Raw genomic sequence first — 335255 nt, 5'->3', positions numbered from 1 at the left:
TCGGCTAATGCCATACTTGGCCTGTAGTTTACGGTAACCACAACCGGTGTTTAAATACTCTTGAATGATCTGGTCTTTGAGTTCCATTTTGGTTGATTTTGTAGTCAACCTATTTCAGGACGAGACAATATTTTGCTGAAGATAATAACTACTGCCGAGGAGTTATTCGTCAGCCCGAACTAAAGTACAGCGATGCAAACTGCTGAAGTATGATAGTCTGCCCCGCTTGCTGCAATACTTTTGTTGTGTGTTAGTGCCTTACTTGCACTCTGCGTTCAGTCTGTCTTGTGCATAAGGCGAACCCAATGATTTTGCTTTTGTCCAGTCTTCACAAGCACCTTTCTTGTCACCTAAACTAAATTTTGTGTTACCTCTGTTGAAGTATGCCAAATCATTTTTTGGTTCAAGTTGAATTACTTTGTCATAGTCTTTTAATGCTTCCTTATGTTCTCCTACATCGTCTTTGTTTGTCGCCCTAATTAATAAAGCGTCAACATAATCTGGGTCAATCTCCAAAGCTTTATCATAATCTTTTCTGGCTGCTTTCCAGGTATGAATTTCATCTTTGCAATATCCTCTGGCTTGTAAAGTTGTTTTGTTTTTGGGGTCCAATTTTAATGCTGTTGTAAAATAAATTATTGCTGCACCGAAATCTCTTTTGTTTAGCGCATCAATTCCTTTTTTATGAAAACTGTCTGCGGTTTGATTTTCTAAATTTAGATAGGTTAAATTTTTAGGGTCTGTCAAAGCTCCATAACCATTTAGTCTGCAATCAAACTCGTAGCCTTTACAGTAAAGGTCAAGAGCCCAAAACATTAAATTGTCCTCGCTATATGGAAGTTCTATAGCATCACCTTGTACAATCCAATGGTCTTTTTCTTTTTTAGGGCTTTTAAGTTTGAAGTCGTAATTGTCCGACAAAAATTTTGCTAATGAGTCAAGCTTCTCTTTTGTGTCAGAAGTGAAATCAAAGTCAAAAGTTGCCAACGCATTTTCTTTAAAACCGCTTTTGGTCATATTTTCATAGACGGTAATTGCTGATACCATTTCTTTCCCATACTTATCATTAAAGTCTTCTTCTGTAAAATACCGATTATTCATTGTCGCAACTTTTTGCTTGTCCGTTGTTTGGCTTGAACAAGATGAAAATAAAAAGGTGAGTAAAAAAATGTTTAAAAGTCTTGTCATAATTGTAGGGTGTCCGATGGCATTACACACAACGGCTACGTATTGGCGATGGTGGGGTATTTGAAAAACGTCAGCCCAACATTTGCACAAATGCCCATTAGAATTACAAATGTTGAGTTTACAACTGTCAGCCCCACTATTGCCAATACGATGTTGTGCGATGTTTTTCTTTTGTCCACTGCTTTAAAATAAAAATGAGGGGAAGTTCAGTCGCTAGTTTCAGGATTAGAAGGAAGCAACTAAATAGCCCTCAAGATTTTTATAAAAATTCCGACACAATAATATCTATGTCTGTCGGTGTAATACCATTGTCAGTTGCAAAGATAGTATTTGCTTCTTTAATGTTAAACGTTTTTTCTCCTCTTGCTTTAATGTGCAACTCCAATAAATCATACAAGTTAGGCTTTACGAGTGTTGTCATAGATTTATTAATTATTGTCGTTGAAGATAAATTATTGTGAACATTATTTACTGTTGATGGATTTCCTTTTAATGATAAGTCCACCCAAATTACTTTTCTTTCATAAAGGTCAATTATTAAAGGAATAGCCACTCTTGAATTTGCTGTCAAGTCAAATTTATTTTCAACTGTTAACGGCTCGTAAATTTCTCCACTATTGGAGAATTGTCTAACCATAAAGCCTGCAAAACAATAAGGCAAGTCGCAATAAGGTTGATTTGTAAAAGAGTTCACACTCATTAATACATAACGAATACCTTGTTGCAAACAGGCTGAAATTTCAATTTCAATAAATTCAGATGCTCCGTCTGGTGCAGATGTAATGTCTCCACTATGGTAACCTCCTAAATCTTTCAAGTTGTAGTAAGCAATTGTTGTTTTAAAACCACTATCTGTGTCAAGTGCTAAGGCAGATAAGTCTAAATCTGTTCTACTGTTTCCGTCTTTCCAATATATGAAGAAACGAATTGTATTTCCTTCAGGTAAATCAATTTTACTTCCTCTTGATAAGGTCTTTAATGCTTTAGATGCTGAACGCATTGCAAAAGGAACTGTATAATTTTTGAGCTTTTCGTCTATAAACACTTTGCCCAAAGGTTTGTATTTTGAAAATTTAGAAACTAGTGCTTTTTCTGTAATCAAAACTATCTCATCACAAACAGATTGGTCAATTTTGGGTAGATTAAAATCAATCGCTTTTGCCTTTCCTACATTGCCTTTCGGAAAAAATGTTCTAAATTCTTTCGGCTTATTACGATTTTTAAAATGTGTCAAAACTTGTAACAATACAGGCGATGATACACTTTCTGCTACATTTGAAAATGTATTTATCACTTCTTTTGGATTATCAGTAAGGCGAAGTAGTTTGTCTAATTTTCGTGCAAATTCTCCTGGTCTTGATTTTAAAATATGCGTCAAGTTCGGAATGTTTTTTTCAATAAGTCCTTTTTCAACTTTGCTATTAAAAGTTTCAAAAGGCTTATCATTTCTAATGATGTCAAATGCTTCAAAACACTTTGGAAATCTTTCTTTATATTCAAAAGGGTGCAGTTTTTCTCCTAATCGCTTCCATCTGTTTTGATAACGAAGCATATCTTCCGTTATAAATCCAATATTTTCAATGGCCGATAAAAGTAGTTTCCTATTTCGTTTTGAAATAGATTTAAACTTTGTGTTTTCTGCTAAACTAATATCTCCATCAGATAATGCAGAAGCAATTCTTAAAATATCTGTCGCTGTCTTTGAATGTTTCAACAATTCCTGTTCTGCACCGTCAGTGTTATTTTTCAATAGGCAACCAATATAATAAGCTACATTTTCTTTTAAAGGAATATCAGTCGGTGTTAATGAATAGACTTTTGAATTGTATGTTTTTATAAAGCATTCAATATCTTGTTTGTCTGTGTCTGAAACAGAAGTTTTTGAATTTAAAAGTCTTGAAAATATTGTATTGAAATCTTCTTTATTACCAAGTCCTATTACTTTTAGTTTTATTTGGTCTTTTAATTTTTCTCGTTCCTTCTTCTCGTAGTTTGGCATTATTCTTTTACCAATCCAATCTCCAAGGTAATGCCAAAATGCATTTGAATAAAGCTCTTGTTCACTAGCTTTCTTTACTTGCTCTGGAAAATTTGGATACATTGGTTTGAACTCTACGTAAACTCCAACATTTTCTTTCAAGTCTGAAATTAACTGCTTGTAAAATTGTTTTAGCCTGTCAACTGAAAGAGTTTTAACAGTCTCAATTAGTTCAGGTGAAAATGTGTAGCCAAGACTTTCTATGTTTTTCAGCAAGTTAAAAATATAGTCGTCTGACAAAGAATTTTCGCCTTTGTCAAGGTAAAGTTTGTTTTTCCTTCTTATGTATATTGAATTATTCATTGTCTGTTAGGGTGTCTCTCTAAAATATCGCACAACGGGCAGGGCTTTATGCAGGTTGGGAATTAGTATTCCGTCCGCCGACAACTGCTGCTGATTGAAAACATAAAGTTGAAATTAAGAACTAAAGCTCAAAGTTGTTTGTCCAGCCCGAACCACAGCCGGGATTTGCAATTGGTTGATGTTTGCTGGTCAAGCCCAACTTGCATAAAACCCAATGTAAGCAGCCGTTTTGTTAGAAATCTATGTCGTGTTCTTTGCAATAAAATTGTGGGTCACACTCAGTTACAACACAGCCAGCATATTTTATTTTCATTTCCTTTTTGTCTTTAATGAATGTGTCGCCTCTTGTTGCAATTAAACCATAAACAATTGGAATAATATTGTCAGTATGATTTTTTGGGCAGGTCGGAATGTAGCCGGAAGGATGGTCATATAGACAAGGACCGTTTATTTTAAAATTCAAAACTAATTTTTGTCCCTGCTCAACCCATATGCTGTCTTTGACTATTGAAGTTTGTCCTTGTCCGCTTATTAAAATTTTATAGTGTCCAGGTTGAATATAACCATAAGTTTTTCTTCCAATGTTGTTAATATTAGTAGCTGGAAATGAATTTGTGTCTGTCAACAATTGTATAGTTGCAGGTTTGTAGGCAATTGTCAAATCATAAACAGCGTCACAATTTTGCTGTGTCTGTGCAAAACACAAACCTGTAAAAAACAAAAATGTTATTAGTAATAGGGACTTCATGAAAATGGCTGCTTACGAGCAGGGCTTTATGCAGGTTGGGAATTAGCATTCCGTCTGCCGATGACCGCTGCTGATTGAAAATATATTGTTGAAGTTAAGAATTAATGATCAGCGATGTATATCCAGCCAGAACCAGAGCTTGGATTTGCTAATAGCTGATGATTGCTGGTCAAGCCCAACTTGCATAAAACCCAATGTTACCGGCCGTTTTTTGTCACGCAAACTCATTTAAACTTTCTGTCAACCACTCGTCGTACCATTCAATGAATGTCATTCGTCCGCCGGTTGCTTTTGATGTAGCTGGATATATTCCATAATCGCTTGCTCGGTCGTCCACCCAAATGTGTCCAGCCTCTTTGCCTGTCACCACAAGTAAATAATAAATTGCACAACCATAGTGGCAAATCCTCATACTACCTGTAATGTGTCTATTTGAAAAATATTCTTCTTCCCATTTTTGAAACTCTTCCGTTTCTGTATAATCTTCATCATCAGCATCGAAGTCCTGCGTAACATTCCATTTGTCAATGTGAGGAAAATCTGTTGACAGAAAACTATTATCGCTTATTTCAAGTTCTAAGTTCCAGTCCAACAATGGAAGAAGCCCGTAAGCCGGGCCACTGCCACCATTGCCAATTTGAGTTAGGAAATTTTTATAATCGACAGGAAGTGTCAAGCCAAAAGATTTTTCAAAACTCTGTAAAGTGTCTTCTGTCAAACAAGAGTTGAATTTATATCTGTGAGTGTCAGAACCAAACGTTTTGTAAGTCGCACTTTTAAAAAGTCCGCCGCCGTCAAGTTTCTTTAATTTGTCGTGCTTTTCTTTAAGGTCGTGAAGTGTCATAATAAAATGGCCGGTAACGAGCAGGTATTGCCGATGGTGGGGAATTTTATATTCGTCCGCCGGAACTGCTGCCTGGCTTTTTGATAAAGTTAAATATAAAAACTAAAGCTGGGCTTTGCAGGTCAAGCCCCGAACCGCAGCACAGCAGAATTACCAATGCTGATTGCTCCAATGTCAAGCCCCACTATTGGCAATACCATTGTTGTGCGTAGTTTTCAATTCAAAATTATGATATGTGTCCAAAATAAATTCTCCATTTGTCAAGTCGAGCCAATCATTCACAGTTGTAATAAAGTGTCTGATTATTGAAACAAATGTGTCCTTAGTCTTTGCGTTAAACTTATACTTCCTTAATAAATTTTGGGCTCTCAGTTTATATGGAAAATCGCCAAAGTCCGTCACTATTCCATTTCCTTCTTTAATTTGCTTGAGCAAAACATAACGGTCAGGGAGGCTGTCATTCTTTTGAAAAGCAGAAGGCGGTAAAACAGTATATCCCTTTATTTCTGTATCACATTCTTTAAACCAGCTTGTTAAATTTCTTATTGAATTCATGGCGTCAAATCTACCAGTCCAATTTATAAACTCAATCATAATAGCTGCCATCTCTCTATTGTGATATACTGATGATATTGCATTGTCAGCTAACTGTCGAAATTTTTGTTCGTGGACGGAAAAATTCTTAAATATTTGAAAGCCAATTAATTCATTTTCCGTAACCTGTTTTTGAATGTCATTGTCTGATAAATTCATTAAAAGTTGTGTCAATTCAGGAACAGATTTTCCGGTGTAGCCAAAAAGTAGTTTACCTAAATGTCCTGCGATTGTTAAGATTTCTGTGTCAACTTTTTGTTTTATATAGTCATCTACTTTATCAAAGAGACCCCCGTTCTTATTTAAAGCAATGATTGAGTTTGTAAGGATTTTTGAAATTTCGGCTTTAGCTTTTTCTTTCCCTGTTTGTTGAATGCTGTACTGAATTGGTCGTCGATGCCTTAAGTCGAAAGGTAAATCATTTATGTTGCCATAGTCTAGGTTGTAAATGCAAAAAATTCTCTCCCATCCAAGAACCCTTGCCGCATAACCTAATTCAATCATAACATTTGGATTAGGACATTTTCGGTCTTTCGAGTCAGAATTAATAATTGAAATATCCGCTACAAATATTTTGGATCTAGCAATTTTAGAAAAAATGGAGTCCGAGATATCTGGTGTACCGCTTATTCCCTTAGTATCTCTATCAATATTTAACTCCAAAGAAAACGGAACAACTTTTGTCAAATCTTTTACTGCCTTTTTAAGGCACGATTCAATGAATCCTCTATTGGAATTATTTGGTAGGTCAGACTGCCAAGAATAAAAAATAGTTCGTTTCAAAATAAGGGTGTCTTAATTACGCACAACGTGCAAAGCTTTGCGTTCGGTGGGGAAATGTTGAACTGTCCGCCCGGAACTGAAGCCTGCTAACGTTGTTTATGATGAAGTTAAGAACAAAAGCCCAAAGTTGAAATGTCTGCCCGGAACCAAAGTTGAATTGCGCACAACTGTTGAAGAAACGATTGTCCAGCCCCACCGACGCAAAACTTTTTGTTGTGGGCCGTACTTTTCAAGGAGTGCTAAAAAACGGGTTTATTTAGGACTTTTTTATGTCATTGATAATTTCTAAATCTGTTTTATTTGTCCAATTCAATACCTCGGCTTCGATTTTCTCAATTTTAATAATAGAGTTTTTTTTCTGCAGCTCTTTTTCATGAAGCTCATGAAGTTGTGCTTTAAAGAAGGAAAGTTGAGCAAGCCTATACTTTTTGACGAGCTTAGCTATTTTTAGTTCAGATTCATTTTTTTTAATAGCAATTTGCAGTTCTTTTGCCCTTGACAAAAGTTGTTCTCTTTTTTTTATTGGTTCTGTTCTTGGAGGGTAAAGCGGCATACACTTTTTTTATTCGCAATTTTTCAATTTTTATACTGTCGCAAGTATGGCCCACAACGGACAGGGCTTTATGCAGGTTGGGAATTTGTATTCCGTCTGCCGATAACCACTGCTGATTGAAAATATAAAGTTGAATTTAAGAACAAAAGTTGATAGTTATTCGTCTGACCGGACCGAAGCTGGAATTTGCAATTAGCCGATGTTATAATGTCAAGCCCAACTTGCATAAAACCCAATGTTGTACGCATACTGAGTTAAGTCCAATCAATATTCAAATGATTCTCTATAAACTTTATTGGTTCAACCCAGTCAATTTTAAGTTTTCCAAGCAAGTCTTTCCCAAGAATGTTTGGCTTTGCCCAAATTACTTTGTCTTTCATTTTGTTTCTCCATTCACCTTTATATAAGCTCATCAAAAATTCTTGCAGCATTTTAAAATCATTTAAAATGTCCTTGGTAATTTGAAAGTGATCTTTTAAGCTAAGTAAATAGTCTGATTCAAATAGTACTTCAACACGTCCTTCTATGTCTTCAGCGAACCCTTCTAGTTCTCCTTCAGTGTAGTCGGACAAGTCTGTAGAACAGATAAATAGAATAAGCATTATTTCTTCTGAATGATAGCGTTTTATTTTTTGTTCGGTCGTCAAGTATTGTTCTTGCTTTTAAAATTTGTGGTATGTCATCAAGTTGCGTACAACGGGCAGGGCTTTATGCAGGTTGGGAATTATCCCGAATGCTTTCGGGACGTCTGCCCATAACCGCTGCTGATTGAAAATATAAAGTTGAATTTAAGAACAAAAGTTGAAAGTTGTTCGTCCTGGACGAACCACAGCTTGGATTTGCAATTTGTTGATGTTTGCTGCTCAGGCCCAACTTGCATAAAACCCAATGTTGGTTGAAGTTTTTTAATTCACATTAACTCATTCTTTTGAAATAATACAAAATTGTCAATATCACAATAGTCGGTAGGATTAGAGAAGCGTAATTCCACATTACATTATACTTGAATAAAACTATTTGTGTCACAATGATAATAAGTGTATATGCAAAAGCAGCCCACTTTTTCATTTTCCAAACACCGGCAACTGTTACCCAAATTAATAATGTAGAAATTAATAAGAAGTTGAGATACCATTGTCCAACCATATAAGCGACTTCTGTTGTCCAAAGCAAAAGTGTCGGAATTGTCTCCAGAACAGCTAAAACACATGCAACATAGACAATAGGATACACCGAATTACGACCTTCTTTATCTTCAATTTTGTCAGTCATGATATTATACTTTGTTGCTCAATCCTCGTCGCTAAATAATTTCTCTGGAATATAGTATGTGGCTGCATATTGCAAGTCTTCGTGGTCTTCTTTGAATGACTCAAATGCTTTCATATACCATTTTGGGTCAGTAGAATCATTTGTAAATTCTTCGTAAGTCAATACTTGATAGAATTCTCCGTTTTTCCAGGGTTCAATTCCTTTTATTCCGAGACCATGTTGTTTAACCCTATTAAGAACTATTTCAAAATCCTTCTCAGAAAAATATTTAATCCCTACAGCGTCAAAACCAGTGTTGAGGTTTGTTAGTCCGAAAAAGATATTCCTGTCGAGATATTCCTTCTTTTTATCAAAAATATTGTCCACCTTAAAGATTTAGAATGCTGCCGAAAAATTTCAGCCAACGAACAGGGCTTTATGCAGGTTGGGAATTAGAATTCTGTCCGCCCGAACCGCTGCTGATTGAAAATATTTGATGAAGTTAAGAACAAAAGTTCAGCGATGTTTGTCTAACTTGCACAAAACCCCATGTTACCTGCAGTTTTTTTGCCAAATTGATATTTGTTTTTCTGTCTCCAAACGTTCATTTCGATTAAAAAATAGTTTTGTGTACGGTAGCAAATACTCAACAATTTGAAGAGAATATTTGCAGGAGGTTATGCTTTTTAACTGAAGTTGTGTGCTTAACGCAATGTCTGTCCTATTGTAAATTGATTCCGCTTTTTTAATAAGTCCTGAAATCATTGCTTTTGTTTCATAAAATGTCAGAGAGTCTCTTGTTGTTTTACTCTCATTGTTAAGTTCTAAAGATTTATCGATATATATTTTAGAGCTGTCAAATTCACATAGCGATATATAAACGCTTGCAATTAAATAATAGAAGTCTGACCTTTCGCTTGATTTAGGATTATGCATTAATTGATTATTTGACCACCTAATGACTTCATGAAAGTTTCCCAGGCTTTTATAACATTGAAGAAGATAATATCCCACGTAAGAGTTAGTGGTATCAGTTAAGTAAACTTGTTCAAGCTTTTGAATAAATTCTTTTTCTAAAAGCACGGCTGAGTCTTTATTTGTAACACGTGCGTTTAGTAATCTATCGAAAAGAGGTAAAGTTTCTTTAAACATTTGATCCGCTTTTGGTTTATCTATATTTCTTTGAGCAACTGTAGGTGTCGTACTAAAAGCAGTTTGAAACAAAAGTATAAGAAATAGTCTGTGCATAAGGTCTGTAAAATTGCAGGTAACGTTTAAGGGCTTGGCGTTGTAGGGGAAATCAGGGAACGTCAGCCCAACCCACACTAAAGATAAATTGAAATACAATACTTGAGCCTTTATTCGTCAGCCCCTATAACGCCAAACCCCTGTAAGCTGCAGTATTTTATGTTGGCACGTGTGTCAAGTCCAAATTGTAATTTGTCATACTCAACAAATTTTTGTCCTATAATAAGTTGTGATTTTGCTTGTTCTTTTTTGGTATAAAAATATGTATACGCTCTTTGGATGAATTTCGATGCTGCGACAGGTTTAATAATGTCCGCATTTTTTAGGGGGCCACTCAAAGCAAACTCCTCAACATATGAGTCGGTCAAACTATCAATATTTTCTAAGCCGCCAAGATTTGATAACATGATATGCTTCAATTTCTTCAAATTTTCGAGAGGTGGTAATTCCTTTATTTGCTTTTCATCTTCAATTTTAAGGTTAGTAAGATTTACCAAGTCGGAAATCGCTGTTACGTCCGCAAGTTGTTTAACCCATAATATGTTTAATTGTTCTAAATTCTTAAGGCTTTTTAGTGTATCTAAACTTTTTGATGTCCCAAATCCTATATATAGTCTTTTTAGGTTTTGCAAAGATTTGAAAAAAAATAGTTTGTCAACTTTGTAACCTGTCAAGGACAATTCTTCAAGATTAGTTAGGTTTTCTAAAATCTCAATGTCTTTGTCGTTTCTTACTAAATCTAAGCTTTTCAAATTTGTCAATTCCGCCAAAGGTTTTAATGAAACTTTTTTGTCTGAAAGTTCTCCCAACGACAACCATTCTAAATTATCTTTTAGTGGATGCAAATAAGACAAATCCTGTGTCAACGGTAAGAAGACCCGAATTGCTTTAATTCCTTTGTAAAGAGAAAGAAATCCTAAATCATATTTTTCATTGTCGTTCCAAGTGGAACCATAAGCTCCGCCAAAATGTGATAATTCTATCCCGTCAATTTTTTCGGTATGAAGCATTTTGACGATTTCTAAATGTTGCTCGTTAGTCAAATTGTCGGCTATTTTATGTAGGGTAACTGTTGTCATAATATTGCAGCTTACGTTCGAGGCTTTGTGCAGTTGGGGAATTAACCAACTGTCCGCCCGGAACTGAAGCTAAATTTATAACTAAAAGCTGAAGTTTAGAACTACTGCCCGGCAGAATTACCTCCGCCGAAACCAAAGCCTGGATATGCACTGCCGATGATTGTTTCAACGTCATGCCCCAATTGCACAAAACCTTTTGTTAGCGGTTGGCTTAGTTGATAAAAGCTGTCCATTGATTGTCGAGGTCAAATTGATTATAGCCACCTTTTGAATTGCTCTCAATATGACTTATAAAATCATTGTCCATACTGAATAAGCAATAACCTCCTTTTATATGTCTAACCCCAAATGAATTAATATTCAAGTCAAAATCGAAAATGAATATAACTCTGTCATTAGCATTAACAATAAAACCTTTTGGATTTGAGTCAAGGTCAAATAAATAATGTCCGCTAAAATTTGTATTCATTTTCGGGTTGATAGTACTATTAAACTTTGGATTGAGAGTGCTATTAAACTTCGGGTTGATAGTACTATTAAATTTCGGATTGATGGTGCTATTAAACTTCGGATTGAGAGTGCTATTAAACTTCGGATTAATAGTGCTATTAAATTTCGGATTGATAGTGCTGTTAAACTTTGGATTTATAGTACTGTTAAACTTTGGATTAATAGTGCTGTTAAATTTTGGATTAATAGTACTATTAAACTTTGGGTTTCTATTTGATGTAATAAACATGCTGTAAAATTAGTTTAAAGTACTTTCAATTAGATTTATTATTGCGTTAATTGGAATGCACACAGTATAACCTGAATTAGAAAACTCGGTATGAGTAATAGAGGATTCTCTATTGTTTTTCCAGGTAATCATAAAGGGAATATATCTTGATACTAGCCCAATAATAGTAACACTAGCATCTTCTTCTACTAAAAGAACAGGTCCACCGCTATTGCCATAATATGATGGACAATCAATAATAAATGTATTGTCAGCTTGATTGAATCCAGCAATAATACCTTTTCTTAGAAGAGGCCTACTTATATCAAAATATTTTGTTTCTTGGAAAATTAATGATGTTGGAAAACCTACAAGCAATACCTCAGAAGCTATATCTACATCATTTATATTTTTTACATTGTCAACATCAATACTTAAAATATCTAGTGTTCCCTCTTGAATAATTGTTAAATAATCAGCAGGCACAGTGTCGCTTTCCAAAAGAACGACTGCTATGTCATCCACGGCACTTGGAAATACCTGTGCAGCTTGCATGTTAATTTCAATTATTCTTGAATCAGGTTCCGCCCCTCTAACTTTTTGAGATGTCATTACAACGGAATTACATCTGAGGTGGTTTTCTTCGTTATATAAAACGTGCTTAGCCGTTACTAGATATAATCGATTCTTATAGCTCACCTTAAATCCTGAACCGGAAGAATCGCCATAATCTAGGCTAAGAAGTGCGGAAAATGTAGGCTCAATTGGCATTCAATAATTTTTTCGTTTCTTTTTGTAAGCAGAGTGTTTCCAGCTTGCCGCTAACGGGCAGGGCTTGCTGCAGGGCTGGAATTCATTGCTTGTCCGCCCGGAACCGCTGCTGACCTGCCTGCCGGCCGGCAGGTTAAAGAAATAAAAGCTAAAGTTAACAAACAAAAGCTCAACAATGTATGTCCAGCCCAGATGAAGCACAACAGCGATAAAATGCCCAATTGCTCCAATGTCCAGCCAGCCTTGCAGCAAACCCAATGTTGCCTGCTGGGCTTTTGACGTACTTTTATTCTGTAAATGCTTTAAGTAATGGTTTTCTATAGTCGTGGTCTTTTTCGTGAAGCTCAATTATTTGTTCGGTTGTATTTATATTAAAAAACATTTCTGCATAAGTGCTTTCATCTCCGTCGTCATTAAAAAACAATTTGAACTTATAATAACCGTTTTTATCAAAGTCTGCATCTTGTTGGTTTAAAGAAAATACTGTCGCTGTAATTATGTTTTTGGAAAAAGGCTTTTTTATGGGCTCATTATAAAGTTCAGACAAGGCGTTTATTAGTTCATCACTTTCTTGTCCGATTGAAATAAACTTTACACCTTTTCTAACGAAACCCCCTTTTGAATTGATTTGTCCATCAGATGTGATGCCAAATGGAAGTTTTGAATTGACTTCAAATTTAAGTCCAACTGGCTTACCTTGATAAAGTCCTTGCCCAACATAAATATTTGTAGAGTCAGTTTTAGTACTGCTTGTAATGGTCAAAAAAATATCACTAAAACCTTCGCTTGTGTCAGTCCTTGATATGATGTCAGCAAGTTTTTGAGAGGTTGGTTGCTGATTTTTGTTATTATTTTGTCCACAACCAAAAAGAGTTGAAAAAAATCCCATTGAAATTATTTGAATTAGAAGTCTCATAGTTTCGTGATGTCGCTTTAGCCTTGCAGGCAACTCATAAATATACGCATGTTTTTCTTCAACCAAACTTGCGTATATTTTTATAAGTTGTTAATTTTTAATTGTTTAAAAAAATAAACGCAGGTGCTTTTGGTGTAATATGAGTTGCGTAAATGCAACCTTCATTTATTTATAATATAAAGCTTCGCTGTTCTTCCGCAGCAAACTCACGCAAAGGGCATACTGCACTAGCTGCCATTCACTTTAAATTCTGTTAAATAAAAGTACCGGGCAGTGTTACTTTTTACTATCCAGTAATTGCTGCAGCAACTCATTCTTCTCTCTTTCTACCTGCAACAAACGTTCATAAAGCTCTTCATTTTTATTAACGGCTTCAACCCATTTTTCAATAGGATTAAATGTACAGTTGAAATTGGCTTGCGAATTCTGGGTAAAAGTATTTGCTACTGCACTGTCATGAAAAGTGTTAGCAATAATATTCACCGCTTGCTCTTCATCAAAATTCTTAATCGCCTCTACAGGCACCTTCAATACCCCGGCCACCTGTTGCAGCAATACCTCATCAATCTGCTCCTTACCTTCCAGCAGCGATATCTTTTTCTGGTTCCAGTCTGCGCCCAGGTCGTGGGCAAGGCTTTCCTGTTTAATGCCCAGCATCTCTCTAAAGCGTTTTACATTGCGGCCCTGGTGTATTGTTTTTTCCATATAGTAATTGATTGTATGGTTACAAATATAACAACATTTGTAAGTATACGCTATCGTATAAAACACTCATTTTTTAAGGATAAAATATACCGCCGTACGCTTCATACTTTTTGCTTTGCCATACAACCTTTTACAGCATTTCAAAATCTTACCGGGATATATCCGGTACACAACGGGCGCCACCCCGGCTACCGCAGCACACCAACTAAACCACAGTCATCCTTCGTCATCCTTCGCTTATACCACATTCATCCTTCGCTGTAAAGTGCACCTGAAGCCCACTCAACGCCCACATAATGCCTACTCAATGCCCACCCAGGTCCCACCCGGTATACCATAACTATACACCAGCTATATATTAACCATACCCTGTGTATACCTTACACATCCATCATGCCAGTTTGCCATACCGGGGTATCGTTTATTTGTATAGCAGTTACTGCATACAGGTATTGTATACCGTTAGTATATTAATTGGGGGCAACGGTTCCGTTCCGTGAATACACTAACCGGGGGCAACCGGGGCAACACCAGGTTCATCTCTTGCAATACAGCAGCCTGTGCCCTCAAACTGCCGTACAGCTGTTGGGCTGGTACACAATACAGCTGTTTTATGTACTGGCCATGCTACACAACAAAGAAAACCTGCTTGCATATCCTACAAAAACCTGTTCTGCAAGTACCATTAAAGCAAAGGTGGCCCAGCTTTTAAACAATGGCTTTTTAGTAATGTTTCAAATAACGCTGGTCACCTTGGCGGCAGCTATATTGCCGCTTTATTAGCCAAAAATGCTATTTGCAGGGAAAACCGTAATTTGCCATTCTATTTATGCACCATTGCAGCACCATAGTATTCTTAACAGCCCATTTTGCATGGATGTACCGTGGCCTTAATAGTATGCCCGATTATTAAGTAAGTGGTCTTGTTTGCTCCTCTTCCTTTTACATTTTAACTAAAAATATTTTGTATGAATAGTACATTACAGGTATCCGTTACATCCGAAGTGGGTACTTTAAAACGATTGTTGGTACATAGTCCGGATAGCGGGCTGGGTAAAGTAGTACCGTCTAAAGCGCAGGACTGGTTATTTGAAGACATTGTTCATTTGGAAACCATCCGCAGAAATGAATATGATTACTACACTAAAATTTTATTGTATTTTCTCGATCCTGAAAAAATAAAAGGCAAACTGGCCGCTATTGATGCACCGGAAAACAAAAGGGCCTTTTATAAACCCGAACACGATAACTTTTATAAAAGCGATAAAGTAATTGAACTGCAATGGCTGCTGGCCGATATTTTAGAAGATGCCAGTATTAAAACAGAACTCGTGGCTTCAGTCTGCGCCATTGAAGGCTGCACTTACGAAACGCATAAAGTTTTATGCAATTATTCTTCTAAAGAGCTGGCCAAAACATTTGTATCCGGCACATCAAGCGAAAAAGAATTATTGTTTGCACCCATACCCAACTTTATTTTTACCAGGGATATCGGCATCACCATCAACAATTATGTATTACTGAATAAGCCGGCAAAAAAAGCCAGGACAAGAGAAGCACTGCTGGCCAAATACATCTTCTTTAACCATCCGTTATTTGAAGGGTATAAAAATAATATTATTGAACTGAGCGATAGCCAGCATAGTTTTTTATTGCCTAAAGAAGATGATGATAAAAAAGTAACTTTAGAAGGCGGCGATATTATGGTGGTAAGTGATAAGCACTTACTGGTAGGGGTAAGCGAAAGAACCACTTTGGAAGCAGCTGTAAAAATTACCACTACCATGTTCCAGATGGGCATTGTAGAAAAAGTAACCATCGTAAAAATTCCTAAGAAAAGAGATTACATGCATATTGATACCGTGTTTACACAGGTAAAAAAAGATGTATGGGTAATGCTGGGCAACTTCAGCCGTAAGGCAGTATTGCACGAAGATGCCAATGCTATTGAAAGACTACTGGAAGTGAAGAAAGAAGAAAAGATAAAGATCATGCAGTTTAATAAAGCCAATCCCGAAACACCGGTAAATTTTGATAGCCTGGAAGATCTTTTAATTGACATCAGTAAAACAGACCTTAAATGTACAGGCGAAGTAAAAATTATTTTTAGCGGCAACAACGAATTCCCGTACAGCGTAAGGGAACAATGGACGGATAGTTGCAATGTACTGGCATTAAAAGAGGGCGTGGTACTGGGCTACGACCGTAATGATAAAACCACCGAAGCATTTATAGCCAATGGTTTTAAGGCAGTACACGTAAAAGAACTGATTGCACAACTGGAAGCCGGAACAGTAAACGTTGATACCATTACAGATACATTGATACTAATGCCTTCTGCAGAATTATCCCGTGCAAGAGGCGGTTTTCATTGTATGAGTATGCCCTTGTTCAGGGAAGGTTTAAAGTAAAAAAGTAAATGAGGTAAATAGAATATTTAGTACAGGCCAAAGTATCGGGCAATAATTTTTAAAAGACTATTACAAAAAATAAAACTGTCAATGTTCATGTGGTGCCATTCACCACTCACCATTCACCATTCATGATAGATATGCAAAACACTTCCCACCTCCTCATGATACGCCCCGTTAAATTTGCATACAATGCACAAACGGCGGTAAACAACAGTTTCCAGGTAGCATCTGCCGGTAATGATGTGCAGCAAAAAGCGCTCGAAGAATTTGATGCTTTTGTACAAAAATTACAAGCCCATGGCATTGATGTAACGGTGGTGCAGGATACCGCCGAGCCTCATACGCCGGATTCCATTTTTCCCAATAACTGGATCTCATTTCACGAAGGCGGCAGTATTTTTTTATACCCCATGTTTGCCGTAAACCGCCGGCTGGAAAGGAAGCAGGGCGTACTGGATGCGGTCAATAAAAAATTCATCATCAGCAGCACCACAGATTTTACAGCAGCAGAAAAGGACAATATTTTTTTAGAAGGCACGGGCAGCATGGTATTGGACAGAACAAAAAAAATTGCCTACGCCTGCCTTTCTCCCCGAACAGATAAAGAATTACTGCAGCAGTTTTGTGCCAAAGCCGGCTACACTGCGGTTAGCTTTACTGCCAACGACGAAAACGGCGATGCTATTTACCATACCAATGTAATGATGTGTGTGGCTGACCAGTTTGTGGTCATTTGTTTGGAAAGCATTACAGATGAGCAGGAAAAAAATACAGTTATAAAAACTATTGAACACAGTGGTAAAGAAATTATCGCCATCACTTTTGCTCAAATGAACCGCTTTGCAGGTAACATGCTGCAGGTTAAAAATGCAGCAGGTAAACAGTTTTTGGTAATGAGTTCGCAGGCGTATGAAAGTTTAACTACAGAGCAGGTTAAAAAAATTGAAACCTATAATGATATTATTCACAGCAGTATCAAAACCATCGAAACCAATGGTGGCGGCAGTGCCAGGTGTATGATGGCCGAAGTTTTTTTAGAGGTAAAATAATACCTGTTATTTTAATATCTTTTTCAAGATACCTACCGCTTCCTCCATTTCTTTGTTGTTAAGCGATGCAAAGCCCATACGCAGTGCATTGTAGTTTGTGCTGCCCGAATTATAAAATGCTCCGTTATTAATAAACAAGCCTTTTGCAGAAGCCTGTTGCGCCACAACGGGTAATAGATTTTTTTTATGAAACTGTACCCACAAGGCCATGCCACCAGCTGCCTTCTCAAAACTTACCTGTTTGCCTATTTCACTATTCAGCAGATCACAAAACAGGTCCCTGCGCTGGTGATAGAGCTTTAACGATTTTTTTAAATGCTTCTGCATATCGCCGCTGTTAAATAAAACAGCCAGGGCTTCTTCCATCAAATTATCGCCACGGATGTCTATTAACCGCCGCAGGTTTAAAGTTTCAGTAATAAAATTCTGCGGTGCTACCATATAACCTACTTTAAAAGAAGAGGTAAAAGACTTGGTAATAGAACCGATATAGATCACATTGCCATTATGATCGGCACTGGCCAATGGCAAAATAGGGCTGCTGTTATAATGAAAATCATAATCGTAATCATCTTCAATAACAGGAAAATTATATTGCCTTATCAGTGCTAACAACTGCATTCTTCTTTGCGAACTTAAGGTAACCGTAGTGGGATGGTGGTGGTGTGGAATAATGTATAGAAGATCAGGTTTTTTCTTTTTGCATATTTTTTCAATCCGCTCCACATCAATACCATTTTCATCTACCGGTACACGAATTAATGTAGCGCCGTAATGTTCAAACAACATATTGGCCATGCCATAATTGGGTTCGCCAACAATTACCGTGGAGCCGGGTTTAATGATCATGCCTGCAGCCATGTATATCGCCATCTGTGCACCACGGGTGATCAGCATATTATTTTCACTGATATTCAACCCTCTTGTTTCAGATAAAAATTTTGCCAATGCTGTTCTTAAAGGCAATGCTCCGGCAAGGTCGCCATACACAATTCTTCTTTGTACGGCAGGCACACCAAACAAATGATTGTATTCTTTCAGCAACTGATCTACAGGCGCAATTCTTGCATCAGGAAAGCCATCGTTGATGATGAGCCGGTGATTACCCGCTTTCGACATCTGCGTAAGCGGAATAGCAATAGTTGAAAAATTAAAACCCGTATGGCCTGCATAAGAAGACGCCCTGGCAGCAGCTTTAAAAGACCGTGGTTTTATTTCAGGCAGGTCTTTTGAAACAACCACCCCTTTTCTTAAAACAGAACTGATCCAATCCTGCGCCGCCAATTCTTCATACGCAGCAATGATGGTTTTACGGTGTACCTGCAGCAAAGCCGCCATCTCTCTTGTAGAAGGTAAGGGCGTGCCGGGCCTTATCACACCTTCATGTATCAGGCTGATGAGTTTATTGGCTATCTGCTGGTATACAGGCGTAGCTAATGATCTATTAACAGGCAACAATATTTTAAAGGGCAGCATCTGGACTACCGGTTATTTTAAAACTGGACTATAAAGATAGTCCAACTGGTTTTTATTTTTGTACTCACAAACAGGAAAAATCATCATCACTAAAAATTAATACCATGCAAACAAGATTTGACATGGCCGCGGTGGAGCCAGGAGCTTATAAAGCAATGATAGTTTTAGACAACTATGCTGTAAGTACAGCTATACCCCCACTGCAAAAAGAAATGATAAAGATTAGGGCCTCTCAAATAAATGGTTGCGCCTATTGCGTAAACATGCATGTAAACGATGCCCGTAAGCATGGCGAGGTAGAGCAGCGCATACACCTGATAAGCGTATGGCCCGAGGCAGGGGATATTTTTACAGAAGAAGAACAATTGATCTTAGCCATCACCGAAGAAATTACATTGATCAGTAAGCACGGGTTAAGTGATGCATTGTATGAAAAAGCTATAGCACTGATGGGCAAAGAAAAAACAGCACAGGTTATTATGAACATCATTACCATCAACGCCTGGAACAGGATTGGCGTATCATTAAAAATGCACCCTAAAATTTAATAGCATGAAAAAACTGCAACAGCCGGCACAATTATTTTTAAGGCTTGCGTTAGGCATTGGTTATTTAGTGCCGGCCCTCGACAGGTTAGGCGTATGGGGAAAGAACGGGCAGCCGGGCATTTCCTGGGGCGACTGGCAACATTTTATGCAGTACGCAGGCGAGGTCATGAGTTTTATGCCTGCTGCAGTAGTAACACTATTTGCCGCGATAGCTACCATTGCCGAAATTTGTTTCGGTATATTGCTCCTGCTTGGTAAATGGACGACATTTGCAGCCTTGGGTAGCGGGGTATTGGCTTTATCATTTGCTGTTAGTATGGCCCTGTCATTTGGTATAGTATCACCATTAAGCTATTCCGTATTTACAGTAAGTGCCTGCAGTTTTTTATTAGCCACAATAGAAAAATATAACTGGAGCCTGGATAACAGGAGTACTTCAAAATAAATTTTGCATATGAATCAATTTGAAACTTTTTTACAACTACACAAACAAGCTACGCCATTATTATTAGGTAATTGCTGGGATGTAAGCAGTGCAAAAATATTGGAAGCCGCCGGCTTTAAAGCCATAGCAACTTCAAGTATGGCAGTGGCACAATCGCTTGGTTACAATGATGGGCAACATATGCCATTTGAATTATTACTGGCAACAGCAAAAAGAATTCAGCAGAATATTACAGTACCTTTTTCTGTTGATTTAGAAAGAGGATATAGTACTACCATCAAAGGCATCATTCAAAACATTGTACAACTGCACGATATCGGTGTGGCGGGCATTAACCTGGAAGATTCAGCAAACGGTACAATGGAAGCAGCACCGGCATTTGCAAAAACTATTTCCGGCATTGCCAATTACCTGGCACAAAAAAATATTCCCTTATTTATCAATGCCAGAACTGATGCGTTTTTAGTTAAGCTGCCGGATGCATTGGAAGAAACACTGCAACGCATCAAAGTATATGAGAACACCGGCGCATCGGGCATTTTTGTACCCTTTATAAAAAATGAAAGCGATATTAAATCCATTGTAGCTGCTACAACATTGCCGGTGAATATTTTACCCGTTCCGGGATTGCCGGATATGGCAACACTTACAGCAATTGGTGTTAAAAGGATCAGCTTAGGCAGTGCGCTGTTCAATGCTTATAAAACACAAACCACCAATACCATCCGGTTAATAATGCAACAACAATCTTTTGAGCCTTTGTTTTAAATTATGCAAAACGAACATTACCCCACCAATCTAAAGATCATCCTTGCATTTGCTGCCATCTACATTATCTGGGGGTCTACTTTTTATGGGGTTCATATCGCATTACAAAGCTTTCCGCCTTTTTTATTATCTGCATTACGTTTCTTAATTGCAGGAACGGTATTGCTGCTGTATTGCATTATTAAAAAAGAAAAACTGCCTGCTGCTGCAGATATCAGGAAGAACGCTGTTTGCGGACTGGTACTTTTTATTGGTGGTGTGGTATCGGTGGTATGGTCGCAACAATATATTTCTTCCAGCCTGGCATCCATTATCATCACTACGCCATTCTGGTTTGTGGTATTGGATAAAAAGCAATGGGCATATTATTTTTCCAGTAAATGGATCATTGCAGGATTAATAAGCGGATTACTGGGTGTTATTTTATTATTGGGATTTAAAAAAGGCCGGGCCGGCAGCAGCGATGAGTACATGCAGGTGCTGAGCATTTGCTGTATGATCGGCGGTAGCTTTCTATGGGTATCAGGTTCCTTGTACTTAAAATATAATCCTTCTACAACTTCTCCCTATGTAAACAGCAGCATTCAATTACTGAGTGCCGGCATATTTTGTTTGCTTATCAGTTTGTTCAGGCAAGAGCCGCAACATCTTGTTATCAGTAGTATACAAACAAATGCTGCTATTGCATTATTTTATCTTGCCATCGTAAGTACGCTTGTTACCTTCATGGCCTATATCTGGCTCATAAAAGTAAGGCCGCCTGCTATTGTAAGTACATACTCTTATGTAAATCCTGTGGTAGCGGTATTGCTGGGCTGGGGCTTGGGGGGAGAAAGTATTTCATGGCTGCAGATTATTGCGCTGGTGATTATTCTTAGTGGTGTATTGCTGGTAAATATCCCCAGGTATAAAGCCGCTTTGTAAAAGCAAGCAAATATAGCCGTAGCTTTACAATAAGTAATCAGCTATGCAGGCATACAAACCATTTATAAAAAAATTTTCCTGGGTATTGTTACTGGTATTCCTGCTGGTGCTTACCAAGGTAATTTTATTTAAAGGCAGCCCACGGTATTACAAAAACTATTTCCGCACTACCTACCACAACTATACTATTGCCGAAGGAAAGCGGAAAGCCAACTTTAAACCCTTTGCCACCATTAAATTATTTTACGAAAGCCGCCGGCTGAACATGGAATACAAAATGAATAACCTGCTGGGGAATATTTTACTTTTTATACCATTGGGTTTTTTATTACCCTTACTGGTAAAAAGATTCAGGAACGTGTTTGTTATTTTGCTCACCGGTTTTTTACTCAGCCTTTTTTATGAATGCGCACAATTGGTAACCGGTATTGGCGTATTTGATGTGGATGATATGATACTGAATACCTCCGGTACCCTCATCGGCATTATAATTTTTTATGTACTCAAAAGTTTATTTCCCCACAAGCCGCAATCAGCAAACAATATCACCGCCTCCGCTACACCCAGCTAAAGCCTTCTTTACGTATAGGTAAATTGCGTGGCCGGTCGCCGGCTGCAGCCAGTGCATTGCATAATGCAGGAGCTACCGTAGGCAGGCCTACTTCGCCCACACCACCGGGTTCTTCTTTACTGTCTATTATATAAATCTCAATAGGGGGCATTTCTGCATAGGTCAGTAATTCGTAGCTGAAAAAGCTATCTTCCACTACTCGGCTATTGCTTACCGTTATCTCTCCTTTTAAAGTTTGTGTTAAGGCAAAAGCAAGCCCGCCTTCCATCTGGTTCAGCAAACCATCGGGGTTAATAACCAGCCCGCAATCGATGGCTGCCACTACCCTTGTTATCCTGAATTTTTTTGGCGCCAGCAATTCAATTTCTATAGCGTGCGCTGCATAGGATTTGGCAAAAATAAAAGAGTGGGTAGCCAGGCCAATAAAATGATTGGGCTTACGGGGCTCTTTCCATCCTATTTTATCAGCTACCATTTTTAATACAGCAGCAATTCTTGCAGGCGATTGCGTCATGGCGCCGGCATCGTCACCGGTTTTAAAATCAGGCTTATTTTCCAGCATCCCCAAACGAAACTCCAGCGGGTCTTTATGCAGCTTTTGTGCGATCTCGTCAATAAAACTCTCTACAGGAAAAGTATTTACACAAATATCCACCGAACGTAGCCAGCCACGGTTAATATTAAAATCAACAGGTGTATACCCGGTAAGTACATTGGGTATAGCATAGCAAAAGCCCCTGTCGGCACCATCCATCTCTTCGGGATGTTTGGTATCAGGCCCGTCGGTCATATACCCAACCGGTGTTCCCAGCACATGATGTTGCCATGCTGTGATTGTTCCTTTATCGGTATTGGCTTTAAGTAAATGATAATTGGCGGGCCGGTACGGTTGAAATTTAATATCGTCTGTTCTTTCCCACAATAATTTAACGGGCTTATCAATTTGCTGTGCAATCTTCACGGCTTCAATAGCAAAATCAAAATGCAGCCTGCGGCCAAAAGCGCCTCCCATTGCGGTAAGGTTTACTTTTATGTTTTCTTTTTTTATACCACAATCTTTGGCAATAGTGTTCACGGTCCAGTCGGGTAACTGTAATCCTCCCCACAGTTCACAGGTATCACCATTTACAGCTGCCACAAAATTCATGGGCTCCATAGTACCATGTGCTAAAAATGGTTGGGCATAAGTGGCGGTAATTTCATTTTTGCCTGCAACACTGCCCACATCTCCTTTTTTAAAAACTTCAATAGCAGGTTTTGTTTTGGCCCTGGCTTCAAAAGTTTTAAATAAGGCTTCGGTACTCTCATTATTTTTTTTGCCTTCATCCCAGGTTATATTCAATAGTTTCCTGGCTTTAATAGCTGCCCAGGTATTGGTAGCAATAACGGCAACGCCTGCATGTACATGCATAGGTGTACCGGTACCTTTATAACTCACTACTTTTATCACACCGGGAATTCTTTTTGCCGCACTGTCATCAAAACTTATCAAAGTGCCGTCCATTGTGGGGCATCTTTCTGCCACGGCATACAACATACCATCAAGCTTTATATCCAGCCCGTATTTTGTTTTGCCGGTAAGTATATCACCCAGGCCGGTGCGTTTTTCTCCTTTACCAATCAATTTAAAATCTTTCGCACTTTTTAGTGTTACTTCTTTAGGTACAGGCAATAAAGCCGCCTGGCAAACAAGGTCGCCGTATTTAATACGCTTATTATTTACGGTATTTACCACTTCGCCTTTATCTGCTGCACAGGATGTTTCTTTAATATTCCACACTTTTGCAGCAGCACTTATCAGCATCGATTTTGCAATAGCGCCTGCTTTGCGCAAACTATCATACATCGTCATTATACTCTGGCTGCCGCCGGTGTCATGTTCGCCTTCTTTTAAAGTACCATAAGGTGCTATCTCAGATTTTACGTCTTTAAAATCAACATCCAGCTCTTCAGCAACAATCATCGGAAAAGCAGTATCCACACCCTGCCCCGATTCCTGTTTACTCACCAGTACAGTAACTTTTCCTTTCTTATCAATTTTTAAATACGCACTGGGTTGAAAAAATTCGCAGTCAGTGGGTGATAGTGCCAATGCCGGTAAGCCCGGTAACATAAAACCAATGACCAGGCTGCCCGATGTAAGAGAGCTTAGTTTTATAAAATTGCGGCGGTTGATAGTTTGTTTTTGCATACAGGTCGTTAAGCAGTTTATTTATTGATGTCTTCTATGGCAATATGGATGGCTTCTTTTATGCGGTGATAAGTACCGCAGCGGCAAAGGTTGCTGCTCATGGTTTCGGCAATAGTTTCATCCGATGGCTTTTTGTTTTTTTCCAGCATGGCTGCTGCTGCCATCATTTGCCCGGGCTGGCAATAACCGCATTGCGGCACGCCTGCTTTTTGCCATGCTTTTTGTACCGGGTGGCTGCCATCTGCCGACAGGCCTTCAATAGTAATAATTTTTTTGTTTACACAACTGCCTACAGGCCGTTGGCAGGCATAAGCCGCATTACCATCAATCATTACGGTGCAGGCACCACAACTGGCCACACCACAACCATATTTTGTACCGGTAAGATTAAGCAGGTCACGTAATACCCAAAGTAATGGCATATCAGATTCTGCATCCACTGTGTAAGCAGTATTGTTCACAGTCAGTTTAAAAACGGGCATAGCAATAATTTAAAATGGAAGAAAAACTTGCAGCTGGTAAATTACAAAATATAATCAGAAATAAACAGCTAATATTATTTAAGCTGCCGCAGGCAGCAACTAAAAATATAAACCTTCCCATGCTTTTCTATTTGCCTTATACGCCTGTATGGTAAATAGAAAATTAAATATTGAATTTTTGCATCCTGTAATGCTACCTGAATTTACCTGAGATGGTAAAACACACTTTATCGTTGATCCTTTTAAAAACCTCCCCGTTTATTTTACGCAGGCGGCGGAGCTTTCTTTTATCCAGCAGGTTGCCATCGCTGTCAAAGTATTGTGGTTGCTGAAAATAAGTGAGTACATAATATTTTTTATACGCCAGCGGCGAATGTAATGCCACCGCTCTTACCGACATAAAAACCAGGGTATTCTTTTTTTCATCTACATAGTAATCGTAATTTTTTATCCAGGCACAACGTATGGATTCCATCTGCTGAATAAGCTTAATTACTTTGGGCGCATTTAAATGATAAGCCGTTAACGTATCCACCAATCGTGACTCACTGATATCAAATTCATAAATATAGCTGAGGGTATCGGTGATTATTTCAAGCGATATTGTTTTAAATGCCTTATCTGTAAAACCAATGGTAAAAGGATGGTCAACAGAAAGTGCCTTGTAGGTTTCTTCAATTTTATCCAAAACTTTTTCGTGCTGGTAATAATATTTGGTAGAAATATTTTTGGGGGAACAGGAAAAAATACAGCCTGCCACAGCAATGAATAATATGGTGCGTATCATTTTAATTGGCATGCGCTTCTTTTTTTGTACAATACGTAATGCCAAAAATAATACGCCTTAAAAATGCAGGCGACAATTGTAACAAGGTTCTGCCACCATAATCCCAATACACCAGGGTGATCAGGTCGTCTTGCCGGCTTATTTTTTCCACCACAATAAAATGTGTGGGCAAAGCCACTTTAATTTTTACATGGTTTTTTTTATGTACTATCCGGTTATTGATAAATAAAACCACCTTACCTGTCTGCAGCCTGTCGCTGATAAACTCGTATGGATCGGTAATATGCGGACGAATAAGATCAGAACCCGTGGCTTTTATTTTATACTGCAGCAGGCTGCGTACCATGCGGTTGAATTTGGCAAAATTTACCGAGGCCCAAAAGCGGTCTTCATCACCGGGGTTATAATTGCGGTTAAAAATATTCAGGTAGCCTTTATAATGATCTGCAAGGGATAAAAACCACATTTGCTCTGCCGGGTGAATATCCAATATACCCTTATACCTTAACCTGCCGGCTTCTTTTTTTACAGCCTCCGATGGAGTGAACACTACGTTGGCAAAACCAGCCTTGCCTTCTTTATATAATTCCAGTAACAGTTTGGCATACCCTAAAGGGTCGTCCTGTAAAAATAAATAGGAGACCGCCCCGTAACCACAAAAATTAGTGCCGTTGCCGGGGTAGATACTAATAGGCTCGTGAATAGTGGTCTTTAAATTCTGCAGAAATAATGCCGGTTTAATATTGGGCCAGTAAATGCTGGGCTCAATTTCTTTAATAGCATCAATAAAAGCAATGGCCTGTTGCCGGGTGGAAGTAACTTCTTTTTCGGGTGTTACAGTAAATATGGGAACAGCAAAACTTTTGCCGGTAGTACCTAAAAAAATTATTGCAGCTAAAAACACTGCTCCTCTGCTTAATTTCAAATGCCAGTTATTTATTCAGTAAAGGTAGCTAATAATAAACTGGCGGATTGTATTTGTGAAGCCGGGCAAAAGATTACCCCGTCAGCATATAGTTAGTATGTTGATGGGGTGTTTATTGTAATAGTAAACATCAATTGATTGATCAGGCCCTGATACCTACTTTAAAAGCCAGGCTCAGGTAACTGAAAAATTTACCGGGCTGGTCGCTTGATGGCGATACCCATTCCTGTCCGCCGGTAAATTGCGGTTGCAAACTACAGCCTGCTGCTTCACCAATACCGATGTACATATCACTGCTTTGCAGGCGGAAGCCATAAGTGCCGCCTTTTTGCATATGCAATCCGTTTTGCGGAAAAGAGATCCATTTGCCGGAATCTGTTTTTTCAATATCTACGGTAGAACTGAATAAGGCTGGTCCCCATTTTTTTGTGGCAGGGTCAAAAGGGTGTACCGTCATATTTGCATGGCCGGGCTTTATAACAAGCGTCGAAAAAATTTCAATCATGCCCAGGTCGCCTTCGGCAGGGCAGGTAAAAGTTTGCCCGGTAACTATATCTTCATTAGCCACACGGTGGCCCATCCAGGCAGTGGTATTATTGGTAACCTGTTCTACAACAACCTTTAAATGGGGATTTTTCTGTTCTGTTTTCATATAGAATAATTTAAAAATGATGGCACCTGCCCGGGTAGCGGCAGATGGCGGGGAATATACCTTTACTAACTATATTTGGTACGTAATATTGTGCCGCAAAGCCACTGTTTTTACACTTTAACAATTGATGTATTTTATACCAATAATTTAATGGTAAAGAATTGTGTATCCGCTGGTTTAGTATGTTAAATTTGTAGTAACCCCAGGTAAATAATTATGGCTGCGTATAAAAAAATAAACCCTTTTAGTAAACAAAATAATGATACCGGCTTTGCAGGTAACAACAATGAAGTAGGTGGCCGTTTTATTAATAAAGACGGCAGTTACAACCTGGTAAAGGAAGGTATGCCTTTTCATAAGCGCTTCAGTATTTTTCATGATATGCTGAACCTGCCGCAATGGAAATTCATCCTCATCATCTTTCTTTTCTTTATTGCCATCAATCTTATTTTTACCACCATCTATTTTATTATTGGCGCCCAACAGCTGGAAGGACTTACCATGGGCAGCAATTGGAAAATATTCAGGGAGATGTTTTACTTCAGTACGCAAACTTTTACTACGGTAGGTTATGGCCATGTAAACCCTGCAGGCGATGGCGCTAATATGGTGGCCGCTGCCGAAGCACTCACTGGCTTTCTTTCATTGGCTATTGCCACCGGTTTAATTTATGGCCGCTTTAGTAAGCCGAGAAGCTACCTGGAGTTTAGCGATCATGCATTGATCAGTCCTTATAAAGAAGGCAAAGCCCTGATGTTTCGCTTTGCAGCTTTTAAAGACAAACATTCTTTAACCGAACTGGAAATAAGAGTGAATGTAGGTTTGCTGGTAGTTGAAAATGATAAGCCGGATTATAAATATTTCAGCCTGAATTTGGAAAGAACCCGGGTGGAAACCATGCCCATGAGCTGGACGGTGGTGCATCCCATAGATGAGAACAGCCCCTTTCATGGATTTACCGAAGAAGATATGAAAACTGCCGATGTGGAATTATACGTTAGCCTCCGTGGCTTTGATGATGTATTCAGCAATTTTGTACAACAGCGCACTTCTTATACTTTCAGTGAAATATTATTCAACCGCAAGTTTGTACCCATGTACCGGGAAAGTGATGATGGTAAAACCACAATACTGGAATTGCATAAGCTGAATATTCATAATGAAGTGTAAAGGGGAAACAGTTTTTATGGTGGTTACTGGTTAAAAATATTCAATGCTCAGTTAAAATGCATTGTATTCAACTTTTCAGTTCTTTTACCAATAGCATAATATAGTAAACGTTCTTGCCCTTTATTGAACATTGAGCGTTGTTCATTGAGCATTGAACATTTGCCTTTTCTCCGGATTTTAGTCTTACTTCAGTTTATCTTCCTTTACTCCGGTAAAGCTCAGTTTCACTGGCAGTATCTTTCCCTTATCGTCAAAAAACAATGGTTCAATACAGGTAGCCCTGTTATTGGCTGCGGTTTCGCCAAGCGGCCGGCGGTGATATACAATGTACCAAAGGTCTTTTTTAGCATTGTGTATAATAGAATGATGCCCGGCACCGGTAGCCACGGCAGAATCCTGCTCCAACACTTTACCTACTCTTTCAAATGGCCCGAAAGGTGAATCAGCTACAGCGTAGGCGACAGAATAATCCGGGCCTGTCCAGCCACCTTCGCTCCACATAAAATAATATTTGTTATTACGCATAAACATGAAAGGACCTTCCACATAACCCTTAGGCGTAATCTCTTTAAACAGGGTACCATCTTTAAAGGGCACAATACCGGTAAAATCATTTTTTAAACGGGCAATATTACAATGCTGCCAGCCGCCATAAATAATATAGTACTGGCCATCTTTATCTTTAAATACAAACTGATCGATGGGTTGTGCACCATTATAAAATTTATCGATCAGCGGTTTGCCCAGGTAATCTTTAAACGGGCCTTCCGGTTTATCTGCTACTGCCACACCAATGCCGCCTTTTTCATTATCATTTTGAATATCGTTAGCCGCAAAAAAGAAAAAATATTTTTTACCTTTTTGTACAATGGCAGGTGCCCACATGGCACGTTTGGCCCACTTGATGGCTGCGGTATCCAGTATATGTGTATGTGTATTCCAATGCACCAGGTCGGTAGAGGAAAAAGCATCAAAGAAAACCTGCTTATTGTATTTGTCAGAATAAGTGGGATAGATCCAGTACTGGTTACCGAATATCGTCGCTTCAGGATCGGCATACCAGCCTTTTATAATGGGATTGCCGGACATTACCGGTTGTGCAGCAGCACTATAAGCCGCTGATAAGATAAAAAGGCTGAAAATAATACGTTTCATGTTGTAATATAAAACCGGACTATGAGGATAAAAAATAATTATTGAAAGCCGGGAGGGATTTTTGAAGTTTAGTATGGTATTATTTTGATAAAAAGCGCAGAAAACCACCAGTAAAAACACGTTTGTTGTTGCAACAACGATTAATAATTACGTAAATACAGGCTTTTTTATTAAATGGGCATCATTATCAAAAGCGGCTGAAAGCTGCTGCTACAAAGGATTTAGAAAAAAAAAGGATGGTTAACCATCATAAAACACAACAGAACTTGGTTATAAAAAGAAAGACGCTCCTATTACCTTTGTGTAAGTAAAGTGAGCGTCTTTAAATTATTCATTAAGCAGACAATCGTTAAAGCCTCACAAATATATAGTGTATTTGGTATAAAAGTGCGGTTTTGTTAAATAATTATTAAGATTTTCATATAGCAAGCAATCGTTAAAGCCCGGCAGTTTCTACTGAAGGGCTATTTTTTTAGCTTCAGATACCTTAATCATTATTTTTTTAGCCAAAAAAAGAAAAAAAATTAATTTTTTTTCTTCAAAAATGAAAAAAACTGGCAATTTTAGTGTATATTTGTAATATAGAATTAATCTATATGTGATGAAAAAAGCGAAAAAATTTTACAAAAAATTTTTTGCTGAGGAAAAAGGAGTTGTTTTTTAAGATAATTTTTTAAGATTTTTCATATAGCAAGCAATCGTTAAAGCCGCTCTATTTCTATAGAGGGGCTATTTTTTTATTAGCATATTTCCTTCGTTATTTGCTGCACTGATTATGTAAACAGGCCTTTCAATCAGGTGGTATAAAATAGTTTCCCTCGTTGCAGCTGCACTATATTACATGTATATTTGAAATGACAAATGCTTTATGTGTCATACATTTAATTTAGCTGTTTACCGGCAATTGCATCCCGAACTTTAACCTTATTTACCATGGCAACTGAAACAATTAAAGAAGACCCACGCCTTATTTCATTTAATGCCCTTCGTAAAACCATTGGCTGGCTTGGTATTTTACTGCCCCTTGGCCTGCTTGCAGGAAATTATATTTGTACCGATTGCTGTTGCATGCAGGATTCTATCAGCCATTATTATTATACCATTGTGGGAGGTTTATTTATAGGTACATTATGTGCGGTGGCTATGTTTTTAATTGCTTATAAAGGTTATCCCGGCGATAAAGATAATATCCTTACCACGCTGGCGGGCATATTTGCACTGGGCATTGCCTTCTTTCCTACAAACGATAACAGCAGTAACCGCTGCGCCATTTCGCATTTGCCCGATAGCGATGTACGTCGTGCTGTACACTTTACCTGCGCTACCATTTTCTTTTTATTGCTGGCCGGTATTTCTTTTTACTTTTTTACCCGAAGTAAAGGGCGCACAACCGAACAGAAAAAAAAGCGCAATACCATTTACCGTACCTGCGCTATTTTAATTGTGGTATTTGTTGCCGCCATTGCCCTCTATGCTATTTTTGGAAAACACCTGCATAGCATAGATAAATACCATCCAATATTCTGGCTGGAGTGGGGAGCATTACTGTCATTCGGTACTTCATGGCTGGTGAAAGGGGAGCTGGTGTTAAAGGATAAGCCGGAAGAAGTGGGGTAATAGCCGGTTGTATATTACGGCTTACATAGAAATTATTGCAACAGCAATAACACAGGCTCCAGGTCGTATTTAGTCTCATCAAAATGCTGCAGCGGTATATTATTAAGTACCGTACTCATTTTTCTGAAATCAAATTTCTCTTTAAACTTCGAGTAGGAATTCCTGATCATGGAGTGCAATTCATTTTTATCAATAACATCTGCCAGGTCAATTACATAAGAGTCTTCTGCTACATAATCAAGCAGCGGCCCGTTATCATAAGTAAAGTTGCAGGTAAAACGGCAGGCAATACCTTTTTTATCCTGGGCTCTCTTTTTCTGTACTTGTAATGAAATTAACCCGGATAATTTTGTTTCATCTATTTCCGGGGTGTTAACAGGCGGTTGGTAAAGCCATTTGGAAACGATAAGTGCTGTTTGTTCTATCACAGGTACAAGATACAATTTTGTATCTATTTTAGTTTACCCGGCAAGGAGAGAAAGGCTTTGCATGGTAATAAAAAAAAGAAGGGCTGGATAGAAATCCTGCCCCGTTTAAAATCCAATATCCTATGAAAAACCGAGTTGCGGAAAGCTGCTATTATACAGCAGTCCAATATTTTTAAAAACGTTTTTTATTGTTGCCAGCACTTCATCAATCCATTTGCCGCTTTACTGTTTCGCTGTTTGATGATGTAAAGTTGCACTATTGTTTCCACATATATAAATTAAGTTATCAAAAGGTTGATTTTAGCTAGTAAATGGTAGTAAGGGTACTTTTAAGTATAAGTTTGGGTTAAAAACATACTTACGATAAAATTTAAAAGGCGGTTTTAAAATACTTCAATTTTTTTTAAAAAAATTTATTCGCAGAGTTTGATGGTATCGGTAGACTTGCTGCTCAGTTGTAACTTGTTGATCTTGTTGGCTTTATTATAGTACACAATAAGAATGCCGTACTTGGTTTGAAAAGCATCCCAGTTCACATCTTTTATTTTAGGATACCCCAGCCATTTAAATAAGCTGTTTCGGCTGGCTCCTATCAGGGGCAGGCTTAATTTACCTTTAAATTTTTCGCCTATTTCGATATACCCCCTTTCTGTAAAAAAACTGATATCCTTATCCTTGTAAAAAGCACCAACACAACCATGGGCAGCACCGGCTTCTGTAATGCCGGTAAAACAGGGAAAAGTAGTTTTAACTTCTCCTAAAGTAGATTTTGCACTCAGGTCGTTATTAATAGTGCCTTCCAGCACATCTACGTTAAAGACCGGGCAAACGGTAGTTGTTTTTAATTGGGCCTTTGTTGCCCGGGCAGCAATAACAATAATAAAAATTAAAAAGAGCTTTTTCATAATTATGGATTTATAGTATTGGAAAATTGGTGGCAGTGTAAAGCTTTTATTTAATGTGGTTTAAAAGCACTATCCGAATACATGGATTTATTGAACAGGTAGTATTTACCATCATTGTAATTGCGCCAGTACCTGCGCCCGTTCAGGTCGTAGTATAACCTGCCATCAAAACTCTTGGTGGCTGCATTATCATTTACTACAATTACTTTGGGTACTGCTGCCGGAGTTTTTTTTATTGCCGGCCTGGCAGCAGCAGAGGTGGTAACTGCGCTGTTTGTTTTAGTAGTGGCAACTGCCTCATTTTGTTGTGGTACATGTTTTCTGCTGCAACTCCATAATAGCAGGCTTGCGGCAATACACGATACAGCCAGGTGTTTTACAGGCATCGGTTTTTTTGGAAGAGTATTTCAATTACTTTACCAAAAAATGTTAAAATGCCGAAGGTGGATAAAAGAAATTGATTTTTTAGTGTTATTGGCCCCCCACCATCGGGCTTATTACCAATTGGTTTTTATTGTAGAGTACAATCTGGGGTTTGTCTTTATACAAACTCACTTTGCCGAAAATGCAAACAGCTTTGTCTTTATAAAATTCTTCAGGTTTTTCTTCAAATGTTTTTCTTACATCGGCCCAGATAACCACAGTAAGCGGGTTATTGGGATAAGTACCTCCCACATTTAAAAATGTAGGTGTGTCTTTTACTCTTTCTAAAAAAATACCGCCATAAATTTTTCCGCACACTTTTACCGAATCGCCAACATGTTTACTGATGTCTTCTAATTTTATTTCTGTTTGAGCAAAAGATGCAATGGAGCATAACAGCCCGATGAGGAATAGCGAGGTTTGTTTCATGAAAGCATTATTTAAGCGCAAGTTACTATTTTGTACAGTTAATTGTTTACCGCTGTTATAAAATTGATATTTGTGATGTAAGTTTATCAAAAGAAAAATAAAAGATGACAAATGCAGGTAGAATTTTTTTAACGGAAGCTGAAACCGGCTGGGAAGATTTAGGCAATGGCGTGCAGCGCCAGATCTTTGGCTACGATGAAACATTAATGCTGGTAAAAGTAAAGTTTGAAACGGGCGCAACAGGTGCCATGCATTCGCATGTGCATGCGCAAAGCACTTTTGTTGCCAGCGGCAGTTTTGAGTTTACTATTGGGCAGGAGAAAAAAATAATCAATGCCGGTGATGGCTGTTTTATGCCCGCCAATGTAATGCACGGCTGCCTGTGCCTGCAGGCAGGAATGCTGATTGATGCATTCAGTCCGTACAGGGAAGATTTTGTAAATGATACCACTTTATAAAACTATATACATGCCTTATTGCAGAAAAATTATTACCGGTAGTATTATTTTGTTTTTATGCCTGCAATTACAGGCGCAGCAAAAACATGTGTTTGCGTTTGATAAAACGCAGTTTATATTAGATGGAAAACCATTCCAGGTGATCAGTGGCGAAATGCACCCGGCCAGGATACCGGCGCAATACTGGCGCCAGCGCATTCAAATGGCAAAGGCCATGGGGTGTAATACTATTGCCGCTTATTTTTTCTGGAATTATCATGAAATAAAAGAAGGCGTATTTGATTTTAAAACCGGTAATAGAAATATAGCCGAATTTATGCGTATCTGCCAGCAGGAAGGTATGTGGGTGATTGTAAGGCCCGGGCCTTATGTATGTGCAGAGTGGGACTGGGGTGGATTACCCACCTATCTTTTAAAAATTCCTGATATTAAAATAAGGTGTATGGATAGCCGTTATATTGCCGCCCTTACCCGTTATGTAAAACATATCAGTAAGGAAATAAAACCCTTGCTATGTACCAATGGCGGCCCGGTTATACTTACACAAATAGAAAATGAGTATGGTAGTTATGCCAATGATAAAACCTACCTGGATACTTTAAAAAAACTCTGGCAACAAAACGGTATCACCGGCCCTTTTTATACTGCAGACGGTGCAACAGCTTATATGCTTGAAGCCGGAACCGTAGAAGGTGCTGCTATCGGCCTCGATTCGGGGGGCAGCGATGCAGATTTTGCAGTGGCTGCAAAACATAATCCCAATGTGCCGGTATTCAGTTCAGAAACTTACCCCGGCTGGTTAACACATTGGAAAGAAAAATGGCAGCGGCCCGATACTACGGATCTTAAAAATGAGGTGACCTATTTATTAAAAAATGGCAAGTCGTTTAATTTGTACGTTATTCATGGGGGTACCAATTTTGGATTTACTGCAGGTGCCAATGCGTTCGGCCCAACGAAGTTTCAGCCGGATATTACCAGTTACGATTATGATGCGCCGATAAATGAACAGGGGCAGGCCACACCAAAATATTATATGCTGCGTAAGCTCATTGGCCAGTATGTAAAATATAAAATTCCCGAAGTACCTGCAGCCATCAAAACAATAACAATTCCGGCAATAACATTAACGCCTTTAACCAGTATCTGGGCAGCATTACCGGCACCTGTTGCATCGCCGCAGCCAAGGCCTATGGAATATTACGATCAAAACCAGGGGCTCATCTTATACCGCACAAAATTGATCGGGCATAAAAGCGGCAACCTTACTATTACAGAACCACACGATTTTGCATTGATCTTTGTAGAAGGAAAATTAATAGATACCATTCACCGGGATGGTGGCAGGTGGACCATTAAGCTGCCTGAAACAACAGCCGTAAATCCGCAGCTGGATATATTGGTAGAAGGTATGGGGCATATCAATTTTGCCCAGTACATGATCGATCGCAAAGGCATTACCGACAGGGTAACCCTTAACGGTATGACGCTGATGGACTGGCAAACTTATTTATTGCCTATGGATGAAAAATTTGTGGCCGGTTTAAAACCTGAGTATCCTGAAGGAGTTAATAATGGTATGTTTTTTAAAGGCAGCTTTACATTAACTGAAACCGGGGACACTTATTTTGATATGACCAGGTACAATCGTGGTATTGTTTATGTAAACGGGCATAACCTTGGCCGTTACTGGAACGTAGGGCCGCAACAAAGATTGTATTGCCCTGCGGGTTGGCTTAAAAAAGGCAATAACGAGATTATTGTGTTTGATCTGTTGCAAAATACGGCAGCAGTGGTAGAAGGGAAAACTGAAATGGAATAAAAAAATATATAAGCAGCAGCTACTATTGTCATCACTTCGCCAACCTGTGAATTATATAACTTAATTACACAATCATGTAACAGGTCCGTTATTGTAAGCCATTAATTTTATAGGGTTGTGCTTCCATTGTTTTTATACCGCAGGGTATATGAATAAGGGCAGGCAATTATTTTATTTAAACATTCCCTATAATGAATACTCCCGGAACAATATCCTATTCTCAGCGGCTCAGTTATAAACTTTTAATGATCTTGCTGATAGGTTTTATTATTTACATCGGCCATGGTGTATTAGTGCCTATTTATTTTTCAGTTTTATTATCTATTTTATTATTACCCGTTACCAGGTTGTTGCAAAAAATATATTTTCCTGCAACGCTGGCAAATTTTACGGCAGTAATATTTGCGTTGGCTTTAATTGCTACTATAGTATATTTTCTTTCTTCTCAAATGGCGGGTTTTTTTAACGATATCCCCTCCATTAAGGAGCACCTGAATGAGCACCTGGATGCTTTACAAAGCTGGGTGGCACAAAAGCTGCATATTACAACAGCCCAGCAAAAAGTGATCATCGAAAATGCAAGCCTGGGTGTAAAACAAAATGGAGGGCAACTTATAAGTAAAACTTTTTTAGGCGTATCAGAAACCATACTTATTGTAGTGTTGGTAGCCATTTATTCTTTTCTTATTCTTTGTTATAAGCAAATGATAAAAAGGTTTTTGTTTGCTGTTTTTAAAACGGAGCATAAAGAAAGCCTGGAGCATGTGATGATAGCATCCAAACAGATCATTCAAAAATATATGACCGGGCTCATCATTGAAATGGCGATTGTAGCTACTGCCAACTCGATAGTGCTGTTAATAATCGGTGTTAAGTATGCGGTTTTTTTAGGCGTATTGGCTGGTGTACTTAATATTGTTCCCTACATCGGTTTTTTTACCGGCCTGGTTTTTACAGTGCTGGTTACCATGGGTAATTCATCTGGTATGAATAGTATTTTCTGGATCATAGTAAGTATGGAGACCATTCATTTTTTAGATTCCAATTTTTTAATGACAAAAATTGTGGGTTCTAAAGTAAAGGTGAATGCACTGATGACCATTATAGGTGTTGTAATCGGTGGAACACTAATTGGCCTGCCGGGCATATTCCTGGCACTGCCTACCATTGCCATTCTTAATGTAATTTTTGCACAGATCGATACACTAAAACCCTGGTCCATTTTACTAAGCGATGATAGCGGGGACATTCCTCAAAAAAGAATACTACGGCATTTACAAAAGCTGAAGGCAAAAAAGAAATAGGATAAGCCGCCCTTAAGATTTAATTACTTTATATCGCATTACTATTGCATCTTTATCTCCTGCACTAATAAACATACCTGCACTTATAATTTTGGCAACTGAAGAGTCGTGAATGGTGAACCGTAAATCCGGTAGCTGTTAGTATTCACAATTGACGATTCACGCCTCACGATTCACGCCTCACGTCTCACGCCTGCAGCAAACGATTGCGGCATTATTTTCAAAACGGTGATGAATAACTCTTTTAAATTGTCTACTTTTATACCTGTTTTTTTCAACGATTGCTTGTCATGAAATGTTGCCTGGCAGAAGAATGACCATGGCAGCAATTGTTTTATTAAATAATTGAGATGACAGCAGAACACCAGCGATTAAAAGTTAACAATGCAAAACCAGTGCCCCTGGAGCAGTGGGGTCCTTACTTAAGCGAAAGGCAATGGGGTACCGTACGTGAAGATTATGGCTTATATGGCGATGCATGGGGCTATCTTCCCTTCGATCAATCACACTACAGGGCTTACCGTTGGGGCGAAGACGGTATAGCAGGTATATCAGACTATTTTCAAAATCTTTGTTTTGCCATTGCATTATGGAATGGAAAGGATAAAATTTTAAAAGAGCGCCTGTTTGGCGTAGGTAATTACGATGGCAACCATGGCGAAGATGTAAAAGAGTTATACTACTACCAGGATAATATTCCCACGCATTATTACATGGAATATTTGTATAAGTATCCGCAAAACGAATTTCCTTATGCCGACCTGGTAAATACCAACCGCTACAGAAGCAAACAGGAACCGGAGTACGAAATACTGGATACCGGCATTTTTAAAAATGACGAATACTTTGATGTAAAGGTTACGTACGCCAAACAAAACCCTACAGATATTTACATTAAAATAGATATTACCAACCGCAATACTGTGGAAGCGCCGGTAACAGTATTGCCTACACTATGGTTTTATAATAAATGGGTATTTACACCCGATGAAAAAAAACCATCGATCACTTACGGGGATAAAAATTCCGTTAATGTAAGCCACCCCCGGTTAGGTAATTATTATTTTTATTTTCAAACACCTGCCGACAGGTTGTTTACCGAAAATGAAACCAATATGAATAAAGTAAACGGCTCGGCCAATGAAACACCGTTTACTAAAGATGCCTTTCATGATGCGATTATCAGCGGTACCAACAAAGTAAAACTCCGCAATAAAAAAGAAGGCACTAAATTTTCCCCGGTATATGAATTGAGTATTAAAGGCGGAGAAACAAAAACTATTTATTGCAGGCTTACCAACAGGGCAGATGATAAACCTTTTTCGTTAGGCTTTGAAAAAATTTTTAAAGTAAGAAAAGAAGAGGCAGATGATTTTTATAATGCTATTTTACCCAATGATATTTCTGCTGATTTAAAAAATATACAACGTAAGGCATTGGCAGGTTTACTATGGAGTAAGCAATTTTATCATTTTGATGTAGAACGCTGGCTTACCAGCAGTGATGGTATTACACCGGTGAATACCGGTAAACAAAACGGCAGAAACAATGACTGGAAGCATTTGAAAAACCAGGACGTAATAGCCATGCCCGATAAGTGGGAGTATCCCTGGTATGCGGCGTGGGACCTTGCTTTTCATTGTATTTCATTGGCGATGGTGGACGTGGTTTTTGCCAAACACCAGTTGCAACTGATCATGAGGGAATGGTACATGAAACCCGACGGGCAATTACCAGCCTACGAATGGAATTTTAGTGATGTAAATCCCCCGGTGCAGGCATGGGCTGCCATGGAAATTTACAGGATTGAAAAGGAAACCTACGGTGAGGGTGACGTGATCTTTTTAAAAAGAGTGTTTCAGAAACTTCTCATCAATTTTACCTGGTGGATAAACCGAAAAGATAAGAGCGGCAATAACATTTTTGAAGGAGGTTTTCTTGGCCTTGATAATATTGGTGTATTTAACCGCAGCCATCATTTTACCGAAGGTATGCAACTGGAACAGGCCGATGGCACCAGCTGGATGGGGATGTATGCACTGAACATGATGGATATGGCATTGGAAATTTCCCGCCATGATATAGCTTTTGAAGATTCGGCCACTAAATTTTTTGAACACTTTGTATTGATTGCCGAAGCATTAAACAGTCATACCATGTGGAATGACGAAGACAAATTTTTTTATGATACGTTAGTGGTTACGGGGGTCGACCCATTACCATTGAAAATACAAAGCATTGTGGGGCTTACGAGTTTGTTTGCCGTAAGTACTATCAGTAAAGAATTGTTTGACAAAGTACCGGACTTTACCAAACGCATTGGCTGGTTTGAAAATTACCGGCAAAAGAACAATCGTTTCTGGCCCAATGAAGAACGTGGCGATGGTGAAGAAGTGCTGATATCATTAGTAAAAAAAGACCGCCTGATATTTTTACTGCAACGTTTATTGCACGAAGAAGAATTTTTATCAGAGGGTGGCATCAGGGCCTTATCAAAATACCACGAAGCCAATCCTTATTCTGTAACTGTTGACGGGGTTAACTATACTATCCAGTACGACCCGGGAGACAGCACCAGCAATCTTTTTGGTGGCAACAGTAACTGGCGTGGCCCGGTGTGGATGCCGATCAATTACCTCATTATTCGTGCTATCAGAAAATATGGCGAATTTTATGGCGACCATTTATTGGTGGAATGCCCGGCAGGCTCCGGTACAATGATGAACCTGTTAGATGTTGCCGACCTGCTAACCAAAAAAGTAGTGAGCCTGTTTGCTAAAGATGAAAAAGGAAAAAGAAAATTATATGGAGATTATAATTGGTTTTACAGCAAGCCCGGTAATGAAGACCTGGTATTGTTTTATGAATATTTTCATGGCGATACCGGGAGTGGTTTAGGTGCCAGCCATCAAACCGGATGGACTGCATTGGTAGCAGATCTGATTGGTGGTAAAGAAGTGCCTAAGGAAGAATGGAAACCGGGAACAGGAGCTGAAATTTATACTGATGAAGAAGAAGGATAATTTTCGTGTATTATTAACAGGTAGTAATTAAAAATAAGTAGCTTAAACCAACAGATGGGCACTCAAAACGATTTAAGAACCGTAAACGTAACCCGCTATGTAATGCCATTGCGTGAAGGTGGTTCTTTGCCTGCCATTGCCGAAGCAGATGACGGGTTTTTGTATGTACTGAAATTCAGGGGAGCAGGGCAAGGTGTAAAAGCTTTGATCGCTGATCTGATCGGGGGAGAAATTGCAAGGGCATTGGGTTTTAAGATCCCTGAAATTGTATTTGCCAACTTAGACAGCGCCTTCGGCAGAACAGAACCTGATGAAGAGATACAGGAATTATTGCGTAAAAGTGAAGGGCTGAATTTAGGAGTACATTATTTAGCCGGTGCCATTAGTTTTGATGCGGCTATCAATACACCCACTACATTAATGGCTTCGCAGATTGTGTGGATGGATGCTTTACTAACCAATGTAGACCGCACGCCAAAGAATACCAATATGCTGATGTGGAAGAAAGAATTGTGGCTGATCGACCATGGTGCCGCATTATATTTTCACCATGGTGGAGGTAATTGGGAAGAGCAGGCAAAACGGCCTTTTGTACAAATAAAAGATCATGTATTATTGCCATTGGCAACTGAGCTGGAAGCGGTTGATACTGCTTTTAAAATCTTGTTGACGCCTGAAAAAATTCATGCCATTGTTACATTAATTCCTGCAGCATGGCTGACAGAAAATGTATTTGATGTAAGCGCCGAAGAAATGCGAAACATTTATGCACAGTTTTTAATAACAAGGATGGCATCAGCTGCTATTTTTGTAAAAGAAGCACAACATGCAAGACAATCACTTATTTGAGTATGCCGTAATACGCATTGTGCCACGTGTGGAAAGAGAAGAATTCCTGAACGTGGGAGTGATATTGTATTGTAAATCCTTACAATTTTTGCAAACCCTGTTTACTGTAGATGAAGAAAGATTACGTGCTTTTGCAGGTTATTTAGATATGGCTGCTTTGCACGAACACCTTTGTGTGTTTGAAAAAATCAGTAATGGTGATACAAATGCCGGTGAAATTGCCAGATTAGATATAGCCTCACGCTTTCGCTGGCTTACCGCTACAAGAAGTACGATTGTACAAACTTCCAAAGTACATCCGGGTTTATGCAGCAATCCTGCGGAAACCTTAACCAGGCTGCATCAACAGCTGGTATTACCTCCTGCAAACGATCATTAATTTTTACAAAATAAAAAACGGGCTCCATCGGAGCCCGTTTGCTTTAATACAACGCTTAGTTGATCACAATTTCCTTTTTAATTTCTTCCTTACCTGCAATAACAGGAAGGCTTACCTGTAAAACACCATCCACATACTTTGCTGTAATAGCAGCAGTATTGATGCTTTCATTTAAGGTAAAGGTTCTTGTAAAGCCGCCGCGGCTGTATTCCCTCAATATCCATTCAGGACGGGGGAAGCCTTCCGGCGGAGTGTAAGAAACAGTGAGTTCATTTCCATTTACCGCTAAATGAAAATGTTCTTTAATTCTGCCGGGTGCAAATACCAGTAATTCATAACTGGTTTCAGTTTTGTAAATGTTTACTGATGCCCTCTGCATAGAGCGGATAAATCCGGGCCTGCCGTGATTTCCGTGTGCGTTGCCTTTTGCGGCGCATGACTGATTGTAGTGCATGTTTTTTGTTTTTTTTAGTGAAAAAATAATTACACTAGCATAGCGTAAAAATAATGCCGGGAAAAATATACTGTAAAAATGACATGGATAAATTGTGTGCTTATTTAGCTGCTGGTGTATTTTATCACATTGACGGGCTTTAACAAAATACCAGTTTTCGGGTGCAGTGTTTTTAGTTAATTTTACAACTGGTAATTATTTAATTCTCCACTTCTTAAACCTTATACGATGAAGAAATATTTTATGGCGGTTACTGCATCAGTGCTACTGCTTGTTTCCTGCGTTAGTTCTAAAAAATTTAAAAAATCACAAGCTGATTATGAAGTAAAGATCACACAGTTGCAAACAGACAACAGTAATTGCAATGATGCCAAAGCAGAATTGCAACGCCAGAAAGCAGGCCTGGAATCTGATAAAGAAAACCTGACCAAACGTATTGCTGACCTGGACAAGCAAATCGAATTCCTTAAAGCAAACAACACTACTGTGTTAAATCAATTACAGAATTTATCAGTGGTATCTTCTGCACAGGCAGAGAATATAAAAAAATCTTTAGAGAATATCGGCACTAAAGACGCCTATATACAGGATCTGCAGACTTCATTGGCAAGAAAGGATTCATTGAACCTGGCATTGGTGATGAATCTTAAAGGTGCTGTTGGAAACCTGCAGGATGATGACATCAATATCAAAGTAGAAAAAGGTGTGGTGTATATCGATATTTCAGATAAGTTATTATTCAAAAGCGGCAAATACGAAGTAACATCGCAGGCCAAACAGGTATTGGGTAAAGTTGCCGCTGTACTTAAAAATCAGCCCGATATTGAATTTATGGTGGAGGGGCATACGGATAATATTCCTTACTCCAATGCTGTGTTGATTGATAACTGGGACCTGAGCGTGAAGAGAGCTACTGAAGTAGTAAGGATACTGCAAAAACAATACGGGCTGGACCCGGCAAAAATGTCTGCCGCAGGAAGGGGTGAATACAACCCGGTGACGGATAATACTACAGCAGCTAACAGGGCTGCCAATCGCAGAACGAGAATTGTTATTCTGCCGCAACTGGACCAGTTCTTTAAATTACTGGAACCTAAAAAATAAATGTAACCGCAAACTCCGGCTTGCGGCTTAAAATAAAAAGAGGCGGGCTCAGATTCATGAGTCCGCCTCTTTTTATTTTGTAATTACTTAAAGAATAACATCACTGAAAATAAATACTTACATTTAAGAAACTATTTTTTATGAGAGCACTATTTATTTTTCTATCCGTCATCGTTATCAGCAACTGTTATTCGCAGGAACTTACCTCTGGTGGTAAGTTAAAACCCGAGCAGGCCATTATGGATGTGCGGCATTATACCATCAACCTTGCAGTGGATATTGATAAAAAGAGTATCAGTGGCAATACGGTAATAGATTTTATTTTGTCTCAATCCACACCGGTATTGCTTTTTGACCTGCTGAATGATATGAAGGTGGAAAAAGTTTGGGTCAATGGAAAAGAAGCACCTTTTACACATACCAATGCATTGATCACCGTGACACCAGCTGCACCGGTTGCTGCAGGTAAAACAACAGTAAAGGTTTTATACGCAGGTAAACCCCATGTTGCTACGAGGCCGCCATGGGAAGATGGTTTTACCTGGACAAAAGATACGCTGGGCCATCCATGGGTGGCAGTAACTGCAGAAGCTGCCGGCGGACAGATATTTTTCCCTTGTAAAAATCACCCGAGCGATGAACCTAATGAAGGAGCTGATATGAATATTACCGTACCAAAGGGTTTGGTAGTGGCAGCGCCTGGTTTATTACAAAAAGTTACCCATCAAAAAAGTACCGACACCTATTTCTGGAAAACGAAATACACCACCAATAATTACAGCCTTGTTTTTAATATAGGTGATTATGCAGTGGCAACAAAAATGTATACTACTGTAAATGGAAATAAAGTGCCTATGCAGTTTTATGTATTAAAGGCAGATGAAGCAAAAGCGGCGCATCACCTGGAGATACTGGAACAGATTGCCAAAGTGAGGGAAAAATATTTTGGGGAATATCCCTGGGTAAAAGAAAAAATAGGCATCGTGGAAACGCCGCATTTAGGAATGGAACACCAGACGATGAATGCGTACGGTAATAAATTTAAATACGAAACTATTGGCGGCGTTGATAATGACTGGCTGATGAATCATGAATTCGGGCACGAGTGGTTTGGCAATAAAGTAACCGTAAAAGACTGGGCCGATTACTGGATACAGGAAGGCATTTGCAGTTATGGCGATGCATTGTATACAAGGGAAATGGGTGGCGAAAAAGCCTATATCGATCGCTTTAAACAGTCAGCTTTTGGTATTGCCAATCAAAAACCTGTGGTACAGGGCAAAGACCTGGATGAAGTAACAGCATACATTGGCGACATCTACAGTAAAGGCGCTTTCTTCATGCATACCTTACGCTATGTAATTGGCGACGATATTTTTTTTCCTGCATTAAAACAACTTTCTACCAACGTGCAATACACTTATGATAATTTAGTAACAACAGATGATGTAGAGCAATTATTCAGCAAAGCTGGCAATACCAATTTAAAACCTTTGTTTGATTTGTACCTGCGTACCACACAAAAATTAGAAGTGCATATTGTTGCCCAGCGGCAGAATAAATATAAGATCAGCATTGAAAATATTGATATGCCATTACCACTCGATATAGTTACAGAAAAAGGGGTACAGAAAATGACGCTTTCAAAAAAGCCGGTCATCATCAGTAGTGATATATTGCCACAGGTAGATCCGGATATGTATTACCTGAAGAAAATTATTATAGAATAAACAGCACTTTTAAAAACAGCTTTACCATACCCACCATGGCGCATTGTTGTTTTCTGCATATACCAACAGGTCGAATACGGCATGTACCAGTATGGCGGGTAAAATGCTTTTGGAATAATATCTTACAACACCAATTAAAATAAATGCGCCCAGCGACCAGGTATAAAATAAAAGGATAGAATAATGATAATTTGCTGCAGGTGAAATAAACAGGCATGCTTTATAAGTTGCGTGTGCCAGTGCAGCAAATATGATGGCAAAGCCGGGGTTAATTTTGCTGAGTTGTCCCTGGATAAAACCACGGAATATTAATTCTTCTGTTATGCCGATGCATACTGCAACCCACGCAAAAATTTTTATTGTGGCGGGAAGCACCGGCATACCAAAACTGCTCCGGTAATACATAGCACCGGCAATGCCCATTTGTAACCCGATGATGGAATACAAAATTAATTGCGGGGCAAAAGAATACTTTGCCGACGAGATAACATTGTAGTGTAAATTTCTGCTTACTAAAAATGCTGCCCATAAAAGTGCTGTAAAAGCAATGGCTTTTACAGGAAATGCATAGTTAATAAAAAAGGAAAACACCGCCAGGGCAATACTGCAGAGCAACGCATTGATAAGCAGTTTTTTTGTTGCTATCCATGATAGTATATATTGTTCAGGTTGTTTCATGATGCTTTATCACCCGCTGGTTAAGTACAAATACAAGTATAATTGCCATTGGAATTAACAATAACAGCCATCCCGAACCCAGGCAGGCACCACTGTTAGGTACAACAATACAGCCGGGTAAAGTTTTTTGTAATGCCAGCAGGTATATGCTATCTGTTTTGCTGGTATTGGGTACAGAGAGATAGCGTAGTTCTTTCAGCATATAAAGTGCCTGCTTATCTGTAACGGTATCTGTAATTACAAGGCCTTTAAGATTGTGCAATTGCTGTAATGCACCAAGGTTTGTAATGGAATCACTTCCCTGTAATTCTAAAACTTCCAGTTCCTTTAATTGTGTTGCAATAGTATTGAACTGCTGTTGTGAAGTATTTGCAGGAAGGCCGAGCCAGCGTAATTTTTTTAAACCGGTTAATGCATCAACATGGTTATAGTTACCTGCGATGATGAGTACAGATAAGTTACTGAGTTGGTTTTGCGATACTGCTACACCTGCATCCTTTTCTGCATTATTAAGAGAGAGCTCCTGTAATTTACCGAGTGGCTGAAGTAAGGCATAATCATCAAGGCTTTTCATCAGGGTTATTTTTTCAAGCTGTACATTATTTTTAAAAAAATCTGGGCTGATACTTTTAAGCTCGTCACCGTAAATGATACATTGTTTTAATGCCGGCATTGCAGGAAGTGGTATGGTTACAACAGAATCTGCAATATCCATGTAAAGGCATTCAACATTTTTAAAGTGCGGCAATTGCGAAAACTGATGTTGTGTAACAGTTACATTGATAAAGCGGGGGGAGAAAAAATCGGCCTGCAGTACATATTCATTCAATATATCTACCGAATCTGTTTGTTCAAAAACTAGGGCAGTATTGGGTTTTAACCTGGCTATCTCTTTTAAAAAAGGGATATAACTACCAGGTATTTTCCCGTTAAAACGAATACTTTGTAAATGATTTATTGTTACCGCATTCATGTTACGAAACCATGGTAAAAGATCTTCCTTAGCGGATATTACAATGCTGTTTACTTTTCCGTTTACAAAAACAAGGGAGTCATCATTGTCAATTATCTGCATCGAATCTTCGCTGGTGCTCGTGAGATGAATGAAGGTATTATTGATGCCCAGCAGATCGCCTTCTTCTGTAAGCAGTGCACCCTTAACGGCGGTATCTGATGTAAAGGCAGTGAGCTTATAATTCTTCGACAGGTTGAAAGCCAGCCCTTTACCATATAATTTTACTACTGCAAAACGTTTTTCATCTTTAAACCGGTACAGTATCAAAGCAATTGCTGCAACCAATACCAGTATTACAACAGCCAGCCAGGCCCACCTGTTTATACGCTTGTTTTCTGCATAATTACGTCTGTTCATTACTGTTATTTTACAGCTTAATAAATTCCACCCTGCGGTTCAATGCTTTATTGGTGCCATTATCATTGGGCGCTACAGGTTGTGTTTCTCCTTTACCATCAGTTTCTATACGGGCTGCCTCAATACCAAAAGAAGTTACCAATGCATTTTTTACCGCAGCAGCACGGCGCTTAGACAGATCGAGATTGAACAGGTCATTACCATCAGCATCGGTATGGCCAACGATATTGATTTTTACCCCTGCATTTTCGGTAAGCACATCTGCAATAGCTTTAAGGGAACCATAAGATTCCGGTTTTACCTTATCTGAGTTTACATCAAAATAAATTCCATAGCTCACCAGTTTACCTTCGGTAATTAATTTACTTCTCATATCAGGCGATGCATCTGTAATTCTGAAATTGGAAATATAGGAACCACAGGAAGCACCTCTTGATAACCTGAAACAAAAGCGATTGAATGTGGTGCCATCATAAATATTGGTTGGCATATCCAGCACTTTTGCAGTTTTATGGTAGATCCTCAGCCTGCGGTTTTGTACCCAGAGAATAACATGATTTACTTTTTCCTGTTCCACAACATTAACTGTTGAGTTGCCTGTGATCATCGTGTTTTCGCCTGTTTTATATCCTGAAGTATTCCATCCTGATTTTTCAATGGAGATGATGATACCGCAGTTTCCCGGGTGAGGGCTGTTGTCCATTTCCACAGGTTTAATTTCATTGTATAATATTAACCCTGCTGCAATACGCCCCCCTGTTTTTTTAGGAACGATATCAAATTCAATGATGAAATTTTTTGGGAAGGCCACATTTTTCAAATAGAAATAATTGCCATCACTGCTATTAAGGTTGAACCAGTTACCCGGTGCAATATTTAATGTATTGATCTCACCCGGTGCATTGGCTGTCCACAATGCGGGGAAATCGCCGATGGCATCCTGGCTGAAATCATCGTAAAAAATGACTTTCTCGCCGGGCACAAAATCATATTTGGAATAGGATTGCAGCGGTGGTTGATTGTTTGAAACAGCATTGGTACCAGTATCGGTTTTTGAATTATTGCGGGCAGCAGGGTTGTTCCTGCTGTCAAATATGCTGTCCACCACCTGGTCGGCTTTTTTATTAATTACCTGGTTGGTTTTATTGACCACTTTTTTTTCCAGTATTTTTTTGGGATTCAGTATCTGGGCATTTATTTCTGTACTACCAGCCAACAATACAAAAACAACCACGTATTTTATTTTCATAATAAAGATGTTTTACAATAAAAACTGAAGTGTGCTATTTGATATTTATGTTGATAAAATGGAGCCGATATTTCAGCATGCCAAATTTATCAGGCGAGGCACAGGCAAACAATGACATAAAGACTTTAAGCCGGTGATGGTTGTCACTGGCAGCAACAATATTTTTAATCAGACCGATTAATGATACACATCATTTTAAGCAGGTAAGAAAATTGTAACTTTACATAGAGTGCGAAATGATTAGCAAGGTTCTGATAACAGTACATTAAATACAGGCGATGAAAAAAAATATTGTTTTAATGAGTGTGTTTGCCATATTGTTTTCCTGCAATACAAAAAAAACTGAAAACGAAGCTGCACATAACGATACTATTGCTCCTGTTGCTCATGCAGATACTGCAGCAATAATAAAAGACAGCCATTATTTCTGGGAAGCAGAACTGTCGGCTACCGGGCCGGGCCTGGATATGATAAAGACAAGGCCAATACCTGCTGATTCGCTTACTGCGCCGGCAATTATTGCGTTATTAAATAAAGAGACTCCCGAGATACAGTTGAGCTATAAAAAAATATCAGGCGATACTATTTTTATAAAGATCCCTAATAGTACTTACTTAACACAGCAAATGGGAACCAGTGGTGCAGATGCTTACCTGGCGGGCCTTGTATATAACCTTACAGAAGTAACTGGTATCAATTACGTTGATGTCAGGTTCAGGGAGGGTGACCATGCAGCTCCCGGAACTTATGCAAGAACAGATTTTGTTAAGACTAAAAACTAAGGTGTAAAAACAGGATTTGCATTACTTTAAGTATACTTCCTGGCAGGTTTCCAGGTAATACGACGGCCTACTAATAATTTAAATACAAAACCATCAGTGGCTTTAGTCAAGCCCCAACCGGGGCCAACATTTACTTCCCAACGTGGATCAAATGTAAGATCAGCAACAGCAAACAACGCATGGCTTTGCTGGCTGACAGGAGGTATTTGATTTAACTGGCCAAGACTGCCATAATACTCCACACCCAATGCCAATTTATTAAAACTGTAGGATGTTTTTATATTAGGTTCAAATGCAGGCGTATGATCATCACTGCCTTTTAATCCAATACCTAATGTGGGATTAAATGCAATATAAAATTTATCAAACTGCTTATCAACGATGGGCCTTATTTCCACACTCCAGGTATCACCTGAATATTCCCTGCTTTGAAAACCAACTTCGGTGGATAAACTTACACCAACGGGCCAGTGCCAGCTGTCGGGCACTTTTACACGGGGGCGTATATGTGAGCCTACATACCTGTACCCGTAGGGATTGGTATAATTAGTAAAAATATAAAAACCAATTTCAAAATTCTCTGTCACGCCATGAGTGATCTCCACTGTTTCGTGGAGAGCATGATAACTGGGGCGCACTTTATCCAAAACATTTTTTTCGCCATTAAAAGTAAAATTGCTGTGCAATTCAAAAATGGTACTGCCCCTGGCTTGGGTGGGAGAAGCATACACCTGTATTTCATAATTATCCTGTGCAAGCGTACGATTATATAACAGCAGTAAAATGATAACGGTATATAATTTTCTCATACCACAAAATAACAATCTAAAATGAAAATATATTACCGCTGTTAAAATAATTATATACCCGGCGGCTACTTTTTCTATTTACAAAATCAGTAGTATCTTCAAAGCCGTGAAAAAAATACTCCTCGTAAGCCTTGTGTTTTTACAAGCCACAGCATTTAGCCAAACCAACTATAAAGTGATCGCTTATTATACCGGTAATGGCGAAAATTTACGCCAGTATCCGCTGGATAAGATCACCCATGTGATCTACAGTTTTTTAAAACTGCAACATGATACTTTAACTTTTCGTGATAGTACACAGCAGCAAACGGTACGGCAAATTGTAGCGCTTAAAAAGGAACACCCGCAATTAAAAGTGATGGTATCTGTTGGTGGCTGGGGTGGTTGTGCACCTTGTTCCGGCCTTTTTGATACGGTTGCCCGCCGCACCACTTTTGTACAAACCGCTGCACAACTATTAAAGGATTATGATATTGACGGGCTTGACCTGGATTGGGAATACCCGGCCATTGAAGGTTATCCGGGGCATCAATATTTGCCGCAGGATAAAAATAATTTTACTATGCTGGTAAAAGAATTGCGTGCTGCAATGGGTACAGATCATTTATTGAGTTTTGCTGCCGGTGGCTTTGAACAATACCTTGAAGAATCTATCGAATGGAATGCCGTAACACCATTGGTAGATTTTATTAACCTGATGACCTATGACCTGGTGGGTGGATACAGTAAGGTAACCGGCCATCATACGGCATTGGCCGATTATATGCCGGGCCAGGAATCCACCACCAAATGCGTAAACTGGTTGCTGAATAAAAAATTACCTGCTGCTAAATTGATTATTGGCGCCGCTTTTTACGGAAGGGTTTGGCAGAATGTTGCTGATACCAATCATGGTTTGTACCAGGGCGGTAATTTTTTACAGGGTGTATCCTACAAAAATTTTGATACCTACTTCAGTGATACTTCCGGCTTTACACGTTACTGGGATAAAAAAGCCAAAGCACCCTATCAATATAATCAAAGCAAAAATTTATTTGCCACATTTGATGATCCGCAATCCATCAATGAAAAAACAAAATTTGTAAGACGTAAGAAATTAGGGGGCATAATGTTTTGGGAATTATCGGATGATAAATATTCAGAAGGATTGGTGGATGTCATTAAAATCGGATTAAATAATTGAAACAAATAAACAGCGAACACCTCGTTTTTTTTTGTTAACAATTTGGTTTTTAAGGTACTGCCTGCATTAAAAAACAATTAAAAAGCCGGTTAACAATCCATTTACATTTGAGCGGTACAATTGTGAGCATTTTAAATATATATTTGGCAGCTCAATAAATACTCAAACTATCCTGCACATGCACCTGAAAAAGCAAAATATTTTTTTTTGTGTGTCTAAAATTTCAGCGTTGCTATTAATTATTCCGCTTTTTTTTATCCAGGGATTTTTTAATTATGATAATGTATTGGATTGTGGTTATACAAAACTTACAACTTCAAAGGAAGTTAACCAGCATGCAGTAAAGTTCAACAATAACAAACCTAATAATAAACAGACCAGTATAAGGTTAAATAAGCGATTTCAACCGGAAAGCGCTCCTCACATAGAAATAGTTTATTTTGAAGTACCCGGCTATTTTTTTGTAACTAATTCTTTCTCTGCTTACGCAGATCCGTTTTTAGCCCTGCCTCATCTTTGCAGAGGTATATTAAGGGGCCCGCCTGCAGTTGCTTAGCATTTTTGTTAACAACATTTCTCATTCTAATTATTATTTATGGTTTCTTTCATTCAAGGAAAGAGATGTTATGTATACTGTATAGTATTACTATTACAATCTTCTTTTGTATTGGCGCAAACAAAAAAATATTCTTTACCTGAATTAATTGATAGCGCTGAAAATTATTTGCCTGTATTACTGCAAAAAAAAGCATTGGTACAGGCTGCAGAGGCAACTATAACCGATACCCGGCATTCTTTTCTTCCGCAACTTAAATTTGCCGAGCAGTTAAATATAGGGTCGGCCAATTCTGTAGCGGGCAGTTTTTTTACTTTTGGAATGACACCCTCAACATCAGGAAGTATACGAGGTGAAAATATTTTAAAACCTGTTACAGGAAATGTAGCCGTATTATACAGTGAATATGAGTTGGCTAATTTCGGGTTAAACGAAGCCCGGCTAAATAATGCAAATGCATATGTTAAGCTGGCAGCTTCAGATTTAAAAAAGGAACAATACTTTATAACCCTCAATGTGGTAAAGCTTTATTTAAGTGTTCTCAAAAATCAGTATCGCCTTAAGGCAGATCAGCAAAATGTAGAACGGTATCAAAATATTTATTCAGTTATACAGGCACTTACGTTAAGTGGCATTAAAGCAGGTTCGGATTCTTCTTTGGCAAAAGCTGAATTATCAAAAACAAAAATCAGTTATAATCAAACCCTGGGTAATATAAATCAGTTGAAAGAGCAACTGGCTTACCTCACAGGTATACCACCCGCTGTTTTAACAATTGACACTTTAGCCATCAATAGTTTTAGTAATAAATTGATTGCTGAAAGCTTTATTCCCGATACAAATAATAACCCGCTGATTGATTACTATAGTAAAAAGAAAGACATATTTATTGCCAATCAGCAACTGATCAAAAAAAGTTACCTGCCTAAAATTTTGTTAGCAGGCAGTGTATGGTCGAGAGGCTCAGGTATAGAATATAGTGATCAATATAAATCGTTAGCAGATGGTTTGGTATATCAGCGTTTTAATTATGCTATAGGACTTGCATTTACATATAATCTGTTTAATGGGCTTTATAAAAAAGATAAACTTGCTATTAACCGGTTTCAATTGCAGGCAAGCGAAAATGAATTGCAGCAGCAAAAACTTGCCTTATATTCAGCAACCCGACAGGCTGATAATGCCATACGAACAATAATGGCCAACCTGTATGAATTACCAGTTCAATTGCATTCTGCAGAAGATACTTACCAGCAAAAACTGGCGCAGTATAAAGCCGGGATTATTTCATTGATCGATCTTACTAATGCATCATTTGTATTGTATCGATCCCAGGCAGATTACATAGACGCACTTAACGACTGGTACCTGGCACAGCTGGACAAAGCGGCTTCCACCGGTAACCTTAGTCAATTTATACAATCACTAAAATAATTATCTATGGTACGTGCAGCATTAAAAAGGCCCATTACCATATTGGTGCTTTTTACAGGATTGTTATTGTTTTCTTTTATGGCAGTAAGGACAATTCCTATTGATATTTTTCCAAAACTAAATTTACCTACTATCTATGTCATCGAATCATATGGTGGTATGAGCCCCCAGCAGATGGAAGGTTTTTTTGCCACCCGTTTACAAGATCAGTTCCTGTATGTGAATGGTATTAAAAACATGGAGAGTAAAAATATCCAGGGGCTTACGCTTATCAAACTCTCCTTTTATGAAGGGACAGATATGGCTGAAGCATCTGCGCAGGTAGCTTTGCAGGTAAACAGGGCCTCTAAATTTTTTCCACCCGGCGCACTACCGCCACAGGTTATACGCTTTGATGCATCATCGCTTCCTGTGGGGCAATTGGTGTTCAGCAGCAAAACAAAATCATTAAAAGAAATTTATGATTTGGCGGTAACCAGGGTCAGGCCAATGTTTTCTACTGTATCAGGTTTATCTGCCCCGCCACCCTTTGGGGCCAATTCAAGGTCCGTTGTGGTAAGCGTGGACCCCGAGAAATTAAGGCGATACAATTTATCGCCTGACCAGGTAGTGGAGGCCATCACAAAAAACAACAGCATCAGCCCGTCGGGTAACCTTAGGGTAGATAGTATGATGTATGTAACCACGGTAAATTCCCTGGAAGAAAAAGTACAGCAATTTGAGGACATTCCAATAACTACAGATGGATCCGCAGCAGTATTTATTCATGATATTGGCACTGTGGCGGATGCAGCAGATGTAACAGTTGATTACGCTTTGATTAACGGCAAACGTTCTGTGTATATACCAGTGGTAAAAACGGCCGATGCTTCTACATGGGCAGTGGTACAATCATTAAAAGGGAAATTACCCGAAATGCAGAGCCTGCTTCCGGAAGATGTTAATATCAGTTACGAATTTGACCAGTCGGTATTTGTAATTAATGCCGTAAAGAGCCTGATGACGGAAGGCATTTTGGGAGCAATACTTACAGGTTTGATGGTGTTGTTATTTTTAAAAGACTGGCGAAGCAGTTTAGTAGTGGTGATCACTATCCCGGTAGCTATCCTGAGCAGTGTATTATTCCTGAGTTTAGCACGTCAGTCAATTAACATCATGACATTAAGTGGCCTGGCATTAGCGATTGGTGTGCTGGTAGACCAGGCTACAGTAACCATTGAAAACATACATCAGCATTTGGAAATGGGTAAGGGCAAGCGACAGGCTATTTTAGATGCCTGCGAAGAAATATCTTTTCCATTGTTGTTGATCCTCTTTTGTATACTGGCGGTGTTTGCTCCTTCATTTGTAATGACGGGTGTGCCCAAAGCCATGTTCCTTCCATTATCCCTGTCCATTGGATTTGCGATGATCGTTTCATTTATTGCAGCACAAACCTTAGTACCGGTTATTGCCAACTGGCTATTAAAAGAAAGCATGTTTCAATACCATCACGAAAAATTACATGCGCATGCGGGGCTGGCGCTGGATGATAATGAAATCAAAGAGATCAATCAACATAATGCAGAAGATAAAAAACATCCGGAAGAAAATGATTTTTTCCAACGTATTAAAATGCGTTTAGCCGGCAGGCTGGAAAAGTGGATGCCTAAACGGCAACTTATCACAATTACCTACGTGGTATTATCATTAGCCGCAGCAGGAATCTGTTTTGTAATTATAGGAAAAGATTTATTACCTAAAACAAATAACGGACAGTTGCAGGTAAGAATAAAAGAACCTGATGGCACCAGGCTGGAGCAAACAGAAGCAGCAACAAAAGCTGTACTGGATGTGATTAATAAAACGGTGGATGGAAATGTTGCGATCAGTTCGGCTTATGTAGGGTTAATCCCAAGCAGTTATGGCTCCAGTAATTTATACATTTTTAACAGTGGCACACACGAAGCTATTTTGCAGGTGAATCTTGATGAACATTATAAAGCCAACCTTGATGAATTAAAAGATCAGTTAAGAAAAAATATTAAAGCAGCATATCCGCAATTAACTGTTTCTTTTGAACCCATTGAGCTCACTGAAAAAATAATGGCACAGGGTGCATCCACCCCGGTTGAAGTAAGGATAGCAGGAAAGAACTTTGATGAGTTAAAAGGGTATGCAACAAAGTTGGTGGACAGCCTGAAACAGATCAGTTACCTGCGTGATGTGCAGATAGCACAACCTTTAAAATTTCCCACTATTAAAATTAATATCGACCGGTTTCGTTTGGCACAAATGGGGCTTAATTTAAACGAAGTAGCCAGGAGCATTACCGATGCTACCTCCTCCAGCCGTTTTACAGAAAAAGTACAATGGCTGGATCAGAAAGTGGCTTACACTTACCAGGTACAGGTGCAGGTGCCGGAATACCTGATGAATTCTATAGAACAACTGCAATCCATTTCATTAGTTAAAGGAAAAGAAAGGCCCGTTTTATCGGACATCGCACAACTGACCATTGATACATTGCCCGGAGAATATGACCGTTCCGGTCCAAGAAGATTTTTAACGGTTAGTGCCAATATTTATAAAAAAGACCTGGGCACGGCAACCACGGCAGTAGAAAAAGCAATCCATTCTTTAGGCAGCCCGCCCAGGGGTTTGGTGGCAGAAGTAAAAGGCATGTCGTCATTACTGACAGAAACTTTAGATTCACTGCAAACAGGTTTGCTGGTAGCCATTATAGTTATACTTCTATTGCTGGCAGCAAACTATCAGTCCTTTGGGGTATCTGTTGCAGTACTTTCAACAGTACCTGCGGTATTGCTGGGAGCCATGTTATTGCTACTTGCAACAGGTGCCACACTTAACCTCCAATCCTACATGGGCATTATTATGAGCACGGGTGTATCTGTAGCGAACGCCATCCTGATTGTGACCAATGCTGAAGCATTACGGTTACAATACAAAGATGCTTTTAAAGCTGCCACTGTTGCAGCGAGTATTCGCTTGCGCCCTATCCTTATGACCAGTCTTGCCATGATTGCCGGAATGATACCTATGGCCAGCGGCCTTGGTGAATCCGGCGACCAGTCAGCACCGTTAGGTCGTGCGGTAATCGGCGGATTAATTGCCTCCACGTTTGCAGCTTTATTTATAGTCCCCCTGGTATATGGCTGGGTAAGGCAAAAAGCCTCATTTACTCCGGTGTCATTATTACCCGAAAATAAAAACCATTAAAATTTTTGTTATGAAATATTATATTTTTCTACTTGCATCAATAGTAACTTTTGCATCTTGTTCTTCTACTGAGCATAAAGAAACAAAAACAGATGCCCAGAAAGACGCTATACCAAAATATGATCTGGCAACGGTTGAAAAAGGCGGTGTAGCCAACAGTATTAAATTGCCTGCCCAGTTAGCGGCTTTCCAGGAAGTGAGCATTTTTCCAAAAGTGAACGGCTATGTAAAAACTGTGCAAGTAGATATTGGTTCAAAGGTTTCGCAAGGCAGTTTATTAATGACACTGGAAGCACCTGAACTTGCTGAAGCTGCTTTACAGGCCAAGGAAAGATACGCCCGTTCCAGGGTAGATTTCACTATTGATAAAGAGCGGTACAATCGTTTATTGGAAGCTTCTAAAACTGCGGGTGCTATTTCTCCGTTAGACCTATCTACAGTAAAAGCAAAAATGGAAGCAGACAGTGCATTGTGCAACGCAGAAAAGGCCAACTGGCAAATGCAGCAAACCATACTGGGTTATTTAAACGTTAGAGCACCATTTCCTGGTATCATCACAGAAAGGAATGTACATCCCGGAGCCCTGGTAAGTGCGAGCGCAAAGGAAAAACCCATGCTGGAATTAAAACAAACCGATCGCCTGCGTTTACAGGTGGATATACCCGAAGCACTGGCTGCTCACCTTAAAAATAAAGACACCGTATCTTTTTATGTAAGTGCATTGCAGGGTAAAAAACTTACAGGTTTTATTAACAGGTCGTCCATGAATGTAAATGTACAATACCGCAGTGAGAGAATGGAAGTGGATGTACCGAATAAAGATGCAGTATTAGCTCCCGGCATGTTTGCTGATGTGGTGATCTACTCCAAAGGTAACATAGATGCCTTGTTTGTACCCAAAACTGCAGTGGTGATTTCCACGGAAAGAAAATATGTTCTGGTAGTTAACAATGGAAAGGTGAGTAAAGTTGATGTTAGTACCGGTAATTCAACCGCTGGTAAAACGGAGGTCTTTGGCGCATTGAAGGAAGGTGATCAGGTAATTGCTGTGGCCAATGATGAAATAAAAGAACAATAATCGCCGGGATGTAAAAATTTACAGAAAACGTAATTGAAAGGAGCATGAAAAAAATTACAATATTCCTGGTTTTGACCTGTATTGTTTCCTGTAAAAAAGCAGACAGGACAGCACCTTATTCTTTTGTTCACGTAAAATTTACAGAAGACGAGGACTATACATTTATGGAAACAACAGATGGTGCCTGGAACAAGAATAGTAAAATTGCTCAATTAACAGCTACGGGTTACAAGAATGAAAGATTTAAATTGTTCTTAGCAAATCTTACAGATACCGGTTATTACCCGGGGCTTTCAGCTGCAAATATTTTTTATACAGATGGAGCTGATTTTATTTCTTTCAGGCTAAATAGCGGTTTTATCCATGTAGGCTATATTGATTCAATATCTGTAAAAGGTAATTTTCAGGTATCGCTTGCCAGCAATTTTAATAGCTATGTAAACAGAACTATTACAGGAGACTTTGGAATTAATTTTCCGTGAAAGCAATTTTGTATAGAAAATAAAGCAGAAAAAGCGGTTGAAATTAGCCTGTTTTTTTTGGGGGAACTGTAACAATTGTAACAAAGCAACCCTTGTATCAGGTTTATGCCCCGGAATCATATTTTGTAATGACAACACTCATCAAATACTGCTACCATTGTCATTATAAACTCTTTTCATGATGTTGAATTTTACAGTGTAATTAATTACACTAAAATGAAACAAATGAAAAATCTTATCATTCTCGGTGCCGGTACAGCGGGTACAATGATGGCCAACCATTTACACCATCACCTGAAACAACCCGAATGGCAAATTACTATTATTGATGAACGTGAAGAACATCATTATCAACCCGGGTATCTTTTTTTACCTTTTGATATTTATACCCCGGAAGATATTGTAAAAACTATTGAGGAGTTTATACCAAAGGAGGTACAACTGATTAAGCAAAAGATCAACCGGATTTTGCCTGAAGAAAACCTGGTACAGTTAAGCAATGGCGAAGGATTGGACTACGACATATTGATCATTGCCACCGGTGCTAAAATTGCACCTGAAGAAACACAGGGCATGAAGGGTACTGAATGGCAAAAATCTGTATTTGATTTTTACAGTTTTGAAGGAGCACTTGCTTTAAGAAATAAATTAAGAGAATGGCAGGGTGGAAAGTTAGTAGTGCATATTACTGAAATGCCTATTAAATGCCCGGTGGCGCCATTGGAGTTTGCATTTTTGGCTGATTCGTTTTTTAAACATAAACACCTGCGTGACAAAGTAGCGATAACCTATGTAACACCCCTGAGCGGCGCCTTTACAAAACCCAAAGCCACCGAAGCGCTGGAACATTTGCTGGATGAAAAAGGCATTCATATTGAAAGCGACTTTGCTATTGAACGTGTGGATAATGAAAACAAGACCATTGTGGATTATGGCGGAAGAGAAATTCCGTTTGATATATTAGTAACTGTACCCACCAATAAAGGCGATGATGTGATAGCACGATCCGGCATGGGGGATGATTTAAATTATGTGCCCACTCACAAAGCCACATTACAATCCAAAGATTACAGCAACATTTTTGTTTTAGGAGACGCCAGTAATATACCGGCATCCAAAGCCGGATCTGTGGCGCATTTTGAAGCAGAAATATTAACCGACAATATTTTGCGCTATGTAAAAGGCGAATCGCTGAAAGAAGAATTTGACGGCCATGCGAATTGCTTTATTGAAACAGGCGGAGGCAAAGCTTTACTGATAGATTTTAATTATACGCATGAACCGGTTGAAGGCAGTTTTCCTTTTGCAGGTATCGGGCCATTAAGATTATTAAAAGAAAGCAGGATGAACCACATGGGTAAACTTGCCTTTCGCTGGATATACTGGAATGTATTATTAAAAGGAACGCATATTCCCTTTGTTTCGGCAAAAATGTCGGAGAGCGGCAAACATTACGAAGCAATTACTCAACATTAAAATAAAGATCATGGAAAAATTAATAGCCGGTAAAAATATTACCGTAAACGAAGAAGGTTACTTAACAGATTTTAACCAATGGGACGAAAAAGTTGGCGAAGCCTTAGCTGAAGAATCGCATATCCAATTATCTCCAAGGCACTGGCAGGTATTAAAATATTTGCAGGATGAACAGAAGAACCAGGTGGCACTTAGTATAAGGCGTGTAGGCAAAAGTGGAGTGGTGGATATTAAGGAGTTCTACCAGCTTTTTCCCACAGCACCATTAAAAACCGCTACAAAAATTGCTGGCATACCCAAACCTGCAAGTTGTATTTAATGCTTAAAAATTAAAATTATGAATGAGAATAAAGGTGCTATCAAAAAGATGATGATCATCTTATCTAAAGGAACATTGGAAAATGTGTATGCAGCATTTGTTTTAGCCAATGGCGCAAGAATGGAGGGCATTGAAGCCGAAATGTTCTTTACTTTTTTTGGATTGGAAGCTGTGCATAAAAAGAAACTGGAACATTTGCATATTGCCACCGTAGGTAATCCTGCCATGCATATGCCTACAATGTTGGGTGGATTGCCTGGCATGGAAGCACTGGCCACATCGATGATGAAAAAAGAAATGGAAAAAGTGGATATGCCCGATGTACCTGAATTCCTGGATATTTTATCAGCATCTGGTGTAAGATTGTGGGCCTGCAAATTAGCTATGGATATGTTTCATTATAAAAAAGAAGACCTGTATGAAGGTGTGGAAGATGTAATTACTGTAGGTGATTTTTATAAGCAGAGCGAAGGTGAAGGTGTGCACATGCTGTTCATATAAACGGCATATTGTAAACACCGTTATTATTTGTAACCTTTGTTACGTTGTAAGGCTGCCATTAGCTGTAATTTTGCAGCATCTAAACATTAATAATGAAGCAGGCAATTTTACATCACTGGAATTTTATACGATTTATAAGATTGGGCATGGGTATTGCCATAATATTCCAGGCTGTTGCGGTCAAGGATGTGTTGTTCAGCATTGCCGGATTATTATTAACAGCGATGGCTGTTTTTAATATTGGCTGCTGTGGTGCAGGCGGTTGCCACACTGCTGTACAAAATAGTAAGGAACCCGTAAAAGAAGTTGGTTACGAAGAAGTGATCTGCGATAAGTAATCTGTCATCAAAAAAGAACGCTATGACATTTAATGAAATGATACAATCTGACAAACCGGTACTGGTTGATTTTTTTGCAGAATGGTGCGGCCCCTGCAAAACTATGGCGCCTATTTTAAAGGAAGTAAAAAATGAAATTGGTGATACGGTAACTATTATAAAAGTTGATGTAGATAAAAGTCCGCAGGCAGCAAATGCCTACCAGGTGCAAGGTGTACCCACATTGATCTTATTTAAGAATGGCAAAGCACTGTGGCGCCAAAGCGGCGTGGTACCTAAATCCGGCTTGGTGAGTATCATTAAAAAATTTGCTGTATAAAATTTATTAGCGCCGGTTTTATATTGGTGTAATGGAGAAGTACTGTTTGATGGCAACATCTTAAGCAGTACTTTTTTTGTGCAACGATGTATCGCTTTAGAGATAAAAAACACTACTGTTACTGTAAGTGACAAATGTTACCGTACACGCATTAAGCGGCCATTAGTTTTGCGTCAAATTAAAATTTGATGAACCGCAGAAAGAAGATCATTTCAATTATTACCGCAGTTGCTTTTATTAACGGGTTTGTTTTAAATGCCACAGCGCAGGACAGCACAAAATTATTAAGCCTTGATGAAGCCATTGCTGCCGCAGTAAACAATAACAAAACTGTTGCGCTGGCTAAACTGGATGAAAGCATTGCCGCCGCTAATTACAAACAAACGGATGCTTTTTATTTACCCCAGGCAGGATTTTCTTACACTGCCATGAGCACCAATAACCCATTGAATGCATTTGGATTTAAGCTGCAGCAAAAATCAATTACACAAAACGATTTTAATCCGGACCTTCTGAATCATCCGCCGGGCACTGCAGATTTTACCACGCAATTGCAGGTGCAACAACCATTGGTAAATATGGACCTGTTGTACAAAAGAAAAGCCGCAGCAAAACAAACTGAGCTATACCAGTACAAAACACAGCGCACCAAAGAGTATATAACTTTTGAAGTACAAAAAGCTTTCCTGCAATTACAACTGGCATACGATGCAGTGAAAGTTCTGGAAGATGCATTAGAAACCACCCGTGCTGTATACAGTTTTACTGATAACCGGTTTAAACAAGGCTTATTACAAAAATCTGACCTGCTGAATACACAGGTACAAATTACAATTGCAGAAAGCAATTTATCCAAAGCAAAAAATAATATCCGTAATGCTTCGGATTATATCAGTTTGTTAATGGGGCAAAACGAAGGCATAGTGTATAAACCGGCAAATACTTATTCTATTTCAATTAAAGATGCTGCGGAAAAAATTAACGCCGCAAGAGCAGATTTTATGGCAATGCAAAAAGCGATAGAAGCAACCAACCTGCTAATAAAATCTAACCAGGTGAGCTATTGGCCTAAGTTAAATGCATTTGGTAGCTACCAGTTAAACGATAATCGTATGCTGGGCTTTGGTGCCAATGCTTATATGGCGGGTGTTCAGTTATCATGGAATATTTTTAAAGGCAACAGCACTAAAAATGCAATTGCCACGCAAACAATAGAACGAAATAAATTATCAGCAGAACTAACGCAGCAGCAAGAGCAAAGCCAGCTGGAATTAAACAAAGCCTGGCGTGACCTTGCGGATGCACAATTTGCAATGAAACAACAGCAACAGGCAATAGAACAAGCCGGCGAAGCATTAATCATTTTACAAAACCGCTACCAGCAGGGCCTGGTAAATACAACAGATGTATTAACGGCCGGTACGCAACTGGTGCAACAGAAGTTTGCCTTTTCGCAGGCAGTGTTTACTACCAATATCACAAAAGCTTACATACAATTCTTAACTGCTACCAACAAATAAACTATCTACAATATGAATACCAAAAGAACTTTACAATTAGTAACCAGTATTACTGTATTGGTTTTCAGTGCCTGCTCTTCTGATAAAAAGCAAACAACAGTAAATACAGATGCAGCTGTTGAGGTAAATCTATCCAAACCATCAGGAGATGAACAACAGGCAATCAACCTGGGCGGCCAAATTGAAGCAGCACAATCGGTAAATGTAAGTACAAGGGTAATGGGATTTATTACCATGCTTAAAGTAAAAGTGGGCGATCATGTAAGTAAAGGGCAGTTACTGGCCACTATCAGCAACCAGGATATTGTAGCGAAGAGAGCACAAACCGATGCAATGATAATTGAAGCACAGGCCGCTTTGGGCAGTGCACAAAAAGATTATGACCGCTTTACAATTTTATACAAACAACAAAGCGCTACCGCAAAAGAACTGGATAATGTTACGCTGCAGTATAATGCTGCAAAAGCAAGGGTGGAAGGCGCTAAACAAATGCGTAATGAAGTAAATGCCATGCTGGGTTATACCAGTTTAACTGCACCATTCAGCGGTATCGTTACACAAAAACTGGCAGAGCAGGGTAATATGGCCAACCCCGGAATGCCGATATTAACTATTGAGCAAAGCGGCAGTTACCAGGTAAGCGCCTCAGTTCCTGAAAATACCATCAGCCAGGTTCAGCAGGGTGCGGCAGCAATAATTACCATCAAAGCACTGGATAAAACTATCAGGGGCAGTGTTACACAGATCAATCAATCATCGCAGTTTACCGGCGGGCAATATATTGTAAAAGTAAGTATACCGGATGCAGATAAAAAAGATCTGTATGCAGGCATGTATGCTAATGTTACTATTCCTGTAACCAATACTGTTGCAGTAAAACCAGTATCCAACATGGTGTTGGTGCCACTTGCAAGCATTGTACAAAAAGATCAGCTGACAGGTTTGTATACTGTTGGGGCTAATAATACGGCCTTGTTACGCTGGGTACGCCTGGGAAAAACCTATGGCGATAAAGTAGAAGTATTGAGTGGCCTGGAAAAAAGCGAAGCCTTTATTTTAACCGCATCAGGAAAATTATACAATGGTGTTCCGGTAAAAATAAAATAAGTGATCAGCAATAAATAATTACAAACGCATTAATTCAAATAAATGAAAAACGGTTTTTCAGGAAATATAGCCAAAGGATTTTTACAATCTAAATTAACGATACTGTTGATGATCGGCTTTTTACTCATTGGAGGCTACAGTACTTTTTTAATTCCGAGAGAAGAAGAACCGCAGATAAAAGTACCGATGGCGGATATTTTTATTGGTTATCCCGGTGCCGAACCCAAAGATGTGGAAACTAAACTGGCAGCTCCAATGGAAAAAATAATTTCCAATGTAAAAGGGGTGGAGTATGTGTATTCAACTTCTATGAAAGGGCAGGCCATGCTGATCGTACAATTTAAAGTGGGTGAAGATGTGGAGCGCTCATTGGTAAAACTGTACAGCGAGTTGATGAAGAACATGGATAAAATGCCGCAGGGCGTTACCATGCCATTAATAAAAACAAGGGCCATTGATGATGTGCCGGTACTGGGGCTGACTTTATGGAGTGAAAAATATGATGACTATCAATTGAAACAAATCGGCCAGGCATTGACCAATGAAATAAAAAAGATAAACGATGTATCAGACATCAATATTTCAGGTGGCAGAAGCCGTGAGGTAAAAGTATTGCTGGATAAAAATAAAATGGCAGAAAATCATATTGACTTTTTATCGATCAGCAAACAGATACAGGGCAGCAATATGCAAATGCAGAGCGGCAACCTGTTGCAGCAAGACACGGCCTTTGCTGTTGAAACCGGTAATTTTCTCAACAATGCTGATGATGTTGCCAACCTTGTTGTTGGCATCAATCAACAACAGCCGGTTTATTTAAAGCAGGTAGCAAAAGTAGAAGATGGCCCTGAAACCTCTCATCAATATGTTTTGTTTGGTTATGGTAAAGCAGATACGTCAAAAGCCAATGCTTTTAAATCCAATTATCCTGCGGTTACATTAAGCGTTGCAAAAAAGAAAGGTGCAGATGCTATGAAATTAGCTGAACAGATCATTAATAAAGTGGAACACCTTAAAAAAGAACTATTGCCCGGTGATGTACAATTAACGATAAGCAGAAATTATGGACAGACGGCATCTGATAAAGTAGCAGAATTATTATTTCATTTATTCATCTCCATTGTAGTAGTTACTTTATTTGTAATGCTGGCGATGGGTTGGCGTGGAGGATTGGTGGTATTCTTATCTGTGCCTGTTACGTTTGCATTAACGTTGTTCAGTTACTATTTTATGGATTATACACTCAATCGTATAACCTTGTTTGCCCTGGTATTTATCACTGGTATTGTGGTAGATGATTCCATCATCATTGCAGAAAATATGCACCGGCATTTTAAGATGAAAAAACTGCCGCCGCTGCAGGCTGCTATCTATGCTATCAACGAAGTCGGTAATCCTACCATATTAGCTACATTTACTGTTGTTGCAGCAGTGTTGCCTATGGCATTTGTATCGGGTATGATGGGACCCTACATGAGCCCGATGCCGATTGGCGCATCCATTGCCATGATGTTATCACTGATTGTTGCGTTAACGTTAACTCCGTACCTAGGTTATATTTTTCTAAGGGAAAAAGAAAAGAAAGGGGGTAATCACAAAGAAAGCAAACCCGTTACACTGGAAGAAAGCCGTATCTATAAGATCTATCGTGCCTTTATTAAACCCATGCTGGAAACACGTTGGAAACGCTGGACATTTATAATAAGTATTGTGGTGATTCTTTTAGGATCGATGCTATTGTTTTATACCAGATCGGTGGCGTTAAAAATGTTGCCGTTTGATAATAAGAATGAATTCCAGGTGGTGATTGATATGCCCGAAGGAACTACGCTGGAAAAAACACAGGCCGTTGCAAAAGATATCGCATCGTATGTATCCGGCCAGGCATTAGTGGAAAATTATCAATTGTATGTGGGTACCGCTGCACCCATCAGTTTTAATGGTTTGGTAAGGCACTACGATTTGCGCAGGGGAGAAAATGTGGCTGATATACAGGTGAATTTAGTGGATAAGGGAAAGCGGAGTATGCAAAGCCATGATATTGCCAGACAAATGCGTGGACCAATACAGGCCATTGCTAAAAAATACAATGCCAATGTAAAAATTGTGGAAGTGCCGCCGGGCCCGCCGGTATTGTCAACCCTGGTGGCAGAAATTTACGGGCCTGATTATAAGGAGCAGATAAAAATTGCACAACAGGTAAAAACCTTGTTCAGCAAAACAGCTGATGTGGTAGATGCAGACTGGATGGTGGAAGATGATCAGCCGGAATATCATATTGAAGTGGATAAAGAAAAAGCGATGCGTTATGGAGTTGCTACGGCGCAGGTAACCGCAACAGTTACTGCAGCATTATCCGGAATGGTGGCAGGGAATATTTACCAGCCGGCATCGTACAATCAAACCGTTATTAAACTGCAATTATCGGATGCTGATAAAGCCGGCATGCAGGATATTCTTGACCTGAAAATTATTGGTATGCAGGGTAATGCAATACCCATAAGAGATCTGGTAACAGTAACCAGGCAGATCAAACAAAAAAGTATCTACCGTAAAAATCAAAAAGAAGTAGTGTATGTACTGGCTGATATGTCGGGTAAATTAGAAAGCCCTTCTTATGCTATTGCTGCTATTTCCGACAGCCTTAAAAATATTTCTGTTCCAAAGGGATTTTCACTGAATGAAGAATATACCCATCAACCTGAACTGGAAGATAATTACACTTTGAAATGGGATGGTGAATGGCAGATCACTTTTGAGGTGTTCAGAGACCTGGGTATTGCATTTGGAGTGGTGATATTATTGATCTACATTTTAATTGTAGGATGGTTTCAAAACTTTACCGTGCCATTGGTAATGCTGGCGGCCATTCCTTTATCGTTGGTAGGCATTATATTGGGCCACTGGATGCTGGGTGCATATTTCACTGCCACATCAATGATTGGTTTTATTGCACTTGCCGGAGTAATGGTCCGTAACTCGGTACTGCTGATCGACTTTATTAATATCCGTTTAAGAGAAAACATTCCTTTACAACAAGCCATCATAGAAGCAGGTGCAGTAAGAACAACGCCGATACTATTAACAGCAGGTGCGGTTGCATTGGGTGCCATCATCATTTTATTTGACCCGATATTCCAGGGGCTTGCCATTTCACTGATGGGGGGAACGATCACGTCTACATTTCTTACTTTATTGGTAGTGCCTTTATTGTATTATAAAATGATGCGGAAAAAATATCCTGATAAATAATTAAAATCTTTTTGTATGAAATTTTTTATAGTAACCTGTTTAAAAGAATACCAGGATGAAGTGGTGAAAATATTTAAAGCAGCCACCATCAATGCTTTTAGTGCAACTGATATTGTTGGATTTAAAGACAACCGGCCGCCCCGTCTTTTAGAAGAATGGTTTGCAAGCGGCGATGAAAAATTTGATTCCACCATGTTATTCAGTTTTACAACAGCCGAAAATGCGGCACTTGCAATAGAGTTGATTAAAAAGTTCAATGCATCAAAGGCAACTGATTTCCCCATAAGGGCATTTGTAGTACCGGTGGAAAAATCTATTTACTGATAATAAAAACTAAAAAAATGAGAGAAAGAATTGTTCGTGCCGTTGCCGGTGCTTTTGTATTGATAAGTATTATACTGGTACATTATGTAAATAGCAATTGGATCTGGCTGGGCGTTTTTGTGGGTATTAATTTACTGCAGTCGGCGTTTACTAAATTTTGCCCGCTTGAAATAATACTGGATAAAGCGGGTGTAAAAAAGTAACGGTTAAAAAAATTGCCATTTGTTTGGGCTATTAGGTATTTTTATGTTGTAATTAATTTTTACAGCAATGAATAACCTGAGTGGTTTTGAGTCGGTTTTTGAACCGGCTCTCGTAAAAGAAATGTTCGAGTCCGGCGAGATCAAACATTTTAAGGAAGGCGATATCATCATGGATTATGGCAAATACATCCGTATGATGCCATTGATCATCAACGGCACTATTAAAGTGTACCGAATGGATGAGCATGGCAAAGAAATATTGCTGTATTATTTATCCAGCAACGAAAGTTGCTCGATGGCCTACAGTTGTTGTGTGGAAGCGAAGAAAAGCGAAGTAAAAGCCATTGCAGAAGATGATGTGGAATTATTAGCCATACCACATACAAAACTCGATGACTGGTTGTGTACATATCCCACCTGGAAAAACTACATCATGCGTAGTTTTAACGAACGTTTTTTAGAATTATTAAAATCTATTGAAAGTATTGCCTTTCATAAACTGGATGAACGCCTGATCGCTTACCTGAAAGAGAAACAAAAACTCAGCGGCTCCAGTGTGGTAAAAACATCCCACAATCTTATTGCCGATGAATTAGCTACATCACGGGTGGTGGTATCCCGTTTACTGAAGCAACTGGAAAATGATGGAAAAATTTTGTTGTATAGGAATGAGATAAAGTTGATGAAGGAGTTTAATTAAACTACAATACCTTTTCTCTTTTATAAAATTGCAAATATAAATAATTACATTCGGAGCTCCACAAAATACAATTGTTATGTTCAATAAATTATTCGGTCGTTCAAAAAAGGAAGACGATAAAAAAGAAGATGAGAAAATAGATCTTTCTTTAGGTTATGTTCGTTTGGAAGAGTTTAAAGATTATCTCATTAATAGAAAGTACGATAAGTTTGAAAGGGAATATGAATTATTGTATTGGGATGCTAAAACCCCACTGGCGCAAGTGTTCTTCCGAAGGAAGGCCACTTGTGTCTATTGATCTTAGCGGTTTGCAACCGCGGCATAAACTTACACAAGACAAAAGATACATCAATTTTAAAAATATCCCAACCTCCAATTAAATATTACAAGTGATCAATTTTTAATAGCCCATGTTCATTACTATAATAATCAATTGCACTGCTGTATTTATAATGCCAGGGTTCCCATACCAACCCACTTCTTACCGGGTTCTCATGTAAATAATTCAACCGCTGTTGTATTTTTTCTGTTGTGTTCAATTCTACGGGATGATAATCCTGCTTCCAGAATTGATAGTCTTTATTATTACTATTGCCTTGCCCGGTATAGCGGAATATATTCAACATCCATTCTTTTCTACTCTCACTATTATTTTCCTTTATAGATTTTATAATTTGCTTACTGGTATATTTCTTAAGGTCTCTTACAATATTTTCCAGTTTGTTATTGTTACTGCTGATGATCAAATGTACATGGTTGGTCATTATTATCCAGGCATGTAAAACCATTTCTTTTTGTTGCTGACAATATTGTAAACTTTCAATCATTATTTCTTTATACTGTTCTCTGCTGAATACATCAATCCAGCCAACAACTGAAAATGTCATGAAATGAGGTATAGCATCTTCGCCAACTTTATATTTACCGGACATAGCAGGACTTTTAATATATATTTAAGACCTGTTAATTTTAAATGGCGTTGCAAGGCAGATGTTTTAATTATATACAGCGAATGGCAGGGAGTATTGGAAAAGGAAAAGGTTTTTGTGTGGCGAAGTGTGTGCCGCGGTTGCAAACCGCTAAGATCAATAGACACAAGTGAACTGCCTGCGGCAGAACACTTGCGCCAGTAGGGATAAATAAAAAAACACCGACTAAAGCGGTGGTTTAAAATAATTTTCAAAGCTATCTTACACCATCACCGTATCTGATGCATGTATAACACCATTAGAAATTTTAGCTTCTCTTACAGAAATGATGCTGTCTCCAATATGAGTGACACCGTCTTTTACAAGTACCAACAGATCTTTACCGTTAATGCTGGTTAATTTATCGCCATCTTTCAGTGCATCAAAAGCAATTTTGCCACTAACGATATGATTATTGATAAGGTCGGCCATTTTAGCACGGTGTTGTGGTTCCAATAATTTTTCCATCGTGCCTTTTTCAAGTTTATCAAATGCAAGGTCATTGGGAGCAAAAAATGTATAGGGCCCAGTGCTGCTCAGCAACTGATCAAGGTCAGATGCATGCATACCTTTCTTTAAAGTTTTCAGGTTTTTATCTACGTTAACTACCTGTGTAATATTTGACATGGTATTGTTTTTTATACCGGCAGTATTACCGGCAATCGCAGGAAGGTAGTCTTTATAGCCCAGCTTGTGGTGTTAATGTTTGTGAGTACCGGTAATTTGTAGCAACAAAAGCAGGCGATGAAGTGTTCTCGAGGCGAATATGAAAATCGGGAATATGATTAAGAGATTTATTCAAGTATTTCAAATCTTAAAATTGCTTTGAAGTAAAAATCTTTATCCGTACAAGAAGTGAGTAAGCCCTTTTCTATAAAGCAGTATCTACCATCTAAATACTGTTGCTTAAGATATGATTGATTATATACGATTTTCATTTTGAGTTTTATAAAAACATGTGCAAAACTGCCGCCGTCATTTTTATAACGTGTATATTTTATTTTACAGGAACTTGATTTGCTATATTTCTGTATCAATGAATCAAATAACAAAGTGTTGTCGGTATGCAAGGTATACTTTGCTTTTATACTGTCCAGTATATTTATAAAACCCTCATCGCTTTTTTCAACAGGCATATATAAGGTATCACCATTAAAAACATTCCCTTTTTCATAGAAAAAGCCGTAGCTGGAATTACTACGATTATCTTTTCTGTAAAATTTGTCATCGATTGTATAACCGGTTAATAAATAGAAATAGCCAGTTAAAGAATCGCAAACCGGGTTTAGAGAGTAGGAATAAAACTTTTGCCCTTTTGCCGCTACACCACTCAGGCTTAATGCTACAATTATCATTAATGTCTTCATCTGTACAGTTGTTTATAAGATATAAAAAAAGCGCAGACATTTGCTCACGCCTTTGTAACTAAAACATAAAACAAAACATTACTCCTTTATGGTTATCTCCACACCGTCACTCCAATGTTTATACTCTGGTGTATAATATAAATACGTGTTGCCTGATTTGCCTTTGTAAGTACCCGGCACTTCTGCTTTCAGGTCAAGATTGATAGTCTTGGTTTCATTAGGTGCAAAGCCCATCCAGTAAAACACTAAATAATTATCAAAAATTTCATAGTACGCAGCCTGGTTTTTTTCCATCAGTTCCTTTAACTGCCAGGGCTGTGCAGCAAGCCCTGCAGGGATACCGATCTTGGCAATAGCCATAGGTTGCAGCGTGGCTTTGGTATTGGTGACTGCAATTTGCAGGCGTACTGTTTCACCCACTTTTGTTTCGGTTGTTTTTAAACTGGTGCTCAGTTGTAACTCTGCCTTAGCGCTGTTAGGCGGTGTAAAAGTATTGTAGGCTACTTCTAAACTGTAAGGCAGGTTCTTGTCTTTCTGGCTATAGTTTACGGTAAAACTATTATTGCCTTCCTGTACATTTTCTGTAATGGGTTTATCCACTGTAACGGCTTTATTGTTGAGTGTAAAATTTACCGGCACCTCTTCATTGATATGGCCGAGAAATTTGGCATATTCTACAATGGCTTTTAATGCCAGCACCGTAGATTGCGTGGAGCCGTAACCGTAATAACATTTTTCTGACAGTATTCTTGAGACAAGATCTGCAACCCTGCCCATTTGTGGCGCTGGCGCTTTCATTAATGCCATGGCATATAAAGCACAGGTTTCTACTCTTAAAGAAGCATCTCTTGAATTCACCACACTTGTTGCTGCATTAAAATTTACTTTTTCATATTGTTTGTTCAGTTCATCCATCAGCTGGTTAAAAGCAGCCGCATCTTTCATATTCTTTGCAGCTATAGCCATCATGGCCAGTTGATAACCATCTTTACTTTCCAAAGCTTTTTGTACCGCTTTTTCGTATTCTTTCTGAATTTCTTTTCCTATGCCTGCCTGTGTAAGTGCATACACAATATAAATATTGGCAATTTTATTAGGCACCGAAGCAAACTGGTCGTAACCACGATTTTGAATATTAAACGAACCATTTCCATCCCTGCGGCTGAGTAAAAACTCTTTGGTACGCTCCAGCATTTTTTTATCTACCTCAATAAATTCCTGCATGTCGGTAAACTCCATTAATCCGTAAGCTGTTAATGCTTCATGTGGTGGTGTGTGGCCAAACCATTCAAAGCCATGCACTGATGTTTCAAAACCGATCAATCGCTTATAGCCACGTTCAATATAATCCAATGCTTTCTGTTCAATAGCAGGGTTGGATTTACCGGATTCTTTTAAATACTTCAGGATATAAATATTGGGATAAGTACTGGATGATGTTTGCTCAAAACATCCGTTTGGTTCTCTCAGCATCGACTCGATACCATCTAACAATTGCCCCTCTATATTTTTTAATAATTTCAGATTGGTTTTTAACGAACCCGGTATCATTTTACTGATGGTAAAATTATGCTGCGCTGCTTTGTTGCCGGAGAAAGTAGCGATAACAGGAAACCCTTTTTCTGTAACCACCACAGGCAATGAAACCGATTCGTTATCAGTAGCACCGGTAACAATAAATTGTATAATGCCTTTAACAGCACCGGTAGCTTCTGCATGGATTAATAACTGTACAGCACTATCCTGTTTTACCATAACTGTATTGGTATAACTGCTGTTTTTAAAATTACCAGGGAACATTACAGAGATGTTGAGTTGCATACTTTCTGCACTGTTATTTTTTATCACCAGCGGAAGTAATGCTTTATCGCCTACGGTTAAATAAGGGGGAATTTTTGCATCTACCTGCAATGCATTTTGTACAGCATAGGTAGCTTCTGCCCTTCCTAATTTTCCATTGTATCCAATACCTTCTGTAATAGCCCTGAAAGTGGTAGACGCATCGGAGTTATAAAATTCCACAGATGCTTTTCCATCATTATCAGTTTGTACAACAGGGTTCCAGTAAATAGTTTCCCTGAAATCTGACCTGTTGCTGGTTGCAGTGCTGGTATATTTTGGCACATAAAATTTCCTGGCTACTGCATACGCAGTACCCGTTGTATACACTTGTTGCGAAGTGTAATAATAGTTTTTGGTGAATTTAATGCCCATCCTTTCATACTTGTATTTTTTAAGTTCTACTATAATAACGCCGTTAGCAGCCCGGCTACCATAGAGTGGAGTAGCAGATGCATCTTTTAAAACTGTAACATTTTCTATATCATTGGTGTTAATTGTATTGAGGTTGAGTTGTTCCATTGGAATACCGTTTACAACAAACAAGGGCGGGTTATTATTTAATGTTGCCATTCCCCTGAGTGCAATTTTTAAATCGCCACCAGGATTTGCATTACCACGTATTTGTACACCGGCAACTTTGCCTTGCAATGCCATACTCCAGTCGTTGAAATTATTAATTTCTTTTGCTTGTATTACAGCAACAGAACCAGTGACGTCTTTTTTTCTTTGTATACCATAGCCTGTTACCACAACTTCATTTAATGCCATGTTTTTATTAGGCATTGGCAGTCCTGCATTTGTTTCCTCTTGTTTTTTATTTTCATTTTTTGCTAATGCAGGAGTAAAAGGGGCAAGTGCACCAAAATCTACCGGTTTTGAAAGAAGTTGTTTAAAATCTTTTGTCTGTGTAGGATTGTAGCCCACACCATTTTGCAATACCTGGATATTTATTTTTTCTTTTTTATCAAAAGATTGTGCAAAGAGGTAATAATTTTTTTGTGGCTCCAGCTCAGAAAAGAAGAACATACCTTCTTTATCAGTTTGTATTTTAATGGCTTTTCCGCCAGGTACGGTGTTGATCAAAAACATTTTGGCCTGCACCGGCTGGTTAGCAGTATTTACAATTTTGCCGCTTAGAATATTATACTGATCGGGCAGGTATTTTAATTTTCTTTCGTTTTGTACGTATTCTATATAATCAAAATAGCGGTAACCTTGCGTAAGCATCAGCAGGTCTAACGCTGCAACAGCCTTAGGTTCGTCTTTCTTAAAATAAAATTGTGGTTCTTCAATTTTACCTTTCAGTTCACTGCTAAGTAAAAGCCAGCTGAGAATATGGTCTTGTTTATCATCGGCAAACGTCCACAGTTTATCGTCTACCACTGCCAGTGAAAAATTTGCAGGCACTGCGATGCCTTTTTCATCAACCGTTTTAATAGTTAATAAAACTTTTTCACGGGGTAAATATTTTTGTTTGTCGGTGGTAATGCTTACACTCAGTTGTTTGTCTTCATTTAAAAATACCAGCCTTTCTGCTAAGGGTAGTTCATTGGTTTTGTATAAAGTAAACTGTGCAATGCCTGCAGGAAAAATATTTTCATCGATACGGATCTCGTTTTCTCCTTTTAATAAAAAAATAGTTTGTGTATGATAGTTAACAGATTTGGTACTGGCTTTTAATATTACTTCCATATCTGTTGCGGCATTCAGTAATACTGTAATTTTTTTGTTGGCCTTTTTTATTTGCATTACCACACCATTGACAGATGCAACGGGCAGATCGAATTGCTGTGCAATATTAGATGGTGAAGTGATCACGGCTTTATATACCTGTCCGGCCTGTGGTGTAAATAAAAATTTACCCATCCCAAAATGATAACTTTCAAACGTAGTGATGGTATTGCCTTTATTATCGGTAACATAACCTTTTATATCGGCAGCTTTTCCATTTTCATTTAATGCTTTAAAAGCAATATAGTTGCTGATACCATTTACCAGGGTGCCGCCTTCGGGCATAAATTGCAGGTCGATTTTATTGAGCACAATCGGAATACTTCTTGAAATAGCTTCTGTGTAGGCGTCATAGTCAACAGTTACATTCAGTAAGCCATCAGTTGTAGCGAGATTTGCGGGTAATGAAAAATTAATAATTGCTTTTCCTTCATTATTAGTTTTAAAAATTTGTGTACTGATCGTTTCGCCACCAACAGATACCGTATATTTCGCCAAGTAATTGCGTATGGGTTCGTTGGCAATATTACGCATAGAGAAATTAGCTTTTACAGCACTGCCTGCACCATAACCCTTTTCCGGGAAATCTAACTTTAGTAAGACTCTTGGCGCCAGCACTTTTTGTAAAGTAATCTCTTTTACAAAAAAACGGTTTTCATTTTCATTCATCATCCAGCTGGTGTAAGCTCTTATTTTATAGATACCCCCAACGGCCAGCTCACTAAAATCAAAGGAACCTTCGGCATAACCATTGGTAACTTTAAAGGTTGATTTTTGCGCAACCGTACCTGCAGGGCTTACCAGCTCTGCATATACCACGCTGCTTTGGTAGCTCGGCGTCTGGTCCTGCGCTTTTACCAGGTATAATTTAAAATACACCACATCGCCGGGTTTATAAAAAACATGGTTGGTTTGAATATAGATTTTTTCTTTAGTGGCAGCATAATCCTGTGCACTTGCTGCGTAAGAAAAAATAAGTGATAATAAAACAAGGATGCTATTGTATAGATTTCTTTTTTGCATGAGATTAAAATTTAGTAGATACAGATAAGCCAATGGTATGATAAGAGGGTATATTGAAAAAATCCAGTCCTGAAGTTCCGGGTTGATCATTCAGTAATTGATTTACATCCGCACCTTTGTATGCCGACCACAATATAATATTGCTGGCATATAAAGAGAATGTCAATTGTTGTAAATATTTTTTTGTTTTAGGTTTATAAGAGAAGCTGATGTTATTTAACCTGATACAATCTCCTTTTTGTATATAAGATTCAGCAACACCGGTTGGGCCGTAACGTACCCAACGGTTTTGTTCTACCGGTAATGAAGGGTTATAAAAACTTACAGGAATAGTATTAGGTTTACCGCTAACATCAACGCCTTTAAAAATATAATTAGTGGTATTGCGCAATGCAGCTGAAGTAGCAGATCTTCCATAGTAATCCAATAATGCTTCGGTGCCATTCCATATATCACCGCCCTTACGCCATTCCCAATCTATGTTAAGTCCGAAATATTTCCAGTTTAAAGTATTGGTCATCTTTACGGTAAAATCAGGTGTAGGATCACCAATAACTGAGGGTATATTATTTACTACAGGAAAGCCATCCGCACCAATTATAATATTGTTATTGGCATCCTTTAAAAAACTATTACCCACAATGGTACCCACTGGCGCACCTTTTACAACGGCTTTGTTTACATCGCTGAATCCGGCAATGGGTGTAAAATTATAACCGGCTTTTACGGCAGTTACTTTGCTTTGGTAAGTAGTAAAGGAAAAACTATTGCTGAAGGAGAGTGAACTGCCACTCCGGTATTTTGAATACAGGTCTAAACCCACTTCAATACCCTGGTTACGATGATCGGCCATATTTACTAATTGCAGTTGATTGCCATTCATTACCGGGAAAATATCGTCATTCGTTTGGCGGGTAAAATAATCAACAGACAATGTAGCCCTGCCTTTATAACTCAATTCAATTCCGGTATTGTATTCCTTGTTTTCAATTGCACTCAGGTTATTAAAACTGTTTACTTCTGTAAGCGGCAGGTGCTGCATTGCAGTAACGGCTGCATATTGCACCGATGTATTTTGTGCAAACGACCTGTTGAGCGCCAACTCACTGTTGAAGCGGATAAAACTGCCTTTTATTTTTGCTGCTAAATAGTCTATACCCAAAACCTTATTATGTCTTGCATAAAATGCCACGGTGGGCAGAAAAAAATTATGCTGTGCAGCAGTATTGGAACTATATATTTTATCAGCTACTGTTATGGCGGACTCAAAATAATCTGCTAAAAAATTTTGTGTGTAAGTAACGGAGGCATCATGTGCAGTACGCTGGTAACTATAGGCTGAAAAGCCTGGTGTATAATCAATACCAGAGCGGTTATTGCTGTAAATGTAATTAGCGGTAAAATTACCCCTGAATTTATAGTCTCTCCAATTAACAGGAAACTGAGCATAAAGATTTAGAAAATAATTGGCATCATGTGTATTCCTGTTTACTGCAATACCGTTTTCAAAAAATGCAGTACCGGGTTGGTAACCCTCATTGCTGTGCTGCTGAAATTTTTCAATGGATTGCGATAATTTTATTTTGTTCCGCTTAAAATATCTTTCGATAGTAAAATCGCCGGTGTAATGCTGTTGTAAAAAATGGTTGCTGTTATTTTCCAGTAAGAAAAAAGGATTGTCCGCATACAGGCTGTAACTTCTTTGGGATGTGTTTAAGATATTTCCCTGCCGGTTATCAAAACTTACCGGGGTCAGCAATGCCTGCTGGTAAACCCGGTTTAAAAAACCATTGCGGTTATTATTGGAAAAAATTTCCTGCCGGTAATTATAGCTGCCTGTTAAAGTAAATTTTTTGACAAATGTTTCCGCCGATGCAGAAAAATTAGCTGCATTATTTTTATTGTGAATGATGATACTGTTATCATTGCTTTGGCCTGCCTTAATGGTAACATTTAACAGCTGCTGGTAATTTTTACGGTAAATACCCCGTATTGTAATGGCGTTGGAAAACAAAGCTGCCGTACGAAAAATGGATGGGGTAGAGATAGAAGATTTTTTTCCATTACCCGTGCCGGCAGCTACAAGTTGTCCGTTTATGTCATAGGGATAATTCGTTCCGTCATATTCCAATGTATACAGTGCAGGCCCGTAACTGAATAATTCATTGGTATGTGGTCCCTGCCAGCTTAATTGCCCGTTTACAGAACGGCCCTGCGCAAATTGCTGTTGCAAGGCCGGCTGTTGATTACTATGCCTTACCGCAATTACTGAAGAAAATGTGCCGCCAAAGTAAAAGCCTTCATCAGTAAGCTGCTGCAGTGTTATGCTGTTATCTTTTTTGATGCGGATATCATGCACCCGATAATCACGTGCCCAGAAATTACCCCATGTGTTGTTACTGTTAAAGTGTAACGGAGACCTGTCGATGCTGTTACTAGAATCAGCTATTTTATTTTTTTTTACCTGTAAAGAATCTTTACTGATCAGTGCCTGGTAGGCATCAGACAGCACGGGCTTTACATCCTGTGCAGTAGCTATAATGGGCAATAGTAATAATATAAGCAGTGTAACTTTCATCAGTTATTGTTTTTGGTATTAGGGTGTTGCTATGGTCTTTAACGGATGCAAAAAGAAAAGCGATTGCATAAAAATATTTTTAGCAAAAAATAAAATGTTGCCTGCAGCACACTTCATGCAGTGATTTATTCAATTCATGCCGGTTGATAGGCGGCCTCATTAAATGCAACCCTACTTTCGTACCTTATTAAACACATACTGATAATGAAAAAGAAAATTATAATTACGCTTATAGCAATTGCACCCTTGTTTGCCGCAGCACAATTAGGCGGGTTAATGAACAAGGTTAAGAATAAAGTAAACCAGAGAGTAGATAATAAAGTGGATAAAGCCATCGATAAAACATTAGATAAAGCAGAAGGGAAAAACACAGCTGATACGCCGCCTGCAAAAACTGCAGGTGGTGCTGACGCTGCACTGGCTAAGGCTGATGAAGGAGTAAAAAGTTTTACGAAGTATGATTTTATTCCCGGAGAAAAAATTTTATACTACGACAATTTTGAACAGGAGGCCGTTGCAGAATTACCCACCGGGTGGAATACCAATGGTTCAGGTGAAGTAGTAACGCTGGAGAAATTTGCCGGCAAATGGTTACGGGTGCATAATCCATTTGTTTACCTCACCAGCAATACAAAAGAACTGACTGAAAATTATACTGCGGAGTTTGATATCATTCTGCAACTAAAAAATAATGGCTGGATGTACCCTACTTTTTCAGCCGGATTTTTTGCCACCAATGGAGAAGGCGGTACAGATAATGTTTTTTTAAAGGACTTTAATAAATATACCGCTGTAATGGGTACTATTTATCCTGCTGAAAACAGTACCAGCAGGGTGCAGTTAGAATCTTTTACTGATGCCAGGACATATTTTAAAAGTGAAGCCAAAATGTATGGCGACCTGGATAAATATTATGGCAAACCAGTTCACGTGGCGATACAGGTACAAAAACAACGTTTCAGAATGTGGATCAACGAAACCAAAGTTTTTGATGTGCCCAAAGCGGTGGATACCGGTTATAAAATGAACCAGTTATTTTTTAAAGTAGGCGCCACCAATTATAAAGAAGAGCAGTATGGGATTTATATCAGCAATATTAAAGCGGCCACCGGCGTACCGGATACAAGGCATAAGTTAATTGAAGAAGGGAAATTTTCTACCACCGGAATTTTATTTGATGTAAATGCAGCTACTATAAAACCGGAGTCGTATGCTGTGGTAAAGGAAATTGCAGGCGTATTAAAAGAAAACCCGTCGGTAAAAATAAAAGTGATCGGGCATACCAGCAGTGACGGGGATGATAATGCCAATATGGAATTATCTAAAAAAAGATCGGCAGCTGTAAAAGATATGCTGGTAAAGGATTTTGGTATTGATGCAGCAACAATTGAAACCGAAGGCAAAGGAGAAACACAACCGGTTGCAGATAACAAAACAAAAGAAGGGAAAGCGGCTAACAGGAGAGTGGAATTTATCAAATTATAAAATTGTTGTCAAAAAGAAAGAAAACCAAAACAACATGCAGCTGAAGCTGAATATAAAATTTAGCATAGCTTTTATAAGCCTGCATTGTATACTGCACGAGTTGCATGAACTGGTACACACTGCTGTGGGGCGGCTGATCTGTGGTTGCTGGGGACAAAGGGATTTTAACGTGTGGCAACTTTGCGAAGGATGTATGGAAAGCCATTCCATTGCAGTACTGGCGGTATTTGCAGGACCCGTGTTTACATTTATAATGATATGGTGGGGTGTGTATTTTTTAAAAGCGGGGAATACCGATCAACAAAAAGCATCGGGCTTTGTGCTCATTTTTGCCAGTAACCCTTTTGCAAGAATTTTTACAGCTGCCATGGGCAAAGGCGACGAAGTTTCAGGATTAAATACCTTGTTTCACAATCATATTATTGCCTGGGTTATAGGATCAGCGATCGTGTTACTACTCACTGTTTATCCTTTGTACAAAGCATTTGCAGTAATCAGGAATAAAAAAAGAACGGGATATTTTCTACTCTTTTTATTTGCACCCATGATACTGGATCTTGTTGTTGTTTTTGGTTTAATGAATACGCTCCTAAAAAAAGATATACTGAGTGATTACTGGATATTAGGTTCACCTGCATTGGTAACGGTATTTACAGTTTTGGTGACAATAGTTTTCATGATCAGCAGAAAATGCATTCACACACTTACAAGATAATAGAATAACCGACACATGAAAAACCATTTACGCAATGTAAATGGTTTTTTGTTTTCGGCTGATGCTACCCGGCATATTTTAAACTACAATTCAGGTAACACTTTCTTCAACTCAACCACGGGTACATTGTTTCTGCATGTAGTTGTCAGCAATTTTGTGTAATAACCAATCAAAAAAAATAAGTCATGAAAAAAGTAATTACAATTTTAGCCGGCATCGTATTATCCGCTTCGGCATTTGCTCAACTATCAATCGGTGTACATGGTACCGGCAATCTCAGCAGTGCTGTGCTTAATACAGATGATTTTATTCATCCTGTAAAAAAAGCAAGAATGTTATCCGGCGCAGGCATTGTGGTCAATTTTGCAGCCAGCGAAAAAATCAGTGTACGCAGTGGCGTTAATTTTTTACAGCACGGCGTAAAAATTACAAATTCTGTTGAGGGCGATCAAGGTAATGGATTTGCCATAATAAAATTTGAAGGAACTGCTGATCTGAATTACCTGCAGGTTCCGGCAAATATTTTATACACTATTCCTGTAAAAAATTTTGAATTATTCGCAGGTGGAGGGCCATATTTTTCTTTTGGGATAGGTGGCAAAGTCAAATCTGCTACCACCACCATATTTAACGGCACAACTGAAATTGTAAAAAGCGAGCAGGATGCTTTTAAAAAGGAAGCTGATAATGGTGCTGGTTTTAAAAGAGCAGATTATGGTGTGGGGGCTGTTGCAGGCATTATGTTACCTAACAGGTTGTATGGCAATATCGGGTATCAGTTAAGCTTTGCTAATATCGATGATACGGACGGAGGCAAATATAAAAACCGTGGGCTGCAATTGACTATCGGATATTTCTTCCGGGGTGGAAAATAATACCGCAATTTTATTACAGGCAGAAAACTATGATACTGCCTGTAATTTTTACTTTCTGCAATTCATGTTTGTAAAAATTCAATTCATTCACAAGCCCGTTTTTAATCACTCCCTTTTGTAAGAGTTTTGCCCTGGTAATATTATTTTCTAACAGAAATAAATGAGTATGAAAAAAATAAAAAAAATATTAAAGTGGACAGGTATTGTGCTGCTGATCCTGGTATCGGGTATTGCGGTTGTAACTGCTTCGAGGCAAAATTTAAAATACGAAGCGCCGTATCCAGACATTCAAACTACTAAAGACACTGCTGTGATAGCAAAAGGCAGGCATCTTGTAAACGCTATTGCGCATTGTAATGATTGCCACAGCAAAGCCAATAATGATTCATTGCTCAACCTTGGCCAGGATGTTTCTTTAAGCGGGGGTGTTGCATTTGATTTACCCGTGGGTACTATTTACTCTGCCAACATTACGTCTGACAGTACATACGGTATTGGAAAGTTTACTGATAAAGAAATTGCCAGGGTATTGCGTTACGGGGTGCATCCCGACGGATCGGTGGTATATGATTTTATGCCCTTTCATAATTTAAGTGATTCAGACCTTACAGCCGTGCTTTCTTACCTGCGTATGCAAAAACCGGTTGCCATTAAAAAGCCGGACAATAAACTGAATATTATGGGCAACATTGTAAAAGCGTTTTTGATAAAACCTGTTGGCCCTTCTGAAGCAGTACAGGCAACGGTACAACCAGACAGCACTGCGGCGTATGGAAAATACCTGGTGTACAACGTGGGCAATTGTAACGGATGCCATACTGAAAGAACATTAAGTGGCGAATATACAGGAGAACCATTAGCCGGCGGTAACGAAATGCCCAATGGTATGATCACCCCAAACCTTACAACGGATAGCAGCAGCAGGATATTTGGCTGGAGCCAGGAAGCCTTTGTGAATCGTTTTCGTGCAGGTAAACTAATACCGCAAAGTGAAATGCCATGGAACTCATTTAAAAGAATGAATGATATGGAATTAAAGGCGATCTATAAATTTTTGAAAACTGTAAAACCGGCAAAAACAAAAATGCGGAAAAAGTAATACGGTCATCTTTCCAAAAAATTAATTCATGAAAAAATACGCATTTATCCTGGTTGCAATTTGCAGTGTACTGGTTACAGTGGCACAAAATAAGCCGGCATTACCTGATATCAATAAAATGATGACGATGAGCCCGCAGGAGCTGGAAGCCTACAAACAAAAAATGCTGAAGCAGGCGAGCACACAGGCCAAACAAATTGCCGCAACCAATAATTTAAAGATCAATGAAATGCTGTTACCGGATTTTGAATTAAAGCCACCGGTAAAAGATGTTAAACGATTGTCGTTGCTGCCGGTACAGCCACCCACAATGATACAATTGGCAGATGGGTTAAAAAAATCGATGCAGCAATTACAATCGGTAACACCCAAAGCAGTACTGGACGAAGTAAAAACAATTACTACGCAACAAACACCGGCACAGCAACAAAGTTCTTCAGTAGCTGAATTTTATGCCGATAATCCTGTGCAGGCTTTGCTCATTTCAATGAATGCCGCTTTACAAAACCCGGGAGAAGTGGCAGGATGGAATAACCTGGCAGCGTTGTATAACATGACAGGATTGGAACATAAGGCGATTCCTATTCTGATGCATCACCTGGCAAATGAGCCCAACAACAGTATGCTGCTGAATAATATGGGCCAGGCTTTCTTAGGCCTGGGCGATCTTGCTAAAGCAGAAGATTTTTTAAAGCAATGTCTTATACAGGACCCTCTGCATCCTGAAGCTAACAGAAGCATGGGCATGATCAGGTTTTTTCAAAATCAATTTGAAGAAGGACAGAAATATTTTGAAAAGGAACTGGAAGTGGCCCACCGCCGCTCCACACTCGCCAATTTAAAACGTAAAGGAATAAAAATCAATCTTGCAGCCATACGTAAAAGAAGAACGGGTATACCACACCGTGACTTTTTTGAAGAGATCGGGTTTTCAAAATTTGCAATGCCCGATCTTCCGGAAACGGCAGGCCAATCAGCGCAATGGCATGCTGATAATGCTGTGTATCTAAAATCGCTGCAGGGGGAAATGTTTTTCTGGATGAATGCCGGGGAAATTACAGATGCGATAAGAAAGGAAGAAGGAAAAAGAGCACCGGGTTTTTATGCAGATCTTGAAAGTGAATTGATGAGTGATTTAGGCGATGAGTTTGCTCCGCTTTTGGGTTTACTGCCCGAAGATGAAGCAAACCATTTACAACAGATCATTACAGGGTATTACGATAAGCTGAATGCAACAGTATGCCCCGAGCCACCTAACACACCTGGCGGTGGTGCCGAGCTTATGCTAGCTTACCAGCAAAAATGCTGCGACTTAAAAAAGCCTATAGCTGATGACTATGTAAGCAGGCGTAATGCTTTTATTAAAAACAGGTACAACATAGTTAATACCCGTTGGAAAGAATACATTAACGCAATGATCAGTTATGTACAACTGAATCCAACAGCGGGGAATAAAAAAATGGTGTATGCTACCGTAGCCGAATATTTTGGTTTTGTTGCCAATACTATTGCAACCGCAGTTTGCTTTGAAGATAACCCCGGTGGCTGTATACCCGGTAAAATGAGTTCAGAAGAAGCTGATGGTATCATTGCTGCAAGCCATAACATAGATTTTAACTGCCCCGGCTGGCTGAATATGGAACTGGATGTACAGGTAGCAAAAATAAAAGCTGATTGTTCTAAATATGCGCTTGAAGGCAGTGCTGCTGTTTTCAGGGGTGGCTACGAGCATAATTTTAAAACCGGTACTTCTACATTATCTGCTGGCGTGGGAGTAAAGGCAAAATTCTTTGCAGGGGCAGGTGGTGCAGATATCAAACAAATGGTGTACGTATCATTTGATAATAACAACGAGTTCAGCGATTTTGGTTTAAAGGGAACAGCCTCAGTAAAAGTTGGTGATACACCTGCCGACATCGCAGGCGGTATTGCAAAAGTGGGCGGTATTGTAGCAGGCGTGGAAGGCGGTTATACATTGGGTATTAATTCCGGGTTCAATTCATCAGTTAAAGGCAAAGGCATCATTGCTGATTTTATTAAGATCGATAAATCTTTGTAAATAAAAAATATTGCACCCGGAAGATGATAACACAATTGATACAAATTTTAAAACAGTTGATACAAAAGGAAATATAATAACAGCGCTACCAAAAATATCTTGCAGCAGTTTCTTAAAAGTATAGCCATGAATTTTTTTGAAACTACAGTCATATTACCAATGGCCTGTTGCTAAACAAAAAACAAAAACAATTAAAGAAGATCAGGATGAAAAAAATTATTTTATCAGCAGCCATAATAAGTGCTGCATTATTCGGCGCCTGCCAGAAAAACAAAACAACAAATACTACTACTGCAGCTGCCGCATGCCCCGAAAACCCACGCACAACAGTTTCTGCAACTTTACAAGGCAACTGGATGTACGGTAATTTTTCTATGACGGAATACTGGAGTCAGAACCCCGGTGATTACCTGGGCAATGCATTACAATTTGCAATTGCTTTTAAATTTAATGCCGATGGTACTTATGAACAGTACTTTACTTCCAGCAGTGTAAACCTCGGTATTACTACCTACCAGCAATCTGTAACTAAAGGAACAGTGGTACTTGACGAAGCCAACAAAACCATTAAAACCTTTGCCTGCTCTGCTCATTACAAAAGAACAAAGAATGGCCAGACAGTAGAAGAAAGAGACCTGGCAAAAAATGAACTGACTTTACTTACCACTTATACCTATACTACGGGTACAGAGGCAGGTGGTACTAAAGCCATTTACTTAACGTTACAGGGCACTGCAAACCCACTTACTTTTTTACAAAAATTTTAAAACATAGTATATGAAAAAATATTTTTTATTGCTGGTGATAGCCCTTGCATTTATCAGCAGTTCTTATGCCCAGGAAATAAAAGCAGAAGTTTCCAAACAATTTATGCAGATCACCACAGTAGAATCGGTGCTGGCAGGTGGATTAGGCAGATCAAAAATGATCATCACCAATCCTGATGGTACACAAAAAGATTCAGAAATGGAAAATCTCTTCAGTCTGGTAGGCATCAATTTCAAGAACATTAAAGAGAATGAAGACAAAGTGGTAAAGACATTGAAAGAATACACCAACAACGGCTGGAAGGTGGAACACGTTACTTCATTAACACTAAGCCAGAATGATAGTGGCGCCGGTGGCATTTTTATGACCCGTTATTTGTTATCTAAACCCGAAGAAAAAAAATAACCAGCCTGTTTTGAACAGCGAAAAAATTTAGGTATGAAAAAAATATTTTTCCTGGTTGCAATTTTGTTTGCCCTGGGCGGCTATGCACAAACAGTGCCGGCTGAATTAATTACAAATGATTCTACATTCTGGACCATTTCAACAGTATCAACCGTCGGTTATACCAATACCACTTCGGGCCCCTATTATAACAGCTATAAAAGCGGTGGCGGTATGCTGGTAAAATTTAAATTTAAGCCTGATGGCCGCTTTGAGTTTCTATTGTATGTACAGGCCAATACTTATGGTACCGATACAGAGACCTGGACACAGGTTGACGGTAAAGTAGAATTTAAGAAGGACGCAAAAGGCCAGAATATTTTTGTTACGCATGCAGAAAAAGGCACTTACCGTATTACAAAAAATGGCCGTACCACATCGAGAGCGATTCCTAAAAATGAACTGGACGGACAGCACTCCTGCACTTATTTATGGGAAAAAACAACGTTTAAGGATGATCCCGCTAATATTTACCTGCTGATGGTAGATCTGGAAAAGTATCCCAATGCGGATGTTAACAATCCTAAAACGATCGATCCTTCATGGGTATCTAAGTTTCATATTCCTGCAAAAAAATAAAATCTGATAACAAACGCAATCAACAACAATGCAACAAAAAATAATTTTAGTAACCGGTGCCACAGGCGCACAAGGTGGCAGCGTGGCAAAAGCTTTACTGGCCCAAAATAAATTTGCCGTACGCATTCTTACAAGAAATGCAAACGCTCAAAATGCAATAGCACTAAAGGAATTGGGAGCAGAAGTGATAACCGGGGATATGAATGATATTGAAAGTTTAAAAGCAGCAATGCAGGATTGCTACGGTGTTTATGGCGTAACTAATTTTTGGGAACATTTTGAAAGTGAGTACCAACAGGGAAAAAACCTGGTGGATGCTGTAAAAGCTACTGGCATCAGTCATTTTGTTTTTCATACTTTACCTGATTACAACAAATTAAGCAGTGGAAAATTTCCCACACCGCACTGTGATATCAAAGCTGCATTACAGGAATATACAAAGCTGCTTGGTATTCCTGCCACATTTTTACAGGTGGCTTTTTACTACGAGAATTTCCTGAATTTTTTTCCTTTGCAAAAAGCAGCAGACGGAACTTATTATTTTGGATTTCCGCAAGGTAAAACCAGGCTGGCAATGGTAAGTGTGGAAGATATTGGCGGAATGGTAGCTACAATTTTTGATCATCCTGTTGAATATATCGGCCGTACTGTAGGTGCGGTAGGTGCAGATGATACCTGCGAAAAATATGCCGCAGTGATGAGCAAAGTACTGGGCAAAAAAATAAAATACAATTATATTCCCCATGAAGTGTATGCGGCATTTGATTTTCCCGGTGCAGGAGAAATAGCCAATATGTTTGAGGTACAAAGATTATACATCCCCAACAGGCAGATAGATATGATAGAAAGCTACGGGCTTAACCCGGATACACAAACATTTGAAACCTGGCTGAAGGAAAATAAAAATAAGTTTGAAAAACATTTAACAGCAGAAGAAGCAACCATCGTATAAATGAAAATTGCTCCGTACCCACAGCAATTTGTGTTTGATTTTAATGCCGGCAACAGCCGGCATTTTTTTTATCACAAAATGAATGATAAATGCTTTGCCCATTTCATACCGCCTTTCTGCCATTTCATACAATGCTGCATTGTAGGGCTACGCATTCAAAAATATCTTGCAACAGATTTTAAAACAGCACCTCATCATGAAAAATATATTCCTGGCAGCAACACTGGCTATTACGGCAGTTTCGGCAATATTGATTGTTGCCCACGTACAGCAGGAACTTGTTAAAAAAAATTATTCTGAATGGGACCCGGATTATAACACCGGTATAAATATCAATCATTCAACTGCTGATATCATTTTAATTCACCGATAAAAATATTAATCACTCTAAACCTTTAATTATGCGTAACAGATTTTTTATTCTTTCCGCTATTGCAGCAACTGTTGTTATGGCTGTTGCAGCCTGTAATAATAAGGCCGCTGAAACTGCCGGCAAACCAACTACAATGGATTCTACAGAAATGGTAGAACGTGGCAAATACTTAGTGAACGCTATTGGCTGCGACGATTGTCACTCACCCAAACGCATGGGACCCAATGGCCCGGAGATAATACCGGAGTTGAGATTATCAGGTTTCCCCCATGATGGTAAACTACCACCCATAGATACCAACGTGGTAAAAAAAGGATGGGCAGTACTGGCGCCTGATTTAACCAGCGCTGTGGGCATGTGGGGGCAATCCTATGCGGCTAATATTACCGGGGATGCAACAGGTATCGGTGCATGGAAGGAAGAACAATTTATAAAGGCATTGCGTGAAGGAAAATTAAAAGGTCTTGATAACACACGCCCTTTATTACCACCTATGCCCTGGTTTGCGTATAAAAATATGAAAGACGAAGACCTCAAATCCATCTTTGCTTATTTAAAAACAGTAAAGCCGGTAGAAAATATTGTACCCCTGCCTAAAAAATTATCCGACCTGCAATAGAACAAGCCATGTTATTTAGAATTATTTTATTGATGACGGTACTCTCTTACAGTGTAATAGTGGCACAGTCTTTCATGTACATTATTGCCTTAAAAAATGTACAGTATAAACTACAGGCAGCATCCTATATTGAGGTAAGAAAATTAATGGATGCTGCCTTCAGGGCAAAATATAAATTTGCCGTGTATGCTGCTTTACTCAGCAATATGGCATTGCTGATAGTAACCGGTAAAGATTACTGCAGTATATTTTTTGTTACTTCCTGCCTGGCATTTGGTGCATTGGTAATGGATGTATTGCTTACTCTAAAAGGGAATGTACCTATCAATAAACAGATCAACACCTGGGCCGCAGATAACTATCCCGAAGACTGGGCCGATTACAGAACAGAGTGGCTGCAGATTTTTCAATATCGGCAGATAGTAACTATTACAGGGTTTATTCTTTTACTTGCCGGTGCAGTATTTGGGTTGTATTGATGCTGTAATAATCTCCCGGTAATTACAGAAAGTTTTTACATTTACAGCATCTTTAACAGTCACTCTTATTGATACAATTATGAAAAAAATAAGCCTTCTCCCTGTTTTTTTATTGTTTATTTTTTCTGCGGGTGCACAACTACCCGATAAAATTTCAGCTGCAGATAAAGTATATGGCCTGTCTAAATTCTGGCAGGAAGTAAATTACAATTTTATTTACCTGGATAAGGTAGACAGGAAACAATGGGACAGCGCTTACAAGGCCATGATAGTAAGTGTGCAAAAAACAACTAATGATTATGCTTATTACAGGGAGTTACAAAAATTCTGCGCCCTGCTGAAAGACGGGCACACGAATGTATATTTTCCGCAGGACAGGGCTTTTGAAACCATGACCACCATGTTTGGAGACTACAGGTTTTTTATTGAGAATATTGACGGTAAAGCAATTATTGTAAGAACTAATCTGAGCAAGAAGGATGAGATCCCTGTGGGTAGTGAAGTGATTGAAGTAAACGGAAAACCAACACCGGTTTATATTAACGAAGATGTGGCGCCTTATATTTCTTCTTCTACCGGCTATGTGTTGCAGGACTGGAGCATAAATAGTTTATTGAAAGGGCTGAATGGCGACAGCTACACGGTAAAAATAAAAAGACCTGATGGCCGTATGGTTTCTTTAAAACTTACACATAAGAGAACAGAAGAGAAAGAAGTATATCCTGCATTTGACGCAGACAGAAGCCTGATGGATTTTAAATGGCAAAATGATAAGGTGGCTTATGTGGCTTTAAATTCTTTTGGCGATGAAAAAATTGACAGTTTATTCATTGATAAATTGCCGGAATTGTATAAAGCAAAAGGATTAATAATCGACCTGCGGTATAACGGCGGTGGCAGTACCGGCATTGGCACGGCTATCCTGCAATACCTTACTAATGATACCATTCTTTATGGATCAAAAAACAGGAGCAGGCTGCATATTCCATCATTTAAAGCCTGGGGAAAATTTACCAACGTAAAAGATACTACCGGAAATGAATGGGCGAAAAAATCGTGGTTGTCATTCAATGACAAATATTATTACAACTTCGATTACGAAGCTGATACCATACACCTCAAGGCGAAAAGAATAGTAGTACCCACAGTTATTTTGCTGGGGCACAATACCGCTTCTGCTGCTGAAGATTTCCTGATCTATGCAGATAATCAAAAGCACATTATAAAAATGGGCGTAAATTCTTTTGGCAGCACCGGCCAGCCTTATATGTTTGATTTACCCGGCGGAGGATCTGCCAGGGTTTGCACAAAACAGGATACCTACCCTGATGGCAGAGAATTTGTTGGCTATGGCATTAAACCGGATATTGAAATAAAGCCAACACTAACTGATTACCTGCAAAAGAAAGACCCGGTTATCAACAAGGCGATGGAATATTTAAAAACAAAGATCAAATAAATTGCGGATGCCCCTGGCTGTATACCTGCATAACTGATGACTGTAAAATGATACAAGGCATATGACGAATATTACGATCATCGGCGGCGGTATAGCAGGGCTTACCACAGCCATTGCTTTAAAAAATATTGGTATCAATGCCAGGGTATTTGAAGCAGCGCCGGTGATAAAAGAAGTAGGTGCAGGATTAGGCCTTGGAGCAAATGCCATCAAAGCTTTTCAATTACTGGGTATAGGTGAGGAAGTGATGAATGCCGGCAGGTTCTTACCATCGTTTACATTGTACAATAAAAAAGGAAGATCTATTACTACAACCGACAGTGTTTCGGTAAGTAAAAAATACGGCCTTGATAATTTTACTATTCACCGGGCCCGGCTGCACCGGTTATTATTATCCAAAATTGATCCTGCCCATATTCAAACCAATAAAAGAGTAAAGCATATTACGCAAAATGAAAATAATTGTAGCATACATTTTACAGATGGTACAACTTATGCAACGGATTATGTTATTGCGGCTGATGGTATTCACTCGCCGGTAAGAAAACAATTATTACCCGGCAGCAAAATAAGATATGCCGGTTATACCTGCTGGAGGGCCGTGATTGATAATACGGCACTCCAATTAAATGAATGTTCAGAAACATGGGGCAGTAATGGCCGCTTTGGAATTGTACCACTTGATAACAATACAATATATTGGTTTGCCTGTATCAACACTGTTGCCAATGATAACCGTATGCAGCAATATACAACCAATGATTTACTGGAAGTATTTAAAGATTATCACCAGCCCATTCCTGCAATTCTGCAACAAACAAAAAACGAAAACCTTATCTGGGGCGATATTATCGACCTGCAACCCATACAGCAATATGCGTTTGATAATATTGTATTGACAGGCGATGCTGCACATGCCACCACACCCAATCTCGGCCAGGGTGCCTGCCAGGCCATTGAAGATGCTGTGATACTAGCGGATGAAATTAAAAAGAACAGTAACCTTGCCACCGCATTCAAGCAATTTGAAAAAAGAAGGTTGAAAAGAACGCACCTGATCGTTAACACGTCTAAACAAATTGGCACAATAGCACAACTGGAAAACAAAGTATTGATTGCAATAAGAGACTTTGTGTTTACTAACTTACCACAGTCTGCTAAGGATAAACAATTTAAAAAACTCTACACCACAGATTTCTGATCATTTGTGTCATAAATAAAAAACTTCCGCTTGTAAAGCCGGAAGTTTTAGTGTATGTATAGTTACTAATGCTGCAGGTTGCAGTGCTAATCACCGGCGTAATAAGGATAAGTAACAAACCCGGCATACCGATTTTCTTCAGCCAGTTTTTTTTTCAGCACACGCAGGTACCTTTTCATGGTTTGCCGGGTGTAAAGGCACAATATAAAAGCAGGCAAAGCAAACCCAAGGCTGTACTTAACAATGGCAGTATCAAACTCAAGCCGGTAAGTGATCAAAGTATTATTTTCAGCTAATGGTGTTACCTGCCTGGTAGTTTTTAACCAGAATTTATTTCCCCTGTTGGTTTCACATACTATTATTTTGTTGGCCGTAAATTCGGTACAGGTTAATTCGCTTTTATAGCAGGGCTCTTTGCGAGACAGAAAAGAAAATTGCGTAATGGAAGTACCCACGCCTGTTTTTTCGCTGTTAACTTTTGTTGCCCTCACTTCCTTTCTCCACAATTTATCATTGGCAAAGTTTGAAAAATAATCAAAAACCAGTTTGTGGTTTTGCGGAATTATTATGGAGTTTGTTATGTCCAGTATCATAATTGTTTTATTGAAGTACTATTTTCCTGATCACTTTTTTCCTGATTCGGCAACATAAATAGTTTTGCCATCAGGTGTTGCAGCTATACCACCGATTGTAGAAAGCGCTGCCGAAGCACCGTTACCATCTTCTCCATTGCCATGATCGTTCACTTTTCCGGCAATGGTAGTAACGGCTACAGCTATATTATTTTCCGGCGCTGTACTGCCCCGGGGCATTACTTTCTTTTTTGCCGCAGGCAGTTGTAAAAAAGAATGCTGCTAACGGCAGGCATAAAATTTAAAACTAAAATGTTTTACCATGATTTTTTAATCATGTTGAATGGTTATCAAATTTGTACAAAGCTGCATTTATAGGGTGTAAATAAAAATGAGCGTAGCAACTGGCTGTACATTTAAAAACATCAGGTGTTGTATTATCGGGATGAACCGAAAACTGATGCCGGTAAAACAATAAATTCCGAACCTCTTTCTGAAATACTACACTGTAACATTTACCCACTTCATCCGTTTATAAATACAATTGATACAATACAACCTGTTATTTTTTTTGACGTGGTTATACTTTTACGATATGAAAATAAAGACCTTCTTTTTTCTACTTCTGTTTTGCACCGTCTGTGCAGTAAAGGCGCAAATGCCCGATAGTGTAAAGCTGGTACTGGATTCCTCCATCAGCCTGTTGCAGCAATATGCACTGCATGCAAAAACCACCAACTGGCCTGTGGTAAAACAAAATGCTTATGCTAAAGCAGCCCATGCAAAAACATGGAGCCAATTAGACAGCAGCATCTCTTACCTGTTTCAATCAGTCAACGATCATCATGGCTGGCTGTCTGCGGGAGATGCCGAATTAAGATGGCAGATAAAAACCGGGTTTAAATTTTCCGAGGCTGTAAAAAATGAAATGGCAAAAGGTAACCGGTTTGTAAAGAAGATGCTGACCGGCAATATTGGTTACCTGCGGGTACCGGGTATGATGCTGGACACCAGCCAATACAATAAAAAAGCGCAGCAATTGGCAGATAGCCTTTGCAGCCTGGAAAACAGTGGCGCAACAAAAATTATCATTGACCTCAGGTTAAATGGCGGTGGCACGATGTTCCCGATGATTGCAGGGCTATCGCCATTATTAGGCAATGGAAAATTTATTGGCGGCGCCGATAGTGAAGGCGCCGTGGAATCGATGTCGGTTTTAGAAAACGGGAAATTCTACAGCGAAGATGGTGGTGCAGCAAGGGTGATAAATAATTGCCATAGGCTTTCTCCTGCAACAACAGTGGTGATACTTACCAGCAATTTAACAGGCAGTGCAGGAGAATGTGTGGCCGTGGCATTTAAGGGAAGAAAGCATACCCGTTTTATTGGCGAAACAACAGCAGGGTTTACCATTGGTAATAATGGCCATTGGATCATTGAGGGTAAAGCAGGAATTGTAATTGCAGAATCTGCAATTGTTGACCGCAATAAAAAAATATATTATTACAATGTACAGCCGGATGAAATGATATGGGGAGGCGATAATTTTGATAACTACCTGCAGGATAAAAAAATACAGGCAGCTTTAAAATGGCTGAAAAAGCAGTAAACAACCAGGCACAGTTTAAAAATATAATGCAATGAAAAAAATATTTTCATCACTACTACTGGTAATTACCTGTTGTGCCGGCAATGCACAGCAACATCAATTTAATTACGATGATTATTTTTATTACCGTAATCACCAGTACCTGCAAACACCGTCTATCTTATTAACCGGTGCTACCATTAAAATAGCCAGCGGTGATACAGCTGCTGCTATAGCACTTATTAAACAGGCAGCACAAAAAAACATGTATGATACCGGTTATATCACAGGGCGCAGCGCTATTAAATTTATTACCGGAACAAAACACTGGAATCAAATAAAACAAACGATACAGGATAACAGGGACAGATTCAGTAACCCGGCAAACATGCAAATTGTTACCAGCGATATTGACAGGTTCTGGCAACTGTACGATAAGATAAACGATAAACAGGCGGATGATATTTTTATGCAGCAATATATCATGGCCGGCAGCCAGGGTTTACGTACTTTTTTTGAAGTACGAATGAATTTAAGGGCTACAAATCTTATTTCAACCGTCAGGCGATACAATAAATATTACGAAAGTATAAGGCCGGTTACACTGGCATTAAAAAATTATACACCACAGATAATTACTGCAGCAAAAAAATTAAAAGCATTGTATGATGCTGCTATTTTTCCTCCCACCACTTTTACCATTGCCAACTTTAATGCTTTTGGTACAGCCGATGGTGGTGGCGGGCAATTAATAGGATCGGAATTTCTTTGTAACCCGGCCACAGCCGATACCACACAATTAAGCAACTGGGAAAAATCAAATCTCACTGATACTTCAAAGATATTGGGTATTGTTATTCACGAACTGATCCATATTGAACAAAATACTGCAGTTACCAATACCTTACTGGAAAAGAGTATCAATGAAGGTTCGGCCGATTTTATCAGTCAGCTGGTATTAGGCTATAATCTCAATAAAAAAATACACGACTACGGTAATGCACATGAAAAAGAATTGTGGCAAAAATTTCAGCAACAGATGAATGGCGAAGATGTGAGTGAATGGTTGTACAATGGTTTTGATGCAAAGCGGGGTTATCCGCAAGACCTCGGTTATTATATGGGTTATAAGATCTGTGAAGCGTACTATAATAAAGCCACTGACAAAAAACAGGCAGTAAAAGAGATACTGGAGATACAGGATTTTAAATCATTTTTAGCAAAAAGCGGCTATGGAAACTAATTGTAGTGTATGAATTGAGCAAATAGCTGTATCAATTGTATAAATCAAAACATTAGCTGGTTCACTTTACGGCGGAGGTTTATTAAATTTGAGCCTGATTAAACCTCCTCCTTTGCCAAAATTAATTTTGATAATAAGCACTATGCTGCTGGCCTCCATTGCGATGGCCCAACCGGAAAAGGAATATTCTTTCACGCATTATACCACTACTACAGGCCTTGTATCTAACCAGGTAAATTCGGTATTGCAGGATGACGAGGGTTATATCTGGATAGGATCAACAGATGGACTACAGCGTTTTGACGGTACCCGTTATAAAACGTTTCGCCACAACAGTATGGATTCCACTACGCTTCCCTACAACCCTATTGAGCAAATAATGGCTGATAAAGGAAAGAATTTGTGGGTGCTTTTTTACAATGGCACGGTAGGGGTTTTTGATACCAAAAAATTTACTTTTCGTAAAGTACCCGTTAAACCAAAAAATCCTAACTCCATAAATGCTGCTTCAAAAGAAATTATAAAAGATGAGTACGGCAATTTTTTTTTATTATTTCAAAGTAGTGAAGTAATTACCTGGAGTGAAAAAACAAAGGACTTTTCGTACACCAATAATTTTTTTAAGCAAAAAGAAGAATGGCATATAGCTGATTTTATACCCCAGCCCGGTACACACAAATACTGGATGAGTATGCAGGAAGGTATTGTGGCGATTTATAATGCGGCTACCGGAAATTTAAGTTACACGGGTAATAATGTTGAAAAGGAATCCTTCCTGGAAGAATTTAAAATTAACTCACCCTCTTTTCATTTTTATTTCGATAGTAAGCACCGGGTATGGTTTATTAACTGGAACCCCGCTGTTCCTATGATCTACTGTTACGATCTTAATGCCAATAAACGCATTGCCGAAAATTTTGAATTTTATTCCACACTTAAAAGTTATCACGAGATCTATGGTTTTTTTGAACAAAAGGATGGTACTTTTTGGGTAAGGGGCGGGCCGGTGTTTGCCAGGTTCCTGGAAAATGAAAAGAAGTTTCAAATGGTGTACAATGGATATCGTAATGAACAGGGGATCACTTATAATGCCATCAGTGCTTTATGCGAAGACAGGGAAAAAAATATCTGGGTAGGTACTAATACCAATGGCTTGTTCAGGTTCAATCCCGAAACAGAATTTTTTACCAATGTAAAGCATATCAATCATTCTAATTTAAAGACCGGCGATGGTACACCTATGTCGTTTATTACAACAAAATGGGGTACTGTGCTGGCCGGCACCTGGGGAGATGGGATGTATGCATACGATAGTAAAGATTTTAGCACAGTGCCATTTGGTATTAAGGATTTTGGTACTAAAATAAATCCCTATGCCTGGTGCATGGTGGCTTCCGCCGATAGTAACCATATCTGGATATCATCACAACCCGGAATTTATGTAATAGACCAGGATAAAAGGAGCTTTAAATTTTTTAATCCGCCAATTTTTGAAAACAGAACAATAAGACAAATTGCAGAAGATAAAAACGGCAACCTGTGGCTGGGTACACAAAGCCGTGGATTGTATAAATGGACCAAATCAAAAGGGGCACAAAAATTTGATGATGGTATCAGCAAGTTTACCGCTATCAGTAATGGCCTGGTAGGAAAGATCACCGTCGACTCCAAGGGTTATGTGTGGGCAGCCTGCGGCTTGGACGGGGTGTATGTAATAGATGCAAACACCGATAAAATTGTCATGCACTTTAGTGACACCGCAACAGGTGGAAGAAAATTACCCGAGCAGGTGGTTTCTGCAATCATGGAATATGATGATACCACCATGCTGATCACCACATCAACTAATATCATTCGATACAACAGGGTTTCAAAAAGGTCAGCCCTGATAGGAAGGCCTGAATTTATTTCAGGGTATATTTCCTCTCTTGAAAAAGACAAAAATGGTTTTGTGTGGATGACAACTACCAATGGCTTATACCGCATAAATATTCAAAAGGGCATATTTGTAAATTTTAACCGTGCCGATGGCATCGAAAATGAATGCTTTATCCAGGCTTCATCGTATGTAATGCCCGATGGCAGAATGATCTTTGGTTCCTCCAATCATTTTATCGTGTTCGATCCTTCGCGTATCCAGATACGGCCTGTTTTTCCATGGGTAACTGTAACCGATTTTAAAGTGATGAACAAGTCTTTACCACTGGATTCCTTATTGGCATTAAAAAAAATAGAACTGGGGTACGATCAGAATTCACTGGTGATTGAATTTTCCCCGTTGTTGTATAACAATGCATCGCTGATAAAATATAAATTAGAGGGCCTTGATAAAGAATGGATAATTTCAGATAAAAACAACCAGGCTGTATATAATTACCTGCCTCCCGGAAGCTATACTTTTTTAATTAAATCCATGAATGAAGATGGTGTGGAATCCAACAAAATAACGCGGCTTGTAATTGTTGTTAATGCCCCATTCTGGAAAACCTGGTGGTTTTACAGTGTGCTTACATTACTTGTAATGGGTTTATTGTTCTGGTTAGACAGGCTGCGGACAAAACGTACTGCAGCTATACAGAAGATGCGGACTGATATTGCGGATAAATTACACCAGGAGGTAAACACGGCACTCAACAATATTAATATCTTAAGTGAGATGGCTAAACTTAAAGCCGATAAGGATATTGAAAAATCAAAAGAATACATTCAGCAGATACACGGTAAAAGCCAGCAGATGATTGTTGCCATGGATGATATGTTATGGGGCATTAGCCCCGATAATGACAGCATGCAAAAAACCATTGAACGCATCAGGGAACATATTGACGCACTGCGAAACCGTTACGGTGTTGCAATAGATTTACTGGTAGATGAAAAAGTAACTACGTTGAATTTAAATATGGAACTGCGCCAGAACGTATTTTGGTTATTAAGAGGCGGCAGTACAAATATTGTAAGAACAGGTGCTGCAGATTGCCGCTTTTATATTGGATTTAAAAAACCTAACCTTACTTATACATTAGATTTTGATAGCAGTAATACCGACATGCTGCAATTGAACAACTTATTGCAGCGGCAGGAACTGGCCGATAAATTGAAAGAAGTGAATGCCGTACTGAATGTACAGCTGCAGAAAACCAGGTCTATTATTGAATTGGCAATTCCGGTACAATAAAATTATTTACCCATCCATTTTTTAAAGTCGGTTACCTTTTCCCTGCTTACCAGCGCTTCTTTATCAACAGCAGGTTTTAACTGTAATATTAACCGGTTGCCAAAATAATCATCAATTTTATCAATGCTGTTTACCGAAACATAAAAGGAACGGCTGATACGGAAATATTTTTCCGGTTCCAGCATATCTTCCAGCTCATCCATAGTATAATCTACCACAAACTTTTTGTTGTCCTGCGTTTTAAAAAAGTTCAGCCTGCCATCGCTGTAGAAATACGCAATTTCGTCAATCTCTACTGATACTAATTTTTGCCCGTGTTTTACCAGAAAACGTTTGCGGTATTCTTTAGGCTGTAACTTTTGCTGCAGTTCTTTTACTAAAACATCAATATTAATATCCGTATTGCTATTGCCTTTTATTTTTTGAAATTTGGTTAAGGCTGCCTGCAGTTCTTCTTTTTGTATGGGCTTCAATAAATAATCCACACTATTAACTTTAAAAGCTTTCAGTGCATATTCATCATACGATGTGGTGAATATCACCGGGCTCTTTACCTCGGTAAGATTAAATATTTCAAAACTCTGGCCATCGGCTAATTCAATATCCATCAGAATCAGGTCGGGTTGCGGATTTTCCTGTAACCACTCCACAGTACTTTTAATACTGTCGGTAACACCGGCAATGTTTGCTGATGCGCTTACAGACAATAATGTTTTTTGCAGCTTTTTTACTGCCAGTTCTTCATCTTCTACAATTAAAATTTGCATAACAACAGTTTTATTTTTTAAAATATATTTTTGATGAACTTGTTTACACTTTATTATTTTCGCCGGCGTTGTTCCATATCAGCGGCAACACTACCGTAAAATTTTTTCCATCTTCCATCACCTGGAAACCCTTCAGGTGCAGCAGGTCGTACTTCGTTTTAATATTATCCAGTCCCACTTTATTACTGGGTGCCTTAATAGTGCGGCGCTGCAGGTTATTATTTACCACTAATTTATTACCGGTAGTGGTAAATATTTCAATAGTGAGGGGTTTGTTTTTTGAAAGGGCATTATGTTTTACCGCATTCTCTAACAACATTTGTAAACTCAGTGAAGGCAACAGGTAATTGCTGTACTGTTTATCTACTTCCACCTGTAAATCCACTGCCTCTCCGTGCCTGGTTTTTAATAGCTGAAAATAACTCTGAATAAATTTCACCTCGCTTTCCAATGTACTCATGCTGTCGTTGTTTTTACGCAACAGGTAACGATACACTTTACTCAGTTCATCCAGGAACTTTTCAGCCTTGTCTTTATCCTCTGCTATCAGTGCCGATAAAGTATTAAAGCAATTGAATAAAAAATGCGGATTTACCTTTTGTTTCAGCCCGTCAAACTCCTGCTGCAATTGCAATTGCTCCAGCATGTCTTTTTCTGCGGTAGCTTCTTTGTATTTATCAATAATATAAATTACTTCCCATAATGTTTCAAAAACAAGATTTATGGCAAGGCCTACTAAATAGCCATATTTCAGGTCGCCATCTTTTATCTGGTAGCCTAAGATATTAAACTGATGAAATACAAAAAAAATCAGCAGCACCGATGGTGTCATGATAAACAGGTTCACCAGTAACTTAAATAAAACTCTTTTTCCGGTTAGCTGTAACGAAGGGAATTTTGATTTAAGAAAATGGTCATATTGAGCATGCGAATACCACGAAAAAAAACCTATTACATAAATGATCGGGTAAGTAACAGCCCATATTTTCCATTCTGACCATATTCTTTCGCCATACATTATGTACATCAAGGCCAGTATAATGAAGGGCATTGACAGCCAGAAACTACGGATCTGTATCTTGGGTGGCTTTACCAGTGTCATGCTTCGGCCTCCTTTTTATTAAACAAGGGAAGTAAAAAAAAGCGTTTACCTTCCTTTTCATTTATAATAATGTTACCGGCATTTAATATTTTGTATTTTTTCAACAGGTTATTCAGCCCGTCATCCACCCCATAATTTTGCACTACAGTTTTTTCATGCATGGTATTTACTATCGATAATTCGTTATTGTCAGTAGAAGTAATAACAATACTCAGCGGATTGGTTTTACTTAATGCATTGGTGTAAATGATGTTTTCTAATATCACCTGCATACTCAGCGGGGGTAATTTTTTTTCCAATGCATCGGCTTCAATGGAAATGGAAAAAGTAATTGCTTCTCCAAAGCGTTCTTTGGCAAGGTAGAGGTAAGAACCGGCAAATTTTATTTCCATATCCAGCGATACCAGCAACTCATCGTCACTGCGTAAAAGGTAACGGTGTACCTTGGTCATTTCGTCTAAAAAAATTTCAGCCTTGGTTTCATCTTCCTGTATTAAACCCGATAGCGTATTAAAGCAATTGAATAAAAAATGAGGATTGATCTGCCCTTTTAAACCCAGCACCTTACTGCGCTGGTACACGTTTTTAATTTTTTCTGTTTCGGTAATAGAAGCTTTCCATGCCTCCCAGTTGGCTACCCCTTCGTTAATAAAAGTAATAATGGTACTCATCAGGCAGGCATAAATGATCGACCACAACAGCATATCAGTTTTTGGTGTACAGGGTAACAATTGCAGTTTACTGTGTAAATAAAAAAGTGCGGTAATGGCAACACAATTCATCAGGTAAAAAACCGGCAGCATAATGGCTATACGCCTGAATAATTCACCAGCCGTGGCAAACCTTTTTTGAATAAGTGTAGCAACAAGGCCAAAAAGAAAATAGATGACAAATATAAATACCCCGGAGTATAAAAAACTCTTGATAAATAATCCCGGGGAATCAAAAATGCAGGAGCCAAACATCAACAAATTAAGGAAGATAATGTACGGCAGCATTACCCACACAAATACCAACGGCTCCTTTTTACTATATCGCTTTAATGCCATGCTGTAAATTATAAAATTTAAGTAAAAGCACCTGCTTTCAGGGTATCAATTGTGTTAATGCTGTATGAATTGAGAAAAACAGCGTATGAAATGTATTAAGGGTACATTGTATGTTGGCATTTGGGAGCCATAACAGCTTGTAAGAGCTGTTTTTTATAGTGGCAGTAATTACTTTTTTGCAGCACATATTTAGCCCCATTTTGTATCAATTCAACTACAGGTTTTATCAATCCATTGCAATAAGGCTTTACCGGGCATTAATTGATTTGCAATTTTGAGATCACCATAAAAATATAACCATGAAAAAAATATTATTTACCTGCGTGCCGGCCGACGGACATTTTAATCCGCTTACCGGTTTGGCTAAACACCTGCAGCAACTGGGGTATGATGTAAGATGGTACGCCGCTTCAAAATACCAACCCAAACTGCAACAATTGAAGATGCCCTTCTACCAATTTGGCGAAGCGCTGGATATTACAGCAGATGACTTAGGCGAAGCTTTTCCGGAAAGAGAAAAAATAAAAAGTACTATTAAGAAGCTCAATTTTGACCTGGAACATTTCTTTATTAAAAGAGGCCCCTTGTATTTTGAGGAAATGAGTATCATTCATAAATCATTTCCTTTCGACCTGCTGATTTGTGATGTGGCTTTTACCGGTAGCATTTTTATAAAGGAGTTACTGAAAATACCTGTAATATCAATTGGCGTACTGCCTTTAATTGAAAGCTCTAAAGACCTTGCGCCCAATGGCCTGGGTATGACACCGGCACAATCCTTACCAGGAAAAATAAAACAATCCGTATTGCGATGGCTGGTTAAGAATATATTTATTAAAAAGCCCAACCGGCAATTACACCGCATTTTAGAAGACTACAATATTGAACATCATAATATTTTTCTTTTTGACCTGTTGAGCCATAAGGCAGATTTTATATTGCAAAGTGGCACACCTGGTTTTGAATACTACAGGAGTGACCTGAGCAAAAATATCCGTTTCATAGGTCCGCTGCTACCTTACAGCAATAAACAAAATGATGATTTCTGGTACGATAAAAGATTGGCGCAGTATAAAAAAATTGTACTGGTAACACAGGGTACTGTAGAAAAAGATGCCACTAAAATAATTATACCTGTACTGGAAGCATTTAAAAATACAGGTACACTGGTAATATGCACTACAGGTGGTTCGCAAACCAGCGAATTGAAAAGCCGGTATAATTATCCCAACATAATTATTGAAGACTTTATTCCGTTTGCAGATGTAATGCCATACGCCAGTGTATACATTACCAATGGCGGATATGGTGGCGTAATGTTAGGTATTCAAAACAAATTGCCTATGGTGGTTGCCGGCGTACACGAAGGAAAAAATGAAATTTGTGCAAGAGTAGGTTACTTTAAATACGGTATTAATTTAAAAACAGAAACACCAACACCTGCGCAAATAGCAAATGCCGTGGAGCAGGTAATGGCAGATACGGTATATAAAACCAATATTGAAAAGCTGGCTGAAGAATTTGAACAATATAATGCCAATGAACTTTGCGCAAAATATGTGGCACAATTAACGCAACCTAATATCATCAGCAGGGAAAAAGCAAATCAGCTGGCTCATAAAATATATTCGTGAGTGGTGCGTGGTGAGGCGTGAGTGAAAGCAAGATGTTTTAAAAACGTACCACTCTCACGCCTCACGCTTCACGTCTCCCGCTTCACAATTCACAACACACAAACAGCAATTGATACACGCTGCACTGGCCGACCCCCTTACTTTACAACAACTTTGCACTATTAATTCAAAACAAAAATTTAAATGTAGTCATGAAAAAATTATTTCTTTTAACATTGGTTGCAGGCGCATTATTTACCTCTTGCAAAAAAGATGATGAAAAAATTGCCGGTATTTACAAAGGCCCGGAAACTGCCGTTTACCATGGCAAAGCATGGACATGGATTCAATTAAACAACGATGGCAACCCTGAAAGTATGGCCATAAGTATTGATGATGCAGCATTAAACAGTGTTACTGTTGGTACCGGTACCACTGGCGGCGAACACCACCACGATAATAATGTGGTAGTAAAATTTCATCCTAAAGCAGCTGCTACTATTTTTAACTACGTTGGGCTCGACTGGAATCCTGACGGACACCCTCCCGTAGGCATTTACGACAGGCCGCATTTTGATTTTCATTTTTACATGGCAAGCCCTGAAGAAACTGCCACCTACCTGGATCCTGTTAAGCTGAATGCAAGCCTCACTGCAGATTACCTGCCGGCTAATTATATAGGAGTAGATCCTGTACCGGCAATGGGTAAACATTATGTAGATGTTACTTCTCCCGAATTAAACGGGCAACTATTTACACAAACATTTATCTATGGCTCTTATGATGCTAAACTGAAATTTTTAGAGCCAATGATCACCCTTGACTTTTTAAAAGCTACCACCAGCTTTGAAAGACCCATTCCTCAACCGGCAAAATATCAAAAAGCAGGTTATTACCCTACGAGGTTGCGTATAGAAAAATCAAATGGCGTAACGAATATAATATTGGAAGGATTTGTTTTAAGACAAGCATCATAGTTAGGTTACCGTACCCGTATCTTTTAGTTTTTTTATAAAGCGGTTTTATCAGTTATAACCTGTATGCCCCGTAAGGCATGCAGGTTTTTTGTTTTTAAAATGCCATTCATTCAATTACAGCACTTCATGCACTTCTTTAATCAACTCATGCACCACGGCCTTTACCAAGCATCAAATACAATGGAGATTTGTATAAATATTTAATCACAACTAAATTTTATTTTATGACCCGATACAACATTTTCGGACAGGTACATAAGGGGTTACGTGCCATGCTTTATGAAACTGCATTATGCCTGCAACAAACAGATTTTAATAATACAGAGGCAGCAGATACTTCACTTGCACAACTGGCGCAAACAGTTGACTTATTTGATAAGCATGCCCATACAGAAGATACAATGGTATTTACTGCCATTGAACATACAGAACCTGCATTGGTAAATGCATTTGAAAAGGAACATGAAGAAGATCATGCTCTGGGCCAGCGCCTCAGGGGTTTATTAACGGCTTTTGAGCATACGGTTTCATCAGACGATAAAATAATCACCGGCGATGCCATTACACAATCCTTTATTGAATTTATGATCTTCAACCTGAAGCATATGGCTAAAGAAGAAGACATCATCAATAAAGCCTTATGGAAAAATTATACCGATATAGAATTACATGGCATAACGCAAAAAATTGTGGCCAGTATTCCGCCACCGCAAATGGCGAAGTTCAGCCGATGGATGATGCGTGGGTTAAACAACAATGAAATTACAACCTGGCTGAAAGAGGTAAAAAACAATGCGCCGGATTTTGTATTTCAATCGCTGATGCAAACTGCCGGCCAGGAACTGGACGCATCACGCTGGCAGCAGGTACAGGAAACTATTACAGAAGGGGCAATGCTGGCATAAATAAGCAACAATTTCATAAATCATACATCACAAATCAATAATTCTTTCTATCATGCAAAAAACATCATTACATGGCCTGGTTACGGTGCTCAGGGTGTGCATCATCACTTTTATATTGGCCATCATCAGCCTGGTCCTCTTTTCATTTACTATAGATAAAATGAATGAAGATTTTTTAAAGCAACTGGGTATTTCAAAAACCGAAGCCGATAAAAAAATCACCGGCAGCATACTGGGTGGCTATATCAATGCTTATGGCATTAAAAATACTGCCAATATTGCCATTGGCAATCGTTCGGCAATTGCAAAAGACCTGCTGGCTTATACCAGGCAGTATGTAAATACCGAAGCTTTTAAAAAAGAATACGCCGCTTTAAAAGCCAATTATAAACCCAAAGAAAATAAAGTGCAGACGCCGGAAGAAATGCGCAAGGAAACTATTGAGATGTACAAAAAGAGCATTGCAGAAACAGAAGCCAGTTTAAAAAGATCTGACGCCAGTTTAAAACCTGTTTTTGAAAATGTACTAACTGAAAGCAGAAAGCAATTAAAAGAAGCAGAAGACCCTAACAATAAAACAATTGCCAATTATACAAAGAACTATCCGCAGCTGGTAAAATCTAACCAGCAATCTAACGAACGAAGCCTGCAGGAGTGGGAAGCAAGATATCCCACCAATCATTTGCTCTTTGTAAAGCAGCGGCTGATCAAGTTTTTGGAAGAAACAAAAGATATCGATTTTGGTGCAGAACTGACTTTGAAAAATAACAGGAAGGTATTTGTAAATCCTGTTTACGAAAAAAACAAAGGATACTATTGGAAAATGGCCTTTCGTGCAGGTAAAGAAGTAGTAGAGCCGGCAAGGGCATTTGTAACAGAATGGGCAAAGGAAATTAACTAAGCAGCACAATTTTACAGGCAGGGATTTTGGGAGGTGAAATGTAACCGGTTCAATTTTTTGAACCGGTTTTTTTATGCTGTAATAATGCATAAAAACACCGCACTTCATTCAGGCAAAATTACACTTGATGCAGACTTGCATTTTACCGGCGCTGTTTTCTTTTCACCTTTGCAGCATGAAAAAAATAAAAAATCATAAACTTAAAAAAATGGAAAAATTAAAATTTGCGTTACAGGTGTTTACAGCTATTGCGGCGTTACCTGTACTTACAGCGCTGGAGTTAAATCACAACCGCAAAAGCCTTACGGCCGAACAGGAAATGAGTAAACAAAAAATTACAAACACTGCAGAAGGCTATTACTTTAAAACCAGTGGCAGCGCCAATGCAGGCCTTCAAAAAACTGCTGTAATACATGCAGCCAATGATTGACTTACAAGGGAAAAAATTAAATCCCGGGCATAAAAAAAGGGCACCTGTTGATGCCCGTTATTATTGTAATACTCTTTATTATTTCAAGTGTTTTGAAATAAGTTTAGCCATATCAAACATTGATACCTGGGCTTTGCCACCAAAGATTGGTTTCAATTTAGCATCTGCATTAATATTGCGTTTGTTTTTTGAATCCTGCAGTTTATTTGCTTTGATATAAACCCAAAGTTTTTTTACCACTTCTGTACGAGGTAATCCTTTGCTTCCTACAATAGCTGCTAAGTCAGCACTTGGTGTAAGTGGTTTCATAAATGCTGCAGATGGTTTACGTGCAGATTTCTTTTTAGCAACTTTTTTAGGCGCTGCTTTTTTTACTGCTTTCTTTGGTGCTGCTTTTTTTGGCGCTGCTTTTTTAGCTGCTGCTTTTTTTGGTGCGGCTTTCTTTACTGTTTTTTTTGTTGCCATTTTTTAATTTTTAGAATGTTAATGAGTATGTAGTAATTATTTACCGTATCAAATATAGCTTATTTCCAATGGTAGAACAATCACATTTAGTTAAAAATATTTCCCCATTTTTCACATTGTTAATAACAGGGGGATTTGGGCGTTTTTCATTGGTATTTTTAAGCACCGGCGAAGCATATAATTGCACTGTTTTTTAAAGCCTTTTGCTATCTTTCAGGTTCATAAAAATTGATCATGGCAATAGTGCAGCAGTTAATTCAGCAATACAATTTACAGGTGCATCCCGAAGGTGGCTGGTACAAAGAAACCTATAAAAGCAAAGCAGTGATCGCAGCAAATGCGCTGCCACAAGGGTTTTCAGGCGACAGGGCATTTTCTACTGCAATTTACTTTTTATTGGAGGCGGGTAATTTTTCGGCTTTTCACAGGATAAAAAGCGATGAATGCTGGCACTTTTATACCGGGGATCCGCTCCTGGTATATATCATTCAGCAGGATGGACAACTTGATATTATTAAGCTGGGAAGCGATTTTACCAATGGGGAATTGTTTCAGTACGTGGTTCCTGCCAATTGCTGGTTTGCCAGCCGCCCGGCACCCCAAAGCCGGTTTTGCCTGGTAGGTTGCACCGTAGCACCGGGCTTTGATTTTGCAGATTTTGAGTTGGCAGATGCAAATACATTGGCAAAATCATATCCTGCACATACAGTAATCATACAGGAATTATGCCGGTAACTGATGGTATATCGAAAATATTATTCCGATATACAAGATCAAAAACATTGGGCGCATTACATTTTTATTGAAACAAAGCCAGCTGCATAGGTTTTAAAAAAGGCACTTTATCTCCTTCCATTCCTGTTGCTGTAATTGTATAAACATTAGTGGCTTCATAGCGTGAGGCAACAATAATGGCTACATCGCCGGCATGTTGTGTAAATAATTTTTCGGCTAATGCAGGCGTATTATTTTCTTTAGATAAATGCGTTAATATAAGATGTGTCATAAAAGCAGGCCGGTGTGTGGTAAATAATTCCAGCGCTTCTTTGTTGGACAAATGACCCTCGCCACCACGGATACGGTTTTTTAATTGCAAAGGATACTTCCCGTTTTCCAGCATATCCTCATCATAATTGGTTTCTAAAAAAACTGCATGGCATTGTTTAAAATAATGCACCACCTGTTTGCATACTTTACCAATATCAGTAAATACACCTACAGTTACATTATTGTGGCTTACAATAAAACTATGCGGATCTGCAGCATCATGGGCTTTTGTAAAAGCAGTAATGAATAAATCACCAACCTGTACCGGTTCATCTGCTGTAAATGTTTTAGCCAGGTGGCTGATCAATCTTGGGCCATGCTTTGCCGTTATGCTTGTAATATAAACCGGTATTTTATATTTATTGGCTAATACAGAAACGCCTTTGATATGATCGCCATGTTCGTGCGATATAAAAATGGCTTTTACCTTTTTTATATCCAGGTCAAGTTGCTTCATCCGCTTTTCTGTTTCCCTGCACGAAATGCCCACATCTACCAGCACGGCTTCGCTGCTGTTGCCAACATAATAACAATTACCGTTGCTGCCCGAATTTAATGATGTAATAAATAATGCCATTGATTTGCAAAGAAAATCATTTTAACTATATGATAATGAGCTAATTTATGAAAATAGTGAATGTACGCCGTGTATTTACGCCGTGTATTTTCAGTACAATAGTTCTCCACAAATCTTGTAATTGTAAAATATGAGTTGTACTTTTACGCCAGCTTACTACCCCTGCCAATCCATTTGTCCTTCCTGATTAAACCGTATCCAATCTCCCACGTCAAAGCCGAAATTCGTTTCCAATCCTCTGAATAGCTACAGTTATTTAGGACTTAATAATTATTGAACAATTATTTCCCTGAGTACATTTTAGATCCATTTACTTATTGTATCGTCCTTTTTAAAACCTGGTGTTTGGTTTTTGCGTATCATATACGTATGCAACCCGAACATATTCTTTTTCGACAACAATAAATAATTACGTCACCTAAAATATACTCAATTATGGAAACTTTTTACACTGCCTACACCAAATTACTGGATTACAAAACCTATTATTTTGTAAAAAAATTCACCGCTTTTCCTGAATTTAAAGATGTATCACCGATTTTGGAATCTTATGGTATGCACACTAGTTTTGATAAAGCCTGTGCTATTGCAGGATTAAGTGATCCGATAATAAAAGAACAATTATTACAACAGGCCGAAGAGAATACGCCACGTGCAAAAGTAGTAGAGCTGGGTAATAGCAGTTTTGCCAGTAAGAGTATTGCAGGATAAAATAGCTTTAGTTTAATGTTAATACAACCTAAGCCTTTTTGGTAAAAAACCAGGAAGGCTTTTTATTTGCAATGATTACAAGTAAGTTTTGTTACTTTTAAAAGTATGGAAAGAAAAAAACCGGATGTAGATGTTGTATTAAATGTGTTGAAGGAAACGCTGGCGGCAAATCCTACCTCTACTTTTACGGCCAGCCTGTTGCAACAATACCAGGAAAGAGGCGGCCTGAGTAAAAAACAACTGGAGGGGCTTTACCATAAAGCATCAAAAGTAGATACTATTACCGAAGGCAAGCTGGCTACTTTACAAGCCATTATTTTAAAAAAGCCAACCCGGTACAAATCGCCGCTGCCGCAACCTACGCCGGCTTTTACCAAAGACGAAGCCATAGGAAAACTGATAACTGCCATTCTTGAAAAATATCCGCAGCATAAACGGGTCTTATTTTTTAAAGCCAATTACGATAGTAATAAACCTTTTGCAGTTACAGAAACTGAAGAGCTGAAACGGTTTTATAAATTATTGATTGATAAATAAAATACTGCTATTCCGGTTTATCGGTATTACTATTGATACTCATTAAATAATCAAACAGGTTTGTTTCTGAAGCAATCCCTAATTTTTTACGCAGCCGGTACCTGCTGATCTCCACACCACGTACAGATATATTCATCAGCTGGGCAATTTCTTTGGTAGATAAATTCATTCTTAAATAGGCACAAAGTTTTAATTCATTGCCTGTAATGGTGCTGTGTTTTTCTTTAAGGCTGGCTACAAAATCGCTGTGTACCTTATCAAAATGTTTGGTAAAATTTTCCCACTCTTTATCAATATTATCATCTTCGCCCAGGGTTTTTATCAGTTTCTTAATTTCCCCGTTGGCAACCGGGTTATCAATCACCTTCATAATATGCGTAAGCCCTTCTTTGATCTTGGTGAGCAATTCTCCTTTTTTAACCAGGTGCATGGCAGAGGAGGCCAGTTCTGAATTTTTAAAATTAATATCGGCTTCCAGGTTTTCATTACGCAAGGCCACAATCTCACTTTCTGTTTTACTCAGCTCCAGGTCGTGAATGTAACGCAGCTGTTTCTGCTCTTCTTCGTACTTAGCCTGCTGCAGGTTAAATTTTTTCTGTTGCCATTTATACAATGCCAATAAGGCTGCCGCAAAAAGCAACAGGTAAATGATTTTTGCCCAAATGGTTTGGTACCAGGGCGGCAATATTTTAAAAGTATAAAAAGCTGCTTCAGATTCATTGCCCAGGTTGCTTCTTACCTTCACTTCAAAAGTATAACTGCCTGCGGGTAAATTAGTATACTCTTTTTCTGTCCGCTGCGTCCAGTCGCTCCAGTTATTGTCAAATCCTTTTATCCTGTAACTGTATTCTAAATTAGACTGGTAACCGAAAACAGAAGGAGAAAATTCAAACCGGATCGTTTTCCAGCCGTCTTTTATTTGAGGAATTGCAGCGGCATCCTGCACTTGTTTTTCATTCACCTCTTTAAAATAACCACCAAATAAAAGGCTGTCGGTTTTACTGATAATTCTTACTGCCCTTAGCTGTACCTGCAGGCCGGGCAGGTTTTTCTTATACTTTTCGTAATTGATATGAAAGAAGCCTTTTTCCCCGCCCAAAAAAATATTATTGGCATCAACAGGATAAATAAATTCAAAACCGCTGAGCATTTTATTACTTAGCTCGGGCAGGTAAATTATGGCAGGCTCTTTTGCCGAAAAATCAATTACGCCCAATGTTTTTTCATGGATGAACCAAACATTGCCCTCCTTATCTTCTTTAAGGTAACGGATGCTTTGGTTGCCCAGCAATTTGCTATAAAACGGCGATGGTTCAAAACTATCTTTATCACGGTTATACATAAACACCCCTTTTTCTGCGGCCACCACCACTTCATTTTTAATTTTATAAATGTGGTTGTTTAATGTAGAAGGCAGGCCTTGTTTATCGGTATACAAAACAGTTTTGTAAGAGCCATCATTGTTTTTGCTGATCCGGTACACACCATGATAAGGATGCGATACCCAGGTATTATCGTATTTATCCAGCGCAACAAATCTTGATGATTCATCAAAGCCTGCTACTTTGCCGGATTGCGTGAACTTCCCGTTATTAAAATCAAAAAAGAATAAACCCTTATAATTGCCTGCAATTATTTGCGCCGAAGGAAATGTGCCGGACATGGGTACAAAATTCCAGTAGCCGGGATTATTGGAGATTACCTGTGCTATATTATTGTTTATTACAAATGCGCCCTCGTGATTGCCGACCAATAGCTGGTTATTAATCTCAGCTAATCCCCAGGTTTGCGCTTTGGCATTAACCACCGGTATAAAATTCCCCTTGCTGAAGCTCAGGTCTTTCATGGGTTGCAGCGGTACACTGTACAGGCCATTGCTGGTGCCGGTGTATAAAATATTGTTGTGAATGATTGTAGTGTAACCCGACCCGTTCTGTAATACAGGATTAATTTGTTTGATTGCGCTGTTGTAGGCAATAAAATCAATGCCATTATCCAGCCCCAGCCATAAATTACTTTGCCGGTCTAAAAAAATACTCAGTACATTATTATTCTGCAAACCTTCTTTGCCCGAAAAATGCTGAATGATATTTCCTTTAAGGTCAACAATGTACACCCCGCTATTGCTGGTGGCTAATGCCAGCCATTCATTATTTACGGCAGTTGCTGCATATATTCTTTCTGTTGCAAAAAAGGAGTTATTGGCAGAAGATAATGGTGTAATAGCGGTACTGGTTAAAATAAAGATGCCGTCTTTTAAAGTAGTTATCAGTGCACTGTCTTTATTAAGCGGTAAAATATTGGTAACAGGGTCAGAAATAGGTAAAGCAGCTTTTACAGGTAGTGGCGACCAGGCTTCGTTCTCAAAAACCATTAATCCCGTTTTATGGTCGTGCGCATACAGGCGGCCATTACAGGTACCTAAAAAAGACCATTCCAGCGGGGCATAATAAGTGGCCACAGCTTCGTTGGCAAATTTGAAAATTTTATTGCCGGAGCGGAAAAATACATTCTTATTAAAAGCAATGATATCCCATACATCGCCAAAAATTTTATCCTTAGCCGGAATAAACTGGGCAAGGGAGCTGTAGTGCAACCGGCCGTTAATGCCCGGGGTAAAATAGCCCAGCTCGTCCTGCCCGCCCACATAAATTTTATTATCAGGCCCTATCTCCAGCGAACGAACTATGGTTTTATTGGGTAGCGGATACAGGTTCCAGCTTCGGCCATCGTAGGTTAATAAACCTTCATTATTGGCTACATATATAATACCATTCTTATCCTGTTTGATATCCCAGTTTTGCAACCCGGCACTATACAGTTGTTTAGAATAATTAATAACATCGGGCAGGCCAATGGTATTCTGACTATGTACTGCAAGCGGCAGTAGAATAAGGAGCAGCAGTTTTTTCATATCTGCATCGTTAATTGAATAGTGAAGGTATACAAAATTGGGTGATGTAGTATTGATGTAGTATAAATACACTTAAAATCAAGCATTTATGTTTTGTGATGTAGTAATGATGTGGCTGTTTATTTCTTATTTGTAGGGGTGGAGAATACTTTTACACTCAATTATTTCATTACTTAAAACGATTGCTTATGAAATTAAAACTCACCATGCTGTGCATTGGCATTATCACCTGTTGTATATTTCAACAGGCCCTTGCACAAAACATTTCCGTCTCCGGAAAAGTAAAAAACAAAACAACAGGAGAGCCCCTGGCAAGTGCCACCATCCTGGTGCAGGGCAGCACCACTTCCACCGTTACAGATGCCACAGGCAGTTTTTCTATTTCAGTTGTAAAAGGAGCCACCCTGGTGATTTCTTACACCGGAATGGATGAAGTACGCTACAAGGTAAATGGTTCGGGGCCCATCGAAATTCAGCTGGAAGAAGGCAACAAAACCATGAATGAAGTGGTGGTAGTGGGCTATGGTACACAAAAAGTAACCAAAGTATCCGGCGCTATCTCCACTGTAAAAGCAGCAGATATAGAAAAACTAAGGCCGGTAAGGGCAGAAGAAGCTTTGCAGGGCAGGGCTTCGGGTGTTACAGTAATATCAGCCGGTACACCAGGTGCAAAACCAACCGTACTGATAAGGGGTATTCCTTCTTTTTCCGGTACCGACCCGGTGGTGATTATTGACGGTGTGCCACAAACCCTGACTGATTTTAATTCTATTAATGCCAGTGATATTGAATCTATCAACGTATTAAAAGATGCTGCCACTACAGCCATTTATGGTGTAAAAGGTGGTAACGGTGTTATTGTGGTTACTACCAAATCAGGTAGAAAAAATCAAAAAACAGAAATTACCGCAAGCAGTAATTATGGTATGCAGGAAGTGATGAAAAAGATCGGTGTTTTAAATGCAACAGAATATGCTGCCATAATAAATGAGGGTAGCGTTACTGCAGGCGGGCCATTGATTTTTCAAAACCTGTCTGCTGTTGGCGTAGGTACCAACTGGCAGGATGAAATTTTTAAAACAGCAGCCATGCAATCGCATAATATAGCGGCACGTGGCGGTAGCGAAAAAATGTCTTACTTCCTTTCTGCCGGTTATTTAAACCAGGGCGGTGTGGTTGGAGGCAACGATAAATCATTATACAGCAGGGGTAACTTTACAGCCAACCTTAGCTTTGACCTTACTTCAAAATTAAAATTCCTTGTTAATACAACCGGTGTAATTCTCGATGGTAAAGGCATACAGGAAAACTCTTTTAACAGCGTGCTGGGTAGTGCCCTCAATTTTGACCCTACTGTACCGGTATATAATAATGTACCTAATACCGTAGGTAAATACGGCTTCAGTAATTTGTTGTTATCAGAAATCTATAATCCGCTTACCAAGCTGGATAATACCTACAATAAAAACGCCGGTAATAAATTATATGGCAAATTTGAATTACAATATGATGTAATTAAGAATTTAAAATTATCTACCCGTTTTGGATACACTAAGTATGATGGTAATTCTAAAAGCTTTAACCCGTTAGTATTCTATGGTAATAATAATGTAGATAATTCCATGAATGCCGATGGTTCAACCGTTACCGGCAAACACAACAGCGTATCGCATGATAAAGTAAGTAACTTTAATTATACCTGGGAAAGCTTTGCCAACTACAATTTTAAAGTAAAGCAAGACCATAATTTTGAGACCGTACTGGGTTTTTCTGTGGCTAAAACATCAGGCAATGCTGCCGGTGCAAGCAGGCAGGATGTACCTTTTAACTCCTGGGAGTTTGCAGATTTTACTGCAGCAACCGGAAGCAATACTGCTACCAATACCAATGCCCTCAGCGGTTATTACTACCAGTATTTCAGAAGAAACCTTTCATACTTTGCAAGGATCAACTACGATTACCAGGATAAATATTTAGCGTCATTCACGGCACGCCGTGATGGTTCCTATGCTTTTGGTATCGATAATAAATATGCTAACTTTTTTTCCGGTTCATTGGGTTGGGTAGTTACCAAAGAAGATTTCTTTCATTCTGATTTTATCGACTACCTGAAAATAAGGGGTAGCTACGGATCAATTGGTAATGAAAATGTAGATCCCCAGTTTGTAAGTATTGTAACCGGCGGATCAAGCTATGGCCCAACTGCAAATAGCAATGGCTATACTTTCAATAATGTGTTTTATCCCGGCGCTACTGTAGGTTCTGCAGCCAATGACGCTTTAAGATGGGAAAAACAATTACAATACAATGCCGGTTTTGATGTGACTTTCTACAAAAAGAAATTCTCCTTATCAGCAGATTATTTCCAGAAAAAAGTGGATGGTTTATTATTTACGCCTTCTGCTTCTTTATACCTGGGTACTGTGCCCATTCCCACCGCAAATATCGGTGCCACCAAAAGCAGTGGTATAGATCTTACACTGGCTTATAATGAGATCATTCACCGCAATATCAGATTAAATACCTCTTTAACTTTTACTACTGCTAAAAACGAAGTTACTGCTACCAATGATGATGGCACGGCTAAAATAAGAGGCGGTGGTTATTTCAATGGTCAGTCACAAAATGTAACAGTATTTGAAAAAGGACAAACACCAGGTTATTTCTATGGTTATAAAACCAATGGTTTATTTCAAACCACTGCAGATTTAACCAAGGGGGCTTCACAACCGGGCGCTCAGCCGGGTGATATCCGTTTTGTGGATATGAATGGCGATGGCAAAATTACCGCTGATGACCAGACGAAAATCGGTGATCCCTTCCCGGATTTTACTATGGGATGGAATTTAAACCTGGAGTATAAGAATTTTGATTTTACTGCATTCACGTATGCTTCTGTAGGTAATGATATTTACAGGGCTTATGAAAGAAATGCCAACTACTCTAATAAATACAGGGCAGTATTGGCAAGGTGGACAGGTGCAGGCACAACCAATGATGCTACCAACCCACGCTATTCTTTTACAGATGCTAATAGTAATATCCGTGTTTCTGACCGGTATGTGGAAGATGGGTCTTTTGTAAAAATTAAAAATATACAATTGGGCTACACCTTCCCTTCTTCAGTAACCAAAAAAATACTGAGCAGGTTACGGGTATATGCACAGGTAAAAAATGCCTACACGTTTACCAAATACTCAGGATTTGATCCTGAAATACCTGGCGGCATTTTAGATACCGGCGTTGACCGTGGTGCTTACCCACAGGCAAGAACTTACGCTTTAGGTATTGATATTAAACTATAAATTTTTCAAACAAAATATTATACAATGAAGAATATTAAAATACTGAGCCTGGTTTTTTTGATCACCACGCTTGCATCCTGTAAAAAATGGGTGGACTATAACCCACATGATGAATATAAAATTACGGACCTGGATTATTTAAAATCTGAAAGTGATTACCGCACCATGGCAGTAAGTGTGTATACACCTATGCAATGGCTTAACCAGGCGGTGCCTGTTGGGGATATCGCATCAGACAATGCGGTAAGCGGTGGCGAGAATGCATCGGATGTATTATCGCTGCAGCAGATAGATGATTACACATTAACCCCGGTAAACTCCACACTTACTGAATTATGGCAGGCAGCCTATGAAGGTATCAACAGGGCCAATTACATGACCCAATATAAAGATGCCAATAAAGCCGGCGAAGCAATAAGTTTTGTTGGTAAAGATGCCTTGTATGGCGAAGTGTATTTTTTGCGTGCCTACTATTATTTTCATTTAGTAAGGTTCTTTGGTGATGTGCCATTATTTACGGACAAAAGATTAGGCTTAAGCGAATCAAAAACTTTACAACGTTCGGCTAAAGCAGACGTGTACAAACAAATTGAAGCAGACCTGAACAGTGCTATCGCTGTGTTACCTATCACCAATATTGAAAAAGGAAGGGTTACTAAATATGCGGCACAGGCTTTATTGGGTAAAGTGTTATTATACGAAAATAAATTTGATGCAGCTGCTACCGTACTGGAAAATGTAGTGAACGGGCCTTTCAGTTTAGTACCAGATTTTGGAAGTATATTTTTACAAACGGGGGAGAACGGTCCTGAATCAGTTTTTGAAATTCAATACTCTAATACTTCGCCTTATTACAACTGGGGTGGCGTAACAAGAGGCCAGGGTAATCATTCGGTACAGCAATGTGGTATCAGGGGCCTTAACGGATCTGCAGCTATGCCTTATGCAGCCGGCTGGAGTACTAATTTACCTACTGTAAATCTTGCAAATGCTTATACGGCAGGTGATATAAGAAAAGCAGTAACGGTGTTGGATATAGAAGCCTATAAAAATGCTAACCCTGCTTTTGGTATTACTTACCAGGTGGCACCGTACAAAAATACCGGTTTATACAACCAGAAATATTTACCACGTAAAGGCGAAACATCGGGCCAGGTGGAATTGAATTACCTGAACAATTTCAGAACCATCCGTTATGCCGAAGTATTGCTGATGGCTGCTGAAGCTAATAACAGGGCCACTACACCCAACGATACTAAAGCACAACTGTATTTAAATAGGGTACGCCGCCGTGCATTTGCGGTGAATGACGCCAGTAAAGATATTACTGTAACAGGCACTGCATTAAAACAAGCCATCTGGGACGAAAGGAGATTAGAGCTGGCAATGGAAGGCGACCGCTTTTTTGACCTGGTTAGAACCGGCCAGGCAGCTACAAAAATTACAGGCTTTGTAACAGGCAAACACGAATTATTTCCTATTCCTCAAACAGAGATTGATATTTCCGGTTTAAAACAAAACCCCGGCTATTGATCACCAACCATTAAAAATTAACGATTATGAAACTAATAAAATATTTTTTCAGTATTGCTTTTTTGCTGGCAGTGGTTATTAGCTGTAAAAAGGAAGTGATTGATGATACTTCTTTTTTGGCCACCGATACTGCCCCGGCTGCTTTATCTGCATTATTTGAAATTACGCAGGACAATACCGGCCTGGTAACGATTACGCCTAACGGAGAAGGACTGGCTTTCTATGAAATTTATTATGGCGACGCCACTACCACTCCTGCAAAAGTGTTACCCGGAAAAAACACACAGCATGTATATGCCGAAGGGGTATACAATGTAAAAATTGTAGGCCATAGCATTACCGGCAAAATAACCGAAACAACTAAATCACTTACAGTAACATTCAGGGCGCCGGAAAATTTAGATTTTACAATAACCGTAGATCCTTCCAACAATTACAAGATCAGCGTTAAAGCAACGGCATTGTACGAAACCTTCTTTAAAGTATATTTTGGAGATGTACCTAATGAAGTGCCGGTATCTTTTCTTGAAGGCGATGTGGTTACGCATACTTATGCAGCTGTTGGTACCTATAATGTAAAAGTAGTGGCATTAAGTGGTGGTGCAGCAACCGTACAATTAATTAAACCGGTTACTATTGTAGATCCCGTTTTATTACCAATAACATTTGAATCTCCTACAGTTAACTATGCTTTTACCGATTTTGGCGGTGGTGTGGTAACTAAAATAAACAATCCGCAGATCAACGGTATTAATACCAGTGCAAAAGTAGGTAAGATGGTAAAGAATGCCCCTGAAGTTTATGGCGGCAGCTTAATTACATTAGGTGCACCCATTGATTTTTCGGTGAATAAAGTTTTCAGGATGAAAGTTTTTTCTCCGAGAGTGGGAGCCAAGGTTTTATTGAAAGTAGAAAATCTTACCAATAGCGGAATCAGTTTTGAAAAAGAAGTAGCTACCACGGTTGCCAACACCTGGGAAGACCTGGTGTTTAATTACAGTGCAATCAATGCTGCCAATGCTTACCAGAAAGTGGTTTTAATTTTTGATTTGGGAACAGTGGGTGATGGTTCTGCAAACTTTACTTTTTTGTTTGATGATATCAGGCTTACCAATCAATTACCCGTTAGTTTATTAACGCTTCCTGTAACTTTTGATGATCCGTTGGTAAATTATGCAGTTACCGATTTTGGTGGCAATGTTACAGTGGATGATGTAGATCCGGGCAATGCGGCAAACAAAGTAAAGAAAACCACTAAAACAAGCGGCGCACAAACATGGGCCGGTACAACTATTGGCGCAGGCTTTACTTCTAAAATTCCTTTTACAGCAACCGCTACACAAATGACGGTGAGGGTGTATTCACCTGCCGCAGGCCTTCCTGTACGATTAAAAGTAGAAGACCGCACGGATAATACCAAATCAGTAGAAACAGAAAAATTAACCACCGTTGCCAACGCATGGGAAACACTGGTGTTTGATTTTGCTAACCAGGCTACCGGTACAGCTGCACTAAACCTTACCTATAATTATGATATGGCTTCCATCTTCTTTGATTTTAATACCGCAGGAAATGGTAAAGTATATTATTGGGATGATATAAAATTTCTGCCGGTTAATGTGGCCGGGCTGGGATTACCAATAGATTTTGAATCTACAACATTGGTATATGCCTTTACCGATTTTGATGGCGGTGTGGCAACAGTTATTGCCAACCCACACAGTGGTGGTATTAACACCAGTGCCAAAGTAGGCAAGATGGTTAAAAATGCAGGACAAACATGGGGAGGAAGTTTTCTTACTTTAGCAAGCCCTATTAATTTTTCTGTAACTAAAACTTTTAAAATGAAAGTGTATTCACCAAGAGTAGGTGCAAAGGTTCTTTTAAAAGTAGAAAACCTCACCAACGGTGGTATCAGTTACGAAAAAGAAGTAACTACCACTACGGCTAATGCATGGGAATTATTAACCTTTGATTTTAGCGGCATCAATACCGCCAACTCTTATCAGAAAATAGTATTGATTTTTGATAATGGCACTATGGGAGATGGTTCTGCAAACTTCACTTTTAATTTTGATGACATTACACTTAATTAATTCTAAAAAAATATTATTATGATCACAAAAATAAAATTGCTCCTCATCATGTTTTTTGCAACAGGCATTTTATTTATTGCCTGTAAAAAAACGGAGTATAAACTGGGAGATTTAAAATCACCTTCGGGGTTAACATTAACAACAGCTATTGCCGGTGTTGATGCTGCCAACCCCAACGGAAACGGTAGCGGCACCGTGGTAATTACGGCTACTGCATCAGGCGCTATTACATACAATATAGATTTTGGCGATGGTAAAACACAGGTAGTGCCATCAGGTGCTATTACTTACAAATACACCAACCCGGGTACTTATGATTATACCGTTACTGTAAATGCAGTGGGTACAGCAGGCATCATTTCTACCATCAGCAAAAAAATAAAAGTGTTTGTGGCTTTTGAAATACCTCCGGTGATCTTGCAATCATTAACCAATGGCGCTTCGCAGATTTGGGTAACTGATAAAAATGCAGCCGGCCATTTCGGCGTAGGACAGGCAGATATGTTCTTCCCCAACTATTATGCGGCAACACCTAATTCAAGAGAGGCTTGTGCTTATGATGATGAGATCACTTTTTCTAAAGATGCCAACAATAATGTGTTTATGGCGGTGAATAATAAAGGAGAGAATTTTTCTATAGGAGCAGCCACAGGCTTTTATGGTTTTAGCGGCGGCGATGGTTGTTATGCCATCAACACAGGCGGTAATAAAAAATTAGCCTTTATGGATGCTACGTCCGCATCTACCAGTGCTAATTCTACCAGGATACAATTTACTGTTCCGGGTAATGGCATCATAAATTTTGGCACCGGCGGCACCACGTATGAAATTTTATCGATAACTTCTACTACTGTTAGCCTGCGTAATATTGGTGCTGATGGTAATGCATGGTATCAGAAATTAAAAATTAAATAATAGCAATATGAGGTACTTAAAAAACACGGTGGTTTTGATAGGCTCGTTTTTAATTTTAAGCAGTTGCAAAAAAAGCAGTTCCAACGGGCCATCACAAACAGCACCAACTAATTTAGTGGTAACCGGTGTGCCCAGTACAGACGGTAGCGGTAATGTGGCCTTTACGGCTACAGCAGATAATGCGGCTACCTATGCTTACGAATTTGGAGACGGCGGTATAACCACCACCAGCACAGGAACCACTACATACAAATACACACTCTTAGGCAGCAATACCTATACTGTAACAGTTACGGCTACCAGCAGTACCGGCGGTACGTTGAAGAAATCAATACAGGTAACAGTTAATGTAGTAGCAGGTACACCTGGCCTGGTATGGTCAGAAGAGTTTAATACAGACGGTGCCCCCAACAGTGCCAGGTGGGGATACGATATTGGCGCAGGTGGCTGGGGCAACAACGAACAGGAGTATTATACCAGCAGGCCCGAAAATGCGGTGGTGATAAACGGTGTATTAAAGATCACTGCAAAAAAAGAAAGCTACAGTGGCAGCAATTATACTTCTGCAAGGTTATTGTCGAAGGATAAATTTTCTTTTAAGTATGGTAAAATAGAAATAAGGGCAAAACTGCCTGCCGGCGGCGGCACATGGCCCGCCATCTGGATGCTGGGCAATAATATTGGTACCACACCATGGCCGGGTTGCGGCGAAATTGATATTATGGAACATGTGGGCAACCAGTTGAATAAAATTTATGGCACCCTGCATCACCCGGGCCACTCAGGCGCTAACGGTGATGGTAGTACTATAATTATTCCTGATGCCACTACAGCTTTTCATAATTATATTTTAGAGTGGTCGGCATCGAGTATTAAATTTTATGTAGACACACAATTGTTCTACAGCTTTACCAATACGGCAAGCCTGCCATTCAATCAAAACTTTTTCATCATTCTGAATGTAGCCATGGGCGGCAATTTTGGCGGCACCATCGATCCTGCATTCAATAGTGCTGCAATGGAAGTTGATTATATAAGGGTGTACCAGTAGATCCGCAGGTCATTCCGGGGCATGGCTTCAGAATGACCTTTCTTACCAATTTTAAAATCTCTGATTAATTTTTAAAAACTGTTTATGAATCAGTTACAAAACCTCTTTGCCTCTGCTATTGTGGTAATAGGCTGTACAACAATGCTGGCGCAATGCAAACCGGCTGCGGCTGATGTACCTGCCACTACAGCACAAAATATGCCTGCTGTTTTTTTTGATGATTTTTCCGGATCAAAATTAGACAGCACAAAATGGAATGTAGAAACCACCGGTATGCACTTTAATAACGAATTGCAGGCTTATGTAGATTCTGCCAATACCATATCATTTGTAAAAGGAGATGCTGCAGAAGGCGCAGTAAATGGTGCATTGATGATTCAGCCAAAATTTACGCCGGGCTTTGTAACCAAAGACGGGCAAAAATTTGATTTTATCTCCGGCAGAATGAATACGAAAAATAAATTTGAAGTGGCTTATGGTACAGTAGCGGCAAGAATTAAATTATCTGATGGTGCCGGCTTATGGCCTGCCTGGTGGATGCTGGGTAATGGCGGCTGGCCCGAAACCGGCGAGATAGATATCATGGAATATATCGGCGAAAAAGACTGGGCCAGCGCTGCCGTGCATGGCAAAGGGTATAGCGGCGATGCAGGTTTGGTAAACCGTTTATATTTTCCTGCCGGCAATGATGTAACCAAATGGCATGTGTATGCAGTAGACTGGACGCCGGATAGCCTGGTATTCAAATACGACGATGTACCTATGCTTAGAATAACCAAACCCATGGCACAGTTTTTTGGTCCCTGGGCTTTTGATAATCCTAAATTTCTCATTTTAAATTTTGCAGTAGGCGGTATTTATCCTTTTAAAATTAACGGGATAAAAGAACCGTATTACGGATTGCCGGCTGCTACTTTTGAAGCCATAAAAAATGGGCAGAGCAAGATGCTGGTGGATTGGGTTAGAGTGACTAAAAAGCAATAAGAACTTTTCAGCAGTTAGGTTTTTTGTTAGATAGCAATCGCAATACAGCGGAACACATTTACTTGTCTAAGTTTATGTTTCCGCTTTTTTCGTATCTTCGAAATGTGGCAAAACAGACTAAATATCATTTAGGAATTGAAGTAGATAAATTAACAAATAGTATAGCCAATACTATTTCCGGGGACAGTTTTCCAACTGACGTTCATCCTGTTGCCAAATCAGATATAAAAAATACTACTAAAAAAAATGGTTGGCTTTTCAATTGGACAACTGAGTTTAAGTTAACAGACAGGCAGGTTTTTAAACTGACAATTAGAAACAATCCCGAAATAATTCAAGGGCTTTTAAGTATAAGTGATTACAATGATCATTATTATTTGCACCTTATTGAAAGTGCACCGTTCAACTTAGGTAAACACAAACTTTATGAGGGAGTTCCTGGTAATTTGTTTGCTTTTACTTGTAAATCTTCCTGGGACAAAGGATATCAAGGTTTCGTTTCTTTCACTTCCAAGACAAAACTGATTGAACATTATGAAAAGACTTTAGGAGCGACACATGTTGGGGGACATAAAATGGTAATATTCCCACAGGAAGCGCTTAAACTAATTAAAAAATATTTTCCAACTTAAATTATAAGATAATGGGATTCATCAAAGAACCAGCGGGCATTGACTTTGTAGTTGATCCAACACCTTTGACAACTACAGACAGAAAAAGAATCAGTGAAATAATAGCTTATTACAAAGCAACAGGAAAAAAAATGCCGAAGCAAAAAGCAGCAACAAAAATCCGTTTAAAAAGTATCAGTAGAAAGAAGATACTGGCCTGATTCGGTTTATGAATACGCTTCCGGAAAGCCTGCAGGGCTAGCATGAAGACATCATATTTTTTATCTAAGTTTATGTTTCCGCTTTTTTATTTGATATTATTTTTTATGTACTCTACTGCGCTCATTGGGCGGGCTATAATTATTCCTTCTTTGTTTATTACAAAGTAAGCAGGAAAAAAAGATACATCTAACTTGCCTTCTAATTCAATCTTCCTGTCATTGGAAAGGCTGTTATGCAGTTTTGGGTCATCATTTGATTTTAAATTCAATTGCAGCCAGTTGGTAACCGGGATTGTAAGAAATGAATAAATATCATTTTTCCTGATAAAAAGGCTTTTCCAGGCTTCATAGCTGCTGATGCAAGTACTGATAATCCTGACTTTGTGCTCCTTATTTTTAAGGATATCTTTAAATTGATTCATTTCATTAATGCAGGCGGTACATCCGTCAAACCAAAAATCAATTATTGTAATATCCGATTTTGTAAAATCTAATTGTACTGGCTTACCACTGGTGTCGATAAAATTTTCAATACTAAACTTTTCTCCGATATTCTTAGTTAATGATTTGAGGCCTTTTTCTTTCCTGGCATTTATAGCAGAGTCGGTCCTGTATTTTTGAAGTAGATCCTGTTCAGGAGTCTTGTCCGGTTTGGTATTGCAAGAGGAAAAGGAAATAAGAAAAGATAATGACAGAAGTATAGCTACTTTGTTTTGCATAATCCTTAGTTAGTTTTTAAGTATGAGCTACGTCTTTTCAAAACAGCAAAGTATAAAGTTAATTGTTTTGCAGTAGTAATACGCTGATTATATAATATACAAAGAGCCCGGGTTTTTAAACCCGGGCTCTTTGATGTCTTTAAGAGAGTACTGAATAAAATTTATATTAACTGAATAGTCCGCCTTTTTTCAATTCACGAACACCCTGGCCAATTAAGAAACCATTCTGGTAGATCATGATCTTGTAACTTCCCTGTTGAAAGTTGCTGCCCGGGGCAAAAGCGAATTCTACATTTTTACTTTTAGCAGTTTCAATAGCTACCGGTAATTTAGCGGTGTAAGTTTTATCACCTTCTTCACGGGTAGTAAAAGTTTCTGCACCGGTAGTTACAGGCTGGCCATCGGGGCCAATCACTACTACATACACATCAGTTGAACCTGGTTCAGCAATACGGTTGTTCACATCAAAACTTACTAAAAGTTTGTCAACACGTTTTGCAGTGGTAGACACTTTTTCTTTTCCATTCCTTCTAACATTTACCGGCGTGATTACAATGTTTGATGCATTTAAAGTAGACGCAACATCCACTTTCTTTTCCAGGTTTACTTTAGCTTCTGTTGTTGCAGTAAGGTCAGTAGTTAACTTTTCTTTTTCCTGTGTCAACACAACTTTATCATTACTTAAAGTTTGATTTTCCTGGGTTAACCTGGCAACATCAGCTTCAAGTGTGGTGATTTTTTCATTTAAAGATGCAATCAGTGTTTTAGCTCTGGCCAATTCACTTGCAGTTGCATTTTTCTTATTTAAAATACTGCGGATCTCATTTTTTGTTTTTGTGATCTCTGCATTTTTATCGGCCAGCTTGCTGGTTAATCCGTTGTTGGCAGTAGTCATAGAATCCAGTCTTGCCAATGATGCATCAAAGCTTGTCTGGATATCACTTTTTTCATCGGTTACTTTAGCAATTTGTGTTTGCTGTTGCTGTATGGTCTCTGAATTTTTTGTTTTGTCATAAGCCATATAGCCGCCCATGCCTAATACACCTGCTGCTAATACACCGATAACTGCATTCTTTACGGCATTAGTCTTAGCTGGTACTGTTACTTGTTTCTCCTGTTCAGGAGTTGGAAAGTTTGTAGTGCTCATAATAATAGATTTTTAAAAGATTAAGATTTAGATTTTTAATTTTTTTGTCCCTGCCTTTGCGGGGTAGCTTTCGTGTTACATGTGCCAGAGATTCCAAAACCGTGCCATTATTATTTTCTGTGGAAAAGTGAAAGCGTTTTAACAAATCAGGCAGGGTCCGCTAAACGCTTGCTGGTATTGGTTTTCAGCCGGTAAACAGCCGGCAAAAAAAATTCTTTTTATTTTCCTTAACAGGCCGGTAAAGGCAACCCAAAGCCTGTACTTGCCGTTTATCAGGTTGAATAAATCAGCATGACCAGAAACACTGCTACCACTAATCAACCTGTTAAAAGAACAATATATAATTCCACAATGATCGCCTACCTGAATAAAAGTTATGGCAGGGTGGGTACAGGTTATTTGTACAAAATAGTATACAAAGGTTTTACACCTCCCGATACCGCAGCCGTAAGGTGTATACAAATACCGTTAGATAACATCAACAATCGTATTGCCAAGAGAATATTTGATATTATAGTGTCACTGATAGTTATTGCGGGCATATTATCCTGGCTTATGCCTGTAATGGCGGTAATAATAAAAGCTACTTCCCGTGGACCTGTTTTTTTTCTGCAAAAAAGAACTAAGAAAAATGGTGTGGTATTTACCTGTATCAAATTCCGCTCTATGCAGGTAAATGCTATGGCAGATATTTTACCGGCTGCAGAAAATGATACAAGGATAACAGCGCCGGGCCGCTTTATACGCAAAACATTTATTGATGAACTGCCGCAATTCTTTAATGTACTGTGGGGCGATATGTCGGTGATTGGCCCAAGGCCGCATATGCTGGCTGAGAGTATACAATTTGAAGAGGCAGTACATTATTATAATTACAGGGAAAAAGTAAAACCGGGCATTACCGGTCTTGCACAAATAATGGGCCTGGAGGGTGCCGCCAACAGTATGCAAAAAATGAAAGATAGGGTTGATGTAGATATTTTTTATTTACGGCACTGGACATTAAAGCTGGATATGGTAATACTTTACCGCACCATCTGTAAAATGATGGGGATATAGATCAGCTTCCTTTATTTATATTTTAAAAGAAACCAAAGGATACAGGGCGTGAAGCACATGTTTAAAAATATAGTAACTGTTCTTACAGAAAAAGAAAAGAAACGGTTTGGTATTTTAATACTGCTGGATATTCTTATCAGCCTGCTGGATATTTTTTCACTTGCTGTATTGTTGTGGATCATCAGGTTGTATGTGCAACCCGGTATTCAAAGCAGGCTCTCTTTTTTGCCGGCAACTTTTGCAAAAGACAATGCCATACTTTTCATTGCACTCTTTGTTATTTTTTTTGCCATTAAAAACCTTGTGGCATATTTTGTTTCCAAAGCGTACTACACTTTCAGCAGCAAGGTAGCCATTCGTATGTCGCAACAAAACCTGGTTAATTACCAGCAGGCAGCTTTTGAAGAATTTATTAATAAGGATTCTTCTGCACACATTCGTACCATTTGTTTTCAGCCTTTTGAATATTGCCAGTATATGCTTGCCGGTATTCAACAGCTCATCACACAATGCTCACTTATACTGATAACAATCGTTGCCATCATTCTTTTTGATGCAAAACTATTCCTGCTGTTGTTACTGCTATTATTACCACCAGTTTGCCTGGTGGCTTATTTTATTAAAAGAAAATTGGCAGCGGCAAAAAAACATATCCAGGAAAGTAACCAGCAATCGTTGCAATATTTACTGGATGCATTGAAAGGTTATGTAGAAGGTAATATTTACCACCGCAATGAATTTTTTCTTAAACGCTTTGTCAGCACCCGGCAAAAATTCAGCACACATTTATTTGATTCCATAGCATTACAGGGCATGCCCAACCGCATTATTGAAATATTTGCCGTGCTTGGATTATTTGTGATGGTGGTAATAGCCCGGTGGAATGGCAATGATGACAGTGCTACATTTATAACCATCGGAGCTTTTATGGCGGCAGCTTATAAAATAATCCCGGGCATTGTAAAAATGATCAATGTAAGCGGGCAGATGAAAGCCTATGATTTTTCGCTGCATGAATTAATGCCCCGTAAAAAAGAGAATACCATATCACCGGTAATTGATAACGCAGCAACCCTCCGGAAAATAGAATTTAAAAATATCAGTTTTCAATATGCCCGGCAACAGGTGCTCAGCAATATTTCTTTCAGTATAGAAAAAGGAGATTTTGTAGGCATTACCGGGGAGTCGGGCAAAGGAAAAACAACCCTATTTAACCTGGTATTGGGTTTTATACCTGCTGCAAATGGCGGTGAGGTATTAATGAATGATGTTATTGCGTCAACAGGCACCATACAACAATACTGGCCATCGATCGCTTATGTAAGGCAACAAAAATTCTTTATTCATGACAGCCTGCTGCGTAACATTACCTTGGAAGAACAAGGTTATGATACAAAAAAATTAAATGATGCTTTACATATATCAGGGCTTGAAAAAGTGATTGCCGGATTTTCTGAAGGCCTTGAAAAAATAATCACAGAAAATGGCAGCAATATCAGTGGTGGCCAGCAGCAACGGGTAGCCATTGCAAGGGCGTTGTATAAAAACAGCGCAGTGATATTGCTGGACGAACCGTTTAATGAGATTGATGATGCAGGCACTGCTTTATTACTGGAACATTTCAGGCAACTGGCGCAGGCAGGCAAACTGGTGGTAATGATCACCCACGATAAAAAAAGCCTTTCTTATTGCAATAAAACTATTTCGCTTGATGCATAGTGCAAACTATACATTGATTATGCTTACACCGGGCTTTCCTTCATCTGCGGCAGATACTACCTGCCTGCCGTTACAGCAAAGTTTTGTAAAGCATTTTAAAGAACTATATCCCCAGGTAAATATAATTGTACTCAGCTTTCATTACCCTTTTACAAAAACAACTTACGATTGGTATGGAGCAACGGTGATAAGTTTTAATGGCCATAACAAAAGCGGCATAAAAAAATTATTATTGCGGCGTTCAATACAAGCCGCACTTAAAAGAATTAACCGCAATAATAGAATAACAGGTATAATAAGTTTCTGGTATGGCGAATGTGCTGCAACAGGCCATTGGTTTGCACGAAAATATAATTGCAAACATTATTGCTGGTTGTTTGGCCAGGATGCCCGTAAGGAAAATAAATATCCCAGGCGGGTGCAGCTAAAGGCAAACAGGTTAATAGCGCTATCAGATTTTTTACAGGATGAATTTGAAAACAATCATGGAATAAAACCATTGCACGTTATTCCTCCAGGAGTTGATGTAAAGCAATTTGGAATAGCGGCAAAAGAAAAAAATATTGATATCCTGGCGGCAGGGTCATTAATTCCACTAAAACAATATGATCAGTTGATCGAAATTATTGCCGCTATTAAAAAAGAAAAGCCTGCCATTAAAGCCATGCTGATTGGCGAAGGGCCGGAAAAAGAAAATTTAAAAGCGCTTATTTTAAAATACGAATTGCAGGATAATATTGAACTTACCGGTGAGTTGCCGCATGATATGGTATTGCAGCTGATGCAAAGTACAAGCATTTTTTTACACCCTTCTTCCTATGAGGGTTTTTCCGGCGTATGTCTTGAAGCTTTGAGCAGCGGTGCAGCAGTCATCAGCTTTTGCAGGGCCATGCATAAGGATATTGATCACTGGCATATTGTAAATAATGCTGAAGAAATGAAACAAAAAGCGTTGACTATTTTGCAAACTGGTGCTATCAACCTAGCTCCGCAGTTTCCGTTTGTAATAGCCGATACGGTAAAAGCTGTTGCCCGGCTTTTTAATTATTCCTGAATCTTATTCGTTAACGCAATTGCGTTTTCAAAAACAAAAGCTGCGGAATAGCGGGTGAGGCAATGTGTATCGCCGTAGCGGCAAATTTCCTGCATACAATTGCCACATTCAAGATCGGCGGAATGCAATAGCAAAGTATGATTACCCAATGGCGTGGAGCGTTGGCTTTTTGTAGCGCCAAACAATGCTACTGTAGTAATGCCCGATACCCAGGCCATGTGCATCAGTCCCGAATCTTCAGTTAACACCAGTTTTGTTTTTTGGATAAGCGCAAAAGCCTGCAGCGGAGAAGTTTTATTTACAAGGTTGATCAGTTTATTACCCAGCATTTTTTTCATGACCGTGCTTTTTTCTGCGATGGTATTTACACCAATGATAAGAAATTGCGTACGGGGAAATTTTTGTAACCAAAGCTTTGCAAAATCAATATAATTATCAACGGGCCAGTTACGGGTAATAAAAGCTCCGGCCGGATTGAGCACTACCAATTCACTTTCGCCATCCCAGCCATTTGCCTGTAGTATGCCTGTACAGTAATCTCCATTTTTAAATTGAAAACCTGTTGTATCTGCATAACATTTGCCAAGGCCGATAGCTTCTATGGTAAGCCTTGTACTTTCACCTGCGGCAATGGGAGAAAAACGATCAAACTCTACCCATGCTTTGGGCATCAGTGATTTGCGAACGATATGGCTTATAATATTATTTTGCAGATCGATCACTACATCATATCGCTGCAGCAATAATTCAGGCAATAGTAAACCGGTATACAATAATTGCTTTTTAAGACTGCGGTGGCCTTTAATACAATACACTTTGTTAAACAACACTATATTCCGTGGAATTTCGTGTACCTCTTCCCGTGTTAACAGGTCCAGCCTGGTACCGGGCGGCAACATTTTTTTTAATTGCAGCAGGTAGGGTAATGTGATCACCATGTCGCCCATGGCCTGCAGGCGTATAGCAAGTACCCGACGCGGCATAGTTTTTTTCTTCCAGGGTTTTGACGGTATACCGGCTATTGACTGTATGGTATTATCTGCACCTGTCATCTGAAATATTGTAACATGGCTTTTGCTGTTTTTTTTGCAGGTACCACACTTAACGGTTTATTTTTCCAGGCTTTAAAAAAATTGCGAATGGCTTTGCCCGGCACTTTATTGGTTAAACAATCTTCCCCAAAGTTGATATACAAACGGAACCTGGTCTCTTTTAAAAGTACGGGGCTCATGTGCTTTTTATATTCCTCTATCAGCCTGATGTATTTATGATAATTCTTTTCCCAATTAATATGACTGTAATTTTTATCATGAATACGGCGGAAAAAAAGTGGTGTATAAAGAATGATACCCTTAAAATTACTTGCCAGCCGTACTATAAAATCTATATCCGAATCTGTTTCTTTAAAAGGCGAAGCAATATCCATACAGGTTCTGCGAACTAATAATGCCTGTAAATAGCCGGAAAGAGCGGATTGAAAAAATGAAGCGAACAGGTCACCATATTTCATCCCTTCTCTTTGCGTATAAAAATAATCTACCGGTTCGCCAGACCGTATAAAATTAAATCCTCCTGTAACACAAAAGCCGGCTTCAGGATTTGTTTCTAAAGCACTTACCTGTTCTTTAAGTTTGGTGGCAGCCCAGATATCATCAGAATCAATAAAGGCAATAAAATCACCTGTCGTTTTATCAATACCCGTTTTTCTTAGTTTGCTGATGTTACCTGTTCGTGCTGTTGTATAAAAACAGATCCGTTCATCGTTTAACTGGTGAATGAGTGCTGCAGTATTGTCGTCAGAACCATCATCCATAATAATAAGTTCCCAGTTAGAATATGTCTGGTTTCGGATACTTGCAATCGTTTCCGGTATATATGCGGCCCGGTTACAGGTAGGCATAACAATACTTACTTTAAGCGATAACTCCGTACCAGGCATTTTGAATCAGTTTTTACGGCCCGTTGCAGGGCTACCACTAACCAAACGGGTTTTCTTTTAAAAAGGATGCTTTATAACTGCAAATTACCGCTGTAAAAAATAGATTTACAGGCAACTGTTAACGCTGATTACCCGTTGTAAGGAGTACAAACAGATACTAATCCTGACAGCAGCATGAAAAGGGTACTTTTATTTAATCCACGAAGTGCAAATTATAAACCAAGGATACCGAATTCCATTCTCAGTATCGCTTCTTCTATTGAGGGATTGTGTGACTATGCCATAGTGGATGGCAACCTGGAGCAGGACCCATGGGAGAAGATACACGGTTACCTGGCAAGCGGTGATTTTGGTTATTTTGGCTGTACCTGTATGCCGGGGCCGCAATTAAAGCAGGCCATACCCATTTCAAAAAATATCCGTGCATTGTTTCCTGCTATTAAAATCATCTGGGGTGGTTACTTTCCTTCTAACCAGAATAAAGTAGTACTTAATTCTTCCTTTGTTGATTTTGTAATCAACGGGCCAGGAGAAAAATCTTTTCCTGCATTATTAAACGCATTGGAAAAAAACGAACCCTACGAATTTATACATAACCTCATTTACAAAGCCGGCGAACAGATTATTAAAACCGCTAAGGATGAATTGTATGATCCAGACGAATTACCGGCATTGCCTTACGATACACTAAACCGGTTTTATCCTTTAAAATATTACCTCGGTAAAACTTATCTCGGTACAAAAACCATTGCCTATCATTCCAGCATGGGCTGCCCTTTTAAGTGTTCCTTTTGTGCGGTGGTACCTATTTACAATGCCCGGTGGCGGGGTAAATCGGCACCATTAATTTATAATGATATTAAATACCTGAAGGATAAATTCGGCGGTAATGCTATCGAATTTCATGATAATAATTTTTTTGTTTCTGAAAAAAGAACGGTTGAATTTTCCAAGCTGATACTTCCGGAAAAAATGACCTGGTGGGGAGAAGGAAGAATTGATACCATTGACAAATATAGCGATGCATCGCTGGCACTGATGAGAGAGAGCGGTTGCAAGATGATCTTTTTTGGCGCAGAAACAGGCAATGATGAAATTTTAAAAAAGATGGATAAAGGCGGCACACAAACGGCTGCCGAGATAAGGTCTTTTGCGGCACGTATTGCAAAGTTTGATATCATACCTGAGTATTCTTTTGTGTTGGGCACGCCGGCAGATTCCCCGGAGCAGGCGATGAAACAAATTGAGCAGGATATAGCTTTTATTAAAGAGATCAAACAGATCAACCCCAGAACAGAAATTATTATTTACGTATACAGCCCCGTACCAGCAGAAGGTACCGACATGTACAATAAAGTATTGGGGAGCGGTTTTCATTTTCCGGAAACACTGGAAGACTGGATAAGTCCGCAATGGGAAAAATTTGACCTGCGGAAAAATCCATTAACGCCGTGGCTTACACCGGAGATGATCAATAAAATAAAGGATTTTGAAACGGTATTGAACGGGTATTATCCAACCGCATCAGATATCAGGCTGAATAACTTTAAGAAAAATGTACTTCGTAATGTAGCGTCACTGCGTTACAAAACCGGGCTGTATGCAAAACCTTACGAGCTAAAGGCATTGCAGGTATTGTGGAAATACCGGCAACCTGAAATTGAAGGCTTTTAAATTATTATTTTGAACACAGTACTGAAAAATATTGTTGCCCATACGTATAAACCTTTGCTGGTTAAATATCTTTCTAAAACAAGAACCTATAGGTATAAGGATATACGTATGAGTATTCCGCCGGAGGTTTTTCACCCGGGATTTTTTTTCAGTACACAATTATTGTTACAACACATTAACAGGATTGATGTAAACCAAAAGCAATTTTTAGAACTGGGTTGTGGCAGTGGCCTTATTGCCATGGTGGCTGCAAAAAAAAATGCCATAGTTACTGCCACGGATATTAATACAATTGCCATTGAAGCACTAAAAAAAAACTGCGTGCAGAATAATGTTACCATAAAAGTTATTACATCAGATCTTTTTTTAAATGTTCCTCCGCAACAGTTTGATATCATTGCCATTAACCCGCCTTATTATAAAAAGCAACCGGTAAATGCAAAAGATCATGCCTGGCTTTGCGGCGAAAACGGAGAATATTTTGCCTCCTTGTTTGCAACGCTGGCCGGCTATATACATGCTGACAGCGAAGTGCTGATGATTTTATTTGATGGCTGTGATATGGAGATGATATACGCCATGGCAGCAAAAAATAATTTTAAACTCACCTGTGTATACCGTAAAAAAAATATGCTGGAAGAAAATATTATTTACAAAGTGGAGAAGATCTGATGAACACCATCTTTACATATAACCCTGCTGATGAGTTTGAGCAATTGTATATCCACCTGCGTGAAAAGGAAGGCCGGATGTATAAAGATGAAGAAGTGGCTGATCTGCCTGTAATAAACGAACTGCATCCTTATTACCACGAGTGGGAAATCAGAAGGCGTTCTGCAAAAAAATTGATGGAGTATATCAGGCATAAAAATAATGAACCCGATATACTGGAAATAGGTTGCGGCAATGGCTGGCTATCGGCGCAGCTGGCCACAATTACAAAAGGTAAAGTAACGGGTATTGATGTGAATGGTGTGGAGCTGCAACAGGCAAAAAGAGTGTTTGATAAGATAGCTAACCTTAATTTTATTCAGTGTACTTTAAACAGTGAACAGCTGCAGGATAAAAGTTTTGATATAATTGTTTTTGCAGCATCTATGCAATACTTTTCTTCTTTAAAAAAGATTATTACAGAGGCTTTAAATTACCTGACGCTGCAGGGAGAGATACATATTACCGATACACATTTTTACAGGCAAAACGAAATTGCTGCCGCTAAAGAAAGAACAGTGGCATATTTCGCCAGTGCAGGGTGCCAGGCAATGACGGAATTTTATTTTCATCATACTATTGAAGACCTGGATAAATTCAATTGCCATTTTTTACACGACCCAACTGCTTTTTTAAACAGGTTGAATAAAAACAAAAATCCGTTTTATCATGTGGTAATAAAAAACCGGTACCAGTAAGAAATATATGCAAAATGTATTGACCACCTATAAAAGATACCGCACACTGCAAACGCATGTTATCAGTGCTTTACCTATTGTGATACTGATGCCGCACAGTGCCTGTAACTGCAGGTGTGTAATGTGTGATATATGGAAGGGCAATCATAATTTAAAGCAGCTTACCACAAATGATATTACAGGTTTATTAAGCGCTTTAAAAAAATTTGGCACACAACAGGTCTTGATGTCGGGTGGTGAGGCACTGTTAAATCCAAACTTTTTCAGGTTTTGTGAAATTCTTAAACAACAAAAAATAAAGATCAGTTTATTATCTACCGGGTTAACCCTGAAAAAAAATGCGGTACAAATAGCTGCGTGGGTAGACGATGTAATTGTATCACTGGATGGCGATGAAGCAATGCATAATGCGATTCGCAATATCCCCGATGCCTTTGGCAAAATGGCAGAAGGAGTTGACGTAATAAAAGTAATTAACCCCGATTTTAAAATTACCTGCAGAACAGTGATACACCAGCAGAACTTTAGAATATGGCCACAAATAATTGATAGCGCAAAAGAAATAGGGTTAGACCAGGTAAGCTTTTTACCCGCTGATGTAAGCAGCCATGCTTTTAACAGGGAAGTATTGTGGGATGATAACCGGCAACATGAAATTTTGCCAAAAGAAAAAGACCTGCCTGAATTAAAAAGTGTGATTGATATTTTACTATCTGCATACGAAAGAGATTTTACTGATAATTATATTGCAGAATCTCCTGAAAAAATTAATAAGATATACCAGTACTATGCGTCGTTTTATGGATTGAACGAACTGCCTTATAAAAAATGTAATGCGCCATGGGTATCCACCGTAATTGAGGCGGATGGCACTGTGCGGCCTTGTTTTTTCCATGAGGCTTATGGCAATATAAAGGATGATTCTCTGGAAGACATTGTAAACAGCGCCACTGCTATTAATTTCAGGAGGCAATTGAATATGGACAAGAACGAGACCTGTAAAAAATGTGTTTGTTATTTAAACCTTTCTCCCCAAACAAAAATATAAATGAACCATATACTTTTTTCACATTCTTACTTTCTTCGTTTCGATCCCAAGCAATGGTTGGCAGGGCAGCCTTATGCGCCATTGGGAACATTGTATGCAGCAGCTTTTATGAGAGAGAACGGTTACCATGTGTCATTGTTTGATACCATGTTTGCTCACCAGCCCGAAGAAGTGATTGCGCCACTGGAGATAATGCTGCCACAATTTTTTGTGGTGTACGATGATGGATTTAATTACCTCACCAAGATGTGCCTTACCAATATGAGGGAAGCCGCATTTAAAATGATCCGCTATGCAAAGGCAAGGGGTTGTACGGTGATTGTTTCCAGCTCCGATAGTACTGACAGGTATGAAATGTATTTAAATGCCGGCGCCGATTTTATTTTATTAGGCGAAGCTGAAACCACCCTGCTTGAATTAACGAATACCATTGCGAAAAACGGTACTGATTTTTTTGCTATTGAAGGATTGGCATTTAAACAACATAATGCGGTTGTAAAAACAGCAAGACGCAGTGTGTTAAAAGACCTGGATACTTTGCCTTTTCCTGCCTGGGATATTATTGATATGGAGCCCTATAAAAAAATGTGGCTGAAGCATGCCGGCTATTTTTCGATGAACATGGGAACCACAAGAGGCTGCCCCTTTAAATGTAACTGGTGTGCAAAGCCTATTTATGGTAACCGGTATAATGTACGCAGTCCGCAAAATGTGGTGAAAGAATTAGTACTGCTGAAAGAAAAATTTCAGTTCAACCATATCTGGTTTTGTGATGATATTTTTGGATTAAAGCCAGGCTGGGTAAATGAATTTGCAAATCTTGTTGAAAAGGAAAACCTGCAATTTAAATTTAAAATGCAGGGAAGAGTTGATTTATTATTACAGGAAAATAATATTAAAGACCTGGCAAGGGCAGGCTGTGCCAATATATGGATGGGAGCCGAAAGCGGTTCACAAAAAATACTGGACGCAATGGACAAGGGAACAACAGTGCAACAAATTTATGAAGCGACCAGGTTGCTGAAAAAAAATGGTATCCATCCATCTTTCTTTATCCAGTTTGGGTATTTGGGAGAAACCAAAGACGATATTGAACTGACCATAAAAATGATCAACACTTTATTGCCTTACGAAATTGGTATCTCAGTTTCGTATCCGTTACCAGGTACTGTATTTTTTGAGAAAGTAAAAAATGAATTGCATCATAAAACCAACTGGACAGATTCTGATGAAATGGCATTGATGTTCCGCAATACTTACCAGCCGGCATTTTATAAACAATTGCATACGTATGTTCATAAAAGCTATCGAAAACACCTGGCATTTGAAAATGCAAAACAGTTGATGGCAAACCCGTTTAAGGCCAATTATAAAACTATACGCAAAGCTATTTCCTGGTTGTACTATTTGCCCGCTACTTTTATTGAAAAACAAAAATTGCAGTATTTACAAAAACCTGCTGCATGAGTTTATCTTCACATCATATCAATGAAGAACAGGCCGCAGCTGCATTCAGTAATCAATCCGCTCAATTTGATGCATTATATTCCGGCGATACTATTATCCGGTATAAACGGGAAAGGGTAAGAGATCATGTGCAACAATTTATTTCACCTGCAAGCGCAATACTGGAACTAAACAGCGGCACCGGTGAAGATGCCATTTGGTTTGCGCAGCAGGGGCATACGGTGCACGCCACAGATATTTCAAAAGGCATGCAGGAGCAATTGCAGCAAAAAGTAAAAGCTGCCAACCTGCAAAATATGATCTCCTGTGAATTGCGTTCTTTTACCCAGCTGGAAAACCTGCAGCAACAAAAAAAATACGATTATATTTTCTCCAACTTTGCCGGTTTAAACTGTACCGGTGAATTGGATAAAGTATTACAGTCTTTTAATGCTGTATTAAAACCCGGGGGGAAGCTCACCCTCGTTATCCTGCCCCGGTTTTGTTTGTGGGAATTTTTATTATTATTCAAGGGGCAATTTAAAACCGCTTTCCGTCGCCTGTTCAGCCACAAAGGAGTAACTGCACATGTAGAAGGCGGGTATTTTACCTGCTGGTATTATGATCCCGCTTTTGTAAAACAACAATTAAAAAATGATTTCGAGCTGCTTGCAGTAGAAGGCCTGTGTACATTGGTGCCACCATCATACATGGAGGGCTTTGCCGAAAAACACCCGTCTGTATATAATTTTTTAAAGAAAAAAGAGAATAAATGGAAGCGGAAATGGCCCTGGATATGTATCGGGGATTATTATATCATCTCTTTTAAAAAGAAAGAATAACTTATTCGGTAATCAACAGACTTTTATTTTGCCTGTATAATATCTGGTCTATCTTACTATCATATTGCTCCAGGATTTTAAACTGAAAATTTTTAGGATCGGGTTTGGCAAAATGTTTTTCTGCCAACATACCCATGCAAATTCCTTTGGCATTCAGGTTGAGTTTATGTTCTTTCTTTTTCCAGCGCCTGGCGGTAATTTTCATCAGCCAGTTGTCGGCGCTGTCACCCAGCTTTCCGTTCAACAGCATCTCTGCAAAAGATCTCGGCCATCCTTTTTTAATTTCCTGTGCAGTGGTAATTTTTGCCTTGTATCCCGGGAAATAATTTTGTACCCATTTATTGGTATACATAAAATTATTCACCCTGCTCAATCCTTCCATCGGGATCAGTGTGATGATCTCCATTGCGGTGAAGATATTTTTTTCTTCTATTTCCATACCGGCTTCATCCACGTAATAATTCATACAAAACCAGTTTTGCCTGCCCGCCAGTTTTGCCAGTTTATAAAATATATGCATTATGGTACGGGCAATCCAAAGGCGGTTGGTTTTGGCAATGATAAAAAAATCAATATCTGAATTATCATCAGCAAAGTTTTTTGATAAGGAACCTGATAAAGCCAGGCCTTCCACAAAAGGAAACTTTGATAAAATACGGGCTGCTTTTACTGCTTTTTTTATTTCTTCAATTGCTTTTATATTGCCACTACGCCTTCTTGCAGCAATCGCAATATTATTTTGTAAAGAATAAAATTCATCCAGTTTAAAAAGGCTTTTATTTTCAGTCAATAATACTAACTGCTCGTCAACTGCTGCCTGGCTGGCAGAGGTACTTAAAAAATTCCGTATCTCTTCATTAGTTAAGGGGTAATGAAAAATATCAAAATACGCCAGCGTTTGTAATATGTTAACCTGAATACGAGTCAAAATAATAAAGCTTTAAATTTAAAATTCTGCATTTTGCCAATGCATTTTTGCTGCTGCTCTTTTTTGTAATTGTTTTAGTTTGTAATACTTTCTGTAACTCTGGTTGGCAGTATGTGTTGCAATAATCAATCCATCACGGCCATCCAAAAATCCTAACCTCAGCAAATACCCGTTGATAAAAGCCCAGGCCGGGCTTAAAAAAATTTTTGACCAGTGTACTTTTTTGCCCGAATTAAAAATTGATTCTGCTGCTATGTTGCTTACTTCTTCGTTGCGGATCAGGTATTCATCAAACGATTGACAGTTATAATGCAAGAGATCGCCTTTCAGTTGTTGTACTGCACAATTTTCTGTAAGTACTATTTTATCATGAGGGTTTAACCCGCCGCAGCAGCCGATGCGTTTGTCAAATAAACGTAACTTTCTGTCAGGGTACCATAAGCCATGACGAATAGGATGGCCGCAATAAATATTACAACGGTTCATGGAATAGGCCTTGTGATCTACATCCTGTTTTACACCCGCAATAGATATTGCCAGTTGATCGCTCAGGGCTTCATCTGCATCCAGTAAAAGCACACTATTATAAGCTGCTAATTTAATAGCCTTATTCTTCTGCTGAATATATCCTGCAAAACTTTGCTGATGAATAACAGCACCTTTCTGCAGCGCAATGTGTACCGTAGTATCGGTGGAAAAAGAATCCAGCACAATGATCTCATCTGCCACTGCTTTAACGGAATCAAGACAGCGCCCGATATTTTTTTCTTCATTAAAAGTGATTACCACCACCGAAAGTTTGTTCATCCTACGGACCGTTTATGTATACTATTAAAAACGTATCAAAATGTTGCCTGGTTGCCTCTGTACAATATTTGCGATTGACTGCCGGTTAAAAAAAATGAGAAAAAGAAACTGTAAAAAAATATGCCTTTATTCAGATCAAGTATATTTTCTGAAACAGATACCATAGCAATTAAAGCCATAAAAGAAAAAAACAGGAAATCCTTATCTTTCACCGCAACTGAAAAGCCATGGTACAATACAAACAGGTACAGGCACAGGCCAATTATTCCGGCTCTTAATAAAGAGCTGAGGTACTGGCTATGTTCGTTAAACTCTTCCAGGTAAGAGATGTATAATTTATTATCAAAATATTTTTGTTTTAATAATTCCTTTTCAGTACCCGTTCCATAACCAATTACCGGCGATTGTTTTACCAGGTCAAAAGCCAGTTGCCACCTGGCTACACGGGGCTCCAGGATTTCATTGTTAATGGCCGCCTGGGTAAGATCATTTTTAAGCTCACTTACATACCTTGTTTTAAAGGCATCAATTTTTGTAATTGTAAAAAACAAGGCTACAGCTATAACTCCTGAAATACCCAGGAATATTATTCTCTTTTTGCCGGTGAGTAAAAAGAAAGATACCCCAACAGGAATAATAAAAAGCATACCACCCAAAACAGCCCTTGATGTTAATTGTACTATACCGGTAAAAAGAAGGCAACAGCAGGCTATAAAAAATATTTTTTCGTTATGATTTTGTGTTTTAATTATAGCGTATAAAAAAATGAGTAAAGCAAAGGCGGCATACATTGAAAGGTATGTTGCATGCATGGCAACCGGCAGCGAAAAATTATGATTGATAAATGCTGTCGTGAATAATGCAGAAAATGGTAAATGAAAATATAATATGGTGCGGATGGCATCAATATAGAGATATAATATTACTGCGGTACAGGTAAAGGCAAAGATTTTTAAAAGCGGTAGTTTGTAAATGGAAAAATTAAGTGGGTTAAGCGCCAGTAATACCGGTATAATAAAAATAGCCGACTGACGGCCGGCAATATTTAATCCTTCCGTTTTATCTGTACTGTAAAAAATTGTAGCCACGCTCAATAAAAAAACCGAAACCGGCAGTATAGTGTTTTTGTGCAATAGCAGTGGCAGCCGGTCTTTTTTAAGGTGAATCAATGTGTGCATGGCAAAACTTATCAGCACTAACTGGCTATAAAAAAAATCGAATGGAAGGGCAATACAAAAACAAGCCAGGTGGTAGTAGCTGATCTTGTTAGCGATAGTATCGTGAATGATAAAAAGTGATCTCATTTTTTATGATGGGTATGGCATTCCACAATAAATTTTTCATACTGGTCAATGATCAATGGCCAGTTATAGCTGTTCTTGATTTTCATAAAATTATTCAACGTCATGGTCTCTTCTTTTATAGCTGGTTGTACTGCTTCTATAAGTTGCTGTACATCTTTAGAGGAATTAAAATAATAGCCATTGCCATCTAAAACAGCCCGGTTAAAATTATTATCATGTGCAGCAATCAATACCTGGCTGGCCATGGCTTCTATTAATGATGGATTGGTGCCACCAACGGTATGGCCATGAAAATAAAGCGGGCAATTGTATTTAAGTGTATGGGTAATTTGTGTATCGTAAATTGCCCCGGCAAAAATTATTCTTTTATCCTGTTCAAATTTCTTTACTATCCGTTTACCAAATTTGTTATTGGTATTGCCCACCACCACAAACTTTTTCTCTGAAGCTGATTGATGAAATCCATCTAATATCATTTCAATGTTATTTTCAGGCTCCATCCTGGCCATCAGCATAAAATAATTTTTTTTATGGAGATTATATTCTGATAAACATTCTTCCCTCTGATTATCCAGTATTTCGGCACCATAGGCAATGTACTGGCTGTGTTTACCATATTTATTTTTCAAATAAGTATGCATGCCAATAGAATCAGAAATAAAATAGTCGCTGAATTTTACCGCCAGTTTCTCTGCATATTTTAAAAACTGCCTTACCGGTTTTGAATATTTGCGCCGCTTCCATTCAAAGCCATCCATGTTTGAAATAATGACGGTGTTTTTAGGATATAGCCTGCCCCAAACCGAACTGCTGGTATACCCCAGGAAAAGTAATACATCAAAATTTCTTTTACGGGCATCCATTACACAATTAAAATCATATATAAATTGTCCGGCGGTGCCCAGCTTGTATTCAGCATCAAAACAGTGCACAATATCAACACCATTAAATGTTTTTTCCTGGTAAGAATGTTTATGGGAATTGTATACCGTTACAGAATGACCTTTTTGCAACAAACCCACAGAGAGTTTTTCTGCAAGTTGTTCAAACCCGCCGTATTCATTGGGAATTCCCCTGGTACCGATAATGCCTATTTTCATGTATGATATATTTAAGGGTTACATCATTATTGATTTTTTGCAGTATTGCTGCCAAACAAACTGTTTTTAATTTTTACTGCCGGCCCGTAAATAGCGGCAATAAACTTTTTAGCAGGCGCTGCATCCTTTACAATCCAATCTGTTGTACGTGGCTTTTCCACATGGTGCTGGTGCACAGTATACGCATACGTGGCAATAGATGTACGATACTTATGTTCCGGGAAATGCGTCATGCCATAGCCATGCAATGTATAGGCCCTTGTCTGCTGGATGATCATGCGGTTAAACGGTACTTCCAGTTCTTTTTCTTCGCCGCTTCGCAGGTCAACTAATTTTAAATGCCCCCTGTATTCCGGCTTCCAGTCTTTGTTCAGGTATAACAACAGGTTCATATTACGGTACCAGTTTTTATGCATCGGGTGGTAATTAAAATCGAGATGCATATCGAGGAAACTATTCTTTTGCCCCTGGTGCAAACCGCCACCATGATTAACAGGATCAACAAAAACATTTTCGTTGGCGATATAACTCAGAAAATCATTCATGGCATCTGAACACAGGTCTTTTTGCAGCTCTTCAAATAAAGGCCCCAGTTCTTTATAGTTGGCTTTTTCAAATTTGTTGTGTGCAAAAATGTAATCCCTGCTTTTATTTTTCAATTCAGGAATGCCATCATACATGCGGCTGAGCTTATCCGGATCACAAAAATTGTCAATGGCCAGGTACGGATAGGGCTTTGCCAGCAGGTAATCTGTTCTCAGCTTCTCTTTGTTGTGGTGTAAAAAATCAAAATTGATCATGACATGCTGTTTTGTTGTAGTAACCGGTAAAAATGGTCTGCTGTATTTTGCCAGTTGTATTGCTGCTGTATTGTTGCCGCAATAGCCGCAAGCGAATTATTATCCGGCTTGTTGGCCAATACATCATACAAAGCGTTTTTAAAAGCGATATAGTTGCCTGTATTTACATGATGTTTACCAAAAAAAGTAAAATCACCCAATGCCGAGCTATCAGAACATACAACAGGAATTTTTAAAGCCCCGGCTTCTAATGGTGGCAGACCAAATCCTTCTGCCTTTGAAGGATACACAAAAACTGCAGCGGCTTTATAAAAATTCAGCAGGTCTTCATCACTGGCCTTTTCATTAAAAATGATAAAGGCCCTTATAGTTTGGGATAAAGCATTCAGCATACCATCAAACTCTGGTGTTGTAATACTTTCGTGTCCTATAAAAACCAGATGGTATCCGGCCTCGTATAACTTCAGGTCTAAATAGGCCTTCAGTAAAAGGGTATGGTTTTTTCGTGGCTCCCGCCTGCTTACAAAAAGAATATACTTATCAAAACCATATTTATTTTTTATAAAATCCTTTGCTGTTTGTTGATCGTAAGGCTCAAAAAAGGAGGCATTAATACCCAGCCTTATTACATTTACTTTATTTGCCGGTACATGCAAATACTTTTGAATTGATTTTTTGGAATAATCAGAATCTGTAGTAAGTATATCTGCTTTTTTAGCAGCTTTTTTGTAAAGAAAATTTTTGCTTAAGCGGTACCATAGGGGAAACTCTTTCGGATACTCGTTAAACAGCACATCATGCGTAGTTACAATAAACCTGCAATTTTTTATCACCGGCACCATATACTGAAAATGGGCATAGTGAATGCCATACTTTTTTATCAGCAGCGGAATATCAAATAAAAGCCTTCTTATACTTGAACGACTCTTTAACCTGATAAAAAAAACATTTTCTGCTTTAGGAAAGTACTGCTGCAGGTTTTCAATATCGTAAGCAGCAATGTATAGTTCAAGTTCTTTTTTATGCAGTAAAATATTGTACAGCTCTTTTATAAAAGTGCGGCTGCCCTGGAACTCACCATCAAAAATATGGGCATCTAAAAATAATTTTATGGTAGTTGCCGGTTTCATAAGCGGTACAATTCTTTTATTGTGTGTAATGAGCCCGACTCAACATCCGTTACCGGCATATCTTTAATTACATGCAATCTTTCAGCAGCTTGTAAAAAATCAAGTTGCCCTTTTTTGTTTTTTGAACTGCGGTTCACCGATTCATGAAATCCATCAGCGGCAGTATATTTGGTAAATGGTGCTGAAAGATCTTTACGCACAAAGAAAGCATTTACGCCGGTGCTTGCAGTACCAATAAAATCATAACCCTTCTTTTCTGCCAGGTAGCAAAGGGCCGCTAACGAAGCACCATAATATAAATTTGAAAAATGCGCCCTGGTTTGCTCAAAGTCTGCTGCATAAGGCACACTTACTTTATTGTCATAACCAAGAGTGGAATTATATTCGCAGATTATAATTCTCGGCTTCACTACTTCAATGGCATCCCATATCCAGTAATCGTTGCCATCAATATCTATACTTAACAAGCCGATATCGCTGCAACTGGTATAATTGCTGATAAGAGTATTGATATTTTCCCTGGTGATAAAACTATGGCAGGCCGTAATACTGTACTTCCAGTAAATAAAATCATTTTTAATAAAACGAATATGCTGCTTGCTGCCATCTATAACCAATCCCTGCCAGTTATTATTCAGCAATAAAAAACGGGTATTCGATTCTGTATAATATTCCACGCCAAATTCAATAAATACAGGATTAGGGATTTTTACCCGGCTGATAATATATTGAATGATGCCGTCCTCACCATATTGAGAAAAGACCTGGAAAGCAACATCGTCAAGGCCGGCAATATGTATTTTTGATTTATTGGCCTCCGCAAGCTGTTTGCCTGTAAGCACAGCATTTTTAAAAGTATCATAGTGAAACTTCTGGTAGCATTTATTGTAATAATATTTTAAAGTATTGCGGATCATTTTGCCATCAATAGCAGTAATTTTTTACGAACTGGTTAATAGCTTATATTTTTTATAAAAACGGTGTACAAATTTTTGTGGCAGGCACGATAAAATAAAAAGTCCATACCCTGTGGTTTGAAAAGGCATAAAATGTATTGCCTTACGCACACTGGACCTTGCTTTGGCCGGCTGATAATTATTCCACAAATATTTTTTTGCAACCAGTATATTGTAACTGTAATTTTTAAACCGCATAAAATCCTGGCGCTGTAAAATTTCAAGCAGCTCTTCTTCCTGTTTTTTTGATATGCTGTCAGTAAACAGCATCTCTTTTTTTAATACCCCAAATCTTTTACCGCGTAATTTTTCATCCACCGTTACCGACTCCGGGTTTAGTCGTACCATAATCAACGGCTTCTTTGTATTGCATACTTTTCCTTTGGTAATAAATTTTATCCAGAGGCGATAATCTTCAAACGTGTGTGCCCTGGCGTCGTAACCGCCGATAGCAAGTGCCGTCTCTTTTTTATACATTACCGAAGAATGAATAAAAGGGCAAAAACTGCCGATCCTGTCATTGATCTCTTCATGCGTATGCCCCACGTTGGCATAGTGATACAGGTATTCGCTGTTATGATCGGCATAATCTACATCCGATCCTGTTAATACATACTCCGGGTTGGTTTTAAAAAAATCGTATTGAATCTGCAAACGTTCAGGATAGCAAATATCATCCGCATCAAAGCGGGCAATCAAGGGTGCAGCAGCGTTCAGCAACCCGATATTTAATGCCGCCGCAATACCCTGGTGTGGCTGGTTGATGAGCTTGATTCTTTCGTCTGCAAAATTTTTTACGATACGTTCTGTATCATCTGAAGAACCATCATTAATAACTAATAATTCAAAATTTTGGAAAGACTGGTTTAACACAGAAGTTACTGCCGCAACAATATATTTTGCGGCGTTATACGCAGGCATTAAAACTGTTATTTCAGGAACTTGCTTCATTACTATTTTGCAGCTGGTGCTTTTGTGTTTTCTTTAATATTCAAAAACAATAACAGTTCAAATAAAACGGTAACGGATAATTGTTCAAACCAGTAATCTAAAAAAAAGGCGCCTGTCATCAGTAACAATACCGGAATGCCATAAGTGAGTTTTTTATATTGCTTTACAAAAAAGACCAGGTAAAAAAATATAAAGGCAAAGATTCCTGCCAATCCGTATTCACCAACTAATTGTGTGTAGGTAGAATTGGGTGTATTGATCAACGAATGAGTTTCACTTCCTTTAGTAAAATAATTGAGGTACAAAGCAAGACTGTTATTTTTAAAATCATTACTGATAAATGCATACCTGGCAGGGTATCCTCCTGCAATTTTTAAAGCACTTACCCGGAATGCCAGTTTGGAAGAAAACATACCCATGCCGGTTCCGGTAATAATTTTCAGCGGATGCATTTTGAAGTAAGCTGCGGTTTGCAACAGTGCAATTATTTTCCCCGGCATATTGTATCGCTTTACAGATGATACGGATTGTTCAATACTATCGGCTTTGATAAAAGCTATCAGGTTTTCCTGGAAAACAGTGGTGTCGTTTTTATGTTGATAAGGAGCACTGTGAATGTTGGCTTTTGGTATTTCGGGTTTCTTTTTTAGATTATCAGCAGTAATAATAGTTGCTGTACCGGTTGTTGTGGCAGGATTATTTTTTGCCAGCATTGCAGCCGCCATACTGTCTATATAAAGTATGGCAGTTTTTTGTTGCCTCTCATCGTGGGTTAAAATGCTGTCGGGCTTTTCTGTAACAGGGATGATCTTATTGTTTTTTCCATTGGAATGTTTTGTTTTGCCTGAAAATTTTTCATAGGCATCCGTTATATAATTGGTATTTTCAGGAGAGATCTTTGCCAGGAAAACTACAAGGAATAATAGACAAACTACAATGATACTTTTTTGGCTTTTGGTACTTTGAAAAATAAAAATATACAACAGTACACAGCACAATAGCAGGTTGGTAACATTGCTTCCGGTTAATAATAGTATTACCATGCATAATAAAGCAAGGCCCGACTTGTTGCGTAATAAAAAATACAACACACCAAATGCACTGATCACGGCATTGGTGGTAGAGGTATCCAGCGTAATACCTTTGATATAATCGCCGGTACCAATGAAATATTTTTGAAAATTACCCTGGTACTTGTAGGGATTAATTGCCCCGGTTTCCCAAACAATACTGCCGTACGTAGCCAGCGAGGCAATTGCATTAATGATAAAAAAAACGAGCAGTGTCTGATGAATGATTTCCGGGTCGTTTTTTTCAACAGCCGATTTTACCTGGTGTGCAGCAATAATACAAAGTAACCAGAAAAAAATTCCGGTTACCACAGCTAATGAATAATTGATGTTGGTCAGCAAACCACTGGTAAGCCAGTTGAAAATGGCGATCCCGGTTATTAAAAGATAAAAAACAGGAAGTCGTGGTGTAGTAAAACTGAAACCCAATTTAAAACCGGGGCGCAAAAAATACAGCAGCACTACAGCAGCAACTTTTACTACCAGTTTTACATTTAAAAATAATAAAAGAAAAACCAGTAATTTCCAGTCGATGGCTGCAAGCTTTTTTTGTAAAATGGCAGTTACTTTTTTAATGCTCACCCGGTGTTGTGTTTTGCGTAAAGTATCAGTTGTTTTAACCCGTACTATAATAATCGCAAAATCATCATTTTAGGTTGCCCGTTACAAACCTGTAACCTGTTTAAATAAATACCAATGCGTGCGCCTGATTTGCCTGGTTAATACCAGGCTAAGGAAATACACCAAAAAAGAAGCAAAAAATATGAGCCATACATTACTAAAAAGCAAATTGCCGAGTACCCCGGCAGTAATGGCACAAAGCAATGGCATTACTGTGCCGCCAATGGTGGCATGATATTGCTTAAACCCGGATTGTTTATAAAACAACCCGGATTGAACAATAATTGAAACCAGGTAGGCAATAGCAGCACCTTCGGCGCTGAAAAAAGGAATTAAAGCAATGGTGCCCGTTAAATTAACTACGAAGCAAATGAGAAAAATATAAAAGATTCTTTTTAAATGCCCCTGTGCAAAACTTATCGTCCAGAAAAAATTAATGAAATATAAAAACGGCAGGCAAAGGGAGAGAATAAGTATGGTTTGTTTATTTACCGCACCGTATTTATTATGGGTAATAAGGTCAATCACCGGCACCCATAAAATATTCAATGCCAGGCCTGCCCCGCAGGCAATAATAATTTCGTAACGCAATAAAACAAACAACTCACTCATTTTTTTATCTGTAATGGCCACTGCAGGGTTGAATATTTTTGTAAATCGTGGAATTAACAATGGCGCAATGATCAATAGTGGTAGCGTGGATACTTCAAAAACCTTGTAGGCAAAACTGTAATTGGCCAGTATAATATTGGATGCCATTAAACCCAGGAATATCCAGTCAAGCCTTGCCATGGCCGAAGTAAATATGGCAACTCCCAGCTGCGGCAGCGATTCTTTAAGTAATGCTTTGTAAATGGGAGTACTCCATTGCAGGGATAAAGGAATTTTTAAATAATATTTTGTAAGCAGCAGGCAAAGTAATAATTCTGCCACATCACCCGCAATAAAGATCGCAATAATGACTTCAATAGTAAGCTGATGAGTAAAAGCCAATACCACTAAAGACAGGCTGCGTAAGATATTGGAGCAAATAGCCATGTACAGTAAAGCCCTGAACTTTTCTAAACCGGTAGCCAATTGTTTAAAAGGGGTTGAAAAAAAGATCATCAGTTTTCCGATGGCGATCAATAATAAAAACTGGTGTGTTTGAAAGAACTGCGAAAAGAAAAAATTACAGCTCAACAATAAAATGTACATGATCAATCCCGAAACAACAACATGCATTACATAAGCTGAAATTGTTAGCCGTATATCTTTTCCCGATGCAATTTTTTTTACTGATACCTGGTCAATGCCAAAAGAAAGAATATTGAATGTGGTAAGCAACACTGCCAGCGACCAGTTGATTTCTCCAAAATCATTTTTATCAAGCCAGGCAGAAAGAATATAAAAAATAGCAAGGCCGCACAACTGGTTGATGACTACCTGAAGTAAGTTGGCTGAGATATCATGAAGGAATTTCCTTTTCATTGTTGTAGTGGTAATACCAGCTGTAATGTATAAAGTTATTTAATTGCGGTGATATTTATTTTGCAATTACACTGGCAACCATTGTATTATTTACTGCGATAAGTACTACAATCAAAAACCTATAATGTATGTACAAAATCATTTCACTTTTTTCAATACTCATCAGTACCGCTGTATTGGCACAGGAAGATTCTGCGGTAACCAAACTCATGAATTCGATGGACGGTAAGCAACAGCCTGCAGGCGAACCTACTAAAGTTTTCTATTCTCAAAAATTAATTAATGCCAATACAGTTGAAGTATTGCATAAAGGTATTCTTGAATTTAAAGTGGTGCATAATTTTGGCGATGCCGCCGGCACTAATGGGGGGATAAAAAGATTTTTTGGTTTAGACAATGCTGCGGATGTAAAGATCGCTTTCCAGGCAGGGCTTTCTGATAAACTGAATGTATTTTTTTCCAGAACCAAAGGCGGCGGTAACCTGGGGCAATTAATTGAAACCGGTTTAAAATACCAGTTTGTAAAACAAATGGAAAACGATCCCAAACATCCCGTATCAATTACCGTATTTGCAAATATTGTAGCTTGTACAATGGCTGCCGATACTAATAACAGCGCCGGACTGCTGGCCATAAAAGAAAATCATTTTGCTGATTTCTCCGACCGACTGAGCCAGGTAGTGCAACTGATGGTAGCAAGAAAATTTGGTAACATCAGCCTGCAATTGAATCCAACTTATGTGCACACCAACTATGTAGTAACCAACGATCAGAAAGGTATGTTTGCATTGGGTGGCGGTATTCGCCTTCCGTTAAGTAAAAAGTTTGTTTTGGTAGGCGATTATTTTCATCCCTTCCGTTCTGCATCTTCTGAAGCTGCATTGAAAAAACAATACGCAGGTTTGTATGATGCCAGCCGCTATGATGCATTTGGTATTGGTGTTGAAATTGTTACCCCGGGACATTTATTTCATTTAAATTTTACCAACGCCACTAATATTTTAGAAAACAGGTTTATTCCAAGAACATTCAGCTCATGGGGCAAAGGCCAATACCGCTGGGGTTTTACGATGGCAAGAAATTTTGTTTTGTTCCGTGATAAAAAGAAGAAATAGGAGGTAGAGTTAATACAACTTAAAACAGGAATTACACTTTTGCTTTCGTCATGTTTAATAAATAAAAAGGCTTCTTTTAAATAAGAAGCCTTTTATTATAAAGATAAGTGTATAATAATTATTTCTTTTTTGCAAAAGGTTTTATTGCGGCAGTAATTAATAAACCGGTACTGTTTAATTTTATTTCTCCTGCCCCGATACCTTTTAAAGGTATTTTTATATAAGGCTCGGCAATAAAAGAAACACGGTTGTTTAGTTTATATTGATAACCACCGGAAATAGTAAGTACCGAAAAATAATGTTTGTTCTGGTTATTAATAGTTTTTTCGTAACTATAAGTTTGTCCTGTGGGTGTTTGGTAACGATAATCATAAGATTCGCTCTTCATTAATAAAGAAGAAAGGCCCATACCAGCTAACCAGTTATGGTTTTTTGCCTGTCCGAAGCTATAATATACACTAACCGGGATTTCAAAAATTTTACAATCGGCTCCAATCTCCTTCAGGTTGGGAGGTGCCCCGTAACCGGAAAATTTATATTGATAGGGCGTGGCAGAATATATTTTTTTAGAAACATAAAATCCTGAACTTACTACAACATGTTTACCTATGGCGTAGCTTAAGCCGGCACCATAAGCAGGCTTAAGTTTTCCGGCATTGTTTAATTCTATAAAGCTCAGATCTCCGCCGGCAGATATTGTCAGGGCTATTTTATCGGTAAAGCTTTTCCTGTTTTTCTTTGCAGCATTGGTTGCGGTCTTGTTTTTTTCGTCAGCAACAGTTTTCTCTGCTTCAGGTTTTGCTTTGGCTGCTGTATCTGCTTTTGTACTTTCTGTATCCTTTTTATCTGCCGTTGTATTTAGATCATTGGCAGCAATAGCATCAGTCTTTACGGTTGCAGGTAACCCGGCAGGAGCATCAGCTTTGTTCGCAGTCAATTCATCTTTCTGAGTTTGTAAATCATCATTGTCCTCCGCAACACCAGGCTTTTTAACGCTTATAGCAGACCGTCCTTTTTGATGATAAACATTCTTTTTTGCAGTCACGTATTGTTGTGCAGCATTATTATTACTATTGCCGGCAACTGGTACCTGTGCAATCTTTTTTTGCACGCTGGTTGTAACGGTAGTATTTGTAATTATGCCTGTTGCTGTACCAGGTATTGTATTGGATTGTTGATTGGCAACACCATTATCCGGTGCTGTGGTACCCGCCGCCTGGTTACCCGGTATATTGGATGTTGCAGCCGTTGTTTTATCAACAGGTCCTTTTTCTTCACTGGTATTAGTAGTTGTGGCCGCACTATTATTTTTGTCAGCATTTTGAATGGCAAAAAATACAGCACTGCCCAGCAATAAGAACGCCAGCCAGAAAATAACAGGCTTCTTCCTGTCCTTTTTTTGCGGCAGGTGTTTATCCAGCAATACCTCCATCTTTCCCCATGCCTCATCGTCATAAGGAGGATGATGTTGATTGGCAGCATCTCTCACCACTTTATCTATTTCTTCATCAGGCATTTTGTGCTATTGAAATTTTATTTTGATTGAACAATATTTTCTGTAATTGCTTTCTTGCTTTGGCAAGATTTGATTTTGACGTACCGATAGAAATGCCCAGTTGCCCTGCAATTTCCTCGTGGCTAAACCCTTCTACTATAAAAAGGTTCAGCACAGTGCGGTACCCCGGCGAAAGATCCTGGATAAAACGTATGATTTCATCATAGGAAATTTTTTCAAAAGCACTTTCTTCCTGTACCGGCAAATGTACCACGGCAGTTTCAAGCTCTATTACATTCTGGTGTTTATTATTTTTTCTGAAATGATCAATGGCGGTATATACCATAATTTTCCTCAACCAGCCTTTAAACGAACTTACCACATCGGTATAGGCAGGTTTAAACTGGTGTATCTCCTTAAAAATTTTCAGGAAGCCGTCATTTAATATTTCGGAGGCATCTTCATCCCTGCTGGTGTAGCGGTCGCATATAGACATAGCATATCCGTAGAAAGAGTTATAAAGTTTTTTTTGGCTCTCTCTCTGGTTAAGGGCGCAGCCCCTTATCTGAAGATTTAGTTCGTCGGCAGTTAACAAAAATGATTTTTTAAAAGCTTAAATAGTATATCGTAAAAGCCTGTAGTAAGGTTGCCTCCCGCAAAAGATACTTTTTTTTTATTCCCTGTGCAAGATTTTAATAAAATAACGAAACTGAAACAGCCCGTAAACAGGCACTTTTTGCTAATCCTATAATAATCAGGTACTACTTATGGCCATAGTCATTAATAAGTAGTAATTGTCTGTAAAACAATGCAGTAAACACCCTAAGTACAATTACGAATACGAAATATGCCAAAAAATTAAATCTATTTTGTTTGATTTATCTGCACAATAAAAAGCTTTGATTAAACGATTTATATAAGTGCTTTAGTAAATCAAAGTATCCAACTGAAAACAACCCAACAAGAATGAGATTAATCCGTAATGCAATGGCAGTGTTGCCGGTCTTATTGCTCATGGCAAACACATCTTCTCCACTTATTGGAAAAACAATCGCAGATAAGCCTGTTAATACCGCAAAGCCGGTAATAACACCCGCTGCTGATTATTACACAGCGTGGAATTTAAATGCTGCAGGTATATCGCAGGAGGCTTTCAGCGAAGCTATAAAAGGATATACCTACCTGCAGGAAAAAAAATTATTAAATAATACCAACGTACTCACCATTGTTGATTACAGTAAACCATCTTCTCAAAAAAGATTGTTTGTACTGGATATGAATGAAGGGAAAATCTTATTCAACACATTGGTAGCGCACGGAAGAAATTCGGGACTGGAGTATGCCAGCAATTTTTCTAACGCAGAAGCATCTCATAAAACAAGTTTAGGTTTTTTTATTACCATGAATACATACACCGGTAACAACGGGTATTCATTAAAATTGCAGGGCTGCGAAAAAGGTATTAATGATAAAGCATTGGAAAGAGCTATCGTGGTGCATGGTGCAGATTACGCAGATGAAAATTTTTTACACAACAATGGTTACCTGGGACGAAGTTATGGCTGCCCCGCAATACCCGAAAAATTAAGTAAAAAAATTATCGACACAATAAAAAACGGCAGTTGTATGTTTTTGTATCACCCTACAAAAAAGTATAGCGCTGCTTCAAAAATACTAAACAGTTAAGCTTTTTTCATTCTACAGTTTAAAGTTTTTATTGTTAGGCACAACAGGAGAAAGATACCCTGCCGTATGGCGGGGATTCTTTTTTATAGTATGTTGTATTTCGTATTTTGAAAATATTTTTTCGAACCAACCAATGCCGAACGAATTGGTTAACTAAACTACTTAGAGAATAAATATCCCTGCAGCTAACTGGCATAGCACGCCAAAAAATAAACCCCAGTAAATTTCTTTGGAAGAATGATCGCTTACAATTAAACGGGAAGTACAAACAAGGCCGGCAATTAATAATGCCGCCGCCATTGGCCACCACATCCACATGGTATTATACAACATTATTATCAGGAATAAGCCCAGTAAACCTCCCATGCCCATGGCATGCATGCTGATCTTGAAATAAATATTAGACAATAAGCCAACTACCGTAGTTAAAAAAACGCCGGTCATAAATGAAGGTAATATCAGGGCCAGTTGCGGCTCTGTTTTAAAAAATACCCAGGCCGTCCAGAAATAAAAAATCATACTGGAGAGATACGGCCCTATCCTGTCTTGCTGGGTACGTAAAAAAACAGATTTAATAAAACCCAGGCCCTTCATCAGCAATAAAGCAAATGCAGGAAAAAAAATAGTATTCAGCCCCGTGGTAAGCAACAGCCTGTATTTTTCATACAATGTAAAACCGGCAAAATAAGAGGGATGAAAAAAAGCCAGGAAAGCAATAGCATACAAAGGCACAAACAAAGGATGAAAAACATAAGAAAAAAAATGCGCAACAATGTTGATCAGTAATGGCTGAGTATTTTTCTCTTCCTGCAGCGGCGCACCTGCTATCGGCAATTCACTATTCACCATTGACAATTGTTTTTATAATTCCTTTCTTAAACGGGCAACCGGAATATTCAGTTGCTCCCTGTATTTGGCAACAGTACGGCGTGCAATATTGTATCCTTTTTCCTGTAACAATTCAGTAAGGCGTTCGTCGCTTAAAGGATGTTTTTTACTTTCTTCTTCAATAAGGTCGCTCAATATCTTTTTTACTTCACGGGTGCTTACTTCTTCGCCACTTTCTGTTTGTAAACTTTCGCTGAAGAAAAATTTAAGGCGGTACGTACCAAATTCTGTTTGTACAAATTTACTGTTGGCCACACGGCTTACGGTGGAAATATCCAGGTTAGTGGCTTCGGCAATATATTTTAATATCATCGGCCGTAATTCCGTTTCATCGCCGGTAATAAAAAACTCACGCTGGTAATTCATTATGGCTTCCATGGTATTCAGCAAAGTATTCTGCCTTTGTTTAATAGCATCAATAAACCATTTGGCCGCATCAATTTTTTGTTTGATAAAGAATACCGCTTCTTTCTGCCGTTTATCTTTTTTACTGCCGCGTTCATAATCTTTCAGCATATCACGATACCCTTCGCTGATACGCAGATCGGGCGCATTTTTACTGTTCAATGTAAGTTCTAATTTACCGGCATTATTAAAAATAAAAAAGTCAGGAATCACATAACTCTCTCCCTTATTGGTTTCGCCGATATTACCCGCCGGTTTAGGATTTAATTTTACGATCTGCTTAATTACTTCCTTCAACTGCTCATCATTAATACTTAAGCCCCGCTGAATTTTTTCGTAATGTTTTTTGGTAAACTCATCAAAATATTTGTCCAGCACTTTCATGGATAGCTCCACATGTTTGCCTTCATCTAATTTTCTTTCTAATTGCAATAGCAAACACTCCTGCAGGTTACGGGCACAAATGCCCGGCGGGTCAAATTGTTGTATTTGTAAAACCAATTGCCCTATTTCTTCTTCGGTGGTAATTATATTTTGCCTGAAAGCCAGGTCATCTACAATAGAGGAAATATCCCTGCGTAAATAACCGTCATCATCCAAATTTCCAATGATCTGTTCGGCAATTTTTTGCTTGTGTTCATCAAGGTTAAGCTGGCCCAGTTGTTCCAGCATCAGCTCGTTAAAACCAACCTCTACTTTATGTGGTATCACTTTACCATCATCAATCTCGGGATAATTTTCGTCACGCAATTTATAATCACCCACTTCGTCATCGCCTTCATTTACATATTCGCTGATGTCTAAATTATCATAGTCATCTTCGCTGCCATCTGCTTCAAAATCATCCTCAGAATCCTTAAACTCGTCATTGGTTTCGTCGTATTCGTCTTTATGGTCTTCCTCGGCCTGCTCCAGCGCCGGATTTTCTTCCATTTCTTCTTTAATACGTTCTTCCAGAATGGCGGTAGGTACCTGCAGCAGCTTCATCAACTGAATTTGCTGAGGCGATAATTTTTGTAATTGTTTTTGGTATAATCCCTGACTTAAAGCCATAGTTCGATTTCCCTGGTTAAGGTTTAATAATTTTTATACCGGCATCAGTACCCAGCTTCCCGAAAACTTTAACGCTCTTATTGCCGTATTTATAAATTTTAAAGTGTAAATTTAATTACAAACTTAGTTTTAAAATGAAGGAAAAAGCTAAATTTTTATTTTTTTGCATGATTTTTGTGGGGGGAGGCGTCTTTGCACAACAAACAGCCCTGCATATTCCACCGTTCCGGGGTCATTTTTATAATGCTAATCAACCAGATACGCCTCGTATTTGCAACATCTCGCTGGTAAAATCAGGGAATAAATATTTTATCGGTTATCCCCCCAAAAATGCCTCAACACCCTTTAAAAACATAAGTTCTGCCGTTCAGCCGGTAATAACGGGTAATTTTTATACACAAAATTTCGGTTTCTTTTGTAAAAAAGAATTGCAGCTGGAAAAAGTAACCGGCATACCTTTTAAGTTCAGGCTTGGGAGTGTGCAGCAATGCGATTGGATGGAGGGAAAACCGAATGCGGGTATTAGGTAAATAAAAAACTGCGATAGTTTTATAACCACCGCAGTTTCATTTTTGGGCTTAATTCGTTTACGCATGCACCGCCTGTTCTCTCAACACCCTCTTAATCACTGCCACCATTTTTTCTCCTTTTTCTTTTACCTGTTCTTCCGTCCAGGTTAAGCTGATAGCAGTGGAAACGTTACGGCTGATGATAGCATCGCTGGCACTAAAATCTTTGTTGGCATGGAAGATCACTTTTTCTTTCAGTTCCGGGCTCAATGCATTTAATGTAATGGAATGCTTAAGGTGATCCCACACATTAATGTAGTGCCAGTTATGACGGAACCAATAAAAGTTGCCACCAAAGATTCCCTGTGCCTTCATTTCTGCCACAACAGCCTGCATAATTTCGGTTGTAGGTAAAAGCCAGTTTAAGAAGGTGCAGCTATCACCTTCTGCATCCGGTATTCTTCTGAAACTGATTTCAGGAACAGCAGCCAGTATATTTTTTAATGCGGCATGGTTTTTTTTCTGGATCGCTAAAAATTCAGGCAATCTTTTTATCTGGGCTAAACCTACTGCGGCATGCAATTCACTTATCCTGAAATTATAACCAATAAAGGGATGCGGTTCTGCACCACGGTCGTTGCCTTTATGGTCGTGCCCGTGATCGCTGTAACCATCGCACTTAATGTAAGTGTCTTCATTGTTGGTCATTACCACACCACCTTCGGCACAGGTAATGGTTTTTACAAAATCAAAACTAAAGGTACCGGCATCACCAATGGTGCCTAATTTTTTCCCTTTATAAGTGCCGCCAATTGCCTGGCAGGCATCTTCTAACAATAATAATGTATGTTCTTTACATATGGCCTGCAATGCATCCATATCTGCCATGCTGCCGCACATGTGTACGGGCATTACACATTTTGTTTTTGGTGTAATAGCAGCTTTCACTGCAGCAGGGTCTAACGTTAGCGTATCATCCACATCCACTAAAACAGGTACGGCACCCACACTTATTACTGCTTCAAAACTTGCCACAAATGTAAACGACGGCATTATCACTTCATCGCCATAGCCAACGCCTAATGCACTTAATGCAGTAGTTAATGCAGCAGTACCACTGCTTACCAGCTGTGCATGTTTGCTGCCAAAACTATTACAGATTTCCTGCTCCAGTTCTTTGGCTTTCCAGATGCCTTTGCGTGGGCCATCAAAGCCGTAGCGCATTAATATTCCTGTTTCCAGTACGTCGTTAACATGTTTGCGTTCTGCGTCGCTCCATAATTCAAAACCTGGCATAAAATATAATTGATAATGAGTAAATGAATAATTAATAATTGTCACGAAACGGACCTTATTATTACTCTGCAAAGGTAAAGTATTTAGAGAATGATTTTGATAGTTAAAATGCAGGCTAATTCAAATCTACTTGGCTTAAAATCACGTATTTTTGAAACTACTAAGTGATCCAATACATGCAAAAAAATATCCGTTTCATTGCTATCGACGACGACCTGGTGGATTTATTATTGTTAAAGGAATATGCTGCCGCTTTTCCTTTTCTTCAACACTGCGGCAGCTTTACTACTCCTGCCGAAGGCTTACTGGCTGTGGATACCCTAAAGCCAGACCTGGTTTTCCTGGATATTGAGATGCCTGAAAAAAACGGGGTGGAAATTTTAAGGCAGGTTAAAGAAAAAATACCCCTTGCAGTTTTCATCACTTCTCACCCCGAATTTGCTTTGGAAGGGTTTGAACTTTCTGCACTTGATTATGTATTAAAACCATTAACGGCAGAAAGGTTTGCCGCCACTGCAAAGCGTATTGAAGAATATTGGGGCATGAAACAAAAGGCCATTTCTTATGAAGTGCTTTTTGAAAATGAATCACTAACCATAAAAGAAGGGCATACACAAATAAAATTATCGCCTCTTGATATTATTTACCTGGAAGCCATGCAGGATTACACCAAAGTAGTAACAGAGAAAAAAAATTATCTGACGCTGACTACGTTAACTGATTTTATTGATAAATTAAAGGGTGATAATTTTTTAAGAGTACACCGCAGTTATGCTGTTTCTTTAAGAAAAATAAATGCTGTCAATTCTCATACTATTATTTGCGGCAATGCTACAATACCTGTTGGAAAAACTTATCGTTCGGTAGTTGGAAAACTAAAAATCTAAAAAGCATTATGCTTAAATTTATTTGCTGTTTGCTGATCGTCTTGTACAGCCAGCCGGCATTTTGCCAAACTCCGCCGCTCCCTAAGCTGGATCAATTTAAAACGCAAAAAGAAAAACTGGATACACTTAAAGGGTATTGTAAAGCTATATTGTACACAAGGGATTTTGATGCATTGCTTAATGCCACAGCAAAAGGCATAGCACTAAGTGAAAACAATTTTAGCTACCGTGCTTATTTTAATTATTTCAGGGGATATGCTTTTCAGGAACTAAAACAGTATGATAGTGCAGCCGCCAATACTTTACTGGCAGTAAATTTTTACGAAAAAGATGGTAACCTGAAAGGCGAAGCAGATGCTATGCGACGGTTACACTATATTTATTATTATGCCGGAAGAGGAGAAGAAAGAGTACCGATGATGAAAAAGGCGGTTGACATAGTGGACACCACTAAAAATGAAAAAGCCAAATCTGTACTTGTAGCAATGCTTGGCGAATACTATTTCGATCAGGGCTTGTATGAAAAAGCTATCGAATTTAAATTGAAATATATTGAAGTAGAAAAAAATAAAACACTACCCCTGGATGATCAAACAATGAATGATATTGCGGTAAGTAATTCACAAGTTGCAGAAACCTATATTCTTATCAGGCAACCAGCAAAAGCAGTACAATATTTAAACGAATCAAAATTATGGTACCGGGATTATTACCGTGGAGAAGCTTTATGTTATAGTAACTTAGTTACTGCTTTTATTGATTTGAACCAGCCTGATAGTGCGTTGGAAAATTATAAAAAATTATACAGGGTGATGAAACCCAATGATTCATTACCTGAAATTCTTACCAGTGCAAACGGCAGTTTAGCTAATTATTATATAGCGCAAAACAATATGCAGCAGGCTTTGTTTTTTGCAGATAAGGAATTTGCAGTTAGCCAAAAATCGAATGAGCCTATCGCTGTTATGGGCTCGCATGTAACATTGGGCAATGTGTTTTGTAAAATGGGCCAATTTGAAAAAGCAATTATGCATTTGAACATTGCAGAAGATAATTCTTATGCGTTTGGCAGGGAAAGCGTTGCTACAATACGATTACTGCAAGCTAAATCTTATGCAGGCCTGGGCAATTGGCAAAAGGCATATTTAAAGTATGATGCCTATACTATTTTACACGATAGCATAGTTGCAGAAAGCTCCACTAAAAATATTGCAGATGCTGAAGCAAAATTTCAAAACAAAGAAAAACAGCAACAGATAGAGAATAAAAACCTGCAATTAAAAGTTGAACGCAATAGAATATTGTGGCTGATTACAGGAGTTACATTACTTTTTCTTATAGCTATTTTATTACTGGCTATCAACCGCAATAAAAAGAAAACATCCACTATTCTTCAGAAAAAAAATGATACCCTTGCCAGGCTTAATAGTGAGCTGGAAGAAGCCAATCAAACCAAGGCAAAATTATTTGGCATCATCAGCCACGATCTGCGTAATCCTATCAACCAGGTATACCAGTTTTTAAAACTGCAACAACTTAATCCTACGTCATTAAGCGATCAGCAAAAAAATGAACTGAGTACTAAGATACAAACTGCTACAGGTTCATTATTGGAAACGATGGAAGATCTGCTGCTATGGAGTAAAACACAAATGAGCGAATTTAAAGTAAACATTCAGGCAGTACCGTTATTGCCGGTAATTGATTCCTGTAAAAATCTATTGCAATTGAACAGCGATGCAAAAAATATCCATTTTAAAAATTTGATCACAGATGACGTAATTGTAAATACTGACCCATATTATTTGCAAACGATCGTTCGCAATCTATTACAGAATGCTGTAAAGGCCTCGCCGGAAAACAGCGAGATAGAAATTGGTACAAAAGCTTTAGCCAATGGGGTGTCGCTGTATATTAAAAACCAGGGCACTACTTTTTCACAAGAACAGTACGAAAATATTTTAAACAGCGAAGAAGCTGTATTGAATTTAAATGGCCTGGGGCTGAGGTTGGTTGACGAACTGGCTAAAAAGATCAATGCCACCATTTTATTTAAGTCAGCAACAATAGGGACTTTTGCAGAAATACAATTAGTTGATAACTAACAAACCTGCTGTTGCGTACTTTCACCGATTATAAATATCCCTTCAACGGTTATCCCAAAAAAGCCTGAAACCCACTGCTATCTTTATGCTTTAAAAAAAAGCATTCAGATAATGAAAAAGATAACACTCCTTTTATTAACAGGTACTCTTTTGTTTACAGCCTGTAATAATAACACTCCTGCATCAAAAGAACTGACAAAAACAGAAAATAGCAGTGCTGCTGTCAACTATCCTTATGTAACAGCGAAAATAAACGGTGTACAATGGCAAAGTGTGCCCGGGGAAATATTGGCCACCTATGATACCTATGGTGATAAGCTACAAATTTTTACAAAAGATGAAAAAGGTAAAATGAATTTTTTATTGACGCTTGCACCGTTTACAAAGACCAATGCAGGCGCTTATAGTAGTGTAAAAGAAGGCGCCGGTGGTTATGGTATTAGCTTACTGGATGATGATAAAAACGATAGTATGGAAAACGATTACGATAATTTTCACCAGGGTGCTGTAGCTAATTGCATCACTATAACATCAATTAAAGATGTAGCCGATGGAAAAATAGTTGAAGGAATATTTGCATCGCCAATGAACGTAAGTAACAACTATGAGGCTAATAAAGATAAAGGCGTTGTAGTAACTGATGGCAGGTTTGCCATATTAGTAAAAAAATAAACCACTTATGAAAAACATTTTTGTATTGTTTACACTTTTTATTGCGACTTCAGATTTTGCTCAAAAAAGAATTGTAAGAAACTTACCACAAACTAATAGTAACAGTAATTTACTTGATGTAGCCGGATATAGAAAGGCACCGATACCTTTTGTACCTTTTACAGCAGGGCCGGATGCCGCAAGAAGAGGGTACAAAGCTGATAGCATTTATACCTGGACGGACCCTTCGGGTGTACATCACCGGGCGATGGGCTCACAGATATTACAACAGGTTAATGATGTGGAAAGATCACTTTGTGAAAGAGGGCACTCCTTCAGGGAACGCAATACATTTGATATGCTGAAGGTAACAGTTCCACAGGGTGTATTGATGAATGGTATTCCCGGTTTACCTGCCAATTTTATTTCTTCAAAAGGCAGAACTACTATGCAGATACCTGGAAAATTTGGGGGACTTAATAACAGGCTTGCATTTGGCGGTAATATATATCCTTACCTGGGTACGTTACAAAAAAGTGCCGAATTCCCCGGAATGATCGAAGATGTGCAGAGATTGAATCGACTGCCAAATGATGCATCCACTTTTTCTTTTCCATTGGTATTAGCTGCGCAGGGCGATGTGTTTAGTAAATTGGGTAGTTGCACAGTGGAGATTTATAATAATGCCGGTAAAACAGGCCCGCCGCTTTTTACTATTCCTGTGGACATAAAAAAGCCGGGTATTAGTTTAAGCTGGCTCAATGAAATTCAAAATAAATCGGAAAATACGCCTCCTGTAACAAGTGGTATGCAGCTTTATAACTACCAGCTTCAATTTAAAAACAGTGGTAATAAAATTCCTAACGCCACAAGAGATCATAATTACTATTACCTCAATTTTAAGTTCACCGGCACCGATGGTAAAGCAATCATCATGTCAGTACAAAATGAAGTAATACTGGATAATTCCTTAACACCACCATTGAATATTTCGGTATTTAAGGAAGATAAAATAAGCAGCTTCAATTTGGATGTAACAGATCCGGTAAAACATTGTTTTGGCTTTTATGCAAAGTCAAATGGATTTGTAGCTAAAACATCGTCAGAGCCTTTTGGATTTTACGGACAGAATAAAAAATCATCTTTTGATGCCAGCCTGAGCATTGGCGCCAGGTATTATAATTTTGAGCATTTAATAAACAGTAATGCTTCTTTAACCAAAGACCTTGAAATTGTAGGCTTTAGTTTTTCGGCAGCGCAAAATTATAACAGGCCCGATAAGGATAATATGCCGCCACCAATACGTATTCCTGGCAATCAGAATTTATTCAATCATCCCAATACCAAACTGGAGTTAAAAGTTTTAGGCGAATCGGTAGGTATTGGTGAAACAGCTATTACGCAGGAAGTTTTTAATCAACGTTTTTTTATTGGGCCGGTGCCGTGCAGGGCATCTATACGCCTGGAAGGGAAAGCAGGTATTACTGCTAATGGAACTTATGTACAAAACAGCTGCGACATGACTGGAAAGATTGAGCCCTATGCCGAAGTAAAAGTTGCAGGATCGGGCGGAGTAGATGCTTTTATTGCTTACGCTATTGTACAAGTGAATGTGACATTGCTAAAAGTTGCAATGCCAATAGCGTTTGAAATAGATAACCCGGGTAAAGCGGATCTCCAATCTTCCGTAACGGTAGAAGGTTTGTCAGGCACCGTAAATTTTAAAGCCGGCTTTTGTATACCCATTCCATTCTTTGATGATATCTGTAAAGATTTTACCGTAGAAATTTTTAAGTGGAGTGGTCTGAATGAAAAATATGTAATTGATAACAGCGGGATTAAATAAAAATATTTTATCCCGGATTTAAATTGGTCAACCCTGAAATTTTTGAAAAATGAAAGCGATAAAATCTGTAATGATAATATGCATCTGCTGTAGTTTGAGTACATATGCCACTGCACAATTAGGCGGTTGGATAAAACAAAAAAAAGAAGAAGCAAAGCAAAAAGTAAACACTAAAATAGATCAAAAAACAAGCGAAGGTATTGACAAGGCTGTTAATGCACCCGAAACTGCTGTTAAGAAGAAAGCAGAAAAAAAGAAGAATAAAAAAAATAGTGCAACAACACAAGCGGATACGGAAGTAACAAAAAATGAAATGGCCGTAAGCACTGATGAATTTATAATAGCAACAAATATTACCTGTGCAGCAGGGAAGTTGCAGATTGAAAATTTATTAAGAGATACGGAGGGAGTAAATAGCGCCAGTATAGATAGTGATAGCGGCAAACTATACCTTTCTGCCGGAGGTAATAAAGAAGTGTATGAAGCGGCAATAGCACTGATACGTAAAAACGGTTTTAGTGCTGATGGTAAAAAGCCAACAGTAAAAGTTAACGCTTGCAAATAAATCATATGAACAGAGTTATTTTCTCGCTGGCTGCTTTTGTTTTTTTGTTTTCAAAAAATTCTTTTTGTCAGGGCAAAATAGAAGGACTACCCATTTCTGTAAAAATAAATACAGCTGTGGCTTTTAGCGATGGCAGTGTGGAAATTGTTGGCGTAAGTAATAGTTTAGATAACGACCCCGGCCAGGTAATTATAGAAATAATAAAACCCAACGGTGGCACCGATAATTTTACCTGCAGGGCAGATAAACAAACCGGCGAATATTTTTTAAAGTATATGCCTAAAGATATGGGCGAATATAAAGTGATCGCTTATGCATCTGATAAAAAACAAACAGCTAATACTACATTTACCGTGCAGGCAGAGTTTGACGCAGACGAAGTGCTGGAAGGTTTTGACAACGTAAAAGATAAAGCAATGGTATCATTAGAGTGGGCTGTTAATGCAGCTGTTGCTGCCGATGCCAAACCAGAAGATATTGCGAAAACGAAACAGGAATTGCAAAAACTAAAAGTAAAAGCAAAAGAATTTGATGATGCCTTTGGTAAAATGAAAAAAGCACTAAAAGATTTGCAGGAGCTGTCAAAAAAATATCCTGAAATAAAATCAATAGCGGCGCCACAGCTGGGACAACTGGCCGGCAAGCTTAAAGAAAGTTCGGATGTATTAAAACAGGTAGAAAAGGACCTGGGTAAGAGTAAATCCACCGAGAGTGATATTTGTAACCGGTATTATAAAATAGCAGAAGGTTGCGCTTTATTTTCTACCACAATGAATTTTGCAAGCGGTGGTATTATCGCCATTGGCAAATCCATTTTTATTGATAAAGTATGGCCAAAAATTGAAGAAAAAATAGGCCCGAAAAAATTTACAGCAGGCGATAATTTTTTATTTACACAGGCTGGTAAAACCGGGCTTAGTGCATTGGATGATTTATCGTCTTTAAAAACAAAATCATTTGGTGCCGGTATGGCGGGCGACCTGGTGCAATTTATCAGCAACGAATTATTTAAAAAATATTGTACCGAATACAAAGGCCCGGTAAATGGCGATTATACATTGGAGTTTAAAAACAATGGTAAAATGTACCTGCGGTACAAACTTACTTACGAAGGAAAAATATCAGTGTATTGCAAAAAAGAAAAGCTTAACGGCACATTACCCAAACTGAGTGGCTACCTGGAAGGTAATGTAACCAAAATGGATTTTACCGATGATGTATGGGCAGTAGAAGATAAGTCGGATTGGGATGAAATAAAAAATCAACGAATAGCTGCTCCTGTATTGCCCGTTAGCACCAGTGAAAATGATCCCGGCTTTGGCGCTGCTGCCAGGACTGCTGTACCTGGCTCATTTTATTTTCCGTTGCAGGCGCAAATTGTACAAGGAAAAATGGTTATAAAACTAATGCCGGCCCTGAGCGATTTTACAGACGCATTTGCCAACAGAACCATCGTGGTAGTAAGAGAAAAGCAGGAGCCGCATGCTGTTAGTGGTGCAGTATTTCAATACCCGATTACAACGGCTCGTTTTATTTTAACAAGAAGTATGCGTATGCAGGATAATTCCCCCACGGTAACTATTGATATTAAAACCACTAATGGGGTAAGTACTTTGGCCGGTGATTATCACCGTACAGAAACACCCAACGATACTAAAGTAGATTTTAATATGAAAATAAAAATGAGCAATGAATAGGAAAATGCAATTATTGGCGGCCATTATTCTTTTGCTTACTGTAGATGCCACAGCACAAACTGGTAATAAAGTAAGGTTATCAAAAACGATGTATAAAGGAAATGATTTTAGCGAACTAATAGAGTACAGTTACAATGCAGATGGCACCATTAAAAAAATTGTACTATCGCAAAACGGTAAACTACATGCCACTACAGATAATTTTACATTCAACGAAAAAGGTTTGGTAACCAGTTATATAAATACTTTTAACCTGAATATATCACCACAAAAAACAACCATTTTGTATGATGAGAAAAATAGAGTCAGTTCGTTTAAAATTATAAAAACGAAAGACAATAAATCAGTTAAAACCAGGGTATATAGCTATAATGGCGATACGGTAAAAGTAACAGAACCTCAGAATTTATCGCAAACAATACTATACATATTTAACAGCGATAGCAATATTATAAAAATACAGGGACTAGGGTCGCCTTCGGTGGCATTTACCAACTTGTATGAAAAGTATGACAGTTATAAAAATCCCCAAACATTATCAGGCGGCTTTATTGACGAAAAGCCCGTTAGTAAAAACAACAGCCTTCAGGATAATTATGTAGGTATTTATGTAATGAACAAAAAAATTGAGTACCAAAAAACATTTGCAAGTCAGTATAAAGCCGGCGGAGCAAAAATACCCACGCAGTTAAAGAATGGCTTGCCTTTAAAAGAAACAGTTACCAGTTATGATAAAGCCTGCAATAAAGTTATGCCGGTATCTGTCACAATTTATCAATACATTAGTTTATAAAATGAAAGCAAAAAAACGCATTGGTATTATTATACTATTGTTACTGCTTATTGCAGCGGTTATGTATTTTTTATGTTGTAGAAAAAAAGAACCGGTGATTGCTTATAATTTACAGGGTACTACCACACTTAGTTACGGCGATATTAAATTAAGCATCTGGGATAATAATACCGAAGATGGCGATAGCGTAAAAGTATATTTAGATGATAGATTGATCAGGGATACGCTTGGTTTACTATATGAACCAGTGACATTGAATTTTGGAAAATTAACTAAAGGCCAGCATCTTTTAGGGGTGGTGGCTATAAACGAAGGCAGCACATCACCTGCCAGTGCTACCATCGGCTTAAGTAACGAAACTGAAAAACAAGAATTTGAAATGAATGCAACTAAAGATAGTGCGGCATCATGGAAAATTATAATCAAATAAAAATAAAAAAATGAAACAGATCATACTCAGCGTATTTGCAATAGCAGCTTTAGCAGCCTCATCATGCAACAGCAAAAAAACGGCAGAAAATAATAACACTGTTGTAGAAGCAACAGATAACCCAGCTGCCACGGTATTTACAGTTGATGGAAAGGAGTATAAAGGAAAAGTATCTACACAATATTTTGGCAGTAATAAAGAAACTGATAATTTTTCAATACTATGTCAGCAGGATGAGCCACTGGTTTTACTACAGGCAACATTTGCCAATGAAAAAGATGCCAGGTCAGGAACGGTACTTAAAGTTAAAGGCGGATCGTACAAAACAAATGTGGGCGAATTTGGTTTATCACTTACTATCGCCGGCCAGGAAAAGGAATTTATTGCAAATGAAAAATCTACCGGCACATTAAAAATTGAAGACCATAAAATGATTGTTACCGATATGAAATTATTTGACCAGGATGGCAAAGAGAAAGTGGTTAATGCGATAATTGCCTTTTAAAATATTTAGCTGTTATACATTTATTTGACGATCGGCGTTTTAGCCGGCTCCGCAAAATAATTTAATCTTAAACTATCACTCCAGCCATTAGGGTTTTTATCAAAAGTTTTACTGCTGAAGAAAATCATGCCTTGCACATTGGGTGTGCTGCGTAAAGCTTCAATCTGCCGGGGTAATTGTGTTTTATCTTTCCAGGCGGCATTACTGCCGGCACGGTAAATACCCAGGCCTATATAACAATTTTTTCCGTAAGTATGTTTGCTCCACCAATCTAATAATACTTCATAGGATGCCGCTTTGTGGCCAAATTCCCAATACAGTTGCGGTGTTACATAATCTATCCAGCCGTTTTTTAACCACAATAAAATGTCTGCATACAGGTCGTCGTAATTGGTTTGCCCTGCCCGGGTATCGCTTCCTTCGGGGTCTTTATCAATATTACGCCACACACCAAAAGGGCTGATACCAAACTGGCATTTTGGATTAATTTTTTTTATGGCCTTGCTCAGCATTAGAATGATAGAATCGGTATTGCTTCTTCTCCAGTCTTCTTTATTCATGCCATTACCATATTGCTGGTATTTTACATCATCCGGAAATTCTTTGCCTGCAATACGGTAGGGATAAAAATAATCATCAAAATGAATGGCATCCACTTCATAGCGGCTTACCACATCGGTTACCACGGCAGTTACATATTGCTGCACTTCCTTATTACCCGGATCAAAATAAGATTTATCGCCGTAGGTTAAAAACCAATCGGGATGCAACCTGGTGATATGCGTTGCGGAAATAGACGATTTATTAACATTAAATACTGCCCTGTACGGGTTCATCCATGCATGAAACTCCATACCCCGTTTATGCGTTTCTGCAATCATAAAAGCCAATGGATCGTAATAGGGAAAAGGTGGCTGGCCTTGTTTGCCGGTAAGCCATTCGCTCCAGGGCTCATAAGGCGAGGGATAAAAGGCATCCGTTGAAGGACGTACCTGTACCACCATGGCGTTCATGCCATTGGCTTTGTGCATGTCCAGCAATCTTATAAATTCTACTTTTTGAGAATCGGAACTTAAATTTTTATTGGAAGGCCAGTCGATATTATCAACCGTGGCCACCCATACGCCACGGAATTCAGGTTTGGATTGTGCCACTGCAGCAACAGGCAACAGGCACCGGGCAATAAGCAAACACGCTACGCAAAATTTCATCAATGGTATTTAATTCGGTTCACGGATCTTGTCTAACAGCTTGTTCAGCGCTTTGGCTTCAGTTTCTGAAAGATTACTGAGTACGCCGTCCATTTCATCCTGGTGACTGTCTAACCTGGCCAATAGTTTTTTGCCTTTATCTGTAATAGAAACATCCACCAAACGCTTATCTACTTTAGAAGTCACTTTTTTTACCAGCCCTTTCAGTATCAAACGATCTACAATACGGCTGGTATCGCTCATTTTATCCAGCATGCGCTGGCGTATCTGTAAAGTAGAAAGCGGTTGCCCTGCGCCACGTAAAATACGCAGTATATTAAACTGTTGCGATGTAAGGCCATGTTTTTCAAACATGTTCTTCATCTGTTCTGTCATCCAGTTAAAAGTGTAAATGATGTTGATGCCGGCTTTCTGATGTTCATTCCGGAATTTCGATTGGTTGATATCTTCCTGTATGCCCATAAATAGAATATTAATCTTTTTGCGTCTCTTCTATAGCTACTGCCTTTGCAGTAAATTCGTTGATGTAAATTTTTACCAAGATAATAAAATAGCTGATTAATAAGGGCCCGAAAATTACGCCCCAGAAACCAAATAAACCAATACCAATAATTACCCCAAAAATAGTAATTAAAGGATGTACATCTATTAATCTTTTAAGAATGGTTAGCCTGGCCACATAATCTGCATTGGTAATGATCACTACGGCAAAAATCAATAACCCGATGGCAGATCCGGTTTTATCAATAGAAAACAAATACAGGGTCAGGGGCAACCATATTACTGCTGTTCCTACAATGGGCACCATAGAAAAAACACCCGTTAAAAAGCCCCACAATCCCCAGTCTTTTACACCAAAAATACTATAGCCGATAGCTGCAATGATACCCTGAATAATAGCCAGTACAGGAATACCGATTGCATTGGCCTTGATCATGTTCCTGGTTTCACTGCTCAGCAGGTTAATATTTTCTTCTTTAAGCGGAATAAAATTATGGAGAAACTTTTCTACCAGGCGGCCGTTTTTTAATAAAAAATACAGCACAAAAAACATGATGGCAAAATTGCTAATGATATTGGCTGAGCTATTTAATATAGTAGGAACAATGGCTGTTGCCTTTTTTTGAAAAGCAGCCAGGTTTTCATCCGTCAATAATTCAATACCGGTAAGATCGTGAATTTTAACCCCCACAATTTTTGCATCCTTCATCAACTCCACCGGGTTGGTTAACACAGCCGATACTTTATTGGTTAATAATGTTACAGAAAAGTAAATGGGAATGGCAATTACAATAAGGCTTCCCAAAACAAATAATAAAGTGGTCCAGGTTTTATTCCACCTTTTTATAATAGTCAGCTTATTATACGGCTCACGAAAAAGTATATACAACGTAAGGGCACCTAAAAAGCCCGGTAAAAAAACATACAGCTGCGTAAGCAACAAAATTGCCAGCAGTATTATGATCAATAACAGTATGATCTGCCTTAACCGGTTATTAAATACTGATGCCTCCATAGAAAAATAAAAATTTTAAATTAAAAGATATCAATCCTTCCAGACAGAAGCACCTTCGCTGCAATTGGCACAAATATCGATATTCTTACGGCTTTTCATCAGTTCCTTCCGGAACTGCTTATAATTATCATTGTGCCAGATCTCTTTAAACGATTGATTTTTTAAATTGCCTAACTGGTGCATGGCATCTTTGTCAAAGCAACAAGGTACCACCAAACCATCCCAGGTAATTACATTGGCATGCTGCAATTTCCAGCAACGGTTGGCTAATTTATTTTTAGCGGTATAGGAACCGTCTGCATTTTTTTTATAGCGGCTAAACTTATCTGTTGTGGGAATAAGATTATTGGGATCAGTTGCATAATCATACACCTGTGCTGTTTTAAAACGCACTTCATCCACGCCTACCTCTTTGGCTAAACGTTTGATATCTTCTACCTGGTGCTCATTAGGTTTTACTACTAAAAATTGAAAGAATACAAATGGCGTTTTACTGTTCAATTCTTTTTTCCATTTTACAATATTCCTGGCACCTTCAATCACTTTATCCAGGTGGCCGCCCACACGGTATTGCTGGTACACATCCTGCGTGGTACCGTCAATAGAAATAATTAAACGATCTAAACCGCTTTCCACCGTTCGTTTGGCATTGGCATCGTTTAAATAATGGGCATTGGTAGAAGTGGCGGTGTATATTCCTTTTGAAGCAGCATATTTCACCATCTCCAAAAAATCAGGATTTAAATACGGCTCGCCCTGGAAATAAAAAATGAGGTACAATAATTCTTTATAAATATCATCAATTGTATCCCTGAAAAAATCTTTTTGCAACATGCCGGTAGGCCGGGTAAACTGGCGTAATCCGCTGGGGCACTCAGGGCAGCGCAGGTTGCAGCTGGTAGTAGGCTCAAACGAGATGGAAACAGGGTAACCCCATTGCACCGGTTTGTTCAGTAAACGGCTGATATAAAAACTGCTCAGCACTTTAATGCCGTTTAAAAAACGCCTTGGGGTAAGCTTACTTAATAAATTGGTACTATCGTTCCAGTTGAACTGAGGCATGTGCAAAGGTACGTTGAATGAGAGTTATTTGTTGAGTACAACCCCTTTAATATCTGCTTGTTTAATAAACCCGGTATATCTTGAATCCAGGGCATTATGCCTGTTATCGCCTAAAACAAAATAACTGCCTGCCGGAATAGTGAGTGGCCCGAAATTATCGGCCGTCCAGCCTGAATTTTTATCCAGCCATTTAAAAATATTATTGCTGGTATCACTTTCAATATATAGATGAAGTTTTATTTTAGATTGGTATTTTTTAACCTGGTTTTTATCCAATGCAATTAATACGGAATCGGGGTTACTAAACATTGAACGGTAATTATCCTCTCTGGCTTTATCTTCATCTTCAATAATGGTATCCAGTTCTTTTGTACTTACAGGGTACTGATTTTTTAAATTTAATTCCTCATCAAAATTTTTTCCGCCAACAAATAAAACAGCATTTTTCATTTCAAGTACATCGCCCGGCATGCCACAAAGCCTTTGTAAATAATGTGTGCCGGGTTTAACATCCTGCATATAAGTAGCATTTAAAGAATCTTCGTATTGGCTTGTAAAAACAATAAACTTGCCTGCAACAGGAGTTTTCAGGTTACTCACAAAAATATGTTCACCCACTTTAATGCCAGGTTCATTCGACGGTGTGGGAATTACATAATACTGTAACATGCCAGTCATTCTTGCCACTATCCACAATACAAACACAGCTCCCACAAAAATCCCCGATCCGATAAGTACTTTTTTCATATTGTAATTTAAAAAGAAAAGCCGGTACAAAAGTACCGGCTGATTATTTTACTAAAAGTTATTTTTTATTAATGATTATCAGAAGTGGATTCTTCATCCAGCTCTTCCGTCATATTCTGCTCCAGTTTATCAGCTTTAACTACAATGGGTTTAAAGCAAAGGGTATTGTTGGCAAACTTGTCGTAGTTATTAAATATCACGTTCAGTGCTATAAAATTCATCACATAACTCCTGGTTTCTGCAGGCAGATAACTTTTTACGTCCCAGAAATCAGGATTGTCTTTACCGGTTTTTTTCATGGCTTCCCAAACATTACCCACACCGCAATTGTAGCTGGCTACCACCAGCAGGTAATCATTATCCAGGTTACGGCAACGGTCTCTTAAATAACGGGCAGCTGTATAAGTTGATTTGTCAAAATTTTTACGCTCATCTTTTACAGTAACCGGCCTGAATTTTTTATGCTCTTTTTTAGCAAGGGCTTTTGCTAATTTCAATTCTCTTTTCTTTTCTGCAGCACTCATCTGCCGTGCATATTTTAACCCATACTCTTTGGCTACCTCATCCATTATTTGCCAGTAACCTACGGCGCCGGCTCTTGAAACAGCGTTACCGTTAAAAGCACTTTCTAATGCCAGTAAAACTTTAAATTCATTGGGTATATTATGTTTGCTTAAAATGGCTGCAGCTTTTGGAAAGAATTTTTTGCCTTTATTATAAGTACGTATCAGGTATTCCCTTCTGTTGGTAGAAAATTTTTCAATATAATCAAGCGACTGTTCTTCATTACCACACAACAGGTCGGGATATACAACATTGGCTGGCTTGATTACTATATTGGCAGCTTCTTTTTTACTGAGTTTGGCCAATAATTGTTTTTTAGTACTGTCTTTTTTTACCTGTGCGCCGGCAGGTAAAACAACTAAACTAATAAGAGCAAAAAGTGCACTGCAACTGTTACGAACGAAATGTTGTCTTTTTATCATAGTTGAAAATAATTGGGGACTGGTTACGTTACTAAAACGGGAATAGTTAAAACGATTTGATAAAACCTTTATTGCGCCTTCACAAAACTTTAAGAACTTTATAAAACTTTCATTTATTACTGGCTAACCACTTATATATGCGTTTAATTACAATACTTTTTCTAACCCTGGTTTTTAAGGCATCCGCACAGCAACCTGCCGATAATTGCAAACAGGTAAACGATATTGCATTGGCAGAAAGGCTTGCTCACGAACGTATTAACCCAACCACCAATGGCCTCTTAACTGCGGCATCAGATTTTGATGTGAAATATTACCGTTGCGAATGGGAAGTTGACCCGGCTGTAAGATTCATCAAAGGAAAAGTTACCGTGTATTTTGTAGTGGCAAACCCTGCAACAGCCATCACGCTGGACCTGATGAGCCCTTTAGTGGTGGACAGTGTGAAACAACGTAACCTGGTACTGACTCAACAGCAAGCCAATAATGCTGTACAGATAACTTTTCTGTCGCAACTAAATGCAGGCACACTCGACTCTGTAAGTATTTATTACAAAGGTGTGCCACCAAATACCGGCTTTGGTTCTTTTATACAGGATCAGCATGCAGGCGTACCTGTTATGTGGAGCCTGAGCGAACCTTATGGCAGCCGGGACTGGTGGCCCTGTAAAAATGGTTTGGACGACAAGGCAGATTCTATTGATGTAATTGTAACCGCACCTGCTCAATACAAAGCTGCATCAAATGGCTTACTGCAAAGCGAAACATTGATAGCCGGCGGTACAAAAAAAGTTACCCACTGGAAACATCGTTATCCTATAGCCTCTTATCTTATTTGTTTTGCTGTTACCAATTATGCTGTGTTTAATAACAGTGTTCAGCTGGGTAATATTACACTGCCCATGCAAACATACTGTTATCCCGAAAGCCAGGCTTCTTTTCAGGGCGGTACACAAAATGTGCTGGATGCATTACAATTGTTCCATAATACTTTTGGTGATTATCCTTTTATAAAAGAAAAATACGGGCATGTACAATTTGGATGGGGCGGTGGTATGGAACATCAAACCTCCACATTTGTTGTGGCTATCAACGAAAGCCTTATTGCTCATGAATTGGGCCACCAGTGGTTTGGTGATAAAATTACCACCGGCAGCTGGGCAGATATCTGGCTGAACGAAGGCTTTGCCTCTTTCCTGGCCAGTTATTATGCCGAGTTAAAATATCCCAACAGTGCTATCAGCAACCGTAAGGCAGTGGTTGATTATATTACGTCGCAGCCAGGGGGGTCTGTTTTGGTAGACGATACCACTAATGTGGGCAGAATATTCGACAGCAGGTTAAGTTATAATAAAGGGTCGCAGCTATTGTATATGCTACGATGGAAACTGGGCGACTCCGCATTTTTCCGTGCCCTAAGAAGTTATCAGAAAGATCCTGAACTGATGTATGGGTTTGCCAGAACAACCGATTTAAAAAAACACCTGGAAGCTGAAAGCAAGCAAGACCTTACCCGGTTCTTTAACGACTGGTATAAAGGTCAGGGATACCCGACGTATAAAATAGAGTGGTCGCAGATAGGGAGTAGCTATGTAAAAGTGAAAATGAACCAGGTCACATCACATGCTTCGGTTAATTTTTTCGCCATGCCGGTGGCATTAAAATTTGTGAATTCGCAGTATCAAAAAACAGTGGTGCTGGATAATACAACCAACGGAGAAGTATTTATAAAAAATATCGGCTTTGTGGCAGATACAGTTTTTATTGACCCTGATTATTGGCTCATCAGCAGAAACAACACTGCAAAAAAAATAACGGAGGTAACCAGCGGGCAAAATGTAGTCCAGGTATTTCCCAATCCTATCCAAAATCAGTTTTCTGTTTATCTGAGAAATTTTACTGCTCCCACAGCAACGGTATATCTTTACAATACGCTGGGCCAGTTGCTGTATTTTAAAAACCTTACCATTGTTAATGGATCAGAATACGTAGAAATACAATCCCGGCATTTAGCAACAGGTATATACTATTTTAAAATAGAAAGCAGCGATGGTTTCAGGTATGTAAAGAAATTGCTAAAGTAAATAACTGGCAAAAAATCTATTTTCTTTATTGATCAACATTACAGTACTTTGCGGCAACCAGTATAACCGTGGCAAAAAAAAAGACAACTGTTGTAAAGATCATTATTGTATCTGTTATTTATCTTTCAGCAGCAGCCATTGCAATATTCCTCATTACCACCTACGTTAATCAGCCCAAATTTGTAAGGTATCCGGCATTTGGCATCCCCATGCCTGTTAATTATGCCATTCACGGTATTGATGTAAGCCGGCACCAAGCTGCCATTGACTGGGATGATGTGAGTGCAATGCAGGATAAGAATATTAAGATCGGGTTTACTTTTATAAAAGCTACCGAAGGAATAAGTAATGTTGATGCCGCCTTTCGCCGCAACTGGCTTAAAGCTAAAGAAGCAAAAATTATACGTGGGGCCTATCACTTTTTTATTTCCAGTAAAAGCGGTAAGGCACAAGCCGAGAATTTTATCCAGATTGTTACATTGGAAAAAGGCGATATGCCGCCGGTACTGGATATTGAACAGGCCAATGGCGCTTCTGCAGAAGATATTCAGCAAAGGGCAAAAGACTGGCTGGTAATGGTAGAAAAGCAGTATAAAATAAAACCGGTTATTTATACCAACGTGGATTTTTACAATAACTTCCTGGCAGGTAAGTTTGATGATTACCCGCTTTGGGTGGCGCATTATTTAGTACAGGATAAACCAAGGATAAAACGCAGCTGGCTGTTCTGGCAGCACAACGAAAGCGGGAGGGTAAATGGCATTAATGCGTACGTGGATTTTAACGTGTTCAATGGCGATAGTACTGATTTTAAAAACCTGTTGATGAAATAATAATTACAACAATTGGCATTATTCAGTTGTTAATTACGAAATTGCCTTACACACCAATAACTTTTTAGCCACTTATGGGTATAGAAGACGATACAAAAGATTTTTTAGTAAGAATAATGCAAACCATATCTATAGTATTGCTCTGGATGATGGTGAATGTTTTCTTTGGCTTCTATAAAGACTATGCTTTTTTTAATAGCCGGCCCAACTGGACCAACTATCTCTTTTACATATTATCAGCCACCAGCCTTGTTATGCTGATCGTTCATTTAAAACGCAAATGGCGTTTGTAACATTTTTGGTTAGTTTTCGTTACAGGTAAAATACCCTTTTACACGCAGGCGAATGCGTATAAATTTCACTATTTTTAATTATAAACTAACCGGCATGAGGCTTAAGCATTTCTGCAGATACGCTGTAATAACAGGAACCCTGATAATATGGACGATAAAATTTGCATTACGGCCTTATATACATTTTACTCAACCCACTAAATACCTGCTCGGTATTGCACCTAATTTACTGGGTTCTTTTCTTTTGCCTTTGGGTTGCTACTGGTTATTGGGTAAATACATCAACCTCCACGCCGATAAACAATTGAGATGGTTTTGTATAGTGTGCTTTGGGTTATTGGTGATAAACGAACTGCTGCAATTGATACCCGTTTTTGGCCGCACTTTCGACTACAGTGATATTGCAGCTTCTGCAGTGGGGTTAACCAGTGCTTATTTTGTATGCAGTAAATATCTGTTCCGTAAACTGGCCACTTATCCATAATATAACCAATAAACCAGTTAACTACTATGATCCACCACAATAACCCACTTGTTTTTTATATTTTTAAACAATAAAGTAAAGTGCCCGCTTACATCGCCGATGCTACGGGTTAAATGCCATTTGCCCACAACAAAATAATAGAGTACCGATAACCTTTTTACTTCCAGGATATTAAAATCCAGTTTACCCATGGCAGCGGTATCAGGATAACCTCTTTTATAATTCTCCAGCGTTTTTTGCCAGCCATAGGTAACACCGCTTTTACCAATAAATTTTAAAGAATCACTTTGCCAGTAGGTAAGCATAAAGCGATCGAGGTCCCCGGTATTCCAGGCGTTTAATTGTTCGGCCATGTTATTTCTTATAGCCAGCTCGTCTTTTGATTGTGCTGATGCCGTACTGCCGAAGCTAAAAGACAAGAGCAGTAAATACAATAGTTTTTTCATTGTGTTATGTTGATGGTACAATTTAAGAATTTCACACTTTAAATACCTGCAAACTTTTGGTAGTTAGTATGCAACAGCTATTGACTTATACAAAACAAATACGGTTAAAATAAAAGCATCTTAATGCGTATGATGCGGAGATGCACATTTGCTTTTATGACAAAGCCTGTAATTATAATAATGTGCAGAAATAATAAGCACAACTGCTATAGCTAAAAACAAATATTCATGCTGAAGGAAAAACTGTTTTAAAACCAGGAAAATAAATCCTACCGAAAAGATAGCTACGGGTACAAAAGACCGGTGATGCTTAACATAACCATGAAACAGGGAGTAAGAGCCTACCACAAAAGCAAGCGCAATCATACCCCATTCAAAAAAACCATTGTGAATAATATTAATGCCAAAAACCGGTAAGGAAGTTGCCAACACAGGCAGCAACGCACAATGTATAGCGCAGGCAATTGAAGTGCCAATACCAAAAGCGTCCCAGTTTAATTTTACTTTCATTTGAGCCTGCAAATATAGTATATTTGCAATAGTGTTGCAAGTTTTTAATCCGGGTTCACAACCCCTGTCGCAGTTAAGAAAGGAAAAACCGTTAAAAGGTTGTCAACCTTTTAATCTAACTGCCTGCAACTGGCGTAAATTTGCAAAAATGTTTTTTATGAGTAAGAAGTTGCTGTTGTACGTGGTTTTTTTTGCCTTGCTGCTGGGTGGTTTTTATTTAATGGTGTTCAGCGATTATGATTTTTCAAAATCCAACCTGGTGGTGAGAAATCCTGATGTGGGGGATTTTTCCTTTATCAACCAGGATGGAAAAACCATCAGCCGGCGTGATGTGGATGGTAAAGTATATGTGGCCGAATATTTTTTTACCACCTGTAAAGGTATTTGCCCCAAAATGAACGCCAATATGAGGCGTGTGTTTGATGCTTTTAAAGAAGAGCCCGGTTTTATGATCCTGTCGCATACCTGTATGCCCGAAACCGATTCTGTACCGCTATTAAAAGCATATGAGAAAAAGATGGTTGAAGGTAAACTGGTTAAAAATGCAGACGGTTCTTACAGTATTGATTATGATACTGCCACTAAGCCCCCTAGCCCTGAACCCCTCAACCTAAACTGGAATTTTGTTACCGGGGATAAAGCGGCACTCTATACAATGGCAAGGCAGGCTTATGGTATTGATAATGGAAAGCCAGACAGTACACAAATGATAAAGGACCAGTTTATTCATACCCAGTTTTTTGCCCTGGTAGATAAGCTGGGCAGGGTAAGAGGTATGGTATATGATGGCTTAAATAATGATGAGGTAGATAATATGATAAACGATATTAAAGGCTTATTAAAAGAAAAAGTCACGTCTAAAAGATTTATGAATGGCTTTAGCAATAATCCGAACTAGGGCGTGAATGGTCAATGGTGAATTAGAACGGTATACCACGGCCGCTTAATCTATTGATCATTGACCATTCTCCATTTACGCCTCACGAACTTTGTTTAACTTTACACCAACATGGAAAGACTACCCGGCATATTAAAAAAGAACCACCTGAGCGTTACCGACAGTCGTAAAAAGATACTGGAATTGTTTTTAAGCAGCCCGGGTGCATTGGCGCATGCCGATATTGAAAAAAACACCGGGGAGATTTTTGACAGGGTAACAGTATACCGTACCCTACAGACTTTTGTTGAAAAAGGCATCATACACAATATACCCACCACCGATAATTCTATTTTATATGCCCTTTGCAAACAGGATTGCGAAGCCGGGCATCATCACGATAACCATGTGCATTTTATATGCGATGCCTGCAATAAAACTATTTGCCTGGATGATGTAACCATACCGGAAGTAAAATTACCTAAAGGGTTTAAGCCCAAACATGCAGAAATGGTGGTAAGCGGCCTTTGCGGAGATTGTAAGTAAATGAATATACCGGTTTTTTAAAAATTGGTTACTTTTATTATGCCTGTAATTTATTTTATCAAACTCAACGCTTTTGCCCGCTGCACTAAGACCTGCTAAAGAACGTTTTCCTGCGCTAACAGGCATACGGGCCATGGGAGCTGCTGCGGTATTTTTTCTACACCTTTCCTTCAAGATCGGATTTAATATTTCCATAGATGTAATGGCGCTGTTTTTTGTATTGAGTGGTTTTCTCATCTTTTATATTTATTATGAAAATGCAGCGGTAAAAAAATGGCAGTTGCAACAGTATTTTGTTAACAGGTTTGCCAGAATATACCCCGTTTATTTTTTACTCGTTACGGTGGCCATAGTATTGCGCCATGATTTTCAACCTTTATTTCTTTTTAAAAATTATACGCTGACACATGCTTTATTTAACCATTTTTCTGATATCGCCATACAGCCGAGCTGGTCAATTACTGTGGAAGAATGTTTTTATTTTTTAGCACCCTTGTTCATGTACCTGGTTACAAGGTTCAGTTTTTTTCTTGCATTATTATCTGGTGCTTTATTGTTAGGTACGGCCCTGTTTATTTCAACGCAGCCATTTTCGTTTCTTCATACTTCCCGCCTTGTTTTTTCTAATACTTTTTTCGGTCATTTTTTTGAGTTTTTCTGCGGTATTTTTTTAGCATTGGTTGTTTTAAAGAGAGAGAAAAAAGGGCCGGTAGCATTAGAAGGAATAAAATATACGTTTTGCGGACTTGCAGGAATTACTATAGCAATCGGGATAATAGGTTTAACAAAAAATATGAATGACCCTGAACAGGCAGCACAATTTTTTTTAGTCAACAATTTTATTTTACCCATACCGGTTGCGGTATTGTACTATGGGTTGATCTGCGAAAAAAGCGGTCTTGCCACTTTTCTTTCTTTTAAATGGCTTGGTATGCTTGGCCGCACCTCTTATGCATTTTACCTGGTGCATACCATAGTAATAGAATCCATTGCAACACCCTTTATCCTGCCTTATTTTTCAGGGCATCATAACCTGTATGTGCTCACAGTTTTTGTTCTGGCGCAACTGATTGCCTTTTGCATTTATGTATTTTATGAAGTACCATTCAATACATTTATCAGGAAGAAATTTTCCTCCGCAAAAGCTGTTGTATGATGATTATGAATGCTTTAATACTTATACTGCTACAAAAGATAGCTATAGTTATATGTGCCTGTGCAGTAAAATATTTAAGAAAATACTGATTTTAATTTGGAGTTATATTAAAAATTATTATTTTTGAAGTCTGAAACCTACATCATTCTGAACAATTCGTACCAGTCTCCTTTGTAATAACACAACAACCCCACATCGTTAACCCAGCCAGATCCAGGTAAAACCATACCTAAATCCCACTATTCCTGTGTTTATTTTTTGCATACCTAAAACACAAGAAAATGTTTACAAATTTTACCTCAAAAGCAGGCGCTTTGCTTGTACTCATTGCTCATATGGCAATAGCTACAAAAGCGCAAAATCCCATCACTACTTATACACAGGTGTATTCTGCCAACATTAAAGGCGGTACCGCTGTATTGGGTAACACCAGCATGCAGATCGTCAACAGCAATAATGGCACTGTACGTAGTAACAGGATGAACGATATATCCGACCCTAACAATGGTGTAGGTGGCATCGGGTATACACAGTATGGTAACGACAACGATAACATGCAGTTTGCAGATATTGATGGCGTTGCAGGAACTAATAATTCCACATCTGCAGATCTTATTTTACCCGCAGGTACCAACACTATAAAATTTGCCAGGCTTTACTGGGGCGGAAGAATTTTAAATTCGGCTATTGCCGGTGTACCGGATACTTTGCGTAAGGTAAAGATCAGGAAGGGCGCAGGCAGTTACTCTAACGTATTGGCCGCAGCTACCAGCGTTGACCAGTTTGCCATAGCAGGCACCTCCGAAACGGTGTACCAGGCCTATTCTGATATTACAGCTTATATACAATCCAACGGTGCAGGCACATTTACTGTAGCCGATGTGCCTGCCACAGCAGGATCTACTTCTAACGGAGGCAGGTTTGCCGGCTGGAGTATTGTGGTAGCATACGAAAACCCTGCATCACTCTTAAATAGCGTACGTATATATCATGGTTACTACCAGGTATTTACTGCAAGCAATGGCCCTTCATCGGTATCGGTTACACTAAATGATCTGAATGTGCCTAATAATTCTTTATCCTCAGGTGATGCTGTTATGACGGTAATGGGCTGGGAAGGCGATGGTAATCTTGGTGCTACAGGCTCTAACCCCGAAGGCGATTTTGTAAAAGTGAACAACGTAGTGGTTTCCAATGCTGCAAACCTGGGTACAAATTTCTGGAATGGCAGTATCAGTAATAACGGCGCTTATGTAAGTACAAAAAATCCCAGCTATGCTAACCAGATGGGTATTGACATTGACCAGGTAAATGTAGGTACGGGCTACAATATTTTGCCCAATGCCAATTCGGTTACACTTACTTTTGGCACAGAAGCAGATCAATATTTTCCCAGCTATTTTGCTTTTTCCTTAAGGGTAAAAGATCCCTTGGTAACTATCAATAAAACTGTTACAGATGCCAGTGCCAATAGCTCAGTTGAAGCTAACGAAATATTGACCTATACGCTAACAGGAACCAATGTTGGCCCGGGCCAGGCGCATAATGTTTATGTAGTGGATTCACTTCCTTTAAATGTAACCTATGTGGCTAATTCAATGGAAGTGATCAGCGCTGTGGGTGCAACTTTGGGCGCACAAACAGATGCTGTTGATGGCGCAGATAAATCTTTTAAAGGCACTAATGCCGGAAGAGAGTATGTGAAATTCTTTTTGGGTGCAGGAGCCACTAACGCAGCCGGCGGTGCATTGAATGTGGGAGAAACCTACACGGTAAAATTTAAAGTGCAGGCACAGGCGATTCCGGGCAGCATTACAAACACAGCAACATCTTATGCTTACTCTGCAGTTAATGACCTGTTTACCGATATGAGTACAGCTGTAATAGGGCCATTGGGCGCACCTTTATCTGTAAAACTGGTATCTTTCAATGCAATACTTTCCGGAAACAGGTCTTTATTGGATTGGGTAACCGAATCTGAATTGAATAACGATCATTTTGATGTGGAAAGAAGTGAAGATGGTATTCATTTTACAACTATCGGCACTGTAAAAGGTAATGGCACATCTGCCACTATACACAATTATAGCTTTACAGATAATTTGCTTTCCGGCGCTGCTGTTGTGTATTACCGTTTGAAAGTGGTGGACAATAACAACAAATCAAGTTATTCAAAGATTGTTTTGGTAAGGCAGAACGGCGTATTCAGTGCTTCGGCAATTACAGTGTATCCTAATCCGTTTGTAACTGATGTAAAGGTATTTATCAAGAGTACTAAAACTGTAACAGCACTTTTGAGGATAATAGCTGCAAACGGTGCAGAAGTGGCTGTAAAGAAAGTAACAGTTGAAGGTGGTAATAACATAATTGTGATGAACGATATGGCTTCATTACCCAGGGGCGCATACATAATTGAAGTGGTTGCTGAAAGCGATAAATTCTCTAAGACGATTTTTAAGAATTAAACTTGGGATAATGTCATAAATAAAAAGGCGGCAAATGAGTTTGCCGCCTTTTTATTTATCAGTTAAAGAAACTATGCAATTTTATCCATCTCTGTTTTTACAAACTCCATCAGTACTTTTATTTTATCCGGGCTGAAATCAAACTTTAATCCCGCTGTTTCAAAAAGCTGAGGTAAAGTTTTTGTGCCGCCCAGTGCAAGCGCATTGCAATAATTGTCCATTGCCTGCTGCTTATTGTTTTTGTATTGCATCCACATGCCGATGGCCCCTAACTGGGCAATACCATATTCAATATAGTAAAACGGTACTTCAAATAAATGCAACTGGCGCTGCCATGCATTGCTGCGATAATTTTCCAATCCGCTGTAATCAATCACGTCATCCTGGAATTCTTTTAAAATAGCATTCCATGTTGCGGTGCGTTGTTCGTTGGTATGGGTTGGGTTTTCGTATATCCAGTGCTGAAATTTATCGATTATAGCGATCCATGGAAAAATAGTGATCACTCTTTCTAACTGGTGTTCCTTTGCTCTCCGCAGATCGGCATCATTATCAAAAAAAGTATCCCATTCGTCCATGCTGAATAACTCCATGCTCATGCTGGCAACTTCCGCAATCTCCATCGGGTATTCTTTAAAGCCACTTAACTCTAACGGATGTGCAAGAAAAGAATGAATGGCATGTCCGCCCTCATGTACCATTGTGGTTACATCATGCATTTGCCCGGCTGCATTCATAAAAATAAACGGTGCACCGCTTTCTGCTAGCGGGCAATTATATCCACCGGGAGCTTTGCCTTTTCGGCTTTCCAGGTCAAGATGTTTTAATTCATTCATCTTTTTTAAGCAATCGCCAAAAAACGGGCGCAGCCTGGTAAAACATTCAATGGATTTATTTACCAGTTCATCACTTGTTTTAAAAGGATGTAAAGGCTCTGTTCCCGCCGGTTCGGCATCAATATCCCATGGCCTTAATGTAGCTAAACCTAGTTTTTGTTTTTTCTTTTGGTAGATGATATTTACCAGGGGCAGTACATGTTGCTTTACTGCCTCATGAAATTGATAACAATCTTCTTTGGTATAATCAAAACGGCCTAATTCTTTAAAACGATAATCCCTGTAATTTTTAAAACCGGCATTAATTGCTTCCTGGTTTCTTTTTTCAATCAATTGATTGTATAGCGTATTTAAAGGAGCTGTGTCTTCTAGTCTTCTGTCCTGAATCTTTCTATACACTTCTTCTCTTTTATTTCTGTCGTGGCTTTCTAAAAATTTAGCCGCTTGTTGTAACGTGTATTCCTGCCCGTCAACAGTCACCAGCATTTTGCCTGAAATAACCCCATACTGTTGTTGCAAAACAGATAATTCTGCCTGTAAGGGAATATTTTCTTCCCTGAATAATTCAATGCTTTTTTTAACACTGCGGAGATACGTAAAATATTTTGCTGCATCCAGTTCGGCAGTCAAAGGATGGGCTACTAATTTTTTATTCAGGGCATCAGCATAAGGCTGAATATTGGGCTGAATTTCCATGACGAAAAAATTAAAGGCTTCTTCCAGGCTTTTATTTTCCGTATCGCAGGTCATGCGTATCTGGCGCCAGCAGGCATCTTCGTTCACCATCGCTTCCAGTTCGCTCTGGTCTTTAAGCCATTGCTCAAGAGCGGCTTTGCTATCGATATTCCTGTCCAGTAAATTTTTAAAAAAAGGTTCCAGGCTGGCCCAGTCGGTAACGGTAAAATCTTCGGGAACAAAATGGCGGGGTAGTTTTTTTATATCTGCGGTGTACATGGTAGTGAGTTGTGAGACGTGAATAGTGAGTTTGAAATCCTAAAAATCCTGCTACAACATTATAGCCATAGCAGGATTTATATTTATAAAATCTGTGTTAATCCGTTAAATCAGTGTCATCAGTGTTCCATCTATGCCATCTTTCTTGGCGAATTTATTTTTTTAGCAGGGGCATTGTTTTTTACGGCAACAGTTTTTTGTTCTGTTGGTTTTGCTTTTGCAACAGATGCTTCAGCTTCTTCAGTTGGTGCCTCGCTAAGTTTGATCTCTACATTGTTCTTCACCAATACTTCAAACCATTTTACCATCTTTTTGGTATCGCTGGCATACACCCTGCTGAAATCCATGTCAGGATACACTTTTCCAAAATACGCTTTTACCGCTTTGGCATCGTTAGCATCCGGTAATTTTTCTGTGCTGGCCTTCATTGCTAAAAACACTTCAGATAAATTCACGTTATCTTTTACAGTAAAAACCTCTATACTCTCTAAATGCGAAAAGTTATGAATACGGCTGCTTACAAATTTAGTAGTGTTATCTTCTAAAGAACGTACCACAGCACCATCGGCTTTTGATGATAACAATTCAAATAATCCACTCATTCCGGTAACGGAAGCTAATTTATTATACTCCATGCTGATAAAATTTTAGGGCTGCAAGTTACTTGTAAAAAAGCAAATTAACCAATGTATATTAATGAGGAGGTACAAGGGGAGAAGCTGCAAGAGCAGCTACCGGGCCTGGGCATGGGATACTTCTCCCTTGTAGCTTTTTTCCCCGCAGCTAATGGCTTACAGTCTGCTTCAGCTTACACTTCCAAAATACCTGCAATTCCTGCGACAGGTTTTCCTTGTGCCGTCGTCTAAAGTAGTATGCAAACACGATTTTTACTCAGGAATGTAGTTACATTATTAATGGCCGGCTTTGTATCGGCAACCGCTTTAGGACAGAATATAACTTTAAAAGGTAAAGTGACAGATAAAAGCGACAAAACACCCGTTGTTGGTGCTACAATAGCTTTAGTTTCTCAAAAAGACAGCGCACAGTTAAGCTTAAAAGTTACCGACAGCAAGGGTAATTTTCAGTTTAGTAATTTAGAACCAGCAACTTATATCGTTAAAATAAGTTTTAGCGGCTACGAAAAAATTGAGCAAAAAATAGCCTTACAGGCCAGTAATAAGGACGCAATTCCTTTTACAATTTCAAAAATAGCTACAGATCTTACCGGTGTTACTATTATAAGCAAAGCCCCGCCGGTAAAACAAAAAGGCGATACTTCCGAGTTCAGTGCCAGCCAGTTTAAAGTTAACCCCGATGCTACTGCAGAGGATATGATAAAAAAATTGCCCGGCTTAACCGTGGCTAAAGACGGAACCGTTACAGCAATGGGGGAGCAGGTAAAAAAAGTAACTGTAGATGGTAAGGATTTTTTTGGCGATGATGCTACCGCAGCTTTAAAAAACCTGCCGGCAGATATCATTGATAAAATACAGGTATTTGATAAACTGAGCGACCAGGCGGCACTTACCGGTTTTGACGACGGTAATTCAATAAAAACAGTAAATATTGTAACTAAGTCGGGTATAAAAAACGGCCAGTTCGGAAGGGTTTATGCAGGCGCAGGAACAGACGGACGTTATACAGCCGGTGGTAATGTGAGTTTTTTTAATGGCAACAGAAGGCTTTCTTTAGTGGGCAACTTTAATAATATTAACCTGCAGAATTTTTCTTCACAAGACCTGTTAGGCGTAACCAGCAGTGGTGGCGGTGGTGGCAGAGGCGGCGGCGGAAGAGGCGGCGGGGGCGGCTTTGGCGGCGGTGCAGATAATTTTAATGTGGGCCAGTCCAGCGGCATCAGTAAAACCAATGCGGCAGGATTAAATTTCAGTAATGTATATGGTAAAAAACTAACAGTAACCGGTAGTTACTTTTTTAACAACAGTACCAACACCAATGAAAGCTTAACCAATACAGAAACTTTTTACGACCCTAAAAATCTATTCAGTTTACAAAAAACGAATTCCACTTCAGATAATACCAATCACCGTATTAATATGAGACTGGAGTATAAAATAGATTCAGCCAATTCACTTTTTATAATACCAAGTATCAGTTTTCAAAATAATAAATCGGTATCTAATTCGTCTTCACAAAATTTTTATGGTGTAAACGATTCTACCAGTACTTCTATTGGCAACAGCAATTCCAGCAGAAATGGTTACAATATCAGGAACAATGTTATGTTCCGTCACTCATTTCCTAAAAGGGGCCGTACCATTTCATTTGGTTTTAATACCAACTGGACCAAAAATGATGGCGAAACAATAACAGAGGCAAGTTATAAGTTTTATAAGAATGGTTTTGCAACCGATTCTTTACAAAACAGGTTTGGCGATAACAGCACTAACGGTACTACCATTGGAGGTAATATCGCTTATACTGAACCCATTGGTAAAAAAAGTCAGTTGCAAATTGATTATACACCATCTGTACAAAAAAATAAAGCCGACCAGCAAACGTTTAATTACGACGGCCAGAAGTACACCGTATTTGATACATCACTATCTAACCGTTTTGATAACACGATCACCACTAACAACGTGGGTGCTAACTTCAGGTTGGGGCAGAGCCGGGACCAGCAATTGTCATTTGGTGTGAACTATCAAAATTCCAAATTAGAAAGTCAGCGTATTTTTCCCACAGCAACATCGGTGCATCAAACATTCAGCAACCTGTTGCCTAATGTAATGTGGCGCAAAAAATTATCTAACGTAAGTAATATCCGTGTGTTTTACAGGGCGTCTACCAACTTTCCTTCTGTAAACCAGTTGCAGGATGTGGTAAACCTCAGCAATCCTTTAAGTGTCAGCAGCGGTAATCCCGATCTTAAACAATCCTATACGCATTTTTTAGCCGGCCGTTATTCTTATACCAACTCAAAAACAAGTAAAAGCTTTTTCGCCAATATATTATTGCAAACAGCGGGTGATTATATTTCAAACGCTACTTATAAAGCCACTAAAGATTCTACCATACAACAAAACATTGTATTAAAACAGGGATCACAGCTTTCTAAACCGGTGAACTTAGATGGATATAAAAGCCTGCGTACTTTCTTTACTTACAGCATGCCTTTAAAGTTTATTAAAACCACATTGAATGTAAATACAGGATTCAGTTATTCTAAATTGCCGGGTTTAATCAACAATATCAACACTGTTACCAACAGCTATGCTTATAATGCAGGTGTTGTATTTGCAAGTAATATCAGCGAGTATGTGGATTTTAATGTTTCGTACAGCGCTAATTTTAATAATTCAACTACCAATACCACTAACAGTACTGCAACAAAATATGTAAACCAGGCTGCAGGGGCGCAGGTAAATTTATTAAGTAAGAAAGGATGGTTTTTACAGAACGATGTTTCAGGCAATACTTACAGCGGTTTGTCTGACGGATTTAATCAAAGCTTCTGGTTATGGAATGCGGCAATTGGTAAAAAGATATTGAAAAAACAGGCAGGTGAACTTAAGCTGTCGGTATTTGACCTGTTGAAACAAAATCAAAGTATAGTAAGAACAGTAACCGGTGCTTATATTGAGGATGCACAAACACAGGTGTTGAAACAATACTTTATGCTCACGTTCACTTACAAACTTAAAAACTTTGGTGTGGCAGCAACAAGACAAGGTGGTGGTAACTTTAACCGTGGCGAAGGCGGAATGCCGGGCGGTGGGTTTGGTGGCGGTCGGCCGGGTGGTGGCGGAGGGTTCTAACTTTTATAAGTAACTTTAGACTGGACATAAACTAAGTATCTTTTGAACCAACCGGAATTAATTGTGCAGCTGCAGCAGGGAGATGAACAGGCTTTTAAAAAGCTGGTGGATGAATGGCAGGATATGGTGTACAATACGGCTTTGGGAATAGTGCAAAATGAAGATGATGCCGATGATATTACACAGGATGTTTTTATACAGGTGTACCAGTCGGTAAGTTCTTTTAAAGGCGAGTCAAAATTTTCTACCTGGTTGTACCGCATTGTGATATCGAAGGCACTGGATCATGTAAAAAAGAAAAAAAGAAAAAAACGGTTTGCTTTTGTACAGAGTTTGTTTGGAACAGCCAGTGAAGAAGAAATACACCCCGAAGAATTTAATCATCCCGGTGTGTTGATGGAGAACAGGGAAAGGGCAGCTGAATTATTTAAAGCGATGGAACAGTTACCCGATAACCAGCGCATTGCTTTTACCCTGCACAAACTGGAAGCACAAAAGCACCAGGATATTGCCGCAATAATGAACATTTCTTTAACAGCGGTGGAATCACTGATTGCAAGGGCAAAAGGAAATTTAAGAAAGACATTGAATGCTTACTATACGAACAATAATTTTTAAGTACAATGAAAGATAACGAACACATCAATAAATTAACGGAGGCCGCACTCAACAGCCTTGATGGTGCTGCCAGGGCAACGGCAAAGCCATACCTGCTTACCCGCTTAAATGCTAAAATGCAAAATGCAAAAGAAAGCAGGTGGGATAGTGCTTTAAAATTTATCAGCAAACCAGCCGTGGCATTGGCCGGGCTTTGCCTGGTGATAGGTATTAATGCTATGGTGGTGGGGTATAATTATCCGGATAAAACAACCGTTGTGGCAGATGAGCCCCAATACGCATCTGTTGATGAGTACAGCAGTTCTGCCACAGTATTAAATGATATTGAAAATATAGAGCCATAATGAGTACGCAAACAAAAAGTAAACTATACCTGTTAATAATCGGCATTTTACTGGTTACTAATATAGGAATGCTGTTCTTTTTCTTAAATAACAAGCGTGACGATCATGGAAAACAACCACCCAGGATAGACAGGCGGATGATGATGAAGAATTTTTTGCAAAACGATGTGGGGTTTAATGAACAACAGTTGCAGCAATATGATACGCTCAGCAACCAGTTCAGGGAAAGGAATAAAGCAGATATGGATACGCTTAAAGCTAATAAGGAAGAGCAGATGAAGGAACTGGGCAGCAAAGGTTTTAGTGTTGCCGCCATTGATAGTATTGTAAGCAAATCGGCAGAAAATCAGAAATTGATGGAACTGCATTTACTGAACCATTTTGCCAACATCAGAAAACTATGTACCGCAGAACAGCTGGTAAAATTTGACACTACATTTTATAAGATATGGAGTAGAAAGAAAAAGCCGGAGGATAAAAAGACAGACGAAAGAAAATAAAATAATTTATTCACACAAACAATAAAAAACAATCACACAATGAAAAAACAAATTCTGGTAGCGGCTGTTGCAGCTTTGTTTAGCATTACAGCTGTAAATGCACAGGGAGGCGGTGGAAATTTTCAACGCAGAACACCTGAAGAAAGATTAAAACCAATTCACGACAAATTAGACAGTGCCTTTAAGTTAGATGCTGCTAAAATGAAACAGGTAGATGACATCTTTTTAAATTCTTTTAAGGAGGCGGATAAAAAAATGGAAGAAATGAGAGCAGGTGGCGGACAAATGGACAGGGATGCGTGGCAGGCCGCAAGACAAAAAATGAATGATGAAAGAGATGCAAAATTAAAAGAAGTACTTACTGCCGATCAGCTTAAAATCTGGAAAGAACAGATTGAACCAACAACAAGACCACAAAGAGGTGGTGGAAACCGTGGCGGTGGCGGCGGTGGTGGAAATTAGTAATTTGGGTGAATATGAATAGCAAGGGCTCCGCTTTTTCAGGCGGGGCTTTTTTTTTGCCACGGATTGCACAGAATAACACGGATAAAACAATGCTTTAGTACCAGATAGTATTTGTAATTGGGATGTGGCTTAAAAGAAAAATTATATTAAAAAGTGAAGAATAAAAAGGCACTTCCGTAGAAACGGAAATGCCTGAAATCAAAACCTGTATAGCCACTGTATTAATTCAACTGACTTTTTTTCCTACACAATTCCCTTCCATCTCATTACACCTGCACCACCTAATAACACCATACTTAAAATGATCATTCCAGCCGGTAGCGTTTTCTCCCTGTCACTTTCCGTTTTTACCTGTGGTAATAGTGTTGCGTATTGAACTTCTGTAGCAGTTGCCTCATCATTTTTTGCGGTGGCATCGTCCTGCCAGTTATTAAGGGTGGTGCCTGTTAAGGCTGTTAATGTCTGCAATTCTTTTTTCCTTCTTTGTTTTAGTTCCTGCAGATATTTTTTGCCGGCTTCACAACTTAGATCTCCTGTTGCAGGGTGTGTAATAATATACCTTGCCTGGAATGTTTCGGTATTAGGTGTTACCTGGAACATCAGGTCTTGCGCAAATGATTTTCTGTTGTAGCGAAAATGTAGTCTTGTAAAATGTACATTTTTGCTACCATTGTCTGGCTCATCATTATCTACATCGCTGTAATCGGCCCAGTCTTTACCTCCCAGCCACCAAACACCACTCTGTACAAGGTCCTGTGCACTTGGTGCAGTCGCAATACAGGGGTCGCAGTGGTAATAATTTTGCGGACTCACATCCCAGGCATATTCTAAAAATGCTACGCTCTTATCCTCATTGCCCCATTGGTGTGTAAACAGGTTACCATAAAAAGCGTTGAAATTCTTCTGTACAAACAAAGGCACATTTTTATCTGTAGCAATATTAGCATTGCGGTAATTGGTGCATTCAATTCTTCCTTTACGGGTAAAAGCGTATACAATTAAATCCTGGTCGCCATCCGCATTGGCCATGCCTAAACGAATAGGCAACATAAATTTGGGAGAATTAAAATTGATCTGGATAGGGCGCAGAAAATTATTGTTCAATTTATTTTTCTCTTTTTCATTTACCTTAACTACAAAAAATTTCAGGTTGCTTTTGATGTAAGGATCTAACACTTCTTCTGCACCATCAGGAATTTTATAGCCATTGGAAGTAAGCCATTCTTTTAAACCCCCACTTTCTTTGGCACTCAAAATTAAAATATCATATTCGCCTACCAGGTACTTGGCTTCTACTTTTACACCAAGGTCTTTTTTCTTTTCGGCAGCATTGCCTGAAGCAGCTACCTCATTTAAAACCTGTGGTGCCGATTTATAATACACTTTATCATCTGCATAAGGATTACAGGGGTTCTGGTCCCAATACTCCACCAGCCTTGGCGCACTGTAATCATTTAATCGCTGAAAAATGCTTTGGTCCACTACTTTAATATCATCTTTTCTTAACACCACCGGCACCGGCACTACCATCGCAAAATCTTTGGTATCGCCCTTAAAATCGTTGTACATAGTGATAACAGTTTTGTTGCCATCACGTACAAGTATAACCTGGCTGGTTTTGTTTTTTAATGTGCCGTCTGCCTTGCTTACATAAAAGCCGCAAAAAGACATTATCAATGGTGCTGCAACAATGGCTGCACCGATAATCATGAGTTTCTTTTTCATACTTACTTGTTTTATTGTTGGATTGATTGATTAGGTTGTATTGTTATAAATACTGCGTTACTATTTATGAAGAGCAACTGCTGTATAAACTTTTTCTTTATCGCTATTAAGTGGGTTTATTTTTTTCCAGCTGAATTGACGGGCTTTGAAAATTTTGTCCAGTAAAGGCACTAAAGGTTGCATGCATACTAAAACCCAGATGGGAGCTGTAGTAATAAATTTAAAAGTGGCCAGGTAAAATGCTATAGCAGCTACCAGTATGCTCCAGATAATTCTAGCCGTAGCATGGTTGGGTGTTGTTTTAGGATCGGTGATCATAAAAAAAGAGAATAATAATAAACTACCTGTACTGATGCTTTGTACAAAAAAATCTAAGGGCCAGCCGAGATAAATAATTTGTCGTATAAAAAGCAATCCGCCAAAGGTGAGCAGAAATGCAAGGCTGGTATCTAATTTTTGTACCCTGGTAGTAATAATAAAACCTAAACACAAAACAGAAAATAAAATTACTGCACCGCTTCCCCATTGACCGGGGCTTATCCACGCATTGCCGGTTAAAAGTACTGCTGCTACAATACCTAAAGCAGATGGATTAAAAATATGTTTGCCATTGATACGGATCAAGTATTTTGATGCAATAGAAATAAATGCCGCCAGTGCTGCAACAGAAACATTATTTGTTTTTAGTAAAAGGCATAAACCCATGGAAGAAATAATGGCCGAAGGGAGACTATTTTTTATTTTGGCAAGGCCAGGGTATGATTTATTTTTTATCCTGCTTAAAATTATTTCTGCTATCAGTTGTGTGGCAATACTTGTACTTAAGTATGTTGCATATAAGGTCCAGTCTGCATTCCAGCCTAACGAAAAAATTCCGTATAGTAAAAATATACACTGAAAAATAATCTGGAAGTACCGGGCATCTTTAAATAGTAGAGTAAAAAACATAACAGTTGAATTTTTTTACAGGATGAAATGACAAAAAGAATTACACACGCCAACTGTTAATGAATTGCAAATGGAGGTAAAATAAATATTTATGGAAAATGGATGAATTTGTGTCGTGTCCTGAAAATTGTGGCCTCAATTTTTTTAGGTTTAGCAGCGAAAGAAAAATACGACATGTTACAATTGTACCATTGTTGAATAGAGGCATTGTTGAACAAGCTTTTATCCTGTATCATTACTACTTATACAAGCATCAGCCTTAACGGCAAGTGATGAATTCTTATTGCTGAATAATAATTCAGAGTGGTGACGGCTATCACTGCAAATGCTTTTTGACGTCATTTTAAAAGAGTATTCTGCACAATACTTTTATAAACTCTTATTCAGCAAAGCCATGGGTTGATATTCAAAGAGGATTTCCTCAAGCCCGGATAACAAATGTTCTTATCTTAAAAACTTAGCCATGAAAAAATCAATATTTACATTGCTTATTATATTGGCAGTACAGGTACAGGCACAAACTATCCATATTGCCGGTCCCGCAGGCAGCGGCCAGTTTGGTAAAATGGTAGTTGCATTAACTAATGGAAATTATGTTGTTACTGATCCGTTGTATGATGACGGTGCTGTTACGGATGTAGGAGCAGTTTTTTTGTACAATGGAATTACGCACACTATAATAAGTACATTAAAGGGCAGCCATACAGGCGACGTTGGAGATAATGGTTTTTGGCTCACTGGCGTTGCTAAAGATTGCATAATTGGTTTAAGCAGTGGTAATTTTTTGGTGCTTTCACGTTACTGGGATAATGGAACTATTACCAATGCCGGGGCAGTAACATGGGTAAATGGTACAACTGGCCTGTCAGGCGTAATAAGCAGTGCCAATTCTTTGGTTGGAGGTACTGTTGATGATGCAATTGGAAGTGATGGTGTAACATTATTGAGTAATGGAAATTATTTAGCAAAGAGCTCAAATTGGGATAATGGCGCAACTCCCGATGTTGGCGCAGTTACCTGGGGCAGCGGTACCGCCGGAGTAGCAGGCATGGTAAGCGAGGGTAATTCATTGGTAGGTACTTCACCTCATGAAATTCTGGGGTTTAGGAATGTAATAGCGCTTACTACTGGTAATTATGTAGTGAGTAGTCAATACTGGAATGATGGTACAACTCAAAGTGTTGGTGCTGTTACATGGGGTGATGGTGCTGCGGGAATATCTGGCAAGATGAACAGAAGCAATTCCCTGGTGGGTAGTACAGCCTATGATTATATAGGAATGACGATAATAGCACTTGCCAATGGTAATTATGTAGTGGGTAGTCCATATTGGGATAAAGGGGTTATGCAAGATGCAGGAGTTGTTATTTTGGGAAATGGAACTACTGGTACAACAGGACAGGTAAATAGTGGTAATGCTCTCACCGGTAGTAAAACAAATGACTTTATCGGGAAAACAATAGCAGCTCTTACCAACGGTAATTATGTAGTGGCCAGCCCATCCTGGAGTAATGGAGTTGCACAAGGTGCAGGAGCCGTTACATGGGTGAGTGGCATTAACGGTTTAATAGGTGAGGTTAATAGTAATAATTCTATTGTGGGTAGCTCAACAGGCGATCAAATAGGAAGCGGGGCAGGGATAATGACATTATCCGCAATAACTCCATTGACTAATGGTAACTATGTTGTTTGCAGTCCGAACTGGGATAAAGGATCGATACAAAATGCAGGAGCTATTACCTGGGGTAACGGTAATACAGGTACAACAGGAATAGTAAGCAGCAGTAATTCATTAGTGGGTAGTACAATGAATGACGTGTTGGGAACAAACAATACACCTCCGGATCACGCCTTGCCTGGGGTATTTGCTCTAAGTAATGGTAATTATGTAGTCATTAGTTCTTTTTGGGATAATGGTGCAGTTGTTGACGTAGGAGCTGCAACCTGGGGAGATGGTGCAACAGGTACAACAGGAGTAATAAGCAGTGGTAACTCTCTTGTAGGGAGTACCCAGGGCGATTTTATGGTTTCTACAGTAACGGCTCTGAGTAATGGGAATTATGTTGTAAATTCTGCATGGAGTAGTGGGGGAAGCCACGTTGGTGCTCATACATGGGCAAATGGGAGTACAGGAGTTCATGGTGTAATAAATAGCAGTAATTCATACATTGGCGGTGCAAATGTAGTCCCGCTTAGTAATGGTAATTATGTAATGGTATTTTCAGGTTCAATGGGTGCTGTTAAATGGGTTAACGGCTCTTCAGGGATTACCGGCACTCCTACTATAAATGCTTCCAATTCTCTGGTGGGTAGTTCTATAAGTGATGCGGTTGGCAGCGGTAGTAATATCCCAAATGTATTTGACGGGGTAACTGCTTTAAACAATGGTAATTACCTGGTAAAAAGTTCTAAGTGGGATAATGGATTGACAACAGATGCAGGAGCAATAACTCTTAGTACAGAGGCAGAAGGAGTAACCGGTATCATAACAAGTTGTAACAGTGTGTTAGGAACAACAGCATCCGGCGGAGCTTCAATGAACGCAGGCTATAACAATATCTACGATTATTTATTAGTAGGCAATCCTTCAGGTAATACAGTTAGTATTTATTTTCCGGCAGTTATGGTAATTGCTCAATCACAGGATTCGATATCACAAAATATCTACAACTCTGCAACAACAGCACTTATTGCCAGCTACAGTTGCCGTATTATTGCAACAATTACACCAGGTGGCAGCGGGACATTTAACGCCAGAGTTTGGATAGCGTCTACGGTGCCCAGTTTTGAAGACAGCCCATTTGTTGCACGTCATTACCAGATTACACCGTCAAGCAACATATCTACAGCAACGGGAAGGATTACACTGTATTTTACCCAGCAGGAGTTCGATGATTTTAATGCTCATGCCGGAAGTACACTTAATTTGCCAACTGGTGATGGAGATGCAACCGGTATAGCAAATCTTCGTATCTGCAAATACCCTGGTACCAGCAGTAACGGAACAGGACTGCCCGATACTTATTTGGGAATACCAGTTGTTAGCAATCCCAATGATGCAGATATTGTTTGGAACAATAGCCTTGCCCGTTGGGAAGTTAGTTTTGAGGTAACAGGTTTTGGTGGATTTGTTGTTCAGACAAGAACTACAGTAACACCCCCTCCGCTTCCTTTACAATTGCTGAGTTTTTCCGCAGCGCTTTCACATAATGATGTGCTGGTAAACTGGAAGACTACCAATGAGGTTAATACCAAAAACTTTGAAGTGGAAAGAAGTACAGACGGAAGGAATTTTATAACTGTGGGTACTGTAGCAGCAATCAACACTTCAGGAGATCATAGCTATGCATATACTGATGCCGGAGCCGCTTTATTAAATAGCCATAACATCTACTATCGCCTTAGGCAAACTGATAACGATGGCAGCTACAATTATTCACAAACAGAAGTGCTGCATTTATCAGAAGGGAATAGCATTTCAGTTTATCCTAACCCGGTAACTAACATAACCATTCTTAGTTTCAGTAATACAGCTTTATTGAATACACAGGCTGTATTAATTGATATGCAGGGCAGGAGAGTAAAACAAATTATCATTAGCAATTACCAGCGGCAACTTGATATGAGTAACCTTTCTAAAGGGGGATACCTGTTAAAATTTGCAGATGGTTCTGTTGTAAAACTCATAAAGAACTAACCTTTTTTAAACACCAGGTAAAAGCCGCCGGTAATACTGGTGGCTTTTTTTTTCACCGTTTATAAAATAAATCTGCGGAGCAACTTTTAAAAATTGTATTTTGAAAAAAATTAAAACAATGAAAAGAGTTACCTCAATAGGCGGCGTATTTTTTAAATGCAACAATCCTGAAGCGCAAAAGGAATGGTATGCCAGGCATTTAGGGTTAGGCATGGATAAATACGGTACCAGTTTTGAATGGCGCCACAGCGATGAAAAAGAAAAGAAGGGCTTTTCTGCGTGGAGCCCGTTTGAAAAGGATACTGATTATTTTGGTGATGCTTCTCAACAATATATGATTAACTACAGGGTAGATGACCTGGAAGCACTTATCAAACAATTAAAAGAAGAAGGTGTGACTATCGTTGACCAGATGGAAATTTATGAATACGGCAAATTTGTACATATACTGGATGGAGAAGGTAATAAGGTAGAACTTTGGGAAGCCAACGACGATGTGTATGAAAAAATGGTGAATGCAGTTACCAAATAATTAATGCCATTAAAAATAGTAATTTAATCAACATTTAAATAAACAACGATGAAACTTATCCGATTGCTTATTGCAACAATTTTTATCAACAGCAGTTCTTTTGCGCAACTGGACCTGCCACCAAGCGGTAATAATCCAAGAGCCACCATCAGTGAAGAAGTAGGCATTACTTCCATTACTATAAAATACAGCAGGCCGGATGTAAATAAAAGAGAAGGAAAAATTTATGGCGATGGCAATGTGGTTACCTATGGTTTTAGCACTGCCAGCTTTATTACCAATAAAAATACTTCGCCATGGCGTGCCGGTGCCAATGAAAATACCACCATCACTTTTGAACACGACGTAAAAATAGAAGGCCAGCCACTTAAAGCCGGTACTTACGGTTTATTTATGGCAATGGGTGCCGACAATGTTACTATTATTTTTTCCAATCAATCTGATGCATGGGGAAGTTTTAACTATGATGAAAAGTACGATGCTTTGAGAGTGAATGTAAAACCGGTGGCTTTAGATAAAAGTGTAGAATACCTGAAATATGAATTTATAGAGCACAAAGAAAAATATTGTGTAATTGCGATGCAGTGGGAGAAAGTATCCGTGCCATTTAAAGTTGAGGTGGATGTGGACAATATTGTATTGACAAGACTTAGAGAACAATTAACGGGGCGGCAGGGGTTTACACCAGCACTTATTTTAACCGCAACACAATTTTGCTTTACAAAAAATATCAATTTAGATGAAGCATTGGTGTGGAGCAAAAAAGCCATTGATGGGCAGGGCGGCCAAAAAACCTATATCACTTTACGTAATCTTGCAACAGCCTATGAAAAATTAAACAGGACCGCTGAAGCAGATTCAACAATGAACGAAGCGTTACTAATTGCAACCGCTAATCAATATGGTGCTTATGGAAGAATACTCATCTCACAAAAACGTATTGATAAAGCCATGGAAGTATTTACTGCAGCACAAAAAAGATATGGCGATATATTTGGTGTAAACAGCGGATTAATGAACGGCTATTCTGCCAGGGGAGATTTTAAAAATGCTATTAAATATGCTGAAAAAGCAATGGCACAGGCTCCTAACGATGCAGCTAAAACTACATTGCAGGGCCAGGTAGCTAAGTTAAAAGAAGGTAAGGATATTAATAATTGATCAATGAATAATTAATAATGAAAAATACGCTGTTAGTTATTGTAATTCTTTTTAGTGCAACAGCAGCCGTTAGCCACCAGGTTGTAAATAACCAGGTGTCCGCTAAAATAGCGTTCGCAGATACACAATATGTTTGCCTGCCCTGTGGCAGCGAATGTGACAATACCGTGTATAATAAACCCGGTACCTGCCCCCACTGCAACATGAAACTGGTGGATAAAACAGCTGTAAAATTTAACAGCATTGAGCCTGGTGCATTATGTAGTTTTATTAAAGACATGGGCAAAAAGAATGTTATCTTACTGGATGTTCGTACACCCGAAGAGTTTAAGGGTACAGCAAAGGATAAATTCGGCAGGCTTGCGGGAGCTATTAATATTCCTGTACAACAGCTGGAAAAAAGAATGGGCGAATTAAATAAATATAAAAACAAAGAAATAATTGTGTATTGCAGCCATAGCCACCGCAGCCCGATGGCAAGTTATATGCTGATGCAAAATGGGTTTACCAAAGTAACCAATATGGAATTTGGTATGAGTGAATGGAAAAATAAAGTAAAGTCGGGTGAATGCAGTAATAAGTTGTATATTAAACAATAACTTTTTAAAACAACATAAATAAAACACCATGAAAAAAGCACTAACAATTGTATTTTGTATAGGTTGTATAGTAGTACTGCAAAATTGCGGCAGTAGTAAAAAAGCCTCTAAAACTGCAACAGCAATGGCAGTTTCTTTTGATAAAGATGTAATGCCCATCATGCAATCAAGATGTACACCCTGCCATTTTCCACCGGATGGAAGAAAGAAGGCCTTGAATACTTACGATGCAGTAAAAGCAAATATTGCTGATATCATCGCAAGAGTAAAATTGCCGCAAACCGACAATGGATTTATGCCATGGAAAAATAAAAAACCTGCATTAAGCGATAGTTTAATAAACGTATTAGTAGAATGGCAAAAACAAAATATGCCGCAATAATTTACAATCTAAAAGCAAAAAATAAATAAGAATGAACAATGCGATCAGTTGGTTTGAGATACCAACAACAGACATTAACAGGGCACAGAGATTTTACGAAACTATCTTTGGTTTTACTATGATACCCATGGAAATGCCGAATATTAAAATGCGTATGTTTCCTTTAGATGACATCATGAATGGTATTGGCGGCGCATTAGTAGATAGTGGTGGTTTTCACAAACCATCTATGACTGACGGGCCACTGATATATTTAAATGCCAATCCCGATGTACAAAATATTTTAGATAAGGTAGAAGTAGCCGGCGGAAAAATAATGGTACCAAAAACAGAAATATCTCCTGAATACGGTACCATGGCAGTTTTTATCGACACCGAAGGTAACAGGATTGCATTGCATAGCGTACCGCAATAAAAATAGCAGGGTATGGCCTACAATGAAAAACTTGCCGGCAGAATAAGAGAACTGATAACGCTTACACATAAAAATGTAACGGAAAAGAAAATGTTCGGCGGCTTGTGCTTTATGGTAAATGATAAAATGTGTGTAGGGGTGGAAATGGAACGCTTGATGGTAAGGTTTGACCCGGCCAGGTATGATGAGATCATGGAAAGAGAAGGGTGCAGGCCAATGGACTTTACCGGCAGGGTAATGAAGGGGTATGCATTTGTAGAGATAGATGCACTCAATACCAAAAAGAAACTGGAGTATTGGGTCGGTTTGGCATTGGAGTATAACAAAATGGCTAAGCCAGCAAAAAAGAAAAAATAAATTTCGGCAGTATGAAATATTCAGTTGCACAGGCAATAGAAATTTTAGACAGAACACCTTCGGTTTGTACTGTATTACTTTCCGGTTTAAGCGATGGCTGGATAATGAGCAATGAAGGGCCGGAAACTTTTTCTCCTTTTGATGTGATAGGCCATTTAGTGCATGGCGAAAAAACAGATTGGGTGGTAAGGGCAAAAATAATTCTGGAATTTGGTATCACTAAACCTTTTGTACCATGGAACAGGTTTGCACAATACGAAGAAAGTAAAGGCAAATCGTTATCGGAACTACTGGAGGAATTTGCGAGGGTAAGAAAAGAGAATATGGATTGGTTTAAATCTTTACAGCTTACAGAAAGTGATTTAGATAAAACCGGTATTCATCCAAAGCTGGGAGAAGTAACCCTGAGAAATTTGCTAAGCACCTGGGTAGTACACGACCTTACGCATATAGCGCAAATTACACGTGTAATGGCCAAACAGTACACCGAGAACATGGGGCCATGGCCGGAATTTTTTCGTATTTTAAATTTCTGAATTTTATTACTATGCAATCTAAAGCTGCTACCGTAGAGCAATACATTGCCGAACTACCCGAAGAAAGGAAAGAAGCAATGATTGAATTGCGGAAAATAATAAAGAAAAATTTACCAAAAGGATTTGAAGAGGGTATGAGTTATGGTATGATCGGATATTATGTGCCGCATTCCATTTACCCCAACGGTTATCATTGCAATCCCGAACAACCATTACCTTTTGCCTGCCTGGCATCGCAAAAAAATTTCATTGCATTTTACCACATGTGTGTGTACGGCGACACTAAGTTATCAAAATGGTTTGTTGATGAATATGCTAAATTAAATATCGGCAAACCGGATATGGGTAAAAGTTGTATCCGGTTTAAAAACATGTCTAAAATTCCTTACCGGTTAATTGGTGAGTTGTGTGCAAAAGTTACCGTAAAGCAATGGATTGACAAGTATGAAAAGGTATTACAACGATAAGTGAAAAAATAAAGCCCCGAAATTCTTCAGGGCTTTTTGTTAAGGTTTAATGGTAATGGCTCGTAAATACTATTGCTATTTGTTTAAATTCCTTTTTAGCGGGTGTGAAACCCATTACATTCCTTCTTATCATCTGCTACTACAGTACCCGGGTTCATCAGTTTTGAATAACAAAATACAGCTTAGTTTTTACTTTTACAAGCAAAGATCGGTAAAAGGCTTTTTACCGGCCTGGTTCTTTCTGTAATTATCAATGCCATTATTGGTTGGGGAGAAACAATACTAACATCCTTATTGACTGATTTCAGTAAACAATCTTTCTGCATCCGCTTTTTTAAACAATTGTGTACCATCATTCATGGTGGCAGCGCTACCGCAGGCCACACCAAAACGAATAGCATCTCTTAACGTCATCTTTTTCTGCAACGAATAAGTAATACCTGCCACCATACTATCGCCTGCACCAACTGTACTCTTTTTTTCAACAGGGGGAGCTGCAACAAAATAACGGTGGTCGCTGCTTATCAGCCAGGCGCCATCCGGCCCCATTGATACTACAATTATTTCTGCAAAGCCATCCCTGATAGCTTGCTGCGCCGCATTGGGCACATCCTCTTTATCCAGCCAGTTTATGTTCAGCATTTTGCACAACTCACCAATATTGGGCTTTATCATGTAAGTATGCTTTCCTTTTAATGCCTGCAGCGCTGCGCCGCTGGTATCTACTATACACCTGGCCCCAACAGCCTGCGCATTTTTTACAATTAAACCATAAAAATAATCAGGCAACCCGGGCGGTAAACTACCGCTTGCCACAACAAATGATGGTGTAAAAGCCCTTATCTGGTTTACCAGTGTTTTAATCGTTTCTTCCAAAACCTCTTTGCCCGGAAAAGTAAAACGATATTGATTATTGTGAGCGGTCTCCAGGACGATCCAGTTTTCCCTCGTTTCTACTTTTGTATCTACCGCATGAAAAAGTATGCCGTCCTCTCTCAATAAAGAACAAAGCATGTTGCCATTATTTCCACCTGCCGGAAATAATGCTACAGATGAAGTCTCTAATTTTTTTAAGGCTTTACTCACATTTATACCTCCGCCGCCAGCCTCATTCACCACTTCGGCGCAGCGCATTTTACTTTCCGGTTTTAATTTTTCTACCCTTGAACTTTTATCAATACAAGGGTTGAGTGTAATGGTTAAAATCATTGGTTTAGAATTTTATTGTGGCACCGTGTTTTCTATATCATTTAAAATATTCAGTGTCCTGTTTTTCAATGTATCAAAATCGGTATAGCCTTTTGCCAGCAGGTAAAATTTACTTTCGGATGCTTGTAAAATAACCTGCGGAAAACTATCTGCACTCAATTGTTTGCACAAAGCAAACTCATAATACGCTTTGTCTTTATACTCCTCACTTTTCAGTCTGGTATAAAAAGTATCTTCAGGTAAATTGTATTTTTCTATAAGATGCCGGTAGGCTTCGTCGTCATCTAAATCACGGCCTTCATAATTTAATGCATATTGAAGGTCGCTGGCAAAATTGAGTTGTTGTTCGGGAAAATAGTCTTTAAAAATGCATAATGCAATGGCAGGTTTTTCGCTGTTCATCACCCAGTCGCTCTTATCAGGATTGGCCGTATGCCATAAAAAATCTTCGCCAAATTGTATTCCCGTTAATTCTTCTACTCTTTTATACGCATTTTGAATATAGGGACCTATTTTTTCAATCGGCATTTTACTTTCACCAATCATCATGCCGCCGCTCAGCACTTCAATTTCTAACCGGTCAGCAAAATCAGCAGCAATTTTTTTCATTACCGGGCTAAAACCATAGCACCAGCCACAGTAAGCATCATAACAATAAATCAATATGGGTTTCATGTTGTAAATTTAATACTGCAAAAATATGGATTATGTAGCGGCGCTGATATAACAAAGCACTAACAACTTTGTGGTATACCTTGCACGCCGTTGCAAAAACAATAAATACGATGAAAACCTTTATCCTGGCCGGCATTTGTATGGCCACATTATTTATAAGCTGTACCTCAACAACTGAAAAGGCTGACGGTCAGGTTACGGCAAGAGATAAAACTGTAACTGCAGCTGAATCTTACAGCGATCTTTTTATCGACAGTACGGTAATGGAAAAATTTATTGCGCAACAAGGGTATAAAGATTCCCTGGCTAACAGGCTGCGTAGTTTTTATAACAACCGTAATTATCAGTGTGCCTGGTTTTTTAAAGAAGGTATTGCAGATTATGCAGCTACTTTTTACGACATGTACAATGATTATATTAATTACTCCGGTGATAGTTCTTTATATAATCCCCGCTTGCAGCAATTGTATGATTCTGCCAATTCAGGAAATTTAAAGCCGGATGACAGTCTTGCTGTTAAAACAGAACTGCTGCTTACCGTTCAATTTTTTCGCTATGCAAGAAAAGCTTACCAGGGCAATAACCAACTGAATGCAAAAGAGCTGGACTGGTTTATTCCCCGTAAAAAAATTAATCCTGCTGCAATATTAGATTCAATGCTGGCTAATAAAGGAAAAAATATCGCCGGGTATGAGCCTGTAAACAAGCAATATAATTTACTGAAACAACAACTGCTAAAATACTATGGTATTGAAAAAGCCGGTGGCTGGAAAACAATTACTGCCGGCAGGAAAGCTTATAAGCTAAATGACACTGCCACTTGTTTAACCAACATCAAAAAAAGATTATTACTTACCGGCGATATTAATAACACTGATACATCTGCAGTATTTACAAAAGAACTTGAAGATGGGATAAAAAATTTTCAGCACCGTTACGGGTTTAAAGAAAACGGAATTATCAATACCGCATTGATTGCAGAAATGAACAGACCGGTGGAAGAAAGACTACAGCAGATACTGATCAACATGGAACGCATCAGGTGGATGCCGGCGCAACCCACCACAGATTTTTTACTGATCAATATTCCCGAATTCCGGTTACATGTGTATGAAAAAGGGCAACATGCTTTTAGCATGAATGTAGTAACAGGGTCTGTGGTGCATAATACTGTTATCTTCAATGGTAATTTAAAATATATTGTCTTCAGTCCCTACTGGAATGTGCCACCAGGCATACTAAAAAAAGAAGTATTGCCGGGCATAGCAAGAAATAAAAATTACCTGGCATCGCATAATATGGAATGGAATAATGGTGCAGTAAGGCAAAAGCCCGGGCCAGCTAATTCGCTTGGCTTGGTAAAATTCTTATTCCCTAACAGTTACGATATTTATTTACATGATACTCCTGCTAAAAGTTTATTCAGCGAAGCCACAAGGGCATTCAGCCATGGTTGTATAAGATTGGCAGAACCTAAAAAGCTGGCACAATTTCTTTTGCGTAATGACGCCACATGGGATTCTGTAAAAATCAACAATGCGATGAATGCAGGCAAAGAACAATACTTTACTTTAAAACAAACTACCCCTGTTTTTATAGGCTACTTTACTGCCTGGGTAGATGGGGAAGGCCAATTAAATTTTCGTGATGATATTTATGGCCACGATAAAAAAATGAAAGCCAGGTTGTTTGGAAAATAAAAACTACATGCCTGTATTATTGATAAAGTAGCTCCAAAAGAAGTCAAGTCTTTAAGACTTGACTTCTTTTGATAAGGTATGCTGTTTGCCAAAATATAACTTATGGCCCTGAATCTTCCGCTTACTCATTTACAACTACCGTATACGAGTTATTTATAAATGGAGCTTTATTTTTTTATTCTCTTTGTGGTACAAAAAAGATAGTCATGAAAACAACAACAAAGTTGGATATCACTATCAGCAGGGATGAAATGGAAGTGTTAACAAAAGAAGTAAAAGAAACTTTAGCTTTTGAACATCTTAAACACCATAAAATTTTCACTTCTGCCGATCTGTGGAATATTCAGCGGCAAAAGAAAAGCACCACTCCGAGAAGAAACTATGCGTAAGCATGTACCGGCCCTATTCAATTTTCTCAGTTAGTTTAGTTTTGAGTTAAGGAGATCAAGGTTATCGAAGGATAACCTTTTTTTATTGGGTGAGTCACCCCCATGGGTGGCCCACCCTGTATTACGCTAAAGAAGGTTTCGGGAATTAATTTTATATTCACTTATTATTTTACCCTTCATTTTATAAAATGATAAAAGAATTCGCACTCTATATTCTTTTGCTGATAATATGTGATCATTCAAAAGCGCAAAATAAATTTGATGCTTACGATTTCCAATCTGTAGATAGTTTTGTCAAAACTGTAAAATATGAGAAAGACATGATAAAACTTTCTCAGGATCTTACAAAACCATACAAGGAAAATATCTATAAAGTAAGGGCAATTTTCAGATGGATAACAGAGAATATATCCTATGACTATAAGTTTATCAATAAAGGAAAAGAAGTAAAAAAGCCCGATTGTGAGTCAGTTGTTGATTGCTCCCAAAGAATAGAAGAATGGAAAGAAAAGTATATTAAAACTGTTTTGCAAAAGAAAAAAGGAGTTTGTAGTGGCTATGCCGAATTGTTTAAACGGCTTTGCGATCTGAGTAATATTAAATGCGAAGTTGTTGAAGGGTATGTAAAAAATAAATCTTACCAGGTTGGTAATTCATTAAGCATTAATCATGCGTGGAATGCAGTTATGATTGATAGTGTATGGTATTATGCAGATGCCACATGGGCTGCAGGAGGATGCACAGAAGATGAAGAAACTGGAAAACTGACAGGATATGTAAAAGAATATAAAAATTATTATTGGTTAACAGCTTATCCAAAACTTGTAAGAAATCATTATCCAGGCAATGGGAAATGGATAGAAAAACCTGCTTTTGTCAAGCAAGTTTTTTTTAACAAGCCTTATTATTACAGCACTGAAATACTGGAAAATATTTATGAGGAAAAACCTGATAGTGGAGTATTACAATTAAAACGGGGCGACACTATTCATTTCAGCTTTAACTATAAAAAAACAATTAATCAGCTGCAAATCAATTCAAATAATTTTAGAAACCCACCGCTTTGGTATAAAGACGAAAAAACAAAAAAAATAATCACTGATACACTTGCAATAAAACGACAAGTCTATATTTCGTTTAAAAAAACCGGTGATACTTATACATTCGATTATGTAGTAAATGAGAACTCATTATACTATATTGAATTACTTTTTGATTATAAAAAGGCTATGAGATACAGGATAAAAATTGTAGAGTAATTTTTTGGGGGGTCACCCCCATGGGTGGCCCACCCTGTATTTTAATGCGCCTCCAGCCAATTTTCCCCCATACCAATTTCTGCATCAGTAGGTACACCATTGGGCAATGCCAGAGCGGTTTGCATACAATTTAAAATTACCGGTTTGATGATCTCAATTTCACTGCGGTGAGCATCAAACACCAATTCATCATGCACCTGTAATAACATCTTGCTTTTAAAATTCTGCTTTTTAAACTCGGCATGAATTTTTATCATCGCCAGTTTGATCATATCAGCAGCGCTACCCTGGATAGGAGAGTTGATAGCATTGCGTTCTGCAAAACCACGAACAGTAAAATTAGCGGAGTTGATATCCCTCAGCCAACGCTTGCGGCCCATCAGTGTTTGCACATAACCGGTTTCCTTAGCAAAGTTGATGGTATCATCCATATACTTTTGAATATTGGGAAACTGTTTTTTATAATTATCAATGATCTCTTTGGCTTCAGCTCTTGGAATACCTAAATTTTCTGCCAGTCCAAATGCACCTTGCCCATATATGATACCAAAGTTTACGCTCTTGGCTTTATACCGCATTTCTTTGGTCACATCCTTTTCCTCTACATTAAAAACTTTTGCTGCTGTGGCAGTATGAATATCTTTTCCTGTGGTAAAAGCTTCGCACATATTTACATCGCCACTGATGGCTGCAACAATACGCAACTCAATTTGCGAATAATCCGCAGAAATCAATACATGATCTTTATCTCTGGGTATAAATGCTTTGCGTATTTCCCTGCCCCTGTCTGTACGTACAGGAATATTCTGCAGGTTAGGATTATTGCTGCTCAGCCTTCCCGTAACTGCAACCGCCTGCGCATACGATGTGTGTACACGGCCTGTTTTTTTATTGATCATCAATGGCAGTGCATCCACATAAGTAGATTTTAATTTCGTGTATTCCCTGAACACCAAAATATCATCCACAATTTTATTTTGTGCAGCTAATTTCAGCAACACATCTTCACCTGTTGCATACTGACCGGTTTTTGTTTTTTTAGCTTTAGGGTCTAACTGTAATTTATCAAACAACACTTCGCCTAATTGTTTAGGACTGGCGAGGTTAAAACGAACACCTGCCTGTTTATATACACTTTCTTCTGCGGCTTTGGCTTCTCTTTCTAATTCTTTACTGTAATCATTTAAAAATCCTTCATCAATCCTGATGCCTTCAAATTCCATTGCCGTTAATACTTTCACCAATGGATTCTCCACTTCATAAAAAACCTTTTCTACTTCTTTTTCTTTTAACTGCGGAAGAAAAATATTTTTTAACTGCAACGTAATGTCTGCATCTTCTGCAGCATAATCTTTTATTTTTTCTGCTTCCACATCCCTCATCGTTCCCTGGCCCTTGCCTTTTTTGCCAATCAGTTCTTCAATATGCACCGGTTCGTAACCTAAATATTTTGCACTCAGGGCATCCATATTTCTTTTGCCATCGGGTTCAATAACATAATGTGCCAGCATGGTATCAAAAGTATCACCTGCCATTTCAAAACCATACCATTTCAACATCAGCATATCATACTTAATGTTTTGTCCTACCCAAAGTTTGGTCGCATCATCAAATACAACTTTGAATTTATGTAACAGCGCAATGCATTGTTCCCTGTCTGCAGGACACGGAACATAATAAGCTTCACCGGGAGTTACAGAAAAACTCAATCCCACTAATTCGGCATCGTTGGCATCAATGCCGGTGGTTTCCGTATCAAAACAAATTTCCTGTTGGCTAATTAGTGTATTGGTTAATTGGTTTATCAATTCATCAGTATTGGCAAGAATATAATGATGTGGTGTATTGTTAATATTCTTATCAACTGTTATCGGGCCTTCTCCATCTTCTAAACCGCCACCGGGGCTTGCAGCTGCTGCCGGGGTTTTGGCTTCAGGTTGTTCAATAATATTTCCAAACAGATCCATTTGCGCCGTTTCTTTTTTGGGAGCTTTTTCAGCCGGCTGGTTGGTATGATTCCACACTTCAGCAGTTACATTGATATCATCGCCTAAAATTCTTTTCCCTAAGGTTTTAAATTCCAGCTCTTCAAAAATTGCTGTAAGCGCTTCCTTATTCATTTCCTTTATCCTGAAATTCTCTTCATGAAATTCAGCTGCAGGAATATTGGTGATGATGGTAGCCAATTTTTTGCTCATCATCGCCAGCTCTCTGCCGGCAACAATCTTTTCACCCAGCTTGCCTTTTATTTTTTCTGCATTATCCAATACATTTTCTAGTGTGCCATATTCTTTCAATAATTTGGCAGCTGTTTTTTCTCCTACACCCGGTATGCCGGGTATATTATCTACCGCATCACCCATCATGCCTAAAATATCAATTACCTGTTCTACTCTTTCAATATCCCATTTAGCACATACTTCTTTAGGCCCCATTATTTCAAAACTGCCACCCTGGTATGGCGGTTTATAGATCTTGATATTTTCGGTAACTAACTGGCCGTAATCTTTATCGGGCGTAACCATAAAAACTTCGTACCCTTCCTTTTCCGCCTGTTTTGCCAGTGCGCCAATTACATCATCAGCTTCATACCCATCGATGGCAATAACCGGAATGTTTAATCCTTCAATGATTCTTTTTATATCCGGAACAGCGGCAGAAATATCTTCAGGTGTTTCCTGCCGGTTGGCTTTGTAATCTGCAAAATCGGTATGGCGTTCTGTGGCCGCACTGGTATCAAAACATACGGCCATGTGGGTAGGGTTTTGATTTTTTATTAAATCGATCAGCGTATTGGTAAAACCAAATTGTGCATTGGTATTTCTTCCTTTACTGGTAATACGTGGGTTGCGTATCAACGCATAATATGCCCGGAAAACAAGGGCAAAAGCATCTAATAAAAATAATTTTTTTTGCATGCGGTAAAAATAAACATTATGCATGGCTAACCCAATGAAAAAATAAAAAAAGGTTGTTCAATAACAACCTTTAATTAAAGTTCTTCAGAAAAATTGGATTTAAAGACTAAGAGTAATATTTTTTGTTTTCACAGGACGAATTTTTTGCGGGCACAATCTGGATATTGGTTTGGATATTGGCTTTTTCCTGGTTTGGTTTCATGGGATTATCTCCTAGGTTCTTTGTTAACACAAAACTACTGCGCATATAAGGGGTACAGGCAAGCAAGTTTATAAAAGATACCCCGCATTTTTTATGGGGTTAATAGCAGCGCCGGTAGCCTTATTGCTATTGCCTTTAAATGATAACAATAAAAAAAGGTTGTTTTACAACAACCTTAATCAATGCATTTGAAATTGGATTTTAAAAACTAAACCTCTATGTTTTTATGGGTGGATTTTAAACGGGCCACTTTGGATATTGGTTGGATATTGGTCTTTCCTGGTATTGGTTTTAGTTAATTAGTTCAATGCTTTGATAACACAAAAATAGAATGCCCCGCTTTTGGCGGAGCAAGCAAATTTATGAAACCAGCCCCGCTTTTTTTAGCGGGTGCAACAGAGCGGTCAGATAATTGAAATAAGCAGTGTTTCCCTGTTATTGCTTTTAAGGCTGATAGAAGATTTATCAACCGTATCGATAGACCATTGGGTATTTAATCTTTGGCCGAAAGGATTATTACCGTCATTAAAACTAATAGTAATGGTTTTGGAGATATTATCTTCCAGCCAGTGGCCTTCAATAGTGTTGCCATCTTTGCTGGCAACTACCTTGCCCGAGGCATCAAAAGCAAAAGCATACCCTTCAAAAACACAGGTATTATCGTTGGTGGCGTTGCCAAAGCAATTCACCTTCCAGGCACCTTTGGTGGTAAGTTTATCTGTAATTGAATTTGAAACCGCTAACTGATCAATACTGGTACATGCGGCAAAGTATACTATAACTGAGCACTTTAGTGCAAAAAGTAGAAAAGGCTTTTTCATGTGACTGGATCTTAAAAGGATTCCCAGTTATAACAGAAAAAGCCTCACTTTATTGTATATATGAGATTAAAAAGCAATTAAAAGCCTAAAAACGGGTCTCCAGGTAGGCTGGTAACATGGCCCGCCAGGTTGGCCAGTCGTGTTTCCACTCGTGATTCCATACATCCAGTTCGTAATTAATACCTTTATTATATAAAACGCCGGCAAATTCCTTGGCAGCATCAGGTGCTTCGTACTCGCCGCTGCCGGTAAGGATGTGCACATGAGGACTCCTGCGTATCTGCTCTAAAACATAATGATCGGTAAGGTTAGGAATGTAATGCATGGGCGAATTAAAATACACCTGGTCATCATAAAAACCATCGGTATATTCCATCAGGTTGTACACGCCGCTCATGGCAATTACGCCATTGATCAGGTCGGGACGTTTTAAAAAAAGGTTCATGCTGTGCAAAGCACCAAAAGAAGCACCGCAGGTAATAATGGGTGTTTCCCACGAAGTGCTGTTCCTGATAAAAGGAACCACCTCGTTATAAATATATTCGTTGAACTGGTTTTGACGGATAGCTTTATGTTCCCCCTGCATTTGCTTGTTCATCCAGCTTTCGGTATTGATGCTGTTTACCGAAAATACTTTTACTTTACCACTATTGATATAAGGCGCCAGGCAATCCATCAGCTGAAAGCGCTCATACTCCAGGTAATCGGCTGCTGCGGTGGGCACTAATAACAAAGCAAAACCGTAATCTCCATAAGTAACAATGGGCATTTCTTTTTGCAATGCCGGGCTAAACCAGCTGGCGAGTTCTCTTTTCATATTTTGGTGTTTGTTTCACAAAGATGCACAAAGTTGTAACACAGAGATGCACAGAGAGGAATTAAAATTTCCTGAAGCAGAATTTTATTAAAATCTGCAAAACGCTGTTAATTAATCAGTCTTTTAATACCGTCTTAAGTAATTTATTCTGAAAATTAATGATCAAGCCAAGTTTATAATTCCCTGATTTAAGATAAGTGAGAAGTTGTGCGATATGAACATCATTGATTGCTTCTGTTCTTTTTAATTCCACCACTACTTTATTTTCCACCAATAAATCCATCCTATAACCGTGGTCAAGTTTTACTTCTTTATAAACGATTGGCATTAATTTTTCTTTTGCTACAAAGAGGCCTTTTTCATTCAGGTCATAATGAAGACATTCTCTGTAAGCTGATTCTAAAAGCCCAGGGCCAAATGTTCGGTGTACATTAATAGCACAACCAATAATAATTATAGCAATTTCATTAGTGTAGTTTATGACTTAAATGAAGCGATAGCTGAGTGGGTTGCACGAAGAAGGTTATTACAGAAAGTTACACAGAGATTTTTCACAGCGATACACAAAGAACTCTGTGAATCACTGTGTATTCTCAGCGCATCTCCGTGTCACAACTATTCTAATACTCCTTCCTTAATCTCAGTCCATAATTCACGATAACATTTTGCTGCATAGCTGCTGTTGGCAAATTCCATGATCGGTGCTTTATGCACGCCCATTTTTTCTACATCAGATAAATAGGGTATATAATTCTGGAAGAAACGTTTGTCTTTATATAATTCCTGCATTATTTCGTTGTGCATATTTTTACGCAGGTCGGCCATGGTAAAAAAGCACATCATCTTGGCAATATCCAAATCCTTTTCTTTAAAATAATCCTTCACCATATGATAAGTACGGATGGATAATGTAGTAGGAATAACCGGCATCAGTACAATATCTGCCGCATTAAAAATATTTTCACTTAAAGCACTAAATCCCGGGGGGCAATCGATAAACACAAAATCATATTCTTTATCCAGTTGTTTCAATACCCCCTTCAGCCTGGTTTTGTTGCCCTTCATTTCTTCCAGCATGATGTCAAATGTTTTAGAACTGCTGTCGGCAGGTATTACATCCAGCAATTCAAAATCAGTGCTCATAATACCATTTTCCAGGTCGGCATCTTTGGTAATGAGTTTTTTAATGCCGGGGTGGGTTTTTGGTTTTGCCTTATAATAAAACGAAGAAGAACCCTGTGGATCAATATCCCACAGCAGGGTTTTAAAACCATCGGCAGCTGCTAAATAGGCGAAGTTTACACAACTGGCGGTTTTACCAACGCCGCCTTTAAGGTTGTAAAGAGCAATTGTTGTCATGATTTATGTTTTATAAAAATCGGATTAGTAAGATAGGATTTTTTCAGGAAAATCGTACCTTTTTGCCCCTAACTCCCAAAGGGGAACTATACCCTTCGATTTAGATAGTATTACCCGGTTACACATTTTAAAAATTAACACCATGCAAATTCCAGCGCACTACAACCGGCTGATGCCGTACATGATCGTTCCCGAAGCGTATGACTTCATCACTTTTATGAAAGCCGTATTTGGTGCAACGGAGCAGGTAATTGTTCCCCGTAGCGAAGGCATTATTATGCACGGCGAACTGCGGATCGGGGATGCCGTAATCATGTTTGCCGATGCTACCGAACAGTATGCGCCCCGGCCTGCCGGTATTTTTATTTATGTAGATAATGTGGATGAGACCTATAAAAAAGCATTGGCTTTTGGTGCTACCTCACAAATGGAACCCTGTGCAATGGATTACGGTTATACCTGTAGTTTTAAAGATGCTTTTGGCAACGATTGGTGGCCGGTGGAAGCGGAAAAATAATCAATCCAGCTGCTCCCACCAGGCAGAAAATTTTTGTGCATCATCATCAATAGTAACTTTTTCTCCAATCATCGGAGTAAGTAAATGTAACTGCTTTTCCTTTGCCGCTTTAAATACCCGTTTAATAGAATCATCCCAGGTATGATTGGCTAAAGCAAATTTGCCCCAATGCACGGCCAGTAATTTTTTAGCTTTTAATTCCTGTGCCGCTAATGCGGTTTCTTCGGGCATCATATGAATGTATTTCCAGCTTTTATCGTATTGGCCGCATTCTAATATCGCCAGGTCAAACGGGCCATGCTGGTTACCGATGGTTTTAAAATGGTCGTCATAACCACTATCACCACCAAGGTAAATTTTATGCCGGGGTGTTTGTAATACAAACGATACCCATAAAGCACCGTTTCTTTTAAACCCTCTTCCCGAAAAATGCCTTGCCGGAGTAACCGTTACCGAAAAGCCATCAGCAAGCGTTACACTTTCATTCCAGTCTTTTTCAATGATCATATCTTTTTTAAAACCCCAGCGCTGTAAATGTTCGCCGGTACCTAAGCCGGTAATGATGGTTTTTGTTTTGGGTTTTAACTTTCTCAATGTATTGTAATCCAGGTGGTCCCAGTGATCGTGGGAGATAAATAAATAATCAATAGCAGGAATATCATCCGTAGTATAAATATCCGAACCAGGAAAACTCTTTGTGGTAAAACTTAATGGTGATGCAGCGCCACTCAATACCGGATCAACTAAAATTGTTTTGCCATCAATTTGCATAAAATAAGAAGAGTGGCCCATCCATACCCAAACGTTTTCTTCTTTCTTCAATGCAAACAGATCAGTTTTTGCTGAAGGTAACACCTGTGCCGGCTTTTTTCTTTCTTTTTGCTTGAATAAAAACTCACCCAGTACAGACGTAAAGCTTGCACCTTCCGTTAAGCTGGGGGTAGGGCTTTGGTTTTGAAAAGCCCCGCTTTTATATTGCGGGGAAACCCTTACTAAATCCAATCTTTCACCGGTAGGCTGGCTGCCAAATTTTGATTGCTGCATAAATATATATATGGCAGCTACTAATGCCACTACAATTACCAAAGACACTATCATCTGTAAACTTATTTTTTTTTAAATTGTATACCCTGTTAATGGAGACGAACGAGGGGGCAGGATATTTTATAATCAAGAATATTTTTTATTCACTGCGTGAATAAGAGTTTGCCACGGATTGCACAGATTTACACGGATGAAGGCACTGTATTTTAATCGGTGAAAATCTGTGTAATCCGTGGCAAACAAAAACCACAAGGTAGTTTCAGGCTATTTTTTCATGCCTTCCAATTCCTTCTGTAATCTGAACATTTCATCCCTTAATCTTGCAGCTTCCATAAAATCTAAATCTTTCGCAGCCTTTTCCATTTGCTTTTTTATTTTGCCAATGCCTTTTTCCATCTGGGGGATGGTTTTATATTCTACCTCATCTTCTGCGGCAATACTCACAATATCTTCATCAGGTTTAATAGAGTATGGATTTGCAGGATCATAACCTCTTACATCCAGCACCGAACCCTGCGCCATAATTTGTTGCGTATCTTTTTTAATAGTGGTAGGGGTGATGCCATGTTGAATATTGTAGGCAATCTGTTTTTCCCTGCGGCGATTGGTTTCATCAATGGTTTTTTGCATACTCTCCGTCATCACATCCGCATAAAAAATTACGAGGCCATCAACATTACGTGCGGCCCTGCCTGCAGTTTGTGTAAGACTTCTCTCATTGCGTAAAAAACCTTCCTTGTCGGCATCTAAAATGGCAACCAAAGAAACTTCAGGCAGATCCAATCCTTCTCTTAATAAATTCACACCCACCAATACATCAATCACACCAAGGCGCAGCTCACGCAAAATCTCCACACGTTCCAAAGCATCTACTTCACTATGGATGTATTTACATTTGATATTGATACGCTCTAAATATTTCGTCATTTCCTCCGCCATACGTTTGGTAAGTGTGGTTACCAACACACGGTCGCCTTTTTTAATTCGTTTATCTATCTCATCCAAAAGGTCATCAATCTGGTTTAAAGATGGACGCACTTCTATCGGCGGATCTAATAAACCTGTCGGCCTTACCACTTGCTCCACCACAATGCCCTCGCTCTTTTCCAGTTCATAATCGGCCGGTGTTGCAGAAACAAAAATCGTTTGCCCGGTTAATGCTTCAAACTCATGAAAATTTAAAGGGCGGTTATCCAGGGCACTGGGCAAACGAAAACCATAATCCACTAAAATTAATTTACGGCTTCTGTCGCCACCATACATACCGCTCACCTGCGGAATGGTTTGGTGACTTTCATCGATCATCACAATAAAATCTTTTGGAAAATAATCTAACAAACAGAATGGCCTGGTGCCCGGTTTTCTCCGGTCAAAAAAACGGGAATAATTTTCTATGCCATTGCAATACCCTAATTCACGGATCATTTCCAGGTCGTAATTCACCCTTTCGCTAATGCGCTGTGCTTCAATATATTTTCCTGAATTTTTGTAATACGTTTCCTGTGCCAGCACTTCATCCTGTATTTCATGCACTACCTGTTGCAGCATATCTTTTGGTGCTACGTATAAGTTTGCAGGAAAGATAGCCGCATTCTCCACACTGCTGATGCGTTTGCCGGTGCTCAGTTCCAATGTTTCTATCGTTTCAATTTCATCACCAAAAAAAGTAATGCGGTAACCAAAATCCACGTAAGGTAAATTAATATCAATGGTATCGCCCTTAACACGAAAAGTGCCTCTTGTAAAATCACCCTCACTTCTGTTGTATAAAGAATTGACCAGCGAGTGCAAAAATCCTTGCCTTGAAATTTGCTGGCCCTGTGTAATACGGATAATGCCGTTTTCATAATCGGTAGGATTACCCATACCATAAATACAACTTACACTGGCCACAATAATAATATCTCTTCTGCCACTTAATAATTGCGCCGTGGCCTGCAATCTTAATTTATCTAACTCTTCATTAATGCTCAGGTCTTTTTCAATATAGGTATTACTCACCGGCATATAAGCTTCGGGTTGGTAGTAATCGTAATAACTTACAAAATAACCCACGGCATTATCAGGAAAAAATTGTTTGAACTCGCCATACAATTGCGCCACCAGTGTTTTATTGTGGGTAAGTACCAATACCGGGCGTTGTACATTTTGTATCACGTTGGCCATGGTAAATGTTTTACCACTGCCGGTTACACCTAATAAAGTCTGGTAACGTTCTCCATTCAGTAATCCCTGGGTAAGTTGCTGAATGGCCTGTGGCTGATCGCCTGCAGGTTGATACGATGATTGAAGTCTGAATTGCATCCTGAAATAAATTTAATAAAAACCGGACTGTAAATTTACCAATAATAAATGTACAGTCCGGCAATAATGCAGACCGGATTTTTTTCCGGCGGCGGAAACAGATTTTTATTTTACATGCCTGTCAACAGGAAAATCAGCAGCGGCCATTTCCACCATCATATCCACCTCATCAATCAGCGCATCATCGTTGCCGCCAAAGCCCACGCTTTTAAAACGTATGTTACCTGTTTTGTCAATAACGAATTTTGTAGGAATGCCATTCACCTTAAATTCTGATACTACTTTATCTTCGTTATCTAACAACACATGGAAGGGATAATTGTTCTTTTTCAGAAAATCAATGGCGTTTTGTTTTTTGTCTGCTTCAGTTTGCCAGGTATCAACAAAAACAAAAGCCACATCACCTCTTGCTTTTAATTTTTCCTGCACTGTTTTCATTGCAGGCATCGAAGCAATACAAGGTCCGCACCAGGTTGCCCAAAAATCAACGATCACTACTTTACCTTTTAATCCTTCAAGGCTGATATCATTACCATCAAGGTCTTTCAGGCTGAATTTTGGTGCCGGGTCGTTGGTCATCGTTTTGGCCATTTCTTCCCGCTTCTTCATTTTGGCGGTCATTTCCAGTTTGGCCAGGTAATCATCATAACCGGCATCCGATTTTTTTTCTGCTACATATAATGTTTTTAAAATGGCTTTTGTTTTAGAAGAAGCGGCACCATCCTTTACAAACTGTTCAATTTCTTTTTTAACTGTTGCAGGTGGCAATACTTTTTCCATTAACTGGCTGTAGCGTTCATTGTACTCTGCATTTTTATAATCGCTGGCAGCGGCTGCATCTTTAGCATAAGGCAAACCGGTTTTGTAATCACCCGTTTGATACATGATAAAGGCATACGTATCTGCATACATACCGTATTGGCTTTTGCGGCTTCCTGTCCATTGTTTGGTGGTAAAATAATCAGGCTTTTTTTCTGTGGGTTTTAGATTTTCAGCTTTGGCATAACTGGTGGCCGATAAAGACATTTTTTTTGCCTCGTCAATATTTTCATTGGCTTCTGCCATTGCCCAGGCAATATTATTATCATTGCTGGCCGCCATGGCTTTACTTAATTTTTGATTCCATTCGTTATAGGATTTATAATCTTTGGCTTTGGCGTAGGCATTGGCCAGCTGCGATTTTAATCTATCGATCGTAGCTTTATCATCCTCAGTTGGCGGGTACTGGGCAATATAATCATCGTACAGGGTTAGTTTTTTAGCCATGTCCTTTTCCGCATAAAATTTTGATAATGCTTCATTTTTTTTCCAGGATCCATTGGGAAAAGCCGTTTTCATCGCTGCGTTAAGGGTATCAACTTTGCCTTTTCTTTTATCCCTGGTGTACCATTGTATAAGTGTATTATAATCTTTCTCGGTCAGGTTGCCTTTATTTTCCAGGCTCAGCAATTCTTCTTTAATAATGGGGATAGCTTCTGCTTTTTTAGCGCTATTTAAACAGCTTAAGTAGGTGTTAAAAAAATCAGGATCGTTTTTCAGTGCCGGATTTTGTTTTAAACCTTCTTCAAAAACAGTAAAGGCTTTTTGGGCATTAAAAGTGATGCCGAAATAATCTTCGCCATAAAACCGTTGTATATTATAGATCGTGGAATAATACTGAGGAACCGGCTCGTTTTTGCTGTTGTACACCGGAACAAAATAACCTTTGCTGGCATTGATATCCTTTTCTTTACCAGATGAAAAAGTAAATGCAAAGCACTTGGTCTTATCATTTAATTTAAAATTACCCGAGAAAACGGTGCCTGCCTGTACCGCTTTGGGTTCTATCACTTTATATTCCGTGCCATCCAAAAGATACACCACAATATCTATCTTCTTTTCATCAATTAAGGGCGACAGTTGTTTGTTGTATTTAAAACTGACTGTTTGCCCGGCTTTGGGAAATTGCGGCGTAATGGTCAACGCTTCAAACTTAACCTGTGCTGTGGCGATACTTATAAAAGCGAATGCAATGGCAGATAGCAGAAATTGCTTCATTTGGGATGTTTTAAGATGAGGAATAAATATAACATGAAAAAAGCGAGGCTCAAATTAATTCTTGATAAAAGGTAATACTACCGGGTTAATTTTTCTGCCTGTTTCTTCCTGATAAACCAGGCTATGGTAAAGGAGGGAATTATATCTGTGTACGGAATTACTTCTTCCAGGAAATTGAGCACACCACCAATTACACCAAACCTGCCGCCAAATAATTTAAAAAAGATATAGCCCGAAAGGGGCGCCCAGATAATATCACCAAACTCTCCCAAACCCGGAACCGCATAGGTAGCCATACCAATTACATCCATGATGATGCAAATGGCAATATGCGGTACAAATACTTTTTTAGGTTCCTTCATACACTCAGATATATTTTGTTATCAATCCTTCAATACCACGGCCGTTTAAAAAATCATGCTGGTATTTTTTTATTTCTTCGGTGCTGATATCCAGTAAACCTTCTTTTTTCAATTCATGAATCTGTAATCTTTCTGTGATGGATAATTTGCCATCCAATAAAAACCCGATTGCGATCAGCAACTGGCACACTTCTTTTTCTTCTTTACCTGCGGCATGTAGTTTTTGGTAATAGCCTTCTTCCAGCCAATGCCTGTCTTTAGGCTGCACATTGTATATCTCAAATAAATTTTTTGTAAGAATAAAATGGTTCTGATGAAAATCTCTCTTACTTACTGCAATGTATTGTAAAGTATCGTACAATAAATTTTTAAATTCTTCAGTAGGTGCCTGGTCTTTGCGGATGCGGCCGCAAACTTCTTCAATAAGATTTTGCCCCATAATTATTACCCGGGCTTCTTTTAAAATTACTTTGGTTCCATAGGCATTCCACGCAGCAAAAACAGGAATGCCGGCAAAATCCTGCACTGCTTTAACGGCATAGCGCCCGAGCAAACGTTGTATCAAAATCTTAAACAACATATTGCTGAGCGTGGCTTTTAAAATGAAAAAAAAGTTCCAGGCCAGTAATGCTTTTTTATTAATGCCCTGCAAGGGGTCAATACCGTACTTTAAAATTTCCTTGTTCTTTTTTTCAAGGCCGATATTGATCAGCAGGTTGCGTTTGTCTTTTTCTTTTTTAGATTGATAATTTAAAAATCCGGTGGCCACTGCTATTTCATGCGCACACCAGATATTTAAGAAAGTGAGCAGCATAATTTCTATGATCACCAATACTACACTATATACCAGCATTATAACCGGTACAGCAAATGTTTTACCAAACAAACTGATATTGGCAGAAGGAAACAAATGTGGGAAAGCATATTGTGGTACATACAACAGCACTACTCCCATAGCGCCAAAAAATGCAGCCAGCCAGATCGCTATTTTTTCTTTGGTGCGTATGGTTTTAATCTCTTCTTCGGTCAATAAAAAAAGCTGGTTATCAGTATTAACTTTTCTTACGGGTAATATGCGGTAAAATAAATTGTATATCGGTTTCACCAATGCAAAATAGCGGATTTATTGAATGCTCAGTTCAAAAAATCCGCTATTCATATGATTTCATTATTCCGCTTAGTGAAGACAACAGCCAGGGTTACAATTTCACTTCCATCACTTTCTTATGCTTCCTGCTTTCTTCTGGCATAAAGCCCATTACATGGCTTTCAATAGAAGCGTCGATGGTGGAAGTAAGCAATGATGGATCGTGTTGCGACACTGCTTTTATCCAATCCTGCGCCAGTCTCCAGTCGCCTCCGCCATGCCCATCCGTATCCTGTTTCCATTCTGTTTTTTTGCCGGTTAAAAAATCGGTCATCACAAAACTGGTCATATCACCTACCACATCACCTAAGCTTCCCATTATTCTGGTTCTGCGGCCATCATAAGATGTAAATGCTTCCATGGAAAATGCTGCCGTTACGCCACCTTCAAATAAAATATTGGTAGTGTAATGATCGGGCTGGTCATTATCCATTTTGTACACACAACGGCCATAGTTAGTTGTTTTTAATTGCTCCAACACATAGGCCGCTTGTTTTTCTTTTTCTTCCGGCAGGTCAAAAACATAATTGCGTTCCCTCTTGCGGTAATAGATTTCTAAAGCAGAGTAAGGGCACTGGGCTTCTACTTTGCAACCGTCGGTACACCTTGCAGTACTGCCCGCGGGTGCATTTTTTTCGGTGAACCACTTCAGGTTTCCAAATGCCTGGATATTGGTGCAGGGTTTTTCCAGCATCCATCTTAAAATATCCAGGTCGTGGCAGGACTTTGCTAAAATGATCGGCGTGGTGGCAGCACTGTTATGCCAGTTGCCACGTACATACGAGTGGCTCATATGTATGTGCTCAATCGGTTCCATATGTTGTATACTGATGATCTCGCCTAACACGCCACTCTGCATAATCTCTTTCAGCTTTACAAAATAAGGCGCATAGCGAAGCACATGGCAAACCGCAACAATACGCCCGGTTTTTTTTGCCAGTGCTAAAATATCACGGCATTCTTTTTCGCTGGGAGAAATGGGTTTTTCCAACAACACATCATAACCCATGGATAGCGCTTTCATGCAGGGGCCATAATGCAGGTTATCCGGGGTGGTAATGATGATGGCATCAGCAAACTTGGGCCGTTTAAAAACATCTTCCCAGGTAGTAAACCGATGCTCATCTTTAATATTATGCTTTTTTGCATAACGCTCGTTGCGGATGGCAATAGGCTCTGCCACACCTACAATATCCAGCTGATCGGGGTAGGCTAATGAAAAACCGCCATACACATTGCCCCTGTTGCCGGCGCCACAGGTGATGGCCGTAACCGGTTTATCCAATTGTAATTTTTGCTGCGGCAATAAAATGCGCTGTTTATTTTCATCAACAGCCCATGATGAAAAAGGAAGAGCAGCAGTTCCGAAAGAAAGGCCTAATGCCCGTATGGCATCACGGCGTGACCAGGGTTTTGACATAAGCAATCAGTTTAAAATGTAAATGGTAAGCTTAAAGTTACAAATGTTTAGTGGCGCAATAAAAAATGTTTATTTTACAGATCACAACACTTGCTTATGACCGCAACCACTCAAAGATTTACTGCATTAGATGTATTTCGTGGCATGACGATCTGTTTTATGATCATTGTAAATACACCCGGTAACGGGGCCACTACTTTTTCGCCGCTGCTGCATGCCCGCTGGAACGGATTTACACCTACCGACCTGGTATTTCCTTCTTTCTTATTTGCGGTAGGTAATGCCATGAGCTTTGTAATGCCCAAATGGAGCAATCTTAAACAAAGCCAGGTGCTGTGGAAAATATTGAAAAGAACTTTTATTATTTTTTTACTGGGTTATCTCATGTATTGGTTCCCGTTTGTAAAAAGAGACCTGGACGGCAGTTTTATTTTTGCTCCTTTTGAAAACACCAGGGTTTTTGGTGTACTGCAACGGATAGCACTTTGTTATGGCATTGCATCACTGATAGTATATTATGTAAAACCTAAAACAGCGGTATTGCTTGCTGTACTGTTCTTATTAGCCTATTGGATTTTGTTGTATGTATTTGGAGATGCCACCGACCCCCTGGGTATGCAAACCAACGCAGGTTTTAAATTAGACCTATGGTTATTAAACGAAAAACATTTGTATCATGGTGAGGGTGTTGCATTTGATCCCGAGGGTTTGCTAAGCACATTGCCGGCTATTGCCAATGTGATTGCGGGTTATGTGGTGGGTAAATTTATTCAGCAAAAAGGCAACAGTTACGAAGGAGTAACGGTTTTATTATTGATTGGCGCAGCATTATTATTTACTGCCTATTGCTGGAACCTGACTTTTCCGGTGAATAAAAAATTATGGACGAGTTCTTTTGTTGTACTTACGGTTGGGTTGGATTGTGTCATTCTTGCCGCACTTATCTATATCATTAATTTTAAACACACAACCGGCTGGACCTGGTTTTTTGAAATACCGGGCCGCAACCCTTTGTTCATTTATTTATTATCAGAATTAGGTGCTACTTTATTATATTTTTCCAGGGTAGATAGCAAAACAACACTGTACCAATGGATATACAATACTATTTTTCAACCGGCAGGTGATTACCTCGGTTCTTTTTTATTTGCAGTTTGTTTTATGCTGCTGTGCTGGCTGGTAGCTTATTTTTTAGACAAAAGAAAAATTTACATCAGGGTATAATTACCGCACTACCTTTCTTTTTAAATAATTACTGTAATCGGGTATTTGCGTTTCATAATTCTGGTGCATCAGCGGGGAGGTAAGAATAAAATCAGCAGTAGCCCTGTCGCAGGCCAGTAAAATATTCCACGCCACACCCAGGCGCAACAGGGCTTTTACATCACTATCGTGTGCCTGAGCTTCCATGGGATCCCAGAAAAATATCAATACATCAATCTTCCCTTCTGCTATCATGGCACCAATTTGCTGGTCGCCGCCCAGCGGGCCACTCAGCATTTTCTTTACCGGCCGGTCCAGCTTTTCTTCCAGCATTTTGCCTGTAGTACCAGTGGCAATAAGGTCGTGCTTTGCCAGTACCAGTTTATTAAACTCCGCCCAATCTATCAGGTCGGCTTTTTTGTTATCGTGCGCTACCAGTGCTATTCTTTTACGTGGAGCAATCTTTCTGACCTCACTCATTTTGTTGATAATTTGTGATAAAAACGGGTTTTTTACTAAAATCGCCTATATTTGTTGTCGCCTCTCTCAATTCTATCAAAAAACCATCTCCCCTTAGCTACTAATATTTGATTGACTTGCTTGCATTATATGTAAAGTAAAACTAACTAATGTAAACAAACATTTATGAGGGAAACATTTACTAAGATAGGTGTTGTTATTGTATTTCTGTTATTGCAAGTTACTTCAGGTGCCCAAAAGCGTATTTATATTGCCAATGATGATCATACAGATTATATGTGGACGGGTAATGAGGCAGATTATGACTCGGCATTTTGCCATATGCTTGATTGGTGGATAGATCATAATGATGCAACCCTGGCCGCATATCCCGGTGCCGCTAATTATTACCTGCAAAGCAAATGGAATTGCGACGGTTCTTTTTGGGCATCCATTTATGAAAAATACCGGAGCCCGGCACAATTTACCAGGTTTATCAACCAGATAAAAAACGGGCAGATTACCTTACCTTATTCCCCATTAATATCTACCTATGGCGGTGTACCGGCAGAAGCTATTTTGCGGGGCATGTATTATGCAGGAAGCCTGGAAAGAAGGTATAATATTGATCTTGATATGGCCACCGCCATGGAAAACCAAACTCTTCCGCTGGGGCTTGGATCGCTTTGGCGTGGTGCAGGCGCCAAATATTGCTGGCACGGCGTATGCGGATGTTATACCCAGGTGCCCGGCCTCACCAGCAGGCAAAATGAAATGTACTGGTATAAGGGATTAGATACCAATAAAGTACTTTTAAAATGGTATAATTATCTTGATTATCTCGATCTGGGCGGGTATGCTGAAGTAAGGAACCCTACCGCTGCCGTTAGCAAACTGGCCGCAAAATGCGGCACCGCCGCTTATCCGTATAATATTGCTGCAGGCTTTGGTTATGGTAATGATGATTTTGAAACAGAAGACGACCTGTTAGAGGGCAGTTCAAATGCATCGCAGCAGGTTATTGTAAGCAATGAAGTGGATTTTTTTAAGGATTTTGAAAATACTTATGGCGGCACACCCGGCCAGATACCCGAAGTAGCTCCCCGTACTTTTGGCAACGAATGGGATCTTTCCTGTGCCTCTATTGCCGAAGTAAGTGCCAAAGTAAAGCGGTCGGTAGAAAAATTACGCGGTGCTGAAGCAATGGCTGCTATAATTACTAATTACAATCCAACTTTTGCAGGCACATTGGATAGTTTAAAAAAAGCGGCCTGGAGTGCACTGGGTTTATATTGGGAACATGATTTTGGCTTTAACGGCGTTTCGGGCTCTTCCGTTAGTTTTAGTGAGCGCAACGCTTTTCAGCGCAGGCTGGAAACCACCATATCATCTTACGTAAATCAATTGTACAATCTTGCACGAAGCAATTTAAGCGATCTTATCACTAACCAAATACCTTCCACCACCCGGTTTTTTGCCTTTAACCCACTGGGGTGGAAACGTACCAACTATGCCGATTATGCGTACACGCCTGCCGGCCAGGTTTATGTAATGGATGTTACTACTAATACAGAAGCACCTTCGCAAACATTTACTAAAAACGGGGTCTCTTATTTACGTATCCTTGCCGACAGTATACCGTCTATCGGGTATAAGGTTTTTGAAATCAGGAATGGTACAACTGCTTTTCCCAGCAACTGGTTTACTACCGGCACCAACGGAAGTTTTAAATTTGTTGAAAATGATTCCTATAAAGTTACTTATACCAACCAGGGAGTTATTACAAGTATCATTGATAAGCTGAATGGCAATAAGGAAATGGTAAAGCCAGGCGAATATGTTAATGACCTGGGCAGCGGTAATGGCAATAACGGAACAGCAGTTATTGAAAACTCAGGACCGGTGTCAGTTACTGTACTCACCACTACGGGTACCGGGGTTTCGCCGGCACATACCACAAGGATAACCCTGTTTAAAAATATTGCCCGGATAGAAATAGATAACCAGATAACACAGAATTTTTCCACCACTAAAACCTGGACCTATTCATTTAATATTAACAACCCCGAGGTATGGCACGAGGAAACAGGCGCAGTAATAAGGGCAAAGCTGAACAATCATGCCGGCCATTATGCTACTCAAAATGCAAGGTACGATTGGAGTACCCTGAATCATTTTGCCAGTGTAAACGATACGGTTACCAACTATGGTATTACCTTATCTAACCAGGATTGCTATTTTATGAAAATAGGGAGCAGCTCTGTAGCAACGCTGGATGAGAACAGTGCTCAATTAAATGTGCTGGCAGGCGGGGCTATCGGCGGATTTGGTATTCCGGGGCAGGGCGGAGATGCCATTTTTAATCAACGTTTTGCCATAACAAGCCACACCGGTTATTCAGCAGCAGCCGAAATGAAAAATGCACTGGAACACCAGGATTCTATGATCTGCGGCGCTGTATACAACCCGGTTAATTTTTTATTGCCTAACCAGTATGCCTATATTACCAACGATAACCCCGATGCCTTAATATGGAGTGTAAAACCCGCCGAAGAAGGGATAGACAGGGGAACAATTACACGGGTATGGAACCTGGACGATATTGATGCCACGTCAACACTTACTTATAGTTTGGTGATCAACCAGGCTAAACGTACCACTCACCTGGAAACAGATATTGGCGACAATATTTTCGGCAACAGAAACTTGTTGATAGCAATAGGGCATAACGAGATGAAAACATTTCGTGTAAAGCTCACAGTGATACCACTGGCTGCCAAGCCGGTTATATTAAGTGGCGATAAGGCCGGGGAATCTAATGTATTACATTGGAATATTGATAATGAAGCGGCTTATAAATCATATGAACTTGAAAGAAGTATTGACGGGCAGCAATTTGCTGCAATTGCAACAATAAATGCCACCGGTAATGCTAATAACAACTATACTTATACCGATAAAAACCTCAATATTGCCATACCCTTTTATTACCGTGTAAAAATATTCAACAAAGACAACAATAGTTTTAGCTACTCCAATACCATACTTATAAAGGCAGCCAATGAAGCCTCTAATATTGTATTGTTTCCTAACCCGGTAACCGATATTTTAAATGCCAACTTTATATTAACCAAAAAAATTCGTGCTGCAGTGGCTATTTACGATATGGAAGGCAAAATTGTAAAAACCTTTGAGCCGCCGTTGTTTGAAAGAGGAAATAATTATTATACCATGCCCATAAAGGATCTGCCGCCCGGCGAATATGTATTTTCAGTAATAGCCGGGGATCAGAAGTTTACAAAGAAATTTGTTAAAGAGAGTCATTAATGCCTGCGGCAGGTTATTGTGTTTGTAAATGGCCTCAAAAGGGCCATTTACTTTTACCCACACCAGCTCAATTTCATGGTTATTTAATGCGGAAAGCCGGGTTAAATAGCGTACCTTTGCACCTTCAAAAAAATAGGTAAAAATTATAACTGTACTGGTTTTCAATATTTTACCACAATAATTACATAATGAATATTCGTAACATCGCTATCATTGCCCACGTAGATCACGGAAAAACGACCCTGGTGGACAAAATTTTGCACAGCACCAACATCTTCAGGGATAACCAGGAGACAGGTGAATTGATCATGGATAATAATGACCTGGAAAGGGAAAGAGGTATCACCATTTTCAGTAAAAACGTATCTGTAACTTACAAAGGCGTTAAAATTAACGTGATTGATACTCCCGGCCATAGTGACTTTGGTGGTGAGGTAGAAAGAGTTTTAAAAATGGCGGATGGTGTATTGTTGTTAGTGGATGCGTTTGAAGGACCAATGCCACAAACACGTTTTGTATTACAAAAAGCGTTGCACTTAGGTTTACATCCTATAGTGGTAATTAATAAAGTAGATAAACCAAACTGCCGCCCTGATGAAGTGCATGATGCAGTTTTTGAATTATTCTTTAACCTGGATGCTACAGAAGAGCAGTTGAACTTTCCTACTATTTACGGTAGCAGCAAGAATGGCTGGATGAATACCACACTTGATGAAATTGATAATATCTTCCCGTTACTGGATGCAATATTGCAACATGTACCCGAACCAAAAGTGAATGAAGGTACTACCCAGATGCAGATCACTTCATTGGATTATTCTTCTTTTTTAGGAAGGATTGCGGTAGGCAAGGTTGCCCGTGGTACTGTAAGGGAAGGGCAGCAAATTGCCCTGGTACAGGCAGATGGCGGCATTAAAAAAATGAAAGTAAAAGAACTGTACACTTTTGAAGCTTTAGGTAAAAAGAAAGCAACTGAAGTAAGTGCAGGTGATATTTGTGCAATAGTTGGGCTGGAAACTTTTAATATTGGTGATACCATTTGTGATGTGGATTTTCCTGAAGCATTGCCGGTGATAAGCGTGGATGAGCCAACCATGAGCATGATGTTCAGCATTAATAACTCCCCGTTCTTTGGCCGTGAAGGTAAATTTGTTACCTCCCGTCACTTAAGAGACAGGCTGATGAAAGAAACAGAAAAAAACCTGGCGCTTCGTGTGGAAGATTCCGATAGTGCTGATAGCTTCCTGGTGTACGGAAGAGGTATTTTGCACTTAGGTATTTTGATTGAAACCATGAGAAGGGAAGGATTTGAATTAACTGTTGGTAACCCACAGGTATTGGTAAAAGATATCGATGGCAAAAGATGTGAACCTTATGAGAACCTGGTGGTAGATGTGCCTGCAGAATTCAGTGGTAAAGTAATTGACCTGGTTACACAGCGTAAAGGCGAAATGCTGATCATGGAAAGTAAAGGCGAAATGCAGCACCTGGAATTTGATATTCCTTCAAGAGGGCTGATCGGTTTACGTAGCAATATGTTGACCAATACAGCAGGAGAAGCCGTAATGGCTCACCGCTTTACCGATTACCGCCCATGGAAAGGCGTTATACCAGGCAGAAGTAATGGTGTGTTGTTATCTAAAAATACCGAAAAAACTACAGGTTATTCTATTGATAAATTACAGGACAGGGGAAGGTTTTTTGTAGATCCGGGAGATGAAGTATACGCAGGACAAATTATTGCCGAGCATATTAAGCCAGGTGATTTAAATGTTAATGCTACTGAACCTAAAAAATTAACCAACCACCGTGCAAGCGGTAGTGATGATGCCAGCAAGGCGGCTCCTAAGATCATGATGACGCTGGAAGAGTGTATGGAGTATATTCAGCAAGACGAGTGTATTGAGGTTACACCAAAAAGCATTCGTATGCGTAAAGTGATTTTAGATGAGAACGAACGCTCAAGGGTTTCCAAGCAAATGAAGACCGAAGCGGTATAAAATAATATTTCACTTTCTTTATTAACCCGGAACTAATACTTCCGGGTTTTTATTTTGTCTGCCATTTATCTCTTGGTTTAAAGTTCCCCTTGTTTTTAATAGTAAATTTTTAGAGCTATGTTTGCGTAATTTATAATTATGGATGCCTCAAATTGCATGTTGTCTGTAATAATGCCTTGCTTTAACCACGGTATTTATTTGCAGGATGCTTTAGACAGTATTAAAAAAGAAAAAGTTAGTTTTTCTTTTGAAGTGATCATTGTTGATGATGGTTCAACAGATGCGTATACACTTACCAGGCTTGACGAATTAAAAGTGCAAGGCTATACCGTAATTCATCAGCAAAATGGCGGCCCGGCAGTGGCAAGAAATACCGCTATAAAAAATGCCAGGGGAAAATATATTCTGCCATTGGATGCGGATAATATGCTGACACCGGAATATATCAATACCGGCGTTGCCATTTTAGAAAAAGGCGAATACCAGGTAGTATATTGTTCGCCTGTTTTTTTTGGCGATACAGGAGCAGGCGCAAGAACTTTTAAATCGATTCCCTTTGATATTACCGAATTATTAGCAGCCAACTACATAGATAATTGCGCCATGTTTTCAAAAGAAGTATGGATAAAAAATAACGGCTACGATACCGATATTCCTTACTGGGGCCACGAAGACTGGGAGTTTTGGATAAATGCTTATGCCAACGGCTTTAAATTTTATTTTATAAGCGAAAAATTATTTCACTACCGCATTGTGGCGGCTTCAGTAGCCACGCAATTTAAAGACGAAAAAAAGCGGACGGATAACCAGAACTACATTGTAAAAAAGCACCACCGGCTTTATCTTGGCGAATATCTTAAGCTCAACTATATCCGTAAAAAATACAAAACAGATATTCAACGGTTCCTTTTGGCGCCCTTTATATTTTCGGGCTACCTGCTCAATATCATTAAATCGCCGTTTAAAAAAGCGGAAGAAAGATTTAAAAATAAAAATGCTGCAGAATAAATTTTGAGGTCAGTAGTTGGCTTTAAAAAACATTTTAAAGCTGTACAGGTTTTTCCTGAACCTGGGTTTGTTTTTAATTACCAGTAATGTATCAATATTTTTAAAAAAGAAAAGGCTGCGGTGTAAGCTTAGTTTGCGTGTAAATAAACCCAGCATTTCGCCCAGTATTTGCCTGGTAGCATTGTTGGTGATGGGGGCTTTTTCAAAAGCTTTTAATTCCCGCAGTTTAATATCAAACTGCTGGGTTTTTGTTTTTCGTTGTTTTTTATTTTTAGATTTCCCCACACCTACTGCATTAGTATCGTGCTGGCGGTATTGCACCAGCGGCATGTCAACATATTTAATGCCATTATTGGCTGCGGCACAAAAACTGATCCACCGGTCAAACATCAGTTCGGCAGGTAAGGGCAATATCTTTTTTGCAAATGCCGCTCTCATTATTATCGTGTGCCCGGGAACGCAATTGCCCATTAAAAAGGGAGCACCATCGTAATAGGATTGCAGGTTCATTAAAGATTTAAATTCCCGGTGTAGGGATTGGCCGTTCTTATCAATTAAAAGAGAATTGGAATAAACGGCATCTTCCTTGCCGATCTGGCTCAGTAAGGTTTCAATCTTGTTTAATTCCCAGATATCGTCCTGGTCAGATATAGCAATAAAGTCGCCGGTGCAGTTTTTAAAAGAATGTTCAAAAGTTTTGGTAACACCGCTGTTAACCGGGTTAATAAAGAGTTTAATAAAAGCATATTGCCTTTGAAAATCGTTGATGATTGAAACTGTGCTATCGGCAGATGCATCATCAGTGATAATAATCTCTATATTCTGATATGTTTGATTAACGATACTTTCCAGCTGGGCTGCAATATATTTTTCTCCGTTATAGGTTGCCATTGCAACAGATACCAGGGGAGCCGTGTTTGCCATAGTATTGATATTTGCAAAAAATCCGGTTAAAGATAGCTAAAGAAAGTTGCCGGTGAAAAGAATGACTAGGGTAAAACCATTATAACGGTGTTTACCGCTTATTGAGGACCATTAATTAAACACTACAATTACAATTCTACAATGATATAGCTGACTGGCTTTACTTCATGGCATCCAGCCTTTTTTTCATAGCCTCGGCCATTTTAGGATTTACTTTTTTAAGCTCCTCGTACATTTCAAGCGCTTTGTCTTTCTGGTTCAGTTCCATATAGCAATACCCGCTGTACAGCATGGGCAGGTCGTTTACGGATATGGCCAGGTTCTTTTTAAATTGTGCTATCCCTTCTTCGTAAGCCTTAAGCTGGCGGTAGGCATGGCCCAGCTCGTTATAGGCAGGCTTGTAATTATTATCAATTTCAAGGGCTTTTACGCCATACTTTACGGCTTCCCTGTAATATTCTTTTGCGTTATTGCACCAGGCCAGGCTGTAGTATGTTACCTTGTTGGTGCTGTCAAGTTTTACTGCCTTTAAATAATTTTCTATGGCATCATCCGGCCTTTTTATTACATCCCTGTAAATATTGCCCATGGCAATATAGGCATCGGTAAAAGCCGGGTTTATTTTTACCGCATTTTTTAAAATGATAATGCCACTGTCTGGTTTGCTGGCTTTTACATAAGCTAATCCGGCATGTATATAGGCAGAATCATATTTTTTGTACAGGGATATCGCTTTTTTATAGGCCACTATGGCTTCGGGCACCCGTCCGGCTTCTTCCAGTGTCAATCCTTTCTGATATAATGTAACCGCTTGTTTTGGCGGCTGGGCCATTGCAAAAGCCGAAACAAGAATACCCAGTAAACCAGTGTAAAAATATCTGATCATGCAGTAAATAATTTATAAGCAAAGTAAAAGTAAGTTTACCTTCTGTAAACAGTTTTTTTTAAAATTTTTAGTTAAACAATCCACTTAAAAAGGCATATTCTTCGCTAACTTTGCTATTGCAAATGAAAAAGATTTTTATCATCATAATATTGGTTTTCAGTGCCATTCTTTTTGGCCCTACAAGCAAAGCACAGTGTTCGGTGTGTACCAAAACGGCTTCGCAAATGGGTGAAAAGCCTGCAAAAGGGCTTAACCAGGGTATATTATATTTAATGTTTGCACCCTTTGCTATTGTGGGTATAGTAGGCTATCAATGGTGGAGAGGTAATAAAGAATATGAAGCCTGATCAGGGTTGATTTTCTTTGAGCCGGTTATGGCTGCCATCGCAAAACGGGGGTGTTTTGGTTTGTTTACACTGGCAAAACCACACTTCTTCTTCCTTTTCAAATTCTACTTTTAAACTACGGTAAGGCAACACAGGTTCGTTATGCTCATTAATGGTATGCTCAATGCGCTTGTGGGTACCATCGCAAAAAGGTTGCTTTTCGCCACTAAGGCCACAGGTACACCAGGAGTATATTTTGCCCGGTACAACATTTACCATTGCCGGCTCTTTTTTGGCAATATGCGGCAGGTTTTTATTGGGGATCATTTCCATCAGAAGTATTTTTTTATAAACTGGTACAAATTAAAAGTATCACCTTCGGCAGCTATTTTGTTTTTCAGCTCTTCTTTGCTAACATCCTTCATGCGTTTTTGTTCAATAAGGCGATAGGCTTTTTCGGCCAGCAGCCAGTTGCGCCTGGTATTCAGCGGCAGTTGCCTGGTATTGCTTATCAGCGACAGTAATTCTTCAATGCCTTTTTTTTGCGATGCAGTGGTTTTAATAACCGGTACCGGCATGGTATGATTATGAAAGGCAGGCGCCAGCATGAGGCGTAAATTTTTTACAAACTGGTCGGCATCGGGCCTGTCGGCTTTGTTTACCACAAATACGTCTGCAATTTCCATCAGCCCTGCCTTCATGGTTTGTACTTCGTCGCCGGCTTCGGGCACCACCACCACCACAGTTACATCTGCAAGGCCTGCTATTTCTATTTCACTTTGCCCTACACCCACCGTTTCCACAATAATATAATCAAAGGCAGCAGCCTTAAACAGGTCGGTTATTTCAATGATCTTTGGATGAAGCCCCCCCAAAGAACCCCTGGTGGCCAATGAACGGATAAATACATTGGAATTATTGTACCAATCACTCATGCGGATTCGGTCGCCCAGTAAAGCCCCTAAATTAAAAGGAGAGGAAGGGTCAACACAAAGCACACCAACACGTTTGCCATCAGCAACCAGTAATGCAGTTAAGGCATCTACCAATGTGCTTTTGCCAGCGCCTGGCGGGCCTGTAATACCAATAACAGGGGTGTGAGAAAATGGTAATTGCTCTAACAGATTTTCGTAACCGGCTACTTCATTTTCAACAAGAGAAATACAGCGGGCCAGTGTTTTACTATTGCCTTGTTGTATTTCTTTTAACTGTTGCTGCCACATAAGCAAAGTAACAAATTAATAGGGGCATTCCCAACAAAGGTGTTACGGGTTAATCTTAATGCAGCAGTTTTAATAATTGCAAACAATTTAGCCGTAACCCGTAACTCAAACCCGTAACCCACACCCAAATTAATTTTTAACAGGCGTTTAAGTTGTTGGTCTTTATTGTTTCTTTGCAAAGAAGAGTTGCGTTTAAAGCCTATTGCAGTAATGTTATTATCGGTAGTTATCATAACCAGGAACGAAGCCCATATTATTGGTACCACACTGCAAAGCCTGCAGGGGATTACCGATGATATTATAATTGTGGATAGTGGCAGTACCGATACTACCATTGCCATAGCCAAAAGTTTTGGTGCCACCATTATTGAAACCAGCTGGGATGGTTACGGCCCTAATAAAAATAAAGGTATTGCTGTTGCCAGGTATAACTGGATATTAAACCTGGATGCTGATGAAGCCATCGACAGCACACTTAAAGCCGCCATTCAACAGCTGAACCCGGCCGACGAAAACACCGTATATAATTTTAAATTCAAAAATTTTTTTTGCAATAAATGGATACGGTACGGAGAATGGTCGGGTGATAAACACGTACGCCTGTTTAACCGCAATATCATCCGCTGGAACGATGCTGCTGTGCATGAAGGGCTTACTTTAAACAATACCACAAAAATGCTGTTATTGCCCGGCCATGTGCTGCATTACACCACGCAGAATATAGATGAATATATCAGCAAAACAATTAATTACGCCAGGCTAAATGCCACTAAATATCATGTGCAGGGAAAGCAGGCAAATTTTTTTAAATTGCGTATGGCTCCGGGACTTACTTTTTTTCAGCATTATATTTTACGCCTCGGTTTTTTAGATGGCTGGGAAGGTTACCTGATTGCTAAAACCACGGCCTGGTACACTTTTTTAAAATACAGTTTTTTAAAAGAGATGAACCGGCAATAAAAAAAACTATACTTGACAAACTTTATCCCCATATTTCCACTTGGTATTGTTGTGTATCCCGGCGAGCAGCTGAACCTGCATATTTTTGAACCCCGGTACAAACAACTGATAAAAGAATGCTTTGATACTAAAAAACCATTTGGTATTCCTCCCGTAATTGATGATAAATTGCAGGAAACCGGCACCCTGGTAAGAGTGCTTGAGATTACTAACGTATACGACGATGGCAAGATGGATATTAAAACAGAAGGCCTGCAGGTATTTACCATTTTAGAATCGATAAAAGAACTACCGGAAAAATTATACAGCGGCGCCATTGTAAATTATCCTGAAAATGTGGAAGCCGGCAACCGTGCGTTGATGCAGAATATTATTGCAGCCATAAGAGAACTGCATAAATTGCTTAAAATAAATAAAGAGTTTAAAAAACCGGATGCCGAATTGTGGAGTTATGATGTGGCGCATCATGCAGGCCTATCCTTAACTGAAGAGTATGAACTGCTGCAATTACTGCATGAATTACAAAGGCAGGAATACTTAAAGCGGCATCTTAAAAAAGTAGTGCCGGTAATTGCAGAAATGGAAACTTTAAAAGAACGGGTGCAACTGAACGGGCATTTTAAAAACTTAAAAGGATTTGATATCTGACAGTTGACAGTTGAAAGTTGAAAGTTGAAAGTTGAAAGTTGAAAGTTGAAAGTTGAAAGTTGAAAGTTGAAAGTTGAAAGTTGAAAGTTGAAAAAGTTATTTGCTTTGCAAGGTAGTGACAATCTGCAGGCATCTAAACTTCTAAACTCTAAACCTCTAAACCTCTAAACTTGTCAGCTCCTGAACCTCTAAACCAAATAAAATGAAAACACTTTGTCTTGATTTTGGGAATACCCGCCTGAAGGCTGCCATCTTTGAAGGAGATAACTTTAAAGAGGAAATTGTATTACCTAATGAGGAGATGTTTACTATTGAAAGGCTGATGGCTGTTCATCAACCACAAAAAACAATTTTATCTTCTGTTATTAATCATAATCCTGCGCTGGAAACCTTCCTGGCTTCCAAAACAAAATTTCACAAGCTATCGCACCTTACCAAAGCGAATTTTACCACGGCTGTGGGTAAGCCTGAAACCATCGGGGCAGACAGGCTGGCGCTGAGTGCTGCGGCAGTGCATTTTTACCCGGGAAAAAATAACCTGGTAATAGGGCTGGGTACCTGCATTACCTATAATTTTATCAATCAATATCACCAGTTTATAGGGGGCAGTATCTCTCCGGGTATGGAAATGCGCTTTAAAGCTATGCAGGTGTTTACGGCAAAGCTGCCTTTGGTGCAGGCAGAATGGAATTTCCCGGTTATCGGGTACGATACCAAGACCAATATGCAAAGCGGTGTAATAGCCGGAATTGCCTATGAAATGGACGGATTTATTGATGAATATGCCCAAAAATACGGCAACTTTAACGTGGTTTTAACCGGGGGTGATGCGGCCTATTTTGCTCGTCGGCTTAAAAACAGGATATTTGCCGACAGTAATTTTTTATTTAAAGGACTTTATGCACTCAGCGAAACTAACAATGACTAAATTTATACCCGTACTTTTTGTGGCATGTGGCTTTTCTACAGCGGTTGTTGCACAGGAAAATTCTCCCTATTCAAGATATGGCCTAGGCGATCTGGCACCCAATCATAATATTGCATCCCGGGCAATGGGCGGCATTGCTGCCGGACTTTTAGATATCAAAAGCAGCCTGGAAGGTTTTGGCAGTATCAATTTTGTAAACCCGGCAACGCTGGGCATGATGCCCCTCACCATTTTTGATATTGGCGGCGAAGTAGATATCCGGAATTTAAAAAGCACCAACCCGGTTAAAAAATTCAGTTCTACCAATACTATCTTCTCTTACCTGCAGTTAGGCTTTCCGCTTACAACAGAAAAAATGCGTAAGAAAAAAATATTCTGGGGCATGAGCCTGGGGTTAAAACCGGTTACCAAGGTGAACTATAAAATTGAAAAATTTGGCCGCCTGAATAATATCGACAGTTTAAATACCTTATACGAAGGCAGCGGCGGTACCAACGAAGCGTTTATTGGCACCGGCTTAAAAATAAAAAACCTGAGTTTGGGTATTAGTGCCGGTTACCTGTTTGGTAATAAAGATTACAGTACAAAATTGAATTTTATTAACGATACGGTTACCTATTACAAATCAAACTCTGCCAACAAAACTACATTTGGCGGCATTTTAGTAACCGGTGGTTTTCAATACGAAATTCCGCTGAATAAAGATAAGGACCAGTTGTTTCCCCGTTTGCGTATAGGCGCCTACGGTAACTTACAACAAAGCCTGAAAGCAAAACGTGATGATATCAGGGAAACTTATGAGTACGATGTAAACAATGCGGCTTACCGTATTGACAGCGTGTATGAAAATAAAGATGTAAAAGGAACGATACAATACCCGGCTTCAGTGGGTGCAGGCTTTACCTACCAGGATCAGCACTGGATATTAGGTGCCGATTTTGAAAGGACCAACTGGAACAAATACCGCTACTACGACCAGGCCGACCAGGTACAAAGCAACTGGACATTAAGAGTGGGCGGACAATACTATCCTGCCAAGATAAATACCCCGGTAAAAAAATATTTTAACTATGTAAAGTACAGGGCAGGTTTTTATTATGGTCCTGATTATATTAAAACCAATAACAGCCGACCTGAGTATGCTATTACTTTAGGAACCGGTATGCCATTAACTTCTTTGCAAAGAGTAAGTTATTATACTACAGAATATGTGGTGCTGAACACTGCTTTGGAAATTGGCAACAGGGGCGATAAGAATGCCAACCTTAAAGAAACTACGGTACGCTTTAGTATTGGAGTTTCTATGAATGCCAGCTGGTTTATTAAACGCAAGTACAATTAATAAAAGGTGGGTCACCCCCCAAAGGGTGGCTCACCTGGTGAAAAAACAAAAAGGCGAACAATTAAAAATGATTTTTAAAAAAGCCTATATACAATTAAGTGCAGTCTTTATCTCAGGCTGCATTTTTTTATCGGCTTGTGAAAACACCACCAAAGAAATTGATGACCTTACCAAAAAAAAACTGGGGGTAGAAGAAGCCGTTAAAGTAAATGTGAATTATACCAATAATGGCAAGACCAAGGCCATACTGCAATCGCCACTGATGCTAAGGGTGCAGGACACCTTGCCCTATGTAGAATTTCCTAAAACATTGCACGTAGATTTTTATAACGAGACGGCAAAAATTGAAAGTATACTGGACGCCAGATACGCCAAATATATAGAAAGCCAGAGTAAAATTTTACTGAGGGATAGCGTACGTTTTATTGGATTAACCAACGGGGATACCCTGTACTGTGATGAATTATACTGGGACAGGAGCCGCCCTACCTACCAGTTTTATACCGATAAGCCGGTTCAGATAAGAACCAAAATGCAGATCATTAATGGAACCGGTTTTGAAACCAGCCAGGATTTTAAAGACAAGCATGTCATCAATCCTACCAACACTATTATAAAAGTGCCTGCATCGCAGTTTCCGGAGAATTAAGCGGAGCTATTTAAGACTTATATTTTAATCCCCGGTCAAGTTTACCTGTTTACGCAGTCACCTGTTGTACATAACATTACTATGCATGTACAATAAGAGCAATGCTTTGTTATATAACAGTACGAAAGGAGCGAAGTCAAACAATAAATTTAAGCAATAACTTTTTTGCAATCCCCCAAATAAGAGTGGGAAAGGCACCCCTGTATTTGGGGTACTAACGCTATGCCATACCCTTAAATTATAAAATTTTTAGAAATAATACTTTGGAATGTTTTTATTTCGAGTGCATTTTTTTATTTTCGCATTTCTAAACCTTCTCCCATTCACATAACGGCGTTAAATTAACTGCGGGTATACTGTAGAGGTACTTTTATAAAGTAAACCGGAATTGTATAGCCAGTGATTTTTAACAGTACTGAAGCTTTTTCTATAGGCGGATAGTGAATAGCCGTTAAAACCATAGCAAAATAATAAAGCCAATTACCTTATGAACCGTACCCGGTCCTTTATATTAATACTGCTTATTGGTGCTTCATATCTCAGTGAAGCACAAACAGATTCTGTATTGCAATCTCTGCAACAGGTTCCTTTAAAATACATACACCAGGTAGATAAAAAAATAGACAAATACAGCAACCGCATTGCCAATAAAACTGAAAAGACGTTAACCAAACTGAGCAAATGGGAAAATAAAATCCACAGCCTTTTGTTGAAAGTAAATCCCGAAGCAGCCCAACGCCTTTTTGCCAATAATCAACTCACTTTTGCGGCAGCATTAGAAAAATATAAGAAAGGCGAAGCTGTGGTTGCAGCGCAAAGAATGAAATATGACGAATACAGGGATAAACTAACCACTAGTTTAGGCTACTTAGAGCAGCAAAAAGAAAAGCTGGATGAAAAGCTAATTGCGCCGGTAAAGAAGGCCAGGCAAAAAGCAACAGCACTGGAAGAACAGGAAGCTAATAGCGAAGCGATGCAACAGTTCATTAAAGAACGGAGAAAGCAATTAATGGATCAGGCGCTGCAATACCTGGGCAATAATAAATACCTGCAAAAGATATCCAAAGAAAATTACTACTACATAGAGATCCTGAAAAATTACAAAGCGATTTTCAACGATAAAAAGAAGGCAGAAGAAACAGCACTAACCATCTTAAACAAGATACCTGCATTTACAAAATTTGTACAGCAGAATGGTATGCTGGCAAAACTCTTTGGCTCATCATCCGCCGGTGGCGCAACACCCAACCTTGCCGGATTACAAACAAGAGCCAGTGTAAACGCTTTAATACAGGAACAGATTGCTGCCGGAGGCCCCAATGCCCGTGAACAAATTATGCAAAACATCCAGGCAGCACAAGCAGAACTAAATAAATTGAAAGATAAAGTACTAAAGGCTGGTGGTAACAATACTGAGATACCCGATTTTAAACCGAATCAAACCAAAATAAAAACCTTCAAACAGAGATTAGAATTCAGCAACAATTTTCAGTTTGCAAAAAACAACAGCCTTGTGCCCACTACCGCAGATATTGGATTAAGCCTTGGCTATAAATTGAACGACAAGTCAGTTATCGGGCTTGGCGCTAGCTACAAAATTGGGTTAGGTAGCATTCAACATATCAGCATCAGCCACCAGGGCATTGGCCTGCGGAGTTTTGTAGACTGGAAACTGAAAAAACAGTTTTACATAAGCGGTGGATATGAAATGAATTACAATGCAGCCTTTAAAAATATTCAGCAGTTGCAAAGTTTTAATGACTGGCAAAATGCAGGACTGGTGGGATTGACGAAGAAGATAACTGTAAAAACCAAGTGGACGAAGGGAACAAAGCTGCAATTGTTGTATGATATGCTGGCGAGGCAGCATGTGCCGGTAAGCCAGCCGGTAGTATTCAGGGTTGGATATAATTTTTAAACTATAAGAAATAAAGAAAATAATAACCTTAATGAAACAAATAGTAATGACAGCGATGGCGTTGTGTTGGTACAGCGCCTCACTATGTCAAACAAACGATCCTGGTAATTTTGCAAAAATGTCGGATTTTTTACCGCCGGCACCTAATGCGGCGGCTATTATAAAACACAGTGAAATAACACTGAATAAGAATACAGGTAGCCCCGCCATTAATATTCCTTTGTATGTTCTTAAAGGTAATAAACTAAGTGTTCCTGTATCACTTGGTTATAGTTCTACAGGAATTAAGGTTGATGAAATAGCATCAAGGGTTGGTATGGGATGGACGCTGAATGCAGGAGGAGTGATTACAAGAACGCAGCGTGGAAATCCTGACGAGCAGAGTATGCGGATAGTGCCGCCTTACGAACCGGTTCAACAAAATTGCGGCAGTTTTAACTATATGAATAATATCAGCACCAATATCAGTTATGATGCGGAGCCGGATCTTTTCAATTTCAGTATGAATGGAATTTCGGGAAGTTTTGTACTGGACAGTGATATGCAACCGATGCAGATACCGGCAGGAAGAAACAAGATTGAATATGATTTTAACGGAACTGCCTGGAATTTTAAAATTACCACAACAGACGGTATAGTTTATTATTTTGGCGGTACAGGTGCAATTGAAAAAACAAAACGGGAAACTTCCTGTGGTAAATCCCATGCTGATTATGTGAACAACGCCTGGTACCTGTCTAAAATCGTACACCCTTCAGGTGAAACAATAACCTTTCAGTACACGCCGATAACCTACACTTACGACAATGGAGTAAGCCAGTCTTTGGAATGGGTAAATCCTCAATTGGATTGTGGTATAGTGGGGCCAACAGTAAGTTGCCCCCCGGGTGGCCCTCCATATAGCTATTCAACCTGTACTAATAAAGTAAATACACAAGGCGTATTACTGAGTTCTATTTATAATGCAAGCAGTACAATTTCTTTTTCTTATCAAACACGTGCTGATTGCGGAGATAAACTGGTGAGCAGTATTACTCAAACTATTGCTCAAATCAATGCTCCTGCTTATCAAAGTAGTTTTAATTTTAACTATAATGAGCAGCAGGCAAATCTTGCTTATGCAAGTGAAACAGCTACCGGTTATGATAAAACGCCTTACCTGGCAAGTTTACAGGAATTCTCATCCGGTAATCAATTCAGCAAGACACATTACTTTAGTTATAACGACCCTGCCTCCCGGCCACCAAGATTGTCTTTTTCGCAGGATCACTGGGGATATTTTAATGGAAAAAATAACCAGGGATCTTTTATCCCCAAACCCGATGATATAACCCTGAAGCAGCACTTTCCAACAGCTACGGCTAACCGGGAACCTGACCCCGTGTTTGCCGGCAAAGGAATGCTGACAAAGATTGTTTATCCAACAGGCGGAATAGACAATATTGAATATGAAGGTAACCAGGTACAAAATGTAACCACATCTTATAAAACCTATCATGAATTTACCTGTAGTGTACAAGGTAATGCGATTTTTGAAAATTCACAAATATCCAATTTTAGTATTGACAATGCCCAGCAGATACAATTGGTTATAAATAGTGTTGGTACAGGAGTATTTGAAGAAATTCATAATTACAGTACCGTAATTGTTAACGGACCCCAGGGCAATGTATTTACCGGGGTATTCAGGCCATCTGACGGAACCTGTATACGTTACCTGAATCCAACATATCCCTTAGCGCCGGGGAATTATACTATAACCTTAAAAGCAAAAGGTGCACCTATAACCACATCTGTGGTAATGAAGTACTATCCAAAAACTACAAGTTCGATCAATAAAAATACAATAGTAGGAGGAGTAAGGGTAAGAAGGGTATTTACCGGAAACCCGGGAGAAACACCTATGATAAAAAAATATTACTATGCGGATATTGCCGATCTTACTGTTTCTTCTTTATTTAATGTTCAGCATCCACAATATTCAAAAAATTATCAACGCTCTTTAAACTGCATCGCACAAATCGGCACCGGCGACCCTGGTCCGCTGCGGTGTCATCAACAGTGTACTGCTATGTATTCCGGCTCTTTAAATAATTTATACGATTATCATTCTTCTCCAATAAGTTATGGTTCGGTAATTGAAAGCGTTGGCGAAAATTTTGAAGGCGGAGCCACACAATCTAAATTTTATACCGGTGCAGATGCAAGAGGGCAGGTGATATGGGGGCAGGACATACCCAATGCAACGTTGAGTAATTTTAGCAGTATTACCAATGGAAATCTCAGGGAAGTAATACATTATAAAAAGGCGACTAACGGAAATTTATTTCCGTTAAAAAAGACGGTATATGATTATCCGGTTGATAACAGGGCGAACAGGGAAGTATTTGGTTATGCAGTAAACAAAGCATATGAAATTTATGCATACCCGGGTAATAACTGCCCTCCTTCAACTTCTGTAACCGAAGACCAGATAAATGCTTTTGATATGGTGAAATACAGCATTATTTCTTACTGGGCACCGTTAAAAACTACCACAGAAACGGTATATGATGAGAATGGGCAAAATCCTGTTACGTCAATATCTAATTATTATTATGATAATACCAGCCACCTGCAAGCTACCCGGATCGAAGGCACTAACAGTAAGGGGCAATCTACAAAAACAACGACGACTTATCCGCATGATTATGTGGGTAACAGTGTGTACGATGCGATGATCGCTAATAATATCATCAGCCCGGTAATTGACACAAAATTGCAAACCGGCAATACCATAACAAATGAACAGAAAGTAAATTATGGCTCTTATAATTCAGGTAATCTATTACCTCAAACTTTTCAAACTGCTGTAAAAGGCAATGCACTGGAGACTGAAGGAAGTTTTGACAGGTATGATGCAAATGGCAATGTATTACAGCTTACCAATAATAAGACAGGGATTGTGACTACAATACTATGGGGTTATGGTTACAAATACCCTGTTGCTGAGATAAAAGGTGCTACATATGACCAGGTTGTCGTTCAACTATCGGCAGGAGGTATACCGGCTTTGCAAACTATGGATGATGCTGCATTACAGGTGGAGTTAAACCGTATACGAACCAACCTGCCTTCAGCATATGTTACAACTTATACTTACAAACCCGGTGCAGGAGTAACATCCATTACCGATACCCATAATAAAACAAATAGCTACGAATACGATGCTTTTAACAGGCTATTATTAGTTAAAGACCAGGATGGTAACGTGGTTAAAAAGAACGAATATATGTATACTACACCCGACCCAGGTGCAACTACAGCTTTATTTTTTAACCAGCCGTTTACCAGTTCTATACAATGCCAGAGCTGTGCGGCCGGCTATACTGGAAACTTTGTAAGTTATACCGTGCCTTATGGGAAATATTTTTCACTGATATCGCAGGCAGATGCAGATGCAAAGGCATTACTTGATACAGAAGGCCAGGAATATGCCAATAAAAATGGCACCTGCTCAAGTGCCTGCGATGTACCTACTAATCAATAATACTCCGGAACCATGCAAAATAAAATCAATAAAAAACTCATACTAATAGTTACTTTCAATTGCCTGTTTGCAGCTGGTTTTGCGCAACAGGCCCTTAACTATGTACGTACCTGGGATGCAACTGCACCAGAACAAGACCCCAATGCATTAATAACAAGACCTTTAAAAGATGTAAGGCAAACTACACAGTACATAGATGGATTGGGCAGGGTAATACAAACAGTTAGTAAACAGGGCTCGTTACCCACTGGTGCAAATGCAACAGATATAGTGTCACCTGTGGTTTATGATGCGCTTGGCAGGGAGCAATTCAGATACCTGCCTTATAAATCAACCGTAGCAGACGGTAATTTTAAACTAAGCCCGCTTACTGAGCAACAAGGGTTTTATAACGATCCCAATGGCGTATTGAAAGGCCAGAGCGAAAACTATTTTTACAGCCAGGCTGTTTTTGAACCTTCACCACTTAATCGTATAACTAAAACCATGGCACCTGGCATAAGCTGGGCAGGCGCAGGCAGAGGTACTGAACAAAAATATTGGGCCAATACATTAAACGATGATGTAAAAATATGGGATGTAACAGAGGTGGTTAACAGCTTTGGTACTTATGCAATCAATACATCTGTAAATAGTAACGGTAGTTATAATGCAGGGGAATTATTTAAAAACATAAGTGTGGATGAACATGGCAAACAGGTAATAGAATTTAAAGACAAGGACGGCAAAGTAATTTTAAAAAAAGTGCAACTGACAGCCACAGCAGATGACGGCACCGGAAGAGATTATACCGGCTGGTTATGTACTTATTATATCTACGACGATTCAGGTAACCTTCGCTGCGTAATACAGCCTGTTGGCACACAAATACTAACCGTTAACAACTGGCAGCTAACCACTGCTTTACTGGATGAGCAATGCTTTCGATACGACTATGATAACCGCAACCGTATGATCATAAAAAAAGTACCCGGAGCGGCGTCGGTAAGTATGGTATACGACCAGCGTGACAGGCTTACTATGACACAGGATGGCAATCTTGCGGCACAGGGAAAATGGATGGTGACAGTATATGACGACCTTAATCGCCCCATCCAGACCGGCTTATGGAATAACACGGGCAGCCAGGCTTATCATGCTGCACAGGCAGCTGCCGCCACTAATTATTATTATCCTTTTAATAAAACGGGCGTACCGGGCAGCAGCAACTGGTACAGGCTAACCACTACCCATTATGATGACTATGCCGACCTGCCGTCAGGCCTCGTAGTAACAAACGGACATTTTGATAACAGCTGGAGCAGTAGTTTTTTAACAGCATCAAACAATTACCCGTACCCGCAGGTGCAAATGCAGGCGTCAAGTACATTAGGAATGGTTACCTGGACGGAAGTAAATGTATTGAATACTGCCCAATACCTGGGTTCAATTGTATTTTACGATGATAAAGGCAGGGTGATACAAACGCAAAGCCGCAACGTAACAGGTGGTATGGATGCAATCACCACGCAGTATAGCTGGGCCGGGCAACCATTAATAACAGTGCAAAGAATGATAAAGGGTGGAATGAGCAACTCACGAACTACCACAGTAACTAATAAAATGCAGTATGACGATCTTGGCAGGGTAATGAATATTAAAAAATTTGTAAATAGCGTAGGGCAAATAAATGGTACAGTAACCAAAGCGGAACAAATCATTGTACAAAATGAATATGATGAGTTAGGCAGATTAAAAAGGAAAATACTGGGCAATAATAACATGGAAACATTGAACTACGATTACAACATCAGGGGCTGGTTATTAGGGATGAACCGTGAGTATGCAAAGGATAATAACAGCGGTAATTATTTTGGATTTGACCTCGGTTATGATAAAGCTAATAACAATATTATAGGCAACCAAACCTATAATACACCACAGTATAATGGTAATATAGAAGGCATGGTTTGGAAGAGTAAGGGCGATGGAGAAAAACGTAAATACGATTTTGCTTACGACGCTGCCAACAGATTAATGAAAGCAGATTTTACACAATACAACGGCAGTGCATTTAACCAGGATGCAGGAATAAATTTTGATGTAAAAATGGGAGACGGCGCTACTATTTCCAGCGCTTACGATGATAATGGAAATATAAAAAGAATGCAGCAATGGGGATTAAAACTAAACACCAGTGTACAGATAGATGATCTTAATTACAGCTATCAATCAGGATCAAATAAACTGCAGCAGGTAACAGACCAGTTTAATGATAACAGCTCCACGTTGGGCGACTTTAAGTATAATGCCGCCTCCAAAACAACTGCCGATTACAATTATGATGTAAACGGCAACCTTACGCTGGATAAAAATAAATCTATCAGCAGTATTACCTATAATCATTTAAACCTGCCGCAGGTAATTACCATACCAGGTAAGGGTACTATAAGTTATACTTACGATGCCCTGGGCAATAAACTAAGAAAACAAACCATCGATTATATTACAGCAGGTAAATCATATACCACTACTACCACCTACGCTGGCGGTGCGGTATATGAAAGTAAAAGTGCCAGCCCATCTGCCCCCGGCGACCCCCAATATATCGACGTATTGCAGCTGATAGGCCATGAAGAAGGACGTATCAGGTTTAAAACTATGACGGGCACAACAGCCGCCAGTCTTGAATACGATTATATGCTGAAGGATCATTTAGGTAATGTGAGAATGGTATTGACGGAAGAACAGCGGGTAGATAAATATCCATTAGCGTCTTTAGAACCTTCAAAGATTGTAACAGAAAAAAATTATTATGATATTAAAGATGCTCAGGTAGTAGATAAATCTCTTGCAACAGGAATTACGGATTACCTCAACGACAACAATGGTATTGGTAACAATCCTGCGGATGCAACTTTTTCCGGTACCAATAGTACTAAATTATACAAGCTTAAAAGTACTGAAGCCAAAATGGGTTTAGGTATTACTTTAAAAGTAATGGCGGGTGATAAGGTAGATGTATTTGGTAAAAGCTATTACTTCCAGAATACCAGTGGTACCAGTGGCAATAGTGCTTTACCTGTATTGGATTTGTTAGCTGGATTTTTAGGTTCTCCTAATTCGGCAGGAACAACGGGATCGCATGGGCCTGTATCTGCAAATGGTATTAATACTACGGCAGGTACACAAGGCATTAATGCAATGGTAACGCAACAAAACAACCAAAGCAATGCGGTGCCTAATAACCCCAGGGCCTTTATCAACGTAATATTTTTTGACGAACAATTTAAAACCTATGATGGTGGATTTAAAATTAGTATGGTGGGTGATAAGAACATTGTTAAAGACCATTATACAGAACTGCAGAATTTAATTGCCGGCAAAAGCGGCTATGTGTATATTTACTGCAGTAATGAAAGTCCGGTTGATGTGTTCTTTGATAATTTACAGGTGGTGCATACACGAGGAGCAATTTTGGAGGAAACGCATTATTATCCTTTTGGATTGATTATGAGTTGTATCTCTTCCAAGAGAGCAGGAGGTTTAGAGAATAAAAGGAAATTTAATAGCTACGAATTAAATACCGACTTTGATATTAATATCGGGGAAGCATTTTTTAGAACACATGACGCACAGCTAGGCAGATGGTGGCAGATAGACCCCAAAGCCATAGATATAGAAAGCCCATACAGCTTCGGACATAATAATCCCATATTATTTAATGATGCGTTAGGTGACACTTCTGAATTGTATGATATGAAAGGTACATATCTAAATACAATTAACAATAAAGGAAGCTTGACGAGAATGATGGTTGATAAGAATACATACAATACGATGTATGATAGCAAAGATTGGGCAGATAAAGATTGGGAAGATCAGGGCACATCAAATAGTTTTATGTTTGGCCTTGAGACCAGGTTGAATGATATGGAGAAATCAACAGGTAACGATTATATCGCCAAGGAAACAGGAATGTCAATATCATTTATGGGAACTGAGGTGAAAGACTTTACCTCAGACAAAAAAACCCGACAGCAAGGCATTGGAACCTTGTCTGTAAATGCGGTCTTTGATAACGGTAACTCTGTTTCCATTGCGAACTTCCCTGCTGTAAGTGGTGCAGGAGGTAATGGCTTGCTTCCTAACGGTACATACAAGACGGGTACTCCATATTACAGCGGCAAGGGATCAAATTATACGGATAAGGCGGGTACATTCTTTAAAATCCCTCTTACAGCTGATAAAAGCCTAGGTATTCCATCGCCGGCAAAAGGAGGAAGATATGCACTACTTATTCATCCCGTAGGAGCCAGTTCAAATAATCCTCATACAGATGGGTGTATAGGAATAAAAGGAGGGGCTGCAGGCTTTTTTCAACTGGTTGGTGGAAATAAAATGCCAACACTAAATGTTACTGTTAATCTAGGAAACCAAAATGCCAATGTCAAAACACAACTCGGTAATAAAGCCCATTATTAACTATTTTATAAAATTCTAAAAGCAAAAGCAATGAGACGCTTTTTAAATATTCTTTTACTAATTCTAGTTTGTTCACCAACAGTTTTTGGGCAATCAAATACAATTATTGTAGGAACGATTGAAAGTAATTTCACAGATTTTAAACTTGATAAGAGTAATCCATACGTTGGAACAATTCTTTTTTATAAGAACAAAAATGAATGGAATGTTTTAGAAGATTCATTTTATTCAAGCAAACAAAATTTTAACATTTATTATCAAGGCAAAAAAATTGGAAATGTTATTTCGAAACTTGATACCTCTATTCGGTATCAGCCACATTTTTGGTATCCTTATAAGAGCAATCAACAAATTCCTAAAATCGGGAAAAAGTCTTTTTTGTTCTCGGGTATGGATGCTGGAGAGGGATGCTATAGGCCATTATTAATTAGTAACTCTGCACATTGCTTACAAAAAAATATTCCAAAGTATCGAAAGGCAAACAAAGAGGATAGTTTAATGGCAATGGAATACTTAATAAAAACGGCTCAAAAGTTAAAACTTGGTGACATTGACAAAGGAAAGGTTATTAAATCTATTAATCGGGTTTTGAGGATAACTAAAGACTGTTATTTTATTGATGCTGATATCAATTTAAATATGTATTGTTACAAGGAGAAGGTGCCATTTAATACAGATTCATCGTATTTTTTAAGTAGCTCTGAAAAGTATTCAATTAGCCAAACAAAAGAAACTGCCAACTCGTTTTTCTTAGTAAATAAATCGAAAATTTCTTATATTGACTATGGTTTAAAATATTTGGATAGTGGAGACTTCGATAATGATGGTTACGAAGAAATTATTTTTAGAATGGACAAATACAATTATACAGGTTATTTAATGGTAACAAATAAATGGGATAATGTTGTAACAAATTATTGGAATTATCATTAATTCCCCTAAAGATTAATACTCTAAGAGACGCATTATTATCCTTTTGGATTGACAATGGCGGGTATTAGTAGTAAGGCGGTAGGTGGAATTGATAAAAATCATAAATACAACGGGAAAAAGAAACAGGACAAGGAGTCTAGCGATGGCGGCGGTTTAAATTGGTATGACTACGGGGCAAGGCAGCATAGCATACCAACAACACAGCGTAGGGCAACAATAAAAAATTACAAAGCCCCGTCTAAATCCGAGTGGTGTTGTTGTTTTATATAATCGTTCGAGACTACTTTGAAACGGCTTTTAGGTTGTGAAATGAATTAAATTTATACCGGAGACTTTGTGCCTGCAGTGGTAGAAGTCCCCGCAATCACAATAATTAAAGTGCCTGCCTCCCAGATTCCGGAAAATTAAGTTGCTGTATAAATTCCCCTTCTTCTTTACAACAGACGACAAATTAAACCTTACACACCCAGCTTCTCCTTTATCTTACCAATATCTTCTCCTAAAGTATTAATGCCCTGCAGAATAAGCCAGTTTACCTGCTCCTTTTTTGCATAATCTGCCTGCGGCTCATTGACCACATTATTTTCGTTATGGGCGGCATTAAACTCTATATCTGTAGTCAGCAAATCATCAATAGAAACCTTAAAAAACCTGGCAATTCCAATTAACTTGTCAAAATCGGGCTCGGTAAGCCCATTCTCATAATTTGACCATGTAGCACGCCCTATACCAACAAAACCCGGCATTGCGGCCTGGGTATGTTTACCTTTTTTGCGTAAGAACAAGATGTTTTTTGAAAAGAAACTCATAAATATCAACAGTTGTGCATAAAAAGAATCAAAATAATTTGTCTATTTCAAAAATATTTTGAAATATTTGTGCAGGAGTTCTGTAAAACAAAGGTATAGTAAAAATATACATCAATCTACTTCAGCTGCACTAAACTACAATCTGTACCGGTAAAGGACACTCCTTCAATCATCACCTGAAATTTTTTTTATGATGACTTGTCTTTCCGAAGATAAAGCAATACAGTTTGCCTGCAGCACCATACACGATTTTTTTGATTGTTACGTGCTGGAAGATGCCACCTGGTATTGGGAAACTATTATTAAAGCTGCCGCAAGTACAAAACCGTGGAAAAAAGAAGCTCCCTATCATTTGCTGTTGTTTATGGAAAAGCTGCAGGAATTGTGTACGGCTGCCATAGCTATCAGTAAGGAATACACTATACAGGAAGCTGCTATTATTATGCAGGCAGAAAAGGAATACATACCTGGTATTGGCCGGTACAATGATTTTGTAAACAGCGGGCAGGGTAATAATAGCTGGAATTGTTTTCCACGCAACCTTACGGCAAAACAGTATAAAGATCCCTGCAAAGTGATTGAAAAATTTGCGGCCCGTATGCCTGCGGCCAGGTGTACAAAAATTATAAACGATATACAGGCCTATGCGCTAAGCAGGAATGCTATTGACGGAGAGTATACCAGCGGACAGCTGCTTACAATACGCCTTCGGCTGTTGCAGTTGATAGAGGCCTGCCACCTTATTGAAGTGCGGATACACGCCCCCAAAAACCGGGCAGAGGGAAAACAAAGCAGCAAGAAATAAATTCCTGTTTTATAAAATGGATAGTATGAATCTACAACCTATAGAAAATTTTAGCAGTCATAAAAAAGTACTGACTGAGCTGATCTTAAAAATTACCACCGTTGAAAAAATTTACCTGCTAGGGGCAGGCATTTACCAGTTGCGAACAGAAAGTATTTTTCTGCACCCTTCAGTGCCCAGCATCAGGGCAGGGCATTATTACCTGCTGGTACTGGTAAATAAAGATACCCGGTACAGCTATAATGACCTGCAGGACAGAATAGAAAATAACAGCCGCAATCTTGTTCCTGTTACGGCAATTGTATTGAATAGCGAACAGTTTGCCGGATGGTATGCTGAAGGGCACCATTTTGCTGCCACTGTATTGGCAAAAGCCGAACTGTTGTATGCTGTTGACAACTGTACAATAACAGTAAAGGGTACCCTGAAAGAAATTGAAAAAAGAAAAGAAACTGACAGTCACTGGACAGAAACATATAACCAGGCAAATGAGTGTATAGAAGGGGCAAAATGGTACCTGCTGAGACGCCAAAATAAAATGGCCCTGTTTATGCTGCACCGGGCAGCGGTGCTGTTGCTGGGCAGTATTTTTAAAAAGCAATCCGGTTTGTACATGCCTACGCATAACCTGGATAAATTACTGCGCTATTGTTCATTGGTCACTAATAAAATATCCGGCCTGTTCCCTAAAGATAACGAGAAGGAATTGCGGCTCTTCCGGTTATTGCAGCAGGCCAATACCAATGCAAAACATAAAAAAGAGTTTGTGATGACGAAGCATGATGCAGCTATTTTGCTGGAAAGAATAGAGCACCTGCAAAAGATCTATAAAATTTCAGCGACAGACCAGCGGATGCAATAATTTTCTGAGTTTTATATTTCTTATAAACCCAGGTATGCTTTTTTATATCGACTATAAAAGCTGGCTCCAATATGGAATGCTTACAGCGCATTATTTTAACCAATCTCGAAAATTCCATTTCCTTCTCTTATCCTAACTTCACACTTCAATTTTAAACTCTATTTTATGCAATATCGTCGACTCGGAAAATCCGGCTTACAGGTTAGTGTACTAAGTTTTGGCAGCTGGGTAAGTTTCAGCAAACAAATTAATGATAAGGCAGCCGATGAATTAATGGGCATCGCTTATGATAACGGCATCAATTTTTTCGACAATGCAGAAGTATATGCGCTGGGCGAAAGTGAAAAGATGATGGGCCGGGTAATTAAAAAGAAAAAATGGGACCGTACTTCTTTCACTGTTTCTTCCAAAGCATTCTGGGGCTGGAGAGGGAAGGCCAATAAACCCAACCAGACCGGTAACAGCCGCAAACATTTACTGGAAGCATGCAACGAGGCCCTGCAACGTTTACAGGTAGAGTACCTCGATATGTTCTTCTGCCACCGCCCCGATAAAAATACACCGATAGAAGAAACCGTTTGGGCCATGAACCATTTGATTCAGCAAGGCAAGGTATTATACTGGGGTACCAGCGAATGGAGTGGGGTGGAAATTATGGAAGCCCACCGGGTGGCAGAAAAATTAAGACTGATTGGTCCTACGATGGAACAACCGCAGTACAATTTATTTGAAAGAGATAAAGTAGATAAAGAATACCTGGATATTTTCAGAACTGTGGGCATGGGCACCACCATCTGGAGTCCGCTGGCATCAGGACTTTTAAGTGGTAAATACAATGACGGTATTCCTAAAGGCAGCCGCTTTGCATTAGAAGGCTTTGACTGGCTTAAAGAGCGTTGGGTGATGGATGAAAAAGTAAAGAAAGTAAAAAAGTTAAGTGAACTGGCCACTAAATTAGGCGTTACCACTGCCGCATTAAGTATTGCCTGGTGTATTAAAAACCCCAATGTAAGCACCGCTATTTTAGGCGCTACAAAAAAGCAACAACTCCTGGATAATTTAAAAGCCCTGGATGCGCTGGAAAAGCTATCGCCTGATGTAATGGAAAAGATTGAAGGCATTATGAAAACAAAACCAATCTTACCGGAATTTTAATTATGAAAAATACAATCCTCTACGGCATCCCCAACTGCGATACCACCAAAAAAGCCATGGCCTGGTTAAACAAAAATAATATTGCTTTTACCTTTCATGATTATAAATTGCAGGGAATAAGCAACAAAAAACTGGCAGAATGGTGCGATATAAAAGGATGGGAGACTATCTTTAACAAACGAAGCACCACCTGGCGGGAATTACCGGAAGCAGAACAAAAAAAAGTAACCGGCCAGGCAGCAGCAATAAAAGTAATGCTGGAAAACAACAGCATTATAAAAAGACCGGTTATTGAACAAGAAGGTAAACTTATTGTTGGCTTTAATGAAACAGACTATAAAGGGCTTTAAAATATAAAGAATCAATCATTAACAAAAGAACCTGAACCTGTAGAGTGTAAAGCCCCTTTAGGGGTTCGGGATAACAACAAAAATAAACACATGAAACGTAACGCAACTGCCGTTTGGAACGGCTCGGGTAAAGAAGGTAATGGTAGCCTTACCACACAAAGCACCACTTTAAACAAAACGCAATATTCCTTCAACTCACGTTTTGCAGAAGGCGTAGGTACCAATCCCGAAGAATTAGTAGCTGCTGCACATGCCGGTTGCTTTAGTATGAAACTGAGTTTTGTTTTAGGCGGCGCAGGTTTTACACCAGACAGCATTGAAACACAATGTGTGATCACTTTAGATCCTGCTGCCGGTGCCATCACTGAATCGCACTTAACTGTTGTGGCAAGCATTCCCGGTATCAGCAAAGAAAAATTTGAAGAATGTGTGGCAGACGCAAAAGCAAATTGCCCGATTTCAAAATTGCTGAACACCAATATTACACACGAAGCAACCTTAAAATAAATTGGTTCAGAGGTTTAGAAAGTTTAGCCTAAACTTTCTAAACCTCTAAACTCCTAAACCTCTAAACTCCTAAATGATTAATGCATCGCTTCCGAAAGGTCTACTTTTTTCTTTTTAGTTCCCTTTGCCATAATTATAAAAGGTACACAAAGCAGGAATGCAATACCGAGGTAGAGGAACACATCCATATACGATAGTACAGCTGCCTGTTTACTTACCCTGCCATCCAATGCTGCATAAGCGGTTTTAAGTGCATCAGCAGCAGATTTACCCTGTGCCATGATTGCCTGTTGCATACCCTGTATGCGTTGCTGTACAGCAGGGTCATTAATATCCAAATGACTTACCAGGCTGGTACGATGTACCACATTCTGCCTTGATATAAAAGTGGTGATCAACGCAATACCAAAAGAACCTCCTAACTGGCGCATCATGCCGGTAAAGGCCGCACCTTGTCCTATCTCCTGTCCTTTTAAAGTAGATAACGAAAGTGTAGTGATAGGTATAAACAACATACCCATACCAACACCACGTACTATCAGCATCCAGAAAAAATCATCGGCATTGGTATCAGGCGTAAGAATAACATACCCCCAGAAAGTAAATACAGCAAAGAGAATAAAGCCTGACGCTGCAAGGTATTGTTGTGGCACACCCTTTTGCAATAGTGTACCAATAATGGGCATCATAAAAGCTGTGGTTAATGCTGCAGGTACCATCAGCATCCCTGCTTCCTGTGCCGTCCATCCTAAAATAGATTGGGTGTATAAGGGTATGATGAAGGTGGAGCCGTATAAACCAAAGCCCATGATAAAAGAAAGAATGGTTCCTACCCGCAGATTACCGTTCTTCAACACCCTTAGTTCTACAATAGGTTTTTTTACAGTTAATTCCCGCCATATAAAAAAGTACAACCCTAAAAATGCAGTAATGGCCAGGGTAACAATCAGGCTGCTGCTGAACCAGTCATCATCCTGCCCTTTTTCCAAAACGTATTGTAACGAACCTACAGTAACTGCCAGCAGGGCAATACCCAGCCAATCTACATCTGCAACAGCAGTTTTTTCGCCGTATTTAGGACTGCGTACAAACTGCAGCGTAAGTAAGGTTGCAATAACACCAATGGGAATGTTGATATAAAATATTAATGGCCATGATGCATGGGTAACAATATAGCCTCCCAATGGTGGCCCCAGTGTAGGGCCGATAATTACACCCAAACCATAAATGGCCTGGGCCATACCTCTTTTTTCAGGAGGATAGCTTTCTGTAATAATGGTTTGAGAAGTTACCAGTAATGCACCCCCGCCCAAACCCTGTAAAAAGCGGAATAATACCAACTCCACAATGCCTGTTGCATTACCACATAAAAAAGAACAGACTGTAAATAAAATAATAGAGGCAGCGAAATAATTACTTCGCCCAAATTGCTGCGATAACCAGCTCGTCATCGGTACAATAATTACATTACCAATAGCATAGGCAGTAACTACCCAGCCTACTTCAGTAAGTGTGGCACCTAATGTGCCACGCATATCGTTGAGCGCCACATTTACAATAGTGGTATCCACAATTTCCAAAAGCGCACATATAATTGCCGTGATAGTAATGATTACCCTGCGGGAACCATACTCCACTAAAGATTCCATCTGTTGCATAGTTATATTTCGTTGCTCAGGTAAAAAGAGCGTTACAGATTTTTAAATCAAAATAAAAAAACCAATTAATCCGTTTAATCTGTGTAATCCGTGTTCCCTGCTTTAATCCAGGTGCACATCCACACTCACATTCATACCTGCTTTCAATTGTTTAACAAAAGCATCTGTACTGTTAAATTCAATTTTTACAGGTAAGCGTTGTACCACTTTTACAAAGTTGCCACTGCTGTTATCGGGCGGTAATAATGCAAAGCGTGAGCCTGTAGCAGCAGCAAAGGAACTTAGTGTAGCTTCAAAAGCATGATCAGGAAAAGCATCCACACGTACAGTAACGTGCTGGCCGATCTTCATTTTTTCTAATTGGGTTTCTTTAAAATTAGCGATCACCCATATATCCTGGCTTAATACTATACTGAAAACAGGTTGCCCTGCCTGTAAAAACTGCCCGGCCTGTACATTTACTTTAGATACCAACCCGCTTTCCTGTGCAGTTACCACGGCATAAGAAAGATTCAGTTTAGCTTCTGCAACTTCTACTTCTCTTTGTTTAATAACGGCCCCGGCTACACCAATTTGCGATGATGTGGCATTACTTTGAGAAGCAACAGTATTGGTTTGTTGTGCTGCCTGGTTTTTTTGTTGTACCAGTATATTCAACTGGCGCTCGGCAGTTTCTTTTGCAGCCTGTGCCTGCTCAAATTGCTGTTGCGTAATTGAATGATCCTTTATTAAATTGGCATAGCGGTCGTAGTCTTGTTTAGTGCGCCATACATTTACTTTAGCGGCTTCTATCTGTGCATCTACAATACCAATATTAGCCTGTGAACTATTGATGGTAGCTTTAGAGGCTGTAGTGTTGGCTTCAGCAGATCCCAGGTTGGTCTTTGCTGTTGCTAACGCAGCTTCGGCCTGTTGTACCTTTAATGCCATGTCCCTGTCGTCCAGTATTAAAAGGGTATCACCTTTTTTTACCATTTGGTTATCTTTTACCCGAACTTCTTTTACATAACCGGCAATACGTGGTATTACGGGGCTGATGTTTGCTTCCAGTTGTGCATCGTCTGTTTCTTCGTGGTGTTTACCATGATTGTATTTACTAAAGCCAAACCATCCACCGGCAATAACTAATAATGCCAGTACAATGATGAATACTTTGCTTTTCTTTTTCGGAGCCTCCGGTGCAGTAGCTACCTGTGGGGTTGGTGTTTCGTTCTGTGCCATATAATCTCTTTTATGTTTGTTGTGGTAATGAATTAATTTTTTAATAATCCTGCAGCGTATAAAATTTTATTGTACGCTAAAAAGGAATCTGCTTTTGCATTGGTAACACTTAATTTACTCTGTAGTAAAGCCACATCCGCATCTAATAATTCTGTGGTTGTTGCCAGGCTGTTATCATATTTATTTTTGGTGATGCGGTAATTTTCTGTAGCCTGCAGTACCGATTTTTCCAGCACTTCAATTTTTTTACGGCTTACTAAATAACCCTGGTAAGCCTGGTTGATCTGGAGGCGGATATTATCACCCAGTATTTCCTGGCTGGCCTGTACCTGTCTCACCTTTGCTTCGGCACTTTGTATTTTTGTTTTAGTTTTCCAGAGCGAAGAAAGATTATACTTTACGCCAATACCCACATTAACTGCATTGGTAATGCTTAAGAATTTGGGAATATCTGCAGCAACATACCCCCCGGTAAAAGCAACGCTGGGGTAGTAATCTGTTTTTATAGTTTTGATATTAAGGTCGGCCGCTTTTTTACGGATAGCAATGGCAGCAATATCATTACGGTTTTGTAAAGCATCCTGTTCGTATTCGTCAATTGTTTTTACCGATTCTGGCAATGCTAAACCATTTTTGTCCGGTACCAGGTCTGTTTGCTCCGGTAAGCCCATCATCAGGTTCATATTTACACAAGCCAGCCTGTAATTACTTTCCGCATCTAATAAGGTCAGTTCAATATTAGAAGATTGCAGTTCTGCTTTTAATAAATCATTTCTTGCCAGTAAACCATTCTTTTCCAGGTTGCTTAAATCTTTTACCCTTTGGTTAGATTGTTCCAGGTTTTCTTTAACCAGGCTGATCGCTTCTCTTGCTTTAAATAAATTGATACAGGCATTGATGGTATTCATGATAACAGCACTGCGGTCATTATCTGCATCCAGTTTTAAAGCCTGTTGTAAATATTGTGCCGATTCGATACCATATTTTAATTTGCCACTGTTAAACAATGGTACAGATACCGATGCAATACCATAGAATGCCTGCGATACGTTTGGGCTGCCATTGCTGCTGCCTGAACCGCTACTCTTCAGATCGATATTTGGTTTTATGGGTAAATACAAATAGGAGCCACTGATACCGGCTTCGGGTAAACGCTTTTCTTCGGCTTCCTTTATAGCGGCGCTTGCTTCCAGTATTTTAGCTTCATTTAATTTAAGCTGTTTGCTGTTGGCAATGCTAAGGTCAATAGCTTCTTTAAGGGTAAGTGTTCTGCTTTGCTGTGCCTGTAATGTGTGCAGGCTCAGCAGGCTTACAATAATTAATACAAGTTTATGCTTCATGAGTTAAGATGGCTTTAAAAATAAATTTTATGTGTGCGCTTAATTTTTTTCTTATCAGTTTCTGAAATTGGTCATCAGGCATGGCCTGCAGGTTATTGATCTCTTTGTAGGAATGTTGTGTGGTTACCATATGGCTTACCGTACCCACAAGTGTGGTCATTAATAAGGGAATATCCACGTTCTTTACAAAATCCCCGCTTTTCTGTCCTTCATGTATCAATTGTTTTACAAGGCCCTGGTTACGTTTTTTATATTCCTGTATCAGCCCTGCTATGGTGTGCCGGTGATTACCCACCTGTTCCCTCATCATTACTTTGTGAAAGCATTGCTGGTTCAAAAACTTATCAATGTAATAGTCGATCATCTGGTGCACTTTTTCCATTGGCCTGAGTGCGGTATTGTTATACATACTTTCCAGCTTCAGCATGGTGCTTTCTGACCGGTAATTGAAAAGTGATTCCAGCATTTTTTCTTTAGAACCAAAATAGTATGAGATCATTGCCACATTTACATCGGCTGCATCGGCAATATCCCTTACAGAAGTACCCGAAAAACCTTTTTCAGCAAAAAGCTCCTCTGCGGTCTCCATTATCTGTACTTGCTTGTCGTTGAAATCCATGGTGTTTGTTGTATTAAAAGGCAAAGTTAAACAACTGTTTAATATTAATCAAACATTTGTTTAATTTTTTTTTATTTGCCGCAGATTACACTGATTACCATGCATTTGGTACTGCATAAATTTTATTACTGCAAAATGCAATTGGTTTATTAGTGCTAATGGGTGCAGATAATGGCTGGTTTTTATACAGCGTACAAAAAATTATATTCATGGCAGCAATTAGCTGAGGCAATGCCTTATTTAATTAGATTTGAGGAAATTAACGAAGCATGTCATTTGAAAATAAAACTGTTATTATTACCGGTGCATCAAGAGGCATTGGTAAAGCCATTGGTTTAAAGCTTGCCGCAGCAGGCGCCAATATTGTTATTGCCAGTAAAAGCGTGGAAGAAAATCCCAAGCTGGGTGGCACTATCTTTTCTGCCGCCGCAGAAATGGAAGCCGCCGGGGGTAAGGCTTTAGCGGTACAATGCGATATCCGTTTTGAAGACCAGGTTCAGAATGTAGTGGATAAAGCGGTAGAAAAATTCGGCGGCATTGATATTCTTATCAACAACGCATCGGCAATAAATTTAACACCTACCGAACAAACAGAACCCAAACGTTTTGACCTGATGTATGATATTAATGTAAGAGGTACATTTATGGTAAGCAAGGCTTGTATACCCGCATTAAAAAAATCTACCAACGCACATATATTAAATTTATCGCCACCGATAAATATGGATATGAAATGGTTTGCCAATCATTTAGCCTATACCATCAGCAAATATGATATGAGCATGATTGCGCTCGGGCTTGCAGCTGAATTAAAAAAATATAATATAGCGGCAAATACTTTATGGCCACGTACCACTATTGCTACTGCTGCAGTAAATAATTTGTTGGGCGGTGAAATGTTGATGAAGATGAGCCGTACACCGGACATTATTGCCGATGCTGCCTTTTACATTTTAAGTAAAGCTGCCGCTACCTGTAGTGGTAACAGCTTTATTGATGAAGAAGTGCTTGCCAAAGAAGGGATTACAGATTTAAGTAAATACTCAGTAGTACCTGGCGCACAGTTGTATAATGATTTGTTTGTGTAAGACGGAAGTAAGCTGCAAGGAAAAAAGCTGCAAGGGAGCATACGAGTTTGCAATAACATGCTTCTCGCTTGCAGCTTGTTACTCTTCCCTTTATTTTTCCTGTTAAAAAAAGCCTAAATACTTTTTTGTTTTGATGAGCGGTAACATTTCTGCCGGCTTGTACGTTTAATTTCGTACCGGCATTATTTCGCCATGAATAGTGCCTCGCTCAACAAAACCAAAGTATAGCCATGAACTTCTTTAACCTTAAAGTTGCGTGCTGCTGCATGCTCTTTACAGCTACCGCTTTCAGCCAGACTGAGAAGAAAAAAATTACTGCTCAACGCATTTCAAGATCATTAAAAATTGACGGTAACCTGGATGAACCTGAATGGAAGACCGCTCCGGTAGCCGATAAATTTGTAGCACTGCGCCCAACACCTTTTAAGCCGGAAAACCCCGATAACCGGAGCGAAGTGTATTTTTTGTATAATGACGAAGGCCTTTATATTGGTGGCTATTTTCATGAAAAATATAAAGACAGTATTGCATCTGAACTTACAGGACGTGATGGTTTTGGCAATAACGATTTTGTGGGTGTAATTTTTGATACCTATAATGACAAGATCAACGGGTTTGAATATTTTATTACCCCACTTGGTGAACAAATGGATGCCAAACAGGCGCCCAATTTTAATGGTAACAGTGAAGATTTTAGCTGGAATGCCGTGTGGCAAAGCGGAGCTCAAATTCATAATGATGGCTGGAGTTTTGAAATGTTTTTGCCTTATTCAGCTATTCGCTTCGGCAATAAAAAAATACAGGATTGGGGATTGAATATTGTACGCCGCAGGCAGAAAAGCGGCGAGCAGTTATTCTGGCAATCTATTGACCCCAATGCCAATGGTTTTTTAACCCAGGAAGGTATGTTACTGGGCTTGCAGGATATTAAACCTCCGATGCGCCTGCAGTTTTCTCCTTATTTTTCTGCTTATCAAAATCATGATGGTTTGGTAATTCCCGGTACCTCAAAAAATTCCACTACTATTAATGGGGGCATGGATATTAAATACGGACTTAACCAGGCTTTTACTTTGGATATGACATTGATACCTGATTTCGGGCAGGTACAATCGGATAACCTTACACTAAACCTTACTCCTTTTGAACAAAAGTTTAGTGAGAACAGGGCATTTTTTACAGAAGGTACTGAGCTGTTTAATAAAGGTGGCTTGTTTTACAGCAGGCGTATTGGCGGCGAACCGATACACCGTTACGATTTTAGTGTTGGCAGCAATGAACAGATTAATAAAAACCCATCGCAAAGTAAATTGTATAATGCAACAAAGATCAGCGGCCGCACACAAAAAGGCCTCGGTATTGGCATGCTTAATGCCATCACCAGGCCGCAGTTTGCCGAAATAGAAAATTTAAGCAGCAAAGAAACCCGTAAGGTAGAAACCAACCCGCTGACTAATTATAATGTTTTAGTGTTTGATCAGACACTAAAACATAACAGCAGCATTTCATTTATTAATACCAGCACTTTGCGTAGTGGTAAAGACAGGGATGCCAATGTAAGTGCTTTATTATTTGATTTTAACGATAAAAAAAATAAATGGAATGCAGGTGGCAATGTGAGTATGAGCAAGATTTTTGAAAACGGCAAAACAAAAACCGGTTATGCCCACAGCCTTTATTTTGGAAAAGTAAGCGGCCATTTTAATTTTAATGTATGGCAGGATTTAAGCAACAGTAAATATGACAACAGCGACCTGGCATATTTTACCAATAACAACGAGATACATAACGGTATCTGGATGGGATACAACTGGACCAAACCCACTACATGGTACAACAGGCTGGGTTCAAACATTAATGCACATGTATTGAGTTTAGTATCGCCGATTGATATTTTAAAACGTAAATCGATGATGTTTGAATCGTTCCGTTTTAATTATAATTTATACGGACAGTTTAAAAACCTCTGGCAATTTGGATTGAATTTAAACGCCGCTTCCAGCTATAATGATTTTTATGAGCCACGTGTTTTTGGCAGGGTGTTTCATAATAAGGGACGGATTGGTGCTAATGGAGAATGGAATAGTAATGAGGCAAAGAAATTATCGTGGGGAGGTAATTTTTATGTAGGAGAGGGTGCTGTTACCAAACGCAAAACATTTGCGTGGGGCTTGTTTGGAAAGATAAGGTTCAGCAGTAAATTCTCTGTAAGTATACAGGCAAACGATGAAAATAATACCAATCAACCCGGCTGGGCCGAAACATTGTATGCCTCTAATACTGCTGCAATGGATACAATAATATTCAGCAGAAGAAACAACCGTAATGTGTCTACAGGTTTAACAGTTAAATATAATTTTACTAATAAAATGGGTATTACTTTAAACAGCAGGCATTCGTGGAGCAAAGTAGCGCCTTTACAATTTTACGTGTTGAACCTTAAAGGAGACCTGGAAGCACCCAATTTTGATTATCATAATAACTGTAATCAAAACTATAATTATTTAAGTACCGACCTGGTGTATACCTGGCAGTTTGCACAAGGCAGTTTTATTAATGTAGTGTGGAAGAATATTGGCGAAAACTTTCGCAGGGATTTTGAAAAAAATTATTTTGATAACCTGAATTATACGGCAAAAGGAAATAGCTATAATAACTATACGCAATTTAATAGTTTGTCGCTAAGGGTAATTTATTTCCTGGATTATCTTACTGTAAAAAACAGGCATCATAAAAAAGTGTAACAATAAAAAACGGGCAATTAAAGTTGCCCGTTTTTATTATATATCAATTGTTTTACTTAGAGGCGTTGCCAATCATAATTGCCGCCATTGCCAGGCCTGCATCTTTTAATGGTTGTGCAAAATTATGATCATTAATAGCAGGCATAAGATGAATGGTAAGAATAAATATAAACAGCATTAAAGCCAGTAAATAACAGGCCACCCTCTTAAATTTATTGATAAGAATGGCAATGCCTGCCAGCAAAAATCCTGCACCTGTAATGTACATCCACATCGACGGATCGCCGGGCATAAAAGAAGGAACGCCCATGCCGCCCTTTCCATATTTAAAATGCAAAAGGCCAAAGGCAATCATAACAAGACCATAAATTATTTCTGCAATTCTTGTTGGAATAATTGGTTTCATTGTGTTTATGTTTTGATTAGAGTAGAAAAATAGTATTTAATAACGGGCTTTGCAAGCGATTCATGCAATTTGTTTTATCACTGTCGTAAATAATCTGATCAACAAAAACGGCATTCATTTCTTTAATTAAAAAGTGAATGCCGTTTAAAAAGTCTGTTCTTTAATAAAAAGGAAAAAATTACTCCATATTCTCTGGCCTCATCATCGGGAAAAATAAAACATCCTGTATAGAGTGTTGATTGGTCAATAACATGGCAATCCTGTCGATACCAAAGCCAATACCACTGGTAGGCGGCATACCATATTCTAATGCACGTAAAAAATCATGGTCGATAAACATCGCTTCATCATCGCCGCGTTCCATCAGTTTTACCTGCTCTTCAAAACGTTCTCTTTGTTCTAACGGATCATTCAATTCGCTGTAAGCATTGGCAATTTCTTTGCCATTACACATCAGCTCAAAACGTTCTACCAATCCGGGTTTGCTGCGGTGTTTTTTTGTAAGCGGGCTCATTTCCACGGGGTAGTCTGTAATAAATGTGGGTTGAATATAATTGCCTTCGCATTTGCTGCCAAAAATTTCATCAATCAATTTTCCCTTGCCCCATTTTTCATCTGCATGAATTTTTAATTCCCTGCAAACATTTCTTATACCTGCTTCATCCATTTCGCTGATGTCGTAACCGGTATATTCTTTAATAGCATCGTACATGGTAATTCTTTTGTACGGCGCTTTAAAATCAATTTCTTTATCGCCTACTAAAACTTTTGTAGCACCATTGGTGGCAAGGGCAGCTTTTTCCAGCATTTGTTCTGTTGTGTCCATCATCCACTCATAGTCTTTGTAGGCCACATAGAATTCCAGTACAGTAAATTCAGGGTTATGGGTGCGGTCCATACCTTCATTGCGAAAGTTGCGGCTGAATTCATATACCCACTCAAAACCACCTACTATCAATCTTTTTAAATACAATTCGTTGGCAATGCGCATATACATAGGTACGTCCAATGCATTATGATGTGTGGTAAAAGGCCTTGCTGCCGCACCGCCGGGTATGCTTTGCAATACAGGCGTATCCACTTCCAGTGCGCCGCGTTCGTTTAAAAATTCTCGAATAGCGTTTACCATTTTGGTGCGTTTGATAAAAGTTTCTTTTACACCAGGATTAACGATCAGGTCGGCATAACGCTGGCGGTACCGGAATTCGGGGTCAGTTACTTCATCAAAAGTTTCACCTTCTTTTTCTCTTACAACCGGCAAAGGTTTTAATGATTTGGAAAGCAAGGTAAATTCTTTTACATGCACCGATGTTTCACCGGTTTTGGTGGTAAATACATATCCTTTAATACCGATGATATCGCCAAGGTCAAGCAGTTTTTTCCAGACTGTCTGAAACATGGTTTTGTCTTCGCCGGGGCAAATATCATCCTGCTTAATGTACAATTGAATTTTTCCTGCAGCATCCTGTATCACGGCAAAATTGGCTTTGCCCATATCCCGTACGCTCATAATGCGGCCAGCCAGGCACACATCAGCAAAGTCAGCTTTATTTTCTTCTCCCTTATAGTTTTCTTTTATATAAACTGAGGTGGCGTTAACGGGATATAATGGTGCCGGATAGGCATCAATACCCAGTTTTTTCAGTTCTGCTAATTTTTCCCTGCGGATGATCTCCTGTTCTGATAAATGTTGTGTGCTCATAATTTGTTTTAAATATACCTGCCGGTTATAACTCCTTCAGGGCGGCAAAGATACTTTATGCAACCCAATCGTCCATATTTGCTGTCTGTGATAGCAGAATAAGTAAACTGGCACTATATTGGTTTACCTTTAAAAAATAAAATTCTAAAATAAAATGAAAAAATTATTACTGGTATTAATGAGCGTGGCAATGTTAAGTGGCTGTGATGTTTTAAGCAAATTGCCCCAGTCAACAGGTCTTGGCGGTATTACCGAAGCAGAGGCAGGGCAGGGAATTAAAGAAGCCTTAAGCCAGGGACTGGCCGGGGCAGTATTAAAACTAAATAAGGAAGATGGTTTTTTTAAAGATGCCTTATATAAGATCTTATTGCCACCTGATGCAAAAAAAGTGGAAAATACCTTACGCAGTCTTGGTTTTAATAGTATGGTGGATAAAGCGATATTACAAATTAACCGTGGTGCAGAAGATGCGGCAGGTTATGCCAAACCCATCTTTGTAAATGCTATTAAGAATATGACTTTACAGGATGCTATCGGCTTAGTAAAAAATGGCGATACCAGTGCTACGCATTTTTTCAGGGAGAAAACTTTGGATCAGCTTACCGCAGCTTTTTTACCGGTGATAAAAACTTCGCTGGATAAAGTAGATGCTACCAGGTACTATGGCGATGTAATTACCAAGTACAATAATTTTCCTACCACTATTAAAAAGATAAATCCCGACCTGGCCAATTTTGTAACCGGAAAAGCAACGGACGCATTATTTGACCTGGTGGCGATAGAAGAAAAAAATATCCGCACCAATATTGCGGCCAGAACAACGGATATTTTAAAGAAAGTATTTGGTCAAAAGTGGAATTAGCCAGGTGAATAGTGAAACGTGAATGGTCAAACATTCACTTAATTTTGTTTTGAAAAGAAATAATTGGCGGCCTTAACGCCGTTATCATAAAGCAGCAGTTTATCCTGCTGCTTTGTTTTTTTTACCCGGGAAGAAATATTGCCCTGGCTTACATAGATCGTTCTGCCTCTTTCATTTTCGAGCCCGGGGTATTTTCTGCTGAGTGTTTCCATCAGCAGGTTAGAAAAAGCAGAAAGGTATTCTGATAATTTATTGATGTCGTAAGCCGGTATTTTAATGCTGTTATTATTGAGTGAGTCTATTTGCTGCGGCCGTTCCAGTTTTATGCCTATAGTTTGTGTGTTGAATTTTAATTTGTCGCAGGTAAGGGGATTGCCGGTATTATTTTCGCAGGTATCAAACATACTGATCGGGTAATTGCATAACATTCCCCCATCCACGTAATAATTTACAAAAGAAGTACTGTCGGTTTTTTTTATTTTGTGTAACTGGTTATCTAATGCCACCGGTTCAAAATATAAGGGTACACCACTGCTGATGCGTACTGCAAGCGCCAGGGGCATAGCAGGAGTATTGGTATAAGAAAAAACTTCCAGCTGTTGTTTGCTAAGGTTGGTGCCTGTGCAATAAAAATCTTTATAAAAAGTATTGTTCAGGTGCAGCTGGTGTAATTGTTCAAACGTTAATTGGGGGTTACCGGTTTTATAAGCCACCAGTTGCTGCAACCATCTTTCAAATGCACCGCCCCGGTAAATACCAAAATCGTTTTTAAATCTTTTGTATTTGCCAACGATGCCCCATTTGCCGTCATTAAATTTCTGTACAGGTAGTTCTATCATCAGGCTGTCAATTTCTTCGGCAGAATAACCAATGCTTACCAGCATACCGGCAATTGCCCCCGCAGAAGAACCGCCCACATTTTCTATATGTTGTAAAATATTTTTTTCTTCCAGCACGCTAAATACACCAGCATAGGCTAATCCACGTACCCCTCCACCCTCCAGCACCAGGTTTTTATAATCATATTTTTTTTGGGCAAAGCAAAACGCAGGAAATAAAAGTACAGCGATTAGTTTTTTCATTTGGTGAAAATAGAAAATTGCTGCTGCAATAAAAGTTAAGGAGCAATTAAATTTCTTAATAATCTGCCAGCAATATCTGCCAGGCTTCTTTTACTTTGCCGGCATCCAGCAACTCTTTTGCATAACGGTGTAATTCCTTATCCATCTCTTCGGGGCTAATGGAGTAGTATTGAATGATGTTTTTAAGTTTGTCATCATTAAATGCAGGATCAACAAAAGGCATCTCGTGTACATTGCCTAACTGGCCTAAATTATTACCACTGAGTATCGGGCTTTTTTTTATTGATGGCGGTAAGGCATCTATGCCAATACCCAATTGTGTATTTGGTTTTTCTACTTTAAATAGATTGTTTGCTTCTACTTTGCAATACCAATCGCCACCAAGCCTGGCCACATGATGTATTTTGGTTTGATCAATTTTTCCATCGGCATTTAAAATGCTTTCATCAATATGCATTACCAGTACTTCTGCAATCACTAAATTTCCTGCGCCACCTTCTGTGCCCAATGGTTTTACTTCGTTTACCCTGCATTCCAGTTTTATTTTGCTCTCTTTTACCATAGGTGGTTTTACAATTGTGGCTGCTTCCATGGTAAAGCCGGCTTTCTCAAATTCATTGATGCCTTTTGCAAATTCGCAACTGGCCAGCGATGTTTGCTGTACCATATCATAATCCACTATATTAATAACCACTTCCGGTACTTCTAAAACATTTTGTAACGTGTGTTTGGTGGTATTGTCTCTCACTCTTCTTGCCGGAGAAAAAATAACGATTGGCGGATTGGAAGAGAATAAGTTGAAAAAACTGAATGGAGATAAATTAATGTTTCCCTGTTTGTCTATTGTTGATGCAAAGCATATCGGCCTAGGGGCAATGGCGTGTTGCAGGTAATTCTGAACGTCGGCTGCGGATAGATCTTTTAATTTTAGTTGCATTGTAATTCTGAGTTACGAGTTGCGGGTTAGTTTTGTTTTTTTGATTGTTGTGCTTTGTTTGCCCTTAAGTATTTCATCATATTCCCGATCTGGCTGCCCAATAACCTTGCAAATTCAATCATATGATCAACTTCTTTGTTGGTAGTATATTTAACTCTGATTGAAAATAGTAAGCAACTTCTCACTTCTCCACATGAACCTTTTGCAATTCTCAGAAATCTCCAAAAATCATTGTTATTACTATACTCAAAACCTTCTGCAATATTATTTGAAACAGATTGTGCTGCTCTTTTTACCTGGTCTTTAAAAGAAAAATCTTTTGCAATTTTGATGTTGTTTTCTGATAATTCATAAACCATTACTCCCAAATCAATTGCTTTTTTCCAAATGTCTAAGTCTTCAAATGATGTTATTGTGGCCACTATTTTAGTTATGGGTTATTTTGTTACGAGTTAAGGGTTGCAATATTGCTCTCTTTTTATAGTTGTGGATTATAAGCCAATGGTTGCCTATAACTTTTACTATCGCTCCGTATTATCCCCAAACAATCAACTAACCCGAAACCCGTCACTCGTAACCCATCACTCGTAATCCTTTTAACCCGTAACTTTCTTCAACGCCAATATCGAAAAATCACTTTCGTCCTTTACAATAGTATTACTTAGTTTTCCCAATCCATCCACTTCCATTTCCACTACGTCGCCTTCCTGCAACCATTGCTCCTGGTAGTTGGGATCATTTAATTTGCCGGTACCATTTAATTCTAAAAAACAACCTGTGCCAACAGTGCCGCTGCCGATAACATCGCCTGCATACAGGTTTACACCATAGCTGGCCCGCTCAATAATTTCTGCAAAGGTCCAGTCCATATCACTTACATTTCCTTCACTTACCTGTATACCATTAACTGAGCACTTCATAGTTAAATTCCAGGCTTTGCCGGTATGGCCTTCTTTACAAGGCACTTCATATTGTTCCAGTTCATCTAAAGTTACCAGCGTTGGGCCTATCACCGTGCTGAAATCTTTTCCTTTTGCAGGGCCAAGGTTCAGCAGCATTTCTTCCATTTGCAAAGTTCTTGCACTCATATCATTCATTATCATCAGCCCGGCAATATAATCATCAGCTTCTTCGGCTTTAATATTTCTTCCGGGTTTACTTATTACAATAGCTACTTCCAGTTCAAAATCAAGTTTTTTAAAATGATCGGGCATGCAAATAATATCGCCGGGCCCCTGGATGCTGTTGTGGTTGGTAAAATAAAAAATCGGGTATTGGTCAAATTCAGGAATCATGTCTGCTTTCCTGTTACGCCTGGCGGCTGCCACATGCTGGCGAAAGGCATAACCATCCCTGCAACTGCTGGGGTGCGGAACGGGAGCCATGATTATTGCGTCTGCGAAAGGTGTACCGAAGGGGGTTCTGCCCGAACCGTCTTTAATACGTTGTTCGGCAGCTTTCGCTATAGGTGCCACATCATCCCAGTAGTTTAAAAACATATTCATACTCACAGGAAGGTCGGGATGAAGAGAATCGGTGTCATATAAAACACCGTTTACTAAAATAGCCAGCTGCGGCTGTTCGTCTTTTAAATAAGTTACTAATTGCATGAAAAAAAAATTATTTCCAAAAATAGATAATTAAATACCGATTAAATTAACAATTGAAGTATTGTTTTTTAAAGTGAAACATTAATTTTGTACCATAAAGAGTATATCATGAAGTTCGAGAAGATTCATAATAAAGGGCAAGCCCGGCTATTTAAGAATCAATATCTTGAATACCTGACAAAAACACACCCTTTAGTTATCTGGGGTTTGTACATTCCCATCATCAGTTTAATGCTTTATTATACCGGTGCAGTAATGCACATTGCTGTTGTACAGATAATAGTAACTTTTTTATGCGGTATGTTTTTCTGGAGTTTTTTTGAATATTGTATTCACCGTTTTGCTTTTCATTTTGTGGCGGAAAGCGAGCGGGCTACAAAATTTGTTTATCTCATACACGGCAATCATCATGAATATCCACGTGACAGGGAGCGTTTATTTATGCCGCCGGTGCCCAGTTTAATTCTTGCGTCGGTAGTTTTTTCGCTGCAGTACCTGGTATTTAGCTTGTTTAATACTACAGGGTATGTGTTTGCATTTTTTCCGGGCTTTATTTTAGGGTATTTAATGTACGGCACCATGCACTATGCTATCCATGCCTGGAACCCTCCTTTTAAATGGATGAAACCTTTATGGCGTAACCATCACCTGCATCATTATAAGAACGACCATATGGGTTTTGGTGTTAGCTCTACGCTATGGGATCATGTTTTTGGTACCATGTTCGATCTGAAAAAAGAAAAAGAAGATAAAGAGAAGGTACAGGAGCTGATGTTTAAATAATTTTACAATAGTTTTTTAAAAAGTATACCGGTAAGTACGGTGTATCTTTTCTAATGTAGCGCCGGTGGCATAGTGTACCGCCAGCATTTTTTCATTAAAATCTCCTACCCAGGCCAGCTCCACTTCTTTAAATGTATTACGGGGCAGTACTTCCTGTTTAAGCAAATAGATCAAAGCGCTTTCGATGCCCTTATTCTGGTAATGTTTTTTTACACCCATTACAATTGCCCTTGCCCTGTCAACCGTTTTAATGTTGCTGTACCACAGGTATTTTAATTTACCCCAAAGATCCAGCCTGCCATTTACGTATTTTAAGATCTGGTTGGTATTGGGCAAACAAAGCACAAAAGCAATGGGTTCGTTATTATAGTAGGCAAACCAAACAATTTTTTCATCCACAATGGGTTTCATTCTTTTAAAGGTATCGGAGATGGAAGCCGAAGTTATTGGTGTAAAGCCTTCAAAATCCTGCCAGGCATCGTTATATATCGCTTTAAAATCTTCTGAAAATTTTTCAAAATCTTTTTTTCTGAAGTGCTTAAAACTATAGCCGGGTTTTTTTACCACCCACTCTGCGATCTTTGTAAAGCGCTCCGGTACCGGTTTTTGCAGGTCAATAACATTGGTCAGCTGATCGTAAGCTTTTTTCCAGCCAAAGTTTTCGAATAATTGCTGGTAATAAGGGGGATTATAGTTCATGCCCATTGATGGTGGCCTGAAGCCCTGTATCAACAAGCCCCACCAGCTATCATTCTCTCCAAAGTTTATAGGGCCTTCAGCAGCCTGCATACCTTTTGATTTAAGCCAGGTTATTGCAGTATTGAATAAAGTATCGGCAGCCTGCTGGTTGTTGATGCACTCAAAAAATCCAATACCACCGGTTGGTGTGCCGGTAGCATTGGCCTTTTCTAAATTTACGAATGCAGCAATACGGCCTACCAGTTTTTTATCATCATATAAAAGCCACCTGGTGCAATAGCCATGCTGAAAAAATGAATTGGTGGCAGGGTTGAATATTTTCCTGATCTCTACATGCAACGGTGCTATAAATGAAGGGTCATCTTTATATAATGTATGCGGAAACCCGATGAACTGATTTTCATCAGCCCCGGTAACTTCTGATATATGGAACATAACTGGATAAATATAGAAAGTACAAAATTACCACTTTTCTTCATTGTCGGCAGCAGAAGGTTTATTGGCGGATTGTTTTTTAAAAGCAGCTTTTTGTTGCAGCCTTTCAATAATAAGCTGTGCAATCACTTTGCCGGCATCTTCGTTCGGGTTATCGATAAGGTGTAATTTTAGTTTGTCCTCATCAACATCAATCTTATAAAGTAAAGCGACCAGGCTTTCAAAATTTTCTTTTATAAGCTGATTGATATGGTCTGCCAGGCGGCCCTGCAGTTCTGCAAACGAGAGTTTTTCCGGCAAAGTAATTGCCAGGGTAGTATTAATATCTTGTATAAGCGCTGTATTTTCAATCATACTTCTCCATTACACCGGTGCCAAATAAAGCAAAATCATATTTTACCGGATCGGCGGCATCTAAAGTTCGTAAATAAGAAGTTAATTCCAAAGCGGCCTGCCAATCAGTTTTGTTGTTTTGTAAAAGATTAAACCTTTTAGCCACTCTTGCCACATGCACATCAATTGGTATTACCAGTTGCGAAGGCGAAATTTTTTTCCAGATACCAAAATCCACACCGGTAGCATTGCTGCGTACCATCCAGCGTAAATACATGTTCAACCTTTTGCAGGATGATTTTTTTTCGGGAGAAGCAATATGTTTTTTTGTTCTTTCTGGTACATCGGGCAGCGAAAAAAAATAATTGTAAAACCCTTTCAGTCCGTTTTCGATGGTAATATCCTTTTTATGTAATCCTTTTGTAAAAGCGCTTTCCAAGGAATTATGGTGTGTATAGTGAAATTGTAAAAACTCAATAAAGTACAACAGGTCGGTGGTATTAAAAGTACGGTGTTTAAAGCCCAGCATTTTTTTTAATCGTTTTATATCCTGCTGCAAACAAAAATCATGCGGAGCATTATCCATCAGCTGCATCAGCTCTTTACTTTTATTGATAATGGTGGTGCGGTTGCCCCAGGCAAAAACAGCGGCAAAGAAACCTGCTATCTCTATATCCTGTTTTTTAGTAAACTGGTGCGGAATACAAATAGGGTCCAGCGAAATAAAAGAAGGTTGATTGTAAAAATCAACCTTACTATCTAAAAATGCTTTCAAATTATTTTCAATCATCGTAAGCAACTACATTGTAGTTTTTTGTTGCCACAAATACCACTAATTTTCACTAATAAAAAACATTTGTGTCAATGTATGTAACCAGCCTGCCGGCAGGTACCTGGCAAACCTTAATTCACGCAATGAATTTAAAAATCAGTTTAACCAATAGCTTTATCCAGGTCTTCTATTAAATCATCTGCATCTTCAATACCCACACTCAGCCTTATCAATCCATCACTCAAACCATTTTTAATTCTTTCTTCACGTGGTATGCTGGCATGCGTCATGCTTGCAGGGTGATTGATCAGGCTTTCCACGCCTCCCAAACTTTCAGCTAATGAAAATAAATGCGTTGATGATAATACTCTTTTTACTTCAGCTTCGCTGTCATTCTTCAATTCAAAACTTATCATGCCACCAAAGCCATGCATTTGCTTTTTTGCAATGGCATAACCTGCATTGTCTTCAAAACCCGGCCAATATACTTTAGCCACTTTTGCATGATTGCGTAACCAATGGGCAATTTTTTCACCATTCTCACAATGTGCCTTCATACGCACACCTAAAGTCTTTATGCCTCTTAAAACCAAAAAGCAATCCTGCGGACCGGGTACAGCACCGCAACTTTTTTGAATGAAGTATAATTTTTCTCTCAGCTCTTTATCATTCATCATTAAGCAGCCTTGAATCACATCACTATGGCCGCCTAAATATTTGGTGGCACTATGCATTACAATATCGGCACCAAGGTCTAATGGATTTTGCAAATAGGGTGATGCAAAAGTATTATCTACACAAAGCCAGGCACCGGCCTGTTTTGCAATAGCAGCCATTGCTTCGATATCAGTGATATTCATCAATGGATTGGTAGGCGTTTCCACCCATATCAATTTGGTATTGGCTGTTACTGCTGCTTTAACGTTTGCAGGGTTGGTGGTGTCAACATAAATAAATTTAATGTTATAACGCTCCCACACTTTGGTAAACAACCTGTAGCTGCCGCCATACATATCATTGGCAGCAATAACTTCATCGCCGGGGTTTAATAATTTAATTACGCTGTCAGTAGCCGCAACACCGCTGCTGAAAGCCAGTGCATATTTACCATTTTCAATAATGGCATATGCATCTTCCAGGGCCTTACGGGTGGGGTTTTGGCTACGGGCATATTCATACCCTTTATTTACTCCCGGTGCTTCCTGTACATAAGTTGAGGTTTGATAGATCGGCGTCATAATTGCTCCTGTGCTGGGATCTGGCTCGGCGCCGGCATGTATTAATTTTGTGGCAAGTTTCATATAATAATTTTTTGAAAAAATCAGACTGCAAAGATGGCTAAATTATCTGAGCGGCACATAAATATCTCCAATCAAAATTATTACCGGCATGCGCTGATTTAGGAGTGATACTTTTTTGCAAAACACTTTGCCGCAATATTTTTGAGCCTACCAGTTTCTTTTTTGCTTCGTAGATGTAGTCCTGCAAGGTTTTATTTTCCATCCACAATTGTTGCGGAGGTTCATAACCTACTTTATCTTTTCGCCATACAATTTCACCAGGTAATTTCTTATCCATTGCTTTGCGCAACAGCCATTTTGTCCAGCCATCATGAATTTTAAAAGCAGAAGGCAGCGAAAAAATAAATTCTACCAGCTTATGATCTAAAAAAGGCAACCGCACTTCACGTCCATGGGCCATACTGTTGCGATCGGCATAGCGCAATAATTCTTCCAGCCCGGCTTCGATGGTATTAAAATGTAAAATATCGTTTAATTTGGTCACTACCGGTTTGTGAATACCTTCCCATTCTTTTCCCCGTTGCAATCTTAAAAAATCAGGATTGATATCGGGCTGATGAATAGTTTTAAGATACTCGTTTTTTTCCAGTTGCATGGCGGCATGCATAGGGAGGTAAGCAGCAAAATAATTTTTAATACTCCAATTAAAAGCGATATTATTTTTATGCAGTGCTTTCTTTTCTCTTTGGGTGGCCCCCAGTTTGTTCCTGCTTAATACTTCCTGCAAAAACCATTGAATGTATTTGTGATAACCCGCCAGCGTTTCATCGGCACCCTGGCCATCAAGCAATACAGTTACCTGTTGTTGTTTGGCCAGTTCAAATACTTTGTACTGTGCATAAATGCTGCCCGATTGAAAAGGTTCTTCCTGGTGATAGCACAGCTTTTCAAAATCTTTGATTAATCCATCTGCTGCCGGTTGCGTGGTAAAATTCGGCACATTCAATTCGTTACACAACAGGTTGATGTAAGAAGATTCATCTTTTTCAAATCCCGGAAAAATGGCTGAAAAGGTTTTTATTTCACCAGGTTTACATTTCAATTCCAGCATGGTTGATAAAATGGAAGAACTGTCCAGGCCGCCACTTAAACTGGTGCCCAAAGTTACATCGCTTCGCAGGCGCCTGCTTACCGAGGTGCTGAATAACTGGTTGAACTTTTCTATTGCATCAGCTGCATTTATATCAATGCATATTTCCTTGTCAATACGCCAGTATTTTTTTACAGTAAGCTTTTTATGTTGCGGCTGGTATACAAGAAAATGTGCAGGAGGCAGCGAATAAATATCTTTAAAAAAAGTTTGTTCTTTATCTGCTGAATTTTGAACGTGGCCAAGAGCAATATAATTGAGCAGCATTTTCTCCTCTATTATTTTTTCCACGCCAACCGACCATAAAGCTTTTATTTCACTGGCAAAAAACAAGTAGCGCTCGTTTTCATAATAGTAAAAGGGCTTTTCGCCAAAGCGGTCCCTGGCTGCAAAAAGTTGTTCTTCTTTTTCATCCCATATAGCAAAGGCAAACATGCCATCAAAATGTTTCAGGCAATCTTCTTTCCAAAAATCATAAGCGGCAGCAATTACTTCTGTATCTGATTTTGAACGAAAAGAATATCCATGTTCTGCCAATTCTTCTTTTAATTCGATATAGTTATAAATTTCTCCATTATGAACAATGGTATAACGGGCAGCATATTGCATGGGCTGTGCAGCCGCATCACTCAGATCGATGATAGACAGGCGCCGGTGGCCCAGCAGTACAGTACCTGTTTCATTTTTCCATATGCCTTCGCCATCGGGGCCGCGGTGTACAATTGACCGGGTCATTTTTTTTAAATGAACCTCAGGTATTATTTCAGATGAAGTAGCCAGTATTCCTGCAATGCCGCACATATTGTAAATATCAATAAAAATATTGAGGGCAGGCGCAGGCCGGATAATAAATATTTCTGCTACTGATTAAAATGAAATGGGTAAAGTTGCTTTTACATTATCCCATGCCATAATTAAATTGGCACCCGTTGGTGATTGTTGAAATACCATGGTGAAATATTCAACAGGACGGTCTGTTTTTTCTGCCGGTATTTCTACATGGGCAATATCCTTTGTGGTATCTGTATGTAAGCCCCATGAAAAAAGATTGCTGTTAAAAACAATTATCCATTTATCGGCATAAGGAATACAGTAAATGATGTACCTGCCTTTTGCAATTTTTTTATCAGTAATGGTTACAGGTTTAAAAAATTCAATTTCGGTAGCTTCATTAGCACCCAGGCGCCAGTAAGTACCATATTGCTGTACGTATTTTGGGGGCGATTCATTGCCAAAAATAGTTCTGCCGTTTTTTTGGGGCCTGCTGTAAATTACCCTGGCTATTAAGGCAGAGGAGTCGTTGCCGCTCATTAATTGAGTAGGATAATTTACAGGGTAATAACTGATATCCATTGGTGATTTATCAACCGCCGCATATGGATTAACAGGTTCTATCACCGGTTTTTGAAGTTCGGGAGGATTGCTGCTGTTAATAGAAGTACAGGACAGTAAGATACATGCCACAGTAATTATACCTGACCAATAAACGGCTTTATTTTTTTGCATAGCGATCGTGAAGTTAAAAAACTATTGGCAGACTTACTTTTACATCGTCCCAGGCAATAAGTAAAGAGGCTCCGGTTGCAGCTTTTTCAAATGCCATTACAAAGGCTTCATTAATTTCTGTTGATTTTTGAACAGGCACATCAATTCTCACCAGGTCTTTTTTTACATCGTATTTAAAGGAGCCCCAGGTGTCATTTTCTTTATTAACAATGATGGTCCATTTATCGGCATACGGGATGCAGTACAAAGTGTAACGGCCTTTTTTAATTTTAGTATTGCTGATCTTTACGTTTTGATAAAATTCAATTTCAGTAGCTTCATTGGCACCCAGGCGCCACACTTTGCCATACTCCAGTAAATCGCCAAATATGGTTCTGCCGTTTTTTTGAGGCCTGCTGTAAATTACTCTTGCTACCAAAGGCTCATTGGCCTTGTCCTGGATTTTTAATACCGGGTAACCATTGGGATAGTAGCTCATATCCATAGGAGACTTATCAACCGGTGGAAATTTGGTTTGGGCAGTTACATCAACCGCCAACAGGGAATATGTAATGAAGGTGACCAGAACAAGAACTAATTTTTTCATACCTGTATTTTTTTTCAAAGATAAATCAATCATGTATTTAACAATTGTTGTAAATGATGTGCGGCAAACCTTTTTATGTCAGGATAAAAATCATGGTACAACAGTTTCATCACTTCATAATGTTCATTAAAAATTTCAAAGGCAATGGCACTTTCAGTCAGGTACCTCGAACGCCTTACCAGGCCGGCAAAACTTTTTTCAATACCAGTCCTGCTTTTATAGTTGAATAACCAGTCGTATTGCTTCATATAAGGCAGTATTTTCTGAAAACCTTCCGGCAGCACTGCAAAATTATCATCAAGTATGGTATACGTTGTTAAAGCAAACTGTTTTAAAGCGTCATCCGTTGAAAATATACCGGTATCATTGGCTAAAAAATGATCGTACACCACATCAGTAAAAGCCCCGGCATATAAACGGTATTGCGGTTTAAAAAAAAGTTTCAGTTGCTGTGTTACCGCATGGGTATCTGTAAAATTATCAATAGCCCTGTGCAGCATAATGCCTTTGTGTATTGCTACGGCATAATCAAATTGTTTTTTCCCTTTCACAAAATCGCTGATCATATTGCCCACTACAATCGGCGGTTGATTAAAAGAAAGATGAGCATGGGCCAGAAAATTCATATTGATTACTTAAGTACTAAAGATAGTTTTTAAAAATGCATCATCAGTTCTGAAAACCACATTTACTTTTTAACAGAACCAAAACAAGTTTTAAGATATTATTAAGAAAAAAGCGCAATGCCTTTACCACAAAGGGTTTCATTGCATAAGATGATTTGTATGAAAACTTGCTCCTTACCGCTTATACAGGGTTTAACATTGTTTAACGTTACTGGTAAAGAAGTACTTTAATAAAGAGCAAAGCCTGATTACTTTTGTTTTATCATTAACCACTGCCAGCCATGAAGGCAGTTATTTAAACCAAAAAAAAGTATAGTTATGAAAAAGTTAAGAACAATTTTTGCTGCTGCAGCATTGCTGCTGGCAACTAGCTCTTTTGCCACATCAGGTCCCGAAAAAGTATCTCAACAGGTAAAAGCAGCATTTGAAAAAAATTTTACCGGTGCAGTAAATGTTAACTGGGAAAAAAGTGAGAGTTTTTATTTTGCCTATTTTGAATTGAACTCAAAAGCAGTATCAGCTGCTTACAACGAAAATGGCGAACTGGTAGGTACTTCCCGTGTAATTACCAGCGCACAGTTGCCACTGAATGTTTCTTTGTCTCTTGCAAGTAAGTATAGTGACTATACACTTGCAAAAACCGCAACAGAATTAACATTTGACGGGCAAACCAGTTATTACATTACTGCCGAAAACAATAAGCAGGTTGTAAGATTTAAATGCAGCAGTAATGGTGATGTTACTGTAGAAAATAAAACTAAAAAATAGTTTGTTAGGGTTTTGGGCTATTAAGACCTCCGTAATGCGGGGGTCTTATTTTTTTTATAAGATTTACCGGTTAGATACTGCCGGCACTACCGGTAAACTCTCGTTGCCACTTTCATTTACAGTTTGTACCGCAAAAAAATAATTGTCTTTGCTGTAGGGTAATTTTATGGTTGTTTCTGTGGTAAATATTTTCTTTTGCCATACTGCACTGGTGGTTTCCCTTATTAAAATATAGTAGCCTTTTACTTTGCCAACCTGTGGCTTGTTCCAAAAAAGATAGGTAGAGTTGCCCAACCTTTTCACATCCATTTTTACAGAGTCGGGCATTGATGGCGCTTTGGCAAGATTGGCCAGGTTGGCCAGGTTCATGGCGGTGTTTTTTCTCAGGTACTCATAATCAATATGCTCTTCCAGGTCGCCGTAGGCAATGTTATTTTCTGTTCTTATATTCTGGTGTTGCCGGGTATAGTTTTCGTTCATTTCAGTAATTCTTACTGCGGCAAAGCCACGTTGTACGTAAGGGGTGTGATCGCCTCCGCGTAAAAAGCGATCATTGCGATAGATCATCACCACCTGCAGGTTGTCTACATATCTTTCCCCAATTTCTTTTACATAACGGGCCAGCTGGCGTGATTTGCCATCATTCTCCAACCCAAGTGTTCTTATGTTTACAGCATTTTTTTCTGTTTCAAATGCAGGAAGACCTTCACTGAATACCCTTATCCTGGTGTTGTCGATAATATTTGTTTCATTACTATTATTGCTGCCCATGATATCATTATTTAAAACCGCTTCAATATTCCAGTTTTCCCGTTTTGCTTTTTCGCTCATAAAACCGGCGCCCAGTAATCCTTGTTCTTCGCCACTTACAGCTACAAAAATTATAGTGGCCGGAAAAGCATACCTGCTCATTACCCTTGCACATTCAATAACTGCAGCCGTTCCGCTGCCATCATCGTTTGCGCCCGGCGCATCACCAATACTATCGGTAGGGCTGCTACGCATATTATCCAGGTGGCCACTGATTAAAAAAATCCGCTTATCCTCAGGGTCGGTGCCTTTAAGTACTGCTACCACATTACCCAATATTATTTTCCTGTCTACTCTTTTACCATCCGGTGGCAGGGTAGTGGTGTCAATAAAACAGGTTAGCCTTCCAGCTGATTGTTTAGCGGCCTCCTGAAATTTATGTAATACCCAATTCCTGGCAGCACCAATACCCCTTGCCGGATTACCCTGATTGCTTAAAGTGTTTCGGGTGCCAAAAGAAACCAGGGTTTTAATAGTGGCTTGCAGCGAATCGGGGGATACCTGTTTTACCATTTGTTCAATCTCCGGATCTCTCTGAATAATGGTTTGAGCGAACAATGTTGTATAGCAAAGAAAAAGCAGTGTAAAGGAAAATAGCTTCATAAAATAAATTGTGAACTAAAAATACAATTAAAGGTAAAGCAGCGTTTAAGTTTTTTAGTGAATGAGTATAAGCCATAATGTAATAATAGTATATTTGATAACAGGAGTTTTATAAATAACGAACTAACTGTTTAAAACAGCTGCATTGATTGTATGATACAAAACAAAACAGATTACTTTTTTTATAAAGAAGCGGACAGAATTATTTCGGGGCGGCCGGTTAAAACCCTGGCTACCCGTTTGAAGGGTATTTTTAACCCCGACCATATTGGAAAGTTCCTGGTTCTTTTAAGAACAACAGAATATCATCTTAACTGCAGTTCGGGCATATTGGGTAAATTAAAAGCCAACTACTATAAATACAGGCTTTATAAAATCAGCCTTAAGCTGGGCTTTAGCATTCCGCCCAATGTGTTTGGGCCTGGCTTAACTATCCCTCACTATGGTACAATAGTTATTAATAAACTGGCAAAGGTGGGTGCCAATTGTGTGTTGCATACTTCTACCTGTATTAATGTAAAACAGCGGGTTAACTTAGGCGATAATACTTATATTTCCACAGGGGTAATTATAGCCGGCAATGTAGATACCGGGGATAGTGTTACTATCAGCGCCAACTCTTTTGTAAACAAAAGTATTGAAGGAAATAATTTGTTGGTGGGTGGTTCCCCTGCAAAAATTATAAAAGAAAGGAAAGCCTGGTACCTTGAAGATGGAAAGGAATACGAAGAACGTATCAATATTATCAACGAGCTAAAGCGCACCCTGTACAAATAATAAAACAATAGCCAAAAGTCTTTACTGTATTGAATTGTAGTGTATTACCTGTTGTACATCTCTGCCGGCCGGTTTAATTATAATCCACCGCAACGGATAAGAGTACACCATTACCCTGATGTAAAAACTTTCGAATTAAATTTTTGCTTAATGTGAAATAAAAAATATGCCGGTAACAATAATTTTATTTTGATATTATTTTTTTTGTAGTACATTTACAACCTGAAACAGACCACCTAGTAGTCTATCAGCTTACCTTAATTGAGATTCGCCATCCGTGCCAAAACCACTATCGTTCAATATTTCGTGCTAAAGCCACGTCCCCCCAGGTCAATATTTGTAAGTATTAACTCTAAAATCACGCAATATGGGAACTAGATTTCTGTTGTTCGCTTCTGTTATTTGTTTAATGTTTTGTGCATCCTGTACCACGCCCAATAAAATAGCATATTTTCAAAATGCTAAGGATACTACCTACAGACAAGCGCTTGGAACAATCGACGCCCCGTTTCAAAAAAATGATCTTTTAGAGATAGCCATTACCAGCCGTAGCAAGGATGCTTCTGCTGATTACAATAAATCTGAGCCTAAAGGGTACCTGGTTAGCAAGGAGGGAAATATAGAAATACCTATGTTGGGCAGTATTAAAGCTGAAGGGTTAACAAAAAAGGAACTTAAAGATAAGATAACAAAGATCATTTTAGATAAGCAGGTGCTTGTAGACCCGCAGGTGGAAATACGGTACCTGAATTTTGAAGTAACAGTACTTGGCGAGGTTAGCCACCCAACAGTAATAAATGTGCCCAGTGAGCAAATTACTTTGGTTAAAGCATTAGGCCTTGCAGGAGATATGACCATCTATGGCAAGAGAGATAACGTTTTATTGGTGAGAGAAGAAGATGGGGTAAGAAAAACAAGGCGTATTAACCTGAATTCAAGTGATTTTTTAAACTCTGAATATTATTATTTAAAGCCTAACGACCTGATATACGTGGAGCCTAATAAAACTAAAGTAGCGGTTAACGGAAGAGGCCAGCAAGCCATCCCATTAATTTTCAGCAGTATTTCAATTCTGTTTTTAGTTTTCGATAAAATAATAAAGTAAAAAAAGAATAACAAGAACCTTAAATGCGGAAAGAAGATCAAAAATATGTTGAGATTGAAGAGAAGGACTCTAATATAATTGAAAAGGTAGCATCACACTATTTGCCTTACTGGCCCCTGTTGTTGCTTTTTGTTCTGTTATCATTAACTGCGGCTTACATATACCTGCATTTTGCAACGCCTATGTATGCGGCATCTGCCACTATCATTATTAAAGATGACAGAAGAGGTAGTGCCGATTCTAAAATAACAGATGAACTGAACCTGATAGCATCCAGCAAGAATATTGAAAATGAGATACAGGTTATTCAATCAAGGGCATTGATGGAAGGAGTGGTGAAAAAATTGTTATTGTATGCTCCTTTATCACAAAAAGGGAAGATCAAATCCGGCGATGCTTATATGTTGTCTCCGATAGTTGTTGAGGCAAGCAATACCGATTCCATGATGGAAGTGCAGCATGTGGATTTTGTTTATGATAAAACGTCTCAAACCGTTTTATTAAATGGAAAAGACCGGTATCCCCTGAATCAGTTTGTAAGTACACCTTATGGCATGCTCAGGTTTTCGCCCAATCACTGGTATCAGCCTTCGGTAGAATCGAGCAAACAATTATCTTTTGCTTTGATAAATCCAAGCGCAGTAGCAGTAGGTATATTAAAAGGCCTTGTGGTTACCACTAATTCGGCGCTTGTAAACTTAAGCTACAAAGACCCTATACCACAAAGAGCAGTAAATGTATTAAACAACCTGATCGATCTTTACGAAAAAAGATCAATTGAAGATAAAAATGTATTGGCAAGAAATACATTGGCCTTTATTAATGAGAGCCTGGCAGACCTGGGTAAGGACCTGGATTCGATAGAAAGGAAAATACAACAATTTAAGTCTGGCAGCGATGCGGTTAACGTAAGCGAGCAGGGAACGGTATATTTGAATGGTGTTGCAGGTGCTGAACAGAAATTAGGAGAATTAAGTACACAATCGGCAGTACTTAACCAGATGGAAAAATATGTAACCAATAAAACAACAGAAGGTACCGGTGCACTTGTTCCATCTTCATTAGGTATTAATGACCCTACGCTTACTACATTGGTAACCAAGTTGAGCAATTCTGAATCGGAGTATGATAAGCTAAGTAAGACAGTTGGTGTAAATAACCCTAAAATGCTGGCCTTACGGGAAGAGATCGATAAATTAAAGCCGAGTATCTTAGATAATATTAAGAACCAGAAAGCCAATCTTAATGCATCTATACAAAGTGTTTATGGCGCCAGTAGTCAATACAATTCAATGCTGAGGGCAGTGCCAAAAAAAGAACGTGAGTTATTGGTAATAAGCAGGGAGCATAATAATAAGAGTGCCATGTACCAATCATTACTGCAAAAAAAGCAGGAAAGTGAGCTCTCTTTTGCCTCTACATTATCTAACAGCAGGGTGGTAGATAAAGCATTTGCAGGCCAGAATCCGGTAAGCCCGAATTCTAAGATGATCTATATGGCTGCTTTTTTAGGTGCAATCGGGGCGTTTGTTGGTATCATTATCGGTAAAGATTTTTTAACCGGCAAGATCAAATACAGGAACGAAATTGAAAAAATGACCACCATCCCGATCATCGGGGAAATAGCTTACGAAAAAACCACCCAGCCCATCGTTATTGAAAAGGGTACCAGGAGTTTTGTGGCAGAGGAGTTCAGAAAATTAAGGATATCTTTATCTTTCTTAGGTATTGATAGTTCACATAAAAAGATATTGCTTACATCAAGCATATCCGGCGAAGGCAAAAGCTTTGTTGCAGCAAACCTGGCAGTAAGTTTATCGCTTACAGGAAAAAAAGTAGTGTTAGTAGACCTGGATTTAAACAATCCAACACAGTCGAAAATATTAGATGTGAATTTTGAAGACGGCGCCACTGAATTTTTAACCGGCGAAAAAACAGCACCGGAGATCATTAATAAGATTGAGCAACACGAAAATCTTTATTTTATATCTGCCGGCAGCTTACCCGAAAATCCTTCGGAGCTTTTGGCAGCGGGTAAAATAAAATCGTTGATTGATTACCTGGAGAGCCACTTTGATATGGTTATCATCGACACATCGCCTATTGTATTGGTAACCGACGCTTATATTTTATCTGAACTTTGTGATGCTACTTTATATGTGATCAGGCATAATTACACACCCAAAATGCTGGTAAAACGCATTGATGAAAATAACCAGATCAATCCGATAAATAATCCTGCCATTGTTTTTAACGGTGTTAAAACAAAAGGTATGTTTAAAAGCAGTTATGGTTACGGGTATGATTATGTGTATGGCAATAAAGAAAGAGGCAGTAAAACAAAAAAAGCATCCTGATACAACTAATAAATATAATTATCCAATAAGTATGAAAAAACAAACTAACTCAATTCATTTTAAGCTGTGACTGAGATTGGCGAAGCCCTGCCTGAATGAATGAATAGACTAACGATTGCTCCACTATCTGTAAATAACTAACTGTTCCAAATATCTGACCAACCATCCTCTCCATTATCCGATTAACTGCACATTTCTAATTTTAAAAAAATGGTTATGCAGAAAAATTGGTACGTCCTTTACACCAGACCGCAATCCGAAAAAAAGGTTGCTACATTGTTGGCAAAAAAGAAAGTTGAGCATTTTATTCCCCTGGTTAGTGTGGAAGCACAAAAATCGTGGAGGAATAAGCCAATGTACAGGCCCTTATTTAAATCTTATGTTTTTGTATTTACTACAGAACAGCAGGCAGCATTACTGATGCAAACTGATGGCGTAATTAATTTATTACACTGGCTGGGTAAGCCTGCTGTGATAAACGAAACAGAAATTAACGCAATCAGGGAGTTTACAAGCGACTACCAGAATATTGACCTGGAGAAACTTGCTGTAAACAGTAATGTTATTGAAAGGAATATTTACCGCTCCTCGTACGAGATGGAAGGAAATATCCTTGCTGTGAAGAATAAAACAATAAAGATCAACCTTCCTTCGTTAGGGTATGCGATGATTGCCAGGCTGAAAGAAGACAGCATTTTTGGCAAAGAACGCTCAATGTTACAAAACTATACATTCGCACAGTCATGATGAATTCAGGAGACAAAATTTATATTGCCGGGCACAGGGGCCTGGTAGGGTCGGCTTTAATGCGGGTGTTGAAGCAAAAAGGTTTCACTAACCTGGTATATAGAACTTCCGGGGAGCTGGATTTGCGTAACCAGGCAGAGGTATCGGCTTTTTTTGCAGAAGAAAAGCCAAAGTTTGTTTTTCTTGCTGCCGCCAAAGTTGGGGGCATTATGGCCAATAATACATACAGGGCAGATTTTTTGTACGATAACCTTTCAATAGTTTCCAATATTGTGCATGCTGCTTATAATAATAATGTAAGCAAATTGCTTTTCCTGGGCAGTTCGTGCATTTATCCTAAAATGGCACCACAGCCTATTAAAGAAGAATATCTTTTAACAGGTTCACTGGAGTATACCAACGAACCTTATGCCATTGCAAAAATTGCGGGCATTAAATTATGTGAAAGTTACCGGGATCAGTACGGCGCCAATTATATCAGTGTAATGCCTACCAACCTGTATGGCATAAACGATAATTACCATCCTGAAAATTCACATGTGCTTCCGGCATTGATCCGCAGGTTTCACGAAGCAAAAACATCGGGCCTTAAAGAAGTGGCTATCTGGGGAACGGGAACACCTAAACGGGAATTTTTATTTGCAGATGACCTGGCAGATGCCTGCTTATTCCTGATGAATAACTATAACGAAAAAGAGATCGTAAACATTGGCTGTGGCGAAGACATCAGTATTAAAGAATTAGCGGCATTGGTAAAAGAGGCTACGGGTTATGAAGGCGATCTTGTTTTTGATACCACAAGGCCGGATGGTACACCACGAAAATTACTGGATGTATCTAAATTACATTCATTAGGATGGCATCATACAACATTACTGAAACAAGGATTAAAAATAGCTTACCAGGATTTTTTAACGAAACAACAATTACCTTCGTTAGCCTGATAAAAGGCATATTCCAAATAAAATAAGAAATGAAGACTGCATTAATTACTGGTGTAACCGGACAAGACGGCGCTTACCTTGCCGAACTACTATTAGAAAAAGGGTATATAGTACATGGTATAAAAAGACGCTCGTCTTTAATAAATACCGATCGTATTGATCATCTTTACGAAGACAGACACAACAACAAGCAAAAGTTTATCATGCACTATGGTGATATGACAGATAGTACTAACCTCATCCGCATTATTCAGGAAACAAAACCTGACGAGATATACAATCTTGCGGCAATGAGCCATGTTAAAGTAAGTTTTGATACGCCTGAATATACTGCCAATGCAGATGGTATTGGTACCTTACGCTTAATGGAGGCATTGCGTATTCTGGGTATGGAAAAAACAACCCGTATTTACCAGGCTTCTACCTCTGAACTGTACGGATTAGTACAGGAAGTACCACAAAAAGAAACAACCCCGTTTTATCCAAGAAGTCCTTATGCTGTTGCAAAAATGTATGCTTACTGGATAGTGGTAAACTATCGTGAAGCATATGGCATGTTTGCCTGCAATGGCATTTTGTTTAACCACGAAAGCCCGCTACGCGGCGAAACCTTTGTAACCAGGAAAATTACAATGGCGGTTGCCGCTATAGCACATGGCTTACAAAACACTTTGTATTTAGGTAACCTTAATGCGCAAAGAGACTGGGGGCATGCCAAAGATTATGTAGAAGCCATGTGGATGATCTTACAACAGGAAAAGCCGGAAGATTTTGTAATTGCCACTGGTATTACCACCAGTGTAAGGGATTTTATTAAACTTGCATTTGCCGAAGTAGGCATTGAATTGAATTTTACAGGAGAAGATGTGGAAGAAAAAGGAACCGTGGCTGCATGTAATAATCCGGAGTACCAGTTACCGATAGGTAAAGTGGTTGTTGCTATTGACCCTGCGTATTTCCGTCCTACAGAAGTGGAGTTGCTGATTGGCGACCCTACCAAAGCAAAAACAAAACTGGGTTGGAAACCTAAGTATGATTTGGCAGGATTAGTAAAAGAAATGGTGGCAGGCGACCTGCAAAAAGTTATTGCCAATAAAAAACTTAAATAAATATTCTGCAGTCTGTGATTATTGACGGCATAACTTTTATTAAAAGTAAAATATAATTACAATTGCAACCCACTGATACCGAGAATTTAAAATCAAAAGCCTTATCTGGTTCTATCTGGTCCTTAATTGAAACCTTTGCTACACAAATTGTTCAATTTATTGTTGGGGTAATACTGGCAAGGATATTAGGCCCCGGCGATTATGGTTTAATAGCGCTGACCGGTATTTTTACAGCTATATCGGCTGCTATTACAGATGCAGGTTTTGAAAAAACCCTGGTACAGAAAAAAGACCTGGCAGATATACAGATCACCACGATCTTTTACATCAATATATTTCTTGGGCTATTCATTACAGTTATATTCATAGGGTTGGCGCCATTTATTGCAGCATTTTTTAACGAGCCTAAGCTAACATTAATACTGCAGGTTGTTTCTACAGGTATACTTATTACCGCATTCGGCCAAACCCAGCAGGCGCTTTTAATAAAAGAGCTGCAGCTGAAAAAAATATCCTACGCTAAGATTGCCAGTTCAATTGTAAGTGCCGCTACCGGGCTGATTCTGGCCTACAATGGTTTTGGGGTTTGGGCACTTGTGTTTTCAGGATTATCTTTCCAGGTAACCAATGTATTGTTTTTCTGGATACAGGCTACCTGGTACCCGCAGTTGAAATTTTCATTTGCTTCTGTAAAATCAATGATCCCTTACGGGATGAATATTTTAGCCAGTAGTATCTTCTTCTTCCTGAATCAGCAGTTTAATAATTTTATTGTAGGAAAGTTTTATACCAAAGCCCAACTGGGCTTATTTAACAGGGGAAATAAATTTCCTGAATTGATAGTGAACATCATTCAGAGTGTGGTATTAAAAATGTCGTTGCCGCTTTTTGCAAAATTGCAGGATGAACCGGCAAGGCTGAGAGAGGCCGTAAAAAAAACAGATAAGATCATTGCTTTTGTAAGTTTTCCTTTACTGATCTTACTACTGGTAAAAGCAGAAGATATAACCATCTTTCTGTTTACAGAAAAGTGGAGAGGGTCAATTATATTTTTACAGCTGTTTTGTGTGGTAAAATTATTTGAACCTTTTATTACTGTGCAGCGGGAACTATTATTATCGCAGGGTAAAGCAAAATTGTTGCTTAAGATTTTTGTAGCTACGTCAATTGTTGAAATGGCCCTGATATTTGCCGTGATTAAGTTTGATATACTATATGTAGTGTTTGCATCGTTAATCAGCCGTGCAGGCCAGTACCTTACTTACCTGGTAATAGCATCAAAAAGACTGGAGGTAAAATGGTTTGATGAAATTAAATGGCTTAAACCTTACCTGCTTATTACCGCTATAATGAGTGGCGTTGTACTGGCAACAGATTATGCCTTACACCTGTCGGGCATCAGCATACCACTATTTTTAAAGCTTGGGGTTGAGTTAATGCTGGGCGTTGCTTCTTATGCCTGGCTGGCATTTAAATTTAAGATTGATGAAGTATCATTGGTAAATGCAGCTTGGGTGATGGTGGTTAAAAAAATAAAAAAATAATTGATTCAGGTATGGCGTTTAAAAATTTAAAGAACAGTTTGTATATCAAATTTTATGCGTTGGTATGTAAATTAAATCTTTCCCGCTTTTGTAAAATAAAAAAAGACAGCAGGCCTGTATCTCCTTTTAAATTAGTTTTCTTTTGTGGTAAAACCGGCATTGAATATTTAAATGCCTCAATGGTTTCGGTATATAAAAGCTGGGATACTGTACCCGAGATCATAATTATTACGGATGGCACGCCGGCAGAAGTAATTCAGAAAAAACTGATTGCATGGCCACAGCAGTTAGATATTTTTACCTGGGAGTTTTGCGGGGCGTATTTTAAGGACAAAGGCAAAACTGACCTGAACGACTACGCTGCAAAAGATATATGGGGTAAAAAATTTGTTGGTATCTGCTATTGTGCCGAAAAGTATACGATACTTTATTCTGATACCGATATTTTATGGTTCTCTTCGCCGCTATTGGAAGACCTGCACAACAGGTCGGTTGTAAAAATGTGCCAGGATGTTGGTTATCATTACAGCGAACCATTACTTAATGCCATAAACCAACAACATATCCTTAACCATGCGCCATTAAATGCCGGTTTGATTTATGCCGGTGGAAAATTTGCAGACTTTCCGCAGTGGAATGAATTGTGCCATTACCTGGCTTTACAGCCTGACCACCGCACAGAGCAAACGTCCTTTGCAGTGTTAAATAATTATTTTAATCCTCAGCAATATTTTAAGCAGGAAGAAATTTTTATACAGATTGATGATATGCACAGTTTAAAATATACTAAAACTAAAAACCCTGCTATTTGGGCAAGGCATTATGTTAATTTAAAGAACACCAGCTTCTGGAGAGATTTTATCTATTTAATGTTAGGTAAATAAAGCTACACGGAAATAACGATGACAAAAGTTGTACAAATACAATATTCAATGGAGTCTGCAGCACGTTCTGCATTAAGGCTGCAAAACGCATTTGCAAAAAACAGTGTGTCATCAAAGATCATATCACTTGAGCTTAGCTCTGCCAGTATACCCAACGTAATTTATTCCGGTAAATCGGCACGTTTGACTGCTAAGATTGATCAAAAAATACGAAAGTTTTTTTTGAAGAATATGAAAAAGGAATTTGGCCTTTTTTCTTATCCGTTATTAGGCAGTGATGTTACCAATTTGCCGGAAATTAAAGATGCAGATGTGATCTATATTCACTGGGTACTGAATGGTTTTTTAAATTTCAGATCTTTTGCAAAAATCCTGGCATTAGGTAAGCCGGTTATTTTTGTAATGCATGATATGTGGAATATTTCGGGCGGATGCCATTACAGTTTTACCTGCGATAAGTATAAAACGGGCTGTCACAGTTGCCAGATGTTTATGGAGGCTAAAGAACAGGATTTATCTGCAAAGGAATTTAAAAAGAAAATGAAGCTGTATGCTAACAATAGCAACCTGTATTTTGTGTCGCCAAGCAAATGGCTGTACAATTGTGCTAAAGAAGCTTTGCTTACTAAAAATAAACCGGTATTCTATATTCCCAATGCGCTTGATAATACTTTGTTCAAGCCTTTTAATAAAGTAACTGCAAAGCAAATATTAAATATTGACACTACTGAAACTGTGATTGCGTTTGGTGCTGTATCGGTAAGCAACCCTTATAAAGGATGGCCTTATTTACAAAAAGCATTGGAAATTTTAAAGCAGGAGGAAGCCTATAAAAATATATCAGTAGTAATATTTGGAAGTGGTTACAGCAAGGAAATAGCAGATAAGATTCCTTTTAAAATAAAATTTATGGGGTACCTGGCTGATGAGTATTCCACCATGCTGGTGTACAATGCCGCCGATGTATTTATCGTTCCTTCAATGGCAGATAATCAGCCCACCACGGTGCAGGAAAGTTTATGCTGCGGTACGCCGGTAGTGGGTTTTAACGTGGGTGGTATACCGGATATGATCAGGCATAAGGAAAACGGCTACCTGGCCCAGTATAAAGATGCTGCGGATATTGCTGAAGGCGTAAAATATTGCTTGCAGAATAAAGTAGCCGGGTATATGCTGCCCGAGTTTGAACCCGCAGTAATTATGAAAAAACACAGCGACCTGTTTGATTATATAAAAAACAATAACACTAACTAAAAAAGTAAGGGTACTATTGCTTACAAAAAAGCGAGTTGGTACCGGCAGATAAAAAATATTTTGAGCATACCGGTAAACATCAGCAGGGCCACACTTTACAGGCAACGGAAAAGCAGCAGAAATGTGAGCAATGAATTTACCTTGTCTAAAAAACAGCAATCAAGTGTAAATATTTTTTTTTCTGCTTTTATTCTTAATAGTCTCAGTTACCTAACGGCTATCACTAATAACCCGGTTTTAAATGGTGCTGCATGCCAGGGGCTTCAGGCAATAGCGCTGGCTATGATAATTTTTTCCTGGATCAACCTTATAAAATTCAGGTTTGATAATAAGTACCTGGAAGTGGTTTTTATTATTTTCATTATTTATTCCACTACAGTTATTATAAGAGATCCTAACTATACTTATGATATCGCTAAAAGAGTAGTTTTTGACCCGGGAATGGGTATGATGGGATACCTGGCTCCGCTGGTAATGTTATTTCCAAGGAGTATTGCAGTGTATAAAAAGGCATTTAAAACGACCGTCATTTTTGGTGTTTTATTCTTTGTGTACATCATTGTATATTTTAATATTGTGCACGACTCTAACTGGAAAAGTTTAACAGCCTTATCTTATATTGAAAATTTTTTTGGAGTACTGGCATTTCCTGCAGGCTTTATCCTGCTGACTTTTTTATACCATCCCAAAAAAATAAAGAAACTGGCTTTTGCAGTAATGTTTATCGGCCTTTACTTTTTGATATACAGGGCCAGGCGTGGCGCTATGTTTTTATGCCTTACCTCAATGGCAGGCGCAGGTATGATTTACCTGGTACACACTAAAAGAACTGTATTGGTCATTACGCTTTCTGTGATTTTTATATTTGTCGGCAGTATTTTTGTTTCTAACATTAAATTGCCAAGTACGTTCGATTACCTGATGGCCCGTGGTGATGAAGATACCAGGAGTATCATGGAAAAATATATGAAAGAAGACCTTACTCAAAATGAGTGGTTGTTTGGTAAGGGCATCAATGGTAAATATTATTGTCCTGTTATTCTCGATCCTAACGACCTTTCGATGAAGAGGGATATTATAGAAACAGGTTACCTTCAGATTATACTTAAAGGGGGGCTGGTGCATATTATTTTATTTTGCCTGATTTTTTTACCGGCTATATTCTTTGGTTTTTTCCGATCGTCTAATATACTCACCAAGGCAGGGGCTTTATATATACTGTTATGTATGGTATATACCTATCCCACAATTGTTACAGGGTTTGGATTGTTTTATATATGGGTTTGGCTTTGCGTGGGTATTTGTTATTCTAAAAAAATAAGGAATATGTCAGATGAGGATATAAAAAAATATTTAAGCGATATAAAGCCGCTCACTGCCAAAAGGAAATTTAGAAATGAAGTATCCTAAAATATTAATCATAGGGCAATCATTTAATAAGCGAAGCGGAGGCGGTGTAACGATATCCAATTTGTTTAAAGGCTGGCCTAAAGACAGGTTGGCTGTGGCTTCTAACGACAACCTGGCTAAAGGCCTTGATGATTCAGTTTGTGAAATCTATTACCAGTTAGGATACAATAATAAATTACATCCTTTTCCTTTAAATATTATTCTGCCTAAAATTAATTGTGGCATTATTCCTATTGTGAAAGACGGGAATACAACAGGTGCGCCCGAAAAAATAAAAAGCGGTAACTACCAGGTTATTTATAAAGTGCTATTTGCATTATTGCATTTTTTTGGCTTATACAATCTTTTTTATAAATTAAAAATAACCCCTGAGTTTGAGCAGTGGATAAGTGAATATGAGCCTGATGTTATATATACCCAATTAGCATCACTGGAGTTGATACGTTTTGTTGATGACCTGGAGGCGAAAACAAAAAAAACTGTGGCCATACATATCATGGACGACTGGCCGCTTACCATTAATAAACCAGGTATATTCTATAATTATTGGCAGCGTGTAATTGACAAGGAATTCAGAAAGCTATTAAACAAGTCAGCTATCCTTATGAGCATTTGCGAAGCGATGAGCGACGAGTATAAACTACGGTATCAAAAAGAGTTCATTCCATTTCACAATCCTATTGATATCGGTTACTGGAAACCTGCTGCAGCTAAAGATTATAGTGTAAAAAATAAATTCACCATACTTTATGCCGGTCGCATTGGTTTGGGTATCGGAACATCAGTTGCGGAGATTGCAGTTGCTGTAAATGATATTGCAAAAGATAACCCGGACATTGTGTTTGAAATTCAAACAGCAGATACCGAGATGCTGAATAAACTGGTGGCAGTTAAAGAGAATGTACGATGGGTAAAGCCCATCGATTACTCTGCATTGCCAGCTAAGTTTGCAGCTGTAGACCTGCTTTTACTTCCACAGGATTTTGAACCTGAAAGTATCCAGTTCTTAAAGTATTCATTTCCTACCAAGGTAAGTGAATACATGATTTCAGGCACCCCGATATTGGTTTATGGAGATCCTCAGACGGCGGTTACAAAATATGCAGTTAAGGATAAGTGGGCATATGTTGTAAGCGAAAGGAGTAAGGGGGCGTTGATTAATGCTATCAAAGATTTATACAGCAATACAGATTTAAGAAAACAACTGGGAACAACAGCACAGGCAATTGCGCTTGAAAAGGAGGATAGTAAAATAATACTGGAAGCATTCAGGCAAAGCTTTTTGCTGCAGTCAAATAAACCTGTAACACAACAATAATTTTTAATTTAACGTCGTTATAACCACGATTTTAAAAGATCATGCAATTCAGAAATTTATCTCATACATCAGATACCATTTTCCGGAAAATTCATTTTCTTTTCGGGAAAAGAAATTTGCTGTATGCGTTATGGTGGGGCGTTAAAACAGGCAGTAATACAAGGTTTGATGGCAAGTGCTATTTTAAAAGGTATCCGGGATCGGCAATAAGTATTGGAAATGATTGCGAATTTCTTTCACGGCACAATTCTAACCTTATTGGTATAGACAGGCCTTGTATGGTCTCTACACTAACCGATGTTGCCAGGCTGGAAATTGGTAACAATGTTGGTTTTAGCGGAACCGTAATCGGGGCATTCAGCGTAATTAAAATTGGTGATAACGTTCGCTGTGGTGCAAATACTTTAATTACAGATTCAGACTGGCACCCCGGTGATCCACGTATTGGTGATGCCAAACCGGTAACCATCGGCAATAATGTATGGCTGGGTATTAATGTGGTGGTGTTAAAAGGTGTTGAAATTGGAGAGAACACCATAATAGGTGCCAACAGCCTGGTAACAAAAAATATTCCTGCTAATGTAATTGCTGCAGGTAACCCTTGCAGGGAAATAGCGAAATTACCCGCATTGAAATAACAACATAACAATAGTGAAATAATCAGTATGAAAAATCAAAGCGACAATGAATTTGTTATTAGTTAATTCTATCGATTTTCCATATGGCGGGGCACAGTGTGCATATGTAACATTAATGATGAAAGGCTTTAAGGAAAACGGCGTAAATGCATTTCTTGTTATTCCTTACGGCCTTAAAAAAGAAGTGCTGTCTGGTGCTGAAAATAAATACGGGCATTTTGATGGTGTACCTTACTATTTTGTAAAAGACAGCAGGGATATTAAAAAAGGTTTCAGGTTTCTGGATAATTTTTTAGGGGTAATAAAAACCGCCTGCCTGATAAGAAAAAGATGGAAAGCTAAGAAACTGGATGCAGTAATGCTGGGGGGAATTGTGGATATTTTAAGGGATGGGCCAATCATCCTCGTTTGTGCATTGTGGAGGATACCAATCTATTTCTGGTTGGTAGAAAAAGCTTCTTTAAATGAAGATTTTCAGGGTATACCGGGTTATTGCAATTATAAAAGCCAGCAACTTACCGAAAGGTTTTTGCCAAAATTTGCTGCCGGATTAATTGTTATTTCTTCGGCCCTTAAAAAACATTACCTGAAGTATTTGCCGGAAAATAAAATTTTAATAAGCCCGATATACGTTGCCGAACAAATTAATAAACGTACCGGTACTGCATCTTTTAAAGCGGCAAAAGAAAACCTGGCCGCATTGTATGCAGGTAAACGGCTGCTGGTTTACAGCGGTACGTTTGCCGAAAAGGATGGGCTTTTTTATCTTATTGAAGCGTTTGCCGAAACCGTTAAAAAATATCCTGACACGATATTTATAATGACCGGTAAAAGTGCCAATGTTACTTTAATGGACAGGGTAAGGGATCATATTAAAAAGTATAACCTGGAAGATAAAGTAAAGATGGTAGGATTTGTAAATGCAGATGAATTATTATGCTATAATACTATGGCTGATGCTTTGTTTGTATGCAGGTCCAACAGCCCGTTTGCCAATCATGGCTTTCCATGGAAATTAGGGGAATACTGTATGACGGCAAAACCAATTATTGCTACAAGAGTGGGAGATATCGATAAATACTTTACCGATAATGAAACTCTTTTTATTGTAGAGCCTAATAATCCGGGGGCGATAGCAAAAAAGATCGATTATATTTTTGATCACTACGAGCAATCGCTTACTGTAGCAAAAAATGGCAGGGCCGTTGCCCTACGTGAGTTCGGGTATCTTGAAAAATCTAAAGAAGTGGCGGATTTTATTGACGCCAATAAAAGGAAGTAACACATATTGCCGGCATCGGCAGTGTTGTAATTTAAACAGTAAATGAAGCAATGAAAATATTATTTGGAATACACGGTACATCGCACAAGGAAATTGCACAATCTGAAATAGTTGAATTTCAAAACCGCGGCTTTCAAACAATAGTATGCACGTACGGCAACTGGGGATCGGTAAACGGGCTGATCAACAGTTTTAAGCTCATTATAAAAAATGCAGTTGAAATAAAAAAGCAGGCGGCAGCACAACAAAGTGATTTTATTTATTTAAATACCGGGCTCGATTTTAAAACCGTGATCAGGGATGCGATTACTGTTTTTATTTTAAAGAGAGGCAATATAAAAGGTAAAATAGTTTTGAAAATCCACGGTTCTCAAAACGAAATATTGTTTTCAAAAACCAATCTTTTAAAAAAATATCTCTTTAAAAGAACAGATCTTTTTTTGTTGTTATCAGAAGAGGAAAAAGATAATTTTTTAAGTATCGGACTGGCGCCTGAAAAAGTTCAGGTTACCGCTAATGTGATCGATAAAAGTTTATATACACCTGATCCTGCATTTAAAAAAACTATTGGTGTTGCTGAGTCAACCAGTGTATTGCTTTTTGTTGGCCGCTTTATGTATGAAAAGGGAATAATGGACCTGGTGGAAGCCTGCCGTTTACTGAAAAAGGAAGCACTTGATTTCAGGTTAGTTTGTTTAGGTAACGGGCCTTTGTTTGATGAGGTACAAAGCCTGATCAAAACTTATGGCCTGGAAGAAAACATCAAAACACTGGGGCATATTCCTGAAAGTGAAACAAGGTATTACTATGCCAATTGTGAAATGTCCATTCTGCCAACCTATCATTCAGAAGGTTTTCCGATGGCAGTTTTTCAGGCAGTAGGCGCAGGGCGGCCGGTGATCACCACCAATATAAGAGCGGCTACAGATTATTTTAAAGAGTATGAAAACTGTTTGTGGGTAGAGAAAAAAAATCCTGCACAGCTGGCTAAACAAATAGCTAACCTGATGAAGGATAAAAACCTGCAACAAAAAATGAGAGAGAATAACCTGGTGCTGGCAGAAAAATTTACAGCAGCAAAAATAGTAGATAAGGTACTGGAGTATTTGAAAAATATTTAACAGGAATAAATAATCAAATCAATAATAAACGCTTGTTATTTGAATACTTAAATTAAATTCTTAAAATTAAAACATTTAGTATGTGTGGGATAGCCGGGATTTTTTTTAAAAAGCAAACAGATACCAGGCTTCTGAAAAAGTTTGAAGATCTTGTAAGGGAAAAGCAACACAAAAGAGGGCCTGATGAATTCAATGCGTTTGAAGTTACGCCCAACTTGTTCTTCTATCATAACATGCTTTCCATTATCGACATTGGTAATGCCAGGCAGCCAATGGAAGATACCAATGGCGTAATTACCTATAATGGGGAAGTATACAATTATAAAGACCTTAAGTATAGCGATGAGACTTACGTTAAAAAATCGGACACAGAAGTACTGCTGAAAGGACTGCATAAAGAATACATCAGCTTCCTGCACAAAACCAACTCCATGTTTGGTTTTGGTTATTATAACAAGGCCAATCAACTGCTTACACTTTGCAGGGACAGGGTTGGAATTAAGCCGGTATATTTTATTGAAACCGATGAGGTATTTGCTTTTGCATCTACCATCACACCCTTGGTTATCTTTTCTCAAAAAAGACTGAACCATTCCAAATTATGGCAATATTACCTTAACCGGGCATTTAAAGCACCGGCAACCATATTTGATGATATCATGGAGTTAACTCCGGGTTCATACCTGGAGTTTGATACCAAAACACAAAAGAGCAGTGCAATAAAAGTATGGTGGCAGCGGGATGCGATCACCAGCACACATACGGACGAAAATAAAACCATCGATGAAATTGAAGCCCTACTTAATGATGCTATAAGAAACAGGTTGGTGGCCGATGTACCGGTGGGCCTTTTCTTAAGTGGTGGTGTTGATTCATCTTTAATTGCAGCATTAACGTCTAAGCAAACCAGCAACCTGAATGCATTTACAGTGGGCTTTCACGATAAAAAATATGATGAATCTGAATATGCTAAAAAAATATGTACGCAATTCAACATCGGGTACAACGAAATAAAAGTAGATGCTGATTATTTTTTAAACAGTATCAATAACTGGATCACCATACAGGATGATATTGTTGCCGATCCCTCTGCATTATTATTGTATAAAATTTCGGAGTATGCGCATGATATGAATTACAGGGTATTGCTTGCTGGCGAAGGCAGTGATGAACTTTTTGCAGGCTATAATTCCTATAAATATTTTAACTGGACCAATAAAATACATAAAACTATCGGTTGGGCCGTTCCATTTAAATCGGGAGTGGTATCATTGTTTAAAAATTATTCCAAGCACTACAACTTTTTGTACAATGCTTTACATAAGCCTACATTTTATGGTACTGCAGTAATTTTTGAACCTCACCTGATGAGCGAGCTGATAAAAACCTATAATAACGATGACCCTAAAAAAGCATACGATATTAAACATGCTCTGGATATAGATATTAAAGACAGGTTGCCCAATGATCTGCTCAATCGTTCTGACAGATCAACAAGTGGTGCATCGCTGGAATTAAGGGTGCCATTCCTGGCACACCAGTTGGTAAATTATTCGGCAGGTATCAGCGAAGATTTGCTGATGAAAGATAAAGTATCAAAATACCTGATCAAAAAGCTGGCGTCACGTTATATTGATCCTGAAATTATCTACCGTAAAAAAGTAGGTTTCGATCTGCCCATCAAACATTGGCTATCTCATGAATTGAAAGACATGATGCAGAATGCGATCAATACTTCTGTGCAAAAAGATTTTATAGACATTAAAGTGATACAAAAATGTTTTGACCTGCATGTAAATAAAAATATTGACCATGCAGATAAGTTATGGGCATTTTTGTGTTTGGAATTAAGTATCAGGAACCTGAGTAGTATTTCATAAGTTTTAAAGCAGTTTGCAACAAGTAAATGGGTTACGGAAATAAATTTATAAAAGACTTGTTTGATAAGGCACCTTATCCTTTCAAAGTATTTATTACTTCTGCATATGGTATGCAGCAGCGGAAAAAGCGTTTTGGTACTTTTTATAAAGAACAGATTGCTTTTTTGGAAAAAGCACAGTATTGGAAAGAAGCCGAATTAAAAAATTACCAACAACAAAAACTGGCGGCTTTTTTAAAGGAAATAAAAGAAGTTCCTTTTTACCAGCAGCACGAACCTTATAAAACTTTATTGGTATCGGATACAATTGCATTGTCCGATTTTCCTGTTTTAGCTAAACAGACAGTAAAAAGAAACAGCAAAGCGTTTTATAACACTGCAGGTAAAAAAGTTTACTGGGGGCATACCAGCGGTACTACCGGTTCGGCAATGGTATTTCCATTAAGCGAACAGGCTTACCAGTACGAATATGCATTCAGGGAAATGCATTACCGGTGGGGAGGCGCAAGTTTTGAAGGGAAAGATAAAATTGCAGCCTGTGCCGGGCACCCGGTTGCAATACCCGGCAGAACAAAGCCGCCGTTCTGGGCATTCGATAAAGCGAACAATCATTTGTTCTTTTCATCGTACCATATGAGCAGCGAAACATTGCCATTTTATATTGAGCAATTAGAAAAGTTTGACCCGTTGCTGTTACACGGTTATCCCTCTTCAATGTATTTGCTGGCACTGGCATATAAAAAATATGGCAAGAAAAAACTGCAGCTGAAAGCTGTATTCACGGCATCAGAAAGTCTGCTGGATTTTCAGCGACAGGCCATTGAAGAGTCTTTTAAAGTAAAAGTATTTAACTGGTATGGCACATCAGAAATGAGCGCCAATATTGTGGAATGCGAATGTGGCGAACTGCATTTAAAAGAAGAGCATAGTGTAGTGGAAATATTGAATGATGATAACCAGCCTTGTAAGCCAGGTGAAACCGGCAGGGTGGTATCAACCAATTTTAATAACACTGCTTTTCCATTGATACGCTACGATGTGGGAGATATAGTAACCGTTGCTGTAAACCAGGTAGCCAAATGCGGAAGAGGCGGATTACTGATAGATAAAGTTGAAGGCAGGATAGAAGATTATGTAATAACACCTGAAGGGAAAATAGTAGGCCGCTTAGATCACCTGTTTAAAGATGCGGTAAACGTAGTGGAAGCACAAATTGTGCAACCATCCAAAGAAGCTATTATTCTGAAAGTGGTGAAAGATAAAAACTACACTCAAAAAGACGAAGAACAAATTATACAGGAAGCAAGAGTGCGATTGGGCAATGGAATGAAAATTACCTTTGAGTATGTAGACAGGATACCACGTACAAAAAACGGGAAGTACAGGTTTATACTTTCACAGGTACAGGGCGCAGGCATTAATGTGGTTACAGTATAGTAACAAGGATTATAAATGAATTGCCGGGCATTGCAGTAACTTGCATGGCCGGGTAAAATAAATTTAAAAACTGAAACAACACCCTAACATAAATTACACAACAAACAAATAGCATACAAACTTCGTTTATCCCTTTGCGGTATAAACTATAAACAATTAAAGCAGGATGAAACAATTAGCTCAGAATATTAAAAGAAATTCATTAACACTGGAAGAATTGCCGGTTCCCGTTTGTAAAGCGGGAGGCGTTTTAGTAAAAACAGTTTATTCTGCCGTTAGCGTGGGTACAGAGATCATGAAATTGAAAAATGCTGACCTCAGTTATTTTCAAATGGCAAAGAAAAAACCCGAGCAGGTAAAAGATGTTTTAAATACACTTACGCAACTAGGCCCTGTAGCAACATACAGAAAAGTGATGAATAAGCTGGACTCTATGTCGCCATTGGGTTACAGCCTTACCGGCGAAGTAATTGAAGTAGGTAAAGGTGTAGATAATTTAAAAGTTGGCGATATGGTGGCTTGCGGCGGAGCCGGATATGCCAACCATGCCGAAGTGAATTTTATTCCTAAAAATCTTTGCACCAAAGTACCGGATGGGGTAGATTTGAAAGCAGCTTCTTTTGCTACCATTGCTTCGGTTGCGATGCAGGGCTTCAGGCAAACGGAATCGCAGATAGGAGAGAATGTTGCCGTAATTGGATTGGGGTTGCTGGGCCAGATATTGATCCAGATAATAAATGCCAATGGTTGCAGGGCTTTTGGTTTTGATATTTCGCAAAGCAAATGTGATCTTGCTTTAAGCAATGGCGCCTATTTTGCCCAGGCTGCAACAAAAAATAATTTTGAAGAAGAGATAGGCTCACTCACCAATGGCTTTGGATGCGATTCAATAATTATTACCACCGGTACACAAAGCAACGATCCAATTATTCTTGCAGGAAAAATTGCGAGGCACAAAGCAAAGATCGTTGATATAGGAATTACAAAAATGGACCTGCCATGGGACCTGTATTATCATAAAGAACTCGATTTTAGATTTTCCTGCTCTTACGGTCCGGGAAGATATGACCCCATATACGAAGAAAAAGGAATCGACTATCCTGTTGGCCATGTAAGGTGGACAGAACAACGTAACATGATGTCTGTGTTACAACTTTTAAAAGATGGTAAAATTGATTTTTCAAAACTCATTACACACCAGTTTAGTTTTAATGATTCTGAAAAAGCATTCCTGGATATTAAAGCCGGTAAAGAAGATTACCTGGGCGTGGTATTAAAATATGATGCAGATATTGATACCACTACCAAAAGAGTAAACATTCCTAATGATAAAGCGATCAGGTCTGATAAGGCAACCATTGGTGTTATTGGCGCTGGTAACTATGCCAGTACTATGCTGATGCCTTTTTTAAAGGAAGAAGCTAATCTTATTGGTATTGCAACAGCAACCGGCATTAATGCAAAAGATAAGGCACAGAAATTTGGTTTCAGGTATGCCACTACTGACTATCACGAAATGCTAGCAGATAAAGAGATTAATACGGTTGTGATTGCAACACGCCATAACCAGCATGCAAGAATGGTAGTGGATGCTTTAGACAAAGGCAAACATGTGTATGTGGAAAAACCATTGGCCATATCAATACCTGAATTAAAAGCTATCTACAAAAGTTATACGGCACAGCAGCAGCTATTGATGGTAGGGTATAACAGGCGCTATTCTGATTCAATAAAATACCTGAAAAAACAACTGAAGCAAAATATCAGGTATTCAATTTACTACCAGGTAAATGCCGGTTTTATTCCGATGGATAAATGGTACCAATCGCCTGAACAAGGCGGCAGGGTAATAGGAGAAGTATGCCACTTTATTGATACACTGCAATATTTACTGGATGCCGATCCGGTAGAAGTATTTGCAAGTGCAACTGCAGTAGAAGGTATGCCCGAACAGGATAATGCTTTTATCAATATCAAATTCAGCAACGGATCAACCTGCGTAATTGCTTACCTGGCCGATGGCGATAAAAAATATGCTAAAGAAAAAATGCTGATCACCGGTTACAGAACCAATATTGAATTCGACAATTTTAAAACAGTAACGGTGTATAAAGATGGCGGTGTATCTAAAAAACAATTTTTAATGATTGATAAGGGACAGAAAGAAGAAATGTCTGTTCTGGCAAAATCAATAAAGAGCGGTGTGGCACCCATTTCTTTTCAATCGCTTTTAATAAATAGCTATACCGCAATTTTAGCGGTGGAAAGTATTCAAACCAAAAGAAATTATAGTACGTCGTTAGATACCCTGATAAATGAGTAATTTCTACATCAACCGGCTTAAAACTTTTTCAATTGCTGAATTCCCCTACAGGATAAAGCAAATGATGATAAAGCAACTGGAACAAAGAGTTTACCAGGGCAAGCCTGCTGCTGCGCTTAACAATATAGCTTCAAAGCAATTATTGCAACCTGCTTTTGAACAGGTAACGCTGCATGATGATGAGATACATATTTTTGGTAAGCATTTCAACTATAAAAATATACAGGCTGCCGATTGGCACAGGGATATCTTTTCCGGAAAAAGTTTCCCGCTTTCTTTTGCAAAGAGTATAAGCATCAGACAAGACCCTGATCTTTCTGCAAAATGTGTTTGGGAAATTAACCGCATGCAGTTTTTAATGCAGGTGGCTATTAAGCACCATCAAACAAAAGATGCAGCTATACTTAACCAGTTCATCAGCATCAATCAATCCTGGAAAGAAAGTAACCCTTATCTCACAGGTGTAAACTGGTATAGCAATATTGAAGTAAACTTACGTTTGATCAACTGGTTTCTTTGCTGGGAAGTAATTAATGCAGAGGAACTGATGAAAACAAACAGTGCATTTAAATCATTTGTCACCAACGATTGGTTGCCAATGATACATCAGCATTGCGTATATTCCTATAAAAATCCTTCAAAATATTCATCTGCCAATAACCACCTTATTTCTGAATATGCAGGCTTATTTGTGGCTTCGGTAAAATGGTCTTTTGATGAATCTCCAAAATGGATCAGCTATGCCCAGCAGGGGCTTGAAACTGAAATCATAAAACAGCATTCCGGGAATGGGGTGAATAAAGAAGAAGCAGCAGAATACATTCAGTTTATTACCGATTTCTTTTTGGTGGCTTACGTGGCAGGAGAAAATTCAGGGCATCCTTTTTCAGCCCAATACAAACAACAGCTGCGCCAGGTATTTAATTATATCTGTAGTTTTCTTGATTGTAAAGGTAATTTTCCAAAGTATGGCGATGAAGACGATGGCAAATGTTTTATTGTTGATTTTGATCACCACTTCAACAATTTTAAATCAATATTAAGTTCCGGCGCCATCATATTTAATGACCCCGTGCTTAAAGCAAAATCAAATGGCTTTGATGCAAAGAATCAATTATTGTTTGGTGCTGCAGGTAAAAAGGCATTTGATGCGGTAGCAAATAAAAGCATTGCAGAAGGCTCAAAATTTTATACAGAAGAAGGCCATTTTTATTGCAGAAAAAAACAAGACGACAAAGAAGTCTATTTTCATTTTGATGCCGCACCGTTAGGATTTCTTTCTATAGCAGCACACGGGCATGCAGATGCGTTGTCGTTTTTTATGCATGTAGATGGGCAGCCGGTTTTTGTTGATCCCGGTACATACACCTATCACACTGCACCCGAATGGCGTAATTATTTTGTAAGTACGCTGGCGCATAATACCATCAGGGTAAATAAACTTAACCAGGCCGATTTTGCAGGCTCTACTTTGTGGCTGAATCATTACAAATGCACGGTGCTTAAGGCTGAAACAACCGACACAACTGATACCATCAAAGCAACGCATAATGGCTACGAAAAACAAGGTGTTAGCCATACCAGGAATGTGGTTTTTGACAAAACACAACTGAAGATCACCATTACCGATTTTATTGAAACAAAAAATAAAAATACCAGTTGCTTTATTGAAGTGCCGTTTCATTTGCATCCGGCAATAAGCGTACAACAAAATAATGCAGCTGATTTTACATTGGTAAATAAAAACGGCAGGAATGTGCAATTGCAAACAGATAAAAAATTAAAAGCAGTTGTAATAAACGGGCAATTAAATCCTGAAATAACAGGATGGTATTCCAATTCATTTTTACACAAAGAACAAACCAACACAATACTTTGTTCCCTGGAAGTTTCGGGGAATATTCAACTGGAAACAATAATATCAATTAATTAATTATGAACATCAGTATTTTCGGATTAGGTTATGTAGGCTGCGTAAGCGTGGGCTGCCTGGCAAAGAACGGGCACCACGTTATTGGTGTGGATGTAAGCCAGACTAAAGTAGACCAGATAAACGCCGGTAAAGCCACTATTATCGAAAAAGATATCGATCACATCATTGCCGATCAAAGGGCTAAAGGCAATATTGAAGCTACTACCGATTCAAAAGAAGCAATACTTAAAACCGATATCAGCATTATTGCTGTGGGTACACCCAGCAGCGATAAAGGTCACCTGAACCTGGGGTATATTTTTAAAGTGGCTGAAATTGCCGGCCTCGGTATAAAAGAGAAAAAAGATTTTCATGTTATAGCTATACGCTCTACCATTATGCCCGGCACCTGCGATAAGTTTGCAGCTATTGTAGAAGAAGTATCAGGCAAAAAAAGAAACGTGGATTTTGCTATAGTGGATAATCCTGAATTTTTAAGAGAAGGTACTGCGGTTGATGATTATTACAATCCGCCATTAACCCTCATTGGTTCAGATAATGCTGCTGCTGCTGAAAAAGTTGCCAGCCTCTATCGCCAGTTACCGGGAGAGGTTATTGTTACCGATCTTAAAATTGCAGAGATCATGAAATATGTAAACAATACCTTTCACGCACTCAAAATTTCTTTTGGTAACGAAGTAGGAAATATTTGTGCAGAGATGGGCATTGATTCGCACAAAGTGATGGAAATATTCTGTAAGGATAAACAGTTGAATATCTCTCCTTATTATTTTAAACCTGGTTTTGCATTCGGCGGTTCCTGTTTGCCAAAAGATTTAAAAGGCCTGCAAACACTGGCACACGATCTTTATGTAAATGTGCCGGTAATTGAAAGCATCAATAAATCCAATGAACTGCAGATCAACCGTGCAGTGGAAATGATTCAGCATACAGAAAAAAAGAGAATCGGTTTTTTGGGATTGAGCTTTAAAGCCGGTACCGATGACCTGCGTAATTCACCTGCTGTTACTGTAGTGGAAACATTGCTGGGTAAGGGTTACGAAGTAAAAATTTACGATAAAAACATCTACCTTTCTAATCTTACAGGTACAAACAAGGCCTACATCGATCATCATATTCCGCATCTTTCCAAACTTATGGTAAGCGATATCAATGAACTGGGAAAAGACGTGGATGTAATTGTGATTAACAATAAAGAAAAAGAATACCTGGAAGTTTTAGAAAAAACACCTGATACAACTGTAATTGTAGATATGGTAAGATTACCCGAATCTATGAGAGCCAAAAAAAATTACAAAGGAATAAACTGGTAAATAAAAAGCATGTTTGAGAAAAAGCACATATTAATAGTAGTTGAAAATTTACCGGTTCCCTTCGATAGAAGAGTATGGCAGGAAGCCAATACCCTGATGGAGAACGGGGCTAAGGTTTCCATTATATGCCCTAAAATGAAGGGCTACACGAAATCTTTTGAAGTAATAAACGGCATAGATATTTACCGTCATTCATTACCATTTGAGGCCAAAGGTGCCTGGGGGTATATGCTGGAGTATTCGATGGCCCTATTCTGGGAATCTTTCTTAAGCTTAAAAATCTATTGCAAAAAAAGGTTTCATGTGATACAAGGCTGTAATCCGCCCGACCTTATATTTTTAGTAGCTATCTTTTATAAAATATTGGGTGTTAAATATGTTTTCGATCACCATGATATTAACCCGGAATTATACATTGCCAAGTATAACAAGAAAGGACTCTTTTATAAATTCCTGATGCTGGCAGAGCGATTAACTTTTGCTACAGCAAACTATAGCATTGCAACCAATGAATCTTACAAAGAGATCGCTATACGAAGAGGCAAAATGCTGCCTGAAAAAGTACAGGTGGTAAGAAGCGGTCCCAAGCTGGATCGCTTAAAATTAGGTGATGGTAACATCCAATATAAAAAGGGACGGCAATTTTTAATAGGTTATGTGGGCGTAATAGGGGAGCAGGAAGGATTGGACCTGTTACTGGAATCCGCAAAACAGATCATTGCAAAACGTAACGATGTACAGTTTGCTATTATCGGCGGCGGTACCGAATTGGAAAAAATTCAGCAACAGGCTAAAGACATGAACTTAAGCGAATATGTTGATTTTTACGGCAGGGTAGATGATGTTACATTGGTGGATGTATTAAACACTGCCGACATTTGTGTAAATCCCGATAAGCCAACAGAAATGAATAACCTTTCTACCATGAACAAGATCATGGAATATATGGCACTTAAAAAACCTATCGTTCAATTTGACCTGAAAGAAGGAAGACTATCTGCACTGGATGCTTCTTTATACGCCGATAATACCTCTACCGAAGATTTTGCAAATAAAATAATATGGTTATTAGACAGGCCTGAAGAACGCAAAAGAATGGGAGAATACGGTTATGCCAGGGTGGTAAACGAATTATCATGGAATCATGAAAGTAAAAAGCTGGTTAATTTTTATAAAAACATATTTAAAATATAAAAGCAGCGTTATATAATAGTTTTTAAAGTATTTACAACACCTTAATAAATTTATCATTACAGTATGAACAAGCAGTTTGAACGATACTTACAAATGACCCTTGTGATATTGGATCTGTTTGCCCTTACGCTAGGTTACATTATCTGTAAATTCTTTTTTACCGAAAGTATACCGGTTGATTACTGGAGTGTTTACTTTCAATACTGGACCATTTCTGTTGCAACGTGGTTACTCCTTTCTTTTTTCCTCAGAACCTATGCCGGAAAAATAATTTTGTTTTTCGACAATTTTACTAAACGCACTGCACAGGTTTATTTTCTCTGGATCATCTGCATACTTTTTTACCTGTTCTTTTCACGTGAGTTCCGCATATCACGATTGTTTATCGTGATTAGTATGGGAGCTTTTGGTGTTGGGCTGCTGGGTAACCGCTTTTTATACCTGGGCATAAAAAAATACTTTAAAAACAGCCACTACCTTATTAAAAAGGTCATCATCCTGGGCTATAACGATACCGCAAAAAAACTGGCAAAATATTTTGAAGAAGATGGTATCAACACCCAGCTCTTAGGGTTTATTGAAGATGATAAAAATGTACATGAGTTATCCCATTACCCGATCATTACAGATGTAAGCAGGGCATTACAGGTAGCTAAGGAATTTGAAGTATCAGAAATATTTTCTACCATAACGCCGGAACAGAATAAGGATATTTACGACCTGATGTACCAATCTGAAAAAGAATGTATCCGCTTTAAGATAGTACCCAATCTTTCCGTATTTATTACCAGGGATGTGCATATTGAGTATTTTGGAGAATTGCCTATTCTTTCTTTACGTAGCGAACCTTTGGATGACGTGGGTAACAGGATCAAAAAAAGAGCATTGGATATTGTTGTAAGTTTCTTAGTTATTGTTTTCGTGTTATCGTGGCTGGTACCCATACTGGGCTTATTGATATTATTGGAATCACGTGGCCCCGTTTTCTTTTCGCAATTGCGGACCGGCAAAAATAAAAAGCCGTTTTACTGCTATAAATTCCGCAGTATGCGTAAGAATAAAGATGCCGATTTAAAACAGGCTACAATAAATGATAGCAGGGTTACAAAGATCGGCAGGTTTATCAGGCGTACCAGTTTAGATGAATTTCCGCAGTTTATCAATGTGTTCAAAGGCGAGATGAGCCTTGTAGGCCCCAGGCCACATATGCTGAAGCATACCACCGATTATTCCAAATTTGTAGATGAGTATATGGTACGCCAGTTTTTAAAGCCGGGTATCACAGGCTGGGCACAGGTAAACGGGTACAGGGGAGAGATCACTAACCCCGACCAGATTAAAATGAGGGTGAACAAAGATTTGTGGTATTTGGAAAACTGGACGTTGTGGCTGGATATTCAAATTCTCTTTTTAACTGTGTACCAGGTTTTTAAGGGAGATAAGAATGCTTTTTAATTGAATTTTAATTCTAAAAGGAGATATAATCGAATTACGTACTATATATTTAAACACTTATACCTAACAAAACTAACGATGAAAGTATTAATTACCGGGGTGGCTGGATTCATTGGCTCTAACCTTGCAAAAACATTACTGGACAGAGGCCATACCGTAATAGGAATCGATAACCTCAACTATGGCTTTTTAAGAAATATAGAACCCATAAAGGATAACAAAAATTTTGAGTTCATTAGTGGTGATATAGCAAACCCTTTGATGCTTAAAGATGTGAGGGCAGATATTATTGTTCACCTGGCTTCACAAAAAATTCCCCGCTACACCAACGCATTAAGAACACTTGAAGAAAATTACCTGATGTTAAGGAATGTGGTACATAAGTGTATCATGGATAAATCAAAAATACTTTTTGCTTCCACTTCTGATGTGTATGGTAAAAATCCTAACATTCCTTTTGCCGAAACATCTGACCTGGTAATGGGCCCCACAACAGTTAAACGCTGGGCTTATGCATTATCAAAAATGTATGGCGAGCAATATATTATTGCCAACCACGACGAGTATGGCCTTAAATATACCATCACACGTTTCTTTGGTTCATACGGCCCTCATCAAAACCTTACCTGGTGGGGCGGACCACAATCTGTTTTTATAGAAAAGGCATTTAAAAAAGAAACCATCGATATTCATGGTGATGGTTCTCAAACAAGAACTTTCACTTTTGTTGATGATACCGTAAATGCACTGGTGGCATGTATTGAAAGCGATAAATCTGATAACGAAATATTTAATACCGGCCCTAAATCGGATGCGGAAATAACCATTAAAGATCTTGCCATATTAATCTGGAAGTTGGTTAACGGCAAAGATTCAGAACCTCAGCTTAATTATATTCCGTACTCTACGTTTGGTAATTACGAAGACGTAATGAGACGGGTACCCGATATCACCAAACTCTGTTCTACACTCGACTTTAAACCTCATTGGGACCTGGAAGAAGGATTAAAAGTAACCATAGACTGGCAAAAGCAGTTTTTGATGTAACTAATCCTAACCATTGAAATAAATAACAATGCAAGCAGAAAAATGCGGAATCGTAGGTGGCGGAATTATGGGTATGACTTTAGCACTCCGGCTGGCACAGCAGGGAAAAAAAGTAACCTTATTTGAAGCTGCACCCGAACTTGGCGGACTGGCCAGCTCATGGAAAATGAATGAGGTGGAATGGGATAAATTTTATCACGTAATTCTTTTATCAGATTTTGGAACAAGAGGAATTTTAAAGGAAATCGGTTTAGAAGATAAGATTGAATGGGTAGAAACAAAGACCGGTTTTTATATGAATGGAAAACTCTACTCCATGTCGGATACAATAGAGTTTTTAAAATTTCCCACCCTTAACTTAATTGACAAATTTCGCCTTGGCCTTACTATTTTAGTAGCCTCAAGAATAAAGAACTGGAAAAAACTTGAAAAAATACCCGTAACAGAATGGTTAAAAAAATGGTCGGGTTCCAATACGTTTAATAAAATATGGTTACCGCTTTTAAGAGCTAAACTTGGCGAAAGCTATACCAAAACATCTGCGGTTTTCATCTGGGCCACCATTCAGCGTTTATATGGTGCAAGACGCAGCGGTTTAAAAAAAGAAATGTTTGGTTATGTACCCGGCGGTTACAAAGTAATTATCAATGCCTTTAAACAAAAACTGCTTAATGAAGGTGTGGAAATTAAAACCGGTTATGTTGCCAGTGAAATAAAAGCTGTGGCAAATGGAAAAGCACAAATATCTTTTACCGATGGTATAATTGAAGAATTCGACAAAGTGGTCTCCACATTGCCATCAGGGCTTTCTGCAAAAATTTGTAATGGCCTTTCTGAAACAGAAACACAAAAGCTGAATAATATTAATTACCTGGGTGTTATTTGTGTAGCCGTTTTGTTAGATAAGCCCATCAGTAATTTTTACGTTACCAATATAACCGACTCATGGGTGCCCTTTACCGGTGTAATTGAAATGAGCGCATTAGTGGATAAGAAACATTTTGGTAACAATAACTTAGTTTATTTGCCCAAATATGTAAGTCCGACAGATCCGTTGTTCAATTATTCTGACGAGGAAATAAAAAAATTCTTTATTGCAAATTTTAAAAAAATGTACCCCTGGTTAACGGATGATAATTTAAAATTTGTTGGTGTGGCAAGAGCAAAGCATGTAATTACTGTATTAACAAAAGACTATTCAGTAAACCTGCCCCCGATTACAACATCAATTCCTAATGTGTATATCGTTAACACTTCTTACATATTAGACGGAACATTAAATGTAAATGAAACCATAAGAGTGGCAGAAACAAAACTTAAAGAAATTACAGCACAATAATGGCAAAGAAGAAAATACCAGCAAGTATATCACTGGATTTAGACGATCAATGGTCTTACATGAAAGTACATGGCGACGAAGGATGGGAAACCTTTCCCTCTTATTTGGATATTGTGGTACCGATATTTTTAGATGTATTTGACAAGCTGAATATGAAGATCACTTTTTTTGTGGTAGGGCAGGATGCAGCGATAGAAAAAAATCATAAGGTACTCAAAAGTATTATTGAAAGAGGGCACGAAATAGGCAATCACTCTTTTCATCACGAAAGCTGGTTAAAAACATATTCTAAAGAAAAGATCGAAGCGGAAATTGAAATGGCCGAAGAAGCCATTATAACAGCCACAGGGCATCGTACCAATATGTTTCGTGGCCCGGGCTTTAGCTGGAGTGTGGATCTGTTGGAAGTACTGCAAAAAAGAAATTATATTTTTGATGCGTCTACTTTACCCACATATATCTCCCCTTTATTGCGTAAGTATTATTTTGCAAAATCAAATTTATCAAAAGAAGAAAAAGAAAACCGCAAAGAATTATTCGGCTCATTTAAAGAAGGTTTTTTTCCCTTGAAACCATATACCTGGAAATTTAAGAGCAACAAAAAATTAATGGAAATTCCGGTTACTACAATGCCGGTCTTTAAACTGCCTTTTCACCAGAGTTACCTGCTTTATATCAGCGGCGTATCTAAATTCTTAATGAAGGCTTATTTACGCTTTGCCATATTCATGTGTAAAATAACTAAAACGCCGCCGAGTTATTTATTACATCCGTTGGATTTAATTGGTGGTGATGATGTGCCACAGCTGGCCTTTTTTCCGGGCATGAGTATTAACAGCGAAAAAAAATTAGAGGTGTTTGAAACAGCAATGAAAATGATGCAGAAACATTTTGAAGTATTGCCAATGGGCGAATTTGCAAAGCGTTTTGACGAAGCAAAGCTTAAAGAAGTAACCCCTAAAGAAACCAGTAAGTAATGAAGATTTTTTCAATAGTAGGAGCAAGGCCGCAGTTTATAAAACTGGCGCCACTGTCAGCTGCACTATCTGCTCACCAGGAGTTTATTGTGCATACCGGCCAGCATTATGATTATGCTATGTCCGAACAGATTTTTACTGACCTTGGCATAAGAAAACCTGATATTCATTTAGAAGTAGGCGCAGGTAATCAAACCGTTCAGATAACAGAAATGATGCTGAAACTGGAAAAGGAAATGCTTGAAAAAAAGCCAGACATCGTAATTGTATTTGGCGATACCAACTCCACATTGGCAGGCGCATTGATTGCCGCAAAACAAAATATTCCCATTATACATATTGAAGCCGGATTAAGAAGTTATAACAGAACAATGCCGGAAGAAATTAACCGCATTGTTACCGATCATGTTTCTAAATATCTTTTTGCACCTACGCAAACAGCTGTTGATAATCTTACTACCGAAGGTATGGGTAGCTGTACTTACCTCACCGGTGATATTATGGTGGATACTATGAAAAACAGTATCCAGGTGGCATTGCAAAAATCAACGGTAATTGCTGATTTAAAATTGCAGGATCAGTCTTTTAATTTACTCACCCTGCACCGCCATTATAATGTTGATGATTCAGGAATACTGGAACATATATTGAATGAGCTGGGCCAACTGGGCGAAAAAATAATTTTCCCTGTGCATCCACGTACAAGAAAAATGTTGCCGGCTGCGTATACAGTTCCTGCAAATATTCAACTGGTAGATCCGCAGGGATACCTTGATTTTATTGCCCTGGAACATGCATCAACAAGGATCATTTCAGACTCGGGGGGTATACAAAAAGAGGCATACATACTGCGTAAACCCTGTATAACATTACGTAGCGAAACAGAGTGGGTGGAAACAGTGACTGAAAAATGGAATTTATTAATTAATCCTTCGCAAAAAAATATTGCCGCTGCTATTACTGATTTTAAAGTGCCCGAAAAGCAAGCTAATATTTTTGGAGAAGACGTAACACAAAAAATGGTGGCGATAATAAATACCTGCAGCTGATATTTTGTGAGCAAAAAAATACAACGATTGCAATACAATAAATAACCTTATCAATTTCATCTTCAATTAGTAACAATAAAATGAACAACCAGGTACAGGATACTGCTATTCCATTGGTTGCTGATTTAGACGGCACACTGATAGATACCGATCTGTTATTTGAGGCCCTCATTTTATTAATTAAAAAAAATCCGCTTTATATTTTTAATTGTGTGCTTTGGCTTTTAAAAGGGAAGGCTTGTTTAAAAGCTAAGGTATTTGAACGTGTTCAGATACAATATGAATTACTGCCTTATAATACTGCGGTGCTGGATTTTCTGCAGGCAGAATTTGCCAAAGGAAGGAAAATAATATTGGCAACGGCTTCTCCGTATACAGCTGCAATGGAAGTGGCCAAAGTGCATCCCATATTCAGCGAAGTGTACGGCTCAGCAAATGGTATTAATTTAAAGAGCGCTGCTAAATTAGACCTGCTGCTCAAAAACTTTGGTGATAAACAGTTTGATTATATCGGAAACGCAACTGCAGACCTTGTAATATTTGCCTCGTGCAGAAATGCATACCTGGCAAATGCCTCTAAAACAGTTGAACGAAAAGCAAAAAAAAATGCAGCTGTTACAGTTATCACCAGTTCAAAAAAATTGTCCCTTAAAGATTATATAAAAGCCATCAGGGCCTACCAGTGGATCAAGAATTTATTATTGTTTGTACCGCTGGTTACTTCTCACTCTTATGGCTCGGTTAAATTACTCACCTTAAGTTTTTTCGGCTTCTGCATTTTCAGCCTGGTGGCATCTGCCGGCTATTTATTAAATGATCTACTGGATCTGAATGCCGACAGGAAACATCCCCGGAAAAAATTCAGGCCGGTAGCTTCCGGTAAAATAGCCATTCCCACTGCTGTTATTACAGCAATATTATTTTTAGCCGCAGGGTTGTTTTTTGCGGCACAGCTTAACTGGTGGTTTTTATGTATTGTCATCTTCTACTTTATCACCTCGTTTTCCTATTCATTATTTCTTAAGCGTATTGTACTGTACGATGTTTTTATATTGGCACTGCTGTATTCAGTAAGGGTTTTTGCAGGCGCTATTGTAATAGATGTGGTATTATCATTCTGGTTAATTGCTTTTTCTACTTTTATTTTTTTAAGCCTGGCCTTTGTAAAAAGATACTCAGAATTAATTCAGCTAATTCAGGCAGAAGGCGAAACCAATTTAAAAGACAGGGGCAGGGGTTACATTGTTCAGGATATTAACCTGCTGCAGGTAATGGGCATTGCCAGCGGCTTTTTAGCAGTGGTCGTTTTTTCATTGTATATCAATAGTCCCGAAATAACACAACTGTATTCAAAACCCAGAATATTATGGGCCATCAGTTTCCTGTTTTTATTCTGGATCAGTCGTATCTGGCTATTTACCACCAGGGGTAAAATGACAGATGACCCGATTGTTTTTGCATTGAAAGATGTAACCAGTTATTTCGTTTTCCTTATTACGGGGGTGTTGATATTGCTGGCATCGATATAAATAAAATTGAAACGTAAAATATTTATCAGTTGAATCCACATCCTTTAAAAAACATGTTGGTAGTATAATCCATCATCTACTTCTATTACCTTTTTCTAAAACAAGCCTTAATGAAGCAGATCAAATTAACCTGGATAATTATTTTTCTCATTGGTGCAGGAGTAAGAAGCACCGAACTTTTTCATGCGGTAGATACCGAATCATGGCGTGAGTCTGATGTATCAACCATTGCTAAAAACTTTTATCAGAACCACACTGATATCCTGCACCCGCAGGTAGCCTGGGATGGATCGGGCCCCGGCTATACGGAAGGAGAGTTCCAGTTATATTCTTACCTGATAGCCGCATCGTATAAAATTTTCGGATTTTGGGAACCTGCAGGCAGGATGATTTCCTTTTTATTTTCACTGGCAACAATGCTGGTTTTCTTCCGGCTGTGCAGGTACCTGCTGGATAGTAAAAGCGCCATTGCAGCTGCAGTTTTTTTTGCACTAAGCCCCATCTTATTTGTGGTATCCAATACGGTACAACCCGAGTCGGTCATGTTCTTCTTTTATGTAGCCGCAGGCTACAGCTTTATCCGCTGGCTGGATGACCAATCTAAAAAATATTTTTTACTGGCCGCTTGCTGTACGGCATTGGCCCTGCTTTGTAAACTTACTGCAGCCAATATCGGCATCTTGTTTTTACTACTCCTCATTTTTAAAAAGGGCTGGAAATTTCTTTTTAAACCACAGGTATTACTGTTAGGCATAATCGCCGTTCTTCCTTCCGTTTTCTGGTACTGGTATTCTCATAAATTTTATTTGCAGTATGGTAATTCATTGGGGCTGTCGAATGAATACGCCTGGGTTGGCATGGATTTTTTTACCAACAAACATTTTATACAAGGGCTTTTTAAAATTGAGTTGCTGCATGTATGGACAAAACTGGGGCCCGTGATCATTATTTTAGCATTGCTGTTTACCCCGTTCAGAAAAAAAGAAAGTACGCTTATTGCTGCAGCCTGGTTCGCCTCAGCATTTATCTTTTATATCATGGCGGTAAGAACTACGGCCGATGACTGGGCGTATTATTATCATATCTTTTCCATTCCGGCTGCTTCCATTTTATTGGGCACAGCAGTAATAGAATTGTACAACAAATATTTCCCGGCTTTACAGGCTGCAAAAGGCAATATTACCAATAAGCCGGCCTTTTTTAAAAGTGCCGCCATACTAACCGTATTGGTTTTAAGCATGGCGTATTTTTTAATGGCTACTTCCAAGTACCTGGTAAAGATCAAACCCACCAACTTTCAAACCTCACCTTTTTATAGTTGTAAAGACAGCCTGGCTAAATTAATTCCACCGGGTTCGCTTTTCCTGGCTAACGGAGGCCTTTGCGGCGATTACCTTGGCCACCCCAAAGCATATAATAACTCCTATTTTTTCTACTGGTTAAACCGTAAGGGGTATAACATTTGTGTTGGCGACCTGTCGCTGAAAAATATCACAGATTATAAAATAAAGGGTGTTTCCTTCTTTTTAGCCGAAGAAAAGGTGATACAGCAAATACCGGGGCTTGAGGAAGCACTTAAACAACAGTGTACCACATTATTTGAATGTAACGGGTGTATTTTATTTAAATTATAAAGGGATACTAAATAATACCTTATTTCGTTTATTATGGTTCATAATTAAAAAGGATATTATATAAACGGAAGCCGGATTATAAAAATTTGTTTTAATGTTGCAGCAGGCAAAAAATGATTTTTGCAGATGAGAAAATAGCAGGCAGATAAGCCTTTTTGCACCAAAAAGTATTAACGAAGCCGGTTTGCGCCACAATCAGGCTGGTATCTGATAAATTGAAAAAATTAACTGTATGACAGCGATGAATACCAAACCATTTTTAAGCATTGTTGCCCCCAGTTACAATGAGGAAGCCATTTTAGAACGGAATATACTTACCATAATGAAATATATGGACGGTATAAGCGACCGGTACAATTGGGAGGTGTTAATTGTTAATGATGGCAGTAAAGATAAAACAGGAGCTATTGCCAATGAGCTGGTAAAGAATCATCCCGATAAAGTGAGGGTAATACACCATCCCACTAACCTTAACCTGGGTAACGCTATAAAAACGGGCTTCAGCAATTCAAGGGGAGAGATCATCATAATAATGGATATCGACCTCAGCTACTCCGAACAATATATCGGTATAATGGCCGATAAACTGATTGAAACCAGTGCTGATATTGTAATGGCATCTCCATATATGAAAGGCGGTAAAGTAACAGCAGTTCCGTTTTTAAGAAGAACCATGAGTAGCTGGGTAAACCGGTTTATGCGCCTGGCTGCACAGGATAGCTACCACACTTTTACCGGCATGGTAAGGGCATATCGTAAAGAGTTTGTACAAACCCTTAACCTTAAAACAAAAGATTACGAGATCAATCCTGAGATTGTTTATAAGGGAATGATATTACGGGCAAAAATTGTGGAGATACCGGCTCACCTGGATTGGACAGAACAAAATAAATTTAAAGGACAAAGAACATCCAGCCTGCGGGTAATAAGAAGTTTTTTTTCCGGCCTCATGTCGGGGTTCATTTTCCGCCCCTACATATTTTTTATAGGTATAGGTACCATTTTAATGTTGCTTTCGCTATACGAACTGGTGTGGTTGTTTTATGATGTACTTGCCGACCTGGCCAGTGGTAATACCGTATTACAGGCAGGGGAAGAAAGGTCTTTCTCTCATAGCCTTGCAACGGAGTTTAAACGCAACCCGCAATCTTTTCTTGTAGGTGGTATTACGTTTGTTATTGCCATTCAGTTTTTGAGTTTAGGCTTTCTGTCGCTGCAAAGTAAAAGGTATTTTGAAGAGTTGTTCCATTTGGGCACTGCATTAAAAAAAGACAATAAGCAACTTGCAGACAGATTATAACCAGCCGGTTGCTAATTGTTTTGGAGTGCTGCAAAAGAGTAAGCATTTAGCAGTATAACTGCAAGATTAAAAAAAGATGTGTTGTATAACATCTTAATAAAATGAGTAAAGATTATTTAAGCTGATTAGTATTAATGTTATTTTTAATAAATTAATTATACTAATTTGCAAATCCATTAAACAGTGGTTTTTTATGAAGGGGATTGTTATTAAGGACAATATCAAAGCGATTAAAAATATTGGTTTCTATAGTTTCCTTCTACTTTATACCGGCGTTATAATTTTTTTGTGCCAGCGCCTGAATATTTCCAACGATGAAATTTTTTCCCTGGACACTACATCAAATAATCTTTCAGGTGTAATCAGGCAGTCCTATAATTTTGAGGGGCAACCTCCGGTTTACTTCATACTCCTTTCCATTTGGCGTTATATTAATTCGAGTGTTTTTTTCGGCAGGGTATTTTCTGCGTTGTTCATTGGCTTGTCGGCTTTTATGTTCAGCAGGTTTGTAAAACTCATATCAGGTGCCGGCTGTTCCAGGTGGCTGATCATCCTGTTTTTATTAAATCCCTATTCAGTATGGGCAGCACTGGAAGTACGCCTTTATTCATTTGTACTGTTTCTTTCTCTGCTATCTATTTATTACCTGGTTAGTTTTTATATAAAAAATCAAAACAGGTATTTATACTTTTTTATTGTTACCTGCCTGGTGGGTTTGTTTACCCAGTACCTGTACATCTACCTGGTCATTTCATTGTCTTTGCCCATTCTTATATTTAAAGGCTGGAAAACTTTTTTTAAATATTGTCTTTATACCTTACCGGTTGGTATTTTGTTCCTGGTCAGCATTATGTATACAACCGACCCTATGGAGTTGGCTTATATTAATTCTGTTACCAGCTCATTTAGTGAAAGAATGTTCAGCGTATTTCATTCTCCACAAAACTTAACCCTTGGTATGCACCTGTTTTCAGTGGACAGGATCATACGCTTGTCTTTTTTTATACTCTTTATAATTCTGATCATAGCTACTTACCTAAAGTGGTATAAGATCAATAAGTCGGGCAACACCACTTACTTTAAAAGCTTTAATTCGATACTGATAACTGCGGCCGCAATGGTGATAATTAACAGTGTATTCTTTGCTGCTACCAAGTTAGATTACCATGACCGCTATTTAACCATTGCTTATCCTTTATTTATTTCAGTGTTTTTGTTATTTCAGATTTATCCTTTGGTAAAGCGGAGTATTATTTTTGGCACTATAGCAATACTTTATACCTGTATGCTGCTATCAGTATACAAATACCAGGTAAAAGAATATGATACCCGGTCTTTAACCAAATATATCGGTACCATTGAAAATAAAGATGAACCCATTTGCTTTTATCATAAGGTTTTATCCCTGCAGTTTAAATTTAATTACAGTGGTAAAAATGCATTGGTTCCTTTACCTAACGGATTAAAATTCGACAGTTCTTATTTATCTAAAATAAAAGATACCCTGGATCTGAGGCAATCCATTGAGAACGCTAATCCCAACTCCAAAACTTATTTATTGATAAACGACCGTACAGAAGCACATTTTGAAAATGATGCAGACGTTAAAATGCTTAATAGTTACCTGCCTTCTCACTACAACATTACACTGGACACTATATTTTACGGGCATAGTAAAGACTTCCCGTTAAGGATAAGAAGATTGGAGAAAAAATAATAGCACCGCAATTGCCGGGGATGGAAAGTTTTAATTAACGGGTCTTCTTCTGAAGATAACGGCTTGAATATTTCATGAATAAATCACCCACACACCCGCCTGTAAAAGATCACAGCCAATCTATATCTTGTAAAACCGGTAGGTAAAGTATACAAAGATGAAAAAATCCGGGATAAAAGACAGCTATTTCCCGTTCAGTTGATGAATCACTACTGCTTTAAGACTTATAAACTTGTTTAATACTCAATCCACCGGGTATAATTTTGCTCTTACACCTTTTAAGAATAAACCACGGTTCAATAACATGAAGTATACAAAATTGGCAGCGTAGTGAGGAGCATAATCTTCAGCTGAAAAAATGTACCGCTCTTCTTAGTCTAAAATGAAAGCGGTTTTAAATACTTTCCAATTTCTTCAGGCAATAATCAATCCGTATTTTTTGTAAAGATTAGCGATGTTTTTATCGGTAGCAGATAATGCCGGATTTAAATTCAAAATTCATTTGAAAAGTTACCATTTGTAAGTGCTGCTGCAACCACTAATCTGAATGATAAATTGTAATTCTTTTGAGTAAGTTGCTAAATCGTAATTGACCTTAGTTTATAAAGGCACACTATTTTTGTCACAACTTAGGGTAAGGTGAGCCAATAAATAAAATAAAAAAGAGGAAGCCGGTTACCGGCTTCCTCTTTTTTATAAGTAGCAGAATTATTTAAGGCTTAATAACCTTTATGCTTTGTTTATTAATGCTATCAAAATAAACCGTCATTAAATAAGTGCCTTTCGACAGAGTGCTCATATTTATTCTTTCCCTGGTATTATAAGTACCGGTTACCAGTTGTTTCTGGTACACCATTTTACCCTGCATATCGGTAATAACTACCAGTAATGTTGTGTTAGGTATGGTGGAGTTAATATCCAGGGTTGTAAAGTCAACTACCGGGTTAGGGTACACTTTTACACTATTATTATCAGGTTTTACCGGTGTGGCAACTTTAACATTCACGGTATCTTTATCAGTAGCACCCCTGTTATCTGTAACCGTAAGTTCAAATTTATAAGAACCATCTACCAGGTTTTGTAAAAACGTAGAAGCGGTATTGATAGAAGTAAGCTTATCAGGAGGGCCGGATATTTGCCTCCAGGCATAAGCTATTATTGTTCCGTCAACATCAGTTCCTGTTCCGGTAAGCAGAACATTATTGGCAGGTAGCATAACTGATTGATCAGGTCCTGCATTCGCAACCGGTGGGATATTTTCTGGATTAACCGTTACCTGCATATTATCAGTTGCAGTAGCGCCATTGTTGTCGGTAACTTTTAATTCAAACACATATACGCCTGTAATTAACCCGGTCACTGTTGTTACAGCTGCCGAAGAATTGGCAATGATTCCTGCAGACGGGCCGGAAAGCCTGGTCCATTTGTAGGCCACAATAGTTCCATCCACATCCGTTCCGTTGCCGGTAAGGTTTGCTGTATTGGTAGGCAATGTTATGGATTGGTTCAACCCTGCATCAGCAACAGGGGGAATATTTGGTGCAAACACAATTACCTGCATAGTGTCTGTATCGGTAGCGCCACTGTTATCAGTAACTTTTAATTCAAATTTATAAATACCTGCTACCAGTGCAGTAACAGATGTAGCAGCTGCATTTGGATTGGTAATGGTTCCGGCTCCTGTTGGCCCGGATACTTTTGTCCATAAATAAGCCGTGATCGTTCCGTCAGGATCAATACCGCTGCCACTCAGGCTAACAGAGCTGGTGGGTAAAGTGATAGACTGATCAAGGCCCGCATTTGCAGTAGGTGGAACATTAGGTGCAGGGTTAACTACTACTACCATAGTATCTCTTCCCACAGCACCACTGTTATCGGTAACTTTTAATTCAAACCTGTATGTACCCTGCACTAATCCTGTAACAGGCGTAGCTGCCGAAGCTGTATTAGTAATTGTTCCTGCTGCAGGCCCGGAAATCTTCGTCCACAGGTAAGCGGTAATAGTTCCGTCAGGGTCATTACCAGATCCGCTTAAGTTTACAGCGTTTACGGGTAAAGTAATGTTTTGATCAACTCCTGCGTTGGCAACGGGTGGTATATTAGCGGGGTTAACAATTACCTGCATAGTATCTGTATCGGTAGCACCACTGTTATCGGTAACTTTTAATTCAAATTGGTAGGTGCCTTGCACTAATCCTGTAACAGATGTGGCAGCAGCTGCTGAGTTAGTAATGGTACCTGCAGTTGGTCCCGCAATCTTCGTCCACAGGTAAGCGGTAATAGTTCCGTCAGGGTCATTACCAGATCCGCTTAAGTTTACAGCGTTTACAGGTAAGGTAATATTTTGATCGGGGCCTGCATTGGCAGCAGGAGGCACGTTAGGTGCAGGGTTAACTACTACCTGCATGGTATCTCTGCCAATGGCTCCGTTATTATCAGTAACTTTTAATTCAAATTTATAGGTACCCTGTACCAAAGCGGTAACTGTAGTGGCAGCAGCTGCTGAATTAGTAATGGTACCTGCAGTGGGTCCTGAAATCTTGGTCCACAAATAAGCACTGATCGTTCCATCAGGGTCGTTACCCGAGCCACTAAGGCTAACGGTATTGGTGGGTAAAGTAATATTCTGATCGGGGCCTGCATTGGCGGTTGGCGCAATATTAGGATCCGGATTAACCACCACCACCATGGTATCTTTTGCAGTAGCACCGCTGTTATCAGTAACTTTTAATTCAAACTGGTAGGTGCCTTGCACTAATCCTGTAACAGCTGTTGCAGCAGCTGCAGAGTTAGTAATGGTACCGGCGGTTGGTCCCGCAATCTTCGTCCACAGGTAAGCGGTAATAGTGCCGTCAGGATCATTACCCGAACCACTAAGGCTAACGGTATTGGTGGGTAATGTGATATTCTGATCGGGCCCTGCATTGGCAGCAGGTGGCATGTTAGGTGCAGGGTTAACTACAACCTGCATGGTATCTCTGCCAATAGCTCCGTTATTATCAGTAACTTTTAATTCAAATTTATAGGTACCCTGTACCAAAGCAGTAACTGTAGTAGCAGCTGCTGCAGAGTTAGTAATGGTACCGGCGGTAGGTCCTGAAATTTTGGTCCACAGGTAAGCGCTAATAGTGCCGTCAGGGTCATTGCCAGATCCGCTAAGGCTAACGGTATTGGTAGGTAAAGTAATATTCTGATCGGGCCCTGCGTTGGCGGTTGGCGCAATATTAGGATCCGGATTAACCACCACCACCATGGTATCTTTTGCAGTAGCACCGCTGTTATCAGTAACTTTTAATTCAAACTGGTAGGTGCCTTGCACTAATCCTGTAACAGCTGTTGCAGCAGCTGCAGAGTTAGTAATGGTACCGGCGGTTGGTCCCGCAATCTTCGTCCACAGGTAAGCGGTAATAGTGCCATCGGGGTCATTACCCGAACCACTAAGGCTAACGGTATTGGTGGGTAATGTGATATTCTGATCGGGCCCTGCATTGGCAGCAGGTGGCACGTTAGGTGCAGGGTTAACTACAACCTGCATGGTATCTCTGCCAATAGCTCCGTTATTATCAGTAACTTTTAATTCAAATTTATAGGTACCCTGTACCAAAGCAGTAACTGTAGTAGCTGCTGCTGCTGAGTTAGTAATGGTACCTGCAGTGGGTCCTGAAATCTTGGTCCACAAATAAGCACTGATCGTTCCATCAGGGTCGTTACCCGAGCCACTAAGGCTAACCGTGTTGGTGGGTAATGTGATATTCTGATCGGGGCCTGCATTAGCGGTTGGGGGCACGTTTGGGTCAGGGTTCACAATTACCTGCATGGTATCTCTTCCCACAGCGCCATTATTATCAGTAACTTTTAATTCAAATTTATAAGTGCCCTGTACCAAAGCCGTAACTGTGGTGGTAGCCGATGCTGAGTTAGCAATGGTGCCGGCAGTTGGTCCTGAAATCTTGGTCCACAAATAAGCGCTTATAGTACCATCAGTATCAGTACCCGAACCTGTAAGTGTAACCGTATTGGTGGGTAAAGTAATCGATTGATCAGTGCCTGCGTTGGCTGTTGGCGGATTATTGGTTATGCCGCCATATTCCGCAAACCCCATATCCGGAGCACTGCCTGAATAGGTTAATCCTACATAGGTACCTGCATCGATACATGGAGATAATGGCTGCAGCAGAAAATTAGTAAGTGAAATAAATAACGGAAGAATATGAATATTGTTGGTATTGGTATAATGAGTGGGCTGTATCCCGTTAAAAACAGGGTTGTTGCTGCCACCGTTATTGAAAGTATTATTGTTTTGTATTGACAGCGAATCGATACCCACAGCACCGCCCTGTACCAACCAGCCACTTACTATATTCGTGATAATATTGTTTTTAATATTGATGTTCCTGGCATAACCTGTGTTCAGTCCGCCTAAGTTAATTCCCCACCATGGGGCAGCACCTGCAGTTGCCACCATCGTATTATTCAATACATTAAAATTGTCGATGCTGTAATCGCCTGCATTGCTGAAAATACCGATGAGGCCACCGGTGTTTTGTGCAATAGTTACGTTGGTGATAAGGTTTCTTTGTATGGTAACATCTTTAACAATATCACCCGAACGTGGGTTAAATTCAATACCATGTGCTTTTTTATCAATGGTATTATTTTCAATAATGGCACCATCTGTGCCATATTCCAGCACTATGCCACTTTCCATCCAGCTGTTTACACTGGTTTGTTTAATAACATTATCGTGTATCCATACACTATAGGGGTAACCATTTTTAGTTTGAAAGTTAAGATCGATAGAACCACCGGTAATGGTATTGCCATAGATCTCTAATCCTGATTCATTGAACAACTCAATAGCAAAATTCCAGCCGGTATTTCCGTTTGTGTTACCCAAAGGAATTTTATTCAGCGTATTGTTGTAGATCTTACAGCCTTTCAGGTAACCTTCATTCCAGCCTTTAATAGGCCAGCCATTATAGCCTTCGGGCCTGCTGGTTTGTGAGATGGTGTTGTTATAGATCAACATACCATCCTGCCCGCCGATATTTAAGCAACCACGGCCATAAGAACCGTTGGGTAAATTATAGGCTGCACAGTTAGTAATGGTATTATTGTAAAAAGTATTGCCGGTTGCATAAATGGTGGGTGGTGCACCATTGCCATCGTTGCGGCCACCGAATAAAACGCCACGGTCTTTAAAATCCACCATGGTAATATCATGAATGCTTACGTTGCTTCTGCCACCAACATAAATACCCCAGAAAGTAGAGAGGTTTTGTCCATCAAACATTAAATTGGAAATATGCTGGTTACCGTTAGTGCCCTCCGGTGAACGTAAAGATAACAACTCCGTCCAGTCGGCAGTAAGAGTGGTTTTTAAAATAGAAGTAGCACCATCGCCCTCGATACTTACACCAGGTTTTAAAACGCACTGTAATGTTTCAAGATAAGTACCTGCATTTACATGGATGATGTCGCCCACACCTGCAACAGTGTTAGTGGCTTTATACAATGTCTTCCAGGGATTGGTAATTGTACCGGTACCTGTTGCATCGCTACCTGTAGTACTAACGTAATAGGTAGTTGCATTGGTGAGTGTGGATAGGAAAATACCTAAAAAAAATAGAATTAGTTTCATAGGAGTTTTAATAAGATATTAGTGGATATAATGGATGCTCGAATCGTTTTAGTAACGAATAAGCCTTTGGTTTTATTGCTCATACAAATCTTCGGGGGAATGATGGTTGCCCAAATTAAGAATATTAGATTTCACATGAACATTTATCAAATACTATGCTAATTTTTATTTTTCAACATGATGTTTATAAGATGTTCGGATTTTTATAGCGGAAAATCAACTATTTTGCGTAGAAATCTAAATATTCTGGAAAAAATTAATCTTACATTTTTTCGTGATATAACCGGCTAGTTCATTATCAGTTGTTACACAGGTATTTGAAGTGTGGAAAACAATAAAAATGACAAAATATAGTTCTAATAGCCAGTTTTAAACCTTATAAAAGCCATTTTGTTAAAAAACTATTAAACAGCCAGGAATTTCTTAAAATCTGTTTTCAGCCTTTATATTGCCGGTTTTGGTAGATATGACCGGTGTTTTTTGCAACAACAGCTGATTTAGAAACAATTGATGGTATTTAAATAGAATTATTATTTCATTTGTGCCTGAAACCCTGATATGAAAAGAAGAAACTTTATTATTTCGGCATCAGTTGTGGCCGTTGGTTTACCTGTTGCTTATTATTTAAAAAAGCAATGGTGGCAACCCGACCCCCTTACTACTCCCGATTTACTGGGCAAATTTTGCAAAGAGGGCGAACTGAGGGACATTGGCGCCAGGTACAGGGAATTGGTACCCGTTGAAAATGAAAAACAAAAACTAACAGACCTTATCCTCACCGACGATAAAAGCCAAAAATTAAAAACCTCTGATAAATTACGGATCACTGAATTTATAAATGCAAAAATTCATGACGAATTTGTGGCCGATAAAACAATTATCATAAAAGGATGGTTTATCTCAATAACAGAAGCACGGCAATGTGCACTTTTATCATTACAACAAAACCAAGCATAGTATGCATATTGATGCCCGGCAAATTGACAATCAATCAGTAATAGAAGGGGATATCTGTATTATTGGGGCGGGGGCCGCCGGTATCAGTATTGCACTTGAATGGATGAATACGCCGTACAAAGTTATTTTGCTGGAAGGTGGCGGCTTTGATTATGATGATAAGGTACAGGAATTATACAATGGCAAAATAACCGGGCAACCTTACTTTCCTATGAAAGCCAGCCGGTTACACTATTTTGGCGGCAGTACCGGGCATTGGGGTGGTATGTGTGCTACTTTTGACGAACTGGATTTTGAAAAAAGAGATTGGGTGGAAAATAGCGGGTGGCCTATTAAATTAAAAGACATAGAACCCTTTTACCCGAGAGCGCATCCAATTTTAGACCTTGGCCCATACGAATGGGATGTAAAATACTGGCTTAAAAAAAATCCTTCCCTTAAAGAACTGCCATTGGATCAAAATGTGATCTGGAGCAAAATGTGGCAGTTCAGCCCTCCTACAAGATTTGGATCTAAATATAAAGAGACAATTGTTGGAGCAAAAAATATTCACCTGTACACTTATGCCAATGTAGTTGATATTACCGCTACAGAAAATGTTTCGGAAATTAAAGAAGTAATAATAAAAAATTATGCAGATAAACAACATACGGTAAGGGCTAAGTTCTTTATCATGGCTTGTTGCTCTATACAAAATGCAAGATTATTACTGGCATCCAACAAGCAGGCACCAAAAGGGCTTGGTAATGATAATGACGTTGTGGGCCGTTACTTTATGGAACATCCGCATATAGAATCAGGCGAATTATGGCTTGCCAATTCAGATACCCTTGACCTTTATCAAATGGGGAAGGGTATTACCGAAAGAGTGGAAATGGCGATCACTGCAAAAAAGCAGGAAGAGCTTAAGATAATGAATGGCACCATTTCATTAACTCCTTTGGAATTATCTAAAAACAGGATATCGAATATTAAAATGTGGTCTGCAGATGACCCGAGGAACAGCCTGGATTCGTTTAAAAAATATAATAGTTTAGACAGAAGGAATTTTTTCGAAAGACATTTTATGCCTTCAAAATTATACAAGGCATACGGGTTGCTTACCAGGATGGAACAGGTGCCCAATCCTGCATCCCGTGTTGAATTGAGTACAGAAAAAGATGCCTTAGGTGTACCCCGTGCCAATTTAAACTGGCAAATGTCTCCGCCTGATAAAAAAACCGTGACTACAATAATCGAAGTATTTGCCCGGCAGATCGGTATATCTGGTGTGGGCCGTGTAAGAATTCCTGATTTTATGCTGGATACAAAAGATGAGTCAGTTCCTTCATCATTGGTGAGTGGCGGCTGGCATCATTTAGGCACCACACGTATGAGCGAAGACCCGAAGAAAGGCGTAGTAGATGCCGATTGTAAAGTACATGGTATCAATAATTTATTTGCTGCAGGTTCCTCTTGTTTTACAACAGGCGGAGCAGTAAACCCAACACTAACGGTAGTGGCTATAAGCCTCCGGCTTTCCGATCATTTAAAAGAACAGGTTAAGAATTCAGCGAAACAAGCTTAAAAAATAATACACTGTTGCGTTATAAATCAATTTTTATTTTTTTTGACGCACCGGTACCTGAAGATCTTCTTCTGGCATTTTTTCTTTTGTTCCATTTGCGTAACCCCCATGCACTCATGGCCAGTAATACGCAATGGTACATGGTCATAAGAAAATAGTTTCTCATAAAAAACAAGAAGATCAAAACAATATTGGAGGCTATCCACCAATGCCATGCTTCCGCTTTTTTCCGGGCAATTAACAACATTGCGGTTAATGCAGTAGCTACTGCAAAAGCATCTGCCCATGAGGATGCGCCTGCAGTAAAATCTTTTTTGAAGTAAATAAAGGAAAAGTAAACAGCAACTGCTGCGCTGATAAAAAATGCCAGGTGTAATAGCAACTCTTTTTTATCAGCGCTTGTAACCCGTACAATGCGGTGCTTTTTCCGGTCTCTTTTTACCCATACGCTCCAGCCATAAATACACAACGCAATAAAAAGCAGGTTAACACAAATTTCCCCTACCAATTCTTCATCAAAACCTAAAAATAAAAATACTATCCTGTTCACTAAAAATGAAGGGTATGCATATACGTTCTCCTTACCGGCAAACAATAAAGCCAACAGGCCCGAAAGCACTGCAATGATCTCCAGCATACCGGTATTTTTCAGCTCGTAGTAGAACGGCCTTACCACCCGCTGGGTAAAATTAAATGCCGGGCTTGTGCCATCATCTGATTTGCTTTTAGTATTATGCTTAAATGTGTAATTATTGGGTACCCCACGTACGAAAAACGGATCATTGCCATTTCCATTGCCAGATAATATATTGTTTTCAATAAGCATGGTATCAATTACAAACGCAGGGTTTGCGAATATGCCGGCCACGGTAAACCCTTTAATGGTGTTATCGTGTATTCTTACATTGGTGGCATAGGCCGCACCAGCTATACCTATGCCGTAATAAGGTGCAGCATTGGTATTGGCAATAAATTTATTTCCATAAACAAAGAAATTAGAAATGAAATAGCTTTTACCAATACCTATAAAATTGATGGCATAGCCATGGTGGCTCTCATCGGTAACACCAATATTATCGCACAGGTTATTCTTAATAGTTATGTTGCTTACAATGCTCCCTTCACGGGGTGTAAAATAAACAGGCATGCCTAAATTTCTTAAACGGTTATTCTCTATAATTGCGCCATCTGTTTCGTACTCCAGGGTAATACCGGTTTCTAACCGGGATTGTAAACTCAGCGGGCCAATTATATTATCATGGATATAAACGCTGTAAGGATAGTTGTCTTTTGTCTGGTGGTTAATATCTATGGCGCCAATTACAGTATTGTTATAAATCTCCAAACCGAATACATTAAATAACTCTATTGCAAAATCCCAGCTTATTCCATCATAGGCTTCTTTGGTAATTACGTTGCTATAGATCTTGCACCCTTTTAAAAAACCGCCGTTGTAATACTTTATTGGCCAGCCATTCGTGCCTATTGATCTGCCTTTTTGAGTAATGGTGTTGTTATAAATCAGCATTCCTTCCTGTCCGCCAATATTTAAACAGCCCCTGCCATAACCATCATATTTAGCGCAGTTGGAAAGGGTATTGTTATAAAAGCTATTGCCGCTTGCATATATTTCAGGAGCACCTTCTTCATTATCTTCCCTGCCTGCCCATATTACACCGCGGTCATCAAAATCAGCAATAATACAATCATGAATACTTACATTTTTTCTTCCCCTTATTTCAATACCCCACGACCCTGTTCTGTTGGTGCCATCAATTTTTATATTGCTGATGTGCTGGCTGCCATCAGTTCCTTCTTTTGATGTAGCCACAATTATTGCGGCAAATTCAATACTTAATGTAGATTGAATAACAGATGCAGGTCCCTCGCCTTCAATACTTACACCAACTGCAAGGTTACACCTTACCGGTTCGTTATAAGTGCCTGCTGTTACATGAATGATATCACCTGGTGTTGTAACTGCAGCTGTTGCTTTATATAAAGAATGCCAGGGATTACCAATAGTACCATTTCCATTCTGGTCGCTTCCTTTTGAACTGATATAATAAGTAGTGGCAAAACCGCATTTAAAAAAAATAAGCAGCAGTACGGTGGAAAGTAATTTCATTTGAAAGGTTTTTTTTACTTATGGCATCAGGGATGCTGATAAAAGCTGGCAGAACGAAGATAATGGTTTCCTGAAAATGCAGAGATACCAGCCAGTGTAAAAGCACTGCAATTACAACAATTAAAATACAATTTCAACCGGGCTTAGGGATATTTGATTTTATGTACCAGGTCAAGGTCGTTATAAACATCTGTGCCCAATAGATTTTGAAAAATTATTTTATTGGCAGGATGATTGAGTGCAGCTAAATGCTTTTGGTGATGCAGGTCGGTACCCACCATCATGGCTAATTTTTTTTCCAGGATAAACTTTGCTGCTTTTTCGGCACGCTTGCCATAGTAGCCGGCCAGGGATAAAATATTTACCTGCAAAACAAAGCCCATTTCTGTTAAGTGATAGTACTCATCAAAATTCTGTTGATAGTGATGATACCTTTCGGGATGTGCTAATATCGGCAGGTATCCTTCTGCAATGATGCCGGCTGTAATTTCTCCAAGATTTTGTGGTGTGGATGTGTAGGATATTTCGGTAAGTATAATATTCTGATGCAGCGTAAGCAGGCGGTCTTTCTTTTTCAGCAGTTCTAAGAAATAATCATCCAGCATATATTCTGCAGCGGCAGATAATTCTATATCCAGCCCTGCTTCATAACAGGCCTGCCGTGCTTTTTCCAATGCTTCAGCAATTGTTTCGGGAGTATTGCGGTACATGTCACCAATAATATGTGGTGTGGCAATAGATTTCCGGATGCCTAAATTATACAACCCCTGTATCAGTGACAATGATGTTGCTGTATCCGGTGCTCCATCATCAATACCCGGTAAAATATGCGAATGGATATCAATAGTGAAAGGTAAGTTTTCAGGTGCAGCGGTTTCTTTTTTCTTAAAAAAATTGAACATGGTTATAATGGCAATATTGAATCAAATGTAGCAATCTAAATTTAGTATTGCCGTTAATTTTTAAAGGGTAGCGGGCTTATTTTGTAAACCAGCTTTATCGTCATATTATATCCTGTCTGCTGCAACTTTCTCAAGATTTTTCTTATCAACTGAAGTGATCAGCTGCAAACCCATACTTTCTATTTTAACGCTGGCACGATTGCCCGAAATTTGCAGTAATATGCCGTGATAGTTCATCAGCACTCCTTGTTTTATTTTTACTTTGGAATTTATCTCTAAACGGCCTTCCACTACTTCTACTGATTCAAACTCCTTTAAAAATTTACGAATGGTGGCAATTTCACTGTCTTTAATTTTAGCAGGCTTGCCCAGCCAGGTTACATAATTAAGAATACCGGGGATATTTAATAAATCCCATTTTTTATTTTCGGGAACCTTTACAAAAACGTAGGATTTAAAAAGAGGTTCCAGTACAGTTTTCTTTCTGTCGCTCCATTGCTTTGTCACTTTGTTTAAAGGACAATAATATTCAACTCCTTTTGCTTCAAGCAATGCCGCCACTTTTTTCTCCCAGCGGGGTTTTGTGTACACAGCATGCCAGTAAATGCTATTTTCCATCAGTATAAAATTTCTTTGGGTATTTAACTACTGCTGGCCTGTAATTAAATAATAATTAAATATACAAAGTTTACAGAAAGTATGATTGCAGAACTTGCTGGTATTGGTGTATTTATAGTGGCCGCAGTAAAACATAATTTTAAAAAGGGCAGAAAATAGAGCATAATCTTTATAAAAAAATTACTTTTGCAGCCTTGCCCTTCGTTAAACTCAGGGCAGCAAAAATTATGAGCAAAGGACCCGTTTCAAATTTTATTGAACACCATTACCGCCACTTTAATGCAGCTGCTTTAATGGATGCTGCCAAAGGTTATGTAACCCATTTGGATGAAGGTGGAAAAATGATGGTAACATTGGCTGGTGCCATGAGTACAGCAGAATTAGGATTGAGTTTGGCAGAAATGATTCGCCAGGATAAAATTTCCATTATCAGCTGTACAGGTGCTAACCTGGAAGAGGATATTATGAACCTGGTGGCACACAGCCATTATAAAAGAGTTCCTAATTACAGGGATCTTTCTCCGCAGGAAGAGTGGGACCTGCTGGAAAATCATTATAACCGTGTTACTGATACCTGCATACCGGAAGAAGAAGCATTCAGAAGATTGCAGCAGCATATTCACAAATTATGGAAAGAAGCCGATGATAAAGGAGAGCGTTATTTTCCGCACGAGTACATGTACAAAATGTTACTGAGCGGTGTATTGGAGCAATACTACGAAATTGACCCTAAGAACAGCTGGATGCTGGCAGCAGCACAAAAAAATATTCCGATTGTGGTACCGGGATGGGAAGACAGCACTATGGGAAACATATTTGCTTCTTACATCATTAAAAATGAAATGAAAGCAACCACTATGAAAAGTGGTATTGAATACATGGTATGGCTGGCTGATTGGTACAGGAATAATTCTGCAGGCAAAGGTGTAGGCTTTTTCCAGATTGGTGGCGGTATCGCTGGTGATTTTCCTATTTGCGTGGTACCAATGATGTACCAGGACCTTGAGTGGCATGATGTTCCTTTCTGGAGTTATTTTTGCCAGATCAGTGATTCCACTACTTCTTATGGCTCTTATTCAGGAGCAGTGCCTAACGAAAAAATCACCTGGGGCAAACTGGATATCCATACGCCTAAGTTTATTGTGGAAAGCGACGCTACCATTGTGGCGCCATTAATTTTTGCCTGGATATTGGGCTGGTAATTTACGTACTGCAAATGAAAATGTTTATGCGTTGTATAATCTTAATAGCCGGTTTGTTTTTTACTTCCACCTGCATTGCTCAAAATAAATTAACAGGAAAGTGGAAACCTGTTTATTTTGTTTTGGATAAAATTATGATAGCTGATGTAAAAGCAGATTCCGTTCATATGTCAGACTCTCTTGATGTGGTTTTTAAAAATGATAAAGACCCTGAAATGTCGAAAAAAATGATGCAGTTCCTGGGGCAGATGTTATTGAAGAAAATGCAGGACACTCAACAAGAGTTTTTACCTTCAGGAGTTTATATAGAAACCTTAAACAACACAGCCACCAATAGCACTTATACTTACGATTCCACTGGTAATCTTACAATAATCCAACCCAAAAACAAAACCAGTAAGTACACGGTTTCTTTTAAAAATGATCACCTGGTATTAACCAGTGCACTGGAAAACCCTGGTGGAAGAAAAGGCGTTCTGGTTGTGGAATATGAAAAATTATAGCAGCATTTATAACGCTTTCAAAAAATAAAGGCAAATCCCGGTAAACATTACCGGGATTTGCTTTTTACCCTTAACGTATTTTTATCGAGCAAAAGTTTTTCTGTCTTATTTTTAGCTACTCATATTTAAAGAAAAAACGGATGAAAAATATTTGTTTAAGTTTTATCTGCCTGTTAAGTGGTGTAACATTACTGGCTCAAACAACGTTACCGATACCGGTAAATCTTAAAAAAGCGTTTGATAAAAATACCCGTAGCAGTGATGGCAGGCCCGGAAAAAATTACTGGCAAAATCATGCAGTGTATAATATTGATGTGCATTTTGATCCGGCCACAAGAATGGTAAAGGGCACTGTTGAGATCAATTATACAAATAACAGCCCGGATACTTTAAAAGAAATTATCTTCAAATTATATCCTAATATTTATAAAAAGGGATCGCCAAGGCTGATGAAAATAGAAGATGAAGATGCTACCAGCGGCGTAAGCATTGAAAAAATTGCTTTTAATGAAGAAATACAACCCGAGCGAAATCACCGGATAGATGGCACTAACATGACTGTTCGGGTAAAACCTTTTTTACCAAAACAATCCGGTACATTTAAAATCAGTTACTCTTACACGCTTAATAAAAAATCGCACATACGTACAGGCGAAGTAGAAGACGGCGCTTATTTTATTGCCTATTTTTTTCCACGAATTGCAGTGTACGATGATATTGATGGATGGAACCGTAACCCGTACTTAGGTACACAGGAATTTTATAACGACTTCTGCGATTTTACAACAAAAGTAACAGTGCCTGCCAGCTATGTGGTTTGGGCAACCGGCGATCTCACTAACAGTAATTTAATTTTTACGGATAAATTTCAGCAAAGAATTAAGCAGGCAGAAACCAATGACAGCTATATTACCATAATTGACAGTACTGATATTAAAAATGAACAGATAACAAAATCAGATACTACCAATACCTGGATATTTGAAGCTAAACATCTAACCGATGCGGTATTCGCTTTAAGTAATCATTACATCTGGCAAAGCTCAAGCCTTGTGGTAGATAAAACAACAGGCAGAAGAACAAGGGTAGATGCAGTATTTAACCCTAAACACAAAGACTATTTTAATGTAGTGGCTGATGCACACAAAACGGTGGAAGCGATGAGTTATAGTTTTCCTAAATGGCCTTACCCGTACAGCCACGAAACTGTTTTTGATGGATTAGACCAGATGGAATACCCGATGATGGTAAATGATAACCCCGTTGAAGACAGGGCAGAAAGTATTGAATTAACCGACCATGAGATATTTCATACCATGTTTCCTTTTTACATGGGCATTAATGAAACCAAGTACGGTTGGATGGATGAAGGTTGGGCAACAATAGGAGAGTGGCTTATCTCTCCAATGATTGATACCAGTATTGTAGACGAATATGGTATAACCGCTGTGGAAAGAAGTGCAGGAACTGAAATTGATCTGCCCATTGTAACGCTCACCACACAGGAGTATGGTACATCTATGTTCATCAACAGTTATCCCAAACCTGCAATGGGGTATTTATTCGTAAAAGATATGCTGGGGGATGAGTTGTTTTATAAAGGATTACATAATTACTTTCGCAACTGGAATGGCAGGCATCCTATTCCGTACGATTTTTTCAACAGCATGAATGAAGGCAGTGGTAAAAATTTAAACTGGTTCTGGAAGCGCTGGTTCTTTGACAATGGTGTGCCCGACCTGGCTGTTGCAAAAGTTGCTGGTAAACAAATTACCATTAAATCAATAGGAACAAAACCTGTACCTGTGGATATTACTGTAACTTATAGCGATGGCAGCACAGAAAAAATTCATCGCTCCATTGCCGTGTGGGAAAAAGGAAATACCAGTGTATCCGTAAACGTTACTACTTCAAAAAAAATAAAAATGGTAAAACTGGGTAGTACTTATGTGCCCGATGTAAACAAAGCAGATAATGTTTACGAAGTAAAATAAATACAAAGCGCAATTTCATTATAATAAAAAGAGGAAGAAATTATTTTCTTCCTCTTTTTATTATAATATGCTGTTGATCAAATACGCTTTTCTTCTTTTGCAATTTGTAATTGTTTGGCATCTTTTAAAGGACGTATAAGATTTATCAGGATAATGATACGTACTATAATCCCACCTAAAAAAGCCTTGGCTATACTGATATCATCGCCATACATAAAATTGGTGACTATTACTAAAACCCAGTGAGCAATAAACAGGCATAAGCCGATAACAATAGCGGTATGTGGCTTACGTTTTGTCCATATACCTAATACAACAAATCCGATAATAAAGGGAGCTAAAAATAAAAATGGCTCCAATACAAATTCACCTTCAGCTCTTGCTGCAGCTATTATTTGCCAGATTAATAAAAGCCCGGCTGTCCAGAATAAAGCATTGCGTGCTTTCTTTACACCAAGTTCGTATCCTTCCAGTTCAATCTGGCGTATATCATCATGATATGCAGCAATCTGGTCGTGTTTATTTTCTTCCTGCGTATTGTATTCATTTGTTTCCATAGTACATATTTTATTGATACACTAAAATAGTAAACACAACCGGATAAAAAAACCACCTTTTTGCAAGGTGGTTTTTGTTTTTATCTTGTTCCCATATTTAAAGGGGTGTCCCGTTTCAGCATATCATCCCTGTTGGCCATCAGCCATGCAGTATGGAAGATCATACGCACTCTTTTCTCATACAGGTCCCAGGTAATTTTATCTACAGTATCAGTTGGTTTATGATAATCTGCTTTTAGCATACCATCATAAAAAAACAAAATAGGAACGCCTTTACGAGCAAAATTGTAATGGTCGCTGCGGAAATAAATACGGTTAGGATCGTTAGGGTCGTCAAATTTATAATCTAATGTAAGCCTGGTATAATTGTTATTGGCAGCTTCATTTATTTTAGGCAGGTCGCTGCTTATTTTATCGTGGCCAATTACATATACATAATTCATAGTGTCGCCGGTTTTTCTTTCCGTATCAATACGGCCCACCATATCAGTATTTAAATCAACACTTGTTTTGTCTAAAGGGAAAAATGGGTGATCGCTATAGTATTCACTACCCCACAAACCTTTTTCTTCGCCACTTACAGTCATAAAAACAAGAGTTCTTCTTGGCCTGTGCCCTTCAGCCGCTGCTTTAGAAAACGCTTCTGCCATTTGTATCACAGCGCAGGTACCACTGCCGTCATCATCGGCACCGTAATAAATTTTCCCATCTTGTTTACCAATGCCCAAATGATCGTAGTGGCCGGTTAAAAAAACGTATTCATCTTTTTTATCAGTGCCTTCAATAACACCAACAACATTGCTGGCATTAATAGTGGTGCGGTATTTATCAAAAACAAAAGCTGTTTTTATACCGGTTTCAACTGAATGGATCTGCAAAAGTTCACTGGCCTTAGCCGATTTAAGATAGGAATCAAAATTAAAAAAATCACCTACAAGTGATTTGGCAAATGCATGCGACAACAATGCGTAGTTAATGGTTTTGCCTGTTGTTGCTGCCGCTCTTGGAAAATACACTCCCGTTTTTTTACCATTGTCAACGGTACGTTGATTAAAAACTTCCTGGTTAGGATTGATAACCAATGCACCAATAGCCCCTTTAGCAGCGGCAACCGCTAATTTTTTGCTGAGGCCCGGAAAACTCCATTCACTGCCCCGTGTGGCAGAACCGCTAATGATAAACTTGCCATCAGCTTTGGGTTCGCCCAAAAAGAAAACCACCACTTTGCCCTTTACTTTAATGTCTTTATAATCGCTGTATTTTTCATCATCAATACCATAGCCTACAAATACTACTTTTTTACCTTTAAATTTTCCTGTTTCGTTGGTGTTGAGTGGTGTGATAAAATCTTTACCAAAAACGGCATCTTTACCGTTTAGTTTAAATTCGGCACTTACCAAACTATCCTGGTATAATGGATAATACTGCTGGTAGCCATTTAATGATGGCACAGATTTTAATCCCATGTTTTTGAACTGCGATTCAATATAAGCAGCTGCCTTGCGTTGCCCTATTGTACCCGTTTCCCTGCCTTCAAAATCATCACTGGCAACAATGGTAAGGTGTTTTTGAAGGTTAGCGCCTGTGATTACAGAGGCATATTTTTCAGCATCATTCATTTGTGCCGATAACTGTACACTTATTAATACAGCGCATAAAAAGAGCAATTTTCTCATGTTAAAAGTTTAAGTTTTAAAAATACGATAAGTGAATACGCAGAAAAATAAAAAATGATAAATGGTTAAATGCTTTTAGGAGAAGTGATGACGTAAAGCAGTTCTTTAAGGCTTTCCAGGTCTTGCTGGCTGAAATTATCTTTATCTTTTCGCAACGCAAATTCAGCTTTTCTTTTGATGTAAAAATTAATCTCACGCACTTCATCTTTGCCGGTTGACGAAATAGCTACTTTTAATTCTGAAAAAGCAAACCGCTCTTGCATTTGTCCCTGGTGGAAGTTGTAATAATTTACCTGTAAAATTTTTTTGCCGGTATCGATAATTATTTCATTGATTGAATCTCTGGAAATGGAAAACAACTGCAACGCTTCTGTTATTAAAAGAAAATAGAAATGAAAATTATCTTTAACGAGTTTGCTTTCGGAGAAAAATAATTGCAGTATAAGGAGCAATGCTATCGGCCAGAGTAATTGATAGGCTCTTCTTTTTAATATTGTAATAAAATGATGCGGTTGCAGGCTTTGAAAAGTATAAGGCATATAGCTGATTTAGCATGCTATCTTATCCACCCTGTTGGCATGCCTGCCTCCTTCAAACGCCGTATTCATAAAGGTATCCAGCATTTTTTCTGCATCGCCGTCGCGTACAAATCGGGCAGGGATACAAATGATATTAGCATCATTATGTTTGCGGGCCAGTTCGGCCAGTTCTTCGCCCCAGCAAATAGCAGCTCTGATACCCTGGTGTTTGTTTGCTGTTATGGCAACACCATTGGCACTGCCACAAAGTAAGATACCAAATGCCGCTTCGCCTTTTTCAACAGCACTGGCTACAGGGTGTGCAAAATCAGGATAATCAACGGAGTCTTTATTATAAGTGCCAAAATCTTTAAATACAATACCTTCTCCCTCTAAAAACGAGATCAGGTCTTCTTTGCAATCAAATCCTGCATGATCGCATCCTATAGCAACGGGTAGTTTTAAATTAAAGGGAGACATAAATAATGGATAATTGATAATGAATAATGCTACTGTAAAATTAAACATTATTAAGTTGAAAATCGTACGCTAATTATCAATTGTTAATTATTACATTAGTCATTGTTTTTAGCTCCATTCTTTTTCTTCTTTCGCTTTTTGGCGATCAACCCTGGACACCAGTAAAATACTGATCCAGTAAAGCAGCAATAAAGGCAATGCCACAATGATCTGGCTGGTCATATCAGGCGAAGGCGTAATGATAGCAGCCACCAGTAAGATAATTACAAAAGCATACTTGGAGTATTTTTTTAAGAAACCGGCGGATATTAACCCGATTTTAGCCAGTACAAATGCTAAAATGGGTAATTCAAAAGCAATACCACAGCCGAGTATTAAATTAGTAAGGCTATCAATATAATCATTAAGTGTAGGGGCATATTTAATATTGCCGCCGGTACCAAGATCAAAAGTGGCTAAAAAGTTAAAAGTAAAAGGCGCTAATAAATAATATCCAAAAGCAGCGCCTGCAAAAAAACAGAGGGATACCCACAAGATACTTCCCCTGGCATATTTTTTTTCTTTGGTAGACAAGGCAGGCTTTACAAAACGCCATAACTCCCAAAAGATGTAGGGAAAGGCAATAATAACACCACCTACCATTGCAATATTTAAAGCAGAAGAAAAAGTACCGTTAACTTCCATGATCTGGAAATTAATTTTTACCGGGGGCATACATAAGCCATCACCTAAGCCAAGCCAGTGACCAAACCTGCATAAGGCTCCATAAGTAATAAATGTATCGCTGGACGGAGCAATGATAATATTGTCGTACACCCAGTTCCTGAAAACAAAAATAGCAATGGCAGCGGTTAGCCAAACAATTACCGAACGCATGATATGCCAGCGTAATGCCTCCAGGTGATCCATAAAGGTCATCTCGGTTTGCTCTGTATCGGCAGCAGGCCCCTTACGGAGCCGCTTAAAAAAATTCTTCCTGTCTGAGTTTTCTGTAGCCAATGGTATAAAAATTTGCCCGTTCAGATGAAATCCTTTTTGAACAGGGATGGCAAAGGTAAAGCACTAAGCTGTAATTTAAGCAGCAGGTACCTGTTTTACATTTCCGGTGCGTTTTAAAACGCCCCAACCCTGTAATTCTCCTTTAATTGCCTTGTTAAATGATTTGATTAAAATATAATACATCAGCTGACGGTAGATCAGCCGCTGTGGTATCATCCAGAGTAATTTTTTATAATCCTCTTTTTCAAATGCAAAGGCCAATGCTGCACCCGCAATATCCACTACTGAAAAAATAAGGTAGTAAAAAATGATATGACTTAAACTTGCCGGAATGATACCAAAACCTGCTGCGATCAAACTCAGCACTAAAATAAGGTCTGCCAAAGGTGCTAAAAAAGGCAGTATCATTTGAAATACAAGAATATTTGGCAATGCCACCATACCAAAGTTTTTGTATTTGGTATTGAAAACAGCATCACGGTGTTTCCAGAAACATTGTATAACGCCAAAGCTCCACCTGAAACGCTGCTTCATAAATTGCTTCATGGTTTCCGGCGCTTCGGTGTAAGAGATAGCTTCGTTGCAATTTCTTACCAGGTAATTGTTACGGTGCAGGCGCATGGTAAGGTCACAATCTTCGGCTAAAGTATCGGTAGTAAACCCCCCGGCTTTAATGATAGCTTCTTTTTTAAAAGCACCAATAGCACCCGGCACCACAGTAATGCAATTCAACAAATCAAACGCACGCCTGTCGAAGTTTTGAGAGGTAATATATTCAATACTTTGCCAGCGGGTGATCATATTTATTTCATTGCCCACTTTTACGTTGCCTGCTACAGCGCCAACATTTTCATGGGTAAATTTTTTCATTAGTTGTGCAACGGCATCCGCTTTTAATTGTGTATCAGCATCAATGCAAACAACATATTCAGTATCGGCCAGGTTAATGCCATAATTTAATGCAGATGCTTTTCCTCCATTGGGTTTGGTATGTACCTGCACATTAGCCACACCTGCAAAATTTTCGCTTACAATTTTATAAGTGCTGTCTTTGCTGCCATCATCTACAAAAATAATTTGCAGGCCGGGATAAGTTTGTTGTAACAGGTTGCTTACCGTTCTTACCGCATTTATTTCTTCGTTATAGGCTGGTACAATAATGGACACTTTTGGAAAATGCGTTTGGCCAATGACAGGTATAATGGCAGCATTATCCTTGTTTTCTTTTTTTCTTTGAAAAGATGCAAGCACTGCCATTGCCACCATGCGGAAAATAGATAACACAATACCAAGAATAAATAAAGAGAATAAAAGATTGCTACCCCAGTAAGTGCCCTGGGCAATAATAAAATTTAGTTTATTGGTAAAAGAGGAAGGAACTTTTGGCATTACATCATCTTTGGTTTTGCCCATTAGATCGGCTACCGTAGTAAACTTGCAACCTTTCTTTTGAAAGTAATCAATGATTCTTGGTAATGCTTTTACTGTTTCTGCTCTTGTTTCGCCACCGGCATCGTGTAATAAAATGATATTTGCATGTCTTTCTTCTGCCTGCCTTATAGTTCGGGCTACAATGCTGTCAGCTTTTACGCCAACTTCCCAATCTTCCGGGTCAATGCTTTCGCCAACTGTTATGTAATTATCTTTTTTACTTCTTGCCAAAGGTTCAATTTCTTCAAAGGTCTGCGGTTCACTATCAGCGTTATAAGGCGCCCTGAATAAAATGGTAGACCTCCCGGTAATGGTTTCAATTAACAAACGGGTTAATCTTAACTCTACTTCTGCCCGTTCCGGACTCATCTTTGCAATATTGCCATGAGTAAAAGTGTGGTTGCCAATTTCAAAACCGTCTTTGTTGATGCGTTGTAAAAGCGGAATATTTTTTTCTCCCTGCAACCCCACAATAAAAAATGTAGCAGGAATTTTTCTGCTTTCCAGGATGTCTAAAATTTTAGGTGTCCATGTAGGGTCAGGTCCATCATCAAAAGTGAGTATGAGCTTATGACCAGGGCCAATTTCGGAAGTATCTTCTGCAAATTTTCTATAAACATAGCCAGATGGAAGTTGAACATAATTCTGCTCGGCAACTAATTGTTCGGTACTATCAATTTGCAGATCAATTTTTCCTTCCTGTGGAGAGAACAAAAAATCCAGTAATTCACCACCACCGTCACCATCGTTTATAGCAGTAGGTTTACCATTATTCTTGTATGCTACAGTAGAAAGTAAATTAAAATTAAAAGGATT

At 38.8% G+C, this 335255-nt stretch carries 298 protein-coding genes (1 of these 298 cut by a window edge); 175 read left to right on the top strand and 123 right to left on the bottom strand.

The genetic code is table 11. The features are described 5' to 3' along the window. Positions 1-258: 258 nt before the first annotated feature. The 15 genes from ACYVM0_RS19745 to ACYVM0_RS19675 form a co-directional block, all read right to left on the bottom strand. The gene (locus ACYVM0_RS19745) at positions 259-1188 is read right to left on the bottom strand and encodes a tetratricopeptide repeat protein (protein ID WP_460559869.1); all 930 of its coding nucleotides are present in this window, start codon (positions 1186-1188) and stop codon (positions 259-261) included. Between the two features lie 259 nt (positions 1189-1447). Continuing rightward, entirely contained in the window at positions 1448-3529 is a 2082-nt protein-coding gene (locus ACYVM0_RS19740) for a TerD family protein (protein ID WP_460559867.1), read from the bottom strand. Between the two features lie 232 nt (positions 3530-3761). Beyond that, positions 3762-4277, bottom strand: a complete 516-nt coding sequence (locus ACYVM0_RS19735) for a hypothetical protein (RefSeq protein WP_460559865.1) — start codon at positions 4275-4277, stop codon at positions 3762-3764. A gap of 214 nt (positions 4278-4491) precedes the next feature. Further along, positions 4492-5121 carry an SMI1/KNR4 family protein gene (locus tag ACYVM0_RS19730; RefSeq protein ID WP_460559863.1) on the bottom strand — a complete coding sequence of 210 codons (630 nt, stop codon included), beginning with the start codon at positions 5119-5121 and terminating at the stop codon, positions 4492-4494. Positions 5122-5295: 174 nt separating this feature from the next. Continuing rightward, positions 5296-6498 (bottom strand): hypothetical protein, encoded by a 1203-nt coding sequence (locus ACYVM0_RS19725; RefSeq protein ID WP_460559861.1) that lies wholly within the window; start codon positions 6496-6498, stop codon positions 5296-5298. 256 nt (positions 6499-6754) lie between these two features. Further along, complete coding sequence (locus ACYVM0_RS19720) at positions 6755-7051, bottom strand: hypothetical protein (protein ID WP_460559859.1); 297 nt, start codon at positions 7049-7051, stop codon at positions 6755-6757. Between the two features lie 254 nt (positions 7052-7305). Then, complete coding sequence (locus ACYVM0_RS19715) at positions 7306-7698, bottom strand: hypothetical protein (RefSeq protein WP_460559857.1); 393 nt, start codon at positions 7696-7698, stop codon at positions 7306-7308. A 268-nt stretch (positions 7699-7966) separates the two neighbouring features. Beyond that, complete coding sequence (locus ACYVM0_RS19710; protein WP_460559855.1) at positions 7967-8323, bottom strand: hypothetical protein; 357 nt, start codon at positions 8321-8323, stop codon at positions 7967-7969. An 18-nt stretch (positions 8324-8341) separates the two neighbouring features. Then, positions 8342-8689 carry a hypothetical protein gene (locus tag ACYVM0_RS19705; RefSeq protein ID WP_460559853.1) on the bottom strand — a complete coding sequence of 116 codons (348 nt, stop codon included), beginning with the start codon at positions 8687-8689 and terminating at the stop codon, positions 8342-8344. Positions 8690-8854: 165 nt separating this feature from the next. Next, positions 8855-9550 carry a hypothetical protein gene (locus ACYVM0_RS19700; protein ID WP_460559851.1) on the bottom strand — a complete coding sequence of 232 codons (696 nt, stop codon included), beginning with the start codon at positions 9548-9550 and terminating at the stop codon, positions 8855-8857. Between the two features lie 110 nt (positions 9551-9660). Next, positions 9661-10629 (bottom strand): leucine-rich repeat domain-containing protein, encoded by a 969-nt coding sequence (locus ACYVM0_RS19695; RefSeq protein WP_460559849.1) that lies wholly within the window; start codon positions 10627-10629, stop codon positions 9661-9663. A gap of 748 nt (positions 10630-11377) precedes the next feature. Then, positions 11378-12118: a serine protease family protein gene (locus ACYVM0_RS19690; protein ID WP_460559847.1), complete on the bottom strand. Its 741-nt coding sequence runs from the start codon at positions 12116-12118 to the stop codon at positions 11378-11380. Next, positions 12119-12376: a hypothetical protein gene (locus ACYVM0_RS19685; protein ID WP_460559845.1), complete on the bottom strand. Its 258-nt coding sequence runs from the start codon at positions 12374-12376 to the stop codon at positions 12119-12121. Positions 12377-12404: 28 nt separating this feature from the next. Beyond that, positions 12405-13100 (bottom strand): hypothetical protein, encoded by a 696-nt coding sequence (locus ACYVM0_RS19680; protein WP_460559843.1) that lies wholly within the window; start codon positions 13098-13100, stop codon positions 12405-12407. A gap of 210 nt (positions 13101-13310) precedes the next feature. Next, positions 13311-13739: a helix-turn-helix domain-containing protein gene (locus ACYVM0_RS19675; RefSeq protein WP_460559841.1), complete on the bottom strand. Its 429-nt coding sequence runs from the start codon at positions 13737-13739 to the stop codon at positions 13311-13313. A 15-nt stretch (positions 13740-13754) separates the two neighbouring features. On the opposite strand from ACYVM0_RS19675, the gene ACYVM0_RS19670 reads away from it, so the two are divergent. From ACYVM0_RS19670 to ctlX, 3 genes are all read left to right on the top strand, one after another. Further along, positions 13755-14003, top strand: coding sequence for a hypothetical protein (locus ACYVM0_RS19670; protein WP_460559839.1), 249 nt, complete (start codon positions 13755-13757; stop codon positions 14001-14003). A gap of 704 nt (positions 14004-14707) precedes the next feature. Then, positions 14708-16150: an arginine deiminase family protein gene (locus ACYVM0_RS19665; RefSeq protein WP_460559837.1), complete on the top strand. Its 1443-nt coding sequence runs from the start codon at positions 14708-14710 to the stop codon at positions 16148-16150. A 164-nt stretch (positions 16151-16314) separates the two neighbouring features. After that, positions 16315-17202, top strand: coding sequence for a citrulline utilization hydrolase CtlX (gene ctlX, locus ACYVM0_RS19660; RefSeq protein ID WP_460559835.1), 888 nt, complete (start codon positions 16315-16317; stop codon positions 17200-17202). Between the two features lie 6 nt (positions 17203-17208). On the opposite strand, the gene pdxR is transcribed toward ctlX, so the two are convergent. Beyond that, on the bottom strand, positions 17209-18678 hold the full coding sequence (gene pdxR, locus ACYVM0_RS19655; protein WP_460559833.1) for an aminotransferase-like domain-containing protein: 1470 nt from the start codon (positions 18676-18678) through the stop codon (positions 17209-17211). A 104-nt stretch (positions 18679-18782) separates the two neighbouring features. Here pdxR and ACYVM0_RS19650 point away from each other — a divergent pair, with 104 nt between their 5' ends. From ACYVM0_RS19650 to ACYVM0_RS19630, 5 genes are read left to right on the top strand one after another with little or no spacing between them, the layout of a single operon-like run. Further along, positions 18783-19226, top strand: coding sequence for a carboxymuconolactone decarboxylase family protein (locus tag ACYVM0_RS19650; protein WP_460559831.1), 444 nt, complete (start codon positions 18783-18785; stop codon positions 19224-19226). Between the two features lie 4 nt (positions 19227-19230). Continuing rightward, positions 19231-19671, top strand: coding sequence for a DoxX family membrane protein (locus tag ACYVM0_RS19645; protein WP_460559829.1), 441 nt, complete (start codon positions 19231-19233; stop codon positions 19669-19671). Positions 19672-19680: 9 nt separating this feature from the next. Further along, a complete protein-coding gene (locus ACYVM0_RS19640) occupies positions 19681-20439 on the top strand; it encodes an isocitrate lyase/PEP mutase family protein (protein ID WP_460559827.1) in 759 nt (252 codons plus the stop codon). A 3-nt stretch (positions 20440-20442) separates the two neighbouring features. Then, positions 20443-21363, top strand: a complete 921-nt coding sequence (locus ACYVM0_RS19635) for a DMT family transporter (protein ID WP_460559825.1) — start codon at positions 20443-20445, stop codon at positions 21361-21363. A gap of 43 nt (positions 21364-21406) precedes the next feature. Continuing rightward, positions 21407-21934 (top strand): VanZ family protein, encoded by a 528-nt coding sequence (locus ACYVM0_RS19630; RefSeq protein WP_460559823.1) that lies wholly within the window; start codon positions 21407-21409, stop codon positions 21932-21934. Here the strand turns inward: ACYVM0_RS19630 and ACYVM0_RS19625 are convergent. Together ACYVM0_RS19625 and ACYVM0_RS19620 are read right to left on the bottom strand one after the other, a co-directional pair. Then, positions 21921-24125: a xanthine dehydrogenase family protein molybdopterin-binding subunit gene (locus ACYVM0_RS19625; RefSeq protein WP_460559821.1), complete on the bottom strand. Its 2205-nt coding sequence runs from the start codon at positions 24123-24125 to the stop codon at positions 21921-21923. The two genes, ACYVM0_RS19630 and ACYVM0_RS19625, sit on opposite strands and share 14 nt — an antisense overlap. A 17-nt stretch (positions 24126-24142) precedes the next feature. Beyond that, complete coding sequence (locus tag ACYVM0_RS19620) at positions 24143-24607, bottom strand: (2Fe-2S)-binding protein (RefSeq protein ID WP_460559819.1); 465 nt, start codon at positions 24605-24607, stop codon at positions 24143-24145. 14 nt (positions 24608-24621) lie between these two features. Here ACYVM0_RS19620 and ACYVM0_RS19615 point away from each other — a divergent pair, with 14 nt between their 5' ends. Beyond that, on the top strand, positions 24622-24762 hold the full coding sequence (locus ACYVM0_RS19615) for a hypothetical protein (RefSeq protein WP_460559817.1): 141 nt from the start codon (positions 24622-24624) through the stop codon (positions 24760-24762). Positions 24763-24800: 38 nt separating this feature from the next. On the opposite strand, the gene ACYVM0_RS19610 is transcribed toward ACYVM0_RS19615, so the two are convergent. From ACYVM0_RS19610 to ACYVM0_RS19600, 3 genes are all read right to left on the bottom strand, one after another. Continuing rightward, positions 24801-25406, bottom strand: a complete 606-nt coding sequence (locus ACYVM0_RS19610; protein WP_460559815.1) for a hypothetical protein — start codon at positions 25404-25406, stop codon at positions 24801-24803. Beyond that, the gene (locus ACYVM0_RS19605; protein WP_460559813.1) at positions 25396-26319 is read right to left on the bottom strand and encodes a hypothetical protein; all 924 of its coding nucleotides are present in this window, start codon (positions 26317-26319) and stop codon (positions 25396-25398) included. The genes ACYVM0_RS19610 and ACYVM0_RS19605 overlap by 11 nt, the downstream gene beginning before the upstream one ends. Positions 26320-26461: 142 nt before the next feature. After that, entirely contained in the window at positions 26462-26971 is a 510-nt protein-coding gene (locus ACYVM0_RS19600; RefSeq protein WP_460559811.1) for a hypothetical protein, read from the bottom strand. A gap of 216 nt (positions 26972-27187) precedes the next feature. On the opposite strand from ACYVM0_RS19600, the gene ACYVM0_RS19595 reads away from it, so the two are divergent. Continuing rightward, entirely contained in the window at positions 27188-28141 is a 954-nt protein-coding gene (locus ACYVM0_RS19595) for an ion channel (protein ID WP_460559809.1), read from the top strand. Between the two features lie 183 nt (positions 28142-28324). Here ACYVM0_RS19595 and ACYVM0_RS19590 read toward each other — a convergent pair whose 3' ends face one another. Beyond that, on the bottom strand, positions 28325-29296 hold the full coding sequence (locus ACYVM0_RS19590; protein ID WP_460559807.1) for a glycoside hydrolase family 43 protein: 972 nt from the start codon (positions 29294-29296) through the stop codon (positions 28325-28327). Between the two features lie 933 nt (positions 29297-30229). Between ACYVM0_RS19590 and ACYVM0_RS19585 the strand changes: the two genes are divergently transcribed. Continuing rightward, positions 30230-30913, top strand: a complete 684-nt coding sequence (locus tag ACYVM0_RS19585) for a hypothetical protein (protein WP_460559805.1) — start codon at positions 30230-30232, stop codon at positions 30911-30913. A 32-nt stretch (positions 30914-30945) separates the two neighbouring features. Here the strand turns inward: ACYVM0_RS19585 and ACYVM0_RS19580 are convergent, their stop codons facing one another. The 4 genes from ACYVM0_RS19580 to ACYVM0_RS19565 form a co-directional block, all read right to left on the bottom strand. Then, positions 30946-31341, bottom strand: coding sequence for a hypothetical protein (locus ACYVM0_RS19580; protein ID WP_460559803.1), 396 nt, complete (start codon positions 31339-31341; stop codon positions 30946-30948). A gap of 413 nt (positions 31342-31754) precedes the next feature. Continuing rightward, positions 31755-32246, bottom strand: a complete 492-nt coding sequence (locus ACYVM0_RS19575) for a hypothetical protein (protein ID WP_460559801.1) — start codon at positions 32244-32246, stop codon at positions 31755-31757. Between the two features lie 50 nt (positions 32247-32296). Beyond that, positions 32297-32632 carry a hypothetical protein gene (locus tag ACYVM0_RS19570; RefSeq protein WP_460559799.1) on the bottom strand — a complete coding sequence of 112 codons (336 nt, stop codon included), beginning with the start codon at positions 32630-32632 and terminating at the stop codon, positions 32297-32299. An 85-nt stretch (positions 32633-32717) separates the two neighbouring features. After that, positions 32718-33098, bottom strand: coding sequence for a hypothetical protein (locus ACYVM0_RS19565; RefSeq protein ID WP_460559797.1), 381 nt, complete (start codon positions 33096-33098; stop codon positions 32718-32720). A 104-nt stretch (positions 33099-33202) separates the two neighbouring features. Between ACYVM0_RS19565 and ACYVM0_RS19560 the strand changes: the two genes are divergently transcribed. The 6 genes from ACYVM0_RS19560 (at position 33203) to ACYVM0_RS19535 (ending at position 40933) form a co-directional block, all read left to right on the top strand. After that, complete coding sequence (locus ACYVM0_RS19560) at positions 33203-33556, top strand: cupin domain-containing protein (protein ID WP_460559795.1); 354 nt, start codon at positions 33203-33205, stop codon at positions 33554-33556. Positions 33557-33566: 10 nt separating this feature from the next. Continuing rightward, positions 33567-35378 carry a glycoside hydrolase family 35 protein gene (locus ACYVM0_RS19555; protein ID WP_460559793.1) on the top strand — a complete coding sequence of 604 codons (1812 nt, stop codon included), beginning with the start codon at positions 33567-33569 and terminating at the stop codon, positions 35376-35378. A 191-nt stretch (positions 35379-35569) separates the two neighbouring features. Further along, a complete protein-coding gene (locus tag ACYVM0_RS19550) occupies positions 35570-36682 on the top strand; it encodes an AI-2E family transporter (RefSeq protein ID WP_460559791.1) in 1113 nt (370 codons plus the stop codon). A 350-nt stretch (positions 36683-37032) separates the two neighbouring features. After that, positions 37033-39705, top strand: a complete 2673-nt coding sequence (locus tag ACYVM0_RS19545; protein WP_460559789.1) for a glucosidase family protein — start codon at positions 37033-37035, stop codon at positions 39703-39705. 54 nt (positions 39706-39759) lie between these two features. Further along, positions 39760-40554: a HipA family kinase gene (locus ACYVM0_RS19540; RefSeq protein ID WP_460559787.1), complete on the top strand. Its 795-nt coding sequence runs from the start codon at positions 39760-39762 to the stop codon at positions 40552-40554. After that, complete coding sequence (locus ACYVM0_RS19535; protein WP_460559785.1) at positions 40532-40933, top strand: DUF3037 domain-containing protein; 402 nt, start codon at positions 40532-40534, stop codon at positions 40931-40933. Before ACYVM0_RS19540 ends, ACYVM0_RS19535 begins: the two co-directional genes overlap by 23 nt. Positions 40934-40988: 55 nt before the next feature. Here ACYVM0_RS19535 and ACYVM0_RS19530 read toward each other — a convergent pair whose 3' ends face one another. Further along, positions 40989-41387, bottom strand: a complete 399-nt coding sequence (locus tag ACYVM0_RS19530; RefSeq protein WP_460559783.1) for an Hsp20/alpha crystallin family protein — start codon at positions 41385-41387, stop codon at positions 40989-40991. Between the two features lie 228 nt (positions 41388-41615). Here ACYVM0_RS19530 and ACYVM0_RS19525 point away from each other — a divergent pair, with 228 nt between their 5' ends. Both ACYVM0_RS19525 and ACYVM0_RS19520 read left to right on the top strand, forming a co-directional pair. Beyond that, positions 41616-42491, top strand: a complete 876-nt coding sequence (locus ACYVM0_RS19525; protein ID WP_460559781.1) for an OmpA/MotB family protein — start codon at positions 41616-41618, stop codon at positions 42489-42491. 140 nt (positions 42492-42631) lie between these two features. Next, positions 42632-44221 (top strand): M1 family metallopeptidase, encoded by a 1590-nt coding sequence (locus ACYVM0_RS19520; protein ID WP_460559779.1) that lies wholly within the window; start codon positions 42632-42634, stop codon positions 44219-44221. Positions 44222-44242: 21 nt separating this feature from the next. Here the strand turns inward: ACYVM0_RS19520 and ACYVM0_RS19515 are convergent, their stop codons facing one another. Genes ACYVM0_RS19515 through ACYVM0_RS19505 form a run of 3 tightly spaced genes read right to left on the bottom strand, consistent with a single transcriptional unit; the run spans position 44243 to position 47520 of the window. Beyond that, complete coding sequence (locus ACYVM0_RS19515) at positions 44243-44899, bottom strand: CPBP family intramembrane glutamic endopeptidase (RefSeq protein ID WP_460559777.1); 657 nt, start codon at positions 44897-44899, stop codon at positions 44243-44245. Then, the gene (locus ACYVM0_RS19510; protein WP_460559775.1) at positions 44886-46271 is read right to left on the bottom strand and encodes a leucine-rich repeat domain-containing protein; all 1386 of its coding nucleotides are present in this window, start codon (positions 46269-46271) and stop codon (positions 44886-44888) included. The genes ACYVM0_RS19515 and ACYVM0_RS19510 overlap by 14 nt, the downstream gene beginning before the upstream one ends. A gap of 10 nt (positions 46272-46281) precedes the next feature. Continuing rightward, a complete protein-coding gene (locus ACYVM0_RS19505; RefSeq protein WP_460559773.1) occupies positions 46282-47520 on the bottom strand; it encodes an OmpA family protein in 1239 nt (412 codons plus the stop codon). Positions 47521-47798: 278 nt separating this feature from the next. On the opposite strand from ACYVM0_RS19505, the gene ACYVM0_RS19500 reads away from it, so the two are divergent. Then, positions 47799-48302, top strand: coding sequence for a hypothetical protein (locus ACYVM0_RS19500; protein WP_460559771.1), 504 nt, complete (start codon positions 47799-47801; stop codon positions 48300-48302). Positions 48303-48328: 26 nt separating this feature from the next. Here ACYVM0_RS19500 and ACYVM0_RS19495 read toward each other — a convergent pair whose 3' ends face one another. Beyond that, the gene (locus ACYVM0_RS19495; RefSeq protein ID WP_460559769.1) at positions 48329-49111 is read right to left on the bottom strand and encodes a hypothetical protein; all 783 of its coding nucleotides are present in this window, start codon (positions 49109-49111) and stop codon (positions 48329-48331) included. Positions 49112-49217: 106 nt separating this feature from the next. On the opposite strand from ACYVM0_RS19495, the gene ACYVM0_RS19490 reads away from it, so the two are divergent. From ACYVM0_RS19490 to ACYVM0_RS19410, 17 genes are all read left to right on the top strand, one after another. Continuing rightward, the gene (locus ACYVM0_RS19490) at positions 49218-50294 is read left to right on the top strand and encodes a glycoside hydrolase family 18 protein (RefSeq protein WP_460559767.1); all 1077 of its coding nucleotides are present in this window, start codon (positions 49218-49220) and stop codon (positions 50292-50294) included. A gap of 595 nt (positions 50295-50889) precedes the next feature. Continuing rightward, positions 50890-52284: a TolC family protein gene (locus ACYVM0_RS19485; protein WP_460559765.1), complete on the top strand. Its 1395-nt coding sequence runs from the start codon at positions 50890-50892 to the stop codon at positions 52282-52284. A gap of 6 nt (positions 52285-52290) precedes the next feature. Next, positions 52291-55503: an efflux RND transporter permease subunit gene (locus ACYVM0_RS19480; protein ID WP_460559763.1), complete on the top strand. Its 3213-nt coding sequence runs from the start codon at positions 52291-52293 to the stop codon at positions 55501-55503. Between the two features lie 10 nt (positions 55504-55513). Further along, a complete protein-coding gene (locus ACYVM0_RS19475; protein ID WP_460559761.1) occupies positions 55514-56581 on the top strand; it encodes an efflux RND transporter periplasmic adaptor subunit in 1068 nt (355 codons plus the stop codon). Positions 56582-56625: 44 nt separating this feature from the next. Further along, complete coding sequence (locus ACYVM0_RS19470; RefSeq protein WP_460559759.1) at positions 56626-57063, top strand: hypothetical protein; 438 nt, start codon at positions 56626-56628, stop codon at positions 57061-57063. A gap of 225 nt (positions 57064-57288) precedes the next feature. Continuing rightward, entirely contained in the window at positions 57289-58539 is a 1251-nt protein-coding gene (sqr, locus tag ACYVM0_RS19465; protein ID WP_460559757.1) for a type III sulfide quinone reductase, selenoprotein subtype, read from the top strand. A gap of 10 nt (positions 58540-58549) precedes the next feature. After that, a complete protein-coding gene (locus ACYVM0_RS19460) occupies positions 58550-58858 on the top strand; it encodes a TusE/DsrC/DsvC family sulfur relay protein (RefSeq protein ID WP_460559755.1) in 309 nt (102 codons plus the stop codon). A gap of 18 nt (positions 58859-58876) precedes the next feature. Then, on the top strand, positions 58877-59359 hold the full coding sequence (locus ACYVM0_RS19455) for a DsrE/DsrF/DrsH-like family protein (protein ID WP_460559753.1): 483 nt from the start codon (positions 58877-58879) through the stop codon (positions 59357-59359). Between the two features lie 92 nt (positions 59360-59451). After that, entirely contained in the window at positions 59452-59697 is a 246-nt protein-coding gene (locus tag ACYVM0_RS19450) for a hypothetical protein (RefSeq protein WP_460559751.1), read from the top strand. Between the two features lie 22 nt (positions 59698-59719). Further along, the gene (gene trxA / locus ACYVM0_RS19445; protein ID WP_460559749.1) at positions 59720-60016 is read left to right on the top strand and encodes a thioredoxin family protein; all 297 of its coding nucleotides are present in this window, start codon (positions 59720-59722) and stop codon (positions 60014-60016) included. Between the two features lie 188 nt (positions 60017-60204). After that, the gene (locus ACYVM0_RS19440; RefSeq protein ID WP_460559747.1) at positions 60205-61536 is read left to right on the top strand and encodes a TolC family protein; all 1332 of its coding nucleotides are present in this window, start codon (positions 60205-60207) and stop codon (positions 61534-61536) included. Positions 61537-61548: 12 nt separating this feature from the next. Next, positions 61549-62643, top strand: a complete 1095-nt coding sequence (locus ACYVM0_RS19435; RefSeq protein WP_460559745.1) for an efflux RND transporter periplasmic adaptor subunit — start codon at positions 61549-61551, stop codon at positions 62641-62643. Between the two features lie 42 nt (positions 62644-62685). After that, on the top strand, positions 62686-65895 hold the full coding sequence (locus ACYVM0_RS19430) for an efflux RND transporter permease subunit (protein WP_460559743.1): 3210 nt from the start codon (positions 62686-62688) through the stop codon (positions 65893-65895). Positions 65896-65910: 15 nt separating this feature from the next. Then, a complete protein-coding gene (locus ACYVM0_RS19425; protein ID WP_460559741.1) occupies positions 65911-66219 on the top strand; it encodes a hypothetical protein in 309 nt (102 codons plus the stop codon). Between the two features lie 17 nt (positions 66220-66236). Beyond that, a complete protein-coding gene (locus ACYVM0_RS19420) occupies positions 66237-66422 on the top strand; it encodes a YgaP family membrane protein (protein WP_460559739.1) in 186 nt (61 codons plus the stop codon). A gap of 67 nt (positions 66423-66489) precedes the next feature. Beyond that, positions 66490-67122 (top strand): Crp/Fnr family transcriptional regulator, encoded by a 633-nt coding sequence (locus tag ACYVM0_RS19415; RefSeq protein WP_460559737.1) that lies wholly within the window; start codon positions 66490-66492, stop codon positions 67120-67122. A 76-nt stretch (positions 67123-67198) separates the two neighbouring features. After that, on the top strand, positions 67199-67420 hold the full coding sequence (locus ACYVM0_RS19410; protein ID WP_460559736.1) for a hypothetical protein: 222 nt from the start codon (positions 67199-67201) through the stop codon (positions 67418-67420). Positions 67421-67505: 85 nt separating this feature from the next. Here the strand turns inward: ACYVM0_RS19410 and ACYVM0_RS19405 are convergent, their stop codons facing one another. From ACYVM0_RS19405 to ACYVM0_RS19385, 5 genes are all read right to left on the bottom strand, one after another. Next, complete coding sequence (locus tag ACYVM0_RS19405; RefSeq protein ID WP_460559734.1) at positions 67506-68054, bottom strand: REP-associated tyrosine transposase; 549 nt, start codon at positions 68052-68054, stop codon at positions 67506-67508. Between the two features lie 258 nt (positions 68055-68312). Further along, positions 68313-68717, bottom strand: a complete 405-nt coding sequence (locus ACYVM0_RS19400) for a fasciclin domain-containing protein (RefSeq protein ID WP_460559732.1) — start codon at positions 68715-68717, stop codon at positions 68313-68315. 167 nt (positions 68718-68884) lie between these two features. Further along, complete coding sequence (locus tag ACYVM0_RS19395; protein ID WP_460559730.1) at positions 68885-69445, bottom strand: hypothetical protein; 561 nt, start codon at positions 69443-69445, stop codon at positions 68885-68887. A 90-nt stretch (positions 69446-69535) separates the two neighbouring features. Further along, the gene (locus tag ACYVM0_RS19390; RefSeq protein ID WP_460559728.1) at positions 69536-74053 is read right to left on the bottom strand and encodes an alpha-2-macroglobulin family protein; all 4518 of its coding nucleotides are present in this window, start codon (positions 74051-74053) and stop codon (positions 69536-69538) included. A gap of 4 nt (positions 74054-74057) precedes the next feature. Beyond that, positions 74058-76631, bottom strand: coding sequence for a TonB-dependent receptor (locus ACYVM0_RS19385; protein WP_460559726.1), 2574 nt, complete (start codon positions 76629-76631; stop codon positions 74058-74060). Positions 76632-76835: 204 nt separating this feature from the next. Between ACYVM0_RS19385 and ACYVM0_RS19380 the strand changes: the two genes are divergently transcribed. The 15 genes from ACYVM0_RS19380 to ACYVM0_RS19310 all read left to right on the top strand — a co-directional run bounded on the left by ACYVM0_RS19380 (position 76836) and on the right by ACYVM0_RS19310 (position 89738). Further along, positions 76836-78116, top strand: a complete 1281-nt coding sequence (locus tag ACYVM0_RS19380) for an OmpA family protein (protein ID WP_460559724.1) — start codon at positions 76836-76838, stop codon at positions 78114-78116. Between the two features lie 34 nt (positions 78117-78150). Then, complete coding sequence (locus tag ACYVM0_RS19375) at positions 78151-78831, top strand: hypothetical protein (RefSeq protein ID WP_460559722.1); 681 nt, start codon at positions 78151-78153, stop codon at positions 78829-78831. Between the two features lie 15 nt (positions 78832-78846). Further along, positions 78847-78993 (top strand): hypothetical protein, encoded by a 147-nt coding sequence (locus ACYVM0_RS19370; RefSeq protein WP_460559721.1) that lies wholly within the window; start codon positions 78847-78849, stop codon positions 78991-78993. Positions 78994-79016: 23 nt separating this feature from the next. Beyond that, entirely contained in the window at positions 79017-79706 is a 690-nt protein-coding gene (locus tag ACYVM0_RS19365) for a porin family protein (RefSeq protein WP_460559719.1), read from the top strand. Between the two features lie 166 nt (positions 79707-79872). Next, the gene (locus ACYVM0_RS19360; RefSeq protein ID WP_460559717.1) at positions 79873-80805 is read left to right on the top strand and encodes a c-type cytochrome; all 933 of its coding nucleotides are present in this window, start codon (positions 79873-79875) and stop codon (positions 80803-80805) included. 28 nt (positions 80806-80833) lie between these two features. After that, positions 80834-82864 (top strand): tetratricopeptide repeat protein, encoded by a 2031-nt coding sequence (locus ACYVM0_RS19355; protein WP_460559715.1) that lies wholly within the window; start codon positions 80834-80836, stop codon positions 82862-82864. 206 nt (positions 82865-83070) lie between these two features. Further along, positions 83071-83631, top strand: coding sequence for a hypothetical protein (locus ACYVM0_RS19350; RefSeq protein WP_460559714.1), 561 nt, complete (start codon positions 83071-83073; stop codon positions 83629-83631). A 10-nt stretch (positions 83632-83641) separates the two neighbouring features. Further along, positions 83642-84037 (top strand): hypothetical protein, encoded by a 396-nt coding sequence (locus tag ACYVM0_RS19345; protein ID WP_460559713.1) that lies wholly within the window; start codon positions 83642-83644, stop codon positions 84035-84037. Between the two features lie 33 nt (positions 84038-84070). After that, positions 84071-84655, top strand: coding sequence for a hypothetical protein (locus tag ACYVM0_RS19340; RefSeq protein ID WP_460559712.1), 585 nt, complete (start codon positions 84071-84073; stop codon positions 84653-84655). A 28-nt stretch (positions 84656-84683) separates the two neighbouring features. Further along, positions 84684-85607, top strand: coding sequence for an NmrA/HSCARG family protein (locus ACYVM0_RS19335; RefSeq protein ID WP_460559711.1), 924 nt, complete (start codon positions 84684-84686; stop codon positions 85605-85607). A 196-nt stretch (positions 85608-85803) separates the two neighbouring features. Continuing rightward, positions 85804-85980, top strand: coding sequence for a hypothetical protein (locus tag ACYVM0_RS19330; RefSeq protein ID WP_460559710.1), 177 nt, complete (start codon positions 85804-85806; stop codon positions 85978-85980). A 28-nt stretch (positions 85981-86008) separates the two neighbouring features. Next, positions 86009-86599 (top strand): c-type cytochrome, encoded by a 591-nt coding sequence (locus tag ACYVM0_RS19325; protein WP_460559709.1) that lies wholly within the window; start codon positions 86009-86011, stop codon positions 86597-86599. A gap of 8 nt (positions 86600-86607) precedes the next feature. Next, entirely contained in the window at positions 86608-87078 is a 471-nt protein-coding gene (locus ACYVM0_RS19320) for a hypothetical protein (RefSeq protein WP_460559708.1), read from the top strand. Between the two features lie 79 nt (positions 87079-87157). Then, positions 87158-88537 carry a S41 family peptidase gene (locus tag ACYVM0_RS19315; protein WP_460559707.1) on the top strand — a complete coding sequence of 460 codons (1380 nt, stop codon included), beginning with the start codon at positions 87158-87160 and terminating at the stop codon, positions 88535-88537. Positions 88538-88598: 61 nt separating this feature from the next. Further along, the gene (locus ACYVM0_RS19310) at positions 88599-89738 is read left to right on the top strand and encodes a flavin-dependent monooxygenase (protein ID WP_460559706.1); all 1140 of its coding nucleotides are present in this window, start codon (positions 88599-88601) and stop codon (positions 89736-89738) included. 86 nt (positions 89739-89824) lie between these two features. Here ACYVM0_RS19310 and ACYVM0_RS19305 read toward each other — a convergent pair whose 3' ends face one another. Both ACYVM0_RS19305 and ACYVM0_RS19300 read right to left on the bottom strand, forming a co-directional pair. Continuing rightward, positions 89825-90331, bottom strand: a complete 507-nt coding sequence (locus ACYVM0_RS19305; protein ID WP_460559705.1) for an SRPBCC family protein — start codon at positions 90329-90331, stop codon at positions 89825-89827. A gap of 30 nt (positions 90332-90361) precedes the next feature. Beyond that, the gene (locus ACYVM0_RS19300; RefSeq protein WP_460559704.1) at positions 90362-90550 is read right to left on the bottom strand and encodes a hypothetical protein; all 189 of its coding nucleotides are present in this window, start codon (positions 90548-90550) and stop codon (positions 90362-90364) included. 355 nt (positions 90551-90905) lie between these two features. On the opposite strand from ACYVM0_RS19300, the gene ACYVM0_RS19295 reads away from it, so the two are divergent. From ACYVM0_RS19295 to ACYVM0_RS19285, 3 genes are all read left to right on the top strand, one after another. Next, a complete protein-coding gene (locus ACYVM0_RS19295; protein ID WP_460559703.1) occupies positions 90906-91919 on the top strand; it encodes a S41 family peptidase in 1014 nt (337 codons plus the stop codon). Between the two features lie 31 nt (positions 91920-91950). Beyond that, positions 91951-93141 (top strand): DUF2268 domain-containing putative Zn-dependent protease, encoded by a 1191-nt coding sequence (locus tag ACYVM0_RS19290; protein ID WP_460559702.1) that lies wholly within the window; start codon positions 91951-91953, stop codon positions 93139-93141. Positions 93142-93253: 112 nt separating this feature from the next. Further along, positions 93254-96316, top strand: coding sequence for a ligand-binding sensor domain-containing protein (locus ACYVM0_RS19285; RefSeq protein ID WP_460559701.1), 3063 nt, complete (start codon positions 93254-93256; stop codon positions 96314-96316). Between the two features lie 2 nt (positions 96317-96318). Here the strand turns inward: ACYVM0_RS19285 and ACYVM0_RS19280 are convergent, their stop codons facing one another. The 3 genes from ACYVM0_RS19280 to ACYVM0_RS19270 are packed head-to-tail and all read right to left on the bottom strand — an operon-like array spanning position 96319 to position 99234. After that, positions 96319-97083: a LytR/AlgR family response regulator transcription factor gene (locus tag ACYVM0_RS19280; protein ID WP_460559700.1), complete on the bottom strand. Its 765-nt coding sequence runs from the start codon at positions 97081-97083 to the stop codon at positions 96319-96321. A gap of 43 nt (positions 97084-97126) precedes the next feature. Continuing rightward, complete coding sequence (locus tag ACYVM0_RS19275; RefSeq protein WP_460559699.1) at positions 97127-98185, bottom strand: sensor histidine kinase; 1059 nt, start codon at positions 98183-98185, stop codon at positions 97127-97129. Further along, positions 98182-99234: a sensor histidine kinase gene (locus tag ACYVM0_RS19270; protein WP_460559698.1), complete on the bottom strand. Its 1053-nt coding sequence runs from the start codon at positions 99232-99234 to the stop codon at positions 98182-98184. The genes ACYVM0_RS19275 and ACYVM0_RS19270 overlap by 4 nt, the downstream gene beginning before the upstream one ends. A gap of 299 nt (positions 99235-99533) precedes the next feature. Between ACYVM0_RS19270 and ACYVM0_RS19265 the strand changes: the two genes are divergently transcribed. From ACYVM0_RS19265 to ACYVM0_RS19245, 5 genes are all read left to right on the top strand, one after another. Further along, complete coding sequence (locus ACYVM0_RS19265) at positions 99534-100868, top strand: glycosyltransferase (RefSeq protein WP_460559697.1); 1335 nt, start codon at positions 99534-99536, stop codon at positions 100866-100868. 191 nt (positions 100869-101059) lie between these two features. Further along, positions 101060-101824 (top strand): hypothetical protein, encoded by a 765-nt coding sequence (locus ACYVM0_RS19260; protein WP_460559696.1) that lies wholly within the window; start codon positions 101060-101062, stop codon positions 101822-101824. Between the two features lie 224 nt (positions 101825-102048). Then, on the top strand, positions 102049-102729 hold the full coding sequence (locus tag ACYVM0_RS19255) for a hemerythrin domain-containing protein (RefSeq protein WP_460559695.1): 681 nt from the start codon (positions 102049-102051) through the stop codon (positions 102727-102729). A 52-nt stretch (positions 102730-102781) separates the two neighbouring features. Continuing rightward, positions 102782-103630 (top strand): hypothetical protein, encoded by an 849-nt coding sequence (locus ACYVM0_RS19250; protein WP_460559694.1) that lies wholly within the window; start codon positions 102782-102784, stop codon positions 103628-103630. Positions 103631-103838: 208 nt separating this feature from the next. Beyond that, on the top strand, positions 103839-104060 hold the full coding sequence (locus ACYVM0_RS19245; protein ID WP_460559693.1) for a hypothetical protein: 222 nt from the start codon (positions 103839-103841) through the stop codon (positions 104058-104060). 78 nt (positions 104061-104138) lie between these two features. On the opposite strand, the gene ACYVM0_RS19240 is transcribed toward ACYVM0_RS19245, so the two are convergent. Continuing rightward, positions 104139-104525: an SWIB/MDM2 domain-containing protein gene (locus ACYVM0_RS19240; RefSeq protein ID WP_460559692.1), complete on the bottom strand. Its 387-nt coding sequence runs from the start codon at positions 104523-104525 to the stop codon at positions 104139-104141. Between the two features lie 234 nt (positions 104526-104759). On the opposite strand from ACYVM0_RS19240, the gene ACYVM0_RS19235 reads away from it, so the two are divergent. After that, entirely contained in the window at positions 104760-105260 is a 501-nt protein-coding gene (locus tag ACYVM0_RS19235; protein WP_460559691.1) for a cupin domain-containing protein, read from the top strand. 64 nt (positions 105261-105324) lie between these two features. Here ACYVM0_RS19235 and ACYVM0_RS19230 read toward each other — a convergent pair whose 3' ends face one another. Then, positions 105325-106149 (bottom strand): MBL fold metallo-hydrolase, encoded by an 825-nt coding sequence (locus ACYVM0_RS19230; RefSeq protein ID WP_460559690.1) that lies wholly within the window; start codon positions 106147-106149, stop codon positions 105325-105327. A 435-nt stretch (positions 106150-106584) separates the two neighbouring features. Here ACYVM0_RS19230 and ACYVM0_RS19225 point away from each other — a divergent pair, with 435 nt between their 5' ends. Both ACYVM0_RS19225 and ACYVM0_RS19220 read left to right on the top strand, forming a co-directional pair. Continuing rightward, the gene (locus ACYVM0_RS19225; RefSeq protein WP_460559689.1) at positions 106585-106860 is read left to right on the top strand and encodes a hypothetical protein; all 276 of its coding nucleotides are present in this window, start codon (positions 106585-106587) and stop codon (positions 106858-106860) included. Between the two features lie 105 nt (positions 106861-106965). Next, positions 106966-107397, top strand: coding sequence for a hypothetical protein (locus tag ACYVM0_RS19220; protein ID WP_460559688.1), 432 nt, complete (start codon positions 106966-106968; stop codon positions 107395-107397). A gap of 7 nt (positions 107398-107404) precedes the next feature. On the opposite strand, the gene ACYVM0_RS19215 is transcribed toward ACYVM0_RS19220, so the two are convergent. Continuing rightward, entirely contained in the window at positions 107405-110311 is a 2907-nt protein-coding gene (locus ACYVM0_RS19215) for a triple tyrosine motif-containing protein (protein ID WP_460559687.1), read from the bottom strand. Between the two features lie 188 nt (positions 110312-110499). On the opposite strand from ACYVM0_RS19215, the gene ACYVM0_RS19210 reads away from it, so the two are divergent. From ACYVM0_RS19210 to ACYVM0_RS19175, 8 genes are all read left to right on the top strand, one after another. Further along, on the top strand, positions 110500-113616 hold the full coding sequence (locus ACYVM0_RS19210; RefSeq protein WP_460559686.1) for a SusC/RagA family TonB-linked outer membrane protein: 3117 nt from the start codon (positions 110500-110502) through the stop codon (positions 113614-113616). Between the two features lie 24 nt (positions 113617-113640). Further along, positions 113641-115149, top strand: a complete 1509-nt coding sequence (locus ACYVM0_RS19205; RefSeq protein ID WP_460559685.1) for a RagB/SusD family nutrient uptake outer membrane protein — start codon at positions 113641-113643, stop codon at positions 115147-115149. A 26-nt stretch (positions 115150-115175) separates the two neighbouring features. Next, positions 115176-117245, top strand: a complete 2070-nt coding sequence (locus tag ACYVM0_RS19200; RefSeq protein WP_460559684.1) for a hypothetical protein — start codon at positions 115176-115178, stop codon at positions 117243-117245. 18 nt (positions 117246-117263) lie between these two features. Beyond that, complete coding sequence (locus ACYVM0_RS19195) at positions 117264-118160, top strand: PKD domain-containing protein (RefSeq protein ID WP_460559683.1); 897 nt, start codon at positions 117264-117266, stop codon at positions 118158-118160. A 7-nt stretch (positions 118161-118167) separates the two neighbouring features. Then, positions 118168-119211, top strand: coding sequence for a glycoside hydrolase family 16 protein (locus ACYVM0_RS19190; RefSeq protein ID WP_460559682.1), 1044 nt, complete (start codon positions 118168-118170; stop codon positions 119209-119211). An 84-nt stretch (positions 119212-119295) separates the two neighbouring features. Then, complete coding sequence (locus ACYVM0_RS19185; RefSeq protein WP_460559681.1) at positions 119296-120195, top strand: glycoside hydrolase family 16 protein; 900 nt, start codon at positions 119296-119298, stop codon at positions 120193-120195. Between the two features lie 104 nt (positions 120196-120299). Then, on the top strand, positions 120300-120827 hold the full coding sequence (locus ACYVM0_RS19180) for a hypothetical protein (RefSeq protein WP_460559679.1): 528 nt from the start codon (positions 120300-120302) through the stop codon (positions 120825-120827). 11 nt (positions 120828-120838) lie between these two features. Next, positions 120839-121027 carry a hypothetical protein gene (locus ACYVM0_RS19175; protein WP_460559677.1) on the top strand — a complete coding sequence of 63 codons (189 nt, stop codon included), beginning with the start codon at positions 120839-120841 and terminating at the stop codon, positions 121025-121027. Between the two features lie 86 nt (positions 121028-121113). Here the strand turns inward: ACYVM0_RS19175 and ACYVM0_RS19170 are convergent, their stop codons facing one another. Together ACYVM0_RS19170 and ACYVM0_RS19165 are read right to left on the bottom strand one after the other, a co-directional pair. Then, on the bottom strand, positions 121114-121746 hold the full coding sequence (locus ACYVM0_RS19170; protein WP_460559675.1) for a peroxiredoxin family protein: 633 nt from the start codon (positions 121744-121746) through the stop codon (positions 121114-121116). A 166-nt stretch (positions 121747-121912) separates the two neighbouring features. Continuing rightward, positions 121913-122893 (bottom strand): hypothetical protein, encoded by a 981-nt coding sequence (locus ACYVM0_RS19165; RefSeq protein WP_460559673.1) that lies wholly within the window; start codon positions 122891-122893, stop codon positions 121913-121915. Positions 122894-123184: 291 nt separating this feature from the next. Here ACYVM0_RS19165 and ACYVM0_RS19160 point away from each other — a divergent pair, with 291 nt between their 5' ends. The 3 genes from ACYVM0_RS19160 to ACYVM0_RS19150 are packed head-to-tail and all read left to right on the top strand — an operon-like array spanning position 123185 to position 126725. Beyond that, complete coding sequence (locus ACYVM0_RS19160) at positions 123185-123952, top strand: sugar transferase (protein WP_460559671.1); 768 nt, start codon at positions 123185-123187, stop codon at positions 123950-123952. Positions 123953-124009: 57 nt separating this feature from the next. Continuing rightward, a complete protein-coding gene (locus ACYVM0_RS19155; protein WP_460559669.1) occupies positions 124010-125671 on the top strand; it encodes an ABC transporter ATP-binding protein in 1662 nt (553 codons plus the stop codon). Next, entirely contained in the window at positions 125664-126725 is a 1062-nt protein-coding gene (locus tag ACYVM0_RS19150; protein ID WP_460559885.1) for a glycosyltransferase family 4 protein, read from the top strand. Before ACYVM0_RS19155 ends, ACYVM0_RS19150 begins: the two co-directional genes overlap by 8 nt. Here ACYVM0_RS19150 and ACYVM0_RS19145 read toward each other — a convergent pair. Beyond that, a complete protein-coding gene (locus tag ACYVM0_RS19145; RefSeq protein ID WP_460559667.1) occupies positions 126716-127777 on the bottom strand; it encodes a glycosyltransferase family 9 protein in 1062 nt (353 codons plus the stop codon). The genes ACYVM0_RS19150 and ACYVM0_RS19145 overlap by 10 nt on opposite strands. Then, positions 127774-128664: a glycosyltransferase family 2 protein gene (locus tag ACYVM0_RS19140; protein ID WP_460559665.1), complete on the bottom strand. Its 891-nt coding sequence runs from the start codon at positions 128662-128664 to the stop codon at positions 127774-127776. Before ACYVM0_RS19140 ends, ACYVM0_RS19145 begins: the two co-directional genes overlap by 4 nt. A gap of 174 nt (positions 128665-128838) precedes the next feature. Here ACYVM0_RS19140 and ACYVM0_RS19135 point away from each other — a divergent pair, with 174 nt between their 5' ends. The 6 genes from ACYVM0_RS19135 to ACYVM0_RS19110 are packed head-to-tail and all read left to right on the top strand — an operon-like array spanning position 128839 to position 135083. After that, positions 128839-130338, top strand: coding sequence for a B12-binding domain-containing radical SAM protein (locus ACYVM0_RS19135; protein WP_460559663.1), 1500 nt, complete (start codon positions 128839-128841; stop codon positions 130336-130338). Between the two features lie 9 nt (positions 130339-130347). Then, the gene (locus tag ACYVM0_RS19130) at positions 130348-131010 is read left to right on the top strand and encodes a class I SAM-dependent methyltransferase (RefSeq protein ID WP_460559661.1); all 663 of its coding nucleotides are present in this window, start codon (positions 130348-130350) and stop codon (positions 131008-131010) included. Further along, positions 131010-131747 carry a class I SAM-dependent methyltransferase gene (locus ACYVM0_RS19125; protein WP_460559659.1) on the top strand — a complete coding sequence of 246 codons (738 nt, stop codon included), beginning with the start codon at positions 131010-131012 and terminating at the stop codon, positions 131745-131747. The genes ACYVM0_RS19130 and ACYVM0_RS19125 overlap by 1 nt, the downstream gene beginning before the upstream one ends. A gap of 7 nt (positions 131748-131754) precedes the next feature. Beyond that, positions 131755-132795: a radical SAM protein gene (locus tag ACYVM0_RS19120; RefSeq protein WP_460559657.1), complete on the top strand. Its 1041-nt coding sequence runs from the start codon at positions 131755-131757 to the stop codon at positions 132793-132795. Beyond that, positions 132796-134262 (top strand): B12-binding domain-containing radical SAM protein, encoded by a 1467-nt coding sequence (locus ACYVM0_RS19115; RefSeq protein WP_460559655.1) that lies wholly within the window; start codon positions 132796-132798, stop codon positions 134260-134262. Then, on the top strand, positions 134259-135083 hold the full coding sequence (locus ACYVM0_RS19110) for a class I SAM-dependent methyltransferase (RefSeq protein WP_460559653.1): 825 nt from the start codon (positions 134259-134261) through the stop codon (positions 135081-135083). Before ACYVM0_RS19115 ends, ACYVM0_RS19110 begins: the two co-directional genes overlap by 4 nt. A 1-nt stretch (position 135084) precedes the next feature. On the opposite strand, the gene ACYVM0_RS19105 is transcribed toward ACYVM0_RS19110, so the two are convergent. The 10 genes from ACYVM0_RS19105 to ACYVM0_RS19060 form a co-directional block, all read right to left on the bottom strand. Next, positions 135085-136011, bottom strand: a complete 927-nt coding sequence (locus ACYVM0_RS19105; protein ID WP_460559651.1) for a nucleotidyltransferase domain-containing protein — start codon at positions 136009-136011, stop codon at positions 135085-135087. A gap of 18 nt (positions 136012-136029) precedes the next feature. Next, positions 136030-136818, bottom strand: coding sequence for a glycosyltransferase family 2 protein (locus ACYVM0_RS19100; protein ID WP_460559649.1), 789 nt, complete (start codon positions 136816-136818; stop codon positions 136030-136032). Positions 136819-136853: 35 nt separating this feature from the next. Next, on the bottom strand, positions 136854-138122 hold the full coding sequence (locus tag ACYVM0_RS19095) for an O-antigen ligase family protein (protein WP_460559647.1): 1269 nt from the start codon (positions 138120-138122) through the stop codon (positions 136854-136856). Next, the gene (locus ACYVM0_RS19090) at positions 138119-139222 is read right to left on the bottom strand and encodes a glycosyltransferase family protein (protein WP_460559645.1); all 1104 of its coding nucleotides are present in this window, start codon (positions 139220-139222) and stop codon (positions 138119-138121) included. The genes ACYVM0_RS19095 and ACYVM0_RS19090 overlap by 4 nt, the downstream gene beginning before the upstream one ends. Before the next feature lie 26 nt (positions 139223-139248). Beyond that, the gene (locus ACYVM0_RS19085) at positions 139249-140022 is read right to left on the bottom strand and encodes a 2OG-Fe(II) oxygenase (protein ID WP_460559643.1); all 774 of its coding nucleotides are present in this window, start codon (positions 140020-140022) and stop codon (positions 139249-139251) included. Beyond that, complete coding sequence (locus ACYVM0_RS19080) at positions 140019-141152, bottom strand: glycosyltransferase family 4 protein (protein WP_460559641.1); 1134 nt, start codon at positions 141150-141152, stop codon at positions 140019-140021. Before ACYVM0_RS19080 ends, ACYVM0_RS19085 begins: the two co-directional genes overlap by 4 nt. Beyond that, positions 141149-142069, bottom strand: a complete 921-nt coding sequence (locus ACYVM0_RS19075) for a hypothetical protein (protein ID WP_460559639.1) — start codon at positions 142067-142069, stop codon at positions 141149-141151. The genes ACYVM0_RS19080 and ACYVM0_RS19075 overlap by 4 nt, the downstream gene beginning before the upstream one ends. A gap of 24 nt (positions 142070-142093) precedes the next feature. Beyond that, entirely contained in the window at positions 142094-143059 is a 966-nt protein-coding gene (locus ACYVM0_RS19070) for a glycosyltransferase family 2 protein (protein WP_460559637.1), read from the bottom strand. A gap of 2 nt (positions 143060-143061) precedes the next feature. Next, a complete protein-coding gene (locus ACYVM0_RS19065; protein WP_460559635.1) occupies positions 143062-144711 on the bottom strand; it encodes a hypothetical protein in 1650 nt (549 codons plus the stop codon). Positions 144712-144792: 81 nt separating this feature from the next. After that, positions 144793-146220 (bottom strand): oligosaccharide flippase family protein, encoded by a 1428-nt coding sequence (locus ACYVM0_RS19060; protein ID WP_460559633.1) that lies wholly within the window; start codon positions 146218-146220, stop codon positions 144793-144795. A 128-nt stretch (positions 146221-146348) separates the two neighbouring features. Between ACYVM0_RS19060 and ACYVM0_RS19055 the strand changes: the two genes are divergently transcribed. Continuing rightward, a complete protein-coding gene (locus tag ACYVM0_RS19055) occupies positions 146349-147335 on the top strand; it encodes a DUF5777 family beta-barrel protein (protein ID WP_460559631.1) in 987 nt (328 codons plus the stop codon). Between the two features lie 118 nt (positions 147336-147453). Here ACYVM0_RS19055 and ACYVM0_RS19050 read toward each other — a convergent pair whose 3' ends face one another. Both ACYVM0_RS19050 and ACYVM0_RS19045 read right to left on the bottom strand, forming a co-directional pair. After that, positions 147454-148851 (bottom strand): DUF5585 domain-containing protein, encoded by a 1398-nt coding sequence (locus ACYVM0_RS19050; RefSeq protein WP_460559629.1) that lies wholly within the window; start codon positions 148849-148851, stop codon positions 147454-147456. Then, entirely contained in the window at positions 148844-149425 is a 582-nt protein-coding gene (locus ACYVM0_RS19045) for an RNA polymerase sigma factor (RefSeq protein WP_460559627.1), read from the bottom strand. Before ACYVM0_RS19045 ends, ACYVM0_RS19050 begins: the two co-directional genes overlap by 8 nt. A gap of 371 nt (positions 149426-149796) precedes the next feature. On the opposite strand from ACYVM0_RS19045, the gene ACYVM0_RS19040 reads away from it, so the two are divergent. After that, entirely contained in the window at positions 149797-150516 is a 720-nt protein-coding gene (locus tag ACYVM0_RS19040; RefSeq protein WP_460559626.1) for a murein L,D-transpeptidase catalytic domain family protein, read from the top strand. 162 nt (positions 150517-150678) lie between these two features. Here the strand turns inward: ACYVM0_RS19040 and ACYVM0_RS19035 are convergent, their stop codons facing one another. From ACYVM0_RS19035 to ACYVM0_RS19025, 3 genes are all read right to left on the bottom strand, one after another. Continuing rightward, positions 150679-151365, bottom strand: a complete 687-nt coding sequence (locus ACYVM0_RS19035) for a hypothetical protein (protein ID WP_460559625.1) — start codon at positions 151363-151365, stop codon at positions 150679-150681. A 12-nt stretch (positions 151366-151377) separates the two neighbouring features. Then, positions 151378-152862 carry an RNA polymerase factor sigma-54 gene (rpoN, locus tag ACYVM0_RS19030; RefSeq protein WP_460559623.1) on the bottom strand — a complete coding sequence of 495 codons (1485 nt, stop codon included), beginning with the start codon at positions 152860-152862 and terminating at the stop codon, positions 151378-151380. Between the two features lie 587 nt (positions 152863-153449). Beyond that, positions 153450-154667 (bottom strand): DegT/DnrJ/EryC1/StrS family aminotransferase, encoded by a 1218-nt coding sequence (locus tag ACYVM0_RS19025; RefSeq protein ID WP_460559622.1) that lies wholly within the window; start codon positions 154665-154667, stop codon positions 153450-153452. Positions 154668-154843: 176 nt separating this feature from the next. Here ACYVM0_RS19025 and ACYVM0_RS19020 point away from each other — a divergent pair, with 176 nt between their 5' ends. The 9 genes from ACYVM0_RS19020 to ACYVM0_RS18980 all read left to right on the top strand — a co-directional run bounded on the left by ACYVM0_RS19020 (position 154844) and on the right by ACYVM0_RS18980 (position 164146). After that, on the top strand, positions 154844-155554 hold the full coding sequence (locus ACYVM0_RS19020) for a LytR/AlgR family response regulator transcription factor (protein WP_460559621.1): 711 nt from the start codon (positions 154844-154846) through the stop codon (positions 155552-155554). Between the two features lie 8 nt (positions 155555-155562). Beyond that, on the top strand, positions 155563-157659 hold the full coding sequence (locus tag ACYVM0_RS19015; RefSeq protein ID WP_460559620.1) for a tetratricopeptide repeat-containing sensor histidine kinase: 2097 nt from the start codon (positions 155563-155565) through the stop codon (positions 157657-157659). Positions 157660-157770: 111 nt separating this feature from the next. After that, the gene (locus ACYVM0_RS19010; protein WP_460559619.1) at positions 157771-158331 is read left to right on the top strand and encodes a hypothetical protein; all 561 of its coding nucleotides are present in this window, start codon (positions 157771-157773) and stop codon (positions 158329-158331) included. A 7-nt stretch (positions 158332-158338) separates the two neighbouring features. Further along, on the top strand, positions 158339-160156 hold the full coding sequence (locus tag ACYVM0_RS19005) for a hypothetical protein (RefSeq protein ID WP_460559617.1): 1818 nt from the start codon (positions 158339-158341) through the stop codon (positions 160154-160156). A 49-nt stretch (positions 160157-160205) separates the two neighbouring features. After that, positions 160206-160721, top strand: coding sequence for a hypothetical protein (locus ACYVM0_RS19000; protein WP_460559615.1), 516 nt, complete (start codon positions 160206-160208; stop codon positions 160719-160721). Positions 160722-160726: 5 nt separating this feature from the next. After that, a complete protein-coding gene (locus ACYVM0_RS18995; RefSeq protein WP_460559613.1) occupies positions 160727-162418 on the top strand; it encodes a hypothetical protein in 1692 nt (563 codons plus the stop codon). Then, the gene (locus tag ACYVM0_RS18990) at positions 162411-163211 is read left to right on the top strand and encodes a hypothetical protein (RefSeq protein WP_460559611.1); all 801 of its coding nucleotides are present in this window, start codon (positions 162411-162413) and stop codon (positions 163209-163211) included. The genes ACYVM0_RS18995 and ACYVM0_RS18990 overlap by 8 nt, the downstream gene beginning before the upstream one ends. 1 nt (position 163212) lies before the next feature. Continuing rightward, positions 163213-163641 carry a hypothetical protein gene (locus ACYVM0_RS18985; protein WP_460559610.1) on the top strand — a complete coding sequence of 143 codons (429 nt, stop codon included), beginning with the start codon at positions 163213-163215 and terminating at the stop codon, positions 163639-163641. 10 nt (positions 163642-163651) lie between these two features. Further along, a complete protein-coding gene (locus ACYVM0_RS18980) occupies positions 163652-164146 on the top strand; it encodes a hypothetical protein (RefSeq protein ID WP_460559608.1) in 495 nt (164 codons plus the stop codon). A 20-nt stretch (positions 164147-164166) separates the two neighbouring features. Here ACYVM0_RS18980 and ACYVM0_RS18975 read toward each other — a convergent pair whose 3' ends face one another. The 6 genes from ACYVM0_RS18975 to ACYVM0_RS18950 form a co-directional block, all read right to left on the bottom strand. After that, positions 164167-165357 carry a glycoside hydrolase family 10 protein gene (locus ACYVM0_RS18975; protein ID WP_460559606.1) on the bottom strand — a complete coding sequence of 397 codons (1191 nt, stop codon included), beginning with the start codon at positions 165355-165357 and terminating at the stop codon, positions 164167-164169. Positions 165358-165366: 9 nt separating this feature from the next. Beyond that, the gene (locus tag ACYVM0_RS18970; protein WP_460559604.1) at positions 165367-165819 is read right to left on the bottom strand and encodes a MarR family winged helix-turn-helix transcriptional regulator; all 453 of its coding nucleotides are present in this window, start codon (positions 165817-165819) and stop codon (positions 165367-165369) included. Positions 165820-165829: 10 nt separating this feature from the next. Further along, positions 165830-166873, bottom strand: a complete 1044-nt coding sequence (locus ACYVM0_RS18965) for an AI-2E family transporter (RefSeq protein ID WP_460559602.1) — start codon at positions 166871-166873, stop codon at positions 165830-165832. A gap of 30 nt (positions 166874-166903) precedes the next feature. Continuing rightward, positions 166904-167935, bottom strand: coding sequence for a radical SAM/SPASM domain-containing protein (locus tag ACYVM0_RS18960; RefSeq protein WP_460559600.1), 1032 nt, complete (start codon positions 167933-167935; stop codon positions 166904-166906). A 24-nt stretch (positions 167936-167959) separates the two neighbouring features. Then, positions 167960-168682 (bottom strand): S26 family signal peptidase, encoded by a 723-nt coding sequence (gene lepB, locus ACYVM0_RS18955; protein WP_460559598.1) that lies wholly within the window; start codon positions 168680-168682, stop codon positions 167960-167962. Between the two features lie 68 nt (positions 168683-168750). Beyond that, on the bottom strand, positions 168751-169668 hold the full coding sequence (locus ACYVM0_RS18950) for a lytic transglycosylase domain-containing protein (RefSeq protein ID WP_460559596.1): 918 nt from the start codon (positions 169666-169668) through the stop codon (positions 168751-168753). 137 nt (positions 169669-169805) lie between these two features. Here ACYVM0_RS18950 and ACYVM0_RS18945 point away from each other — a divergent pair, with 137 nt between their 5' ends. The 4 genes from ACYVM0_RS18945 (at position 169806) to ACYVM0_RS18930 (ending at position 173362) form a co-directional block, all read left to right on the top strand. Then, entirely contained in the window at positions 169806-171752 is a 1947-nt protein-coding gene (locus tag ACYVM0_RS18945) for a M1 family aminopeptidase (RefSeq protein WP_460559594.1), read from the top strand. 68 nt (positions 171753-171820) lie between these two features. Beyond that, positions 171821-172585, top strand: coding sequence for a glycoside hydrolase family 25 protein (locus ACYVM0_RS18940; RefSeq protein ID WP_460559592.1), 765 nt, complete (start codon positions 171821-171823; stop codon positions 172583-172585). A 74-nt stretch (positions 172586-172659) separates the two neighbouring features. Further along, positions 172660-172878: a hypothetical protein gene (locus tag ACYVM0_RS18935; RefSeq protein WP_460559590.1), complete on the top strand. Its 219-nt coding sequence runs from the start codon at positions 172660-172662 to the stop codon at positions 172876-172878. A gap of 94 nt (positions 172879-172972) precedes the next feature. After that, entirely contained in the window at positions 172973-173362 is a 390-nt protein-coding gene (locus tag ACYVM0_RS18930; protein ID WP_460559588.1) for a hypothetical protein, read from the top strand. A gap of 17 nt (positions 173363-173379) precedes the next feature. Here the strand turns inward: ACYVM0_RS18930 and ACYVM0_RS18925 are convergent, their stop codons facing one another. Beyond that, the gene (locus tag ACYVM0_RS18925) at positions 173380-173808 is read right to left on the bottom strand and encodes a YybH family protein (protein ID WP_460559586.1); all 429 of its coding nucleotides are present in this window, start codon (positions 173806-173808) and stop codon (positions 173380-173382) included. Positions 173809-173928: 120 nt separating this feature from the next. Next, entirely contained in the window at positions 173929-174318 is a 390-nt protein-coding gene (locus tag ACYVM0_RS18920) for a MerC domain-containing protein (protein WP_460559584.1), read from the bottom strand. A 157-nt stretch (positions 174319-174475) separates the two neighbouring features. Here ACYVM0_RS18920 and ACYVM0_RS18915 point away from each other — a divergent pair, with 157 nt between their 5' ends. The 4 genes from ACYVM0_RS18915 (at position 174476) to ACYVM0_RS18900 (ending at position 179362) form a co-directional block, all read left to right on the top strand. Next, complete coding sequence (locus ACYVM0_RS18915) at positions 174476-175216, top strand: SCO family protein (RefSeq protein WP_460559582.1); 741 nt, start codon at positions 174476-174478, stop codon at positions 175214-175216. 111 nt (positions 175217-175327) lie between these two features. Next, complete coding sequence (locus ACYVM0_RS18910) at positions 175328-175741, top strand: Fur family transcriptional regulator (RefSeq protein WP_460559580.1); 414 nt, start codon at positions 175328-175330, stop codon at positions 175739-175741. Between the two features lie 73 nt (positions 175742-175814). After that, positions 175815-176897 carry an acyltransferase family protein gene (locus tag ACYVM0_RS18905; RefSeq protein WP_460559578.1) on the top strand — a complete coding sequence of 361 codons (1083 nt, stop codon included), beginning with the start codon at positions 175815-175817 and terminating at the stop codon, positions 176895-176897. 281 nt (positions 176898-177178) lie between these two features. Next, a complete protein-coding gene (locus ACYVM0_RS18900) occupies positions 177179-179362 on the top strand; it encodes a T9SS type A sorting domain-containing protein (RefSeq protein WP_460559577.1) in 2184 nt (727 codons plus the stop codon). 71 nt (positions 179363-179433) lie between these two features. Here the strand turns inward: ACYVM0_RS18900 and ACYVM0_RS18895 are convergent, their stop codons facing one another. After that, entirely contained in the window at positions 179434-181152 is a 1719-nt protein-coding gene (locus ACYVM0_RS18895) for a M3 family oligoendopeptidase (protein WP_460559575.1), read from the bottom strand. 131 nt (positions 181153-181283) lie between these two features. After that, positions 181284-181787, bottom strand: a complete 504-nt coding sequence (locus ACYVM0_RS18890; RefSeq protein WP_460559573.1) for a DUF5606 family protein — start codon at positions 181785-181787, stop codon at positions 181284-181286. A gap of 237 nt (positions 181788-182024) precedes the next feature. Here ACYVM0_RS18890 and ACYVM0_RS18885 point away from each other — a divergent pair, with 237 nt between their 5' ends. Genes ACYVM0_RS18885 through ACYVM0_RS18865 form a run of 5 tightly spaced genes read left to right on the top strand, consistent with a single transcriptional unit; the run spans position 182025 to position 186852 of the window. Then, positions 182025-184928, top strand: a complete 2904-nt coding sequence (locus ACYVM0_RS18885; RefSeq protein WP_460559571.1) for an outer membrane beta-barrel protein — start codon at positions 182025-182027, stop codon at positions 184926-184928. Positions 184929-184970: 42 nt separating this feature from the next. Beyond that, the gene (locus ACYVM0_RS18880) at positions 184971-185546 is read left to right on the top strand and encodes an RNA polymerase sigma factor (protein ID WP_460559569.1); all 576 of its coding nucleotides are present in this window, start codon (positions 184971-184973) and stop codon (positions 185544-185546) included. Between the two features lie 5 nt (positions 185547-185551). Beyond that, on the top strand, positions 185552-185890 hold the full coding sequence (locus ACYVM0_RS18875; RefSeq protein WP_460559567.1) for a hypothetical protein: 339 nt from the start codon (positions 185552-185554) through the stop codon (positions 185888-185890). After that, positions 185890-186390, top strand: a complete 501-nt coding sequence (locus ACYVM0_RS18870; RefSeq protein WP_460559565.1) for a Spy/CpxP family protein refolding chaperone — start codon at positions 185890-185892, stop codon at positions 186388-186390. The genes ACYVM0_RS18875 and ACYVM0_RS18870 overlap by 1 nt, the downstream gene beginning before the upstream one ends. A gap of 39 nt (positions 186391-186429) precedes the next feature. Beyond that, a complete protein-coding gene (locus tag ACYVM0_RS18865) occupies positions 186430-186852 on the top strand; it encodes a hypothetical protein (RefSeq protein ID WP_460559563.1) in 423 nt (140 codons plus the stop codon). A 246-nt stretch (positions 186853-187098) separates the two neighbouring features. Here the strand turns inward: ACYVM0_RS18865 and ACYVM0_RS18860 are convergent, their stop codons facing one another. Both ACYVM0_RS18860 and ACYVM0_RS18855 read right to left on the bottom strand, forming a co-directional pair. Continuing rightward, positions 187099-188580, bottom strand: coding sequence for a DUF2330 domain-containing protein (locus tag ACYVM0_RS18860; RefSeq protein ID WP_460559561.1), 1482 nt, complete (start codon positions 188578-188580; stop codon positions 187099-187101). Between the two features lie 60 nt (positions 188581-188640). Beyond that, the gene (locus ACYVM0_RS18855; protein WP_460559559.1) at positions 188641-189528 is read right to left on the bottom strand and encodes an RnfABCDGE type electron transport complex subunit D; all 888 of its coding nucleotides are present in this window, start codon (positions 189526-189528) and stop codon (positions 188641-188643) included. Between the two features lie 463 nt (positions 189529-189991). Here ACYVM0_RS18855 and ACYVM0_RS18850 point away from each other — a divergent pair, with 463 nt between their 5' ends. The 9 genes from ACYVM0_RS18850 (at position 189992) to ACYVM0_RS18810 (ending at position 197674) form a co-directional block, all read left to right on the top strand. Further along, complete coding sequence (locus ACYVM0_RS18850) at positions 189992-193225, top strand: T9SS type A sorting domain-containing protein (protein ID WP_460559557.1); 3234 nt, start codon at positions 189992-189994, stop codon at positions 193223-193225. Positions 193226-193343: 118 nt separating this feature from the next. Continuing rightward, positions 193344-193757 carry a VOC family protein gene (locus tag ACYVM0_RS18845; RefSeq protein WP_460559555.1) on the top strand — a complete coding sequence of 138 codons (414 nt, stop codon included), beginning with the start codon at positions 193344-193346 and terminating at the stop codon, positions 193755-193757. A 48-nt stretch (positions 193758-193805) separates the two neighbouring features. After that, on the top strand, positions 193806-194918 hold the full coding sequence (locus tag ACYVM0_RS18840; RefSeq protein ID WP_460559553.1) for a DUF2911 domain-containing protein: 1113 nt from the start codon (positions 193806-193808) through the stop codon (positions 194916-194918). A gap of 17 nt (positions 194919-194935) precedes the next feature. Next, the gene (locus tag ACYVM0_RS18835) at positions 194936-195517 is read left to right on the top strand and encodes a rhodanese-like domain-containing protein (protein WP_460559551.1); all 582 of its coding nucleotides are present in this window, start codon (positions 194936-194938) and stop codon (positions 195515-195517) included. Positions 195518-195545: 28 nt separating this feature from the next. Then, the gene (locus tag ACYVM0_RS18830) at positions 195546-195899 is read left to right on the top strand and encodes a hypothetical protein (protein ID WP_460559549.1); all 354 of its coding nucleotides are present in this window, start codon (positions 195546-195548) and stop codon (positions 195897-195899) included. A 31-nt stretch (positions 195900-195930) separates the two neighbouring features. Further along, a complete protein-coding gene (locus tag ACYVM0_RS18825) occupies positions 195931-196314 on the top strand; it encodes a VOC family protein (protein ID WP_460559547.1) in 384 nt (127 codons plus the stop codon). Positions 196315-196326: 12 nt separating this feature from the next. Further along, positions 196327-196671, top strand: a complete 345-nt coding sequence (locus ACYVM0_RS18820) for a TfoX/Sxy family protein (RefSeq protein ID WP_460559545.1) — start codon at positions 196327-196329, stop codon at positions 196669-196671. A gap of 11 nt (positions 196672-196682) precedes the next feature. Then, positions 196683-197207: a DinB family protein gene (locus tag ACYVM0_RS18815; protein WP_460559543.1), complete on the top strand. Its 525-nt coding sequence runs from the start codon at positions 196683-196685 to the stop codon at positions 197205-197207. 11 nt (positions 197208-197218) lie between these two features. After that, entirely contained in the window at positions 197219-197674 is a 456-nt protein-coding gene (locus ACYVM0_RS18810) for a DUF1801 domain-containing protein (protein ID WP_460559541.1), read from the top strand. 291 nt (positions 197675-197965) lie between these two features. On the opposite strand, the gene ACYVM0_RS18805 is transcribed toward ACYVM0_RS18810, so the two are convergent. Both ACYVM0_RS18805 and ACYVM0_RS18800 read right to left on the bottom strand, forming a co-directional pair. Continuing rightward, positions 197966-198883: a 1-phosphofructokinase family hexose kinase gene (locus ACYVM0_RS18805; protein ID WP_460559539.1), complete on the bottom strand. Its 918-nt coding sequence runs from the start codon at positions 198881-198883 to the stop codon at positions 197966-197968. A 12-nt stretch (positions 198884-198895) separates the two neighbouring features. Then, positions 198896-199558, bottom strand: a complete 663-nt coding sequence (locus ACYVM0_RS18800) for a DsbA family protein (protein ID WP_460559537.1) — start codon at positions 199556-199558, stop codon at positions 198896-198898. Positions 199559-199668: 110 nt separating this feature from the next. On the opposite strand from ACYVM0_RS18800, the gene ACYVM0_RS18795 reads away from it, so the two are divergent. The 3 genes from ACYVM0_RS18795 (at position 199669) to ACYVM0_RS18785 (ending at position 202906) form a co-directional block, all read left to right on the top strand. Further along, positions 199669-201258: a L,D-transpeptidase family protein gene (locus ACYVM0_RS18795; protein WP_460559535.1), complete on the top strand. Its 1590-nt coding sequence runs from the start codon at positions 199669-199671 to the stop codon at positions 201256-201258. A 206-nt stretch (positions 201259-201464) separates the two neighbouring features. Beyond that, positions 201465-201647 carry a hypothetical protein gene (locus ACYVM0_RS18790; RefSeq protein ID WP_460559533.1) on the top strand — a complete coding sequence of 61 codons (183 nt, stop codon included), beginning with the start codon at positions 201465-201467 and terminating at the stop codon, positions 201645-201647. 188 nt (positions 201648-201835) lie between these two features. Then, positions 201836-202906 carry a transglutaminase domain-containing protein gene (locus ACYVM0_RS18785; RefSeq protein ID WP_460559531.1) on the top strand — a complete coding sequence of 357 codons (1071 nt, stop codon included), beginning with the start codon at positions 201836-201838 and terminating at the stop codon, positions 202904-202906. A gap of 41 nt (positions 202907-202947) precedes the next feature. Here the strand turns inward: ACYVM0_RS18785 and polA are convergent, their stop codons facing one another. The 5 genes from polA to ACYVM0_RS18760 all read right to left on the bottom strand — a co-directional run bounded on the left by polA (position 202948) and on the right by ACYVM0_RS18760 (position 209023). Then, on the bottom strand, positions 202948-205824 hold the full coding sequence (gene polA / locus ACYVM0_RS18780) for a DNA polymerase I (protein ID WP_460559529.1): 2877 nt from the start codon (positions 205822-205824) through the stop codon (positions 202948-202950). A 606-nt stretch (positions 205825-206430) separates the two neighbouring features. Beyond that, complete coding sequence (locus ACYVM0_RS18775; protein WP_460559527.1) at positions 206431-206847, bottom strand: hypothetical protein; 417 nt, start codon at positions 206845-206847, stop codon at positions 206431-206433. Positions 206848-206932: 85 nt separating this feature from the next. Continuing rightward, entirely contained in the window at positions 206933-207664 is a 732-nt protein-coding gene (locus ACYVM0_RS18770; protein ID WP_460559525.1) for an esterase family protein, read from the bottom strand. A 115-nt stretch (positions 207665-207779) separates the two neighbouring features. Beyond that, positions 207780-208118, bottom strand: coding sequence for a GxxExxY protein (locus ACYVM0_RS18765; RefSeq protein ID WP_460559883.1), 339 nt, complete (start codon positions 208116-208118; stop codon positions 207780-207782). Between the two features lie 161 nt (positions 208119-208279). After that, a complete protein-coding gene (locus ACYVM0_RS18760) occupies positions 208280-209023 on the bottom strand; it encodes a ParA family protein (RefSeq protein ID WP_460559523.1) in 744 nt (247 codons plus the stop codon). Between the two features lie 142 nt (positions 209024-209165). On the opposite strand from ACYVM0_RS18760, the gene ACYVM0_RS18755 reads away from it, so the two are divergent. Continuing rightward, entirely contained in the window at positions 209166-209540 is a 375-nt protein-coding gene (locus tag ACYVM0_RS18755) for a VOC family protein (protein WP_460559521.1), read from the top strand. Here the strand turns inward: ACYVM0_RS18755 and ACYVM0_RS18750 are convergent, their stop codons facing one another. From ACYVM0_RS18750 to ACYVM0_RS18725, 6 genes are all read right to left on the bottom strand, one after another. Further along, positions 209541-210638 (bottom strand): MBL fold metallo-hydrolase, encoded by a 1098-nt coding sequence (locus tag ACYVM0_RS18750; protein WP_460559519.1) that lies wholly within the window; start codon positions 210636-210638, stop codon positions 209541-209543. Positions 210639-210848: 210 nt separating this feature from the next. Next, positions 210849-212888 carry an excinuclease ABC subunit UvrB gene (gene uvrB / locus ACYVM0_RS18745; protein ID WP_460559517.1) on the bottom strand — a complete coding sequence of 680 codons (2040 nt, stop codon included), beginning with the start codon at positions 212886-212888 and terminating at the stop codon, positions 210849-210851. Between the two features lie 105 nt (positions 212889-212993). Next, positions 212994-214925 (bottom strand): TlpA family protein disulfide reductase, encoded by a 1932-nt coding sequence (locus tag ACYVM0_RS18740; RefSeq protein WP_460559515.1) that lies wholly within the window; start codon positions 214923-214925, stop codon positions 212994-212996. A gap of 77 nt (positions 214926-215002) precedes the next feature. After that, positions 215003-215287: a hypothetical protein gene (locus ACYVM0_RS18735; RefSeq protein ID WP_460559513.1), complete on the bottom strand. Its 285-nt coding sequence runs from the start codon at positions 215285-215287 to the stop codon at positions 215003-215005. 4 nt (positions 215288-215291) lie between these two features. Further along, positions 215292-216392: an LBF_2804 family protein gene (locus ACYVM0_RS18730; RefSeq protein WP_460559511.1), complete on the bottom strand. Its 1101-nt coding sequence runs from the start codon at positions 216390-216392 to the stop codon at positions 215292-215294. Positions 216393-216486: 94 nt separating this feature from the next. Continuing rightward, complete coding sequence (locus ACYVM0_RS18725; protein ID WP_460559509.1) at positions 216487-217854, bottom strand: Gfo/Idh/MocA family protein; 1368 nt, start codon at positions 217852-217854, stop codon at positions 216487-216489. Positions 217855-217950: 96 nt separating this feature from the next. On the opposite strand from ACYVM0_RS18725, the gene ACYVM0_RS18720 reads away from it, so the two are divergent. Next, on the top strand, positions 217951-219078 hold the full coding sequence (locus ACYVM0_RS18720; protein ID WP_460559507.1) for an acyltransferase family protein: 1128 nt from the start codon (positions 217951-217953) through the stop codon (positions 219076-219078). On the opposite strand, the gene ACYVM0_RS18715 is transcribed toward ACYVM0_RS18720, so the two are convergent. Then, entirely contained in the window at positions 219079-219537 is a 459-nt protein-coding gene (locus ACYVM0_RS18715; RefSeq protein WP_460559505.1) for a methylglyoxal synthase, read from the bottom strand. Between the two features lie 165 nt (positions 219538-219702). Between ACYVM0_RS18715 and ACYVM0_RS18710 the strand changes: the two genes are divergently transcribed. The 3 genes from ACYVM0_RS18710 to ACYVM0_RS18700 all read left to right on the top strand — a co-directional run bounded on the left by ACYVM0_RS18710 (position 219703) and on the right by ACYVM0_RS18700 (position 225851). Then, positions 219703-222843, top strand: a complete 3141-nt coding sequence (locus tag ACYVM0_RS18710) for a T9SS type A sorting domain-containing protein (protein ID WP_460559503.1) — start codon at positions 219703-219705, stop codon at positions 222841-222843. Between the two features lie 188 nt (positions 222844-223031). Continuing rightward, positions 223032-224843: a GTP-binding protein TypA/BipA gene (gene typA / locus ACYVM0_RS18705; RefSeq protein WP_460559501.1), complete on the top strand. Its 1812-nt coding sequence runs from the start codon at positions 223032-223034 to the stop codon at positions 224841-224843. Positions 224844-224981: 138 nt separating this feature from the next. Next, a complete protein-coding gene (locus tag ACYVM0_RS18700) occupies positions 224982-225851 on the top strand; it encodes a glycosyltransferase family 2 protein (protein ID WP_460559499.1) in 870 nt (289 codons plus the stop codon). Between the two features lie 9 nt (positions 225852-225860). Here ACYVM0_RS18700 and ACYVM0_RS18695 read toward each other — a convergent pair whose 3' ends face one another. Continuing rightward, positions 225861-226775, bottom strand: coding sequence for a glycosyltransferase family 2 protein (locus tag ACYVM0_RS18695; RefSeq protein WP_460559497.1), 915 nt, complete (start codon positions 226773-226775; stop codon positions 225861-225863). A gap of 160 nt (positions 226776-226935) precedes the next feature. Beyond that, positions 226936-227661: a tetratricopeptide repeat protein gene (locus tag ACYVM0_RS18690; protein ID WP_460559495.1), complete on the bottom strand. Its 726-nt coding sequence runs from the start codon at positions 227659-227661 to the stop codon at positions 226936-226938. Between the two features lie 122 nt (positions 227662-227783). Here ACYVM0_RS18690 and ACYVM0_RS18685 point away from each other — a divergent pair, with 122 nt between their 5' ends. Further along, positions 227784-228008, top strand: coding sequence for a hypothetical protein (locus ACYVM0_RS18685; protein ID WP_460559493.1), 225 nt, complete (start codon positions 227784-227786; stop codon positions 228006-228008). Here the strand turns inward: ACYVM0_RS18685 and ACYVM0_RS18680 are convergent, their stop codons facing one another. Further along, a complete protein-coding gene (locus ACYVM0_RS18680; RefSeq protein ID WP_460559491.1) occupies positions 228009-228320 on the bottom strand; it encodes a CDGSH iron-sulfur domain-containing protein in 312 nt (103 codons plus the stop codon). Then, the gene (gene meaB, locus ACYVM0_RS18675; RefSeq protein WP_460559489.1) at positions 228320-229210 is read right to left on the bottom strand and encodes an ArgK/MeaB family GTPase; all 891 of its coding nucleotides are present in this window, start codon (positions 229208-229210) and stop codon (positions 228320-228322) included. The genes ACYVM0_RS18680 and meaB overlap by 1 nt, the downstream gene beginning before the upstream one ends. A 210-nt stretch (positions 229211-229420) precedes the next feature. On the opposite strand from meaB, the gene ACYVM0_RS18670 reads away from it, so the two are divergent. The 9 genes from ACYVM0_RS18670 to ACYVM0_RS18630 all read left to right on the top strand — a co-directional run bounded on the left by ACYVM0_RS18670 (position 229421) and on the right by ACYVM0_RS18630 (position 244581). After that, positions 229421-230170, top strand: coding sequence for a glycosyltransferase family 2 protein (locus ACYVM0_RS18670; RefSeq protein ID WP_460559487.1), 750 nt, complete (start codon positions 229421-229423; stop codon positions 230168-230170). Positions 230171-230182: 12 nt separating this feature from the next. Further along, positions 230183-230818, top strand: a complete 636-nt coding sequence (locus tag ACYVM0_RS18665) for an LON peptidase substrate-binding domain-containing protein (RefSeq protein ID WP_460559485.1) — start codon at positions 230183-230185, stop codon at positions 230816-230818. A 202-nt stretch (positions 230819-231020) separates the two neighbouring features. Beyond that, complete coding sequence (locus ACYVM0_RS18660) at positions 231021-231746, top strand: type III pantothenate kinase (protein ID WP_460559483.1); 726 nt, start codon at positions 231021-231023, stop codon at positions 231744-231746. Continuing rightward, positions 231739-233088, top strand: a complete 1350-nt coding sequence (locus ACYVM0_RS18655; protein WP_460559481.1) for a hypothetical protein — start codon at positions 231739-231741, stop codon at positions 233086-233088. The genes ACYVM0_RS18660 and ACYVM0_RS18655 overlap by 8 nt, the downstream gene beginning before the upstream one ends. Before the next feature lie 37 nt (positions 233089-233125). Further along, positions 233126-233737: an LPS export ABC transporter periplasmic protein LptC gene (lptC, locus tag ACYVM0_RS18650; protein WP_460559479.1), complete on the top strand. Its 612-nt coding sequence runs from the start codon at positions 233126-233128 to the stop codon at positions 233735-233737. 487 nt (positions 233738-234224) lie between these two features. After that, positions 234225-235655 carry a hypothetical protein gene (locus ACYVM0_RS18645; protein WP_460559477.1) on the top strand — a complete coding sequence of 477 codons (1431 nt, stop codon included), beginning with the start codon at positions 234225-234227 and terminating at the stop codon, positions 235653-235655. A 31-nt stretch (positions 235656-235686) separates the two neighbouring features. Then, the gene (locus tag ACYVM0_RS18640) at positions 235687-239184 is read left to right on the top strand and encodes a DUF5977 domain-containing protein (protein WP_460559475.1); all 3498 of its coding nucleotides are present in this window, start codon (positions 235687-235689) and stop codon (positions 239182-239184) included. A gap of 12 nt (positions 239185-239196) precedes the next feature. Further along, positions 239197-243648, top strand: coding sequence for a DUF6443 domain-containing protein (locus tag ACYVM0_RS18635; RefSeq protein ID WP_460559473.1), 4452 nt, complete (start codon positions 239197-239199; stop codon positions 243646-243648). 30 nt (positions 243649-243678) lie between these two features. Continuing rightward, on the top strand, positions 243679-244581 hold the full coding sequence (locus ACYVM0_RS18630) for a hypothetical protein (RefSeq protein WP_460559470.1): 903 nt from the start codon (positions 243679-243681) through the stop codon (positions 244579-244581). Positions 244582-245039: 458 nt separating this feature from the next. On the opposite strand, the gene ACYVM0_RS18625 is transcribed toward ACYVM0_RS18630, so the two are convergent. After that, positions 245040-245390, bottom strand: a complete 351-nt coding sequence (locus ACYVM0_RS18625; RefSeq protein WP_460559468.1) for a helix-turn-helix domain-containing protein — start codon at positions 245388-245390, stop codon at positions 245040-245042. 190 nt (positions 245391-245580) lie between these two features. Here ACYVM0_RS18625 and ACYVM0_RS18620 point away from each other — a divergent pair, with 190 nt between their 5' ends. The 5 genes from ACYVM0_RS18620 to ACYVM0_RS18600 all read left to right on the top strand — a co-directional run bounded on the left by ACYVM0_RS18620 (position 245581) and on the right by ACYVM0_RS18600 (position 249069). Then, the gene (locus ACYVM0_RS18620) at positions 245581-246195 is read left to right on the top strand and encodes a hypothetical protein (protein ID WP_460559466.1); all 615 of its coding nucleotides are present in this window, start codon (positions 245581-245583) and stop codon (positions 246193-246195) included. A gap of 25 nt (positions 246196-246220) precedes the next feature. After that, complete coding sequence (locus ACYVM0_RS18615; RefSeq protein WP_460559464.1) at positions 246221-247057, top strand: HEPN domain-containing protein; 837 nt, start codon at positions 246221-246223, stop codon at positions 247055-247057. Positions 247058-247222: 165 nt separating this feature from the next. After that, entirely contained in the window at positions 247223-248212 is a 990-nt protein-coding gene (locus ACYVM0_RS18610) for a potassium channel beta subunit family protein (protein ID WP_460559462.1), read from the top strand. 2 nt (positions 248213-248214) lie between these two features. After that, positions 248215-248562, top strand: a complete 348-nt coding sequence (locus tag ACYVM0_RS18605; protein WP_460559460.1) for an arsenate reductase — start codon at positions 248215-248217, stop codon at positions 248560-248562. A gap of 90 nt (positions 248563-248652) precedes the next feature. Next, entirely contained in the window at positions 248653-249069 is a 417-nt protein-coding gene (locus ACYVM0_RS18600; protein ID WP_460559458.1) for an OsmC family protein, read from the top strand. Positions 249070-249146: 77 nt separating this feature from the next. On the opposite strand, the gene ACYVM0_RS18595 is transcribed toward ACYVM0_RS18600, so the two are convergent. The 4 genes from ACYVM0_RS18595 to ACYVM0_RS18580 all read right to left on the bottom strand — a co-directional run bounded on the left by ACYVM0_RS18595 (position 249147) and on the right by ACYVM0_RS18580 (position 253907). Next, positions 249147-250727 (bottom strand): efflux MFS transporter permease, encoded by a 1581-nt coding sequence (locus tag ACYVM0_RS18595; RefSeq protein ID WP_460559456.1) that lies wholly within the window; start codon positions 250725-250727, stop codon positions 249147-249149. Positions 250728-250829: 102 nt separating this feature from the next. Beyond that, complete coding sequence (locus ACYVM0_RS18590; protein ID WP_460559454.1) at positions 250830-251948, bottom strand: HlyD family secretion protein; 1119 nt, start codon at positions 251946-251948, stop codon at positions 250830-250832. A 32-nt stretch (positions 251949-251980) separates the two neighbouring features. Next, a complete protein-coding gene (locus ACYVM0_RS18585; protein ID WP_460559452.1) occupies positions 251981-253288 on the bottom strand; it encodes a TolC family protein in 1308 nt (435 codons plus the stop codon). Then, positions 253278-253907: a TetR/AcrR family transcriptional regulator gene (locus ACYVM0_RS18580; RefSeq protein WP_460559450.1), complete on the bottom strand. Its 630-nt coding sequence runs from the start codon at positions 253905-253907 to the stop codon at positions 253278-253280. Before ACYVM0_RS18580 ends, ACYVM0_RS18585 begins: the two co-directional genes overlap by 11 nt. Before the next feature lie 269 nt (positions 253908-254176). Between ACYVM0_RS18580 and ACYVM0_RS18575 the strand changes: the two genes are divergently transcribed. Next, the gene (locus ACYVM0_RS18575) at positions 254177-254995 is read left to right on the top strand and encodes an SDR family oxidoreductase (RefSeq protein ID WP_460559448.1); all 819 of its coding nucleotides are present in this window, start codon (positions 254177-254179) and stop codon (positions 254993-254995) included. 266 nt (positions 254996-255261) lie between these two features. Next, entirely contained in the window at positions 255262-257739 is a 2478-nt protein-coding gene (locus tag ACYVM0_RS18570; protein WP_460559446.1) for a DUF5916 domain-containing protein, read from the top strand. Between the two features lie 52 nt (positions 257740-257791). On the opposite strand, the gene ACYVM0_RS18565 is transcribed toward ACYVM0_RS18570, so the two are convergent. Both ACYVM0_RS18565 and lysS read right to left on the bottom strand, forming a co-directional pair. Further along, on the bottom strand, positions 257792-258145 hold the full coding sequence (locus ACYVM0_RS18565) for a hypothetical protein (protein ID WP_460559444.1): 354 nt from the start codon (positions 258143-258145) through the stop codon (positions 257792-257794). Between the two features lie 178 nt (positions 258146-258323). Next, on the bottom strand, positions 258324-259847 hold the full coding sequence (lysS, locus tag ACYVM0_RS18560) for a lysine--tRNA ligase (protein WP_460559442.1): 1524 nt from the start codon (positions 259845-259847) through the stop codon (positions 258324-258326). 154 nt (positions 259848-260001) lie between these two features. Here lysS and ACYVM0_RS18555 point away from each other — a divergent pair, with 154 nt between their 5' ends. Further along, on the top strand, positions 260002-260709 hold the full coding sequence (locus ACYVM0_RS18555; RefSeq protein WP_460559440.1) for a DUF4197 domain-containing protein: 708 nt from the start codon (positions 260002-260004) through the stop codon (positions 260707-260709). A gap of 38 nt (positions 260710-260747) precedes the next feature. Here ACYVM0_RS18555 and ACYVM0_RS18550 read toward each other — a convergent pair whose 3' ends face one another. From ACYVM0_RS18550 to ACYVM0_RS18535, 4 genes are all read right to left on the bottom strand, one after another. Beyond that, positions 260748-261791, bottom strand: a complete 1044-nt coding sequence (locus ACYVM0_RS18550; RefSeq protein WP_460559438.1) for a patatin-like phospholipase family protein — start codon at positions 261789-261791, stop codon at positions 260748-260750. Between the two features lie 55 nt (positions 261792-261846). Then, complete coding sequence (locus ACYVM0_RS18545; protein WP_460559436.1) at positions 261847-262728, bottom strand: flavin reductase family protein; 882 nt, start codon at positions 262726-262728, stop codon at positions 261847-261849. A 26-nt stretch (positions 262729-262754) separates the two neighbouring features. Next, entirely contained in the window at positions 262755-263150 is a 396-nt protein-coding gene (locus ACYVM0_RS18540) for a four helix bundle protein (protein ID WP_460559434.1), read from the bottom strand. Between the two features lie 174 nt (positions 263151-263324). Further along, positions 263325-264338, bottom strand: a complete 1014-nt coding sequence (locus tag ACYVM0_RS18535) for a fumarylacetoacetate hydrolase family protein (RefSeq protein WP_460559432.1) — start codon at positions 264336-264338, stop codon at positions 263325-263327. Between the two features lie 108 nt (positions 264339-264446). Between ACYVM0_RS18535 and ACYVM0_RS18530 the strand changes: the two genes are divergently transcribed. Next, the gene (locus ACYVM0_RS18530) at positions 264447-265121 is read left to right on the top strand and encodes a sterol desaturase family protein (protein ID WP_460559430.1); all 675 of its coding nucleotides are present in this window, start codon (positions 264447-264449) and stop codon (positions 265119-265121) included. Positions 265122-265136: 15 nt separating this feature from the next. On the opposite strand, the gene ACYVM0_RS18525 is transcribed toward ACYVM0_RS18530, so the two are convergent. The 8 genes from ACYVM0_RS18525 to ACYVM0_RS18490 all read right to left on the bottom strand — a co-directional run bounded on the left by ACYVM0_RS18525 (position 265137) and on the right by ACYVM0_RS18490 (position 272469). Then, a complete protein-coding gene (locus ACYVM0_RS18525; RefSeq protein WP_460559428.1) occupies positions 265137-266255 on the bottom strand; it encodes a GNAT family N-acetyltransferase in 1119 nt (372 codons plus the stop codon). 27 nt (positions 266256-266282) lie between these two features. Beyond that, positions 266283-266609, bottom strand: coding sequence for a hypothetical protein (locus ACYVM0_RS18520; protein WP_460559426.1), 327 nt, complete (start codon positions 266607-266609; stop codon positions 266283-266285). Then, positions 266602-267378 carry a DUF2400 domain-containing protein gene (locus ACYVM0_RS18515; protein ID WP_460559424.1) on the bottom strand — a complete coding sequence of 259 codons (777 nt, stop codon included), beginning with the start codon at positions 267376-267378 and terminating at the stop codon, positions 266602-266604. Before ACYVM0_RS18515 ends, ACYVM0_RS18520 begins: the two co-directional genes overlap by 8 nt. A gap of 143 nt (positions 267379-267521) precedes the next feature. Next, positions 267522-268661 carry a trans-sulfuration enzyme family protein gene (locus tag ACYVM0_RS18510; RefSeq protein WP_460559422.1) on the bottom strand — a complete coding sequence of 380 codons (1140 nt, stop codon included), beginning with the start codon at positions 268659-268661 and terminating at the stop codon, positions 267522-267524. Positions 268662-268698: 37 nt separating this feature from the next. Further along, a complete protein-coding gene (gene asnB / locus ACYVM0_RS18505; RefSeq protein WP_460559420.1) occupies positions 268699-270552 on the bottom strand; it encodes an asparagine synthetase B family protein in 1854 nt (617 codons plus the stop codon). 66 nt (positions 270553-270618) lie between these two features. Continuing rightward, positions 270619-271257: a DUF2911 domain-containing protein gene (locus ACYVM0_RS18500; protein WP_460559418.1), complete on the bottom strand. Its 639-nt coding sequence runs from the start codon at positions 271255-271257 to the stop codon at positions 270619-270621. 13 nt (positions 271258-271270) lie between these two features. Further along, on the bottom strand, positions 271271-271843 hold the full coding sequence (locus tag ACYVM0_RS18495; RefSeq protein ID WP_460559416.1) for a DUF2911 domain-containing protein: 573 nt from the start codon (positions 271841-271843) through the stop codon (positions 271271-271273). A gap of 29 nt (positions 271844-271872) precedes the next feature. After that, entirely contained in the window at positions 271873-272469 is a 597-nt protein-coding gene (locus ACYVM0_RS18490) for an acyl carrier protein phosphodiesterase (protein ID WP_460559414.1), read from the bottom strand. A gap of 318 nt (positions 272470-272787) precedes the next feature. Between ACYVM0_RS18490 and ACYVM0_RS18485 the strand changes: the two genes are divergently transcribed. Beyond that, positions 272788-273237: a hypothetical protein gene (locus ACYVM0_RS18485; RefSeq protein WP_460559412.1), complete on the top strand. Its 450-nt coding sequence runs from the start codon at positions 272788-272790 to the stop codon at positions 273235-273237. Between the two features lie 63 nt (positions 273238-273300). Here ACYVM0_RS18485 and ACYVM0_RS18480 read toward each other — a convergent pair whose 3' ends face one another. Next, positions 273301-274650, bottom strand: coding sequence for a M20/M25/M40 family metallo-hydrolase (locus ACYVM0_RS18480; RefSeq protein WP_460559410.1), 1350 nt, complete (start codon positions 274648-274650; stop codon positions 273301-273303). A 153-nt stretch (positions 274651-274803) separates the two neighbouring features. On the opposite strand from ACYVM0_RS18480, the gene ACYVM0_RS18475 reads away from it, so the two are divergent. The 29 genes from ACYVM0_RS18475 (at position 274804) to ACYVM0_RS18335 (ending at position 313266) form a co-directional block, all read left to right on the top strand. Next, positions 274804-275427 carry an LbetaH domain-containing protein gene (locus ACYVM0_RS18475; protein ID WP_460559408.1) on the top strand — a complete coding sequence of 208 codons (624 nt, stop codon included), beginning with the start codon at positions 274804-274806 and terminating at the stop codon, positions 275425-275427. 367 nt (positions 275428-275794) lie between these two features. Further along, entirely contained in the window at positions 275795-276532 is a 738-nt protein-coding gene (locus ACYVM0_RS18470; RefSeq protein WP_460559406.1) for a polysaccharide biosynthesis/export family protein, read from the top strand. 23 nt (positions 276533-276555) lie between these two features. Next, entirely contained in the window at positions 276556-278889 is a 2334-nt protein-coding gene (locus tag ACYVM0_RS18465) for a GumC family protein (RefSeq protein ID WP_460559404.1), read from the top strand. A 216-nt stretch (positions 278890-279105) separates the two neighbouring features. Then, entirely contained in the window at positions 279106-279636 is a 531-nt protein-coding gene (locus tag ACYVM0_RS18460) for a transcription termination/antitermination NusG family protein (protein WP_460559402.1), read from the top strand. After that, the gene (fcl, locus tag ACYVM0_RS18455; RefSeq protein ID WP_460559400.1) at positions 279633-280580 is read left to right on the top strand and encodes a GDP-L-fucose synthase family protein; all 948 of its coding nucleotides are present in this window, start codon (positions 279633-279635) and stop codon (positions 280578-280580) included. The genes ACYVM0_RS18460 and fcl overlap by 4 nt, the downstream gene beginning before the upstream one ends. 29 nt (positions 280581-280609) lie before the next feature. Then, positions 280610-281689 (top strand): GDP-mannose 4,6-dehydratase, encoded by a 1080-nt coding sequence (gene gmd / locus ACYVM0_RS18450; RefSeq protein ID WP_460559398.1) that lies wholly within the window; start codon positions 280610-280612, stop codon positions 281687-281689. Between the two features lie 62 nt (positions 281690-281751). Further along, positions 281752-283233, top strand: a complete 1482-nt coding sequence (locus ACYVM0_RS18445) for a lipopolysaccharide biosynthesis protein (protein WP_460559396.1) — start codon at positions 281752-281754, stop codon at positions 283231-283233. Between the two features lie 11 nt (positions 283234-283244). Continuing rightward, positions 283245-284117: a hypothetical protein gene (locus tag ACYVM0_RS18440; protein WP_460559394.1), complete on the top strand. Its 873-nt coding sequence runs from the start codon at positions 283245-283247 to the stop codon at positions 284115-284117. A 48-nt stretch (positions 284118-284165) separates the two neighbouring features. Next, positions 284166-285371, top strand: coding sequence for a glycosyltransferase (locus tag ACYVM0_RS18435; RefSeq protein WP_460559392.1), 1206 nt, complete (start codon positions 284166-284168; stop codon positions 285369-285371). Positions 285372-285431: 60 nt separating this feature from the next. Further along, positions 285432-286781, top strand: coding sequence for a hypothetical protein (locus tag ACYVM0_RS18430; protein ID WP_460559390.1), 1350 nt, complete (start codon positions 285432-285434; stop codon positions 286779-286781). After that, on the top strand, positions 286768-288099 hold the full coding sequence (locus tag ACYVM0_RS18425; protein ID WP_460559388.1) for a glycosyltransferase family protein: 1332 nt from the start codon (positions 286768-286770) through the stop codon (positions 288097-288099). Before ACYVM0_RS18430 ends, ACYVM0_RS18425 begins: the two co-directional genes overlap by 14 nt. 41 nt (positions 288100-288140) lie before the next feature. Then, a complete protein-coding gene (locus tag ACYVM0_RS18420; protein WP_460559386.1) occupies positions 288141-288737 on the top strand; it encodes an acyltransferase in 597 nt (198 codons plus the stop codon). Positions 288738-288783: 46 nt separating this feature from the next. After that, complete coding sequence (locus ACYVM0_RS18415) at positions 288784-290019, top strand: glycosyltransferase family protein (RefSeq protein WP_460559384.1); 1236 nt, start codon at positions 288784-288786, stop codon at positions 290017-290019. A gap of 50 nt (positions 290020-290069) precedes the next feature. Next, positions 290070-291140, top strand: a complete 1071-nt coding sequence (locus ACYVM0_RS18410; protein WP_460559382.1) for a glycosyltransferase family 4 protein — start codon at positions 290070-290072, stop codon at positions 291138-291140. An 80-nt stretch (positions 291141-291220) separates the two neighbouring features. Next, the gene (gene asnB, locus ACYVM0_RS18405; RefSeq protein WP_460559380.1) at positions 291221-293020 is read left to right on the top strand and encodes an asparagine synthetase B family protein; all 1800 of its coding nucleotides are present in this window, start codon (positions 291221-291223) and stop codon (positions 293018-293020) included. 26 nt (positions 293021-293046) lie between these two features. Then, the gene (locus ACYVM0_RS18400) at positions 293047-294456 is read left to right on the top strand and encodes a phenylacetate--CoA ligase family protein (RefSeq protein WP_460559378.1); all 1410 of its coding nucleotides are present in this window, start codon (positions 293047-293049) and stop codon (positions 294454-294456) included. A gap of 166 nt (positions 294457-294622) precedes the next feature. Beyond that, a complete protein-coding gene (locus ACYVM0_RS18395; RefSeq protein WP_460559377.1) occupies positions 294623-296779 on the top strand; it encodes a bi-domain-containing oxidoreductase in 2157 nt (718 codons plus the stop codon). Next, entirely contained in the window at positions 296772-298712 is a 1941-nt protein-coding gene (locus tag ACYVM0_RS18390) for an alginate lyase family protein (protein WP_460559375.1), read from the top strand. The genes ACYVM0_RS18395 and ACYVM0_RS18390 overlap by 8 nt, the downstream gene beginning before the upstream one ends. Positions 298713-298714: 2 nt before the next feature. Further along, complete coding sequence (locus ACYVM0_RS18385) at positions 298715-300025, top strand: Rossmann-fold NAD(P)-binding domain-containing protein (RefSeq protein WP_460559374.1); 1311 nt, start codon at positions 298715-298717, stop codon at positions 300023-300025. A 9-nt stretch (positions 300026-300034) separates the two neighbouring features. Beyond that, on the top strand, positions 300035-301219 hold the full coding sequence (locus ACYVM0_RS18380) for a glycosyltransferase family 4 protein (protein WP_460559372.1): 1185 nt from the start codon (positions 300035-300037) through the stop codon (positions 301217-301219). Positions 301220-301282: 63 nt separating this feature from the next. Beyond that, the gene (locus ACYVM0_RS18375) at positions 301283-302674 is read left to right on the top strand and encodes an undecaprenyl-phosphate glucose phosphotransferase (RefSeq protein WP_460559370.1); all 1392 of its coding nucleotides are present in this window, start codon (positions 301283-301285) and stop codon (positions 302672-302674) included. 78 nt (positions 302675-302752) lie between these two features. Then, the gene (locus tag ACYVM0_RS18370; protein ID WP_460559368.1) at positions 302753-303721 is read left to right on the top strand and encodes an NAD-dependent epimerase/dehydratase family protein; all 969 of its coding nucleotides are present in this window, start codon (positions 302753-302755) and stop codon (positions 303719-303721) included. Between the two features lie 28 nt (positions 303722-303749). Continuing rightward, entirely contained in the window at positions 303750-305060 is a 1311-nt protein-coding gene (locus ACYVM0_RS18365) for an NAD(P)/FAD-dependent oxidoreductase (RefSeq protein WP_460559366.1), read from the top strand. After that, positions 305060-306037 carry a polysaccharide deacetylase family protein gene (locus ACYVM0_RS18360; RefSeq protein WP_460559364.1) on the top strand — a complete coding sequence of 326 codons (978 nt, stop codon included), beginning with the start codon at positions 305060-305062 and terminating at the stop codon, positions 306035-306037. Before ACYVM0_RS18365 ends, ACYVM0_RS18360 begins: the two co-directional genes overlap by 1 nt. Continuing rightward, the gene (gene wecB, locus ACYVM0_RS18355) at positions 306037-307086 is read left to right on the top strand and encodes a UDP-N-acetyl glucosamine 2-epimerase (protein WP_460559362.1); all 1050 of its coding nucleotides are present in this window, start codon (positions 306037-306039) and stop codon (positions 307084-307086) included. The genes ACYVM0_RS18360 and wecB overlap by 1 nt, the downstream gene beginning before the upstream one ends. Positions 307087-307166: 80 nt before the next feature. Further along, a complete protein-coding gene (locus ACYVM0_RS18350; protein ID WP_460559360.1) occupies positions 307167-308615 on the top strand; it encodes a UbiA family prenyltransferase in 1449 nt (482 codons plus the stop codon). A gap of 110 nt (positions 308616-308725) precedes the next feature. Beyond that, positions 308726-310249 carry an ArnT family glycosyltransferase gene (locus ACYVM0_RS18345; RefSeq protein WP_460559358.1) on the top strand — a complete coding sequence of 508 codons (1524 nt, stop codon included), beginning with the start codon at positions 308726-308728 and terminating at the stop codon, positions 310247-310249. A gap of 232 nt (positions 310250-310481) precedes the next feature. Beyond that, positions 310482-311549: a glycosyltransferase family 2 protein gene (locus ACYVM0_RS18340; RefSeq protein ID WP_460559356.1), complete on the top strand. Its 1068-nt coding sequence runs from the start codon at positions 310482-310484 to the stop codon at positions 311547-311549. 193 nt (positions 311550-311742) lie between these two features. Then, positions 311743-313266 carry a hypothetical protein gene (locus ACYVM0_RS18335; RefSeq protein WP_460559354.1) on the top strand — a complete coding sequence of 508 codons (1524 nt, stop codon included), beginning with the start codon at positions 311743-311745 and terminating at the stop codon, positions 313264-313266. A gap of 712 nt (positions 313267-313978) precedes the next feature. On the opposite strand, the gene ACYVM0_RS18330 is transcribed toward ACYVM0_RS18335, so the two are convergent. Further along, positions 313979-318907 carry a PKD domain-containing protein gene (locus tag ACYVM0_RS18330; RefSeq protein ID WP_460559352.1) on the bottom strand — a complete coding sequence of 1643 codons (4929 nt, stop codon included), beginning with the start codon at positions 318905-318907 and terminating at the stop codon, positions 313979-313981. 558 nt (positions 318908-319465) lie between these two features. Between ACYVM0_RS18330 and ACYVM0_RS18325 the strand changes: the two genes are divergently transcribed. Then, positions 319466-319864 (top strand): hypothetical protein, encoded by a 399-nt coding sequence (locus tag ACYVM0_RS18325; protein ID WP_460559350.1) that lies wholly within the window; start codon positions 319466-319468, stop codon positions 319862-319864. A 1-nt stretch (position 319865) separates the two neighbouring features. Then, a complete protein-coding gene (locus ACYVM0_RS18320; RefSeq protein ID WP_460559348.1) occupies positions 319866-321431 on the top strand; it encodes a GMC family oxidoreductase in 1566 nt (521 codons plus the stop codon). Between the two features lie 19 nt (positions 321432-321450). Here the strand turns inward: ACYVM0_RS18320 and pnuC are convergent, their stop codons facing one another. The 3 genes from pnuC to ACYVM0_RS18305 form a co-directional block, all read right to left on the bottom strand. After that, the gene (gene pnuC, locus ACYVM0_RS18315) at positions 321451-323559 is read right to left on the bottom strand and encodes a nicotinamide riboside transporter PnuC (RefSeq protein ID WP_460559346.1); all 2109 of its coding nucleotides are present in this window, start codon (positions 323557-323559) and stop codon (positions 321451-321453) included. 143 nt (positions 323560-323702) lie between these two features. Continuing rightward, complete coding sequence (locus tag ACYVM0_RS18310; protein ID WP_460559344.1) at positions 323703-324461, bottom strand: tyrosine-protein phosphatase; 759 nt, start codon at positions 324459-324461, stop codon at positions 323703-323705. 105 nt (positions 324462-324566) lie between these two features. Next, positions 324567-325079 carry a UpxY family transcription antiterminator gene (locus ACYVM0_RS18305; RefSeq protein ID WP_460559342.1) on the bottom strand — a complete coding sequence of 171 codons (513 nt, stop codon included), beginning with the start codon at positions 325077-325079 and terminating at the stop codon, positions 324567-324569. Positions 325080-325306: 227 nt separating this feature from the next. Here ACYVM0_RS18305 and ACYVM0_RS18300 point away from each other — a divergent pair, with 227 nt between their 5' ends. From ACYVM0_RS18300 to ACYVM0_RS18290, 3 genes are all read left to right on the top strand, one after another. Beyond that, the gene (locus tag ACYVM0_RS18300; RefSeq protein ID WP_430990786.1) at positions 325307-326281 is read left to right on the top strand and encodes a deoxyhypusine synthase family protein; all 975 of its coding nucleotides are present in this window, start codon (positions 325307-325309) and stop codon (positions 326279-326281) included. Positions 326282-326307: 26 nt separating this feature from the next. After that, positions 326308-326784 carry a hypothetical protein gene (locus ACYVM0_RS18295; protein WP_460559340.1) on the top strand — a complete coding sequence of 159 codons (477 nt, stop codon included), beginning with the start codon at positions 326308-326310 and terminating at the stop codon, positions 326782-326784. Positions 326785-326924: 140 nt separating this feature from the next. After that, a complete protein-coding gene (locus ACYVM0_RS18290) occupies positions 326925-328778 on the top strand; it encodes a M1 family metallopeptidase (RefSeq protein ID WP_460559338.1) in 1854 nt (617 codons plus the stop codon). 77 nt (positions 328779-328855) lie between these two features. Here the strand turns inward: ACYVM0_RS18290 and ACYVM0_RS18285 are convergent, their stop codons facing one another. From ACYVM0_RS18285 to ACYVM0_RS18260, 6 genes are all read right to left on the bottom strand, one after another. Further along, positions 328856-329335 (bottom strand): hypothetical protein, encoded by a 480-nt coding sequence (locus tag ACYVM0_RS18285; RefSeq protein ID WP_460559336.1) that lies wholly within the window; start codon positions 329333-329335, stop codon positions 328856-328858. Positions 329336-329415: 80 nt separating this feature from the next. Continuing rightward, positions 329416-331011 carry a M28 family peptidase gene (locus ACYVM0_RS18280; RefSeq protein WP_460559334.1) on the bottom strand — a complete coding sequence of 532 codons (1596 nt, stop codon included), beginning with the start codon at positions 331009-331011 and terminating at the stop codon, positions 329416-329418. A gap of 65 nt (positions 331012-331076) precedes the next feature. Further along, the gene (locus ACYVM0_RS18275; RefSeq protein WP_460559332.1) at positions 331077-331550 is read right to left on the bottom strand and encodes a hypothetical protein; all 474 of its coding nucleotides are present in this window, start codon (positions 331548-331550) and stop codon (positions 331077-331079) included. 9 nt (positions 331551-331559) lie between these two features. After that, positions 331560-332057 carry an RpiB/LacA/LacB family sugar-phosphate isomerase gene (rpiB, locus tag ACYVM0_RS18270; protein WP_460559330.1) on the bottom strand — a complete coding sequence of 166 codons (498 nt, stop codon included), beginning with the start codon at positions 332055-332057 and terminating at the stop codon, positions 331560-331562. Positions 332058-332117: 60 nt separating this feature from the next. Beyond that, positions 332118-333008: a twin-arginine translocase subunit TatC gene (tatC, locus tag ACYVM0_RS18265; RefSeq protein ID WP_460559328.1), complete on the bottom strand. Its 891-nt coding sequence runs from the start codon at positions 333006-333008 to the stop codon at positions 332118-332120. Positions 333009-333083: 75 nt separating this feature from the next. Next, positions 333084-335255 carry the 3' portion of a glycosyltransferase gene (locus ACYVM0_RS18260; protein WP_460559326.1) on the bottom strand. Its footprint extends 1317 nt past the window's final position, so only the last 2172 of its 3489 coding nucleotides appear in the window; its start codon lies beyond the right edge, outside the window — the gene reads right to left on this strand; it ends in the stop codon at positions 333084-333086.

Source organism: Ferruginibacter profundus (assembly GCF_054783275.1).
This window is presented reverse-complemented; position numbering and strand designations above follow the sequence as displayed.

Bases quoted from the DNA above. Each gene is read 5' to 3' on its own strand.
- ACYVM0_RS19625 (WP_460559821.1), bottom strand. From the start codon at position 24,125: ATGCAAAAACAAACTATCAACCGCCGCAATTTTATAAAACTAAGCTCT.
- ACYVM0_RS19265 (WP_460559697.1), top strand. From the start codon at position 99,534: ATGAAAAAAATATTATTTACCTGCGTGCCGGCCGACGGACATTTTAAT.
- ACYVM0_RS19050 (WP_460559629.1), bottom strand. From the start codon at position 148,851: ATGCCTGATGAAGAAATAGATAAAGTGGTGAGAGATGCTGCCAATCAA.
- ACYVM0_RS19510 (WP_460559775.1), bottom strand. From the start codon at position 46,271: ATGAACAGACGTAATTATGCAGAAAACAAGCGTATAAACAGGTGGGCC.
- ACYVM0_RS18550 (WP_460559438.1), bottom strand. From the start codon at position 261,791: ATGAAAAAACTAATCGCTGTACTTTTATTTCCTGCGTTTTGCTTTGCC.
- ACYVM0_RS18595 (WP_460559456.1), bottom strand. From the start codon at position 250,727: ATGCAACAGATGGAATCTTTAGTGGAGTATGGTTCCCGCAGGGTAATC.
- ACYVM0_RS19235 (WP_460559691.1), top strand. From the start codon at position 104,760: ATGGCAATAGTGCAGCAGTTAATTCAGCAATACAATTTACAGGTGCAT.
- ACYVM0_RS19470 (WP_460559759.1), top strand. From the start codon at position 56,626: ATGAAAAAAATTACAATATTCCTGGTTTTGACCTGTATTGTTTCCTGT.
- ACYVM0_RS19185 (WP_460559681.1), top strand. From the start codon at position 119,296: ATGAATCAGTTACAAAACCTCTTTGCCTCTGCTATTGTGGTAATAGGC.
- ACYVM0_RS18740 (WP_460559515.1), bottom strand. From the start codon at position 214,925: ATGAAGCAATTTCTGCTATCTGCCATTGCATTCGCTTTTATAAGTATC.
- ACYVM0_RS19675 (WP_460559841.1), bottom strand. From the start codon at position 13,739: ATGGAAAAAACAATACACCAGGGCCGCAATGTAAAACGCTTTAGAGAG.
- ACYVM0_RS18285 (WP_460559336.1), bottom strand. From the start codon at position 329,335: ATGGAAACAAATGAATACAATACGCAGGAAGAAAATAAACACGACCAG.
- ACYVM0_RS19550 (WP_460559791.1), top strand. From the start codon at position 35,570: ATGAATACTCCCGGAACAATATCCTATTCTCAGCGGCTCAGTTATAAA.
- ACYVM0_RS18320 (WP_460559348.1), top strand. From the start codon at position 319,866: ATGCATATTGATGCCCGGCAAATTGACAATCAATCAGTAATAGAAGGG.
- ACYVM0_RS18635 (WP_460559473.1), top strand. From the start codon at position 239,197: ATGCAAAATAAAATCAATAAAAAACTCATACTAATAGTTACTTTCAAT.
- ACYVM0_RS18620 (WP_460559466.1), top strand. From the start codon at position 245,581: ATGATGACTTGTCTTTCCGAAGATAAAGCAATACAGTTTGCCTGCAGC.
- ACYVM0_RS19460 (WP_460559755.1), top strand. From the start codon at position 58,550: ATGGAAAAATTAATAGCCGGTAAAAATATTACCGTAAACGAAGAAGGT.
- ACYVM0_RS19210 (WP_460559686.1), top strand. From the start codon at position 110,500: ATGAAATTAAAACTCACCATGCTGTGCATTGGCATTATCACCTGTTGT.
- ACYVM0_RS18580 (WP_460559450.1), bottom strand. From the start codon at position 253,907: ATGGATTTCAACGACAAGCAAGTACAGATAATGGAGACCGCAGAGGAG.
- ACYVM0_RS19020 (WP_460559621.1), top strand. From the start codon at position 154,844: ATGCAAAAAAATATCCGTTTCATTGCTATCGACGACGACCTGGTGGAT.
- ACYVM0_RS19505 (WP_460559773.1), bottom strand. From the start codon at position 47,520: ATGAAAATAAAATACGTGGTTGTTTTTGTATTGTTGGCTGGTAGTACA.
- ACYVM0_RS19075 (WP_460559639.1), bottom strand. From the start codon at position 142,069: ATGATCCGCAATACTTTAAAATATTATTACAATAAATGCTACCAGAAG.
- ACYVM0_RS18345 (WP_460559358.1), top strand. From the start codon at position 308,726: ATGAAGCAGATCAAATTAACCTGGATAATTATTTTTCTCATTGGTGCA.
- ACYVM0_RS18920 (WP_460559584.1), bottom strand. From the start codon at position 174,318: ATGAAAGTAAAATTAAACTGGGACGCTTTTGGTATTGGCACTTCAATT.
- ACYVM0_RS19040 (WP_460559626.1), top strand. From the start codon at position 149,797: ATGAGATTAATCCGTAATGCAATGGCAGTGTTGCCGGTCTTATTGCTC.
- ACYVM0_RS19390 (WP_460559728.1), bottom strand. From the start codon at position 74,053: ATGCAAAAAAGAAATCTATACAATAGCATCCTTGTTTTATTATCACTT.
- ACYVM0_RS18380 (WP_460559372.1), top strand. From the start codon at position 300,035: ATGTTTGAGAAAAAGCACATATTAATAGTAGTTGAAAATTTACCGGTT.
- ACYVM0_RS18310 (WP_460559344.1), bottom strand. From the start codon at position 324,461: ATGTTCAATTTTTTTAAGAAAAAAGAAACCGCTGCACCTGAAAACTTA.
- ACYVM0_RS19630 (WP_460559823.1), top strand. From the start codon at position 21,407: ATGCAGGCATACAAACCATTTATAAAAAAATTTTCCTGGGTATTGTTA.
- polA (WP_460559529.1), bottom strand. From the start codon at position 205,824: ATGCAAAAAAAATTATTTTTATTAGATGCTTTTGCCCTTGTTTTCCGG.
- ACYVM0_RS19330 (WP_460559710.1), top strand. From the start codon at position 85,804: ATGAAAAATATATTCCTGGCAGCAACACTGGCTATTACGGCAGTTTCG.
- ACYVM0_RS18945 (WP_460559594.1), top strand. From the start codon at position 169,806: ATGCGTTTAATTACAATACTTTTTCTAACCCTGGTTTTTAAGGCATCC.
- ACYVM0_RS19500 (WP_460559771.1), top strand. From the start codon at position 47,799: ATGAAAAAAAATATTGTTTTAATGAGTGTGTTTGCCATATTGTTTTCC.
- ACYVM0_RS18975 (WP_460559606.1), bottom strand. From the start codon at position 165,357: ATGAAATTTTGCGTAGCGTGTTTGCTTATTGCCCGGTGCCTGTTGCCT.
- ACYVM0_RS19320 (WP_460559708.1), top strand. From the start codon at position 86,608: ATGTTATTTAGAATTATTTTATTGATGACGGTACTCTCTTACAGTGTA.
- ACYVM0_RS19140 (WP_460559665.1), bottom strand. From the start codon at position 128,664: ATGCCTGGTACGGAGTTATCGCTTAAAGTAAGTATTGTTATGCCTACC.
- ACYVM0_RS19695 (WP_460559849.1), bottom strand. From the start codon at position 10,629: ATGACAACAGTTACCCTACATAAAATAGCCGACAATTTGACTAACGAG.
- ACYVM0_RS18995 (WP_460559613.1), top strand. From the start codon at position 160,727: ATGAACAGAGTTATTTTCTCGCTGGCTGCTTTTGTTTTTTTGTTTTCA.
- ACYVM0_RS18820 (WP_460559545.1), top strand. From the start codon at position 196,327: ATGGCCTACAATGAAAAACTTGCCGGCAGAATAAGAGAACTGATAACG.
- ACYVM0_RS18805 (WP_460559539.1), bottom strand. From the start codon at position 198,883: ATGATTTTAACCATTACACTCAACCCTTGTATTGATAAAAGTTCAAGG.
- uvrB (WP_460559517.1), bottom strand. From the start codon at position 212,888: ATGCAATTCAGACTTCAATCATCGTATCAACCTGCAGGCGATCAGCCA.
- rpoN (WP_460559623.1), bottom strand. From the start codon at position 152,862: ATGGCTTTAAGTCAGGGATTATACCAAAAACAATTACAAAAATTATCG.
- ACYVM0_RS19310 (WP_460559706.1), top strand. From the start codon at position 88,599: ATGACGAATATTACGATCATCGGCGGCGGTATAGCAGGGCTTACCACA.
- ACYVM0_RS19520 (WP_460559779.1), top strand. From the start codon at position 42,632: ATGAGAGCACTATTTATTTTTCTATCCGTCATCGTTATCAGCAACTGT.
- ACYVM0_RS19595 (WP_460559809.1), top strand. From the start codon at position 27,188: ATGGCTGCGTATAAAAAAATAAACCCTTTTAGTAAACAAAATAATGAT.
- ACYVM0_RS19080 (WP_460559641.1), bottom strand. From the start codon at position 141,152: ATGAAACCGGCAACTACCATAAAATTATTTTTAGATGCCCATATTTTT.
- ACYVM0_RS18575 (WP_460559448.1), top strand. From the start codon at position 254,177: ATGTCATTTGAAAATAAAACTGTTATTATTACCGGTGCATCAAGAGGC.
- ACYVM0_RS18900 (WP_460559577.1), top strand. From the start codon at position 177,179: ATGTTTACAAATTTTACCTCAAAAGCAGGCGCTTTGCTTGTACTCATT.
- ACYVM0_RS18640 (WP_460559475.1), top strand. From the start codon at position 235,687: ATGAAACAAATAGTAATGACAGCGATGGCGTTGTGTTGGTACAGCGCC.
- ACYVM0_RS19000 (WP_460559615.1), top strand. From the start codon at position 160,206: ATGAAAGCGATAAAATCTGTAATGATAATATGCATCTGCTGTAGTTTG.
- wecB (WP_460559362.1), top strand. From the start codon at position 306,037: ATGAAGATTTTTTCAATAGTAGGAGCAAGGCCGCAGTTTATAAAACTG.
- ACYVM0_RS18815 (WP_460559543.1), top strand. From the start codon at position 196,683: ATGAAATATTCAGTTGCACAGGCAATAGAAATTTTAGACAGAACACCT.
- ACYVM0_RS19650 (WP_460559831.1), top strand. From the start codon at position 18,783: ATGCAAACAAGATTTGACATGGCCGCGGTGGAGCCAGGAGCTTATAAA.
- ACYVM0_RS19710 (WP_460559855.1), bottom strand. From the start codon at position 8,323: ATGACTGACAAAATTGAAGATAAAGAAGGTCGTAATTCGGTGTATCCT.
- ACYVM0_RS18555 (WP_460559440.1), top strand. From the start codon at position 260,002: ATGAAAAAATTATTACTGGTATTAATGAGCGTGGCAATGTTAAGTGGC.
- ACYVM0_RS19740 (WP_460559867.1), bottom strand. From the start codon at position 3,529: ATGAATAATTCAATATACATAAGAAGGAAAAACAAACTTTACCTTGAC.
- ACYVM0_RS18655 (WP_460559481.1), top strand. From the start codon at position 231,739: ATGACTAAATTTATACCCGTACTTTTTGTGGCATGTGGCTTTTCTACA.
- ACYVM0_RS19415 (WP_460559737.1), top strand. From the start codon at position 66,490: ATGAATAACCTGAGTGGTTTTGAGTCGGTTTTTGAACCGGCTCTCGTA.
- trxA (WP_460559749.1), top strand. From the start codon at position 59,720: ATGACATTTAATGAAATGATACAATCTGACAAACCGGTACTGGTTGAT.
- ACYVM0_RS18470 (WP_460559406.1), top strand. From the start codon at position 275,795: ATGGGAACTAGATTTCTGTTGTTCGCTTCTGTTATTTGTTTAATGTTT.
- ACYVM0_RS19145 (WP_460559667.1), bottom strand. From the start codon at position 127,777: ATGACAGGTGCAGATAATACCATACAGTCAATAGCCGGTATACCGTCA.
- ACYVM0_RS18960 (WP_460559600.1), bottom strand. From the start codon at position 167,935: ATGCCTCAGTTCAACTGGAACGATAGTACCAATTTATTAAGTAAGCTT.
- ACYVM0_RS18850 (WP_460559557.1), top strand. From the start codon at position 189,992: ATGAAAAAATCAATATTTACATTGCTTATTATATTGGCAGTACAGGTA.
- ACYVM0_RS18340 (WP_460559356.1), top strand. From the start codon at position 310,482: ATGACAGCGATGAATACCAAACCATTTTTAAGCATTGTTGCCCCCAGT.
- ACYVM0_RS19645 (WP_460559829.1), top strand. From the start codon at position 19,231: ATGAAAAAACTGCAACAGCCGGCACAATTATTTTTAAGGCTTGCGTTA.
- ACYVM0_RS19100 (WP_460559649.1), bottom strand. From the start codon at position 136,818: ATGAACAAACTTTCGGTGGTGGTAATCACTTTTAATGAAGAAAAAAAT.
- sqr (WP_460559757.1), top strand. From the start codon at position 57,289: ATGAAAAATCTTATCATTCTCGGTGCCGGTACAGCGGGTACAATGATG.
- ACYVM0_RS19270 (WP_460559698.1), bottom strand. From the start codon at position 99,234: ATGGCATTAAAGCGATATAGTAAAAAGGAGCCGTTGGTATTTGTGTGG.
- ACYVM0_RS18795 (WP_460559535.1), top strand. From the start codon at position 199,669: ATGAAAACCTTTATCCTGGCCGGCATTTGTATGGCCACATTATTTATA.
- ACYVM0_RS18925 (WP_460559586.1), bottom strand. From the start codon at position 173,808: ATGAAAAAACTATTGTATTTACTGCTCTTGTCTTTTAGCTTCGGCAGT.
- ACYVM0_RS19475 (WP_460559761.1), top strand. From the start codon at position 55,514: ATGAAATATTATATTTTTCTACTTGCATCAATAGTAACTTTTGCATCT.
- ACYVM0_RS18950 (WP_460559596.1), bottom strand. From the start codon at position 169,668: ATGATAAAAAGACAACATTTCGTTCGTAACAGTTGCAGTGCACTTTTT.
- ACYVM0_RS19730 (WP_460559863.1), bottom strand. From the start codon at position 5,121: ATGACACTTCACGACCTTAAAGAAAAGCACGACAAATTAAAGAAACTT.
- ACYVM0_RS18855 (WP_460559559.1), bottom strand. From the start codon at position 189,528: ATGTTTTTTACTCTACTATTTAAAGATGCCCGGTACTTCCAGATTATT.
- ACYVM0_RS19340 (WP_460559712.1), top strand. From the start codon at position 84,071: ATGAAAAAAATATTTTTCCTGGTTGCAATTTTGTTTGCCCTGGGCGGC.
- ACYVM0_RS19280 (WP_460559700.1), bottom strand. From the start codon at position 97,083: ATGCAAATTTTAATTGTAGAAGATGAAGAACTGGCAGTAAAAAAGCTG.
- ACYVM0_RS18725 (WP_460559509.1), bottom strand. From the start codon at position 217,854: ATGTCAAAACCCTGGTCACGCCGTGATGCCATACGGGCATTAGGCCTT.
- ACYVM0_RS18520 (WP_460559426.1), bottom strand. From the start codon at position 266,609: ATGATTGAAAATACAGCGCTTATACAAGATATTAATACTACCCTGGCA.
- ACYVM0_RS19600 (WP_460559811.1), bottom strand. From the start codon at position 26,971: ATGAAAACAGAACAGAAAAATCCCCATTTAAAGGTTGTTGTAGAACAG.
- ACYVM0_RS19230 (WP_460559690.1), bottom strand. From the start codon at position 106,149: ATGGCATTATTTATTACATCATTAAATTCGGGCAGCAACGGTAATTGT.
- ACYVM0_RS19165 (WP_460559673.1), bottom strand. From the start codon at position 122,893: ATGAGCACTACAAACTTTCCAACTCCTGAACAGGAGAAACAAGTAACA.
- ACYVM0_RS18295 (WP_460559340.1), top strand. From the start codon at position 326,308: ATGCGTTGTATAATCTTAATAGCCGGTTTGTTTTTTACTTCCACCTGC.
- ACYVM0_RS18515 (WP_460559424.1), bottom strand. From the start codon at position 267,378: ATGATTGAAAATAATTTGAAAGCATTTTTAGATAGTAAGGTTGATTTT.
- ACYVM0_RS18810 (WP_460559541.1), top strand. From the start codon at position 197,219: ATGCAATCTAAAGCTGCTACCGTAGAGCAATACATTGCCGAACTACCC.
- ACYVM0_RS18465 (WP_460559404.1), top strand. From the start codon at position 276,556: ATGCGGAAAGAAGATCAAAAATATGTTGAGATTGAAGAGAAGGACTCT.
- ACYVM0_RS18610 (WP_460559462.1), top strand. From the start codon at position 247,223: ATGCAATATCGTCGACTCGGAAAATCCGGCTTACAGGTTAGTGTACTA.
- ACYVM0_RS18370 (WP_460559368.1), top strand. From the start codon at position 302,753: ATGAAAGTATTAATTACCGGGGTGGCTGGATTCATTGGCTCTAACCTT.
- ACYVM0_RS19455 (WP_460559753.1), top strand. From the start codon at position 58,877: ATGAATGAGAATAAAGGTGCTATCAAAAAGATGATGATCATCTTATCT.
- ACYVM0_RS18845 (WP_460559555.1), top strand. From the start codon at position 193,344: ATGAAAAGAGTTACCTCAATAGGCGGCGTATTTTTTAAATGCAACAAT.
- ACYVM0_RS19120 (WP_460559657.1), top strand. From the start codon at position 131,755: ATGCAAAATGTATTGACCACCTATAAAAGATACCGCACACTGCAAACG.
- ACYVM0_RS18690 (WP_460559495.1), bottom strand. From the start codon at position 227,661: ATGATCAGATATTTTTACACTGGTTTACTGGGTATTCTTGTTTCGGCT.
- ACYVM0_RS19690 (WP_460559847.1), bottom strand. From the start codon at position 12,118: ATGCCAATTGAGCCTACATTTTCCGCACTTCTTAGCCTAGATTATGGC.
- ACYVM0_RS19325 (WP_460559709.1), top strand. From the start codon at position 86,009: ATGCGTAACAGATTTTTTATTCTTTCCGCTATTGCAGCAACTGTTGTT.
- ACYVM0_RS18840 (WP_460559553.1), top strand. From the start codon at position 193,806: ATGAAACTTATCCGATTGCTTATTGCAACAATTTTTATCAACAGCAGT.
- ACYVM0_RS19670 (WP_460559839.1), top strand. From the start codon at position 13,755: ATGGTTACAAATATAACAACATTTGTAAGTATACGCTATCGTATAAAA.
- asnB (WP_460559380.1), top strand. From the start codon at position 291,221: ATGTGTGGGATAGCCGGGATTTTTTTTAAAAAGCAAACAGATACCAGG.
- ACYVM0_RS19640 (WP_460559827.1), top strand. From the start codon at position 19,681: ATGAATCAATTTGAAACTTTTTTACAACTACACAAACAAGCTACGCCA.
- ACYVM0_RS18600 (WP_460559458.1), top strand. From the start codon at position 248,653: ATGAAACGTAACGCAACTGCCGTTTGGAACGGCTCGGGTAAAGAAGGT.
- ACYVM0_RS18985 (WP_460559610.1), top strand. From the start codon at position 163,213: ATGAAAGCAAAAAAACGCATTGGTATTATTATACTATTGTTACTGCTT.
- ACYVM0_RS18865 (WP_460559563.1), top strand. From the start codon at position 186,430: ATGAAAAAACAAATTCTGGTAGCGGCTGTTGCAGCTTTGTTTAGCATT.
- ACYVM0_RS18565 (WP_460559444.1), bottom strand. From the start codon at position 258,145: ATGAAACCAATTATTCCAACAAGAATTGCAGAAATAATTTATGGTCTT.
- ACYVM0_RS19135 (WP_460559663.1), top strand. From the start codon at position 128,839: ATGAAAAGGGTACTTTTATTTAATCCACGAAGTGCAAATTATAAACCA.
- ACYVM0_RS19615 (WP_460559817.1), top strand. From the start codon at position 24,622: ATGGAAGAAAAACTTGCAGCTGGTAAATTACAAAATATAATCAGAAAT.
- ACYVM0_RS18395 (WP_460559377.1), top strand. From the start codon at position 294,623: ATGAAACAATTAGCTCAGAATATTAAAAGAAATTCATTAACACTGGAA.
- ACYVM0_RS19095 (WP_460559647.1), bottom strand. From the start codon at position 138,122: ATGAGATCACTTTTTATCATTCACGATACTATCGCTAACAAGATCAGC.
- ACYVM0_RS19525 (WP_460559781.1), top strand. From the start codon at position 41,616: ATGAAGAAATATTTTATGGCGGTTACTGCATCAGTGCTACTGCTTGTT.
- ACYVM0_RS18485 (WP_460559412.1), top strand. From the start codon at position 272,788: ATGAAAAAGTTAAGAACAATTTTTGCTGCTGCAGCATTGCTGCTGGCA.
- gmd (WP_460559398.1), top strand. From the start codon at position 280,610: ATGAAGACTGCATTAATTACTGGTGTAACCGGACAAGACGGCGCTTAC.
- ACYVM0_RS18590 (WP_460559454.1), bottom strand. From the start codon at position 251,948: ATGGCACAGAACGAAACACCAACCCCACAGGTAGCTACTGCACCGGAG.
- ACYVM0_RS19010 (WP_460559619.1), top strand. From the start codon at position 157,771: ATGAAAAAGATAACACTCCTTTTATTAACAGGTACTCTTTTGTTTACA.
- ACYVM0_RS18700 (WP_460559499.1), top strand. From the start codon at position 224,982: ATGGATGCCTCAAATTGCATGTTGTCTGTAATAATGCCTTGCTTTAAC.
- rpiB (WP_460559330.1), bottom strand. From the start codon at position 332,057: ATGTTTAATTTTACAGTAGCATTATTCATTATCAATTATCCATTATTT.
- ACYVM0_RS19420 (WP_460559739.1), top strand. From the start codon at position 66,237: ATGAGAGAAAGAATTGTTCGTGCCGTTGCCGGTGCTTTTGTATTGATA.
- ACYVM0_RS18685 (WP_460559493.1), top strand. From the start codon at position 227,784: ATGAAAAAGATTTTTATCATCATAATATTGGTTTTCAGTGCCATTCTT.
- ACYVM0_RS19385 (WP_460559726.1), bottom strand. From the start codon at position 76,631: ATGAAAGTTACACTGCTTATATTATTACTATTGCCCATTATAGCTACT.
- ACYVM0_RS19590 (WP_460559807.1), bottom strand. From the start codon at position 29,296: ATGAAACGTATTATTTTCAGCCTTTTTATCTTATCAGCGGCTTATAGT.
- ACYVM0_RS19665 (WP_460559837.1), top strand. From the start codon at position 14,708: ATGAATAGTACATTACAGGTATCCGTTACATCCGAAGTGGGTACTTTA.
- ACYVM0_RS19035 (WP_460559625.1), bottom strand. From the start codon at position 151,365: ATGGTGAATAGTGAATTGCCGATAGCAGGTGCGCCGCTGCAGGAAGAG.
- ACYVM0_RS18680 (WP_460559491.1), bottom strand. From the start codon at position 228,320: ATGGAAATGATCCCCAATAAAAACCTGCCGCATATTGCCAAAAAAGAG.
- ACYVM0_RS18895 (WP_460559575.1), bottom strand. From the start codon at position 181,152: ATGTACACCGCAGATATAAAAAAACTACCCCGCCATTTTGTTCCCGAA.
- ACYVM0_RS19335 (WP_460559711.1), top strand. From the start codon at position 84,684: ATGCAACAAAAAATAATTTTAGTAACCGGTGCCACAGGCGCACAAGGT.
- ACYVM0_RS19480 (WP_460559763.1), top strand. From the start codon at position 52,291: ATGGTACGTGCAGCATTAAAAAGGCCCATTACCATATTGGTGCTTTTT.
- ACYVM0_RS19085 (WP_460559643.1), bottom strand. From the start codon at position 140,022: ATGATCAATTTTGATTTTTTACACCACAACAAAGAGAAGCTGAGAACA.
- ACYVM0_RS18970 (WP_460559604.1), bottom strand. From the start codon at position 165,819: ATGGGCATACAGGAAGATATCAACCAATCGAAATTCCGGAATGAACAT.
- ACYVM0_RS19170 (WP_460559675.1), bottom strand. From the start codon at position 121,746: ATGCAAAACAAAGTAGCTATACTTCTGTCATTATCTTTTCTTATTTCC.
- ACYVM0_RS18755 (WP_460559521.1), top strand. From the start codon at position 209,166: ATGCAAATTCCAGCGCACTACAACCGGCTGATGCCGTACATGATCGTT.
- ACYVM0_RS18570 (WP_460559446.1), top strand. From the start codon at position 255,262: ATGCTCTTTACAGCTACCGCTTTCAGCCAGACTGAGAAGAAAAAAATT.
- ACYVM0_RS19405 (WP_460559734.1), bottom strand. From the start codon at position 68,054: ATGTCCGGTAAATATAAAGTTGGCGAAGATGCTATACCTCATTTCATG.
- ACYVM0_RS19350 (WP_460559714.1), top strand. From the start codon at position 83,071: ATGAAAAAAATTATTTTATCAGCAGCCATAATAAGTGCTGCATTATTC.
- ACYVM0_RS18495 (WP_460559416.1), bottom strand. From the start codon at position 271,843: ATGAAAAAATTAGTTCTTGTTCTGGTCACCTTCATTACATATTCCCTG.
- ACYVM0_RS19355 (WP_460559715.1), top strand. From the start codon at position 80,834: ATGAAAAAATACGCATTTATCCTGGTTGCAATTTGCAGTGTACTGGTT.
- ACYVM0_RS19315 (WP_460559707.1), top strand. From the start codon at position 87,158: ATGAAAAAAATAAGCCTTCTCCCTGTTTTTTTATTGTTTATTTTTTCT.
- ACYVM0_RS18875 (WP_460559567.1), top strand. From the start codon at position 185,552: ATGAAAGATAACGAACACATCAATAAATTAACGGAGGCCGCACTCAAC.
- ACYVM0_RS19195 (WP_460559683.1), top strand. From the start codon at position 117,264: ATGATCACAAAAATAAAATTGCTCCTCATCATGTTTTTTGCAACAGGC.
- ACYVM0_RS19375 (WP_460559722.1), top strand. From the start codon at position 78,151: ATGCAGCTGAAGCTGAATATAAAATTTAGCATAGCTTTTATAAGCCTG.
- ACYVM0_RS18545 (WP_460559436.1), bottom strand. From the start codon at position 262,728: ATGCAACTAAAATTAAAAGATCTATCCGCAGCCGACGTTCAGAATTAC.
- lepB (WP_460559598.1), bottom strand. From the start codon at position 168,682: ATGAAAAAAGTACTTATCGGATCGGGGATTTTTGTGGGAGCTGTGTTT.
- ACYVM0_RS18375 (WP_460559370.1), top strand. From the start codon at position 301,283: ATGAACAAGCAGTTTGAACGATACTTACAAATGACCCTTGTGATATTG.
- ACYVM0_RS18980 (WP_460559608.1), top strand. From the start codon at position 163,652: ATGAAACAGATCATACTCAGCGTATTTGCAATAGCAGCTTTAGCAGCC.
- ACYVM0_RS19560 (WP_460559795.1), top strand. From the start codon at position 33,203: ATGACAAATGCAGGTAGAATTTTTTTAACGGAAGCTGAAACCGGCTGG.
- ACYVM0_RS19220 (WP_460559688.1), top strand. From the start codon at position 106,966: ATGGAAAGAAAAAAACCGGATGTAGATGTTGTATTAAATGTGTTGAAG.
- ACYVM0_RS18480 (WP_460559410.1), bottom strand. From the start codon at position 274,650: ATGAAGCTATTTTCCTTTACACTGCTTTTTCTTTGCTATACAACATTG.
- ACYVM0_RS19485 (WP_460559765.1), top strand. From the start codon at position 50,890: ATGGTTTCTTTCATTCAAGGAAAGAGATGTTATGTATACTGTATAGTA.
- ACYVM0_RS19570 (WP_460559799.1), bottom strand. From the start codon at position 32,632: ATGCCTGTAAAACACCTGGCTGTATCGTGTATTGCCGCAAGCCTGCTA.
- ACYVM0_RS19255 (WP_460559695.1), top strand. From the start codon at position 102,049: ATGACCCGATACAACATTTTCGGACAGGTACATAAGGGGTTACGTGCC.
- ACYVM0_RS18870 (WP_460559565.1), top strand. From the start codon at position 185,890: ATGAGTACGCAAACAAAAAGTAAACTATACCTGTTAATAATCGGCATT.
- pnuC (WP_460559346.1), bottom strand. From the start codon at position 323,559: ATGAAATTACTTTCCACCGTACTGCTGCTTATTTTTTTTAAATGCGGT.
- ACYVM0_RS18530 (WP_460559430.1), top strand. From the start codon at position 264,447: ATGAAGTTCGAGAAGATTCATAATAAAGGGCAAGCCCGGCTATTTAAG.
- ACYVM0_RS19565 (WP_460559797.1), bottom strand. From the start codon at position 33,098: ATGAAACAAACCTCGCTATTCCTCATCGGGCTGTTATGCTCCATTGCA.
- ACYVM0_RS18490 (WP_460559414.1), bottom strand. From the start codon at position 272,469: ATGAATTTTCTGGCCCATGCTCATCTTTCTTTTAATCAACCGCCGATT.
- ACYVM0_RS19735 (WP_460559865.1), bottom strand. From the start codon at position 4,277: ATGAAGTCCCTATTACTAATAACATTTTTGTTTTTTACAGGTTTGTGT.
- ACYVM0_RS18300 (WP_430990786.1), top strand. From the start codon at position 325,307: ATGAGCAAAGGACCCGTTTCAAATTTTATTGAACACCATTACCGCCAC.
- ACYVM0_RS19440 (WP_460559747.1), top strand. From the start codon at position 60,205: ATGAACCGCAGAAAGAAGATCATTTCAATTATTACCGCAGTTGCTTTT.
- ACYVM0_RS19275 (WP_460559699.1), bottom strand. From the start codon at position 98,185: ATGACACTGGTAAAGCCACCCAAGATACAGATCCGTAGTTTCTGGCTG.
- typA (WP_460559501.1), top strand. From the start codon at position 223,032: ATGAATATTCGTAACATCGCTATCATTGCCCACGTAGATCACGGAAAA.
- ACYVM0_RS18425 (WP_460559388.1), top strand. From the start codon at position 286,768: ATGAAGTATCCTAAAATATTAATCATAGGGCAATCATTTAATAAGCGA.
- ACYVM0_RS19745 (WP_460559869.1), bottom strand. From the start codon at position 1,188: ATGACAAGACTTTTAAACATTTTTTTACTCACCTTTTTATTTTCATCT.
- ACYVM0_RS18615 (WP_460559464.1), top strand. From the start codon at position 246,221: ATGAATCTACAACCTATAGAAAATTTTAGCAGTCATAAAAAAGTACTG.
- ACYVM0_RS18750 (WP_460559519.1), bottom strand. From the start codon at position 210,638: ATGATAGTGTCTTTGGTAATTGTAGTGGCATTAGTAGCTGCCATATAT.
- ACYVM0_RS19400 (WP_460559732.1), bottom strand. From the start codon at position 68,717: ATGTCAAATATTACACAGGTAGTTAACGTAGATAAAAACCTGAAAACT.
- ACYVM0_RS18360 (WP_460559364.1), top strand. From the start codon at position 305,060: ATGGCAAAGAAGAAAATACCAGCAAGTATATCACTGGATTTAGACGAT.
- ACYVM0_RS19055 (WP_460559631.1), top strand. From the start codon at position 146,349: ATGTACAAAATCATTTCACTTTTTTCAATACTCATCAGTACCGCTGTA.
- ACYVM0_RS19160 (WP_460559671.1), top strand. From the start codon at position 123,185: ATGACCAGAAACACTGCTACCACTAATCAACCTGTTAAAAGAACAATA.
- ACYVM0_RS19245 (WP_460559693.1), top strand. From the start codon at position 103,839: ATGGAAAAATTAAAATTTGCGTTACAGGTGTTTACAGCTATTGCGGCG.
- ACYVM0_RS19495 (WP_460559769.1), bottom strand. From the start codon at position 49,111: ATGAGAAAATTATATACCGTTATCATTTTACTGCTGTTATATAATCGT.
- ACYVM0_RS19360 (WP_460559717.1), top strand. From the start codon at position 79,873: ATGAAAAAAATAAAAAAAATATTAAAGTGGACAGGTATTGTGCTGCTG.
- ACYVM0_RS18715 (WP_460559505.1), bottom strand. From the start codon at position 219,537: ATGAGTGAGGTCAGAAAGATTGCTCCACGTAAAAGAATAGCACTGGTA.
- ACYVM0_RS19540 (WP_460559787.1), top strand. From the start codon at position 39,760: ATGGGCACTCAAAACGATTTAAGAACCGTAAACGTAACCCGCTATGTA.
- ACYVM0_RS18275 (WP_460559332.1), bottom strand. From the start codon at position 331,550: ATGCCTTATACTTTTCAAAGCCTGCAACCGCATCATTTTATTACAATA.
- ACYVM0_RS18330 (WP_460559352.1), bottom strand. From the start codon at position 318,907: ATGAAACTAATTCTATTTTTTTTAGGTATTTTCCTATCCACACTCACC.
- ACYVM0_RS19110 (WP_460559653.1), top strand. From the start codon at position 134,259: ATGAGTTTATCTTCACATCATATCAATGAAGAACAGGCCGCAGCTGCA.
- ACYVM0_RS18710 (WP_460559503.1), top strand. From the start codon at position 219,703: ATGAGGGAAACATTTACTAAGATAGGTGTTGTTATTGTATTTCTGTTA.
- ACYVM0_RS19150 (WP_460559885.1), top strand. From the start codon at position 125,664: ATGCATAGTGCAAACTATACATTGATTATGCTTACACCGGGCTTTCCT.
- ACYVM0_RS19575 (WP_460559801.1), bottom strand. From the start codon at position 32,246: ATGAAAAAGCTCTTTTTAATTTTTATTATTGTTATTGCTGCCCGGGCA.
- ACYVM0_RS18770 (WP_460559525.1), bottom strand. From the start codon at position 207,664: ATGAAAAGAGAACTCGCCAGCTGGTTTAGCCCGGCATTGCAAAAAGAA.
- ACYVM0_RS19115 (WP_460559655.1), top strand. From the start codon at position 132,796: ATGAACCATATACTTTTTTCACATTCTTACTTTCTTCGTTTCGATCCC.
- ACYVM0_RS18410 (WP_460559382.1), top strand. From the start codon at position 290,070: ATGAAAATATTATTTGGAATACACGGTACATCGCACAAGGAAATTGCA.
- ACYVM0_RS18825 (WP_460559547.1), top strand. From the start codon at position 195,931: ATGAACAATGCGATCAGTTGGTTTGAGATACCAACAACAGACATTAAC.
- ACYVM0_RS19060 (WP_460559633.1), bottom strand. From the start codon at position 146,220: ATGAAAAGGAAATTCCTTCATGATATCTCAGCCAACTTACTTCAGGTA.
- ACYVM0_RS18660 (WP_460559483.1), top strand. From the start codon at position 231,021: ATGAAAACACTTTGTCTTGATTTTGGGAATACCCGCCTGAAGGCTGCC.
- ACYVM0_RS18830 (WP_460559549.1), top strand. From the start codon at position 195,546: ATGAAAAAAGCACTAACAATTGTATTTTGTATAGGTTGTATAGTAGTA.
- ACYVM0_RS19435 (WP_460559745.1), top strand. From the start codon at position 61,549: ATGAATACCAAAAGAACTTTACAATTAGTAACCAGTATTACTGTATTG.
- ACYVM0_RS19025 (WP_460559622.1), bottom strand. From the start codon at position 154,667: ATGCCAGGTTTTGAATTATGGAGCGACGCAGAACGCAAACATGTTAAC.
- pdxR (WP_460559833.1), bottom strand. From the start codon at position 18,678: ATGCTGCCCTTTAAAATATTGTTGCCTGTTAATAGATCATTAGCTACG.
- ACYVM0_RS19005 (WP_460559617.1), top strand. From the start codon at position 158,339: ATGAAAAACATTTTTGTATTGTTTACACTTTTTATTGCGACTTCAGAT.
- ACYVM0_RS18885 (WP_460559571.1), top strand. From the start codon at position 182,025: ATGCAAACACGATTTTTACTCAGGAATGTAGTTACATTATTAATGGCC.
- ACYVM0_RS18790 (WP_460559533.1), top strand. From the start codon at position 201,465: ATGAAAACAACAACAAAGTTGGATATCACTATCAGCAGGGATGAAATG.
- ACYVM0_RS18785 (WP_460559531.1), top strand. From the start codon at position 201,836: ATGATAAAAGAATTCGCACTCTATATTCTTTTGCTGATAATATGTGAT.
- ACYVM0_RS18760 (WP_460559523.1), bottom strand. From the start codon at position 209,023: ATGACAACAATTGCTCTTTACAACCTTAAAGGCGGCGTTGGTAAAACC.
- ACYVM0_RS18500 (WP_460559418.1), bottom strand. From the start codon at position 271,257: ATGCAAAAAAATAAAGCCGTTTATTGGTCAGGTATAATTACTGTGGCA.
- ACYVM0_RS18990 (WP_460559611.1), top strand. From the start codon at position 162,411: ATGAATAGGAAAATGCAATTATTGGCGGCCATTATTCTTTTGCTTACT.
- ACYVM0_RS18910 (WP_460559580.1), top strand. From the start codon at position 175,328: ATGGAAAGACTACCCGGCATATTAAAAAAGAACCACCTGAGCGTTACC.
- ACYVM0_RS19530 (WP_460559783.1), bottom strand. From the start codon at position 41,387: ATGCACTACAATCAGTCATGCGCCGCAAAAGGCAACGCACACGGAAAT.
- ACYVM0_RS19450 (WP_460559751.1), top strand. From the start codon at position 59,452: ATGAAGCAGGCAATTTTACATCACTGGAATTTTATACGATTTATAAGA.
- ACYVM0_RS18800 (WP_460559537.1), bottom strand. From the start codon at position 199,558: ATGAAACCCATATTGATTTATTGTTATGATGCTTACTGTGGCTGGTGC.
- ACYVM0_RS18325 (WP_460559350.1), top strand. From the start codon at position 319,466: ATGAAAAGAAGAAACTTTATTATTTCGGCATCAGTTGTGGCCGTTGGT.
- ACYVM0_RS19410 (WP_460559736.1), top strand. From the start codon at position 67,199: ATGTTCAATAAATTATTCGGTCGTTCAAAAAAGGAAGACGATAAAAAA.
- ACYVM0_RS18670 (WP_460559487.1), top strand. From the start codon at position 229,421: ATGTTATTATCGGTAGTTATCATAACCAGGAACGAAGCCCATATTATT.
- ACYVM0_RS19295 (WP_460559703.1), top strand. From the start codon at position 90,906: ATGAAAATAAAGACCTTCTTTTTTCTACTTCTGTTTTGCACCGTCTGT.
- ACYVM0_RS19200 (WP_460559684.1), top strand. From the start codon at position 115,176: ATGAAACTAATAAAATATTTTTTCAGTATTGCTTTTTTGCTGGCAGTG.
- ACYVM0_RS18935 (WP_460559590.1), top strand. From the start codon at position 172,660: ATGGGTATAGAAGACGATACAAAAGATTTTTTAGTAAGAATAATGCAA.
- ACYVM0_RS18460 (WP_460559402.1), top strand. From the start codon at position 279,106: ATGCAGAAAAATTGGTACGTCCTTTACACCAGACCGCAATCCGAAAAA.
- ACYVM0_RS19090 (WP_460559645.1), bottom strand. From the start codon at position 139,222: ATGAAAATAGGCATTATCGGTACCAGGGGAATTCCCAATGAATACGGC.
- lysS (WP_460559442.1), bottom strand. From the start codon at position 259,847: ATGAGCACACAACATTTATCAGAACAGGAGATCATCCGCAGGGAAAAA.
- ACYVM0_RS18335 (WP_460559354.1), top strand. From the start codon at position 311,743: ATGAAGGGGATTGTTATTAAGGACAATATCAAAGCGATTAAAAATATT.
- ACYVM0_RS18440 (WP_460559394.1), top strand. From the start codon at position 283,245: ATGGCGTTTAAAAATTTAAAGAACAGTTTGTATATCAAATTTTATGCG.
- ACYVM0_RS19125 (WP_460559659.1), top strand. From the start codon at position 131,010: ATGAACACCATCTTTACATATAACCCTGCTGATGAGTTTGAGCAATTG.
- ACYVM0_RS19290 (WP_460559702.1), top strand. From the start codon at position 91,951: ATGAAAAAAATATTTTCATCACTACTACTGGTAATTACCTGTTGTGCC.
- ACYVM0_RS18720 (WP_460559507.1), top strand. From the start codon at position 217,951: ATGACCGCAACCACTCAAAGATTTACTGCATTAGATGTATTTCGTGGC.
- ACYVM0_RS19720 (WP_460559859.1), bottom strand. From the start codon at position 7,051: ATGCCGCTTTACCCTCCAAGAACAGAACCAATAAAAAAAAGAGAACAA.
- ACYVM0_RS18860 (WP_460559561.1), bottom strand. From the start codon at position 188,580: ATGAAAAAGAAACTCATGATTATCGGTGCAGCCATTGTTGCAGCACCA.
- ACYVM0_RS18625 (WP_460559468.1), bottom strand. From the start codon at position 245,390: ATGAGTTTCTTTTCAAAAAACATCTTGTTCTTACGCAAAAAAGGTAAA.
- ACYVM0_RS19635 (WP_460559825.1), top strand. From the start codon at position 20,443: ATGCAAAACGAACATTACCCCACCAATCTAAAGATCATCCTTGCATTT.
- ACYVM0_RS19260 (WP_460559696.1), top strand. From the start codon at position 101,060: ATGAAAAAATTATTTCTTTTAACATTGGTTGCAGGCGCATTATTTACC.
- ACYVM0_RS19370 (WP_460559721.1), top strand. From the start codon at position 78,847: ATGAAAAACCATTTACGCAATGTAAATGGTTTTTTGTTTTCGGCTGAT.
- ACYVM0_RS18475 (WP_460559408.1), top strand. From the start codon at position 274,804: ATGATACAAAACAAAACAGATTACTTTTTTTATAAAGAAGCGGACAGA.
- ACYVM0_RS19070 (WP_460559637.1), bottom strand. From the start codon at position 143,059: ATGAAGCAAGTTCCTGAAATAACAGTTTTAATGCCTGCGTATAACGCC.
- meaB (WP_460559489.1), bottom strand. From the start codon at position 229,210: ATGTGGCAGCAACAGTTAAAAGAAATACAACAAGGCAATAGTAAAACA.
- ACYVM0_RS18305 (WP_460559342.1), bottom strand. From the start codon at position 325,079: ATGGAAAATAGCATTTACTGGCATGCTGTGTACACAAAACCCCGCTGG.
- ACYVM0_RS18915 (WP_460559582.1), top strand. From the start codon at position 174,476: ATGAGTAAGAAGTTGCTGTTGTACGTGGTTTTTTTTGCCTTGCTGCTG.
- ACYVM0_RS18420 (WP_460559386.1), top strand. From the start codon at position 288,141: ATGCAATTCAGAAATTTATCTCATACATCAGATACCATTTTCCGGAAA.
- ACYVM0_RS19015 (WP_460559620.1), top strand. From the start codon at position 155,563: ATGCTTAAATTTATTTGCTGTTTGCTGATCGTCTTGTACAGCCAGCCG.
- ACYVM0_RS18365 (WP_460559366.1), top strand. From the start codon at position 303,750: ATGCAAGCAGAAAAATGCGGAATCGTAGGTGGCGGAATTATGGGTATG.
- ACYVM0_RS18835 (WP_460559551.1), top strand. From the start codon at position 194,936: ATGAAAAATACGCTGTTAGTTATTGTAATTCTTTTTAGTGCAACAGCA.
- ACYVM0_RS19345 (WP_460559713.1), top strand. From the start codon at position 83,642: ATGAAAAAATATTTTTTATTGCTGGTGATAGCCCTTGCATTTATCAGC.
- ACYVM0_RS18400 (WP_460559378.1), top strand. From the start codon at position 293,047: ATGGGTTACGGAAATAAATTTATAAAAGACTTGTTTGATAAGGCACCT.
- asnB (WP_460559420.1), bottom strand. From the start codon at position 270,552: ATGTGCGGCATTGCAGGAATACTGGCTACTTCATCTGAAATAATACCT.
- ACYVM0_RS18775 (WP_460559527.1), bottom strand. From the start codon at position 206,847: ATGAAAAAGCCTTTTCTACTTTTTGCACTAAAGTGCTCAGTTATAGTA.
- ACYVM0_RS18510 (WP_460559422.1), bottom strand. From the start codon at position 268,661: ATGAAACTTGCCACAAAATTAATACATGCCGGCGCCGAGCCAGATCCC.
- ACYVM0_RS18890 (WP_460559573.1), bottom strand. From the start codon at position 181,787: ATGGAGTATAATAAATTAGCTTCCGTTACCGGAATGAGTGGATTATTT.
- ACYVM0_RS19300 (WP_460559704.1), bottom strand. From the start codon at position 90,550: ATGCCCCGGGGCAGTACAGCGCCGGAAAATAATATAGCTGTAGCCGTT.
- ACYVM0_RS18695 (WP_460559497.1), bottom strand. From the start codon at position 226,775: ATGGCAAACACGGCTCCCCTGGTATCTGTTGCAATGGCAACCTATAAC.
- ACYVM0_RS19205 (WP_460559685.1), top strand. From the start codon at position 113,641: ATGAAGAATATTAAAATACTGAGCCTGGTTTTTTTGATCACCACGCTT.
- ACYVM0_RS19155 (WP_460559669.1), top strand. From the start codon at position 124,010: ATGTTTAAAAATATAGTAACTGTTCTTACAGAAAAAGAAAAGAAACGG.
- ACYVM0_RS19380 (WP_460559724.1), top strand. From the start codon at position 76,836: ATGAAAAAGAAAATTATAATTACGCTTATAGCAATTGCACCCTTGTTT.
- ACYVM0_RS19585 (WP_460559805.1), top strand. From the start codon at position 30,230: ATGGCAACTGAAACAATTAAAGAAGACCCACGCCTTATTTCATTTAAT.
- ctlX (WP_460559835.1), top strand. From the start codon at position 16,315: ATGATACGCCCCGTTAAATTTGCATACAATGCACAAACGGCGGTAAAC.
- ACYVM0_RS18385 (WP_460559374.1), top strand. From the start codon at position 298,715: ATGAACATCAGTATTTTCGGATTAGGTTATGTAGGCTGCGTAAGCGTG.
- ACYVM0_RS18415 (WP_460559384.1), top strand. From the start codon at position 288,784: ATGAATTTGTTATTAGTTAATTCTATCGATTTTCCATATGGCGGGGCA.
- ACYVM0_RS19545 (WP_460559789.1), top strand. From the start codon at position 37,033: ATGACAGCAGAACACCAGCGATTAAAAGTTAACAATGCAAAACCAGTG.
- ACYVM0_RS19175 (WP_460559677.1), top strand. From the start codon at position 120,839: ATGGGATTCATCAAAGAACCAGCGGGCATTGACTTTGTAGTTGATCCA.
- ACYVM0_RS18290 (WP_460559338.1), top strand. From the start codon at position 326,925: ATGAAAAATATTTGTTTAAGTTTTATCTGCCTGTTAAGTGGTGTAACA.
- ACYVM0_RS18645 (WP_460559477.1), top strand. From the start codon at position 234,225: ATGAACCGTACCCGGTCCTTTATATTAATACTGCTTATTGGTGCTTCA.
- ACYVM0_RS19225 (WP_460559689.1), top strand. From the start codon at position 106,585: ATGGAAACTTTTTACACTGCCTACACCAAATTACTGGATTACAAAACC.
- ACYVM0_RS18735 (WP_460559513.1), bottom strand. From the start codon at position 215,287: ATGAAGGAACCTAAAAAAGTATTTGTACCGCATATTGCCATTTGCATC.
- ACYVM0_RS19620 (WP_460559819.1), bottom strand. From the start codon at position 24,607: ATGCCCGTTTTTAAACTGACTGTGAACAATACTGCTTACACAGTGGAT.
- ACYVM0_RS18535 (WP_460559432.1), bottom strand. From the start codon at position 264,338: ATGCAATTAGTAACTTATTTAAAAGACGAACAGCCGCAGCTGGCTATT.
- ACYVM0_RS18525 (WP_460559428.1), bottom strand. From the start codon at position 266,255: ATGTTCCATATATCAGAAGTTACCGGGGCTGATGAAAATCAGTTCATC.
- ACYVM0_RS19395 (WP_460559730.1), bottom strand. From the start codon at position 69,445: ATGATAATTGTAGCATTAAGCCTGAGTGGTGTAGCGGCAAAAGGGCAA.
- ACYVM0_RS19610 (WP_460559815.1), bottom strand. From the start codon at position 25,406: ATGCCAATTAAAATGATACGCACCATATTATTCATTGCTGTGGCAGGC.
- ACYVM0_RS18605 (WP_460559460.1), top strand. From the start codon at position 248,215: ATGAAAAATACAATCCTCTACGGCATCCCCAACTGCGATACCACCAAA.
- ACYVM0_RS19535 (WP_460559785.1), top strand. From the start codon at position 40,532: ATGCAAGACAATCACTTATTTGAGTATGCCGTAATACGCATTGTGCCA.
- ACYVM0_RS19555 (WP_460559793.1), top strand. From the start codon at position 33,567: ATGCCTTATTGCAGAAAAATTATTACCGGTAGTATTATTTTGTTTTTA.
- ACYVM0_RS19215 (WP_460559687.1), bottom strand. From the start codon at position 110,311: ATGAAAAAACTGCTGCTCCTTATTCTACTGCCGCTTGCAGTACATAGT.
- ACYVM0_RS18350 (WP_460559360.1), top strand. From the start codon at position 307,167: ATGAACAACCAGGTACAGGATACTGCTATTCCATTGGTTGCTGATTTA.
- ACYVM0_RS18965 (WP_460559602.1), bottom strand. From the start codon at position 166,873: ATGGAGGCATCAGTATTTAATAACCGGTTAAGGCAGATCATACTGTTA.
- ACYVM0_RS19425 (WP_460559741.1), top strand. From the start codon at position 65,911: ATGAAATTTTTTATAGTAACCTGTTTAAAAGAATACCAGGATGAAGTG.
- ACYVM0_RS19240 (WP_460559692.1), bottom strand. From the start codon at position 104,525: ATGGCAACAAAAAAAACAGTAAAGAAAGCCGCACCAAAAAAAGCAGCA.
- ACYVM0_RS19430 (WP_460559743.1), top strand. From the start codon at position 62,686: ATGAAAAACGGTTTTTCAGGAAATATAGCCAAAGGATTTTTACAATCT.
- ACYVM0_RS18435 (WP_460559392.1), top strand. From the start codon at position 284,166: ATGGAGTCTGCAGCACGTTCTGCATTAAGGCTGCAAAACGCATTTGCA.
- ACYVM0_RS19305 (WP_460559705.1), bottom strand. From the start codon at position 90,331: ATGATACTGGACATAACAAACTCCATAATAATTCCGCAAAACCACAAA.
- ACYVM0_RS18280 (WP_460559334.1), bottom strand. From the start codon at position 331,011: ATGAGAAAATTGCTCTTTTTATGCGCTGTATTAATAAGTGTACAGTTA.
- ACYVM0_RS19250 (WP_460559694.1), top strand. From the start codon at position 102,782: ATGCAAAAAACATCATTACATGGCCTGGTTACGGTGCTCAGGGTGTGC.
- ACYVM0_RS19190 (WP_460559682.1), top strand. From the start codon at position 118,168: ATGAGGTACTTAAAAAACACGGTGGTTTTGATAGGCTCGTTTTTAATT.
- ACYVM0_RS18390 (WP_460559375.1), top strand. From the start codon at position 296,772: ATGAGTAATTTCTACATCAACCGGCTTAAAACTTTTTCAATTGCTGAA.
- fcl (WP_460559400.1), top strand. From the start codon at position 279,633: ATGATGAATTCAGGAGACAAAATTTATATTGCCGGGCACAGGGGCCTG.
- ACYVM0_RS18630 (WP_460559470.1), top strand. From the start codon at position 243,679: ATGAGACGCTTTTTAAATATTCTTTTACTAATTCTAGTTTGTTCACCA.
- ACYVM0_RS18930 (WP_460559588.1), top strand. From the start codon at position 172,973: ATGAGGCTTAAGCATTTCTGCAGATACGCTGTAATAACAGGAACCCTG.
- ACYVM0_RS19365 (WP_460559719.1), top strand. From the start codon at position 79,017: ATGAAAAAAGTAATTACAATTTTAGCCGGCATCGTATTATCCGCTTCG.
- ACYVM0_RS19700 (WP_460559851.1), bottom strand. From the start codon at position 9,550: ATGCACAGACTATTTCTTATACTTTTGTTTCAAACTGCTTTTAGTACG.
- ACYVM0_RS18585 (WP_460559452.1), bottom strand. From the start codon at position 253,288: ATGAAGCATAAACTTGTATTAATTATTGTAAGCCTGCTGAGCCTGCAC.
- ACYVM0_RS19515 (WP_460559777.1), bottom strand. From the start codon at position 44,899: ATGAAACAACCTGAACAATATATACTATCATGGATAGCAACAAAAAAA.